The organism is Spiroplasma turonicum (assembly GCF_001262715.1).
Taxonomy (GTDB): domain Bacteria; phylum Bacillota_I; class Bacilli_A; order Mycoplasmatales; family Mycoplasmataceae; genus Spiroplasma_A; species Spiroplasma_A turonicum.
On record NZ_CP012328.1, the window covers coordinates 115,344 to 576,716 of the forward strand.

General features: G+C 24.6%; 386 protein-coding genes, 27 tRNA genes and 3 rRNA genes (1 of these 416 cut by a window edge). 360 read left to right on the forward strand and 56 right to left on the reverse strand.

Features of this window, described 5'->3' with window-relative positions:
• The 9 genes in view from guaB to gatB are tightly spaced (at most 40 nt apart) and all read left to right on the forward strand, a layout consistent with a single transcriptional unit that may run on beyond the window.
• A protein-coding gene (gene guaB, locus STURON_RS00540; RefSeq protein ID WP_075047961.1) for an IMP dehydrogenase crosses the window boundary here: on the forward strand, window positions 1-1,430 show its 3' portion. 40 nt of this gene lie to the left of the window's left edge; the window shows 1,430 of its 1,470 coding nt (coding positions 41-1,470); the start codon falls outside the window, past its left edge; its stop codon occupies window positions 1,428-1,430.
• 13 nt (window positions 1,431-1,443) lie between these two features.
• Window positions 1,444-2,412 (forward strand): CPBP family intramembrane glutamic endopeptidase, encoded by a 969-nt coding sequence (locus STURON_RS00545; protein WP_075047962.1) that lies wholly within the window; start codon window positions 1,444-1,446, stop codon window positions 2,410-2,412.
• Window positions 2,413-3,312, forward strand: coding sequence for a pseudouridine synthase (locus STURON_RS00550; protein ID WP_075047963.1), 900 nt, complete (start codon window positions 2,413-2,415; stop codon window positions 3,310-3,312).
• Between the two features lie 30 nt (window positions 3,313-3,342).
• Window positions 3,343-5,247, forward strand: coding sequence for a hypothetical protein (locus STURON_RS00555; protein WP_075047964.1), 1,905 nt, complete (start codon window positions 3,343-3,345; stop codon window positions 5,245-5,247).
• 40 nt (window positions 5,248-5,287) lie between these two features.
• Complete coding sequence (locus tag STURON_RS00560; protein ID WP_075047965.1) at window positions 5,288-6,910, forward strand: hypothetical protein; 1,623 nt, start codon at window positions 5,288-5,290, stop codon at window positions 6,908-6,910.
• Between the two features lie 7 nt (window positions 6,911-6,917).
• Window positions 6,918-8,909: an NAD-dependent DNA ligase LigA gene (gene ligA, locus STURON_RS00565; RefSeq protein WP_075048899.1), complete on the forward strand. Its 1,992-nt coding sequence runs from the start codon at window positions 6,918-6,920 to the stop codon at window positions 8,907-8,909.
• A 2-nt stretch (window positions 8,910-8,911) separates the two neighbouring features.
• On the forward strand, window positions 8,912-9,202 hold the full coding sequence (locus STURON_RS00570) for an Asp-tRNA(Asn)/Glu-tRNA(Gln) amidotransferase subunit GatC (protein WP_075047966.1): 291 nt from the start codon (window positions 8,912-8,914) through the stop codon (window positions 9,200-9,202).
• Between the two features lies 1 nt (window position 9,203).
• Entirely contained in the window at window positions 9,204-10,658 is a 1,455-nt protein-coding gene (locus tag STURON_RS00575) for an amidase family protein (RefSeq protein ID WP_075047967.1), read from the forward strand.
• Window positions 10,659-10,662: 4 nt separating this feature from the next.
• Window positions 10,663-12,099: an Asp-tRNA(Asn)/Glu-tRNA(Gln) amidotransferase subunit GatB gene (gene gatB, locus STURON_RS00580; protein WP_075047968.1), complete on the forward strand. Its 1,437-nt coding sequence runs from the start codon at window positions 10,663-10,665 to the stop codon at window positions 12,097-12,099.
• A gap of 3 nt (window positions 12,100-12,102) precedes the next feature.
• On the opposite strand, the gene STURON_RS00585 is transcribed toward gatB, so the two are convergent.
• Window positions 12,103-12,789, reverse strand: coding sequence for a potassium channel family protein (locus tag STURON_RS00585; protein WP_075047969.1), 687 nt, complete (start codon window positions 12,787-12,789; stop codon window positions 12,103-12,105).
• Window positions 12,790-12,876: 87 nt separating this feature from the next.
• On the opposite strand from STURON_RS00585, the gene STURON_RS00590 reads away from it, so the two are divergent.
• The 28 genes from STURON_RS00590 to STURON_RS00720 all read left to right on the forward strand — a co-directional run bounded on the left by STURON_RS00590 (window position 12,877) and on the right by STURON_RS00720 (window position 28,111).
• Window positions 12,877-14,496, forward strand: a complete 1,620-nt coding sequence (locus STURON_RS00590) for a TrkH family potassium uptake protein (protein ID WP_082236153.1) — start codon at window positions 12,877-12,879, stop codon at window positions 14,494-14,496.
• 20 nt (window positions 14,497-14,516) lie between these two features.
• Window positions 14,517-16,364: an ABC transporter ATP-binding protein gene (locus STURON_RS00595; protein WP_075047970.1), complete on the forward strand. Its 1,848-nt coding sequence runs from the start codon at window positions 14,517-14,519 to the stop codon at window positions 16,362-16,364.
• 43 nt (window positions 16,365-16,407) lie between these two features.
• Window positions 16,408-16,788 carry a hypothetical protein gene (locus tag STURON_RS00600; protein ID WP_075047971.1) on the forward strand — a complete coding sequence of 127 codons (381 nt, stop codon included), beginning with the start codon at window positions 16,408-16,410 and terminating at the stop codon, window positions 16,786-16,788.
• Between the two features lie 162 nt (window positions 16,789-16,950).
• Window positions 16,951-17,026 (forward strand) — tRNA-Asn (locus STURON_RS00605).
• Window positions 17,027-17,034: 8 nt separating this feature from the next.
• Window positions 17,035-17,110: transfer RNA gene (locus STURON_RS00610), tRNA-Glu, on the forward strand.
• 12 nt (window positions 17,111-17,122) lie between these two features.
• Window positions 17,123-17,198 (forward strand) — tRNA-Val (locus STURON_RS00615).
• A 5-nt stretch (window positions 17,199-17,203) separates the two neighbouring features.
• Window positions 17,204-17,279: transfer RNA gene (locus tag STURON_RS00620), tRNA-Thr, on the forward strand.
• A 73-nt stretch (window positions 17,280-17,352) separates the two neighbouring features.
• Window positions 17,353-17,727: a hypothetical protein gene (locus tag STURON_RS00625; protein ID WP_075047972.1), complete on the forward strand. Its 375-nt coding sequence runs from the start codon at window positions 17,353-17,355 to the stop codon at window positions 17,725-17,727.
• Window positions 17,728-17,781: 54 nt separating this feature from the next.
• Window positions 17,782-17,857 (forward strand) — tRNA-Lys (locus STURON_RS00630).
• A 5-nt stretch (window positions 17,858-17,862) separates the two neighbouring features.
• Window positions 17,863-17,947, forward strand: a tRNA-Leu gene (locus STURON_RS00635).
• Window positions 17,948-18,051: 104 nt separating this feature from the next.
• A complete protein-coding gene (locus STURON_RS00640) occupies window positions 18,052-19,515 on the forward strand; it encodes a uracil-xanthine permease family protein (protein WP_075047973.1) in 1,464 nt (487 codons plus the stop codon).
• A gap of 31 nt (window positions 19,516-19,546) precedes the next feature.
• Entirely contained in the window at window positions 19,547-20,395 is an 849-nt protein-coding gene (locus STURON_RS00645) for an HAD-IIB family hydrolase (RefSeq protein WP_075047974.1), read from the forward strand.
• 2 nt (window positions 20,396-20,397) lie between these two features.
• Window positions 20,398-20,706, forward strand: a complete 309-nt coding sequence (trxA, locus tag STURON_RS00650; protein ID WP_075047975.1) for a thioredoxin — start codon at window positions 20,398-20,400, stop codon at window positions 20,704-20,706.
• Window positions 20,707-20,709: 3 nt separating this feature from the next.
• Window positions 20,710-21,522, forward strand: coding sequence for a Cof-type HAD-IIB family hydrolase (locus STURON_RS00655; protein ID WP_075047976.1), 813 nt, complete (start codon window positions 20,710-20,712; stop codon window positions 21,520-21,522).
• An 80-nt stretch (window positions 21,523-21,602) separates the two neighbouring features.
• Window positions 21,603-21,740, forward strand: coding sequence for a hypothetical protein (locus STURON_RS05730; RefSeq protein WP_158500503.1), 138 nt, complete (start codon window positions 21,603-21,605; stop codon window positions 21,738-21,740).
• Window positions 21,741-21,789: 49 nt separating this feature from the next.
• Window positions 21,790-22,848, forward strand: a complete 1,059-nt coding sequence (gene potA, locus STURON_RS00660) for a spermidine/putrescine ABC transporter ATP-binding protein (RefSeq protein ID WP_075047977.1) — start codon at window positions 21,790-21,792, stop codon at window positions 22,846-22,848.
• Window positions 22,841-23,845 carry a spermidine/putrescine ABC transporter permease gene (potB, locus tag STURON_RS00665; protein ID WP_075047978.1) on the forward strand — a complete coding sequence of 335 codons (1,005 nt, stop codon included), beginning with the start codon at window positions 22,841-22,843 and terminating at the stop codon, window positions 23,843-23,845. Before potA ends, potB begins: the two co-directional genes overlap by 8 nt.
• Window positions 23,812-26,946: a spermidine/putrescine ABC transporter permease/substrate-binding protein gene (potCD, locus tag STURON_RS00670; protein ID WP_075047979.1), complete on the forward strand. Its 3,135-nt coding sequence runs from the start codon at window positions 23,812-23,814 to the stop codon at window positions 26,944-26,946. The genes potB and potCD overlap by 34 nt, the downstream gene beginning before the upstream one ends.
• A gap of 57 nt (window positions 26,947-27,003) precedes the next feature.
• Window positions 27,004-27,078: transfer RNA gene (locus STURON_RS00675), tRNA-Cys, on the forward strand.
• Between the two features lie 175 nt (window positions 27,079-27,253).
• A tRNA-Arg gene (locus STURON_RS00680) sits at window positions 27,254-27,330 on the forward strand.
• Between the two features lie 45 nt (window positions 27,331-27,375).
• Window positions 27,376-27,452: transfer RNA gene (locus STURON_RS00685), tRNA-Pro, on the forward strand.
• Between the two features lie 20 nt (window positions 27,453-27,472).
• Window positions 27,473-27,548: transfer RNA gene (locus STURON_RS00690), tRNA-Ala, on the forward strand.
• A 5-nt stretch (window positions 27,549-27,553) separates the two neighbouring features.
• Window positions 27,554-27,630 (forward strand) — tRNA-Met (locus STURON_RS00695).
• A gap of 14 nt (window positions 27,631-27,644) precedes the next feature.
• Window positions 27,645-27,721 (forward strand) — tRNA-Ile (locus STURON_RS00700).
• A gap of 51 nt (window positions 27,722-27,772) precedes the next feature.
• Window positions 27,773-27,865, forward strand: a tRNA-Ser gene (locus STURON_RS00705).
• Between the two features lie 11 nt (window positions 27,866-27,876).
• Window positions 27,877-27,952, forward strand: a tRNA-Met gene (locus STURON_RS00710).
• A 3-nt stretch (window positions 27,953-27,955) separates the two neighbouring features.
• Window positions 27,956-28,032, forward strand: a tRNA-Asp gene (locus STURON_RS00715).
• Window positions 28,033-28,035: 3 nt separating this feature from the next.
• Window positions 28,036-28,111 (forward strand) — tRNA-Phe (locus STURON_RS00720).
• A 667-nt stretch (window positions 28,112-28,778) separates the two neighbouring features.
• Here STURON_RS00720 and STURON_RS05850 read toward each other — a convergent pair.
• A complete protein-coding gene (locus STURON_RS05850) occupies window positions 28,779-30,749 on the reverse strand; it encodes an ABC transporter ATP-binding protein (RefSeq protein ID WP_075047981.1) in 1,971 nt (656 codons plus the stop codon).
• A gap of 230 nt (window positions 30,750-30,979) precedes the next feature.
• Between STURON_RS05850 and STURON_RS00735 the strand changes: the two genes are divergently transcribed.
• Together STURON_RS00735 and STURON_RS00740 are read left to right on the forward strand one after the other, a co-directional pair.
• Window positions 30,980-32,446 carry an NCS2 family permease gene (locus tag STURON_RS00735; protein WP_082236154.1) on the forward strand — a complete coding sequence of 489 codons (1,467 nt, stop codon included), beginning with the start codon at window positions 30,980-30,982 and terminating at the stop codon, window positions 32,444-32,446.
• A gap of 101 nt (window positions 32,447-32,547) precedes the next feature.
• Window positions 32,548-32,624: transfer RNA gene (locus STURON_RS00740), tRNA-Ile, on the forward strand.
• Here STURON_RS00740 and STURON_RS00745 read toward each other — a convergent pair.
• On the reverse strand, window positions 32,625-32,963 hold the full coding sequence (locus STURON_RS00745; protein WP_075047982.1) for a winged helix-turn-helix transcriptional regulator: 339 nt from the start codon (window positions 32,961-32,963) through the stop codon (window positions 32,625-32,627). It abuts the tRNA gene before it with no gap.
• Between the two features lie 83 nt (window positions 32,964-33,046).
• Here STURON_RS00745 and STURON_RS00750 point away from each other — a divergent pair, with 83 nt between their 5' ends.
• The 4 genes from STURON_RS00750 to STURON_RS00765 all read left to right on the forward strand — a co-directional run bounded on the left by STURON_RS00750 (window position 33,047) and on the right by STURON_RS00765 (window position 35,555).
• Complete coding sequence (locus STURON_RS00750) at window positions 33,047-33,295, forward strand: hypothetical protein (protein WP_075047983.1); 249 nt, start codon at window positions 33,047-33,049, stop codon at window positions 33,293-33,295.
• Between the two features lie 333 nt (window positions 33,296-33,628).
• Entirely contained in the window at window positions 33,629-34,084 is a 456-nt protein-coding gene (gene rplM, locus STURON_RS00755) for a 50S ribosomal protein L13 (RefSeq protein WP_075047984.1), read from the forward strand.
• Window positions 34,084-34,491, forward strand: a complete 408-nt coding sequence (gene rpsI, locus STURON_RS00760) for a 30S ribosomal protein S9 (protein ID WP_075047985.1) — start codon at window positions 34,084-34,086, stop codon at window positions 34,489-34,491. The genes rplM and rpsI overlap by 1 nt, the downstream gene beginning before the upstream one ends.
• Before the next feature lie 110 nt (window positions 34,492-34,601).
• Window positions 34,602-35,555 (forward strand): L-lactate dehydrogenase, encoded by a 954-nt coding sequence (locus tag STURON_RS00765; protein ID WP_075047986.1) that lies wholly within the window; start codon window positions 34,602-34,604, stop codon window positions 35,553-35,555.
• An 82-nt stretch (window positions 35,556-35,637) separates the two neighbouring features.
• Here STURON_RS00765 and STURON_RS00770 read toward each other — a convergent pair whose 3' ends face one another.
• Window positions 35,638-36,390, reverse strand: a complete 753-nt coding sequence (locus STURON_RS00770; RefSeq protein WP_075047987.1) for a type III pantothenate kinase — start codon at window positions 36,388-36,390, stop codon at window positions 35,638-35,640.
• Window positions 36,391-36,460: 70 nt separating this feature from the next.
• On the opposite strand from STURON_RS00770, the gene coaD reads away from it, so the two are divergent.
• The 11 genes from coaD (at window position 36,461) to STURON_RS00825 (ending at window position 45,874) form a co-directional block, all read left to right on the forward strand.
• A complete protein-coding gene (coaD, locus tag STURON_RS00775; RefSeq protein WP_075047988.1) occupies window positions 36,461-36,907 on the forward strand; it encodes a pantetheine-phosphate adenylyltransferase in 447 nt (148 codons plus the stop codon).
• Between the two features lie 21 nt (window positions 36,908-36,928).
• Window positions 36,929-38,185 (forward strand): hypothetical protein, encoded by a 1,257-nt coding sequence (locus tag STURON_RS00780; protein ID WP_075047989.1) that lies wholly within the window; start codon window positions 36,929-36,931, stop codon window positions 38,183-38,185.
• Window positions 38,186-38,249: 64 nt separating this feature from the next.
• Window positions 38,250-41,144 (forward strand): 2-oxo acid dehydrogenase subunit E2, encoded by a 2,895-nt coding sequence (locus tag STURON_RS00785; protein ID WP_075047990.1) that lies wholly within the window; start codon window positions 38,250-38,252, stop codon window positions 41,142-41,144.
• 89 nt (window positions 41,145-41,233) lie between these two features.
• Window positions 41,234-43,027, forward strand: a complete 1,794-nt coding sequence (locus STURON_RS00790) for an ABC transporter permease (protein WP_075047991.1) — start codon at window positions 41,234-41,236, stop codon at window positions 43,025-43,027.
• 123 nt (window positions 43,028-43,150) lie between these two features.
• Window positions 43,151-43,226: transfer RNA gene (locus STURON_RS00795), tRNA-His, on the forward strand.
• Window positions 43,227-43,270: 44 nt separating this feature from the next.
• On the forward strand, window positions 43,271-44,551 hold the full coding sequence (locus tag STURON_RS00800) for a hypothetical protein (protein WP_075047992.1): 1,281 nt from the start codon (window positions 43,271-43,273) through the stop codon (window positions 44,549-44,551).
• Window positions 44,529-44,954 carry a hypothetical protein gene (locus STURON_RS00805; RefSeq protein WP_075047993.1) on the forward strand — a complete coding sequence of 142 codons (426 nt, stop codon included), beginning with the start codon at window positions 44,529-44,531 and terminating at the stop codon, window positions 44,952-44,954. Before STURON_RS00800 ends, STURON_RS00805 begins: the two co-directional genes overlap by 23 nt.
• A 24-nt stretch (window positions 44,955-44,978) precedes the next feature.
• Entirely contained in the window at window positions 44,979-45,209 is a 231-nt protein-coding gene (locus STURON_RS00810) for an acyl carrier protein (RefSeq protein WP_075047994.1), read from the forward strand.
• Complete coding sequence (locus tag STURON_RS00815) at window positions 45,199-45,648, forward strand: Fur family transcriptional regulator (RefSeq protein WP_075047995.1); 450 nt, start codon at window positions 45,199-45,201, stop codon at window positions 45,646-45,648. Before STURON_RS00810 ends, STURON_RS00815 begins: the two co-directional genes overlap by 11 nt.
• A gap of 32 nt (window positions 45,649-45,680) precedes the next feature.
• Window positions 45,681-45,756, forward strand: a tRNA-Trp gene (locus tag STURON_RS00820).
• Window positions 45,757-45,798: 42 nt separating this feature from the next.
• Window positions 45,799-45,874: transfer RNA gene (locus STURON_RS00825), tRNA-Trp, on the forward strand.
• A 50-nt stretch (window positions 45,875-45,924) separates the two neighbouring features.
• Here STURON_RS00825 and STURON_RS00830 read toward each other — a convergent pair.
• From STURON_RS00830 to STURON_RS00840, 3 genes are read right to left on the reverse strand one after another with little or no spacing between them, the layout of a single operon-like run.
• Window positions 45,925-46,803, reverse strand: coding sequence for a DegV family protein (locus STURON_RS00830; protein WP_075047996.1), 879 nt, complete (start codon window positions 46,801-46,803; stop codon window positions 45,925-45,927).
• A 9-nt stretch (window positions 46,804-46,812) separates the two neighbouring features.
• The gene (locus STURON_RS00835; protein ID WP_075047997.1) at window positions 46,813-47,646 is read right to left on the reverse strand and encodes a DegV family protein; all 834 of its coding nucleotides are present in this window, start codon (window positions 47,644-47,646) and stop codon (window positions 46,813-46,815) included.
• Between the two features lie 9 nt (window positions 47,647-47,655).
• Window positions 47,656-48,486: a DegV family protein gene (locus STURON_RS00840; RefSeq protein ID WP_075047998.1), complete on the reverse strand. Its 831-nt coding sequence runs from the start codon at window positions 48,484-48,486 to the stop codon at window positions 47,656-47,658.
• Window positions 48,487-48,568: 82 nt separating this feature from the next.
• Here STURON_RS00840 and ytpR point away from each other — a divergent pair, with 82 nt between their 5' ends.
• The 9 genes from ytpR to pgsA all read left to right on the forward strand — a co-directional run bounded on the left by ytpR (window position 48,569) and on the right by pgsA (window position 55,408).
• Window positions 48,569-49,147, forward strand: a complete 579-nt coding sequence (gene ytpR, locus STURON_RS00845) for a YtpR family tRNA-binding protein (protein ID WP_075047999.1) — start codon at window positions 48,569-48,571, stop codon at window positions 49,145-49,147.
• Window positions 49,132-50,187 (forward strand): nicotinate phosphoribosyltransferase, encoded by a 1,056-nt coding sequence (locus STURON_RS00850; protein ID WP_075048000.1) that lies wholly within the window; start codon window positions 49,132-49,134, stop codon window positions 50,185-50,187. Before ytpR ends, STURON_RS00850 begins: the two co-directional genes overlap by 16 nt.
• Window positions 50,188-50,206: 19 nt before the next feature.
• Window positions 50,207-51,046, forward strand: coding sequence for a hypothetical protein (locus STURON_RS00855; protein ID WP_075048001.1), 840 nt, complete (start codon window positions 50,207-50,209; stop codon window positions 51,044-51,046).
• A gap of 19 nt (window positions 51,047-51,065) precedes the next feature.
• Complete coding sequence (locus STURON_RS00860; RefSeq protein WP_075048002.1) at window positions 51,066-51,761, forward strand: hypothetical protein; 696 nt, start codon at window positions 51,066-51,068, stop codon at window positions 51,759-51,761.
• A gap of 139 nt (window positions 51,762-51,900) precedes the next feature.
• Window positions 51,901-52,248 carry a hypothetical protein gene (locus STURON_RS00865; protein ID WP_075048003.1) on the forward strand — a complete coding sequence of 116 codons (348 nt, stop codon included), beginning with the start codon at window positions 51,901-51,903 and terminating at the stop codon, window positions 52,246-52,248.
• A gap of 14 nt (window positions 52,249-52,262) precedes the next feature.
• Window positions 52,263-52,760 (forward strand): hypothetical protein, encoded by a 498-nt coding sequence (locus tag STURON_RS00870; protein WP_075048004.1) that lies wholly within the window; start codon window positions 52,263-52,265, stop codon window positions 52,758-52,760.
• Between the two features lie 3 nt (window positions 52,761-52,763).
• A complete protein-coding gene (gene tyrS, locus STURON_RS00875; protein ID WP_075048005.1) occupies window positions 52,764-54,017 on the forward strand; it encodes a tyrosine--tRNA ligase in 1,254 nt (417 codons plus the stop codon).
• Window positions 54,018-54,028: 11 nt separating this feature from the next.
• Complete coding sequence (locus STURON_RS00880; RefSeq protein ID WP_075048006.1) at window positions 54,029-54,754, forward strand: hypothetical protein; 726 nt, start codon at window positions 54,029-54,031, stop codon at window positions 54,752-54,754.
• Window positions 54,755-54,766: 12 nt separating this feature from the next.
• Window positions 54,767-55,408, forward strand: coding sequence for a CDP-diacylglycerol--glycerol-3-phosphate 3-phosphatidyltransferase (gene pgsA / locus STURON_RS00885; RefSeq protein WP_075048007.1), 642 nt, complete (start codon window positions 54,767-54,769; stop codon window positions 55,406-55,408).
• Window positions 55,409-55,420: 12 nt separating this feature from the next.
• On the opposite strand, the gene rpsD is transcribed toward pgsA, so the two are convergent.
• Entirely contained in the window at window positions 55,421-56,038 is a 618-nt protein-coding gene (gene rpsD, locus STURON_RS00890; RefSeq protein WP_075048008.1) for a 30S ribosomal protein S4, read from the reverse strand.
• Window positions 56,039-56,288: 250 nt separating this feature from the next.
• Here rpsD and STURON_RS00895 point away from each other — a divergent pair, with 250 nt between their 5' ends.
• The 14 genes from STURON_RS00895 to STURON_RS00960 all read left to right on the forward strand — a co-directional run bounded on the left by STURON_RS00895 (window position 56,289) and on the right by STURON_RS00960 (window position 74,716).
• On the forward strand, window positions 56,289-58,055 hold the full coding sequence (locus tag STURON_RS00895; protein WP_075048009.1) for a septation ring formation regulator EzrA: 1,767 nt from the start codon (window positions 56,289-56,291) through the stop codon (window positions 58,053-58,055).
• 1 nt (window position 58,056) lies between these two features.
• Window positions 58,057-59,268, forward strand: coding sequence for a tRNA uracil 4-sulfurtransferase ThiI (thiI, locus tag STURON_RS00900; RefSeq protein WP_075048010.1), 1,212 nt, complete (start codon window positions 58,057-58,059; stop codon window positions 59,266-59,268).
• Window positions 59,234-59,524: a hypothetical protein gene (locus STURON_RS00905; protein WP_075048011.1), complete on the forward strand. Its 291-nt coding sequence runs from the start codon at window positions 59,234-59,236 to the stop codon at window positions 59,522-59,524. Before thiI ends, STURON_RS00905 begins: the two co-directional genes overlap by 35 nt.
• 13 nt (window positions 59,525-59,537) lie before the next feature.
• Complete coding sequence (locus STURON_RS05975; RefSeq protein WP_075048012.1) at window positions 59,538-59,933, forward strand: J domain-containing protein; 396 nt, start codon at window positions 59,538-59,540, stop codon at window positions 59,931-59,933.
• 19 nt (window positions 59,934-59,952) lie between these two features.
• On the forward strand, window positions 59,953-60,588 hold the full coding sequence (locus STURON_RS00915) for a hypothetical protein (protein WP_075048013.1): 636 nt from the start codon (window positions 59,953-59,955) through the stop codon (window positions 60,586-60,588).
• Window positions 60,589-60,632: 44 nt separating this feature from the next.
• The gene (locus STURON_RS05735; RefSeq protein ID WP_075048014.1) at window positions 60,633-62,423 is read left to right on the forward strand and encodes an ATP-binding cassette domain-containing protein; all 1,791 of its coding nucleotides are present in this window, start codon (window positions 60,633-60,635) and stop codon (window positions 62,421-62,423) included.
• A 206-nt stretch (window positions 62,424-62,629) separates the two neighbouring features.
• Window positions 62,630-65,614, forward strand: a complete 2,985-nt coding sequence (gene dnaE, locus STURON_RS00925; RefSeq protein WP_075048015.1) for a DNA polymerase III subunit alpha — start codon at window positions 62,630-62,632, stop codon at window positions 65,612-65,614.
• An 11-nt stretch (window positions 65,615-65,625) separates the two neighbouring features.
• Entirely contained in the window at window positions 65,626-68,313 is a 2,688-nt protein-coding gene (gene polA / locus STURON_RS00930; RefSeq protein ID WP_075048016.1) for a DNA polymerase I, read from the forward strand.
• A gap of 10 nt (window positions 68,314-68,323) precedes the next feature.
• On the forward strand, window positions 68,324-69,157 hold the full coding sequence (gene mutM / locus STURON_RS00935) for a DNA-formamidopyrimidine glycosylase (RefSeq protein ID WP_075048017.1): 834 nt from the start codon (window positions 68,324-68,326) through the stop codon (window positions 69,155-69,157).
• A 150-nt stretch (window positions 69,158-69,307) separates the two neighbouring features.
• Window positions 69,308-70,549, forward strand: coding sequence for a DnaD domain protein (locus tag STURON_RS00940; protein WP_075048018.1), 1,242 nt, complete (start codon window positions 69,308-69,310; stop codon window positions 70,547-70,549).
• Window positions 70,549-71,448, forward strand: coding sequence for a DnaA ATPase domain-containing protein (locus STURON_RS00945; RefSeq protein WP_075048019.1), 900 nt, complete (start codon window positions 70,549-70,551; stop codon window positions 71,446-71,448). Before STURON_RS00940 ends, STURON_RS00945 begins: the two co-directional genes overlap by 1 nt.
• 118 nt (window positions 71,449-71,566) lie before the next feature.
• A complete protein-coding gene (gap, locus tag STURON_RS00950; RefSeq protein ID WP_075048020.1) occupies window positions 71,567-72,580 on the forward strand; it encodes a type I glyceraldehyde-3-phosphate dehydrogenase in 1,014 nt (337 codons plus the stop codon).
• Window positions 72,581-72,668: 88 nt separating this feature from the next.
• Window positions 72,669-73,865 (forward strand): phosphoglycerate kinase, encoded by a 1,197-nt coding sequence (locus STURON_RS00955; RefSeq protein WP_075048021.1) that lies wholly within the window; start codon window positions 72,669-72,671, stop codon window positions 73,863-73,865.
• Window positions 73,866-73,942: 77 nt separating this feature from the next.
• Entirely contained in the window at window positions 73,943-74,716 is a 774-nt protein-coding gene (locus STURON_RS00960; protein WP_075048022.1) for a hypothetical protein, read from the forward strand.
• A 22-nt stretch (window positions 74,717-74,738) separates the two neighbouring features.
• Here STURON_RS00960 and STURON_RS00965 read toward each other — a convergent pair whose 3' ends face one another.
• From STURON_RS00965 to def, 5 genes are all read right to left on the reverse strand, one after another.
• On the reverse strand, window positions 74,739-75,647 hold the full coding sequence (locus tag STURON_RS00965; RefSeq protein WP_075048023.1) for a hypothetical protein: 909 nt from the start codon (window positions 75,645-75,647) through the stop codon (window positions 74,739-74,741).
• An 89-nt stretch (window positions 75,648-75,736) separates the two neighbouring features.
• On the reverse strand, window positions 75,737-76,753 hold the full coding sequence (locus STURON_RS00970) for a hypothetical protein (protein ID WP_075048024.1): 1,017 nt from the start codon (window positions 76,751-76,753) through the stop codon (window positions 75,737-75,739).
• A 67-nt stretch (window positions 76,754-76,820) separates the two neighbouring features.
• Complete coding sequence (locus STURON_RS00975) at window positions 76,821-78,374, reverse strand: APC family permease (RefSeq protein WP_082236155.1); 1,554 nt, start codon at window positions 78,372-78,374, stop codon at window positions 76,821-76,823.
• A 1-nt stretch (window position 78,375) separates the two neighbouring features.
• A complete protein-coding gene (locus tag STURON_RS00980; protein WP_075048026.1) occupies window positions 78,376-80,157 on the reverse strand; it encodes a ribonuclease J in 1,782 nt (593 codons plus the stop codon).
• 147 nt (window positions 80,158-80,304) lie between these two features.
• A complete protein-coding gene (gene def, locus STURON_RS00985; RefSeq protein WP_174519106.1) occupies window positions 80,305-80,934 on the reverse strand; it encodes a peptide deformylase in 630 nt (209 codons plus the stop codon).
• Between the two features lie 71 nt (window positions 80,935-81,005).
• Here def and rsmD point away from each other — a divergent pair, with 71 nt between their 5' ends.
• From rsmD to STURON_RS01030, 9 genes are read left to right on the forward strand one after another with little or no spacing between them, the layout of a single operon-like run.
• Entirely contained in the window at window positions 81,006-81,563 is a 558-nt protein-coding gene (gene rsmD, locus STURON_RS00990; protein ID WP_075048028.1) for a 16S rRNA (guanine(966)-N(2))-methyltransferase RsmD, read from the forward strand.
• Window positions 81,564-81,569: 6 nt separating this feature from the next.
• Entirely contained in the window at window positions 81,570-82,439 is an 870-nt protein-coding gene (gmk, locus tag STURON_RS00995; protein WP_075048029.1) for a guanylate kinase, read from the forward strand.
• 2 nt (window positions 82,440-82,441) lie between these two features.
• Window positions 82,442-83,698 (forward strand): transcription antitermination factor NusB, encoded by a 1,257-nt coding sequence (locus STURON_RS01000; protein ID WP_075048030.1) that lies wholly within the window; start codon window positions 82,442-82,444, stop codon window positions 83,696-83,698.
• 47 nt (window positions 83,699-83,745) lie between these two features.
• Entirely contained in the window at window positions 83,746-84,816 is a 1,071-nt protein-coding gene (gene rlmN / locus STURON_RS01005) for a dual-specificity RNA methyltransferase RlmN (protein ID WP_075048031.1), read from the forward strand.
• The gene (locus tag STURON_RS01010) at window positions 84,806-85,564 is read left to right on the forward strand and encodes a PP2C family protein-serine/threonine phosphatase (protein ID WP_075048032.1); all 759 of its coding nucleotides are present in this window, start codon (window positions 84,806-84,808) and stop codon (window positions 85,562-85,564) included. Before rlmN ends, STURON_RS01010 begins: the two co-directional genes overlap by 11 nt.
• 41 nt (window positions 85,565-85,605) lie before the next feature.
• Window positions 85,606-86,619 (forward strand): serine/threonine-protein kinase, encoded by a 1,014-nt coding sequence (locus STURON_RS01015; RefSeq protein WP_075048033.1) that lies wholly within the window; start codon window positions 85,606-85,608, stop codon window positions 86,617-86,619.
• A gap of 1 nt (window position 86,620) precedes the next feature.
• Window positions 86,621-87,508: a ribosome small subunit-dependent GTPase A gene (gene rsgA / locus STURON_RS01020; RefSeq protein ID WP_075048034.1), complete on the forward strand. Its 888-nt coding sequence runs from the start codon at window positions 86,621-86,623 to the stop codon at window positions 87,506-87,508.
• Window positions 87,509-87,510: 2 nt separating this feature from the next.
• The gene (locus tag STURON_RS01025; protein WP_075048035.1) at window positions 87,511-88,191 is read left to right on the forward strand and encodes a ribulose-phosphate 3-epimerase; all 681 of its coding nucleotides are present in this window, start codon (window positions 87,511-87,513) and stop codon (window positions 88,189-88,191) included.
• The gene (locus STURON_RS01030) at window positions 88,181-88,801 is read left to right on the forward strand and encodes a thiamine diphosphokinase (protein WP_075048036.1); all 621 of its coding nucleotides are present in this window, start codon (window positions 88,181-88,183) and stop codon (window positions 88,799-88,801) included. Before STURON_RS01025 ends, STURON_RS01030 begins: the two co-directional genes overlap by 11 nt.
• 34 nt (window positions 88,802-88,835) lie before the next feature.
• Here the strand turns inward: STURON_RS01030 and STURON_RS01035 are convergent.
• Together STURON_RS01035 and rpmB are read right to left on the reverse strand one after the other, a co-directional pair.
• Window positions 88,836-88,918: transfer RNA gene (locus STURON_RS01035), tRNA-Leu, on the reverse strand.
• A 17-nt stretch (window positions 88,919-88,935) separates the two neighbouring features.
• The gene (gene rpmB, locus STURON_RS01040; RefSeq protein ID WP_075048037.1) at window positions 88,936-89,139 is read right to left on the reverse strand and encodes a 50S ribosomal protein L28; all 204 of its coding nucleotides are present in this window, start codon (window positions 89,137-89,139) and stop codon (window positions 88,936-88,938) included.
• 203 nt (window positions 89,140-89,342) lie between these two features.
• On the opposite strand from rpmB, the gene STURON_RS01045 reads away from it, so the two are divergent.
• The 12 genes from STURON_RS01045 (at window position 89,343) to phoU (ending at window position 105,740) form a co-directional block, all read left to right on the forward strand.
• Complete coding sequence (locus tag STURON_RS01045) at window positions 89,343-89,642, forward strand: hypothetical protein (RefSeq protein ID WP_201775734.1); 300 nt, start codon at window positions 89,343-89,345, stop codon at window positions 89,640-89,642.
• 56 nt (window positions 89,643-89,698) lie between these two features.
• A complete protein-coding gene (locus STURON_RS01050; RefSeq protein ID WP_075048039.1) occupies window positions 89,699-91,342 on the forward strand; it encodes a DAK2 domain-containing protein in 1,644 nt (547 codons plus the stop codon).
• Between the two features lie 28 nt (window positions 91,343-91,370).
• Complete coding sequence (gene msrA / locus STURON_RS01055) at window positions 91,371-91,865, forward strand: peptide-methionine (S)-S-oxide reductase MsrA (RefSeq protein ID WP_075048040.1); 495 nt, start codon at window positions 91,371-91,373, stop codon at window positions 91,863-91,865.
• A 15-nt stretch (window positions 91,866-91,880) separates the two neighbouring features.
• Window positions 91,881-95,702, forward strand: coding sequence for an ABC transporter permease (locus tag STURON_RS01060; RefSeq protein ID WP_075048041.1), 3,822 nt, complete (start codon window positions 91,881-91,883; stop codon window positions 95,700-95,702).
• A 34-nt stretch (window positions 95,703-95,736) separates the two neighbouring features.
• A complete protein-coding gene (locus STURON_RS05680) occupies window positions 95,737-95,943 on the forward strand; it encodes a hypothetical protein (protein WP_144416172.1) in 207 nt (68 codons plus the stop codon).
• Window positions 95,944-96,009: 66 nt separating this feature from the next.
• The gene (plsX, locus tag STURON_RS01065) at window positions 96,010-97,017 is read left to right on the forward strand and encodes a phosphate acyltransferase PlsX (protein WP_075048042.1); all 1,008 of its coding nucleotides are present in this window, start codon (window positions 96,010-96,012) and stop codon (window positions 97,015-97,017) included.
• The gene (rnc, locus tag STURON_RS01070; RefSeq protein WP_075048043.1) at window positions 97,010-97,705 is read left to right on the forward strand and encodes a ribonuclease III; all 696 of its coding nucleotides are present in this window, start codon (window positions 97,010-97,012) and stop codon (window positions 97,703-97,705) included. The genes plsX and rnc overlap by 8 nt, the downstream gene beginning before the upstream one ends.
• Before the next feature lie 167 nt (window positions 97,706-97,872).
• Window positions 97,873-100,824: an AAA family ATPase gene (locus STURON_RS01075; RefSeq protein ID WP_075048044.1), complete on the forward strand. Its 2,952-nt coding sequence runs from the start codon at window positions 97,873-97,875 to the stop codon at window positions 100,822-100,824.
• A gap of 23 nt (window positions 100,825-100,847) precedes the next feature.
• Window positions 100,848-102,011, forward strand: coding sequence for a phosphate ABC transporter substrate-binding protein (gene ptsS / locus STURON_RS01080; protein ID WP_075048045.1), 1,164 nt, complete (start codon window positions 100,848-100,850; stop codon window positions 102,009-102,011).
• Between the two features lie 28 nt (window positions 102,012-102,039).
• Window positions 102,040-104,142, forward strand: a complete 2,103-nt coding sequence (gene pstA / locus STURON_RS01085) for a phosphate ABC transporter permease PstA (protein WP_075048901.1) — start codon at window positions 102,040-102,042, stop codon at window positions 104,140-104,142.
• Window positions 104,143-104,152: 10 nt separating this feature from the next.
• A complete protein-coding gene (pstB, locus tag STURON_RS01090) occupies window positions 104,153-105,034 on the forward strand; it encodes a phosphate ABC transporter ATP-binding protein PstB (protein WP_082236217.1) in 882 nt (293 codons plus the stop codon).
• A gap of 19 nt (window positions 105,035-105,053) precedes the next feature.
• Window positions 105,054-105,740, forward strand: a complete 687-nt coding sequence (phoU, locus tag STURON_RS01095) for a phosphate signaling complex protein PhoU (RefSeq protein ID WP_075048046.1) — start codon at window positions 105,054-105,056, stop codon at window positions 105,738-105,740.
• A gap of 10 nt (window positions 105,741-105,750) precedes the next feature.
• Here the strand turns inward: phoU and STURON_RS01100 are convergent, their stop codons facing one another.
• Window positions 105,751-106,641, reverse strand: a complete 891-nt coding sequence (locus tag STURON_RS01100; RefSeq protein ID WP_075048047.1) for a hypothetical protein — start codon at window positions 106,639-106,641, stop codon at window positions 105,751-105,753.
• Between the two features lie 70 nt (window positions 106,642-106,711).
• Here STURON_RS01100 and ftsY point away from each other — a divergent pair, with 70 nt between their 5' ends.
• The 13 genes from ftsY (at window position 106,712) to STURON_RS01170 (ending at window position 120,879) form a co-directional block, all read left to right on the forward strand.
• A complete protein-coding gene (gene ftsY, locus STURON_RS01105) occupies window positions 106,712-107,701 on the forward strand; it encodes a signal recognition particle-docking protein FtsY (RefSeq protein ID WP_075048048.1) in 990 nt (329 codons plus the stop codon).
• On the forward strand, window positions 107,694-108,017 hold the full coding sequence (gene ylxM / locus STURON_RS01110; RefSeq protein ID WP_075048903.1) for a YlxM family DNA-binding protein: 324 nt from the start codon (window positions 107,694-107,696) through the stop codon (window positions 108,015-108,017). The genes ftsY and ylxM overlap by 8 nt, the downstream gene beginning before the upstream one ends.
• On the forward strand, window positions 108,017-108,784 hold the full coding sequence (locus tag STURON_RS01115) for a TIGR00282 family metallophosphoesterase (RefSeq protein ID WP_075048049.1): 768 nt from the start codon (window positions 108,017-108,019) through the stop codon (window positions 108,782-108,784). Before ylxM ends, STURON_RS01115 begins: the two co-directional genes overlap by 1 nt.
• A gap of 76 nt (window positions 108,785-108,860) precedes the next feature.
• Entirely contained in the window at window positions 108,861-109,226 is a 366-nt protein-coding gene (locus tag STURON_RS01120) for a hypothetical protein (RefSeq protein WP_075048050.1), read from the forward strand.
• Window positions 109,227-109,364: 138 nt separating this feature from the next.
• The gene (locus STURON_RS01125; RefSeq protein ID WP_158500504.1) at window positions 109,365-110,210 is read left to right on the forward strand and encodes a serine aminopeptidase domain-containing protein; all 846 of its coding nucleotides are present in this window, start codon (window positions 109,365-109,367) and stop codon (window positions 110,208-110,210) included.
• A 47-nt stretch (window positions 110,211-110,257) separates the two neighbouring features.
• Window positions 110,258-111,391, forward strand: coding sequence for a methionine adenosyltransferase (gene metK, locus STURON_RS01130; RefSeq protein ID WP_075048052.1), 1,134 nt, complete (start codon window positions 110,258-110,260; stop codon window positions 111,389-111,391).
• Window positions 111,391-112,053, forward strand: a complete 663-nt coding sequence (locus STURON_RS01135) for a copper homeostasis protein CutC (protein ID WP_075048053.1) — start codon at window positions 111,391-111,393, stop codon at window positions 112,051-112,053. Before metK ends, STURON_RS01135 begins: the two co-directional genes overlap by 1 nt.
• 55 nt (window positions 112,054-112,108) lie before the next feature.
• Window positions 112,109-113,203 (forward strand): NADH-dependent flavin oxidoreductase, encoded by a 1,095-nt coding sequence (locus tag STURON_RS01140; RefSeq protein WP_075048054.1) that lies wholly within the window; start codon window positions 112,109-112,111, stop codon window positions 113,201-113,203.
• Window positions 113,204-113,680: 477 nt separating this feature from the next.
• The gene (locus tag STURON_RS05860) at window positions 113,681-115,486 is read left to right on the forward strand and encodes an ABC transporter ATP-binding protein (RefSeq protein WP_075048056.1); all 1,806 of its coding nucleotides are present in this window, start codon (window positions 113,681-113,683) and stop codon (window positions 115,484-115,486) included.
• Window positions 115,487-115,497: 11 nt separating this feature from the next.
• On the forward strand, window positions 115,498-117,366 hold the full coding sequence (locus STURON_RS01155) for an ABC transporter ATP-binding protein (RefSeq protein ID WP_075048057.1): 1,869 nt from the start codon (window positions 115,498-115,500) through the stop codon (window positions 117,364-117,366).
• An 80-nt stretch (window positions 117,367-117,446) separates the two neighbouring features.
• Window positions 117,447-118,286 (forward strand): aldose epimerase family protein, encoded by an 840-nt coding sequence (locus tag STURON_RS01160; protein ID WP_075048058.1) that lies wholly within the window; start codon window positions 117,447-117,449, stop codon window positions 118,284-118,286.
• Window positions 118,287-118,405: 119 nt separating this feature from the next.
• Complete coding sequence (locus tag STURON_RS01165; RefSeq protein WP_075048059.1) at window positions 118,406-119,899, forward strand: biotin/lipoyl-containing protein; 1,494 nt, start codon at window positions 118,406-118,408, stop codon at window positions 119,897-119,899.
• Between the two features lie 14 nt (window positions 119,900-119,913).
• Window positions 119,914-120,879 (forward strand): 3'-5' exoribonuclease YhaM family protein, encoded by a 966-nt coding sequence (locus tag STURON_RS01170; RefSeq protein ID WP_075048060.1) that lies wholly within the window; start codon window positions 119,914-119,916, stop codon window positions 120,877-120,879.
• On the opposite strand, the gene STURON_RS01175 is transcribed toward STURON_RS01170, so the two are convergent.
• Genes STURON_RS01175 through STURON_RS01185 form a run of 3 tightly spaced genes read right to left on the reverse strand, consistent with a single transcriptional unit; the run spans window position 120,876 to window position 125,445 of the window.
• Window positions 120,876-121,295 (reverse strand): HIT family protein, encoded by a 420-nt coding sequence (locus STURON_RS01175; protein WP_075048061.1) that lies wholly within the window; start codon window positions 121,293-121,295, stop codon window positions 120,876-120,878. The genes STURON_RS01170 and STURON_RS01175 overlap by 4 nt on opposite strands.
• Window positions 121,296-121,351: 56 nt before the next feature.
• Window positions 121,352-123,178, reverse strand: coding sequence for a lipoprotein (locus STURON_RS01180; protein WP_075048062.1), 1,827 nt, complete (start codon window positions 123,176-123,178; stop codon window positions 121,352-121,354).
• Window positions 123,178-125,445, reverse strand: coding sequence for a lipoprotein (locus STURON_RS01185; protein ID WP_075048063.1), 2,268 nt, complete (start codon window positions 125,443-125,445; stop codon window positions 123,178-123,180). Before STURON_RS01185 ends, STURON_RS01180 begins: the two co-directional genes overlap by 1 nt.
• Before the next feature lie 141 nt (window positions 125,446-125,586).
• Between STURON_RS01185 and sufC the strand changes: the two genes are divergently transcribed.
• Genes sufC through sufB form a run of 5 tightly spaced genes read left to right on the forward strand, consistent with a single transcriptional unit; the run spans window position 125,587 to window position 130,184 of the window.
• On the forward strand, window positions 125,587-126,336 hold the full coding sequence (gene sufC, locus STURON_RS01190; RefSeq protein WP_075048064.1) for a Fe-S cluster assembly ATPase SufC: 750 nt from the start codon (window positions 125,587-125,589) through the stop codon (window positions 126,334-126,336).
• A complete protein-coding gene (locus tag STURON_RS01195) occupies window positions 126,329-127,108 on the forward strand; it encodes a SufB/SufD family protein (RefSeq protein WP_075048065.1) in 780 nt (259 codons plus the stop codon). Before sufC ends, STURON_RS01195 begins: the two co-directional genes overlap by 8 nt.
• Window positions 127,081-128,325: a cysteine desulfurase gene (locus STURON_RS01200; protein ID WP_082236159.1), complete on the forward strand. Its 1,245-nt coding sequence runs from the start codon at window positions 127,081-127,083 to the stop codon at window positions 128,323-128,325. Before STURON_RS01195 ends, STURON_RS01200 begins: the two co-directional genes overlap by 28 nt.
• A gap of 9 nt (window positions 128,326-128,334) precedes the next feature.
• On the forward strand, window positions 128,335-128,772 hold the full coding sequence (locus STURON_RS01205) for an iron-sulfur cluster assembly scaffold protein (protein ID WP_075048067.1): 438 nt from the start codon (window positions 128,335-128,337) through the stop codon (window positions 128,770-128,772).
• Window positions 128,772-130,184, forward strand: coding sequence for a Fe-S cluster assembly protein SufB (sufB, locus tag STURON_RS01210; RefSeq protein WP_075048068.1), 1,413 nt, complete (start codon window positions 128,772-128,774; stop codon window positions 130,182-130,184). The genes STURON_RS01205 and sufB overlap by 1 nt, the downstream gene beginning before the upstream one ends.
• 62 nt (window positions 130,185-130,246) lie before the next feature.
• Here the strand turns inward: sufB and STURON_RS01215 are convergent, their stop codons facing one another.
• Both STURON_RS01215 and STURON_RS01220 read right to left on the reverse strand, forming a co-directional pair.
• Window positions 130,247-130,690: a hypothetical protein gene (locus tag STURON_RS01215; RefSeq protein WP_075048069.1), complete on the reverse strand. Its 444-nt coding sequence runs from the start codon at window positions 130,688-130,690 to the stop codon at window positions 130,247-130,249.
• A 15-nt stretch (window positions 130,691-130,705) separates the two neighbouring features.
• Window positions 130,706-130,945, reverse strand: a complete 240-nt coding sequence (locus STURON_RS01220; protein ID WP_236681162.1) for a NifU family protein — start codon at window positions 130,943-130,945, stop codon at window positions 130,706-130,708.
• 89 nt (window positions 130,946-131,034) lie between these two features.
• Here STURON_RS01220 and STURON_RS01225 point away from each other — a divergent pair, with 89 nt between their 5' ends.
• The 47 genes from STURON_RS01225 (at window position 131,035) to STURON_RS01450 (ending at window position 178,933) form a co-directional block, all read left to right on the forward strand.
• Window positions 131,035-131,358, forward strand: coding sequence for a S1 RNA-binding domain-containing protein (locus STURON_RS01225; protein ID WP_075048070.1), 324 nt, complete (start codon window positions 131,035-131,037; stop codon window positions 131,356-131,358).
• Window positions 131,359-131,383: 25 nt separating this feature from the next.
• Window positions 131,384-132,664, forward strand: coding sequence for a glucose-6-phosphate isomerase (locus STURON_RS01230; RefSeq protein ID WP_075048071.1), 1,281 nt, complete (start codon window positions 131,384-131,386; stop codon window positions 132,662-132,664).
• A gap of 53 nt (window positions 132,665-132,717) precedes the next feature.
• Window positions 132,718-133,221, forward strand: a complete 504-nt coding sequence (locus STURON_RS01235; protein WP_075048072.1) for a dUTP diphosphatase — start codon at window positions 132,718-132,720, stop codon at window positions 133,219-133,221.
• 19 nt (window positions 133,222-133,240) lie between these two features.
• Complete coding sequence (locus tag STURON_RS01240) at window positions 133,241-134,299, forward strand: hypothetical protein (protein ID WP_075048073.1); 1,059 nt, start codon at window positions 133,241-133,243, stop codon at window positions 134,297-134,299.
• Window positions 134,299-135,054: a TrmH family RNA methyltransferase gene (locus STURON_RS01245; RefSeq protein WP_075048074.1), complete on the forward strand. Its 756-nt coding sequence runs from the start codon at window positions 134,299-134,301 to the stop codon at window positions 135,052-135,054. The genes STURON_RS01240 and STURON_RS01245 overlap by 1 nt, the downstream gene beginning before the upstream one ends.
• Window positions 135,055-135,065: 11 nt before the next feature.
• Window positions 135,066-136,481 carry an NADP-dependent glyceraldehyde-3-phosphate dehydrogenase gene (locus STURON_RS01250; RefSeq protein ID WP_075048075.1) on the forward strand — a complete coding sequence of 472 codons (1,416 nt, stop codon included), beginning with the start codon at window positions 135,066-135,068 and terminating at the stop codon, window positions 136,479-136,481.
• 84 nt (window positions 136,482-136,565) lie between these two features.
• Window positions 136,566-137,885 (forward strand): hypothetical protein, encoded by a 1,320-nt coding sequence (locus STURON_RS01255; protein ID WP_075048076.1) that lies wholly within the window; start codon window positions 136,566-136,568, stop codon window positions 137,883-137,885.
• Window positions 137,886-138,156: 271 nt separating this feature from the next.
• A 16S ribosomal RNA gene (locus STURON_RS01260) occupies window positions 138,157-139,677 on the forward strand.
• Between the two features lie 278 nt (window positions 139,678-139,955).
• A 23S ribosomal RNA gene (locus STURON_RS01265) occupies window positions 139,956-142,867 on the forward strand.
• A gap of 114 nt (window positions 142,868-142,981) precedes the next feature.
• Window positions 142,982-143,087, forward strand: a 5S ribosomal RNA gene (gene rrf / locus STURON_RS01270).
• Together the 16S, 23S and 5S rRNA genes form the textbook arrangement of a ribosomal RNA operon.
• Before the next feature lie 152 nt (window positions 143,088-143,239).
• Window positions 143,240-144,286: a phenylalanine--tRNA ligase subunit alpha gene (pheS, locus tag STURON_RS01275; protein WP_075048077.1), complete on the forward strand. Its 1,047-nt coding sequence runs from the start codon at window positions 143,240-143,242 to the stop codon at window positions 144,284-144,286.
• An 11-nt stretch (window positions 144,287-144,297) separates the two neighbouring features.
• Entirely contained in the window at window positions 144,298-146,700 is a 2,403-nt protein-coding gene (gene pheT / locus STURON_RS01280; RefSeq protein WP_075048078.1) for a phenylalanine--tRNA ligase subunit beta, read from the forward strand.
• Window positions 146,700-147,188, forward strand: coding sequence for a hypothetical protein (locus STURON_RS01285; protein ID WP_075048079.1), 489 nt, complete (start codon window positions 146,700-146,702; stop codon window positions 147,186-147,188). Before pheT ends, STURON_RS01285 begins: the two co-directional genes overlap by 1 nt.
• Before the next feature lie 15 nt (window positions 147,189-147,203).
• A complete protein-coding gene (gene rpmF / locus STURON_RS01290) occupies window positions 147,204-147,380 on the forward strand; it encodes a 50S ribosomal protein L32 (RefSeq protein ID WP_075048080.1) in 177 nt (58 codons plus the stop codon).
• Between the two features lie 61 nt (window positions 147,381-147,441).
• The gene (locus STURON_RS01295; RefSeq protein WP_075048081.1) at window positions 147,442-147,771 is read left to right on the forward strand and encodes a hypothetical protein; all 330 of its coding nucleotides are present in this window, start codon (window positions 147,442-147,444) and stop codon (window positions 147,769-147,771) included.
• A 74-nt stretch (window positions 147,772-147,845) separates the two neighbouring features.
• Window positions 147,846-148,277 (forward strand): division/cell wall cluster transcriptional repressor MraZ, encoded by a 432-nt coding sequence (gene mraZ, locus STURON_RS01300; protein WP_075048082.1) that lies wholly within the window; start codon window positions 147,846-147,848, stop codon window positions 148,275-148,277.
• 1 nt (window position 148,278) lies between these two features.
• Window positions 148,279-149,232 (forward strand): 16S rRNA (cytosine(1402)-N(4))-methyltransferase RsmH, encoded by a 954-nt coding sequence (gene rsmH / locus STURON_RS01305; RefSeq protein ID WP_075048083.1) that lies wholly within the window; start codon window positions 148,279-148,281, stop codon window positions 149,230-149,232.
• Entirely contained in the window at window positions 149,225-150,739 is a 1,515-nt protein-coding gene (locus tag STURON_RS01310) for a hypothetical protein (RefSeq protein WP_144416174.1), read from the forward strand. The genes rsmH and STURON_RS01310 overlap by 8 nt, the downstream gene beginning before the upstream one ends.
• Window positions 150,740-150,757: 18 nt before the next feature.
• Entirely contained in the window at window positions 150,758-152,056 is a 1,299-nt protein-coding gene (ftsZ, locus tag STURON_RS01315) for a cell division protein FtsZ (protein ID WP_082236218.1), read from the forward strand.
• Between the two features lie 214 nt (window positions 152,057-152,270).
• A complete protein-coding gene (gene oppB / locus STURON_RS01320) occupies window positions 152,271-153,491 on the forward strand; it encodes an oligopeptide ABC transporter permease OppB (protein WP_075048085.1) in 1,221 nt (406 codons plus the stop codon).
• A gap of 12 nt (window positions 153,492-153,503) precedes the next feature.
• Window positions 153,504-154,466 carry an oligopeptide ABC transporter permease OppC gene (gene oppC / locus STURON_RS01325; RefSeq protein ID WP_075048086.1) on the forward strand — a complete coding sequence of 321 codons (963 nt, stop codon included), beginning with the start codon at window positions 153,504-153,506 and terminating at the stop codon, window positions 154,464-154,466.
• Window positions 154,467-154,475: 9 nt separating this feature from the next.
• The gene (oppD, locus tag STURON_RS05980) at window positions 154,476-156,335 is read left to right on the forward strand and encodes an oligopeptide ABC transporter ATP-binding protein OppD (RefSeq protein ID WP_075048087.1); all 1,860 of its coding nucleotides are present in this window, start codon (window positions 154,476-154,478) and stop codon (window positions 156,333-156,335) included.
• A gap of 3 nt (window positions 156,336-156,338) precedes the next feature.
• Entirely contained in the window at window positions 156,339-158,501 is a 2,163-nt protein-coding gene (gene oppF, locus STURON_RS05985) for an oligopeptide ABC transporter ATP-binding protein OppF (RefSeq protein WP_075048088.1), read from the forward strand.
• Window positions 158,502-160,790 carry an ABC transporter substrate-binding protein gene (locus STURON_RS01340; protein WP_075048089.1) on the forward strand — a complete coding sequence of 763 codons (2,289 nt, stop codon included), beginning with the start codon at window positions 158,502-158,504 and terminating at the stop codon, window positions 160,788-160,790.
• Between the two features lie 75 nt (window positions 160,791-160,865).
• Window positions 160,866-161,798 carry an alpha/beta hydrolase gene (locus STURON_RS01345; RefSeq protein ID WP_075048090.1) on the forward strand — a complete coding sequence of 311 codons (933 nt, stop codon included), beginning with the start codon at window positions 160,866-160,868 and terminating at the stop codon, window positions 161,796-161,798.
• A gap of 12 nt (window positions 161,799-161,810) precedes the next feature.
• On the forward strand, window positions 161,811-163,079 hold the full coding sequence (locus tag STURON_RS01350; RefSeq protein ID WP_075048091.1) for an ATP-binding cassette domain-containing protein: 1,269 nt from the start codon (window positions 161,811-161,813) through the stop codon (window positions 163,077-163,079).
• Between the two features lie 14 nt (window positions 163,080-163,093).
• On the forward strand, window positions 163,094-164,071 hold the full coding sequence (locus STURON_RS01355) for an ABC transporter permease (protein ID WP_075048092.1): 978 nt from the start codon (window positions 163,094-163,096) through the stop codon (window positions 164,069-164,071).
• Window positions 164,050-165,075 (forward strand): hypothetical protein, encoded by a 1,026-nt coding sequence (locus STURON_RS01360; RefSeq protein ID WP_075048093.1) that lies wholly within the window; start codon window positions 164,050-164,052, stop codon window positions 165,073-165,075. The genes STURON_RS01355 and STURON_RS01360 overlap by 22 nt, the downstream gene beginning before the upstream one ends.
• A 7-nt stretch (window positions 165,076-165,082) precedes the next feature.
• Window positions 165,083-165,430, forward strand: a complete 348-nt coding sequence (locus STURON_RS01365; RefSeq protein WP_075048094.1) for a hypothetical protein — start codon at window positions 165,083-165,085, stop codon at window positions 165,428-165,430.
• Between the two features lie 295 nt (window positions 165,431-165,725).
• Window positions 165,726-168,449: an isoleucine--tRNA ligase gene (gene ileS / locus STURON_RS01370; RefSeq protein ID WP_075048095.1), complete on the forward strand. Its 2,724-nt coding sequence runs from the start codon at window positions 165,726-165,728 to the stop codon at window positions 168,447-168,449.
• Window positions 168,449-169,219: a signal peptidase II gene (locus tag STURON_RS01375; protein ID WP_075048096.1), complete on the forward strand. Its 771-nt coding sequence runs from the start codon at window positions 168,449-168,451 to the stop codon at window positions 169,217-169,219. The genes ileS and STURON_RS01375 overlap by 1 nt, the downstream gene beginning before the upstream one ends.
• Window positions 169,197-170,120 carry an RluA family pseudouridine synthase gene (locus STURON_RS01380; RefSeq protein ID WP_075048097.1) on the forward strand — a complete coding sequence of 308 codons (924 nt, stop codon included), beginning with the start codon at window positions 169,197-169,199 and terminating at the stop codon, window positions 170,118-170,120. Before STURON_RS01375 ends, STURON_RS01380 begins: the two co-directional genes overlap by 23 nt.
• A gap of 2 nt (window positions 170,121-170,122) precedes the next feature.
• Complete coding sequence (locus STURON_RS01385; protein ID WP_075048098.1) at window positions 170,123-171,445, forward strand: hypothetical protein; 1,323 nt, start codon at window positions 170,123-170,125, stop codon at window positions 171,443-171,445.
• Window positions 171,445-171,918: a deoxycytidylate deaminase gene (locus STURON_RS01390; protein ID WP_075048099.1), complete on the forward strand. Its 474-nt coding sequence runs from the start codon at window positions 171,445-171,447 to the stop codon at window positions 171,916-171,918. Before STURON_RS01385 ends, STURON_RS01390 begins: the two co-directional genes overlap by 1 nt.
• Window positions 171,919-172,079: 161 nt before the next feature.
• Complete coding sequence (locus STURON_RS05925; protein ID WP_257719731.1) at window positions 172,080-172,202, forward strand: hypothetical protein; 123 nt, start codon at window positions 172,080-172,082, stop codon at window positions 172,200-172,202.
• 120 nt (window positions 172,203-172,322) lie between these two features.
• Complete coding sequence (locus tag STURON_RS01395) at window positions 172,323-172,601, forward strand: hypothetical protein (RefSeq protein WP_075048100.1); 279 nt, start codon at window positions 172,323-172,325, stop codon at window positions 172,599-172,601.
• Between the two features lie 174 nt (window positions 172,602-172,775).
• Window positions 172,776-174,356: a hypothetical protein gene (locus STURON_RS01400; protein WP_075048101.1), complete on the forward strand. Its 1,581-nt coding sequence runs from the start codon at window positions 172,776-172,778 to the stop codon at window positions 174,354-174,356.
• 1 nt (window position 174,357) lies between these two features.
• Window positions 174,358-174,693: a holo-ACP synthase gene (locus STURON_RS01405; RefSeq protein ID WP_075048102.1), complete on the forward strand. Its 336-nt coding sequence runs from the start codon at window positions 174,358-174,360 to the stop codon at window positions 174,691-174,693.
• A 1-nt stretch (window position 174,694) separates the two neighbouring features.
• Window positions 174,695-175,564: a thymidylate synthase gene (locus STURON_RS01410; protein ID WP_075048103.1), complete on the forward strand. Its 870-nt coding sequence runs from the start codon at window positions 174,695-174,697 to the stop codon at window positions 175,562-175,564.
• Window positions 175,564-176,034, forward strand: coding sequence for a dihydrofolate reductase (locus STURON_RS01415; protein ID WP_075048104.1), 471 nt, complete (start codon window positions 175,564-175,566; stop codon window positions 176,032-176,034). Before STURON_RS01410 ends, STURON_RS01415 begins: the two co-directional genes overlap by 1 nt.
• 1 nt (window position 176,035) lies before the next feature.
• Window positions 176,036-176,917: a lysophospholipid acyltransferase family protein gene (locus tag STURON_RS01420; protein WP_158500505.1), complete on the forward strand. Its 882-nt coding sequence runs from the start codon at window positions 176,036-176,038 to the stop codon at window positions 176,915-176,917.
• Window positions 176,918-176,926: 9 nt separating this feature from the next.
• Window positions 176,927-178,237, forward strand: a complete 1,311-nt coding sequence (locus tag STURON_RS01425) for a thymidine phosphorylase (protein ID WP_075048105.1) — start codon at window positions 176,927-176,929, stop codon at window positions 178,235-178,237.
• A gap of 269 nt (window positions 178,238-178,506) precedes the next feature.
• Window positions 178,507-178,582: transfer RNA gene (locus STURON_RS01430), tRNA-Thr, on the forward strand.
• Window positions 178,583-178,586: 4 nt separating this feature from the next.
• Window positions 178,587-178,670: transfer RNA gene (locus STURON_RS01435), tRNA-Tyr, on the forward strand.
• 5 nt (window positions 178,671-178,675) lie between these two features.
• Window positions 178,676-178,750: transfer RNA gene (locus STURON_RS01440), tRNA-Gln, on the forward strand.
• Window positions 178,751-178,761: 11 nt separating this feature from the next.
• Window positions 178,762-178,837: transfer RNA gene (locus STURON_RS01445), tRNA-Lys, on the forward strand.
• A 7-nt stretch (window positions 178,838-178,844) separates the two neighbouring features.
• Window positions 178,845-178,933, forward strand: a tRNA-Leu gene (locus STURON_RS01450).
• Window positions 178,934-179,020: 87 nt separating this feature from the next.
• Here STURON_RS01450 and STURON_RS01455 read toward each other — a convergent pair.
• Entirely contained in the window at window positions 179,021-179,905 is an 885-nt protein-coding gene (locus STURON_RS01455) for a hypothetical protein (RefSeq protein WP_075048106.1), read from the reverse strand.
• 250 nt (window positions 179,906-180,155) lie between these two features.
• Here STURON_RS01455 and rpmG point away from each other — a divergent pair, with 250 nt between their 5' ends.
• From rpmG to STURON_RS01575, 24 genes are all read left to right on the forward strand, one after another.
• A complete protein-coding gene (gene rpmG, locus STURON_RS01460) occupies window positions 180,156-180,299 on the forward strand; it encodes a 50S ribosomal protein L33 (RefSeq protein WP_075048107.1) in 144 nt (47 codons plus the stop codon).
• Between the two features lie 41 nt (window positions 180,300-180,340).
• Window positions 180,341-181,405 (forward strand): aminopeptidase P family protein, encoded by a 1,065-nt coding sequence (locus tag STURON_RS01465; RefSeq protein WP_144416175.1) that lies wholly within the window; start codon window positions 180,341-180,343, stop codon window positions 181,403-181,405.
• A 4-nt stretch (window positions 181,406-181,409) separates the two neighbouring features.
• Window positions 181,410-182,132, forward strand: coding sequence for a polyprenyl diphosphate synthase (gene uppS, locus STURON_RS01470; RefSeq protein ID WP_082236162.1), 723 nt, complete (start codon window positions 181,410-181,412; stop codon window positions 182,130-182,132).
• Entirely contained in the window at window positions 182,122-183,183 is a 1,062-nt protein-coding gene (locus STURON_RS01475; RefSeq protein WP_075048110.1) for a phosphatidate cytidylyltransferase, read from the forward strand. Before uppS ends, STURON_RS01475 begins: the two co-directional genes overlap by 11 nt.
• A complete protein-coding gene (gene dxr, locus STURON_RS01480; RefSeq protein WP_075048111.1) occupies window positions 183,183-184,310 on the forward strand; it encodes a 1-deoxy-D-xylulose-5-phosphate reductoisomerase in 1,128 nt (375 codons plus the stop codon). Before STURON_RS01475 ends, dxr begins: the two co-directional genes overlap by 1 nt.
• Window position 184,311: 1 nt before the next feature.
• Window positions 184,312-185,526, forward strand: a complete 1,215-nt coding sequence (locus STURON_RS01485) for a M50 family metallopeptidase (protein ID WP_075048112.1) — start codon at window positions 184,312-184,314, stop codon at window positions 185,524-185,526.
• Window positions 185,527-185,539: 13 nt separating this feature from the next.
• A complete protein-coding gene (locus STURON_RS01490; RefSeq protein ID WP_075048113.1) occupies window positions 185,540-189,961 on the forward strand; it encodes a PolC-type DNA polymerase III in 4,422 nt (1,473 codons plus the stop codon).
• 18 nt (window positions 189,962-189,979) lie between these two features.
• Entirely contained in the window at window positions 189,980-190,465 is a 486-nt protein-coding gene (locus STURON_RS01495; RefSeq protein ID WP_075048114.1) for an LSm family protein, read from the forward strand.
• A 33-nt stretch (window positions 190,466-190,498) separates the two neighbouring features.
• A complete protein-coding gene (locus STURON_RS01500; protein ID WP_075048115.1) occupies window positions 190,499-192,526 on the forward strand; it encodes an ATP-binding cassette domain-containing protein in 2,028 nt (675 codons plus the stop codon).
• On the forward strand, window positions 192,527-192,889 hold the full coding sequence (locus tag STURON_RS01505) for a hypothetical protein (protein ID WP_075048116.1): 363 nt from the start codon (window positions 192,527-192,529) through the stop codon (window positions 192,887-192,889).
• A gap of 26 nt (window positions 192,890-192,915) precedes the next feature.
• On the forward strand, window positions 192,916-193,386 hold the full coding sequence (ybeY, locus tag STURON_RS01510; RefSeq protein ID WP_082236163.1) for an rRNA maturation RNase YbeY: 471 nt from the start codon (window positions 192,916-192,918) through the stop codon (window positions 193,384-193,386).
• Window positions 193,387-193,415: 29 nt separating this feature from the next.
• Window positions 193,416-193,826 (forward strand): diacylglycerol kinase, encoded by a 411-nt coding sequence (locus STURON_RS01515; protein WP_075048117.1) that lies wholly within the window; start codon window positions 193,416-193,418, stop codon window positions 193,824-193,826.
• Window positions 193,827-193,829: 3 nt separating this feature from the next.
• On the forward strand, window positions 193,830-194,234 hold the full coding sequence (cdd, locus tag STURON_RS01520) for a cytidine deaminase (RefSeq protein ID WP_075048118.1): 405 nt from the start codon (window positions 193,830-193,832) through the stop codon (window positions 194,232-194,234).
• Window positions 194,235-194,247: 13 nt separating this feature from the next.
• Window positions 194,248-194,949: a hypothetical protein gene (locus STURON_RS01525; protein WP_075048119.1), complete on the forward strand. Its 702-nt coding sequence runs from the start codon at window positions 194,248-194,250 to the stop codon at window positions 194,947-194,949.
• 93 nt (window positions 194,950-195,042) lie between these two features.
• On the forward strand, window positions 195,043-195,702 hold the full coding sequence (locus STURON_RS01530) for a hypothetical protein (protein WP_158500506.1): 660 nt from the start codon (window positions 195,043-195,045) through the stop codon (window positions 195,700-195,702).
• A 55-nt stretch (window positions 195,703-195,757) separates the two neighbouring features.
• Window positions 195,758-196,429 carry a hypothetical protein gene (locus STURON_RS01535; RefSeq protein WP_075048121.1) on the forward strand — a complete coding sequence of 224 codons (672 nt, stop codon included), beginning with the start codon at window positions 195,758-195,760 and terminating at the stop codon, window positions 196,427-196,429.
• 9 nt (window positions 196,430-196,438) lie between these two features.
• On the forward strand, window positions 196,439-197,572 hold the full coding sequence (locus tag STURON_RS01540; protein ID WP_075048122.1) for a hypothetical protein: 1,134 nt from the start codon (window positions 196,439-196,441) through the stop codon (window positions 197,570-197,572).
• A 13-nt stretch (window positions 197,573-197,585) separates the two neighbouring features.
• Window positions 197,586-198,488, forward strand: coding sequence for a GTPase Era (era, locus tag STURON_RS01545; protein ID WP_075048123.1), 903 nt, complete (start codon window positions 197,586-197,588; stop codon window positions 198,486-198,488).
• Between the two features lie 11 nt (window positions 198,489-198,499).
• A complete protein-coding gene (gene recO / locus STURON_RS01550) occupies window positions 198,500-199,273 on the forward strand; it encodes a DNA repair protein RecO (protein ID WP_075048124.1) in 774 nt (257 codons plus the stop codon).
• Between the two features lie 104 nt (window positions 199,274-199,377).
• Complete coding sequence (locus tag STURON_RS01555; protein WP_075048125.1) at window positions 199,378-200,742, forward strand: glycine--tRNA ligase; 1,365 nt, start codon at window positions 199,378-199,380, stop codon at window positions 200,740-200,742.
• Between the two features lie 11 nt (window positions 200,743-200,753).
• On the forward strand, window positions 200,754-202,670 hold the full coding sequence (gene dnaG / locus STURON_RS01560; protein WP_075048126.1) for a DNA primase: 1,917 nt from the start codon (window positions 200,754-200,756) through the stop codon (window positions 202,668-202,670).
• Window positions 202,651-204,066 carry a sigma-70 family RNA polymerase sigma factor gene (locus STURON_RS01565; protein WP_418064586.1) on the forward strand — a complete coding sequence of 472 codons (1,416 nt, stop codon included), beginning with the start codon at window positions 202,651-202,653 and terminating at the stop codon, window positions 204,064-204,066. The genes dnaG and STURON_RS01565 overlap by 20 nt, the downstream gene beginning before the upstream one ends.
• A gap of 18 nt (window positions 204,067-204,084) precedes the next feature.
• On the forward strand, window positions 204,085-204,789 hold the full coding sequence (locus STURON_RS01570; protein ID WP_075048128.1) for a tRNA (adenine(22)-N(1))-methyltransferase: 705 nt from the start codon (window positions 204,085-204,087) through the stop codon (window positions 204,787-204,789).
• Complete coding sequence (locus STURON_RS01575) at window positions 204,770-205,555, forward strand: Nif3-like dinuclear metal center hexameric protein (RefSeq protein WP_082236164.1); 786 nt, start codon at window positions 204,770-204,772, stop codon at window positions 205,553-205,555. Before STURON_RS01570 ends, STURON_RS01575 begins: the two co-directional genes overlap by 20 nt.
• Here the strand turns inward: STURON_RS01575 and ispH are convergent.
• Window positions 205,552-206,433, reverse strand: a complete 882-nt coding sequence (ispH, locus tag STURON_RS01580; RefSeq protein ID WP_075048129.1) for a 4-hydroxy-3-methylbut-2-enyl diphosphate reductase — start codon at window positions 206,431-206,433, stop codon at window positions 205,552-205,554. The two genes, STURON_RS01575 and ispH, sit on opposite strands and share 4 nt — an antisense overlap.
• Window positions 206,434-206,527: 94 nt before the next feature.
• Between ispH and STURON_RS01585 the strand changes: the two genes are divergently transcribed.
• The 6 genes from STURON_RS01585 (at window position 206,528) to STURON_RS01610 (ending at window position 214,328) form a co-directional block, all read left to right on the forward strand.
• Window positions 206,528-207,250, forward strand: coding sequence for a hypothetical protein (locus STURON_RS01585; protein ID WP_075048130.1), 723 nt, complete (start codon window positions 206,528-206,530; stop codon window positions 207,248-207,250).
• A gap of 29 nt (window positions 207,251-207,279) precedes the next feature.
• Window positions 207,280-209,586, forward strand: a complete 2,307-nt coding sequence (locus STURON_RS01590) for a hypothetical protein (protein WP_075048131.1) — start codon at window positions 207,280-207,282, stop codon at window positions 209,584-209,586.
• 366 nt (window positions 209,587-209,952) lie between these two features.
• Window positions 209,953-211,674, forward strand: a complete 1,722-nt coding sequence (locus STURON_RS01595) for a hypothetical protein (protein ID WP_075048132.1) — start codon at window positions 209,953-209,955, stop codon at window positions 211,672-211,674.
• Window positions 211,675-211,698: 24 nt separating this feature from the next.
• Window positions 211,699-212,571 (forward strand): Cof-type HAD-IIB family hydrolase, encoded by an 873-nt coding sequence (locus STURON_RS01600; RefSeq protein WP_075048133.1) that lies wholly within the window; start codon window positions 211,699-211,701, stop codon window positions 212,569-212,571.
• A 1-nt stretch (window position 212,572) separates the two neighbouring features.
• On the forward strand, window positions 212,573-213,670 hold the full coding sequence (locus STURON_RS01605; RefSeq protein WP_075048134.1) for a nicotinate-nucleotide adenylyltransferase: 1,098 nt from the start codon (window positions 212,573-212,575) through the stop codon (window positions 213,668-213,670).
• A complete protein-coding gene (locus STURON_RS01610; RefSeq protein ID WP_075048135.1) occupies window positions 213,663-214,328 on the forward strand; it encodes a 5'-methylthioadenosine/S-adenosylhomocysteine nucleosidase family protein in 666 nt (221 codons plus the stop codon). The genes STURON_RS01605 and STURON_RS01610 overlap by 8 nt, the downstream gene beginning before the upstream one ends.
• 69 nt (window positions 214,329-214,397) lie before the next feature.
• Here STURON_RS01610 and STURON_RS01615 read toward each other — a convergent pair whose 3' ends face one another.
• Window positions 214,398-214,595 carry a hypothetical protein gene (locus STURON_RS01615; RefSeq protein WP_075048136.1) on the reverse strand — a complete coding sequence of 66 codons (198 nt, stop codon included), beginning with the start codon at window positions 214,593-214,595 and terminating at the stop codon, window positions 214,398-214,400.
• 50 nt (window positions 214,596-214,645) lie between these two features.
• Between STURON_RS01615 and STURON_RS01620 the strand changes: the two genes are divergently transcribed.
• The 25 genes from STURON_RS01620 to STURON_RS01745 all read left to right on the forward strand — a co-directional run bounded on the left by STURON_RS01620 (window position 214,646) and on the right by STURON_RS01745 (window position 247,250).
• Window positions 214,646-216,145: a glycoside hydrolase family 1 protein gene (locus STURON_RS01620; RefSeq protein WP_075048137.1), complete on the forward strand. Its 1,500-nt coding sequence runs from the start codon at window positions 214,646-214,648 to the stop codon at window positions 216,143-216,145.
• Window positions 216,136-216,756 carry a hypothetical protein gene (locus STURON_RS01625; protein ID WP_075048138.1) on the forward strand — a complete coding sequence of 207 codons (621 nt, stop codon included), beginning with the start codon at window positions 216,136-216,138 and terminating at the stop codon, window positions 216,754-216,756. The genes STURON_RS01620 and STURON_RS01625 overlap by 10 nt, the downstream gene beginning before the upstream one ends.
• A gap of 76 nt (window positions 216,757-216,832) precedes the next feature.
• Window positions 216,833-217,135 (forward strand): PTS sugar transporter subunit IIB, encoded by a 303-nt coding sequence (locus STURON_RS01630; protein ID WP_075048139.1) that lies wholly within the window; start codon window positions 216,833-216,835, stop codon window positions 217,133-217,135.
• Between the two features lie 21 nt (window positions 217,136-217,156).
• Window positions 217,157-219,331 (forward strand): PTS sugar transporter subunit IIC, encoded by a 2,175-nt coding sequence (locus STURON_RS01635; RefSeq protein WP_075048140.1) that lies wholly within the window; start codon window positions 217,157-217,159, stop codon window positions 219,329-219,331.
• Window positions 219,332-219,619: 288 nt separating this feature from the next.
• A complete protein-coding gene (locus STURON_RS01645; RefSeq protein ID WP_075048142.1) occupies window positions 219,620-219,937 on the forward strand; it encodes a PTS sugar transporter subunit IIA in 318 nt (105 codons plus the stop codon).
• A gap of 86 nt (window positions 219,938-220,023) precedes the next feature.
• Window positions 220,024-220,548 carry a phosphoribosyltransferase gene (locus STURON_RS01650; protein ID WP_075048143.1) on the forward strand — a complete coding sequence of 175 codons (525 nt, stop codon included), beginning with the start codon at window positions 220,024-220,026 and terminating at the stop codon, window positions 220,546-220,548.
• Window positions 220,541-221,284 (forward strand): class I SAM-dependent methyltransferase, encoded by a 744-nt coding sequence (locus STURON_RS01655; RefSeq protein ID WP_075048144.1) that lies wholly within the window; start codon window positions 220,541-220,543, stop codon window positions 221,282-221,284. The genes STURON_RS01650 and STURON_RS01655 overlap by 8 nt, the downstream gene beginning before the upstream one ends.
• A 2-nt stretch (window positions 221,285-221,286) precedes the next feature.
• On the forward strand, window positions 221,287-222,141 hold the full coding sequence (locus tag STURON_RS01660; protein WP_075048145.1) for an ROK family protein: 855 nt from the start codon (window positions 221,287-221,289) through the stop codon (window positions 222,139-222,141).
• Window positions 222,142-222,187: 46 nt separating this feature from the next.
• Entirely contained in the window at window positions 222,188-224,080 is a 1,893-nt protein-coding gene (locus tag STURON_RS01665) for a hypothetical protein (protein WP_075048146.1), read from the forward strand.
• Between the two features lie 16 nt (window positions 224,081-224,096).
• Window positions 224,097-225,989 carry a hypothetical protein gene (locus STURON_RS01670; protein WP_075048147.1) on the forward strand — a complete coding sequence of 631 codons (1,893 nt, stop codon included), beginning with the start codon at window positions 224,097-224,099 and terminating at the stop codon, window positions 225,987-225,989.
• A 48-nt stretch (window positions 225,990-226,037) separates the two neighbouring features.
• Window positions 226,038-227,930 (forward strand): hypothetical protein, encoded by a 1,893-nt coding sequence (locus tag STURON_RS01675; RefSeq protein WP_075048148.1) that lies wholly within the window; start codon window positions 226,038-226,040, stop codon window positions 227,928-227,930.
• 96 nt (window positions 227,931-228,026) lie between these two features.
• Window positions 228,027-229,907: a hypothetical protein gene (locus STURON_RS01680; RefSeq protein WP_075048149.1), complete on the forward strand. Its 1,881-nt coding sequence runs from the start codon at window positions 228,027-228,029 to the stop codon at window positions 229,905-229,907.
• A gap of 119 nt (window positions 229,908-230,026) precedes the next feature.
• On the forward strand, window positions 230,027-231,283 hold the full coding sequence (locus STURON_RS01685; RefSeq protein WP_075048150.1) for a hypothetical protein: 1,257 nt from the start codon (window positions 230,027-230,029) through the stop codon (window positions 231,281-231,283).
• 18 nt (window positions 231,284-231,301) lie between these two features.
• Window positions 231,302-232,237: a hypothetical protein gene (locus tag STURON_RS01690; RefSeq protein ID WP_075048151.1), complete on the forward strand. Its 936-nt coding sequence runs from the start codon at window positions 231,302-231,304 to the stop codon at window positions 232,235-232,237.
• An 8-nt stretch (window positions 232,238-232,245) separates the two neighbouring features.
• A complete protein-coding gene (locus STURON_RS01695; RefSeq protein ID WP_075048152.1) occupies window positions 232,246-232,890 on the forward strand; it encodes a hypothetical protein in 645 nt (214 codons plus the stop codon).
• Window positions 232,891-232,933: 43 nt separating this feature from the next.
• The gene (gene tig, locus STURON_RS01700; protein ID WP_075048153.1) at window positions 232,934-234,223 is read left to right on the forward strand and encodes a trigger factor; all 1,290 of its coding nucleotides are present in this window, start codon (window positions 232,934-232,936) and stop codon (window positions 234,221-234,223) included.
• A gap of 100 nt (window positions 234,224-234,323) precedes the next feature.
• A complete protein-coding gene (gene lon, locus STURON_RS01705) occupies window positions 234,324-236,705 on the forward strand; it encodes an endopeptidase La (RefSeq protein ID WP_075048154.1) in 2,382 nt (793 codons plus the stop codon).
• 62 nt (window positions 236,706-236,767) lie between these two features.
• Complete coding sequence (locus STURON_RS01710; RefSeq protein WP_075048155.1) at window positions 236,768-238,666, forward strand: ABC transporter ATP-binding protein; 1,899 nt, start codon at window positions 236,768-236,770, stop codon at window positions 238,664-238,666.
• 14 nt (window positions 238,667-238,680) lie between these two features.
• Window positions 238,681-239,925, forward strand: a complete 1,245-nt coding sequence (locus tag STURON_RS01715; RefSeq protein WP_075048156.1) for a replication-associated recombination protein A — start codon at window positions 238,681-238,683, stop codon at window positions 239,923-239,925.
• Window positions 239,926-239,942: 17 nt separating this feature from the next.
• Window positions 239,943-240,734 carry a hypothetical protein gene (locus tag STURON_RS01720; protein WP_075048157.1) on the forward strand — a complete coding sequence of 264 codons (792 nt, stop codon included), beginning with the start codon at window positions 239,943-239,945 and terminating at the stop codon, window positions 240,732-240,734.
• Window positions 240,735-240,781: 47 nt separating this feature from the next.
• Window positions 240,782-241,306: a hypothetical protein gene (locus STURON_RS01725; RefSeq protein ID WP_075048158.1), complete on the forward strand. Its 525-nt coding sequence runs from the start codon at window positions 240,782-240,784 to the stop codon at window positions 241,304-241,306.
• A 103-nt stretch (window positions 241,307-241,409) separates the two neighbouring features.
• On the forward strand, window positions 241,410-242,942 hold the full coding sequence (locus tag STURON_RS01730) for an ABC transporter ATP-binding protein (RefSeq protein ID WP_075048159.1): 1,533 nt from the start codon (window positions 241,410-241,412) through the stop codon (window positions 242,940-242,942).
• Window positions 242,942-244,861: an ABC transporter permease gene (locus tag STURON_RS01735; RefSeq protein ID WP_075048160.1), complete on the forward strand. Its 1,920-nt coding sequence runs from the start codon at window positions 242,942-242,944 to the stop codon at window positions 244,859-244,861. Before STURON_RS01730 ends, STURON_RS01735 begins: the two co-directional genes overlap by 1 nt.
• Window positions 244,851-245,780: an ABC transporter permease gene (locus tag STURON_RS01740; protein ID WP_075048161.1), complete on the forward strand. Its 930-nt coding sequence runs from the start codon at window positions 244,851-244,853 to the stop codon at window positions 245,778-245,780. Before STURON_RS01735 ends, STURON_RS01740 begins: the two co-directional genes overlap by 11 nt.
• A gap of 132 nt (window positions 245,781-245,912) precedes the next feature.
• Window positions 245,913-247,250 carry a hypothetical protein gene (locus STURON_RS01745; RefSeq protein ID WP_075048162.1) on the forward strand — a complete coding sequence of 446 codons (1,338 nt, stop codon included), beginning with the start codon at window positions 245,913-245,915 and terminating at the stop codon, window positions 247,248-247,250.
• A gap of 143 nt (window positions 247,251-247,393) precedes the next feature.
• On the opposite strand, the gene STURON_RS01750 is transcribed toward STURON_RS01745, so the two are convergent.
• Complete coding sequence (locus STURON_RS01750) at window positions 247,394-247,816, reverse strand: hypothetical protein (protein ID WP_075048163.1); 423 nt, start codon at window positions 247,814-247,816, stop codon at window positions 247,394-247,396.
• Window positions 247,817-247,886: 70 nt separating this feature from the next.
• Here STURON_RS01750 and STURON_RS01755 point away from each other — a divergent pair, with 70 nt between their 5' ends.
• From STURON_RS01755 to rbfA, 6 genes are all read left to right on the forward strand, one after another.
• Complete coding sequence (locus STURON_RS01755) at window positions 247,887-248,462, forward strand: DJ-1 family glyoxalase III (protein WP_075048164.1); 576 nt, start codon at window positions 247,887-247,889, stop codon at window positions 248,460-248,462.
• Between the two features lie 88 nt (window positions 248,463-248,550).
• Window positions 248,551-249,705, forward strand: coding sequence for a transcription termination factor NusA (gene nusA, locus STURON_RS01760; RefSeq protein ID WP_075048165.1), 1,155 nt, complete (start codon window positions 248,551-248,553; stop codon window positions 249,703-249,705).
• A gap of 15 nt (window positions 249,706-249,720) precedes the next feature.
• The gene (locus STURON_RS01765) at window positions 249,721-250,005 is read left to right on the forward strand and encodes a YlxR family protein (RefSeq protein ID WP_075048166.1); all 285 of its coding nucleotides are present in this window, start codon (window positions 249,721-249,723) and stop codon (window positions 250,003-250,005) included.
• Window positions 249,998-250,297 carry a L7Ae/L30e/S12e/Gadd45 family ribosomal protein gene (locus STURON_RS01770; protein WP_075048167.1) on the forward strand — a complete coding sequence of 100 codons (300 nt, stop codon included), beginning with the start codon at window positions 249,998-250,000 and terminating at the stop codon, window positions 250,295-250,297. Before STURON_RS01765 ends, STURON_RS01770 begins: the two co-directional genes overlap by 8 nt.
• Before the next feature lie 19 nt (window positions 250,298-250,316).
• Entirely contained in the window at window positions 250,317-252,185 is a 1,869-nt protein-coding gene (gene infB, locus STURON_RS01775) for a translation initiation factor IF-2 (RefSeq protein WP_075048168.1), read from the forward strand.
• The gene (gene rbfA / locus STURON_RS01780) at window positions 252,186-252,530 is read left to right on the forward strand and encodes a 30S ribosome-binding factor RbfA (protein WP_075048169.1); all 345 of its coding nucleotides are present in this window, start codon (window positions 252,186-252,188) and stop codon (window positions 252,528-252,530) included. It abuts the gene before it with no gap.
• 99 nt (window positions 252,531-252,629) lie between these two features.
• Here the strand turns inward: rbfA and STURON_RS01785 are convergent, their stop codons facing one another.
• Window positions 252,630-254,300 carry a dicarboxylate/amino acid:cation symporter gene (locus STURON_RS01785; protein WP_075048170.1) on the reverse strand — a complete coding sequence of 557 codons (1,671 nt, stop codon included), beginning with the start codon at window positions 254,298-254,300 and terminating at the stop codon, window positions 252,630-252,632.
• 33 nt (window positions 254,301-254,333) lie between these two features.
• The gene (locus STURON_RS01790; protein WP_075048171.1) at window positions 254,334-255,656 is read right to left on the reverse strand and encodes a CoA-disulfide reductase; all 1,323 of its coding nucleotides are present in this window, start codon (window positions 255,654-255,656) and stop codon (window positions 254,334-254,336) included.
• Window positions 255,657-255,771: 115 nt separating this feature from the next.
• Between STURON_RS01790 and STURON_RS01795 the strand changes: the two genes are divergently transcribed.
• The 4 genes from STURON_RS01795 to STURON_RS01815 all read left to right on the forward strand — a co-directional run bounded on the left by STURON_RS01795 (window position 255,772) and on the right by STURON_RS01815 (window position 261,501).
• Window positions 255,772-256,314 carry an ECF transporter S component family protein gene (locus tag STURON_RS01795; protein ID WP_075048172.1) on the forward strand — a complete coding sequence of 181 codons (543 nt, stop codon included), beginning with the start codon at window positions 255,772-255,774 and terminating at the stop codon, window positions 256,312-256,314.
• An 866-nt stretch (window positions 256,315-257,180) separates the two neighbouring features.
• Window positions 257,181-257,921 (forward strand): ABC transporter ATP-binding protein, encoded by a 741-nt coding sequence (locus STURON_RS01800; protein ID WP_075048173.1) that lies wholly within the window; start codon window positions 257,181-257,183, stop codon window positions 257,919-257,921.
• 284 nt (window positions 257,922-258,205) lie between these two features.
• On the forward strand, window positions 258,206-259,702 hold the full coding sequence (locus STURON_RS01805; RefSeq protein ID WP_144416176.1) for a hypothetical protein: 1,497 nt from the start codon (window positions 258,206-258,208) through the stop codon (window positions 259,700-259,702).
• A 515-nt stretch (window positions 259,703-260,217) separates the two neighbouring features.
• The gene (locus tag STURON_RS01815; protein ID WP_075048176.1) at window positions 260,218-261,501 is read left to right on the forward strand and encodes a hypothetical protein; all 1,284 of its coding nucleotides are present in this window, start codon (window positions 260,218-260,220) and stop codon (window positions 261,499-261,501) included.
• Window positions 261,502-261,545: 44 nt separating this feature from the next.
• Here STURON_RS01815 and STURON_RS01820 read toward each other — a convergent pair whose 3' ends face one another.
• On the reverse strand, window positions 261,546-262,214 hold the full coding sequence (locus STURON_RS01820) for a hypothetical protein (RefSeq protein WP_075048177.1): 669 nt from the start codon (window positions 262,212-262,214) through the stop codon (window positions 261,546-261,548).
• 93 nt (window positions 262,215-262,307) lie between these two features.
• On the opposite strand from STURON_RS01820, the gene STURON_RS01825 reads away from it, so the two are divergent.
• Genes STURON_RS01825 through STURON_RS01835 form a run of 3 tightly spaced genes read left to right on the forward strand, consistent with a single transcriptional unit; the run spans window position 262,308 to window position 265,567 of the window.
• Window positions 262,308-263,027, forward strand: coding sequence for an RsmE family RNA methyltransferase (locus tag STURON_RS01825; RefSeq protein ID WP_075048178.1), 720 nt, complete (start codon window positions 262,308-262,310; stop codon window positions 263,025-263,027).
• Window positions 263,028-263,038: 11 nt separating this feature from the next.
• Window positions 263,039-264,211, forward strand: coding sequence for a hypothetical protein (locus tag STURON_RS01830; RefSeq protein WP_075048179.1), 1,173 nt, complete (start codon window positions 263,039-263,041; stop codon window positions 264,209-264,211).
• Between the two features lie 9 nt (window positions 264,212-264,220).
• The gene (locus STURON_RS01835; protein ID WP_075048180.1) at window positions 264,221-265,567 is read left to right on the forward strand and encodes a transcriptional regulator; all 1,347 of its coding nucleotides are present in this window, start codon (window positions 264,221-264,223) and stop codon (window positions 265,565-265,567) included.
• A 312-nt stretch (window positions 265,568-265,879) separates the two neighbouring features.
• Here the strand turns inward: STURON_RS01835 and STURON_RS01840 are convergent, their stop codons facing one another.
• Entirely contained in the window at window positions 265,880-266,404 is a 525-nt protein-coding gene (locus STURON_RS01840) for a hypothetical protein (protein WP_075048181.1), read from the reverse strand.
• Window positions 266,405-266,506: 102 nt separating this feature from the next.
• Between STURON_RS01840 and truB the strand changes: the two genes are divergently transcribed.
• From truB to STURON_RS01880, 8 genes are all read left to right on the forward strand, one after another.
• Entirely contained in the window at window positions 266,507-267,430 is a 924-nt protein-coding gene (gene truB, locus STURON_RS01845; RefSeq protein ID WP_075048182.1) for a tRNA pseudouridine(55) synthase TruB, read from the forward strand.
• Window positions 267,417-268,226: a nucleotidyl transferase family protein gene (locus tag STURON_RS01850; protein ID WP_075048183.1), complete on the forward strand. Its 810-nt coding sequence runs from the start codon at window positions 267,417-267,419 to the stop codon at window positions 268,224-268,226. Before truB ends, STURON_RS01850 begins: the two co-directional genes overlap by 14 nt.
• 1 nt (window position 268,227) lies before the next feature.
• Entirely contained in the window at window positions 268,228-268,494 is a 267-nt protein-coding gene (gene rpsO, locus STURON_RS01855; protein ID WP_075048184.1) for a 30S ribosomal protein S15, read from the forward strand.
• 189 nt (window positions 268,495-268,683) lie between these two features.
• The gene (locus STURON_RS01860) at window positions 268,684-269,253 is read left to right on the forward strand and encodes a hypothetical protein (protein ID WP_075048185.1); all 570 of its coding nucleotides are present in this window, start codon (window positions 268,684-268,686) and stop codon (window positions 269,251-269,253) included.
• Window positions 269,254-269,445: 192 nt separating this feature from the next.
• Window positions 269,446-270,369, forward strand: coding sequence for a tRNA (adenosine(37)-N6)-dimethylallyltransferase MiaA (gene miaA, locus STURON_RS01865; RefSeq protein WP_075048186.1), 924 nt, complete (start codon window positions 269,446-269,448; stop codon window positions 270,367-270,369).
• A 12-nt stretch (window positions 270,370-270,381) separates the two neighbouring features.
• Window positions 270,382-271,134, forward strand: coding sequence for a MurR/RpiR family transcriptional regulator (locus tag STURON_RS01870; RefSeq protein ID WP_075048187.1), 753 nt, complete (start codon window positions 270,382-270,384; stop codon window positions 271,132-271,134).
• Between the two features lie 120 nt (window positions 271,135-271,254).
• A tRNA-Gly gene (locus STURON_RS01875) sits at window positions 271,255-271,328 on the forward strand.
• 73 nt (window positions 271,329-271,401) lie between these two features.
• On the forward strand, window positions 271,402-272,121 hold the full coding sequence (locus STURON_RS01880) for a DxFTY motif-containing membrane protein (RefSeq protein ID WP_075048188.1): 720 nt from the start codon (window positions 271,402-271,404) through the stop codon (window positions 272,119-272,121).
• Here STURON_RS01880 and STURON_RS01885 read toward each other — a convergent pair.
• Entirely contained in the window at window positions 272,111-272,926 is an 816-nt protein-coding gene (locus STURON_RS01885; RefSeq protein ID WP_075048189.1) for a phosphotransferase, read from the reverse strand. The genes STURON_RS01880 and STURON_RS01885 overlap by 11 nt on opposite strands.
• Window positions 272,927-272,977: 51 nt before the next feature.
• On the opposite strand from STURON_RS01885, the gene rdgB reads away from it, so the two are divergent.
• From rdgB to aspS, 28 genes are all read left to right on the forward strand, one after another.
• Window positions 272,978-273,580, forward strand: coding sequence for an RdgB/HAM1 family non-canonical purine NTP pyrophosphatase (rdgB, locus tag STURON_RS01890; protein ID WP_158500507.1), 603 nt, complete (start codon window positions 272,978-272,980; stop codon window positions 273,578-273,580).
• 3 nt (window positions 273,581-273,583) lie between these two features.
• Window positions 273,584-274,099, forward strand: coding sequence for a tRNA (cytidine(34)-2'-O)-methyltransferase (locus tag STURON_RS01895; protein ID WP_075048191.1), 516 nt, complete (start codon window positions 273,584-273,586; stop codon window positions 274,097-274,099).
• Window positions 274,100-274,106: 7 nt separating this feature from the next.
• A complete protein-coding gene (locus STURON_RS01900; RefSeq protein ID WP_075048192.1) occupies window positions 274,107-275,468 on the forward strand; it encodes a DEAD/DEAH box helicase in 1,362 nt (453 codons plus the stop codon).
• A gap of 67 nt (window positions 275,469-275,535) precedes the next feature.
• Window positions 275,536-277,050 (forward strand): AAA family ATPase, encoded by a 1,515-nt coding sequence (locus STURON_RS01905; RefSeq protein ID WP_075048193.1) that lies wholly within the window; start codon window positions 275,536-275,538, stop codon window positions 277,048-277,050.
• A gap of 58 nt (window positions 277,051-277,108) precedes the next feature.
• Window positions 277,109-278,761, forward strand: a complete 1,653-nt coding sequence (locus tag STURON_RS01910; RefSeq protein WP_075048194.1) for a VWA domain-containing protein — start codon at window positions 277,109-277,111, stop codon at window positions 278,759-278,761.
• 16 nt (window positions 278,762-278,777) lie between these two features.
• Window positions 278,778-279,140, forward strand: a complete 363-nt coding sequence (locus tag STURON_RS01915) for a PCC domain-containing protein (protein WP_075048195.1) — start codon at window positions 278,778-278,780, stop codon at window positions 279,138-279,140.
• Window positions 279,141-279,262: 122 nt separating this feature from the next.
• Window positions 279,263-280,819 carry a cytoskeletal motor fibril protein Fib gene (fib, locus tag STURON_RS01920; protein WP_236681164.1) on the forward strand — a complete coding sequence of 519 codons (1,557 nt, stop codon included), beginning with the start codon at window positions 279,263-279,265 and terminating at the stop codon, window positions 280,817-280,819.
• Window positions 280,820-280,900: 81 nt separating this feature from the next.
• Complete coding sequence (locus STURON_RS01925; protein WP_075048197.1) at window positions 280,901-281,299, forward strand: hypothetical protein; 399 nt, start codon at window positions 280,901-280,903, stop codon at window positions 281,297-281,299.
• A 25-nt stretch (window positions 281,300-281,324) separates the two neighbouring features.
• Complete coding sequence (locus STURON_RS01930; RefSeq protein WP_075048198.1) at window positions 281,325-282,947, forward strand: YitT family ABC transporter; 1,623 nt, start codon at window positions 281,325-281,327, stop codon at window positions 282,945-282,947.
• A gap of 73 nt (window positions 282,948-283,020) precedes the next feature.
• Window positions 283,021-283,299, forward strand: a complete 279-nt coding sequence (locus STURON_RS01935) for a hypothetical protein (RefSeq protein ID WP_075048199.1) — start codon at window positions 283,021-283,023, stop codon at window positions 283,297-283,299.
• A 10-nt stretch (window positions 283,300-283,309) separates the two neighbouring features.
• Entirely contained in the window at window positions 283,310-287,014 is a 3,705-nt protein-coding gene (locus STURON_RS01940) for a protein translocase SecDF, variant type (protein ID WP_075048200.1), read from the forward strand.
• A gap of 10 nt (window positions 287,015-287,024) precedes the next feature.
• Window positions 287,025-287,537, forward strand: coding sequence for an adenine phosphoribosyltransferase (locus STURON_RS01945; RefSeq protein WP_075048908.1), 513 nt, complete (start codon window positions 287,025-287,027; stop codon window positions 287,535-287,537).
• Window positions 287,538-287,658: 121 nt separating this feature from the next.
• On the forward strand, window positions 287,659-289,986 hold the full coding sequence (locus tag STURON_RS01950) for a RelA/SpoT family protein (RefSeq protein WP_075048201.1): 2,328 nt from the start codon (window positions 287,659-287,661) through the stop codon (window positions 289,984-289,986).
• Window positions 289,987-290,001: 15 nt separating this feature from the next.
• Window positions 290,002-290,364 (forward strand): MerR family transcriptional regulator, encoded by a 363-nt coding sequence (locus tag STURON_RS01955; protein ID WP_082236168.1) that lies wholly within the window; start codon window positions 290,002-290,004, stop codon window positions 290,362-290,364.
• Between the two features lie 65 nt (window positions 290,365-290,429).
• On the forward strand, window positions 290,430-291,419 hold the full coding sequence (locus STURON_RS01960; RefSeq protein WP_075048202.1) for an aldo/keto reductase: 990 nt from the start codon (window positions 290,430-290,432) through the stop codon (window positions 291,417-291,419).
• Between the two features lie 144 nt (window positions 291,420-291,563).
• A complete protein-coding gene (locus STURON_RS01965; RefSeq protein ID WP_075048203.1) occupies window positions 291,564-292,727 on the forward strand; it encodes an ABC transporter ATP-binding protein in 1,164 nt (387 codons plus the stop codon).
• 33 nt (window positions 292,728-292,760) lie between these two features.
• Window positions 292,761-293,429 (forward strand): hypothetical protein, encoded by a 669-nt coding sequence (locus tag STURON_RS01970; protein ID WP_075048204.1) that lies wholly within the window; start codon window positions 292,761-292,763, stop codon window positions 293,427-293,429.
• A gap of 80 nt (window positions 293,430-293,509) precedes the next feature.
• Window positions 293,510-294,325: a hypothetical protein gene (locus tag STURON_RS01975; protein ID WP_075048205.1), complete on the forward strand. Its 816-nt coding sequence runs from the start codon at window positions 293,510-293,512 to the stop codon at window positions 294,323-294,325.
• Between the two features lie 122 nt (window positions 294,326-294,447).
• On the forward strand, window positions 294,448-295,152 hold the full coding sequence (locus STURON_RS01980) for a DeoR/GlpR family DNA-binding transcription regulator (RefSeq protein WP_075048206.1): 705 nt from the start codon (window positions 294,448-294,450) through the stop codon (window positions 295,150-295,152).
• Between the two features lie 3 nt (window positions 295,153-295,155).
• A complete protein-coding gene (locus STURON_RS01985) occupies window positions 295,156-296,097 on the forward strand; it encodes a 1-phosphofructokinase (protein ID WP_075048207.1) in 942 nt (313 codons plus the stop codon).
• Between the two features lie 12 nt (window positions 296,098-296,109).
• Complete coding sequence (locus STURON_RS01990; RefSeq protein WP_075048208.1) at window positions 296,110-298,389, forward strand: PTS fructose transporter subunit IIABC; 2,280 nt, start codon at window positions 296,110-296,112, stop codon at window positions 298,387-298,389.
• A 116-nt stretch (window positions 298,390-298,505) separates the two neighbouring features.
• Window positions 298,506-299,213 carry a hypothetical protein gene (locus STURON_RS01995; RefSeq protein WP_075048209.1) on the forward strand — a complete coding sequence of 236 codons (708 nt, stop codon included), beginning with the start codon at window positions 298,506-298,508 and terminating at the stop codon, window positions 299,211-299,213.
• Window positions 299,214-299,254: 41 nt separating this feature from the next.
• Complete coding sequence (locus STURON_RS02000; protein WP_075048210.1) at window positions 299,255-300,706, forward strand: hypothetical protein; 1,452 nt, start codon at window positions 299,255-299,257, stop codon at window positions 300,704-300,706.
• Window positions 300,707-300,715: 9 nt separating this feature from the next.
• A complete protein-coding gene (locus STURON_RS02005) occupies window positions 300,716-304,807 on the forward strand; it encodes an ABC transporter permease (protein WP_075048211.1) in 4,092 nt (1,363 codons plus the stop codon).
• Window position 304,808: 1 nt separating this feature from the next.
• On the forward strand, window positions 304,809-305,843 hold the full coding sequence (locus tag STURON_RS02010) for a hypothetical protein (RefSeq protein ID WP_075048212.1): 1,035 nt from the start codon (window positions 304,809-304,811) through the stop codon (window positions 305,841-305,843).
• 101 nt (window positions 305,844-305,944) lie between these two features.
• The gene (locus tag STURON_RS02015) at window positions 305,945-306,520 is read left to right on the forward strand and encodes a CatB-related O-acetyltransferase (RefSeq protein WP_075048213.1); all 576 of its coding nucleotides are present in this window, start codon (window positions 305,945-305,947) and stop codon (window positions 306,518-306,520) included.
• A 21-nt stretch (window positions 306,521-306,541) separates the two neighbouring features.
• Window positions 306,542-307,777 (forward strand): histidine--tRNA ligase, encoded by a 1,236-nt coding sequence (gene hisS, locus STURON_RS02020; RefSeq protein ID WP_075048214.1) that lies wholly within the window; start codon window positions 306,542-306,544, stop codon window positions 307,775-307,777.
• 2 nt (window positions 307,778-307,779) lie between these two features.
• Entirely contained in the window at window positions 307,780-309,504 is a 1,725-nt protein-coding gene (gene aspS / locus STURON_RS02025) for an aspartate--tRNA ligase (protein WP_075048215.1), read from the forward strand.
• Between the two features lie 2 nt (window positions 309,505-309,506).
• On the opposite strand, the gene STURON_RS02030 is transcribed toward aspS, so the two are convergent.
• On the reverse strand, window positions 309,507-310,205 hold the full coding sequence (locus tag STURON_RS02030; RefSeq protein WP_075048216.1) for a hypothetical protein: 699 nt from the start codon (window positions 310,203-310,205) through the stop codon (window positions 309,507-309,509).
• 59 nt (window positions 310,206-310,264) lie between these two features.
• Here STURON_RS02030 and STURON_RS02035 point away from each other — a divergent pair, with 59 nt between their 5' ends.
• The 4 genes from STURON_RS02035 to STURON_RS02050 all read left to right on the forward strand — a co-directional run bounded on the left by STURON_RS02035 (window position 310,265) and on the right by STURON_RS02050 (window position 313,702).
• A complete protein-coding gene (locus tag STURON_RS02035) occupies window positions 310,265-310,993 on the forward strand; it encodes a hypothetical protein (RefSeq protein WP_075048217.1) in 729 nt (242 codons plus the stop codon).
• 79 nt (window positions 310,994-311,072) lie between these two features.
• A complete protein-coding gene (locus STURON_RS02040) occupies window positions 311,073-312,314 on the forward strand; it encodes a hypothetical protein (RefSeq protein ID WP_075048218.1) in 1,242 nt (413 codons plus the stop codon).
• 80 nt (window positions 312,315-312,394) lie between these two features.
• Complete coding sequence (locus STURON_RS02045) at window positions 312,395-312,778, forward strand: SEC-C metal-binding domain-containing protein (protein WP_075048219.1); 384 nt, start codon at window positions 312,395-312,397, stop codon at window positions 312,776-312,778.
• A 267-nt stretch (window positions 312,779-313,045) separates the two neighbouring features.
• Window positions 313,046-313,702 carry a hypothetical protein gene (locus tag STURON_RS02050; protein WP_075048220.1) on the forward strand — a complete coding sequence of 219 codons (657 nt, stop codon included), beginning with the start codon at window positions 313,046-313,048 and terminating at the stop codon, window positions 313,700-313,702.
• An 11-nt stretch (window positions 313,703-313,713) separates the two neighbouring features.
• Here the strand turns inward: STURON_RS02050 and STURON_RS02055 are convergent, their stop codons facing one another.
• Both STURON_RS02055 and STURON_RS02060 read right to left on the reverse strand, forming a co-directional pair.
• Window positions 313,714-314,679: a GMP reductase gene (locus STURON_RS02055; protein WP_075048221.1), complete on the reverse strand. Its 966-nt coding sequence runs from the start codon at window positions 314,677-314,679 to the stop codon at window positions 313,714-313,716.
• Between the two features lie 20 nt (window positions 314,680-314,699).
• Window positions 314,700-315,302: an FMN-dependent NADH-azoreductase gene (locus tag STURON_RS02060; RefSeq protein WP_075048222.1), complete on the reverse strand. Its 603-nt coding sequence runs from the start codon at window positions 315,300-315,302 to the stop codon at window positions 314,700-314,702.
• Window positions 315,303-315,413: 111 nt separating this feature from the next.
• On the opposite strand from STURON_RS02060, the gene udk reads away from it, so the two are divergent.
• The 15 genes from udk to deoC all read left to right on the forward strand — a co-directional run bounded on the left by udk (window position 315,414) and on the right by deoC (window position 338,508).
• Window positions 315,414-316,076 carry a uridine kinase gene (gene udk / locus STURON_RS02065; protein WP_075048223.1) on the forward strand — a complete coding sequence of 221 codons (663 nt, stop codon included), beginning with the start codon at window positions 315,414-315,416 and terminating at the stop codon, window positions 316,074-316,076.
• A 116-nt stretch (window positions 316,077-316,192) separates the two neighbouring features.
• Window positions 316,193-318,523, forward strand: a complete 2,331-nt coding sequence (locus STURON_RS02070) for a hypothetical protein (protein ID WP_075048224.1) — start codon at window positions 316,193-316,195, stop codon at window positions 318,521-318,523.
• Window positions 318,524-319,328: 805 nt separating this feature from the next.
• On the forward strand, window positions 319,329-321,620 hold the full coding sequence (locus STURON_RS02080) for a hypothetical protein (RefSeq protein ID WP_075048226.1): 2,292 nt from the start codon (window positions 319,329-319,331) through the stop codon (window positions 321,618-321,620).
• 173 nt (window positions 321,621-321,793) lie between these two features.
• On the forward strand, window positions 321,794-323,722 hold the full coding sequence (gene parE, locus STURON_RS02085; RefSeq protein WP_075048227.1) for a DNA topoisomerase IV subunit B: 1,929 nt from the start codon (window positions 321,794-321,796) through the stop codon (window positions 323,720-323,722).
• 32 nt (window positions 323,723-323,754) lie between these two features.
• Window positions 323,755-324,729 carry a hypothetical protein gene (locus STURON_RS02090; RefSeq protein WP_075048228.1) on the forward strand — a complete coding sequence of 325 codons (975 nt, stop codon included), beginning with the start codon at window positions 323,755-323,757 and terminating at the stop codon, window positions 324,727-324,729.
• Between the two features lie 12 nt (window positions 324,730-324,741).
• Window positions 324,742-327,399, forward strand: a complete 2,658-nt coding sequence (gene parC, locus STURON_RS02095) for a DNA topoisomerase IV subunit A (RefSeq protein ID WP_075048229.1) — start codon at window positions 324,742-324,744, stop codon at window positions 327,397-327,399.
• Between the two features lie 71 nt (window positions 327,400-327,470).
• On the forward strand, window positions 327,471-328,364 hold the full coding sequence (locus tag STURON_RS02100; protein WP_075048230.1) for a hypothetical protein: 894 nt from the start codon (window positions 327,471-327,473) through the stop codon (window positions 328,362-328,364).
• A gap of 16 nt (window positions 328,365-328,380) precedes the next feature.
• Complete coding sequence (locus tag STURON_RS02105) at window positions 328,381-330,606, forward strand: AAA family ATPase (RefSeq protein WP_075048231.1); 2,226 nt, start codon at window positions 328,381-328,383, stop codon at window positions 330,604-330,606.
• 73 nt (window positions 330,607-330,679) lie between these two features.
• Window positions 330,680-331,852 carry a motility-associated protein Scm1 gene (scm1, locus tag STURON_RS02110; protein WP_075048232.1) on the forward strand — a complete coding sequence of 391 codons (1,173 nt, stop codon included), beginning with the start codon at window positions 330,680-330,682 and terminating at the stop codon, window positions 331,850-331,852.
• 453 nt (window positions 331,853-332,305) lie between these two features.
• On the forward strand, window positions 332,306-334,318 hold the full coding sequence (locus STURON_RS02115; RefSeq protein ID WP_075048233.1) for a hypothetical protein: 2,013 nt from the start codon (window positions 332,306-332,308) through the stop codon (window positions 334,316-334,318).
• Between the two features lie 13 nt (window positions 334,319-334,331).
• Window positions 334,332-335,036, forward strand: a complete 705-nt coding sequence (locus STURON_RS02120) for an ATP-binding cassette domain-containing protein (RefSeq protein ID WP_075048234.1) — start codon at window positions 334,332-334,334, stop codon at window positions 335,034-335,036.
• Window positions 335,037-335,136: 100 nt separating this feature from the next.
• Window positions 335,137-336,282 (forward strand): N-acetylglucosamine-6-phosphate deacetylase, encoded by a 1,146-nt coding sequence (nagA, locus tag STURON_RS02125; protein WP_075048235.1) that lies wholly within the window; start codon window positions 335,137-335,139, stop codon window positions 336,280-336,282.
• Entirely contained in the window at window positions 336,269-336,874 is a 606-nt protein-coding gene (locus STURON_RS02130; protein WP_075048236.1) for an MFS transporter, read from the forward strand. The genes nagA and STURON_RS02130 overlap by 14 nt, the downstream gene beginning before the upstream one ends.
• Window positions 336,858-337,832, forward strand: coding sequence for a Gfo/Idh/MocA family protein (locus tag STURON_RS02135; RefSeq protein WP_082236171.1), 975 nt, complete (start codon window positions 336,858-336,860; stop codon window positions 337,830-337,832). The genes STURON_RS02130 and STURON_RS02135 overlap by 17 nt, the downstream gene beginning before the upstream one ends.
• Before the next feature lie 10 nt (window positions 337,833-337,842).
• Window positions 337,843-338,508 (forward strand): deoxyribose-phosphate aldolase, encoded by a 666-nt coding sequence (gene deoC, locus STURON_RS02140; RefSeq protein ID WP_075048237.1) that lies wholly within the window; start codon window positions 337,843-337,845, stop codon window positions 338,506-338,508.
• 63 nt (window positions 338,509-338,571) lie between these two features.
• Here deoC and STURON_RS02145 read toward each other — a convergent pair whose 3' ends face one another.
• A complete protein-coding gene (locus tag STURON_RS02145; protein ID WP_075048238.1) occupies window positions 338,572-340,059 on the reverse strand; it encodes a nicotinamide phosphoribosyltransferase domain-containing protein in 1,488 nt (495 codons plus the stop codon).
• Window positions 340,060-340,255: 196 nt separating this feature from the next.
• On the opposite strand from STURON_RS02145, the gene STURON_RS02150 reads away from it, so the two are divergent.
• The 7 genes from STURON_RS02150 (at window position 340,256) to STURON_RS02180 (ending at window position 349,729) form a co-directional block, all read left to right on the forward strand.
• Window positions 340,256-341,668: a type 1 periplasmic-binding domain-containing protein gene (locus STURON_RS02150; protein ID WP_075048239.1), complete on the forward strand. Its 1,413-nt coding sequence runs from the start codon at window positions 340,256-340,258 to the stop codon at window positions 341,666-341,668.
• A 19-nt stretch (window positions 341,669-341,687) separates the two neighbouring features.
• Complete coding sequence (locus tag STURON_RS02155) at window positions 341,688-343,220, forward strand: ABC transporter ATP-binding protein (protein WP_075048240.1); 1,533 nt, start codon at window positions 341,688-341,690, stop codon at window positions 343,218-343,220.
• A gap of 2 nt (window positions 343,221-343,222) precedes the next feature.
• The gene (locus STURON_RS02160; RefSeq protein WP_075048241.1) at window positions 343,223-344,944 is read left to right on the forward strand and encodes an ABC transporter permease; all 1,722 of its coding nucleotides are present in this window, start codon (window positions 343,223-343,225) and stop codon (window positions 344,942-344,944) included.
• Entirely contained in the window at window positions 344,934-345,848 is a 915-nt protein-coding gene (locus STURON_RS02165; RefSeq protein ID WP_075048242.1) for an ABC transporter permease, read from the forward strand. The genes STURON_RS02160 and STURON_RS02165 overlap by 11 nt, the downstream gene beginning before the upstream one ends.
• A 74-nt stretch (window positions 345,849-345,922) precedes the next feature.
• Window positions 345,923-346,657: a purine-nucleoside phosphorylase gene (locus STURON_RS02170; RefSeq protein ID WP_082236174.1), complete on the forward strand. Its 735-nt coding sequence runs from the start codon at window positions 345,923-345,925 to the stop codon at window positions 346,655-346,657.
• A 92-nt stretch (window positions 346,658-346,749) separates the two neighbouring features.
• Entirely contained in the window at window positions 346,750-348,126 is a 1,377-nt protein-coding gene (locus STURON_RS02175) for a hypothetical protein (protein WP_075048244.1), read from the forward strand.
• Window positions 348,127-348,178: 52 nt separating this feature from the next.
• A complete protein-coding gene (locus tag STURON_RS02180) occupies window positions 348,179-349,729 on the forward strand; it encodes a PTS transporter subunit EIIC (RefSeq protein ID WP_075048245.1) in 1,551 nt (516 codons plus the stop codon).
• Here STURON_RS02180 and coaBC read toward each other — a convergent pair.
• The gene (gene coaBC, locus STURON_RS02185) at window positions 349,722-350,891 is read right to left on the reverse strand and encodes a bifunctional phosphopantothenoylcysteine decarboxylase/phosphopantothenate--cysteine ligase CoaBC (RefSeq protein WP_075048246.1); all 1,170 of its coding nucleotides are present in this window, start codon (window positions 350,889-350,891) and stop codon (window positions 349,722-349,724) included. The two genes, STURON_RS02180 and coaBC, sit on opposite strands and share 8 nt — an antisense overlap.
• Window positions 350,892-351,040: 149 nt before the next feature.
• Here coaBC and rpsU point away from each other — a divergent pair, with 149 nt between their 5' ends.
• The 12 genes from rpsU (at window position 351,041) to STURON_RS02245 (ending at window position 368,319) form a co-directional block, all read left to right on the forward strand.
• Window positions 351,041-351,205 carry a 30S ribosomal protein S21 gene (gene rpsU, locus STURON_RS02190; RefSeq protein ID WP_075048247.1) on the forward strand — a complete coding sequence of 55 codons (165 nt, stop codon included), beginning with the start codon at window positions 351,041-351,043 and terminating at the stop codon, window positions 351,203-351,205.
• 118 nt (window positions 351,206-351,323) lie between these two features.
• On the forward strand, window positions 351,324-353,552 hold the full coding sequence (locus STURON_RS02195) for a hypothetical protein (protein ID WP_075048248.1): 2,229 nt from the start codon (window positions 351,324-351,326) through the stop codon (window positions 353,550-353,552).
• 9 nt (window positions 353,553-353,561) lie between these two features.
• Window positions 353,562-358,481 carry an ABC transporter permease gene (locus tag STURON_RS02200; RefSeq protein ID WP_075048249.1) on the forward strand — a complete coding sequence of 1,640 codons (4,920 nt, stop codon included), beginning with the start codon at window positions 353,562-353,564 and terminating at the stop codon, window positions 358,479-358,481.
• Window positions 358,482-358,543: 62 nt separating this feature from the next.
• Window positions 358,544-360,583, forward strand: coding sequence for a hypothetical protein (locus STURON_RS02205; protein ID WP_075048250.1), 2,040 nt, complete (start codon window positions 358,544-358,546; stop codon window positions 360,581-360,583).
• A gap of 93 nt (window positions 360,584-360,676) precedes the next feature.
• The gene (locus tag STURON_RS02210) at window positions 360,677-362,212 is read left to right on the forward strand and encodes a hypothetical protein (protein WP_075048251.1); all 1,536 of its coding nucleotides are present in this window, start codon (window positions 360,677-360,679) and stop codon (window positions 362,210-362,212) included.
• A 93-nt stretch (window positions 362,213-362,305) separates the two neighbouring features.
• A complete protein-coding gene (locus tag STURON_RS02215; RefSeq protein ID WP_075048252.1) occupies window positions 362,306-362,890 on the forward strand; it encodes a hypothetical protein in 585 nt (194 codons plus the stop codon).
• Between the two features lie 245 nt (window positions 362,891-363,135).
• The gene (locus STURON_RS02220) at window positions 363,136-363,807 is read left to right on the forward strand and encodes a lipoprotein (RefSeq protein ID WP_075048253.1); all 672 of its coding nucleotides are present in this window, start codon (window positions 363,136-363,138) and stop codon (window positions 363,805-363,807) included.
• A 125-nt stretch (window positions 363,808-363,932) separates the two neighbouring features.
• Window positions 363,933-364,493, forward strand: a complete 561-nt coding sequence (locus STURON_RS02225; protein WP_075048254.1) for a hypothetical protein — start codon at window positions 363,933-363,935, stop codon at window positions 364,491-364,493.
• A 65-nt stretch (window positions 364,494-364,558) separates the two neighbouring features.
• On the forward strand, window positions 364,559-364,771 hold the full coding sequence (locus STURON_RS02230; RefSeq protein ID WP_075048255.1) for a hypothetical protein: 213 nt from the start codon (window positions 364,559-364,561) through the stop codon (window positions 364,769-364,771).
• A 283-nt stretch (window positions 364,772-365,054) separates the two neighbouring features.
• A complete protein-coding gene (locus tag STURON_RS02235; protein ID WP_075048256.1) occupies window positions 365,055-366,830 on the forward strand; it encodes a hypothetical protein in 1,776 nt (591 codons plus the stop codon).
• A gap of 94 nt (window positions 366,831-366,924) precedes the next feature.
• On the forward strand, window positions 366,925-367,644 hold the full coding sequence (locus STURON_RS02240) for a hypothetical protein (protein WP_075048257.1): 720 nt from the start codon (window positions 366,925-366,927) through the stop codon (window positions 367,642-367,644).
• A gap of 36 nt (window positions 367,645-367,680) precedes the next feature.
• Window positions 367,681-368,319, forward strand: coding sequence for a hypothetical protein (locus STURON_RS02245; RefSeq protein ID WP_075048258.1), 639 nt, complete (start codon window positions 367,681-367,683; stop codon window positions 368,317-368,319).
• A 182-nt stretch (window positions 368,320-368,501) separates the two neighbouring features.
• Here STURON_RS02245 and STURON_RS02250 read toward each other — a convergent pair whose 3' ends face one another.
• On the reverse strand, window positions 368,502-370,436 hold the full coding sequence (locus STURON_RS02250; protein WP_075048259.1) for a hypothetical protein: 1,935 nt from the start codon (window positions 370,434-370,436) through the stop codon (window positions 368,502-368,504).
• 268 nt (window positions 370,437-370,704) lie between these two features.
• Here STURON_RS02250 and STURON_RS02255 point away from each other — a divergent pair, with 268 nt between their 5' ends.
• From STURON_RS02255 to STURON_RS02330, 16 genes are all read left to right on the forward strand, one after another.
• Window positions 370,705-371,784, forward strand: coding sequence for a hypothetical protein (locus STURON_RS02255; RefSeq protein WP_075048260.1), 1,080 nt, complete (start codon window positions 370,705-370,707; stop codon window positions 371,782-371,784).
• A 1,644-nt stretch (window positions 371,785-373,428) separates the two neighbouring features.
• Window positions 373,429-375,573 (forward strand): lipoprotein, encoded by a 2,145-nt coding sequence (locus STURON_RS02260; protein ID WP_075048261.1) that lies wholly within the window; start codon window positions 373,429-373,431, stop codon window positions 375,571-375,573.
• Between the two features lie 173 nt (window positions 375,574-375,746).
• The gene (locus STURON_RS02265) at window positions 375,747-377,840 is read left to right on the forward strand and encodes a hypothetical protein (RefSeq protein ID WP_075048262.1); all 2,094 of its coding nucleotides are present in this window, start codon (window positions 375,747-375,749) and stop codon (window positions 377,838-377,840) included.
• A 39-nt stretch (window positions 377,841-377,879) separates the two neighbouring features.
• Window positions 377,880-381,299, forward strand: a complete 3,420-nt coding sequence (locus STURON_RS02270; protein WP_075048263.1) for a hypothetical protein — start codon at window positions 377,880-377,882, stop codon at window positions 381,297-381,299.
• A gap of 146 nt (window positions 381,300-381,445) precedes the next feature.
• Complete coding sequence (locus STURON_RS02275) at window positions 381,446-383,527, forward strand: hypothetical protein (protein WP_075048264.1); 2,082 nt, start codon at window positions 381,446-381,448, stop codon at window positions 383,525-383,527.
• 671 nt (window positions 383,528-384,198) lie between these two features.
• The gene (locus STURON_RS02280; RefSeq protein WP_075048265.1) at window positions 384,199-384,741 is read left to right on the forward strand and encodes a hypothetical protein; all 543 of its coding nucleotides are present in this window, start codon (window positions 384,199-384,201) and stop codon (window positions 384,739-384,741) included.
• 9 nt (window positions 384,742-384,750) lie between these two features.
• Window positions 384,751-384,876, forward strand: a complete 126-nt coding sequence (locus STURON_RS05930; RefSeq protein WP_257719732.1) for a hypothetical protein — start codon at window positions 384,751-384,753, stop codon at window positions 384,874-384,876.
• Window positions 384,877-385,931: 1,055 nt separating this feature from the next.
• Window positions 385,932-387,368: a lipoprotein gene (locus STURON_RS02290; RefSeq protein WP_075048267.1), complete on the forward strand. Its 1,437-nt coding sequence runs from the start codon at window positions 385,932-385,934 to the stop codon at window positions 387,366-387,368.
• A 117-nt stretch (window positions 387,369-387,485) separates the two neighbouring features.
• The gene (locus tag STURON_RS02295; protein WP_075048268.1) at window positions 387,486-389,132 is read left to right on the forward strand and encodes an amino acid permease; all 1,647 of its coding nucleotides are present in this window, start codon (window positions 387,486-387,488) and stop codon (window positions 389,130-389,132) included.
• A 107-nt stretch (window positions 389,133-389,239) separates the two neighbouring features.
• Window positions 389,240-390,442: an SGNH/GDSL hydrolase family protein gene (locus STURON_RS02300; protein ID WP_075048269.1), complete on the forward strand. Its 1,203-nt coding sequence runs from the start codon at window positions 389,240-389,242 to the stop codon at window positions 390,440-390,442.
• A 194-nt stretch (window positions 390,443-390,636) separates the two neighbouring features.
• Window positions 390,637-391,719 carry a lipoprotein gene (locus STURON_RS02305; RefSeq protein WP_075048270.1) on the forward strand — a complete coding sequence of 361 codons (1,083 nt, stop codon included), beginning with the start codon at window positions 390,637-390,639 and terminating at the stop codon, window positions 391,717-391,719.
• Between the two features lie 163 nt (window positions 391,720-391,882).
• Complete coding sequence (locus STURON_RS02310) at window positions 391,883-392,707, forward strand: aldo/keto reductase (protein ID WP_075048271.1); 825 nt, start codon at window positions 391,883-391,885, stop codon at window positions 392,705-392,707.
• A gap of 134 nt (window positions 392,708-392,841) precedes the next feature.
• Window positions 392,842-393,282 (forward strand): hypothetical protein, encoded by a 441-nt coding sequence (locus STURON_RS02315; protein ID WP_075048272.1) that lies wholly within the window; start codon window positions 392,842-392,844, stop codon window positions 393,280-393,282.
• A gap of 19 nt (window positions 393,283-393,301) precedes the next feature.
• Window positions 393,302-393,754 (forward strand): hypothetical protein, encoded by a 453-nt coding sequence (locus STURON_RS02320; protein ID WP_075048273.1) that lies wholly within the window; start codon window positions 393,302-393,304, stop codon window positions 393,752-393,754.
• Between the two features lie 339 nt (window positions 393,755-394,093).
• Window positions 394,094-394,477: a hypothetical protein gene (locus STURON_RS02325; protein WP_075048274.1), complete on the forward strand. Its 384-nt coding sequence runs from the start codon at window positions 394,094-394,096 to the stop codon at window positions 394,475-394,477.
• A 296-nt stretch (window positions 394,478-394,773) separates the two neighbouring features.
• A complete protein-coding gene (locus tag STURON_RS02330; RefSeq protein WP_075048275.1) occupies window positions 394,774-395,382 on the forward strand; it encodes a hypothetical protein in 609 nt (202 codons plus the stop codon).
• A gap of 5 nt (window positions 395,383-395,387) precedes the next feature.
• Here STURON_RS02330 and STURON_RS02335 read toward each other — a convergent pair whose 3' ends face one another.
• A complete protein-coding gene (locus STURON_RS02335; protein ID WP_075048276.1) occupies window positions 395,388-396,488 on the reverse strand; it encodes an SGNH/GDSL hydrolase family protein in 1,101 nt (366 codons plus the stop codon).
• Between the two features lie 216 nt (window positions 396,489-396,704).
• Here STURON_RS02335 and STURON_RS02340 point away from each other — a divergent pair, with 216 nt between their 5' ends.
• From STURON_RS02340 to STURON_RS02350, 3 genes are all read left to right on the forward strand, one after another.
• Window positions 396,705-399,584, forward strand: a complete 2,880-nt coding sequence (locus tag STURON_RS02340) for a cation-translocating P-type ATPase (RefSeq protein ID WP_075048277.1) — start codon at window positions 396,705-396,707, stop codon at window positions 399,582-399,584.
• 208 nt (window positions 399,585-399,792) lie between these two features.
• Window positions 399,793-400,422, forward strand: coding sequence for a hypothetical protein (locus STURON_RS02345; protein WP_075048278.1), 630 nt, complete (start codon window positions 399,793-399,795; stop codon window positions 400,420-400,422).
• A 4-nt stretch (window positions 400,423-400,426) separates the two neighbouring features.
• Entirely contained in the window at window positions 400,427-402,604 is a 2,178-nt protein-coding gene (locus STURON_RS02350; protein ID WP_158500508.1) for a glycosyl hydrolase 53 family protein, read from the forward strand.
• Between the two features lie 569 nt (window positions 402,605-403,173).
• Here the strand turns inward: STURON_RS02350 and STURON_RS02355 are convergent.
• The gene (locus STURON_RS02355; RefSeq protein WP_075048280.1) at window positions 403,174-403,638 is read right to left on the reverse strand and encodes a hypothetical protein; all 465 of its coding nucleotides are present in this window, start codon (window positions 403,636-403,638) and stop codon (window positions 403,174-403,176) included.
• 84 nt (window positions 403,639-403,722) lie between these two features.
• Between STURON_RS02355 and oppB (STURON_RS02360) the strand changes: the two genes are divergently transcribed.
• The 14 genes from oppB (STURON_RS02360) to STURON_RS02425 all read left to right on the forward strand — a co-directional run bounded on the left by oppB (STURON_RS02360) (window position 403,723) and on the right by STURON_RS02425 (window position 422,608).
• Window positions 403,723-404,934 (forward strand): oligopeptide ABC transporter permease OppB, encoded by a 1,212-nt coding sequence (oppB, locus tag STURON_RS02360; RefSeq protein WP_075048281.1) that lies wholly within the window; start codon window positions 403,723-403,725, stop codon window positions 404,932-404,934.
• Between the two features lie 12 nt (window positions 404,935-404,946).
• On the forward strand, window positions 404,947-405,924 hold the full coding sequence (gene oppC, locus STURON_RS02365) for an oligopeptide ABC transporter permease OppC (RefSeq protein WP_075048282.1): 978 nt from the start codon (window positions 404,947-404,949) through the stop codon (window positions 405,922-405,924).
• A gap of 9 nt (window positions 405,925-405,933) precedes the next feature.
• Window positions 405,934-407,868, forward strand: coding sequence for an oligopeptide ABC transporter ATP-binding protein OppD (oppD, locus tag STURON_RS05875; RefSeq protein WP_075048283.1), 1,935 nt, complete (start codon window positions 405,934-405,936; stop codon window positions 407,866-407,868).
• A gap of 15 nt (window positions 407,869-407,883) precedes the next feature.
• The gene (gene oppF / locus STURON_RS05990) at window positions 407,884-410,049 is read left to right on the forward strand and encodes an oligopeptide ABC transporter ATP-binding protein OppF (protein WP_075048284.1); all 2,166 of its coding nucleotides are present in this window, start codon (window positions 407,884-407,886) and stop codon (window positions 410,047-410,049) included.
• A gap of 18 nt (window positions 410,050-410,067) precedes the next feature.
• Window positions 410,068-412,323: an ABC transporter substrate-binding protein gene (locus STURON_RS02380; protein ID WP_075048285.1), complete on the forward strand. Its 2,256-nt coding sequence runs from the start codon at window positions 410,068-410,070 to the stop codon at window positions 412,321-412,323.
• A gap of 32 nt (window positions 412,324-412,355) precedes the next feature.
• Window positions 412,356-412,682 (forward strand): hypothetical protein, encoded by a 327-nt coding sequence (locus STURON_RS02385; RefSeq protein WP_075048286.1) that lies wholly within the window; start codon window positions 412,356-412,358, stop codon window positions 412,680-412,682.
• Between the two features lie 295 nt (window positions 412,683-412,977).
• Entirely contained in the window at window positions 412,978-414,606 is a 1,629-nt protein-coding gene (locus tag STURON_RS02390; protein ID WP_075048287.1) for a periplasmic substrate-binding domain-containing protein, read from the forward strand.
• 163 nt (window positions 414,607-414,769) lie between these two features.
• Window positions 414,770-415,468, forward strand: coding sequence for a GntR family transcriptional regulator (locus STURON_RS02395; protein ID WP_075048288.1), 699 nt, complete (start codon window positions 414,770-414,772; stop codon window positions 415,466-415,468).
• Window positions 415,469-415,485: 17 nt separating this feature from the next.
• Complete coding sequence (locus tag STURON_RS02400; protein WP_075048289.1) at window positions 415,486-417,396, forward strand: PTS transporter subunit EIIC; 1,911 nt, start codon at window positions 415,486-415,488, stop codon at window positions 417,394-417,396.
• An 18-nt stretch (window positions 417,397-417,414) separates the two neighbouring features.
• Window positions 417,415-418,866: a glycoside hydrolase family 32 protein gene (locus STURON_RS02405; protein ID WP_075048290.1), complete on the forward strand. Its 1,452-nt coding sequence runs from the start codon at window positions 417,415-417,417 to the stop codon at window positions 418,864-418,866.
• A 2-nt stretch (window positions 418,867-418,868) separates the two neighbouring features.
• On the forward strand, window positions 418,869-419,789 hold the full coding sequence (locus STURON_RS02410) for a carbohydrate kinase family protein (protein ID WP_075048291.1): 921 nt from the start codon (window positions 418,869-418,871) through the stop codon (window positions 419,787-419,789).
• Window positions 419,790-419,887: 98 nt separating this feature from the next.
• Complete coding sequence (locus tag STURON_RS02415; RefSeq protein ID WP_075048292.1) at window positions 419,888-420,418, forward strand: Rossmann-fold NAD(P)-binding domain-containing protein; 531 nt, start codon at window positions 419,888-419,890, stop codon at window positions 420,416-420,418.
• Window positions 420,419-420,430: 12 nt separating this feature from the next.
• Window positions 420,431-422,092 (forward strand): DNA/RNA helicase domain-containing protein, encoded by a 1,662-nt coding sequence (locus STURON_RS02420; protein WP_075048293.1) that lies wholly within the window; start codon window positions 420,431-420,433, stop codon window positions 422,090-422,092.
• A gap of 120 nt (window positions 422,093-422,212) precedes the next feature.
• Window positions 422,213-422,608, forward strand: a complete 396-nt coding sequence (locus tag STURON_RS02425; RefSeq protein ID WP_075048294.1) for a hypothetical protein — start codon at window positions 422,213-422,215, stop codon at window positions 422,606-422,608.
• Here the strand turns inward: STURON_RS02425 and STURON_RS02430 are convergent.
• Window positions 422,598-422,966 carry a hypothetical protein gene (locus tag STURON_RS02430; RefSeq protein ID WP_075048295.1) on the reverse strand — a complete coding sequence of 123 codons (369 nt, stop codon included), beginning with the start codon at window positions 422,964-422,966 and terminating at the stop codon, window positions 422,598-422,600. The two genes, STURON_RS02425 and STURON_RS02430, sit on opposite strands and share 11 nt — an antisense overlap.
• Window positions 422,967-423,139: 173 nt before the next feature.
• Between STURON_RS02430 and STURON_RS02435 the strand changes: the two genes are divergently transcribed.
• The 15 genes from STURON_RS02435 to STURON_RS02505 all read left to right on the forward strand — a co-directional run bounded on the left by STURON_RS02435 (window position 423,140) and on the right by STURON_RS02505 (window position 440,207).
• Window positions 423,140-424,054, forward strand: coding sequence for a J domain-containing protein (locus tag STURON_RS02435; protein ID WP_075048296.1), 915 nt, complete (start codon window positions 423,140-423,142; stop codon window positions 424,052-424,054).
• A gap of 177 nt (window positions 424,055-424,231) precedes the next feature.
• Window positions 424,232-425,227 carry a lipoate--protein ligase gene (locus tag STURON_RS02440; protein ID WP_075048297.1) on the forward strand — a complete coding sequence of 332 codons (996 nt, stop codon included), beginning with the start codon at window positions 424,232-424,234 and terminating at the stop codon, window positions 425,225-425,227.
• Window positions 425,228-425,236: 9 nt separating this feature from the next.
• Window positions 425,237-426,352, forward strand: a complete 1,116-nt coding sequence (gene pdhA / locus STURON_RS02445; RefSeq protein WP_075048298.1) for a pyruvate dehydrogenase (acetyl-transferring) E1 component subunit alpha — start codon at window positions 425,237-425,239, stop codon at window positions 426,350-426,352.
• Window positions 426,352-427,344 carry an alpha-ketoacid dehydrogenase subunit beta gene (locus STURON_RS02450; RefSeq protein WP_075048299.1) on the forward strand — a complete coding sequence of 331 codons (993 nt, stop codon included), beginning with the start codon at window positions 426,352-426,354 and terminating at the stop codon, window positions 427,342-427,344. The genes pdhA and STURON_RS02450 overlap by 1 nt, the downstream gene beginning before the upstream one ends.
• Before the next feature lie 17 nt (window positions 427,345-427,361).
• Window positions 427,362-428,717: a dihydrolipoamide acetyltransferase family protein gene (locus STURON_RS02455; protein WP_075048300.1), complete on the forward strand. Its 1,356-nt coding sequence runs from the start codon at window positions 427,362-427,364 to the stop codon at window positions 428,715-428,717.
• Window positions 428,718-428,730: 13 nt separating this feature from the next.
• Window positions 428,731-430,596 (forward strand): dihydrolipoyl dehydrogenase, encoded by a 1,866-nt coding sequence (lpdA, locus tag STURON_RS02460; RefSeq protein ID WP_075048301.1) that lies wholly within the window; start codon window positions 428,731-428,733, stop codon window positions 430,594-430,596.
• Between the two features lie 288 nt (window positions 430,597-430,884).
• A complete protein-coding gene (locus tag STURON_RS02465) occupies window positions 430,885-431,259 on the forward strand; it encodes a hypothetical protein (RefSeq protein ID WP_075048302.1) in 375 nt (124 codons plus the stop codon).
• Window positions 431,243-432,103 (forward strand): hypothetical protein, encoded by an 861-nt coding sequence (locus STURON_RS02470; protein WP_075048303.1) that lies wholly within the window; start codon window positions 431,243-431,245, stop codon window positions 432,101-432,103. The genes STURON_RS02465 and STURON_RS02470 overlap by 17 nt, the downstream gene beginning before the upstream one ends.
• A 121-nt stretch (window positions 432,104-432,224) precedes the next feature.
• Window positions 432,225-433,028, forward strand: coding sequence for a hypothetical protein (locus STURON_RS02475; protein WP_075048304.1), 804 nt, complete (start codon window positions 432,225-432,227; stop codon window positions 433,026-433,028).
• Between the two features lie 146 nt (window positions 433,029-433,174).
• Window positions 433,175-435,823, forward strand: a complete 2,649-nt coding sequence (locus STURON_RS02480) for a valine--tRNA ligase (RefSeq protein ID WP_075048305.1) — start codon at window positions 433,175-433,177, stop codon at window positions 435,821-435,823.
• 65 nt (window positions 435,824-435,888) lie between these two features.
• Window positions 435,889-436,371, forward strand: coding sequence for a hypothetical protein (locus tag STURON_RS02485; protein ID WP_075048306.1), 483 nt, complete (start codon window positions 435,889-435,891; stop codon window positions 436,369-436,371).
• Window positions 436,372-436,434: 63 nt separating this feature from the next.
• Window positions 436,435-436,878 (forward strand): hypothetical protein, encoded by a 444-nt coding sequence (locus STURON_RS02490; protein WP_075048307.1) that lies wholly within the window; start codon window positions 436,435-436,437, stop codon window positions 436,876-436,878.
• A gap of 93 nt (window positions 436,879-436,971) precedes the next feature.
• Window positions 436,972-437,574, forward strand: a complete 603-nt coding sequence (locus tag STURON_RS02495; protein ID WP_075048308.1) for a LemA family protein — start codon at window positions 436,972-436,974, stop codon at window positions 437,572-437,574.
• A 58-nt stretch (window positions 437,575-437,632) separates the two neighbouring features.
• Complete coding sequence (locus tag STURON_RS02500) at window positions 437,633-438,181, forward strand: hypothetical protein (protein WP_075048309.1); 549 nt, start codon at window positions 437,633-437,635, stop codon at window positions 438,179-438,181.
• A gap of 199 nt (window positions 438,182-438,380) precedes the next feature.
• Window positions 438,381-440,207, forward strand: a complete 1,827-nt coding sequence (locus STURON_RS02505; protein WP_158500509.1) for a ComEC/Rec2 family competence protein — start codon at window positions 438,381-438,383, stop codon at window positions 440,205-440,207.
• Window positions 440,208-440,229: 22 nt separating this feature from the next.
• Here STURON_RS02505 and rpsT read toward each other — a convergent pair whose 3' ends face one another.
• Complete coding sequence (gene rpsT, locus STURON_RS02510) at window positions 440,230-440,472, reverse strand: 30S ribosomal protein S20 (RefSeq protein WP_075048311.1); 243 nt, start codon at window positions 440,470-440,472, stop codon at window positions 440,230-440,232.
• Window positions 440,473-440,607: 135 nt separating this feature from the next.
• Between rpsT and holA the strand changes: the two genes are divergently transcribed.
• The 6 genes from holA to STURON_RS02540 all read left to right on the forward strand — a co-directional run bounded on the left by holA (window position 440,608) and on the right by STURON_RS02540 (window position 446,817).
• Entirely contained in the window at window positions 440,608-441,555 is a 948-nt protein-coding gene (holA, locus tag STURON_RS02515; RefSeq protein ID WP_075048312.1) for a DNA polymerase III subunit delta, read from the forward strand.
• A gap of 33 nt (window positions 441,556-441,588) precedes the next feature.
• A complete protein-coding gene (locus STURON_RS02520) occupies window positions 441,589-443,004 on the forward strand; it encodes a hypothetical protein (RefSeq protein ID WP_075048313.1) in 1,416 nt (471 codons plus the stop codon).
• An 82-nt stretch (window positions 443,005-443,086) separates the two neighbouring features.
• Window positions 443,087-443,368: a hypothetical protein gene (locus STURON_RS02525; protein WP_075048314.1), complete on the forward strand. Its 282-nt coding sequence runs from the start codon at window positions 443,087-443,089 to the stop codon at window positions 443,366-443,368.
• 9 nt (window positions 443,369-443,377) lie between these two features.
• Entirely contained in the window at window positions 443,378-444,442 is a 1,065-nt protein-coding gene (locus STURON_RS02530; protein WP_075048315.1) for a hypothetical protein, read from the forward strand.
• Between the two features lie 303 nt (window positions 444,443-444,745).
• Window positions 444,746-446,194 carry a hypothetical protein gene (locus STURON_RS02535; RefSeq protein WP_075048316.1) on the forward strand — a complete coding sequence of 483 codons (1,449 nt, stop codon included), beginning with the start codon at window positions 444,746-444,748 and terminating at the stop codon, window positions 446,192-446,194.
• 8 nt (window positions 446,195-446,202) lie between these two features.
• Window positions 446,203-446,817 (forward strand): dephospho-CoA kinase, encoded by a 615-nt coding sequence (locus tag STURON_RS02540; RefSeq protein ID WP_075048317.1) that lies wholly within the window; start codon window positions 446,203-446,205, stop codon window positions 446,815-446,817.
• On the opposite strand, the gene STURON_RS02545 is transcribed toward STURON_RS02540, so the two are convergent.
• The 14 genes from STURON_RS02545 to STURON_RS02610 all read right to left on the reverse strand — a co-directional run bounded on the left by STURON_RS02545 (window position 446,810) and on the right by STURON_RS02610 (window position 459,535).
• Window positions 446,810-447,445 (reverse strand): hypothetical protein, encoded by a 636-nt coding sequence (locus STURON_RS02545; protein ID WP_075048318.1) that lies wholly within the window; start codon window positions 447,443-447,445, stop codon window positions 446,810-446,812. The two genes, STURON_RS02540 and STURON_RS02545, sit on opposite strands and share 8 nt — an antisense overlap.
• A 78-nt stretch (window positions 447,446-447,523) precedes the next feature.
• On the reverse strand, window positions 447,524-448,852 hold the full coding sequence (locus tag STURON_RS02550; protein WP_075048319.1) for a Y-family DNA polymerase: 1,329 nt from the start codon (window positions 448,850-448,852) through the stop codon (window positions 447,524-447,526).
• Window positions 448,839-449,657 (reverse strand): TlyA family RNA methyltransferase, encoded by an 819-nt coding sequence (locus STURON_RS02555; protein WP_075048320.1) that lies wholly within the window; start codon window positions 449,655-449,657, stop codon window positions 448,839-448,841. Before STURON_RS02555 ends, STURON_RS02550 begins: the two co-directional genes overlap by 14 nt.
• Window positions 449,658-449,671: 14 nt before the next feature.
• Entirely contained in the window at window positions 449,672-450,613 is a 942-nt protein-coding gene (locus STURON_RS02560; RefSeq protein ID WP_075048321.1) for a hypothetical protein, read from the reverse strand.
• 4 nt (window positions 450,614-450,617) lie between these two features.
• Window positions 450,618-452,252: a 1-deoxy-D-xylulose-5-phosphate synthase N-terminal domain-containing protein gene (locus tag STURON_RS02565; protein WP_075048322.1), complete on the reverse strand. Its 1,635-nt coding sequence runs from the start codon at window positions 452,250-452,252 to the stop codon at window positions 450,618-450,620.
• 19 nt (window positions 452,253-452,271) lie between these two features.
• The gene (gene xseB / locus STURON_RS02570) at window positions 452,272-452,472 is read right to left on the reverse strand and encodes an exodeoxyribonuclease VII small subunit (RefSeq protein ID WP_075048323.1); all 201 of its coding nucleotides are present in this window, start codon (window positions 452,470-452,472) and stop codon (window positions 452,272-452,274) included.
• Between the two features lies 1 nt (window position 452,473).
• Window positions 452,474-453,805, reverse strand: a complete 1,332-nt coding sequence (gene xseA, locus STURON_RS02575; protein WP_075048324.1) for an exodeoxyribonuclease VII large subunit — start codon at window positions 453,803-453,805, stop codon at window positions 452,474-452,476.
• Between the two features lie 10 nt (window positions 453,806-453,815).
• Window positions 453,816-455,246, reverse strand: coding sequence for a hypothetical protein (locus STURON_RS02580; RefSeq protein ID WP_075048325.1), 1,431 nt, complete (start codon window positions 455,244-455,246; stop codon window positions 453,816-453,818).
• 10 nt (window positions 455,247-455,256) lie between these two features.
• Entirely contained in the window at window positions 455,257-455,688 is a 432-nt protein-coding gene (locus STURON_RS02585; RefSeq protein ID WP_082236176.1) for a transcription antitermination factor NusB, read from the reverse strand.
• A complete protein-coding gene (locus tag STURON_RS02590; RefSeq protein WP_075048326.1) occupies window positions 455,672-456,715 on the reverse strand; it encodes a Vmc-like lipoprotein signal peptide domain-containing protein in 1,044 nt (347 codons plus the stop codon). The genes STURON_RS02585 and STURON_RS02590 overlap by 17 nt, the downstream gene beginning before the upstream one ends.
• 38 nt (window positions 456,716-456,753) lie before the next feature.
• A complete protein-coding gene (locus STURON_RS02595) occupies window positions 456,754-457,662 on the reverse strand; it encodes a deoxyribonuclease IV (protein WP_075048327.1) in 909 nt (302 codons plus the stop codon).
• Complete coding sequence (locus tag STURON_RS02600) at window positions 457,655-458,545, reverse strand: riboflavin kinase (protein ID WP_075048328.1); 891 nt, start codon at window positions 458,543-458,545, stop codon at window positions 457,655-457,657. Before STURON_RS02600 ends, STURON_RS02595 begins: the two co-directional genes overlap by 8 nt.
• 11 nt (window positions 458,546-458,556) lie before the next feature.
• Window positions 458,557-458,859, reverse strand: coding sequence for a hypothetical protein (locus STURON_RS02605; RefSeq protein WP_075048329.1), 303 nt, complete (start codon window positions 458,857-458,859; stop codon window positions 458,557-458,559).
• A gap of 7 nt (window positions 458,860-458,866) precedes the next feature.
• Window positions 458,867-459,535, reverse strand: coding sequence for a hypothetical protein (locus STURON_RS02610; RefSeq protein ID WP_075048330.1), 669 nt, complete (start codon window positions 459,533-459,535; stop codon window positions 458,867-458,869).
• A 104-nt stretch (window positions 459,536-459,639) separates the two neighbouring features.
• Here STURON_RS02610 and plsY point away from each other — a divergent pair, with 104 nt between their 5' ends.
• Window positions 459,640-460,377: a glycerol-3-phosphate 1-O-acyltransferase PlsY gene (gene plsY, locus STURON_RS02615; RefSeq protein WP_075048331.1), complete on the forward strand. Its 738-nt coding sequence runs from the start codon at window positions 459,640-459,642 to the stop codon at window positions 460,375-460,377.
• Between the two features lie 8 nt (window positions 460,378-460,385).
• Here the strand turns inward: plsY and STURON_RS02620 are convergent, their stop codons facing one another.
• Both STURON_RS02620 and STURON_RS02625 read right to left on the reverse strand, forming a co-directional pair.
• A complete protein-coding gene (locus STURON_RS02620) occupies window positions 460,386-461,072 on the reverse strand; it encodes an MBL fold metallo-hydrolase (protein ID WP_075048332.1) in 687 nt (228 codons plus the stop codon).
• Window positions 461,073-461,086: 14 nt separating this feature from the next.
• On the reverse strand, window positions 461,087-461,305 hold the full coding sequence (locus STURON_RS02625; RefSeq protein WP_075048333.1) for a YneF family protein: 219 nt from the start codon (window positions 461,303-461,305) through the stop codon (window positions 461,087-461,089).
• Window positions 461,306-461,373: the final 68 nt, after the last annotated feature.

Below are 461,373 nucleotides of genomic sequence, written 5' to 3' on the forward strand. Positions count from 1 at the left end.
GAATTACATTTGATGATGTATTAATAGTACCAAACTATTCAGAGGTTCTACCAAGTGAAGTTAACACAACTACAAAATTAACTAAAGATATAGAATTAAACATTCCTCTTATTAGTGCTGCTATGGATACAGTTACAGAATCTAAGTTAGCAATTGAGATGGCTAGAGCAGGTGGTATTGGTATAATACATAAAAATCTTTCTATTGAAGATCAAGCTATGGAAGTTCAAAAAGTAAAAAGAAATGTTTCTGGTTTTGTAACAGATCCAATAACAATTAAATCAGAAACAAAAGTTTCTAAAGCAAATGAATTAATGGGTATGTATAAAATATCAGGATTACCAGTTGTAGATGAAAATAATAAACTTATTGGTATTGTAACCAATAGAGATTTAAAATACTTCTATGACTATGAAGAATCTGTAAGCAAAATTATGACAACAAAAAATCTTATTACAGGTAATCCTCAAACATCTTTAGATGAAGCAAAAAATATAATGATTAAAAACAAAATTGAAAAGTTACCTATTGTAGATAATGATTACAAGATAGTTGGATTAATAACTACAAAAGACATAGATAAAGCAATAGATTATCCAAATGCTTGCAAAGATAAAAAAGGTAGACTTAGAGTTGGTGCTGCTATTGGAGTTTCTGTAGACGTATTTGAAAGAGCAGAAGCATTAGTTAATGCACAAGTTGATGTATTGGTGATAGATTCTGCTCATGGAAATAGTAAAGGCATAATTGAAGTTGTAAAAAGATTAAGATCAACATACCCAAAATTAAATCTTATTGCTGGTAATATCTGTACTGCAGATGCTGCTAAAAATTTATATGAAGCAGGTGCAAATGCTGTAAAGGTTGGAGTGGGACCAGGAAGTATATGTACAACAAGAGTTGTCACTGGAGTTGGTGTTCCCCAAATAACTGCGATTAATAATATTTATAATTATGCAAAAGACAAAGATTTAACTGTAATTGCAGATGGTGGAATGAAATACTCAGGTGATATTGTAAAAGCATTAGTGGCAGGTGCAAATTGCGTTATGCTAGGTAGTATTTTCGCCGGGACTACCGAATCTCCTGGAGAAGAAATAATTCTAAATGGTAAAAAATATAAAAGTTATGTTGGAATGGGATCAATCGCTGCAATGAAAAGAGGAAGTAGCGATAGATACTTTCAGAAAGGTGCAAAAAAATTAGTTCCGGAAGGAATTGAAGGGCGAGTTGCATTTAAAGGTAAGGTTCGTGACGTTATTTTTCAATTAATTGGTGGTTTAAAAAGTGGAATGGGTTATGCAGGTGCAAAAACTATTGAAAACTTAATCAATGATACAAAGTTTGTAAAGGTGTCTTCAGCAAGTTTAGTCGAATCTCATCCCCATGATGTAGAAATAGCAAAAGAAGCTCCAAATTACAATAAGTAATAAGGTGGTAATTATGAAATCTTTTTCTAAATACAGAGAAGAAAAATTTGGCTTAGAAGAAAGCTATAAATTTGATTTCAACAGTTTAAATTATAAAATTGATGGAATAATATTTATAACTACTTCTTTTATAATTCCATTTGTTTTCTCATTGTTTTTTAGAATCTTTTTTAATTTAAAGTCTAATATTACAGCACAAGAAATCTTTTTTTATGTTAATATGGCTTCAAATTTATTTGGACTAGTAATTTTTATTTTGAGAAATCCAAGAAAAATCTTAACAAATAGTTACTCATTATTTTATTTTTTTATTATTTTACCAAGTTTAATATATATTGTAATTGGTTCTATTACTAATCCATTAATTTCTGACTATGAGAATAAAGAATCTATCGGAAAAATAATTCAAGGCATAACACAAATTATTTCTGAAATTATTATTATAATATTAGCATTTTGTTTAGACAAAAAAATTGTAAAACGCATTTTTAATACATTCAAAAAATCGTATGTTCCTCTTATATTTTGGGTTGTCATAGGATTATTAACATTAATTATTATATCAACCGCCTTCTTTTCGATTCTTATTGAAAATAATCTATTAAAGTTTCCGCAATCTGATAATCAAGATAGTTTAATAAAAATGTTAGATCAAAACCAACCAAATTCAATAAGAATTACATATATAATTCTTCTAGTATTACTAACCATAATTGTCGCTCCAATCTGCGAAGAGCTTTGTATGAGAGAATCCTACTTTAGTAATTGTTCAAATGAATATATAGGACTTATTTTTAGTGCTTTAACATTTGGATTTATTCATTATGGTAACACAGGTGACTTTGAACACTTTATGTCATATACAATGGCAGGTATAATACTCGCTTCTATATTTTGATTTTCTAAGGGTAATATAACATATAGCTGATTAGTTCACTTATTAAATAATTTATTTGCTTTAATCTTGGTTTTTGTTCTTTAAATGGCAAAGTTTAATGCAAACATTAATGATGCTAATCAAACTTTATTAAAGTTTGTAAAAAAAGTTTATAAGAATACAAACCTTAGCATTATTTATAAATGATTTAGAAAAGGCAAGATTAAAGTAAATGACAAGAAAATCAAAGATTTGAAATACATAGTTAAAGAAAATGATATTATAGATATTTATGACAAGGATAAACCAATTCAAAGAGATTCTTTCATACCAATTGATTACAGCTCTTTAAATGTACTATATGAAGATGAAAATGTTTTAATCGTTGATAAAGATCAAAATATAGAAATACATTCACCTGTTAATATATGCTTAGATATGTTAGTCAAGTCATACTTATTTTCAAAAAATAATTATATACCAGATAATGAAAATAGTTATGTAGTCAGTCATGTTCATAGAATAGATAAACTCACAAGAGGCATTGTTATATATGCAAAAAATAAGATGGCACACACTCAATTAATCGAATCAATAAATGATAAAAGTAAGATTAAAAAATTATATCTTGTTAAAACTAACACTTCTAATATACCTACTGGTTTATTAAGTGGTTTTCTAACATATGACAACTTTAATAAAAGATCATTTTTTTCAGAAACAAACATTAATCCTAACAAATACAAAAAGGTTCAACAAATCAATCAGTTAATTAATAATGAAGAGTTTATTTATGAAGTACAAATTTTAACAGGAAGAAAACATCAAATAAGAGCAATATTTTCTTTTTATAATAGTCCAATTTTCAATGACCTAAGATATGGTGCTAGAAAACAAAAAGAAGACTTTTTTGGTTTAATAGCTTATAAAGTTGAGTTTAATAACCTACAAGGAAATTTAAAGAACCTAAACGGACTTATAATTGAGTCTAATTTTACTTTTTAATGATAAAATAAAATTTAAATGGGGGGCAAAATGTTATCTACAAGACAAGGTATTATAAGTGCATTCATTGGGACAACAATTTCTCTCTTTAATGCAATTATACAATTTTTAACAATGTATTGAATATTGCAAAAGTTTGGAGCTGAATTTAACGGGTTCGTTAGATTAGTAAGTTCTTTTTCTGCATTAATATCAACATCAGAAAGTGCTTTAGGAATTGCAGCCACAATCCTTTTAATAAAACCAATAGTTAGAAATGACTGAATTTCAGCAAATGAAATTTATTCGACTACTAAAAAAAGTTTTAGAAGAGCTGCCATGACAGATATGATTTTAGTTATATCTTTGTGTATTGTGTACCCATTTTATGCTGGAGTTTCTGCAAGTGGAACACTTTTTGAACCAAACAGTTGAAAAGACTTGGGTATTAACTTAGTTGATGGCACTAAAGCAACTTATTGAGAATTAGCAATTATTGCTTTCTTATTTGGATTTAAGAATTTTATAACATGTTATTTCTTTAGTGTATATGAAACTATTATTGCTGCTGATAACAAAAACTCTGTTAGAAGAATTATAATTCTTTTTATTGATGTTTTAACAAACGGAATATTCTTTTATTTACTTTCAATTGGCGGAATAAAACCATTTATTACTTTCTTACCTATTCTTTTGTATGCTCCCATAAAAGGATTATTAATTTATTTTTACTCTAGAAAAAAATATTTGTGACTTAAATTTTATAATGATTTTAATAGTTTTAAATTAGTATCGACCAAGAAAAAAATATCATTTTCAACACTTGGCACCACAATTTTAATTAACACAGATATTATAATTGCATCAATCATTTTAGGTTTGCAAGTTTCATCTGCTCTTTCATTATATTTAGTAGTTGCTGTTAATACTAGATTGATAATGACAAATTTCATAATATCTTTTAGAGAATTTTTCGTTGTATTAGTAACAAAAAGAGGAAGGATTAATTGAGAAAGCTATATTAAGTATGAGTTATATACATATTTAATTGCCGGTTTTACTTTTATAAATATGTCGATTCTTTCACCATATTTTGTTAGCTCACTTTATGGTAATCTTGTAGAAAACTCATTAAAAACATCTGTAAACATGATGGCAAATTTAAAAGCTCTAAATTTTATGTTTTATTCACCATACTTTTCTTTGATATATGGCGCTATTACTTCATTAATAATTATGGCAGATGCTCAAATGACTTTAATACAAGCAAAAGGAAGATACTCTGAAGTTTCTAGGTTCCAAAATATACTAGGATTAACATACATTTTAGTTGTACCATTAATAACATTTATTCTAATTTCTACAAAGGCTGGAGGATTAAATTATTTAGTTTCTGGAATTTTAGCTATGTATATATTAAAACTTATTTTCTCAGTAATTAGATATAGTTATTTATGAATCTATGTTTATAAATATGTTACATATAATTCAAGAAGAGAAAAAATATTAAGTAATTTCCTGGTTTTAGTTTTACCATGCGTACTCATGACCATTTTTAATCTTTTAATTTTAAATAATAAATTTAGTATTTATGAAAACACTGGTTATTATTCTTCATCACTAAACATATTGGGATTATTTTTTGGTAGCATAGTAGTCTCAATTATTGTATTAATACTTTTTGCTTATATTTTTAATCCAATTGTAATGAATGGAATTTTTAAAAACCTTCCACTTATTAATCGCATTCTTTCAGCTAAAGTTAGAGCAGAAAGAAAAAAAAGACTTGATGAATATGGTGTAAAAGTAGAAGATATTGTCGATAATAGTAGTAGAATATCACAGGTAATGCTTGATGTTCAAGAGAATGTTACAATAAATGATTTAGCACTTGTTGATGAAAACCTAGAGGACGATGCTAAAACTCAAAACATTTATATCATAAAAGGAAAATAAAATTAGCAATAGTAAATGTTATAATTTATTTGGTGGATATATGGATACAAAAATCTTAGCGGCATGTCTTGGCTTGTTAATCTTATTTATTTTTATGTTTTATGCTTCCGGGTTAATATTCGCGGAGTTTTTTAAATTAAAAATAAAAAATAACTTTTCTGCAATTGCAGTAGGATTTTTTTCTTATTTTACTTATATATCAATCCTTACGTTCCCTCTTCAATTGATATCAATTTTGCCTTATGTTTTTTTTATTTATTTCATTCTTGCAATTAATATCTTATACTTATTATTTTGTTTTATTTTTGTTAGATTTTGATTCGATACAAGTTTTATAAAGATCGAATTGTTATTTTTTATATTAATAGCTGCTTGCTTTGTTGGTTTTAATTATTTTTTATATAACAACCCCGGAGATAAAAATTTTTTAAGACATAAAAGTACATTGTCAATTTTATATTGATTACGTGATAATCCTGTTTCATTTTTTAGTAATTCAACGTTATTTAATTTTCTTGAGTTTAAGGCTTTTCAAGGCTGGGTCTCATTTCAGTTATCTTTAATAATGATGACTAATATAAATACTTATGAGTATGAATTATTATTAAAACCATTTTTATTTATATTAGATGGATTTTTATATACAGCAATCGTTTTTACATTGATAGATTCTTTCACTAATGTTGAGAAAAAATATTTTAAAATTTTTAGTATTATAATAAGTGTTTTAATATCAATTGGTGCAAAATATACTGCTTATTATGTAGATTATGATTTTTGAAATGGAGAAGTAATTTTTGCTTATTTGATAATATATTCGACAGTACTATTGATAAGATACACAAGTTTTAATATTAGAGAAAGGTTTCTTCCTTTATTTATAGGATTAATTTTAGGGGGTTATACTTCATTTTCTTGAAGTAATTCTTATCATGTTCTCTTTTTACTTTATGCTTTCATATTTATTATTCAAAATAGTTATCCTAGAAATTTTACAAAGGATATCCTCAAATTGTCTATATTTCCGATTATAAATATTGCATTTTATAATCTTGTATCTAATTTATATTTACAATTTGCAATATTTGCAATATTGGTTTTATTTTTACTCATTCTTGCATCAATTATGACTAAAAAATATAGTATAACTAAAAAGTTTGAACTATTTGTAGAAGAAAAAACTATATTTACAATATTAATTATGCCAATATTATTTTTAACTTTCTCTACAGCTTTAATATTAAGCGTTAACAAAGGTTTTATGTCACAAGAAGATAATTATTTAAATTTCCTATATGTATGAACATCATTTATAGCAAATTATGAAATAAGATATTGAATAACCATAATTTTATCTTTAGGTACAATAGTTGGAGGGTTTGCTTGAGTTATATTTAGAAAAAATTATAAATTTAATCAAGTTGTAAACATAATAGATCTTCTTTTAATTTGTTACATTACATTTTACAACCCAATAGTTGTTAAGTTTTTAAACGTTATTTATCCAAAAGTTACTGCTTTAAAGGGTATTGTAATGTTGTGTTTATTTTTAGTTTTAATCTATTCTATACCAAACTATTTATTAAACAAACTAGACAACAAAGTTCGTAAAGGTGATAAAGTTATTGTTATTAAAAAATATAAAAGATTTTACATTCAATAGGAGATATATGGAAGATATTAAAAAACAAATAGAAGAAATAAAATTAACTTTAGAAACTTGAGAGCATGCATATTATGTTTTGGACAAGCCTATTGTTGATGATTTAGTTTATGATAATAAATTAAAAGAGTTAAAAACATTAGAAGAAAAATATCCAGAATATATTACATCTGATTCACCAACTCAAAGAGTAGGCGGTCAAGTTTCTGAAAAGTTTGAAAAATATAATCATAAATATCCAATGCTAAGTTTAGATAATGCCTTTAATCAAGATGACTTGTATGACTTCGATAAATCTATAAAAAAACAATTAGAAAAAGATAATTTTTCATATTTTGTAGAGCCTAAGATTGATGGATTATCAATTTCTTTGATATATGAAAAAGGTAAATTTTCTAAAGCTGTTACTAGGGGTAATGGTTTACAAGGTGAAGATGTAACATTTAATGTTAAAACTATAAGAAGTGTCCCATTAAGAATAAATGATACATCTGATTACTTCGAAGTCAGAGGAGAAGTTTTCTTATCAAAAAAAGAATTTGAGAGAATTAACGAAGAAAGAAAACTAAGTAATGAGGATTTATTTGCAAACCCAAGAAACGCAGCTGCTGGAACTATAAGACAACTGAACCCAACAATTGTGGCATCAAGAAGATTAGATGTTTTTTTATATTATTATTTAAATAGAGATAAATATACAAAACATAGTGAATCATTAAGCTACATTTCTTCATTAGGTTTTAAAGTTAATGATTTAGGTAAACACTGTAAATCAATTGAAGATGTAATTGAACATATTAATTATATTGAAAACCAAAGATATAATTTACAATATGAAATTGATGGTGCTGTAGTTAAGGTGGATGAATTTAAATTTTATGATAAAATTGGTTATACATCAAAGTTTCCTAAATGAGCCACAGCATATAAATACCCCGCAGAAATTAAAGTTACAAAACTTCTAAACATTTTTGCATCAGTAGGTAGAACTGGTAAAATCACATATAATGCAATACTAAGCCCTGTATCCTTGGCAGGGACAACTGTACAAGCAGCTACACTACATAATGCTGAATATATATTTAATAAGAAAATAAAAGTTGGTTCAAATGTAAAGGTAAAAAAAGCTGGGGATATAATACCTGAAGTTCTAGAAGTAATTGAAGATGAACTATACAATACATTAGAAACATACAAAAAAATAGAGTATTGCCCAGCATGTGATTCTAAGTTAGAAATATTTAATGATGAAGTAGATCAATACTGTATAAATTTTAATTGTGAACGAAAAATTATAAAAAGTCTAGAGCATTTTGTATCAAGAGGTGCTATGAATATAGATGGAATGAGCATTAAAATAATTGAAAAGCTTTATGCAAATAAAATTATAAAAAACGTTATTGATATTTATAATTTTAAAAAACATAAGTCAAAAATATTAGAATTGGATAATATGGGTGAGAAATCTTTTAATAATTTATTAGAAGCAATTGAAAAAAGTAAAACTAATGACGCCGATAAATTATTATTTGGTTTAGGGATTAGATATGTAGGAAGTAAGACAGCCAAATTACTATTAGAGAGATTTAAAGATGTAAAAAATTTATTAAATGCTACTAAAGAAGAAATAGAATCTATTTATGAAGTGGGACCAAAAGTTGCTCAATCAATAATTGATTGAAGTAGTATTCAAGAAAATGTTGATCTAATAAATGAATTACAAATAGTTGGTGTGAATATAAATTTCAGTAAAAATCAAAGTAATGATAATGTTAACATCTCAAAAAAATCTTTTGTTATTACTGGAACATTAAGTAAACCAAGACCTTATTTTGTTGATTTAATTGAATCATTTGGTGGTAAAGTAATAAGTGCAATAAGTAAAAAAACTGATTATCTTTTAGCTGGTGAAGAAGCTGGTAGTAAATTAGAGAAAGCAAAATCATTACAAGTTAATATAATTTCAGAGGAAGATTTTTTTAAAATGCTAGAGGGGTAAAAATGAAAATTAATTTTGATATACTAAAAAGTTTAGAAGATGATGTAATGTTAGATTTATCTGATAAAGAGTTGCAGGATGTATTAAAAGTGGAAAATGATATTCTAAATAAATTTGAAAAAGTTTTAAAAATAAACACTGATGGTATAAGACAACTGCATTATTGTTTTGATTCATTAAATATTTATTTAAGAGAGGATGAAATCACTTATTCTTTAGATAAAAAAGATGTTCTAAGTAATGCACCAGAAAAAGATGAAGATTATATAATTTTAAAAAAGGTGGTTAAATAATATGGATTTTAGAACTATAACAATCAAACAGTTGCATGAAAAAATAAAAACCAAAGAAGTTGACCCAGAAAAGTTAATTGAAGAAACTATAAATTCTGCCAGAGATAATTTGAATAGTAATTTTTTAATTACTCTAACAGATAAATGAGCAGTTAAACAACTAAAATCTCTTGTAGGCAATGAAGAAAGTATACTTCATTGTATTCCGTTTATTAGTAAAGACAATATTTCAACAAAGGGTATTTTAACCACAGCAGGTTCAAAATATTTATCAAATTACATTCCTCCTTTTGATGCTACAATCAGTACTTTATTAAATGATTCTGGAGCAATATTAATTGGCAAGGCAGCTTTAGATGAATTAGGTATGGGTGGAACGGGCTTATTTTCATACAATGGTATTATAAAAAACCCATTTGATGAAGAAAGAATTGTTGGTGGAAGCTCAAGTGGTAGTGCATATGCTGTGTGTAAAGGTATTGTCCCATTCTCAATTGGAACTGACACTGGTGATTCAATAAGAAAACCAGCAAGTTTTGTTGGAATAGTTGGGTATAAACCTACATATGGGTCTATATCAAGATATGGAGTTATACCTTATGCACCAAGTTTAGATCATGTCGGCTACTTTACCAATCATGTTGAAGATTTAATATATTTAGCAAATGCTACATTTAAACAAGATAATAGAGACTTTACTTCAATTAATAATGAAAAAAACTATTTAAAAATTACTAATCAAGAACCTAAAGCTTTAAAAGTCGCATTTTTAAAAGATGTTTGAGATTTAATGGATGATGGTTTAAAAGTGGAATATAACACATTATTTAACGAATTAACAAAAGATAATCATAAAGTTGACTTTGTTGACTTTAGAAAAGACTTACTTGAGGCAGTTCCGGCTATGTATATGATGATATCTTTTGCAGAAGCCGTTTCAACAAGTTCAAATCTTGATGGTATCAATTTTGGAATAAGAAAAGATGGTGAAACATATGAGCAATTAATAAAAAATACAAGAAACAACGCTTTTGGAGAAACTGTAAAAAGAAGATTTTTACTAGGTAGCTATCAATTAAAAAAAGAAAATCAAGAATTGTTACTTGCAAAATCTAAAAAAGTAAGAAGGTTAGTTGTTCAAGAACTTGAAAAACTCTATGAAGAATATGATATTTTAATTCTGCCACCATCTTTTGAACCTGCTCCATTAATTAATGAAGTTTACGGTACTGACATAGAAGAAAGATATGATGACACTACTGCTTTTATGAAAGATCTTTTAATACTTGCTAACTTAAATGGAATGCCTTCAATAACAATACCTTTCATTAAAGATAAAAAAACTAACCTACCCATAGGTATAAATATAAATTCCAAACCATTTAGTGATGACTTGTTATTGAGTACGTCATTGTATCTAGAAAAATTAATAAAGAAAGTTTTTAATAAGGGGTAAACATATGACAAATTTTGAAGTTATTATAGGTATTGAAAATCACGTCGAGTTAAAAACTAATTCAAAAATTTTTAGTAACTCACCAGTCTCTTATGGAGAAAGTCCGAATTCACAAGTTAATGAAATAGATTTGGGTTATCCAGGTGCTTTACCATCAGTTAATAAAAAAGGTGTAGAATTGGCAATACTAGCTTGTAATGCATTAAAAATGAAAATAGATAATATCTTAAGATTTGATAGAAAAAGTTATTTCTATTCAGATTTACCAAAAGGTTTTCAAATAACTCAACAGTTTCATCCAATAGGCCGTGAAGGATATTTGGAAATTGAATTAAATGGAGCCGTAAAAAAAATTGGTATTGAAAGAATTCACATTGAAGAAGATACAGCAAAACAAATACACAAAGATGGTAAAACATTTATAGATTATAATAGGTGTGGAGTTGGGTTAATAGAAATTGTATCTAAACCTGTATTGAGAACTTCTGAAGAAGCAATAAGTTACGTATCAAAGCTTCGCGAAATATTATTATTTTTAAATGTAAGTGATGTAAAAATGAACGAAGGTTCATTCAGGTGTGATATTAATATATCTCTTAGACCATATGGTTTTGATGGATTTGGAAATAAAGTAGAAATAAAAAATCTTAACTCTCTAAATAATATTAAAAAAGCAATTGATTATGAAATTAAAAGACAATCTGAATTAATACTTTCAAATCAAGTTGTTGAACAAGAAACAAGACGTTTTGATGAATCTAAACAAGAAACAGTTTTAATGCGTAAAAAAAATGATGCAATTGATTATAAGTATTTTCGTGAACCAAATATATTTCCGATAAAATTAGATAATAATTGAATTGAATCAATTATAAAAAACTCTCCTGAATTGGCTGATAAAAAAAGAGAAAGATACACAAGTGTATACAATTTCAAGTTAGAAGAAACAAATTTCATACTTAGTGATTATTATCTAACAAAGTTTTTTGAAGATTGTATTGATTTAGGAATTGAACCTAAGAAAATTTTAAATTATATCATAACAGATATTAAGGCTCTACTTAATAAAAACAATATTACAATTGAGAAGAGTTATATAAGCCCGCTTGATATAAAAGATATATGTGAACTTATGGATAAAGGCATTATATCATCAAAGCATGCAAAAAGTATAATACCAATAATTTTTGAGTCTAATAAAAAAGCTATTGAAGTTATTGAAGAAAATAATTGAAAATTAATATCTGATGAAAATGAAATAAAAAGTTTATTATTACCTATTTTACAAGAAAATAAATCTTTAATTATGGAATCATATTCTACAAGACGTGAAAGAGTTGAAAAAACAATAATGGGAGTACTTATGAAAAAAACTGGAGGTAATATTAATCCTAAAATAAGTATGGAATTAATTACCCAAGAAATAAAAAAGATTAATTAAAAATTAATCTTCATCTCCTCTAATTTTCATAACAAGATCATTAACTACATTATTTCTTGCAAAAATTACAATAGTATCATTTTCTTTTAATGCAGTATATTCATCTGGAATAACAATTTTACCATTTCTTTTTATTTGAACTATGTTAAAGTCTTTGTTGGGGTTTAAACCTACATCAAAGACTTTTTTATTAATTATTTCTTTGTTTCTAACATCAATATTTGTAAATACAAATTCTCCATCAGTGCTTTGAACTTCACTTTCAATATCAAACAAAGTTTTAGTTGCAACCATTTTTGCACTCATAACATCAGGAATAACAACCATGTCACCTTCTAGCCCTAAAGCCTTTAATATACGTCTATGTTTTTCATCTCTAGCCCTGACTATAATGTTTTCAACCTCTAAATCAATAAGATTTAAAACTGTAAGTATACTTGATTCCATATTTGAACCAAAACAAACTATTACACCATCAAATTGAACAATTCCATTTTTCTCTAATGCAGCTTTATTTGTTGTATCTAAAATAACACCTTCTACACTGTCGAACTCGTTTATATGTTTGTTTAAATTTTCTTCGTTATAATCAAATATTTTGATTATTTGTTTCTTTTCTTCTAAAGCTTGTGCAACAGACAAACCAAAATAATTCGCTCCTAAAATAGCAAAACTTTTTTTCCTTGCCATATTAACCTCCACATATGCTTAATTAATTATACAACTCTTTTGCTAGTTTGTTGTATAATTTATGTATTATAATTATATGAGGTCTTTATGGATAAAAATATTGTTAAAGATAAAAAATCTATTATGAAAAAAGATAAGATTTTTAAAAAGTTAAAAAATTGATGACCTTTCTCAAGAATTACAGGAAGAATTATAATATGATATCTCTTATCAATTTTGATAGGAGGATTTTTATTGTCTATTCCAGGAGTTATAACTGATGAAAATAATTATTGAAAATTATTAGTAGGAGTATTTACAGCTTCAAGTGCAATATCAGACACTGGCATAACAATGGTTCAAACTAACACTAGCTATTCTTTTATTGGACAACTATTAATAATAATAATGTGTCAAATTGGTGGAATTGGTATACTAACATTAAAAATTGTTTTATTAGCTATGTTAGGTAAAAAAGTTTCACTTGATGATCAGAGTATAGCACAATCTGAAAGAGGTAATAGTGCTCTTTCGAGTACTGTTGAGATGATAAAAGATGCTTTTATTTTTCTACTATGATTAGAAATTATAGGGGCTTTTTTCTTATTCTTTGCTTTTTATTTTAATGAAGTTGATACATCAATGGTAGTCGATAAAACAGGAGTTACTAATTCTTATCATGATTTTGGTAAATCTTTGTGAAGTTCTATATTCCACTCTGTTAGTGCCACAAACAATGCAGGATTTGATATAATAAGTGGGAACTCATTATTACCTTATAACCAAGGTAATTCACATGCGTACTTATTACAAGTTATATTTTTATGCCAATGAGTAATTGGAGGACTAGGATATCCTACTTACCATGACATTAAAAGAAAAATTAAGGCAAGATCTGAAGGTACAACTGTAAAGTTTTCACTTTTCACTAAATTAAACTTTGTTGTATATTCATGTTTATTTGTAATTGGTCCAATACTGGTTTTTATAACTGAATTTGCAACAACTCAAGATAGTCAAATTTTAAAAAACGGAGACTTCAAAGTGTCTGAAAAACTTGTTAATGGTGAAATAGTAAGTACAAAAGAATGAGTAGCAGACCCATCTGGTTCGTGAAAACCTGCATATGTTTGAATAATGGATTTATTGTTTAATGTTTCTTCTTGTAGAAATGCAGGATTTGCAACTGTAGATATTAATAATTTTACAGCAGGAAGTAAAGTTATAATGTCACTGTGAATGTTCATAGGTTCAGCACCCTCTTCAACAGCAGGAGGTATAAGAACTACTACATTTGCAATTACATTATTAGCGGTATGATCAATTGTAAGAAATAAAAAAACAGTCGAAGCATTTAAAAGAAAAATACCAGATGAGGTAGTTAAGCGTGCATTTGCTGTAGTAATTATTTCAATAGCTATTGTATTTTTTGTTGTAATTGCAGTTTATTTAGATAGTAACAAAGCATTATCAACTAGTAATGATCAAGAATCACAAAATGAACTTTTAATAAAAGTATTGATTTATGTGTCAAGTGCATTTGGTACGGTTGGTTTCCAACCATTTTCAAATGATCAAGCTCAAAATATGGGTTGAATTTCAAAAGTTTTATTAATAATTACAATGTTTATAGGTCAATTAGGTATATCAAATACATTATTAGCTTTTGTAAAACCTAAAAATAAACAAAATTTTACATATGTTGAAGAAGATGTAGTTATTGGTTAATCAAGAAAAGAGGTTAAAAAATGGATATAAGTAGGAAAAACGGTTCAAAGGGACCGTTCATAAAAATATTATTTAGGTATTATAAACAAGAATGAAAATTGACATTAATAATGCTAATTTTTTGTTTTATTATTGTTTCGTGCTCATTGTTATTACCAATATTAACATATCAAATGACAAAAGCAATCACTAAGGAATTGTCAGAAAAACAAAACATACCATTTGAAGATGATGGTGGAACTGGTATATTATCAAGTTGAGGTATGAGTTGAATTAATCTTGTGTATATCTCCATTGCAGATGTTGTATTATACTGTATAACTTCATTTTATTATGATTATGTATCATATATAATGGGTAGAAAAATAGAAATAAGTCTTAGAAATAGATGTTTAGAAAATTTAGTAAGACAAGATATATCATATTATTCAGATAAAAAAATTGGAGAAATCTTAACAAAGGTTGTGTCAGATACACAAACGGTCGGGGATCAAGCCGTTCAAGTTCCATTACAAATTGGATTATCTATATTTGAAATAACAGCATCAAGTATTTTAATGTTCGTATTCACTTGAAAACTTGGTTTATTAACATTAATAATATTTATTGTATGTATGGTTTTGATGGCATTATGTTTTTTTGCTACAAGAAAAAAAGTTTTACGTGTAAGAGAGGTAATAACTTCTATAAACGGAGATGTCACTGATAGAGTGGCAACAGTTAGATTAATTAAATCTGCAGGTACAGAAAATTATGAAACCAAAAGGTTTATTGAAGTCCACAAAGATTATTATAAAAAATCTAAAGCAGTTGGTCTTAACCAAGCACTTATGTTAACAACTATGTGAGGAGGAGTTTTTATACTTAAGTTTTTCTCAATAATTGGTGCAATGCTTTTATATGGTTTATGATCAACTCCACAAGAAGGTTTAACTTTTTTTAAATATACATTTGCTTCATTTCAATTAGCAGAAGCAATGATGTTAAGTCCATTATTTCAAATTATGAATGCTTTATTTGGATTAGTTTATGCATCAGTTGCTTCTGAACGTGTTAATGACACAATCAATGCTAAGTCGATAATGAATCATCATTATTTTGATGGTGAAATAGTTGACCACATAAAAGGAAGCATTGTATTTAATGATGTTGAATTTGCCTATCCAGAGAAACCTACAAAAATAATATTACCAAAATTTAGTTTTAAGTTTGAAGAATCTAAAAGTTATGCTTTTGTTGGAGAAACAGGTAGTGGTAAATCTACAATTGCAAAACTTCTGTTAAGATTTTATGACCCAACATCAGGGTCTATAATAATTAATGAAAATTTAAACTTAAAAGATGTTAATTTATCAAGTTATTTAAAAAATGTAGGTTATGTTGAACAAGACCCACAAATACTTTATGGAGATGTATTTGAAAATGTAATGTATGGTACATTTGGCGCTTCTAAAGCAGAAATAATAAGTGCTTGTAAAAAAGCTGAACTACATGATCTTGTTATGTCATGACCAGATAAATATGAAACGATTCTTGGGGAACGTGGCTTTATGCTTAGTGGTGGGCAAAAACAAAGATTAGTAATTGCAAGAATGTTTTTAAAAAACCCTCAATTATTAATTCTTGATGAAGCTACAAGTGCATTAGACAACATTGTTGAAAAAGAAATTCAAATGAAACTTGACTCATTAATGAAGGGTAGAACAACGGTTACAATTGCTCATAGATTAAGCACTATAAAAAATGCTGATGAAATTATTGTTTTAGGTGCAAATGGTAAAGGTATTGTACAGAGAGGTACTTTTGAAGAATTAAAAAACAAAGAAGGACATTTCCAAAAATTATATAATGCGGGACTAATTGATTAATTAGTCTTTTTTTTGATAAAATAGTAAGTGAAAAGAGGTTATTATGAGACCAAATAATTTATGTAAAGCAGGATGCATAACTTCAATAGTTTTGAGTGCGGTTACTATAGTAAGTGGTTTAATTTTAAGTGTTGTTTTATTAACTGCAAGTTTAAATTTCACTCCTGATAGTAATAATGTAGGAGCCGATGTTTTTGCTTATACAGTTTTAAAAGTACTTATAATTGGTATTATTATCTTTATTATGGTGATTGTTTGTTTTCAAATCCCAACAATAATTGCATCAGCAAAAGTTTTAAGAGGAACTGCTAAAGGTAAAACAGCCGCAGGTGTTTTGTCAATTATTTTTAGTGGTATAGTTGGTGGTGTTTTAATACTTTGTGGTAAATATGAAGAAACAAATATGACTGATGAAAATTTATAATTCTAAAAATAATTCTAAAAAGTTTTTATAAATAATTTTTATAAATACAACTCTCTTTATTTTTTATTTGGAAAATCTAATATGAAAATATTAATAAAATATTAAAAAAAACTTGATTTTTTTTATTCTAATATGCTATTATGTATAGGTAGCAATTATTATGGCTTTTTAGCTCAGTTGGTAGAGCAACCGGCTGTTAACCGGTTGGTCGCAGGTTCGAGTCCTGCAAAAGCCGCCATTTTTTATGGCCTGTTGGTGAAGCGGTGAACACACACGGTTTTCATCCGTGCATACACGGGTTCGATCCCCGTACAGGCTACCATATTTTTTTAAAGGAGTGTTAGCTCAGTTGGGAGAGCATCTGCCTTACAAGCAGACGGTCAGCGGTTCAAGTCCGTTACACTCCACCATCTACGCTGATGTGGCTCAATTGGCAGAGCAACTGACTTGTAATCAGTAGGTTGTAGGTTCAAGTCCTATCATCAGCACCAGATATGATATTAAATCAACTATTATTGGTTGTTTTTTTTTATAATTTTTTAGTATTATTATAAAGAGGTTAAAATGAAAAGAAGTTTCCAAATACCACTATACATAGGATTAACTCTAGCATTTGTTATAAACATATTAGCAATGTCATTAGTAAAAGTCATAAGTCATAAAACAGAAAACACTTTAAGTCTTAGTGCTTATGTTTGAGTTTTTTTATATTGCATATTATCAATATTTTTACTTATTTCAATTTTAATTTTTCTTTTAAAAAAAGCAGATAATTCAAAGTTTGTATGTTCAATACTTTCAATTACTTATGGGGTGTTTACACTTTTTTCATTTGTTACAATTTCTTATTTATTTGGAATACCAATGGCAATTTTAGGTATATTATTTATAACAATTGGGTCAATATATATTCATAAAAATAAAGAAAATTATTATTAAAAATATAATTACAAAACATTAAAAAAATGTTATTATTATTTTGTTGATTTTAATGTCTCGTTAGCTCAGCCGGTAGAGCAACTGGCTTTTAACCAGTGGGTCATAAGTTCGAATCTTATACGAGACACCATCCACCCGGGATTGGCGGAATTGGCAGACGCACCAGACTTAGGATCTGGCGTGGTAACACGTGGGGGTTCAAGTCCCTTATCCCGGACCATATATGAAATTTATGCATCTTAGTGATGCATTTTTTTATTTTATTTATATTATAAAATAATTATGTTAATATCATTTAGATAAAAAAATAAGTAAGGAGTTTATATGGAGAATAATAATATAATTTTACAACCAAGACAAAGACCAAAAAATATAACTCAATGAATATTACTTTCATTTCAACATGTTTTTGCTATGTTTGGAGCTACAGTATTAGTACCTTTAATTATTAATAGTTATTCAAAGACAGGTGAGGACATAATAAATGTTTCAATGGCATTGTTTTGTAGTGGATTTGGAACTTTAATTTATATAGCATTAACAGCAGCAAAAGTACCTATTTATTTAGGTAGTAGTTTTGCATATATGAGCATTCTTGGTATTGGTTATGCAGAATATGGATGAGGAAATGCTATTTTTATTGGAGTTTTTATGGTAGGAGTTGTATACATACTTTTTGGTTTTATTATTTATTGGACAGGTGTTAAATGAATAAAAAAAGCATTTTCACCAATTGTTATTGGACCAATAGTTGTTGTGATCGGTTTAAGTCCAATTAAAAGTGCTTTATCAAATGCAGGCATCATTTATAATTCTAGTGATTTTGTAGGAAAAAGTTTATATTATCCTCAATGATTAGCATTAGTTATTGCATTTATTACTTTTATAGTTGCCGCTATTTGTATGTTAAAAGCAAAATCTTTTTTAAAAGTAATACCAATCTTGATAGCTTTAATTGTTGGTTATATTGTAGCGATTATATTACACTTTTCATTTAAACCTCTAGGATATTCATTATTAGAAACTGAACTAATAACTAATACAAGCAAATGAGCTTGATACCCTAGTTTTAAAGCTATTTGAGATGTTCAACCATCTAATATTGGACCAGCATTGGTTGCGATTGTTCCAATAGCAATTGTTACTATGACTGAACATTTAGGAGATCATATAAATATTGGAACAATGACAAATAAAGACTTTATTAAAGACCCAGGTATAAGTAGAACATTAATGGCAGATGGAGTTGCAATGTCACTAGCAGGTTTAATTGGTGGACCCGCAAATGCAACATATTCTGAAAATACAAGTGTTGTTTCAATAACAAAAGTTGCTAGCGTTTGAGTTACAGGACTTGCAGCAATATTTGCAATAATAATGAGTTTTATTGCTCCAATCAATCAATTAATAATGATGATTCCATTACCTGTAATGGGTGCAATAAGCATTGTTCTATTTGGCATGATTAGTTCCAATGGTATTAAAATTTTAATTGATTCAAAAGTAGACTTTAAAAATGCTAAAAATATTTTAGTTATTTCATTAATATTATCAATTGGAGTAGGTATGGCTTTAACAGATAGTGTCATTAAAATAGGAGAATCATTTAATATAACAGGTATGTTCTTAGCTACAATTGTAGGTATAATTGCAAACTTATTATTACCAAATCAAGATAATTTAGGTATTCTTAACATATTTAAATTTAAAAAAAAGACTCTAACTGAAAAAAATAAAGGTAAAATTACTAAAGATAAAAATAATAAATCAAAAGTAAAAAATAAATAATTTAAAAATATGATTATAGGGAGGGTTTTATATGGAGTTTAAGTTTAAAAAGAATTTAGTTATATTTTCTGATTTAGATGGAACTGCTCTTTTAGATAATCATCAATTTAGTGATAGTTTAATTCAAACAGTAAAAGAATTGTATGATAAGAATATTTGATTTATACCAGTAACTGCAAGAATTACAAAGGACGCTATATGACAACAGGCTAAATTATTAAATATTGATAAGTATAAAGGTATAGCAGTTGCAAATAACGGCAGCCAAGTTTATGACTTTAAAAGTGATAAATTTATTATAAATAAATTTATTAGCAAAGATATTTTGAGGCAAATTTTTGAAAAAACATTTGGTAAAGTAGGCGAATACAAGGTTCATTACTTTGCTGGTGATACTTGCTATGTTTATGGATATGGTGAAAACTCTAATTATTGAGCAAATGTAATGAAAGTTAATTATGTTATTATAGATAATTTTGAGCAAATCGAAAAACCCGTATCTCATATGACATTTGTCTTGAATGAAGAATTTTCTTTACAAAATAAAGAAAAATTCTTACAAGATTTTGACTTTTTAAGAGAACAAATTGATATAATAAAATATACAAATAGAGTTTATGAACTCTCAACAAAAGGAATTAATAAAGGCTCTATTGTAAAGGAAGTTTTAACCTATTTAAAACTTGATAAAGAAGAAACAACTACATTTGCATTTGGTGATGGTTATAATGACATACCACTATTAAAAGCAGTTGATTACCCTATAGCACTTGAAAACTCTATTCAGGAGTTAAAAGACATTGCTGTGTATGTTACAAAAAGTAATAACGATGATGGTGTTTCTTTCTTTATTAAAAACAAAATTTTAAAGGAGATTTAATTATGGAAATAATACATGTAAAAACAATTGAAGAATTAGATGAAATATTAAGCAAAAATAACTCAGTGGTTGTAGATTTTTATGCAGACTGATGTGGTCCTTGTAAAATGCTTGCACCAATTTTTAAACAAGTATCAGATGAAGTTGATTCTACACAATTTGTTAAAGTTAATGTTGATGAAGCATCAGAATTAGCTAACAAATATGGAGTAAGATCAATACCAACTGTTATATCTTTTAAAGAAGGGAATTTAAGTAAACAAAATACTGGTTTTATGTCTAAGGATGTATTGACAGATTTTATTAAATAAAGTATGAGTAAGATTAAACTTATAGCTATGGATATTGATGGAACAGTTTTAGGTAAAGGGCATGTTGTCTCTAAAAAAACTCTTGATATCCTAGATAAAGCAAGAAATTCAAATATTAAAGTGTGTTTAGCAACTGGTAGACATATTTTACGTACCAAAAATATAGCAGAATCTATTAAAAGTCATTTAAATGGTGATTATGTAGTTTGTTTAAATGGTGGAGGTCTCTATAAATTTGAAAATAATAATATAAATACTATATTTGAAGTTACTTTTACTGTTGAAGAGTTTGATAATATTTATAAAAAAGCAAAAGAATTAAATGTTAATTGTTGAAGTTATGATAAAAAGGATAATACTTCAACGGTTTTAAAAAGAAATTTATTCACTTTTGCCTTGAGTAAGTTATCAGGTCGCAAAAGTATTGTTTATAAAAATGATATAAAAACATTATCATATAAATTAATATGCAATGGCAAAGGGAAAAACATTAAAAAGTTTAAAGATTATTTAAATAGCTCAGGTTTTAGATATTATGATTGAAGTTATAGTGATAGTTCTAAAAGAATTGAAGTTTGTCCAAAAGGAATAAATAAATCTTATGCTTTAAACAAAATATTAGAGCTTGAAAATATTAATTTAAATGAAGTAGCTTTCTTTGGTGATGGCGACAATGATAAGGAATTATTAAAACTAGTTGGATATGGTGTAGCTATGGGAAATGCCCATGAAGAGGTTAAAAAACATGCTACACACATTACTCTTAAAAATACTGAAGATGGTATTTATGAGTTTTTAAAAGATTATATACAATAAATAAATTTTAACCTTTAAGACTTATTTGTTGTATATTTTTTATTTTTAGTATATTATTAATCAAGTAAAAAATAAGTTCAATGGAGGTAACTATGAAATTAAAAGAAGTTATAAATATCAAGCAATATCTTATAGCAGAATGATTTGATGTAGTTATTACTCGTGTTGAATGATATGAAATAGTACTTGAAACAGAAACTCTCTCCCTAATGGCGTAATGAAATAAAATTACGCGATAACAATTTAATATTTAGAGGAGAATTCACTATGAAAAACAATAAAAATATTTTAGAAATTCGTGATCTTACAAAAAGTTACGATGGTAAAGTTGTTTTAAAAGGTGTGAGTTTTAACGTCAAAGAAGGAGAATTTATTACATTATTGGGACCATCTGGTTGTGGAAAATCTACAACTTTAAATATTATTGGTGGAAGAGAAAAACAAGAATCTGGTCAAATTCTTTTTGAAGGAAAAGATTTAACACCAATTCCAAGTAATAAAAGACAAATAAACACAATTTTTCAAAATTATGCTTTATTCCCTCATTATGATGTTTATGACAACATAGCTTATGGTCTAAGAATCAAAAAAACTAAAGAAGATTTAGTTGCTAAAGAAGTCTCACACTATATTAAAAAATTATCTCTTGAAGGGTTAGAAAATAAAAGAGTTCATGAACTTAGTGGTGGTCAAAAACAAAGAGTAGCTATCGCTAGAGCTTTAATTTTAAAACCAAGAATTCTATTATTAGACGAACCTATGTCTGCATTAGATGTTCATTTAAGAAAAAGAATGCAAGATGAGTTAAAAGACTTACAAGAAGAAGTTGGTATTACATTTATATTAGTTACCCACGATCAAGAAGAAGCACTAACATTAAGTGATAGAATTGTCGTTATTAACGATGGTGCAATTCAACAAATTGGTACACCAGAAGCAATTTATAATGAACCAGAAAATAGATGAGTTGCAAAATTTATTGGCTCATCAAATATTATTGAAAATGGCGAATTTATTAGAGATATGAAAGTTAAATTTGATGGTAAAGAGTTTGATTGTACAGATAAAGGTTTTGGTGAAAACCAAAGCAATATCGATATTGTCATAAGACCTGAAGATGTTTTAATTGATGAACCAGGTAAAGGATATTTCGATGGAATTGTTGAAAATATTATTTTCAAGGGTGTACATTATGAAATTACAATCAAATGTTTAAACAGAATTTATAAATCACACACAACTCAGTTTCATGATTTTGACAAACCAGTATCAGTTAAGTGAGCTTCTGATGACTTGCATGTTATGTGAAAGGAAGTAGATGAATAATAATCCACTTACTGATACAAATATAAATAATGAAAATCATGAATTACAAACTGAGTTAAATGAAATTGATAACATTGAAGCTGTATATGATAGCGAAATTCCTGATACTCATAAAGTAAAACTAAAAGAAAAAATTGGTAACTTTCGAATATTTAAGTCAATGAAAAAAAAGGTTTGACCAGTATTATTGCCTTTTATGATAGTTATGAGTATATTAGTTATTCTTCCACTTATTGGAATTATAATATTTGCAATTGTAGATCCAACTGGTGATAGTGTTAAGTTTTCAGTAAATTTAAAAAACTTTTTAAAATTATTTACAACTGGTTCTATAATGTTAGTCTTAGGTTTATCACTTTTATATGCTTTTGTAGCAAGTGTTATTACTGTTATATTTGCATACCCAATTGCTTTAATAATGTCACAATTAAAAAATAAATTATTGGCTAAAAATATGTGAGTATTAGTTACTCTGCCAATTTGAATATCTATGATATTAAAAATTCTTGGTTTAAGAAGTATTTTTATGATACTTTCTGGATCAATAATTGGTACACCAATTGCAATCGTTATAGGTATGATATATATGTTTTTACCTTTTGCAATTGCTCCAATTTATAATGCATTACAAAACCAAGATAGTATTTATTATTATGCTGCTTTAGATTTAAAAGCAAGTAAAACAAAAGCGTTTTTTCACACAACATTCCGCGCCTCACTACCAGGAGTATTTGCTGGTTTCACATTAGTAATTGTTCAAGCTGCAACTTCACTTCTTGTGGTTAGATACATGGGAGATGGAAAAATAAACCTAATAACAAATATTATAGAAAATTATTTCTTTAGAGGTACTGATTTTGGATATGGAGCTGCAGTTGCAGTATTCTTAGCATTCTTATTATTAATAATAATGGGAGTTGTTAAATTAATATCTAATAAATTCGAAGTAAGGGGGTCAAAAAAATGAAAAAATTCATCAAATCCTGTTATTTCTTAATAATGATGTTATTCATTTATGTTCCAATTGCAACAATGATATTTTTATCATTTAATAGCGGTAAAAATGTAGATGATTTTACTGGATTTAGTTTTAGATGATACAAATATTTAATTGAATATTCTCCATTTATTAAATCATTAACAGTTTCATTATTTGTTGCTATGATATCAACAGTTATTTCAATTATAATTGGTGTTATGGCATGTTATGGTTTAAGCAGAATTAAACGAAAAGTGGCTAATAGATGAGTAAGGGTTGCAAATATACCATTAGTAAATGCAGATGTTATTACAGCAGTCAGTTTAATGATTATATTTGTATTAGCGGGCATAAAGTTTGGAATAGTAACTTTAATTGCTGCTCACATTTCTTTCAATGTCCCTTATGTAATTGTTACAGTATTACCATTTATGAATAGAATTGATAAAAATGTTATTGATGCATCAAATGACTTGGGTGGAAACCAAAGACAAACATTTTTTAAAGTTATTCTACCAATATTATTACCATCAATTATTACAGCAACAGCAATTTGTTTTGCTATGAGTTTTGATGACTTTATAATTTCATATTTTACTGGTGGAGATCAAACAAATGTTTCAACATTTATTTATACTGCAAAAAAAATAACACCATATATAAATGCTTTTGGAACAATTTTGGTAATAACAATTGTTTTAATTGTTTTAATTTGGAATGCAGTTCAAATAACTTCACAATCAATAAAAGAAAACAAACTAAAGTTAAAAAATGGAACTTATAAATTAAAAGAACTAAGTAATATAAAAAAACAAATTAAGTATTATGAAAAATGCGTTGAAACAAACTCAGAAATTTGTACTAGTCTAAATCCATTTTTATGAATTAAATATAAGTTTTTACAATTACAATACAAAACTTTAAGTAATAAAACTTTAAATGCAAAGATTAGTAGACTAGAATGAAAAAAAGAATTATTAGTAGAAAAGATTAATGATGACTCTAGAACTTTAGCAATACTATCAAAATTAGAAAATAAAAAAACTGTATTAAAAACTAAAAATGAGTCAAAAAAAATACCAAACCTTGATGTTATATTATTAAGTCTAGACAAAAAGATTTCTAAATATCAAGAAAAGGTTGAATTGATTAATCAAAGAAAACTTGAAACTGAAAATAAAATAAAAGAATTAGAAAACGATATAAAAATTCTTAAAGAAGACCTTTCTAATGAGAAAAACCCAAATGATAAAACAATTAATTGATACAATACAAAAATATTATCAATATCAGAGGAAGTTAATATTCTTAAAGAAGGAAAAAATAAGTACAAGTTAAAACAAACAATTGATAAATTAAACCAACTTAAATCACAACAAGAAGAAAAAATGCTTAAAAAGTATGACGAATTACAAGTATGAAAAAGAAAAGTAAAAAGAGTTGTTCCATTTTCTAATGTAAATGGAACAATTGTTAATGAATCAAAAATTTCTAAATACGAAAAACTAATTACAAGTTCACAAATGAAATTAGATAATTTATTATTTAGAATTTCAAAGAAAAAAGACAAGTTATTTCCTGTTGTAAATACTGAAACTGTTGTAAGTAAAAACAATGTTTGAATAAAACGTAACTGAAAAAAAATCGTTATGTCAACTAGTGTTTTGGCTGCTTTTTCATTGTTAACAACAGCTTATGCTCTAAATAATGTTTATGATTTAATAATTGGTAACTGAGGAAGTTATATAGCTCCAAATGTTATTGAGAATTTTGAAAAACAAGAAGGAGTAAAACTAAATTATCAACAATTTGATTCTAATGAAAGTTTATATAACAAAACTTATACTTTTAATTATGATGTAATGGTACCAAGTGAGTATATGATAAAAAAACTTGCAGAAGAAGACAAGTTACAAAAACTTAATTATAATTGTATTAAAAAAATAAATAAACCGGACTTAACTAAGCCAATTTATGATGATGAAGATGGCACATTTAAAGGCTATAAACCTGTTGATAAAGGTGTTTGTCAATATGAATCAATAGAGAATAAAGATTATACTGATGATAAAGGTAAAAAGTCATATGACATGGACCCAACATTAGTAAATATTCTTGATAAAACAAAAATTGGTGATGATAATGAAAGTATTTTAGACTATTCAATAAACTGATTCTGAGGTGATGTAAGTATGGCATTTAACATTGGTTCAGATGAAGAAGTTCCAAATGAAAATCTTATTAAATTTTTAGATGAAAAAGGATTATTTAATAAAAATAAATCTGATAATCGCTTTAAGTGAAATATAGATAATTCTAAATTATCTTGAAATATTTTATGAGAGGCTGCAGATAGGGGATTTGACTTAAAACTTAATGAAGATCCAAAAAATGTATTTATGTATGCTTTTGAAAAACTTTATGGAACTGTTGATTTAAATGGTAAGTTTAAAGACGCAGAAGGTAATCTTAAAGGATTAACTTCATCAGAAAAACAAGAAAGAATTGACACAGCTGCTATTGAAGTTGAAAAACTTTTAGCACATAACAACGTTGGTTTATATGGAGACCAAATAATGGATAGAGTACATGCTAAAGAGTATGATATTGCTGTTCTATATAATGGTGATCTATTATGAGCAACTGCTCCAGATTATACTTCAGAAGATGATGAAAATGATGAAAGCTTAAGTGAAGAAGAAGCGGGTTCTGAAGAAGAATCTACAGAAGAAAAAAATGATTGAGTATATACTACTCTAAAGTCAACACCTCACTTGGAGCATAATGAAGATGGTACGGCATTTACTGAAGGGACAAATGTTTGAAGCGATAGCCTAGTTTTAAGCAATACAAATAGAAATTTAGAGTTAACATATAAATTTATTAATTATATGTATGATTATGAGATTCAAAGACTTCAAGTCGAAGAAGCAACTGCAACTTCAATTATAAAAGATTTGAATGAAGAAATTTCTAACCCTGATGGAGATTATGGAGCCCCTTGAGATAAATGATATAATCCCTCAAGTAATCCAGAAGATCAACCATTTGGATTTGATAAAAACTGAGATAATTATTTAGTTGATAAATTTAACCAAATAATTTCTACAAAACATTAATTAATTTTAATTTATGTTTAATAAATGATTATAATTTTGTATAATCATTTTTGTAATGGTACCATAGCCAAGAGGCTAAGGCATGGGACTGCAACTCCCTGATCGTCGGTTCGACTCCGACTGGTACCTCCATATTTGAAACTAAGAACATTCATAAATGTTCTTTTTTTTAAAAATAATTAGAATTAAAAAAATATAAATTTCTTTGAAAAAACAAAAAAACTTGTTATAATAATAATTGTCAATTTTAATTTAATTGGTGAAAAAAAGAAAAAGTATATTATAATTAATTTGGTTTGCTTTATATGCGCCTTTAGATCAATTGGATAGATCGTTTGACTACGGATCAAAAGGTTAGGGGTTCGAGTCCCTTAAGGCGCGCCATTATAGAAACTGAATATTATAATATATTATAATATTCATATTAATCGGGAAGTGGCTCAGCTTGGTAGAGCATTCGGTTTGGGACCGAAGGGTCGCAGGTTCGAATCCTGTCTTCCCGACCATTATATTATTTGTTTTATATGGGCCCGTAGCTCAGCTGGGAGAGCACCTGCCTTGCACGCAGGGGGTCGACGGTTCGATCCCGTTCGGGTCCACCATATATGGCGGGGTAGCTCAGCTGGTTAGAGCGCTCGGCTCATACCCGGGAGGTCAAGAGTTCAAGTCTCTTCCCCGCTACCATATATATTTTTTTTGGACCTTTAGCTCAGTTGGTTAGAGCATCCGGCTCATAACCGGATGGTCATTGGTTCGAGTCCAATAAGGTCCACCATATAATGACTCTAGATAATATGCTATAGGTCGCTTTTGAAATTATATTAATGGAAGATTACCCAAGTCTGGCTGAAGGGGTCGGTCTTGAAAACCGAGAGTCGGGGAAACCCGAGCGGGGGTTCGAATCCCTCATCTTCCGCCATTATTTCATATCGCGGGGTGGAGCAGTTGGTAGCTCGTCGGGCTCATAACCCGAAGGCCGTAGGTTCAAGTCCTGCCCCCGCAACCATTTGGCCCCATAGCGAAGTTGGTTATCGCGCCTCCCTGTCACGGAGGAGATCACGGGTTCGAGTCCCGTTGGGGTCGCCATTTGGTTTCGTAGCTCAGTTGGTAGAGCAGTTGACTGAAGCTCAACGTGTCGGCGGTTCAATTCCGTCCGAAACCACCATAGATGAAATTTTGCACTTTTAGTGCTTTTTTTTTATATTTTTTTATAAATTAGTAAAATATTTTTTTTATAAATATTAAATAACATATTTTAAAAAAATAATTTAAAATATACTATTATGTTGAAAAAAAAGTTTAAATTAAATTGATATAAAACTGTATATGAACATAAAAAAAAGCTCCTTTTTTTAATTTTGTTGTCTGCAATAATAGACCTTATTTTTTTATTTTCTTACAATGAAGAGTTACTCTACACATTTGGAGTTTATTTTTTAATTAACTCGTTATTGATAATTGTTTCAACTTTTATAAATATATTTTTATCAATGAAAATATTAATAAATAGAAACTCCATTTTAATTAAACTTGCTTACACTAAAGAGATTTATAGTAACTTATTAAATGCTTTGTATGTTGTTTCACCAATAATATTTATATTATTAAATTTAACTGTATTTATAAAAATATTAATTAAAAGAAGCATAAAACTATATAAATTAAAATTTTACTTTTTTTATATCTATAAAATTGAAAATAAATTAAAACAAGTTATCATCAAAATAAATAAAAAAATTTATTATGTAGTCAAATCTTTCATATTTCAATTAAAAAACCTTTATACATTTTTAATAAATAAAAAAGTAACAAATAATTTGTTACTTTTTTATTTACTTACTATTTAAACTTGCATTATATAGAGATTTGAACAACCCGTCTACTTTAAGTAATTCATCATAAGTTCCAGTTTGGACTATACCTACATCAGGTTGTATAACATATATAACGTCAAAGTTTTTTATCGTGCTTAATCTATGAGCGATTGAAACTGTTGTTCTATTAATCATTAATTTTTCAAGTTCTTTTTGAATCTCGCTTTCAACTATATTGTCAAGCGCACTTGTAGCTTCATCGAGAATTAATATTTCAGGGTTTTTAAGCAACAATCTTGCAATTACAAGCCTTTGTTTTTGACCACCAGATAATTGACTACCTCTTTCAAAAAGAACAGTATCATAGCCATCTTCTCATGATTCAATAAGATTATGTAACTTAGCCTTTTTGCAAGCTTCTACAATACTTTCTTCACTAACGTTTTCAAGACCATATCTAACATTATCATAAATAGTACCACTTAAAATTTGTGGTTCTTGATCAACATATCCAATTTTATTTAACCAAGATTTTAAGTTAAGATTTTTTAAATCATGCTTACCATTTACTTTTATTTCACCAGCTTTTGGGTCATAAAATCTTAATAACAACTTCGCGACTGTGGATTTACCACTACCAGTTGGTCCAACAAATGCATATCTTTTACCTTTTTCAAACTTTAAATTAACATTATTGAAAATTATTTTTTCAGAATCGGGATATGAAAATACAACATTTTTAAATTCAGCATTTTTAAATTCTTCTTGAAATAATAGCTTTTCATGTTTGTTTATTAAAATTTCTTTATTCAATATGAAACTAACATTATCTGCTGAAATTTTACATGCTGGCACATCATATATTACTTGTCTTAATTGCAACAACGGAAGTGTCATAACAACAACTCCTGTTGTAAAAGCTGATATTATACTAATTAATGTTTGAGAATTAGAATAAAATAAGAAAACCCCAAATATTACTGATGCCATTGCAAATGAACCAATTCCCCCAAGTATAATAGTTGATGGAATTTCAGATAAATAGCTTTTTTTCTTATTTTTTTTATCTACTTTCTTAGTGTCTTCAACATATTGTTTTTTTTCAAGATCAAAAGAACCACTTGATTTGATTAAACGTATACTATAAATTTTTTCACTAGTTTTATTATCAATATCTTTTGAATACTTTTCGATTCTTTTTGTAAAAATATTAGTGCTCAAAGCAAATATTACAACTAATACACCACAAATAACTAGTAGTCCAAAAACAGATAAAGCAAGTTTTCAATTGATTATAAACATTTCAATTGCACATAATACTATTGAAGATACTGATAAAGAATATATAAAAGGACCTTCTTTAATGTTTTTTGATATAACATGAACATCTTTAACTAAAACACCTGCAATTTGTCCAACCTTATTTTCATTAAAAAAATGAATATCTTGGTCAATTAATCTACCCATTAGTTCTCTCTTTAAATAAGTTTCATATGATTCACTTATGTGTGATGAGATTACAAATGCCATATATGAGATTGCAACTACTACAAGAATATCTCCAATCATAAAGAATGCTAAATCAAATAAAGATAATTTTAAGTTAAAAATATTTGCCACTACTTCTTGACCGTCAAATTCAACATAGTCATAAAAGAATGTATGAATCATATCATTAATTAATTTTGTTTTATCTAAATTGTTTGCAATTCAGTTTTTTATATATGGACCAATGAAACTCCATTCTTCTTCACTCATTTGTCTTCTTAAAATATCTAATAATTTATCAGGGTCGTCGGTTGAATCAACGACACTTTTTGCAACTAACAAAGAAGTAATATATTTTATTGCTTCTATATTAGCAACTAAAGTTATGGCCATTAAGATTGTTAAAATAAATAAGAATGATGATAATATTCATCTTCTTTTAAGTGCACTGTATAAATGCATTGCCAAGTTATCTTTAGTTTTAAATTGATTTTTTTCCATTTTGCCTCCAATCTACATTTATTATAATTTATAAATTATAAGTTTATTGTTTAATTTATTTCTTTTATATATAATAATTTAGTAGTTAGTAGTTGCTTTTATAAGCTTACATAATGGGTAAGTGTCTCTACGTTGGACCAATTCAACACTATAAGCACTCTAAATTAAAACTTCTATTAATTACAAAATATGACTTAAAATTATAAGTCTTTTTTATTTTCGGAGGTTAAATGGATAAAATAAAAAAAAATGATGACTTTAAAATTGAAAGAACAAAAGCAGAAATAAATGAATCTTCTAAAAGAAGATTTATACCAAGATATTTCAAGTTTGATTATTTTAAAGCCACATTTAAAAAAGAAATAATTGGTGGTATTAGTACTTTTTTAGCAATGGTATATATATTATCAGTTGAACCAAGTATTTTAAAACAAGCACCAAGTATAAAGGATTCTTCAGTCACAATGAATGAAGGTGGAATATTTGTTGCAACAGCAATTTCTGCATTCATATGTACATTTATTATGGGTCTATTTGCAAATTTACCAATTGGTGTTGCTCCAAGTATGGGGTTAAATGCAATGTTTACTTTCAACATTGCACATAATGGTATAGGTTATGAAGGTGCTTTAATCGCAACTTTAATATCATCTATATTTTTTACAATTCTTTCTATTACTAAGTTAAGAACTCTTTTAATACAATGCATACCACATTCAATGCATTTGGCATTTGGAGTAGGAATAGGTTTTTTTATAGCTTATGTAGGTCTTACTAATATAGGTTGATTTGAGACTACAGGTGGAATACCATCTGCACAATTATCAAATTTTAAATTGTATTACCCAGGAATAATAATTGGAATGGTAGTTTTATTTGGTTCAATAATATTATTTTATAAAAAATTTATAGCACCTGTTGCATTAATGATGTTAATAGGTTTTATTATTGCAGTGATACTTGCAAATACTGTTAATGATAGTTCTTCTATATCTGCATCATTTAATAATTCAGTTTGAAATGGGTGAAGTTATGATGATTTTAGTGGATTTGGAAGTAACATAAAAAATGCTTACTCTGAATTTACAAATGTCAATATATGAAACAAACCAGTTATGTATGTATCAATTTTCATATTTATTATATTAAACTTTTTTGATGCTACTGGTACATTAAAAACAATTAATATTGAAACTAATAAAATCACTGAAAGAAATGACGAATTATCAAATAAATCATTAATTATTGATGCTAGTTCAACAGTTATTGGATCAGTTATGGGTGTAAGTCACATGTCAGCATATGTTGAAAGTTGTGTAGGAATTTCACAAGGTGCACGAACTGGTTTTTCAACTTTAATAACATCATTATTTTTCTTATTAAGTTTAGCATTATTCCCATTGTTTAAAATGATACCAAACTCTGTGAGTGGGGCAGCAACTGTCTTCATAGGAACTATTATGATTAAATCAATTACTGATATAGAGTGGAAGAAACCTGAAATAGGCTTAGGTGCATTCTTTTCAATAATTTTCATGATTACAACTTACTCAATTGCAAATGGTATAGCAGTAGGTATGATCGCTTATACAGTAGGTTGTATATCTACAAAACAAGTTAAAAAAGTACCAATACTTGTATGATTATTAGATTTCATATTCATTGCTTACTTTATAGCCTATGCATTTATTCAGTAACTTAAACGCACAAAAGTGCGTTTTTTTTATTTTTTTTATTATTTTTTCTTGCTACTTTTGTTTTTTTTGATTATAATCTTATTGTTTTCATTTTGAAATATCGGAGCATAGCTCAGCTGGTTAGAGCGCACCCCTGATAAGGGTGAGGTCGGTGGTTCAAGTCCACTTGTTCCGACCATTATTGAAATTTGTCACAATTCATTGTGACTTTTTTATTTTTTTTCATTTGTTCTATTCCTCAATTTGCTAAAGCATCTAAAACTGGTTTTAAAGAAAAACCAATATCTGATAAAGAATAATATACATTTGTAACTTTACCAATAATTTCATTTCTTAATATAATATTTTTAAACTCTAAAAACCTTAGGTTCTCAGTCAAAACTTTAGTTGATATTGTATTTAATTTCTTTTTTAATTCATTAAATCTTAACTCAGTTTTAAGTAATTCCCTAATTATTAAAATAGTTCATTTATTTTTCAAAATTTGTAGACTATACTCAACTGGACATGAGTTCATTTTTGCTCCCCTTAGGTTACTTTAAAGTACCTACTATTTTTCTTCTTTTTTTTCTTTTATTATATCTAAGAAAGGAGGTACTTATGGGATTTAATTTAAATAATACAGTTGAAGTTACCGATGGTAATTTTGATTTAATTACAAAATATTTAGAAGAAGGTAAAACTGTTATAGCTTCTTTACAAAAAGGTGAAAAATTAACAGAATCTCTTCAAACAGGAGATATGTTAAATGGTTTTGCAAAAATTAAATTAAAAGAATCAAAAGAAAATTGTGGAGTATGTGCTTGTGGTAAAACAGCAGATACATTAGTTTATTTGTGAAGAGAATAAACTTTTAATAAGTAAACCTTTATTAGTTAATAAGATTATAATCTTATATAAACTACAATAAAGGTTTTTTTTATAAAAATATAGATTTATAATACTTTTTTTAAAATAGCTTATGATATTGGTTATTAATGAGAAATTAAAAAGAAAAGTTATACTTAAAAAATTAAAATATATTTAGGTAAGAATATTGTAATTTGAATTAAAATACCAATATAATTAAACTTTAAATTAAAGTTACAATAAAAAAAAGTATATTGTATTTACAAATTTACATTAAATATATATAATTAAATTGCTTACTCACAAGCCCCGGAAGCGAAGGAGAAAAAGCGCATGAAACAAACTACACTTATTAAAACAGCAGATATCGCAAAAAAATGATATGTAGTAGATGCAAGTGAACAAACTTTAGGACGTTTATCTACTGAAATTGCTAAAATTTTAAGAGGTAAACATAAACCTAGTTTTACACCACATATTAATAATGGAGATCATGTTATAGTTATTAATGCAGAAAAAGTTATTTTGTCTGGAAATAAAGAAAAAGATAAGAATTATTACTCTCACTCATTTCACCCAGGTGGATTAAAAGTAAGAAATGTTCAAACTCAAAGAAAACTATTCCCAGAAAGAATTGTGGAAAGAGCAGTAAGACTTATGTTACCTAAAACAGTTCAAGGGTCTAATCAATATCGTGCATTGCATGTTTATGCTGGATCAGAACATCCTCATGAAGCTCAACAACCTGAGGTTCTAATCATAAACACTAAGAAAGGAGTTAACAATTAATGGCAGCTATAAAAAAATCTACAGTTACTTATAGAGGTACAGGAAGAAGAAAATCTTCAGTAGCTCAAGTTATATTAACACCAGGTAATGCCGGTATAATTGTTAACGGAAAACCAGCTCTTGATTTTTTTCCATATGCAACATTGGTTCAAGATATGGAACAACCACTAGTAGCAACAGGAACTAAAGAAGACTTTACAATTACTGTTAAAGTTAAAGGTGGCGGATTTACAGGTCAAGCTGGTGCTGCAAGATTAGGTATTGCAAGAGCTTTACTTGAAGCAAGTAAAGATTACAAAACTGAGTTGAGATCAAAAGGATTACTTACAAGGGATGCACGTGTTAAAGAGCGTAAAAAATATGGTCTTTATGGTGCTCGTCGTGCCCCACAATTTTCAAAACGTTAGTATTAATAAATTGTTTTTATACATTGTGTTTATTAATAACTACAAAATGCCATTTGGCATTTTTTATATTCTAAAAGGGTATATAATACTTTAAAGGGAGATTGAATTATATGATAAAAAGTAAAAAAGTTGTATTAGTTGGTTGTGGTGCTGTTGGAACTAGTTTTGTTTACTCTGCAATTAATCAAGGAGTAGCAGAAGATTATGTTTTGATAGACGTATTTAAAGATTTAGCAGAAGGAAATGAATTAGATTTACATGATATGCAAGCGGTAGTTCCACATTACTTTCATAGTGTAAAAGCTGGTGACTATAAAGATTGTAAAGATGCTGATGTTATAGTTATTACAGCAGGGCGTCCGCAAAAACCTGGTGAAACTAGACTTGAAATGGTTGCAGATAATGCAAAAATTATGAAAAGTATAGCACTTGAAATTAAAAACTCAGGTTTTAGTGGTGTTACTGTTATTGCATCTAACCCAGTTGATGTATTAACAAATGTATATAGAGTTGTTACTGGTTTTGCACCAAACTCTATTATATCTTCAGGAACTACATTAGATTCTTCAAGATTAAAAAGATTGATATCAGAAAAATTTGATGTTAATACAAAGGAAGTTAATACAGTATTAGCTGGTGAACATGGTGACTCTTCAGTTGCACTATGAAGTAGAGCTGCTATTATGGGAAAACCTTTAAAACAATATATTGAAGAAGGTAAAATTAGTCAAGATGAACTTGATAAATTAAAAGATGAAGCTGTTCATATGGCTTATAAAATTATTGAAAAAAAACGTGCAACATTCTATGGAATTGGAGCATGTTTATGTAGAATTGTTAAAGCAATTTTAAAAAATGAAAATAAAGTTTTAATGGTTGGAGCATACTTACAAGGTGAATATGGTATAAGTGATACTTATGTTAGTGTTCCATGTTCATTAGGTACAACAGGTATTACAAACATTTTAGAATGAGAATTAACACAAGATGAATTAGAAAACTTAAAAAAATCAGCAGACACTATAAAAAATACATTTAAAGCTGCTGAAGAAGCTATTAAATAATTTAATTTATTTAGAAAAGTTAAAAAACCGGTTGAAAAACCGGTTTTTTTATTACTACAATTTTAAAGGCTCAACATATAATTTATTTATTAATCATCATTAACATACCTTTAAAAATTAATGATTCATCATATATAAAACCATTGTGATTAATTTCATCAACAAAATTCTGAGAGTAACCGCCAGTAATTATTACATTTTTAATTTTATATTCATTCATTAAAAAGTTAGTGTAGTTATATATCATAATATAATGTAGATTAAAAATACCAATTGAAATTGCATCTATTGTATTCGTACCAATCATTAAACTTGATTTTTCATAATGATAGTTTTTTAAAAGTGCAGCCTTTCCTATAAGTCCATTTAATGCAGTTTCTAATCCAGGACAAATCACAGTACCTAGTAAACAATTTTCTTTAATAACCATAATTGTAGTTGCTGTTCCCATAGAAACAACAATTGCATTATTAAAATTATAATACTTTGTAGCACCATAATAATTTGCAATAAAATCTGCACCAAGAATATCAAACTTATCGATTTTAAAGTTGTTTAAATTATGTTTAAAACTATTTTTTATATTCAATAGTTCAATGTTTTTAAAAGTTGAGTATTCTTCGATTATTTTAGTTCAAGATGGGACAACTGATGAGTAAATTATTTTTGTAAAGCTTAATTTATTTTTTATAAAATATTCATCAAGGTTGTGACAATTTTTATAATACTCATCATCAGTTAAAGGTCTCATTATTTCTTTAAAATTATTACATTCATCATTATACATTCTAAAGTCAACTGTTGTATTACCAACATCTATAAATAAATACTCCATTTTTTACCCCTTTTTTAAAAATATTATCATATTTATGATTTTATTTTATAAAAAAATATAAAATATCTATATGGTAAATATAGGTAAAAAAATTGCAATCTATCCAGGAAGTTTTGACCCTTTTCATAATGGTCATTTGAATATTCTTAATAAGGCATTAAAATTATTCGATTTCGTATATATTGTAATAACTAAAAACATTAATAAAAACGAAAATCCAGATCTTGAATCAAGGGTTAATAAGATTCAATTAATGATAAGTGATTTGGATAATACAAAAATATTAATAAATAAAGATTATTTGACAATCGATTTTGCAAAAAAAGTAAATGCAGGATTCATTGTTAGAGGAGTTAGAGATACAGAAACGTTTCAAAATGAAATAGAGTTTATTGATGCCAACAAATCTTTAAATAGTAATATTGAAACTATTTTACTTGTATCAGATTTAAATGAAAGAAAGCTATCCTCTTCGATTATTAGAGAAATAGAGTTTTATAAAAATAATAATAAGTAGTTTTTAGTATAAAGGTGATATATGAAAATAAATAAAAATTTAGAATTTTCAATAAAATTTATTTTGTTAATCTCAATGATATTATTTTTAATATTTGATTTTTTATTGCAAATGTATGATCCAAAAATAAATATGTATGGAATTCCTATATATGATAGAATAGATATTTATTTTGCATATTTTACAACACAATCCAACTACATTGTTGTGGGTTATTTATTTATTGCAATACTTTATAAACAAATATATAATAAAAACCTAAGTTTGGGTGTAGAACTTGCAATAACAGTTTATATTACTTTAACTATGGTAGTATTTTGAATAGGAATTTTCTCCTTGCAAGGTGATGATGATAAAACTAACATACCTAATTGAATATCAACGGTTGTTTTACATCTTATCATACCACTTATAATGATAGGATATTTCATTATATCTTGTGGAAACTTTTATATATCATTTAAAAAACATTTAAAATTTACTTATGTAGCAATTACTTGTTATCCATTGATGTACTTATTATTTATTTTAATAAGAGGAAATTATCGATTTAAGCAATACTCCCCTAGTTTTTTTAATGACATTTATAGTAATAAAGATCATTGAATATGAAACTATTTCTGAACAAGCTCAAATGGTGTAATTGATAGTAACGTAAAATATGATAGTCAAATGTGATATCCATATTGGTTTTTAAACTTAAATAGTTATGAACTAAAAACAGGTGATAAAATATGAAGTACAAATATGAATCACCCATATTGAGTAACAGTAACTTTGTTTGTTATTGCTGTTTTTTGCGTTGCTTCATTGGTAACAGGTTTACAATTTTTGTACTTGAAAATTAATAATGACAAATATTATAGTTGGCATGATGTTAATGACAATTTATTAACAATTGAAGAGTACAAAAAAAGAAAATTAAGAATTAAATTAATTAGAAAAGAAAATATAAGAATTTTAAAAGAAATGATTCTTTTGAATAATACTAAAATGCTTATGTTTAAAAAGCATATAAAAAAATTACCAAGTGATGCAAAAATTGAAACTTTAAATTATTATAATAAATTATTAGATGCAGAAAAATATCTATTTTATAGTTATCGTAAAAAAGTGAAATTAGATAAACAAAATTATAAAAAATATATAAAGCATTTATTGCAAAACGTCAGCTTTAAAGATAGATTATTTGTAAAAGATAATTTAAGAGAGGCTGAGAGGTTTAAAAAGCTTATAAAAAAAGGTATAATAATATCAAGGTCTCAATATGTTGACTAATAGAGGTTTGCTTGACCTTTATTTTTTGTAATTAATTCGTCACATTATTATTTAGGGGTGTTTTATGGTCCATCTTAGAGCTAGAAATTTGCCTTTAAAAGGTATTTTAAAAGATTGATTATTCAAAGGTAACCATACTGCTTTTGGTGAAGATTTTGCATTAATCAAATTAGAAGATGGTAGAGAAGTTAAAATAAAATCAAATTATAATGGAATGATTACAAAGACAATTAAAATCGGTAGCCCTGTGAAAAATGGCAGTATACTTGCCAATATTGCAATTGGTGAAAAAGAAATTCAAAAATTAGTTTCCAAATCAAATAAAAAATCAAATGATAACAAGGAAATTGATATACCCGAAGCAGCTGAGTCAAGACTTGTTGATGCAGAAACTGATGCAGACACTTTTTCAGGTGCTGTTGTTTACAATAAGTATAATCAAGCAATTACTCCTTTCTCATCAACATCAGAAGATATAAAAGATACACCTGAAAAAATGAAAGAAATTGAAGATAAGGATTTAAATATTATGGCATCTCCATCTACTAATAAAGATAGATTCGCTCAAATGAGAGAAAATATCAGAAACTCTATAAAAAATGCTCCTCAAAACAAGTTAATGGGAGATTTACCTAAAGAAGAACTTTTAAAAATAACAAATAGTGAAATACTTAATAGTTCTGGTAATAATAGCAATAACCTTTTTGCTAAAGATGATTTAACAGGTGTAAGTAAGTTCAGACAAATAATTCAAGCTAGAAAAGAAAAGTTACTTGAAGAAAATGATTTTAAAGAAGTTGAGGATAATACTAATCAATTAAATGCTATGTCTAAATTAGATGAAAAAGGCAGACCATTGATAATGAGAAATATTATTAAATCAAGGATTGAAAAACTAGCAGCAGCAGGGGGAGACACTTCTGTTTTAGAAAGAGATATTGTGGCAACAAAAGAAAACGCTATAATTGACAGCCAAAGGAGTGCGGTTATGCAGAATCAAAATAGACAGCAAGATTTTAATAAATTAATGAATAATAATAATGAAGATTCATATATGAGACAAAGATCATCTGAAGATGGTGATTTTGGTGTTTCATATGGTGGTTATGTAGAAGATAAAGAACCAACAGTTATAGATGCTAATTCACTTTCTAAATATGGAGGGTCAGTATTGCCACAAAAAGATGCTCAACAACTTGTAGGAGAATTAAACTCAAAGGGTCAAAAAACATATGCAGAGTCTAAATTATCTAGCTTATATGATAACAAAAAAAGATGAAACTTAATTAAAGATAGAGATGAAAGAAATGTTATAAACTTAAGGAGACAAGCTGTTGAACAAGGTTTAAATGAAGATAAAATGCTATTTTCTAAGGCTATAAAAAAAACTGGATTACCAGCAGAATTTACTAAAGAAGTACCTTTTCAAAATCCAGACACTGGTAAAGTAGAGTACATTAGATATATGGATACTCCAAGAGGAAGTAAAGAATTTGAAGGTTGACTTAGAGCATCAAATCTTTATACTGCTTATAAGGATGAAATGAAATATTTAAACTCTGGAGAACCTGTTAATGCTAATAATAATTTCAATGATCTACCAGATAATAAGTATGTAAAAACAAATGAAGAACACAACATGAATCAAAACATTAGCAGTAATCAAAGTTACGCTAATAATTATTCTAATGTCAATAAATTTCAAAATGAGCAAATCAATCAGTCTAACATACCTAGCAATTTAAGTGAAAATGTAACAAACAACAATAACAATATTAACGCTGAGAATATTAATATTGAAAACGAATTAATTAAACAAGGTAAAGAGTTACAAAAACAAGCTGATGAAAAAGTTGCTGCAAAGGCAATTAATTATTTACAAAAGGAAATAGCTGAGTTAAAAAGTTCTTTAGAACAACAGAACCAATTAAATAATGCAACAAATAGGTTAAATCAACAATCACATTTCCAAGGTACAAATGATTTATTTGGACAAATGATGCAATATATGTTGATGCAAAATATGATGCAAAATTTAAATCCAAAAAAAGATACTAATATAGATGATATAAAATCTTTAATAAAAAATGAAATTAAAGATTTTACTAATAAAATTAATACAGAAATATCTCAAGAAGAAGAAGTTAGTAAATTAAAAAAGGAAACTGAAAAATTAAGAGAAGAATTAAAAGTTGTTAGTTTTGAAAAACAAAAACCTGATAATACAATCGGTTATTTAAATTATGAGAATAATCAAGAAAACAAATTTGTAGAACGTACAAGGGTTAATGAAAACAGAAATAGTGCAGTAAAATCAATGATATTAAGTCAAAGTTATATTCCACCATTGACAATTTCAACTGATATAGATATGAGTTCTATACTAAAATTAAAACACGTTCTTAGACAAACTCAATCTAATGTTAAATTTACAACAATAGCTTTTATAGCTAAAACAATTTCAATAGCTTTAAGAGACTATCCAAAATTAAATTCTAGTTATGATCCAGAAACTAATGAATTAGTGATTAAAAAGTTTCATAATATTGGATTAGCAACTGAGACTAGTGAAGGTTTAATTATACCAGTTTTAAAATTTGTTGAAAAATTAACAATTAAAGAAGTGGCAATTGATATAAAAGAAATTACTCAAAGATTAAGAAGAGGTATAATAAACGATTATGAATCAGAAGGAAGTACAATAACCATTGCAAATTATGGTAATATTGGAGCTATCCAAGCAACACCAACAATATTTTATCCAAATGCTGCAGTAATTGGTGTTGGTAAGATTGTAAAAAAACCTGTAGTTGTTGATAATGAAAAACTTGCTATAAAAGCAATCATGAATATGAGTTTGACAGTTGATCAAAGAATAATAGATGCAGCTGAGGCAGGAAGGTTTATGGCTAGAGTAAAACAAATTTTAGAAAAACCTGAAATGCTAACAGTTTCTTAATATTTTATTAATTATCAATAAAATATAGCTGTTTTATTTAATATTATGTTATTTTAGAATAAATAAGGATAAGGTATGATATTTACAATATGAAGAAAAGTATAACCAATGTAAATTGCTTTAAAATAATTTATTTTTTATTTAAAAATTTATTATTTGATAAAACATTTATATATTTTAATATTGTAACAATAGCTTTTTCAGTACTATTTTCTATTTATACTTCGTTTTTAAAAGATAATAGTCAAGTAGCTATTTATTTTGACTTCTACGCATTATTTTTTATTGGAGTTGTAATGTTTATGCTTATAATAAGGATTAACTTTTATTTCTTTGTAAGAAAAACCGAAGATAGAACAATATTTGTTACTTTATCGAATGTTGTATCAAGATTAAATTTACTTTTTAGTATTTATTTATGTGGTTTGATAATAATTTTGTCTCAGGTTTTATTCAGTTTTATTTTTTTTAATTTGATGTTTTCTATTTTTCATTTTGATAATTCATTAATATTACAAAAAACCTTCACGTTCCTTTGGTTTGCACCTTTATTATTGTTTTGTTTATCCAATTTTGTAATTTTCTTATTAATTTTTTTTAATAATCAAGTAACAATGACTTTCTTAACATTATTACTGACTTTCACTTTTGTTGCAAATTTACCTTTAAAGTTTATTAAAAGTAGTGAAGAAACAACAATATTAAGCTTTAATAATATAAAAAATGGTAAAAATCAACTTTATAATGTTAATGATATATATGAAGCGTTAGATTTACAGAATTATATAAATAACAATATGATTAAGTTCAAATATTTATCTAAATTTATAAATAATTTTTTGATTTCTCCAAATAACAGTATAGACAAAAGTGAGTTATCAAATGATAAAAATAAATTATTAAGATCAAATCTTTGAACAGAATTAGGTTTGATAGTTGAAGATAATCAAGTTGCAAAAATTAATGATGTTACTTTTAGAAAACTAAATTATAGTAATAATGAGATTCCTCAGAATTGAGTGAAGGATTTTATGAGCAATAAAAACCGACATTATGATTTAACATTATCTTTTAATAAAAGGTTTATTAATATAAATGAACTAAACAAGCTAATTTTGAATGAAAAAGATGATGATAAAAAACTAATTTTAAATGATTTATATAAATTTCAAGAATTTATTAACGGTTATTATACTAACTTACAAAGTAGTTTTTATAGTTTATTTGATGATTTTATATTTTTTAATGATAAGCAAAGTAAGATTGATGCAAAACCAGGTGAATGTAGTGAACAATCTAATGATTGCAGTGCTGATTTAAAAGTGGAAGTTTTAAAGGCAAATTATGTAGCAATGTTTGCAAATATTAGTAATAATAATGATATTTTATTTAATGATAGTATTAGCAATGATTTAGAAAGATTTGTTAAGCAAACATTAAATTATCCTTTAATGATTGCTATAAGATTATTAGAAAATTATTTTGTCTCTTACACAACAACTTATAAAAAAATTATAAATAGTCAACTAGATCTTAATAATGAGGATTATAAGAAATACAATTCAACTAGAAATATTTTTACATATTTTACAATTTTTAGTCCTTTTTATGGTTTGTGGAGTAATTATACTTATTATTCAGGTTATTCATTTGATGATTTATGATTTAATCCATATAGCGATTCTAAAATTGATTTATATAGTCAACAAAATATTTTTATGCCCTATGTTCAATATAATTTTATAATTGATAATGATGGTAAGATCTTACCAAACACATATGATTATTTCATTTCTCCATCTTCATACATAATTTTTTATTTGATAATTACTTACATTGCAATTGCTTGCTCTTATTGAAAATTCAAAAGAATAAGTTTTTAATTATTAGTATTGTTATTAACTTTTATACTTTTCTAAATATTAAATTATAACTTCAAACAATTAATTTTAATAATTTACTTGCTTATAAAAATTTATTTAGTATAATATTAAAGTTAAATTATGGCGTACATGGCGAAGTGGTTAACGCACCGGGTTGTGGTTCCGGCATTCGAGGGTTCAATTCCCTTTGTACGCCCCATTTATTGAAAAAAAACTTATTTTTTTTGAAAATAAGTTTTTTTTATGTCGAAATATAAATGGGGTGATAATATTTTTACAACAAATATAAATAATCAGCAACTCAGAGAGAATGATCCAAATAAAGATAAACATATAAAAATTAGTTCTGATGTCAAAAATGCATTGTCATTTGATATAGTATTCTTTAATCATGTATTTAAAAATGATAACGAAGAATACTATAAACTATTTTTAAGGCCTGCGCCCAATGATGACAACAATCTTGAAATTGAGCTTAATAGCAACAAAACCATTACTACGATATTCAATATACATGGCAAGTTTTTCATTAATACAAAAGATGGTTTTAAAAGTTTAAAAAACGAAGAGAGTAAAGATATATTTATTTTCGATTCTATTGATGGTGGATATGATTTATTAAAACCCATATTTATTTATTTTAGAGGACATCAATTTAAAGAGTTACATATACCTTTAAGTTTATTAGAAGGAGTTAGTCAAATCTCTTTAACCTATCAGTTACAATACCAAGCAACAAAATTCTTTAAACCTGAAAATAGTGGAAAAATTCAAATTGATTTAGTAAATTCAATTGACTATGTAGAAAACAATAATAACATTCAAAAAATAAAACTATACAATAAAGCTTCAACTTATATCCAACAAATTCCTTATATAGTAGATGGAGCAAATTCCTATAATGAAATTATAAATGAACTTTATGAAATAGAAATGGAAGATAAAAACAATAAGTTCATTGACAAAAATTATCATTTAAATACATATTTTGAATCTAAAGTAACTGATTCAATAAAGGAGCTATTATATCCTGGAATGGAACAAACAATTAATACTTTTATTAATAAAACAAACTATGATTTAAACTTTAAAACACAATCAGAAATAGTTGCTTCATCTGAGTTTCCAAAATATTATGATATTAAAAATTATAAAGATAAGATTAAAATTGAAAATAACAAGTACTTTTTTTCACTTGATAATAAAACTAACTTTAGCTACCCAAGTAATAAAGTTACTGAATGTGATTCATTAGATTGTAGTAATGGTATACTTTATAGCCCACTATATAGTGGCCCCTTAATTTTTAGTAAAACTATAAATATTAATGGCATAATTCTTACCTTAGATTTTAAAGTTTCTAATAATGATTTATATAAATTAAATTTAATTAGTTCAGATACAAAGAATCTTTTTTCAGAAAACTACGTTGTTAAAATAGATTTAGAAAAAATAAGTAAAATGTTTAACAAAGATAAGGAAGGAGTAATTAGTTATATAAATGAGAACCAAACAAAAATATAAGAAGATATTTTTTATTTCCTTAATTTTAACTTTTGTATTAAGTATTTTTATTACTATAATAATTTTCATTGTAAATTCAAATAAAAGTTATATTTCATCATCACCAGAAATTGAAAATAAAGAGCCAGATGAGAAAGATAAAAAAGATTTTAAAAGTGATAATTTAACCATTGGTTTCAATACAGCACAGAATATTTATATTTTACAAAGAAATAAAGATAACTATTATTTTCATTTTAATAATTTTAAATACTTTTTTTTACTAGAGTTTTATAAACTAGGGCCCATAAGTAGCAATGTAAACTTTCAATTCTCTTTGGATGATGAAAATAATACTAGGTCAATTAATGTTATTTATAAACTAGATTTAAAAGATTATTATTGGTTATTTAAAATAAATTAATATATAATTATAAATGGTGATTATATGAATATTTTAGAAGAAATAAAAAAAGAGTTAGTAAAAAAAGGTGCTAAAGGTAACATATCTAAAGAAACATCATTTAAAGATATGGAAATTGACTCATTAGATCTAATGGATTTAGTAGTTAGTTTAGAAGCAAAACTAGAGATTAGTATATCAGATGATGATCTTTTATCATTAAAAACTGTTAATGATGTTGTTCTAATTATTGAAAAATTAAAAAATGAAAAATAATATAGAAAGTTATATATCTTATTTCAAGAATAAAAAAATTAAAATAACAGACGTGAGAATGTCAATGTTAAAAGCAATTACAACTATGAAACACTTTACAACGCCGGAATTGATCTCCTTTGTTGAAAAGGATTTAGGAACTGTAAATGTAATGTCAATATATAATAATATAGATTTATTTTTAGAACATCATCTTTTATTTTCTAACTCAATTGATGGTAAGCAAATCGTTTATGAAGTGCTCTCTAAAAGCCTAGTACATATTTTATGTGACACTTGTGGAAAAATTCAAGATTTAGAAGATGATAGTTTCAATTTAAAATGTGAAAACACGTTTGTTGAATTATTAGCAAATTCGCAAAATAAATTGATGCATTCAAAAGTTGAATTACATGTATTATGTAATGAATGTTCAATTTTAAAAAAAACAGATAATTAAGTACCAAAAATGTTATAATAATTTGGTGCTATAGGGGTATAGTTCAGTTGGTAGAACATCGGACTTCAAATCCGAGTGTCGTGGGTTCAAGTCCTGCTACCCCTGCCATTAATGAAATAAAAAACCTATATAATGGGTTTTTTTTATACTAGGGGTATAGTTCAGTTGGTAGAACATCGGACTCCAAATCCGAGTGTCGTGGGTTCAAGTCCTGCTACCCCTGCCATTAATGAAACATAAAAAAATAAAAGTGTTACAATTAGTAACACTTTTATTTTAATTTCTATCTGAAAAAACTTTTGGTAATAAAAACTTTTTAATTGCAATCAAGCCAATAGTATCTTCACCTGCATGTCAAGGAAATAACAATGACATTTCCTCTTCTATATAATTCATTGAGTTATCTTTTAAGTAATTTTTAAGAGTGTTAACTATTTTGGGATTAACTTCTTTTTTTCTAGCTATTAAGATAACTTCAAAATCTGAATCTAGTTCTTTATTAATAGTTGTAACAGTTTTTTCAAAAAGAGAGTTATAAGTTCGACTTATTCCTATTTTTTTAGGTTTTCTTCCTCACTGTATCGCAACTTTAGCCTTAACCATTTTTAAAAACTTCAATATTACCATTTTAGCTCTTCCACCTCTTGCGAGAGTTTGAAGATTACTAGGTATTAATGCAAGAAAAGAATTATTTTCTCATTCCTCCGCTTCTTTTTGAAAAACTTCTATATCAGTTATACCATCATTTATCATTTGTTCAAACTTTAAGGCTAAATATTTTAATGCATTTGATGCCATACTATGTTTTATAACCGTTACCTTACCTTCATAAGGTTGCTCTGAGGAAACTAAAAAAGCAGTTTGCATCATGCTTGATAAATTTTCTGGCATTGAGATATGTATTATGTGATCATAATTTTCAAGCATTTTATCATATTTAACCATTAGCTCACCTGGAGAAGCCTGCGATGTTGACTTTTTCTTTTCAGATTTTAACTCCTCAGACAAATTATTAGCTTCAATAATTTCCTCAGTATCTAAAAAATCATTTTCATTATCGACAATAAGATGTAATGGTAGCACATCAATTATCTTAGAGTTATATTCTCCTATTTTAAAGCATGCAGAGCTATCAACCAAAATACCAATTTTCATTTTTCTCACCTATCTATTTCTTCACACACCAAGTGCAAATGTTTCTAAACCTGTATGACAAGTTATAGTATTTGGGATTTCTTCAAATAAATTTATTTGAAAACCATGTTTATTAACTATTTCTTTTACTGTATTTATTAGTTCTTCACTACTTTTTGAAAATGATATGTCTATTATTTTTGAGTTTGGTTGCTTCTTTTTTAATAATAAAACTGCATCTTCAATTGCTTTCTTAAAAGTCCTAGTTTTAGCCTCTTTATCAATTGTTCCATCATATTTCAGAATTGGTGTTATTTTAAGAATTTTAGCTAAACCTGCAGCTGCTTTACTTATTCTACCACCACGAACTAATTGGTCTAATTTTTTTGGAATAATAAATACATTAAAATTTTTATTATCCTTTTCTAAAATATTACAAATATTTTCAATCTTTTCACCTTCTTTTAATAAGTCAATTGTTTGAAGTAGTTGTTTCTTTAATACGATACTCACCCCATTTGTATCAACTACTAATATTTTACCCTTGTATTTTTCTTCTTCTGATAACATTTTACAAGTAGAATATTGTCCAGATAAACCCTTAGATAATAATAAACATATCACCTTATCATAACTTTCAAGTAATTTATCTCATAATTTCATCATTTCACCAGGTATTGTCTGTGAAGTTTTTAACATCTCTTTTTCATATAAATTATAAAACTCATCTTGAGTTAAATTCTCATCATCAGCAATTTGTTCACCATTTTCCTTTGTTATCATTAATGGTGCTAAATATAAATCTTTGTAATCTTTAACATTCTTTACGCCCGCAGACGAATCAATTATAATTGCATTTCTCATTCTTTTCTCCTAATATAAATTTGGAATGAAAGCAAAAGTTTCCAAACCAGTATGACAAGTAATTATATTTGGTAATTCTTCTCAAATACCTACATTAAATCCTTTATCGTCTATTAATGATTTTACCAAATCTATTGTTTCTATATTACTTTTTGAATAGGCAATATCCAGAGGTAATTCATTAGAATAAGTTTTTTTTAACAGATCTAAGGCTGTAGATACTGCTTTCTTGAATGTTCTAGTTTTACCCTCCTTATCAATTGTGCCATCATATTTCAGAATTGGTGTTATTTTAAGAATTTTAGCTAAACCTGCAGCTGCTTTACTTATTCTACCACCACGAACTAATTGGTCTAATTTTTTAGGTATTATATAACCAATTAAGTTTTTAGATATTTCTTCTACATCGTGAATTATTTTTTCAATACTTAAACCATTTTTTATAGCTTTTTGAATAAAATCAACTTGTCTTTTTAATAAGATGCTTACTCCATTTGTATCTACAATATAAACTTTATTTTTATATTTATCTTCAGAACTAAACATTTTAAAAGTATTATATTGGCCCGATAAGCCTTTAGATATTAATATGCATACAATCTTATCATAGTCACATAATAGTTGATCCCACTTATTTAACATAACTCCTGGTATTGATTGTGATGTTTTTAGTAGTTGTGATTCATTTAATTTATAAAATTCCTCAGAACTAAAGTGTTCATCATCAGCAATTTGTTCACCATTTTCTTTTGAAATCATTAGTGGAACTAAAAATAAATCAGAGTAATCTTTTAAATTTTTTATACCACTTGCCGAGTCGATTACAATTGCAATTTTCATTATTTCTCCTTTATTTAAAAATCCATTATATTATATAATTGATTTATAATTATTCCAAATAATTGAAAGGTATAAATAAAATATGAAAATCTTTTTAAATTATGTCAAAAATTTTAGTTGTATTATTGTTACATTAAGTGACAGTGTCGTAAGTAAAACTGAAAATGAAGATAATATTTCATTACTTTATAATGAAAAAGAGTTAGTTGGTATTAATATTTTTAATGTAAACTTAGATGATTATCAAAATAAGTTAGAAGATAAAAATTTAATAAATGTAGTTAATAATGAACTTGAAAAAATTAATATAAAATTAACTTTTGAAAACCAATTTATAATTGCAAAAGTTGGGAGATTAGAAAGCATACCAAATACTCACTTATCATTATGCAAGGTAGATAATGGTTCAGAATGGTTACAAGTTGTTTGTGGAGCAAAAAATGTTAGAGAGGGAATGTTTGTTGCTTTAGCAACTGTAGGGTCATGGTTACCTAATGGAATACAATTAAAAAAAAGTCAAATTGCTGGATTTGATTCTTATGGAATGCTTTGTTCTAAAAAAGAATTAAACATTAAAAATGACAATATTAATGATATAGGTATAATGGATCTTAATACTTCTGAAAGTATGTTAGGGGAATCTTTATGAAAAATTCTATAAACAAAATCAATTTTCACTTTGATGAACGTATTAAGTCTGATTTCTATACAGCAGATTATTTCGTTAAAACTAGAAATATTATAAACAACCAACTTAAAGATTCAACTTTTACAATGCAATGATTCCAAAGACAGAAGGATGTATTTTTTTGTGGAAGTGAAATAATAAAAAAATTATTAGAATTTAAAGGTTCAAAAGATATTATTTTTGAATATTTAGAAGAAGGTTCAATAATACAACCTTTTGAACCTGTATTAAGAATAACTGGAAAATACAAAGATTTCTGTGACTTAGAAGGTTTAATCGATGGAATATTATCTCGCTCTACTACTGTTGCAAATAATGCACATAAAATCAAGTTAGCTGCTAATAATAAACAAGTCATTAATATGAACGATAGAATGGATATATATTTGAATCAACAAATTGATGGATATTCATCTTTCGTTGCTGGTTTAAGCAATTTAGTAACTCCAGCATCATTTGAGTACTTAGGAATTAAACCAAATTTAAAAGGTACAATGCCTCATTCATTAATTGCTGCATTTAATGGAGACATTACACTTGCAGCAAAATCATATTTAAATCAATACCCTGACAATAATCTTGTTGTTTTAGTTGATTATAACAATGATGTAATTAATGATTCAATAAAAGTTTGTAATGAACTTAAGGATAAAGTATATGCTGTTAGAATTGATACTTCTGCAAATTTAATAGATAAGTCCCTAGAATTATTAGATATTAATAATGAAGAGTTATATGGAGTTAATGTAACCTTAGTTAAATTGTTAAGAGATGCATTAGATTTTAATGGATTTAATAATGTGAAAATTGTTGCTTCATCAGGTTTTGATGAAAATAAAATTGCTGAATTTGAAAGTAAAAACTCAATGGTTGATATATATGGAGTTGGAGAAGCACTAACAAAAAATAAAATTAACTTCACAGGTGATGTAGTTAAAGTAAATGGATTAGAACAAGCAAAATTTGGTAGAAAATTTATAGAATCTTTTAGACTTAAAAGTATAAAATATTAATAAAGAAAAGAGGTTTTTTATGGCTATTTTTAAGAAAAAAACTCACAAGAATAAGCAAAGCGAGTATGCAAAGCTTGAAGAAGAAAGAGTCCCAAATCATTGAACATTTAATGATGATCCATTGTTAAATATGGAACCAGTTTTTTCTGACCAAATAAAACCAGGCGAAGATTCAAATAAGGTTTCACCTCAACCACAAACAAAATCAGATAAGTTAGCTTCGATTAAAGATAATTTAAGAAAATCAAGACAAGAAAAGGTTGAAGGACCATTAGGTCATATAATAAATGGTGCTATTAAAAAATCTCAGGATATACAAAATCAAGTTATTGAAAATGACCCAGTAATTGCTAAACTTCATAAAATTGAAGAACTAAGAAAAACAGGCGGTGTTGATGACAGTGTTTACACTGATGTAAATAAAATAAAAGCAAACAGTGTTTCATATTCTGAAAGAGCAAAGAAATATCATGAAAAAAACTCAACAGTAGTTTTAGAAACAGAATTAGATAGAGTTAAGAGATTGTCTAAAATTTCAAAAAGTAGAGTAGAAAATAAAAGTGTGGGAGATTATATAAACAGAAGTAAATTTTCAATTGGTTCAATCAGTAAAGAAGATAACAAACTTAAAAAACTGGAAAGTAAAGTTAAAGAAACTCTTGAATTAATTAAAGAAAAGAAACAAAAATATATTGATGATGAAGTTAATATGACACTTGAAATGATTAACTCAATGACATTTGAAAATGATGATACAAAAGAAGAATTCTTAGTCGATAAAATTAATGAATTTAATAAACTTTTAAATCAAAAGGAAAAAAGCATTCTTATCAAACCCAGAAGAAAATCAACAAAGTAAAAGATAAATAGGTGATTATATGAGTAAAAAAAATAATTCAGAACTAAATTATGATGAATTAGCTAAAAAAAGATTTGAAGAAGTAAAAAATAGTGATAAACTAATGGGTTCAGACAAAAGTGATAAGGAAGAATATTATATACCTAAACGTAAATTTTTAAATGAAGACATTAAACATAATCAAAAAGAAAAATTAATAACTCCAAGAAAAAAGAAAAATTTACCATTTACTAAGGATCAAAAAAAAGAGATCGAGCAAACTGTAACTTTAGTTAAAAAAGAATATAAAACTAAAACTAAAGAAGAAGAAAAGTTTGAAAAGAAACTATTAAAAGAACGAAATAAAGTCGAAAAAATAGTCATTAAAGCATCTAAAAAGCTAGAATCTCTTGTTAAAACAGAAGAAGTTGACTTTAAAGAAGTTGAACAAACTTTGGAGTTACACGATAATAATATTGAAAAAATTAATCAAATTGATAATGAATTAAATACTTTAATTTTATCAAACCCTCAATTATCTTTAAAAGACAGAAGAAAATTTATTTATAAAAAAGCATACAATGCAGAAACAGAACGTGCAAGAAGATTATTAGAAATGAAAAATAAAAAACAAATGGGTTGATCAGATCAAAACTTTGTAGAAGAAAAAAAAGAAGTTAAAAGAGGTCCTAGTGGATGAAAAGAAAGATTAGGCATTATTGAAGAAGAAGACTAATTATTTATCAGTTAAACTAGTACATTTTTAATTTAACTTTTTAAATTTAATAAATTATAAGCATAATTATTTTGTGACTATATTTTTTAAAGTATTATGCATAACTATTGTATAATTTTATTATGTAATGGAGACAAATATGAAATTATTATATATTTTAGCATCTAGTATGGAAACCACACAAAATGTATTGATTATAATATTGCTAGCAATAGCAATTATTTTAGCACTATATTCAATAATAACATTGCGAAAAGTAGGTATAGCAGCAAGAAAAGTTGACTATTTTTTTGAAGATTTAACTTATAAATCAGAAATGATGAATGCTACTGTTGATACAATTGCAAAAGTAACAAACTATTTTGATATATTTGACGCTTTTGCAAAAAGAAATGTTAAATCTTGAGTAAAAGTTGCAACTAAAAATAAAGATGTATTTTATAAATTAGTTGACAAATTAAGAGATTTTGCAAACTCTGAAGATTAAAAAGGAAGATTAGTATGTTTAAATTATTAAAGTTATCAACTTGGATGTTTTTAGGTATGATGTTAGCACCAAAAAGAGGTGTTGAAATAAGAAAAGATTTTGTAGAATATCTTAAAAAATACAGACCTCAAATAAAAAAATTTATAGCTGCATTAGAAGATACTTGAGAAAAAAGTCAGAGTGAAGAAAATGACGAAGTAATTGCAAATATTGAAATGAAACTTTCTAATATTAGGAATGCTAGTGATGAATTAGACAATGCTAAAACAAAAGAAATTGCTTATAAAGCCTTACAGAAGTTGGGAAAAGCAAGTTTGCAAGTGGGAAAAGACTTCGCAAAGTCTAAAAATGCACAATTGATAGCTAAAGACTTAGCTTCAATTGCTGTAGATGTGATTGATCAAGCTGATGTTGCATATTCAAAAGTTAAAGATGTATCTATTAGTATGAGTGATGATGTATTAGAACTTGAAGATTCAAAAAAAGTAAAAAAAGAAATCAAGGAGAAATAATTGATGGAGTTTATTAATATAATTGAAGAACTAAAAGCTAGAAAACTCCTAAAACAAGTTACCAATGAATCAAAATTATTAGATGCACAAAAAAACTCCAAATCTATTTATTGCGGTTTTGACCCAACAGCAGACTCTTTACATGTTGGTCATTTAATACAAATATTAAATTTAAAACGCTTTGCTAAGTATGGATTTAAGCCTTTAGCTATAGTTGGTGGAGCAACTGCTATGATTGGCGATCCAAGTTTTAAGAGCCAAGAAAGAAAGCTTTTAGATTTAGATACAGTAAAAGTAAACATTAAAGGAATTTCTACGCAATTAGATAAATTAATTCCTGAAATTAAAGTACTTGACAACGCTGATTGAATAAACAAATTATCTTTAATAGATTTTCTTAGAGATATAGGAAAACATTTCAATTTAGCATATTTATTATCAAAAGAAAACATTTCATCTAGAATTGATAAGGGTCTAAGTATAACAGAATTTTGTTATACAATGATACAAGGTTATGATTTTAGTCATTTGTATAATAATTATGATTGTTATGTCCAAATTGGAGGTTCTGATCAGTGAGGTAACATAACAAGTGGTATAGATTATATTTCAAGTATCATAGGAAGTGTTAATTCAAAGGCCTGTGGTTTAACAATTAATTTATTACTAAAAAAAGATGGTATAAAATTCGGAAAAACAGAGTCAGGTACAATTTGATTAGATAAAACTAAGACATCTGAATATGAGTTTTATCAATTTTTTTTAAACCAAGATGATGAAGATTGTGAAATACTTTTAAATTTTTTAACTATGATTGATGTTAAAGAGATTGAAACATTGATGTCAGAACATAAAAAAGAACCTTATAATAGAATTGCTCAAAAAAGGCTAGCAGAGGAAATAACAAAATTTGTTCATGGTCAAGAAGGTTATGACAAAGCATTAAAAATTTCGAATGCTTTATTTAGTGGTAACCTAGATAAACTTAATAAAGATTATTTATTGTCATTATTTAAAACTTTTGATATTATTAAAGTTGAGAATGATTTAAATATTTTAGATTTTCTTATTTCAGGATCTATAATTTCCTCAAAAAGAGAGGGAAGAGAACTTTTAAAAGACAAAGCTATCTCAATAAACTTTTTAAATAACTTAGATGAAAATTTAATAATAGATTCTAAATTTGCAACTATTGAAAATTACATTTTAGTAAAAAAAGGTAAAAAAAAGTACTTTGTTTTAGAAATCAATAAATAGGGAGGAATTTTATGACAATTAATGAACTTGTTGTTATAACACTTGATGATTTTATAAGTTATTTAAATAATGAATGTTTTAAAAACTTAAAACTAAATGGTAAAAATTTATATTTAAATATTGATGCATCAAAGTTTAATTGTGAAAACCCATCTTTATCAAAAACTGAATGAAATGATATTATAAACGCGATAAGACAAGAAAATCAGGAAACCTTGGCTAAAAAGAATTGTGATCTTAAAAATTTTGCAAGAATAGAGATGAATCTTATATCAGCTGCGTCCGGTATTAATAAAGTTATTTCATTACATAAAGAGTTTAATGAATTAGGTTTTTGAAACGGTGAAAAAACCGCAACTTTTAATGAGAAATTTGTTCTAAAAAAAATAAATTTGTCTGCACAAAGTTTAATTAAAGAGTTTGCAGCTATTTATGAAAATTTAAAAAATGAACAAATTTTTAATGAGTTAAATTTATTGTTAAAAAAAATAGTTGTGTCAACAGACTTAAATGAAATATTAAAATTATCAAGTGAATTATTATTAAAGCAAAATCAAGTATTAAATTTAGATTACTTTGTTGATTATAATAAGTTAGTTAATGAGTATAATTGAATTCATGACTTTGTAAAAATATCGCATGTAAATGCAGAGTTTGTAAATTTGATTATTATAATCGAAGTACTTACAAATTCAATAAAAGATAAAATATATATTCCAACTGCTATAAAAGCATAGAAAAGATAATCCATGAATTGAGCAAATAAAATAACAATATCTAGATTAATTTTAATACCAATAATTGTAGTTTTATTTTTACTATCTCCAAGGTTTTATAATGTATGAACACAATCAATTTCTATAAATAATTTTGAATTATCTTATGCTGAACTAATATCTGGCATTTTATTTATAATTGCTTCATTAACAGACTTTTTAGATGGATTTATTGCTAGAAAGTTTAATCAAGTAACAACTTTTGGTAAGTTTTTTGATGCAATAGCAGATAAATTATTAACAAATTCAGTTATAGTATTATTTAGTGCAGCAAAAATTATACCTGTTTATATAGGCATAATATTAATTTGTAGAGATTTTTTAATAGATGTTTTAAGACAGATCCTAGCAGTTAAAAATGTTGTATTAGCAGCAAACAAAATGGGTAAATATAGAGCAGCATTTATAATGGTAGGATTATCAATTTTATTTTTCCTCTCTTATCACAACTTTAAATTCACTGATTATAAATATTTATGGGGAGAGTATGGTCTAATTAATCAGTTGTTACTTTTACCTTTATATATAGGCACAATACTCTCTGTATCTTCTGCAATAAATTATTTATTGTTAAGCAAAGATGCATTAAAAAATAATGATAAAAAAAATGGATAAATGTCCATTTTTTTATTTTATTAATCTGTTGTATCATTCAACTATAAGTGCTTCATTAATTTCTTGATTTAACTCATTTCTTTCTGGTAATCTATCAAATTTACCTTCCAACTTAGTTTTATCAAATTTAACAAAATCTACTGTAGATGCGTTTGAAGCTAATGCCTCAACAATTTTTTCATTTTTTTTCATTTTGTCTTTAACTGAAATTATTTCACCTACTTGTACAGTATATGAAGGAATATCTAATTTTTTACCATTTACTAAAATGTGACCGTGAGTTACAAGTTGTCTAGCTCCTTGTCTTGTTTGTGCTAAACCCATTCTATAAACAATATTGTCTAATCTTGATTCTAATAATCTTAGAAAGTTAGTACCTGTTATACCTGATACTTTTTTAGCTCTTGCATATGTATTTCTAAATTGTCTTTCAGTAACACCATACATAAATTTCACTTTTTGTTTTTCTTGTAATTGTTGACCATACCCAGATAGTTTACTTCTTCTTGAACCATGTTGTCCAGGAGCAGTTACTCTCTTCTTACCTTTTGAAAATTCTTTACCAGTTTCTAAAATAGAAAAACCGTATCTTCTTGCTTTTTTGAAGGTTGAACCTCTATATCTTGACATATTTTCTCCTTTATATTATTGTGGAAAATCATAAACAAAGATAAACTCTATTAAAGGAAGTCTATATTCGCCTTAATTCTGCAAAGGTTACTTGACATTATAGACTAATTATTTTAATATGTTTATTTGCAGACTAACCAGTAATGATTATATAATAAAAATACTTTATTAACAAAATTATTTAAATTTTGTTAAATAATGGTGTTTTTATATTGTGTTATAATTAACTTGATTAAAATTAGGGGTCAATATGGTTTATGCATGGGATTTAAATAATTTATTTCAGAAAACTAGTAATATTGTTTTTTTTGTAATATTTTTTGCTTGCCTAACCTTCTTATTAATTATTTTAATTATCTCATCTTTATATAAGAAAGTCATGCAAACAATTGCAAAGGCAGTTGATTTAATTGATGATATTAAAAAATCACCATTAAAATACAGAATTGAAAGAGTTTCTAAAATATATGATAAAACAGGTAATTTAGAAACAGAATTTATGGTATGGAGAACCAAATATGAAATATTATATGAGAAAGAATTTTTAAATATTATTACTGATTTTCATAAGAAATTAATGGAAAAGGCTTCTACAAGACCATCGTTTAAAAATATACAATCATATAAAGAATTTTATAACAGACTTATTAATGTTAATAAAAATATACATACTATATATATTGAAATAATGAATGTTTTAGAAGTTGAATTTATACAAAGAGATGCATTAACATTTCAAAAAGAATTATTCAGAGTTTTGAAGGAAGAAGTTATAATGGCATCATACACTGGTGTTGATATAAATGAGAAAAAATTATCTAATACATTAGACTCAATTGAGGAGCTTTTTAAAAACTTCTATGAAAATTTAGATGTTGGTAAATACAAAGAAAGTTGAGAATCTTTATTAAAAATAGATCAAGCACTTATATTCATGATTGAATTATTAGATTCAATTCCATACATAATTTCTACAATACAAAATGCAGTGCCAAAACAATTAATTGAATTAAAAAATAAGTATGTTACTTTTGGTGCTAAAAATAAAAAACTAAAATTTAATGCAACTAAATATTCTAATCTAGAAGAGACTATTGATAAGTTGAGAATAAAAATAAAAGAAGAATTATTAAAACTTCAGTACAAAAAAGCTTATAAATGACTCAATGATATATTTGAAAATATTGAAAGTTTTAAAGAAATGCTCGAAGAAGAAGACACAATAAAGACATTTTTTGAAAATAAAATAGATAATATACGAAATATATATCTATCTTTGTCAGACTCTATATTTACAATGTATAAAAAGTTTATGGAATATGAAATTGGTTCTAAATATCAATCTGAAGAAAAAATCTTGTTTGAAAAAACAAAGCAAAACTTCTTATATAATAAGTCAGAAGCAGAAAAGATTATTGCAGATGTTGATATAGCGATTAATAGAGGAACATCTTTAGACTTTCCTAATTTAAAATCAAAACTTCAGAATGTTTTAAAAGAAACTTTAAAAGATATTGAAGATATTGAAAAAGCGGCAAAACTTTTAAACAAAAAAAGCATAAATGTTGATTCTATATTAAACCAAGTAATATTTATAAAATCTTGTTTAAATCAATGCAATGTTAAAATTAAACAATATAAATCCATTATTGAGCTAAGCAAGTTTATTGAACCCATCGATGAATTACTTATCTCTATTTCAAAGTTTTCTCCAAATATAATCCAAAAAGTAACAAGTGTTGAACAAAGATTAGTTATTAATAGTCAAGTTGACGATTTATTAAAACAAGCCACAGAACTTATTACAAATCTTAATGATACAATATTTCTAGATTTCATTTCACAAGAAATAATAATATATTTAGAGAGATATGTTGGAATAATAAATGATATCGATAAAGTAATATATAATTGTGAGAGTTATTTTAAAAATAGAAATTTAGAACAGCTAATAGGTTATTCTTTAGATGTATTGGGTAAAATAAAAAAAGCAAAATTATCTCAAAAAGGAAAGTAAAATGACAAATATATTAATTAGGTATGGTGAATTAACTCTTAAAGGACAAAACAAAAGTATCTTTATTAGTAGACTGATTAGAAATATAAAATTTAAGTTACATAGTTATAAAGATTATTTAACATATAAGAAAGATACTAAAAGTCTTGTACTAGAACTGTCAAATAAGGAAATACTTGATGATGTTGTTAATGTTTTAAAAAATATTTTTGGTATTTATTCAATCTCAATTATTGAATTAGTAAATAACGATGAAACTTCAATATTAAATAAAACTTTAGAAATTGCAAATTCTATACCAGAGGGAACTTTTAAGGTTGAAGTTAAAAGATTAGAAAAAAGTTTTAAAATTGGATCACAAGATTTAAAAATAAAAATTGCTTCAAACATTCTTATAAATACAAAACATTTAAAAGTAGATGTAAAAAATCCTGATGTGCAAATAAATGTAGTAGTTAAAAACCAAGGTACTCAAATTTTTACTAATAGAATACAGTGTTTAAAAGGATTACCAGTTGGTTCAAGTGGTAGAGCATTATCATTAATTAGTGGTGGGATTGATTCGCCAGTAGCAAGTTATCTAGCAATGAAAAGAGGTCTCACAACTTCATTTATTCACTTTGTTACACCACCACATACAAGCGAGAAGTCACTAGAAAAGGTTTTTAACCTTATTAAAACTCTTCAGAAGTTTGACACAAGTGATTTTGAGTTTTTTGTTTGTGATTTTTCTGACATATTAACTGAATTGATGCATATAAAAGAGGAGTCATATAGAATTACAATAATGCGAAGGATGTTTATTAAAATTGCAAATTCTTTATGCACTAAATTTAATTTAAAATGTTTAATAACTGGGGAATCATTAGGACAAGTTGCTAGTCAAACAATTGAATCAATTAATGTAATTAACAGTGTTTCTAACTTGCCTATTATAAGGCCTTTAATAACTATGGATAAAGAAGAAATAATTCATATATCTAAAATTATTAAGACATATGAAATTTCTATACTACCTTTTGATGATGTATGTTCTATGTATGTTCCAAAAAACCCCGTTACAAAACCTAAAATTTTTATTGCTGAAAAGCAAGAAGAAAATTTATTATTGGAAGAACTAATCACTCATACTATTAATAAAAAGATTAAAATATACATATGAAAAGATGGTGAGTTAGTTGAAAAACAAGAAAAAAAAGATAAGGAATACTAGTAAATACGGTGTTTTCAAAGGTAATCTTATAAATAGTGATTTGATTAACGAAGAAAGCAATCTTACTGCTGAAGAGTATAGCGATGACTTTTTTTCAATTAAAAAAGTTAAACATGGCGATATATCTGAAGATGACAAGTATTTAGCTATAAAAAGAAAAAACAAAAAAAACTTTATAGTTTACAAGGTATTTGGTTATATAATAATATTATTAATGCTATTAATTTTCATAATAGTAATAATTGTTTTAATGTAAAGGTTGGTTATTTATGGAAGAATTATTTAAAATATTAGGAAAAATATTACAATTTATTTTTATTATTTTAATATTTGATTGAATTTTTGGCGGATCAAGACGCGCAGCAAGAAATTCAAGAAATACAAATAATTATGATAATAACCAAAGTCATAACTCTTATGGAGATTATTCACATACAAATAAAGAAGATTCGACTTTTAAGGATTTTCAAAAACCTTCACAACTTGATGAAGCTTATAACGTATTAGGTTTGAATAAAAACGCTTCATTAAAAGAAGTGAAAAAAAAGTATATAGAATTAGCTAAAAAATACCATCCAGATAAAAATAACTCATTAGAAGCTCAAGCTAAGATGACACAAATTAACAATGCTTATGACACTATACTACAACATATAACAAATTAATTATAACTCAGGTGTATTTATGAAAAATAACAAAAAACTAATTATCAAAAGAACATTAATATTTTTATTGATATTAACCTTGTCAGCGTTAACACACGCTCAGGTTAGTTTTTTGAATATATTTTTTAAAATTTTAATTTTTTCAAGTCTATTTATTTTGTACTTATTTATAAGAATTAAATTTTGAAAAATTATAATACAAAAACATAGAATAATTAAAGACATTTATACACAAAATTCTAATTTAAAGTTACCAAAAGATATATTTTATTTATGAATTAATATTTTTTTCTTTGTAGTTTTATCAATAAATAACTACGAAAAAAACTCTATTTATTTTGAACTAAAATTATTAGTTTTAGGATTTACTATATTTTGATATATTTTAATAGAACTAAGTTATTTAAAAAATATAACATTATTATGTGTATTTGATAATATGTGAAAAATAATATTAAATTTAGTATGCTTAAGTATATTTAAAATTGTAAAACATATAAGAAAACTTAGTCTTGAAACTGCTCATAAAATTATATTAATGATAAACTATTTCAAGTTTAGAAATATTTGCAAAAACTCAGCAATTGTTCATAAATTAAAAAACACTTTACTATTAAAAATAAATTTAATTTCATTTGGAGACAATTTTAACTAAATAGCTTTTTTAAAAATAAAAATTTTAGAAAGGACTATTTAATTATGAACAATAAAGTTGCAATTAAAGTAAATGATTTAAACAAAAAATTTAAAAGTGGATATGGGATTAAAGATATAAATTTTACAGTAGAATATGGAAAAGTTTTTGGCTATTTAGGACCAAATGGTGCAGGTAAATCAACAACATTAAGAATCTTAATGGGATTCATGAAGTCAGATAAAGGTAATTCGACACTTAGTTATAATAAACAAGATAATAATGGAACTACTGTTTCAATAGGGGAACTTATTTCATTAGATTCATGAACTGATTCAAGTAGAATTCAAAGAAGATTAGGTTATGTACCCGGGGAAATTGCCTTTCCAGTTCATATGACAGGAACTGATTTGTTAAAGCAAGTTTTTAAATTAAGAAATATGCAAGATTGAAATGTTGTAAAGAAATACATTGAGTATTGAGAATTCAATCCAAATATTAAAATAAAAAAAATGTCAAAAGGTATGAAACAAAAAGTTGCATTGATAATTGCTTGGATGCACAACCCTGACATAATTGTATTAGATGAACCCACAACAGGTTTAGACCCTTTAATGCAAGATAAGTTTATAAAACTTGTTAAAAAATCAAAAGAAGAGGGTAAAGCGATAATATTATCTTCACATATATTTTCAGAAATTGAAAAAACATGTGATTATGTATCAATTATTAAAAGAGGAAAAATAATATCTACTATTAATATAAAAGATATTCAATATAACGAAGAAAAAAAATACGAAGTTTCTTTCAAAAAAGACATTTCAAATGAAGAAATAAAATTAGATTATTGAACAGTTACAGATAAATATAAAAACAATTATTTTATAACGGTAAAAAATAGTAATATTAATGATTTTCTAATGTTTTTATCAAAACATGATATAAACTTTGTAAAAGAACATCCATTAGATTTAGAACAATATTTTATGAAATACTATCAAAATGAAATTGAAAAAGATGTCATTAGTTCAGAAAATAATTATGTTCCAAAAAGAAAAAGTAATAAAGAATCTAAGGTATCTCTTGAGCTTGTAAAAGATACATCAAGAAAGTCACTATTTTTATGATTGTTTATGACGATCTTACCTATTGTTATGATTTTGGTTGCATTTGTTGTAGTTTTAAACAACCCAGATATAAAAGAACAAATTGAATCAGGTAGAGCAACCTGAGGGGCAGTAATTAATAGACTTGTATTAAATATGATAGCAAGCTCAACAGGCATGGTTTACTTATTAATGATGATTTATATATTAGTAACTGGAAATGGTTTAGTTGCAAGCGAGGTTGAAAAAGGAACCCTTGTCAATTTACTAACTACAAATCAATCAAGATCTAGTGTAATTCTTTGTAAAATGTTTACATTTATAGGATATATTTCTTTGAGTAATTTATTATTTTATATAACTACAATAATCGGGATTTTGTTAACAGGACACAGTGATACTACTGATTTTAAATTAATAACAATGTATTTTTTAGGGTTATTTCTATTATTATTTTTAGTTTCTTCACTGAGTTTTTTAGCAAGTTGTTATTTCAACAAATCAGCATACTCTTTATCATTAGCAGGTGGATTAACAATTTTATTTTATGTATTATATTTCATAAGCCAAATAGATACATCAGTTAGTTTCTTTAAATATTTATCTATTAATTCATTATTTAGCACTAACTATACATCATTGGATCAATTAAAAGAATATTTAGCACAAGATATTGTAATGTTCTTTCTTGGTGTAACATTCTACTATCTAGGTTATAACATATTCATAAAAAAAGATTTACCTCTATAATAAAATTAATTATATTTTTTAGAAAAAGTTTGATAATTTTTTATTTTATAATATAATAAATTTGTTAGCAAATATTTTTGTTAACATATCAAAACTATAGATAAAAAATTGTTGATTTAAGATATGCTTATTGACTAACCAAATAAAGTGGTTAGTTTTTTATTTCTAATAATGTAATGTAAAATATTTGTAGAAGAGGTTTTTTTATGAAATATACAAATTTATTGGGTGTCCAATCTTGTTATAATTTTCTTAATTCTACAATTAAAATTTCAGATTATATTGAATTTTTAATAAGAAATAATATTAAAGCTGCATTTTATGCAGATGAAAATGTAATGTATGGAGCTTTTGAGTTTTACGATTTATGTAAAAAAAATAAAATTAAACCTATAATTGGTTTAAAAATAACTATCGAAAGCTCAGAAATATATTTGTATTCAAAAAATAATAAAGGTTATAAAAATCTAATTATAGCCTCTTCTTTAATTCAAGAAAAAATTGATATGAACAAAGAGTTTGGAATAGCTGATATACTAGAATTAATAGATGACAACTTATTTGTTGTAGTAAAATCAGAAAGTATTAAACTTATTGATTCTATAATTTCAAAAGTTAAAGAAGATAACTTTTTTTATGGTGTTGATTGTGTATTAAATAATAATAACAATAACAATATAATCTATGTTAATTCTATTAATTACTTATATAAAAACGATTTTGAGAGCTATAAAGCTTTATTTGCTTTAAAAAATAATAATAGTTTTGATAATGTTGATATAAAAAATAACCTTTATTATATTGATAATTTAGAGTTAGAAAAAGTTATCGATATAAAAATACATAATCATAATTTAGAAAGAATAATCAATAATGTAGAAGATAATGTAATTGAAGAAAACACAAAACATTTTTTAAAGTATGAAAATGCAAAAAAAATGCCCTCTGATTCATACTTACGTTTTATATGTGAACAAAACCTTGATGAGTATATTGATAATAATAAAATTGATAATAAAAGTATTTATAAAAATAGATTAAGTTATGAATTAGATACAATTTTTAAAATGGGATTTTCTGATTATTTTCTTATTGTGTTTGATTTAATTACTAAAGCTAAAGAAATGAACATATTATATGGACCTGGAAGAGGTTCAGCAGCAGGGAGCTTAGTATCATTCTTATTAAATATTACAAAATTAGATCCAATTAAGTGAAATTTAATCTTTGAAAGATTTTTAAATATTGAAAGGGTAACATTACCTGACATCGATTTAGATTTTCAAGATGATAGGCGTGATGAACTTTTAGAATATTTATTTAATAAGTATGGAAAATATCATTTCGCAACTATTAGTACGTTTCAAACAATTGGTGTAAAAAATGCTTTAAGAGATTGTGCGAGAGTACTAGAATTACCATTAAATGATGTTAATGAAATGACAAAGTATATCTCTAATGAAAATATGTTAGATCTAGAGAAAGCATTATTAGAAAATAAAACATTAAGCATGTATAAAGTCAAATATCCAAAACTTTTTGAAATTTCTAAACTACTTATTGGTTTACCAAGACAATCAGGAACTCATGCTGCTGGTGTTGTATTTTGTGATTTGAAAATCAATGAGGTAGTACCTATTAAGGTTGGTATAAATGGTATTTTACAAACTCAATATCCTATGAATTATCTTGAAAGAATTGGATTAATTAAAACTGATATTTTAGGTTTAAGAAATTTAACAATTTTACAAGATGTATTAAAGTTAATTCATAAAGATAAAAACATAAAGATTGACTTATATAATATCCCTTTAAATGACGAAGCTACTTTCAAAACCTTAAATGAAGGAAATACTTCTGGAATATTTCAACTTGAATCTAAAGGTATGACCGATTTACTTGTAAAAATGAATGTCTCTTCAGTAAATGATATTGCTTTAACAAGTGCTTTATTCAGGCCTGGACCTCAAGATAATATAAAAGTGTTTTTAGATAGAAAAAATGGTATTGAAAAAAACTATATTATTAATGAAGATTTAAATGATATTTTAGAAAGCACTAACGGTATAATTATTTATCAAGAACAAGTATTAGAAATACTTAAAAAAATTGCTGGTTTTTCATATAATAAGGCTGATCTAATTAGGAGAGCTATAAGTAAAAAAAATTATGATTTAATAAAACAAGAAGCAAGTAATTTTATTGAGTGCTCAAAATTAAGGGGTTACTCGGAAGAAGCGTCAAGTGAATTATGAAATTATATAGAAAAGTTTGCAAGCTATGGTTTTAATAAATCACATGCAATCGCTTATTCTCTTATAAGTTATTGAATGGCCTATTTAAAAACTCATTTTAAATCTAATTTTTATTGTTGTCTTTTAAACAGTGTTATTAGAAATGAAGATAAAACAAGACAATATATTGAAGAATTAAAGAGAGATAATTTTATAATTACTGCCCCATCATTAAGAAAACCATATATTAATTATCAAAGTAAAGGTACAATAATATATATGCCATTAAGCGTAATTAAGTACATAGGTCCTGAATTCTTAAAAAGAATTAAAGAAGTATATAAAAAGGACAAATTGATATTTGAAAATCCACTATTACTTTTGAGTAATTTACAAGAAACAACTTTAAATGAACAAAAATATTTAGCACTTGTATATAGTGGTGCCTTTGATAAATACAATCTATCTAGAAAAAGCTTAGTTAAATATAAAGAAGAAGTATTTAATTTGATAAAAAGTTATAAACAAATTAATGATAATAAATTAATTTTAGATTTACCAATTATAAAAGATAACGAAGAAGAATTATTAAGTTATGAAAAAGAATACATTGGTTTTTATATATCATCCCACCCTATTATTAGAATTAGAAAAAATATTAAAAATATAAAAAAACTAACCATTTTAAAAATGATCAACTCACCTAATATGGATGTAAATTCAGTTGTTTATTTAGAAAACATTATTACAAAAGTTGATAAAAATAATAATGAAATGGCATTTATTTCATGTTCTGATGAAACAATGACAATTGAAGTAACAGTATTTTCAAGTATTTATAAATCTATTAAATCTAAGTTAGAGAAAGGTTCTTATTATATAATCTCTATAAAGACACAATTGTATAAAAATAAAATTACATATAGTATTGGTAACTTTATTGAGAAAGTAAAATAGAAAAGGTATTTATGGAAAAATATTTATTAGTAGATGGCAACTCATTATTATTCAGAGCTTTTTATAGTTCATTTGGAAGAGTTACATTAACAACAACTTCTGGATTACCAACAAATGCGGTTTATTCATTTATAAACATGTTATTTAATTTAAATAACAACTATAACTATGATTGCATATTAGTAGCTTTTGATAAAGGTAAAAAAACTTTTCGTCATGATAAATTACCATCATATAAAGAAGGTAGACAAAAAACACCACCAGAACTTGTAACTCAATTTCCAATAGTAAGAGAATTTCTATCTGCTGCAAAAATTAGTTGGTATGAGATTGAAAACTATGAAGCAGATGACATTATAGGTACAATGTCAAAGAAACTTGAATCTAAAGATGATGTTTTAATACATATACTTACAAGTGATCAAGATATGTATCAGCTTATTTCAGATAAGACATTTATTTTATCTCCACAAACTGGAACAAGTGATTTAATAATTTATGATAAAAACCAACTAAAAGAAAAGTGAGGGATTTCACCTGAACAAGTTACTGATTACAAAGGTTTAAGAGGTGATCAATCTGATAATATAAAAGGCGTACCAGGAATCGGAGAAAAAACAGCAAAAGAACTTCTTAATGAGTTTGAAAACTTAGAAAGTATCTATGAAAACATTGATAAAATTAAAGGTGCCAAAAAAGTAAAGCTAGAAACTTATAAAGAAGATGCATTCTTATCTAAAGAAATAGCAACAATATTTTTAGATGTTAATATAGATTTTAACTTGCATTGTTCAAACATAGATTATGAATCCTTAAAACCTTTTTTACAAAAGTATGAAATGAATTCATTAGTAAAAAAATATTGTTTAAATTTAATAAAAGAGGAAGATGAACCTAATGTAGATTATAAGGTTGTCAATGAATGAAATGATTCATATTCCGATTATGAAAATTCTATATATATTGAATTGTTAAATGATAATTATCACTTACCAGATGTTGTAGGTTTTTCTATTAGTAATTCTAAAGGAAATTTCTATTTTGATAATATTGGTAATGATGAAGTAAACTTATTTAATTGAAAACAAAATAGAATTGATGAAGGATTCCAAAAGTTTTTACTAAATAATAAATTTAATAGTTATGATATTAAGAAAACAATTATTACATTAAATAAGCTTGGTTATAAAGTGAATGATGATAACTTTATTTATGATATGATGCTAGCTTCATATGTTTTAAATTCTGGAGTTAAATCTAATTTTGAATCGCATACTTTATTAATAAAACCAGATACTGATATAAAAACATTTGAAGAAGTTTTCGGCAAAGGTGCAAAAAAAACCAAAGAAGTTGATAATAAATTAAAACAAGAATATCTAGTGAAGAAATCAGTTTTAATAAAAGATTTAAAGCAACTAACTCTTGAAAGATTATCAGAGTCCCAACAACTTGAATTATATCAAGAAATAGAGCTACCATTTTCTAAAGTACTTATTAGCATGGAATTAGAAGGTATATTAATTGATAAAGCTGAACTTAATAATCAATCAATAAACATATTAGACAAAATTAATGAATTAGAATTGGTTTTAAGAAATGCTTTTAAAGATTATATTGATTCTGATTTTAATATTAATTCACCTAAACAACTTAAAGAACTTCTATATGATAAATTAAATTTACCTGACTTAAATAAAGGTAGTACAGATAAAGAAACTCTTGAAAAGTTAGTAGACTATAATAATGAAGTAGAAAAAATTTTATTATTAAGAAAGTATCAAAAATTATACTCTACATATTTAAAAGGTTTTGAGAAATATATTTATAGCGATAAAAAAATACATACTATTTTTAATCAAACTTTAACAACTACTGGAAGGTTAAGCTCAGTTTATCCAAATATACAAAATATATCTATAAGAGATGAAATGCAAAAAGAGTTCAGAAAAATATTTATATGTGAAGAAGGATTTACCTTTTTAAGTTTTGACTATTCTCAAATAGAGTTAAGAGTTCTTGCTGATGTAGCAAATGTAAGCAGTTTATTAACTTCTTTTAAAAATAACAAAGACATTCACGAAGAAGCTGCTAGAAAAATATTTGGATTAGACGACAATGTTGAAGTTTCAAAAGATATGAGAAGAATTGCAAAAACATTTAACTTTGGAATTTTATATGGACTTAGTGATTTTGGGTTGGCTAAAGATTTAAATATATCAATTAAAGAAGCCAAAGAGTTCATAACAAGTTATTATGAATCTTTTCCAGAAATTTTAGATTTTAAAAAACAAACAATAGATTTTGCAAAGAAAAACTTATTTGTTTCAACAATGGCTAATAGAAGAAGATATATACACGAACTACAAAGTTCAAACTTTATGATCAAGCAATTTGGAGAAAGAGCTGCAGTAAATGCTGTTATTCAAGGCACTGCTGCAGATATTCTTAAAGTTGCTATGATAAATATTTTTAAAAATTACAAGAGTGATAAAAATATAAAAATGATAGCACAGATTCACGATGAAATAATATTTATAATTAAAGAAAGTCTTGAAAATGATTTTATAAAAAGTCTTGAAAGTTATATGTTAGAAGCTTATGATATAATTTTAAAATCTTATAATAATAATAGAGAGTCTAGAGTAAAATTAGAAGTTAATTATTCAAAAGGTAAAAATTGATTATTACTTAAATAAGGAGTAAATTATGCCAGAACTTCCTGAAGTAGAAACAGTAGTTAACATTTTAAAAAAGAGTGTTATTGGTAAAAAAATTAAAAGTGTAAGCATTTTCTATAATAAACTTCTAAAAACTAATATTTCGATTGAGGAGTTTAGGAATAGATTAAAAAATAGAGTAATAGAAAATATTTCAAGAATAGGTAAATATATTATTTTTGATTTAGGTAATGATGTTCTAATAAGTCATTTAAGAATGGAAGGTAAATGATTTTTTATTAATGACTTATCATTGATAAACGAAAAACATATTGAAGCAATATTTTATTTCGAAGATAATTATATGCTTGTATATCACGATACTAGAAAATTTGGTACCTTCAACTTAGAAACTAAAGAAAGTTATCTTGTTGTTGATCCATTAAAAAAACTAGGCCCTGAACCATTTAATGAAGTTGTTGATGGAAATTATATTTATAATTCAATGCATAAATCAAATAAGTTTATTAAAACTGTTTTATTGGATCAAACTAAAATATCAGGAATAGGAAATATATATGCTGATGAAATATTATTTGATGCAGGAATAAATCCGGAGAGAAAAGCTTCATCACTATCGTTAAAAGATTATAATTTGATTTATAATTCTAGTAAAAAAATATTAAAAAGAGCAATTGAACTTGGTGGCTCTACTATAAGCACTTATAAAGCTGGTCATGGTATATCAGGAAAATTTCAAAATGAACTTAAAGTCCATCTAAGAAAGGATCAATGTTGTTATAATTGCAACTCAAAGATAATTAAAAAGAAAGTTAATGGTAGAGGTACATATATTTGTTTGAATTGTCAAAAAATATATTAATATGTGGATAACTTAGGTTATCCATTATTTTATGGGTAATTATGATAAAAGTTATTAACATTGGATTAGGTATTTTATTAAATAATACTAAATCTATTTATTTTATTTAAATATATAAATAATATTTAAATATAGTGGAGGATAGCAATCTTGGATTTTTATGATTACAAAGTTGGTCTTAATAATATAATAGAAAGACCAAGTACAAAAATATTAACATATTTATATCAACCAATAATTGGTTTTGAAGCAATTACTATTTATAGAACTTTGTTTGAAGAATGATTAATATCAAAAGATATTAATAATTTTAAGCTTAAAATCAATAGATTATTTAATATAACAGGTTTAAACCAAGAATTATATTTCGATAGTATTAAAAAATTAGAGGCAGTAGGTTTAATGAAAACTTTAGTAAATGCAAAAAAAGAGTACTATTTATTCACATTAAACTCACCACTTGAACCTATTAATTTTTTTAATAGCAATATCTTAAATAGTTATCTATATTCAAAAGTTGGTAAAACAGATTATGAACTTTTAAGATTTATATTCAGAGATGATAATAAAATAAATAATAATAGTGAATGTGTAGATATATCATCATCTTTTAATGATGTTTTTGATAATGTTATTATAGAAGATGAAATGTTAAAAAGTACTTATTTAAAACCTAAACCTTCAAAAGATTTAATAGTTTCTGAAAAAACATTAATAAAAATAAAAAATATGTTGATTGAAAATTGCATAAAATTCAAAATAAGCAATTCAATGTTTAAAGAATGAATAAATGAAATCTTTCTTTTATTCAGGATAAACGAAAGTATGTTTATAGATTTAATTTTAAAATTTAATAAAAACATAATTAGTGAAAAAGATAAAAACCCGTTATTTTCATTTATATCTTATGAGCTAAAAAGAAAACTACATAGTGTTTCTAATACATTTTTTGATATTAAGTCAACAATTATTGAAAAAAAGAACATAAAAATAAAGGAAATGGAAACAATAGATGCCCAACAATATATGATGGCCTTGCTATCTACAGAAATGTTAAATGAATCTCAAAAAGAACTAATTAAAGAGTTATCGCTTAAGTATAAATTAAGAGATAGTGTTATAAACTGTTTATTAGAGTTTTCATATTTAAAAAATGAAAAAAATATAGTTGCAAATTATATTTACAAAATAGCAAAGTCTTTGAATGAAAATCAAATTAAAACAGCAGAGGATGCTATGCAATATTTAATCACAGCACACAAAAATTCTAGAGTTATAAAACCCAAAAATCAAATAGTTGAAAATAGTTATCAAAATAAACCAACAAAGGATTATAAAATTAATGTCGATAATGATGTTAAATTAGATCTTTCATTATGAGGGGACTTGTAATGGATAGTGATTTATTATTTAAATTTAAAAATGATTCTCAAATTTGTAAATTTATAAATAAGTTTAAAATTTCTGATGAAATACTTATTAAAAACTCAAATATATTAGAAACATTTTTAAATGAATTCACAATTTGTAAGTCTAATGAACCATTATCAAAGTGTAAACAAATAATGAAAGGTATTCAACAAAAGTTATCATATAAAAACAAGTTATTTTACATAACTAGTGAAAACTGTAACCATTGAAAATATGAGCACAAATACTATAATATGGACAAAAATATTATATATTGTGATTATGATAAAAGTGAAATTAGATCAACTCTTCAAGAATTTGTGGCTAATAATGATAATTATAAAATGGACCCATCTTTAAAAAACTTCTTAAATGAATTTGCAAAAGTTAAAAATAATAAAGATTTTAAAGGGTTTTATTTATATGGTAATCCAGGAATTGGTAAAACCTACATTTTAAAATTAGTTGCAAATACACATGCTATGTGAAACGAGAAGGTTATATTTGTATCTGTTAATAAACTTATAAAAAGTATAAAAGATTCTTTTAATAACAATGAAGATAATTTCAATAATTATTTTTTTGATAATTGTTGTGATGTTGAAGTGCTAATTCTTGATGATATAGGTGGAGAGATGGTTAGTGATTGAAGCCGAGATGAAATATTATTTGGGTTATTAAATTATAGAATGGAAAAAAAGCTAAAGACTTATTTTAGTTCAAATTTCTCTATAATTGATTTAGAAAACAACTATATTAACAATAAAAATAAAAATAATGGTCAATTGATTTTTGATAAAGTTAAAACTAAAAGGTTTACGGAAAGAATAAAGGCACTTGCATATTTTATAAACCTAAGAGGAGAAAATAAAAGGTACTAGTAGAAAAATTTCCAATTTTATTCACATATATAAAATATATAGAAAAAATTATAGCATATCTCTTTAAAAGTATTAATAAATAGGGTGTAAAATTAGTAGGTGAAAGGAAATTAAAACAATGAAAAAAATTGCAATTAATGGATTTGGTAGAATAGGACGTCTTGCTTTTAGACAACTATTTGAAATAAAAGATATAGAAATAGTAGCTATAAATGATTTAACAAGTGCAGATACACTTGCTTACTTATTAGAATTTGACTCAGCACATGGACAATTCATGTCAGATAAAATCTCTTCAAAAGATGGAGCTATAATAGTTGATGGTAGAGAAATAAAAATTCTTGCCGAAAAAGATGCTTCACAACTTCCTTGAAAATCACTTGGAATTGATTTAGTAATTGAATGTACTGGATTTTATGTTTCAAAAGAAAAATCACAAGCTCATATAGATGCAGGAGCAAAAAAAGTTATAATATCAGCACCTGCAACTGGAGATTTAAAAACTATAGTATTTGGAGTTAACCACAAAGAAATTACACCTAGTGATTTAATTGTTTCAGCAGCTTCATGTACAACTAACTGTTTATCTCCTGTGGCTAAAATTTTAGATGAAAAATTTGGAGTAGTTAGAGGATTAATGAACACAATCCATGCTGTAACTAATGACCAAAGATTATTAGACTTGCCACATAGTGACTTACGTCGTGGTCGTGCAGCAGCTTGAAACATAGTTCCAAGTAAAACAGGGGCAGCAGCTGCGGTTGGAAAAGTATTACCAAATTTAAATGGTAAACTTGATGGATTAGCACTACGTGTTCCAGTTATTACAGGATCAATAGTTGATTTAACTGTTGAATTAGAAAAAGAAGTAACTGTTGAATCATTAAATAGTGCAATTGAAAGTGCAATCAAAGCCGATGCTGATTTAGCTCTTGCATTACAATATTGTACAAAACAAATTGTTTCACAAGATGTTGTTTCATCAAAATATGGTTCAATCTTTGATGCAACATTAACAAAAGTTATGACTGTTGATGGAAAACAATTAGTGAAAGTATTTGCATGATACGATAACGAAAGTTCATTTACTTCACAATTTATACGTACTATAAAACACATGTTAACTGTATAATTAATATAAAATAACATATTTCTTTTAATATATTTAATTATTTAGTTAAAAGAGATATGTTTTTTATTTTTAAAGAAGGGGAAAATTTATGAAAAAAACATTGAATGATGTAAATGTTACAAATAAAACTGTTCTTGTAAGAGTAGACTTTAATGTACCAATAAAAGATGGTGTAATAACAGATGATAACAGAATAAAAGCTGCATTACCAACAATTAAATATTTAGTTGATAATAATGCTAAAGTTGTTTTATTTTCACATTTAAGCAGAATAAAAGAAGAAGCAGATAAAGCTAAAAAATCATTAAGACCAATATCTTTAAAACTTGAAGAATTATTAGGCAAAAAAGTAGCGTTTATTGATAAAACTAGAGGTTTAGAGTTAGAAAATGCAATTAGTAATTTAAAAAATGGTGAAGTCTTATTATTTGAAAATACTAGATTTGAAGATGTTAAGGACAATGAAGTTGTTAAGTTTGAATCAAAAAATAATGAAGAATTAGGAAAATATTGAGCAAGTTTAGGTGAAATCTTTGTGAATGATGCATTTGGTACAGCACACAGAAAACACGCTTCAAATGTAGGAATTGCTTCAAACATTGCAGAAAGTTGTGTTGGGTTTTTAGTTCAAAAAGAATTAGAAATGTTATCAAAAGGTATTGATAATCCAGAACACCCATTTGTAGCAATTATAGGTGGTGCAAAAGTATCTGATAAAATTGGAGTAATTGATAACTTATTACAAAAAGCCGATAAAATAATTATTGGTGGAGGAATGGCATATACATTCTTTAAAGCACAAGGTAATAAAATTGGTAAATCATTATGTGAAGAAGATAAAGTTGAATTAGCAAAAAGTTATTTAGAAAAAGCAAATGGTAAAATAGTTCTACCAGTTGATTCAGCAAATAATACTGAGTTTAAAGATTCTGAATCTAATTATTCAGGAGTTAACTTACCTGATGACGAAATGGGATTAGATATAGGCCCAAAATCAATAGAATTATTCCAAGACTTGTTAAAAGGTGCAAAAACAGTTGCATGAAATGGTCCTATGGGAGTATTTGAATTTGAAAACTTTAAAAAGGGAACAGTAGGAGTTTGCGAAGCTATTGCTAATTTAAAAGATGCATTTACTTTAATTGGTGGTGGTGATTCTGCAGCAGCAGCAATTCAATTAGGCTTCTCAGATAAGTTTACACACATTTCAACTGGTGGTGGTGCATCACTTGAATATATGGAAGGTAAAGTTCTTCCTGGTGTTGATATAATCCAAAATAAATAATATTAAAATCTTATGTTAATACATAAGATTTTTTTTATGTTAAAATATCAATATTATTTTTTAAAGGAGAGCTATATTTGAAAATTAGAAAAATCGATAATACAGCGTGAATAAAAAATTTCTTTTTAGTAGATGATTATTTATACATAACAAATTCAGAACCTTATAAAAAAAATTGTTTTATAGCAAAAGTTAAAGTTTTTAAGGTTTTAGAAAATCTTAAAATCAGATCTAACATTAATAGGTACTTCCTTTCTAACCCAAATCCAACAGAATTCAATCCCATAGAAGGCTCTATGAGTGATTTAGAAATAGTAAAACTAAACCAATTATTTGTACAAAATGTATATAAATTTAAGGAGTCTATATGCATTTCTCTTGTTGATGATAATAAAATAATTGAAAATAAAACTTTTGAAGGTGAATTAATTAATGAACTTCAAGACTGCATATATTTTGGATATTCAAACGATGAATATATATTTAAAAAAAATAGAAATTGCTTTTTATATAATAAACAGAAGTTTATTGAATTAGATTTTGTTAATATAATTAGTTTTGCTGATAGTTTTGTAATACAAAATAGTTATGAACAAATATTTTTATATAATAAAAAATTCAAATGTATAAAGAAGATTGATGATAGTAGAGATTATAAAAAAATTTATTACATTAACGAAAGAAACGTATTAATTTCTAATTATAAAGAAAACATAACTTATATTTATAATATTGATACATGTAAAAAAAATATCTTCTCAAATTTTTTTATAAGTAGAGCATTAATGATAAATAAAGATTTGATGATTATTAAACAAGATAAAAATGACAATATATCTTTTATAAATTAAAAAAAAAACTACTTTCGTAGTTTTATCTATTCATTTCGTAATTTTTTTGTTTTTCTGATAGATTTGTATAAACTCCATATTGGAATGAGTTTCCTTTAGATCACAAACCTTTAATTGTTTTAACTATAGTATAAATAATGAATAATTGCATTGCAATTTTTAATGGTGCCAATAGGGCATCAAAGAAACCAAATATTCCTTTGTTTTTTGGATTAAATAAGTCTGCTATTATTGAAATGATTGTCAATATTGATAATATTATTTGAATAATTAATATTATTGTTGCATAAACTAAATTAATAACAGCTATTAAATTCATAAATTTATAACCAGCACCTTTTTTGTCCCAAACATTTTTAGCGTTTGGCCCAGCAAATAATGCACAGTTTAAAATTCCTCAAAAACCAATTACTGCAAATACAATTCATACAATTTGATTAGTTTGACTCATACCCATACTTAATCCAGTTCCTTTTAAGAATATAAAGTAAAAAGAAACTCCAACAATTGGTGCAAGTAATGCGTTAACACCATAAGCTTTAGAAATAGTAAATTTTGGATCACTTGATGATTTAACTTCAACATTTGGCATCTGAGCTAAAACAAATGGTGTAAATAATCCACCAACTGATAAAGAGAATACTGCTAATATTCATCTATTGTTTATTAATGTATCATCATCAGATTTTCTTACAAAGTTGATAATATAACAACAATAATATAGATTTCCACAAGCTAGGAATGCCATAACTGAGAATAAAACTGGTATATATTCTGGTTTAATATTTTCTGTTAACATAGCAAGGTCGCTAGAGCTTAATCCTTGTCTCAAAAAAAGTTGTGCAATATATATTAGAACTACAATTCCAAATGTAGCAGATATGACTCCGAAAATGTTTGCAATAATTAGTCAAGTTCTTATAGAACTCATTGATCTTCCTGGTCTAATAATAATTCACCTCCTAAAGTAATATTATCACTATTTTAGATTTATTTTTAACTTATATATAAAATGAGTTATTAAAGTGATTCATATTTTATAAGAATATAAAATTCACCTTTGACCTCTTCATAATGAGTTATTTTAGCATAAAAGTATTCCTTAACGAACTCTTCATTATTATCAGCATAACCTTCTCCTAATGAATACTTATTGTTAGAGTCTAATTTGTAATCAAAAATTGTAATAGAATTTTTATTTTCAGGTGATGATAACTTATCTAATTTTGTTGGGTAATCTATTTTTTTTGTTTTATGAATGTAATCTAAAATTTTTAACTCATTTGCTTCTGTGTCAATTGTATATTTTAAATTAAGAATATTAATACCAACTATATTTGAATAAATTGTTAATTCAGATTCAAATGAAGCATCTGTATGTGAAATATCAATAACATAATTTATAGAAATTTTAAAAGTATTATTAAAAGTCTTTTGCATTTCTCTAGGAGAACTAAAAGGTCTATATGATTCAACTCCATAGATATTAATTTTATCTGTTTTTTCTATTTGCGAATTATTCTTTGCATCTAAAAAAACTGCACTTAGGTACATACTTAAATAATAAGATTCTTTCAAATATGTGTTTTTATGCTTTTCGATTCTTACAACTTGCTTAACTTCTTTTATATTATCGATATTTTTATCTAAATTTGGTAGAAAATTTTTGAATTGATTTAAGTCATAGTTTTGTATTTCTTTTGAATAGCCATTAAATGAAGTTTTTACAGATTCAACTTGGAAATCAGTAACTTTATATTCATCTACAACATCAAATATTTTTTTAGCCACATCAGTTTTAAAACTATTTGAAAAATCTTCATTTGTTATTTCAGCAAATGTTATAGAACCTTCTTTTTTAAATTCTAAATTATCAAAATTTAATTTAGATAAATCATAGCTATATTCAATTGATTCGTACTTAATTTGTGGCGGTGGGTCTTTATGTTCTTCTTTTGTACTAAAAGTACTTGTAAAAGCAGTAACAAAACTTAAAGAAATACTAGTAATTGCACACATAGAAATTAGTTTTTTCATTCATATAACCTCTTATAATAATTATAATACACTTTATAAAAAATAAAAAAAAGCATTTATAATGCTTTTAATTATTTAATTCTATTATTTTAAAGAGCTTTTCATAATCTAGCAACTTTTGATATTCATCTTCGTTATCTTTAATATTTTTCATTATTTTTTTGTGATATGCAAAATATAAAACAAAAATTATGACTATTAATAACACTAAATATAATAATTGGAAAGTACTTGCTAATATTGATTGGATATCATCTGTTTTTAAAAAACCTTTAAATAAATCTATAAAATACATTACAAATATAAAGCTCAATAAAATAAGTGTTATTGATCAAGCTACATATTCTCAAATTCTTATTTTAACTCTTTTTTTGTATCCTTGATACATTGCAGTTGGTATTACAAAGTAATAAATTAGCAACAACAATATTGATGCTGCATTTGCAATTGTTCCATAATTAAAAGGTGACTTTCTTTTAACTATACCTTGAACAAAATCTGGAATAAATAAAAATAAAAAACCAGTTATTACAATTATGATTATTGTTGTCATTACACCTGCTACAGGCACACTCTCACTATTTTCCTTGTTAAAAACCTTAGAGATAAATCTCTGCGAACCAAGTGGTTCAAGTGTTGAACCCCCATATAATGTGACTTGAATTGAAGAGTTAAATCTCATAAGTATTGTACAAGTAATAATTAATCAAGGTCCAAACTTTCTTAGAAATTCGCTGTTGAATTTTTTAAATATTTGCAGGTTTGGGTTACCTTCGAAAGGGGCATTCACTGCAAACATTACAATTAGTGTAAAAATTATATAAAAAATAGTTGTTGCAATCATTATTATAGTTATAGCAATAGGCATGTTTTTACTTCTATCTTTTATGTTTTTACCTGATACTATAAAAGTTTCGATACCTGCAAAAGCAAAGAAACAAGTTGTAAACGTTTTGCTAAATGTTGTAAACCCAAGTCCTGTGTTATTTATATATTGGTCCAATCCTGAAGTATCACTTGTAAATCCAGCTACTAGTCCAAATATCATTATTAATACAGTTATTCCTCAGGTTAAATAACCAATTATAACTGATACATATTTATATCTTTTTATTCCAAAAAATATTATGGTTGCAGCAAACATATATAAACCAAATGCAATCAAGTCAAGATATAAACTACCTCAAGCACCTCAAGCACCGGTTGGTAAACCAGTTATACTGTCAAAACCAACTAAATTATTGTCACCACCATCAAAGTTTTGTCTAACCATTGATACGATTAAACCCATACCTATTAAAGGTATAACTGAATAGTTGATTACACCCATAAATAGTCCTCAAAACTTACCGAAGGCAGTTCTCATATACTGAGCTCCTCCTCCATTAGCTTGAGGGTGATACTTTACAAGTTTTGCAAATGATCATGCACACATAAATGCAACTACACCTTCAAGTGCAAATATTCATAATATGTGTATTCCTACACCTATATTTTCACCATTTTCATTAGTGCCAGTTACTACACCCGCAAAACTAGCGGTGAATGTAATACCTGCAATGAAACTTACTCCAACCCATATAACGGAGAGTAACCCCATTTCACTCTTTTTAGTTTTCATTTTATTTGTTTTCAGCCTTTCTGTTTAAAATGACTGGTATAATTAATGGATTTCTTCTTTTACATCTGAATATAAAAGGAGATAAAGACTCTTTAATAGAGTTTTTAATTGCCCCAAAAGTTGGTTTTGAAGAGTTTAAAACATTTAGCACTGCATTAGTAACAATGTTAATAGCCTCAGCTATAACATTTCCACTTTCACGTACATAAAAGCTTCCTCTAGAAACAATTCTTGGTTGCGCTGATAATTTATTTGTTTGTGAATCAATTGAAATAATAACTGCCATTAATCCATCATGACTTAAAATATTTCTTTCTCTGATTACGTTGCTGGCTTTACCAGTCATATCTTTACCATCAATAAATATGGCATCTGCAGGAACTCTTTTTCCTAATTCTGCAGTACCATTGTGTAATAGTATTTGATCACCATTAGCAACAACAAAAACATTATCTTTTTTTACATTAACTGAACTTGCAGTTTCCCCATGAGTTTTTAACATTCGATATTCTCCATGCATAGGCATAAAGAACTTTGGTTTTAGAAGAGTAAACAAAATTTTTTGTTCCTCTTGACTAGCATGTCCAGAAGTATGAATTTTATTTTCGCCACTGTTTTCTATAACATTAGCTCCAATTTTTGTTAAATTATTGACTACATTTTCTACGTCTGCTCTATTTCCTGGAATCGGTGATGATGACATAATAACAGTGTCACCAGGAATAATCTTAATAGTTTGGTGTTCCATTCTAGAAATTCGAGAAAGTGCAGCCATTGGTTCACCTTGGCTACCAGTACATAGAATCATTATCTGATTTTTTGGGTAGTTATCAATTTCATTTGGTTTAATGAACATTTTATCATTAATGTTTAAATGACCAATTTGTCTAATGATTTTGATAATTCTTTCAATACTTCTACCTATAACTATAATTCTTCTACTATATTTATTTGCTAATTCAATTATATGTTGTAATCTATGAACATTAGATGCAAAAGAAGCAATTATTATTCTACCTTTTGCTTTCAAAAAGTGTGTATCTATATTTTGTATTATTTTTTTTTCACCAATTGTATAGCCTTCAACTTCAGCATTAGTAGAATCAGCCATTAAAAGTTGTATACCTTCATTTCCTCACTTAGATAATCTTTGAATATTTGCATTATGTCCTAAAGGGGTTCAATCGAATTTATAATCTCCAGTTGAAAAAATAGCACCATTTGGAGTATCTAAATAAATACCAAATGCATCAGGTATTGAGTGGTTAACAGCGGCAAATTCAATTCTAAAATGCTTAGTTGCATAAATATCATTTTCAGTATATTCCCTCACTACTGTTTTATTTTGCAATTTAAATTCTTTTAATCTATCTCTTATTAACGCAGCTGCAAGTTCTGGTGCATAAATAACCGGCACGTCTACTTGTTGCAATAAATATGGGATACCACCAATATGATCTTCATGTCCATGAGTTATAAATAATGCTTTTAATTTATTTTTATTTTCAACAAGATAACTAAAATCAGGAATTACAGCTGTAATACCTAATTGTGTATTATCTGGAAATTTTACACCAGCATCAAGCATTATTATTTCATCATCATGCTCAATACAATATGTATTTTTACCAACTTCTTCTAGTCCTCCTAGTGCATATACTTTAGTTGGGTTATCAGAGTGTTTTAAACTCTTTTTTTCTGGATTGGTGTTACCTTCTAACTTTCTAACCTCTATTTTGTTTTCTAAATCTGTTAATAAGTTTGTCTTATTGTTAGTTTCCATTTTATTCCTTTCACTTTATCTTTATTATTAAAAAAAATTTATTAATATATCAAGAACTTTTGACTTTATTATAACAAATTTTATTAAGGAATTAATTTTATTAAAAACAAATTTTACTTGCTAAATATCTAAGCATAAAAAAAATGACTACACAACATATCAGTCATCTTCTGCATAAAATGGTTCTTCTTTATTTATTCTGTCATAATATAAGTTACCATTATTGTGGTCTAGTTCATGTTGAAAAACAATTGCTCTGTATCCCCTTAAAGTAATGTTAATACTTTTTTTTGATAGTCATTCATAACCCTCAACCTGAATTTTATAATTTCTTGGAACTAATCCTTCATAATTTTTATCAACACTTAGACATCCTTCACCACCTTCTAAATATGATAGTTGAGGACTAGATGCTATTATTTTGGCATTAATCATAGCATACTCTTCTGCTTCGATATATTTTTCAACTTCACCAGTTTCTTCATTTTTTCTTTTCTTCTTTCATTCGAATCTGGCAAAAAACATGTTTTTATTAACTCCAATTTGTGGAGCTGCTAATCCAACTGCAGGTCTTAAATGATCTTTGTTTTCTTTATTATTTAATATTGGGTCTTGACTATACCTTACAAAGTCAATTAATTTCTTTATTGTAATTTCGTCTTCTTCAACCAAAGGAATTTCAACATCAATTGACTTATTTCTAATGACTTCAGGTTTGTCATCTTTTCATAACCATTTATTTGATGGAATTTCTTTTTGTAAAAGATCTTTTTCTAAATCTAAATTCATATAAATTACCTCAAAAATAATTATATAATAATTTTACTTTAATAGTAAAAAGAGGTTTTATGAGAGTTATTAGCGGAAGATTTAGAGGAAGAAAACTAAAAGTTTTAGAGGGTTTTAATACAAGACCAACATTAACAAGAGTAAAAGAAGATATTTTTAACGTTTTAAATAATTACTTTGTTTTTGAAAATAAAGTCGGCTTAGATTTATTTGCAGGGAGTGGTGCTCTTGGGATAGAGGCAATTTCTAGAGGAATCAAGCATATTTACTTTAATGAATTAAACAAAAATGCTATAAAAATCTTAAAAGAAAATTTGGTTGGCATTGAAAAGGATTTTTATACAATACTGAATTTAGATTATAAGAATGCCCTAAACCTTCTATTAACTTCTAGTGCAAAAATTGATATTATTTTTTTAGATCCGCCTTTTAAAGAAATAGAATACTATCATAGTTTTTTTGAGTTTATCAGAAGTTGTAATATACTCAATAAATATGGTATATTAATTATAGAATCAAAAGATGAACTTAAAATTGGTTATCTAGATAATTTTGTTATTTTAAAATACAAATATTATAAGAATAAACATTTATATATAGTTAGATTAGAGGAATAAAATTAAATGAAAAAAGGTAAAATTATTATTTTATCTGGTCCTTCAGGTGTTGGGAAAGGGACCATTAATAAGGAGTTAGCCAAGGATAAATCTTTAAATTTAACACAATCAATATCAATGACAACTCGATCACCAAGACCTGGTGAAGTGGATGGTGTAAACTATTTTTTTGTTGATAAATCAACTTTTAAAGATGCTATTGAGCACAATGAATTAATTGAATATGCAGAATTTATAGGAAATTTTTATGGTACACCTAGGAAGTACTTATACGAAAAAATTGAAAAAGGAGAAAACGTAGTACTAGAAATTGAAGTGATTGGTGCAACTCAAATACTTAAAAAAGAATCTCCAGATAATTTAGTTTCAATTTTTTTAATGCCTCCAAATTTAAAACAATTAGAAAATAGATTAAGAAATAGAGGTACTGAAAATAATGAAGTTATTAAACAAAGGTTAGATAAAGCCTTATTAGAAATACCTTTAAAACATAAATATCAATATGTAATTACAATTGAAAGTGTTGAAGATGCTGTCAATAAAGTTAAAGAAGTATTATTAAAAGAGAATACTTTACATGAAGATTGAAAAAATAGTAAATACTATAAATTAAAAGAAGATGTAAAAAAAATAATAATTGAACAATATATGTTCTTGGTAAATAATTGAAAAGATAATGTAATTCATTTAGATGATTACAAAGAAAACAATAATTTTGACTTTGAGGAGTATTTAATTAATTTTTTAACCCAAAAAATTTATAAATATGTTTTAGCATACGAAGAATTGGTTTGCCTAGATAATTTCTCAAGAGTTAAAATTATTGCAGAAAAGTTCATGTTAGATTTCAATTTCTTTACAATGGAACAAGATTAAATATGAATGCAAGAAATTTAGCTTTAAATTTACTTAATGAAATAATTTATAATAATAAGTTTTCTAACAAGCTTTTAAATAAAACTAAAGAAAAAAGTAATTTATCAAAAAGCGATATTTTTTTTGTTTTTAAACTAGTTTATGGTGTAATTCAGTACAAAATTTATTTAGAATATGTTGTAAATAAGTTGCTTAAAACTGAAGTAAAAAATAAAAAGATTTTTATTATTTTGCTAATGGCATTGTATCAATTTAAGTTTTTAAATTCAAAAGGTTATTTTGTTGTCAATGAATCCGTATTACTAGCAAAAAAAATAGATAGCAATTACGCAGCCTTAGTAAATGCGGTTGTTAGAAAACTTGAAAATAAAGAACTGTGAATTGTAAACATAAAAAACAAAAAAAATATTATTCCTTTAACTAAAGGAATTCCTTTTTGGCTATATGATTTCATAAAAAAACAGTATGGTCAAAGTATTGCCGACGATTGATTAAATGATGTTAATAACAATGAGCACTTATATTTAAGATTAAACTCAGAAATAATGGACGAAAAGCATTTTTTAAATAATTATAAAGAATTGTTAAATGCTGAAAAGTTTGAACTAACAAAAAATTTTTATAAAATAAATAATAAAATATTTGAAACAGATTTATTAAAATACGGAACTGTTTATTTACAAGACCCACTTAGCGGATTAGCATGTGAAGTTTTAAATCCAAAAAGTAATAGCAAGATTATCGATATGTGTTGTGCACCTGGTGGCAAGTTGAGTTATTTATATAACCTTACAAAAGGAACGTCAAAAATAGTTGGTATTGAAAAAAATTTAAGCAAAAAAAATATTTTATACAAAAACCTTGAAAGACAAAATATAAAAAATGTTGAAATATTTTTTATTGATGCATTGGAATACGATTCTAAAGAATTATTTAATTATGTTCTATTAGATGCTCCTTGTAGTGGATTTGGTGTAATAAAAAATAAACCAGAAATAAGATTAAAAAAACATAATAAAAATAGTTTTGTTGAGTTATACAATATTCAGGGAAAATTATTAGAAAAAGCGTATAGTATGCTTGATGTAAATGGAGAACTTGTATATTCTACATGTACAATTAATAAAAATGAGAACGAATATCAAATAAATAAATTTTTAAACAATCATAAAGACTTGAAAAAAACGTATGAAAAACAATTTTTTGGTTATGAATACAACACAAATGGATTTTATATATGTAAACTAATTAAGACATAGAAATATGATATAACACTATGTATGTTATAATTATAAATGGAGATAACATGAAAAATAGTATATTTAATTACACATTACCAAGTCTTGGAAAAACACTTGAAGAAAATGGATTTAAAAAATATTCAGCTAAGCAAATTTTTAATTGAATCTATGAAAAAAATGTTTTAGATTTTGCTTTAATGACTAATATTAGTAAAGAACTTAAATTATTCTTAAATGAAAATTTTATAATTAATAGTTTAAACATGTTAGTTTCAGAAGAATCACATGATGGAACAATAAAATTATTATTTATGCTTGATGATAAAAGAACTATTGAAACTGTATTGATGCCTCAAAAGTATGGACAGTCAGTTTGTATAACAACTCAAGTAGGATGTAAAATGGCTTGTAAGTTTTGTGCATCAGGGTTAATTAAAACCGAAAGAAATTTAGAAACTCACGAGATGGTTTTACAAATTCTAGCGATTAATCTTCTATTAAAAGAAAAGTATAAAAATGATCCTGATAGTCCAAGAGCCAGAGTAAGTCATGTTGTTGTAATGGGTATTGGTGAACCATTTGATAATTTTGATAATGTATGAAACTTTGTTAATATTATAAATGATGATTATGGTTTCAATATTGGTGCCAGACACATTACAGTATCTACTTGTGGAGTCGTTCCAAAAATAAAAGAGTTTGCTGATTTGCAATCACAAGTTAATCTTGCAATATCATTACATGCACCAAACAATGAAATAAGAAATAAACTTATGCCTATAAATAAAGCATATCCAGTTGAAAAATTGATGGATGCAATAAAATATTATATTCAAAAAACAAATAGAAGAATTACTTTTGAATACATATTAATTGAAGATGTAAATGATTCTGAAGATAATGCAAGAGAGCTGGCTAAGTTAGTTAAGGGAATAAATGGGTATGTTAATTTGATTCCATATAATGAAGTTGAAGAAAACCCATTCAAAAGATCAACTAAAATTGGTCAATTCTTTTCAGTTTTAAGAAAACTAAATGTTAATGCTATTTTGAGAAAAGAATATGGTATTGATATAAATGCTGCCTGTGGTCAATTAAGAGCCAAAAGAGAAGGAATTATTAAAAATGAAATTTAAACATGCAATGCTAACTGACATTGGAAATTACAGAAAACTTAATCAAGATTATGCAGGATTTTCTGAAAATGGTAATGGATATGCATTTGGTATAGTATGTGATGGTATGGGTGGACACGCACATGGAGAGGTTGCTTCAAAAATTGCTGTTGAGAAGTTCATAACATTATTTGATTCACAAGATTTTAATGGAATGAGTAACAAAGATATCAATAGATGACTGAGAAATAGTGTTAATGAAATTTTAAATGAGATGGTCGAATATTCTAATGACCATTTTGAAACTAAGGATATGGGTACTACTTTAACAGCTATCTTATTTACTAAAGTAGGAGCATTTGTTGTAAATATTGGGGACTCAAGAACTTATAAACTTGTTGGTGAAGATTTACATCAAATAACTCAGGACCAAAACTTATGAAATTCTACACCTGAGGCTGAAAGAAATGACATGAAAATTTCTGGATTATATAGTGAAGTTAATGAAGTTACTTTTTGAAAGGTATTAACTAGTGCTCTTGGACCACAAAAAACACTTAGAATCGATACTTACTACATTGAAGAAATGAAAGGTATATACATACTAACAACAGATGGAATTCATGATTACATGGATAATGATTTGACTATTTCAACTTTAGGAAATAAAAAAATAAAATTAAAAGACAAAGCTTTTTATATAATTGAAGATGCTAAGGAAAATGTATCAACAGATAATTTAACTATACTAATAATTGAAGTGGAGTAGAATCCATTTTTTTTGTTATTATTATAAGTAAGGAGACACATATGCAAGAATATATTAAAGGAGATTTATTAGCAGATAGATATCAAGTTATTGAAAGACTTGGTAAAGGTGGAATGGCATCAGTTTATAAGTCAATTGATTTGTATACAAAAAACATTGTAGCAGTAAAAATTATATCTCCTGAAATTGTTCTAAAACCTGCAGGGCAAGAAAGATTTGAAATTGAAAAAGAAGCTTTTGCAAAGCTGGGAAATAATCCATATGTAGTTAAACTTTATGATGTTTTTCAATCAGGTAGTGATTGATTTATTATTTTAGAAAATGTTGACGGTGGAACTTTAAAAGATAAATATCAACAATTTGGAGCCATGACGCTTTCAGAAATTAAATTTTATTTTACTAAATTATGTGATGCACTTGATAATGCTCATAAACTTGGAATAATACATCGTGACATTAAACCTGACAATGTTCTATTAACAAAAAGTGGCCAAGTAAAGTTAGCTGATTTTGGTATATCAGTAATGGAAGGTTTTGAATCGGAAGCTGAAAAAGCGATAGGTACTCCTAAATATATGCCACCCGAAGTAATAGCAGCTCAAAAACCAACGCCTCAAAGTGACATTTATTCATTAGGAATTATGTTGTATGAGTTTTCAACTGGTATTGCCCCTTTCATAGGAAAAGATCCTAAGAAAATTGCAACTAGACATATAAAAGAAAGTCCAACATATCCAAGACTTATAAATCCAGCAATCCCACAAAGTTTAGAAAATATAATTCTTAAAATGATTGAAAAAGAACCAAACTTTAGATATCAATCTGCAGCAGAAGTTAAAGAAGATATATTAAAAGTAAGACAAACAGATATTGTTAAGCAATATAATTATCATAATAAAATTTTATTTATAAATAGTTCAAAATCGAAAAAAATAAAAGTTGGTACTTATTATGATAAACTTCCTTTTATAGCAAAAAATAAATTCTCCATTCTTTTATCATTTATAATATTATCTTTCATATTAGCTTTTGCTCTTGTCTTAGTCTTTGTTTAGTATGAATACAGGTATTACTTTAAAAATATTAAGTGAATTTGTGTATGTTTTATATAAAGAAAAAATATACATATGTAATTCAAAAGGAAATCTAAGACACAACAAAAAAACTCCAATAACTGGCGATTTAGTAGAGTTTGAAATATTAAATGAAGAAGAAAAAACTGGATTAATACTATCAATTAAAGAAAGAAAAAATGAATTGTATAGACCTAAAATTGCAAATATTAATCAAGTCATTATTGTAACATCTTTAAAAGAACCTAACCTAAACACACTTACCTTAAATAAATACTTATTTTTTATTGAAACTATAAAATTAGAACCAGTATTATTGTTTACAAAAACTGATTTATTAACTAAAACTGATGAAAATTATAAAAAAGCATTAGAATATTATAAACTAGGTTATAAATCAATTTTTATTAGTAATATCAATAAAGTTGATATTGATTTTCATACCCTTGAAGAAGTCGTTAAAGACAAAGTTTCAGTATTTACTGGTCAGACAGGTGCTGGAAAGTCCACAACTTTAAATAATCTGATTCCTAATTTATTTGAAAAAACTCAGGAAATATCAAAATCATTAAATAGAGGTAAACACACCACCACTAAAAATGAACTTTTTATATACAAGGGAGGATTAATTGCTGATTCACCAGGATTTTCATCGTTTCAAATAAAAGAAATAAATCCTATAGATTTAGCAAAAAAAATAAAAGTATTCGAGAAATTTGTAGATAAGTGCAAGTTTTATGATTGTATTCATATAAATACTCCTAATTGTGAAGTCATAAATCAGTATAAAAATAACAAAATTCCTGAATTTATTTATAATGATTATGTAAAAATACAAATGGAAATTAAAAACACACTTAAGAGAGGCTAACTATGAAAAGAGAAGTTGCAGCAAGTATTTTAACAGCAAATTTTTTAGAACTAAAAAAAGATTTAAATAAATTATTGGAATCTAATGTCAAATGAATTCATTATGATGTTATGGATTATAATTTTGTACCTAATTTATCTTTTGGAACAAAATTATTAAAAGATATTACAGATAATTATGACTTTAATATTGATATTCATTTTATGGTTAGATTAGATGATAAATGGAGTGTCGAATCTTATTTAAACTCATTTTATAGTGATAAATTAAAACAAATAACTTTTCATATTGAATCTTTAACTCAAAAAAATATTAATGATATCAGGAACTATTGTAAAGATCATTCTATAGAGTTTTCATTAGCTATAAACCCCAATACAGAAGTTGATATTTTATGTGAATATTTACCACAACTTGATAATGTATTAATAATGAGTGTCCAACCAGGTTTCGGAGGTCAAACATTTATTGAGAATACTTTAGAAAAAGTAAAAAAATTAGTAAATATAAGAAATAAAAATAATTATAAATTTAGATTGCAAATTGATGGTGGGATAAATGAATTGACTTGTATAAAAGCAAAAAATGCAGGAGTTGATTTCTTTGTTGCAGGAAGCTTTTTAGTTAATGATAAATTATCAATATTAGAATTAAAAGAAAGAGTTGAACTAATTGAAAACTAAGGCGTTAATAGTTTGTTCTGAGACAAATATTAATATATCCGTTTTAAAAGATAAATATTATATTGTTGGTGTTGAAAGAGGTTGTTTAGATTTAATAGAAAAAAATGTCAACATAGATTATGCAATATCTGATTTTGATAGTGTTACTAAAAAAGAGTTTGAAGTTATAAATAGTAAGTGTAAAAATATATTTAAATTAAAAGCAGAAAAAGATACTTTAGATGGTGTGGCGGCTATTGAATACGTAAATAATAACTTGAAAGTTAATGAAATACTATTTATTGTTAAGCCTTCAAAAAGAGTTGATTTTAACTTATCAATTATAGAATTAGTATATAAATATAATGTAAAAATTTTAAATGATGATTCAGTTGTTTTTAAAATTGATAGCGGTATTACAAATCTTGAATATAAAAAATTTGATAGTTTTAATTATTTATCATTATTTGCTTTAAAGGATTCTATTATAACTTTAAAAAATATGAAGTATTCTGTCAAGGATTATAATTTAGCTGCTTTTAGTTCAAATGCTTTTTCTAACGAATTAAAAAACGAACAAGATGCAGAAATTATTTCAAATAATGAACTAATGGTAATGTTTACAAAATAAAAAAATCTAGCATAAGCTAGATTAATTTCTTTTATGGTGCCCTCTGTCGGACTCGAACCGACATGATTTCTCGGCAGATTTTGAGTCTGCTGCGTCTACCAATTCCGCCAAGAGGGCAAAATTAAATAAATAATTTAATTATTTACTAATTGACTATTTTTTTTCAAAGTTCTTAAAGTTCTTGCAGAAACTTTTGTAGTAATAAGTTTTCCATTTTCATCAATAAGTTTAACTTTTTGTAGGTTTAGGTTTCATTTTTTCTTGTTAGCATTCATAGCATGTGATCTTGAATTACTAAACATTGGACCCTTACCAGTTAATGAATCTTTTCTTGCCATATTAATCACCTCTAAGTCTTAATCTATTAATCTTTATAAAATTTACGAGCAATATAATTATACATTATTCTACAAAATTAATATAATTAATTAAAAAACTTAATAAAATTTATTTTAATATATTTGTTATTGGGGTAAAATATCTTTGTACAATAAATTTAATTTTTAAATGTAACAATTTACAATTAATAGGAGATATAGTTTTGGAAAAAGATATTATTGATACAATAAAAAACACTATATATACAATTCCTGGCATTTCTTCGCTTGCTAATTATACGGTTGATTCATATGATATTTCTACCGATGATGTTTTAAAAGCGGTAGAGATTTCCAAATTTGAAAACATTTATAAAGTTAAATTACATCTTGTTTTAATTAATGGAGTTAATATAAAGGATGTATTGATCGAAGCACAATCAAGATTAAAGTATGAACTTGAAAGAAATTACAGTTTTAAAGTAAACTTTATAATCGATGTAGTAGTTGATGATTTAAATTAATTCTTTATTTTTTTAAATTATTATTTTTTATATTATTTTTATAGAAAGTGGAAAATATGAAACAATTACAATTTTTAAAAAATATGTTAACAAGTGGTGTTAATAATGTTTACAATAATTATCCAAAAATAGATAAGCTAAATGTATTTCCTGTACCAGATGGTGATACGGGAACTAATATGAATTTGACTTGTACAAATGGTTTGTCAGAAATTGAAAATGATAATTATGATTCAGTTTCTGATTTAATGTCTAAATTCTCAAGAGGATTAATTATGGGTGCACGAGGTAATTCGGGAGTAATTTTTTCACAAATAGTAAAAGGATTCGCAAATGGTCTTAAGTTAGATGATTCTCTTTCAACTAAATCTTGAAAATTAGCATTTAAAAATGCTAAGGAAGTAGCATATAGTGCTGTTATGAAACCAGTTGAAGGAACTATACTTACTGTTATTAGAGAAACCAGTGAAGATTTAAACAATTTAAATGACGATATTGATCAAAAAGAACTTTGAGACTTTATTATTAAATCTTCAAAAAAATCATTAGATAATACCCCTGAACTTCTTCCTGTTTTAAAAGAAGTTGGTGTAGTTGATAGTGGTGGTTATGGGTTATTAAAATTTTTTGAAGGTATGGAAAAATATGTCAGAACTGGTAAAATAGTTAGCAAATTAAAAAAACTTGAAGAAAATCTTGGTAACAACATCGAAGTTGATAGTATTGATGAGTTTGGTTACTGTACTGAAGCAATTGTTAATTTAATGGGAGATTATATTGATAATTTAAATGTTGATATAGTAAGAAATACATTAGAAGGTTATGGAAATACTTCAATAGTGGCAGTTACAGATTCAGATATATTAAAAATTCACACACATGCTCTAATGCCTGGCCAAGTTTTAACTTATCTTCAACAATATGGAGAATTTAAATCTATAAAGGTTGAAAATATGAACTTACAAGCAGAAAAACATACTACTGCAAATGGGAAAAAAGATTCTATTATAAATGATAAAGATAAAAAAAGAACTTTAAAAAATGATGTTGCAACAATTTCTGTTGCAAGATCCAAAGGTATTGCTGATTATCTAAAAGAGCAACTTAGTGTTGATTATGTAATTGATGGTGGAGCGAAAATGAATCCATCCACCAATGACTTTTTAGAAGCAATCGAAAAAGTTGATGCAAAAACAGTATACATTTTTCCAAATGATTCAAATGTTTTATTGGCAGCCAAACAAGCTAAGGATTTAGAAAAACTTTCAAAAGTTGTTGTTATTGAAACTACAACAATTCCAGAAGGTATAACTGCATACTTAAATTTAGACCCAGATGAAAGCCCTAAAAAAAATGAATCATCAATTAATAAAGCTTTAAAAAATGTTACTTCAATCTCTATAAATAAGGCTGCTCGAGATGCTAAGATTGACAATGTTGATATAAAAGAAAATCAATATATGTCATCTGTTAATAGAAAAGTTTTTGCTGCATCTGAAAGTTTAAATGAAACAATTGTAAAAGTTTTATCTAAAAATATAAATTCAAAAACTGAAATAATAACAATATTTACTGGTGCTGATGCAACATTTAAAGATATTAGTAATTTGCGAAAATATCTAGATGAAAATTTTGATGTAGAGTATGAATTAATTGAAGGTGGTCAAGAAGTTTACTTATTTATCATCGGAATTGAGTAATTAATCATAATTAAGAAAGAAGAATATAATGAAAGAAATAATTTTAGGTGCTGGTTGTTTTTGGGGTACACAGGCCTTTTTTGATAAAATAAAAGGTGTTGAAAAAACAGATGTTGGATATGCTAATGGTTTATTAGATGAAGTTACTTACGAGGAAGTTTGTAAAGGTAATACTGAATTTATTGAAGTTTGTAAAATTACATTTGATGAGAATATTATTAGCTTAGAAAAAATACTGGAAAAGTTTTTTAAAATAATAGACCCAACATTAGTCAATCAACAAGGTAATGATTTTGGAACGCAATATCAGTCTGCAATTTTTTTTCATCAAAGCGATGAACAAAGTTTTAAAAATATCATCAATAACTTTATTGAAAAAATGCAAATAAATTATAAAAATAAAATTGAAACAAAAGTTGATTATCTTAAAAACTATATTAGTGCAGAAGAGTATCATCAAAAATATCTTGAAAAAAATCCATATGGATATTGTCATATAAATTTAGACCTTGCCGATGACTAGTTAAAGAGAAAAATTATGAAAAATATATCTAAATCATACTTTAAATTATTTTTAAAATTATGAGTCGAAACAATTGGAGTAGTAGTTTTTTTGACAATTTTTACTATGCTTGTAATAGGAATGTTAGCCATACCTTTGCAAATGACAACTAAAACTGATGGTATAAAATCTCAAACAAATCTTTGAAATCAACAAAGACAGTCAATACCAGCATTAACAAATTATTTTATTGATAAATACTTTATAAATTTTGATAAAAATAGTGATAAAAACATTTCAATCAACTCACCAATTGGCACTATAAACATTAAAACACCAACTGATGGTTGATTTTCAAAAGAAGCTCTTAGCAAAATTGATGAATATACAGACTATGTGAGCAAAAATGATGCAAAAGATTTTTGTGGAGAATCTTCAAACAATGAAGAAAAAGATAAATGTGAAAAAGAATATGTAAAATCAGCTAAAATTGATTTTGCAAGAAGTTTAATTGATGCATTTTATTTGTATGGCGATGATAAATCACTAACCATTGCTGATGGTAGTCAGATACAACCAATTATTGTTAAAGACATATTTACAAATAATGGAAGCTGATTAAATTACAATAATTGATCAACAAGATCAGTTGAAGATTATATAATTTATCAAATTTTACAAGGTATTAATCAAAATGATGTCGATGTATCAACATTTATGTCTGTTGTTTTTAATGAATCCAAACCAAATACAAGTAAAGAGTTTTATCAAATATTGTTAACTTCAGCTACAAGTTTGGAAAATGATAATATTGATCTAAATAATTTAGTTTTCAGTGACAAAAACAGTAGATTACCACAAAACAACCAAGAAGTTGTAATAAATGATAGATATTCTAAATTAAAAAATATAAATATTAATGACAAGATAATAATTAAAAATAAAGAGTTTAAAGTTGTCGGTATTGGCTCTAAATATTCTACAATTTCTCCAACTAAGTTTTCTCAGCTACGTACTTCAATTGATAATTACTTTCAAGTATATTTAAAAAACAGTTATTTTTATGAATCATCAGACCAATATTCTTTTAAAAATATGTTTCTTACAAATAATTTTATAAGTTCTAGGCAAAATGGAAGTATATTCATATATAATTTTGAAAATTATTTAAAATTTAGAGATAAGGAATTAAATGTTAATTCTATTTTATGATCAAATATTGACAATGCTAAACCAAATGATGAAACTGGAAATAGTAATCAAAATATTTTTAGTGTTGGTGTAAATTCTTTCAAGGATATAAGTGAACATACTAATATAAAAGCATTAAACAATCTTTTTATAATGACCTATATTTATTTAGTAATTGGTATAATTTTATTTATACTAGGTTTTAGTTTTGTTATTTTTATATTAAAAAAAGAAATATCAAACACAAGAAATCAACTTGGAGTTTTTAAAGCATTAGGATACAAAACAAGTCAATTGACATGAATTTTTGCTTTAAAAAACTTTGTGTCTATGTTTATATCTTTCTTATTAGGTTATTTTTTATCAATACCATTTCAGATTGATTCAGCTGAAAAGCAATTTAAATCATCAGTTACAATTGATTTTGATTACATTTATCATGATTATATTTTCTTGACTTTTTTACTTTTAATAATTCCTTTAATATTTTCATTGTTTGCGTATTTTATAATTTATAGAGTACTTAATGTAAAAGCTTTAGACTTAATAAACACTCAAACAAAAAGAAATAAAAGAAATTATTTAATTATTGTTATACAAATAATTTTCTTTCCAACTTTATTATTTACATTAATAAATCACTTAATTTTAAAGTCATCCAAAAAGCATAATCGTTTATTTACATATAGATTGCAAAATGCTTTTGTTAATGATAATAAAGGGAAATTTATCCTAATTATTTCTTTATTTGGCATCAGTTCATTTCTATTTACAATGCAATTAAGAGCACTGCCTATTTTAAAAAATATGTTTGAATCTGGCTACAATATATATTCTAAAGAAGTTAATCATTATTATAATTTTAATTCTATTAATAATTTAAAATATTCTGACAATGGACTGATGAAAAATAATATAAAACCTAATTATCAAATAAATTATAGTGACATTTCAGAAAATGAAAATTACATAGAAAATGAAATTATATACTCTAAAAATATAACTAATCTTATTAATAATATTTCAGATTACAGAAATGAAATTTTAAAATCAAATGAAATTGAACAAATAAAAAGTTTAATACCAATTATTAGCAATTTAACATTTTTGTTATATCCATTGGAGAATAATGATGAAATTGATATTAAGACTTGAGTTCAAAATAACATTTGAAAATTAATAAGTAGTAGTTCTAATGAAGAAGAATTAAAGAAAATAATTGATGATATGATGAAGAAACCAAATATTTTAAATATAAAACCAATTAATGAAAATAAAAACTCTGGTATATATGTAAATGACATTGCAAAATATGTTTGTGTATCTATTCCAGGATATTCTGGAGATTGTAATGATCTTGAAAGTTTTAAAGAAGTTGCTAGAAATTATAATAATGATTTAGATTTTGGTCAACAAGTTTTAAGCTCTTTAGAAGCTGATAATACAAAACCCACTATTAGCACATCACTTAAAGATTGAATTTCAACTTTCTTAATTTCAGAAGACAAAGTCAATCCATTTATATCTGCTAATAAAGTTTTATTTGATAAAACAAAAGAATTGTTAACTTATAATTTAAAGTTTTTTGTAGAAGACAATCAAGATATTGATTTAAGTGAATCAAATGTTGTAATGTTTAAAAGTTCAAAAGAATATGGTGATCCTAAAAACATTTTTAATTTTAATTCTATTTCTAATAGTTCATTTGAATCATTATCTGAATTAAATGATGACTATATAAATGGATTAATATCATTTAGACTTGCAAAATTATTGAACCTTAATGTAAATGATAAGTTTATTATTAATATTGGAAACACAACATTTAAACAGAAAATTAGAATTGCTGGCATTATAAGTGATAACACTTTATTGCAAGAAGTTTATTTAGATTATGATGCAGCAATGAGTAAAATTGCAAAAAATATTTCAACATCAAGCCCTGTATTTACTAATTTATATAGTACTAAAGAGGCAAGTGAAGGGGAAATAGATATAACTGATATTAGAAAATCAATTGATACATTTAGAAATAAAAGAGATTTATTTTCGTATGCATCAACACCTTCTAGACCATGATTAGCAACTAATTTAGATTTATACATTAATAACATTGCAAATTCTGAAAATGCCAATATTACTTTAAAAAATATATCTAAGTATTTGAACGAAAAATATTTATTGAAACCTTTTGATACACAGTTTTTTATTAATCCTGGAGTTGTTACATTTCCTATACTTAAAGAATTAATTAATTCAATATTAGGTGAAGTGGAAAAAGCAATGTTAACATATATAATCATAGATGTAATTTTACTTACAATTCTTTTAATTGTTTTAATTAACGTAATAATAAATGATGCAATAAACATAATAACTGTTATGCGTTCATTAGGTTACACAAATAAAAAAATTAATTGAATAATATTAGGTAGATATATTATATTTTCTTTTATAGGTTTTTTAATAGGTTATGGCTTATCATTATTAACATGGTCTATAATTCAATCAATTGTATGAAATAGCTTTAAAGTAGTTGTTACTATACCAACTTTAATTTGATTACCATTTGTCTCTGGAATAATACTAGGCTCTATACTCTATATAGGTTGAATGACAGCCACAATACAAATAAGAAAAAAACCTTTAACATTGTTATTAACATAATAATTATGTAAAATATTTAAAAGGAGATGGGATTATGCCTTTAGCAAATAACAGTTCAAATGAATGTTGCCCTGGAGGAGCCCACAATTGCTATACTTGTAGAGTTTGCAGTGGTTCTTATCATGGTTGTAAGAGTTGTATGAAATGTATTAGTTGCATAGTATGTTATGAAAAAAAATGTCCTTGTTGCTCTGAGGGTAGTGCAAGACAAAAAGAAAATAAAGAAAAATATAAAAAATAAAAAAGCAATGTTTACATTGTTTTTTTATTCATATATATTAAAATAATTACTAGTGGAGAAAATAATATGGAATATAAAACAATTGCTTTTGATGTAATGGGTTCAGACAAAGGTATACCACCTGCTTTGGAAGCGGCTTGTCAAGTTTTAAATGAGTTTAATGACTTAAAGATAATCTTTGTAGGTAACCAAGAAGAAATAAAAAAGTATTTAAAAAAACTTAAGTATGACAATGATAGAGTAGAATTTTTTAATACAACTGAAATAATCAATATGACAGATAGTATTTTAGATTTTAGAAGAAAAAAAGATTCAAGTATGACTAAGGCGATTGAACTTGTTAATGAAGATAAAGCTAATGCAGTTGTTACAGGAGGAGCAACAGCACCATATATTGCAGCTTGTCATTTTATAATAAAGGAAATTCAAGGAGTTGATAGACCTGCATTCATGCCAGTTATTCCTACAATTGTATCTAACAAAGTTACATTATTACTTGATGTTGGAGCAAATCTTGAATGTACACCAAAAGATTTAAAGACATTTGCAATCATGGCGGGTGAATATTCTAAATTAATTAATAAGATTGAAAAACCGCTAATTGGACTATTAAATGTTGGTGAAGAAAAGTCAAAAGGACTTGAACTACATAGAGAAACTTATAAATTACTTGAAGACTCTGAAAGAATCAACTTTTTTGGAAATATTGAGCCAAGGTATGTCACTTCAGGTTTTGTAGATGTTGTAGTTACTGATGGATATACTGGAAACATTGCATTAAAAGCAGCAGAAGGTATGGCTAAAAACCTTTTGAATGAAATAAAGTCTTCAGTTACAAAAAATTTGTTTAGAAAACTTGCTGCACTTAGACTTAGAAAAGCCTTTAAAGAAGTTGCTGCAAAATTTGATTATAAAAATCATGCTGGAGCTCTGTTAATAGGCTTAAATAAAATTGCTTTTAAGTCACATGGTTCAAGTGATAAAAGATCTTTTTATGCTACATTGAAGATGACTTACAATGCTATTGTAAATAATGTTGTAATTAGATTAAAGGAAGCACTTCTTAATGAATAATATAAAAAACTTTTTAAATAAATTTGACATTAAATTAAAAGATAAAAGTTATTATGAAGAAGCACTAACACATAACTCATTTTCAAACGAAAATAGACTTTCAAAAAATTATCAAAGGCTAGAGTTTTTAGGTGACGCGATAATACAACAAAAAGTTAGTGAGTTTTTGTATAAAAACTTTCCAAAAGCTAATGAAGGTATATTAACTAAGATAAGAAGTTCTATAGTAAGAGAAGAATCGCTTGCAAAAGTGGCTAGAACTATAAAACTAGGTAGTATTATTAGACTTGGTATTGGTGAACTAGATTCAAAAGGTTATGATAAGGACTCAATTTTAGCAGATGTATTTGAATCTTTCACTGCAGCAATTTACTTAGATTTAGATAGTTATTTAACTGACAAATGATTAAAAAAGACATTGTTTGATAATTTAGCTATAGAATCTTTAATTGAAGAAACTACTGATTATAAATCTGAACTTCAAGAATTAATACAATTAGAAATGAGAAGTGATTTGATATATAAAAGTATTTCTCAAGAAAAAGATGATAAAAATCAAATTAACTTTGTTGTCCAAGTTATGATAGATAATATGTTGTATGGAGTAGGTAAAGGGACTAGCAAGAAAAGAGCTGAACAGTTAGCTGCTAAAGATGCTTTATCAAAAATTAAAAAAACATTTAAATAGTAAGTATGAACGTATTCTGCCAATAATAGAATATGTTTTTTACTTTATAGAATAAGTTCTAAAAAATATATTATTTATAAATTTTATTTTTTTTAAAATTTTAAATATATTAGTTTATAATAAAACCAGTTGTGTAGGATGGCTACATACAAATACAAGAGGTTAAAATGATATTTTTAAAAAGAATTGATGCTATTGGCTTTAAGTCTTTTGCTGAAGAAATTAAATTGGATTTTGACTATTCTATGACAGGAATTGTTGGACCTAATGGTAGTGGTAAATCTAATATTAATGATGCAATTATGTGAGCATTGGGTGAACAATCTTACAAAACACTTCGTGGAGATTCAATGGAAGACATTGTATTTTCTGGAAGTAGTGAAAGAAAAGCTTTAAACTTAGCAGAAGTGACTCTTGTATTTGATAACTCTAATAGAAACTTTAGTTCATTGGATTTTAATGAAGTTTCTATAACAAGAAAGTATTTTAGAAGTACTAAAGAATCTGAATACTATATTAATAATTCGCGTGTTAGGTTAAAAGATATTCAAGATGTTGCACTTGAAACTGGTCTTACAAAATCAAGTTTAGCAATAATATCACAAGGTTCTATAAGTAATTTTGTTGAATCAAAACCTGAAGATAGAAGAAAACTATTTGATGAAGCCGCTGGTGTAGCGCGATACAAAAAAAGAAAAGATGAAGCGATACGCAAACTTTCTAGAACACAAGATAACTTAGACAGAATAAATGACATAATAAATGAAATTGAACGTAAATTACCAAGTCTTAAAAAGCAATCTAAAAAAGCAATAGAATATAATGAAGCTTTTAATGAATTGAAATCAATAGAGGTTTCAGTTTTATTAAGTGATATAAAATTTTATGGTTCTAAAATTGAAGAACTTGAAAATGAAAAAGTTAATTTAAAAACGGAAATGGAATTATTACAAAAAACATTTCATAAGAATAATATTGAATATAATCAATTAATAAATACTAGTGAATCAAATGATAAAGATCTTTCAAAATTAAATAAAGAGTTTACTAAGGTAGTTGAAAAAATAAGTGAATTAAAAGTTGCTAAAATAACTTTAGAATCTAAAAAAGAAAATATAAACATTGATGATAGTGAATACAAGGTTTCTGAAATAAAACACAAAGCAAAGAGTTTAGAAATTGAAATTGATTCAGAAGAAGGTAGATTAGCAAGTTTACTTAAAGAAAAACATGAAAAGAAAATTTTGTTAGACAATCTTTCGGCAGAACGTTATAAATTAAATAATGAACAAGAATATTTAAGTAAAGTTATCTCAAAGTTAGAAATACAAATTGAAAATATGATTGCTAAAAAAAATTCATTAGAAAATCTATTTGATGGTGTAAAGAATGTTTTGGAAAATAAAAACATATTACCTGGTGTTGAAGGAACAGTTTCAGAATTTATAAAAGTTAAACCTGAACATGAAGTTGCTTTATCAACTGCTTTACAAAATAATATGCAAAATATTATTGTAAAAAATACAAATAGTGTAAAAGTAGCAATTGAGTTTTTAAAATCAAATAATGGAGGATACGCAACTTTTTTACCACTAGATACTTTAAGAGCAAATTATATTAATGAAGAAACAAAATTTATCATCAAAAAAACAAATGGTTTTATTGGATTTGGTAATGAATTAGCAATAATTGATAAAAAATTTAAAATAGTACTAGATTATTTATTATCTAATTATCTTATAGTTGATAGTTTTGAAAATGCAGTGAATATATCAAAAATTACTAATTCAAAGTTTCATGTCATAACATTAGATGGACAACGTATACTTCCTTATGGAGCCATTGTTGGTGGAAGTAAAAAAAATAAAAGCATTAATTTGTTTGACACAAGTAAATTAGAAGAACTTCAGAAAGAAAAAGATCATAATAATGAAAAGGTTATTAACCTTCAAAGTAAAATTGTTTCTCTTTCTGAAAGTATTGATATACAAAGAGAACATCACAATGAAATACAAGCTTCAATCGCCACCTCAAAAAAAACTTCTGAGTCTTTAGAAAAAGAGTTAAATAAAATTAAAAATGAATTTAGAATATTAACTGGTAAAGACCTTACAAATGATGAGGTAGAATTTAAATCTGTTGATGAGCAATTAATTAAGTTAATGGAACAAATTTCATTAGAAAATAATAATAAAGCAAAAATTGAACAAGACATAAACGTTATACGTTCTTTAAAAGACCAAGGTACACAAAAACAAAATGATTTATTCAAAAAACTTGAGGTAGACAGAAATATGTTAAGTGTACTAAAAGAAAAAATGTTAACAATTAATTCTGATAGAAACTTATTGAAAGAAAAAGAGTTTAATGCAAAAAACAGATTGGCTCAAGATTATAATTTAACGTTAGAAAACGCATTAAAAATAAAGGAAACTATAATAGAAAATGAAAGTGTAGTTAGAGAAAAAATTAAAGAACTAAGAGCAAAAATTAACTCACTAGGTAATGTAAATATTGATTCAATTGAAGAGTATGAAAATGAAAATTCAAGATATGAAACCTACTTATCTCAATCTAATGAAATTTCAGAATCAATTAAAAATTTAAAAGACGCTATTGTTGATATGGATCATCAAATGGTTGAACAATTTAAAAAAATTATAAGTGATGTAAATAAAGTTTTACCAGAAACCTTTGCAACGTTATTTGGAGGAGGCACTGCTTCTATAATATACACAGAACCTAATGACATTTTGAATACTGGAATTGATCTTAAATTGTCGCCACCAGGTAAAAAAATATCTAACTTAAACCTTCTTAGTGGTGGTGAGAAATCAATGGTAGCATTATCTGTGCTGTTTTCAATATTAAAAGTTAGACCAATTCCATTAGTTATATTAGATGAAGTAGAAGCACCCCTAGACATTGCTAATGTAGAAAGGTTTGCTAAATATATAAAAACCTTTGTTAATAACACACAGTTTTTAATTGTAACCCATAGAATTGGTACTATGGAAAATTGTGATAAACTTTTTGGAGCTACTATGGAACAAAAAGGTATAACAAAAATTGTACAAATTAAATTAGTTGATGCTAAAAAAATTACTAATAGTAATTAACTATTTAAAGGAGAATAATTTTAATGAGCAAAAAAATTAGTATATTCCTTATCTCTTTTTTAATAATAATGGTTGGATTTTGAGTATGAACTATTGTTACACCAAAGAACTCAATAGTAATTGGTGGTAGCACTAGTGTAAATCCATTTATGCAACTTGCAACAAAAGAATACAGCGATTCTAAAGAAGGACTTGATTTTGTATATAATTCAACTGGAAGTCAAGCTGGAGTCGGTGGAGTTGAAAAAGGAATGTATGCAGCTGGATTTATTTCTAAAGATGCAACAAATAAAACATTGTCTGAAGGTAATAGTTTTGTAGATTTAGAAAAAACAGAAATTGAGGATGAAAATGCTTTTGAAAATATTAAAACAAATTTAGAAGATAAAAAAAATTTAGATAAGCAAAGTAGTTATTTAACAATTACCTTTGCACTTGATGCTATAGGAATAATTTTTAACTCACCATCATATTGGCAGCAAAAAATCAATAATATTTCAATAAACGATCTTGTAAATTTTAATTTAAAAGATAACAATAGCTTACTTGCTAAATTATATGAAGGGGAATTGACTTGATATGAAATGGCAAACAGACTTCTTATGGATTATACAAACGATGTTGATATTGATAATTTAAAAAAATTAAATGAAAGCAACACTGAAATTGGAAACATTAAAATACCTACTTATACAAGAGAAGATGGTTCAGGTACTAGAAGTGCATTTTCTGATTTAACTAAAATTAAAAAAATGCCTAGTTCTAATGTTGTTAATTCAAATGGTGCAATGATAGAACAAATAAAAGTTTCTACAGGTTTTGGTTATATTTCAAATGGATTTATTCAAAACTTGGATAATAATGGTGGAATATTTTTATCAGGGATTGATAATAAAAAACTAGCATCTCCATTAACAGAAGGTGAACAACCTTATAAATTTGATCAAGATAAAAAACAGTGGGTCATAATAGATGATTACATTAATAATGATGAATTTATTAAAGCAGATGATGATAAGGGTTATACATTTAAAAGGCCTTTTATATGTATAACTAATTTAAATAGTAATGACTTCAACAACATATTTAATTTCTTTAATTATTTATACAAAGCTAACGATGATAGCAATCCTTTTAAAAAAGAAGGATTAGTTAAATATTTTGTAATTAATGACATTAAAGCTTAAAACTTTAAGTAAGGATTCGAAAAAAAGTATGAAAGAAAAAATTAAAACAATGAAAAGGTATAAATCTAAATCAAAAAAAATAGATATAGCTTCTAAAAATTTGATAATATTTATGACCACAATTGTTATATTTATATTAGCCATTTTAGTCTCGTTTATATTATATAAATCAGTAAATTTCTTTAAAGATTTTTCATTCTTCAAATTTATTTTTTCTGGAGATTGAGCACCTGGTAAAGATGGTGCTAGTGACGCTAGTTATGGAATAGGAAGAATAATATTATCAACATTAATGATGTTATTAATATCACTATTATTTGCCATACCATTGACAATATTTAGTTCTTTATTTATCTGTGAATATCTTAGTGGTCGACTAAAAAAATTTGTAATTTTATTTATTCAACTATTAGCTGGTATTCCTTCAGTTGTATTTGGGCTATTTGCAATAGATCAAATTGGTCCTATGTTTATAAGAATGGGTGCACCAACAGGTGCTAATATGATGACCGCAAGTTTAACTTTGTCTTTTATGGCTCTACCAACAATGATTGCTTTATCAATTAATGCAATTGAAGCAGTTCCTGTGGGTCATAAATATGCTTCACTTGCTCTTGGAATGACAAAAGAAAGAACCACATTTAGTGTCATCCTTGTTTCAGCAACTCCCAAAATAATAACTGCAATAATAACTGGTATTGCAAGAATAATTGGAGAGACAATGGCTGTAATTTTAATTGCAGGTAACTCTGCAAAGGGATTAAATGTAGATGATGGGATAACAGGATTTTTATTCTCATCAATTAAAACATTAGCTGGTACCATTGGTCTAGAAATGTTAGAAAATAATGGATTAACACATGAGTCTTCATTATATGCAATAGGATTAGTATTATTCATTGTTGTTATTCTTATAAACTTTTTAATTATTGCAATAGGTAATATTGGAAATAGAAAAAGAAATAAGCATAAAAAAAATAAAAAGTTTGCTTCATCAGATTATAATAAAAACTACAGTTATGACCCTCATAAACTTGATGTTCTTGTAAAAACAAATACTGAATCTAGATTATCAAAAAAAGTGCATAGTACAATACTTCGTGGTTTTATGATTACATCAACGGCTATAATAATTGGATTTATATCATGGATTTTGATAACAGTCGTTGCTAAAGGATTGGTTAATTTTGATTCAAAAGCGTTTGTAGAAATAAGTGGACAACGTTCAGGAATTTTCGCTTTATTGCTAACAACAATTTTATTAATTGTTTCTACAATAATATTTGCAATTCCATTATCGATGTTTATTGCAATTTATTTAGCAGAATATGCTCATAAAGATAGTAAATTTGCAAGCACAATAAGATTTTGTATAAATGTTCTAGCATCTACTCCAAGTATTGTATTCGGAGTTTTTGGATTAAGTTTGTTCGTAACTGCAATGGGATTACCTATGTCTATCTTTGCCGCAAGTTTAACAATGACAATTGTTATAATGCCTATGATGATTACTTCATTTGAAGATTCGATAACTTCAGTACCTACTTTATATAAAGAAGCTGCATATGGTTTAGGTATGTCTAAGACTGGCGTTGTTATAAAAGTTATATTGCCAAATGCTTTAAAAGGATTTATGACAACTATTATCCTATCAGTATCTAGAATAATCGGTGAATCTGCTCCAGTTTACCTTACATTAGGTACTGCTGTAAGAATGCCGACTGATGGTTTCTTCTCATCTGGAGCAACATTAACAACTGAAATATATATGCTTGCATCAGAAGGAAGTTCTGCAGAACTTTTAGGTGTAGCATACCAAATAGCTTTTGTAACCATAATTCTAGTTTTAGGTCTTATATTCCTAAGTAGATATATTAGTAATAAATTAGATCCACTTTTTGAAAAAGTTACATTTAAACAAAAAATAATAAGAATTTATTCGTCTATTTTTAAATTTAATTACAGAAAATGATTTGCTAAATTATATAAAAATATTAGAAGAAGATTTAAAAAACTTATTAGAGCATTGAGCTTTAAAACTATTAAAATAAATTATAAGAACCGTAAAATAAGAAAAAAAGTTATTAAAGATATTATTAAAGATGCTAAAAAAAATAGCATCTCTAATTAAGGGAGTATATATGTCAAAGTTAAAAGAAAATAAAACAGTTATTGTTGATGAAGAATTAAATCAAGAAGTTTTAAAAGAACTTTCAGAAGATAAGATTTATTCTAAAATCGTTCAAAATACACCAATTAATAAAAGACAAGAAGTTATAAAGATAAAGGATTTTAATTTCTATTATAATCATTCTAAACAAGCTTTAAAAAATATTAATATGGGTATAAAAGAAAATACTGTAGTCGCTTTGATAGGTCCTTCTGGGTGTGGTAAATCAACCTTAATTAGATCTATTAATAGAATGAATGATTTAGTTGGTAACATTTATCTTGATGGTCAAATAGAAGTTAATGACATTAAAATTTATGAAAAAGGTGTTGATGTTGTTCAACTAAGAACAAATGTAGGGATGGTATTTCAAAAGGCAAATCCATTCCCTATCTCAATTTATGATAATGTTGCATTTGGACCAAGGAATCAAGGTGTAAAAGACAAAAATGCTCTTAATCAAATAGTTGAAGATTCTCTTAAAAAAGCAGCTCTATGAGATGATGTAAAAGATTATTTAAGAGACTCTGCACTAAGTTTAAGTGGTGGACAACAACAAAGATTATGTATTGCAAGAGCAATTGCAATGAAGCCAAAAATTTTATTAATGGATGAACCAACTAGTGCTTTAGACCCAATTGCTACTTTAAAAGTTGAAGAGTTAATATTAAAATTAAAGAAGGATTTCACTATTGTTATTGTAACTCACTCAATGGCGCAAGCAACAAGAGTAAGTGACTATACAGCATTTTTCTTAAATGGTGAGTTAATTGAATACGATAGAACTAAAAAGATTTTTACAAATCCAAAAAACAAAAAGACTGAAGACTACATTTCAGGTAGATTTGGTTAGAAAGAAAGGTAGGGTTATTATGTCATACAATAAAATATTAGATAGAGATATAGAAACTATAAAAAAAGATTTACTAGCAATAATCGAATCTACCAAAACTCAATATGCGAATACATTTGAATCATTAAAAACAAAAAATTATGAAATAGCACAAGAAGTAATAAATAATGATATAAAAATAAATGATATGCAAAATAACTTCACAAGAATGGCTCTTTGAAAAATTGCAAAACAACAGATGGTTGCAGGTGATTTAAGATTAGCTGTCGGAGGAGTATTAATATGTAGAGAAGTTGAGAGAATAGCTGACGTTGCAAAAAATATATGTTATTTCTCATTAAAATATAAACCTGAAACAATTGAAATTCAACAAATATCAAAAATGTTTGATCTTGTAAATAAAATGTTAAATATTATTTTAAATCTTGTAGAAAATTATACTGAAGATCAGCATCAAAAAGTTCTTCAAGTGGAAGAAAAAATAACAGACGAGTTTAATTTAATTAATAAAACATTAGCTGAAAAAATATTAAATTCTAAAAGTAAAGATGAAGCTGAAAAAATTATAACAATTGTTAAACAATTAAAAAACTTAGAAAGAGCAAGTGAACAACTTATAAATATTGAAGAAACAGTCCAATTTATTAGAACAGGTAAATTTGAAGAATTACAAGAATACATTAATAAAAAAAATGAAAAAAAATAAACCTTTGTGTTTATTTTTTTTCTAAAGTAATTAGAATTGACTTAGTAAAATAATTATCATTTAATGAAATTGTGACAATTCCTTTTTTATAGTCAAATGATTCTACATTATAAAAATCGATAATATTTTTATCATAAACATTTAAATAAGTATATTTTGCTATTCAATTTGATATGTTATTTTTTAAAATATTTATATCACTTGAAAATAATATTTTTTTATTTTGAGATTTTAAAATATTATTGATTGATCTTTTGAAATAAAATTGTAATTCAGTACTGCATAAAAAATCAGCTCTTAATTTATTATTAGATTTTAAATTTAAGTCAATTGAATCAAAGTCTAAAAAGTCAAAGAATTCAGTTACATTATTAAGATAAATCAACTCATGACTATATCAATCTATGAAACTTTGGTACTTATCTTTAATAACGCTTTCTAACTCAATTTGAATATATTTAGCTTTATCTAAAATGATAGGATTAAGTTCCAAGTATTTTTGCGCATTATTAACAAATTTATCAATATTATCATAATTAAACAAAATAAGTGTGAATTCTTTTGTAAATGAATAATTAAATATATTTGAGTTTTTCTTGTTTTCAAAACTAACTTTTAATACATCGTTTTTTAGTGATACAAAATTGATATTTGCATTTTTATATATATTATTGAATAGTGGTTCTTCTTCCATATTATCTTTAATTATCGATTTCAAATTTTTCTTTACAAAATTTGTTTCAGAATCTGACATGTCATACCTAAAGTATAAGTAATCATTTCACATTTGAATGAAATCTTGGTATTTTGATGATGTTTCACTAGTCTTTTTGTATGCACTAACAGTAGATGGTGTTACTGTTAAACCCAATGCTAGAACCATTTGCAATATTTTTTTCATAATTTCCACCTTAATTACATATACTTAATAAAATTATTATACAATTAAATAAGGAAAATGGAGAAATAAAATGGGATTTTGAAGTATTTTAAAAGAACGAAGACAATTAAAAAAACAAGAAAAAAAGCATAAAAAAGAACATAAAAATACCCTAACATTCTCAAGTGATATTAAAAAACTTACTAAAAAGTATAAAACACCAAATAGTGATTTTTATGAAGAGTTAGAAAATGTTTTAATTAAGACTGACATGGGCATGAAAATGGTCCTAGAAATATCTAATAATGTTCAGAAAAAAGTAAAGCCTAAACACACTTTTACTGATATTAAAGAAATATTAGCAGAAGAAATATACAAAGCTTATATTGATTCGGGTAAACCAAAAACTGATTTAAATTTTAAAGATGGTAGATTAAACATATTTTTAATAGTTGGTGTCAATGGAGTTGGTAAAACAACAAGCATTGCAAAGATTGCAAATTTCTATAGTTCACAAAATAAGAAGGTTCTTATTGCTGCTGGTGACACATTTAGAGCAGGTGCAGTTGAACAACTAGAACAATGATGTAATAATAGATTAAAAAATGTCGATTTAGTAAAACCACAAAATAATACAAAAGACCCAGCCAGTGTAGTGTTTGACTCTATAAAGATAGCCTTAGAAAAAAACTATGATATTTTATTAGTTGATACAGCTGGAAGACTCCAAAATAAAGAACATCTTATGAGAGAACTTGAAAAAATAACTAAAATTATACAAAAAAGTGTAAAGGACGGCCCACATGAACGTTTATTAGTTATTGATGCACAAACTGGCCAAAATGGAGTAAACCAGGCTAAAGCATTTTCAGAAGCAACTGATGTAACTGGTATTGTTTTAACTAAAATGGATGGTACTAGCAAAGGTGGGATTGCAATGGCAATTAAAGATATACTAAAAATTCCTGTTAAATTGATCGGTACTGGTGAAAAAGTCGAAGATTTAAAACAATTTAATGTTGATGAATATATTTATGAAATGACTGCTGATTTTATGGAAGATGATGAAGAAAATGATTAACAATGAAATATCAAAAACAGTTTTATTAACAGAATATTATGATTATTATAAAAATATGTTAACAGAAAAACAAAGACAAAACTTTGAATTATATTTTTTTGAAGATCTTTCTTATCAAGAAATTGCTGATAATTTAGAAATAAGTAAAAGCGCGGTGCACGATAGTTTAAATAAAACTGTAAATTATTTAATCAACATAGAAGAAAAATTAGGATTTGTAAAAAAACAAAATATGGTTAAAGATTTAGTAGATGATTATAAAAAAAATATTATTAATATTAATCAATTGATAGATTCTTTGGAGAATATAATTTAATGAATATATTATTTATAGGTGATGTATTTTCGTTGCCCGGTAGAGAAGTTATTGAAAAAAATATTGATAGTATAATAAAAAGTTATGATATTAGTTTTGTAATTGCAAATGGTGAAAACATAAGTCATGGAAAAGGCATAAACAAGAAACATTATGAATTTTTAAAAAATAATAAAGTAAATGTCATTACAAGCGGTAATCACATATTTAAACAAAAAGAGACTTTGGAGTATATTAAAACAACAAATGATCTTTTAAGACCTGCAAATATGCATTCAGATTTACCTGGATTAGGTACAATTAAACTTTCAATTAATAACAAATCCATTAGAGTAACTAATTTAATGGGAAGAGTTTTTATGGATTTAGTTGATAACCCATATGTTGTATTTGAAAAAATACTTGAAAATGATGATTCTGATATTCATATTGTGGATTTTCATGCCGAAGCGTCTGCTGAAAAAGCTGCATTTGCATATAATTATGATGGAAAAATAAGTGCTTTATTAGGTACACATACTCATGTTCAAACAGCTGATGAGCAAATATTGCCATTAGGAACTGCTTTTATAACAGATGTTGGAATGACTGGCCCAATTAATTCAATTATTGGTGTCAACCCTTCAGAAGTAATAAATAAAGAGAAAACAGGTTTACCAACTAAGTTTATTCCATCAACTAATGACGGAAAATTATGTGGAGTTGTATTGTCTTTTGATGACATTACAAATAAAGTATTAAGAATTAAGAGATTACAAGTAACATAATTTCATAATAAAAATAGTAATTGTAAATTGACTTAATTTTAGGTATAATTAAGGTAATACTATTGGAGGATAGACTATGAAAAGACATGATAAATTAAGAAATTTACATGAAGCTCTATTCGCTTTGGACAAAGAAATCAAAAACATTTGTAGAGGTATAGAACAAAGACTTAGAAACAACACTAAGTATATGGATACCTATCAAAGGGTTTTAACTGAAGTCGAATTCGAAAGAAAAAATGAAATGTATGGTAGGTCTACAATTTATGATTTTGAAAGAATGAGAATTAATCTAGAACAAGACGCAGGTAATTTAATATATGAAGCTATAAATGTCATGGGTAATGATGAATTCATTATTAGAAGACAAAATGTGATTTTTGCATTTTGATTTATGGGTCAATTTGATGTTTATGCACTAGATTTATCAAGGGGAGGTTAGTCTTAATTTAGTTTTTCTAAGTTAATCTTTAGTATGAGTATTTTAAATAATAATAAAATTATTTATATAATATTTATAATGATTTCTATAATCATTTTTTTATTGCTAGTTTTAATTTTAACTAGATATTTTATTTGTTTGTCAATTTATAAAAAACAGAAAAAAGTTATAAAACCAGGATTGGTTGATGCAAAATTCTTTTTAACTTCTGACAATTATAATTTAAGTTGATTAGGTAATATAAAAAGTACAGCAGAAACAATAATATTGGGAATTCATGATTATGGACAAACACGAGATTCTTTTATCGATCTAAAAGATTATTGTGATAAATATCATAATGATATAAGTGTTATCTCATATGATCAACGAAACTTTGGACAAAATAAAAAAATAAAAGTATTTAATTACAATAACTTAATAAATGACTTAAATGAAATAATCGAATATATTTCTAAAGAATACCCCGAAAAAAATTTAGTATTGATAGGAGAAGGTTTTGGTTCGACAATAGTTTCTAATTTTATGCGTAGAAAAGAGATACATAATGTATTTTTTTGTTCTTTATATTTAAATCAATTTAAAAAATTAAATATCAATTTAATTTTTAAAATGTTATTAGGAATAATTTTTTCATATAAAATTATGTTGACACAGAATTTGGACATGAATATTATTTGTGACAATAGTTATAATAAAATTTCATCTACACTAAATTCTTATAATAAAAAAAACTATAAAGAATATTTACAAATAAAAAAATTAAACAACAAAATTACAAAAAATTTTAGAAATAGCAATTTAAAAGTTCATTTGTTACTACCTACAAATGACATTTTTATCAATAAGGAAACTTACATCAATATGTTTTCTAATATTGATGTAAATAAAATAAATATTATAAAATTAGAAAATGAAAAGCATTTATTTCTTAGAGGAAATGGTAAAGAAGAAATTTTTAAAACAATAATAAAACTGTTATAGAAAAATTTGATATTATTATAATGCTATTTATTAAATAAGGAGAATTTATGAAAAAGTTTTTTACTAGTGAATCTGTATCAGAAGGACATCCAGATAAGTTGTGCGATCAAATATCTGATGCAATACTTGATGCATGTTTAGAACAAGATCCAGAGTCAAAAGTTGCATGTGAAGTTTTTGTTTCTGGTAATTTTTTAGTAATAGGTGGAGAAATATCATCAAGTGCAAAAGTTAATTATGAAGAAATTACAAAATGAGTATTATCAAGAGTTGGTTACAATAATAAAGAAACTGGCATTGATCCTCAAACTTGTGAAATTTTAATTAAAATTAAAGAACAATCTAAAGACATATCTTTAGGTGTTGATAAAGAAGACACTGGAGCTGGTGACCAAGGAATAATGTTTGGTTATGCAACTAATGAAACATCGAATTATATGCCTTGTGCAATCCAAATCGCACATGACCTAGTTCATTTAGCTTCAAAATTAAGAAAACTAAATCAATTTAAATATGCACAACCCGATATGAAATCACAAGTTACAATGGATTATGAAAATTATAAAAATCCAAGAATAGATACAATTTTAATGTCTATCCAACATGATGAAAATTATGATGAAAAAGAGTTTAAAAACTTTATAGTAAATAATATTATGAATGTAATTGCAAAAAAACATAATTTGAATACAGATTTTAAAGTTTTAATAAATCCAACAGGAAGATTTGTAATTGGAGGACCAATTTCAGACGCTGGATTAACTGGTAGAAAAATTATTGTTGATAGTTATGGTGGTTATGCAAGACATGGCGGTGGTGCTTTTTCTGGTAAAGACCCTTCAAAAGTTGACAGAAGTGCTGCTTATATGGCAAGATATGTTGCAAAAAATCTAGTAGCAGCAGGATTAGCAGATCAATTAGAAATCCAAGTTAGTTATGCAATAGGTGTTTCAAATCCGATCTCAATTTTTGTAGAATCTTTTGGCACAAACAAAGTTCCTTATGCAGTGATTTACAAGGCTATTAATGAAACTTTTAATTTTAATGTAAAATCAATAATTGAAACATTAGATCTTAAGAAACCAATCTATTTTAGAACAAGTAAGTATGGTCACTTTGGCAAAAAAGAATTCTCATGAGAAAAACTAGATAAAGTTAGATTGTTAGAGAAATATTTATAATGCTTTTAGAAGTTATTGCAAAATCTATTGAAGATGTTCATGATATTAATAATTCTAATGCACACAGAATTGAATTATGTAAAGATTTAAATGTTGGAGGTTTAACTCCTGATTATAATCTAATTAAACATGCAACCGATATTTCAACTTTACCAATCAATGTAATCGTCAGACCTTCTTTTAAAAGTTTTGTTTATTCAGAAGCAGAAAAAATTCAAATATTAAAAGATATAGAATTTATAAAAACCACAAAAGCAAATGGAATTGTTTTTGGTGGATTAATTGATAAAAATATTGACGTAGAGTTTTTAAAATTAGTTATTAAAACAAAAGAAGATTTGGAAATAACTTTCCATAAAGCATTTGATGAAGTAAATGATTTTATTGAAAGTTACAAAATTTTGAATGAACTTAATATAAATAATGTTTTAACATCAGGTGGAACTAATATTAATAAAGGCTTTAAAGAATTAATTAAACTAAGAAACTTGCAACTTGATACTAAAATATTAGTTGGTGGTGGAGTTAATTTAAATAATATTAAATTATTATCTAATGAATTTAAAAACATTCATATTGGCCGATTAGCAAGATTTAATAATTCATGAGATTCAAAAATTGATATTTTGACTATAAATAATTTACTTATAAACAACTTATAATAAAAGTTTTTTTTTATTTAATTTAAGGAATATAATTATTTTAATGAGGATTATTATGAAGTTTAAAGATATTAACATTAAATTAAATAGTAATAATATTTTAAAAAACAGGTTTGTTATGGCTCCGATGACAAATATGATGAGTTTTTGTGATGGCGAAGTCACTGATAATGAAATTAATTATTATTCTTTAAGATCAAAAGAAGTCGGTATGGTAATTACTGCAGCTGCATATATTAATAAAGAAGCTAAAACCTGAGAAGGTCAGTTAAGTATATCAGAAGATTCCATGATTAACTCTTTATCTCTATTATCCGAATCAATTAAAATTAATGGTTCTAAAGCTATATTACAAATTTTTCATGGTGGCAGAATGAGTAACAGTAAAGTTCTTAAAGGATTAAGACCTGTTAGTGCCAGTGAAGTTTCAGCGATTAGAACAAATTCTGAATTACCAAGAAGCTTAAGTTTAAAAGAAATATACTCAGTTATTGATGATTTTAAAAAAGCAACAATTCGAGCAATGCAATCTGGATTTGATGGAGTTGAAATCCACGGTGCAAACACATATTTAATCCAACAGTTCTTTTCTCCACATTCAAATAGAAGAAGTGATGATTTTGGTGGAACAATTGAAAAAAGGTATAAATTTATTGATTTATTAGTTAATGAATTAATTGAATTAAAAAACATTTACAATAAAGATTTTATAATAGGTTATAGATTATCTCCAGAAGAATATGAAGAACCAGGTATAAGGTTTGAAGATACATTATTTTTGGTAGATAAACTTTCTGAAAAAGATTTGGATTATATTCATATCTCTTTATCCAATTACAACCAAGTATCTAAGTCTTTTAATTATTTAAAAAGACCAATGATAAGTTATATATATGAATTGATTAATAATAGAACTAAATTAATAGTTGTTGGTGGAATAAAAACGATAAACGATCTAGAAAACTCATTAATGTATTCTGATTTAGTTGCAATTGGAAAACCACTAATTACAGATCCAAACTTTGTATCAAAAATTTTAGATAATAAAGAAAAAGATATAAATTTCCATTTAAACAAAGTTGACAAGAATAAGAATTTTATAAGTAATCATTTTTATAATTTTTTGACAACACAATTTAAAATGAGCTAATAGAAAGTTAAACTAAATGAATAAAAACTTATTGTATATGTTTATATTAGATTTATTAAATAGCTTATTAATAATTTTAACTATCCTTTCAATTTTTTTGAATTTAGTTAATGAAAAAAACAAGAACATATTTTTGTATTCTATAATTTCAGTATGCTTTTTTTGTTATGTTTCATCTATTATTTATAAGTACAGAATTTATAAATTAAAAATAGAATATTTTAAGAAGATTTCTAATTACAAAAAAAATTGTTTATAATATTAAATCTTATACCAATTATTAATTTTATCTTATGTGCAACAATGGCAAAATATATTTTTAAAAAAACAAATTAATTTTTCTTATTTAAAATAAATTTTTTTATTGGTATATAATAAAAATAATATTATTAATACAGAAATTTTTATATTAATAATTATTTATTTGATTGTGTTTTGACGATTACATAAATATTTTTTTTAGTGAGGAGTAATAAAATGCAAAGCGTTGAAGATAGAGTAAAATTTTTTTCAAAAGATAAATTAAAAAAATATAGAGAATTATTAGCGGGGTCAATTAAAGCTTACCCAGGTTTATTTACTATTTATGTTTTATTAGCTATTACTGATACAAGTCTTTTTTCATCTATGTCAATTGTAATTGCCAATTTAATTAAAAATATTACAAATGAAGGTGGAAAATCATTATTTGGTTTTACAATGTATTGATATAGTTGAGTTGCAGTTGGGTGGTCAATGATTTTAGCATATGCAGTTACTGAATTCTTTTTTAATTATGTTGGTGGTATTTGAACTAGAAAAGTTGAAATATGACTAAGGGTAAAGTGTTTAAAAGCATTAGTTGATGTTGATTTAACTTTTTATTCAAAAAATCAAATTGGTAACTATATGACAAAAATCATTGGAGATTCACAAGGAGCAGCCGATGGACTTAATGAATGATCAAATAATTTGATATACATTATAATAATGTTTATTGTAATTAACATTATTATGTTTAGTTTAAATGTTGAAATTGCAGCAATAGCAATTGGTGTTTTTGTATTGTTATTAATTATCTCATTAGTTATATACTTTCAATATAGAAAAGCAACAATTGTATCATTAGATTATAAACAAAATTTAGATGCTGATAATACTGATAGATTAATGAATATAAGATTGATTAAATCAAGTGGTACAGAATTATCTGAGTTAGAAAGAATAAAAGATTTTAATAAAATATATGCAAAAAAAATTAATAAAACTGTATGATTAGGAACTTTATTACTTATATTTGCAAACTTTTTAGGTTGAATCTTACCAGGTTTAATTACTATTTCAATAATTTTTATGTACAATGATACTTATAATTTAGCTCAAATTACTGCTTTAGTGATTCCGTTTGTGTCAACAGTTACAATACTTGCAGGAGCTATGTTTCTATTACCGATAATTTTAAGAGCACTATCTGTTTCAATGAACTGTAACTGAAGGTTGAATTTTATTTACTCACAAAAAAGTATTATAATTAAACCCTCAGAACCAATCAAAGTTAATCAAATCAACAAAATTGAATTAAAAAATGTTGAGTTCATATACCCTGAGTCTCCTTCAAAATTAATACTTCCTAAAACATCATTGGTGTTTGAAAAAGGTAAAAGTTATGCTTTTGTGGGTGAAACTGGTAGTGGTAAATCAACAATTGCTAAACTTTTATTAAGATTCTATGACCCTTATAAAGGTGACGTATTAATAAACGACATAAACTTAAAAGAAATAGATATGCCAAGTTATCTGGATAAAATTGGTTATGTTGAACAAGAACCACAAATTTTATATGGAACTGTAATGGACAACATCAGGTATGCAAAATTTGATGCAACTGATGAAGAAGTAATCGAAGCTGCTAAAAAAGCTAGCCTTCATAATTTTATTCTAACCTTATCTGACAAATACGACACAATTCTTGGAGAACGCGGTTTTATCTTTAGTGGGGGCCAAAAACAAAGATTAGTTATAGCAAGAATGTTTTTAAAAAACCCTGAGCTGCTAATTCTTGATGAAGCTACAAGTGCACTTGATAATATTGTGGAAAAAGAAGTTCAAGCACAGTTAGATAAATTAATTATAGGTAGAACAACTATTATAATTGCACACAGATTATCTACTATAAAAGATTGTGATCAAATAATTGTTTTAGGTGGAAATGCAGGCGGAATAGTACAAGTAGGTACTTTTGAAGAACTAAAAAACTTAGAAGGACATTTTAACAAACTTTATAAAGCTGGATTAATGGGATAGGGGGTATTATAATGAGTTCGAAATATGAAGAAAAAGCAAAAGCTGAAATAATTGAAAAAATTAAACAAGAACGTGAACAACATGGTTATTTATACTTATTATGCTCATATTTAAAACACCATCCCTGATCTGGATTTATAATAATTTTCCTTTCTATAATTGGGAGCGGGATGGCAGTATCCATACCTCTAATGATGCAACAAACTCTTAACTGTATAAGTTTACTTGAGCAAGGTGAAGAAGCTGCTAAAACTAATTTTTTAATTTGAAAGTTTGGTTGACAAGAATGAGTATACTTACAATTATCAGTTTATGTGGTTTTAGCTATAATAATTTTTATTAGAAATATAACAGTTGGTAAGTTGGGAAGAGACATTGAGGTTCATTTAAGAAATGAAACTTTAAAATCATTGTTAAAGCAAGATATCTCATATTACAGTAATCAAAAAATTGGAGAAATTTTAACAAAGATTGGTGCTGATACATGGTTAATTGGAGAACAAACTAGAATTATACCAACAATGATGTTAATGGCTTTATTTAACTTTATTGGTTCTTCAGTTGTTTTAGTTGTAGTTGATTATAAATTAGGTTTAATTGCTATGGGATTTGTTACTATAGGGTTAATATTGATGTTCATATTTTTAAAAAGAGTAAAAAAATGAGTAACAAAATTAAGAACCACAATAACATATGTTAATGGTGATATAACTGATAGAATTGGAACAATTAGATTAATTAAGGCATCGGGAACAGAAGTATATGAAAAAAATCGTTTTAAAGAAATACATAATGAATTCTATCATACTGTTAAGAAGTTTTTCAAAAGATTAAGCTTCGTTATGACAGGGGCATTCACAACGGTTATGGCAGTACAACTTGTAGTCTTGTCAAGTGCATATGGTTTTTATCATAATGACAACCACAAGTTAATAATCATTTCAACAACATTTATTGCTGGTTTAGGAACTATGACATCACCAATTTATCTTTTATTAAGATCTGCATTTGGTTATATGATGGCAAATGAATGTACAAGAAGGATTTATCAAATTACTAGTTCTAAAGCAAGATTTGATTCTCATTATTATAAAGGAGAAGGAAAGTTCGTAGAAAAATTGGATAAGGATATTATCTTTAAGGGTGTATCATTTAATTACCCTGAAAAGCCAGAGGTCAATGTTTTACCTAAGTTTGATTTTGTGTTTGAAAAAGGTAAAAGTTATGCTTTTGTGGGTGAAACTGGTAGTGGTAAATCATCTATAGCTAAGTTATTGTTAAGATTTTATGATCCAACTGAAGGAGAAGTTTTAATAAATAACGATACAAATTTAAAAGATGTTCATTTAAAATCTTTTTTAGATCTTGTTGGTTATGTTGAACAAGAACCACAAATAATGTTTGGAACAGTTAAAGAAAATATAATGTACACAAACCCAAATGCTACAGATGAACAAGTTATAGAAGCCTCTAAAAAAGCAAACTTGCATGATTTAGTAATGAGCTGACCCAATGAATATAATACAATTCTTGGTGAACGTGGCTTTATGTTGAGTGGTGGACAAAAACAAAGACTAGTAATAGCAAGAACATTTCTAAAAAACCCAGACCTATTAATTCTTGATGAAGCTACAAGTGCACTTGATAATATTGTAGAAAAGGAAATACAAGTTGAATTAAATAAACTTATGAAAAACAGAACAAGTATATCAATAGCACATAGACTTTCTACAATAAAAAATTGTGATCAAATCATAGTTTTAGCAAGAGGAAAAGGTGTTGTGCAAATGGGTACTTTTAATGAACTAAGAAATAAAAAAGGTCATTTTAAAGACTTATATGATGCAGGTCTTATGAAAGAAGAACAAGTACAAAAATAATTAGTTAAAGCACTTTAAAAAGTGTTTTTTTTATTAAAAAATTTATATAATATTCTTATAAGAAAGAAGTAGGTGATTATATGTTTTTATTAAAAAACAAGGAAATTGAAGCTAAAATTGTCATTGACAAACAAGGGCTTGAGGTTGTAAGTTTAAAACATAATGGAATAGAAGTATTGTATCAACAAGATGGTTCTTGAGGAAAAACTTGACCAATCTTATATCCAATATGTGGAAGTGTTAATGGGCCTTACTTGCATAATGGTAGAGATTATCACACACCAAGACATGGATTTTTTTCGCAAATTAAAGATTGAACAATAGACTCACAAACTAATGAAAAAATAGTTTGTCATTTTAAAAACCATTATCAATTCCAAGATATTTATCCATTTGAGTTTGAAATAACTATTACTATATTATTAGATAATAATAAATTTATTTATTTATTTGATGTAATGAATATTGGCAAAGAATTAATGTCTTATTCATTCGGTCATCACCCTGCATTTAAAGTTGAAAAAGATTCGAAGGTTATATTTAGTAATGAACAATTTTACTCTTCTAAAGCAGGTAAAGGTAATACATATGTACCTGATCATAATAAAATAGCTGCAAAAGAAATAGTAATCTCAGAAGTTGATTTTAGTGACTCAAAATCTTTATTATTTGACCAATTTAATCTTGATTCAATTACATATTTATATAAAGATAAAACTATTAACATGTATTTTGATAAAAACCCTTACTTTGTAATATGAAAAGCAACTAACGATATGGATTTTGTATGCTTAGAACCTTATTGAGGTCTGCCTGATTTAGAAACTAGATTAGGTAATAGATATAGAGATAAACTTGGTATGAAACAACTTGAGTGTGGTGAAAGCGAAGTTTTAACAATGACTTTAGAAATCAATTAAAGAAACACATTTTATAATGTGTTTCTTTAATATATATTAGACATTTTTTTTACATTATTTATTTATGGTAATTTATAGTGTAAAATACTAATATGTATAATATGTAAGAGGGACTAGATATGGAATATGTTTTATTCAATAATAACAAAAATTTAAAAGGTATAGTAGATGAAGTTTTTGTTAAAGACGGACAACCAGTAAAAAAAGGGCAAAAATTAACTACCATTTCTACTCAAGTTGATAAAATTGAAATAATTTCACCAATTGATGGTGTAATAAAAAATATTTTTATAATCGAATCTTTAATAGTTTCTTGTAATGATAAATTATTTGAAATAGTTACTCATCAAGAACTTTTAGAACTTGCTAAGGAACCAAATAATTTAAATGATACTTTAAAAGAGGGTTTAGAAGAGTTTAATTATTTTGATAGCTATGATGATGTTGAATCAAACCCCATAATGGAAGAATTGGAAAAAAAATTAGAGCAAACAAATCAGGTTATAAACAATAAAAATAAAAACTTAAATTTCAATAGACAAGATTTACAAGAAACAAAAGTATCTGATGCAGCTTATTTAAATGACTTTATAAAAAATAAAAAAGTTGAAATAAATGATTCAATTACTCAAGAGCTAAGTTATTTCACAAAAAACACCTCATTAGACATGGAAGAAAATGTTTTTAAGGAAAAAACAAGCAATTTTTTATATCAACCTTTAAATGAAGCAAAAGATGAAGAGAAAAATTTGTTTCAAGAAGAAATTGATAAAGAAAAAGAAAAGTTTAATGAACTTTTAAAACAAAATGCAAATATTTCAGATATTAACAAAAGTTATGAAGAATCAATAACTGATGATAAAAAAGATTATTTAAATAAATTAGACACTTTAAATAATGACTTTTTACAAAAAAAAGAAAATATTGAATCTAATGAATTTTCTAAAACATCGAAACTTAATAATTTAGAAAAAGCGCAAGTTGTTGAAGAAAAAGATGATTTGTTTTATGAAAAACCATCAAATCTTAATAAAACTGAAAATTTAAAAAAAGATTTAGACGTAAAAAAAATATCTAAATCATCAATCAGTTTTACTGCAAATCTTAACAGTTTATTAAATTTATATGATATTCTAGAAAAAGCATTTATAAAAAGAAATCAAAAATTAGAAATATCATCATTGTTAATTAAAGCTACTTTAATTGCCCTAAATGAATCAAATATAGAAATTAAAGATAATAAAATAGCATTGATTCAAAAAATGGCAAAAGCATTTAATAAAAAAGAACTTACTTATATTGAAAAATCAAGCACAATATTTGATTTTCAAAACTCACTTAATAATTTAGAAACACTTAATGAAGATTTACAGTTTAAAATATTTGATTTTATTAACTTTAATAATAATATTTTAAATTTTAATTTAAATGATAGTTCAAGTTTTAGTATTTCTTTGAATTCATTATGTCAAATTGTTAATAATGATGGATCAATTAGTACTTCTTTAAATGCAAATATAACTTTTGACTCTAATTCAATTACATATGATGAAATATCAAATTTTATTGATATATATATTGATTTAGTTGAAAACCCTGGCTACTTAATTTAAATAGAGGAGTATGTATGATTAGTGACTTAAATTTAGAAGAAAAAATTGTAAACTTAACTGCAAGAATTGAAAGAGTTGTTTTGTCTACCGGAAATAATGGATTGAATTATCTTATAGTTCATTTAATTGATAGAACTGGGCGTATAGAAGCACGTTTATGGAATGTCAATGATGAAGATATTGCTCAACTGAAAAGTGGGTCAATAGTAAGGTTAGAAGCTAACATAAATAGTTACAGACATCAATTACAATTAAAGATTAACAATTATGTTATCATCCAAGAAGAAGAATTTGATGATTATAAAATTACTCATGATATGTTTTCTATAAATGCTCCTTTAAACATTGATGATAAATTTAAAGATCTTATTGCTTTTATTGAAAACATTAAAAATGAAAGTTATAAACAAATAACGATAAGATTATTAAAAAAATATGAAGAAGAATTTAAAACATTTCCAGCAGCGGTAAGTATCCATCATAATGTTATTGGTGGATTATTTTGACACAGTACTTCATTATTAGAAGCAGCAGTTTCACTTAGAAAAGTTTATTCATTCATTGAAGTTGATTGAGAATTAGTTTATTGTGGTGCAATCTTACATGATTTGGGTAAAGTTTTTGAACTTGACGGAAAAAATGCAAGCGAATATACAACTATTGGTAAATTAATTGGCCATATATCTATTGGAAATAATTTTATTTGTAATGCAGCAAAAGAATTAAAATTAGATGGTGAAGATGTTTTAAAACTACAACATGTAGTTCTTTCAAGCCATGGTAAAAATGAATTTGGTTCGCCAGTTGAACCATTATTAATAGAATCAATAATTATATCATCGTTAGATAGCCTTGACGCAAGGTTATACAGAGTTAATGAAGAAATAAAAAAAGTGTCTCATAATAATTGGACACCAAGAATACTATCTGAGGACGGTAGAAGTTTTTTAAGACATTATAACAAGTCAAAAAAAAATTAATCTACAGTGTAATCAGATATTTTTTTATAAACTTCTAATACATCAAGATCATCTTTATGCTTATTGATTTTAAAAGTATAACCATTTTCTTTTATATACTTTGGAATAATATGCTCATGATAATGAAATACTGTTTGAAAAGCTTCAGCACCTTGATTTGATACAAAGTTGAAACCATTAGGATTAAAAGTTTTTTTTAAAATTTTTATAACTTCTTTTTTTGCCTTCATAACTTCAATGACGTCTTTAATATCTGTTTGTTCAAAGTTTTCATAATGTTTCTTTGGTATTACAAGACAATGACCATTTGAGTTAGGTGACAAGTCTAAAAATGATATTGTGTGGTCATTCTCATAAATAACATTTGATTGTATTTCTTTATTTGAAATTTTGCAAAATATACAGTTACTTTCCATAATTTATACCTCAGATATAATTTTATAATAAAAAAAACCTTTATTAAAGGTTTTTTTTATTCATCTTTGTCATCTTCGTTTTTAATGTATTTACCAATTTCATTATATAATCCTGCATAGTACACAAGATCTTTATCTAAATATAATGAATATAGAGAAGTTTTTGCTAATTCTGAAGAAGCTGAGTCGTTTGATACTAAATATTTTAATTGATTAATTATTGAATTTCTTTTTGATGTATCTTTTAATAGTTCTTGTACATCTTTAGAGTGTAATGAACTATTAATAGGTCTATTTCAAATTTCTTTAAACTCATTTTCATTGTTAATAGATTTTCCTAATTTAATTTTCTTTCTTTCTTCAGTATTTTTACCAATTACTTCATAAGTATTTTGATCATCAACACCTGAACCACCTAATAATTCAATCATATAGATAGGTAATACAACTACTATTTCTTCATAATTACCATTATCTTTATCTGTAAAAGAGTATTTTTCAGGACTTTTAAAAACTAGTCCGGCACCATTATTCCATTCTTTAATAGCAGATTCATAATTTGCACCTGATATCGGTGAATCACCAATAGATGTTCCATTATTATATAATGTAAATCCTTTAAATCCACTTTGTCCAAAATAAGGGTCGTATGAATTACTATCATTAGTTATAGGAGTGTATGCTGTACTTTCACTTGGCTCATCTCTCACAACTTTTTCATCAAGACTTGATAAAGCTTCTATAAGATCTTTAACGCCTTTTTCAAAATTATTAATAATTTCACCAGTTGCAAAATTTAAAACACCCTTAAGTTTTTTTCCAATAACTTCTTCAAGTTTTAAATCTTTTTTAGTGTTATCATATTTAACTGTTCAAACCATTTTTACATTTGTTTTTAGTTTTTCATTTGTATTATTACTTCATGATTGTGTTTTTGAAAAAATAGGAGAAGAAGTGTTTAAGAAGATATTATTTCCATCCCCAGCTGATTTGGTTTTAAACATATTTGCATCAAGAAATGATTTTGTTAATAAATTTGCATTTATATCTTCAAGAAGTTTAGATTCAAAGTATTGTTGAAATCTTAAATAAAGAGCAGTTTTTGAACTTATTCTTGTTTTAACTTCATCTTTTACTAAGTAAAACTTTGTAACATTTTCATCTTTTACATCTTCGCTATACTCAAGTGTTAAATCTTTAATGTTAGGAAGATGAGATTTTAATGTTTGATTTTCATCTAAACCTTCAATTATTTCTCCAGAATATTTTCAAGGAGTGGGAGTTTTTTCACCTGTTCTTTGAAATGAAACAGTTTTATAGTCACTAGATTTTACTTCAAAACTATCATTTTTTGGGTCACCTTTATCATCTAAAGTGCTCACAGTTGTATCATTTACAATGTTTAAATCATACAAATACTTAGCTTGTGTATTGAAATCAAAATTTTCATTACTTGATAAAGCTTTTGTATATTCTAAGAATAAATTATCTTCTGCAATTGAGCGAGTATCAGATGAGTATTTTTGTTTAAATTCTTGTTCAATACTTCCATCGTCATTTTTTTGATATAAATCTGTAAAGTTTAAGTCTTTAAACAATTTATTTGTTGAGTCAAAACTATATTGTTTTGAAATTAATTCATTTATCATGTTTACAACAATTGATGTAGCGTCATCAGTACTGAAAAATGAACCAAAGTCCATATTAGCAACTGCTGCATCACCCGCAAGACTAGCTATAAGTTTTTTAGCTAACTCTGGGTTCAATTTAGGTTTATCTGGTCTAACATCTCAAGAATTATCCTTATCACCACATGCAACAACAGTAGATGAAGTTGAGGCAACTAGACTAATAGCAGTTAATCATCCTATTAATTTTTTCATTATTTATCACCTCTGTAAAAACTATAATTTTTGTAGTAGATATTTATAAACTCGACATTTAAATAGTTTAATGACATTGCTTGAACATCTTCTGTTGCTTTATCTCCAGGCTTTCAAAACTTTTTATTTGCAATTGATTTAAGATTATCATCAAATAAGTCTTTGCCTTCAATTATTCTTTTTGGATAATCTGATTTGTCTGATTGTTTTTTAATTTCTTCATTTCTTTTGTTGAATTCATTTACAAAAGCATTACTTGGTGCTGAATCAACAATTGACTGCACTGTATTCAACATACTATTGAACTTATTTTCTAATGCTGTTGCTATATCTTCATCTCCAGCAGATTCATCTTTTTTAAACTCAATAAATTGATTAATAAAATCTTTTTGATCTGAAACTTTGTTTTTACCATCAATACTAATAGTTTTAAAATATTCAAAAACAGATGTTGATCAACTATATTTTGAAACATCAGTTGATGATTCGATTTTTACTCAATCCTTAACTTCACTCATTGCATCAAACGAAGTTGCTGCACCATCAATACCTTTTATAAGTGATGTATTAGTTAAATATTTTAGATATCTATTTGTAATGTTTTTATTTAAATCATCATAATATTTAACACCATTAGATAATTCCACTTCAGTTTGTATATAAGCAATTTTTTCGTTATTTGTTAATTTATGAAAGTTTTTAAAGTTTTCTAATTCTTTACGAGTATCAGTAGATATTAGACCATCTTCAAGACTTTTTGTTGTTTTTAAACTTTTATCTTTACTAGTTGAACTTTCTTTTAAATATTTATAACCATCAATATTAATTATATGCAGTCCTGAGGTATCTATTAACAATAATCTACCATCACCTAAAATAGCATAAAATTTAGAATCTACATTATTGGCATTTCTTGAGAAAGTTTGAATTACTTTATCATCGATTTTACTGATATCTTCATTTGATGACAAATCAACGCCTGAACTTTTATCTCTTAGAACATAATCATAAACCGCGTCTCTCAAATCTTGAGTGTAGTCAGATGAATTAGATAAAGTTAGTAATTTATCATACTTTTTAATTGTTGCTTTACCATCAAGTAAATTAGTTATTGTTCCCTCTGACATATATCTTCTTCAAATATTATCTGAAGAACTATCAGATGGTTTAACTGATTTTAATAATAAACCAATTTCAGCTTGGTACTTTGTATATGTTCTATTTTCAAAGCTTTTTCAAGATACACCATCTTCAAATTTGTGTTCATCAGCAAATGGAATTGTAATTTCACTAATTGCTAATGGAGATTGTGAAGTATATCATTTATCTAAAAAGAATCTTTGTGAATTACTTATAAAACCTTTTCTTGATGCAGCATCTGTTGATGAAAAAGTTGTTAAATCAACAGGCACATCATATTTTAAATCTCTAGTATTTTCAATAGTTGTTTTTAAATTATTTCAAGTTGAAATATCATTAGTTTTATTCATAACTCATTCTTTGCTATCTTTTGTTGAGTTATATATTTGATTTAAAATATTCTTATCTGAATCTAATATTGATTGAACTTTAGATTCATCATCTCCTGCTGCAACTAAGTTTTTGTATTTTTCTTGAACTGTTGTTTTTGAAACTCAAGTTACACCTTGTTGATCTGTGTTTAATAAAACATCTAATAATGTTTTTGATACATTGTTAGAAGAGTCATTTAATAAAATATCTGCTTTGTATTTTTGTTCAAGCAAGTCTCTATCCATATCTTTTGTATCAGTTTGATATACACTAAACTTTTCAACAAGCATTTTTTTTCATTCGTCTTCTCATTTACCTGCATAATCGTTTTTGTATTTATCTTTTTCATTTTGAATTTGTCTATCAACATTTGATGATAAAGTTTTTCATCTCTCAGTAATTATATTTTCTAAATTGTAAATATAATAGGGGTTAGTTTTATCAAGCTTATATTTAGCACTTGAACCTTCTCCATAGTTATTTTCAGAGTTTGCTACTAATGATAAATTAAACATTTTTAGCAAATCAATAGAGAATTTTTCTCTATTTTTTACACCTGAACTTGCATTAATAAGTTTATTTAATACATCTTTAGCAGTAATATCTGCTTTCCCGTCCAGTTTTTCTAAAAAATGAACCAAAATTGAATTGCCATCGGCGTCTTTTTGGTCATATTTAGAATCACATGCAACTACTATTTGTGCAGTTGTTGCTATCAACGAAACAGTTGAAAGCAATGTTAGTAATTTCTTCAAATCATTCACTCCTTGATTTTTTATCAAGATAATTATAATAAAAAAAATCGTTAAATATTACATTATTTAAATTTAATTAAATATTTATAAATGTTAATCAATTTTTGTATTAAAATATAATAACTTATAAAGGAAGATAATATGCATAAATTAGAAATTAAAGACTTGTTTGTAAATATTGAAGATAAAGAAATATTAAAAGGTATTAATTTAATAGTTAATACAGGAGAAATTCATGCTTTAATGGGCCCAAATGGAAATGGAAAATCAACACTATTAATGACAATAATGGGTCATCCAAAATATGAAATAATATCTGGTGATATTTTGATTGATGATGTATCAATTCTCGATTTTTCAGTTGATGAAAGATCTAAGGCAGGGCTATTTTTAGCTATGCAAAATCCTCAGGTAATACCAGGTGTAACAAACTTAGAGTTTTTAAAATATATAGTAAATTCGCATAATGAAAAACCCAAAAAGTTACAAGAGATTTATAAAGATATTAAAGAGCAAGCAAACTCTTTAGATTTCAATTTGCACATGTTAAAAAGATTTGTTAATGATGGTTTTAGTGGTGGAGAAAAAAAGAAGAATGAAATCCTACAATTGAAAATGTTAAATCCGATCTTTAGTTTAATTGATGAAATTGATTCTGGATTAGATGTTGATGCTCTTGAAGTGGTAGCTAATAATTTGAATTCATTAGACCTAAATAAAAATGCTATGATTTTAGTTTCACATTACGACAGGTTTTTTAAAAAAGTTATTCCCACACATTCACACGTAATAATGGATGGTAAAATTGTTATGTCTGGCGGAAATGATTTAGTTGAAAAAGTTAATAATAATGGATATTCATGAATAAAGGAATTAAAAAACAATGAATAATGAATATTTAAACAAAAAATTAGAATTTATTGATTTAAGAGAAAAATTTATTAATGAATTGATTATTTCAAATGATAGTGACTATTTAATCTTTTTAGAAAAGTTAAGCAAAGACATGCAATTTATTATTTCTCAAAATATAAATACAAAAGTCTCAATAATTTTTTTTAATAGTAAAAGTAAGCAAGATGTTGCAAATTACAACTTAAACTTTAATTTATTAAAAAACTCTCGGTTAGAACTTAACATTGCTAATCTTAGCAGTTTTGATGTTAATGAAAAAATCAATATCAATTTATTAGATGAAAATTCTGGAGTTGAATTATATTGTGCAACTATTATAAATAAAGAGTTTGATAAAAAAACGTTATTGAATGTTGAACACAAAGCAAAAAATACATACTCAAATATCAAGGCTTATTATGTTTTAAAAGACACATCCAAAGGATTTGTTAGATGCATAAGTAATATAACTAAAGGTTCATCTGGGTCTGAAGCTCATCAAGAATTAAGATTATTAATATTAGATGAAAATGCTAAAGCTAATTCTGACCCAGTATTATTAATTGATGAAAATGATATCATAGCAAGTCATGCTAATGCTATTGGAATGTTAGACCCCGATCAAGTCTTTTATTTATTATCTAGGGGGTTGGATGAAAATACTGCTCAGGAACTTATTATTAATGGTTATTTTGAACCAATTTTTAGTACAGTAATTGATGAAAACTATCGAATATTATTATGGGATGTTTTAAAGGATATGATTTAATAATGAACTACAAAAATTATTTTTCTTATTTTAAAAATAATTCAAATGAAATTTATTTTGATTCTGCTGCGACTTCAATAAAGTTTGATGAAGTTATTAAAGCTCATTCTGATTATGATCTGTTATACGCTGCTAATTCACACAATGATCTTTTTAAAAATGCTTTTTTTTCCAATCAAATGTTATTGGAAACAAGAAAAAAAGTAGCTACTTTTATAAATGCCAAAAATGAAAACGAAGTTGTATTTACAAGTGGAACTACTCATTCGTTAAATCAGTTAGCATTCGGTATATCAAACTTAATTGATAATAATTCTAAAATTTTATTAACAAAACTTGAACATGCATCAAATCTTTTACCTTGAATTGTAGTTGCAGAACAAAAAAATGCTTGTATCGAATTTTTAGACCTTGATTCTGAATATAAAATTGATATAGATAAAATAAAGAATAAATTAGATAGTTCTGTTAAAGTCGTGAGTTTTGCTATGAATTCAAATACAATTGGTATAAGTAATGATGTTGAATTAATTACAAAATTAATAAAATCTTACAACAAAAATATCATTGTTATCGTTGATTTAGCTCAATCAATAATCCATAACAAAATTGATGTAAGCAAATGAAATGTTGATGGAGTTGCATTTTCTACTCATAAAATGTTTGGACCATTTGGACTAGGAGTTTTATGAGCTAAAGAAAACTTACTAAATGAGTTAAAACCAATATTTTATGGTGGTGGAAATAACATTGATATTAGTAATAATTCATATAAGTTAGCAAAACCACCCCATAAATTTGAAAGTGGTACTTTAAATTTAAGTGCTATCTATGCATTTAATAAATGTTTAGATGTAATTAATGAAATTGGTATTAATAAAATCATTGAATATCCAAAATCATTGAAACAATATTTTAGGGCGAATATAGATGATTCTATTATTAAAAAGTTTAACTTCTATAATCTTGATAATGATCAACCAATTCTTTTATTTAACTTATTAAACGTAAATGCACAAGATTTTGGAGCATTTTTAAATAAGAAGTATAATATTTCAGTAAGAGTTGGTAAACATTGTGCAAGATTAACTAGCGACTTGCTAAATGCACACTCAACTATAAGACTTAGTTTTTCAATTTACAATACATATGAAGATATTGATAAATTAATAATTGCACTAAAAGATTCAGATAGTTGAGTTAATGAGATTATATAAGAGGTAATTATGATAGATGTTAATGACAAAATTCTTTTAAGACAAATAATAATGGAACATTACACTGAACCAGAAAACAAAAAATTGATAGAAAACCCTAGTTCAATAATTCAAAAACAGGATTCAGCAACTTGTAGTGATGAAATAGATGTACAGCTATTAATAGAAAATAATATTATACTTGATGCAAGATTTGATGGTGTTGCTTGTGCGATTGCTATTTCTTCTTCTGACATTTTGTGTAATGAATTAAAAAATAAATCCTTAAAAGATGCCATATTACACCTGGATAATTATCATAAATTAATTACTGGAGAAAAATATAATAATGAAATTTTAAATGAATTAATTGTGTTTAGTGATATTCATAAACAAGGAAACAGAATAAATTGTGCATTATTAGCAGCGGATGGTTTTAAAAAAATTATATTGAATGAGGTAAAGTAATGAAAAAACTAAAACAGGAAAAACAAATACAAGAAATTGCGAAATATAAATATGGTTTTAATGAAGGTGAGTTGTCATCATTTAAAGTTGAAAAAGGTTTGTCTAAAGAAATAGTTACTCAAATTTCTAAATATAAAGAAGAACCAGAATGAATGTTGAAATTTAGACTAGATAGTTTAAAAGTTTTTGAAAATATGCCACAACCTAATTTTGGACCAGATTTAAATTGAATAAATTTCAATGATTACTATTATTACACAGAAGGTAGTGACAATATTTCAAATAATTGAGATGATGTTCCAGATAATATAAAAAGAACTTTTGAAAGATTGGGAATTCCTAATGCAGAGAAGGAGTTTTTACTTGGTATTAATGCTCAATGAGATGCAAAACCAGTTTATGAAAATTTAAATAAAGAATTAATTAGTAAGGGTGTTATTTTTACAGATTGTGATACTGCGTTAAAAAAATATCCTGAGTTATTTAAAAAGTATTTTTCAAAACTTGTGAATAATGACGATAATAAATATGCGGCCCTTAACTCAACTGTATGAAGCGGAGGTACATTTATTTATGTACCCAAAGGTGTTATTCTTGAAAAACCATTGCAAGCTTATTTTAGAATAAATTATCAATTATCTGGTCAATTTGAAAGAACTTTAATTATAGTTGATGATGATGCTCAATTACATTATATAGAGGGATGTACCGCACCAGTTTATTCAAAAAATAATCTTCATGCTGCAATAGTAGAAATTTTTGTTGGTAAACGTTCAAGCGTAAGATATACAACTGTTCAAAATTGAAGTGACAATGTACTTAATTTAGTTACAAAAAGAAGCATTGTTGAAGAAGATGGTAGAATGGAATGAATAGATGGTAATATTGGTTCTAAAATTAATATGAAATATCCTGCTTGTATTTTAAAAGGTGATAGATCTCAAGGAGATACAATATCAATTGCTGTTGCAAAAAATGGAGTTTATCAAGATGCAGGTAGTAAAATGATTCATTTAGGTAAAGAAACTAAATCCAAAATTGTATCTAAATCTATTACTTTCCAAGGTGGCACAGCAAATTATAGAGGATTAGCCTTTATAGGACCAGATGCCATTAATTCAAAGGCTAGAGTAGAATGTGATACATTGATACTTGATAATAAATCACATTCCGATACTATCCCTCAAAATAAAGTACAAAATAATAAGTCTCAAATTGAACATGAAGCAACAGTTTCAAAAGTTAGTGAAGAGCAATTATTTTATTTAATGTCAAGGGGCTTGACAGAACAACAAGCTTTAGAAATAATTGTTATGGGATTTCTTGAACCCTTTACTAAAGAACTTCCACTTGAATATGCTGTTGAATTAAATCAATTAATAAAAATGGATATGGAAGGTTCTGTAGGATAAAAAAAACTTATTATTTAATAACTGTAGAACTTTTTCTAACAGATTATTTATAATAAGTTTTTTTATTTATCTAAAACTTTTTCTGCACCATCACATTTTTTACAATAGATAACAGTAAGTTCATTTTTTCAGAATAATCTTGATGCTTTTAAGCTAAAGTTATTAACTTCAGGTAATCTTTTTTTTGCAGTTGAGAAGTATTTCATATAATTTTCTGGTTTATAAACACGTTTACAATTTAAACATTTTATATGATTAATTTGAAACTTTAAGATAATTGATCTAACTTCTGCAATATATCAGTCAAGATCATTTTTTGAATATTCATCTGAAAAATATTTATCAAATGCATCAGTTAACTCATTTTCTCCTGCATCAGTTCTTTGCTTTTTATCGTTATATTTTTTTACAAATATTGGAAGAATTACAAGTGTCAAAAATGTAATTATAGTATTTGATCCAATAAATATACAAGAAGCTAATGCAATTTTCACAGATAAGTCCATTTGTTCACTCCTTCATTACAATACAATTTCTACGCCATCAATATCATATGGAAACTCTTCAATTAATATTGACTCTACACCTTCTTTAAAGGTAATATCAGTTAAACCACAACCAACACAATTACCTTTTAATCTAATATACACAATTTTATTCTTAAATGCAACAAACTCCATATCGCCACCGTCTTGATTAATGTAAACTTTAAGTTGGTCTAGCATATCAAGAATTTTTTTTTCAAGTTCTTTATTTTCCAAAATTATTGACCCAATCTAAAAAAATTTTTATTTATAAAATAAATTTATATAAATTAAGTTTATAATTTTATTGTTAGGAGAGCAACAAAATGGTAGAAAAAGGACAAAAAATTATTGCTAAAGTAACAGCAATTGTTAATTATGGAGCTTTTTGTGAAATAATTAACGATGATGATCAACCAATGAAAGGTTTGATTCATATTTCTGAAATTTCAGATTTCTATGTTAAAAGTATTTCGGACTTTTTAGAAACAGGTAAAGAATATGAAGTTGAAGTAATTGATTTCTTAGAAGATAAAAATCAAGTTAAACTAAGTTTTAAATCATTAAGACCTGAACTTTTAAAGTCTGATGATTCTAAAATTCAAGAAACAACAAATGGTTTTGATAACTTAAAAAATAGTATAAAGTAAATATATAAAGCATTAGGAGTATTATATGATTGAGTTAAATTTGAAAAATGTTAATTTTGAACAAGAAGTTATAGAGTTTGATAAAGCTAAAATTGAATCAATTCATAATCTAATTATTAATAAATCTGGAAAAGGTTCAGATTTTTTAGGTTGATATGAATGACCAAATAACTTTGATAAAAAAGAATATAATTTAATGAAAGAAAAAGCAGAAGAATTACGCAATGAGATAGAAGTTTTATTAGTTGTTGGTATTGGTGGTAGTTATTTAGGTACAAGAGCCGCAGATAATATGATTAGAGGTTTATTCACTAAAGATAAGGTTGAGCTAATATATATTGGTAATACAATTTCTTCAAGCTACATTAAACAAGTTTTAGATTATGTTGATGACAAGGAATTTGCAATTGCAAATATATCAAAATCAGGAACAACTACAGAACCAGGAATATCTTTTAGAGTATTTCAAAATAAGTTAGTTGAAAAAAAAGGCAAAGAAATTGCCCAAAAAAGAATTGTAGCTATAACTGATAAATCAAAAGGAGCATTAAAAAAATTAGCAACAATTGAAGGATATACTACATTTACAATACCAGATGATATTGGTGGTAGGTTTTCTGTTTTTACACCAGTTGGAATATTTCCATTATTGGTAGCTGGAATTGATACTGATTTATTATTTAAAGGTTCTCAAAAGGCTTATAAGGATTTAGAATCACTAGATAATAGTGCATATAAATATGCTATTACAAGATATTTATTAAATGTTGAATATAATTATAAGACTGAGGTTCTTGTTAGTTATGAACTACAAATGCAAATGTTTACTGAATGATGAAAACAACTATTTGGAGAATCTGAAGGAAAAGATAATAAAGGCTTATTGCCATCAAGTTGTGTTTTTTCAACTGACCTTCATTCATTGGGACAATTTATTCAAGATGGTACAAAAAATGTTTTGTTTGAAACAGTTATAGATATTAAAAAGCCACAATTTGACATAAATGTTCCAGTGGTAAAAGAAGATCTTGATGGTTTAAATTATTTAACTAACAATTCTTTTCATGAAATAAATCACATTGCACTTGAAGGTGTTATTGAAGCCCATGTAAACACTGGTATGGTACCAAATATTGTTTTAGAATTTGAAAAAATGGATGCTGAAATGTTTGGCTATGCAATTTATTGATTTATGCGTGCTTGTGCATTTAGCGGTTACTTGCTTGAAATTAACCCATTTGACCAACCTGGTGTCGAAGTATACAAAAAAAATATGTTTAAGCTACTTAAAAAACCAGGATTTTAAAAAAAGCAATTTTATTGCTTTTTTTTATTTAAAATTAAGTTAAGAGGTAAATTATGTTAGAAAAAGATCAATTATTATATTTAAGCAAAAAACAAGAAGAATTAGATAGTTATATAATGAACAGTCAAAATTTAACTCTAAATGACGAAATTGATAATATGAAGTTAGTAGCTCTTCTAGTTGAATTATCTGAATTTATTAATGAATGTAGAGCTTTTAAATTTTGATCCAAAAAACCACCAAGTGATAAAAGTGTAATTTTAGAAGAGTTTGTAGATGGGTTACACTTTATAATTAGCATAGGTAATGATATAATGTATAATTTTTCAAACTTTGAGTATAAAAATAACAATAATAAAGATTTAAATGAATGGTCAATTGAAGTTTATAATATGGTTATGAACTTTTATAACTTTAAAAGTCATAAAAATTATCAAATTATGTTTAATAGTTTTTTAAATTGTTTAAGAATTTTAAATTATACAACTGAGGACGTACTTGATTCATATAATTTAAAAAATGCAACAAATTTTAAAAGGCAAGATAATAATTATTAGTAATAGTTAGGAGGTAAAAATGGACTCTAATAAAAAAGATTTTTCTCAATATAAACCAAAAAATCCTAATGATCCCAAAATGCCGACATTAGGTGATGAAAAAGTTGAAAAACCTGTAACTAATGATTTTGTTAATAACAATTCATCTAATTACTCTAACACAAATACTAGTACAAGTGAGCCATTTTTTAATAACTCTAAAGCACTTGGAATTCTAAATAGTTTGAAAAAAAATTTAGAACAAAAAGATGAAAAAGATGAAAAAAATGAGAGTAGGTTAGTATTACCAGATCCAGAATCTGAACTTAATATTGTAAATCAATTAAGAAATAGAGGTTCTATTAAGAACAGGGCATTACAACAAAACACTAAAGATAAAATAAAGACACTAAGAGAAGACCACAGACTTCACTTAAAAGAACAAGAGATTGAATTAATTAAATCAACTTTTAAGGAAAAAGTTATTAAAGTTAATCGAAATAGTATTGTTTTAAAAAATTCTAAATTTGGTTTTGAAATTTATAAAAATAATGTCGATAAGAGATATTGGGTAGTTGCAATATGTTTTGAAGAATTATTTAATCCTCAAAAAATTACATACACTAATTTATGAACAGGTGGTGCTTTCATCGGTTATGGTTATGATGATTTAGATTTAACTTTGAATAAAACTTTAAATTTATTCAAAACTGGTAGAACAGGAAATATTTACTGAAAAGACTTTGTTGTTGATTGATCAAAAGAAACAAATAGATTTATAACTGATGAAGAACCAAAAAAATTTACATACACTGAATACAAAAAAATAATTGATTGATATAGTAAAAATAAAATTAGAATATGTGTAAAAAATAAAAATAAAAAAGACTATGAGGATTTAATGTTTGAAGTTAAACAAAAAAGAGCAAATGGTGAGTTCGTATCACCAATGGTTGCTTTACAGGCAAAAATGATTGATAAACCAAGAAAGGCTTCGTACATTTTTGGTTACCCTGTTTTAAATCCAAATTATAAAGGAAAGGATTTTGTGAAACCCGAAAATAAGTTATATGAAATAGGTTTTGCATTTACTGAATAATGAAAATAATAAATTCAATAAGTAATGATTTTATAAAATTTGCTATTTCTTTAAAAAATGCAGGAAACCAAAAAAAGTATTCCAAATACTTAATTGAAGGCGAAAAAATGACAAAACTTGCTTTTAAGTTAAAAGAAACGGATTGTATATTAATAACAAACCAAAAATATATTAAAGAATTTGACAATTTTGATAATATTATTTTAATTAATAATAATGTGGCAAAAAAAATTTCATCTCTTGTAAATCACCAGGGTTATTTTGCTATTTGCAATATAAAGCAAAAAAATTTTGATTATAAATCAAATTTTTTGATTCTAGATGGTGTACAAGACCCAGGAAATATGGGAACATTATTACGCTCAGCACTTGCTTTTGGATTTAAAAATATTATTTCAACTGATAATTCAGTTAGTTATTATAATGAAAAAGTTTTGAGAGCAACACAATCAAATCATTTTGAATTAAATTTATTAACAACAACAAGTTTGTTAGAAACAATAAATATTTTAAAAAATAAAGATATTGTTATATTCGGAACTTCATTAAACAAAAAAAATCATGATATTAACTATGATGTAAATAAATGTTGTGCACTAATATTAGGAAATGAAGGCAAAGGTATTGATAAGAGTTTAGAGGTTTTATTTGATAAAAATCTAATAATTAAAATGGAAAATAATGTCGAAAGTCTAAATGTTGGAGTTGCAGGGTCAATTCTAATGAAAGATTTATTTTATTATAAAACTAGATAGAGGTATATATTATGAAAGAATATAAAGCGGTTATTAATGGTGAATTTATAGATAATAATGAATGATTAGAAATAATTAATCCAACTGATAATTCAATTGCTGGTAAAGTCACTGCATTAAAAGGTAAAGATATTAACAATGCATTTGAAAGTGCAAGAAAGTCCCAAGAAGCTTGAGAAAATACTCATCTATTAAAAAGAATCTCAATATTAAATAATTTTAAAAAATTATTAATACAAAATAAAAATAATTTAGCTGAAGTTATGACAAGTGAAATTGCTAAAAGTTTAAAGGATTCATTATCAGAAATTGATAGAACAATTGAATTAATTGAATATACATTTGAAGAGGCTAAAAGAATGGACCCTCTAGCGCTAACTGGTGAAGGAATGGGTGCAAAAAATAAACTTGGTATTTTTTCAAGAGTAGCTAAAGGTGTTGTTCTTGCAATATCACCTTTTAATTACCCATTTAATCTTGCTTTAGCAAAAATTATACCTGCATTAGTAATGGGTAACACAGTAGTATTTAAACCTGCAACTGCAGGTAGTTTAGTAGGTTCTTTATTAGGAAAATTATCTATTGAAGCAAATTTTCCAAAAGGAATATTTAATGTTGTAACCGGAAGAGGTAGAGAAATTGGTGATTTAATTACAATGAACAAGGAAATTGACATGATTTCATTTACTGGGAGTGTTTCAATAGGTAATAACATAAAGGAAAAAGGTAGTAGCAAAGATATTGTTTTAGAACTTGGTGGAAAAGATCCTGCTTTAGTTTTAGACGATAATAACTTAGAAAGTTATTCTAAAAATATTATTGACGGTGCTTTTGGATATTCAGGTCAAAGATGTACCGCTATTAAAAGAGTAATTACAACTAATAAAATTGCAGACAAACTTGTTCCACTTCTTATAGATAAAGTAAATAAATTAACAATTGGATCACCTTATGAAAATAAAGATATAACACCAGTTATAGATCAAAAGTCTGCTGACTTTATAAAAGGATTAGTTGAAGATGCTAAATTAAAAAAAGCTACTATATTGACTGGTGATAAATACATTAAAAATCTAATTTATCCTACTTTAATTGATAATGTAACTTTAGAAATGAGAGTTGCCTGAGAAGAACCGTTTGGACCAATACTACCGATTATTAGAATTGACAATATTGAAGAAATGATAAGAGTAGCAAATGAATCTGAGTTTGGTTTGCAAGCAAGCATATTTTGTGCGGATATAAATAATGCCCTACAAGTTGCTAAAAGAATTAAAACCGGTACTGTAAATATAAATTCTAAATCTCAAAGAGGACCTGATTGTTTCCCATTTTTAGGTATAAAAAACTCAGGACAAGGTGTTCAAGGAGTTAGAGAATCATTATTAAGTATGACAAGATATCATGGCATAGTAATTAACTACTAAAAGTGTAAATACTTGATTTTATATACTATTTTGTTATATTATTAAGTTAATATGTAATATGGGTTTACTGAATGGGGTTAAGTAATGAATAAAATAAAACTAATATTTAATATATTTTTACCAATAGCAATAATATCTACTTTTGTTGGTACTTTTATTTTTTTAATAAACATTTCTTCTGACTTAAGTGTTAATTTTATAATGTTTACAGAAGATAATTATGTAGACAATTCATTTTTAATTTCTCAATCATTAGTGATTATTGCAATTTTAGTTAATCTAGTTTTTTGATTCTTTTCATTATTAACAAAAGAACTTAAAGTAATTAGTTTTATAAAGTCTTTTTTAGCATTATTTTTATTAATATCATCAGCATACTTTTTAATATTATTATATTTACAACTTGATGAACTTTCATTTGCATATATTAATATATCAATACTTTTAAATTATTCGCTTTTAGCTCTTGGTTCTGCATTATCATTAACTTGTTTTATATTATTTTTAGTTTATTCAATAGTTTTAAATAAAAAACCAAAAAGAGTTATTAAAAGAAGTCCAAGCATTCAGAGTGAACCAGTATCTCAAAACTCTATTGAAGAGTCTAACGATGAGGTTTACAACGAAACTGCTTTTAATGTTTCAAATGAAGAAAAACCAAATTTGGTTGAAGAAAGCTTTACATCAACACCAAATGAAGAAACTTTTAATATTTCTGATAAACTCTCTGAATTAAAGCATAATTTACACAATAATGTTTTACCAAATGATGAAGAAGTTGAACAAAATATTAATTTAGAAGAACATAATAATAATGATTCATCTGTTGATGAAGATATCAGTGAATATCTTGATGAAAATACAATTGATGATTTTAATAGGGAACAAATTTTAGATAATAATGATATAAATCCAACAACATTTGTAAGAAGTCCTATAGTGAATAATGGGGCCATTTTATCAAACTCAAGTAATAATAATAAAATCAAAAACAATGATACTCAGAGTGCCTCTAAGGCATCAATGCAACCTAATAAAGAGGCAGAATATAAAGGACCAATAGATCCTTATAAACAAACTATTGTACCAAGAAGGTTTTCTTCAGTTAAGAGTGGTAAGTTTGAAGGCCCAATAGGTAATATTGTAAAAAACTTAAGTTCTTCAAACAAAGAAAATAGAAAAAAACCTGTTTATGATCAAAATTATCAAGGAAAAATATTTTTGGGTGACTCTGACAGAATATGAGATGCATTAAAAAAACAAGCTTCAGATGTTTATAAAAATGAAAACTTTGAAAAAAAGGATAACAATCTAGAAAAAAATAAAATTTTAGACCCACTTAATAGTGTTGAAAACTTAAATGATGAACAGAAAAGTGTTTCTACAATTGACTGAGATGATTAAAAAGTAACTTATAAGAGTTATTTTTTTATATTTTCTGCTAAAAAAGAGAAAAAAGTAAAAAAAATAAAAAAAAATAAAACTTTTTTAAAAAAACTATTGATTTGTGAAAATAAAGGTGATATTCTCTTAATTGTCATTGTTCAAGTGACGAAAACGATCTTTGAAAACTAGATAGAACAACCAATTATTTGTACAATTAATTGTTCAATTATTTGAGTAAATACAACAAAAAAAAAGAGATATAAGCCATGAATCAAAATTTTCACATTTTTTTAATGAGAGTTTGATCCTGGCTCAGGATGAACGCTGGCGGCATGCCTAATACATGCAAGTCGAACGGGGTGCTTGCACCCAGTGGCGAACGGGTGAGTAACACGTATCTAATCTACCTCTTAGTGGGGGATAACAGTTGGAAACGACTGCTAATACCGCATATGACACCATTATGGCATCAGAAGGTGTTGAAAGATCCGTTTGGATCGCTAAGAGATGAGGATGCGGCGTATTAGCTTGTAGGTGGGGTAATGGCCTACCTAGGCGATGATACGTAGCCGAACTGAGAGGTTGATCGGCCACATTGGGACTGAGATACGGCCCAGACTCCTACGGGAGGCAGCAGTAGGGAATTTTTCACAATGGGCGAAAGCCTGATGAAGCAATGCCGCGTGAGTGATGAAGGTCTTCGGATTGTAAAACTCTGTTGTAAGGGAAGAAATGCTAGAAGAGGAAATGCTTTTAGTTTGACGGTACCTTACCAGAAAGCCACGGCTAACTATGTGCCAGCAGCCGCGGTAATACATAGGTGGCAAGCGTTATCCGGATTTATTGGGCGTATAGGGTGCGTAGGTGGTTAGTTAAGTTTGAGGTTAAATCCCAGGGCTCAACCCTGGTCCGCCTTGAAAACTGGCTAACTAGAATACAGGAGAGGTAGATGGAATTCCATGTGTAGCGGTGGAATGCGTAGATATATGGAGGAACACCAGTGGCGAAGGCGGTCTACTGGCCTGTGATTGACACTGAGGCACGAAAGCGTGGGGAGCAAATAGGATTAGATACCCTAGTAGTCCACGCCGTAAACGTTGAGTACTAAGTGTCGGCAATTTGTCGGTGCTGCAGCTAACGCATTAAGTACTCCGCCTGAGTAGTATGCTCGCAAGAGTGAAACTCAAAGGAATTGACGGGGACCCGCACAAGTGGTGGAGCATGTGGTTTAATTCGAAGCAACGCGAAGAACCTTACCAGGGCTTGACATCCAGTGCAAAACTACAGAGATGTAGTGGAGGCCAACATTGAGACAGGTGGTGCATGGTTGTCGTCAGCTCGTGCCGTGAGGTGTTGGGTTAAGTCCCGCAACGAGCGCAACCCCTATCGTTAGTTACTAACATTAAGTTGAGCACTTTAACGAGACTGCTAGTGTAAGCTAGAGGAAGGTGGGGATGACGTCAAATCATCATGCCCCTTATGTCCTGGGCTACACACGTGCTACAATGGCTGATACAAAGAGTCGCAATCCTGTGAGGGGGAGCTAATCTCAAAAAGTCAGTCTCAGTTCGGATTGAAGTCTGCAACTCGACTTCATGAAGCCGGAATCACTAGTAATCGCGAATCAGCAACGTCGCGGTGAATACGTTCTCGGGTCTTGTACACACCGCCCGTCACACCATGAGAGTTGGTAATACCAGAAGCACGTATCTTAACCGTAAGGAGAGAGCGTACCAAGGTAGGATTAGCGATTAGGGTGAAGTCGTAACAAGGTATCCGTACGGGAACGTGCGGATGGATCACCTCCTTTCTATGGAGTTAATCATAGTTAAATAAAAAAGCTGAGTGAACGATAAAACAGCTTTTGGTTTATATCTTAGTTCTATCTAGTTTTCAGAGATTGTTTTTGTTAAATCTACAATGTCTGATAAAAAAATCGTTCTTTGAAAACTGAATATTAGATGAATTAGACAATTTTATTTTCTTGCGTTTATTTATAAACGTAATAGTAACTTAAATGTTAACTAAGTAGAAAACTAAAATTTCAAATTTTATATAGATTATCTATATTTGCAATAAGGTTTTTCTTTAGAAAGTATAGTAAGGGCATATGGTGAATGCCTTGGAAAATGGAGCCGATGAAGGACGTGACTACCTGCGAAAAGCGACGGGGAACTGGAAGTAAGTTTTGATCCGTCGATGTCCGAATGGGGAAACCCGTTATGATTAATCTCATAACATCTTTAACTGAATACATAGGTTATTGAAGGGAACCTAGGGAACTGAAACATCTTAGTACCTAGAGGAAAAGAAAACGAATGTGATTCTGTCAGTAGCGGCGAGCGAAAGCGGAACAGGCCAAACCGGTCTACGGGCCGGGGTTGTAGGACTCTTGTTAGAGTTACAAAATTAGTGTATAGCAGAAACTGTTGGGAAACAGTGGCATAGAGTGTGATACCCACGTATGCGAAATGCACTAATCTCGAGAGAGTATCCTGAGTACGGCGGGGCACGTGAAACCCTGTCGGAATCTACCCAGACCACTGGGTAAGCCTAAATACTACCATTTTACCGATAGTGAACCAGTACCGTGAGGGAAAGGTGAAAAGTACCCCGTGAGGGGAGTGAAATAGTACCTGAAACCATATGCTTACAAGAAGTCAGAGCCCGTTAATGGGTAATGGCGTGCTTTTTGTAGAAAGAGCCGGCGAGTTACGATATCATGCAAGGTTAAGTGGAATCCACGGAGCCGCAGTGAAAGCGAGCCTTAATAGGGCGTTTAGTATGATGTCGTAGACACGAAACCAGGTGATCTAGCCATGAGCAGGTTGAAGTTAGGGTAAAACCTAATGGAGGACCGAACCGACGTTCGTTGAAATGACCGCGGATGACTTGTGGCTAGGGGTGAAATTCCAATCGAACCTGGAGATAGCTAGTTCTCCCCGATATAGCTTTAAGGCTAGCGTCGAGGTTTAGGATTATGGAGGTAGAGCTCTGAATGTATGATGGCCCCACCTAGGGGTACTGATTACAATTAAACTACGAATGCCATAATTTCATACTCGGCAGTCAGAACATGGGTGATAAGGTCCATGCTCGTGAGGGAAACAGCCCAGATCAACAACTAAGGTCCCTAAATTTATGCTAAGTGTGTAAGGATGTGGAAGTGCACAAACAGCTAGTATGTTGGCTTAGAAGCAGCCATCATTTAAAGAGTGCGTAACAGCTCACTAGTCGAGTGCTTCTGCGCCGAAAATGTACCGGGGCTTAAGCATAGTACCGAAGTTTTGGATTTACAGTAATGTAAGTGGTAGGGGAGCGTTCTAATCGTGATGAAGTTAAACCGTGAGGATTAGTGGAATGATTAGAAGTGATTATGCCGGCATGAGTAACGTTTGGGAGTGAGAATCTCCCATGCCGTTTGACCAAGGTTTCCTGGGCAAGGTTCGTCCACCCAGGGTTAGTCAGGACCTAAGGCGAGGCCGAAAGGCGTAGTCGATGGACAACAGGTTGATATTCCTGTACCACCTAATAAAGTGATGGAGTGACGGAGAAGGATAGTGGATGCCAGCTGTTGGTTATGCTGGTCTAAATACAAAGAGGTGTACGTAGGCAAATCCGCGTGCTATAACCTTGAAGTATGATGGGGAGTGAACGCTTCGGCAAGTAGCGAAGTCCATGACTCCACGCTTCCAAGAAAAGCTTCTAGCGTTAATTTATTAGGTGCCTGTACCGATAACGAACACACGTGGTCAAGGAGAGAATCCTAAGGCAAGCGAGATAACTATAGCTAAGGAACTCTGCAAAATGACCCCGTAAGTTAGCGAGAAGGGGTGCTCACTTTTAGTGAGCCGCAGTGAAAAGGGAGGGGCAACTGTTTAGCAAAAACACAGCTCTCTGCAAAGTCGCAAGACGAAGTATAGGGGGTGACACCTGCCCAGTGCCGGAAGGTTAAGAGGAGATGTTAGCTTCGGTGAAGCATTGAATTGAAGCCCCGGTGAACGGCGGCCGTAACTATAACGGTCCTAAGGTAGCGAAATTCCTTGTCAGGTAAGTTCTGACCCGCACGAAAGGTGTAATGATCCCTTCGCTGTCTCGGCTATAGACTCGGTGAAATTTTAGTACCAGTGAAGATGCTGGTTACCCGCAACTAGACGGAAAGACCCCGTGGAGCTTTACTATAACTTAATATTGAATTTTGGTGTAACATGTAGAGGATAGGTGGGAGACATTGAAGCAGTCACGCCAGTGGCTGTGGAGTCATCCTTGGAATACCACCCTTGTTATATTGAGATTCTAACCTAGACCTGTTATCCAGGTCAGGGACAGTGTTTGGTGGGTAGTTTGACTGGGGCGGTCGCCTCCTAAAGAGTAACGGAGGCGCTCAAAGGTACCCTCAGTACGGTTGGAAATCGTACGCAGAGCGCAAAGGTATAAGGGTGCTTAACTGCGAGACTTACAAGTCGAACAGATGCGAAAGCAGGACTTAGTGATCCGGCGGTCCCGTGTGGAAGGGCCGTCGCTCAACGGATAAAAGTTACCCCGGGGATAACAGGCTAATCTCCCCCAAGAGTTCACATCGACGGGGAGGTTTGGCACCTCGATGTCGGCTCATCGCATCCTGGAGCTGTAGTCGGTTCCAAGGGTTGGGCTGTTCGCCCATTAAAGCGGTACGTGAGCTGGGTTCAGAACGTCGTGAGACAGTTTGGTCCCTATCTGTTGTGGGCGTAGGAAAATTGAAGAGAGCTGTTCCTAGTACGAGAGGACCGGAATGGACGCACCTCTGGTGCTCCTGTTGTCACGCCAGTGGCATAGCAGGGTAGCTATGTGCGGAAAGGATAATCGCTGAAGGCATCTAAGCGAGAAGCCTCCTTTAAGATGAATTTTCCCATTCTTTAAGAAGTAAGATCCCATGTAGACCACATGGTTGATAGGTTGGGTGTGTAAGCACGGTGACGTGTTAAGCTTACCAATACTAATAGATCGAGGACTTTCAAAGAATAAATCTTATAAACAATTGCTTTATAGATATATATAACATCTAATACTCAGTTTTGAGAGAATGATTTAGTTATTTTTTAAATAACTTCTCTCAACAAAAAAATTTAAAAAGATCTGGTGATTATGGTGCTGAGGTCACACCTGTTCCCATACCGAACACAGAAGTTAAGATCAGTTACGCCGACGATAGTATAATGCGAAAATAGGAAGTTGCCAGTTTAAAAAAAATATTTTTTATCCATACTATTAGTATGGTTTTTTTTTATCTTAAATTTCTTTCATAATTGTTTAATTAAAAACAATAAGTATGTAGTAATAATTAAACTAATAATTATATAATATATTTATTATAGGTTTTAAAGGTGGATAATATGGTAAAAAATATAGAAATAATTTTAGAAAGATTTAAAAAAAGAATTGATGAAGTTCAAAATAAGGAAGAATTAGAGTTAATTAAAAAAGAGTTTTTAGGTAAAGACTCTGAAATGAATGATGTTCTTAGAAATATTCGTAGTTCTTCTAATGAAGAAAAAAAATTAGTTGGTCAAAAGTCTAATGAAGCCAAAAATTTAATGATAAAAATGATAAATGATATTGAGTCTGTTTATGAAAGTGAAACGTTAAAAAATCAGTTAAAAACTGAAATAATTGATCAATCATTACCAGGTATAAGTTTCAAAAAAGGTTCAGTTCATCCACTTAATTTAGTTGTTAATGAAGTTTGTGAAATATTCAAAGAATTAGGGTATAAAATTGTAAGTGGTTTAGAGTTTGAAACAGATGAATATTGTTTTCAGAAATTAAATATACCTGTTGGACACCCTGCAAGAGATATGCAAGATACATTTTATGTAGATAATAAAAGCTTATTACGTACGCATGCTACAAACGTAACTTCAAGAATGCTAACTTTCTGCGCTGAAAATAAAATTGAAAATATGGCTGTCTTAAGTTATGGTAATGTTTATAGAAGAGATGACGATGATGCTACTCATTCTCATCAATTTATGCAAATGGATGTATTTGCAATCGGAAAAACTATTAGTTTTGCAAATCTAAAATGATTGTTGCAACACATGTGTAAAAGATTATTCTCAGAAGACACTAAAATTAGACTTAGACCAAGTTTTTTTCCATTTACCGAGCCTTCTGCTGAGGTTGATGTAGAATGTATCAGTTGTAAAGGAAAAGGGTGCTCTATATGTAAAAACACTGGTTATATTGAAATACTTGGTTCTGGAATGATAAATCCAGAAGTATTAATGCTTAATGGATTAGACCCAGACAAAATAACTGGTTTAGCATTTGGTGTTGGTATTGAAAGAATTGCAATGTTAAAATATAATTTAAAAAATATTCGAGATTTATATGAAAACGATATAAGATTCTTAGAACAATTTACTTTTTTTGGAGATTAGGTGAGGTAAAAATGTATATTACAAGAAGATGAATTAGCAAATTTATTGATTTAGTTGGTGTTAAAGATGAGGAAATAACAACCGCTCTTAATAGTTTAGGGTTTGAAGTAGAATCATATAAAAATTATTCTGATTTAAATGATAGACTAAAGATTGTTCATGTTGGCAATGTTGCTCCTATTGAAGGCACAAGTTTAAATTTTTGTTTTATTGATAGTGGAGAAGATCTAGTTATTCCTGTAGTTTGTGGTGCACACAATATTAAAGAAGGCGACTATGTAATATGAGCAGAACCAGGCAAAACTATTTCTACTGGTCAAACACTTACTAAAAAAGAAATAAAAGGTAAAGTTTCTGAAGGGATGATTTGTTCTCTTGAAGAGATTGGTCTTGACAAAAATGTTCAAAACGAAGAAGAATTAGAAGGAATTTATCAAATTATAACTAAGGAAGAAACTTACAAATCAATTGGATCAGAAACTGCTCTAGAAAGAATCGGTTTCTTAGACTCAGTTTGAGAATTTGATTTAACTTTAAATAGAAGTGATGCATTAGCAGCTTTTCAGGTTTTAAAAGAAATTGCAAATTATTTTGATAAAGAAATTGTTGATTATTTTAAAGGTTTTGAAATTAAAGTTGATAACTCATTTAAAAAGATTGAATTTAAAATCGATAAAGGTTTAGAAAAAGTTATAAAATCACTTACATATTCAATTATTAACTTAAAAGATATAATAACTGTCGATAAATTTACCAACCAAATTTATTCGACTGATGATATGTGATTAAAATTTAATGGAATCAAAAAAACAAATAACTTTTTTGATAGAATATCACAAATTATAGCCTTAGAAACCGGCCAACCAGTTATAATTTTGGATGCTGATAAAATTGATAAAATTGAATTTGTTAAAGTGAAAATAGATGATAAAGAAATAATTCAAATTAATTCTAATAATGAAGAAGTGAGCAAAATAGGAAAAAATATTGTTGAAGATTATAAACCAAATGATAAAACTAAAAGTCTATTAGTTATTATTGGTTGGTTTGATACTATATTTATGAGAAATCAACAAAAAGCTTTTAATTTAAATAATGTTGAGTTTCAAAGATATACAAAACCTTTATCGCCTAATCTTTGCATGGATGCCTTAAAAAGACTAATTTTTATGTTAGATAGATATAAGATATATAATAGTACATCTGGACCAATAGAAATTATCAAATATGATACTAAACCAAATATTATTAAAGTTCCTTTAAATTTTATAAATAATTTATTAGGTGTTAATTTAACAATTAAAGATATAAAAGACCTGTTTAGAACACTTGACTTTAAAATAAACGTTGAAGAAGATGTTCTTGTTTTTGAAGTTGATCCAAAAAGAACTTATATAAGTAATAAAGCAGATATTTGCGAAGAAGTCGCAAGGCTATATGGTTATGATAAAATAAAACCAATTGCACCAAATATAATATCAAGTCCAAGTAAAAAAGACTTAAATAATAGAATAAAAAACCAAGTTGAATCATTTTTATATGGTCAAGGTTTTAACAATATTAAAACTTATTCATTAATTTCATCAGATATGAATGATAAATGAAATTTATTTAAAATAAATGACCCAATTAAATTATTGTCACCATTAAGTAAGTTTAAAGATACCTTTAGAACTAACTTATCTTGATCAATTATTGATGTAGCTAGTTTTAATGCATCAAGAGGTAATAAAGATCTTAAAATATATGAATATGCAGATATTTATAATTTAAAAAATATAAGAGAACAAAGATTAAGTATTCTTATTTCTGGTAACCAATATAAAGATAAATTTCATAATTTCATTGCTAAATCTTCATTTTATTATTTAAAAGGTATAGTTCAACAAGTGTTCAAAAGTTACAATTTAAATACAAACAAAATTGAATATGTTGAATTAGATAATTTAATTACAGAAATGCATCCTTACATAAGCTTTAAAGTTATATATAATAACGAGTTACTAGGTTTTCTATATAAATTAAACCCACGTTATGAACAATCACTAAAATTAGAACCAACATTTGTTTGTGAATTAAACATAACTAAATTAGAAGAACTTAAAGAGTCAAAAGTTGTAATAAAAGAAATTAGTAAGTTTCAATCTTCTTCAAGAGACATAACTTTTATATTAAATAATACAATAAAGTATTTAGATATTATTAAAAAAGTGATTAATGACATTAAGTATTTAACAAAACTAAGTTTAGTTGATGTATATGAAGACGAAAATTTAATAAAAAATAATCAAAGATCAATTACAATAAATTTAAAATTTAACTCAAATGAAAAACAATTAAAAGAAGATGATATTAATTCTAGTTTTAATTCAGTTTTAAACAATCTTAAAAAAGAAAATATTGAGGTTAAATAATGTTAAAAAAAGACTTTTATAATAAAGGAACTATAAAATTAAATGAGTTTTATGAAGAAGTTTTAATTTCTAATAATGATTTAATTAAAAAAATATTAAATATTAAAGTTGTAGGGAACGCATATTTTGATACAACATCAAATATATTGAATATAGAGGCCAAAATTATATCCGATATTTTAGCAATTGACTCTAGAGACGGAAACGAAATTTTAATTAAAAATAATGAAGTTGATTGAAATGATGAATATTGTTTTGACATTAAAAATAGTGATCAATACAATGTTGTTTTAGGTGATAGTTTTGACTTTAAAGAATATGCAATTGAACAAATTGTTTTAAATATTCCTATTAATTTAACAAATAATTATGGTAAAATTTCTTATGTTGGCAACAATTGCGTTTTATTATCTGAAGAAGAGTATGAAGATGAACTAGAAAATAAAACCGATGATAGGTGAGACAAATTAAAAGATTTTAAATTTTAACTTGGAGGTGAAAGTATGGCTGTACCATTTAGAAAGACCAGTAAAGCTGCTAAAAACAAAAGAAGAAGTCATTTAGCTTTAGTAAGCTCTGCTATAATTTCATGTACAAATTGTGGAAGTATGATAAGACCACATAGAGTTTGTCGTGAATGTGGTTATTATAAAAATAAAGAAGTTAAAAAAGTAGATTAAAACTTGCAATTTAATAGCAAGTTTTTTTTATTTTTAGCCGATTTATTAAAGGAGGTGCAAAATGAGATATGCATTTTTTAATGATTTATACTTACTTATTATACCGTTAACAATTGAACAGTGCTTAAAAGATGTTGACATCAAAACCAATAGTTTTATTTATAATATAGAATCTTTTGAAGAACTACTTGAAGATCTACATCCATTTAATGCATTATTATTAGCAAGATCATTTAAATTCTATTACACAATCTTTTTAAAAAACTATTTAAGTAATAACAATAAAAAGTTTAAAGAAAGACAAATTAGATCAATTGTCGCTAGTTATATAAATTTAAACAATAAAATCGATAACTCAATATCTAATTATGAATCAAAAGTAATACACTAAAATATCAATTTCCCTTGAAATAACTATAAAGTGGTATATAATATATATTGTGTGGGAGAAAGTGGGGCAAAAGTATGCTTTTTGGAAGTTTTGAACATAATTTAGATAATAAATTAAGATTAACCATTCCTTCAAAGTTACGTAATAAACTGGGGGCGGTTGTTTATGTAACAAGAAGTATTGATGGTCAATGTCTTGAAATCAGAACTCCAGAAAACTTTACTGAGTTTTATAAAAACTTACAATCACAAAATACACTTCTCTCATCTGCTCGTACAGTAATAAGATCTATTTTTTCAAACACTGATGAGGTTCAAATTGATGGTTCAGGAAGAATAAAACTTCCAGCCAATTTGCTTGAAGAAGTAGGTATTACAAAAATGGTTCAAATCACTGGGGCTGGTGAATGAATCGAAGTATGAGATAAAGATAAATTTTTAGATTATGACAAGAAGGCTAAAATAGAGCTTGTAGAAGCAGCCGAAAAATTGGGCGGAGTAAATTAACATGGAAAATAAACATATTTCTGTTTTACTTAAAGAATCAATTAAAATTCTTAATATTCAAGAAAACGGAACTTATGTGGATTGTACTTTAGGTCGTGGGGGCCATAGTACAGAAATTTTAAAATGTTTAAAAAAAGGTCATTTATATTCGATTGACCAAGATGATGAAGCAATTAAATATTCAAAAAATATGCTTGAATTAATTTCAAGTAATTTTACTATTTTAAAGGGAAATTTTATAAATATAAAAAGTTTATTGTATTTAGAGGGTATTACTAAAGTAAATGGCATTTTGTATGATTTAGGTGTATCAAGTCCTCATTTAGATGATGCTGAAAGAGGTTTTAGTTATAGGTTTGATTCAGAACTTGATATGAGAATGGATAATATAAATACAAAAATAACTGCAAAAGATTTAGTTAATTCTTTAAGTGAAAGTGAATTATCAAGAATATTTTTTAAATATGGAGATGAAAAATTTGCTAATAAAATTGCAAAAAATATTTGTTTGTATCGTGAAAAAAAAGAAATAAAAACCACTTTTCAATTGGTAGAAATAATCAAATCATCAATACCACAAAAATTTTTAAAGCAAAAAAAACATCCGGCAAAAAAAACATTTCAAGCATTAAGGATTCAAGTTAATAATGAAATAGAATGCCTTGAAAAATCGTTATATCAAGCTGTTGATATACTTGATAAAAATGCAGTATTGGCAATAATTACATTCCATTCATTAGAAGAAAAAATAGTTAAAGAAATATTTCATAAATTAACCTTTAATAAAGACGAAAAGTTTTATAATAAATTACCAATTAATATAAAATTAAATAAAAATTTTGAAGTTTTAACAAAAAGACCAATAAAACCGTCATTATCTGAATTAGAATTTAATAATAGAAGTCATAGTGCAAAATTATGAGCAATAAAGAAAGTGGGTGATGAAAATGTTTAAAGAAGTTTATGCTGTATTTGAAGTAACTAAAACAGAGTTAAAGTTTGCAGTTGGTGTATTTAGAGATAATACTGGACTCAAGGTAATTTGCAAAGAGAGAATCAAAGGTAAATGATTAACAGATGAAGATGAAATAATTGATGTTTTCAGAGTTTCAACAAGATTAAAAAAATTTGTCTCAAATTATAATGTTAGTTTTAATTCTAAACTTCAAAGAATTTGTATCGTTTTCCCATCTAATACTTTATTGATTAAAGATGCTGTTGCTAATATTTTATTAAATAAAACAGAAAACATTGTAACAGTAAATCACATAAATAATTTATATGAACAAGCAAGAAGAATAAATTTTGATGATAGAAATATTGTAATAAACTTAAAACCATATCTATTTTCAATAAACAATCATATAAAATCAGCAATTCCACCTATAAATGCAACAAATGTCAATAGTGTTTCAATGAACGCTAAGGTTTATACAATTAATAAGAAAGTTTATAATTCATTTTTAAGTGTTCTAGAACATGCTGGTTTAGAGAAATTAACATTATCATTTGACGTTTATACTATTGCAAGACAAATAAATGATGATAGGACATTCAAAGATAACTTTATTACAATTAACTGGGGATACAATAATATAGATATAAGTTATTTTTGTAAAGAAACATTAATAAAAAAAGAATCTATAAATTTTGGAATAGAAAATATAATTCAAAATTTAGCTACTAAAATTAATTCGAAATTTGAGGTTGCAAACAAATATATCTTTAAATTATTAGACTTTTCATCAAAAGATAAAGAAGACTCTGTAATTTATAGAAAATATATTGCATCAGAAAAAAAATTATATGAATTAAAACCTAGTGACTTAAAAACCTACGTTACAGAAGAAATAAATTATGTAATTGACAAAGTTGATAATTATATTAGTAAAGAATTACAGTTTTTAAAATCAGCCAGAATAATACATGTTGGAAAAATGACTGAAATAGCAGGTTTTGAAAAAATTTTGCAAAGAAGTAAATATAAAGTTATTTCAAGCATTTATTATTCATTAGTTACAGGTGCTAGTGAGATATGACTAACTAGTATGTGTGGTATGATTAAGTTGTCTAGAATAAACAATAAAAATTCAAGCGAAATTATAACCAGTAATGGAAGATTTAAAAAACAAATATTATTCAATGATTACAACTTTCCAAAAGTTAATCATAACGTAGTAAACCCACAATTAAATGGCCATAATAGAGTTATTGTTGATCCAAGAATTATTAACAATAATCAAAGAGTTATGATAAATAAGAACTCCCATTTATTAAACCAAAGAATGCAATATAATCAACAAAAAAGTTTTCAAAATAACAACAATTATGTTCCAAATGCAAATAAATTAGTGCAAAATAATCATAGTTGAGAAAGTATCAACAATTTTAATAGTAATTACCAAAATGGTAATGGTCCAATAAGTGAAGAATACACATATGAAAAGCAAAAGAATAGATAGTAAGGTGAAATTATGACTTTAGATAACAATTTTAGACAAAATGCAAAAATTAAGGTTATTGGTGTTGGTGGTGGTGGTTGTAACGCTGTTAACAGAATGGTTGAGGATAAAGTTCAAGGTGTAGATTTCTACATTGCAAATACAGATGCCCAAGTTTTGGTAGCAAGTGTTGTTCCAAATAAAATAATTCTAGGTAAAGAAATTTCTAAGGGTTTAGGTGCTGGAGCTAATCCAGATATAGGTAAACAAGCTGCCATTGAATCTTCAGAAGAGTTAAAAGAAGCTTTGTCAGGAGCAGATTTAATTTTTGTTGCTGCTGGAATGGGTGGAGGTACTGGAACAGGTGCGGCACCTGAAATTGCAAAAATTGCAATGGAAACAGGGGCATTAGTGATTGCCATAGTTACAAAACCATTTAGATTTGAAGGTAAATTACGTAACTCTTTTGCAGTTAAAGGAATTGAAGAACTTAGAAAGTATGTTGATTCAATTATCACAATTTCAAATGATAGATTGTTAGATATAATTGGTGGAATACCAGTTAAAGATTCTTTTAGAGAAGCTGACAACATATTAAAACAAGGTGTTCAAACAATTACTGATTTAATTGCAGTACCAGCAGTTATTAATTTAGATTTTGCTGATGTTAGAACTGTTATGAAAGGTAAAGGAAATTCACTTTTTGGAATTGGAATAGGATCAGGAGAAGACAAAGCAATTGAAGCTGCTAATAAGGCTATAACTTCATCTTTATTAGAAACATCTGTTAGAGGTGCTAAAGATGCAATTATAAATGTAACTGGTGGAAAAAACGTATCATTAAATGATGCTTATGATGCAGTTGATATTGTTCAACAAGCTAGCGGTGAAGATGTTAATGTGATATTCGGTATTGCAATAAATGAACACTTAGGTGACGAATTAATAGTTACTGTTATAGCAACTGGTTTTGATGATAGTTATGAACCAATTAGTTCTAACAGTTCATCTAAAGAAATAACTAGTTCCGCTAAAAATCAAAGCACTTCTTCTCAAGAAAATTATTCAGATGATAGTTTTGAATTCGTTCAAGATGCAACTCAAGAACCTCTTGAAACTGCCTATGAACAAAGAACAAGTTTTATGAATTCAGAAGATAAAAGACCTGAATTTGTAAAAAGAAATGAAGAAGATAGAAATAAAATAAACACTAGAGTTGAAAGATGAAAAGAAGGTAAAGTAGACCAACAAATTCAACAAAAACAAGTAGCACAAAAAATTGAAGATACTGAAGATGATGATGGAGATTTCCCAACATTTTTAAGAAAAAAATGATAACAAAACTATATAGTTTTGTTTTTTTTATGTGACTCACATCCTTGCAATTTAAAACCTATTTTGTTATTATCATTTAGGATATAATTATTGCACAAAAACATAATGCAATAATTAGTAATTAAATTTAGACAACTCATGGTTGTAAGTTAATTATTTGTTAATTATCATTAGGGAAGTATTTATTAAGAAACAAATTAATAGGAAGGGAATTACTATGAAAGTAGATCAGAATGATCTCATTATTGATGATAAAGTAGAAAAAATATTTGAAGACATAAATTTAGACGAAGAAATTAAGGTTCTGAAAAAAAACCGATTTGAGAAGTTCTTTTACTTTTTTAAACGTGAAGGAAACAATTTACGAGAATTCATGGGTAAATCACCTTTAATTAGTTATTCTTTAAAAAGAATTTTGTATGCATTTATAACTCTTTATATTGCAATTTCAATAATATTTATAATGCTTAGCGTAGTTACAACTGATTCAGCTTATTTATCAGATGTAAATTTAGAAAAACTTAACATTGAATTTGGTAGTGAACAATATTATAGGTTACTTGATAATAAGAAAAAATTATATGGTGCTTATGGGAGTGTATTTCAACAATTATTTATATATTTAAGAAATATTACACCATTTATACCTAAGGAAATAATTAAAGACCCTAAAATTGTGGGAACAGAAGTAGTTGGAGAAAAGTCTACAGTTTGGTTTTATCTTGGAGCATTTATGAATAAAGCTACAGGAGGAGTTCCTGGTACACCTGTACTTGATGCGTTTAAAAAATCTATTCCAACATCATTTGCTGTTGGATCAATAGCGGTAGTATTATCTTATTTATTTGGGGTTCCACTTGGTATTTTAGCAGCTAAACATAAAGATAAAACTACAGATAGCGCTATAAACGGTACAAGTTTAATAATTACAGCAATACCAGCTTTAGTTTTAATTTCACTTTTATACAAAATGTCAATATATGTTTTTGGTGCTAACGGTACATATGAGGGATCAAATTTTGAAACTAAAATATGACCAGTAATAGGTGTAATGTTATTGATAATGCCTTTTATTGTGGTAAATACAAGAAGATATGTTGTTGATGAAATGACATCTGATTATACTAAATTTGCTATCTCTAAGGGTTTAAGTTCAAGATATGTATTTTATGTTCATATTTTTAGAAATGCAAGTATTAGATTGGTAAAAACTTTGCCAGAAGTATTTATAATAACATTATTTGGTTCAAGTATTTTAGTTGAAAGACATTGATCAATTGATGGTATGAGTAAATTTATACTTAATGGAGTATCAAATAAAGATACATATGTTGTTCTTGGTTACATTTATATTTCAGCAGCAGCAGGGGTATTTTCTAGTTTATTGGGTGATTTATTTTTAGCAATAATGGACCCAAGAATAAAATTAACAAAATAGAAAGGACAATTTATGACTCAAAATTTATATACCTTAGAAGAAATGAATTCCATTGATTTAAGTTTATTTAAAATAGTCGGAAATAAAGTTGAAGAAGCAGAAAAAATAAACAATAAACCATATAGTTATTGAAAATCAGTTTTTAGCAGAGTTATTAGGTCTAAAACTTTCTTAATATCTTTAATATTATTAGTTATTATAATTTTAATGTCAGCTACTATAGGAATCGGTGCAGAACCAGTTCCAGTGAATCCACCATCAGTTAACATAGAAGCACCAAGTAAAGAACATATATTTGGTCTTGGAAGATTCGGTGAAGACTTATGAACAAAAATGTGAATAGGTACTAGAACAACACTTATATTTACATTAATTGTTGCTTCTATACAAATTTTATTAGGTATATTAATCGGTTCGATTTGAGGTTATTATAGAAAGTTAGACATCGCATTTATCGAGGTAACAAGATTTATGACATTGATACCTTCATTAATTTTATGATTAATAATAATTTTCTTATTTGGTGGTGTATCAACATTACCAATAATAATATTTGCAATTTCATTAACTAGTTGAATTTCATTAGCAAGTATTATAAGGGTTCAAATAATAATTATCAGAAATGCAGAGTACAACATTGCATCAAAAGTTTTAGGTACACCAAATTATAAAATCATTAAAAAAAATATTCTACCTAAAATCTTACCAATAATTATTCAAACATCAACATTTGCGATTCCAACAGCAATTGGTCTAGATTCATTACTTGCTTATTATAATTTTGGTTTTGTAACAAATACTCTTGATCAAGCATCACTTGGATCTATATTAAATGAATTATTATTAGGTTCAGATTGAGAAGTATTTCCACATCTACTTATAATTCCTGTTTTATTTGTTGGTGGAATATCATTATTATTCTTTCTAGCAGGTAAGGTGTTTGCTGATTCACTAGACCCTAAAACACATAGATAGGATCGAAATATGAATAAAGAAAAAAGAATTTTATCAGTAAGAAACATGGAAGTTAAATTTCAAGTTAGAGGTAGGTTTTTAACTGCTATCAGAAATGTTGATTTAGATGTTTATGATCAAGAAATCCTTGCAGTAGTTGGTGAATCAGGTAGTGGTAAATCTGTTATTACAAAGACATTTACTGGAATGATTGAATCAAATGGTTGAATTAGTAATGGTTCAATAGTATATAGACCTAACTCTGAATTTGATTATTTTAAACAACCAACTGACATTGTTAATTTACAGAATCCATTAATAGCTTCTGATATTATCAAGTCTGTTATCAAAATAAGTAAAGAAAACATTAGAAGTTGTTATAAAAAAATTGATAATCTTTATAAATTAAAACCTTCTTACTCTTCAAAAATAGCTTATAGCCTTGAAAAAGATCTTTATATGATAAATAAACTGATATTAACAGAGGATAATGAAGTTTTTAAAGAAGGTCTAACAAAAAAAGTCTCTGATTTAAATATTAAACTTACTAATTTAAAATTAACTGACTCAGAATCAAAAATTAAAGTAAAAACTTTATTAGAATCTTTAAACTCTAAAAAAAATAAAATTTCTTTAAAGCTTGAAAAAGAAAACCAAAACTTATTTAATAAAAATAATAAGTTATTAAAAGTAAATAAGCAATTAGACTTTATTAATTCTGAAATTCAAAAAATTAATAATAATAAAGTAGTTGAATCTGAAATAAATGCTTTATATGAAGAAATTATAGAACATGAAATTAATATTACAAAAATAAAAAACTTAAATCTTTTTACAAAAAAAAGTATTATGAAAATAATTGGCATCATTAAAATGTATGTCGAAACAAAAACTATAGATAATGATGACAAAGAATTTATTTTAAATTATTATTTAAATAACTTGACTTTAAATCGTATTCAAAACGAGTTTAAAGCTATATGTGGAGACATTATCTTAAATAAGACAGTTGATGTTGAACACTTCAATAATATACTTATTGATTGAAGTAAAATAAAAAATATTTCTTTAATTAATAAGATTAGAGCAATAAGAGAAGTTAGAAAACTTAGAGGAAAAACAATAGCAACAATTTTTCAAGATCCAATGACATCATTAAATCCACTATTATCAGTAGGATTTCAAATTAGTGAAGTATTAAGAAAACAACAGGGTATGTCAAAGAAAGAATCTAAGAAAGAAGCTATTAATTTATTAAATCAAGTAGGGATACCAAATGCTGAAAAAAGATACAAAGACATACCAGGTAAGTATTCTGGAGGTATGAGACAACGTGTTGTTATAGCAATTGCTTTAGCTTGTAAACCAAAAGTTCTTATTTGTGATGAACCAACAACAGCTTTAGATGTTACTATTCAAGCTCAAATTCTTGAGTTAATTAAATCTTTACAAAAAACATATAAATTTACAGTTATATTTATTACACACGACCTTGGGGTTGTTGCAAAAATTGCTGATAGAGTAGCTGTGATGTATGCAGGTCAAATAGTTGAAGTTGGAACTGTTAAAGATATATTTGATAATGCTGCTCACCCATATACATGAGCATTATTATCATCATTGCCACAGCTTGGTAAAAAAGGTGAAGAGTTATTTTCGATAGAAGGTACTCCACCATCATTATTTAATAATATAAAAGGTGATGCATTTGCACCAAGAAATAAATTTGCACTTGAATTAGATTTTATAAAAGAACCACCAATGTTTAAAATCAGTGAAACTCATTATGCAAAAACTTGATTATTAGATAGTAGATCACCAAAAGTTGATAAACCAAAAATATTAAAAAATTTAAAAGAAAGAATCAAAGAAGTAGAAAAGGTAGGATAACATATGTCTAACAACTTAACTGAGACATTATTAAATATCAGAGATTTAGTAATAGAATTTAAATCTAAGGGTAAAGTTAATACTGCCGTAAAAGGTGCTAATTTTGATGTATTTAAAGGTGAAATCTTTGGATTGGTTGGTGAATCTGGAAGTGGTAAAACAACAATTGGTAGAGCAATCGTTGGTGTGCAACCTGTTAAAGATGGTACAGTTTATATTGAAAATGAAATCTTAGTCGGTAGACCAACTAATTTAAGAATTCTTATAAAAAAAATTGGTAAGTATATATCAATTATGAAAACAAGAATGAGTGTAACGACAGTTGAAATAGACAAAAGGATTAAGTATCTTAAACAAGTTTATTTAAAAATAAAGTCAAATGATTTTAATGATTTAGAATTTAAAACTATGAATAAGGAAAATAACATATTATATGTTAAAGATGTTATTTTGTCAGACTTAAGATTAATAAATAAAATTGTTATGTTTGAAGATAGAATGATAAAGTTTGTTACTAATATAAGTAGTTTTCAAAAAGATATTCCACTTAAATTAGAAAAGTCAATTTTAATAAAACTTGAAGAAACAAAAAAAATAATTTTAAAACTTAAAAAGTTTGTCGAGGTAATGTATAAAAGCATATTAAAAATTTCAGAGATTAGTAAAAAAATTAAAAAAATTAATGATTTAGCAAACAATTTTTTTGAAATGATGGAATGTTGATCTAATATAGTATCAAATCATAAAGATTTTTTAGCAGAACTAAAGTGGTTTGAAGAAATGCATCAACAGCTTATGGCATTATCTTCTCCTCTTAAAAAAAGAGATAAATTTATTAATTATTATAATTCAAAAATTTATATAAGCAGACTTGATTTCTGAAAGGAATGTAATAAGCAATTATCAATTTTAGAGTCAAATGATGTTGATAGAAATGATCCTGAGTATTTAACACTTGTTTCATTTATTAAAGATTTCTGAATTGATAAAAATATTAATTTAAAAGCTTGCGAAAAAATATTAAAGATATATAAGAGAAATAATTCAATTACTGATAAAATAACTAATTTATTATCAACTTTAAAAGAAACAATATTTGAAAATGAATTAAAAGAAGCGGTTTTAAAAAATAATTTAAATAATAAAACTATCCAAAAATTTGAAGAAGAATTTAATCTTATAAATAAAATTGTTTCAAGAAATATTGTAAAAGATGAGGAATTAATTAATTATTATTACAAATGAAAAGGTATAGAAAAACAATACAGTTTACAAGAAGAAGAATCATTTGCAGAATTAATTGAATTTTTAGATATGCCATCTATTGATGAAATAGTTAATAATTCATATTTGTTTGATAAGAAAACAAAGTTTGAAAAAAAAGAGTATAGAAGAAATGTTCAAATGATATTTCAAGACCCTGGATCATCACTGAATGATAGAATGGCAATTGAAGAAATAGTTGCAGAAGGTTTGGATAATTTCCCACATTTATTTAAAAGTGAAGATGAAAAAGTAAAATATTTAGAAGAATATAACAAAAATAATCCAAATGATATAAAAACATTAAAAGATGTAAACTGAAATGATGTTAAAAAAAATATAATTTTAAAAGCAATTACATCTGTTGGACTTATTCCTGAACATTTATCTAGGTATCCTCATGAGTTTTCTGGTGGTCAAAGACAAAGAGTCGGTATTGCAAGAAGTTTAGTTATGAAACCTAAAGTTATAGTTGCAGATGAACCGATATCAGCATTAGACGTATCCATAAGAGCTCAAGTATTAAATTTATTTAAAAAATTTCAAAGTGAACTTGATTTAACTTATATATTTGTTGCCCATGATTTATCTGTTGTTAGACATATTGCAGATAGAATAGCTGTAATATATAGAGGACAAATAGTTGAATTAGCTCCTGCAGAAGAGTTATTTAATAATCCATTGCATCCCTATACTAGAGCTCTTTTATCAGCAATTCCAATTCCGGAACCAGATTTATCACGAGAAACTGAATTAATAATTTATAATCCAGAAAAAGAACATCATGATTATTTATTTGATTTACCTTATTTTAAAGAGGTAAAAGATGGACACTATATATGAGCAAATAAACGTGAAATTAGAAAAATTAAAAATGACTTAAAACAAAAGGAGTTGAATTAAATGAGCAGAGTTTTTAAAAAAGTATTATCTTTTTTCAGTCTTTCTGCAATTAGTTCAATAGTTGCATCTTCAACAATATCTTGCGGTATTTCACTTGATTATTTGATGAATAGAGAAATTGATGAAACAGTTTATAAAGATACTTATAGTTATAATGTTTCAAGTTGGAATACAGCCCACACTATGCAATCATCAGATTCTATTTTTTTAGCAAACACGTTTGAAACATTACTTTCTTCAGACCAATATGGTAGATTATATGGAGCACTTGTAGAAAGTGAATATGGAGCTAATAATCATGATAATAAAAATAATATATATAATTATGTTGGTGTCCATAATGATGATTATACTAAGTGAACATACAAGTTTAGAGAAAATCTAAATTGAGTATCAGCCGATGGTGAAGTTGGTAGAAAAATATTACCATCAGATATTTTAAAAGCTGCAAAATATGCATTAATACCAGGTAATGCATCAGATGTATCAAGTTTATATACTAGTTTCATAGTTGGTGCTGAAGATATATTTGATAAAATTGGAGAGTTAGAAACAAATAGCAATACTACACAATCAGATATTGATGAAGTATTCAATGATGCAATAGAAAATAAGAAATTTGGTATTATTCCAGATGATAATAATAATACTGTAACTTTCGAACTGATACAAAAAGCACCTTTTTTTGAAAGTTTATTAACTTACTCAGTTTTTTCACCAATATATGATGAGACAAAGTCTGACATAAAAAATTATAAAGATACATATTTTAGTGGAGCTTATTTACCTAAACAAGTTAATCCTAATGGTAAAGTAATATTAGAAAAAAATGAAAATTATGTTTTAAAAGATGATGTTCATATTAAAAGACTGGAATTTGATTATTTAGAAGGAGCATCTTCTTCAAGAACAAGAACTTTATTTGAATCTGGGTCAACAAATGGATTTATATTATCAGCTGATGATTTAAAAGGTTGAACTGATTATGTTGGCGATAATTATGAAAATCCTATTTTTGAAGGTACATATTCTACTAAATCTGTTGAATTAGCTGGAACATTTGTTTTATTTTACAATTATTATAATAGAAACTTAAATGATGCTTCAAAAGGTGTTGAAGAACAAAAACGTGCTTTAAATGCAACTAAACTTTTACAATCAAGAGATGTAAGAGCATTTCTTTCTACATCACTAGATAGATCTAAAATGGTTAGATATTATTCAAAAACAATTGATGAAGTTGGAAAACCATCAAAAATGATTAGAAATGTCTATACTGGTCTAGGTGTATCACAAGATCCAACAAATGATAATAAAGATTATACAAAGTTTGTTTCTGATGTTTATGATGAAAGAACTAATACAATAAAAGAATCAGAAGATAATTATTCTTTAAAAGATGGTAACGATCCGCTCTTAGATAATAGTAAAAAATTAATAAAGAAAGATAGATCTGAATTAATAAATTCTATAAATAAATTTATATCTGAAAATAACATTGCTTCAAACAGAGATGATGGGAAAATTGAATTAACATTAACTTTGAGTCCTGTAACAAGTAACTCAATGAATCCTTACATAAACTTTATGATTAAAGGTTTTAATAGTATCGAGAATAATCCAATATTTATAAAAACTACAACACCAACATCTACTGATGACTATCGAGGTATTGGTCAAGAAGGTAGAACAGATTTATTTATGAGTGGTTGATCACCTGATTATAAAGACCCATCAACTTACTTAGATACTTTATTGATAAATGGAGCTTATAAAGGATACATAGGAACAACTAGAATATTTGATAAAACAAAATCAAATGATTCAAACTATGAACAACTTAATGGTTCAGAATATTATATTAATAAAAAAATAATAACAACAGAATCTAATAGTATGTTTGAAGAATACAAAAACTTTGAGACTCAAAATAGTGAAAATAATCAAGAAGTAGTTATTACTAAGAGATTAGAAGGATTTGCAAAACAAGAGTATGACTATTTTTACAAAAATTTCTTTATGTTACCACTTTATACAAAGGCTATGCCAATTCAATATATTGTAAATTATATTCAACCATATTCAAGATCATATGAATCTTTTGGAACTGCACAATTTAAATTTTATAAAGCTTACCAAAACAAAAAACTACTTAATAAAGAACAAATCAAGGAGTTTATGGAAAAATATAATCAAGCATTAAATAAAGTTAATAAAGACTGAAACAGTTGTAGATATGGTGCTGAATGAAATGATGGCAATAATGAAAACAATAACTGTTTAAAATAAAATTTTACATTCAATAATTAGAATTAACTAAATATTGAATGTTTTTTTATATAATAATTATTAAGGAGAAATAATATGGATTTTTTGATTGATAATATATTTAATTTATTAAATAAAAAAAATTTAGATTCAAGAGATTATTTAAGCAAGTTTAAATCTACAGATATAATAAAACTTTACGAAGAGGCGATTGATAACGAAATTGGAAATGGTTTTTCATTGGGTGTAGATTATAATCAAATACAAGAAACTTCATTCCTATCATTTGATGAAAAACTTTTAAAAGCAGTATATTCACATAATAAAAAAAATAAAGTTTGAGTAGTTAGTTTGCATGGTTATTCATCCTCAAAAGAATCATCATTTATATCAAGTTATTTTTTAAAAAAACTTGGCTTTAACATCTTTGCATTTGATTTCAGAAATCATGGTGGTTCAGATCATTCTCCAATAACATTAGGTGTAAATGAACAAAAAGATTTAGAATTTGCATTATCATATTTAAATAATAATTTTAAGGTAAAAAAAGTTATTCTTATTGGATATAGTATGGGTGCGCATGTGTTAAATAGGTATGCTCTATCATCTAATTTTAAAAAACATAAAGTTGTTTTAGGGATTTCAGACTCAACTTTTTTACATTTAAATGAAGTTTTAAAAACATTATTATCTAGTTATGTTAAAATCTTTAATAATAAAATGTCTGAGAGTATTGTTAAAAAACTCTTAGAAATGTATAATAAAAAACATAAAATTGATGTATTGGAAAAGTCAATTATATCAACCGTGCCTTTATGCAAAAAAACGTTTCCAATTATGTTCTTACATTCAAAAAAAGATGTAATTACTAGTTATAAAGATTCTGAAAAAATATTTGAATTAAGAAATCAAATCACTAGTAAAGATGAAATAAAAATATTTGAAACTGGTGAGCATATAAGAACATTTATTGAACACAACATGGAATACATTGACTTAGTTTTTAAATTTATAAAAAGAAATAAATAAGAGGGTATGACAATGACACAGAAAGATTGGATTGTAACACTTGAAAATGTATCTAAAATTTTTAATAAAAAAATATGAGCTATAAAAAAAATAAATTTAAAAATTTTTAGAGGAGAAGGTGTAAGTGTAATAGGTCCTAATCAATCTGGTAAAAGCGTTCTAGGAAGATTAATTGCTAGCCAAATTAAAAATACTGGTGGAATTTTAGAATATAACTTTATTCAGGGAGATGCTTTATCTGCAATAGGATTTCAATTTAGACAAACTTCATGACCAGATGGTTTTAAGATTAGAGAAGTTTTTAATTTGTACAAAGAAATTTATAATATTAATGATAAAGAATGAATCGATGAAGTAATTTCTACATTTGACATAGCAACAAGATGAAATAAAGTTTTAAATAGTTGTAATACTTCCTGATTACAACTTTTTTCAATTGCACTTGCAATCTTACATAAACCTGAACTTGTTGTGCTTGATGAAGTTTCATCAACAATAGGTATTGACTTTAAAGTTAGAATATTAAACTTTTTAAAAAAATATAAAGAAACAAATAATGCAACATTTGTAATAATATCACCTGATGACACAACTTTTCATTATTTATGTAATCGGGTTATAGTTCTAGAATCGGGATTAATATTATCAGATGATTATACAGACGATTGAGACCCAACTATTAACTTCGAAACTTATTCATTAAAAGTAATGGATGCAATTGAAAAAAAAGAAGTTTCATATACTCCTGACCCAATTTTTAAACCTATTTTACAAAACTTTGAGGTTCACTTGAATTTGTTTAAAGAACAATATAATAAGTTTTTAACTATTAATGAACAGTTTGAAAATGAGCAAGATATAGTACATATAAAAAACATTAATTATCATGTAACTGAGTTACATGAAAAGTTAATACAAGTGTCAACCACAGCATTGAGCAAAAAAAATATTGACAATATCAAATTGTTAATATTGAACTTAATTAAATTTATCAAAAAAACAAGAAAGTTTGCTTCAAAATTAGATTCAAGTTTAGTTTATAAAAAATCAATATTTACATTTTTAGATAAAATTACTTTTTTTGTTTATTATTTAGATAATACTTTAATGAAATTATTTAAGTCAAATAATATTTTAGAGTATGCAAGTGAAAAAACCACAAATCTTAGTGAAAAAGATCTTAACAGATTAAAATTATTAAAGAAAAAATATATACAAGAAGAAATTAGAATCATGAAACAAGAAAATAGAATAATGAAAAGATTAGAAAAAAGAAAATAAAGTAGGTAATCAAAATGAAATATAATGGTAGAAAACTATTTAAACTTATTTTTAGTATACAATTTTCAAATTATAAAAGTGATATATTCATAATATTTTCAGGATGATTTATTACAATTGTTACTATGGTTGTTTGGTTAGCATTTAAAAATGCAGGAGAAAATATAGTTTATGACTCATTTATACTTGCAAGTGCAATTGGTATTGGGACAATTAGAAACTGTTTATTCAACTTTATTAAAACAATTCATGATTTTAAACAAAACAATTTTTTTCATAGAATGTTCAGCACAAGTCTTTCTAAAACATTAGTTTTTACAACTATGATATTGTTTAATCAAATTGTTAATCTTTTTGTAACAGGTTCACTAATTGCAATTGCAATGGCATTTGAAGATCAAAGATATTTAATTAAACATGTTAATTGATTGGCATTCTTTGCAGGTTTTTTTCTATTAGTCTTTCTATCAAATATTATGGCTTTTATAGTTGCATTAAGTTGTAAAAAAATTGAAATAGCATATGTAATAGGTAACATATATTATTTTGGACCAGTTTATTTATTAGGTTTGGGTATACCTTATAGAACATTAGAAAAATCTCAAATAGTTATTATTATAAGTTTTTTATTCCCACAAAGGTATATGTTAAATATAATGGCATCAGGATGGATAGATGACCCAAAGATGACTGACAATACATTCAGTTATGGAGGTAATTATTGAATACCTTATTTAGTAAGTATCCTCTTAATATTAATATCATTAATATTTGTAATTAAAATTTTTAGAAGTTTATTTGAAGATGATAATAAAAAATATAAAAGATACTCTAATACTAAAAAACACTTAGGTATAATTTATGCTATAAAAAGAGCTTCAAGTTTTGATGAACTTGATCAAATTATTGAATTAAGAAATATGTTAAATAAAAATACTGAACATAAACTAAAAGAAAAGGGAAGAATGTCATGAAAGAGAACAAAAAAATAATACTTGAAAACAACTCTTCTAATACAAAAATCTTTTTTAGACTTTATTTATTGTGGATTAAGTCATTTATATTTTCTCCACTAAATGTATTTTTAGGTGTGATTTTAATAATATTTACACAATTTATTTGATTAGCATTTAAAGGTTCAGACCCATTTATTTTTGCAAGTGCTATAGGTAGTTTAATTGTAAGGAATAGTTGTCATACATTTTATAGAACAATTAATATGAGTAGAATAACTGGTTTTACAAGTAGAATCACATATACTAAAGCAAATAATTATTTAAGTCCTTTATCTCATTTAGCTGCAAGTTTCACTATTAATTTTATAGTTTCTTTAATCATGCTAGGTTTAACAGTGATTTTTTTTAAAGAACAAAGAACTTTATTAAGTAATGTTAATTGATTTATGTTTGTAAGTGGTTCAATTTTACTTTGACTATTATCTATTTTAATGTGTTATACAGTCTACATTTATTATAAAAATTATACATTAGGTAATATTGTTGTAATTATTATCTATATGTTTTGTTATAATTTTTTAGGACTTGCATTTCCATACCAAAGTATAGCAAAATTAGAATGATTAAATATTCTTTTATATTTATTACCACAAAGATATATGATGAATGTAATGCAAGCTGGATGGGTTAATGCGACATCATTAGTTTATAGCTCACCTAATTTTCCAAGTTCAAGTGTTGATTTCAAGCTTACTAATTATTTATGATTACCTTATTTAGTGACATTTTTATTTATATTCTTATTCTTTATTATAAATTTAACTCATCTTATGAATAGAAATAAACAATTTAAAAAAGATGGTTATGGATCAAGTGTAATTGCAAAGTTATCTAATAAATACATTAGAGATATTAAAAGATGTTCTAATATTGATGAATTAAATGAATTAAGAATAAATCATTTAAATGAAACTGGACACTTTGATTTAATTAGAAACAACGTTCAAAAAAGTAAAATTAGAAAACAAGAGAAAAAATAGGTACAAAATGGAAGAAATAGAATTATTAAAAAACAAAATTAAAGAGTTAGAAGATGAACTATCAGTTTTTAAAACAAAAGAAGATTATTTAAATACTGGTATAGATAAAGTAAAAGGAATTTATGAAGTTACTAGACAAAATGCTGAAAAAATAATTTTTAAAGCTGTTAGTTTTGCATATAGTTTTAAAGAAGAACTTACATTAACATTAAAAAAAATAAAATCAAATCCTTCTAATTATGAAGAGTATGTTAATGAACTGTTAAATAAAAATTCTCATTTATTAGATGAAAATATTGATATTGTAAAAAATAAAATCCAAGAAATTGTAATAAAAATTATTAATAGCAAATAAATATGTATATAATAAATATAGTTATTAAAATGTATAAGTAAGACAACAATTATAAAAACTTTTCTTGTAGAGAGCTAATGTTTGGTGAAAATTAGTAGAAAAATTTATGATTTATCACTTACTTCTAGGCATGAGAGAAGAACGGTATTTTTACTTATTAGAACTCTTCGTTATGGTTGCGTAAATACTAAAATAAAGGAACATAAAAATCTATTTTTTTGTGTTTGAATTAGGATGGTACCGCGATATTTCGCTCCTATTTTTGGAGTTTTTTTTATTTTTTAGGAGGAATACTATGGAAAAAAACTATAAAGATACTTTGTTAATGTATCAAACTGATTTTGATATGAAGGCTGATTTAAAACTTAAAGAACCAATTATAGAAGAAGAATGAACTAAAAAAGATATATACAATAAAAAAATAAACTTAAATAAAGGTAAAAAAAGTTTTGTATTACATGATGGTCCACCTTATGCAAATGGAAACATTCATGTTGGTCATGCATTAAATAAAATTTTAAAAGATATAATAGTTAGATGAAAAAACTATACTGGATATTGCTCTCCTTATATTATGGGGTGAGATACACATGGACTACCTATTGAAACTGCAGTTACAAAAACAGGTGTTGATAGAAAGAAAACACCACCTGTTGAGTTTAGAGAATTATGTAAGAAATATGCCTTAGAACAAATTGAAGTACAATCTAATCAATTTAGAAGATTAGGTATTTTTAGTGACTATGATAAAAAATATTTAACTTTATCTCATGATTTTGAAATGAGTGAATTAAAATTATACAAGAAAATGGTAGAAAAAAATTTAATATATAGAGATTTAAAACCTATTTATTGATCTCCTTCAAGTGAATCTGCATTAGCTGAGGCAGAAATAGAATATAAAGAAGTAAGGTCACCAAGTATTTATGTTGCATGTGAAATATTAAATGATGCTAACTTCAAAAATACTTTTCTAGTATTTTGAACAACTACACCATGGACTGTGCCTTCAAACCAATTAATTGCATTGGGTGAAGATTTAGACTATGCATTAGTTGAAAATTTATCTAATAATAAAAAATATATAGTAGCTAATGACCTAGTTGAAAATTTTACTAATACAATTGAACTTGAAAATTTCAAAGTTAATTCAATATACAAAGGAAAAGAATTAACAAATCTAACCTATAAACATCCATGGTATGAAAATAAAACAAGTTTTACAGTTTTAGGTCATCATGTTACTAGTGAATCAGGAACTGGTTTAGTTCATATAGCTGGTGGTTTTGGTGAAGATGACTTTGAAATTGTAAAATCTTATAATATAAAACCATTTGCACCAATTGATAACCAAGGTAAGTTTGATGTAACAATAAATGACAAAAGATTAGAGGGTGTATTCTATGAAGATGCAAACAAAATAATTGGTGAGGATCTTGAAAAAAGAGGAATACTTTTAAAGCTTAAATTTGTTAAACATTCATATCCACATGATTGAAGAACAAAACTTCCAATAATTTTTAGAGCAACAAGTCAATGATTTGTAGGTTTAAGTTCTGTTAAAGATGAAATCGATAATGTAATAGTAAATCAAATTAATACAAACCCTGAATGATCAAAAGAAAGACTAAGAAATATAATTAAAGAAAGAAATGACTGAACAATTTCTAGACAAAGGTTGTGAGGTGTTCCAATTATTGCCTTCTTTGATGAAAATAAAAAACCTATTTTAGATAATGACGTTATTGACTTTGCAATCAAAGTTATTGAAAAAGAAGGTACTAACTCTTGGTTTAGTAATAATACAGATCATTTCTTACCTGAAAAATATAAAAATAAAGGTTGAGAAAAAGAAAAAGATATATTAGATGTTTGATTTGATTCTGGTTCTTCAAATATCGCATTAGAACAAAATTTTGGATTTGATAGACCATTTGATTTATATTTAGAAGGAAATGACCAATATAGGGGATGATTCAACTCTTCATTAATTAATTCAGTTGTCTATGATGGAAAACCTGCATATAAATTTGTTATAACACATGGTATGACTAATGATGAAAAAGGTAAAAAAATGTCTAAATCAGTTGGTAATGTTATTGACCCAATAGCTATAACAGATGATTTAGGTGCAGACATACTGAGGTTATGAGTATTTACAACTGATTTTACAGATGATCAAAGATTAGGTAAAGAAATTATTAAGCAAGTTTCAGAATCTTATCGTAAAATTAGAAACACCTTAAGATTTTTATTAAATAATTTAGTAGATTTTGATCCAAATATAAATTATAAAAAAAATTTAGAAGAAGTTGATAAGTACGCATTACATAAACTATCTAAGGTTAAAGAAAAGTTTATTAACTCTTTAAATATTTATAACTTTAATCAAGGATTTAAACTTTTAAATAATTATATTGTTAATGATTTATCATCATTTTACCTTGATTTTATAAAAGACATAATATATGTATATTCAAAAGACTCATTAAGAAGAAGACAAGTTCAAACAGTCATGTATGAACAATTATGAGCATTACTTGATATGTTAAAACCTGTTTTAGTACATACAGTAGAAGAAGTTTATCAGAATATGTCTTTAAAAAATAAAGAAGAATCAATTCATTTATTAGATAACAAAGAACAAAATTTCAAACAGAATGATGAATTTGATGAAAAGTGACAACTTATTATGAAGTTAAAAGATATTGCATATGAAGCGCTTGAACAAGCTCGAAATAATAAAATTATTAAGAAAAATTTTGACGCAGTATTAAAAATTAAACTAAATAATAGTATCAATTTTGTAAAGGAAATTAAGGATTTAAATAAAATATTTATAGTTAATTCAATAATTTTTGAACAAAATATAACAAATGATAATGACAAGCTTGCTGAAATTAATGTAGAATTAAAAGTAGGGCAAAAATGTGCCAGATGTTGAACATTAAATGACAATTTAATCGATGGTGTATGCAATAATTGTTATGATGTTTTAAAACAGTTAGGTGAGTTATAATGAAATCAAAAATTAGTTTTTTATTAAAGTATTTAAAAAATTATAAATACAATTGGAAATTTAAGGTTGTAATTTGTCTACCAATAATTTCCTTTTTGTTGTTTGTAGATTGATTTTCTAAGGCTCTTGTTGAAGGGACTATGTCTCAAGGAGAAAGAAAACCATTTATAAAAGGATTAGTCAATTTAGAATATAAAATTAACCCAGGTGCTGCTTATGGAATGAATTCTAATAGTCCAACTCTTGCTATATCAATTGCAGCTGTTGTTTCAATATTAATACTAATTATTTTTTTATTTGTGCGCGAAAAATATTGATTAATAGGCTTGACTTTTATGGTAGCTGGAAGTTATGGTAACTTGTTAGCAAGAGCATGAGCGCCAGAAGAATCATTAACTGGTGTACGAGGTGGAGTTATTGACTTTTTACATTGAGACTTTAACTTTCTAGGTTCAAATAATTATATATTTAATTTTGCTGATGTTTTTGTTAATATTTCTGTTGTTTTAATAATTTTGGCATTTGTTATGTATATTATTGAAGAAATATTGAGAGTTTATTACAAAAGAAATGAAGAACTATATAAAAAGTATATTGATTATAAAGTAACTATTAATGATTTATACATTATTTATTGGTCAAATTTTTATTCTAAAAAAAATGATAATTATATAAGTTTTTTAAATTATATTAAAAGGAAGTCAGAATTAAAAACTAATTGAAAACTTGACAAAAAGGAAATATTAAATGGAACAAAAAGTAGTGCTTAATTTTACATCAGAGTCAATTAGATTAGATAAGTATTTAACTAAATCATTATTAGAGGAGTATGATTTATCAAGAACTTTCATACAGAAGCTAATTGATAATAATAATGTTAAAGTAAATGATGAATATCAAACATCTAAATATATCCTTCAAGATGGAGATGTTGTTGAAATAATAATTCCTGAGCCAGAACATTTAGATGCTAAACCTGAAAATCTAGATTTTAAAATTGTTTATGAAGATGAATATATATTAATTGTTGATAAACCAAATGGAATGGTGGTTCACCCAGCTCCTGGAAATTTAAGTGGAACTTTAGTGAATGGGTTATTATATAAAATTAAAGATTTGTCATCAATAAATGGTTGTTATAGACCTGGTATTGTTCATAGAATCGATAAAAATACAACGGGTTTATTAATTGTGGCTAAAACCGATGCTGCTCACAAAAAGCTTGTAAAAATGTTAAGTGAAAATAAAGTTTATAAAGAATACATTGCTTTAGTGCATGGTAATGTGGAACCTAATTCAGGTTTAATTGATGCACCAATAGGTAGGCATCGAACTGATAGAAAAAAAATGTCAGTAACAGAAGTTAATTCTAAAAGAGCGGTTACAAAGTTTGAAGTATTAAATAGATATAACAAATTTTCTTTACTTAAATGTGTTATTGAAACTGGAAGAACACATCAAATTAGAGTTCATTTGAGTTACATTAAACATCCTGTTTTAGGTGATAATTTATATTCTTATAAAGAAGATTCTAAAATTGAATATGGACAATATTTACACTCACATAAGTTAAAGTTTTTTCACCCAATAACAAATAGAAAATTAGAATTTGTATCTGACATTCCAGAAGAATTTAATGTTAAAATTAGTATGATAGAAAATAAGGTGTAGAAATGAAAGTAGATTTTAATAAGTTAAAACTAAATCTTATTAATTATTTAATTAAAGTTGAAAAATACAAATCACAACCTGATTTTAGTAATGAGTATGCTACATATCTTGTCAATGATAAAAAAGAATATAAGATTATTAGAGTTACTATTGGAACGCCTGTTTCAAGTGATGCTAACTTAGATAAAATTAAAAGTAAAATTAAATCTGGAAAAAGAGATAAAATCAATATTCTTAATATTGTTTTCGCATTTGAAGCATCAGATATTGTTGTTGAAGGAGAAACCTTAGTAATTGAAAGCATTGAGTCAATGAAAATTAAGTTAGGTAAAATCTTTCAAAGAATTAATAAAATTGTAATTGAACAAGATGATGATGTTGAAATTAATGATTTATCAAATGAAGAATTGTATGATATGCTATCTAATCCTTCTAAATCAGATAATGTTAAGTTGAAGACAGCTGTTGCAAGAATGAAAACTCCAACATTTAACTCTTCTATAATATTTTTATTGTTTTTTGTTTTACCTATTGCTTCTTTATTAATATATTTATTTTATTTTTCTAAATACAACATTTCTACAGGAGCTATTGATTTATTTTTTGGTGCAATCAATAGAAACCTAGCTTCTGTTGGTAATCAATGATGAAGAATACTTACCTATGGTTTTAGTGCCAATATATATGGAACATTACCAACATTAATCTTGATATTTTTTGTTTCAAGTAATGCTATCAAATTATCTAGATATACAGAAAGTTTGGTTGGACAATGAAAGTTTTCTGTTGCAACTTTTTCTAGTTATATATTAGCAGGTTTCTTTGTTTCAACTTTAATGTCAGGGACAAATGATATATTTTCAGGACCACTTGTAATACTTGCGTGTGTAGTTGGTGTTTTATCTGTGACAACATGAAACAGAAAAGCTGACCCTGTTGTTCTTTTTTCAAAAAATAGACTAATATTTCCACTAATTTTATTACTTTTATTTCCTTTTCTTGTTGGTAAATATAATGATTATGTAATTATTATAGTTGGTATGGCATCATCTGCAAGCATTACTTTATTGTTTCAATATGATTGAAAAAATACAGATAAGTTTTTAATATTGCCAATATTTATATTAATAGCACCATTTGCAGTTGCTTTTTCTGCAATATTCATACCAGTAGCTTCCCCACCAGTTGATACAGTAAATACATTAACAGCATTACAAATGTATTATAATTACAATATTTTTAATCATGAGCAGTTAAATAATATATTAGAATCAAATGGTTGATATTGTAGATTTAAACCTGATGGAACAATTTGGTGGTTTTAATGTCTAAAAGAAAAGATTATATTGATTGAGATACTTACTTTTTAGCAATGGTTAAATTAAATGCAATGAGAAGTAAAGATCCTGAAACACAAGTAGGTGCAGTTATTGTAAACAATTTTAACACTGTAGTTGCAACTGGCTATAATGGACTTCCTAGAGGTTTGAGTGATGATGATTATCCTTGAGTAAGAGATGGTAACTTCAAAGAAACAAAGTATGCTTACGTTGTTCATGCTGAACTTAATGCAATATTGTCAGCTGGAGCTAATGTTAGAGATTGTATAATTTATACAAGTTTATTTCCTTGTAATGAATGTGTTAAAAGCATAATTCAATCAGGAATAAAAAAGATTATATACTCAAATGATAAATATAATCTAACAGATCAAAATTATGTTGCAAAAAAAATGCTTAAAGATGCAAATGTTATTTTTGAGTATAAAAAAGAAGTTATCGTAGAATTAAAATTTTAATTTAAGAGCATTATATTTTATATTGATGCTCTTTTTTTATAAAAAATTTGCATAATAAAGTTAATATTTCTATTTACTTAATAATTAGTATTAATTATTATAAGTATAGAGGGAAAAGTATGTATAAAAAAAAGTAAAACATTATATTGAGGTTTTCCAGTATGTTTAGTTCAAGTATTGATGACAAATATAAAACAAATATAAATCCAATCATCTCAATTTATATTGTTAATGATATTGTAATGATAGGTATTAATATAAATTCAAAAGCATATAAAATATAAAAAAAACTAAAAACATTATAATCAATGTTATTCCTTGTAATATGTCAGATAAAATTGAATATATTACTAAATATAGTGGAAATAAAATTATAAAAACAAAATATACTCAGATTCTATGGAATGTTTAGGTGATTTAACTTATTCCAAAGTAATTTTTATAATATTAAATTTGTTGAAAACTCACTTTTATATTTAGAACTTGAATATAATGATTTAATTATTTCTAATGCTATTGCCAATATTAATTATTTTGTAAAAAATATTTATGCTTTAGATAATATTTTAGATAATAGTAATTATATTATTGAAAGTAAATTCAATACATTAATATATCATTTTAGAATTATAAATCATTTGCAAAACCAACTTAAGGGTAGTTGTATAAATATACAAAAATAAATTAAAATTTTATTATTTTAACTTATAAATGTCTTATATATAGTTATTTTTTTAGATAATTTATAAATATCATTTACTTAAGTATTTAATAATTATAAGTTTATTTATTTAATCTTGTTTTATAATCAAATAAATTTAAAATTGATATAATAATTAAAATAAAGGGGTTATTAAATGATAGTTAATATTGGGCCGTGATGACTTTTTGATATCTTAAGTTTTGCTATTATAATAGCTTGTACTGTATATGGAATAAAAAAAGGATTTTTAGTACTTTTTTATTTTTTCTTTTTACAAGTTTTAGTTATTATTATTTTACTTTTTGTGCCTGCTTTAATAACAAATTCAATTACACCATTTATTATGGAAAAACTAACTCCTTTAAATCCTTCTAAGTGATTTGCCTCAGTTAGTGCTAACATTTCAAATCTTATTAACAGTTTGCTGCCTAATAACTCAGGTACAGATCCATTAACTACAAATGGGTCTAATGTATCATATGAAATGGCTAAAACTGTTGTTGCATTGTTCATATATATAGCAGTAAGTATCTTAATTTTTTTATTTATAAATCTTATAGGCTTAGTTGTTTATTTTGTGTTAAGAAAAAGAATTGTAAGTGTAAAGATTTTTGGAAAAGCAGATGCGTTTTTAGGAGCTATACATGGTCTTTTTTTGGGATTGACATTATCAATTGGAATATCATTTATAGCATCATTTCCATTGGTTTCAACAGAAAATCAAAGAGTAGGTATTTTAGATTTTAAAAATATGACAAATGAAGAACTTGTAGATTATTTAAATAATGACGGGGCTTACAATAAATATTCACTTTCAAAAAAATTAAATATGGGAATACCTAATATACCAACTTATTCATTCACTTATACAAATGCTTGTACAATGAAATATATAGTAAGACCTACAACTATAATTGGTTCACAAAGTATTTTAGATAGTTCATTATCTTCATTATCAGATTTTTTCATAAATTATGAAGATATTTTGTCTGAAGGGTATTCATCTGATAATGTTTTAAAAATACCTGTAAACTTCTGTATTGAAACATTACCAAATGAGTCAAGAACAATCTTTAGATTAGTATCAGAAGTTATGCTTATGGGTTCTAAATTGTATGTAAATGGTAATCAATCCGAGCGAACAACAGTTCATAGTATTGATTTGATCAATGCATTAGATGAATATTTTTATGATAAATTAAAACCTAATAATGATAGTTTGAATAACCATGAAGGTTGATTAACTGAAGAGGAAATGGTTAATTTCTATAATTGAGCACTAGATAAAGCTGGTGGTGATGAAAATCTTGTTGAAAATTACAATCCCTTCATTAAACTAGCCAACAATATTAATAAAACTTGAAGAAGAAATAGTGATAATAAAGAAAGGTTTATAACATCAATACTTAAAGATCCAATTTCAACATATAGATACTTTAAAAATATTAATTATGTAAATTCTATGACAAGAAATGATCTTGATACTTTACCTTTCTTATCATCAACATACACTTCATTGTATTTGTTTAAAGGAATGGAGATTACACCAAGTGGTGAATTAAAATTAGGTAAATTTAGCTATGGTAGTGATGAAGAAGAAGAAAACCAAAGTGATGAAAAAACTATTAAAGATATAGTTCATAATGAAAATGATTTTTGATATAACTATAATAAACGTGGATATATGTGGATTAAGTATTATTTTTCTTTTGCATATAATAGTGTTTGGAGTTAAGATGTATAAAATTGGAACTGATATAATTAAAATAAAAAGAATGAAATTAAATTATAATTTTATTAGTAAAGTTTTACATCAAGATGAGCAATTAATTTATAACTCATTTATTTCAAAAAAAAGAAAAAAAGAATTTTTAGCTGGAAGGTGAGCGGCTAAGGAATCAATTATTAAAATATTAAATACTCCAATTTTAATGAGCAATATTAACATTGGATATATTAATGAAAAACCAACTATTTTGAATGATAATTTAAAAAGTATTGAGTTATCAATTAGCCACGATAATAAATATTGTATTGCTGTGGCCATTTTACTTGAGTTAAAGGAGAAATAGAATGCAACAATATTTAAATTTAATTAAAGAAGTTCTTAATGAAGGTGAGTCACGTGATGATCGAACAAATACAGGTACATTATCAAAGTTTGGCACACAATCTCGATATGATTTAAGAGATGGATTCCCTTTACTAACTACAAAAAAAATGTTTTTCAAAGGAATTGTACATGAAATGTTATGATTCATAAAGGGAGACACAAATATTAAATACTTAGTAGATAATAATGTAAATATTTGAAATGAGTGACCATTTGAACTTTATAAAAAAAGTGAAGAATATAAAAATGAATCACTTCAAGAATATGTACAAAAAATAAAAAATGATTTAAACTTTGCAAAAAAATATGGAGAACTAGGTCCGGTATATGGGAAGCAATGAAGAAATTTTAACGGTGTTGACCAGTTTTCAAAATTAATTGGTAATATAAAAAATAACCCATATTCAAGAAGACATATTATTACTGCTTGAAACCCTTCAGAAGTTGATGATATGGCATTACCACCTTGTCACTCACTTTTCCAGTTTTATGTTTCTAAGTCAGGTTATTTAGATTTACAATTGTATCAAAGAAGTGGTGATATTTTTTTAGGTGTTCCATTTAATATAGCGAGCTACTCTTTATTATTAATATTGGTTTCACTTGAATGTAAACTTAAACCAAGATATTTTATTCATACCATTGGAGACGCGCACATCTATTCAAACCATCTTGAACAAGTAAAACTTCAAATAACTCGTGAACCACTAAAACTCTCTAAAGTAGAAGTTGATTTTGAAGGCAAAAATATTTTTGATATTAAGTTTGAAGATATAAAGCTTTTAGATTATGTTTCACACCCACAAATTAAAGGAGATATTGCAGTCTAATGATAAGTCTAATATGAGCACAAACAAGAGACAATATAATAGGTAAAGATAATAACTTGCCTTGAAATATAAAAGAAGAAATGAAACATTTTGTAAATTATACAAGAGGAAAAACAGTTTTAATGGGTAGAAATACTTTTGAGTCATTAAAAATTAAACCTTTACCTAATAGAAAAAATATTGTTATTACTTCAAGACCAATGGAATTAGAGTATAATGATATAGTGGTTTGCAACAATTTAAAAACTGTATTTGAAAATTATAAAAATAAAGATGAGGAATTAGTTGTAATTGGCGGAGCAAAAGTTTATACAGAAGCTATTAAATATGCCGATAAACTTGTTATAAGTGTCATCAAAGATAATTACGATGGTGACGTATATTTTCCTAATTGAAATAAAGATGATTTTATTTTAAAAGAAGAAGTTGATATGGAGAAATTTGTTATTTATATTTATGAGAGGAAATAGTATGGCTAAACTTAAATATACACAAGAAGAAGATTTAAAAACACCAGAAGAGTTTATTGAAGCAAAAACAAAAAAAGAAACTGCATATGTTAGAAAAGGTAAGTTCATATTAAATTTTTATAATATTTGAAGGACAATAAGAAAAGCCAAAAAAATAACTAAAAAAATTAAATTAGACCCTAATTTATATTCTGAGGAATGAAGATATAATTGAGTTAAAAAGAAAAGCAAAAAAGTTTTACAGTTATTAAATGTTTATGTTGATGTAATTGGGGTTGAAAACTGATTAGACCGAGGTGTTATTCTAGCATCAAATCATCAATCTAATATAGACCCTATATTAATGCTTGCAGTAAATGATTTTTCTAAGCAACAACCAGTATCTTTTCTAGCTAAAAAAGAACTTTGAACTCAAAAAATATTTAAACACTTTATGAATTTAATTGATAATGTACCTATGGATAGAAATAATCCTAGAAGTGTTTATAATGCAGTTAAAGAAGCAAAAGATTTAGTTACTGAGTATAAAAGAAGCTTAGTTATCTTTCCTGAAGGAACAAGAAGTGCAAAACAAGAAATGAATGAATTTCAACCTGCCAGTATGAAAATTGCACAAATGGCTTATGCACCAATTATTCCAATTACAATAATTGATTCTTATAAATTATTTGTTAAACGTCCTAAAGGGCAGTTTAGAATTAAAATAATTTTTGGAAAACCTATGATGCCAGAAAAGTTCATTTCATTAAAAACTGAAATGGTTACAAGAAATGTTTTTAAAGAAATTAAAAAAAATATGGACAAATACATTGATTGAGATCCAAAAAAATTAGGAATAAAACCTAAGTTAGTAAATAAAAAAACTAGATGTACATACTATTAGAGGCATATAATGAATTTTTTATCTATAATTGAAAAAAAGAAACATAACATCGAACTGTCAGAGAATGAAGTTCTTTTTTTAGTTAATGGGTTTTTAACCAATAAAATAAAAGACTACCAAATGTCTTCATTCCTAATGGCAGTTTATTTTAAAGGTATGACAACCAATGAACTTTATTATTTAACAAAAGCTATGATAAATTCTGGTTCTACATACACTTTAGAAGGCGTTGAAGGGCCACTTGCAGATAAACATTCAACTGGTGGAGTTGGAGATAAAACAAGTCTAATATATGGCCCCTTGGTTGCTAAATATGGTGTGAAAGTAGCAAAAATATCAGGTAGAGGTTTAGGTAAGACTGGTGGTACTATAGATAAACTAGAAAGTTGTACAGGGTGAAATTCTCAGTTATCAGAGAATCAATTTATTGAAAGTGTAAATAAGGTTGGTATTTCAATTATTGGCCAATCTAAAAATATTGTACCTGCAGACAAAATATTATATTCATTAAGAGATGTTACAGGAACTGTCGATTCAATACCTTTAATAGCGTCAAGTATTATGTCAAAAAAACTTGCAATTAGAACTTCAAGTATAATATTAGATGTTAAGGTTGGTAAAGGTGCATTTATGCAAACAATTGATGAAGCAATGGAGTTAGCAAATGCAATGGTTGAAATTGGTGCATTATTCAAAAGAGATGTTAGTGTAATATTAACAAATATGAATTATCCGCTTGGAAGTTGTATTGGTAATGCTCTTGAGGTGAAAGAAGCTTGAAATACTTTAAATGGAAAAGGAACAAGTGACTTAATTGAATTGACTACTTTAGCAGCAGCTATAACTTTGCTAGATAATAAAATTTTTGAAAACCTAGATATTGCAATAAAAGCTTTAAAAAATACTTTAAAAGATGGAAGTGCATCAAAGTTTTTAAAAGATTTTATTGAAAATCAAAGTGGTGACTTTAATAAAATATTAAATTATGAAAAAAATTTTACTACTAAATATGAGCATAAAGTATATGCTCAAAATAGTGGTTATTTAGAATTTAATTCAGATAATTTTGGATTTTTATCAATGAATTTAGGTGCTGGAAGAGAACATAAAGATGATGTAATTGATTTTAGTGCTGGAATTGTATTAAATAAATCACATTCAGAGTATGTTAAAAATGGAGATCTATTATTTACAATGTTTACAAATAAAGATGATGAACAAAGTTTTAGAGAATATGCAACTAAATGTTATTATATTAAAGACAAACCCAATAATGAAAAACTAATATTAAAAGTTATATCAAAAAATTATAATTTATAATTTTTATTATATATATTGAAAAAATTTTATTTTTTTAATATAATAATTATGTCTGAAACAGGTAATAAACCATTAGCCCATATTGTTTATTTAGCCCTATTAAATATAATTTAATAAATATATATAATATAAGCTTGTTTTAGATATTTAAGTACTCCGCCCTGAGTACTTTTTATTTACAAATATTAATTAAAAAAACTATAAAAATTATTGACTTTTATTATGTAATTTTTGTATAATTTAAAAGGTTCTTATTTTAAAGGACACTTGCTGACTTAGCTCAGTTGGTAGAGCAATTGACTAGTAATCAATAGGTCGAAGGTTCAAGTCCTTTAGTCAGCACCACAATGGGGAGATAGCGAAGTGGCTAAACGCGGGTGGCTGTAAACCATCTCCTAACGGTTCGGCGGTTCGAATCCGTCTCTCCCCACCACTTATTGGGCTATAGCCAAGCGGTAAGGCAATGGACTTTGACTCCATCATGCGCCGGTTCGAATCCTGCTAGCCCAGCCATATTTATTTTTGTCTCGTTAGCTCAGCCGGTAGAGCAACTGGCTTTTAACCAGTGGGTCATAAGTTCGAATCTTATACGAGACACCATTATTAACCCCGGGTGGCGGAATTGGTAGACGCACTGGACTTAAAATCCAGCGGTTTTAATAGACCGTGCCGGTTCAAGTCCGGCCCCGGGGACCATTATAGGACTTGATATTAAAGACACTTTAACTAGTGTTTTTTTTATTTTTAATTTACATATAAAAAAAACTTTGCTAAGCAAAGTTTTTATATTAAATTATTAAATATCGAATCAAATTGATAATTAACAGTTAAATCATCAAACGATGTTTTACTATTCACTTGTGATCCAGACTCTCCACCAGATGACTCTCCACCAGATGACTCTCCACCATTTCCACCAGACTCTCCACCAGATGACTCTCCACCATTTCCACCAGACTCTCCACCAGACTCAGTTTCTGAACTACCTGTGTTTACTTTATCAACTAATACTGATTCAATTTCACTATTTAAAATGCTATCACTTATTTTTTTCACTAAAGATTCTAATGAGTTTTCAGTTCAACCTGTAGAGTCGTCTTCAAATCCAACTTCTCAATCAACTATTTTACCATTTCTAATAATAATAAACATTGGAGTACCTTTTATTTTATTAAAGTATTCCTTAACTTTATCCTTAGCTACTTTCTTTTGTATTGTTTCATTGTGACCTATATCAAGCATTGCACTATAATATATTTCAGCAACCTTATCAACTAATCATTTTATAATGTTTTCGCTTCACTTTTCTTTAAAGTTATTAGATTTCTCTTCAGCTATAAAACTTCTTAAATTTAAATCATTGTTTAACTTTTGACCGTATGATGTAAAGGAATCGTCATTTCCATTATATTTACTAATGCTATTGTTGTATTCCCCAGAAATTTGGCTTAGTTTATCATTAAAATAACTTTGATTATAATCAATATTCGCTTCAAATTTCTGACAGTAGTCACAGTCTTTTGCACCAATGTATAGAACAAAAGATTCTTTGTTTTCTATTCATTGTAAAAATTGTTTATATAATACATTTGAACTACATGATATAACAGTAGTAGCACCAGCTGAAGCAAGTGAAACTACTGATAAAGCAGCAAGTATTTTTCTCAAATTAATCACTCCTAAATTACAACTATTATTTTACACATTTAATTGAAGAAAAAGTATATTTTATGAGAATATATATTATTTTTTTCTTTAATACTATAAAAATCATAAATTTTGTATTAAAATTAATAAGAACATAGAAAATATACCATATATTCCATCTAACTAATTAGATTAGGAAATTTTATTGAGTTAGTTTATTTTTTTATGATTTAGTAAAAAAAATTATTTTACAAATAAGGAGGTATTTAAGATGCGTGAAGGTGTTATCTTACGTTGTAGTGTTTGCAAAGAAGAAAATTACATTGCAAAAAACGATAAGAGAAAAGATAAAATAGAAGTTAATAAGCATTGTTTTAAATGTAATGCTCATCAAACTCATAAACAAAAGAAATAGTATCTTTTAAACTAATGGTTTTTTACCACAAGGAGAAGATTATGAAAAAACAAATACTTAACAATATTTTAGATAAAACAGGTGCTGACGCAATATTGCTTTACTCACCTCAAAATAGATTTTGATTTTCTAGATTTAATTCGAGTCTAGGTTATTTGTTATACACTAAAAAAGAAAGTTTATTATTTTTAGATGGAAGATACATAACTGCTGCAAGAGAATCAAAAGGTTTAATTAACATTGATAAAACTTTTGAATTTAAAAAAATTTATGATCAATTAAATTCAGAAATTGAAAAAAAAGAAATCAAAAAACTATTGTTTGAAAGTGACTGAATTTTTTATAATCAAGCAAATAATTTTATAAATAATTTAAATACAACAGTTGAAGGATACAATTTTGATTGTGTTCGAATGATAAAAGATCAATGAGAAATCGAACAAATACGAAAAGCATGTGATATTACCCATGAGGTATTTCTAGAAGTATTATCTTATGTTAAACCAGGTATGTCTGAAATTCAATTATCAAACTTTGTTACTAATGCTTTTTTAGAAAAAGGTGCACATAAATTAAGCTTTGATACAATTGTAGCTAGTGGTAAAAATGGTAGCAAACCACATGCAGTACCATCTGATAAAATAATTAACGAAAACGATTTTGTTACATTAGATATGGGATGTGTTTATAATGGTTATTGTTCTGATCAAACAAGAACCTTTGCTATGGGTTCAGACAATGATTCAACATTAAAAGAAATATATCAAGTTGTATATGAAGCTCAAGAACTTGGAATTACAAACATAAAACCTGGTGTAAAGACTAGTGATATACATAAAATATGTTATGAATATATTGATTCAAAAGGATTTGGTGAGTATTTTACTCATGGTACAGGTCATGGTTTAGGTATTGAAATACATGAAGAACCTTACAATTCTATAACTGGTGATAAATTCCTTGAAGAAGGTATGTGTGTTACTGTTGAACCAGGTATATATATTCCTGGAACTGGTGGAGTTAGAATTGAAGATGATATTTTAGTAACTAGTACAGGATATGATTATTTAACAACTCCATTAAGAAAGTTACAAATAGTTAAATAATAAGGTGGTAAATATTACAAATATAAAACATATTGCTCTAATACTTGATGGAAATGGAAGATGAGCAAAAAAATTTCATAGACCTAGAACATACGGTCATAGAGTTGGTATGCAGAACATTTGACCAACACTTTTAGCAATAAAGAAGCAGAACATTAAACATGCTTCTTTTTATTGTTTTTCTACAGAAAATTGAAATCGACCTAAAAGTGAAGTTGAGTTTTTAATTAAGTTTCCATTAAAATTATTTAATAAAAATAAACAAAATGATTATATAAAAAATAATATCAAAGTTATATGGATGGGATTAAGAAATAGAGTTCCTAAAGAAACAAGAGATGCTATTGAAGAAATTGAGTCAAAGACTAAAGATTGTAATGGTTTAATATTTAATATTTGTTTAGATTATGGCTCACATGAAGAAATAGAATCTTCGATTAGAAAAGTTTTTGACTATTATATTAAAAATAATATTGATTTAAATAAATTTAAAATTGAAGATTTATTTAAAAATCTTTATTCAAAAGACTCTCCACCTATCGATTTATTAATTAGAACAAGCGGAGAACAAAGATTAAGTAATTTCATGTTATTACAAGCTGCCTATGCAGAACTCTATTTTACTAAAAAACATTGACCAGAATTCAGGGAGAGCGATTTAAAGTCGGCAATAGAAGAATACAATAAAAGAGATAGAAGGTTTGGAGAAATTAAAAATGCAAAATAATGATACTAATACAACTGAAACAATCGATGAGGTTGGCTCAAATAGATTTAAGTCAAAAAGTGCAATTTCCAATTTTAAAAAAAGAATTATAACGTCGGTTATTTTGTTAGTTTTTTTAGTTTTATACATTTCTTTGGGTGTTATTTACACATTATTGCATAATTTAAATTATATTGAAGTAAGTGCTTATATATGTATTGCAATTACAATAATAATTTTAATTATTTCACAATATGAAATTAATAATGCAACAAAATTTAATAAGTGATATTTGCAAATTATAATTATAATTTTTTCAATATTAATATTTTTATACCCAGTAAATTTTAACCTATATAAGAATTTTTCATTTTACTCTTTTTTAAATCTTGGTAGTTGGTTAAGTTCCTGGCAACTTCCAGTTATAATTATTTTTTTCTTTTTATTTGTTATTATTTACACATTTTTTTATGATAGAAGTAATTTAAAAGGAGCTTTAATAAATCTAACAACATCTTTAGTTATAACTTTTGGTTTAAAAGCATTTATACTAATATCATTATCAACTATAGAATTCAATGGTAAAGTAATCGGTAGATATTCATTTAACACAATTGTATGAATTTGATTAATGATTATATTAAGCGACTCGTTTGCATATCTTGGTGGTATGAGATGAGGTAAAACAAAGTTAGCACCAAAAATAAGTCCAAAAAAAACTTGAGAAGGTGCTGTTATTGGATTCTCAGTTTCATTTGCATTTGGACTAATATACTCTTTATTATTTTATTTTTGTAATACTGATAATAAACCTTTATTTGAGTTAATGACATTTGTAGGTAATAAATCAAAAGCTTTAGAAATTACATTATATTGTTTATTTTCAATGGCATTTCCTATAATTGGTCTTTATGGTGATTTATTATTCTCTTGAATAAAAAGAACTTTTAACATAAAAGATTTTTCAAATTTATTACCAGGTCATGGTGGTTTACTTGATAGATTGGATTCAATACTATTTTCATTATTTGTGATGTTTATATTAATACTTGTAGGAAGTAATGCTAACTAATGAAAAAGATTGTTTTATTTGGAGCAAGTGGAAGTATTGGAACACAATCTTTAGAAATTTTAAAAGATTTAAAAGATAAATACGAGTTAGTAGGTATAGCAGTTGGAGAAAGAGTTGACCTTGTAAAATCTATAATTGAATCTTTTCCAACTATTAAAATAGTTTATTCAAAAATAAAAATTAATGATTTACAATCTATATATAAAGATGTAATTTTTACAAGTGAAGATATATTAGATGTTTTAAATATCACAAAAGCAAATATTGTTATTAATGCTTTAAGTGGCATTTTTGGTTTAAATATAACAATTGAATCTATTAAAAAAAATTTAATTATATTAAATGCTAATAAAGAATCAATTGTTGTAGCAGGTAACCTTATAAATAAATTATTATTAAAATATCCAAATGCAAAGTTGTACCCAATTGATTCAGAACATTGTGCGATATTTCAATGTTTGGAAAGCATAAATCCTAGTAAAATAATATTGACTGCATCTGGTGGTCCATTTAGAGATTATACGCTTGAAGAAACTAAAAAAGTAACTATTAAAGATGCTCTAAATCACCCAAATTGATCAATGGGTAACAAAATATCAATTGACAGTGCAACTATGTTTAATAAAGCATTAGAAATTATTGAAGCTTATCATTTATTTAAAACTGATAACATTGATGTTGTTATTCACAAAGAATCTTATGTTCATTCTATGGTTATGTTTGAAGATAATAGCATAAAAGCACAACTATCTATACCAGATATGAAGCAAGTAATTAATTATTTTCTTAATTATCCAAAAAGAGTTTCATATAAAAATAAAAAAGATTTTGATTGAATTAATGGTTTTGGTATGAGTTTTAAATTAATTGACACAAATAGGTTTTTACCAATAAAAATGGCATATGAATGTTTAAATAAGGGAAATTCCAAATCTATTTCGCTAAATGCTGCAAATGAAATATGTGTAGATCTTTTTCTTCAAGAAAAAATAAGGTTTAATGAAATAACAACTTTTGTCAAAAAAATTTTCGATAATACTATTGATGTTGAATTTGATACAATTGATGATATATATAATTTTGATAATGATATAAGAATAAAAACATTAAAATTAATAGGGGTTTAGTATGAGTGCAGGAATGATTGTATTAGGAGTTATAGTAGGTATATTTACATTATTAATTATTATAACAATTCATGAATTAGGACATTTTATTGTAGCAAAAATTTCAAAAGCTTATGTTTATGAGTTTTCAATTGGTTTTGGACCTAAACTTTTTTCTATTAAAACGAAAGAAACATGAGTAACTTTTAGAGCTATACCTTTAGGTGGATACTGTTCAATTGCATCAGACAAAGTTGATCCCCCAAAAGGTCGAGAGAAAGAAGTTATTCCAGATGAAAGAAAACTAGATTATATTGCAAGATGGAAAAAAATGTTCTTTATACTTGCAGGACCTTTTATAAATCTTATTTTTGCTTTACTTTTATTTACATTAATATTTGCAATTGTTCAACATAAAAAAAATGATATGACATATTTTGGTGCTACTTATGATCAAGATAAATATGCAGCAAAAGCAATATATGATAATGAAACAAATATAAATTATGTTGGACAAGAATTTGTATTATGGGGATTTAGATTAACTTCTAATGAAAGAAATGGTGATAATCCAATTTTTGATAATATTTGTGAAAATATAAACAATGATAGCTGTAGTGATGCTATTAATTATAAAGATAACGACAAAGCAACTTCATATTCTAAAACAGTCTATAATTTTATTGACAATTTAAAAAAAGTAGAAGATTCAGACACAAACGTAGAAATTTCATTTTCTTATAAAATTGTTGATAAATATACAGGAGTTGCTTTGCATTCTGATTTAAAAATAACTAAAAAAACCCATTACAAAAAAGGTGATACTGTAGGTATATCTCCACCAACTAGATTGTATAAAACTTCTTCTGAAGCATATGGAGCTGGTTGAGTAGAAACTTTTAACTCATCTGTTATGTTCTTAAAAGCAATTGGAAATATCTTTGTCGGTAATTTCAGTGGTTTAGCAGGACCGGTTGGAGTAGCCAAACAATCTGCACAAGTATTAAACTCTGCAGAGGATTATTTTTTATTTGCAGCATCAATTTCTGCAAACTTATTTATATTTAATTTATTATTCTTCCCACCATTAGATGGATATAGATTAATTGAAAATTTCTTTGAAATGATAACAAAAAAAGAATTATCATTAAAATATAAAATAATTGTAAATACAATTGGTTTTGTAGTATTTTTATTATTGATTATCGCTGTAACAATAAAAGATTTTATTGGATAGCTAGGGAGTGTGCATGACAAAAGAGATTTTTTTTAAAAAAATAAATGTTAATTTTACTGATGATGAACTAAAACATTTAAAAAGTTGTTCAATAGATAAAAAAATTAGCGTTAATACAACTGATAAAACTTTAAAAGTAACTTTTTGTATTGATGATTTTTTAGATGTTAAGTTCTTAAAAACTTTTGAAGATAAAATTGATTCATGCAAAAATTATAATATTAAGTTTTCATTTATAGTAAATAATAAAAAATATAATAAAGAAACTATTTGAAGTTACATATCTTATATTAAAGAAAATAAAGCCGAATATAAGAACGGTGCAATTAATTCTTTAGATTTTAAGTCTATTGAATTCATAGAAGAAGAATGTAAAGTTATTTTTATAGTTTCATGTTCTGTTGAAAAAGAATTAATATTAGAACATATTGATTATTATAAGAATAAACTTATAAAATATGGATTCAGCTCTCTTAATTTAGAAATTAAAGTTCTTGAAAATCATGTTGAAATTCTTGAAGAAATTAATAATGAATATGAAAGTATAGTTGTTAACAATGAAAATAAAAAAACTAATACAAATATAAAACCACAAGTTAAAACAAAATTTAAATCTAACAATTTAGTTTTAGATAAACCTGATTACAAAACTTTATTAGATTTAGAAGAGAACTCACAAAATATTACAATTCATGGACAAGTTATTTCAAAAGATGTTAGAAAAAGTAAGGCAAATAGAAACATATATAATATATCAATAACTGATAAGACATCTTCTATTAATTGTATATTTTTCCAAAAAAACGATGAGCCAACTTATTTTGATAATTTAAATGAATCAAATCAAAAGTATTTGGAAGACTATAAAGAAGAATTAATTAATGTTAATGACTGAGTATCATTTAATGGTAATTATAGTTACTCTCCATATGACAAATCTTATATTTTTTATATTAATAAATATAAAAAGATACCATCAAAGGAAATGATGAGGAAAGATGATGCTGATAAAAAAAGAGTTGAATTACATGTTCACACAAAAATGTCAGTTATGGATGGTGTTAGTAGCATTAAAGATTATTTAAGCGCTGCTAATAGTTTCGGTTGAAATGCGATTGCTGTTACCGACCACTTAAACGTTCAATCTTTTCCAGAGGCTTACAATGCTTTAAAGAGTATAAATAAAGGTAAAAATAATTCTTTGAAATTGATTTACGGAAGTGAGTTAAACTTATTAAATGAAGACTTTTGAATAGTTAAACATCCTAAAAATCAGGATCTTAGAAAAGCAAAGTTTGTTGTATTTGACTTGGAAACCACTGGATTATCTCCAGAGTATGATGAAATAATTGAGTTTGGAGCTAATGTTTATGATTATGATGATGGAACTTCAAAAAGACATGATATATTAATTAAACCAAGCAAACCAATAAGTAAATTTACAACTGAATTAACAAATATAACAAATGAAATGCTAAGTGACAAAAATAATATTGAAGTTGAATTTAAAAATATTTTAAACATTATAGAAGATGGAATTTTAATTGCTCACAATGCAAATTTTGATTTCAACTTTTTACAATCTTGAGCTAAAAAATTAGGTTATGATTCATTATCTAATACAGTGATTGATACATTAACCTTATCAAGAGTATTAAAACCTGAATTAAAAAACCATAGATTAGGTTCTGTAGCAAAGGCTTTTGGAATTATTTATGATGAAAAAAATGCTCATAGAGCTGACTATGATGCAGAAGTACTAACCAATGTATATGAACATATGTGAACTGTTGCTAAAAAAAATCAAAGTATTGATTTCGATATTGATTGAAATAAATTTATTCCTTTAGACAATTATAAAAATGAACACTATAAAAGAATTAAAGGTTATCACGTAAATGTTCTTGCAAAGAATCAAGAGGGTTTAAAAGACTTATATAAATTAATATCTTACTCACATGTTAAGAATTTTTTAAATAGTCCAAAAATTTTTAAATCAGTTTTATTAGAATACAAAAATAAAAATAATATTTTAGTTGGGTCTAGTTGCCAAAACAGTGAAGTTTTTGACTTAGCAAGAACTGGCACTGATGAAATGTTAGAAGAGTCAATAAAATTTTATGATTACATTGAAGTTCAACCAATTAATGTTTATAAAAAATTTTTATTAACAAATGATCTTGATATTGAAACTTTAAAAAAAATAATTATGAAAATAATAAATATTTCTAGAAAGAATAATATTAAAGTTATCGCATCCAGTGATGCTCATTATGTAAACCCAGAAGACAAAATTATAAGAGACATTTATATTAATACAAAAGGTTTAGGGGGTGTTTATCATCCATTATATGATTTCAAACAAAGAGTTACAAGTAACCCTGACCAACATTTGCGAACAACTGATGAAATGTTAAATGAATTTAATTGATTAGATAAAGATTTAGCTTATGAAATAGTTGTTACAAATTCTAATTTTATTGCTGACTTAGTTGAACCTGATATAAAACCACTAAAAGAAGGTCTGTATACTCCAAAAATTGATAATGCAGAAAAATTGCTAAAAGACGAATGCTTTAAAAATGCAAAGAAAATTTATGGAGAAAATTTGCCAAGTATTGTATTGAATAGATTAAATAAAGAATTAGATTCTATAACTAAACATGGATTTTCAGTTATATATTGAATAAGTCATTTATTAGTAAAAAAATCTAACGATGATGGATATTTAGTTGGTAGTAGAGGTTCCGTAGGAAGTTCATTGGTAGCAACTTTATCTAATATAACTGAAGTTAACCCATTAAGAGCTCATTATATATGTAAAAAATGTAAGTATTCTAACTTTGAAGTGGATCAAAAATATAAATGTGGATTTGATTTACCAAAAGAAGCTTGCCCAAATTGTGGTGAGTATTTAATTGGTGATGGTCATGATATTCCTTTTGAAACGTTTTTAGGTTTTGATGGTGATAAAATTCCTGATATTGATCTAAATTTTTCTGGAGAGTATCAAGGAACAGCTCATAATTTTATTAAAGATTTATTTGGCAAAGAGAATGTATTCAGAGCTGGAACAATATCAACTGTCGCAGAAAAAACTGCTTATGGATATGTTTTAGGTCATTTTGAAAAAAGTAATATTCCAACAGATACGGTTAGAAAAGCTGAAGTTAATAGATTGGCCTCATTAGCTACAGGAGTAAAACGAACAACGGGCCAACACCCTGGAGGAATAATTATTTTACCAAAAGAATTCGAAATAGAAGATTTTACACCTGTTAACTTTCCAGCTGATGATTATACAAGTGATTGATTAACAACTCATTTTGATTTTCATTCAATACATGATAATTTACTTAAAATGGATGTTTTAGGGCATGTTGATCCAACTGCATTAAGAATGTTAAAAGATTTAACTAATGTTGATCCAATAAACATTCCAGTAAATGATGAAAAAGTTTACACTTTATTTTCAAATTTAAGTGCTTTAAATATTTCTTCTTCAGACATAAATGGTGAAACAACAGGTGCTTTGGGACTTCCTGAATTTGGTACCCAATTTGTTAGAGGAATGTTAAAAGAAACTCAACCTAAAACCTTTGCTGATTTAGTACAAATATCAGGGCTTAGTCATGGAACTGATGTTTATCTAGGAAATGCTCAAACATTAATTCAAAATAATATTGCAGATATTTCTTCAGTTATTGGTTGTAGAGATGAAATAATGGTTTATTTAATGTCTATGGGTCTTGATGATTCCGTGTCTTTTAAAATAATGGAAGATGTAAGAAAAGGAAAAGGTTTAAATAAAGATTATATTGAAATTATGCGAAAGAACAATGTTCCAGAATGATATATTAATAGCTGTCAAAAAATAAAGTACATGTTCCCAAAAGCACATGCCACTGCTTATGTTTTAATGGCATATAGGGTTGCATATTATAAAATATATTTCCCAGAAGAATATTATGCAACTTGATTCTCAACAAGAGCTGATTTCTTTGACATTGAAACAGCACTCAGCGATAAAGAAACTGTATTAAGAAAAATAAATGAGATTAAAAGCAAACAAAATAATAAAGAACCCGTTAGTGCTAAAGAAGCAGGATTATTACCTGTATATGAAGTAATTTTAGAAATGTTTGCAAGAAAAATTAGTTTCAAAAATATTGATTTTAATATATCAGAAGCCACAACCTTTAAAATTAAAAGTATTGATGGTGTAAAATATATTTATCCTTCTTTTAATGTAATTGATTCTTTAGGTGAAACTGTTGCAAAATCAATAGTTAATGCAAGGAATGAAAAACAAATTATAACAATTGATGATCTTAAGAAAAGAACACAAGTTACTCAAACACAAATAGAAATTTTTAAGAAGTTAGATATATTAAGTTCTCTAAAAGATGATAACCAAATATCATTTGACTTTTAATAGAATAAGGAAATTAAAATGAGTTTTAAAAATATAATTTTAAATAGTAAAGATAGTATTAATGATATTTTAAGCGAGCTTGATCTATGTTTGTATGAAATAAATTTAACTAAGGAGTTTGACTCAGATGTTGTACAAATTTTAGTTATTAATAAAGACCCTAAAAATCGATTAATTGATTTTGATAATTTAGTTAAAGCTAATGAATTAATATCTGCATATTTTGATAAAGTAGATGACACTGATTTTAAATATTTATTAGAAGTATCAAGTGCTGGTGCTGAAAGACAAATAAAATCAGAAGAATTATTATTTGAGTCTTTAAATCTATATATGTATGTCAAATTATTTACTTCTAAGGATGGCATAAAAGAATTTAATGGTATTTTAATTGACAATAAAGATAAAATATATACATTTACCATTAATTTAAAAGGTAGAATAAAAAAAATAAAATTAAAATGAGATGAGATAGAATTTATTCGTTTTGCAATCAAATTTTAATTTTTTTTGTCGATTATTATTAATGGGTGAATTATGAATTTTATATTTCAAAAGCAAAATAATAATTATGATTGTGGAGTTGCAGTATCTTGTATGTTAATAAATTATTTTACAAATAATAATATCAGTTTAGAAGAACTTAAATTTAAAAATAATATCTCCAATGATATGCTAACTATTTATGAAATTGAAAATATTTTGTTAGAATATGGTATTGAATTTGTAACTTATAAATGTGATCCACAAGAGTTACTTAACATTAGTTACAACAAACCGCTCCTAATAAGTGTTTTAAATGAAAACAATCAAGAACATTTTATTTTATGTTTAAAAAAAGTAAAAAATAAATTCTTAATTGCTGACCCGGCAAAAAAAGATTTGGTTTGAATTACTGAAACTGAACTCATAAAAATATTTAGAGGCTATATTGGTTTATCTAAAAAAGTAAAAAATATTGTTTTTAAGTCTAAAAGTTTATTTAATTGGTTTATATATTTATCTAATGTAAAGTATTTAATAATTAACGTATTATTATTGTCAATTTTTCTAAACTTGTTGATATTACTGAACAGTAATTTTTTAAAAATATATATAAACGAAATAAATATAAAGGATAGTAATTATAAAAATAAATTTTTCATGATATTTATATTCATTAGTATATTGGAAATAATTTTACTTTACTTTATTAAATTTGTTACAAATAAGATAAAACTATTAGTTATAGAAAGTATTTTTAGAGATTATTTAATTAGATTTAAAACAATATCAATAGAAAATTTCAAATCTTTAAAAAGAGAAGAGTGATTAAAAAAATCTAGTTATATAAATGATATAGCAGACTTAATAGTATCACTCTCTATTTCCTTACCAATTGAGACACTATTATTTGTCTTGACATTAATTATATTGGTTCAAATTTCACCTGTTATTTTATTTATGATGATTTTAGAAAACTTTATAGTTATTTTAATTTCGTTTTTTTATAATGCTATTTTAAAAAGAAACTATATAAACTTAGAAGAAAAGTCATTAAAACTTTCAAAAAAAATGTTAGAGTTCTTTGAATCATATGAAGAAATAAAATATAAAAACTTAGAGTACAAATTTAACAGTGATATTATTATAGAATCAACTAACTTTTACAAAAGTACAAAAGTTGTATCAGATACTAAAACTAAAATTAATTTATTAAATAATTTATTAAGTAATTTTTTTTACTTTGTTATTTTTTATACTAGCTTTACATTGATTGTTAATGGTAGTTTCACTGTACCAGAGCTTTTATTTTATACCTCAATAAGTATTTATATAAATTCATTTTTTTCTACTATAACCTCTTTTATATCAAATATTCAATGTTATAAAATTGCAAATAACGGATTACTTTTTTTATTTGAAGAAAAACTACAAATTAAAGCTAATAACAAAGTTGACAAAATAGAATACATTGAAGTCAAAACAATTAACAAGTATATAAGTAATAAAAAATGTATAACTAACTTTAACTATAAATTTACTGGTAACACATTGTTATATGGTAGAAGTGGAGTTGGAAAGACTAGTATTTTGAAACTTTTAACAGGACATTTAGAGAATTATGATGGAGATATTTTAATTAACCAAACTAACATAAAAGATTTAGATTTAAAAAATTATCAAAACAGAGTTATTTATTTAGGTCAGTATGATTTTTTATTTAACGGTACTGTTTGAGCAAACATTCAACAATTTAAAAATAATATTGATATAAATGTTTTTAAAGCATTTAATTTTTATGAGATTTTAGAAAATAATTCTATAGATGTTTCAAAAGAAATTTATGAAAATGGAACAAATTTAAGTAAAGGTCAAAGGCAAATAATTAATTTTATAAGTTTATTTTTCACTGATAAAGAAATATATTTAATTGATGAACCTTTAAGTAATGTTGAAAAAGATACAGCATATTATTTATTTAAGTGTTTTTATGAATATAAATCCAACGCTTTAATTATTATGTGTGATCATGACCCAATATATAAAAACTTTTTCCCCAATAGAGTAGAGGTTACAAATTAGATGAATAAAATTATATTATTTTTTAACTTATTATTATCATTATTATTTATTACATCTGTCTTCATCAAGATAGAAGTAATAAATGAAGCCGTAATTTATGTAGATAAGCATTTTGATAATCAAAGTGAAATTATAGATGATTACTTTATTGTTGGAAAAAAATTCATTGATATTGCCACATTAACAAAAGTCAAAGTTTATAATGACAAATATGAAAAAGAGATAAATATAAAAGGTTTAACTTATTTTGAAAAACTTATAAAAATAAATGATAAGGATGCTTTAAAAAACATAACCGATGGAGATGCTGTATATCTTTATTCTAAAACAAAAACTTTATTAGCATATTTATTAAATAATTAATTTGTTATAATCATTTTGGTGAAAATATGAAAGATAATATAGATTTTATATATGAGATAAAAATAAATAATAATTTAAAAATTCAAAAGTATTTTTACAAAATATTAAAGTTAGTTAAAAGTAAATTATCTGTATCAAACAAGCTATCATTATCTGTAAACTTTATTTCAGATGATAAATCTATTTATTTAAATAAAACTTATAGAAATAAAGATTACATAGGAGATGTTCTTTCTTTTCCAATTGATGATGAATATAACATATATTCTCAATTGAAATTTAGAGAAATAGGTGATATTTTTATTGCACCTGATGAAGCTTATAGAAAAACTTTAAAAAATAAAAATGATGTTTTCACAGAATTTTGTTGATTATTTCTACATGGTTTACTACACATATTGGGTTTAGACCATGAGATAGATGAAGAAGCTAAAGAAATGTTTGAATTAACTGATAATATATTAAATAAAATTAATTTAAAATATAAATATATTTAATTAATTATATAATAAGAAAAAGGAATATTATGGCAAGAAAAAAGTTTTCAAAAAAAGCTAAGGTAAGTACACGTCTTAAGAATAAATTTTCAAATGCAGCAAGAGGTGTTTATATTGCTTTCAAGGAAGAATCAACTCTTATAGTTTATTTAATAGCCATTGCAATTGCAATTGGATTAGGTATATGGATAAAACTTGATTTTGTAAGTTGATCAATAATTATACTTACTATAGGTGTTTTACTTGGTTTTGAATTTTTGAACACATCTATTGAAAACTTTGTCGATTTATTAAGTTTCGAATACAATATTAAAGCTAAAAAAATTAAGGACATATGTGCTGCTGCAAGTATTATTAATGCAATATTGTCCATAATAATTGGTTTTTTAATATACTTGCCACCCTTAATAGAAAGAATCAGCGAAATGATAGGTGTTTAGTAAATGAAACAATATGAAGAATTATTAGCTCATCTTAATAGTCTTAAAAAGTTTTGTTATGTACCTTATTCTAAATTCAAGGTTGTATGCTCAATATATCTCAAAAATGGAAAAATTATTAATGGAGTAAATATTGAAAATGCAGCTTACAATCCTACAATTTGTGCAGAAAGAGCTGCAATATCTCAACTTATTACAAACGGTTTTAAAGATGAAGAAATAAAATATATTGCACTCTTTTCTGAATCAAATATTCCAATTTATCCATGTGGAACATGTAGGCAAACGTTATCAGAATTTATAGATTTTAATACTAACTTTTTAATATTCAATTCAAATGGTTTTATTGAAAAACGTGTCTTTGCAGAATTCTTACCTTATTCTTTTAATAAAACCTATATAAAATAATCGAGGAGTATATATGTATTATACAAAAGAAAGTTTTTGAGTTAAGTCTGGAACAGACTTTATATGATTTTTATCTAATTATAAAAATGTAAATATTTCTATAGATGAATTAGAAGATTTTATTACTAATCGAGAACATTTGAATAATAATTCAAATATATTCTCAGAAAATTTAATAAACTTGGTTAAAACTTGAGATTATATTAGGCTTGTAGTACTGAAATACAAGTCTTTTGATATAAACGAAGTTAAGTTTAAAGAAATTATAAATTTAGATGTTTTAATTTCAATTTATAAAATGCTTGACCCATCTGAAAAATATATACATTTATTTGAAGATATTAATAACTCAAAGTTTTTAAAAGAAATTTTTAAAATAATTGAGCTTTTAGATGAAACAAATGATATCGAAGAATTATTACAATGTTTTTGTTATACATTTTTCGAGTTAGTTGTGTATAACTATTTAGGAGAAACGACAATGTTTTTGTATTGTTATTTAATGCAAATTATATTTATATGTAAAGACTTTGGACCAGTTATGTTTAGCGATATTGATGATATGCATAAAGTTATAGAATTAAGTAAAAAAGCAAAAGTTTTTATGCAAACTAATGATAAATCAAAGTGAAAAGATTGTGAAGAATTAAAAGAAATTGAAGCAATATGGTATGACAAAATTGAGTTTTTTAATTTAATTAAAAACAATTATTAGTGTATTATTAAATTTATATGAGTAAGGAATTTTATTATGTTGTTTAAAAATAATAATTTTTGAGTTAGGGCAGGAATTGATCATACACTCACTGTGATAAAATTTATGGATTACAATTTTGATGACAAACAATTTATTGAAAATGCGTTTAAAGAAATAATAATAAAAAATAATAAAAACTTTCAAATTGAAGATAAAAAAATCAAATCATATATATATTCATGAGTCGAAGTTAGAAATATTGTTATTTTATGAACAGAAGCATATAACAATGATAGTAATTGTAAATTTAAAATAAGTGATTTAGAAAATCTTTATATGATAATTGATAATAATTATACTTATTGAAAGTTTTTTCAAGAGAATAGTGATGAATTAGAAGATTTAGAAGAAAGATTAAATAATGTTTTTAATGAAATAATAAAGGCAAAAACATTAAAAAAAGCATTAAATGCAATATTAATATTTTGCCATAAAAATTATTTAGATGGTATTTTAGGAAGATTTACAAGCTTTTTTAATTGAATGTTATTGCAAGCATTATTAATATTCAAGAACTATTCGCCAATTATTGCAAAAGTTGATAAAAATACTCAAATACTATGATTTTACCCTTTAGTAAATATGTTATACAATGACATAAGTTCAATGCCAATGTCTAAATGAAATAAATCATATTATTTTAAAAAAACATTCGATTTTTGTTATGAAAACTCTGTTAAATACAACGCATTAATTAAAAAAATAAGCTAACTTATTATGATTTTTATTTAGTTTTTTTATATAATCTTTAATAATAGGAGTTAATATGGTAAGCTTACAAACAATTGTTATAGATTCGTTATCAGCTTTGGGATTATTTTTTATTGTATTTACACCATTATATTTTTGCATTGTTCAAGGAAGGGTATTAAATGGTAGATTACATACAAAATTAGATGGTGAAAAATTATTTGAAAAGTTAAAAACTGACTTAAGATTATCTAAAGTTACAGGTATAAATAAAAAAAGATTGTACAAAGATTTAGATTACGCATCAACAATTTTTAGGGGTGCTATGGAATATAATTCACGAGAAGTTGTCTGATTTTTTAATGAATATTACGCTAAACAATATATAAAGAAGAATATATTATCTAAAGCCTGATTACACTTCCTTATATGAGCAATTTTTATAGGTGTTGTGTTAGGAGGGGTGTACTTAGATGGTTTATGATGATTATTTAATGTAAAAGAATTAAACTCAAGTAGTGGTAAAGTTTCTACATTTATATTATTTTTTCTAACCACATTAATAAGTGCACTAATAAAATATTTTGAATATTATAAAGTGAAAAAAGTTGTTAATGATGATGTAAGACAAATAAACTTAGTGAAAAAAGAAAAGGTTTGAAAAGACTACAAAATTATCTATTTTATTTCAATAGGTACATTATCATTAGGATATTTATTCATATTTATAAATATGATATTTAAGTAAGAGGGTAAAATGAAAAAAACAAACTGATTAATTAATAGCAGATTAGGTAATGCATATACAGTTAGATTTTTAAAATCAAAACATGTTAATATGGTATCTGAAACTGATTATATCGCTCGACTTAAATGTGTTTGCAAAGCAACTTTCTCGATACCAATACAGTTTTTATGATTCTTATTTTTTGTATATGCTTCTTACATTGCTAAAAAACAATTAAATGTTTCTATCACAGAAAACAGCAGTGATTCATGACTTTATGAAGATCAATTGAACTTATTAAATTTATTAGCAGCAATTCAAATTTATCACTTAGTTTTGTTATCGTCTGTTATTATAGTTATGTTAAACTTAACCATTGGAAAGTCGACTACTATTTTTACAACCATTTTTAATGCTTTATATATATTAGAATTATTGTTTTATGCTAGTTTAATTTTTATTTTTGATTGAGCTGGATTAATTCATAAATTTGGTAGTTTTGCTGATTTCTTAACCACATTTAGTACGCAGTGAATTTGAATTTTGGCAATTTTGATTGGTATATTTTCTTTTGCTCCTCTTAAATCAATTTTCACTGATATAAATATGTGAAATAGAGAATGAATAAGAATAGATAGATATAGAAAAACTGAAGATAGAGAAAATGCATTTATATTTAAGACTTGAGTAAGCCCTGGTGAAATTAAAGCAAGAATATTGATGATTTTGACAGGTTGGTTTTGTATATTAACTGCTAGTATATTTCAAATATTTGATTCGTTTATAACAACAGATTTTCTTGTAATGAAGTATTTAATTTTAGTATTTGGATATTTTGTATTTATTTCATCATATGTAATTCCTTACAACATTTATAGTGTAATTTTTTATTGATTTAACTTTATACTTTTATTTGGTTTATTTACTTATGGTTTATATATAATTGAAAATGTAGCATGGCAAGATGGCCAACATTATAAGTATTTATATTTAATTTTATTTATACCTTTTATAACAAGTTTAAGATCAGCAATTTATTATACTTGATCAATAAAAGGCGGGAGTGAAATTAAAGCAGTTACAATGAATTTATTTGAAAATGAAGAAGATTTTGAAAACTTTTTAGAAGACCAAAAAATAAAAGAAAGTGAAGACACAATATAAAGGAGAAAATAATTTGTCAAATTTAAGATCAGGGTTTGTTAGTATAATAGGAAGACCAAATGTCGGTAAATCTACATTATTAAATACCATATTAGGACAAAAAATTTCTATAGTTACAAATAAAGCACAAACAACAAGAAATAGAATAAATGGGATTTTAACAAATGATGAATACCAAATGGTTTTTTTAGATACACCAGGAGTACATACACCAAAACATGAGCTAGGAAAGTTTATGAATAAAGTAGCATTATCTTCAGTTAAAGGAGTTGATGTTGTAATTTTTATGGCTCCTTCTAATGAAAAAATTGGAGATAATGATAAATTTGTTTTAAAAAATCTTGCAAAAGTTGAAGCGCCAGTTTTTTTAATTATTTCAAAAATTGATTTGGTTACCAAAATAGAATTAGAAAATAAAATAAGAGAGTGAAAAGAAATAGGTTTTAATTTTAAGGAAATTATTTGTATATCAAGCTTAGTTATTGAATCTGTTAATAATTTATTACTAAAGATCAAAAACTTTTTACCAAATACAGGAATAAAATACTATCCTGATAATGATGTTACAGATCAACCTGAGAGGTTTTTGGTAAGAGAACTTATTAGAGAAGAATTATTATTACAAACCGATCAGGAGGTTCCATATTCAATAGCTATTTTGGTAGATAAAATTGAAGATAAACCAAATATTTTAAAAATATTAGCGACCATTTATTGTGAAAGAAAGTCACAAAAACCAATTATTATTGGTAATAAGGGTATTATGATTAAAAATATTGGAATAGAATCAAGAAAAAAACTAGAAATCTTGTTCAATAAACAAGTTTATTTAGAATTATTTGTTAAAGTTAAAGAAGGTTGAAGAAGTTCGCCTTCATTAATAAAACAACTTGGTTATGATAAGGATACTTATTAAAATTAATTAATATGAAAAGCACAAAGGGTATTGTTATTGATTTAGTGGACTTTGAAGATTATGCAAAGGTAGTAACTATTTTTTCGGAAGAATTTGGAAAACTAGCTTTTTATGCACCTGGTGTTAATAAATCTAACTCTAAAAATAAGTATTCTGTTCAATTATTTAATATTAGTGAGTTTGAAATTTTCAAGTCACGTACAATTGACAAGCTAAGTAAGTTAAAGACGGGAATATTGATTCATGATTTATTAAATATAGCAACTAGTTACACAACTTATATATTTGCAACTATTATTATTAAAGTTTTAAGTCAAATAAATGAAATATCTAATAAAAATAAAGATATTTATAATATTGCAGAAAATATTTTATTAAATATGAAAAACTCAAATAATGTTTTTTTAAATTACATAATATTTTTATTTAAGGTATTAAAATTAACCCCTTATAAATTTAATTTAAAACATTGTGAAAGATGTGGAAATTCAGATAAAATTGTTAGATTTGATTACGTAAAAAATACAATTATATGTAAAAGGTGTATAACAAGAAATGAAACTATTCAACCATACTCTTTTCTTGAAACTTTAAGAATTATTAATGAATTCAAATTAGAGGAAATTTTAAAACATAGATTTAATAATAATGATCTATTGATAACACATAGTATTTTGATAGAATTTTATGAAAATATATTGGGTTTCAATTTAGGTCCTATATATTTATTAAAAAATTTTGCACCCTTAACATATACAAAAGAAGTTGCAGACTTGTATAAGTAATAACACTTAAAAAGTGTTGACAACTATTAAAATAAACTGTTTAATTATTTATGAACTTAGTATAATGCAAACATAGTTTGCATTTTTTTGTGTAGGAGATAATAATGAAAATAGCTTTTGATAAAATTATAAACCATTTAAAAACTCAAGGATTTGTTTTTCAGGGTTCAGAAATTTATGGAGGTTTAGCAAATTCCTGAGATTATGGTCCATTAGGTTCTGAATTAAAAAATAAGTTAAAATCATGCTGATGAAATTATTTTGTTAAAAGAAATAAATTAAATGTTGGTATAGATACTTCAATTATTTTAAACCCAAAAGTATGAATCGCTTCAGGACATTTAGGAAATTTCAATGATCCTTTAATTGATTGCAAAAGTTGTAAGTCAAGATTTAGAGCAGATAAACTTGTAGAAGAATTATATGTTGATATTAATGCTGGAAATTTAAATTATGATGAATTGGAAAGTTTTATAAAAGAAAATAAAATAAGCTGTCCTAAATGTAAAAGTTTCGATTTTACAAATATAAGACAATTTGATTTAATGTTTAAAACTTTTCAAGGGCCGATTGAAGACGATTCAGCAAAGGTCTACTTACGACCAGAGACAGCCCAAGGTATATTTGTTCAATATAAGAATACTCAAAGAGCGTTAAGAAAGAAATTACCTTTTGGAATTGGACAAATAGGTAAATCTTTTAGAAACGAAATAACCCCAGGTAACTTTATTTTTAGAACAAGAGAGTTTGAACAAATGGAGCTAGAATTCTTTTTTTCTCCAAATGATACCAATAATTGATTCGATTATTGATTAAAAAAAGTTCAAGATTTTATTCTAAACGAATTAAATATTAAAAAAGATAATTTTATTGTAAGAGAACATGATAAAGAAGAACTATCACATTACTCAAATAAAACAGTTGATATAGAGTATGAATTTCCATTTGGAAGAGGTGAACTTTGAGGAATAGCACATAGGTCTGACTATGATTTATCTCAACACCAAAAGTTTAGTGGTGAAGATTTGTCTTATCTTGATCAAGAAAGCGGTATTAAATTTATTCCACATGTAATCGAACCTAGTGTTGGAGTTGAGCGTTTATTGTTAGCATTATTATGTGACTCTTATTGTGAGGAAAAACTTCCCAATGGAGAATCAAGAATAATACTAAAGTTGCCTAAAAAACTTGCACCATATCAAATAGCAGTCCTTCCTTTACAAAAACAACAGTCTGAATTATCAGTAAAATTATATGAGAAATTATTATTAAATTTTGATGCAACTTATGATGAGTCAGGTAATATAGGTAAAAGATATAGACGTCAAGATGCAATAGGTACACCTTATTGTTTAACAGTTGATTTTGAAACTGAAAAAGATAATTGTGTAACAGTTAGAGATCGTGATTCAATGGAGCAAAAACGTGTTAATATTAATGATTTATCAAATTATTTAACAAATAACTAAAGGGGATTATTTTGACAATTAAACAAGAACAAATAGATATGGTCTTAAAAGCATCTAATATAGTTGATGATATTTCAGATTATATTGATTTACAAAAAAGGGGTAGAAATTATGTTGCTGTTTGTCCATTTCATGATGATTCTGATCCATCACTAAATGTTTCTCCAGATAAAAATATATTTAAATGTTTCGTTTGTGGTTCTGGTGGTAATGTTATAACATTCATACAAGATTTTAATAATTTAAGTTTTTTTCAAGCATTATTAATTTTATCTAAAAAGTATAAAATAAAAATCGATGGTTTAAAAGATTTTGAACCTAAGAAGAAATTTAATAGTGTAGAAGAAAAACTATTCCAGATTAATTTAAAGTTAGCAAATTTATTTAATGGTTTATTAGTTTCAAATTATGCAAAAGAAGCTCAAAGTTACCTAGAAAAAAGAAAAATAACTAGCTCAGAAATTACAAAATTTAAAATAGGTTTTTGCCCAAAAGAAGTAAACATATATGAGTTTTTATTAAATGAGGGATTTGATGAACAAATAATTAAAAAATCTGATGTAATTTTTCAAATAGGTGTTAAGAATATTTCATTTTTTGAAAATAGAATTGTATTTCCTATATTTGATGAAAATGACAATGTTATTGGTTTTTCAGGGAGATCAATAAATGATATTGATAAGCCAAAATACAAAAATAGTAAAGAAAATGAAGTTTTTAAGAAATCTAACTTAGCTTATAATTTTAATAACGCTAAAAAAGGTATTAAGGTTAAAAATGAAGTCATCATTTTGGAAGGTTTTATGGATGTTATAAGTCTTGAAAGAATTGGCATTAATAATAGTATTGCAATTATGGGTACAGCACTTTCAGATTATCATATAAAACTTATATCATCAACTACAAATAATTTTAAATTGTTTTTAGATAATGACAATGCAGGTATTAATGCAGCATATAAAATATCACAAAAATTACTTTCTAAGAAAATAAATTTATCTATAGTTAATAATGAATCTCTAAAAGATCCTGATGAATTAGTAAGAGATAATAAAATTAATTATATTGATAAGATTATAAAAAATGCTAAACATCCTATTGATTATTTTATTGATATTTACAAAAAAGATTTAAATATATCAGACTCAATTAGTTTAAGAGATTACGTTAATAAAATTTTAGAAGTTCTAAAATATGAAAATAACTCTTTAATAATTGAAAATGCATTATTAAAACTTTCTGATGTAACAAAAATCGCTAAGGATGTATTGTTTAAAGAATTATTTGAAAATAAAAATAATAATAATAATATAGTTCAGAATAATTCATATAATACTGCAATATCAAATAATATAGATGATAATAATGCTGATTATTTTATAAATTTAGAAGAAACATTTAATAATAATGACTTAACAATCGATAAAGATATAAGTAAAATTACTGGTTATGAGAATAATTTAAAATATTTAGAAATATCTAAAAATCATGCTGAAAATAAAATTATTTGAGATTTATTATGTAGTGATGAATACCTTAATGAAATTGAAAATAACATAAATAAGCTTCATGAACCAGAAACAAAAATTATTATTGAGTATATTATAAACAATTATAAAAATAAAAATTACTTAGGTAATGATTGAGAAGAAATAGCAAAAAAAATTAAAACAAAAGGTAAAAAGTATTGAGAAAAAATCTATGAAATCCATAATCAATGTTTTACTTTAATGAAAAGTTCATTAACCTTAAAAGGTATTAATGATTGTTTTGATGTTATTGAACTTTACAAAATTCAACTAGAAATCGATGAATATTCAAAAACACTTGAAACATCTAAAAACTTAGATTTACAAAAAAGTTGTTTAAATATAATAGAAAATTTAAGAGAAAGACGTAATATTATTTATCAAAAAAGGAGAAAATAAAATGGGATTAAATAATAAAAAATACAGCAGTTTCCAAGAATTCAAAGACTCATTATATAATTATTTAGATAAAAATGATAATGAAATAGCACAAGAAGAAATTCAAGAAATATTAAGCAAAAGTTTTGAAGATATTGATGAAGAAGAAATTGCGCAATTATTTCAAGAATTAGCAGAAAAAGAAGTTGTCTTCACTGATGAAATAGTTGATGAAGATGAATTAGAAGATGCAATTGATGTAAATAGTTCTGAGAATTTAAATGATTTAGAAGATGGTTTTAAATTTAGAGATACAGAGAGAAAAAATTTAAAACAAGCAAATTTAAATAATGGTCCAGTTAAATATAGAGTTGGTGGGATAAGTAACGAAACAAAAATTCAAGACATAATTAAATCTTATTTTAACCAAATAGGTTCTTCAAAAATATTAAGCAAAGATGAAGAGGTGGAATTTGCAAAAATGTTAGAATCAGAAGATCCTGATGAAGTAAAAGAAGGAAGGGATAAGCTTATAACATCAAATTTAAAACTTGTTATCTCAGTTGCTAGAAAACACCTTAATAGAGGATTAGATTTTGCTGACTTAATAGAAGAGGGAAACATAGGCCTAATGAAAGCAGTTGATAAATTTGATTATAAAAAAGGTTTTAAATTTTCTACTTATGCAACTTGATGAATTAGACAAGCAATAACTAGAGCGATTGCAGATCAAGCCAGAACTATACGTATTCCAGTTCATATGGTTGAAACAATTAATAAATTAACAAGAATTGAAAGACAATTAACTCAAGAATTAGGAAGAGAACCAACACCAAAAGAAATTGCAAAAGTATTTGGTAAAGGCATAACTTCTCAAAAAGTTATTGAAATTAAAAAACTATCTATTGAACCAATTAGTCTAGAGAAACCATTTGGTGATGAAGATGATACTCATTTTGGGGATTTTGTTGAAGATAAAGATATTTCATCCCCAGATGAATATGCAGAAAAAGAAGCCTTGCGTGAAGTTATGGATGATGTTTTTGCAGAAATATTAGCTCCAAGAGAAGAAAAAGTTGTTAGAATGAGATTTGGTATTTTACCAACTAAGTTGAGAACATTAATTAGACTTGCAAAAGAATGTGAAGATGAAACATATGATGAATTAATAAATGAAATAAATAATTTGGATATTCATTATGATACTCCAATAGAAAAAATTCAAAAATTTAGAAACTCTTTAATACAATTTCATTTATCAAAATATGACTCACCAAAAACTTTAGAAGAAGTTGGCAAAGAATTAAAAGTAACTCGTGAAAGAATTAGACAAATTGAAGCTAAAACAATAAGAAAATTTAGACCAACAGCTTCTAATCAAAAAGCAAAAGTTCTTAAAGATTTTTTTAAAGGATAATAGAATAAGGAATAATTTATGAGTTTTTTAACACCTAGATTGTTTGCATTAGCAAAATTAATTAATGATGATGATATTGTAGCAGATATTGGAACAGATCATGCTTATTTACCAATTTATTTAGCCAAGGATAGAAAAGCAAAAAAAATATTTGCAACTGATATTGCCAATGGTCCGTTGACTGTTGCTAAGGATAATATTAGATCTTTTGGTGTAGAAGATAAAATAGAGTTATTATTAGAAGATGGTATAAAATGAACATCTAATTTGAATATTTCAATCGATGTTTGTATTATTTCGGGCGTTGGCAGTAATACAATGCAGAATATTTTAAAATTTGACAACAAAAATATTGACTCTTTTATTTTTTGTTCTACTAATAGCTTAACTAAATTAAGAGAATGAACAAAAAAACAGAAATATTTTATTGAAAAAGAAATGTTTGTTATTGATAATGATATATTTTATGAAATTATAAAAGTTAATAAATATGCAGGAACTAAAGTCAAAAATAAAAAAGATATTTTGTTTGGACCAATATTAAGAAAAACTAATGATAAGATATTTATCCAAAAATTAATGTTAGAAGAACAAAATATTATGAAAATAATTAATAAAATACCTAAAACTGATAAAAACTTTAAAGATTTTGTTAAGACAAAAAGAATAATTAGTTCAATACTAAAAAAGGGGATAAAGAATAATGACAAAACTAAAAACTAATGTGGTTATAAATTATATAAATGATTTATTTCCTAAATATTTGGAAGCTGAGTGAGATAAAGCAGGTTTTCAAATTGAAGAGGTTTATAGTCAAAAAAGTCAAGATGAAATTAGTGGTATTGTTATCTGTTTAGATGTAACAATGGACGTTATACAATATGCTTTAAAAAATAATGCTAATTTAATTATTAGTAGGCACCCATTTATTTTCAAAGATTTAGAAGAAGAATTAAAAAACAAAAAAGAAATGTATGATTTATTAGTTAAAGAAGAAATACAAATATTTTCAATACATACTAATTACGATAATAGTGAAAATCAAGGTTTAGTTTCATTGTTAGAAACTCAATTTAATATAAAAAAAGATTCTATTATAGGTGAAACAACTAAATATTTTGAAATTGAGTTAATTAGAGAACTTCAATCAAAGGAAATTATTGAGAAATTAAGTTTTATTTTCGGTAGTGCTAATGTTTTGGTTACACAATCTATGGATTTAGAAAAAGATTTTAATAAATTCTATATTGCTACAGGAGCTTGTGGAAGTCTCTTAGAGGAACTTAATTTAAAAGATATATTTTTTGTTACTGGTGAGGCTAAATGACATGAATGACTTTATGCAAATCAAAATAACGTTAGTATGCTAACATTAGGTCATTATATGGAGAATTATTTTATTGAGGATATTCAAAATAAGCTTTTAAAAACTTTTGAAGACCTAAAAGTTTTAACTTATGACATAAAAAATCAGTTTAAAAGAATTTAATTATCTTCAATACTTTCTAAAAATTTTATAACTTCATTTTGAATTATACTTGGTGTTGATGCACCTGCTGTTACAGCAACTGTGTCAACACCTTTTATTTCGCTCAATTTAATATCTTCCTTGCTATTTATTCTTATAGATTTTATTCCTTTATTTTCTGCTAATTCAACTAATTTTAAAGTGTTGTTGCTTCTTTCATCACCAACTACATAAAGTAAATCAATTTCTAATGGGTTTAAATCTAAAACTGCTTTTTGCCTTACTAATGTTGCATCACATATATCATTTTTAAACTTTGAATTTTTATATTTTTCTTTAATCTTTTTATAAATAACATCAGTATCGATAATAGATAAAGTTGTTTGATTTGTAACAAATATATCTAAATCACTATTTAGTTTCAAGTTTTCAACTTCTTCAATGCAAGTAACTAAATGAATTTTATCATTATTTATTGAAGTTAAAGCTATAGTTTCAGGGTGATTATGTTTTCCAATAAATATAATTTCATATCCTAAATTTAAATAATCATAAATTAAGTTTTCGGTTTCAAGTACTCATTCACACTTTGTGTCTATTATAATAAGATTATTTTGTGCTGCATATTCAATAATTTTTCGATCAGTACCATGTGCAGAAAAAATTACAACACTATTTTTGGGAATTTCTTTAACTATATCAAGTCTTGACCGCTTTCAATCATCAATAACAATTATTCCACTATTTTGTAGATCGTTAACAACCATTTTGTTATGAACTAATAAACCTATCATATATATTTCTTTATTTGGATAATCTTTAATTGCTTGCTTAGCCATTTTTATAGATTTCACAACTCCTAGACAGAAACCTCTAGGCGTAACTTTTATCACTTTCATAAATACCTCTTTAAACCATTATATTTTATAATTAATTTATTAATATATAAATTAAAAAGAAAAATTAATTTAAAATAATATTATTGGAGGAGTTATGAAAAAAATATCTAATTTTTTAATCAAACTAAAACCTTATAAGAGGAAATATAAAATGTTTTGATTAATATTTACATTATTTACATTATTTTTATTTCAAATGATAATGCTGATTTTCTCTTCTGTTGTTGATCATATAAATAGTGGATTTTATTATTGAATACGAGGTTTTCATTCATTATTAGTAGATAGTAGAAATGAACCAAACTCAGCACAAGGTTTTATATTTGCTTCAACTGTAATTGGTACTATCCCATCTGTTGCAATAATTCCTTTTTTATATTTTATTTTTACTAATTGATTAATAAATGAAAAATTAAGTGATAAGTTTATAAACGTTCCAACTGAAAAATATAAGTTTTGAACTAATTATATTCACTTTAGTGGAATAGCTTTAGTGTTTACATTATTATGTGGTTCTTTAACATACATTAATAATGGTGGATTGTTACCCAATCAAGCGTATAATGCAATTCTTGGAGCATTTTCAGATGATTTTGGAGAAAGAATTGCTGGTATATCTGCATTTTTATACTATGGTATTGGGATGGTTTTTTTATTTATAATGATTGTATGAAATATTTTAATTGCTCTTTCTTGAATAGGTAAAAAGATATCAATATTATTAGAAAAATGAAGTGAAATAAGAGCTGCAAAAAAAGAACAAAAACTTGCTAAAAAAATTGAAAAAATGGAATCTAAAAAAAATAATAAACAATAATGTATTAGAATATTTAAAAGGGGTAAATTATGAAAAAGTTGCTTGTTATTTTAAGTTCCATTTCAGTTGCTAGTTTTTCAGTTTCAAATGTTATTGCGTGTAGTCGACCTACTTTGTTTAACAAATATACTGAAGAAGAGAAAATATTATCTATAAGAAACTTAACTTCATCATTATTAACAAATAATGGAGTAAAAGTTGGTAACTCCCTAACTGAAGGTGAAATTAATACTTTAATATCAAGATTAAATTTAGATAAAATTTTAGACGAAGATGAGTATTCTAGATTGTCACCCGAATTGATTAATGTTTATATAATGGGGAACTCACTATTAAATGAAATATCAACTAAGGTTCCTGGTTATGAATGAATTTCATCGAAAATTGCTTGGCAATCTCAATGATCTTTAAGAGATTTATTTCAAGAAAAAGAGTGAGGTATTGCAAATAATGTCAGTGGTTGGATGGATCAAAGATTTCAATTCAATGGATGGTCTTTATCTATTACTTTTTTAGATGAAAAAGGTCTAGGTTGAACAGGAGAAGGCAACCCACAATATGCAAGAATTAATATTAATAAAAGACTTGTAGCTGATAAAGATGGTAATATCATCACTGAAGAATCTAATCCTGACGCAATAAGAGAAGCTTCGATAAATGCTCTTGAACCTATATTTGATTCAAAGCGTGCAATTGGACCAATATATAATGGTTATGCTTCATCAAGCAATTTAATAAGTTTAAAAAACGTATTTGAGTATGCTAATAATGGTTTAAATCCAGGTTTTGTAAACTATTCTCCAAGTGTCATGGATTTAATAAATAACTTACCAATGAATTTTGATTTTGGTAATGATGTATTAAAAAGAAGCCAAGAAAAAATCGAGAAAAACCTAAACGATTATTTAAAAAATAATCCAATTTATTTAAGTTCATCATCTGTTGTTAAAGATATTAATATAATTTTCAGAAACCAAATATATTCTACATTATTTAGTGAAGCACTTGATAGACGAAACTTTGTAAATGAAAATGGTCAGCATTATAGCAAAGAACAAATGTATGTTGCGAGCAAGTACATGAAAAAGTTGTTCTCAGACTTAAATGAGACTTTAAACACAATACTGCAATCTTCTTGAGTTCAAAGTAATGTTGAAAGTAAAACTTTTATTGAAAATTTTATATCAGAATCAAAAACAAACATGAGTATTGATGCAAAAGAACCAGGGCTTGACTCAGGTAAAATAAGTCAGTTCAAATCTAATTTATTAAAATCAATTGAGTTATCAAGAAATATTTACGATCCTAATTCAAGTCAAATCGATTTTGCAAAAACTATGCTAGTTATGGTAAATAATAAAGAAGTTTCAAATGCTAATTTTGAAACTGAAGGAGAACCTGAAAACCCAACTATTCCAGGTTTAGAATCAAATTTAAAAACAGTTGATGATTATAGAAATTTTGGTTATGATAATTTTTACAAACTTATATCAACTTATTATTCTGAAAAAGTTCCTAGGGGAGAAGAATTAGATTTTTATAAATTTAATCCAGATAAAAATACTAGTCTTGATAAACAATTCAACACAGATATTTATTTTAAAAGTGTTTTTTTTGAAGATAGATTTAGCGATAATGGAGACTCTTTATTTGATAAATATAATGAATTAGTTAATAAGAATAATGGTTATTATAACTCCTTTTTTAATTCAGGTTTTTTATCAAATGTTAATGAAGCAAATGAAAATGTATTGTTCGAAGAAATGTCTAAACTATTAGGAGAGATTACTGGTTTAGATGAACCAAGTAATTCTAATCCATATGATTGGAGGGTTTATTTATTAAATGATGTCTATATGAAAAAAACAACCGAAAACTTATATAATACTTTAGCTGATTCTAATAATTTCCACAATTTTGGTATTTCATTAGATAAGTCTAGAAATTCAACTCCAGTAACTGATTCTAAAAATTTAGATGATGATAATGCATTTGCAGAACTAATAAAATACAATGAATTAAGTTTTGCCTTAACAGATATAAATAATAATAATGAGTCATCATCATTTAGTTCTAGATTATATAATTATGGAACTGCTGGGGTATTTGATGGACAAGAAGATGTACTTTATTTATATAAAACTAATGTAAATATTTACGGAAAAAATTATAATAAATCCTTTGTTAATGAAAACCCTCTGAATAAACCAGAATTATATTTTGGTGCAATAAAATTGTTTACTAAATTATCAAACTTAACTAATAATTTTTTATCTGAATATTGAAATAATTATGTTAAATTAAATCATAAAAACCCTGATTATAATATAAAATAAAAAAAAACACGATTATCGTGTTTTTTTATTATGCTATGCATTTTTTTAAAATTGTTGATTTGCTAATAATTAAAAATATATGAATGAGTAATAAATAAAGACTAAATTACTAACTATGGCAACTTGCAAATTAGTCTAGTCGAAAGAAAGGATGTTATAAATTGTATAAAAAAATGAATGTATCATCTTCTGAAAGTGATGTAAAGGGAGATGATTTCATTATTTATTTGCCATAGTGTCCACAAGGACAAAATTAATATATCAAAATAAAATAAAGATTTCAATATATTTTTAAAAATATTTTTATTTTTTTAAAAATATTTTTATATTTGCTTTTTTTTTATACAATTTATATAAGGTATAATTATGGCAAAAAGTAAAAATTTTAAAGAATTGTTAGATAATCTGTTAAAAACTGAGAGTTTTTCTTATTTTACTATATTTAATATAAATAAAAATGACCTTGAAAAGGTTTTTGATTCATTAATCTTAGTATCAGAAAAAATATATGATTATAAAAACTTTTTATTAAAAAAAATAAGGGATAAATATATCTATTTTTCTGAAAATATTTTTAGTGAAGGTCATTTTAGAAAAGCTGAATCAAAAGAAGAGTTACAAGAAAATAAAGCATTTATAAATAGTTTATTAATAACAGCGACTCGTATTTTAGCATGTTTATATAACCAAGTACATGAAAATGAAAATTATATGAATATAAACAGATTAGAGATACCTAATTTTGGAAATGATAAATACGATATTAAATCTTATAAAGAAAGTTTATTTTGCTTCTTAAATTCGCTTTTAAAATGATCTCAATATTTTATTGATTTTAATGACAACAATAATATAAATTATATAACTCAAATAGATGACTACATTAATGTTGCAGTTTCAAAAATTAGACTCTTTAAATCGTTATTTATTTTGATTTGAATATATGGTGTTGTTGAGAAAGCAATATATGTTCATGAATATTGTAGTTCTTTATCTTCTACAAAAGATGGCTATTCAATTTCTAACATATTTCAATCTAACGTATTGGAACCCATTGGTGTAAACAAAATAATAGATAATTCAAATCATTCACTAAATGTAGCTATAAAAAATAATTTTAATGCTCATAAGATAGAGTCATTAAGAAATAATTTCTATAAGTCAGTAATTAATAAAATAAATGAAAAAAACATTGTTGAATACAGTTTTAATGATTATATTAACATAATCGAAAAAATATCAAGTTCTTTTAGTTTTTTTAATTCTTATGAAAAAAATAGGTATTTTGACAGTTTATTTAATATACTTTCAAATACAACTAACTTTGATAAGGGTGTTAATTTGATTAAAGATATTACTTATAAACATATTTATCATCAGAATAAAGATTTAACATTTGCAAACTTAATTAAAACAAAACCAGATTTGGGACAATTTAAACAATTAATATTCAAACATAAAATAAAAGATTATAAAACAACTTTTTATTCATTTCCAGAGTTTATTAATTTGTCTTTGAACTTACAAAAACAAGAATTATTTACTTATGTTGAAGATGAAATTGTATCAAAGCAAATCGTTCATGACTCTTTAAGAGAGACTGTAGAAAGTTTTTTTACAACTTTAAAGTTCAAAAACCCTAATTTTTTATTTAATGACATTACTCAATTAAAAGTAAAACCTATAAAAAGAGAAAATGACTTAAATTATGAAGGTACATTTGATTTTGCAATAATTAATAAATCAAATAAAGTTTTATACTTGATTAAATGCATTGGTATGAAATCATATAAAAACTTATTTAGTTCAGTTACAAATGATGTGTATTTAGGTAGCAGATTTAATGAATTTTGTGAGAAAAATATATTTGCTCCATATGAGTTATACACTAAAAATTGAAATAAATTCAAAAAACAATTAAATTTTAAAGATATATTAAGAGTTGAATTTTTAATTGTTTCTGATGAAGAAAATAAATATTTCGTTACTAAAAAAGTAGAAGGTATGAATGTTCATGTTATTAAGTATGATGATTTAGATTATTTCTTTAGAAGTTATATCTTAAAAGAAATTAGTATTTTAGATTAGCTATTTAAGTAGTAAAATTATTTTATGAAATTAAAAGAAACAAAATTACCCTATGTTGCAAGCGACTTAGATGGAACAATTGTTAGAAATGAAGATTTTAAAATTTTAGAAAGTACTGTTATTGATATACAAGAGTATCAAAAACTTAGTGGAGGAAAGTTTTTTCTTATAACAGGTAGAGCTTATCAAAATATGAAGTTTTACATAAATCAATTAAACATTGAACTTCCAATAATATGTTCAAATGGATCTGCTATTATTGATCCAAAATCTAATGAAGTTTTATATGAAGCTGAGATGAATGAACAAACTGTATTAGAATTATTAGATGATGCAACTAAACATAGCTTAGATGTAAATGTTTATACTGCTCGAGAATTAATTTCATTAAAAACATCAGAAAGATATAAAAAATATACTGAATTATATTCTCATTATCCTAAAAATCTTCAACCAGAATTCACATTTATAAACGATTATAATGAACTTATTCAAGAAGTTAAAAATAAAAAATATAAAGCATTAAAATTAATGTATTCTTTTGATCCAATTAATGATGTTGCTCAATATGAAAGACTGGTTAAGTATTTAGAAAGTAAAAATCTTTATCATCCTCAAACATATATTCAATCAAGATTAATAATTGATGCAATGGAAAAAGGAACAAATAAACTATCAGGTTTAAAAATGTGATGTAAAATCATGAATGTAAATATAGACACTATTTATGCAATTGGTGACAATAATAATGATATTGAAATGGTTAAAGGATGTAAAAATGGTATTAGTGTGGGAAATGGTGTACAAGCATTAAAAGATGTATCTAAATTAGTAATTGATGAAATTGATAATAATGGAGTAGGTAAATATTTAAAGGAGTTATCAAAAGTTTATTAATATGAAAAAAGTTGCATTATTTGGAGGGAGTTTCGACCCTATACATACTGACCATGTAAATATTATTAAATCATGTAAAGAAAATCTAAAGTTTGATGAAGTATGAGTAATTCCAACGTATTTGAACCCTTTCAAACATCTCTCTTATTCAAGTGTAAATCAAAGATTAGAAATGATAAATATTGCAATAAGAAATCTTAATTATGTCAAGGTTGATAAATATGAAGTTTCTAAAACAGAAAGATCATATACATATGACACTATTTGTTATTTTAAAAATAAATATCATGATATAGAATTTACTTTTATTATGGGATCAGATCAATTAGAAAAGTTTGAAAAATGAGATCATTTTGATGAGTTAATCAAAGCAATTGATTTTAAAATATTTAAACGTGATGATAACTATGATAAAAATATTTTAAATAAATACAATTTAAAATTATTTGATTTTGAAAATAATCATTTAAGCTCAACAGAAATTAGAAATCTTGGTAGATTAAATTTACAAATAAATGAAGTTAATGAATATGTTAACAATAATTTGATGTATTTATATGAAAGATTAGAATCTAAAATGACACAAGAAAGGTACTTTCATTCATTGAATGTTGGTAGGTTCGCTTTAGAATTAGGTATGTTAAATAACTGTAACTTAAATAAAGTTTTTATGGCAGGAACTTTACATGACATAGCCAAAGAATGAGATGATAAATGTATGATTGATTATCTAAAAAAATATGACCCCTCATTATTAAATGAACCTGATAAAGTATGACATTCTTATGTTGGAGCATTTCATTTAAAACATGATTGATATATTAATGATGATGATGTTATTAGCGCTGTTTATAAACATACTGTTGCTGATAAAAATATGAGTGTTATTGATATGATTGTATTTTGCGCTGACAAATTATCATATGAAAGAAATTATTTAGAAATCGAAAAATATAGAGCTATTGTAAAATCAGACTTGGAACTTGGTTTCAAAGAATTATTGAAAAGACAATATGAATTCGCAATAATAAAAAATGGTGAAAATAAAATAGGAAGTAAGTTAAAGGATTCTTACAATTGGTGAATTAAAAATGATTAAATCAAAAAGTTATTATTGTTTTATTTTTGCTATGTACGAAGAAGCAAAAACTACTATCAAAAATTTAAACTTTCAATTATTAGAAAAAGAACCATTTGAAATATATAAAAAAAATGATTATTATATTGTTATTTCAAAAATTGGTTTAATTAATGCAGCGACTTGTTTTTCTTACATAAACACAAAATATAATTTCGATTATTATATAAACATTGGAACTGCATGTGGAGTTGACAAAACAACATCAATTTTTGAATTTTTCTTTATTAAGAAAGCTTTCTTAGGAAATGTTGATGCAACTGGTTTTGGTTATAAATTTGGTCAAGTACCTCAAATGCCTGAACATTATTCTTCAGTAAATTTATTAGATAAAAGTTTGTTTAATTATAAAGAAGTTGATATATGTTCATCTGATATTTTTATTAACTCAAATGAAAAAGTTAATAATGTAGTTTATAAAATTGATAAAACAATAAAACTTGTAGATATGGAATCTGCTGCTTTATTTCAGTCAGCCTATTTAATGCAAAAAAACATTTTGTCTATTAAGATAATAAGTGATATTGTTGGGTCAAATTCTAATGAATTAGATTTTAATTCAGTTTTAAAAGATTGTTCAGAGCGTATTTACCAATTAATAAAAAAATTTAATATATAAATAAATGGAATTTATTCCATTTTTTTATATATTAAATAGATAAAAATGTATAATTAAAATTAGAAATACTTATATTTTATTAACTATTTTTAGTGTAATTATAACAATAGCAATTGTTCAAAATGCTAAAAAACTTATTAATATAAGAAATTTTGATCAAGAAAAAAATTTGTGTAGTATTTTATCAGAAAATCTAATGATAGCTCAAATTAGAAATGGTGCTGCAAGCAGGATAGCTGCAATTATAGCAATTACTTCTGTACTCATTTTATACCTCACTTTTATTATTCTACAATAGATAGGGAAAGGAAATCAATATGAAAAATAATGTATTTTATTATTCAACTTCATCAAATGCGTTTCAAATGGAAGGGGCAAGAAATCTTCACGGTAGGACAGATTCTATCTGAGATTGATATACTAAAACTTATTTTAAAATACCACCGAATAATTCTACTGAAAGAGAAATTAATTCAATAGAAGTAGCAAGTGATTTTTATCATAAATATAAATCAGATGTAAAAATAATGAAGGATTTAGGATTAAATGCATTTGTTTATAATATGGATTGAACAAGAATTTTTCCAAAAGATGAAAATTATGTTAATCCTATGGGTTTACAGTTTTATGATAATTTATTTAATGAGTTAAGTAAGAATAAAATAAAACCAATTCCTATATTATTTCATTGAGACACACCCATGTGATTGGAAATTAAAGGAGGTTGAACATCAAAAGAGATATTACCTGCTTTTAGAAATTATTGTTCAACAGTATTTAAATATTTAGGTAAGTATACAGATGTTTGATTTGTAAATGATGAAAACAAATCTTTTACATTAGACGGTTATTTAGGTAATATATTTCCACCCTGTAAAAATAGTCCAAGTGACTTTGTTAAGGCAATTCATAATTTGAACATGTCAGCTGCAATTGCAAAAGAAGAATTCTTAAAAGCTAAGAATGAAGGATATGTTAGTGAAGATTCAATTTTAGGTATTGATGATGATTGATCGCCACCCATAGTATGGAATAATGGAAATGATGAAAAACAAAATGAAGATTTAATAAATAACTACAATGCTTGAATGAGAGATTTTTGAATTGACCCAAATATAAAAGGTGAGTATCCTAAAGTGTTTTGAGATTATTTAAAAGAAAATAAATTAGATGCTAACATACTTGAAGAAGAATTAAGTTATTTACAAAAATTTAAACTAGATTTTATAGGTTGAAACTTTTACAGACCTTATTTTATAACAAATAAAAATAATAATGTTGATATAAAACTTTTACATAAAGAACCAGTTAGTTACTCATTTGGTGATTTTGTTGTTGTTTTACCAAAAGAACACAAAAACTATACTAAATGATTATGACCGATATATCCTGAATATTTAGAAGTAGGATTAAAAGCATATAAAGATAAATATAATTTACCAATAATGATTATTGAAAATGGTTTTGGTGATTTTGATGACAAATCTAATGAACTTATTCTTGATATTGATAGGATTAATTATTTACAACCCATATTAGAGTCTGTAAATAAATGTAGAAAATTAGACTTAAACCTATTCGGTTACTCAATGTGAACGTTTTGTGATATTTTTTCTCCAAGTGCAGGATATAGAAAAGATTATGGGCTAGTATCAGTTGATTTTAATTCTCAAATTAAAGAAAGAAAACCAAAATTAAGTTATTGTTATTATAAGAATGTAATAATGTCAAATGGTGAAGATACAAATTTTGATAAAGAAAGGTTAGTAAAGGAATTAAGTAATTTATTAATAAATTGAGATATTCTTTGAAAATAGTTATGAGAGATATTAAGTTAGGAATTGATGAAGCAGAAAAAGCACAGAAAGAATATGATGATGTTAAAAATTACTTGAGTAAACAAAAATATACTTCGTTTTATGAAGAAAGAAAGAGAATAAGCAAATTATTTTGCTCAATGAAACTATCAAAACCAATTGAGGAAGTTTTTGAAGCATTTCTAGACATTTCAATTGAAGATATAAATCCAAATATAAATAAAGAAGATTTTGAAGAAGGTCAATGATATAGATCTAGTAAAAAAAATAATAATAATTTGTTTCGACTTGAAACTCTTCAAAAAAATAAAGAAATTAGTTTATCTTGAGTTGCTAAAAAACAATTATTTATTAAATCAGTTAAGTTTAAAAAAAATAGTTCAAATACCAAAACAAAATTAACTTATTTTGATTATGTTAAGGGGGACACTTCAATACAAGGTTTTTTTGAAAGACATATATTAAATACATATATTAAAAAGCAAGTATTAGCATTTAGAATTCAAATTTTTAAAACATCAATTAAGTTAAATTTAGTTAAGGAAAAAGATATTCCAAAAGTAAATAAAAAGATAGCTAAATTAAGTGAATATATTAAAACTATGATATAAAACATAAAATAAAAAAAATTTCTATTTTATGTTTTTTTTTTGGAAAAAAGGGTATAATTTTTTTAAAGGAGGGTGTATGAAAAAAATATTGTTAGTTTGTTCAGCAGGTATGTCTACTAGCATGCTTGTTAAAAAAATGCAAATGTATGCAACAATTAAAAAACTTGATTTCGAGATTGTTGCAAAAGGAATTGCTGAAGCTAAACAAGAATTATCATCATATGATGCAATAATGATTGGACCACAAATTAGTTACGCATTAGATGAAGTTAAAAAAATGTCATCAGGTAAGCCTGTTGAGTTAATTCCAACACAAGTTTATGCATTGGCAAAAGGTGAAGATGCCGTCAAACAAGCCCTAAAAATGATGGGTGAATAACAGTTTGAAAGGAGATAAAAAATGGACGATAATAAATTTACGCCAAATAAAAGCTCTAGGTCTTCTGAAAAACTAGGCTTTAAAAAATGGTTTAATGTAAAATTTGTCCCTGCAATGGCAAGAGCTGGTAATCAAAGACATATAGCTGCGATTCGTGACTCTTTTGGTACAATGATACCATTAATAATTGCAGGTTCGTTAGGTGTTTTAATTAATGCAATTGTATTTGGTGGTGCAGGTTCAGGATATGTTTCTTTATTAGGGCTTTTTGCAAAAGCAGCCCATTCTGATTTATCTTGAGATCAAATTTCTGAATTAATTGGAAATGGACAAGTTCTTGGAACAGATGGATCTGTTATTCTTGATGCACCAGGTTGATTTCAAACATCAAAAATATGTGGTCTTGCAGTAGGTCATATGAACACTGTAACAGTAGGAATGATGTCAATATATTTCTCATTCTTATTTGGATACTATATATCATTAGGTAAAGGATTTAAATCACCAGTTATTGCTGGGATGGTTTCAACAGCATCATTTATGCTAGCAAGCTTAGGTGAAGTTCAATTCTTTATGGATGCTAAAGGATTAATTGGGGCAATAATTTTTGGTATTATTGCAACTGAGTTATTTATTTGGTTATCATCTTTAAGATCACTAAATATAAAACTTCCAGACAGTGTGCCTCCAGCAGTTGGTAAATCATTTGCTGTATTCCTACCAGTAACATTTACTTTAATGATTATTGGTGCTTTAAATATAGTTGTACTTGCACCAGCTGTTGTACTTGGAAACTTATTTGTTACAGGTAATACTCAAGCAACTGGATGAACAAGTGCATCTGAAGTAGATACTTTCTTTAATTCTTTGAAAAGCGCATTATCTGAAAAAAATCCATGAGAATTAATTGGTTTATCTGAATCACCAGCATGAATGGATTCGATTAGAGACAATTTATCTGCTGATAAATTTGCTAAATGATATAATGATTTATCAGCAGTTGATCAATCACAAATCGCCTCATTTTCATTAATTGCAGGTGGTCAAGCAACACTTGCTGATATGGTTAATGTTGGCAGCGGTAGTGTATTGCACTTTGGTACAACAAATGGTGTAATAGATGTTATTACTGCATCATTTATAGGAAAAAAACTTGGTCCAACACAATTTGGATTAAGTGCTGCAATTTATCAATTTATTACATCTTGATTTATTGGGTTTGCAACAGGAAATGGAGGATTAGGACTAGGTATTGCATTTATGATACTAGTAGGATTATTCTGATTCTTCGGTGTGCATGGTTCAAACATTATGGGTGGTATATTTGAGCCAATATTCTTAATGGTATTAGCAATAAATACTGCATTAGTTACTTCATTAGGTTATGAAGCAGCAGCAGCTAGTGGTTCAATGGGAGTGTTTACAAAACCATTCTTCGATGGATATGCTTATGTTGGTGGAAGTGGAGCAACTTTAGGACTTTTAATTATGACTTTCTGTTTTTCAAAAAGACGTGATTTAAAAGAAATTGCTAAATATTCAACCCCAGCTGGAGTATTCCAAATTAATGAACCTGTTATATTTGGTTACCCAATTGTATTAAATGCAGTTTATATGGTACCATTTGTATTTACACCAGTATTAAATTTAATTGTAGGATATATATTCTCACCAGCTGTATTGGGATTTGTAAATTATTCATATATCTTAGCTCCTTGAACAGCACCTTGATTCTTAACTGCTGTAATAACATCATTAGATGCAAGAGCTCTAATACCAGCAATGATTTGTTTAGGAGTCACAATAGCAAGTTACTTACCATTTGTATTATTAGATAATATTTTATACTTTAAAAAATTACAAAAACAAGATCCTGAAAAATACGAACTTGAAAAACGTTATTATTCAGATAAACTATTTAGATTCCAAACTAATACTGAAACTAAAATTGAAAATCTTGAAAATAAAGCAGAATATGTTGTTTTAAATGCTGAATCTACAAATGAGTTCTGAGCTAAGAGATTGGTTAACCCAAAAAAACTAGAAGAGCGTAAACAAAAACAACTTGAAGAAGCTAAAATGAAAAGAGAAAAAATATTAAATCAAGTTAAAGAATATAAAGATAATAGAGCAAAAAAATACATTGAACTTGAAAAAAAAGTGAATGAAAAAAACTCTAGAAAAGCTAGTAAATAATTAAAAAACTGTCTTGAAGACAGTTTTTCTAAATCTCTACATATAATGAAGTTACGACAATAGCAATAACAATTACAGTGCATAATAGTATACTAATTATATATATTAAATATTTTTTAACAAAATATCTATGAGCTACCTTTTCTAAAGATTCAATTACTAAGTAAATAATTAAGCAAATTGCAATAGGTATAAAACTAAAATAAGCTAAATTAGAAAGATGCATATTATAAACCTACTTTCAAAGTAATTATAACAAAAACATTTATATTATATAAAGGAGTTATTATGTCAAACTTTAATTTTGAAGAAATATCATTTACAATAATTGCTAATGCTGGTGAAGCAAAGGGCAGAGCAATTAATGCAATTCATCTAGCAAAAGAAAATAAATTTGATGAAGCGCAAGAAGAACTAGAACTTGCTGAAAAAGCTATGGGAATAGCTGGACACAGCCATATGGATGTTATATCTGCTGAAGCTGCTGGTGAAAAAATTCAAATTCCAGTTTTATTCATGCATGCAGAAGATCAACTACTCACTACTGAAACTGTAATATTATTATCAAAAGAAATGATTGAATTATACAAGCAACTAAAAAAATAGTTAAAGTTTATTATTAATAGTATTTAATAAATTACATTAATAATAAACTTTTTTTATTTATAATTATTATGATTAGTGGGGTAAAAATGAATACTAGTAAATTAGAAATATTAATAAAAAAAGAAGATTTAAAAAATAAAATAAAAGAGTTAGCCGATCAATTAAATGAAAAGTATAAAAATGAGTCGTTAACTGTAATTGCAATATTAAATGGAGCATTATTTTTTTTCTCCGATTTATTGAAGTTATTAAAAATGCCAATACAAATTGATACAATAGTTGTTTCGAGTTATGATGGAACTAAATCAACTGATAAAATTGTATACCATAAAAAAATTGTTAAACCAATTATTGAAAACCAAAATGTCATAATTATTGAAGATATAATTGATACTGGAAGAACAATGAACTCAGTCTTTGAGTATGTTCAATCTTTAAAACCTAAAACATTAGATTTAGTCGTTTTAGCTTCAAAAGAAGATACAAAAACAAAGTTTAAGTACGATTATAAGTCATTATTTATAGTACCTGATAAATATATTGTTGGTTATGGTTTTGGAATTGATGATCTATATAGACAACTTGAAGATATTTATATAATAAATGAGTAAATTCAATAAGTATTTAAATTTAAGTTCAATTATTTATGATTTAACAAAACCAGTTGGTGAATCAGTAGACGGTGATTTAGAATTTTATAAAAAAGAATTAATACCTATTAATGGTAAAATTTTAGAATTAGGATGTGGAAATGGTAGATTAACTATCGCATTGAAAAAATATAATGTTGATATTTATGGTATGGATTTATCTGATTCAATGAAAACAATTTTTTATAGTAATTTGTTAAAAAATAATGTAATAGTCCCTTATTATAAAGAGGATATTTTAAATTTTAGTTGTGATGAAAAGTTTGAATGTATAATTCTTCCAAATGGATTTATTAATTTATTTAATGAAGGTGAAGCAAAAATGATATTTGAAAAGTTATATAGTCTATTAAATATTAATGGATTAATCTATATTGATTTAATTTATCCTTTTAACTTTAATGTAGGAAGTATATTTATAAATGAGTATCAAGTCAATGACAATATAATTACTGTGGAAAATTTTTCTAAATATTTAAATTTTTTAGAACAAAAATCAATTAATATTATAAAATATTATAGAGAAAACAAATTAGAAGAATTACAAGAAATGCATTTACATTGATATTGTTCTTATCAGATTAATAATATTTTAACAAAAAGTGGTTTTTCACTATTATCAAGATACTTTGACTTTAATATTATTTATAAGAAAAAATATAAAACATTAACAGTTTCTGCAAGGAGAGAAAAATAAGTATGAAATTAGCAGTAGATATTGGTGGTACAAATATAAGATTAGCAATAATAAATGGCAAAGAAATTATTAAAAGAGATTCCATTATTTCAGAACCTAATGATTTTGAAAAAAATTTTTCTGAAATACTTAATGTTACTAATAATTGAAATTATGAAATTGATTCTATAGGAATTTGTTGTCCTGGGCCTTTTGATCCAATTACTGGTATTATAATTAATTCTAATAATTTACCTGGATGGAATAACATTCCTTTGAGAGATAGATTTCAAAAAGCTTATAAAATAAAAAATATAAAATTAGATAATGATGCAAATATTGCTGCTTTAGGTCAATATATAGTTAGAAATAATTTACATTCTTTATTATATTTTACTATTTCAACTGGAATAGGAGCTGGTTATGTAAATAATGGGAAAATTTTGAATGGATTTAAAGGAACTGCCCTTGAGATAGCTAATGCAATACCAGATATTTATGCGAAAAACCCAACAAAATCAGGAATTGAATTTGTAGCAAGCGGAAGAAATATTTTTGAAAATTTAAAAGCAAAAAATATAGATATTAGTTCAACTAAGGATGCTTTTGATTTATTTAAAACAAAAGAAAACCAAGTTGTTAATTCTTACTTTAAACATATTGAAGAAAAATATATTCAATTTTTTTCAACAGCAATATATTTCTTTAACCCTGAAATTGTAGTAATTGGTGGAAGTGTTGCTTTAAATAATAAAGAATGATTTATAGATATATTTGAAAAGGTAAATGAGATTACTTCTGATATTGGCTATAAAACTAGACTTGAGTTTGCTTTAAATTTAGATGATAGTACTCTAATTGGTTGTGCATTAATGTAAAAATATAATATAATATATTTATAAAAGTTCTGTAAAAGGTGTGCTCATGGTCAAAAAAATTATCTTGTTTTTCTCAATTTTTTTAACTATCTTTAATACTTTTTTAGTATTGTCTTGTTCAAAAACACCAAATACCAGTCAAGATTCTATAAAAAATGAATTTCAGTACAATGCGTTATTTAAAAACTATGTATCTGATTTATCTAATGTAATAGAAAATTGATACGTGAATTATGTTAAAAATGTAGATTTCTTTGAAGATGATGGCACTTCAGATAAGTTATTTTTCAATGCAAATACATTAAAAAGAGCAAGTGAATTAAATATTAAAATAAATGATGTTTCACCAACAATTATTGATATTAATAGTAATAATTTCAAACCATTTTATGAAGGTTATATTAATGATATTAAATCAATTACAAATTATAATGTTTTGATTGATAGCATAAATAATTTTAAAACAATTGAAAAATATAGTTATTTAACAAAAGGTATAGATAGTATTTTCAACTCATTTGATATTGTTGAAGGTACTAACAAATTTTATTTTCAAAGTATAACTCAAAGTAATGAAAATAAAATTACTAATGATAAAATAATAAACAACTTTATTTTTGATGTTTCATTTAATTATAACTCTTGAAATAATAAAGTTTTAAATAAAAGTATTGGTTTGCAAAATACCTTTAAGTTTACTTATTATAAATCTACTAATATAACAAAAATTATCTCAAATGTGAAAAACGTATTTGAAAAAAACTTATCAAAGCATTCTAATATAACGTGAGATAATATAAAAAATGATAATTTAAATGAAAATAAGTATATAAAAATTAAACAAAAAACACTATCCTATTTTAAAACTATAGAAAAAGACGTTCTAAATGAAATACATAGTGTTTTTAATAACCAAGATAAAAATAGTTTTAGGTTAGAAAAAATTGATAATAATAAATCTATTTTTTCAGATGTTAATTATGTTAATCAAATAGAAGCTGATCAAACTAATTCTAATCAATATGAATGGCATACAAAAAATAAAGGTGAAGAACTTTATGATTTAATATTCCGTAAAAACTATGAAAAAAAACTTTTTAATATAAATAATCAAAATATTAGTTTAGATCAAACATTAAAAACCTTTCTTGATAATAATGTTGTAAAATATATTGAAAGTTACAAGGAAAGATTAAAAAAATACATAAGCAATAATAATTTAAACATTTCTTTGAATGACATTATAACATCATCCAAAGTTGGTTATATAAACATTAATAATTTAAGATTATTTAACGGTAATAAATATATAGACATTGGAAATATAAAACTTTTAATATCATATTCAATAAATAATGAAAAAATAATTGAACTTAATGACAAAGATATATTAAATTCAGAAAATTATATAATGTTGTATAATAATTTAACCAAAGGTATTCAGGATTTTCAAGAAGCTTTTGGTGTTATAAATAATATGGAAAATAAGGATAGAATTATATCTTTTTCTAGTTTTAAAGATTACTATGGTCGTAATTATTTTACATATATTGAAAGTGCTTTAAATAAAAAGGACCCAACAGATTGAACTTTGTTAAGTAAGTATCTCTCATTAGATGTTGATGAACCTACAGTTAATAATATTTGAAAAAATAAAGCATATGATAATCAAGAAATTTTTGAATGGAAAGTTGAAAAATCTAATTATTTTGTAAAACTTAAAAGTGATACGTTAAATAATGCTGCGTTTATAATTGAAGATTATTTAAAAAATACTAATTCATCCGAATCCAGCGATATAGAATATGGAGAGAAAGAAATTAAATTTATATATAAAAACGAATTAATTAATGCTTCATTTAAAACAGATAAAATTTGAGGTATTTATAATGGTGAAAATTATAAAGATAAAACTATATTTGAAATTGTCAAGATATAAGGAGAATTAATGTATTATGAAGGATAAAAATAAAGAAAATTATAATAATGAAGCAATAAAATATCAAAAAGATTTAATTCTAGATGAAAATTTTGATAAATCAAAAATAAAAAAAATTAGTTTGTTTTCATTGATTAAATTTTGTACTAAGATGTTATTTTATGAAAAATCATTATATATTTTTATATTAATAATTACTTTGTTTACATTTGGTGTAGCTTTGTTTATTCCTTTTGCAACATCTAGCAGTCTTGTAGTAATAGTATTTGATTTTTATGTTTTAATTTATATTTCAAGTTTCTTATTTTTATTGTTATTAAGAATGTGTCAATTTTATTTTAGTAGAAAAGTAGAAGATAAAACAGTTTTTATAGTATTGTCAAATCATGTATCTAGGTTTAAATATTTCATTACTCAAATTGTTATTATTTTATTTATAGCATGATTAAATATATTCTTTAGCTGAATTTTAATAAATTTATTTTATAATATATTTAATGTTTTTCAAGAATCAGAGGTAATATTAAGAAAAACAACCTCATTCTTAGTTTTTTCATTTTTGATTACATTCTTTCTTGTTTGCTTAATAATATTTTTATCAGTATTTTCAAATAACCAAACAACATTAGTAATTACTACTTTAATATTGTCATTTTCTTTTATTGCTAATTTACCATATCAATTTATAAGAGCTAAAGAGAAAAGTGATGTAATATCTTTTTCAAGTTTCGGGCAAGAACAAAGTTATAGAGTTTCGAATATTTATGAGTCATTTGATTTCATAAATTATGTATATAATAATAAAATAAAATATAATTATTTATCAAATTCGTTAGCTAATTTCTTTATAAACAGCTCAATTGCAAAAGATAATTTTTCAAGATTTGATCAAAATGGTAATCCTAATGATTCAGTTATGTTGAGATATAATTATTGAAAAAGTTTAGGTTTAATTGAAGAGTTTGAAGATAATAAAAATTATAGTTTAGAAAACATTCAAGTAAATAATTTTCCAGGTGTCGCTGATTTTTCTAATAATGAAATATGAAATAATAATGATTATTATAATATAAGTTTTCATTTTAAAAACAACTTTATTAGTATTGATCAATTAAAAACTTTAATAAATCAAACTAATGATATCGACAAAAAAAACATTTTATTAGATTTTTATAATTTAAATCAACAATTAATAAAAGATATATATAACTTTCAATTAGATAAGGCAGATTTGTTTGATGATTTCATTAAAATGGCATTTAATAGTAATCAAAATCTAAATACTTCATACATTTGTTCTACAAAAAATAGCAGTAATTGTGCAGATTTTAAATCATCATATTTAATTTCCATCTATAAAAAAGAATTATTAAATGATTTATATAATGGAAATGAATCTGCAACATATTTTGCTTTGAAACCTAACCAAGAACAAGTAAAAAAATTAATAAAAGAAGATTTATATTTGCCAACAATGTTAACTGCAAGAGTTATCGAAAATTATTTTATTGATCCAATAAGTACTTTTAAAACAGTTACTAACTTAAAAGTCCTTAAATCAAATGCAAACTGAGTTGAGTTCACTAATAGAAGACAGTTATTTAATATTTTTACATATCTTAGTCCTTTTTATAGTGTATGAACAAACTATACTTATTATTCAGGATTTTCTTGAAAAGATTTATGATTTTCACCATATAGTACAAGTAGTTTAAATCTTTATGATCAAGAAAATTTATTATTACCTTATTTAGTTTATGATTTAAAACTTGATGAAAATGGAATTATATATAATGATGTTTATGACAAAAAAACTGAACCTTTTATATTCATAATTATTATTTTTATAATATGTTCTTCATGTTTAGTTGCTTCAGCATTTAAATATAATGTAATTGATTTAGCATAAATTTATTATAAAATTAACATATATAAATATTCTAGGGGGTAGTATTTTATGAAAAAAATATTAACAATTTTATGTGTATTATCAACAATAACTATTAGCCCATTAATAACAATATCTTGTTCAAATAAAGAAAGTGATAATAGTGAAGAAACAGATATTAATTATTATAATAATTTATTAAATGATTTTAAAAGAGAGGTTTATCGAATACTTAATAATTCAATAACTCTAGCATCAGCAAATTGAATTGAATCAGGAAAAACAAGTGAAGCAAATAAATTTTTAACTATTAATAATTTTAAAAATGTTGTTGATTATTATGAAGAACACAAAAATTATAATTTATCTAATGAAGATAAAGAAAATTTAATATATGATATGAATAATAAAATAAATGTTAATTCTATAATATGAAGTTTAAATGATCTTAGAAATAACTCAAAATATGACATCCTTTTAAAAGGATTAGAAAATTTCTACGGGGGAATGGAAATCGATTATTCAACTCTTGATATGCAAAGGAAAGAATTTTTAAATGAAGAAGGTGAAGAGCATTCATATAACTTTAATGGATCTTTATCTTTAAAATTCAACTTCAAAATAAATTATTTATCTATCGATAATAAAATATCTAGACTAAGCGATTTAGATTTTGATTTTAAATTTGGTATTAGTCAAGATGAGTCATTATCAAATTTATGAAAAGATTTTTTTAATAACTTATCTAAAAATTATTTAGCTTATTCAGATTATGGTGATTTAGACTCTAATAAGTTAAAATTAGATAATGAAGATAAAATACCTTTTATTGTTTCAAATGCAACTGTAAATATTATAAAAGATGAAAGAACAAAGTTAGCATCATATTTTAGTAATGATTCTTTTACTACAGGTTTAACTGATTTAGTAAAGAAAAATAGCTCTTTAAAAGATATTAGTATTGACTTTGCAAGTGCAGACAAAATTAAAACATTTGAACAATATGATCTTGATTGAATAAATAGTTTAAAAGCAACCGAAAAAGAATATTTATTTGATGATTCAAATATAAGTAAAAACTTATATAAATATATTTTTAATTTAGATAAAAATGAAAAAGTGGGAAATTATGATAAAGCATTAAATGATTATTTATTAGAAAATTTCAATGATTGAAAAACTTCATATAAAAATGTTATGAACGAATATTTTAAAAATAATTTAAATTACGAGCAAGCTGAATTAGTAATTAAAAAATATAGTAGTTATTTAAAAGTAGGCACATTAAATATATCTAATTTAAAAGCTGTTGTTAAAGGTAAAACTATTGATGGGAATTATGATATATTTGAGCAGCCGTTACCAAAGTTTAAAATTCAGTTTAGTTATTCTATTGATTTAAATGAAAAATATCTTAATGATGAAAATAACATAATTGAAACAGTTGATAGTTTAAATACACTTAAATCTATTTATACTAATTTGTGAAATTCAATTGACATTTATCAAAAATGCATTGGTATAACTAAAAATAATAATTTAGAGACAACAGTACCAATGATAATTCTTACAGGAGATGCAACAAATTTGGGTGTTGGTCAGTCATTTTGAAACCCAAAATTTTCTATATGAGAAAATTTAGGTAAGGATAAATTGCTAGATATAAAATTATCAGACTTAAATACATTTATGTCTGTTTATTTTAATAATTCTGATTTTAATATGGAAACAATATTAAGATCATTAGTATTTTTAGATTATTCTAGACAAGGTTTTATATCGCAAAGTTTTACATTTGAAGACAAAAATATAAATATAAAAGCAAATAAAAATAATGTTATTTTAAACTCATCCAAATCTTATGATTTTAAACATAATTTTACAATGAATTTTATAAATGCAACATTTAACTTTAAAAATTTAAAATTAACAAATAACCTTAAATTAATCTCAAGAACTTAACTTTAAGGTTTTTTTGGTTTATATAAGCCATTAGGTATTTAAAAAACATAAGAAATAGTGTATAATCTATTTAAATTGGTTTCAGGAGGGTACTTTATGTCATCTAATAATTTAGAAAAAAAATCGAATCAACCAAAAAAACAAGAAGATAATTCAAATGAAATAGCCTATGTATATCAAAGTTTTGGGCCAAAAGCATTAGCTTTAATTAATAAATATAATTTACAATCTGATGAAAGTTATAAAAAATTAATATCTTCATATGAAAAAATTGATTCTTTGACATTAGATGATCCAAGAAGGGATAATTTAACTGAATTATGAGAATCTGAATTTAATAGAATATTTAAATTTTTTTGAGAAGGATATGTAAATACAAATAAAAAATCTTCAAGTAATTCTGGAAGTAAAATTGATGGTTGAAAGGATAGACTTGATGTTAAAGCTGTATCAATGTCTCCTAGCCAAAAAAGACAAGATTTATTAAATAGACTATCTGGTGGTAATAAGTCAGTTAACAGAAACACACGAGAAGACATATTAAGTAGAGCTGGTTATCAAAGTCAAACAAAAGTTGAACAGTTTAATTTTACAGCAACTCCTAAAACTGGAAGAAATTTACATGAAATTGAAAATATATTAAATGATTTAGACACTAGTGTATCTGGTTCATTAGAACCAGAGAGTTTTTTAAAAAGTGGATATTTAGCAGATAAAAACAGTGATTTAATTGATAATGTAAATATTGAAGATGATTTAAATGATTTTGAATTTGATGAAGAAACAAAAATTATGACTACCAAGGCTGTTCAAGATCCAAACTTAGAAGCTTTTGTTAATGATACAAATTACTCAACAAGTAACAATTTAAATGATTCAATTAAAAATGAAGAAGATAGCTTTGATAATGAAAGTAATGATCAAGATTACATTGCTAATGAAAATATGAGTAGAGCAGAATTTAATGCTGTTAATAATATTGAATATGATGAAAACGCAGTTACTTCAAATGATGATACAGTAGCAGCGTTAGAACTTGGACTTGATTTCTTTCAAAGAAATATCGGTGATGGTTTTTATGATAAACAAAAATTATCTAACAAACAAGATGACTTTAAACCTTTTAAATATAATGTAAAAGATGAATTAATAAATCCTTTAAAGAAAAATATTTTATCAAAAGAAGGTTTTGAAATAAGTAAAAACGATTTAAAATCAGAAATGTTTACAGACAAAAAATATAATCAAGATAATGAAGTTTCAAGTGAAATAAAAAAACCATACCACGAAATAAAACCTGTTGGTAATTATCAAATGAAATTTGATGTTTTAAAAAGACCATCAATGAGAGAATTGTTAGAAGAAAATTCTCGTGAAAATAAAACAATTGATGAAATGACACAAAAAATTGAGTTCTTAAGAGAATTAAGAAATGAAAGACGTCATAGAATTAATCTATTAAAAATTGAAAGAACAAACAGTTACATTGTTGCTAGGTCAAGAAAAATTGCTGAGTCACGTGAGTTAAGAAGAATTAAGAAACGTGAAGAAATTAATTTGAAAGCAATACAAAAAGCTGAAAGGCTGAGAAGACTTCAAGAAAGACAACGTTTAATTGAATTGATGAAAGAACGTCAAATGAAAAGAACAGAGGAGAAAAGAATTGCTACTGTTCTTAGACTTGAACGTGAAAGAAGACTTGAAAGAGATGCAAAAAATAGAGCAGAGCTTGCAAGTATTGATGCACAAATTAGATATGAACAAGAAATGATTAAAAAAACAGAACTTAAGATGAAAGCTTATTTCACTAGAGTTCATGATGATGAATTATTCGATGAATCTATAAAAGCAGCAAGAAAAACAGACAAATATAAATCTATTGAAGAGAAAGCCTTAGAAATTCAACAATTAGAAGATAAAAAAAGAAAAGAAAGAATTGAAAAAATTAGTAAAAAATTCACTAAGAACATCAAATAATTGGGCAAGTTTTATATTAACTTGCTCATTTTATTAAATTTTTTTAAAGGAATTTATAAGGCTTTAAAATAAAAATGATAAAATTAATACAATAAAGAAAATAATAAATGGAGGTTTTTATGGTTAAAAAGGTTAAAGGTACAAAGAAAAAATATCAAAATAATATATTCAATTTAATTTCTGATAAAACAAAGTTAAGAATTAAAGGATTGATAGAAAAAAGACTTACAACAAAAACAGTTCTTTTATTTGCACAAGAATATGAATCATATGATATTGAAGTTAGAAGAGAATTAATTGCTTACATTGCTTTTTTATTTAATGAAGAAGAAGAAAAGTTTAATAAAGATTACAGTCAACAAATTCAACAAGACCCAAGAGCTCAACACTTACAACAAATTAGATGATTAGAATTAAGTGAAAAAAGAGAAAATATTAAAAAAATAGAGGATATTTTAATAAAAAGAGACCAAGAGGTTGTACAAGAAAACCTAAAAATAAACAAACCAAAAAACTCAGAAAAAGATAAAGAAATTGAATTAAAATCAAAACAATCAAAACCTGTAAAAGTAAAAATTGAAGAAAGTAAACTTGATAAAATGCTTAAAGAGGCTCAACTTAGAGAAGAAAATGAAGCAAAGTTAAGACAAAGAAAAATAGAAGAAGAAAAATTAAAAAAACAAGCTATAGAAAAAGAACGAGCATTAAGATCTAAAAAGGCATTAGAAAAAAAACAAGAAACTAAAAACATTGATAAGTTGTTAAAAGTAGAACCAAAAGTTACTGAAAAAGTAAAAAATGATTCTAAACTAAGCGATGAAAAAAATAATAAACAAGATGTTCAAGCAGAAAAAGTAGTTAAAAGTGTTCAAATTGATAGAAATTATGAAAAAGAACAAGCTGAAAAAGAAAAACTATGAAAAGAATTATATGGTTCATCAAGAAGTGATAAAAGTAGATTAAATTTACCTAATGAAAATACAAGTGTAAAAAAAGTATTTAAACCATCATTAACAGATAAAACTCCAACTTTTGATTATGATGAACTTACTCATTTTGTAATTTGTGGAAGAAAGTTTGATTTTGAAGAATATTCAAATGTAAATAATAAATATTTTATTTTTTGAAGAAAAATGACTAAAAAGTTTAGAATGTCTAACATAACAGTATGGTTAAATCTTAATATAGATAAACAACCTAAGTTATTGAAAAAAAGATTAAAATTCCAAAAAAAACTTGAAAAAAGATTTAAAACTAATAACAATATTAACAATCCAAAACCATCAAATAATGCTACTGATGATATTAAAAAAAACTCAAGTGAAAATTTAAATAAAACTTCTATTAAAAATGATTCTATAGATTCAAATCAATAGAATCATTTTTTGAGTCATATGATAATTACATTAACATTAACTTCAGCGCTTTTATTTTTATTATTAATATTTTTGATATTTTTAATTTTTTTGATAAAAGATAAAAAAATTATTTATTACTTAAATGAAGTGCCTGAAAATTTTATATATAAGAAATACTATAAAGAAGATTGACACTTATTTAAAAATAAAATAGAGGAATTATGAGATCTCACACAAAATAAAATAGTAAAACTTTCTATACTATCAACTTATGAATATTTTAATTTAGGACTTTGCAACTCTCGTTATTTAAAAGTTTGAAAAAAACTTAAAAAAAACTTTGGTTTTTTAGTTGCATATAAAGTATGCAAGGAACTTAAAAATTACAACAAAATAATTGAAAACATTTGACATAAAAAGTACTATACAATATTTAAAGATCTGTATTTTATAGTAAAAAATGAAACTGCTTCACCAAACTACTTTTTTTATAAATATTACTTTTTGTTTATTTATAAAATGAGACAAATTATAATTGAATCAATAAATAATTTTATCTTACCTGCAATATTAGTAAAATATATTCCAAATAACATAATTATTGAATATGAAGAATTTCAAGTTATTAGTAAAATTGAATATAATGACTACATTGAAAAAGCTTTTTTAAATGTTAACTCTAAATTAAATAAGGCTTATTCATCAATTATCCAAGAATATAAAAATGAATTATTAATTAAAGGTAATAATTGAGTTGTTGACTTTAATAATAAAAGTATTATATTCGAAATGTTTCCTTTAAAACATTTTAAGAAGATAATTTTTAACCAAAGTTTTTTTAAATTAGCAAAAAGGTTTAAAATAAATATAAGTGATTATTTAGTTGATGATATCAATAGTTTAATTAATACACTTAAAGAAAATAATGTTGATTTTGATGAAGAATATTTACTTAAGATTTTAGAAAATTAGAGGTTTTTATGAAATGTTGCAATTGTGAATCAAGTATAGTAAAAAGTTGCATTTGTGCAATTGATAGTTGTTCTTGTTTAGAAAGCAATTCTATTGATTGTTGATGTTGTATAGAGGAATTTTGATATGCTTCTATAAAAAAAGATGATACACATAAGTATATAGAAAACACATTAGAAGAATCTATTAAAAACAAAAAAATAGACAAAATTGTGAGAGAAGAATTCTCATTGTTAAAAAAAGATATTCAAATAAATTTTAAAAACAAATTTAAAAACTCTAATAAAAGTTATTTAGAATTAATAGATTCAGACATAAGTCCTTCATTAATAGCACAAGCATTTCATTCAAATTTGATTACAAAAATTATTTATTTTATTAATGAGTTATACTATTATCTTGAAACAATTAATTTAATAATTGATGTTTATCCAAATTTCAATCTTATAATTGATTATAAAAAAATTGAGCAATTTTTATATAAAATTGACTATATTTTACCAATTATTGTAAATGAGTTTAAAAGTATCGATAAAGAAATTGATAACTCATTTGAGTATGAAATGCTTAAAACTAAGTTATATGATTTAGATGAATTAACTGTAAGAATTAAAGATAAGATAGAAGTTAAAACAATAGATTATAAAAAATAATTTGATATAATTAAAAAAGTCTAATATATAGAGGAGAAGAAATATGAAATTTAGTGCAAAAAAAGAAATAGAAAAGGGTTTGGGTTATTGAACTGTTGTAATAGAAGGAGATAAATGAGTTGATGCTGTAAAAAAAGGTAAAAACAAAGTAGCTGCATCAATTGAAATACCAGGATTTAGAAAAGGTAAGGCTCCAAAAGAGAAGATTGAAAAATATGTTACTCCTGTTAAATATCTAAATGCTGCTTTACAATCTGTACTTGATAATGCATGAAAATTTGCATTAGAACAGAATTCGGAAATAAAACCTTTTAATTCGCCAGTACCTACACCAAAAAAAATTAATGATGAATATTGCGAAATTGATTTTATTTTTGACTTAAAACCTGAAATTAATATTGTTGAATATAAAGGTTTAAAAGATAATGAACTTAAAAAAGAAGAAATTAAAGTTTCCAAAGAAGATTTAGATAAGGCTATTGATCAATACAGGGATAAATTTTCATTAGAAAAAGATAAAGAAAAAGATGCAAAAATTTCAAAAGGAGATGTTGTTACATTTGATTTTGAAGGATTTATTGATGGTGTTGCATTCCCAGGTGGTAAGGGACTTGATTTTAAACTTGATATTGGTAGTGGAAAAATGGTTCCAGGTTTCGAAGATCAAATGATAGGAAAAAAACTTGGAGAATGTAAAATAAAAGTTACATTTCCTAAAGATTACACTCCTGAATTATCAGAAAAAAATGCTGAATTTGTTTTAAATATCAAATCTATTAAAGAAAAAATATTACCTAATAAGGATGATGAATTAGCAAAAGATTTAAACATACCAAATGTTAATACTTATAAAGAATTAGAAAGTTATATTAAGTCTCAAATTAAAGAACAAAAAGAAACTCAATTAAAAACAATATTTGTAAATAAGGTTATTGAATTAATATCAAAAAACTCTACAATTGAAATACCAAAATCAGTTATTGATAAAGAAGTAGATAATTTATATAAAGAGTTTGAAGCAAAAGTTCAAGGTCAAAAAATAACAATGAAGGATTATAAAAAACAAACTGGATTAACAGACGATAATATTCGTGAAGAACTTAGAAATGATGCTATTAAAAGACTTGAAAGTTACTTGATTACTGATAAAGTTAGAAACACAGAAAAATTTGAAGTATCAGATGATGAAATTAAAACCAAGTATGAAAAGTTAGCTAAATCATTTGGCGTTGAGCCAGATTATATTAAAAATAATTTACTTCCAATTGATCATATTAAAGAAGAAATTATTAAAGAAAAAATCATTAATTTTTTATATGAAAATAATGGATAAAATACAAATAACTTGTATTTTTTTTCTTTTTTTAGCACTTAGGTGTTGAAAGTGCTAAAAAATGTGTTATTATAATTTTGACCAAAAAGGAGGAAGAAATATGTCAAATCAGAGATTACCTATGTTAGTGACAAGGGGTAGTTATGTTTACCCAACTTTCGAGCAAATACTTGAAATTGGTCGAGACAAAACAACTTTTGCCGTTAAAGAGGCAGTTGAAAAACACGAAGGACAAATTCTAATAGTTTCTCAAAAAAAACCATTAGAAGATGACCCTCTTATAAAAGATTTGTATACATTTGGTATATTAGCAAACGTTAAAATTAAGAAGGAATGAAAAGATGGTACATTAACCGTTAATATAAAATCATTATCAAGAGTAGAACTTTTAAATATTGAACTTGATGCATTTTATACATCTGAATATGAAATAAAAGAACCTCAAAAATCTGAAGATAAAGAAGCACTGAAAAAAATAACTAAGTACATTAAAGCAATGATAAATTCACAAGAAGAGTTCCCTGCTGAAATTGAGGAAGTTTTAAAAATGGCATCAGCAAATGCAGATCCAAACTTTATTGTTGATAGTGCAGCACATTTAATGACTTTTATGCCGATAAATAAAAAACAAGCTATTTTAGAAGAGTTAGATCCAGTTAAAAGAATTGAAATTATAAATGATTTCTTGGATGAAAAAAGACAGTCTGCAGATATTGAATCATCAATAAGTAAGAAAATAAAGTCTAGAGTTGATGAACAACAAAGAGAATTTTACTTAAGAGAAAAATTGAAAGCAATTAAAGAAGAACTTGGTGATATGGACGGTGAAGGTGATGATTTGAAGAAATATCGTAGTCGCCTTGAAAATGAACCCTTCCCAGATAATATTAAAAAAAGAGTCAGTCAAGAAATTGATAGATATGAAGGATTGCCAGCTGCATCATCAGAAGCGAATATTATAAGAACATATATTGATTGAATGATGCAAACACCTTGGTGACAAAAGACTAAAGAAAAAACTGATTTAAAGTACGCAAAAGAAATTTTAGATAAATATCATTATGGTTTAGATAAAGTTAAAGAGAGAATAATTGAGTACCTTGCTGTAAAACAAAATACCAATTCTGTAAAAGGACAAATAATTACATTAGTAGGTCCCCCAGGTGTTGGTAAAACTAGTTTAGCAAAATCAATATCTGAAGCAATGGGTAGAGAGTTCATTAAGGTAGCATTAGGTGGTATTAAAGATGAATCAGAAATTAGAGGTCATAGAAAAACCTATATAGGAGCAATGCCAGGTAGAATTATTCAAGGTATGAAAAGAGCGGGTGTTAAAAACCCTGTATTCTTACTAGACGAAGTTGATAAAATGGCTAGTGATTATCGAGGTGACCCAGCATCAGCTATGTTAGAAGTACTTGATCCAGAACAAAACTCAAAATTTTCAGATCATTATTTAGAAGAAGAATATGATTTAAGTGATGTTGTTTTTATAGCAACTGCTAACTATCCAGAAAATATTCCTGAAGCTTTATATGATAGAATGGAAATAATTGAGTTATCAAGTTATACTGAAATTGAAAAAATGAAAATTGCAAAAGAGTACTTAGTTCCAAAGGTATTAAGTGATCATGCAATCACTTCTGAACAAGTATCATTTACTGAAGAAGGTATAAGTGAAATTATTAAGCATTATACAAGAGAAGCTGGTGTTAGACAATTAGAAAGATGAATTGCATCAATTGCTAGAAAGTTTGTTGTTAAAATGTTAAATAAAGAACTTGATAAACTAGTTGTAACTCCAAAAGTTGTTAATGAATTATTAAAGAAAAGAATATTTGAACATACTGAAAAAGATAAAGAATCCCAAATTGGAGTTGTTACAGGTCTTGCATATACTCAGTTCGGTGGTGATATTTTACCAATTGAAGTTAATCATTTCCCTGGTAAAGGTGGTTTAATACTAACAGGTAAATTAGGAGATGTAATGAAAGAGTCTGCAACAATTGCATACGATTTTGTAAAATCTAATTATAAAGCATTTAACATTCCTAAAGAGGTTTTCTCAGAAAATGATGTTCACATACACGTTCCAGAAGGTGCTGTACCAAAAGATGGTCCAAGTGCTGGAATAACATTAACAACTGCAATTATTTCTGCATTAACCAATAAACCTGTTCCTAAAGATTTGGGAATGACAGGTGAAATTACTTTACGAGGATTAGTGTTCCCAATTGGTGGACTAAGAGAAAAATCAATTTCTGCACACAGAAGTGGATTAAAAAAAATAATTATTCCAATTAAAAATAAAAAGGATATAGAAGATATTCCTGATGAAGTTAAAAAGGATTTAGAAATTAATTTAGTGCAAAAATATTCAGAAGTATACGAAGCTGTTTTCAATGATAAATTAAAAGAACTTGAAAAAGAATTGCCAATTAGTAGCTCAAATAATGATAATGTAACTGAAAAATCTCACTAAAAACAACTTTAAAAGGTTGTTTTTTAATTTGTGATATATACTTTATTTAAGGGAGAAAGAATATGGATGTAAATGGTAAATTAGATAACTTAAATTATATTGAATCATCAAGAATTAGTCCAACTAAAAATAATAAAAAGAAGATTACTGCTGATGAAAAATTGTATAATTTTATGAAGAAAAAACATACTTTAAAGTTTTTTAAAATAGTTATGGTATACGGGTTTAAACATAAAGCATTGTTTTTTACAGTAATAAGTGTAGTCATCTTTAGCGCTTTACTTGTAAGCATAAACTCATTATTAATTAATATAACTTTAAATCAAGCTCAATATGATTTTGCAATTAAAAATGGACAAATAGCAGGAAAAAATTATAACTTATATTGATATTATTGATTAAGTATAACGATTGCTGATTTAGTATTGCTGTATATTTGTACATTTATACGAAACTTCTGTTCAATTATATTAGCTGTAACTATTGAAGTTGAGTTGAGAAAGTTAACAATTAATAGATTACTTGAATATGACATATCTTATTATTCTGACAAAAAAACGGGTAAGTTAATGACTAAATTAGTAGGAGATACAAATATTATTGGTAATGAAATTTCAGGTCTTGTTTCTTGAATTATCCAAGCACCATTGGTTATTATTTTTGGAACAACAGTTTTATTCTTTGTTGATGTTTATTTGGCATTAATATCATCAATAAGTGTTTACTTGTTAGGATTTATAATTATAATGATTACAATAAGTTATCAAAAAAAAGTTTCTATTGTTCGTGATGTTATATCAGACATAAATGGTGATGTTGTTGATAGGATAAATGCCATTAAGTTAGTTAAATCATCAGCTACAAGAATATATGAAGAAAATAGAATAAAGAAACTTCATAATCCATATATTAAAGTTTTTAGACCAATATCAAAAATAGATGGTACTTTATTAGCAATTTTAATAGCATCTGATGTTTTAATAAACTTACTTGTTATATCCTCAGCAGCTTTATTGTATGGAAATGAAGATATAAATAAATTCATAACAGTTATTATTCCAATAACAACTGCAATGACTGGATTAACTAGACCTTTATGACAAATTGCTGCAATTGTACCAGGTCTTTCAAGAGCTTCCGCTTCATCAATTAAAATATATGAAGTAATATTTAAAGACCCAATATTATCAGATAATGAAGAAAATGGTTTATTATTTGATCAAAACATTAATACTATTGAATTTAGAGATGTAAAATTTAATTATCCTGAAAAACCTGAAATTAATATTGTACCAAACTTAAAACTTAACTTTGAAAAGGGTAAAAGTTATGCTTTTGTAGGAGAAACTGGTAGTGGTAAATCTACTATTTCAAAATTATTATTAAGATTCTATGATCCTACTGAGGGTTGTATTTTAATAAATGATGTTAATTTAAAAGATTTAAATTTAAGGAGTTACTTAAGTCGTGTTGGTTATGTTGAACAAGAACCACAAATTATATATGGATCAGTTTATGACAATGTTAGATATGGATTTTTCAATGCAAGTGATGAAGAAGTTCATGAAGCTTGTAGAAAAGCACAAGTTCATAATATTATAATGAGTTGACCTGAAAATTATAATACTATTTTAGGGGAAAGAGGATTATTATTATCAGGTGGTCAAAAACAAAGATTAGTAATTGCAAGAATGATTTTAAGAAATCCTGAGTTATTAGTATTAGATGAAGCTACAAGTGCACTTGATAACATTGTTGAACGTGAAATACAATCTCAGTTAGATGAATTAATGAAAGATAAAACAACAGTTATTATTGCCCATAGACTAACAACTATAAAGAATGTTGATAAAATTTTTGTATTAGAATCAGGTAAAGGTGTAATTCAAGAAGGTAATTATAAGCAATTAATTAATAAACCAGGAAGATTTAAGGATTTGCATGATGCTGCTAATTCATAGACGAGAATTTTTTAATGAATAAACCATTAAGTTTAATATTAAGACCAGAAACAATTGATGATATTGTTGGTCAAAATCATTTATTAAATGAGTATGATGGCTTAATTAATAAAATGATAGTTAATAATTTCTTAACTAATATTATATTTTATGGACCTCCTGGTGTTGGCAAAACTTCATTAGCAATTTCTTTAGCAAATGATTTAAAATGTAATTTTGATTTTTTTAATGCGTCCAATGATAAAAAGGAAAAACTTCAAAGTCTTATAAAATCAGCTAATGAAAAGCAATTAGTATTAATAATAGATGAGTTTCATAGAATGAATAAAAATATTCAAGATTATCTTTTAGAGTTTATTGAATCTAAAAAAGTAATAGTTTTTATAACTACAACAGAGAACCCATACTTTGTTATAAACCCTGCAATTAGAAGTCGATGTACAATTTTAAAATTAAAAGAATTAGATAGTAAAGATATATTTGAAGGTCTAAAAAAAATAATTATTAAATTAAAATTAAATTTAAAAATTGAAGAAAGTGGGTTATTAGATATATCAGAAAGATCCAATGGTGATTTTAGATTCGCGATTAATATTTTAGAAATTATTAAAGAATTATATAGTGATAAAGTAATTGATAAAAGTTTTACATCATCTCTTGAATTCTTAAAAAGTGCAAAAGGTTCAAGTTATGGCGATGAATTTCATGATTTAAAATCTGCCTTTCAAAAATCTATTAGAGGTAGTGATGTTGATGCTTCATTACATTATTTTTCAAGATTATTAGAAATTGGTGACTATGAAACACTAATGAGAAGAATGATTATAATTGCGTATGAAGATATAGGATTAGCAAATCCAACTATTCCTGTAAGAGTATATAACGCTTGTAATGCTTTTAGGCAAATTGGTATGCCAGAGGGTAGAATAATATTAGGTTTAGCAGTAATTGAAATGGCATTAAGTGAAAAATCAAACTCTAGTATTTTAGCAATTGACAGTGCAATAAGTGATATAAAAAATAACAATGTTCCTGAAATACCAAGTTTTTTAAGAGATAATAATTATAATTATTCTTCTAAATTTAATGAAACTAATAACTACAAATATGCTCATGATTATGAAAATGATTATGTTGACCAACAATATATGCCAACTAAATTAAAAAATAAGCAGTATTTCAAACCAAAACTACATAGTAATTATGAAAAAAAATTAATTGATATTTATAATAGGTTTACTAATAAAACCAAAAAATAGTTAAAGGAGTATTTTTGATGAAATCAGTCACTGATATAAAACAAGAGTTAGAAAGCAATGGTTATAATTGATTACCAAATTATAAGAACATTGCTGAGAGAGTATGATTGAAAATGGAAACTTACTTTGATGAAGATGAAAAGGTATTATCTGCATTATGAGCAAGTTTTAAGAGATATGAAGAAGAAATGATTGGAATTGTTTTTATTACATCTAAAAGAACTTTTACAATTGAAGTTCAAGATGATTATAATAGCAGTCAAATTAGATACTTACCATTTGATTCATACTCACTTCAAAAAATATTAGTGCAATACTCTAAGACAGATTCAAAATTAAATTATGTTTCATTACAAAATGATAGTTTTGGTAATGGTATAACATTTGCAACTCCAAGTAAAAAAGTATTAAAACATTTTATTGACACTTTAAGAGGAGTTACAGGTGGTGATATTGAAATACTACCTGATTCAGATGAACCACTATTAGCTGAAAATGAAAAAGAACAATTAATTGATAAAGATTTAGAAAAAGCTAAGGAAAATAAACCTCATAAGTTTGAAGAAAAGCACGAAGAAGAACTACCTAAAGTAAAAGAATCTAATATGTGAAAGAAATCCTCTTTTGTAAATGAACAAAAAGAAGTTCCAATAAAAATTGTTCCAGCAAAACTACCTAAACAAAAGAAAAAGGTATCAGGTTATGCAACGAAATGAAAATCTAAAACTTGATTATTATGGTTTTTAATACCATTATTATTAATTATAGTGTTAGTACTATATGTGTTTATAAATAGGACTTATGTTTAATAGAACATTAAATTATGATATAATTAAATAAATCAAAGGAGTATTTTATGAGTGAAAAAATTTATCAAATTAGCTCAGAACAAATAGGAGTTGTATCATTCCCTGAACCTTGATTTTTAGCACACGTTGAAGTAGACGGAGTTGAACCGTTCCAAATGTTTTATCCATCATTAGATGAGGGAATAAAAAGATTTGCCCCATTTTTTGAAGAACATGTAATTAATGTATGAAAAAAACTTGGTGATGAAGGTGAAAGAAAAATAAAAGAATTGAAAGACTATGTTATAAACGAGTGATATGATCCTGGTGTAGAAACTATGCGAAGAGCTATGTATGAAACATATGGTTATCCAGAATTTAAAGACAAAACTGGAAAAGAATTAATCGAAGATGGATATGACTTTTTAGCTATAACTATAGGACACATTTGTATTCGTTTTAATAAATTAAACTTCTATTTTAAAGATTTACATATATCTACTAGAATTGTTGATAAATTTCTAGCTGTTGATTTTTGAACAAAAGCAAAAAAAGATGCACTAGATGAGCTTGCAAATACAGTTTTAAAATAAAATTACTATTTTTTAAAGTTAAAATTTAGTAATTTTTTTATATTAATATTTTTTACATACTCTTTATGATTAAATAATAATGTAATTATTTTTAGGAGAAAATATGAGCGCTAATTTAGCAATTGAAATGAAAAATATAACAATGATTTTTAATAAAAAAATCATTGCAAATAATAAAATAAATTTAAAAGTTAAAAAAGGTGAAATACATGCAATAATTGGTGAAAATGGTGCTGGTAAATCAACATTAATGTCAATTCTTTTTGGTATGTACACACCTACATTTGGTGAAATATATATTAATGGCCAAGCACAAGTTATAACTAGTCCAATTAAAGCAAATAATCTTGGAATTGGAATGGTTCATCAACATTTTAAACTAATTGATACTTACCCTTTTTGAAAAAATATTTCTTTAGGTAGTGAGAAAACTTATTTTAATATTTTTGTCAATAAGTCAGAAACTATTAAAAAAATTTCAGAAATAATGATTAGATACAATCTTAATATTGATTTATTAAAAAAGCCAATTAATTCTTCTGTTGCATCTCAACAAAAAGCAGAAATTTTAAAGGCTTTATATAGAGACTCAGATATATTAATTTTTGATGAACCAACTGCAGTTTTAACGCCACAAGAAATTGAAGGATTCTTAGAAGTTTTAATTGCATTAAAAAAAAGCGGCAAAACAATTATCTTTATTACTCACAAAATGGCAGAAATAAAAAAAGTTGCAGATACTGCAACAGTGTTAAGAAATGGTGAGGTAGTTAATTCTTTCAATGTTGCAGATACTGATGTTGAACAATTTGCTCAAGCAATGGTTGGAAGAAAATTAAAAAACATACATAATACTTATAAGGAAATTAGAAAAGATATTGTCTTAAAAGTTGAAAATCTAAGCGTTTTAAATCAAAACAATCATAAAGTTGAAGCATTAAAAAATTTCTCATTAGAAGTTTCTAAAGGTGAAATAGTTTCTATTGCTGGTGTCGAAGGAAATGGACAAGCGGAATTAGTTAATACAATAACAGGTCTTTCAAAAATAAAAAAAGGTAAAATTTATGTCAATAATCATTTAATAAACAAAGTATCTATAAGTAAAAGATATAGTAAGTATAGAATGAGTCATATACCAGAAGATAGACACAAACATGGTTTAGTTTTGGATAGTGATCTTATAAATAATATGGTATTACAAGATATATCTTCTAATAAATTTAGTAACTTTGGCTTCATAAATTTTAATGCAGTTCAAGAATATGGACAAAAAATTGTAGAAAAATATGATGTAAGAAACTCTCAATCTGGTTTTGCAATTGCAAGACAATTATCTGGTGGTAATCAACAAAAAGCAATTGTAGGAAGAGAACTTGAACGAGACAGTGATCTTATAATAATATTTCAACCAACTAGAGGTTTAGATATTGGATCAATTGAATTTATACACTCACAAATTATTAATGCTAAAAACTCTGGTAAGGCAATTTTATTAGTTTCTTATGAATTATCTGAAGTTCTTGCATTGTCAGATAGAGTTGTTGTATTGAACTCAGGTAATAAAGTTGGTGAGTTAATTGGTAAAGAAATTAACATTGATAAAATTGGTTTAATGATGATGGGGGAGAAAGTATAATGAAAGTTAACACTAAATTATGAATAAAAAAACAACACTTCTTAAATTTCTTCTCTTCAGAAAAAAACAAAGGTAAGTTAGGGATTATAAAAGCTTCAATTTTATCAATTTTATTTGGATTATTAATCGGAATTATAATTATTTTTATTAATGGTGAAAATGGTTTTCAATTTATCTTCTCTTCAATTGATTATTCATTACAATCAAGTACATCATCATTTTTACCTAAAACAATTAATTACTTTTCTACATATGCATTAATGGGTATTGGATTAGCACTTGGTTTTAAAATAGGTATATTTAACATGGGTGGAACAGGACAGGCTGTTATAGGTATGGCTTTAAGTGTTCTTGCAATTGGTAATAAAGCAGACTCAACTGGTATGGATTTTAAGGATGTTGACAATTCTTTTGTAATTGCTGTATTCTTTATATTTATATTTTCAGGAATGGCAGTATCTTTAATATCTGGAATATTAAAAGTAAGTTTCAATATTCATGAAGTTGTTACAACTGTTATGTTAAATTGAATTGTATGAATTTTTGCTAATTGATTATTTGATAGAAGTAGTTGAAATTGAAGCACTAATCACACTACTGAAAGATTAAATACTAATTGACTTTCTATAGGTGATAATGTATGAATATTTGGGGTAATTTTAACAATAATATCAGTTTTAATTTTATATATATTAGTAAATCTAACAACATTTGGCTATAAATTTAAAGTTTCAGGTAAACAACCAACAGCTGCAAAATATGCAGGAATAAATATGAAATATTTTGTAATATTAACAACCGCATTACAAGGAGTATTTATTAGCTTGGGTGGGTTTATATATTATATGACTATTGAGTTAAGTTTAACAACTGGAAAAATATCAGAATTACCTTCAATAGGATTTGATGCTATACCCATTGCATTGGTTGCATTTAGTAATTTTTTTGGTATTTTACCAGTCGCATTTTTATGAGCTATTTTAAAAAATGGTTCAGACATTGCAAAATCAATTGAGTTTCCATTGCTTTCAAAAGATGTTTCTAACTTAGTTTTTGGAGCAATTACATATGGTGCTGGTATATCAGCATTATTCTATAAACTTAATATTTATAATTATTTTTATAAGAGATTTTTTATTTTATATAGCTATGAGTTTAAAAAAACTTGAATGATTAGTAATTCTAAATTATACAGTTTAAGAAAACAAAGATTATTATTGTTATCTAATAAAGACTTAATAGAAATTAAAAAAGAAATAAAAAACTTTAAAATTAATAATAAAAAAACTTTAGCGAAAGATGAATATATAAACTCTCTCTCAAAATTACAAATTAATTATAAAAATCAAAAAAAAGAGCTAAAACAATTATTTAGTTACAATATTAAAACTGAAAAAGAAAACTTAAACTTTATTTGAGAAAATAAAATAAACACATTTAAAACTTATTCTTTAAAAGGTTATAAAAAAAGAGAAAAAAATTTATTGGTGCTGAAGAAATATGAAATACTAAACAAATTTATATTATTTGTTAATCAAAATATTAATGAATTAAGAGAACTTAAAAAAGAATATAGAAACTTTAATTTAAATAATAGAAAGAATAAAGAATTAATTTTACAAAATCGTTTAGATTACAAAAACAAAAAGAAAATGTTGATAAGCAAAATGCATGAAAAAAGTTATTTAGAAATACAAAATTACAACTTATATAAAAAAGAATTATTAGAAAAATGTAAATCAAATGTTCAGGATATCAAAGATAATCTTAAAAATTTAAATACAGTTTATAAAAATAAATTACTTAACACTTCAAAAGACAAAAATAATAAAAAACCTTTTTATGAACTTGATAGTTTTAAACTTAAAGAAGAACATTATAATAAAAGAATTGAGGTGGTTAAAAAATATGGCATCTAATCTAATCTTAGAATCTTTATCAATTTACTTCGTAATTTTTTCTTTAGCATCTCTTGCCGGTATTATTTCAGAAAGATCTGGAGTTATCAACGTTGGTATTGATGGGATGATGGTTGTTGGTGCATTAACTTATGCAATAGTTGGAAGTAAATTGTATAAAGTAGAATCTTCAAATATTATGCAAATAGTTCCAATAATTGTGGCATCTATTGTTGCAGGTTTATTTGCTTTATTACATGCTTTTGCATCAATTAAACTTAAAGCAGACCAAATAGTATCAGGTACTGCAATTAATCTTTTTGCACAAGGTTTAGCAATGTTTTTGACTACTTCTAGAGGATGAACAGAATCAAATGGTACATTAATTACTGCGGGATATTCAATAATTTCTTTTTCAGGGGCAAATAATGTATTTACAATTTATTTATTAATATCATTTTTAGTAACAGGAATTTCAGGAATTTACTTTTCATTTACAAGAACAGGAAATAGACATATTGCAGTTGGTGAAAACCCTAATGCTGTAAGTGCTGTTGGTATTAATGTTTATAAATATAGATATCTAGCAGTTATAGTTAGTGGAATGATTGCAGGTATTTCTGGAGCTTGTTTTGTAATTATAAAAAATAATGGTAACTTCTTTGGTACTGTTAATGGTTTTGGTTTTATTGCATTAGCTATTATGATTGTTGGACAATGAAAGATTAGATTTACTGTTATTGCATCATTTATTTTTTCATTATTTTTCACAATTGGTGAAAGAATTTTTTATCTAACAAATGATCAATGAATAAAAGATAACAGTAATATATTTAACATTTTACCATTTCTACTTTCTTTGATAACAATGGTTACAATTTCAAAGTATTCAAAACCGCCAAAAAGTATTGGTCAACCATATGATGAATCAAAAAGATAAATAATATTAATAAAACTTCTATATTTATGTTTAAATATATTTGTAAGACACATAAAAGGAGGAATAAAATTAATTTTTTTAAGTTAAATTTTATTCCATTTTTTTATGTATCTTTAAATAAGGAGAAATAAAATGAAAAAACTAGTTAGTGGACTTTTAGCAATTACAGTTGTTTCAAGTAGTGCTTTAACAGCTGTCGCATGTGGAAATAATAAATCATTTAATGAAATATTTTTAATAACTGATGCTGGTAGAGTATCAGATAAATCCTTCAACGAAAGTGGAAAAAACGCTGGAGATAAATTTATTAAAGAAATTTCAGAAGTTAATAAAGATGGAGCATATTCAGGAATCGGTTTTAATGAACCTCCAAATGTATCTGAAATACCTCATGGTTATGGTAAAGCTAAAGTAGCAGGAGCAAAAGTAGCAATTTTACCTGGTTTTCACCATTCAGGAGAAAATTTAAAGATAGCTTCAGATACCTTGGGTGAAGATTCCACTGAAATTATTATTGATGGAGAACCTGAAGGATTGTCTAATGTAATTGGTTTATTGTATAAAGCAGATATGTCTGGTTTTTATGCAGGTATGGCATCAATTTATCAAACAATAAAAGATGGAAAACAAATAAATAATAAAGTTGTTTTAGCAACATTTGGTGGCCAATCAAATTATTATGCAGTTGAATTATTTATGGTTGGTTTCCTAGCTGCAATAGATGTTTATAATCAAATAAGAAATGAAGAAGGAAATAATCTGTTGGACTCAATCTTTGAAGAAACTGAATACAAAAAAATTGAGGCAAAGATGGCTCAAAGTAGTTGACCTGAGAATGAAAGTGATAAAAATTGATATTCTGGATCATTTATGGCCGGAGATGGTAAAACAATATCTGAAGCTCTCTTAACTTTAAATCCAAACGTTATTATGCCTGTTGCAGGACCTCAAACTGCTGATTTATTAGGTGTTATAAAACAAAAGAATGCTCAAGATAGTATCAAAGTTGTTGGTGTTGATACAAATCAAGCTGAAGCTTATTCTAACTCTTATTCAAATTATTTTATTACATCTGCAGAAAAAAATATTGTTGATAGTACTTTAGTTGCTATCGCAAGTTCAAAGCAGTATTATAATAATGAAACTGTGTTAAAAAATATTAAAACCTATTATGAAGAAAATAATTTAAGTATGACATTAGATGATGGTAAAGATGTTAAAGATTTACTTGGTACTAAAGACATTATGGGTAAAACAATTTGAACACCTGGTGACATCTCAAAGGATGGTAATAACATTTTAAAATCTGATGATGCAACAAAAATTAAAAATGCTTTTAAAGTTGAATATTTAAAAGAAGCTTCAAATAATTATTTTAATAATATAAATAAATATGATGCAAGTAAATTACTAGATGCAACAAAAGAATATAGTGATTTAATAATAAAATCGATAAATAAACAAAAATAATAAAATCGATAAATAAACAAAAATAATAAAATCGATAAATAAACAAAAATAATAAAATCGATAAATAAACAAAAATAATAAAATCAATAAATAAACAAAAATAATAAACTTAATAAAAAAATCTCATTTAATTATGAGATTTTTTATTTTGATGTTGTTAGAAAATCATTTAATTTAATGTTTAAAAACTTATTAGTATTTCCTGTAAGAACAAATACTGAATATGCATCTTCATACTTGCTTGTAAATTTGTTAGGTTTAAGATTAGTGTAAATAGCTATTACTTGAGAATGAATGTTGCAAAATATAACATCTACTTTTTCTTTAAAACCAAATGAGTTAAAACCTTTAGAGTAAACAAATTTGAATCCAACTTCTTGCTTGAACTTGTCCTTAAATATTAAATTTGATGTCTTACCTAATGGACTTTTTATTGTTCTAATTGTTATGTCTGTTATATTATTGTTATGAACAAGTTTTTTAATTGAATTATTACTAACTAGTTTTGTTGTATCTTTGTAACTAATTATATTAAATGCAGTTTTAATTGTTTTAAATATACCCATATATTCACCTTTTACTATTTATTTTATTATATAAAATTTATATAATAATAATATGAAAAGAGGTAAAAAAATGGCAAATATCGCAATTTTTCTAGCAACTGGATTTGAAGATACAGAAATGGTAGCTACTAATGATGTTTTAAATAGATCAAAAAAAATGTTTCCTGGGAGTTTTGAAAAAATTGACTTGGTCTCAATAAACGATGACTTGAAAGTTGAAGGAGCACATGGATTAAATGTAATTGCCAATAAACTTATAAAAGATCTTAATTTTAATGATTATGATTGTTTAGTTTTACCTGGTGGTGGTTTAGGAGTAGAAAATCTAAAAAAGTGTGAACTTTTACTAAATAAAATAAAAGAATTTAATGATAGTGAAAAAGCAATAGCAGCAATTTGTGCGGCACCCCAAATTCTTGGGACATTGGGTATCTTAGATGGTGTAGAAGTAACGCATTATCCAGGATGTGTTGAGGGATTAGAAAAGGCAATTAGAAAACCACATGTTGCAGCAATCACTGATAAAAATATTATTACAGGCTCTTCAATTGGGGCAGCTTTACAATTTGGTTTACAGATTGTTGATTATTTCACTTCAACTGAAGAAATGTTAGAAATTTATAAAAGTCTTGTTTTTAATAATTAATTTTATTAAAAATATGTATAATATAGATAGTCATATTTTTTAAAAAGAAGGCGCAAGTCTTCTTTTCTATTTGAAACGGAGGACAATCATGATAGATGGTGCAAAATTGCTAGATGCAATTTATGAAATAGTACAAGATAAAAAGATAGACAAATCAATTATATTTGAAGGTATTAAGGATGGTTTTCAAAAAGCTTACGAAAAGTTTTTTGACCCAGAAGCAATAATAAAAGTAGAAATAGATGAAAACATTGGAACTATAAAAGTTTATAAAGAACTTGTTATTGTTAAAGAAATCGATGATGAATGATTAGAAATTGAATTAGATGAAGCTCGTAATAAATATGGTGAAGAACTACAAATCGGTGATAAAGTTTATGAAAATGTAGAATTTACTGTTGAGTTTTCTAAACTGGCAGTTATGCAAGTTGGACAAATTATCAAACAAAAAATAAGAGAAGCTGAAAAAGCTATGATTTATGAGGAATTTTTACCAAGAAATCATGAAATAGTTGGTGGCACAATAAAAGACGTTACTGAAACTAGTTATTTAGTTGAAGTTGACGGTGTTATAATTCCAATTTGAAATAAAAAAACAATTCCAGGTGAATATTTTAATATTGATGACATTATTTCATTTTATATTGAAGAAATTTCAAAAGATAACAAGCATTCTCAAATATCAGCAACTAGAATTCATCCAGATTTTTTAGCCAAATTAATGGAAATAGAAGTTCCAGAAATAATGGAAGGTATAGTTGAAGTTAAAGCTGTTTCTCGTGAGCCTGGAAAACGTGCAAAGATTGCAGTTGTTTCACATGAAGAAAATGTTGACCCAATAGGTAGTTGTGTTGGTGCTTCTGGTTCGAGAATTAAAAATGTAACAAAACAATTAAATGGCGAAAAAATTGATGTAGTATTATTTGATGAAGACAAAAAAACTTTTGTTATGAACTCATTAACTCCTGTAAGGGTAATTAGTATTGATATCGATGAAGATAATAATGAATGTTTTATAGTTGTTCCTAATGAACAATTATCTCTTGCAATTGGTAAAAAAGGAATGGCAGCTAGATTAGTTGCTAATCTTGTGAATATGAAGATAAATATTTATTCTTTAAATGTGGCTATTGAAAAAGAGATAGATATATTATGAAATGGTAATATAACAAAAGAAGAATTAGAAACAACAAATTTTATTGAAAACACTAATAAAAGAAGAGAATCTAAGTCAAACTATTAAATATAGGTGTTTACTATGGCAAAACAAATTAATGGAAACATTCTAAGAAAAGATATATCTTCAAATAAAAGGCTACCAAGAAATGAGTTATTAAGAATAGTTAAAAATAAAAATGGACAAATCTTTGTTGACATTGCAAAAAATGCACATGGAAGAGGTGTTTATATTTATCCTAGTGAATTATCAATTAAAAAAATTAAACAAAAAAACTTATTAGATAGGTCTTATAGAACTCATATTGAAAGCAGTATTTATGATAATGTTGAAAAAGATTTATTAAAAATAATAAATAATGAATAAAGATAAATTATTAAATGCTTTAGGATTGGTTTCAGCTGCTAATAAATTAATATATGGTATTAAATTATTTGAAAAAATTAAAGAAAATAAAATTAGTTTGGTTATTATTGCTTCTGATATTGGTATTAGTCAACATAAAAAAATAAAAAATAAATGTAATTTTTATAATGTTCCTTATTATGATAATCTAATAAATGGAATAGAACTAAGTAAGTCAATTGGTAAAACAAATATAAAAATAATTGGCATTCAAGATCAAAATTTCATTAAATTAATACTAAAAAATATTTAAACAAAAAGGAGATGGTGGTATGACAAATAAAAATAAAAAAAAGGTATCAAATAACAAACAAACAAATAAGAGTAAGTCTAAAGCACATACAACAATTATAAAAAATAAACTAAAAGAAACCAAAGAAACAGGATTAATTGATGGGGTTTTCATTTTTACAGAACCATTATCTATCGCTGAATTTGCAAGTAAGTTAGGAAAAGAACCAGCATCTATAGTTAAAATATTTTTTACAAAAGGAATTATGGTTAATCAAACATTTACCTTATCAGAAGAGCAAATGGGTGAGTTATGTTTAGAACTTGGTTATGATTTTAAAAAAGAAACTAACATTACTAAAGAAAACATATTTGAAACATTAGAAGAAGATGATAATCCAGATGATTTAAAAACAAAACCACCAATAGTCACTATAATGGGACATGTAGATCATGGAAAAACAACATTATTAGATTCTATAAGAAATGCAAACGTTATTGAAGGTGAGTTTGGGGGAATTACTCAACACATAGGTGCTTATCAAACAAGTATAAATAAAAACAAAATTACTTTCATTGATACCCCAGGTCACGAGGCTTTTACTGAAATGAGAGCAAGGGGTAGTGAAGTTACTGATATTGTAATTATAGTTGTTGCAGCAGATGATGGTGTTATGCCACAAACTGAAGAGGCAATTGACCATGCCAAAGCAGCTGATGTTCCAATTATTGTATTTGTTAACAAGATTGATAAACTTGGTGCTGATCCAAGTAAAGTTAAAATGGAATTAATGAAATTTGGTATTGTAGCTGAAGAATATGGTGGAGATACACCATTTATTGAAGGTTCTGCAAAAACAAAAGTTGGTATTGATACATTATTAGAAACAATTTTATTATTGGCTGAACTTAAGGATTTAAAAGCAAATCCTAATAAATATGCAAAGGGTACAGTTATCGAAGCACATATAGATAAAAACAGAGGACCAATTGCAACAGTTCTTGTGCAAAACGGAACTTTAAACATTAAAGATATAGTTATTGCTGGTGCAACATATGGTACAGTAAAAGACATTGAAAATGAAAATAAAATGAAATTGAAAACGGTTAGTCCGGGTCAACCAGCATTGATAGTTGGTTTAAATGAAGTTCCAAGAGCTGGTGATAAGTTTATAGTTGTTTCAGAAGAAAGAATTGCTAGAGATATTGCAAAAGCTCAGTATGAAAAACAAGCAAACGAGTCTAGAAATAAAAGTACTGCATTTACATTAGATTCTATTAAAAATCAAATCGAAGCAGGTGAATTAAAATCCATAAACATAATTCTTAAGGCTGATGTACAAGGAACTGTAGAAGCAGTTAGAAATGCAATGCTTAAAATTAACATTGAAGGTGTTCGAATTAATGTAATTCGTTCAACAGTTGGGGCTATATCAATAAGTGATATTACATTGGCACTAGCTTCAAATGCAATAGTTTATGGTTTCAATGTAAGACCAAATGCTCAAGTTAGACAAAAAGCTGAAGAAGATGGGATAGAAATAAGACTTCACAACATAATATACAAACTATTAGAAGAAATTCAAGAAGCAGCAACTGGTATGCTTGACCCAGTATATGAGGAAAAACCTCAAGGTGAAGCAGAAGTTAGACAATTATTTAGACATTCACAGGTAGGAACAATCGCTGGATGCAGAGTAGTTAGTGGTACTATACCTAGAGGTTCAAAAGTACATATAATAAGAGATGGTATAGTAATTTATACTGGTGAAATGGCATCTTTAAGAAACAATAAAGATGATATTAAAGAGGCTAGAACTGGTCAAGAATGTGGTATTACAATAAAGAACTTTAATGATCTTAAAGAAAATGATATTATAGAAGCATATAGTATAGAAGAGGTGAAATAAATGCCAAAAGATGTTAAGTTAGAAAGAGCTCAATCAAATATCTTAAGAGAATTAACTTTAATTCTACAAAGAGAGTTTCATGATACTGATTTTATAAAATTTTTAACAATTCATGAAGTTAGATTATCAAGTGATATGAGTCATGCAAAAATATTCTATTCATATGTAAACCCAGATTTTGACCTTGAAGAAGTTAAAATTGAGTTAATGCATAATTTAAAAGAAATAAGAATGCTATTAGCAAACAAAGTAGACATGAGAAGTGTCCCTGAATTAACTTTTGAATATGATAAATCATTAGATAATGCAAATAATATCGATAAAATACTAAAAGATATAAAATAATTACTTTAAAAAAATAAAAATATCTTAGTAGCATTTTTTCCAGTTTTTATTTAGTTATTAATTAAAAAACCTAAACTTATAAAGTTTAGGTTTTTTGTTTTAGCTTTCACTAACTTTTTTTTGATTCATGTACTCTTTCTTTTTTTCTATATAATCTATTTTTACAGATTTAATTTTTTGCAAAGTATCATATCTCATTTTTGATTTATCTTCATTATTCAAATCTTTTTGTTTCAAATCTTTGCTTAACTCTTTTTTTAAAAGCCTTACTTTATTTACCTTATCATCTTTAATTGTTTTAAAAAATAATAAAGTTTTTTGTTGTTCAATTCCTTTTGTTGTTAATAGATTTGAGCCCTCTTCAATTAAACCTTCGGATTTAGCTACAATTGTCGCCGTACTTACACCTGCAAGCACATTAGCACCCGTTCTACCCATATCAAATAGACCATCCAAAGGAGCAATAACATTTAATACAGCATCAATAAATTCTCCAAAACCAATTCCACCTATTACACCGATTGTAACAACAGAAGCAGTTCCTGGAACACCAGCTATACCCAGTGATGCAACTATAGTAACAAATAAAGAAGTTATAAAAAATGTAAATAATCCCATGGAATGAACTGTATCAGAACCTGTTCATAAAATACTTGTAGCAAGTCCTGATTGTATACCAGCACAAGCAATCAACCCCATTGTTGTAGAAATTGGAGGAATACTACTTACTACTTTTTCATTAACTTTCATTTTTGTAAGAGTCTCCATCGATACTGGTAATGTTGCATTTGATGATTGAGTTGCAAAACCTTGAATTAATGGTCTTCAAGCTTCCTTTCATCATGAACCAATTTTTATTCTAGATAAAAATATTTGAAGAGTTAATCATGCAATTGCAATAGCAATTGCAAGATAACCAATACCAATAACTTTTCCAATGTTTGCTAATTCACCTATAGGTCTAGATGTGATTGAAGTAGAAAGCATAGACATTACAGCAAGTGGCATTATTTTCATAAATGTTGAAAGCATTGAAGAAGTTATTTTTCATGCTGTGTCTGCTCCCTTTACAATAGCCTCCATTTCAACTTTATTTCTTTTTGATAAAATTTTAACTGACATACCTGCAAGTGCTGCGATTACCATTACAGGTATAATTGAGTTTTGCACTAACGCACTAAAGAAATTTTGTGGTAAATACTCTCAGATAATCTCAGGTAAGGGAACATTATCCTTAACTCTTGTTGATTCACCTGGATCTCCTAAGACACCTTGGCCAACTTTAGTTGCAAGTCCTAAAAAAAATGTTATGCTAAACATTACAGCAACATTTATAAGTAAAATTGCAATTCCTTTTGCTGTAATTCTAGCAAGGCCTGTTTCACCAGGTTTAGCTGTAATTTTAAATATTGCTATAAATACTATTGGTATTGTTAGCAATAGTACACCACGAATAAAAATGTTCTTAAAGAATCCTGACCAAATGTTTAATTCATTAACCCAATATAAATCACTTTCACTATTTTTAAAACTATTTTCTAGAGTTTCTTTATTTGGAAAACCAATAATTGATTGTATTACAACTCCAAAAGCCAATCCTAATAACATACCAATTATTACTCTATACATAAAAGCAATCTTAATTTTTTTTAAAAATACTCAAAAACCAATTTGTAATAAAATGAATATTAGAATTGCAACACCAGATTGTCATTTACTTATTGCAATAAAATCACGTAATATATCATTTTTGTTATCATTTAAAATCAATACTATAACCTCCTTTATTATATTTTATACCTTTTAGTTAATTAATTTTGATAATGCAATATGAATTATGTCAAATGATCTTGAGAAGGGTGGTGCATATGGTAAATCTATTTGTTCTAAACATTCGTTAACTTTAGTTTTATTCCATATTAATGTTGATAGTGAGTAAAATCTAAGTATTGAGTTTTTGTCAGCAAACATTTGAGCACCAATAAGCTCGTTTGTTTCAATGTTCATAATAAGTTTTAAATATATATCTTTCTGACCTTTTAAATAATTTGTATGATCTTTATCTTTTATAAAAGCAACTTTAGTTTTAATATTATTTTTTTCAGCCATTTCAGTTGTTAAACCGGCTCTTGCAATAGCTTTATCAAATATTTTAATAATTGAACTTTGAATAGTTCCATAAAATTTAGATTCGATATTACAAATATTATTAGCGATAACTTTAGCCTGTTTTGAAGCTACTGTTGCTAAAGGTGTATATACATAATCATTTGTAATTCTATTTTTTATAACACAACAATCACCACCTGCATAAACATCTTTAATATTTGTTTCTCCTTTTTCATTTACTATAATTGCATTATTTTTGTATAAATTAAGTTCTGTATCATTAAATATATCAGTATTTGGTTTAAAACCAGTTGCAACAATTACAATATCACAACTCAATTCTCCATCTTTTATTTCTGCAATTATTTTGTTGTCAAGCTTTTTAAACTTTTTAACATAGTTATCATTAATTAGATCTATATCATTTGAAATTAAGTTTTCTTTTATTAAATTTGAAATTTCTTCATCATAAATATTTGAAGATATTCTTTTATCTAGTTCTATAATTGTAACTTTTTTACCTAAATTTTTTAAGTTCTCAGCTACTTCTAACCCAATAAATCCTGCTCCAATTATTAATATATTTTTAACTTCGCTTTTATTAATAGTGTCTTTTAAACTTAATGCGTCTTCAAACTTAGTTAGTTTAAAAAAATCTATATCATTTAATCCATCAATTTTAGGAATTGAAGCACTAGCTCCTGTCGAAATTATTAATTTATCATATTTAAAGATTTCATCTGTTGTTAAAACTTCTTTATTATTAAAATCTATTTTTTTTATGTTTGTTTTTAATTTTATGTCTATACCAGTTTCTTGAAACTTTTCAACTGTTCTCGCAAATAAATTATTAGAATCTTGAAACTCATCTCCAACATAATATGGTAAACCACAAGCTCCAAGAGAAACATAATCACCATTTTCAAGTACAGTAACTTCATAATTTTGATTAAGTCTTTTTATCTTAGCAGCAGCACCCATACCTGATGCACCGCCACCAATAATAAGTATTTTCATTTAAACACCCCTTTATTAAATAAATTTAATGTTATAATAACTAAGAATTATAACAATTTAATTATAGTTCATATTATTTATAAGAATATTTAAAATTAAAAAAAGAGGAAAAAAAATGAAAAAATGAATAACAACAAAAAACATTACTACATGTAGTCTTTTGTCTGCAGTTATGTTTGTTATGGGAGCTGCAATTTCTACAATAGCTTCTATGACAGGAAAATCTATTATACAATTTTCTGATATTATTTTTCTAATAATGTTAGGTAAAACAAATTTATTTACATTAATTTTAAGTGCAATTATAGCTGGTTCTATGATTGATCTTTATGCTGGAGGAGCTATTTTTATACCAATCACTATATTGGTAAAAATTTTAATTGGACTAACTTATCTGTTATTAAGAAAAAAAGTAAATATACATATAATATTTATAATTAGTTACTTATGAATTTTTATTTATAATTTATATACATATATATTATGAGATGCATCAACATTGATAGTTGAATCAATAGTTAATTTAATTCAATATAGTGTTACAGTAGTGTTTTCAATTGCAATTGTTTTTGTATCAAATTTTAAATTACAAAATAATATTTTAAAAAATGATTACAATGATACCGTGGAAGTTACAATCAATAATAAAAATAATTAGTATTGTAAAAAATAAAACATACATAAAATTTTAATTATTCAAATATTAACATTATGTTATTAAAAAATGTATTAATATTAATTAATAAATATTTTGATGATTAATATTTTTTATTATAGAGTATTTGTTTTTTAAGTTTAAAAAATAATAAAGTGTAAGCAAAAATTTATATTTTAATTATTTTACATATATTCAATTAATTTATACAAATAATTATTATTAAAGTAATTTATAATTAATAAAAACAGTTTTCATGCATGATCAAACACAAAAATTCGTATTAATCTAACAATTTATTAAAAAACATTAACAAATTTTTCATTAAATAAACATAATTAAAGTATTTTGCTTTCAATATATTTTTACATTTTTAATAGTTATATTATTTAAATAAAATTTTTTATTGAATTATAATTTTTTAATAAGCTATATAATTTAAATCATATGATATTGTTTAATTATTCATTTAATAAAAACTAATTAATTGTTCCATTAGTTATTTATAAAATTAAAAGTGATTATTAACTTATAGTATCTAATTTAAAAACAGTATTTTTTCAAAATTAAATAATTTTGTTTCATTTAATATAGTAATTTATTTTCTAAAAAAATTTAATTATTAAAGTTATAATTTTAAATTAGTATTAACTATAGATATAATTTATATAAAAATAAACTATCTATGTAAAAGTTTTCTAAAATGTTGAGCTAATAATGTATAAAATTATTTTTTAAATTAATAAACTAATTAGTTATAAAATTTATTATTATTTATAAAATATCTTTCAAATTGTTATTTTAGATATCTTTTTTAATATATTTTTATAAAATTAATTTTGTGGAAGTTTGCATAAAAGAGGTTTTAAATGATAGAGGTTAAAAATATTACAAAATTATATAAAAACAATGATGGTATCAAAAATGTATCATTTAATTTAAAAGAATCATGTTTATTATCTTTAATTGGGGAAAATGGTGCAGGCAAAACCACAACTATAAAAGCTATTTTTAAAGAAGCTAAACTCGACTCTGGTAAAATATTAATAGATGGAGATAATCTACATACAAATAATAATCTTAGAAAGATTGCATTTTTTCCTGACTCAAATAATATACCATTAAATATTAAGTCCAAAGATTATATAAATTATATTTGTGCAACAATTGGTTTATCTAAAAAAGCATATAAAGATAACTTAAATATAATTGTAGATTTGTTAAAAATAAATAACTTAATGAATAAAAAAATAAAAGAACTTTCAGCTGGCCAAAAGAAAAAAATAATTATGGCAAGTGTCTTGATAAGGGAACCAAAATATATTTTTTTTGATGAACCAACAGCAAACTTAGATATTAGTTCAAAAACCGAATTTATATCTATAATTAAGTATTTAAAAAACTTAAAAATAAGTATGCTTATAACAAGTCATTTACTTGATGAGTTACAAGAAATATCAGACCATATTGTAATCCTTAATAAAGGTTCAGTTGTTTATAACCAATCATTTGATAGTAATAAGGAAAATATAAAAGATTTATATAATAATTACATTAGTTCTAAAAAAATACAACTTGAAGATTTAAATAAAGTTTTTAAATCTAAATAATGAACACACATATTAAAAAATCTTTTTTCTTATTATTAGCAATAAATCTAATTCTTTTAATAAAAAATAAAACTTTAATAGCTCTTTTCACTTTTATTTTTGTTATACAAGAGTTGATAATATTGATTGTTTTAATTAAAAGTAATTCTATTATTAATATTTCGAAAAGTTTTATAAATATTAAAAGTATATGATTTATATTTTTAACATTAATATATGGTACTTGTTTAATCATTATTTCTTATAAGTTATTTCGAAATCATATTGACAATGGATTGCTTAATTTGGAAAGACACTCAGGAATAACAAAGTTTAAATCCTTTTTTGTTAGATATGTTGTTTCTCTAATTTTGTTATGTAGTTTTATAATAATTAATTTAATAATTAACTTTTTAACTATAATAATTTTAAAAGAAAATATTTTATTCTTTGTAAATAATGTAATACAAATTTATTTCTATATATCTATATTTACAATTGTTATTTATCCATTAATTTGTTTTCTATCGATTTGTCTTAAGAATGTTGTTACGATAATAACAAAGTTTTTATTAGTTTTTATATTAAGTTTATCACCATCAATAAGTAAGCTAATTGAAAATCCTAATAATATTTACAGCATAAATAATTTGTATTATAATAACATTTCCAAAGTAAATTTAAAATACTCATTATCTTATGATTTTCAAAAAATAGTTAAAAGAAGTTTTTATTTAAATGATATTTTAAATGATAACTCACCTTTTGAAAACAACTTGAATATTTTTCAAAGCACTATAAATAATTTACCTACAAACAATAGTAAACAAATTAAAAGTGATTTATTAACAAGAGTATTATTTTTAGGACAATCAAACTTATTAGACATAAATAATGAAAAAATAATAGGGGATTGAAAAATATCACAACTTATATTAGAGCCAGTTTTTGAAATATCAAAAAATTATAATTCTAAAGTCAATTACAATGAAATTTATGATCATTATTTTTTTTCTGGTATAGAAAATCTTCAAAATAAAAAGTTAAACAAATTTGATGATTTTATATATTATCTTTTAGAATCAAATCTCGACTTATCAGTTAAAGAAATAATAAAATATGTTTCTTTTGTTTACGAACGTTACTATTACTTAATTTCAAATATACCTAAAATATCTATATTTCCTATTCTCAGTTTAGAAAATAATAGTATTTTTGATAATAGTTTAGATGAAGATTATTTTTTAGGCTTAAATCGTGAAATACTTCAAATTTATAAATCAAAACCTGAAATAATGATATTTAATTATATTATTTTACAATTATATAATTATTCGATTAATTTTGATTTTCAAGAGTTCATTAGAATTATTGAACAGTCCGACTTTTTTAGTAATGAAGATAGTTATGATTATGATTTCGTTCATTACTTAAACTGATATAACGAAAATAATTTAAGCATTAATAAATATTTTAATTTAAATTTATTCAATACTTTTTCAATATATTATTATAAAAATTCTGGTAATACTATTGATGACTTTTTTAATACAAATAGTAATTTTAGTTGATTAGTAGGTTATTCATTTACAAATAACTTAAATAAAGAGTTTTATTTAGATGCATATGAAAGTGTCAATAATAGTACTATGAATAGTAAAACTTTTAATTTGTTTAATCTACCTTTGACTTTGAACGTAAATAATAAATATCTTTGAAACTTATCAATTATTTTAATTAGTACAATAACTTTTAATTCTTTATTTTACTTTTACTTTATTAAAAAAATAGATTGGGTTTAATTATGAAACAAAATTTAATTAAAAAAGATACAAAAAAGATTTTTATATTTATTATGTTATTTAAAATAAATTTTATAAATTTATTAAAATATATTCCTTTATATATAATAAGTACTATATTTTTAGTATTTCATTTAACAATAATTTCTCTACAATTATTTCATTTTAACAACATTAATGATTATTTATTGTTCAATACTCTTTATAAATCATTTTATTATATAATAGCAACTTTATTACAATGCATTTTCATTTTTTTTATTTGTTATTTTTTTTACAATAAGCAACGTGAAGAAGATTTAATTAAAATAGAACAGAGATCTGGCATCAATACAAAATACATATATTTAATTAGATTATTAATTTCTTTTATTGTAATTTTTACTTACATAACTTTTTATTTATTAATATCAATACCATTATTATTTTTGTCAAATTTATCTTTTAATTTAGTTTCTAACGTAGTTTTTAACCAAGTAACTTATTTATAGTTTTTATCACTATTTGTTTTACCATTGTTTTCTATTTTTACTTCATTATTTTCAAAACTAAAATGTAGTATAAGTACAGTTTTTATTAGTTTAATCATTTCCTTTTCTCCTTTAATAACTTCAATATTATCAAAAGTTGAAAATAATTTTTCTGGTTTTAATGAATTTTATCAAAATGATAAATTAATAAAATTTAATTTTAAAACAGATATTACTAATAAAGCAGTTAAATATATAAATGATGAAAGTTTAAAAGACTTTACCCCAATTGCTGATATTTTAGATTATAAATTAAAAGAGGGCGAAACAAGTACAAATAGATTAAGTGCTTTTAAAAGAGCATTATATTTAGGCCAATTAAATTTATTAAATATTAACAACAAATCAGTTATTGAAGATTGAAAAATATATAAAACCATATTCGACCCAATTTATAAGAGTTCTTTAAGGTATTACAATTTATTTACTAATCCAAAAAGTGATTATGATTTTAATTTCTTTCTAAATTTAAAAACAGTTGATCAAGTAAATTTAATTAATTTCTCAGGTTACATAAATTATTTAAAAAGTTTAGATGAATTAAAAACACTATCTCCATTATTAGAATATATTAAAACAATATTTAATGATTATTGATGATCTTTATCAAACCAAAGAGTAATAAATAGTCAATTTGCAAGTATATATGAACATATATTTGTTGAAGACTCTAGAATGATGTTTTTTAATGAAAGTGACGATGATTCAGAAGAATATTTATATGAAAGTAATGAAAAAATATTTAACTTATACAATGAATTACCACAACTCATGATTCTTAATTATTTAATTATGCAACTATACACAAATATGATTTATTTTGATGATCAAATTTTCTTTAACATATTAAGTATTGATATATTAAGTAATGATAATGAAGATATAACTATTGAAGAGCTGTTAAATAGTTATGAGTTATATTACAAAAAATTAGACTATAAATATAACCTCAACTTTTTAGGGAATTTTTCTACAATTTACTTAAACCTTAATAAAAACTTGTTATATAAAGAAATTATTTATAATAATGCAAATGCTAATTTTATGTGGTTTTTACCAAGAACCAGAGTAAGTTCAAATTTTATTAGGGATTTGATTAATAACTCAAAAAATAATATTGAAAATAAAAAAGCAACTCCTATATTTAGCGAAGATATTCATTTTAAAGGAAGTTCAAATTATATAATTATAATTATTAGCTGATTATTATTTGATTTATTATTGACAATTTCTTCATATTATATTTTCAAAATTAAAATACTTAAATAAAAAAACTTTGAAAACCAATAAAAATTAATTAGTTTCAAAGTTTTTTATTTTCATTTTTTATCTATTATAGTTTGAATTCTTATTGTAGTGAGTGTGAATAAAACAATTGCAAATAGATCAAAAATCATAAAACTGATTCATGATTCAAAAAATGCAATTACACCATATAAATTGCCAAATTCAACATACCTTTGAAATGCCTTTAATATGGCTGAAATTAAGGGTGCGGTTATAAAAACAAATAATGCACTAACTGTTAAATTAGTAGTTTTTTTAAAATTTGTTTTAACTTTATAAACGCAAAATAATTTACTAAAAAATAATCAAAATAATAATACTCATAGCATTAAACCAATACTTGAAGTAAATCTAAATAATGGACTTTGTCCTCAAATAATAAATTGTAAAATACCATCTAACAAACCTATTATCATACCCCAGTATAAACCGACTACTTGAAAGCTTATAGCAATAATGTAATACTTTAGTGAAAAACCAATATTTACATTTGTAATTCCCAATGGTAGTAAAACGTTTATAAAACTAACAGCTGTAGACATACTTAGTAACAAACTGACAAGGGTTATGTTTAGAGTCTCACTCCTCAAACCTTTGTATTTGCTTGTTTTGTTAAGTTTGCTGATTTCATAATCCATATCAATATTAGTCTTTGCAACTTCTATTTTAGGAGTATTTTCATCAACTTGCTTCATTTAATCTCCAATCTAAACAAACATTATTATTTAGAATTCAAACATTATTCACCTCGATATTATTATAATATAATTTATGTAGGTGAAAATAAAATGTACCAATTTTTCAATGAAACAAAAATAAATGATATCTTCATAATTACAGATAAAGATTATCATCATATAAAAAATGTTATTAAATTAAAAGTAAATGAAAATGTTATTATCGTATTTAAGGAAAAAAAATATTTATGTAAAATAATTGAATTTAATAATTCTGAATGCATTGTAAAAATTATTGATGAAATAATTTCTAATGCAAGTAATATTAACATTAACTTATTTTTGGGAGTTATTAGAGAGCAAAAATGAGATTATGCTTTACAAAAATCAACAGAAATTGGTGTATCAAATATTTATCCTGTTATTTTTAAAAGAAATGTAGTCAAAATAAACAACAAAGATGAGGAAAAAAAACTTATTAGATGACAATCTATTGTAAACAATGCAGCAAAACAAGCAAAAGTTCTAAATATACCTAATGTTAAAAGTGTTATATATAATGTAAATGATATAATTAAACAAAAATCAAGTTTAAATTTATTGTGTTATGAAAATGAAGAGGGAACAACATTAAAAAATGTTTTAAAAGGGGAATTAAATTGTAAAAATATTAACTTAATTATTGGTCCTGAGGGCGGTTTAGATGAATCAGAAGTTATAAAATTAAACAATAATGGTTTTAAATCCGTATCACTAGGTAATAACATCTTAAGAGCAGAAACTGCACCACTATTTGCATTAAGTTGCATAAAATATGAATTTGATATGTAAAGAGGTTTGCAATGATTAAAAATGAAGAGAGTTTACATATAATTAAAAATATTTCATTAATAAATGAACAGTTAGATAAAGTTAAATTAGATGATGAAACTACACAGTTTATAAAAAAACATTTTTATTTAATAAAAAATAACTTAAAAGGTTTTTTGGACGTTAAAAAACATGGTAGCTACTCTATTAATGACATTTATAGTTTTGAGAAAAATTTGTCAATTGATTTAATTGCAATTAATTATGTTAGTAAAAAAACTTACAACAAATATCAAAACGAGTTTAAAACTAATGACCATTTCGCTTCTTGCAAAATATGTAATACAAACAAAATCTTATTTGATAAATTAACAACTATTTATTATAAAGAAAGTAATTTTAAAGTTTATTGAAAAGAAAAAAAATACACTTTACCAGCATCTAAAGAAATTATTTATTTTTATGATTCAATAATTATCAAAACATATTTTAATAATAAGACTATCACAATAAATATAAGGTCATCAATTAAACATAATGATTGGCCAATTATTATTTGTGGAAAAACAATGTATCGAAGATCATTTACTCTCGAGTATACTAAAATTTACAGAATATTAAATAATCTTACAATGAAAAAGCTACAATTATTATTTTTTTATATAAAAGTTAAATTTAATAAAGAAAATAAAAAGAAACTTCTAACACTAAAACTTGAAATTTTACAAGATTTACAATTACAATTAATAAAAAATAAATACTTTAAGATTTGAATTAATGAATCTTTTGATAAAGTATTTAAGTCAGAAAAAGAAGTTGAATTATTATTACAAAACAAACAAATATATTATAAAAAATATAAGCAAACAGAAAGATTATATAACTTATTAAAATTAAAAAATTTAAATTGAGTTTATATTAATTCATATCAATCAATAAAAAGGTTTTTAGATTTCTATATGGAATTTTGCACAGATTATCTTAAAGAATTATATAAAAATAAAAACAATACAATATTTTTTTGATATGATTCAATAGCATATATAAAAAATAAACTTGATACTAATAATTTTTCAATAAAAAAAGAGAAAAAAATGTATGATGAAATAAATTTAAAAGTTATGACTAAAACAGTTTATCCATTTGATAAAAACAACGGATCATTCTTAGTTTTTTTAAAGTTTTACAATTTTGAGATTATATAAAGGGGATTTATGAAATTAAATATTGAAATTAACAAATTTAATAGTTCTGTAAAAAAACTAACAATTCAAAATAGAGATATACAAAAGTTTATAAATGAAAAGTTTAATATTTTAAAGCAACAATTAAAAAAAGTTAATATTAATTTTAAAAAGATGGGTGATTTTGCATATGGTACATATATATGTAATTCAAGTACAAGGGTTATAAATCTTGATTTAGCAATAATTAGCTATGTTGGTAAAACCAAAAAAAATTATAACGAACTTATTGATGAACTTTTAAACATTTCAAAAAATAATGATTTTATTAAAGAAATTCATACTCATAAAAATAATAGTTATTTAAATATATTAATGAGCTATAAAAATATTAAAGTTAATTTTAGAGTTATTAGTATAATTTATAAAAAGTTTAATAAGGGTTATTTTTATATAATAAATAAAAATGATGAAAGTTTTGAAGAGATTGCAATAGAATTACAAAATGACTTTATTTTAGCTAATAAATTAAGTTCTGGTTTATTATTTTCTATAAAAAGACTTATTAACTATATTTTAAAAAAAGAGTTTAATTATACATATAATATCGATATGTTGATTCTAAGATGATTTTATGAATATATTTGTAAATCATTAGATAATTTTATACAAAGAAACTATAAACTTGAAAATCAAAAATTAAATATTGTTAAATTTTTAAGTCCTCAAGTCTTTAGAAAGTGAATTAAAAATAATATTAGTTTTTTAGACTTAGTATATTTTATATTTATAAAATGAGATTCACAGACTACTTTTTATTTTAAAAATAATGGTTTTATAAATGAAGAAATGTTTGAAGATATTTCAAGATGAAGTCATAACACTTATTCAACATTTAATTTGCCCAAAAACTACATTTCAAGGATTAGAATTTTCGACTCTTCAAACCAAAAAGATAGAAATTTCTTTCAAAATAATTTATCAGATGATAATGGATTCTCAGAAGTTGTTTGATCTAATTATAAAAATGAGGGTCATAAGTATTTAGTTACACCATTATTAAAAACAGGTATCCCCAATTTTATAATGTTTAAAAAATGATTAGTGTCAAAATCAAATAATTTATATACCAAATTAAATCCAGATCTTCAATCTGAAATTAAAACTACTAAAACAAGAGAAGCGATTAGTGAATTAAATACAATCGCAAATGCATGACTAACTAAATATAATCAAATGTTAAAATATCTACAGCCTTTTTTTGATAAGAAGTATGGTTTTTTTAATAGTTTTAAAATTGATGAAATGGTAGATTATATAATTAGATCAATTGATAAAATAGAATCAGATGATTGAGAAATTAAAAATTATTTCTAAAAATAAAACAAAAATTATGGAAATTTTTTGATTTTTTATTAAATTTATGGTATTTTTTTAATGAGGAATGTTTTACTCCTCAATATCAGTGTTATATATGGTTCTTAAACTAAAGAAGCCATTCAAATGTGCCAGCACATTTTAATTAATTGCAAAACTCTAAACTTAGATATATGTTTATTCCTTCTAATTAATATATTTAAAAACAAGATCCCGGTTTTTAAAATTCATAATAACATTTAATTATAATAGTTTTGTAGTTAATTATTTGATATATAATTCAATCAAAAAGCACCTTTAATTTGGTGCTTTTTAGTTATCATCATTTATTTTACTTTTTAAAATTTCACTACGTTTTTTAACATAGTTTTTTTCTGCCGAACCAATATTATGGTATAAATCGCGACTTACTCTTGTTCTTAATTTTTTTAATTCTTCATCACAGAAAATTCACGTTAATCAAACTATATGAAAATATCTTAAATATTTTAATTCCTTTTCTGTATACATTTCATAACTTAAATTAGATGCTTCACTTTGAGCAAAGTCAATTCACTTTTGAGGGTCTATTTCTTCATGATAAGCTTCTCTTGCAAGTCTTTGATATTCAAATGCTTTTTTAACTATTATATCTTCTAAAGATTGTAAAGTATTTGCAATTTCTGTAACTAATGCTTGGTCAAAATCATCAAAAGAGTTGAATTGGTGTTTTGATAAATAAAACATTTTTGTACTTAAATTACTCATGGCGTTTCCACCATTTCCTAAATGCTCTTTCTCAGAAATAATTTTAAATTCAGCTTCAATTTCTTTGTAAAAATCTGATTTAATTCGCATATAATCACCCTTAAATGCTTATATTATACCATAAAAATATGTTAAATATTGGTTATGATATTGTGGGGTGTATGTATAATATAATATATAAGGAGTCTAAGTATGAATAAATCTGGAGTATTTTTAATCGACAAACCAAAAGGTATAACATCAAACCAATTAATTCAGCAAATTAAAAACAAATTTAAAATTAAAAAAATTGGTCATGCTGGTACGTTGGACCCAATGGCGAGAGGGTTAATGGTAGTCTTAGTTAATCATGCTACTAAAGTTTCTAATTATTTATTAAGTAGTGATAAAAGATACATTGTAACAATGGATTTTTTTATGAAAACCGATACTATGGATGTTACTGGTAAAACAATTGAAACACAACCATTTGAAAAGATTGATAAAAAATTAATAAAAGAAATGATTGATAAGTTTGATGGATATATGTATGAACAATACCCTCCAATTTATTCAGCTACGAAACAAAATGGTAAAAAATTGTATGAATATGCTAGGTCAGGTGAATCAGTTGAAATTAAATCAAAAACTGTAACAATTAAAAAATGTAATTATATAGACTTTGATCAAAAATCTGGTAGACTTAGTCTAGATGTTTTATGTAGCAAAGGAACATATATTAGAAGTTTAATATCTGATATGGCAGAAAGTATTGGCTATATTGCAACAATGTCTGTTTTAAATAGAGTTGAATGTGGAAAGTTTAGTATAAATGATGCAAAAACATTAGAAGAATTAAATGAAAGTGATCTAATAAGTATTTATGATAGTTTAATGATTAATGAACAAAATCTCATAGAGTATCATAAAACAAGTGATATTTATGAAGGTAGAATTATTGAATTACAAGGGGTTAATTTTCCTTTTATTTTTGTTATAAATCATGAAAAAGAGGTTCTTGCAGTTTATAAACATGTAGCACAAAATATTTATAAATGTCAAAGGGGTTTATGAGAAAGTAAAGAACCAAGTTTTTTGACAGATGCAGAAAAAGAAGGATATTATGATAATAATTAATTCTAATTTAAATTTATCTGAAAAGATTAATTTAATCGACACAAATACAGTAGCATGCATTGGTTTTTTTGACGGCATTCATAAATTACATAAAAAAATAATGAATAAAACGAAAACTATTTCAAAAAAACAAAATATAAAGTGAGTTCTTATAACTTTTTCATCAAAAGTAGATCAATTTTTAAAAGGTATTGATTTAAGTGTTTATAATAGTGATATAAAATATAAACTGATTGAAAGTTTATATAACCCTGATTTTTTAATTGAAGTAAATATAGACTATAAAACTATTTCAACTTCTAAAGAAGATTTTTGTAAATATTTAAAAACCATATTAAATGTTAAATATATAGTTGTAGGTCAAGATTTTAAATTTGGTAAAAATAGACTTGGTGATGTTAAATATCTTATTAAATATTTTGGTAGGAAAAATATAATATCTTTTAAAAGAAATAAAAAATACTCAACATCTTATATAAGATATCTATTAATTAATGGAAAAATAAAAAAAATTAATAAAATAATTGGTTATAATTTTCCAATTATTATTAAATATTTAAATAATAAATTTATAATTAAGAGTACAAAATTAGTATTTAAAGATGGTTTTTATATTTTGAAAATAAAGAATTTAGAATATTTAGTTAATTTTAAAAATAACGAAATTTTTTTCAAGCAAACTGATTTAAAATCAGTTTTTTTTGATATAATTTTAAGGTGTTTTTACATTGTTTTAATTTACCCTAGAATTATTACTTTGTATAAACATTATGCTTATAGACATAGGGGGATTTAGTATGGTAACTAAACAAGATAAACTTGATATAATCAAAGAATTTGGTGCAAATCAAAATGACACTGGTAGTGCAGAAGTTCAAATTGCAATATTAACAAAAGATATAAAAAATCTAACAGATCATTTAAATATTCATAAAAAAGATATTACTTCAAGAAGAAGCTTACTTAAAAAAGTTTCTCAAAGAAGACATTTCTTGAATTTCTTATTAAAAAAAGATGTTAATAGATACAAAACTATCATTGAAAAATTAAGCATCAGAAAATAATTTTATCTTTGCATATGCAAAGTTTTTTTTATTATATAAGTATTTTAATGGTAAAATAATATTGATAAATTTAATTTATAGTATGTAGTGCTACTTAAATTTACAAAAATAGTGTATAATAAATATATGTTTTGGTGTTTATTATGCTTAAACATTAAAATTTGATTTATTAGAAAGATGGTGCAAGAAATGGCAAGTTCAAACAAAGGAACTGACAAAGCAGCTGTAAAAAGAGCTGCGTCAAACAAAAAAAGAGTTGAGCATATTCAAACTAGAAAAAAAGTCAGCGACCCAAAACCTGTAAAAATCCCAAGTACAGTAGCTAAATTATCAGAGGGACAAGCTAAATTTATTTGAGAAAAAACAGATAATGTGTCAGCAACAAATGCAGCTATTTACAGACAAGATGTAGCAGGTGCTATAATTAAAATTAATGAATTTGGATTAGAATCTGAGTTTGGTTGAGTATATGCTTTAGTTGACAATGAAGGTGAAGTTGATGATGTAAACAATATAGTTGCTATGCATTGACTAAATGCTAAAGTAAAACGTAAACCATTTGAACAATGAACAGCTGTTGTTACAGGTGGAAAAGATATTACTGGTTTATTTAACTATAAGAAAGAAATGAAAATTCATGGTATGGCATTGGCAAAAACAAGAAAAACTGTTTTATTCCAACCATCAGTTGTTGAACCTAAAAAAATCAACATTGAAATTAGAGATACTATGAATCCAACAACAACACATAAAAAATAATAAAAAAATATTTACTATATGTAAATATTTTTTTATTATATAATAATATTGTCCGTAAGGACACCGAGAATATTTGTTATTCTTAAAGTTTGTGTGAGATTTTTAAAACCGCTCAATAAATAAGTATTTCCCTTCTCATGCATTTTATAGCGGGTGGAAATATTTTTTTTATTTAAAAAATATAGGAGTAATATGAAACCATTAGTTGTTATTGTTGGACCTACTGCAAGTGGTAAAACGGAATTATCAATTAAAGTTGCTAAAAGATTTAATGGCGAATGTATTAATGCAGACTCAACACAAATATTTAAGGGAACAGATATAGCAACAAATAAAATTACGGACGAAGAAACCTTTGGAATTAAACAACATTTATTATCAATTAAGGAAGTAAATGAGAATTACTCAGTTGCTGATTTTCAAAATGATGCTAGAAACATTATTGAACAAATGTTTAATGAAAATAAATTGCCAATAGTAGTGGGTGGCACAGGTTTATACATAAATGCTTTATTAATGAATTATAAGTTTTTAAAAGAAAATCATATTCCAAATTTTAGTAGTAGATTTAATAAGATTGAAAATTCTGAGTTATGAAAGTTGTTAAATGAAAAAGATCATGATGAAGCAAAAAAAATTCACATAAATAATAGATATAGAATAATTAGGGCTTTAGAAATATTAGAAATTAATAATGAAAAGAAGTCGTCAATAAATAAAAATAATAAAAGTTTTTTTTATAAAAATATAATTATAGTTGGATTGGAGCCAATTCGCTCTCAATTGTATGATAAAATAAACAATAGGGTTTTATATCTAGTTAAAAAAGGACTTTTTGATGAGATAGCATTAGCCTATAAAAATTGTATTTATAAAAACTCCCAGGCTTTAAAGTGTATTGGGGGACCAGAAATTATAAAGTATTTAAATAAAGAAATTAGTTATGAAGAATCAATAGAACTAATGCAAAAAAATAACAGAAAATATGCTAGAAGACAATTAACTTGATTTAAAAATCAATTTAATAATGTAAAGTGATTCAATTATACTTATGATAAATTTGAACTAGTATGTGAAGATGTTTTAGAATACTTAGAAAAAGTTTTTAAAAGATAAGAGGTTTTGTTAATGGTATCAATATATGAAAGAATAGAAAATATTGTAAAAGATAATAAAAACACTACATTTAAGATAATTGGCAAGCAAATTTTAAATGATTGACATTTAGGTATATTTAAAAGTCAATATGAAATTTCAGAATCATGCTTTGTATCATTGGCTACAGTAACTCAATTTGCGAAGGCCTGTTTGTGTGAAGGTTATAAAGAACTTATAATTAGATTAAGAGTAGAGTATGAACAAAGAATGCAAAACTTTAAACTAGGTTCTAATATTGATTATGAACCAGATAAACCAAAAATAATAAATGAAATATATTCTTGGTTAGAAGAAAATGATGAATTTATTAATAAATTTACTGATAGAATAAAAGAAACTAAAAAACTTTGAATTTGTCCATCATATCAGGCTATGTATAGTTGTAGATTTTTAGAAGATATTTTAACAAATTCAGGTATTGATGTTAAATTAGTTGATCTATCAGTAAGCCTTGAAATGGCTAGAACAAGAGAATTTAAAGGAGAGCTAATTATAGTTATTCTTTCAGGAAGAGATACAGAAACTTTAAATAGAACAATTGAATATTTGTTAAACTTTAAAAATGAATTATTTATTATTACTACACCTAATAATATATATGAATTACCTGAAGCACAACAAGTCAACTCAATGGTTATAAATTTTACTGATAATAATTTTTTATATAAATATAGAGCATATGCATTAATAACGTTATTTTTAAAAATATCTGAAAAATTTTAGATTTTATTTTAGCTTACAATTTATAAAAAGTATTTTATATAATAAATATTAAAAAAAACTTTTATTTTATTGACATAATAAAATACTTTATATATTATTATTAATGTGATTGTTAAGCACGCGGGTGTAGTTTAATGGTAGAACTTCAGCCTTCCAAGCTGACTGTGAGGGTTCGATTCCCTTCACCCGCTCCATTTTGAAATTTAAAAACTCTTTATAAAGAGTTTTTTTTATTTATTAGTTTATAATTTAATTTGAAGGATTAATATGAAGATTTTTAAGAATTTTAATGATTGTAAAACTCCATTTTTCAAAAGTTTATTATTTATATCTATGGAGTCTATTATACCCGGTCTTACAATTTGATTTTTATTAGGATTTGATTTTTCTTATTCTTTTAAAACTAATTTGCCTGATCCAGTTGGAATATATATATTTTTAATTCTATTTTCTTATGTAATATATACATTTTTAAGTACTTATATTTTTTATTTATTAAAGTTACATAAAGCGGATAATTTTACTTATTCTTTAACGATTACTATGTGTATTGTGTCTTTGTATATAATAGGTATTTTCATTAAAAATGAAAGTTTTTGAATATTAATAAAATTTCTTATTATATTTTTAACAGCACTTATTTTTTTACCAATATCAGTTTTTATAACTTTTTTATTTAACAATTTACAACTTAAAAAAACAGAAGAGTTTGAACAAATGTTAATAGCTTACAAAAATGGTGAAATAATACCAACAAGTAATTTAATAAGAGCGCAAAGGTATCAAAAGTTTTTAATTAAAAAACAAAATGAAAGAGAAGAGTTAGCAAAATTTAAAGAAAGTTTAGAATCTAAATTACAAGATAAATTAAAAGAAGATGAAATTATCAAACAACAAAAAATACAAAAAATTAATAGTAAGTTAGATAAAAAAGAACAAAAAAAGAGAAAAAAAGAACTTGAAAAAAATAGTGATTTTAAAAAGTAATAATTATTCTTTTTTTTAATCTTTCGTATTTATCTTTATAAATTTTATGAAATATCTCTTTTTTTGTTTTTTCAAACATATAATTTGCTCATAAACTTCATAATAGGTCTTGATATCTTATTATAATATTTAATTTATCAAATTCACTTTGAATAGGTAATAACATTTTATTTTTAATTAAATTATCAATAAAATAATTAATAGATTTCTCATCTTCATTAAGAGTTTCTGTAATTAAACTTGCATAATCAAAGTATTTATAGTTCATCATTACATAATCATAGTCAATAAATAAATATTTGTTATTATTAAATAGTATATTACCAGGAACCAAATCATTATGTGAAATTACTTTTTTTGAACCTTTTAGTTTATCAAGTTCAACAATTATTTCATAAGTTATTTTGTCTAAATTACAAAATGGTTTTTTTAAATTCTTAATAAAAAAATTTAAAGTTTTTGAATAATTAAAAGTCTTAACTTTGTGGAAATTATCATTTTTTATTGAATGAAAAGATTTTATTAATTTAGTTATAAAATCAATATTTACATTATTTAGTTTTAAATTAGATAAATCATTATAATCTTTTAGATAAACAAATGAAGATATTAATTTATTTTTTTTATATAAAATTTCAATGGGTTTAATTATTACATCCTGTTCCATTTCTTTAAATATTGTAAGAACAATAAACTCATTTAATTTATCTAAATAATCATCTTTTTTTATTTTATATGTTTTGATAATCTTATTATTTTTTAACTTAATTTTGTTTGTATAACCATTAAACTTATTATTTTTCATAGTACCTCTTGTATGATAATATATAAATATTGTATATTAAGGAGAAATGTTTTGAATATAGTTGTAGCAACTAAAAACAAATTTAAATTAAAAGAATATAAATCTATTCTTACCGATTATAATGTAATTTCTTTAAACGATTGTGATATCACTGAAGAAATTCCAGAAGATAATGATACATTTAAAGACAATGCCTTACAAAAAGCATTATTTATTAGTGAAAAATTAAATAAACCTGTAATTGCTGATGATTCAGGATTATCCATTACTAATTTAAACAATTTTCCAGGTATATATTCAGCAAGATGAGCTAATCCTATCACTGATTATAATATTATTAATAACAAAATTATATCTATGCTAGATGAAAAAAATTTACATTCAAAAAATGAAAGAAAAGCCTTTTTTACTTGCGCAATTGCATTTGTGGATAAAAGTAATTCTATTAAAGAAGTTTTTGAAAGTACTTTAGAAGGGTATATCTCAAATTATGAAGTTGGAGAAAACGGTTTTGCGTATGATAAAATTTTTAAATTATTTGATTCTAATTTAACCTTAGCAGAATTAGATAGTTCACAAAAGAATTTAATATCACACCGAAGAAAAGCAATTGATAAATTAATTATTTATTTAAATAATAAATATAAGAGGTAAACTATGAGAAAATTAAATATAGTATTATTTGAGCCTGAAATAGCAGCTAATGTTGGTGCAATAATGAGAACTTGTGCACTTATAAACGCAAAATTACATTTGATTGAACCATTTGGTTTTATCTTTGATAAACGTAATTTCACAAGAACAAGTGCAAATAATTTTGAAGGTTGCGAATTTCAAAGATACGATGATCTTAATTCTTTTTTTGATAGTATAAAACCTTTAAATTGTTATTTTTTAACTAGATATGGTAAAAAACCACTCAGTGATTTTAACTTTAAAAATATTGACAATGATGTCTATTTATTTTTTGGTAAGGAATCAACAGGTTTACCACTGAGTTTATTAAAAGATAATAAAAGTTTTTGTTTTAGATTTCCAATGGTTCCTACTGGTAGAAGTTTAAATATTGCAAATTGTGTTGGGATTGCTAGTTATGAAGTTTTAAGACAATGAGATTATTTAGATTTAAGTTTTGAAGAAGTGGAAAAAGGATCAGATTATTTAGATAGGTAGGAAAGTTATGGAATTTAATAATTTTGGATTTAAAAAGTTTTTATATGATGCTATTGAAAATATTGGGTTTAAGAAACCAACATCAATACAAGAAAAGGTAATACCACTTATCAAAAGAAGAAGATCTGTAATAGCTCAATCGCACACTGGTACAGGTAAAACACATTCTTTTTTATTACCTATAATAAATAATATTGATAATGATTTGAAACGAGTTCAATGTTTAATTATTACTCCAACACGAGAATTAGCTAGACAAATATATCAAAATACCCGTGAACTTTTAAAATTTAATGATTCTATAAATTGTTCATTGTTTGTTGGTGGTGATGAATATGAAAAACAATCTTTATCATTAGCTAATAAACAACCACAAATCGTAATAGGAACTCCTTCTAGATTAAAAAAATTATATGAAGAAAACTTTTTACAACTTACAACATCTGATTATGTAATAATTGATGAATGTGATATGATTTTTGAATTAGGTTTTATAGACGAAGTAGATTTTTTAATTTCAAAAATGAAAAAAGAATGCAATATCTCATTATTTTCAGCTACATTGAGTAATGAATTAAAACCATTTCTTAAAAAATATTTAAAAAATTCAATTTATATAAATAATCTTGAAGATAGAATAACTAATAAAAATATTGAACATATATTAATATGAACAAAGAATAAGGAAAATAAAGAAGTTTTAAGAAATTTAACTACAAATATAAAGCCTTATGTATGTATTATATTTGTAAATAAAAAAGAAGAAATTAAACATGTTGTTTCTTGATTTAAAGAATTTAAGGTTGAAAATTTTACAGAACTTCATGGTGGTTTAGATCCTAGACAACGTGTAAACATTCAAAAAAGAATCAAAAATATGGAGTTTAAATGAATAATAGCAAGTGATGTTGCTGCAAGGGGAATTGATATTGATGGCGTAAGTCATGTTATATCAATAAATTTACCTAACGACTTAAGTTATTATATTCATAGAAGTGGAAGAACTGGAAGAAATAATTATGAAGGATTAAGTTATGTTCTACATAATTCAGATAATCAAGAAAAGATTGAGAAATTAAAATCCAAAAGTATTGAGTTTATAAACTATAAATTTGTTGATGGTAACTTGGTTAAAGTTGAAGATAAGGTAAAAAAACCAATTAAAGAAAATTCAAAATTAACATCTGAAACAAATAAAATTATAAATAAATATAAATTTAAAAAAATTAAACCTGGTTATAAAAAAAAGAGAAAAATGGAAATTGAAACAGTTAAAAAGCAACTAAAAAGAAAGCATATAAAAGAGTCTATTGAAAGAATTAAAAAAGCTAAATATAAAAAACGTAGAGACGAACTATTTAATGATTAATATTTTTAAAATGTGTATTTAAAAAATACACATTTAATTTATAATAATAGTATTTAAAGGGGTTATTATGGATATCAGCGAAAGAATTGAAAAATTAATTAAAGAAGTTTCTTATCAAGTTTATGAAAAAGAAACTATTTTTAAGTTAGCTATGTTAGCTTTATTAGGTGAAGAATCTATATTTTTATTAGGTAAGCCAGGGATAGCTAAGTCACTTATTTCACGTAGGATGAAATTTGTTATAGCAGGAGGAACTAATTTTGAATATTTAATGAGTAAGTTTTCTACACCTGAGGAAATTTATGGACCAATTGATTTGAGGCTACTTAAAGATGGAAAATATGTTAGGGTTATAGATGGTTACTTACCGTCTGCAAATATTGGTTTTTTAGATGAAATTTGAAAAGCAGGTCCAAGTATTCAAAATACATTACTTACAATCATAAATGAAAAAATATTTAGAAACGGTGGAGTTGACATCAAAGTTCCATTAAAACTTTTAATATCTGCTTCAAATGAGTTACCAGCAGAAGGTGAAGGATTAGAAGCTTTATTTGATAGATTTATAATTCGTTATATTGCTGTTGGTTTAACTGAAAAAGAAAACTTTGAACAATTATTAGATGGAGAATCATCACTAGATGTTGATGTTGACCCGAATCTACAAATTACTTTAGAAGAACTTGAAGCATGACGAAAACAAATGAAACAAGTAAAACTAAGTAGAAAAACATTAGACTTTATTCATTATTTCAGAAATAAAATAACAAAAGATACTAATGGTGAAGCTTACATTTCTGATAGACGTTGAAAAAAAATATCTGGTCTTATAAAAACTAGTGCTTTTTATAATGGAAGAGCTATAGCTGAAATTCCTGATTTATTTGTTATTCCATATTGTATTTGAGATAATGAAGAACAAGAAGCACTTTATAGAAAAATTTTTACCGAAGCTTTTCTTGACCAATTTGGTTTAGAATGAAGAACAGAAAAAACTAATTTATTAAATCAATTAGATGTAATTAATTCACAAATTGGTCAAATTGAAGCGCAATACTTAAGATTGACACCAATTGACAATCCATTTAAAGGAAAGTTGCAAGGAACGTATTATCTAATTAATTATGTTGATGGTGGAGAAGATTATAATCATTGTTTTATTTCTGCTGCAGATTGAAATAAACTAAGAAACCTACCTTCTGAAAGTTTTCAAGTGGATTTACATTTTGGACCCAATCCAGTTAAATATGTTGGAACACAAAACTTTCTTGTTAGATCTTATAAAGCAGACCAAATATTATTTGTAAATGAAAATAAAAAATATCAGATATTAAATGAAAATTCTACAGAGTATAATAATCAAATTAAGAATCTGGGTAATAAATTAAAAGAGTTTGAAAATAAGTATAAAGAACTTTCTTTTAAAATGTTATCAGAGTATAAAAAGTATACAAACATGTCATGTATATTCTTTGATTTAGATTATAAAAAATGTATAGCAGAAGCTTTTGATTCAAAGGCTAAAGATGAAATTGATGAAGATTCAGCAGAATTAAACAGTCTTGAATCAGAAACGTATTAATATTATTTACAACTGATAAATTTATTCTCTAATAAATTTATTTTTTTAAGGAGTTACTATGGGATTCGACATGGAAAAACCAATGAGCGAAATTAATAAAGAGCTTGAAAAATTAAGAAAAAAAGATCTACACAATAGTGACTTTTTACTTTTTAAAAAACAAAATGAATTCGCAGCAGAACAATTAGATGATAAAATAAATAATTTTTATAGTGCTTCAAATCTTTCTACAATAAAGCAAATTAAATTACCTGAACCAATTAGAAAAGAAATAATATACTATAACTATATTTCTGATAATTTTGACGAAGTAAGTTTTTCAAAAAATTTAAATTTAATTAAAAATAAGTTAATTGAATTTGACTCTCCATTTTCTACGTATATTGATACTATGGAATGAAAAATTGAAAATGGTTATTGGGAGTTAAAAGACAGAGATTGATTAACTGAGTTTTTTAGAAATTGAACATTTATGCTAACAAAGAGAATTATTGATTTTAGAATGAAAGCAGTTGAAGATTTAAGATATAATTATTTAGTTGAAGTTTATTCCATTGTAAAAAATTATGGTCGTTATGCAAAGATTTATAAAACTTTATATGATGTTTTTGGTAAATTAACAAATATTGAAGATGAATTAAAGAATCAAAATATTGAATCAATATCAAGATTTGCAGAATTTCTTTATAAAGACCCATCTATTTTAAGAATTGCAGAATTATTAGGTAGATTAAATGGCGAAGATAATTTAATGGAGAAAAATATTACTGAACAAATAGTTACATATCCGACATTTAAAAAGTTACCATATAATCCAGAAGAAATTGTTGGTTTAACCATTTCAAAAGATATAGAACGTTTATTACCAATGGAATTTGCAAGTTTATTCGATGAAGATTTTGAAATTGTATTTTTTAAAAAGTTTATTGAGTCACAACTTCAAACCTTTTTATTCGAATCAAATGAAAGAGTCATTGAACATGATGTTGAAGAAGTTGAATATGAAGCACCAATACCTTTACAACAAGGTAAGTTTATAGTTTGTATTGATACATCTGGTTCAATGGAAGGTTCAGGTGAATATATTTCTAAGGCACTTGCTTTAGCAGTTGCAAAGGTTGCATTAAAAGAAGAAAGAGATTTAGTCTTTTTAAATTTTGCAAATGATTATGTTGATGAATTTACAATTAATGCAAAACATTTAAATTTGAAGAAATTATTAGAATTTATTTCAAAATCTTTTTATGGTAAAACTAACTCAAAAAAAGCATTTCTCAAAATGATTGAAAAAATGCACTCTGAAGACTTTAAACGAGCTGATTTACTTATGATTTCAGATTTTATGATGGACTCACCACCAAATTCAATTAGAACTAAAATTGCAGATCTAAAAGATAATTATAATAGATTTCATTCATTAGTTGTGGGAACTATGCCAAATGTAGAAACCCAAGATGTTTTTGACAATGTAATGTATTATGACCCAAATGACCCATATGCCACAACTCAAATAGTTAAATCATTAAATGATACTTTAAAAGACCTAAGAGAGTTGAAAGATGAAGAGGTTTCTTATAGGGATGAACAAATAGCTAAGTTTAATTCAATTAGAGACAAGAAAAGATTTAGAGAAGTCCATAAAGAATCGCCAAAGTCAAAAAAATTAGAAGAGAAAAAGAAAAAATTAAAAGAGTTAGAGAAAAACTTATAGAGATTAGGGAATAAATATGGAAATAGAAGAAAAATCAAATTTATTAATTATTTATTTAAATAGAGATGAAGATTTATTTGCACAATTAAATGATGTTATTAGAATTTATAGATTATTAACTGTTAAAATAAGTGGTTTTGGCTATTTAAAAAGATTGGAATACGGACTTTTGTCAAAAATTGATCCATTGTTTTTGAATAAGTTTTTAATTGAAGATTTAATAACAGTTACATCTTTAAGTGGAATGATTTACAACAAAGATATTAATTTAATGATAACTTCAGTTGATAAAGATAACAATAAACATATTGGTAGATTTATTAGTGGAGTTGTTGCTGAGTCATTTACAATATTTTTAGAAGTAATGAAAACTGAATAAATCATAAAAACCACTTTAATCATTTTTTAATAAAATAGAGTGGTTATTTTTTTAAAAATCAAGTATAATCTAATTAATCTTTATGTAAATTAATTTTCACATAGAGGTAAAATGAGAAAAAAATGAGGTGAAGACAAAAGATGATTGGTATTGTTTCAACAGCATACTTCACAGTAAAAGACCGTCCAGGTGTAAAAACAGTGAAAAAATATTGATGGCGTAATGTGGTTATTCAACATCTTAAATTTAGAGGAAAAGCTTTTGTGATTGCTACAACAGGTTATGGTAAAGCTAACGCTGCTATGGTAATTACATACTTGATGGAAGAATATCCTAGTCTTGAAACAGTTGTTAATGTTGACTTAGCTTTATCAACTAATGATAAGTTTGACACAACAGATACAGTTTTAGCAACTAAGTTCATTTATAGAGACGCTGACTTAACTGTTTTTAAAGATATTAAATATGGACAAATTGTTCACGAACCAGAAGCATTTTCATTTAATACTGAATTTGTAAATCAAGTAAAAAACTTTAAACTTGGTGTTTCTGATGGTATAGTTGGTACAGCAGATATGCTTATATATAATTCAAAGCAATTTAAAGAAATGGTTGATAAGTACGGACAAACAATCGACGTAATTGATACTGAAGCTGGAGCAATTGCTCAAGTTACAAAAAAATCAAGTGTTAACTTTATTGCTTTAAAAATTATGTATAACAATGCATTATCTCCATGAGATAATGATCCACTTCATAAATTTAAAATTTATGAAACATCAAATACATTAAAATATCTTTTAGCAAGATTATTTAACTTACTTTCATCAAGACTTGTTTTAGATTTTACAAAAAACAACAATGATGAATTAGAAGTTATTAATGAGTTATTTGAATTAGATCACGATGCTTGACCAAAAATGTTCAAGAAAAATGTTGCAAAACTTGTTTCAGGTTTAGGACCTTCATTAATGTTAATTGATAAAAAAGGTTTAACCCCAGAAGCACTTGACATTGTTGAAGTTATGAAGAAAAAAATTGAAGACGAAGGTCCAAGTAAAATTATTTTGGGAGAAGATGAATGAAAAAATGCTCCTAAAAAATGATTGCGTAAACTAATGTTCTTACAAAATATTCATGTTAATGATGATGAATTACTATGAAATAAATCAGCTAAATACGATTTACAATTAGAAAAAATGTTCTCAATAGAAGAATATGCAAAAGCAGTTGCAAAAGTTATTGCAGACCGCTCTCAAGATAAATCATCATATACATATGATGGTGCAACTGTTATTAAAAAACACTTACTTGTTGCATTAGATGCTGCAATTTCATTTTACATTACACATAATGATACACATGAATTTGTAGAATCAGCTGGACAAGGTTCACAATTAGTTGCTAATGAATTTATGAAATTCTTAAATCAACAATTAGCAGAAGTAGAATCACCATTCTCAAAAATAGTGGTTTACATAAAAATTCCTGCAATGGGAGCTGCAAAATTACCTGTCTATTTGGTTACTAAAAACAAAGTTAATACTCCAATTGTATTTAATGGATACTCAGAAAGAGATCAAAAAGTTTACACAGTTGTTGATATTACAAGAAATGATTATGACCCATTAAAAGTTGGTTCATTCAAAGTTACAATTCGTTTGAAAAACGCAAAATAGTCATTTTATTTATAAAAAAAACACCTTTGGTGCTTTTTTTTTGTTTTTTTTAATTTATACTATTTTTATTAGAGGTGTAGAATGTTTAAAGATAAAAGTAAAGACAAAAAGGTTACTGATTCTGGCGAACAAGCCTTTCAAGAATTATTAGATTTAATTTTTCTTGATTCACCCAAACATACTTCTCTAAATAAAGAAGACATAAAATCTTCCCCAAATAAACCTAAACTTGATAATAGTTTAGAACAAATTATTAAAAACGCTAAATTACAAATAAACAGTGTAAAAAATAAATGTCAAAATAATTATTATTTAGATCCAGAAGAAGAAATTATTAAAAAAGCACATGAAAATGGAAAGTCACAGTATGATTCTGACGTTTTAAGAGAATTAATTTTAAATCGTCAAAAAAATAAGAGAGCAATTAATAATGACCTAAGTAAAGTTATTGATAATGCAAAAAATAAAAAAAGTAATTAAGTAAGTAAAGGGTTGGGAACTACAAATGATTGATGAAAATACAATAATTTCTGAAACAGAAGTCAAGGTAGAAGTTACTGAAGATAATATTAATGTTGAAGAGCAGCTTTCACCTTTATCAAAAAAGAAGCTAAATAAAAGTATTGCAAAACAATTATTAATAAAAGATGATCAAGAACATCTTTTTTATATTGAGAATAAAATAATTTCAAAAAAAGAACAAAATTTATTAGTTCAAGAGTATTTTAAAAAAAGATTTTTAAAAGATTTTATGATGCTTGTATTGGCTGCTTTATTAATAACAATAGCTTTTGACTATTTTGTAACTCCAACTGGTAGAACAGGATTATTTCCTGCTGGTATTGGTGCTTTGGCAAGATTCTTTTCAATCTTAACTTTCCAAAATGATAGACAAATGCAAGGTTCATTCTACTTTATATTCTATTTTTTAATTAATATTCCTTTATTTATATTTGGGGTTATTAAACTTGGTAAAAAATTTACTTTAACTACGCTTATATTTATGAGCTTACAAATAGGATTTGACCAAATTTTCCAAAACATACCATTTATCAATCCGCAGGAATTTAACTTTATTATAAACTTTACTGAAATGAGTACTAAACCTAATGCATGAAATACATCAATTTGATTATTTATCTTTGCTGCAATTGCGGGAGCAATGCTTGGTGTTGCTTATTCTTTGGTTTATAAAATCGGTTCTTCAACTGGTGGATTAGATTTTTTAACCATATATTATTCAAATAAAACAAATAAATCTGTTGGATCAATTAATAGAAATGTTAATCTTGTTATTTTAGGTACAATAATAATATTAAATACAATCATATTACCTATATCTGAAATTAATAGTGATATTAAGATGAGTGTTTTAAAAAGTATGGGTGTAAATGAGGCTAATAGGGTTGGATTATTGGATGAAATGTGAAATTATGCAAAAGCTATGAACAGTTTAAATCCAGATTATGGAATGACAAAACTATTTGAAAACTATGGAAATAATGACTTAAGTAATATGAATACTGCTGATTTTGCTAGACTTGTTGAATATGTTTGTAAAAATAAATTTACTGGTGATGTTCCAATAGGATACATTATTAAAATGAAAGTTTTATTTATATTTGGCCCTTCATTATTTGCTTCAATAGTACTTGTTTTAACAGCGGGAATAACAACTAATGCAATGTATCCAAAATATAAAGTAAGAACATTTATGATCACAACTAATAAAGCTAAAGATATTAATAAGTTATTGATAGATAAAGGTTATCAAAATGACATTTTAAATTGAGATGCAACTAATAGAATAAGCGGTAATTATCTACATAGAAGTGTTGTAATGGTTGCTATGACAGTCTTAAACTGACAACAAATAGAAAAAGAAATCTTCTTTAAAGATCCTGAAATGAAAGTTACAATTCTAAAAACAAAAAAGGTAAAAGGGATTTTTAAATATGACATTAAAAACAATGAAGAAAGAAATAAAATTGTTCATAAGGTTAGAAATAATGAACAAGAATTAGAAAAAATTAAACAAATTGCAATCGTTCGTTTAAAAAAAGAAAATGAAAAACTATCTAAAAAAATTAATAAAAAATCTACTAAAAATAAGAACCAGAACAATTAATTTATTAATTATTTTTAAAAATTAAACATTTAGCATAATTTTTGTTTATAATTATTTAGGTAATGGTGATTAAATGGATTTTATAGAAATGGAGTCAGCAATAACTAAAATGCTTTCTCTAAAATTATTAGAATTAAGAAAAGAAATACCGTCTATAAAACTTATAGATATAATAAATTATTTTAATAACATAGTTGTTAAAAATAATAAAATATATGATTTAAATGATGTTGCTTTTTATATAATGAATATAAAAATTAATAAAATTTGTGAATATTTAAATTTTGTTGAAATTTCTACAGCTAGTAAGTCAGAAATTAAAACTGATTTAGAAAGTATCTTAGAGGGATAAGTGGTTTAAAGTGAACAATAATAACAATAAGAAAAAAAATATTAAGAAATCTTCAATTATTAAGTTTTTTTCAATGATAGTAATATTGTCTGGATTAATCATAGGAATTTTCTTTTCATCTTTATTCTTTTCTGATAATTATAAATTAGGATCTGACTTTAAAGGTTACTATTCAGCACTTGTTAGTGTTGATAATACTAATAATGATGAAAGTACTGAAAATCAACCAAATGGTAATGCTGAAGAAGGTGCTAAGGTTTTAAATGATAGATTAAACCCTATGGGAAGTAATCAAATAATCATTGAAACAGCAGGTAAAAACTTTTTAAAAGTTATGTCACCAATGGATATTTATGAAAGTGAAACTGTTTTTGCTAACCAAATACAAAGAAATGGTGGAATAGTTCTTTTAAATAATGAAAATAAAGATATGCAAATTAGTGGTGAAAAAGATAATATCACTAGAAAAGGAATAAGTGATTATTTTACAGCAGCTACTGCTACTACAATTACAGGTAAACTTTCTAAAGAACCAGCTATATCTTATGATTTAAATGGAGATAATTTTACGTCATTGTTTCCTTCTGATGAAACTAATCAAACACCATTAAACTTGAAAATAATGATTGATGCTGATGGTTTTTTTAATGATATAAGAAATTTTTATAAATTAATTTCTGGGGATTTAAAAGATAGAGTTAATTCTTTCTTTGATATAATAATAAATCCATTAAGAGACACTTATAAAAAAAGTGATGAAGATACAAAAAACATATTATTTGATTTATTTTATGGAAAGTGAAAAACTGAAACTAGTGGTGGTATAAATGATTTCCAATATGGTTCATTAATCACAGATGACATTTCTAACACTCAATTTTTAGACTCAATTGTTGATTCTTTCTCATATGAATCAGACACTTCTAAATATGTTTACGATGCAAATGCAAAAACCGAAGATTTTAAAACTGAAGAAGGAAAATATCATAATAATATAAAAATTTATAAAGAAGGACAAGGTCATAACTTAGTTGATTTTAAAAGAATAGACAGTGTATTCTCATTATTAAGTTCAAGTTTAATAAGTTTTTATAATAATTTTAAAGATACTATTCAAAATAAAAACAAAAAATACTATAACAATATGGAAAGTTACTTTCTATTTAGTGGTTCAATCTTAAAAAATGGTTCTGAATCAAATGACGGTTATATTAAAGACAATAAATTATATACAAAAACTCAAAATGACTCTAAAGCAAGAATTGGAGCATCACTATTTAACGCTTCTGGTAAAGGTTTTGTATTTAAGGTTAATAGTGTTGCTACTTATAATGCATCTGTTACAAAAATAATGCTTATTATAGGAATTGTTTTTATGGCAGTAGTTGCACTAACATTATTTATTTACATGTGCTTCTTTTATAGATTACTTGGTCTATTTGCAATGATCATTACTTTAGCTATAATTGGTACAACATTATTGACAATAACATTATGGTTTGGATTAACAATTGGTCCTGAAACAATAATTGCAATATTTATTCTTGTAGCTATTAATGTTGAAATATTCTCTTTAATCTTTGAAAGTATGAAGGAAAATTACTTTTTAAAACAAAGGGGATTAAAAACAAGCTTTAACTTATCTGTTAAAGAAAACATAGCATTAATTTTCGACATAATTGTTGCAATTTTAATACCAGTTGTAAGTATGTTTTGATTAACTTCAAATACAATTCAATCATTAGCTATTACATTAACTATTGGATCATTATCAACAATCATTTTTGCAGTTATCATAGGGCTGATATTATTTAAATTATGTGTAAGTACAAACATTTTAAATAAATATCCTAGTTTATTCGCATTAAATACTCTTTCAAAAGGTTATGAGTTCTCTAAATTATTTTTAATAATTAAAATTAATAAGATTAAATCAAAAATTGCAAAAAATATTAGTAAAAATAATGAAAGTGAAAATGTTGATTTAAATAAAAAACTTTTAGTTTTAGAACAAAAATTAGAAGATCATAGATTAAAACTTGAAAATAAAAAGCAAGCAAAAAGTGATAAAAAAATTGCAAAACTAAATATTAAACTTGAAAAGTACAATAATTTGTTAAAAACTATTGATAAAGAAAAAAACTCTTATAAATATCAAAAATTGGAGTTTAAAATTAAAGACATAAATTATTTAATTGGTAATGACGTATTGGAATCTGAAACCGATGAAACAATTGTTGTTTCATCAACCAAAGAAAGATTAAGAGTTAAATCAACCGAAAAAGTTATTTATACTGGTTTAAAGGTGCTTCCATTATTTACAATCTTAGTAATAGGTCTTTCTATAATACTTGGATTCTTTGTTGGTGTTAAATATGACAATACATTTGGTGGAAGAACTGAATATACATTATGAGGAGACCGAATTGATACATTATATGATCAAATAGGTAACTTAGATTCAGATGATGCTCCAAATGGTTTAGAAGAAAAAATTGCTTCTTTACAAAATCAATTTAATGAGTATAAAAATGAAAACCACTCTAATGATGAAGTAACTTTCAAAAAGACTCAAATAGTTAGCGAGTTCATCAATTATTCTTTCTTAAATAATAATGTTATAAATTATATTGCAAATGCACCAAGTTCAAAACCCTATAATAATACAAGTTTCAATGTATCTAATGGTACTAATTTTAATTACAATAAGGTTGAATCATCACAACAAGAATCAATTAATTGAATAACTTTAAGTGTTTCAACTACTGATAATTCACAATCTGCAATTGTTAAAAGATTTTTTAGTAATTTATATGTTTCAAAAGATGACGAACCTTCAGCTGAGTCTGGATTTATAACTAAAAGAATTAATCCTTCTACAATGTTAGATTTAACTATACAGTTAGCTTACAGTGTATTAGCTTTAATATTAGCTTTAATAATATATATAATTATTAGATTTAAATGAACTTATTATGTAGCAATGGCAATTGGTGTAATTGCAACACCTTTACTATTAAGTGGATTGATAATTTCATTACAAATACCTTTCGGAAGTTTAATAATTATTGGTATAACTACTTCTATATTATTTGCGCTAACAACTTCATTCGCAATATTTGGTAAAGTTCGTAGTTTAATTGCTTCTAGAAATCAAAAATCATTAGTTACATTCTTTAATAAAGAAGTTGAATATGCATATCAAATAAAAGAGAAAAAGCGTCAAATCGCACATGAAATATTTTTAGAAAAGCAAGCTTTGAAAATTAAGTTAAGTGAAAAAGAGCATTCACGTGAAGAACTAAGAAAATTAAATTTAGAATTTAACAAATTTGCATATGAAAAAAGATCAGAGTATAAAAAATATGCACGTGAAAACAAAGAATTAATCTATAAAGTAGCAAAAGAAAATAATTACTTATCAGAAATATTAGTAAAAACATTTAAATTTGGATTTACTAGATTCTTATTAGTATTTACATTATTCTTATCTTTATCATTATTATTAGTTATAGCAATAAATCCTATTTTATATTTTGGTATTGCATTAATATTAGGTGTAATTATATCAAACTTATTCATCCTATTTTTATCTTTACCTATATTTATATATTTAGAAAAAGTAAGAATTAGAAATAATTTAGCAAGAAAAAGATTTATTAATAAATTAGTTGTTTCAAACGAAGAACAAATTATAGAAGGAATAAACGACTAAAATGAAAAATTTAGATTTAAGGAATTATATCCTTGAAGTCAATGATTTTCCAAAAAAAGGAATTCGTTTCAAAGATATAACTCCTCTTTTGAAAGACTCAGAAGCTTTCAAAACTATGGTTGATCTAATGGTTGATTTCGTAAAAAAATCAGGCGCAACAATAATCGTTGCACCTGAAGCAAGGGGATTTTTATTGGCATCAGCAGTTGCTTATGCTTCAAATTGTGGTCTTGTAATTATTAGAAAACCTGATAAACTACCTAGAGAAGTATATGAAGAATCTTATGAACTTGAATACGGGACTAATAGATTACAAGTTCATAAAAATGATATCAAGTCATCTGATAAAGTATTAATATTAGATGATGTACTTGCAACTGGTGGAACAATCCAAGCAATTATTAATCTTGTGAAAAAATCAAATGCTACAATTGTGGGATTACTATTTTTAGCTGATTTAAAATTTCTTCATGATGATAACTTGTTTAATGAATATAATAAGCACGCTCTTATTGAATATTAAAAAAATAATTGTAAATCAATTATTTTTTTACTTTAAATATAGTCAAAATTTTACTTAGTTATAAAATTAATATAGAATTAATAAATAAGATTACTTTTATTTTTTAAAAAGGAGTGTAATAATGACGCCATTAGATTATGAATTTGATTATATTGAATGTAGAGATGTAAATACATTGATGTCTGAAATGAAGAAGTATATTAAAAATAAGAAGGCACTTGACGAGGTTAAAAGAGCTTATTTTTATGCTGAGGAAAAACATAAAGAACAAAAAAGAAAAAATGGTGACCCATTTATTGTTCATCCTTTATCATCTGCTTATTATTTGGCACAATGAAGAATGGGACCTAAGACTATTATAGCAGGTCTATTACATGATGTTATTGAGGACACTCCTGTCACATTCTCAGAAGTAGAAGAGATGTGAGGTACAGAAGTAGCAGATATTGTTGAAGCAGTTACAAAAGTTAGTTACTTTACAAAAGAAAATCGTGAGCAAATGAAAGCTAACTATCTAAGAAAGCTTTTTTTATCTATGATTAGAGATATTAGAGTTATTATTGTAAAAATTGCTGATAGAATGCATAACTTATTAACGCTAAAATATATGAGTGTTGAAAGACAAAAAGTTATTGCAAAAGAAACTCTAGAAATATATTCAACAATTGCTCATAGAATTGGTATGAAATCAGCTAAAAATATTTTAGAAGATTATTCATTTTATTATCTAAATCCTCAAGAATATAATAAAATTAAAAGTTTATTAGAAGAAGATATTGAGTCTAGAAAACTTATTATCACTGACATGATAAACGATATATATAAGAAATTTAAGCAAAATGGGTTGCAAAATGATACCATTGTTTTTGGACGTTCTAAGACTATTTATTCAATATATAGAAAAATGAATCAGTTTGGTAAATCCTTTTCAGATATTAATGATATTTTAGCTATAAGAATAATAACTCCAAAAGTTGATGATTGTTATAAGATATTAGGTTGAATACATAGTATGTATACACCATTATCAGGTCGTTTCAAAGATTATATAGCGACACCTAAAAATAATTTATATCAATCAATTCATACTACATTAGCAAATAAAGAAGGTATTATTTTTGAAGTTCAAATAAGAACAAATGAAATGGATGATATTGCAGAGCATGGAGCTGCTGCTCATTGAAAGTATAAAGAAGGAGAAAGAAATATAAGTGTTGAAGAAAAACAAAAAGAAATAGATCAAAAAGTAGATATGTTCACAAGATTAATGAATTTAGAAAAATTAGCATATGAAAATTTAGAGATTGAATACAATGATGACCATAATTTTGATTTTGAATCTGAATTAGAAGAAACATTTAAAAGTGATTATTTAGCACCTTTAATATACATTTTAACCCCAGATGGAACTGTTGTTACAATGCCTTTTGGGTCTACGGTTCTCGACTTCGCTTATAAAATTCATACTGAGATAGGTAATACAACTGTGGGTGGTAAAATTAATGGAGTTTTTTCACCATACAATACAATATTAAATTCTGGTGAAATGGTAGAAATACAAACTTCTAAGGAAGTAAAACCACAAGAAAAATGACTTAGATTTGTAAGAACTGCAGCTGCAAAAAAGGCTATTGAAGCTTATTTAGCTGATCAAAAAGTTATTGAAGAAAATAAAGAAAAAATAACTAATAAAAAAATAATACTTAAAACTAAACGAGAAATTGATAAATTCATTATAGAAAAACAATTAAAATGAAAAGTTAACTCACATGAAGATATATTAAGAAAGTTAGAAGAATTGGATTTTAAAAATATTGATGAATTTTTATTAAATGTTGGTAAAGGCCATTATACAATCGAAGAAGCTGTAAACTATGTATTTATTTCTAAAGATAAACTTAAAGATATAAATGTAATTAATGACATAAAAACTAGAAAGTTTAAATCAAGTAAAGCAAGAAATGATTTAATAATTAATGGTATAAGTCAAGTAGAGTGCACATTAAGTAGTTGCTGTTATCCTATTCCATATGAAAGTGTTGTTAGTTTTATCACTAAATCTAAGGGTATTCAGGTTCATAGAAATAATTGTATAAATATCAAAAGTGTTATCTCTATTAAAAATTTATTAAAAACTTCATGAAATAAGGAAGTAACCGATGAAATTAAATATTGTACAAAAATTAAAATTGAAACTTATGATAGACCAAATTTATTTTTAGATTTAATAACATTAATTTCAAATAGACGTTCAAGCATTCAAGAGGTAAGATTAATAGTTAATAATGAAACTTATATTGTAAATATTAGTTTAACAATTTTAGTTTCTAATTTAGATGAATTAAATAATATTTTAACAAGTGTAACTGAAATACCTGGAGTAATTAGTGTAAAAAGATCAACAAATGAAAAAGAAGAAGTTAAACAAGGCATCTATAAATATATTTAGTAGGAGATTAAATAAGTGAAAAAACTATATTTAAAAGATATTTCAAAAGAAATAGACTTGCCAGAATATGTTTTAAGATTTTATGACAAAAAAGGTCTTATTCCTTTTATGAATAGAGATGAGAATAACTATAGATATATTTATTATGATAAAGTTTCTTGATTAAAGACAATTTCTTGTTTAAAAAAAGCAGGTATGCCATTAAAAGAGATTAAAAAATATGTTGATTTAGCCTTAGTTGGAGAACAAACATTTGAAGAACGTTTAAAAATCATATTAAAGCAAGAAAAAGAAACTTTAAAACAAATTGAAGTTTTAAAAGAACAACTTGAATTTATTCAGTATAAAAAAGAATTTTATAATAAAAAAAGTAAATAATTCATAATAACTATTGCATTAACCTAAGTTTAATCTTTTATCATATTATTGAAAGGAAAATAATTATGAAAAAAAGAATATTAGGTAAAAATTTAGAGGTATCAGAAATTGGTCTTGGTTGTATGGGGCTAAGTTTTAGTCTTCCACCATTTCCTGAAAAAAAAGAATCAATAAAGTTTCTTTTGGAAGCATATAATGAAGGAGTTACATTTTTTGATACAGCTGAAATTTATGGTCCATATATTAATGAAGAATTAATAGGAGAAGCTTTTAAGGACATAAGAGATGAAGTTGTAATTGCAACTAAGTTTGGATTTTCTTATGATGATAATAATAATGTAATTGGTGTTGATAGTAGTAGAAAAAATATTATAAGAATGGTGGACAGTTCATTAAAAAGACTTAAAACAACTTACATTGATTTGTTATATCAACATAGAGTTGATCCAAATACTCCTATTGAAGATGTTGCAGATACTATGAAAATTTTAATAAAGGAGGGTAAAATTAAACATTGAGGATTAAGTGAAGCATCAGCAAACACTATTAGAAAAGCAAACGAAATTTGTCCTTTAACTGCTGTGCAAAGTGAGTATTCAATGTTTTGAAGAAATGTGGAAAAGGAAATCTTGCCAACACTTGAAGAATTAAATATTGGATTTGTACCATTTTCTCCATTAGGTAAAGGTTTTTTAACAGGTAATATTAAACCAGGAAATAAATTTCTAAAAGGTGATTTTAGAAATACAGTTCCTAGATTTAATAATCCTGATTATTTAGAGAAAAATTATGAATTAGTTAAATATTTAGAAATAATTGCAAACAAGAAAAATACATCAACCGCTTCTATTGCATTGGCATGATTATTGCATAAAAAAGATTGAATAGTTCCAATTCCAGGTACAAAAAAATTGAATAGATTAGTTGAAAATATAAGTTCAACACAAATAATCTTCTCAACATCTGAGTTAAATGAAATAGATAAAAAATTAAACGAAATTAAGATTTTAGGTAATAGATATAATGATGTATATGAAAATTTAATTGATAAATAAAAAAATAAAACTTTTTAGTATAAAATTAATATATAAGTTAAACTTAATCTAATCAATCATAAATTGTAATAATGAATTGAGTAGATTATTTTGTTTTTTTAAGGTATAATTAGTATAATATTCTTTTATAATGAGGTGAATGTTTTGGAAAATAATGTTGTTATATTTAAGGACTATGTTAAAAAATTTAAAAATACTAAAATAGGTCCTTTAAATTTTGAAATAGAAAAAGGTAAAACAACCGCAATATTAGGTGCAAGTGGTAGTGGAAAGTCAGTTGTCATAAAGACAATAATTGGTGCCATTTCTAATTTTGAAGGTGATGTAAGAGTTTGTGGTTATTCTAAGAAAAAAAGAAAAGCTCATTTAGCAAATAAAGATGTAAGTTTCTATACCCAAATGGATTTTTCATTATATGAAATGAATGTTGTGACATACCTTAAGAACATGTGTATTGTTTTAGGTGTTGAAAAAAAGTCTATTAATCATAAAGTTGATTACTGATTGGATTTTTTTGATTTAAAAAAAGATGCTCATAAAAAAATTAAAAACTTCTCATGAGGAATGCAAAATAGATTAAGTCTTATATTATCTTTAATTAAAGATACAGATATAATAATTCTTGACGAACCAGGAGCTAATTTAGACTCATCTTGAAGAAATAAAATGAGAAATTTATTAATTGATTATAAAAATCGTGAAAGAACAGTGGTTATAACATCACATAATATTGATGAAATTAATGATCTAATTGATTATTATGTAGTTCTTGATAAAGGTAAGTTAGTTTTTAAAGGTTCAAAAATTGATTTAAATATGTATGCAAAATATAAAATGTATTTTTATGAAAGATTTGACTATGAATCATTCCAAAAGTTTTTAAATGGAAAAAACATTAAAGCTTTCAAATATGATGAACTTGAAAATTCAATAGTTTTTGCAACTAACTCCACTAAGGAAATTAACTGAATATTTTTATACTTAATAAAAGAGACTACACCAATACTTAATTTAGTTAAGCTTCCTGTTAATATGGATTCAATTTATAAGGCTTTAGAAGATAGTGACCAGTTTAATAAGGATTTAATCGAGAATAATAATGTATTGGACAAAAAAAGTAAAAAACTTGCATTGAAATTAGAAAAAAAAGCAAAAAAAGAAAAAGATAAGAAAAAAAATTTTATAGAACAAAAAACAACATTAAATAATAGTCTAGAAAGTGTTAAAAATGTAGAATCAAAAGAAACAAAATTTTTTGATACAAATAGTGGTAAACCCGTTGCTAAAGAATCAGAAGATAAAGAATAAACAAAAAAAACAAAAAGTTGGGTAGGTCGATTTATGTACTATGTAATGTGAGTAAGAAATAATTTATTTTATATTCTTGATCAAAATAGAATATTTTGTGGAATGTATGATAATTTTCAAAAAGCTCTTTATGCTTGTCAACAAATGAATAATAATCTTTTGAATGGTGCTATATCACCGTCACCTTTTACTTTGCCATATAATGGCGGTTCAATGTATAACTATAATAATTACCCTTATATGAATCATACTGGTTATAATCAATATGGTTATTATATGGGAATGCAACAACCTCAAACTCTTTTGCCAATGCAATATAGTACAATGCCAACTTATAATAATTATGCATATTCAAACAATGTTGGAATGCAACAACCTCAACCAATTCAACAACCACAGTTTAATGGCTTTGAGAATTTGATGCAACAACCTCAACCAATGCAACAAACTCAACCAATGCAACAACCTCAACCAATGCAGAAACCTGATACTATGCCTATGCAACAACCTGATACTATGCCTATGCAACAACCAATAAACTCAACAGTTGCTGAAACTAGTTTTGAAGATAAAAAAAGTATATTAAATGAAGATTTAGAAACAAAATCAGAAGAATTAATTAATTTTGATGATACCACTGAAGAGTGAAATATAGATTCAAAAAAAATTAAAAACTTTATAAGTAAATTTAATAAAAAATAAGATTAGACATTTGTTAACCAATAGGTTAATCTTTATCAATCTTTTTTATGATATAATAATATTTAATAGGAGGATTTCTTATGAAAAAAGAGATGATCTATTTATCTATACAAGAATTCATACAAGCTAATCTTGATTTTAATATCGCTTCAAATCGTAAAGAGTCAGAATATGATTTTAATTTTACTAGATGAAAAACTATAATTTTCTCAAGTCAAAAATTAAAGTTTATTCTTAAGTACACGCAATCAGTATTTCAGTGATTAAGTAAAGTTGTTAATATTCAAAACTTTAATGTTTCAATCGACACAACTACTGTCGATAGATTTAATTTATCAATATATGAGTTTGATAGACATGTTTTTAATTGCTCTTTATTCACAAATTTTTATTTAATTGAGGAAGAGGATTGATCTACTAAGGTATTTGAAATGCATTTTTCAAAGTATGATCTAATTAATGGTGAAATTAATTTAAAAGAATTAACTAGTTTTTGAAAAGGTGAAGAAGGTTTTGAAAAATTTGTTAATGTTTTATATGCTATTATGAAAGAACCATATAAATACGAAAAAGTTTCTCCAATACAATGACAAATAGATTTTAAAGATAAAAAAATATCTTCATCTCAAATAAGAATGCAACTTGCTTCATTAGTTCAAACTGGTATTAGACCTCAGGACCCATACTTAACCATTGAACAAGCTGAATTAATTGAAAAAGGTGCTAGCCCACAAGCTATAGCGACTAAATCAAAAGAAGAATCAGAAAGTAAGGATGTAATAAATCCTTTGTGAGATGAAGCAATTGAACAAGAAAATCTTTACAAAGATTTAGAGTTTGCTATGAGAAAGTCAAGAGGACTGGACCAAAAAAAAGTAAAAAGGAAAAGAAGATAAGTACTAACTTTATTTTTTATTTTCATTAAACTAACCAAAAAAGACCAAAATAAACTAAAAAAAATAAAATATTTAGTTTATTTTGGTTTTTAGTAGTATTATATATTTGAGGTGAGTAAAAGATGTTCAAAGAAAAAAGATTTGAATTAATAATTGAGTATGTTAATAAAAATGGATATGCAACAAATGAATCAATATCAAAAGAACTCAGTATTCCTTTTACCACTTTAAGACGTGATTTGAATGAGTTACATAACCAAAATTATTTGATTAAAGTTCATGGTGGTGCCAAGACTTTAAAAGAAAAATCTATATTAGAGGCTAATTTTAGTGAAAAAATATCTGATAATATTGATCAAAAAAAAATAATTGCGGAAAAAGCTTTATTATGTATAAAACCTAATGAATCAGTATTTTTAGATGCTGGTTCCACTACATATTTTTTAGCCAAAATTATAAAAAAAGACTTAAATAATAGGATTTATACAAATTCAATTCTTCATGCACAGGTTTTAGCAAATAATGGTATAGAAGATATTAATATCTTACCTGGTAGATTAAAGTTAAAAACAAATGCAATAGTTGGTGTAGAAACAATAAATTCTTTAAAAAAATATTATTTTGATGTTGCTTTTATTGGCATTAATGCAATAGATTCTGACTATAATTTCTATACAACTGATGAAGATGAAGCTGAAATAAAAAAAATAGTTGTTAAAAATTCACATTTAGCATTTGCATTGGCTGATAAAAGTAAATTAAACTCTAGATCTTTTGTCAAATGTGGTGATAAATCTCAACTAGCAGTTATAGATGAAGAGGTGTAATAGATGATTTATACATTAACATTAAACCCTGCCGTTGATCACATCATTCTTGTTAATAAAAACATAGAACTTGGTATGACTAATTATTATAATGATGATTATAAAGTTGTTGGTGGTAAAGGTATTAATGCAGCTATAATTTTAAATAACTTAGGTGCAAATGTTGAAGCTATTGGAATATTGGGAGAAGAAAATAAAGACATATTTTTCAATAAATTCAATGAAATAAAACTTAAAAATAATTTTTACCTTAACAAAGGGAATACCAGAGTCAATTATAAAATTAAGAACTTACAAATAAGGCAAGAAACAGAATTAAATGGTTTGGGGTTTAATGTAGATAATAATAATATAATTAGTATTTTAAATTACTTTAAAACCAAATTAAAAGAAAAAGATATAGTTGTTTTAACAGGAAGTACGGCAAAAGGTATTAATGATGATATTTATAATATCATAGGTAAAATTGTTAATGATAAAAAAGCAATTCTTATATGTGATTGTACTAAGGATTTACTTTTAAATGTATTAGAATCTAAACCTTACCTAATAAAACCAAATCTTGAAGAAATTTGTGCTACTCTAAAAATCGATTTTAAAGAAAATTTTAGTGATGAAGAAATATTTAAACTTGTAAATATGTTAAAAGAATTAGGGGCACAAAATGTTTTGTTAAGTATGGGGTCAAAAGGAAGCATATTTTTCTCTTCTAATGGGGAAATATATAAAGTTGGTACAGCAAAGGGTAAACTTGTTAACTCTGTTGGAGCTGGTGATAGTATGTTGGCTGGATTTGTATTTGGATTATCACATGATTTTAATATTGAAAAAGTATTACAATACGCCGCTGCCTCAGGAGGAGCAACAGCTTTTACTGAGTGATTAGCAGAAAAAAAAGAAATAGAAGGTTTAGTTAATGAAATTGAAGTAATTAAACTAAAATAGAAAGGAAAATTTATGGAATTAAAAGATTTATTCAAAAAAGAAATATCCTTCTTTAATAAAGATTTAAAATCTAAAGAAGAAGTTATAAGTTTCTTATCAGAAGAATTATTAAAAAATAATTTTATAAATTCTAAAGAAGATTTTGAAAAGGCAGTTTACAAAAGAGAATCTGAAGGTTCTACAGGTGTTGGTGATGGAATTGCAATACCTCATGTATTAAATCCAACAGTAAAAAACTCAGCCATTGGATTTGTTAAGTTAAAAAATAAAATTGATTGACAATCTTTAGATGACCAACCAGTTGATTTAGTTTTTATGATAATGACTAATGGAAAAGATGGTAATGAGCACCTTAGTGCTTTAGCAGATTTATCAGGTTATTTAATGAAAGCAGATGTGCAAAGTACTTTAAGAAATTCAAAAAATGTTAATGAAATTAAAAATGTATTAACAAAAGATACAAAAGTAGAAAAAAAAGAAAATTCAACTAAAGGTTATGATTTAATAGGTATTACTGCATGTCCAACGGGTATTGCTCATACCTATATGGCAGCTGAAAAACTTGAAGAATATGCAAAACAAAAAGGTTATACAGCAAAAATTGAAACTCAGGGTAGAAGAGGTATAGAAAACCGCTTAACTGCAGACGATATTGAAAATGCAAAAGTTATTATCTTTGCACATGACAAAGCTTTAGAAGGACTTTCTAGATTTAATGGTAAACAAGTAATAGATACTTCAACAAAAGAAGCAATTTTTAAAGGACCACAATTAATTGAAAAGTTTGAAAAAGGTGAGAATTTAAAAACTATAAAAGCTGCTTCAGATGAGGGTGAAGGTTCTGGTGAATTGACTCTAAGAAAATTTCTTGATATAAAAGGAAATTTATTAGGTGGATTATCAAGAATGCTTCCATTCGTTGTTGCTGGAGGTATCATTTTAGGGATAGCTTTCTTAATTGATTTTGCAGCAGGTAATGGTGATGCAAAAGGTAATTTTGGTGTTACTAGTCCTGTAGCTGGATGATTTGCAGCAATTGGTAAAACATCTATGACAATGATGGTACCGATATTTGGAGCTTATATAGCATATTCAATTGTTGGCTCACAAGGTTTAATGCCAGGTATGATTGCAGGTTTATTTTCAACAAATGTAATGAATTTTGCTTATGGAGACCCTAAAGTATCTTGAAGCGGTTTATTTGCAAGATTACTACCAGAAAATATTAGAGGAATGGAGTCTGGATTTATTGGTGCAATATTTGGGGGTTATTTAGCAGCTTTACTTGTTTTTGGTTGATCTAAAGCAATGAATAAATTTCCAAAATCTCTAACAGGTGTAAGAGATATAGTATTTATCCCAGTAATTTCATTATTATCAATAAGTTTGTGTATGTTTGCAATTAATATCCCCTTGGGATACTTAATGAGAAGTATTCAAGATGGAATACAATGACTAGCAGCTAATAATTTATTAGTATTAGCTTCTGTACTAGCTGGATTTATGATGTGTGTTGACATGGGGGGTCCAATTAATAAAATAGCTTATGCTTTAGGTAATTTATCAATAGTACAAGGTTTAATTACTGATCCTAATGCTACAGGATATGATCAACAAACAATAATTATGGCATCAGCAATGATAGCTGGTATGGTGCCACCAATTATGATTGCATTATGTACAGTAATTTTCCCAAAAGTTTGAACTATAAAAGATAGAGATGCAGCTAAGGCTAACTGATTAATGGGAGCTTGTTTTGTATCAGAAGGTGCAATACCATTTATGGTTAAAGACCCAAAAAGAGTTGCAGTCAGTGCAATGATTGGTGGTACAATTGTTGGTATTATAATTGGTCTTGGTAAAGTTACTCTGTTAGCAAGTCATGGTGGTGTATTTGTATTTGCACTTTTATCTTCAAAACTAGTAGATAGTTCTACTTCATTAACAGGGGCTTCAATAGGTACTGGTATAGGAATCACTCTAACTGCATTAATTATAGCTTGTTTTATAAGTGCATCAGTTTTAGGATTCTGAAGAATGTTAGACATCAAAAGAGGAGTTCTAGTATTAGATTCAACTAATGGTGTAAAAGATTCAATAAATGCTAAATTATTAAAATTAAAAAATAATCCTAAAGAAAAAACTAATAATGAAGAAAAAATACTAAAATTACAGTCAAAACTATCAAGTTATGAAGAATATGAATCTAATTTAAAATTAAAAAATATTGAATATCTAAAAAACTTAGAAGAAAAAAGACAAAAAAAAGTACAAAGAAAAACTAATAAATAATTAAAAAAACCAACATTTAAATGTTGGTTTTTTAGTTATAGATATAGAATTTTTTCTAAATTATATTTATTTACATTATTACTTAACTTGTTATAATTAGTTTAATAGGTGATAATATGAAGAAACTTAAGGGCAACAAACTATTTATATTTTTTATTTCAATATTTGTTTTTTTTATTATCTCAATGATGATTTTTTATTCAAATACATATTTAGTTTTGAGTATTTCAAGCTTCTTATTCAATTTTAATATAATCTCTTTACTTTTCTTTATAATAATTTTTACATTATTTTTAATAGTTAAGTTAGCTAAAATTATTGATAAAATTAACAGCAAAAAAATGTCAATTAATTATAAAGATTTTAACGACATCATTGACATCTTTAAAAATCTTAATTTTTCAAAAGGAATATTATTTATAACAATTCCAATTCTGTTTTTAAAATGTTCATCTATATTTAATAAAAATTTTAATAATCAAAATTTAAATATATTAATTATTTTAATGGTTTTAATTAGTTTAATATTTATTCTTAACATTATATTATTTTCATTGTTAATATTATCAAAACGATTAATTAAAGAAAATCATATTATTTTTTTAAATGTTTCATTTATAGAAAACAATATTGAAGATTTTATTGATTCAAATATATTTTTTATAAATAATATAAGTTTAAATAATTATAATAAATTTTTTAATAAAAAAGTATTTTATATAAATACATCTTTTAAGATAGAAATTGAAATAAAGATAACTACACATTTCTCAACTTTATTGACTCAAATGAAAAAGGCATCAGCGCCACCTTCTTTTAATTAATTAATTTTTTAAATAATAAAAAAAAAGAAGGAGAATATAATATGAAAAAACTTTTAACTATTTTATCGTCTCTAACAATATCTTCAACTTTAATCACTCCAATTGTTATAAGTTGTGGTACAGAGAATAAAGAAAATAAAGCAAAATTTAATCTTGATGTAAATTCAATTAGTGGTTCAGCAGGAGAAAGAATTTTTGCAAATATTACAAATTATGATGATTTATCAAAAGATAACTTACCTGATACTATTGAATATACTGAAAAAGATTATTTAGAAGTTACAATTGATCATTCAAATAAAAGAATACAATTTGATTTATTAAAATCTACAACTAGTGAAATTAAAGTTAAAATTTTATCAGTTTTAAAAGAAGAATTAACAGTAACTGTAACAATTGATAAGGAAAAACTAAGTTTAAATAAGGTTGTAAAAGTAAAACAATTTATAGCAGGTAATAAACTTGATGATGGCACAATTGATGCAAGCATTGCAGTTGGTTCTGAAGGTTTTAAAATAACAAATAAATCTATTATAGATAGTTTAAATAATGTAAATCAAGCTAGTATAGATATAAATCAAGTTGATATAGAACAAAAAAATGCAGGAGAAAATGGAATTGGTGCAGCTTATGAAATAAAAGCTAAAAAAGAAAGTGAGAATTTAACTGGTTCAGTTACAGTAACTTTAAATAAGGGTATTAATGTAAATGATTTTTTTGTAAATAAAGATTTAGGAAATATATTTTTATATAAAGGTGCTTATAGTCAATTAGAAAATGTTTTAAAAGATGAAAAAGATAAAACAAGTATAATATCAATGGCTGTAGAAAATTTAGGTGCTGCTAATAAAGATTTTGAATATTTAAGAGGTAACTTGTTATTTTTTGCAAAAGGAATTACAACCAATGCTCAATTAATGATTGAAGGTGCGACACCATCTAATAAAGGAATTGTATTTAATAATATTCCTGATATGAAAATTTTTAAACCATCACAAACTCTAAAACTAAGTTATAACATTGTTGAAGAAATTCGAATGACATTATTTGAAGCACTACCGGAATCAAAAATAAAAGTATCAAAAGAATTATATGAAACACAAACATATGAAAAATCATTAGAACTTAAAAAATTAGTATATAGCAATCTAAGCGAAAGTTTTAAAAAAACAATTTCTGAAGAGCATTTTATAAGTTTCACAAGAATTAAGTATAATGTACAAAAATCAAATAATGAAAAACAATTAGTTACTAAAATTGACGTTTTACCTGGATCAAATATTTTTTATGGACACGATGGTGGTTCATTTAATTCTTATATTGTAACTGATAAAAGTTTAGAAGGGTTCACCAATGGTGGAGATTTGTCTAAATATGAAGAAGGTAAAAAGTTAGCTGAAAAATATTCTCAAGGAATGGGATTTTATAACATGTTTCTTGCAATGCAAGGTAACTTTTGTCAAGGTCATGATATTTTTGAAGTAGAAAATTAGGACTAAATAATGAAAATTCAAAAACCTTTCTTTAAAAACTCTTTCAAAAACTTAATAAAAAACAAGATTCAATTAATTGCAATATTGATTCTTGTTTTATTATCTTCATTTATGTTTACTGCAAGCTTTTCATCAACTAGTAGAATAAACAACTCTTATAATGATTTTATTTCTGAAAGTAAAAGTAATTTGCACGATTTTACAATAAATTTAGATGGCACAACTTATGAAAATGACTTTGAAAAAGATAGCTTTAAAAATATAAGTGACACAGGTCAAAGAGATAATTTAATAATTTCATATTTACAAGATAAATTAGAGAATTCAGATGATAGTTTTATATTTGATAGAGTTGAATCTAGAAATTTTAAATTGTCTGATTCGAAAACAATTAAGGCCATTACTTTGAACCCTTATCAAAAAGTTGATAAGTTTGTTGTTTCAAAGGGAATGTCTTTAAATAAATGAAAAGATTATAATAATTCTATCAATGACTATACTAAAAATTGAGTATACATAAGTGAAAACTTTGCAAATAAAAATAATATTAAAATTAATGATATTGTAAGATTGCAAGAAGATGAATTTGGTTCTTCAGTGCTAGTAGAAAACAGTGAAAAGAAAAAAGTTAATCTTTCAAAGTTTAAGACTAAAGATATTAATTTATGAAAATCAGATAGTAATTATTCACAACAAAATTGATTCCAAGTGGTTGGTTTTGGTAGTTCAGCAGATTTTTCTTCTCCAATTATTAATGAAGAAAAACCTTTACCAGATACTAATAATGAAGGGTTGTTTTATTTAAATCCAGAAAACTTTGGCTATAAATATGCTTTTTATGATTCTATTTATAGTTCAAATGAGTTTAATTTTTCAGATCATGAAAATCGCAGAGTATGAGTAACCAATAATGAACTAAAATCTAAAGAAACATTAAAGGCTAATTCAAGTAGCGACATTGAAGTTAGTTATTCAGGTAAATTTATTTCAAATAAAAATAAAAATACAGATTTAATAAATGATTACTTAACAAATCTTTCAAAAGCAAGTGATATCAATTTATATGCTAGTTATTCAAATAAATTGCAAAATATTACTAAGGTAGTTTATTCGTTAGATGATTCAAGTTATAAGTATTATTCAAGAACTGATTATGTTAATAAAGCATTGAGTTTTTTTAAATTATTAGGATATATTGTAACTGGTATTACATTACTTATTGCAATAATAATGTTAATAATAATGATTAAAAATGATTTAAAAAAAGCATTTTCGCAAATAGGTGTTTTAATATCATTAGGTTATAAAAAAACATCTTTAGTCTGAGCTACTAGTTTATATCCAATTTTTATATCTTTAATTGGTGGAATACTTGGATATTTTATAGGAACATCAATTCAAGAACTAGTTGTTAATGTTTTCAATAACTTCTTTCAAATTGAAATGCAAAGTTTTAACTTTTCTTGAGAATCAATATTAGTTAATATTTTTGGGATATTTATTTTTTTAGAAATTATTACTTTAGTAACTTATTTTTATGTATTAAACTCTTATAAACCATTAGAAATGATTCATTACGAAAACAAGAAAGCAACAAGTAAGTTTAATTTATTTGCAAAAAAAATATTAACAAATAGAAAAAAATTTGACTCACGTTTTAGGGGTGCTATACTTTCATCATCATTAGTAAGACTGCTCTCAGTATTTTTAGTAATAAGCACTTCATCATTTTTAATAACTTTGGGTACCATCATACCTGGAATTTTACAATCAAATTTAGATAAAACTTATAATAATTCTAAATATAATAATCTTGTAGAATACGAGTCTCCTATATACAATAGTCCTAAAAGTTTTTCAAAAACTTATAATCCAGATTCTACAATTGATAATTTTGATTCTTTAACTTCAGATGAAATAGCTAATATGTATATAAATAATAATATTTCTAATAAAGTATTTAAACCTTCAGATGACTTATCTAGTTTAAATGATTTAACTTATAAAAATATAGATATTGATTACTTGAAAAACTTTAATTTAAATATTGATGGTATTGGATCAAACGTTTCTCAAGAACAAAAAGACAATTTTACAAAAATTACAATTTTGAATTTATGAAAAGATTTAAAAAACTTTAAATTAGATAAATATTGAAAAAAAGAATCTTTACTTAAAGTAATTTTAAGTAATTCATCTTCAGCTGAATCAATTGATGATTTAGAAGCAATTAGACTATTTTACTCTAAATACAAAAACTCTATTGGTTTATCAGATGTATTTGCCAATGAAAAAAGAAAAAATTATTTTTTAGAGTATGATGATCATGTAATTAATACAGATGATAATTTAAATAAAAATGTTATAACAAATTCTGATTTAAAAGCTTTATCATTACAAGCACCATTGATTCATTTAGATGATAATGGAAAAATCGAAGATGATGATGCATTAACTTTTAGTTTATATAATTTTGTAAATCAACCAGATTGAGAGTCACAAAGAATATACATCATTGTAAGTATTTATAATTGATTCCAAGCTTTGTTTTATAATAATTTTCAACAAGCTTTCTTACAAGGTATTTATAATAATTCTCCAACTACAATAAAAGAAATTATTTTGCAAAATTATAATAATGATTCAGGTTATTATAATATTTCTTTTGGAACAACTCCTTATAATAATGAAACAGATGATTTAGGAGTTTATTTAAATGCCACTTATAAATCTGAGGATTTAAAAATTTATGGTGTTGAGAAAAATAATAAAACTCTAAATTTAATAAACTCATCAAAAGAAAACTTAATTAATAATATTTCTGATAGCGAAGATGGAATTTTAATAAATCAATCATTAGCTAAGAGGTTAAAATTAAGTATTGGAGATAAAATTAATGTAAACCATCTTATCAATTCATTAAGTTACAAAAGTCAAGAAGTTAAGATGGATAGCTGAAATTATGATGACTTAAACGCAAAAGATAGTGAAGGTTTCACAAATACACAAGAAATTTATAATAATTCTTTATTTGATAACAAAGTATCAGATTGAAAAAATCAGCAAATTAATGAAAATAATCCACAAAATATTGATGGTTATGTTTATAAATCAAATATTGATTTAAATTCAGAAAGTAGTGTCAGTGCTAATTTGATGTCTCAAAAATTAGCTGAAGGTTTAGTCACAAAAAATATTGAACAAGTTAATTTTGAATACACTGTAAAAGGTATAGTTGACAAGTATGGTTCTAATAAAGCTTGAATAAATAATTCAACTGCTAAAAAAATCACTAAATATGATTTAGCAGAAAAATATTTATTTAATGTTTTTATGAAAGAATGGGAAAATCCTAAAAATAATAAAAATTTAACTAGTTTGATTGATTTCATTAAAAATAATAAAACTAAAGAAAATGCCTATGAATTATTTGTAGAATTTACAAATAATTCAGAAAATTCAAAATATATGGATTTATTCAATAATCAATACCCAATTTTTAATTATAAATCTTCACTTAATGCAGATATTATAGATATTACTAAGGGGGTTTCAACAACTCAATTATATGGAGATTATTCTATGTTTGGTTTAAATGGGGGATCTACAACTCAAAGAGATTACAACTCATTTTCAACATCTTCTATTAGTACACTTGATTCTATAACAGAAGCAAAAAAAGTTATATCTAGAATTAATGATACAATTTTCTTAATCCTTTTATTAATTATTGTTGTATGAACAATATTAAGTGGTGTAATTATATTATTAACAATTAATTTAGTTATAAATGATAATCGAAAAATTATATCTTCAATGAAAATATTAGGGTATAAAGATCTTTACATTGCAAGATTATTTATTTTTATCTATGTTCCTGTTGTAATTATTAGCGCATTGTTAGGATTTAGCATTTGTTACATTGCTGTATTTGCGGCACTACCTTTATTATATTCTACAATCGTATTACCAATAATATTTCAATGATGATATTTAATTCCAGGTATTTTAGGATCTTGATTATTATATATATTTAGTGTTAATCTAAGTTGATTCTCACTAAAAAGGTTAAACATGTTACATATTGTATTGGGAGGTTAGTATGAAAAAAGTTCTTAAACTATTTACATTAGCTATATTAATGGTTTCAACAGGTACCTCTGTTGCTTGTTCTAACAATTCGTATGAAGATAATATAGAAAGACCTGAACCAATACTTCCAATAAGTAAAACTGGTTTTAATGATATTGAAATTGATGATATTGAAGTTAGTAAGTATGCGTATACATATGATTTATTAGATGTTATAAATAACAAACTACTTAAAGCAAATTATGATCTTGATAGAATACAATATGATATTTATAAAAATGATATTGAAATAAATCTAAATGATGATCTTTATCGTAATGGTAATTATAAGTTTATTTTAACTAATAAAGATAATCAAAATGATACAATAACTGCAATTATAAAAATAACTAATTCTTTATACTTACAAGATAATTTCCAAGTTACTGATATTGGGGAAGTTTATGATCACAGACCAAGATCTATTTTAATGAGTTTATTATTTTATAATATAAGCATGATTAAGTATATTCAAAAAGTTGGTGATGAATTAACAAAAGTTTCTAACTATACTTATAACGATAGTTTAGATGGTGTAACTATTCAAATAAATGATAAAAAACCTGAGAGTAAACCAAAAAACTTTTATGGCAAGCTAAATTTGACTTATAAAATTAATCCTTTTGATGAAAATAATGGATATACAAATATTAAGTTTCCTGCAACTATTGAAAAAGTAATTCAAAATGGTGATGAAACTAAAAAAGTTATAACTGATTTAGGCAATTTAAGCGATAGTAATGTTTATACTGTAATAATGTATTTAATTTCTACAAATTCTATAGCTTATAATTATTGATCTCTATTATTAAATGATTTTGATATCGATAATTTTAAAGTAGAACCTAAAGGAAATAACTCATATGTATTAAGACTGTTTACAAAAAAATATAATGAAGATGAAAAACTCCCAGAAAAACCATCTGAACAAAATGGTGAGTACAATAATTCTTCACATTACATAAAGGATACTGATGGAATTGAAATAAAATTTACATCTTTATAAAAATAAACGTTAATTAATTAACGTTTTTTATATGTTTTTATTTAATTAAGTTTCAAATTTATTTATAATCTTATATAATCATTATGTTTATAGGATAAAAAATGGCTAAATCAAATAAAGTATTTATTTTAAATAAATATATAACTAATAAAAATATAATTGTTGGTGATTATACTTATTTATATACATTTAATGGAATAAATAACGCTATAGAATGACAAAATAAAAATGTACTTTATCATTTTCCAGAAGTTTATGATGATTATTTACATATAGGAAAGTTTTGTGCTATTGCTGATGATGTAAAAATATTTATGAATGGAGCAAATCATAGAATTGAATCATTATCAACATTCCCATTTGAAATGTTTGCTGACTTCAAAGTTGATAATATAAAAAGAAATAAAGTTTTCAAAAACACAATTATTGAAAATGATGTTTGAATTGGAAATGGTGTAACAATATTACCTGGTTTAAAAATTGGAAGTGGTTCTATAATTGGTGCTAAATCAGTAGTTACAAAAGATGTTGAACCGTATTCAATTGTTGCTGGAAATCCTGCAAAGTTAATTAGATTCAGGTTTGAAAATAGTAAAATAAAGGAATTATTAGAATTAAAATGATGAGATAAACCAGTTGAAGAAATTAAAAAACTAATACCATATCTTACAAAATAGAAAAATTAAAGGTGAAATAAAATGACTCAAAAACCAAGGGGCACTGAAGATATTTATAATGAAAAAGCAAAACAATATTTTGCATTAGAAATGATAATAAGAAACATTGCTGATAATTTCAATTATTCTGAAATTATAACACCAACATTTGAACACTCAGAGTTATTTAAAAATAATGTAGGAGAAACAACAGATATTGTAACAAAAGAAATGTATAATTTTTTAGATAAAAAAAATAGAGAATTAACTTTAAAACCTGAAGGTACTGTACCAACAGTTAGAGCTGTGATTGAAAATAAGTTATACATTGCTGAAAACTTGCCTTTAAAATTATTTTATTTCTCAAGTATGTACAGATATGAAAGACCCCAAAAAGGTCGTATGAGACAGTTTAATCAATTTGGTGTTGAAGTTTTTGGACCAAATAGTCCAGAATTAGATTCAGAATTAATCTCATTTTGTTATATGATTTTAAATTCAATTGGATTAAATGGTTATTCATTACATATAAATTACATTGTTACAGGCGAAGAAAGATTAAAATACATAGAAGATTTAAAAAAATATTTATCTAAAAAGAAACTTTGTGAAGATTGCAACATAAGAATTAATAAAAACCCTTTAAGAGTGATTGATTGTAAAATAGATCGTAATCAATTCGAAGATATTATTGATATGAAAGACTACATTAGTGACTTTGATAAAAACTTCTATAATTCATTTAAAAGAAATTTAAAAAATATTGGTATTGATTATATTGAAGATAAAAAACTTGTAAGAGGTTTAGATTATTATACAGGAATAGTTTTTGAAATAGATGATGAAAATGGAGTTGCTATTATTGGTGGTGGTAGATATAACACTTTGTTTGAAAAGATGTCTAATATATCGTTACCAGCTTCTGGTTTTGGAATAGGTATTGAAAGATTACTTTTATCTTTAGATAAACAAAATATAACATTATATGAAGAATATGAATTAGATGCATTTATAATTGCTTTAACTGATAAAGCCAAGGCTTTTTCAAACATTCTTTTATTAATGCTAAGGAATAACAATTTAAAAGTTGATTTTGAATATATGAATAAAAGTTTGAAATCAGGTTTTAAATCTTCTGAAAAATATAATCCTAAAAATATCATTATAGTTGGTGATAATGAGATAGCTGAACAAACTGTTATAGTTAAAAATCAAAAGTCTAAAAAAGAAGAAAAAATTAAAATTGAAAAAATCGTAGAATATTTAAAAAAGGAGTAATCATGAAAAGAACACATACATGTGGAGAACTTAGTATAAAAAATTTAAATGAAAAAGTTACTTTGCAAGGTTGGGTAGCGAAAGTTAGAAAACTAGGGGCTATGACATTTATTGATTTAAGAGATATTTATGGAATAACTCAATTAGTATTTGATGAAAGTAACGTGATAAAATCAACTAATATAAAACCAGAATTTGTTATTGAAATAACTGGTCAAGTTATTGAAAGAAAATCCAAAAACTTTGACATTAGTACTGGAGAAATTGAAATAAAGGTAACAAATCTTATAGTGATAAACGAATCTGAATTGACTCCTTTTGAAATAAAAAATGATATTGAGGCTCAAGAAGATACAAGGTTAAGATATCGTTATTTAGACTTAAGAAGACCCGAAATGCAAGAAAACTTTATTTTAAGACATAATCTTTATCAATTAATAAGAAAATACTTCTCTGAAAATAAATTTTTTGAAATCGAAACTCCAATATTTGGTAAATCAACACCAGAAGGAGCACGTGACTTTTTAGTTCCTTCAAGGCTAAACAAAGGTAAATTTTATGCTTTGCCACAATCACCACAGTTGTATAAACAATTATTTATGATATCTGGTTTTGATAGATATTTTCAAATTGTCAAATGTTTTAGAGATGAAGATTTAAGAATTGATAGACAATTAGAGTTTACACAATTAGATATGGAAATGTCTTTTGCTGATTCAAATGATGTGATGGAAACTATTGAAAACTTATTAAAAAACATTATGTTAAATATTAAAGGTATTGAATTTAAAGAAAACTTTATTAAAATGGATTATTCTGAAGCAATTGATAAGTATGGAATTGATAAACCTGACTTACGTTTTGAACTCGAAATTAAAACGTTAGATAAAGTTTTTGAAACTACATCTATACCATTATTTAAAGATAAATCAAACAAGTCTATTAGATCTATTTGTGTAAATAAAATATTAACTAAAAAAGATTTAGAACATCTAACTGAAATTGCAAAACAAAACTCAGTTAATATTCTTGCTTTTGCAAAATATGATAACAATGAGTGAACTGGTTCAATAGGTTCTAAATTAAGCGAAGAAGAAAAAGCAAGTTTAATTAATGAATTCAAAATTAATGAGTCATCAACATTATTGTTTATTATTGATGATTATTATATTGCAAGTAAGGCACTTGGTGCAATTAGAAACGCTTTAGGAAACTTATTATCACTTATAAAAAAAGATGATTATAAATTTCTTTGAGTTGTAAACTTTCCTTTATTTGAATATTCAGATGAAGAAGAGAGATATGTAGCTGCTCATCATCCATTTACTATGCCTTCAGATGAATCAATCGATAACTTTGACACTGATTTTAAAAATGCAAAAGCAAAAGCTTATGATATTGTTCTAAATGGTTTTGAACTTGGTGGTGGAAGTCAAAGAATAACAAATAGAGAAATTCAAAATAGAATGTTTAAAGCGATAGGATTTGATGAAGAAAAAATTAAAACAAACTTTGGTTGATTTGTTGATGCTTACAAATATGGCGCACCGTATCATTCTGGATGTGCTCTTGGATTAGATAGATTATGTATGTTACTAAGTAACACTTCTTCAATTAGGGAAGTAATAGCATTTCCTAAAAATTCATCAGGAATAGACCCAATGACAAATGCTCCTGATAATGTAAAACTAACTCAATTAGATGAATTACATATAAAAACTAAATAATTTTAATAACTTAAATTTTTTAATAGCTTATAAGAATAAAGTGAATATGAATAATTAAAATATACCAACTCTAAGGTTGATGACGAAACTTTTAACAATGTTTTTTCATCAACCTTTTTCTTTCTATATAATAATTTTACATACTTAACTATTTTATCTAATGCTTCATTTACAACTAATATTTCTTTATCGTTTATAACAATATCATCCAATAATAAATTTATATATTCGTCTTCAGGTATTATTTTATTAATTTCTTTTTTATAAATATCTAAGAATTTATATAAAGTTTCATTAGTAAGTTTCAAATAATGAATTGCTAAGTTTGATACATCTTCATTTTTCAAATTATTATAATAAATACTTAATGTTTCAATAAATTTTGTTCAACCAAGTAAGAATGAATAATCTAAATACATTTTATAAAACTTTGAGTATATTTTAATTGAAGTTTTTATTTGTTTAGTTTTTTGGTTAATGAAATTGTTATAAGATAAAATTTCTGAAAAAAAATTTATATAGTCATTATAATCATGAGGCATGTTTAATTTAAAATTAGCATCTGTTTTTTGAAATCTTAATAATCACTTTTTTAAGTTTTTAACTTTTTTATTAATTTCTTTATCCCAAAAAGGTCTAACATTTTTTATGTTTTCTATATCATTTTTGTTAATTTTAAAAGGTTTTAAATATTGAATCATTTTAATTTCTTTCTACTGAAATGTTATATATTATTAATATATATTAAAAAGGATTAATTATGCTAGGAAAATATAATTTTACAAAAGATCAATACTTAAAGTTTAGTATTTTTTTTGATGAAATATTAGTATCCTTAGATACTTTAATAAATATAATTGATAAAGATTTAAAAATATCAACTGTTTATAGAAAGTCTTTTAATGATGTTTATGAATCTATTAAAAATTTAACTTTTATTGATGATTTTATTGAGTTAAAAGACAAGTTTATGTTTTTTTACCAAGATATAAATAATGTACTAATAGTTGAAAATAAAAATAGAGTAGTTGATAGGCACCTTGTATTAAAATTCGTTGAACAAGCAGCTGAGTTAATTAGGGTTTGTGACTTAATTGCAAAATTAAGTTACAATAACACACTTAATAACAATGATGTATTAGATATTGAAGAATGTATTGTTACAATATGAAATGAAATTCATAAGCATTTATTTCAAGTGATTCAATATGGACAAAATTATAATAAAGTATTCACTGATAAATCATTTGAAAATATTAAATCACTTAAATCAACAAAAAATTTATATGATTGAGAGAATAAAATTGAATTTGTACTAGATGAACTTGAAGAGTATGCTATTATCGATAAAGATCTTCATGATATTTTTATTGAAGGCACTAGTGATTATTGATATCTTGTAGCTGAATTAAATAAAATTTTGATTCTAATTCTATTAGTACTTACTTTATTAAAAAAAAGAAAAGTTTTAAGAAATAAAAAAACTTAATAAGTGTATATGCTAAATATGCTTCATAATTGGAGTTTTTTTTGGTATAATAATTTAAATATCTTTAAGGAGAAATTCTATGCATATAAAGAAATTAATTGTTAAAAACTTTGTTACTCCTGGAGTACAAAAATTCGAGTTTAATAATGAAGGTTATTTAATAGGTGGTGATTTTTTAAATCCTTACATTCTTAGAAATGTTAATGATTTAATCAATGGTTCATGAATTGAAAATACAATTAGCTTTGAAAAGTTTTATCCTAAGTTTGCAAAAAAGTTAAAAGATGAAGATATGGACTTGCAAATTGATGCACTATTTGAGTTAAATAAAGAAGAATTAATGAAGTTGAATTATATACTAAAAAATTTAGGTCATAGAATACCATTATTATCAAGTGTATATTATTACTCAATTAAATGCATCTATCCATTTATTTTTCCAATTATTACAATTGTTCCAGCAGATGAACATCATTTATCAGATAAACCATTTGGTATTGGTTTACATTATGATAAATTCTTTAGACCAAATATCTCGAAAAAAGAGATTATTACTAACACAGGTATAAAAGCAGTTGGACTTATAAGAGATAAATACTTCGAATACTTAAAAAGAAAAGTTGATGATGATTATTTATTGATTTATCGTGAATATTTGGATTTAATAAAATCTATATTTAGATTTGACACAGAGTTCATAAAAAAATTAGGTAAAATTATTTATGAAATAAATGATGGAGATATTATTAATTTTGGTGATCAAGAAGGATTCTATTTAACAATTCCAGAATTTAATAATTATCTTGATTCATTTAGTATATTGAGAGAAAATGATGAGCTAAAAGAAGATTTTCTGTCATTACTTTTTGAAACATATTTAGTTGATATACAATGAATTTATTATGTTAAATCTGCTAATGATATTTATGAAATGAAAAGAAATGTTTTCAAAAATTATTGTGACAAATCTTATTATTCAAAAGAACTATTAGATTTTTTTAACTTTGAAGTTGATGTTAATCCAGATCTTTTTGATTTTTCAAACATTGTAGAATTAAATGAACATAAACAAGATAAAAATCTAATTGCTCAAGAAATAGTTAAAGATAAAAAAATTATAACAATTTTCGATGATGAAGAAGAAGTGGAATTAGATTCAGATAAAAAAGATAGCAAATCATTAAAATTACAAAAACTTCAATTATCTAAAAAGAAAAAAGATAAAGAACTTCAACTTAAAAAAGATAAATTACAAAAGCAAAAAAGAATCAAAGAGCTTGTTTCTAGAATAAAACAACAAGAAAAGCAAAAAAGAAGTTAATTTTGTTTTTCTTTTTTTATAGTCAAATAAAAATAATATAAAATATTTATATTAAACTATATTAGATAAATGGAGAAAATATGCTATTAAATGATGATAAAAATTTAAAAATGTTAATTGATAAGCAGAAACTATATAAAGAGGCTCTTGATAATAAAATATCCAATGTAGAGGCAAAACAGTTTGTAGATGCTTTATTTGAAAATTATTTTTTAGATAATGATAATATTAATTTTTTGGTATCTAATGGAGTTAATTTTTTTAACCTTGATAATAATGAACAATGTTTTTGTTTAAGTAATATTGATTTCAAAGATTGCTGCTTTAAAAGTTTAAAAAAAACTAAAAATAGCCAATATAATACTTTTTTAAAAGCTATTATAAACAAGGAAGATTACAATAACTTTTTAAATTATTCTAATGATTTGTTTTTGAAACATTATAGAGCTTTAGGTAAAGAATAAGTTTGTCATTATAATGATTGTGAAAAAAATGCAATTGAAAATAACCTATACAAGTTTGATTTTACAGCAGATAAATTTTTTACAACATATAGAAAGAATTCATTTGATAATAAATTTACATTTGGAGAAAACTTTTTTAGAGTTGCAAATCCAGAAACATTTAATTATTATGGCTTTTGTTCTGAACATTATAAGATTTTAAAATCAATTGTAGTTAAAGAAGATTCATCTGAAGATGAACTGACTTTAGTTAATTTTTCTAGTTTATTGTTTAAATTATTTATATCTAGAGTTCATTTAAATGCTCTTAAAGAAGAGTTTTGCTCAATTTATAATTCACTAGATGGCGCTATTAAACCTCTTTACATATATAATTTAAGAAAAGTTTCAAATAAAGTATCTTCATTAATAAATTTTTATTCCAAATACAAGAAATGAATGAAAAAAGAAGAAAATAATTTTGTTATAAAAAGATTTATTCTTCCAAAAACTAATAATTTTTTAATACAAGATTTAGTATATCCTCAAGTTACTCCTGATGATTTTAAAATGGTCAACTCAATTAATAATGTTTTTGTTGAAGAAAAATCAGCATTATTAGGAATATTTAAAAATGATAAAAGTACATACGTAACATTTATTTATGATAAAAAAGATGAAAAAATTACCTCATATTTTAATCAATATTGGGAGATAATCGAAAATAAAGAAAAAAATATAGAATTTTTTGTTACTAATTGTTCTTTAATATTATGTGATAATTTACTAATAAGCAGCGATTATTTTAATAAATTTAATGAAGAAGAAAAAACTTTTTACTCTGCATTAAATAAATTTAGATTTGAAAATCCAAGTATGGGCCAAGAATACTTAAAAATGAAGTTTTTTGCAGGTTTTATAAAAGGGAACAACTTCTTTAAATAAAAAAAAGGTAATTAATTAAAGTTACCTGTTTTTAATATTACATAATCAACATTTTTAATGTCATCAACTTTTGTTCCACCAGCATATGAAATTGATGATTGTAAATCCTCGCACATTTCTTTGTATGTGCTCATTATTTTACCTCTTATTTTTATAAGTTCTTTTTTACCTTCAACATATCTTTTCTCACCCTTATTATATTCGCTTGCGCTTCCATAATATTCTTTGTATAAAACCCCATCAACTTCAACAGTTTTACCAGGTGATTCTTCATGTGCTGCAAATAAACTACCAATCATACACATTTTAGCTCCAAAACGAATTGATTTAGCTATATCACCATTAACTCTTATACCACCATCAGCTATAATTGGTTTTTGGGCAGCTTTGCTACATCATTTAATAGCACCTAATTGTCATCCACCAGTACCAAAACCAGTTTTTAACTTTGTTATACAAACTTTTCCAGGTCCCACACCAACCTTAGTTGCATCAGCACCTCAATATTCTAAATCTCTAACTGCTTGTGGTGTAGCTACATTACCTGCGATTATAAATGTTTTACCCTTAGTTTGTTCCTTAATATAAATTATCATATTTTTTACTTGTATTGAGTGCCCATGAGCTATATCAATTGTAATAAAGTCTGGTATTAAGTCATTTTTAACTAAGTCATCAATTAATTTATAATCAACTTCTTTAACTCCAACACTTATTGAAGTAACAAGTTTGCTTTTTTTCATTTTTTCTACAAACTTTAATGTGTCAACGTTAAAACGGTGCATTATATAAAAATAATTTTCTTTAGCTAACATTTCTGCTAAATCTTCATTCATAACAGAAGCCATATTAGCAGGAACAACGGGTAGTTTAAATTTAAAATTACCTAGTTCAACACTAGTGTCACACTCGCTTCTTGATTTAACTTTACAAAAATTAGGTATTAATTGAACATCTTCATAATCTATTACATACATATTTGATCCCTCATATTTCTTTAAAACTTAGCAGCAACTTCTTTTATTTTATCTGAAATTGTATTTATTGCTTCTTTTGGTGTTAATTCTGAAGTAGGTTTTACTTTTGTACCAGCAAACAAAATAGGTTCATTTACTTTAGCGCCAACAAATTCTCAAGTTCCTTTTAAAAATTCTGTATGATTTCCAAATGGATATCATCCCAATGGTGCACCTTGTGTAGTTAAAATTTGTACACTCAGATGATCTAATAAACCAACTGAACCATCTTTTTTTGAGTATTTATAAGAAAAACTCTGATCTGCTAATAAAACATGATCCAAGTAGTTTTTTATTAATGCACTAACATTAAAATTATTCATTGGACTTGAAATAATTACTTTATTTACTTCTTTTAATTGATTAATATATTTAATTGCATCATTTTCATTAAAGAAACTTGAAAAATTATCTCTTGAAAGAGTTTTTTTTGCCATTTCTTCATTATTTAAATCAAGATAGATAAATTCGTCATTAGAATTATTTTTTTTATATTCTTCAATAAATTGATTTGTCAACTCTAATGAATATGATTTATCAACAGGACTTACAGTTCCACTTATTACTAATACTTTATTTGCCATTATATACCTCCTAGGCTATTATACTATACTTATAATACTATAATAATTAGTTAAGTGTTTTTTATTTAAAAATTAAATAAATTAATTTATAATATATAAAAGAGGTTATTTGTGGAAAAAGTTACAATTATTACAATTGCAGGTGGTAGTGCTAGTGGGAAAACAACATTTGCACAAACACTTTCAGACAAAATTTTTGAAAATCACTCTGTATCACATTTATCAATGGACAACTATTATAAAGACTTTAGTCATTTAAATTTCGAAGAAAGACAAAATTTAAATTTTGACCATCCAAGTTCATTAGATATTGATTTAATTTGTAAACATTTAGATGACTTAAAAAACTTTAAATCTATTCAAGTTCCTATATATGATTTTACTACTCATAGTCAATCTGGAAAATTTAAGACAATAAATCCTTCTGAAGTTGTTATTTTTGATGGAATTTTAGCATTGCAAGTAGAAGAAGTTAGAAAAAGAAGTAATATCAAAATTTTTATTAGAACTGATGATGATATTAGATTCATTAGAAGATTAGTTAGAGATGTTAATGATAGAGGTAGAAATTTAGATGATGTAATTAATCAATATTTAACAACAGTTAGACCTATGTATAAGTTTTTCGTAGAACCATCAATTGAACATGCTGACATTATTGTTCCTTATTATGAAGGTAACAAAATCGCAATGGATCTTGTTGCTGCAAAAATTAATACTCTGCTTTCAAAGAGTGTTAATAGTGAAATAATTAATAATAATAAAATAAATTAAGAATTAAGAAATAAGTTTTAGTTTTTCTATTCATTTTTTTTAATACATTAAAATAATAAAGATAAATTAATTTAATTTATCTTTTTTATATTACTAAAAAATAAAGGGGAATAGAGATGAAAAAATTACTTAGCTTTATAAGTGTAGCTACTTTTTTAAGTACTCCTATATCAGCAATAGTTTCTTGTGGTAAGACTAATGATAATTCAAAAGTTGATAAAAAATTTACCGAAATTCAACAACAAATGTTAGAAGCTTCTGAATTTGTATCAAGAATGGTTATTGCAAGCAGACATGAAAATTTAAATATTAATTTAAATGAATTATTATCTATATATTTTTCACCAACTCCAACGTCATTAATGATTCCAAATTCTTATCAATATAAAGATAAAAACATAAACTTAGCATCTAAAATTGAACTGTTTAAAAACATTTTATCACCTAAACTTGATTTCTTAAATAAGGATGGTTCTGCAGGAGTTTATGCAAGTTACATAATGGGTATGTATGACAATAATTTTTATAATAATTTCTTAATAAATGGTGGTTTTGAAGATTCTTTTAACGAAGATGGTGGAAAAGGATTTAATGATTTTATAAATCCCAAAAATAATGAAATGGGTATCTTATCTGGATTAGATAAAGATTTAAAACTTTCAGAAAATCAAGAACAAAGGAATTTAGCTTGAGGGATACAAGATACTGGACCTTTAACAAATTATTTACTTGATAAAGGATATGATGGTTCATATCCTGGTGATACTAATGGAACTGATGGTATTAGTACATTTTTTCATGGAAAACCAACAATTCACAATGGAGGAACAAACAGTTCAGGTTATTTGCATTACAACTCTATTGTTTCTAAAGGAAAAGGGGTATTTAACGGTAATGGTATAGAAAAAGATATTAATGATAAATTAAAAAATGTTAATTATACACCAGCGATAAAGAAAAAAAATCAATTCACATCTTATGCTAAAGTTAATGATATTGAATTTAATAAATTAGGAACTGAACTTACTAATATAGCAGGTAATTTAAATATTGATGGTTATATAAATAAGATAACTTCTATAATTCAAAGTATTAGTACCTCAGATTTTGGCACAGAGATGTTACTTAATTTAGAAAACAATTTATTACCAGTTGTTGTTTCTTCTAAAGGTTGAACAAATACTATAATTCAAACAATTGGATTTAGCTTCATATATAATGTCCAAAATGCTATAAATAAAATTCAAAACAATAGTGATTTGTCAAACTTTTTGTTAGAAAATAATTTTAATACTGAAATATTAAATAAAAAGATTAATAAAAGAAATGCAATTGTAGCAAACGATGCACATAAACCAGTCATTGATAAAGCTCAGGCAATAAGATTATATAAAACTGAAAAAGATGATGTAATTAATAATCAATTAGAAAATTTAAAACAAGTAAGTTTATTTATTGAAGAATTGATAAGATTCCATGATAATTTAAAAAATAAAGAAAAGAAGGTAGAATTTGTTAAAAAATTTTTAAAAAACAAAAATACTCCTTTTTGAGATAGTTATGAAATTGTTATCAAACCAAATGTTTTTGGAGTTGGAGCAAAAGGTTTAACTCAGTTAGGTTGAGAAGAGTTAGTTGGAGAAGAAGGTGATGGTTTTATAAATGCTTTAAACTTATTGGCATTTACTTATAAAGACTTAGCAAGCAGCGAAAAAAACCAAACTTTGACTTTAATAAGTAATGATGATGATTTTAAAAACAAAAGTTTAGTTGATTTAAATAAAACGCAAAAAAATAAGTTAAAAAAATTATTAGGCTATAACAGTTTAGATTTAAGTTTTGAAGAAAATTCTATATTTAATAATATCTTTAATGTATTTAAAAACAAAGAGTTCAGAGGTTCAACAGAGTTTTCCCATCTTTTTGATATCATGAAAAATAGTGTAAATGAAGATATGAATAAAGTTCACGAACAATCTTTACAGTATATTGCAAACGATGATTTTTGAGACATAAGTAATATAAATATAAACGCAACTGATCAAAATCAATTTAATGGTGAGATTGAATTTACATTAAATTATAAAGGTAATGGTGACTCAGAATCTAATGCAAGTAAACAAAAATATAAAATTGATGTTCCAGAAAATTTTAATCCTTATCAAACTATAAAAGAGCATCAAAAAGAATTCTTAGAAAAAGATATATTAAAAAATAATATAGATGATGAAAGAATCAGTGGTGAGGTTTTATTAAAAAGATATAAAAGTTTAACTGATGAAGATTTAATAAATTATGATGGTAAAGCAATGAATTACAATCCTGTAAATTTTAAATACAAAATACTTTGAAAAAATATAAGTAATAATTCTGAAATTCCTTATTGAGTAATAACAGAATTTAAATCATTTGATGAAGAAGGTGATGAATTTTATAATATTTATTAAAAAAATATTTATAATTAATTAGTATTGAAATTTTCTATAAAATTTTATATTATTTAATTAATGATAAATTTTAATAGCATAAAAAATTTAAAAATATATAAAAAATTGTTTTTAATAATATTTACAGTATTTAATATTATAATTCTTAATTTAGAAAATAAAGAACTAATAAAGTTATTTATTTTTTTTGATATATTACCATTTATTTTATTTATGATCTTCATATTTAAAAAAGTAAACTATAACAAACAAAATATTTATTCTCAAGGATATAATTTTTGATACTTTAACAATAAAATATTAATAAATTATTTATTAATATTTTTTCTTGGATTATCTTCTTTTTACTTTCAAGTTTCTGGCTTAAAAAATTTTATATTATCAGATTTCATAAAATTATTTCTTTCAAATGTTAATAAAACAAATTTTTCAATAATTGATTATAAGAAATTTTTCTTTGCTTTTTTAATTATGTTAGTTGACATTATGCTTGTATTTACAACTTTTTTAATCAATTTATGAATTTTATTAAATATTATTAATATAAGTAATGTTAAAATGTTTTTAAAACCTAAATACTTTTTTATATTTATTAAAAAACTATTTTTTTCATTTGTATTTAAATTTATTGATAGTTATAACTTAATAAATAAAATAATAATTAAAACTCTTATCAAATTGATAAATTTTATTTTTATAGAAAATATATTTTATAAAATTGTTAATTTAAATACTTTTAATAAATGAAGTGTAGTTCCTTTCAAAATAAAATATAAATAATATTTAATGAAAGGAAACAAAAAAAATGAAAAACTTAATAAGAATTTTGGCATCAATTGCAATATTTGGTGCTTCATCATTATCAGTAATATCTTGTGAATCAAATAATAAAAAAAATATTCCTGATTTTAATGAATTAACTCAACTTCAAGATGAAATGGTGAGTGGTGCTCAATTTCTAACTAAATTAATATTGTTAAGTAGACATGAAAATCTTAACTATAACTTAAATGAAATACTATCAATATATCTTTCACCAAAACCAACAATGCTAATGATGCCTTTAAAATATAGTTACAATGAAGAAAAAATAAATGCTAAAAATGATTTATCTAAATTTACAAATTTATTAGCACCAAAGATTGAAAAAATGAATGGTAGTAATTATGCAGGTGTTTTTGCAAGTTACATAATGGGTATGTACAACGATGATTTTTATAATAATTTTATTAACAATGATTATTTTGAAGACTCATTTAATGAAAATGGATATACTGGATTCAATAAATCATTAAATAATGAGTTAGGATTATTTGCGGGATTGAGTAAAGACTTAAAACTCTCTGAGAATGAAAACAGAAGGAACTTAGCATGAGGGATACAAGACACAGGGGCATTAACAAATTATTTATTAAATAATGGTTTTGACGGTGGTTATCCTGGTGGAACTAGTGGAATAAAAAATACATTCTCAGCAGCTTCAGACATAAATGGAGGAACAAATAGTTCTGGATACTTATTTTACAATTCAATTTTGGCAAATGGTAAGTCAAATCTCAATTCATTTGATAAATATAAGAATAAAGGTATAGAAGATAAACTTAATGAAGGTATAAACTATAAAAACAGTGATGAAAATGAATATTCTTCATCTATAAATAATAAAAAATTCAATAAAATAGGGTCAATGTTTGCTAAAACTGCAGGGAAATTAAATTTTAAAGGTTATTTAAATAACTTTTCTGCTTTATTAGATAGTATTGATGAATCTGACTTTGGTGCAGAGGTTTTATTAAACGTTTTAGATTCAATAACGCCTATTCTTCCTACAATTGATGATAAAGTCAATCTAATTATTCAATCTGTAAGTTTTGGACTATTATATAATATTCAAAATGCAATAAATGATATTCAAAAGGATTCTACACTTTCAGAATTTTTAAGTGATAAAGGATTTGATAAAAATATATTAGAATCAAAATTAGATGAAAGAGAATTAATTGACCCAATTTCCCAATATAATAATCCCAACCCAAATTTATTAAAAGTTACAAGACTTTTTGAAAAACAAGAGAATGATAAAAACACACCAAATAAAAACTTATCAATAGTTAGTGATTTTTTAAATGAGTTAAAAAAACTTCAAATTAGATTATATGAAAAAAATGAATATAAAGATTTTGTAGAAAAATTTTATATGTCAAAAGACGCACCATTTAGAAAATCATATAATGTAATGATTGATAATGCCTTAATTGGAGGTATTGGTGAAGAAAATTACAAAGAAATAGTTAAAGAAAACGGTTCAGGTATAACAAATTTATTTAACTTGATTTCACTAGCTTATGAAGGATTAAACAATCCTGAGTCTCAAGAAATTCTAACATCAATATCTAAAGAATATAATAATGTTGGTATAAAATCATTAACAAGATCACAAAAATTACAAACTATTAAAAAACTGGGTTATGATTATAGTACAAAAAAATACAAAGAAAACTCAATATTTAGTGGATATATGAACTTATTAAAAAATACTAATACAAATGGAGTCACTGAGTTGCAAGATTTCTTTGGAAGGATTGTTGAAAGTACAAGTAATGATATGAAAGAATTGCACGAAAATGCATTACAATATATCTATGATAATAAATATTGAAATAGTACAAATGTTTATTCTTCTGCAACTGATCCATCAGAAATAGGGGGAAAAATTAAGTTTACTCTTAAATATACTGGTGTTGGTGATATAGATTCTAATGCATCAAGTCAATTTAATAAAATTCAAGTTCCTGAAAACTTCAATCCTTATCAAACAATTGTTGAAAACCAAAAAGAGTTTATAAATAATAAATATTTAACTGATAAAATTGATAATTCAAAAGTATCAGGAAAAGTATTGGGTAAAAGCGTCTTAGGTTATGAAGATGAAGATTTAATAAAATATGATGGTTATGGTGAAAATTATGATAGTGTTGAACATACTTATGATATAACATGAGAAAACATTAGTAAAAATAGTGAAACACCTCATTGAGTTATTGTTGACATAGTTTCTAAAGATAAACAAGGTAAAGAATTTTATAATATATATTAAAACATTGATTAATCAATGTTTTTTTTACCTTACTTAGTTTTTTAATTAAAATATAAATTTTATTGTTAAAATGTAATTATATTGACAAAATTTTATTTTATATTATTATATAAAAGATATTTATTTCAAAAATTTGATTTAATTTCAATTATTAAAATGATTGGTGGGGCAATATGGCAAATGAAAAAAATTTAAATTATACAGAAGACAGTATACAGGTTTTAGAAGGATTAGACGCAGTTAGAAAAAGACCAGGAATGTATATTGGTTCAACAGATGTTAGAGGATTACATCACTTAGTTTGAGAAATTGTTGATAATTCAATAGATGAATCTTTGGCAGGGGCATGTTCAGAGATTAACGTCTCTATTGAAAAAGATGGTTCTGTAACTATAAAAGACAATGGTAGAGGTGTTCCAATAGGTAATTACAAGGGTACTAAACAATCTACTCCAGAAATAATATTTTCAGTACTTCATGCAGGTGGAAAATTTGGTGGTGATGGTTATAAAACTTCAGGTGGATTACATGGAGTTGGTTCATCAGTTGTTAACGCATTATCAAGTAAATTTAAAGTAACTATATATAGAGATAATAAAATATCAACAATAAAATTTGCAAATGGTGGTAAATTAACACAACCACTTAAAGAAATTGGTACTTCAAAACAAACAGGTACAATTGTTAATTTTTTACCTGATGAAACAATATTTTCAACAGTTAAGTTTTCATTTTCTACAATATCTGAAAGATTAAAGGAAAGTGCTTTATTAAACTCTGGATTAAAAATTACATTAAAAGATAATCGAAGTGATAAGTATGTTGAATATTTATATGAAGATGGTTTGCTTGAGTTTGTAAATGAGTTAAAGGGTAGTCAAAAAGAAATTATCTCACCAATTATAATAAAAGGTAACAACTCTAATATTGATGTTGAAATAGCTATGACATACACTAATGAATTTTCTGAAACTGTTTTAGGTTTTGCAAATAATGTTAAAACAAGTGAGGGAGGTACTCACGTAATTGGTTTTAGATCAGGTTTGGTTAAAGCTCTAAATGATTATGGTAGATCTCAGAATATTTTAAAAGAAAGAGATAAAAAACTTGATGCATCAGATGTTAAAGAAGGTTTAATAGCAGTTGTGACTGTTAAAATTCCTGAAAATTTAATTCAATACGAGGGTCAAACTAAGGGTAAATTAGGTACTGCTGAAGCAAGAACTGTTTGTGATCAAATTACAGAAACAAGTGTTAGTTTTTGATTGCAAGAAAACAAAACATTAGCGATATCTCTTATTGAAAAAGCATTATTAGCTAGAAGAGCTAAAGAAGAAGCTAGAAAAGCACGACAAGCAGTTAGGGATCAAAAAAATAAATCTAAATCAAGAACTATGCTTGGTAAATTGACACCTGCACAAGGAAAAGACAAAGAACAAAATGAACTTTTCTTAGTTGAAGGGGATTCAGCCGGAGGAAGTGCTAAATCTGGTAGAGATAGAAGATTTCAAGCTATTTTACCATTGAAAGGGAAAGTTATTAATGCTGAAAAAACAAAATTAATAGACCTTTTAAAAAATGAAGAAATAGTCACAATTATGAATGCAATTGGTGCAGGAGTTGGTAGTGAATTTGATGTTAGTGATATTAATTATGGTAAAATAATAATAATGACAGACGCAGATACTGATGGAGCACACATCCAAACTTTATTATTAACATTCTTTTATAGATATATGAAAGATTTAATCCTAAACAAAAAAGTATATATTGCATTACCACCTTTATTCAAAGTTACCAGTCCTAATAAAAAAGATTTTAAGTACCTTTGAACTGAAGATGAATTAGTGTCTCATATGAAAAATACTAAACAAAAATATGAAATACAAAGATACAAAGGTTTAGGTGAAATGAATGCAACACAATTATGAGAGACAACTATGGACCCTTCGCAAAGAAAACTTATTCTTGTAAAAATTGATGATGGTTTAGCTGCAGAAAATTCTTTTAGAACATTAATGGGTGACAACTCAGATAAAAGAAAAGAGTGAATTGAAGAAAATGTAAAATTTACTTTAGAAGAAAATATGGACTTCTTATAAAATAAAATAAATTTAGAATTGCGGTGAGCATTTTGGCTGTTAAGTTTGAATACGATAAACTAATAAATGTTATATTAAAAAAAATAATTGAATATAATAAAATTAATTCTGATATAAAAAGATATAATATTTTTAATAGTTTTAGTATTTCGTATGAAATTGAAGACACATCTCTATATTTCGAGATTCATAACACAGACGATACAGACGACATATCGCTAACTTCTTTATCTAGTGAGCAATCAATAAGGATTGATTTACAAAAATTGAATGAAGTAAATTGATTAATGAAAACAATAAACAGATTTATTGATAAATCAAAAGAATCTCTTAATAAAGCAAGGGAACTTGCAAAACCTCATGTTGGAATTTTAATATATGATGAGTTTACTGATACTTATTATTTAAATCCTTCAAGTGGTCCCATATTATTGAGAACAAAGGAAATTGAAAAAGAAATCGCAGCAACTAGATTTGACATATTTTCTATATTTATAAACTTGCGTTCAGCTTTAGTTGGTAATGATAATTTAGCAGAAATAATTGGAGCTTCTCCAACAAAAGTTCTTGAAAGAATTAGATTATCTGTTGAATTTATTAAAAGTTGCGAGTCTAAACTATTAAAGATTGAAGGAATACCAAGATATATAGTAAATTTTAATGAATTTAACAAAATAATAACTTATTCAACATTTGCAACAAATGATTTTGGTCCAAATATAATTACACCAAAAAGAATAAATGAAAAAGTAATAACTGCTTCAATTGACAAGTTGAGAGAACTTGATAAAGTTTATGCACAAGTAAGAAAAGATGAAGAAGTTTCTAAAATTATGTTAGACTTAGCAAGAAGTCTAGTTTCAAAAAATAATCCAAAGTTATATTCTTTAGAGGATTCTACAAAGTTTTGAGTTTTATCAAGAGAAGGTAGAACTACAATGAAAAATTTAAATATTATAGACTTTTTAGATAACGACATGAGTGAAATAGAATTTTACTTAAATTAGGAGGGGCATTTAATGTCAGATAATAACAAAAATGGTATTATAAATTATTCACTTGAAGATTTAATGAGTGAAAGATTTGGTAGATATGCAAAATATATTATACAAGAAAGAGCATTACCAGATGTTAGAGATGGATTAAAGCCTGTTCAAAGACGTATATTATTTACAATGAACGAAATAAATTTGACTCATGATAAAGCATATAAAAAATCTGCTCGTATTGTTGGTGATGTAATTGGTAAATATCACCCACATGGAGATACATCAGTATATGAAGCATTAGTTAGAATGTCACAAGACTGAAAATTAAATATGCCATTGGTTGATATGCAAGGTAATAATGGTTCAATTGACGGTGATGGTGCTGCTGCAATGCGTTATACTGAGTCAAGATTATCAAAAATTACAAGTGTACTTTTAGAAGATCTACAAAAAAACACTGTATTATTTGCACCTAATTATGATGATTCTGAAAAAGAACCTACTGTTTTACCTGGTTACTTTCCTAATATTTTAATTAACGGGTCAACTGGTATAGCAGCAGGTTATGCAACAAATATGCCTCCGCATAATTTAGGCGAAATAATAGATGCAACAATACATCTAGTTAAAAAACCTAAATCTACATTTAATGAGTTATCTAAAATTGTTAAAGGACCTGATTTCCCTACAGGTGGAATTGCAATGGGTCGTGAAGGTATTGAGAGTGCATTCTTAACAGGTAAAGGAAGAGTTATTATACAGTCAAGAATAACTAGAGAAGATGACAAAATAGTTATTGATCAAATTCCTTATGAAGTTGTAAAACAAGATCTTGTTAGAAAAATTGGTGAAGTTGTAGAATTAAATCCCCAACTTGATGTAAAAGAAGTTAGAGATGAAACAGATAGGGATGGGTTGAGAATAGTTGTTGAATTAAACCCAGATGCTGATTATGAATTAATTAGAAAGTTTTTATTAAAGAACACTGCGTTGCAAGTTTCTTATAATTATAACAATGTTGTAATTGTTGACAAACAACCTAAACAACTTGGTCTTATAGATATTATAAAAGCTTATATTAAACATTATAAAGATGTATTTTTAAAAAAGACTAAATTCGATTTAGATAAGTCAGAAAAAAGATTAGAAATAATTGAAGGTTTAGTAAAAGCTATATCAATATTAGATGAAGTAATTCAAATAATTAGAAATTCTTCAAACAGAAGTGATGCTATATTAAATTTAATTAATAAATATCAATTTACTGAAAATCAAGCTGTTGCAATTGTTGATTTAAGATTGTATAGATTAACTTCAACTGATATTGTAAAACTTAATGAAGAAAAAGATTTATTGAACTCTTTAATATCAAAATTAAAATCAATTATTAATGATGAAGGAGTTTTAAACAACGAAATTATTTCAAAGTTAAGTGATTTTAAAAAAGAATTTAGTATACCAAGACGAACTAAAATTGTTGATGAAGTTGAAAATATAGATGTTGAGTTGAAAAAAACAATAGTGGAAAAAGATTATACAATTTGAGTTTCTCAAGATGGTTATTTAAAAGCTATCGAAGATTCACAACTTGGTAAGTTCCCAATTGCTGATTTTAAACGTAAACCAAATGATATTTGAGTTGCTCAGTTCCCAGCATCAAGTCTAGACTTTATATTATTAGTTTCAAGTGCAGGAACATACTTCTCAATTCCAGTTTATAAAATTAATCCAAGCAAATGAAAAGAAATTGGAATGCATTTAAATGAAGTTGCAACAATAGCAGGTCATGAAAAAATATTAGCAGCATTCGTAGTTAAGAAGTTTGAAAATGCAAAACAAGAAATTTTGTTAGCTTCTAAAAAAGGTATGATTAAGCGTACACCAATTGAAGATTTAGAAACTAAAATGTTTTCTAAAGCATTTAGAATTATGAAACTTCAAGATGGAGATGAATTAGTTTCAGCATCATTAGTTACATCAAAAACTAGATTTGTTACAATGGTTACAAATAATGGTTACTCAGTAAGATATGATATTTCTGAAATTCCAAGTGCAGGTCAAAATGCAAAAGGTGTTAAGTCAACTGTTGTGAAAGATGATGATATAATTGCTGGTAAAGCTTTTGATGAAAAAGGAGATATTTTAATTCTAACAAACAAAGGTAATGTTAAAAAAATTAAACAAGAACTAGTGCCTTTAATGAATAGACCAAAACGTGGAGTAAGATTATATCCTTGAAATAAAAAACGAGATGAGTTTGCAACATTTTTATACAACGTTCAAGATAAAGATATTCTTAATATTTTAGATGATGAAGATAATTTAACACAATTAAATATAAAATCATTCAAATATGCTGATTTAGAAGATGTTCCTGAAGATTTGGACATGACAAGTATTATCACCACAACTTTAGAAAAATCATTTGTAGTAAAAAATGGTGATATTCCAATTCCACCAAAATCTAATGATGATGACTCTAACAATAACAACGACAATAACAACAACACAGGCAAAAAAAATACTGATTTAAAGGACAATAAAAAAGTAATAAAACCAAAGTCTGATAATAAAATTATTTTTAATGAAGACAAGAATAATAATGAAAACATTAAATTAAAAGATGAAAATAAAAGTGAAGATATGGTAACAGAAGAATTGAAAATTGATATTGACGACCTATTATAACTTTTATTTTTTTTAATTATATTTAATAATATAATTAATTTAAATTCATTTATTATAAGAGAGAGATTAATATGATAATTCAAATAATTGGACAACCATTTTCTGGTAAAACTTCATTAGCAAAATATATTGCAAAAAAATTAGAGATTAAATATTTTAATGCAGAGAATTTATATTATAATGAGTATAGAAAAGTTTCTGATTCTTATTCTGATATAATTACCAATTGTAATGATTTTGTAGTAGATGGTTCAATTAGTTGATTTCTAAAAAGTGGTTTTTATAAAAGAGATTTACTTATATGATTAGAGTTAGATGAGTATGATAGATTTGAAAGAGCAAATAATCTAGAAATGCAAATAGATTTTTTAAAATTAACAAAACCAGAACATTATTATAAATATAATAATGAGTACTTTGACTTGTCTAGAAATGAATATGAAAGAATAAAGTTATTTAACTTGTTATACATGGAGTTTGAGATAGCTGATTCTAAAAAAATAATAATTGACAGTAGCATTTCTGTAAGAGAACAATTTAAAATTGTAATAGATCTTATGTTAGAAAAAGATAAAAGAAATTATTTAAAAGGTAATGTAGATTTGTTTAAGGTTTATGATAATAAAATAAAAAATATTATTACAAACATTAATAAAACTTTAAAAATAAATAAAAAACTTAATGTAAAGCATTTAAAACAGTATAGTAGACAAAGAATTAAATATGAGAAAATTATTTCAAATGACAAATATCAGGTTTATAAAATTGACTTTAAATCAAACTTTAAAAAAAATAATTTAAAAACTATAAAAGAAGGTTCTATTAATTCTAAAGTTTATAAAAAAGATTTTAAAATAAATAAACAAGTTAGTTCATTATATAATTTCGATAAATTAATTGAAGATTCAAAATTTATTAAAAACATGATTAACATATTAAAAAAACAATCTGTAAAAATTAAATAATATATTTAGGAGTAATATGAAAAAGTTCAAAGGCAAGATATATAAATATATTTATACTACTGATTCAGGTTGAGGTGTTGTATTATTTAATCTTTTAGATAATCCAAAAAAAGTTTTAAAACTTGTTGGAAATGTATCTAATTTAAATAAAGATTATATTTATGAAATCGAAGTTGAACAATTTGAAGATAAACTAAGAAATGAAATTAATTTTAAGTTAATAAATTTTAAAAATATAAAAGATTTTAAAGAACAAGATATTACAAGTCTAATTAAATATTTATCTTCTCCCTTGTTTCCAACAATTGGTAAAAGACTTGCAGAAAATATTGTTAAATATTTTAAGGATGATGTTTTGAACAAAATTATTAATAACAAAGAAGAATTGATGAATATAAGTGGGATGACAATTGAAAAATCATTAATATTATATAAAAATGTATTTGAATTAAAAAATAATATACTCGACTTTTTTATTGAAAATAATTTAAGTTTAGATATTTACAATAAGTTACTAAGAAAACTTAATGGTGACACAAAATTATTTGAGAACTTTTTAAAAAGTGATTTTTATAGTTTTGCAAATAAAAATAAGATATATAATTTTGAGGAAATAGATAAAATTTCATTAGCATTTGGTGAACAAAAAAATAGTGATAGAAGAATAAGTTGAGTAGTTTATAATCTAGTTAATAAAATTTTATTTGCAAGTAGCAACACTTATACGGACATAGACCAAATAAAAAAAGAATTATATAAGACTACTTACATTGATATTAACTATCCATTTCAAAGTATCATCAATAATTTATTATATGCAAAAGAAAATAATATTTTATATTTCAAAGATAAAAAAATATATACAAAAGAAAGTTATGAAGATGAATTGTATATCTCTAAAAAAATGTTTGAAATTAAAAACTTAGTTCCAGAAATAAAATATAGTGATAATGAAATAACTAAAAAAATTAATCTTGTTGAATTATATTTTAGAGAAATAAAAAAAGATGATACTTTTAAGTTTAATGAAGAACAACTACATTCTTTAAAAAGTTTTGTTAATAATAATGTTTTAATAATAACTGGTGGTCCTGGAACAGGAAAAACAACTATTATTACAGCAATAATTAAGTTATATGAATTATTATATAATAAAAAAAATGATGATTATGCAATCTTAGCACCAACAGGTAGAGCTGCTTCAAGAATCAAAGAAGACTTTAGCGATCTTACAACTTCTACAATTCATAAGTTTTTAAAATATACAGGCGAAGACAATTTTGAAATTAATATTCAAAACCAAGTTTCAAAGAGTTTATTAATAATAGATGAATCTTCTATTCTTGGAAATCATCTTTTTTCTAATTTATTGAAAGGTATTTCATGTTTAAATAAATTAGTTTTAATTGGTGATATTAAACAACTACCTAGTGTTGATTATGGAAACTTATATGAAGACTTAATTAACTCAAAATTATTTACTACAGAGTATCTTATTACAAACAATAGACAATCAAGTGATAATGATATTCCTAAGTTAGCAAATTCATTATGAGATGGAAATGAATTAGAATTAAATGATTTAAAAAATGTTATATTTGATTACTCTGAATCTCAAAATTTACTAATAGATAAAATAAAATTTTATTATGAAAAGTTTAATACTAATAACCTAATGGAATCTATAACTAAAGTACAAATTATTTCACCAATGTATAAAGAAGAGTTTGGAATTAATAATTTAAATAACATAATACAAAATCATTTAATTAAATCAAGTAAATTTTCTCTTAAAAAAGGTAATATAAGTTTTAAACAAAATGACAAAATTATATTCACTGAAAATAATGCTAAATTATCATTGTTTAATGGTGATGTTGGAATTATAGAAAGTATTTATAAAGATAAAGAAGAGTATAAAATGCGTTTAAAGTTTTTAGATAGAGATATCATAATTGGTAAAGAAGTTTTAAAAAATATAGATTTAAGTTATGCTTGCTCCATTCATAAAACGCAAGGTAGTGAATATGAAAATGTAATAATAATTTTAGATCAAACAAATAAATATACTAATTTTTTTGTTGATAAAAGGATGCTTTATACAGCAATAACTCGAGCAAAGAAGAACCTAGTTATATTATCTACAAAAGAAACATTTATGAAATGTTCAAGCTTTTTAAAAGAGTCAAGAAAAACTACTCTTGTAGATAATTTATTAAATATTTTTAAAAATAAGGAATAATTATTTATCATTTAAATTTATCATTAAAAAATGTAAAATAATATATATTGGTTTTGTTTTGAAAGGTATATATATGAAACAAAAAGGAATAATAACAATTTTAATAGTATTTTCAATCTTATTTATATCTACATTAATTGTAGGTTTATCATTTAATCCATTAATTAATGTTAATCAAGAATTATTAAATTCTAATATTAATGAAAAAGCAGGTAACAATATTTCTAATTCTTTTGACTTAGCTTACTTTATATTTGGTTACAAAGGCTTTCTTTCAATACTTAGAGAAAATTCTTTTAACTTTATTATATTTTCATTATTTTGAGTTTTTCTTCTTCCTACTTTCTTTTCATTCTTTATACTGTTTCTTTCAGTTTATTTATTTACTGTAGTAATAAATAATATTAGAAGAGAATACAAATATAAAACTGCTAAAGCGGTTGGTAAAAATGGAATGTATATAACTTTTTTCATTTTTATATTGTTTGTTATAATCACAATTTCCTTATTTTCTGTATTAGATTCAAGTTTTAAAAAAGTAGATAATTTAAAAAATATTTTTAATGATAGCTTCTATGACTCATTTTCAGTAATCTCACTTTTAAAAGTCTTAGCAAATTGTAAATTATTTAATATTAATAATGAAAGTGTTGGTGACTTATTGGGTCAAGATTTCAACTACTCTTTATTAACAACATCACTAGTATTTGGAGTTATTTTTTTACCATTAATCGGTATATCATTAATTATTTTTACATCAATTTGAATTGCTACTTTTGTATCAGTTAGAAACAGTAGTCACTCTAAATTTAGAATGTGATTAAGAAATATTAGAATAGATTCAAAAAGAGAGTTTTACTCTTTAATATTAAAAAATATTTGATTATGACTTGTTACATCAGCTTTTTTAATAACTATTATAATACCAGGACTAGTTCACCCTTATAAAAATAGTTTTCAAATAACTTTAGCAATAATTTCAATATTATGTATCCCTCTAGTTTTCATACCTTTAATAATTGGTATGACTAGAATTGTTAAAATTAGAAGATTTAATTATAACTTATTAATGTTTATTCAAATAATGGTTTTAATTATTACAGTAATAAGTTTTCAACTTACAATTTGAGTATTATTTAAAGATGAAATTCAAGTGCATTCATCTGTTTCTTCATTAATACCATTTATCACAATTTCTTTATCTATATTTGCAGAATTCGGATTTATAAAATTACAAAAAAGATAATCTTTCTGATATTTAACTTTTAATTATAAATTTTTATAACTATTATTTATTTAAATAATGTATTTATTAATAATATAATCTTTTAAATTAAATTTTTAAAAATATTAAGCAAACCTAACTATAAATTTTAAAAAACTTTATTTTTAATTTTAAAATAAAACTTTTTTTATTTTATTGATAAAATTTTATAATAAATATACATAATTAATATATATTTTGGTTTTATATATATTAAATGTATCTAATGTAATTAGCATTTATAACTAAATTTTATAATTTATCCTTTTGTATTTTTTATAATAACTTTTTCAATTATCTAAAATTAAATTTATCTCTAACATAATATATATTTTAATAAGTTACATAACAAAGTAAAAAAATATTTTATATAAATAAAAAGTTTTTTATACTAAAAAAACTTATATGTTGGTATAATTTTAAAGAGGAAAAAAAATGGCAAATTTAATAAAGTGTAATTTAATAATTAATATTAAAAGCAAACTGTATTTAATTTTTCTTATATTAATAATTTTAACAAATTTAGTTTCTTATTCTTTATTATTATTTATTGGTAAAGATGAAGAAGTGAGTAGAAAAATAAATAGCTTGCAAATTACTTTTTATTTTGAACTGATTAATATAATTTTTATTACAATTTTAACGATAATAATTAACAACAAGATTTTTTATTCATCTTTAAGAAATGGCGAGACCAACATGGAAATTATAAGTGGTTATTCCAAAAACAAGATATGATTTTCTAAGTACTTAAGTAGCAAAATTTTTATAATAGTACCAATATTGATAGAATGAATATTAGTTAATATACTATTATCTTTTTATGATGTAGAATATCAGCCATATTTAATTTCACAAAAAGTATTTTTTTGAATATTTTTAATCTTTATAACATTTATTTTAGATTTAGTTTATCAAATAGCATTGTGTTTTATTAAACAAGAATCTTTTATAACTATTCTTGTATTTCTAACTGCATTATTATTTTGTGTATTACTTATTTTAAATCTTTTAACAAAAAAAGACGATATAAGTGGTATAGGTAAGGTAAAAATGAATACGGCCTATAGAAAAATAAATGTTGTATTGGATAATTTTAATAATTTATCTAATAAAACTAATGTTAGTGAAACTCAAAAATCTATTTTAGACTTAAAAACAGAAATATACATAAAAAATAACTTTGGAAATTATACTAAACTAAATGCAACCGACTTTAGTGATAATTTTATTGCAGATAATGCAGATAATAACCTAATTAAACTAGTTCTCGATGACTTAGAGATTATAAAAAATAATAAAAATGAGTTTAATATGAATTTTAATGAATTAAATAATTTAAATTGAAGAGAAGTAGTTATAAAAAATGTTAATATATTAGAAACTTTATATAAAGTTACAAACGATAATTTTTATAAATTATTATTGGATAATTATAATATTAGATTTGATTATGAAAATATAAGTAGATCAAATCAAAGTTTTATATACTCAATAAAAGATTATAGTTTTGATAAAGAAGTACAAAACTATAACACAATTAAAAATAATCCAGAAATTGCAATTTTAATTAATATGTACTTATGTATATTTGAAGAATTTTATAATATAAACGATGAATTAAACTATAATGATGATATTTATGAAATTTATATTCAACAAAACGATGTAAATGAAGCATATTTTAGTGAAGCACGATTCAATTTTTTAAATCAACTATCTGTAATGTTATATGGATATAAAGATGAACGATTTGATTATGTAATTGCAAATCAATCTTTTGGACCTAAAAGTAACTTAAAATATGATAGACAAGTAAATGATATTGAAAGTTTAAAAAGATATAGAAAAAATAATTATAGTGTAGAATATAATCTTTTTACTAATATGAATTCAAATTATAAGATAAGGTCATCAATTTTTAATGATAAAGAATGATATAAAAAAGTTAATCTAGATGAATTGATTAAAGTTTCTAATGCAATGATTTTAAATAAAAACCCATTAACACCATTAAATTCAAAAAAATGAGATTTATATTTTGATATAGAACCATTAAACAAAGAACCAGAAGCTTCACCACCTTCATGATGCAAGACAGAAGTAGTAAAATCTATAAAAGATGTTTATAACAATTCTCGATACTTCGGCTGTAGTATAAAAAATGCTTATATATCAAATTATACTAGTGGAGAAAATTACCCAACTCCAAGTAGTAGTGACTTGTTATTATTTTCAAAAGATAAAAAAACAGGATTTATGGCTAATGAATCACTTATTGACAATAATTATAATATTGATATTTTTAGTGATAATTATTTTTCACAGAATAATAAAGGTTTTATTCTGAACTACTATTCTCTAATGATTCCTTGATTATTAATATCAATTTTACTAGATGTAAATACCTTCTTTATATTTAAATACAGATTCGAACATATGTGATAGGATAAGTGATAATATGATTAAATTGATTAACGTACAAAAAAAAGTTAAAAATAAAATAATTTTAAATAATATTAATTTAGAAGTTAATAAAAATGATATTATTGGAATCGTTGGAGAAAATGGTAGCGGTAAATCTACATTATTAAAAACCATTTTAGGTTTAAAACAAGCAACTAAAGGTGAAATCATTTATAATGAAAAAAGTTTTAGTTATTTTCCTGATGTTAATAATATGATTACAAGTTTGATTCCTTTAGATTTAATTAGCCATTATTGTTATATAAATAATATTAAATTTAAAGAAATAAAAAAAAGATATGATTTTTTGATCAATGAACTAAATTTAAATAGTTTAATTAAAACGAATATGAAAAATTTAAGTACGGGAGAAAAGAAAAGAATTTATATGTTAATTATATTATTAATTAAAAAAAGTACATTTTTCTTTGATGAACCTACTGATAATTTAGATAAAGAGTATAATAAAATATTTGATTCTATACTTGAAGATTTGATATTAAAAGATAGTACAATAGTAGTTGTATCACATTCTTATGACTTTTTAGAAAAGTTTATAAATAAATTAATAGTATTGAATGAAGGAAAAATAATTTATAATGACAAGTTTAACAAAGGTGACAATATAAAAAATATTTTACTTAACTTAAAAAATAAAAGTATAGAAGTTAATCAACAAAGCAGCTTAGTGAATTGATAAAGATTATTATATATTGCATTATAATTAATGCAATTTTTTTTCTTTTTTTATTATTAATCTAGTAATTTAAATTAAAATATATTTATCGGAGGCGAATCAAATGATTTTAAAAAATGCAAAAATAGTTTTAGAAAATAATATTATTATTGGATGATTAGAAATAGAAAATAATATTATAAAATCTATAAATGAAGGAAGCACTGATTTAGATGGTATTAATTTAAATGAAAATTGAATTTTACCAGGGTTTATTGATTGTCATGTTCATGGGGGATATGGTGTTGATTTTGAAACTGGTTCATTAGAAAGTTATAAACTTTTTTCAAATAAAGTTGTTAGAGAAGGGATAACATCATATGTTCAAGGTAGTGTAACTAATTCATTAGAATCTAATTTAATGTTTATGTCAGAATTTAAAAAATTTATGAATTTAAATTATAAAGATGGAGCAAAGTGTTTAGGAATACATTTAGAAGGGCCTTTTATTTCACCAGATAAAAAAGGTGCTCATGAGTTATCATTACTTGAGAAACCAAATATTCAAACATTACAAAAACTTATAGAAGCATCAGGAAATAATATTAAAATTGTAACTTATGCTCCAGATCTTCAAGATGGTTCTTTCACAAAATATATGTTGGAAAATAATATTATACCAAGTGTTGGACACACTAATATAAGTTTTTCAGATTGTGAGAGAGATTATGAAATTGGTTTCAGACATATTACTCATTTATTTAATGGAATGAGTGGAGTGTCACAATATGAGCCAGGATTAGCAATGTTTTCATTATATAAAGATGATATACTTTGTGAAGTTATATCTGATGGGATACATATTAATCCCGATACTTTAAAATTTATTTATAAAGTTAAAGGCCCAAATTCAATTTGTATAATTACTGATGCTATGAATGCAAAAGGATTAGATGATGGAGAATATAAACTAGGTAACTTAGAAGTTATTAAAAAAGGTATGAAAGTTTCATTAAAATCAAGTGGCGTACTTGCAGGTGCTGGTGCAACATATGATCACAATGTTAGAACTTTTTATAGCGCTATTGATAATTTAAGCATGACAAACTTAATTAAAATGACTTCAATTAATATTGCTAAACAGCTTAATATATTTGATAAAACTGGAAGTATAGAAGTAAATAAAATTGCTGATTTAGTTATATTAGATCAAAACTTAAATGTCAAAAAAACAATTGTTGAAGGAAAAATATTATATGAATCAAAATAATAAAGTTAACCCAAAAACATTTATTATAGTTAAATTTTTGTTCACAATAGGTTTCATATTAATTTATTCAACTTCATTAGTTTTGTTATTAAAAACTATAAAAGAACAAAAATTAAGTACTGAGGTTTTTTTAACAAATAAAAACTTTTTTACTATAAATTTTTTTATTTTATTTTTATCACTAACATCATTTTTGGCATTTTATTTTATACGTTTAAATATAAAAAAGAAGTTAAATTATAAGTTTAATAATAAAGAAATTATTTATAATTGACTTATTTTTATTTCAATTTCAATTTCAATTCTTTTAGCTTTATTTGTATCAACAAGTGTATTAATTAGTAATATAAATCATTTCATTGCATCAATTGTAATAATGATTATTCAGATTCTCTTTGGTGTAATATGTTCTATATTAGAAGGCATAAGTAGATTAAAAGAACAACAACTTGCAAATAATAGTTGATTTGAAAATACTGAAGTTATTAAAAAAAACAACAAATCAGATAATGACAAAGAAAACATTAGTAAAATAAATAAAGTAAAAGATAATTTTAATCCTTTCAAGGAAGTAGATGATAATAATGATTAGGTTTGGTACAATAGGGACATCAAAAATTGTTAATGATTTTATTGAAGCAAGTTTAAAGAGTAATCAGTTAAAAGTAACTTGTTGTTACTCAAGAGATAAAACAAAAGCAAGAAATTTAATCAATAAATTTTCTATTTATGCAGTTGCCACCGATAAGTTTGACATTTTAATTGATGAAGCAGATGCAATTTATATTGCTTCGCCAAATGGGTTACATTATGAACAAGCTAAGTATTTTTTATCTCAGCAAAAGCATGTTTTACTTGAAAAACCTTTAACATTAGATTTTAAACAAGCTGAAGAATTATTTGAAATAGCTATAAAAAATGGTGTTGTACTAATGGAAGCTTATAAGACAATACATTTACCACAGTTTAAACATTTACTTGATTTTACAAATAGTTATCAACCATTTATGATTAATTTGAATTTAAATAAAGTTACTTCGCGTATAAAAAATCTAAAGAATAGAATAATAGATAATATATTTGATTATGAATTGGGTAGAGGTTCAACATATGATTTATTAATCTATCCAGTAGAGCTAAGTGTTGCATTATTTGGTAAGGTAGAATCAGTAAAAGCATTTGGTCAAAAGCTAGAGAATAAAAGTGGTTTAACTGATTGTGTTATTATAAAACATCAAAGTGGTGTTATTTCTAATATTACTTGCAGTAAAGTAACCAATGGAATAATTGAAAATGAAATATTATCTGATGGTTTGACTATGACTTTTAAAGATCTTATAAATTTAAAAAGTATAAGCATACACAAACATAACGACCCAAATATAAATGAATTAAACTATGAAGTTTTAGAAAATAATCTTGTTTATGAAATGTTAGTATTTACTAAAATGATTGAAACAAATGATTATGCTTTAAGAGATTATTTAATGAATATCTCGTTAGAAGCATTAAAAACATTAAATATCATAGAAAAAGAGCAAAATCAATAAAGGAGAATTTATGAATAAATTAAGTAGCTACATTGATCATACATTATTAAAACCAGAAGCAACTTCTGATGATATTAAAAAATTATGTAAAGAAGCAATAGATAATAATTTTGCAACAGTTTGTGTAAACCCATTTAGAGTTAAAGAAGCAAAAAAATACTTAGAAGGTTCAAATGTAGGTATTACAACAGTTGTTGGATTTCCATTAGGTGCTAATTTAACAGAGGTCAAAGTTTTAGAAACAACATTGGCAATAAATGAAGGAGCATCAGAAATTGATATGGTAGTTAATATTGGTGCCATAAAAGATAAAAACTGGGAATATGTTTTAAACGATATGAAACAAGTTAAATTAGTATCTAAAACAAATATTGTTAAAGTTATTTTAGAAAACTGTTTGCTTGATAAAGAAGAGATTGAAAAAGTTTGTAAACTTGCTATTGAAGCAGGATTAGACTTTGTAAAAACATCAACAGGATTTTCTAAAAGTGGAGCAACTTTTGAAGATGTAAAATTTATGAAAAAAGTTGTAGGGGATAATTGTAAAGTTAAAGCCGCAGGTGGTGTTAGAACAACTTTTGACGCTTTAGAAATGATAAAAAACGGGGCAGATAGACTTGGTACTAGTGGAGGAGTTAATATTGTCAATGGTGATTTAAATAAATCTGATTATTAATTAAATGAAAAATTGAAATATGTTATAAATATAAAAATGACACTTAAACAAGTGTCATTTTTATTAAAACAATCATTTTAGTAATTCTTTTTTTTCATTTGGTAATGAAGCTTTTCACTCTAAAATTGATAAGTTTTCTATTATATTGATCTCAATATCATTTTCAATATTAGTGAACTCAAATTTAATTAATCCTTTTCTTGAGTTTTTTAAGGATTCTTTATAAGGTTGTTTTTGCATAACAACATTTTTATTTTCTATTTTACCAAAAGTTACTTTTTGAGCAATACTTAATGAATCTCTTCGTATGCTTCAAGAATAGTTATGTGAACCAATTCCAAAGTTTACATTGCTAGATGCATAACCTAATCTGGTTAGATTATCTAATAGATCTTTTGCTTTTTTAAAACTTATGTTATCCCCAAAAATTAATCCAATTTTATCATTTAAAACTTTATATCCTTTTGAATTTATTTTATGACCAAATAAATTATCAATAAACTTTATTATTCCTATTTTTTCGCTTTCAAATTTAGAATCATCATCTTTATTATTACCGATTATTAGTTCAATAGGATTAAGAGAATCTGGTCGAATTACCAATTTACCATTCCTTTGCAGTATTTTATCTTTTAATCTTGGTAAATAAACTTCTAAAACATTAAATATGTTTCAAGTGTCACTAACAATTGATAATATTCCAGTAGGGTATAAATCTAATAATCTCTCATAGGTTTCAAACTCTTTATCTTTTGAACCTGCAGACATAACTGAATGTTCGGTAGCAAAAACGCTTGTACCAATTACTTTATTTTTTTTGTTTATAAAACAATCTAAATATTTTGAAAGTTCTTTTATACTTGGTAAGTTATCACTTCCTATAAAATTCATTAAGTGACCAATCCCAGTTTTTATTGAACCATAATTTGTACATATACCTCTTTGTGAAAAGTCATGAAATTGATATGGTATATGTTCATCATTTTCACAAGTAAAAGATGAGTATTTTTTTGCAAGTTTTTTAAATTGTAAACTAACATTTCCAGAAGTTATTATTGGTCAAATTTCACTTATTAATCAAGTTTCAATAAAACCAACTAATCAATAAAATCTCGGATTTGTATTTCAAATAAATACAAGAGGAGTATTTTCAGTAACTTTTATTTTTTTATTAAATTGCTTTTCAAAGTACTCTAAAGTTATAAAGTCTATTGGTAGTTTTTTTAGATTAGTATGCATATATTCGAAATCAGAAATCATTGAATCTGTGTATCTTATATTAGTATAATTGTTTAAATCATTAATTTCATCTAATATGTCTGTTCAATTTTTTGTAAAAAAATTTTCTTCTCATTCCTCAATTAACTTTTTGAAAGTGTAATCAATACCATAAGAATAAATATATTCAATTTTTTCATCATCAATATTAAATTCCTTTTCAAATGCTTTGAAACTTCTAGTAGTTATATTTGCAAAAAGAAACGTTGTTTTTTCTGGATATTGATCTTTATGATCTAATTTATAACTATCAGTTTTAAATAAACTTATCATTTTATTCTCCATTCATTTAAATATATTTTAAACTAAAAAGGTTTTATTTATATAGATAAGTAATCACTTTATTAGATAATAAAAATATGTACATTTTATAAAGAATAACTAATTGATAAAACAAAACTATAGTTTTAGTTAATTGATTATCTTTATTTAAGTTGTATAATAGTAAAAGAAATGAAAGAGAATAAATATGAAAAAATTAATTAGTTTTTTAATGGTTGCAACAATAATTACTCAACCAATAAGTCATATTTTATCTTGTGGCACAAACAATATGTATAGTGAAATTTGAATGATTGCAAATGATGGTTATCATGATGATAAGTCTTTTACTGAGTATGTTTATAAAGGTGCAGATGATTTTGTAAAAAAAATTATAGGTTTGTCTGATTATGATGCTGCATATTCTGAAATGGGTGAAATTGGTGAAGCATCATTAAAAACTGGATATGAAAATGCAGTAGCTGGTGGGGCTAAAACTCTAGTTCTTTCTGGCTATTCACATGATGTTGTTGCAAAAGGTTATTTTGAAGAAGTTATTAAAAAAGTTAATGGTTCTGCTGTAATAATTGATAATAAAACTTATAAAGAATGAACTTCAACTGTCGGGATTCAATATCGAGCTGAAATATCTGGATTTTATGCTGGTTTATCATCAATAATATGATCAATTATAAATGGTAATTATAAAGAATTTGAAGATCATAAAGAACTTGGGTTAGCAACTTTTGGTGGTTTATTACCAGGAAATGAAAATAGTGTGATAAATTTCATGGCTGGTTTTTTAACTTCAGTTGATGTTTGAAATGAAATCCAATCAAATAAAGAATATTCTAATTTAAAAAATAACATTTTATCACTTGATCAAGATAATGCTCTTTCATCTTGATTTAGTAACAAAAGTAATTCTGTAAAAAGAACTCAAAATGATCCTAAAAGTGATAATGATTCTATTTGACAGTCAGGTTCATATACTGCTGGTAAAGGTAAGGATTTATCAAATACGTTAATAAATAATGGAGCTAATATATTATTGCCCGTTGCTGGACCTCAAACTGAAGATGCATTATCAATTTTAAAGAATGATCCATCAAAAAAATGTAAATTAATTGGTGTTGATATTGATGTTTCAAACATTTATACTTCTTATGAAAATTTAATTTTGACTTCAGCTACAAAGGAGTTAACAGAAGGCGGAATTATAGGTATTGGTCATACTCAAGCATACAAAGATAATGCCGAATATCAAGACAAGGTTGCAAAATATGCAAATGATAAGGACTTAAATGTATATTTATTTGATGAAGCTACTAGAAAGTTCTCTGGTGAAAAAGTAAACTTTGATTCAGAAAAAGGTAAAAGTTGACAAGGAAAAACTGCATGGCTAAGTGGTGATGCTTCATCTGGCAATAATAATCTAATTTCAGATGATATAATGAATAAAATAAAACTTGTTTTTTCTAAAGATTTATTGTTAGGAATGTCTAATTTTTATTATGAAAATTCAATGTTTAATGTAAATAAAAAAGCTTATGAATTATTGGAACATAGTTTTACTGAAAAAATGAGTTCAAAAGTATTAGAAAGTTTAAAAAATAGTTAAAATTTTTGAAAGGTTTGTAATGAGTAAAGAATTAGCAGTTGAAATGTTAAATATTTCAATGAAATTTAATGAGAAAACTTATGCTAATAAAAATGTAAATTTCTCAGTTTTAAAAGGAGAAGTTCATGCATTAGTTGGTGAAAATGGTGCTGGAAAATCAACTTTATTGTCTGTTCTTTTTGGTATTTATGAACCAACATTTGGAGAAATTAAAATAAATGGTATACAACAAAATATTTCAAACCCAATAGTTGCAAATAGTTTAAAAATAGGTATGGTGCATCAACATTTTCATTTTGTTGAAATATTTAAATTATGAGAAAATATCTCACTAGGTGCTGAAATTAAAAAATTAAAACTTTTTAATAATAAAAAACAAATAATAAAAAAAATTAGCATAATAATGAAAGAAAATGACTTAACTCTAAATTTAAATAAACTAGCTAAAAACGCTTCTGTAGGAGAATTACAAAAAGCTGAAATTTTAAAATTATTATATAGAGATTCTGAAATACTAATCTTTGATGAACCAACTGCTGTTTTAACACCATTAGAAATAGAAGGGTTTTTAAATGTTTTAAAAACTTTAAAAAATAATGGAAAAACAATTATTTTAATTTCACATAAGATGAAAGAAATTGAAAAAGTAGCGGATAGAGCGACTGTAATACGAAAAGGTGAAATAGTTGGAACTTATAATATGAATGAAGTATCTATTGATGATTTATCTGTTAAAATGGTAGGTAGAAATTTAAAAGTAATAAAAAACACTCATAACTTTAAAGGTGAAGAACAAGTATTAAAAATTAACAATATTAATGTAACTAGTATAAACAATAAAAAAATTCAAGCATTAAAAAACTTTTCTTTAGATATTAAAGCTGGTGAAATTCTTGGAATAGCTGGTGTGGAAGGAAATGGGCAATCAGAACTAGCAAATGTAATTTCAGGTCTTCAAAAAGTTAAATCAGGAGAAATATTTATAAAAAACATTAAAATTAATGACAAATCAATTTATTCAAGGTTTCATACTTATAAAATGTCACATATACCACTAGATAGACAAAAACATGGTTTAATTTTAGATTTTAATGTTTTAGAAAATAGTGTGCTTCAAGATATTGGAGAAAAACCATTCTCAAATAAACTTGGTATAATTAATAAATATGAAATAAAAAAACGTGGCTTAAAAATTATAAATAAATATGACGTTAGAGATTCTAATGGTGGATATGCAATTACTAGAAGTTTATCTGGTGGAAACCAGCAAAAACTTATAATAGGAAGAGAATTATCAAGAGAAAGTGACTTCATATTAATATATCAACCAACAAGAGGACTTGATGTAGGTTCAATAGAATTTATTCACTCACAAATTATTGAAGCTAAAAAGAAAAATAAAGCAATTTTATTAATAAGTTATGAACTTTCTGAAATTATAAATTTATCTGATAGGGTTATTGTTATTAATTCAGGAAATGTTGTAGGTGAATTAGTTGGTAATAAAATAAATTATGATTTAATTGGAAAAATGATGATGGGAAATAATTAGTTATGAATGTAAAAAATAATACCTACATTTTTTTGGAGAAAATAAAAAACTTTTTTCAAGGTAATTCTATAAACTCAAAACTTAAGTGTTTAAAAACATCTTTTTTTGCAATAGTTTTTGGATTATTACTAGCTATATTTTTTATTTTTGTTAGTGGATTTAATGGGTTTTCATTTTTAGGGGTTTCTATTTCAAAAGCTTTTAATTTTCAAAAGTTTGGAATAATGTCAAATATAGAAAAAGTTATTTTATATTTCTCTATATACTCTTTATTAGGTTTTGGACTAGCTCTTGGTTTTAAAGTTGGAATATTTAATATGGGAGGATCTGGTCAAGCATTGTTTGGATTAATGTTTACTATATTAATAATTCAATCAATAGCTGATAAAAATGGAATAACATTTGGAGAAGTAAATAAAATTAATGTCATTTTAGTTTTTATTTGTTTTATTTTAATGGGAACAATTATTTCGGCATTATCTGGTCTTTTAAAAGTCTTTTTTAATATTCACGAAGTTGCAACTACTATTCTTTTAAATTATGTAACTTATTTTTTATTAAAATGAGTTATTAATATAAATGGTGATCATTGAGGCAATACATCCCCAGGATTAAACTACAATTGATTATCATTATTTGGTATAGTTTGATTATTACCAGTTCTATTAGTTATATTATCAGGTACATGTATATCGCTAATTTTATACTTTACAAAGTGAGGTTTTAGATATAAGGCTGTAGGTAGTTCTCCAACTGCTTCTAAATATGCAGGTATCAATGAAAAACTTTATATTTTAATAATAACTATTGCGCAAGGAATATTAATGAGCATGGGTGGGTTTATTTATTATTTTGGAGTAGCATATAGTCAATCAATTCAAACAGACAATATACCTACATTAGGTTATGATGCTATCGCTATTGCACTTATTGCTTTTAATAATTTTCTTGGTATACCATTTGTATCATTTCTTTGAGCTATATTCCAAGTTGGATTCAAAGCTGCTCAATCAACACCACAGTTTGTTAATTTATCAAATCAAACTTCAACATTAGTATTTGGTTTGATTACTTATTCAGCAGCAATATATATAATATTCTATAAGATAGAATTTATAAGATGAATTAATGACAATATTATTAAATATAATGATATTTATCTTAGAAAATTAATAAAAGATAAAAAAATTATCTTAAAGAATTATAAAACTAATCAAAAAGACTTATTTAAGAAAAAAAGTGATACAACTTTGCACGATTTACATTTGTTAAGTAAGAAAATTAAAACTATAAAAAGTGAAATTAGTGATTTAAAGATTAATAGTTTAAATGAATATAAAAATAATTCAATTTTAGCAATTAAATCATTGTATAAGCAAAATAATAATAAAATTAATAATGATTTTTTTGAAAATTTATTGAAAATTAAAAATAGCTCATCTTTAAATAAAAAAGATAATAAGAAACTTTATAAAGAAACTTTGTTAAAAAATTACAACGAACTTATTAAAAACTATAAAAAAACAAAAAATAATAATTTTAAATCATATAAAGAAGCATTAACTCAATTGAAAACTTATATTAAAACTTATCAAATAAATATTTTTAAAAAAAATATATTAAAATTAGATAAAAAAAATGATAACTACAAAAAAATGATTGAAGATGAAAAAATCAAATTTTTTGATTTGAAAAAGGAGGTATTTAATAAGTATGCTTGATAACTTTTATCTTATAGTTTCTACTTTATTAGGCTTTTTCACAATCTTTTTAATATCTTCAATATCTGGGTTGATTTCTGAAAGAGCTGGTGTGATTAATGTTGGAATTGATGGTTTTATGACTATTGGAGCATTAATTTTTTGTATAGTTGGTAAAACTATGAATAATAATTTAACACAATTTATAGCAATATTAGTGGCAATTATATGTGCTTCATTATTTTCTTTATTACATGCATTTGCTTCAATTACATTAAAAGCAAATCAAATAATTTCAGGTACTGCAATAAATTTATTTTCACAAGGAATAGGACTTTATTTTGCATCATCAAAAAACATCTCATCTATGGGTAGAATAAATTCTGGATATACTTTAATAGGTTGAGGACAAGAAAATTTTCTTACAATTTATTTTATATTAGCTATTATAATAACATTTGTTGTTGGAATATATTTTAGCTATACAACAGTTGGTAAAAGACATATTGCAGCTGGTGAAAATCCAAGTACTCTAGATGTTGTTGGTATTAATGTAAATAAATATAGATATATTGCAATATTATTTTCAGGTTTACTTGCTGGTTTAGCGGGATGTTTTTTTGTAATGATTTATAATTCTTCAAGTTTTTATGGTACTGTCAATGGGTATGGATATTTAGGTTTAACAATATTAGTAGTGGGACAATGAAGAATCAAATATATCCTATTATTTAGCTTTTTATTCTCTGTATTTTTTTCTTTATCAAATATATTGCCTTTATTGAATATAAATGATTTTTTATCTACTAATAAGTCATTATTACAGGCATTTCCATTTTTGTTATCAATAATTACAATGGTTATATTTGCAAAGAAATCTTCACCACCGATGGCTGTTGGAGTGCCATTCATTAAGACTAATAGATAAATAAATTTTATACAACTATATATTAAGTTTAATTGTATTAATTATATAATCTATATAAAGGATAGGAGATATTTATGCCAACACCACACAATAATGCTGAAAAAAATCAAATAGCTAAGAATGTTCTTATGCCAGGAGATCCAGAAAGATGTAAATGAATAGTAGATAATTATTTAACTAATGTAGAAAAAGTTTCTTCAGTAAGAGGAATTGATGTATATACTGGACTTTATAAAAATAAAAAAATATCTGTAACTGCTTCTGGAATGGGAATGCCTTCGATGTTGATTTATGCATGAGAACTATTTGGATATTATAATGTAGATTCAATAATAAGAATAGGGACAGCTGGTAGTTATTTAGATAACACTAAAATAAATGATATTGTAATTTCAATGGCTGCTTCAACAGATTCAAATATACAAACACATTTTAATATACCAGCTGATTGACACTATAGCCCAACCGCTGATTTCAAACTTTTAAATAAAGCTTTTGAGGTATCTAAAGCGTTAAGCTTAAATTTGCATATAGGACCAACAGTATGTACTGATGGACTATATACTTTAAAAAATGTAGAACCAGAATACTACAAAGAAAAAACTTGATCTAATTTAAATATTTTATGTAGTGATATGGAAACTTACTCATTATATGCTTGTTCTAACTATTTTAAAAAAAAGGCTTTGTCTATTTTAACAGTTGTTGTTAATAAAGAAAATAGAGAAGGATTGAGTTCTAAGGATAGAGAAAATAATGTTAATACAATGGTTGAGTTAGCATTAGAAACTCTAATTGCTAATAATTAAAATAATATTTAAGTAAATAAATAAGGCCTATTTCATTTAAGTAGTGTTTTTGGTATAATAAATAAAATATCTATTCAAGAGGTGCCTTTTTTATGAAGATAACTAGATCAGAAATACCTACATTTAATTTACCAGCTCCGATAAGAAAAAGGATTAATGATTTGGTAAAATTAAGTATTAATCCAACTACAATTAATTTAATAACTGCTGAATTTTCAAAAGCTAGTGATGAAACAAAAGAAAATATCGGTAGATACATAGCAAGGCTTATCGAAATACAAAATGATACATTAGAAAGTCATTATGAAAATATTAAACGTGGTGGAGGAGTCTTAAATCTTAAACAAGAACTAAATATAACAAAAGTAAAATCCAATTTGTTAAGAATACAACAAATATTTATGAAAAAGGATCTTGAAGAAAAAAGAATAAATAACCATTTAAATAATAATATTGATTCAGAACAAACTCTTGAAAACTTAAATTTTAGAGATGCAATGATGATAAAAAATGATCTATCAAGTGAAGAAGTTAATAAAAGAGAATTATTAAGAAAAATATCAAATCAAAAAACTAGAATTGAAAATGCAATTAGTTTAGAAAAATCTAAATTAAGAAAAGCGAAACTATTATATTTAGAAAATAAAAACTCAGATGATGTTGAAAAAATTGAAAAAATAAAAATGTACATCAAAAAAACTATATCTAGAATCAATGAAATTATAAATGCTAGAAACACCTATACAAATATTTTAGATATTCCAGACAGTATAATAGATGGTGATGTAAATAATCAAAATATTAGTGATAATCAACAAAATCATAGTGGTATATTCTTACAAATAAAAGAATCTATGAAAAATACTAACACTAATACTTTGAATATTGATTTAAAAACTTTTTTTGATGTACCTAATTTTGAACAAAAAAAAAATTTAAAAACTAACAACCAAAGTTTTGACTTTTTATACTTTAATAATAAAAATGATGTTATTGAAAATGAAAATAAAGAAGTTAATTTAGATGGTGATTTAAAAAAAATAAAAGATTTAACAATTGATAAGAATATTTACATATCTAAAAAGCATGAAGATGACAAAAAAGAAAGAATTATTAAGAAAATTAAGAAAAAGTCTAAAGCAAAAGATCGAAAACTTGAACAAATTGAAAATGATAAAAAATTAATTGAAGAAGAACTTATTCAATTAAAAAGAAATCTTAAAGTAGATGAGTTAAGATCGATAGAAATACACAGAAAAAAATCAGTAGAGAATACAAATAAAATTTTGAAACGTGATAAACAAAAGTATGAAACCTCGTTTATTATTTTAGAAAAAAAATGAAAAGCTTATGTTATTAATAATTTTTTATCATCAAAGCAAAAAGCTTTTGAGGTTATGACAAACATAAAAATAAAAGCCAATTTAAAAGATAAAAAATTATTAAACAATGATGACAATAATGAATAAAAATAATATTTTAAATATTATTTTTTTTATGTAACATTATATTGTGATTAAAATGAAAAATAATAAAACTAAATTAAAAAATATTTTCACATTAAATGAAAACACTAAAAAAAGGATGAAAAATTTTTTACAAAAACTTTCTTCTTCTTTTGGTTTTGTAATTATATTAATGCCAATTTTTGGATTGTTTTATTCAATTGGTTCTTTATTTGAAAATAATTTAGCAGGTGATCTATTTAAAAACTTTGGAAAAATATTATTTTCAAATATTGGTTTATGATTTTGCTTAGCTATTATTATTGGATTTACTTCAAATAAAGGTGCAGCTGTTTATAGTGGAATAATTGCTTATTTTGTATTTAATATTTTTATATCTGTTTTCATAATTTCTACATCAGCTAATAGATTTAATATATGATTTTGAAATAATTTAGAAGAAAAAATTTTTCTTACTAAGTTTATGTTTGGTGATATTAAAACTTTTAATACTGGAGTTGTAGGTGGAATTGCAATTGGTTCTATAATTGTAATGGTTTACAATAAATTTAAAGATCAAAACTTAATTAAAAGCTTGTCATTTTTTGCAAAAGAAAAATTTGTAATTTTATTAACACCAATAGTTTCAATTTTATTAGCTGCATTATTTATAATTATTTGACCAATTATAGGTTATGCTATGATGTGACTTGGAAAGGCCGTTTCAAAATCACCAATTGGGCTAGATGCATTTATTTTTAGAACTATACAAAGAATGTTAATTCCATTTGGGACAAGTTTATTATGACAAGCACCAATGTGATATAGTTCTATTGGGGGCAATGTTTCAGACTACGAATTACCATTATTAGCAGAATATATTTTTAGAACTAATCCTAACTTATCAGATAATACTATTGATGCAATTAAATCAAGTATTCAACAATTTACAAATTTCAATGATTATATAGATTATTTAAAAACTAATTGAGGTTCTGAGATAAATAACCTATTTGATATAGAGAGTAATTGAAAAAATGCTTTTGATGAATTTTCAAAGATTGAAGGTGATCAATTTCTATCTTATGCTGCTTTAACTAATAATTATATTTCAATCCAAGATTGTTGAAATGTTGGGTTAAGATTTTCAAGATTTATAACTGGTGGCTTTATTAATTCAATGTTCACTTTACCAACCATTGCATTTACAATATTATTATTTGAAAAAAAAGGAGAAAGAAGAAAAGAATTAGGTGTTTATATCACAGCTTCTTTAACAGCATTTCTATTAGGTATAACTGAACCAGTTGAATACATGTTTTGTTATACAATGCCTTTATTCTTTTTTGCAATTTATGCACCATTTAATGGGTTATTTGCAATGCTAACATCATTATTTAAGGTGAAAGTAGGTACATTATTTTCCACAGGATTATTTGACTTTACACTGAGTGGTATATTACCAACATTAAATAATCAACAAACAAATATATGAATTTTACCCATTTTAGGCATAATTGCTTCAGGTTCAATATTTTTACTTACTTATTTTTATTTAAAGTTTTTAAAGAAGAAAAATATAAAAAACGATATTATAAATGAAGTTAATAAAACCTCCATTAAATAATATCGTTTATTTTTTCTAAAATTTTTATTACTACTTTATCTTTTTTCATTTTTTCATATTCATAAAGTTCTTCATTTTTTGTTAAAATCTTGATTTCATTATAATCTGAATTTAATGCATCAATTAAGTTAATAACAAGTAAATCTAATCTTTTTTCTTTTAGCTTAATTAGAGCTTTTTCTTTATCAAATGTATTTGCAAGTGAAAATCCAACTAGTATTTGATTAGTTTTAATTTTTGAAAGCTCCTTTAAAACATCTATGGATTCTTTTAAATTTAATTTTTCAAAATTACCATCAACTCTTTTTTCGATTTTTTTATCAACATAATTTTCAACTTCGAAATCAGTTAAAGCTCCTGCACAAATCACTATATCAGAATTATTAAAATGCTTTTTCATTTCTTCAAGCATTTCAACATTAGTATTAACATGAATATTAGATTCATTAATTATTGGTTTATATTCAGTATCTCCAAAAACACTTATTAAATTATTACATTTATTTTTTAATGCGTTCATCAAGTTTAAACCCATTTTACCACTACTAGCATTTGTGATATATCTAACTTTATCAATGTAACTTTTTGTTCTTCCAAAATTTATTAATATGTTTTTATTTGACAGTTTATTAAATGTTTTAAAATAATTGTCAACAAAATCTATTACTTCTAATGGTTCGTATGCTCTTCCAATGCCATAATCTCCACTTGCAAGTTTTCCATATTTAGGTTCATATCAATATACTTTTGATAAACTTGTTAATATTTTTTTATTCTTTTCTAATATATCATTTAAATACATATTAGTATTCATGCTAGGAAAAACTAAACAATCAAAATCACATACTGCAAATAATAATGTCGCTAAATCATCACTTATACCTGAAGCAATTTTTCCAATATAATTATAAGTTGCTGGATAAATAACATTTAAATCACTATTAAATGCCAGTTTAATATGTTCTGCATAATGGTGATTATCATAATAAAAATCTTTATCAAAAATATCACTATATGTGTCTATATCTTTAAAATCCACAAATTTTTTAGCGTTTTTAGTTAATATTACATTTACTTTATATTTTTCTTGTAATAATTCGTATAAAATTCTAGATTTACTTGCAGCTATACCACCAGTAATTATCAAATTAATCCTTTTCATACTAATCTCCTTTAATGATATTGCTATTTTATACCCTAATTATGTATATTTATTTATATTCGACTAATTTTTTTATTTTTTTTACAAAAATATATAGACAGATTAAAAAACATAAATTATAATCAATATGAATTGGAGTTGAATATTAAATGGCAAGCATCGTTGTAAAAGAAGGGGAGCCCATAGAGAAAGCTCTTAAACGTTTCCAAAAAGTAGCTGCAGCTAATAAATCTGAAGCAAGAAGACGTGAATATCACTTAAGTAAAAAAGAGAAACGTATTTACAAACAAAATCAAAACAAAAAATATGGTTAAAAACCATTTTTTTTATTTTTAAAAACATTTTTACACTATAAAAATAATTTATTACTAATATTTATCCATTAATATTATTGTTTTATATAGTATATTATATTTAATGGAAGGTGATATATTGAAAAAGTTAACTAAATTAAGTTTTTTATTAATACTTACTATCACCATATTAGTTGTTCCTCTTTATTTTATAATTAGTCAATATAATAATAGTTTAATAAATAAGAACCCAAACCAAACACAAGAAGTTAATGATAAAAATAATAATGGTAATCAAGGTTTCTATTCATTAGATGATCTAAAAGATGATATAGTTGAAAATCTTGGTACTATTGAATTGAATACAATCAAAAATAATGATGATATTATTGGTACTTTTATAAAACAAAAGTTTATAAAACAAAATTATAAAGTAAGTCAATTTAATGGACTGTCAAATGATGATTTTTATTTAAAATCAATAACAATTAATAAAGCTCGAATATCAATAGAAGGTTTTGTTGGTTATGTTGATGTAAAATACAGACTAAAAAATATTGAAAAATTAATTAAAGATAAAAACCTTGGACAAATATCAAAACTTGATAATAAATCTATTTTTAACAAATTTAAACTTTTAAATCCAGTATTTAATGGGCTTGATTTATCTGAATTTTTTAGTGTAAAATACAAAAATCTAAATGAGGCAAGCTTAGTATCATCAGATTATGATCAAGATGATAAAAATTCAATTCCAAGTTTTTCACAAGACATCACATATGAATTAGTTACTCTTGATGGATTAATATTGAATCGTTTTATTGGTAATTTAGATGTCATTAAAGATGAAGAAGTAAGAAAAGGAATTAAAGAAGCTAACTCAGGTAATGATAGTTATGTTGTTTTAGAAAGTGTTGCAGATAATTTAATAGTCAACAAAGATACTTTAGACTACAATAGTGTCAGAGTACAATTAAGAGATGATAAAATAGCTAAAAATTACTCAGATTTAAATTATGCAATTAGTAATTTAAAAGTACTTATTCCAGAAGATAATTTAGAAGAAATAAATAAAGTTTCAGAAGAAGTGGTTATTGATACTATCATTGAAAAAAATCCTATGTTAAAAAATTACTTGAATGCAAATAAAGGTGTAAGTTTAGTTTTATCAGAAGATTTAGGTTTAACAAAAACTGAAGTCAAACTAGTAGGAACAGCACTAGACTCAACTGTTAAAATAACTTATAAATGTACTAATATACAAGGTATTATGCCTGTTCTTGATTTAGGTTCAATAACTGATTACAATAAACCAGACCCTAAATCTTTAATAATAAAACAAATTAAATCAAAAAATAAGCTTTTAAATGAATTAAAAGATGATGACTTATTTGATATTGAAAATATAAATTATCAAAATCATTCAAAAACTGATATCTTTATTAAATCATCATTTAATTTAAAAATTAAAGATTATGGTGGTGCTGTAAACCCAACTTTTAATGTACAAAGAGCAGATGTTAAAGATAAATTTAGTAAAACTGATATTGGTAAATTTTATTGAACTTCTAAATCAGAAATAATGCAAAAAATCTCATCTGAAAATAATAATTTACCTTTAGACAATGATAATGTTGAATTAAAAGACATAAATTATAAATCTGTCATTGTTGAAGCAAAAGAAGAATCATTTAAATACATTAATAGCGTTAAATTCACTTTTGACACTGATTTTGATAGTGAAGGTAAAAACACAAAAATAAATAATATTTCTAATACAAAATTTGTAAGTAATCTTGAGAGTATAACTCAATCTTCAATTACTTCATCACCATTAGTAGGAACAAGAATTTATGATGATTATGATACTCTTGATGGTAAAACATTGGGACCACAAGTATTTAGTTTTGACTATTTAGTGCCAATAAACTTAGAAGAAGCTTCAAAAATAGATGAATTTGCATCAATTAAATTAAAAGGTATTATTTCATTATCTAAATTTACTTCAACAGGAGGAAGTGGAGTTACAGGTAAATCATATAAAGGTGAAAATGGTTCATTATTTGATGTACCAATAAGAAATTTATTAGAAAATGGAAGTTATCAAAAAGAATTAGATTATAATAACCTTTTTAAAGATATGCCAATAGCTTATAGAACTCGAAGTTGAGGATTTTGTAGTAATAAAAGCTCATTAAATGTAACTTCAACTTTTAAATTTGAAGTTACAGCAGCTAACAAAACTAACGAATGAAACCAAAAAGTCACATATAAAATTACAGTTACAAACAAAATGTCTGATTATAGTACTTGCGATGATTTCAATATTGAATATCGTTTTACAGTTCAAGGTTTTACAATAGAATAGGTGTTTTAAATGGATATCAAAAATAATAACTCTAATCCTGACAAAGAAATTAAATTTTCTGCTGAAGAAAATAAATTAGCAATTGAAAGGGCAAGACAAAAAAGTAAAGAATTAAAAAAGCAATTAAAACAAAAAAATGAAAACATAAACCTTGATAATTATGATAACAAAATAGCTATTGAAAAGGCTAAATTAGAAGCTTTAAGAATTAAAGAAAATTTAAAAAAACAAAAAAAATTACAAAAACTTAAAAAAAATAATAAAAAAGTTGAAATTACAATTAATAAACCTTTGAATGTAGTACAACCAGATTCTTATGAAGAATTAAGTGTTTATAGCAAAAAACAAAAACTAAAAGTTATAAAACCAAAAGTTAAAAAGCGTAAATTAAATGGGCTGATTATAAGATCTGGTATTAAACAAATGTCAAAAAATTACTCTTCAGTAATTTTTATCTGGATATTAGTTTTAATTGCATCAAGTTTATGTTTTATACTTTCATTATTTTATGATAGAGTTGATAATAATTTTAATATTTTATCTAATCAATCTAATTTAAGAGATTTTGTTGTCGATATTGACCAAAACGACAGAATAACTTTTAATGAAAAAGAATTGGTCGGAGGAGAAAAAATTCTTGATTATTCAAATAATGATTTGTATCAACAATATTTAATAAATACATTATCTCGTAAAGGTAAATATTATGATAATGAAAGTGATGAAATCATTGGTAATAATTATTTTAATTGATCTAGAACAGAAGCTAGAATGTTTGACGGTTTAAAATTAAATGATGTAGATTTAACTACAAGAGTCATTGCTAAAACAGGAATAATTAATAATATTGATAATGAAGGTGAAGAATTAGAAGATCAATTAGAAACAAACGAAGTGGATAAGTTAGTTGTATACGAAAGTGCTAATGATAATGTTAAAAATCCATTTAGTGAAAATAAAACAGAAGCTGCCAAACAAGTAGTATTACAATATAATTTTGCAAAAAAACACAACATTAAATTAAATGAAATTGTTAGATTAAATCCTGATAAATATGGCAACCAATTAATTGTAAAAAATGATGTTAAAGATTTATCATTTGGTTATGAAGTTAATGATATTAATAATGAAGAAACTGGTATTAATAAATCTAAATACTCAGACCAAAACTGATTTCAGGTTGTGGGTTATGGAACATCAATTGACTTCTTTTATTCATATAAAAGTCGTGATAATCCCATACCTAACATAAATACAGAAGTCAATGCTTATGTTGCTCCAGAAGTTCTGGGATTAAATGCATCTAAAATATCAAAAACATTCTCATTGTATAGTTATGATCCCTCTAGTTCAAAATTAAATACAGTTTCTGATTCTGATAGAGAAGTATATTTTTCAGCTAAGTTCATTGATAATAATAATTATAATGAAAATCTATTAAATTCAATGAATTCTGAATATATACGATACGGTAACTTATCACAAAAAAACAAAAAATTAATTTATTCAGTTAATGACTCAACTTATAAAAACTTTTCTCGTTTAAGTATTTATAATAATGCTTTCTTTGTAATTAAATTTGTGTCATATTTTTTCTCATTTCTAATTGTTTTTATCACAATATTTGTAATTAGCCAATTTATAAAAAAAGAGTTAAAAGATTCTGAAAAAAAAATAGGTACATTTAAGGCTTTGGGTTGTAGTAATTCAATGCTTTCAAATTTCTTTTGAATATTACCAACAGTAACAGTTTTATCTGCAGTATTAGTATCATATTGTCTTGTAGTTTTTACTCAAAACTATATTCTTGACGTTTTTAAAAATTATATAAATCTTAATTTTGGAAACATGTCTGGTTTATTTTATTATGCTGCTGGTATATTACTGTGTTTTGTATTATTATTTTACTTTATTTGTAAAACATCAACAAAGTCGTTTATTAAAAGAGATGCTTCAAGTTTATTATATGGTGTTACACAAAAAAGACATTCTAAGTATATATTTGTTTATAAGTCATTTTATATATACTCAAAATTTAATGCTAAACTTCATGCAGCATTATTTGCAAGTTCATTTAAAAAAGTGATGACAACATGTTCGATTATATTTATTTCGACTTTGTTATTATCATTTTCTTCTATAATTCCATTTGTTATAAATAGTAATAAACAAAAAGCATTTGAAGGATTAAATTATAATAGTGTTGTTGAATATAATCAACCATTAGCAAATAACCCATATTCTTTTCTAAAAACTTATAATCCAAATAAAAATAATGATTATGACTATGATGTAAAAAATAAAGTAGTTTATGATTATAGTGAGGCTATTGACAAGAAAACTAATTTTTATACAGCATTACCAACTAAATTAAATGAGTATGGAAATATAGATTATGACTCGAATCAAATAATTGATGATTTATTAAATAATGATATAAGCCGTAATTATTTTTCACTTAATTTACCTATTTTAGATGATGAAGGTAATTTAAATGATATTAAACTATCAAAAGAGTTATCAAAATTAGCTTATTCAAATTATAAAAATTATTCGTTAAAATACCTTAAGATCTTAAATAAATTAAATGTTTCTAATATTAATGATAGAACATCAACTGAATATAAAACTGTTGAAAGTATTTTAAATCAGTGAATAGACTACTATAATTTATTGAATCAAATAGACAAAAGTATTAGCTCATACATTGGTAATGGAACTAATAAAGAATTAAGCAAATCAATTAAAAGTATTTTTAAAGAACTTCAATTATTTTATATAAAATATGATACAAATGTAAGATTGTCTAAAACTAATAATTATATAAAAGATGATTATGTTTTAGATGAAAATAAAGTTAAGAACATAAATTATAATAATTTAATATTTACCAGCGACAAAAACTATTATGAAAATATAGAAAACACTCCTAATCCATTTTCTTACATAGTTTATAACAATAAAATGGCAAATAATGTTAGCAAATCATATGAGGGTTTTTTAAACTCATATAAAAATAATAAGATTTATTATAAAGATGTTGATATAAGAAATATTGTGTTAGACAATCAATCAGATTCCGATTTAAAAATCTTAAACTCATACTTATTGATGTGATTTTGAGTTAACTTTTCAAATCAAATTGGAGAAACAATATTTCAATCATTTTATTCTCACGAATCTGATGCTATTAAAGAAAATATAAAAAATGCGTTATTAAATGATAAAGATTATAATTTTTCATATAATTTAATTCCATTTGATTCTACATTAGAAGAAAAGGGAACTTTATTAAATGGAAGTTTTACATTAAATAATAATTTAAACAATCTTAAAATTTATGGTATTGATGAAGACACTCAATCTATTGATTTAAAAAATGATGACGGTGAAAGTATGCAACCAGACCTTTTCAGAAATGTTAATTCTAGTTTAGGGGATTATTATCCAATTATTGTAAATAATTCATTAGCTGAGAAGTTTAACCTTAGTGTTGGTAGTTATTTATATGGTATAAAAATCCAAAGTAATAAATTAGTAAGTTATGACACCTTGCCTTCTGGTAATGGCAAACAAGGTTCTCCAATTGACTTAAATAAACAAGTAAATTTTGGAATAAGTAAAAACCATAAAACAAGTGACAATCAGTTCTATACAGAATATAAAAAGAATTACTATTCTAAAGAAGAGTATAATATAGGTTGAGCTACTGAAAATAATAAAATAAAAGTTGCAAGTATTTGTACTGGTATTTCTTCATCACAGAATGCAAAAAATTGTAATGATGAAAATAAAGTTAATATTGCTGTAAATAATTTATCTGATATAAATTCCCCATCTGATATTCAAAATAAGGTGTGGAATTCAGATATAGTTTCAGAAAAAAATGATTTAGATAAAAACTTTATTGTTGTTGGTGTTCAAAAAAGTTATGGTGACCCAAAGGCATGGATTTCTAATAAAAATGCAAACAAAGTTCTTGGATATGATAATGTAAAAAAATATTTCTTTAATAATTTCTTTATTCAAGAATGATATAAAAGAGATTATTTAACAAAGTATTATAATGAGGAAATATTTAAAGGTTTTACAAAAGAACAATGAAGTGACTTTATAACTTATTTTAACCAAATAATAACCGCTTGACTTGGTGATACACCAAAATATAATACGAGAAATGATAATCCTTATGATGATTTTACTGAGATGTTTTTAAACTTGTCAGAAAATTATGATGATGTTTATGGATATAAGAAATTTTCTTCAATTATAAACACAATATTTGAAAATGAGTACCCAATATTTAATTATAAATATAAAATAACAAGTACTGCTGACGATTCTAATTTTAGTACTTCAAAAACTCAAGAATATGGAGATTATACAACTATTGGATTATATGGTCAAAGAGTTGATGATGAACAAACTGAATCATTTATCTATAAAGATGGCTATATTAAAAATAATATATCTTCAATAGATAATATTATTAATCAAAAAGATTTTTTAAATAAGTTAACAGATATTATATATGTAGTCACAATCATGATTATAATAATAGTATTTATAATGTCATTTATTATTATATTTATTAGTTCTGTTTACATAATTAATGAAAACTCATCGTTTATAGCAACAATGAAAACATTAGGGTATACAAATAAATACATTATTGGTCAAATATTTATGATTTATTTGTTACCAATTTTTATAACGGTGACTATTGGATTTACATCATGTTGATTTATTTTAAAATATTTATTTAATACTCTTTCGATTAACTCATCACTAGTAATCCCTTATTTATTTAGTTTTTATTCACCAATAATTGTTTTTGGCATAATATTCTTTGTTTATTTATTTTCAATTTATGTTTCTTATAAACCTATAACTAAAATCAGTCCAACTAAGGTATTGGGTGATCAATAAAAAAATAAAAATATTTTTATACTTTATCATAATATAATTTAGTTAATTAAAGAGGGATGGTTATGAAAAAAATATTAACTATATTAGGTAGTTTATTTATTGTAGTTTCACCAATTGGTGCTATTGTTAGTTGTAGTAGTTCAAATAGTAATAGCTCATTATTTGATGATTCAATACATTCTAATAATGGAGAATATTTGCCACAAAGTGTAAATAATGTTACTGAACAATTTAATAAATTAAATAATGATAAATATTTTACAAATATAAATATAGAAGAATCTAATAGTGATTTGATAAAAAATGACATATTAAATCAAGTTGCTGATAATATAAAACTAAAATCATCAGATTTTAAAGTTACATTGGCACAAAATAAAAACTTTTCATTACCTTTTGTTGATAATCTAAATTTAGGAGAAGAATCGATTACGTCTAAGAATTTATTACAAACTGATGGTAAAATAGACATTTCTTTATATTATTTCGATGAATTACTATCTACAATTACAGTGAAATATGCTTCATCAATTTTTGAAGCCTATAATAATGTTGTAAATATATTTAATTTTAATAGTTTAGATAACTTGGGGAAAAACAATCCTAAGCAATTAGATGTAAGTCTTTTAAGGATTGATGCACTTGGAAAAGATGTTACATTAGGAACAATTTATTCATTGCTTCAAACCATCAGAGCAGTATCAGGTTTAGGTCCAATAAAACCATTAGTTAAGGATTTAGACAATATAGCAAAAATGGATTTAAAAAGTTTAGAAACTTATGATAAAAATAATTATGATAATTTTCACAATGAATTTGAAAATAATTTTAGAAGTTTAATAACTCATGTATCGGATTTACTTGTCCAATTTGGTCAAAAAGATGAATTTGAAGTACCAGTTGGTGATAAATTAGTAAAAATTAAGCTTAGTGAAATATTGGATGTAAATATCTTAGAAATTCTTAATATTGATGTAAATTCTTTTAGTAATGATATGATGAGTATTGAAATTGGAGATCAGTTAGGTAAAAACAAAATTACAATATTTGATATATTAAAAAATGTAGAACCAATGATTGTTTATTTGTTTAATATGATTTTTTCTACTAAAGAACAAACCTATTTTACAACCAGTCATAATTTACTATATAGTTTTCTTAAATTTTTAACAGCTGATTTAGATGAAAATGAATCAATTGCTAAAATATTTTATGCAAATTTTAATAAGGAGACCGATGGTTTAAGTGTTAGAGCAGCTTCAACTAACTTAGATGTATTTTTTTTAAATGCTTTAGTAGGGTATGATAAAAATAGAAGATACGAAAAAGGTAATTTTTATATAAAAGTAAAAGTTGTCATAAAAATAGAAGAGTTAGGGTTAGAAAGTTGAATTGCTTCAATTGTAAAGAGTATAGTAGGGAGTGATATTTTAACTGTTTTAAATAATGAATATCTTGGTAAAGTTTTAGAATCAGTTCAAATTACTCCATCAATAATCCTTCAACAAATGATAACAAATATGTATGAACATAAAGAATCTAATGGATATTTTGATTGAAAACAAGCTATAATAGGTAATCCCAATGATAACCAAATAAATTTTGTTGAAGACATTGATGCAAATAGAATAGTTAATAATATAAAAGAAATTGCAGGCAATAGTTTTGTTTCAACTATAGCAAATTCATTGGGTGGAACTTTAAAAGATAAAGCAATACCTATGATTAATGAAAAAGTCAATGCAATAATTCCAAGTTTTACAATGGAACCAATAATCAGTTTGTTAAAAGATGGAATAATTAAAAGTCTTGGTGTAACTGATGAATGATTAGAAAATAATGAAGTTGAAATTGTTAAAGCAAGTTATGATTTTGTTTTTAGAAAAAATAATACTATTGATAATAATAAAATTGAATGGGTTGGTAGACTTGATTCTTTAAATATTAGTCAATTAATTAATTATCAAAGTTTTAAAATAATATTTAGAAATGTTCAATTTAAAATTACAAACAAATTAGATAAAAAACTAGTTACATTATCAAGAGATGACATTTCATTTGATATTATTTTCTCTGATTTAGATGTTGATAAAAAATCTTAATTTTAAGATATAGTTAATAAATAACTATATTTTTTTTTTCTCAATTTGATAAGTATTTTATATTTTGTTATAACTTAATTAAGGAGATAAATTATGAAAAAACTACTAGGAATATTAACAACAATGTTCTTATCAATTCAACCAATTACTTTAATAACTTCATGTGGATCAAATGATAATTCACATGATGCAACAACTGAAAATGATAAAATCTTTCAAATTGATGATCAAAAAGTTTATGAAAATCACAAAAAAATAATAATTGTTAATATCAAAAATCCAATAAAAAATGCTGAAATAAAGGTTATAAACAGTAATTCAGAAGATAAGGTTTATGTTGACCAAAATATATTAAATGATGAAAATGAAACAGGAAAGTTTGAATTAACTATTTATGGTAAGAAAAGAAGTTTAGAAAATACTATACAAGTAAAGTATGGTGACTTACAATGTAGTTTTAAAATCAATGTTTTAGAATCTAATAGTAGTACACCTAGATTTGAAGAGAATATAAATTATCAAGTATCTTTAAATAAAGAAACACCATTGATTGTTCATTTTGCAAATCCAATTAAAAATGCAAAATACTCTTTTATTCCAGTTGACTCAAGCGTTGTGAATGTTTTAAGCGGCAATGGTATTGATTCAGACACAAAATCAAGTATTGAATTCAAGGTAAAAGGTTTAAATATTGGCAAAACAAGAATCTTATTAAATTATGAAAATGTACAATGTGTTTTAAATATAGAAGTTAAAGAAATAAGTTCTGATGAACCATCATTTAATTTAGAAAATTTAAAAGTAACAAAAAACAAATCTTTAACTAGAGAAATAAATGTCACTAACCCAATTAAAGGAGCTAAAATTAATATAAGTAAAGATGATAATGAATCATTAATAAATTCCTTATCTACATCAAAAACAAATGATGAAGAGGGTAATGGTTCGTTTTTAATCTATGTTAAAGCAAATGATAAAGTAGGTAATTGTGTTTTAAATATTACTTATGGAAATATTGTAAAAAAAATATCTTTAACTGTACAAGATAATCCAATAATAAAAGCAGATGAAAATCAAGAACAATCAGTTATGGTTGGTATGCATTTAAATAACTTTAAATTAAGTGTTGAAAACCCTTACCAATTTGCTCCAATAAAAGTTGAGGTTTCAGAACAAGATAAAAAATATGTTGATGCTTTTTCAATGCAAGATTATGATATGGAAGAAACTGGTAAAATAACTTTAGTTGTATATGGTTTAGAAATTAAAAAACAAATTCCTGTAAAAGTTTATTATGATGAATCTTTTATTGAACTAAAATTTGATATAGTTGAAAACCCTAATAAAAAACCTGAAATTTTTGGATCACCAAAAGAAATAAATGATTTAAATACAAATCAAAGCTTATCAGTAGGTGTTTATATAAATAACCCAACCTTGGAAGGCATTTTAACAACTGATTTTGAAAATAATAAGTTTATAAATATACAAATTTCAGGAAATAAAGGAGCTGGATACTACACAATATTTTTTATAACAAATAGTAATAGAAGTGATGAAATATTTAACGTTACATTAAATTATGAAAACGCAGAACCAGTTACCATTAAAGTTAGTTTTAAAAAATAACTTTAAATTTTAATAACATAATTTATTTTAGATAGTTATTTCTAGTTACTTTATTATATAATTAGTTTAACATTACTTGAAAGGAACAATAAAATGGGATTTGAAGATACAAATGTAGAATTTAGTGATAGCATAAATAAAAAAGGTGAAGTTAAATTAAGAGAAGTTAAAAAACCTAAAGTACTCGAAGAAAACTTTAGCAGAATTGACTCTATAAAACAAGCAAGAGTTTTATTAAGTAGTAAAAATGGTAAAGCAAACCTATCTTCTCTTCCTGATGGCATGAAAAGATCTATAGAGAGTAAAGAAAGACTTGATAAAATAATTCATAATAAAGAACATAATTCAGCAGATGAAATTAGAAAAAGACTAAATATTGAAGGAAAACCTTTAACAAAAAAAAGAGCTGAGGAGCTTAAGGAATCAAGATTAAAATTCTTTCAAAATAATATAGATAAAAGCAAGTCGGGACCATTAAACAAAGTTCCTGATTTAAATAAACCAGCAGCATTAAAGTCAAAAAAATCTTCTTTATCATTTAGAGATAAAAAAATAGAAGAAATTAATAAAACTAACAACGTTATTAAAAAAGATAAAGTTTCTAAAACTGCAAAAACAAATGTTGAAAAAAAGAAAACAATAAAAAATACTTCATCATCTAAAGAAAAAAATAAATAAAATTAATATAATAAAACTTTTAGTAAATTGAAATTTAAACTAAAAGTTTTTTTTACCATCAAACTATTAGTAAAAATTTAATATTTAAAAACATGTTAAATATTATATTAATCTTATGTTAAATAAATAATATATAGTTAGAAATGTAAAATTAATTTCAAAAGTTAGAATTAATGTCTTAATGTATTTCGTTTTATAAGGTTATAATACAAATGTTGATATTATTCAACAGGAGGAAATATAAAATGAAAAAACTATTAGGTATATTAGCAGCAACTGGATTAGTTGCTACAACAGGTGCTACTGTAATATCATGTAGTGATGAAGCAAAAACTGCTTTTCCTGCAATAAAAGCACCAGATGTAAAAGTCGGGGAAACTAAAGAATTTGATGTTGAAATGAAAAATGGAGATAGCAAAACAGAATTAAAAGCTGTAGAAAAAAAAGATGAAAATTCATTAGAAGAAATTAAAGTTACAGTAGATTCTCAAAATAAAAATAAATTTAAAGTTTCTTATAAAGGTAAAGAAAAAAACGATAAAGCTACTTTAGAATTAAGTTATGGAGATTTAAAACAAGAAGTTACTGTTAAAGTTTTAGAAGCAGACGCTCCATCTACTGATCCAGTTCTTTCAGCAGATAAAACTGAAGTTACTATAAAAAAAGATGAATCAGCAAATGTAAAAATTACTGTAAAAAATCCTATTAAAGATCAAAAACTTACTGTAGAAGATTCTAATAAAGAATATGTGACAACTTCAGTAACCCCTGATACTGCAGGTCAAACTGAATATACATTAAGTTTAAAAGGAATTAAAAAAACTGATAGTCAAAAAGAAGTGAAAATAAGTTATAAAGATGCAAAAGATATAACTATTAAAGTGACAGTTACTGAAGAAGAAGTTTTAGAAATTTAATTTTAAGTTATATTATTAATAAATTAAAATAAATTAAATATTCGATTAAACCTAAATTATTTTAGGTTTTTTATTTAAAGATTAAATTAATCTTTTATTTGCAAGTATAATGAAAGGAAGTCAAGATGAGAAGAAAATTAATGATGTTAAATTTATTTTGTACATCAAATTTATTTTTAACAAATATTATATCATGCAGTGTTGATAATGTTAAGGAGTTACAATATAAAGAAGGAAAAAATAATAATGATGTTGTCAAATTATTAAACTCTAATCTTTCATATATTTCTTCAAGCAAAGAAAAGATTGAAATTGCTAATGGCAAACTTAAAAAAGATTATTTTGATACTGATTATAAATTATACTATGATGAATTTGGTAGAGAAATTATAGAAGATAAGATGGAAGGAACTTTAATTTATATAGATGGTCAATCTACTGTTCCTAACAAGTCAACATTATCAAGTTATATTTCCGACATTTTTATAGGTTTAGACACTTTAAAAAATGAGTTGATTGGTACTATTTTTGATGGAAACCTTACAACATTTTCATTAAGCATTAAAGGAAAAAAAGACAGTTCTGAATTAGAACTATTTGTTTTAAAATTAAATTATACTTTTAACTCTGAATATTCTAGTCTTAAAGGAGTTAAGATTTTACAAAAACAAATTACATTAATATAATTATTAATTTTATTTACTTAATTAGTTTTTTTATTATAATTATTTTAAGAGAGGTTTATAAATACATGACAAAAGAAGCATTTTTAGAAAAATGAACAAATTTAAATTATGTTAAAAATGAGAAATCAATTAAGGTAATTGATAAAGAAACTGAAAAAAGTGTAATATGGGTTATGCCTAAAAACAACAATATAGGAGTTAATACTTATTATGGTGTATCGCTCGAATTAATGGCAGACTTTGTTGAATTAATGAGAGATGAATTAAAAGTTTGATAAAATCAATTCTGAATTAAATTCAGAATTTTTATTTTATTATTGTTAATATATATTTCATTAATTATTTCTGTTTTTGCACTTACTATCAATCTTTTCTTAAACATTTAAATACTTTAAATTATAAAGATTATAAATGGTATAATAAAAATATAACAAAAACATTTGAATACATATCTAGCTAAATATTATTAGTTATTTTAAAAAATTATTACTATAATATTTTGACTTAATAATTATTTATACTAATTTATTAATAAATTAAAATTAGAAATTGGGTATTTATATGAAAAACAAACAGAAAATTATTTTAAGTATTTCTTTTTTTTCTTTGTTAAAATTTAGTTTCAAACTAATAATATTTGAAAAATCCTTTATAATTTTGAATTTAGTAATAGCAATATTTTCAATAATTTTTTCCTTATCCCTTGGAATTATTAATGATGAAAAAAGTTTTGTTATTTCATACGATTATTATATTTTAATATTTATCTCAAGTTTAATGTTTATAGTAATTTTAAGAATACTTCAATTTTATTTTAATAGAAAAGTTGAAGATAAAACTATTTACATAGCAGTTTCAAGTCAGGTTTCAAAATCTAAGTATTTTATAACTCAATGATTAGTTGTAATTTTCTTTATTTTTATAAATGTTTTTATTAGTTTTATTTTCACAAATTTGTTTTATATATTTTTTAATAACTTTTTAATTAGTGAATTAGTTTTAAGAAAAAGCTTAACTTTTTTTTGATATTCTTTTATTTCTTGTATTTTCTTAGCTAATTTTATATTATTTCTTTTATTATTATCAACGCCTCAAATGACAATGATATTTTCAACTCTTATATTATCTTTTTCTTTTATAGCTAATTTACCATTAAAATTTATAAAAACAAAAGAAGAAAGCTCATCTTCAATACTAACATTTAATAATAGTCAGGAAAAAACTTGAATATATACAGTTTCTGATATTTATGAAGTACTTAACCTTGAAAAACATATAAATGATGGTGAAATCAAGTATAAATATTTATCAAAAGCATTAAATGATTTTTTAATTAATAATGATATGGTTAAAGAAACATTTAGTAATAAAACTAATGTTGATATAAGAATTAATAGTTTTTGAAAATTTTATAATTTAATAAAATCAAACGATGAGTCAGTAAAAATAAGAGATACTGATTTTATATCAACATTCTATAAACAAGATGGCACAACACCCAAAGAACTGGATTCATGAAATAATAAAAAGGTTTCTATTGAATTATGATTGAAAAATGTATTTATTGATGAAAACTCTTTTTATAATATTTACTTAAATGAAGAAGATATTGATAAAAAAAATGTAATGGAAGACATTATCAATTTTATAAATGATATAAAAAAAACTTATATGAATTTACAAACATCATTTGTATTACTATTCGATGATTTTGTGTTTGTAGATGTAAATAAAAGTAAATTGAAACAAGTTGAAAATCCTGAAACAAGAGTTGATTTTACAGATGAATATTTAAAAAGTGTTTATAAAAGGTTCTTCAAATATAGTAGTGGACCTGGTTCATTAATTTTATCAGATACAAAAGATATAGAATCATTGGTAACTGAATATTTAAACTTTCCATTAATGATAGTTTCCAGAATTTTAGAAAACTATTTTATAAACTATATTACTAAATTTCATAATATAACTAATAATTATTTAATTAAAAATGATACTTATAATGAATACAAAAGTAGAAGAAAACTCTTCAATATATTCACTTATCTAAATCCATTTTTTGAAATGTGGAGTAATTATACTTATTATTCAGGCTTTTCAAATAATGATATTTGATTTAATCCAAATAGTGATTCAAAAATATATTTAGAAGATCAACAAAATATTTTTTTACCTTATGTTCAATATGATTTAGAAACAAATGAAGAAAATATAATTGATCCAAAATTACAATACAAAATTATCAAACCTTTTATTTACATCTTTATTCAGTTAATAATATCAATAATGTTTTTTTATATTTCTTTTAGAAAGTTTGTTCGCAATGATTTAAAATAAATTATATTATTTAACTTAACTCTAATATAATAAGCAAAAAGGAAGCTAAGTAGACCAGTATAAAATTACTGGTTTTTTTGATAGAAAGGAAATAATGCCAAAAATTTATGATAAGAATATAAAAACTGAAGCCGTAAAAAGGTACAAAAACGGTGAAAATATAGACAAAATAGCTAATGATTTAAATATTAAAGCAGGATCACAATTAATAAGAATCTGATATAAGTCCTCAAAATCTTGTTATTCTTATAGTATATATAAGGATTGCAAAGAGGTTAAATTGATGAGTCAAAAGTTAAAAAAAGATTTTATTTCTAAGGAACTTAAAGAAAAAAATAAAGAAAATAAATTACTTAAGGACCGAATAAAAAAATTAGAAAAAAACTTAAAGTTTGAGATAGAAGAAAAAATGTTGGCAATAGCGAGTAAAGAAATATTGGAAAAGTCCATTCCTTCTTGCACGGCAACAATATTGATGAATTTATTGAAAATGAGCAAGAAGGAAAAGATAATGATAATGGCAACAAAAGCTTATAAATATTATGCATGCTCTCAAATATATTATTTAGTTGCTAATTATGGCATGGGAACCAATAGGTTAATAAATTATTTTAAAGTTCATAAAAATACTTATTCGAAATTCAAAATGAAATTAAAATTAGAAAACCCTATTTTGTTATACAAATACAAGCTAAAGATTCCAACTATTAATAGCTTTGAAAATGAAAGATTTGAAAATGCAGTAGACTTAGTAAAAGATTTTAAAGAAGCAAATAATGATTTACAAACAGGTTCTCTTTTAATAAGGAAATAAATTTTTGTTAATAAGAATAAAAGAGTCTCTGAAAAAATGATTAACCTAATCAAAAGAGAAAAACCTGAGGTATTTAAAAACTCATTTAGTAGGGACAATTCCAAAAAATCAAGTTATTTCAATGAATCTAAAAAACATAACTCTTATGTTAGAGATGATTTGATTGAAATGAATTACAATACTCCTAATGTAGTTGGAGTTGATGGTACTAATCTAAAAATAGAATTAAATAATTCTTCTTATAAAACAAAATTAAATTGCATGATATCTTATGACTGGGATTTAAAAACTATTGTTGCATATAACTTTGATAAAAACGAAAATTCAAACAGCTCGTTAAAGGTTTTTAAAAGGATAAATGAGTATTCAGTAAACACTAATTCAAACAAAGTAATACAATCTGACAGAGGTTTAGCTTTCTCATGTGAAAAAATATTTGAATATGTAAATAAGAAGAATAATATAGTGCATTCTATGTCTAAAAGAGGTTTTAAACATAACGCCTCAACCGAAAGTTTAAATAGATGAGTAAAAGAAAAGTTTTTTAAAACTTATGGGTGCAAATTTAAAAATATACAAAATTTTTATGATACTTTTAGAAAATTTGTTTATAACTTTAATAAACTACAATTTTTGAAATATAATATATTTGATCAAAAAAACCAACATTTATAAAATAATTGGTCTACTTAGGTTACACAATGCTATAGATTCATTTTTTAAGTAATTAATATTTCATTTTTTAAGTAATTAATATTTCATTCTTTGTATTAATAAACAAAAAAACTCCTAACAGTTATTTAAGGAGTTTTTTTTCTTAATTTAAGTTAATATTTCAATAAACATTTAAGTTACAATTATTTTTTTTCAATAAAGGTTTTACCTTTAACAAGATCAAAGTTTTCATAAATATCTGCATTAGTTTTAAAAGTAACGTTCATAAAATCTAATTTAAAAATTATATCTATTGACTTTTCACCCTTAGTATTGACTTTTGGTTTATTAAAAATTAAACCATTTTCTCTTAATAAAAATTGGTAATTTAAAAATCATTGTGATTTAAAGTTCTTAAAAGTAAAATCAAAATTTTTTTGATTACCATTAAATAGTAATGAGTTTCTTTTTATCAATTGATCAACATCAACTTTTTTTAAGTTTAATCCAATTAATGAAGTTATCCATTTATTATTAACACTCTTATCAAATAAGTCTAATGTATCTCATAAATTTTTTTCATTATCATCAGAACTATAAGCATTTATGCCAGTAAAGCCTGTAATTGCTCTTTCATTTTCAGGATTAAATGTTCCAAATACTTTATTGTAAGCATTTATTCCATTATTTAAGTTAAAGTATATTGATTTAAAAGTTTTTGAATTTTCAATGTTAAATGTAGTAGCCATTATTTTTTCATTATTATCAATAGTATATGTTGAGTATATATTAAATTCAGGCAATTCAAGAGTTAATTCTGAATTAGAAGTAAATTTTAGTTCTAAACCTTTTAGTTTTATTGTTCCAAATTTAACTGAATTATGAATATTATTTAAAGCCTCAGTGTCGTTATCATCAAAAATAATATTATCATCATCAATTTGATTAACTTTATCAAAATTCAACTTATATGATTTTGCCCATTCATTAACATGAGTTGATAAATAATCAAAAATACTTGATTCAACCTTTATAGGAGTATTTGAACCTGATAGTTTTTGATCCTTTTCCTCACTAATCATTTTGAATACTCTATCAAAGAGTTTTTTACCATCGTTTTCTCAATTTAATTCTATTTCTGAATCAGCATAAAATGAAGTTAATCAAGTTAATTCACTATATACATCTTGTTTTTCTTTAAAGTCAATTACTGCACCTAAACTTTCTTTTAGTTTATTGAAATCTTCTTCTGAGCTTATCATATCTATAAGTTTTTCTGATAATCCTTTGTTTTCATCTATAGAATTATTCTTATTAACATAGTTTTTGATAATGTCATCATTATTAATAAATTTATCTTCTTTATCGTTTAAGTTTAAATCATCACTTGTTATAACAGAAGCACCTTTATTCAAAGCTAATTTAGAAATATTTTTAACAAAAGAATCTCAATATGTAGTAATTGCATCATTATCAGTTAATGATATTAGCAATTTTGCATTATTTGAATTAAATGTAGTTAATTGTTTATCTTTATCTTTATAATTTATTTTAAAATTTATTGTAATATCTAATGTATAAACTGATAAAGATGAAGTTTCATCAGCTATTGAAATAGATTTTGATGTTTTTTGACTTTCTTGTTTTTTAAACTTGTAATTTTCATTAATATTAATATCATTAAATAAATTATCAATTCCATCTACAATTGAACTATAAGATGAATTATTTGTAATAGTACTTAAATAAACTTTTAAACCACTTGTTTGTAAAATATGTTCTTTAATATCAGCATTTAAGTTTTGTAATTGTTCTTTTGTAAATATACCATCATCGGTATTTTCCATACCTTTTAGATTTGTTTGATTTAAAAATTTATAATTTGTTGTATCTTTTACATGTTTTAATAAGTTTGATTTTATATTATTTTCTTCTAAATACGTTTTTAATTTATCATTAACTTCATTTTGAAATTGTTTTAATAATTCTGCATATGCATCTTTATTTTCATTTCCTTCTGGGTCTTTTTCATTAGTGTCTTCTGAATTGCTCTCTGTTTTACTTCCACAAGATAAAATACTTGCAGTAGGAAATAAAGCTAATGATAATGTTCCTAAAATAGATAATAATTTTTTCATTTTTCTCCAATCTATATTTTTCTTAGAAAAATACACCTTTATTTTAATTGAATTTACTTATAAAGCAATAGATTTATTATATTGATTAATTAATTTATTTAATTTTAAAATATCAATTTTTTTTTAAGCACTTATAAATTATAATTAGCATTAAGTTGGTTTTTATATTTGAGTAATAAAGATTATTAATCAATAATTTCAATTTATTATTCTAGATATTAAATTATAATTATATTTTTTAAAATTATTTAAAACTGAGATTAAAGATGTGACTGTAAAATTTGCAGATAATGAAGATAAAATTTATGAAAGTCTAGGTAATGATATAAATAGTGCCTGAGATGTAACTTATAATGCTAACGAAAATGTTACTTACAGTTGAAAAAATGAACAAACTGATTGAAAAGATGAAAGCATAGCACCAAATAAAGCATTATATGATTATATAATGCATAAAGATAATGGCATTCAAACGATAGTTGATGACTCTGGTGAATCTCAATCACAAGAAAATATTAAAGCTGTTGAAGAATATGTAAAATCTAATTATATTAATAAGTGATATAAAAATTACCTATCAGAAGTTGAATCATTCGACTCAAAATTAAAATCTGATACTGAATTAAATGCTATTGTTAAAAAAACAACAAGTATTAAAAATCTTAAACTTAAAGGTTTAGTTATAAAAATTGGTGAATATGAATCAGAGTTAGATGGTTTCTCAATTGTTTTTGGATATACAACAAATAATAAAGATTTTGAGTCAAGTGAATCAGAATCAAGTAATGAAAACTATAAATCTGTTTTAGCTAATTTAGAAGCAGGTATAAAATCTTTTCAAGACACATTTGGTGTTGAAAAACCAACTTCTGACAAAAAAGCAATAGCTTATACTGGTAAAAGCAATAATGAAAGTATAACTAAAAACCTTTGAGATACATATGATATGGCTAAAATTAGTAATAATGATAAATATGGATGAATTTATTTATGACAAAAAACTCAAATAAGTAATTTAAATCAATATCTTTCTTTAAAAGCAGTTGATCAAGCAGAATTTAGAAATAACCTTTTAACAAAAGGAAATCAATCTGACTTCTCAATTGAAGTTAGTTACTCACCTAAAGAACAAATTCCAGTAAGATTAGCTTTAAGTAATAATAATAATGAAGGAGATAAAACCAATGGATTTATAATAGATGGTTATTATGACAAATCACTTGTTACATCTGTAATTAGATACATGGATATAAAATTTAAATTAAACTTTATAAATATTAACTTTAGAGTTGACAGTATGTTTGTTAACCATTCAAACAGATGAAACTCATTGATTCAAAAATTATAATGGTATAATAAAGATTAAATTTATATTTTTAATTTCTTATAAAAGATAATAGATTTAAAAAATATTCCTAAAAATTAGGAATATTTTTTTGTAGTAATAATATTTTAAAATTGATTTAAATTTAGAAATATATTAGCATTAAAAAAATATTTATGAAAAATTTATTTGTTTAAATAATTATACATTGATTTTTTTAATAATAATTAGCAATTGAATATATATAAAAATATACATTCATTTTTGAAACAGAGTATAACATTTATTTTATAAATAGTGGATTTTTCATTTAATAAAATAAATTTTGAATAATTGTAGTTGTTAAAACTTAAAAAAAAATTAATAGCTATTATTAAATTTTTGTTCATCTTTTTTTAAAATTTTGTCATAACTTTATGTTAAAACAGTTTAGTTTTAGAAACACTTATTTTTTTATATTCATATAGTTTTTTAATTAGAAACTTAAACTATGTTAGATTGTATCTTTTTTTAGTATTTAATGAATACAAATTTACTTTTTTATAATATTTATAGTCTATTTAATTTTCATTTTCAACAAATTCATATTTAACAATAATTTTTAAAATCTAATTTTAAGATAACATGATATTAAATTTGTTTAAATTAGGAGTCATTTAATTTTACTTTTATATTTGTATTATTAAATCCAATTACAAAATATGTTATGGTGTTCATTCTAAATAACTCATCTTTAATATAATTGTTGTTTTTTTTATTCACTATTTTATTAGAAATTACTATTAAATTTATTAAACGAGTTTTTAAAAAACTTAGGTTTAATCTTTTTGATTAAATAATCATTTTTAGATATTATTTCATTTTATTTTAAAAATATCTTTTTTGTAATTATTAATATATTTTTAATAGTTAAAATAAGTTGAATGTATTTTTATAACCCTCATTTTTAAAATTAATATTTATGGTTACATTAAATTGTATGTGTTTACCCAAATCCTATTTAAAAAATTATTTTTTTTAGTATAAATCATATGTTTTGATCATCATTAAAAAGTTCATTATTTATTAATCACTATTCATTAATTAATCATAAAATAATATATTTTCAAATAAGCATAAGTTTAAAATTTTTTATTTTGTTATTATTATCACTTTTTCTTTTTATTATTAAGATTTCATAATATTGATTATAATTAAGAATGAATTACTTATTCAAAAATTTATTAATATCTAGTACTGATTTTTTTTCTTATTTCTAGGCATCAACTTTCTTCTAATTTTTGATTCATTAATTTTAGCTCTTTACAACTCTTATATATACTATAAAATTAATAATTTTAAGTGAATTTATTTTTAACTTTAGTTTATTACAATCAAAATTTAATATTTAAATCTTAAGCACTTTTTTAGAATTTTATTTTGTATCTTTTTTAGCCTAAACTTTTATTTTTTGTTCAAAAATTTATGATATTATTTCTATTTGCAAAAATCAGTCATTTTATATTAGTCTTATTGAAATTCTTATTGTTTTTTAAAAATATAATAAAATTATAAAAACATTTTATATTTTTAAAAAAGTTTTACTAATTCAATTATTAATTTGTATATAGGCTATAATTGGAATATATTTATTTAATCTTTAAAGGATTAATAAGAGAGGAAGATTATATGAAGAAATTATTATCAATTTTAGGGGCAATTTCATTAGTTGCAACTTCAGGATCATATGCAGTTGCATGTGGAGCCAAGAATAATGCTGATTCAGAAAACGAAAATGCATCAGTAGATGATAAAGCAAGAGCAGAAATATTAACTCAATATGCAAAGGCATTATTCGTTAACCAAAATTCTCCAAAAGATTTAGGTATGAATATTGGTGATGAAAAAGAAAAATATAGTGAATATCATTATAGTCCTAGCTTATATTTTGAAGAAGCAAAAAGTACTAAAATTAAAGATTTAGCATTTGTAAATGATATAAATGCAACTTATAAAAAAGATAGTACAATAAATTTAAGTGCTGCTGTTAGCGAATACTTTGATTCAAACTTAGTATCAAATAATTTAGAAGCTAATTCTGGAATTTATAAAGGCGGAGTTATTGGTAAGGATACTGGTGAAATGGACTCTACTTTAAATATGCTTTTACAAACTGTTACTGGATTTTTAGGTGATCCAACAAAGTTTGTTGAACAGTTACCTAATCTTTATAAATTAGTCTATGGTTTTAAAGATGCTATTAAAGGATTTCTAACATCTGATTTAAAAAATCAAATTAAAGAAATTTTAAGCAATGATGTTTTAAAAAAATTTGAAGAAGCATTTAGTCCCATAAAAGAAGGTGAAAATTATGTGTCAATTATTCAGTCTAGTGTTATTGATTTAGCAAATTCATTTAATGGATTATTAAACAAAAGTGATGTAGTGTCTGATTTTGATACAGCATCTAAGTCTATTTCTAAAAATATCAAAGCATTAATAAGCGGTCAAGCATCATTTAGTTTTGATTTAACATCAATAAAACATTTACCAGGTATTATTAAATTTGTAACAGTATTATTAAACTACATAGATCAATATAGTTATGATGACCTAACAAGCAAACTTATAGATAAAAATACTGTTTTAGATAATAAAACTAAAGTATTAGAAAAAGGTAATGTAAAAAACCAATTTGATATTAAAAAATGATTAAATGTTATTGATGAAATAGTTAATGATAATCAAAAAAAAGGTTTAACTGCATTAAAAAACACTTTAGGCATTATTTTTGTAACACGTGATGATAAAGCAAAAAGTGATGACGATGAAGATGGCCTAGGTGAAGATACTCAAGAATCTTTTTTGAATGAAGAATATTCAAATAAAAATGAAATTTATGGAAAATTATTAGGTGATATTGCGATAGAAGCATTATTTAATGGTGAAAAATCTATAACTATTGAAGAATTGGGTCAAACCTTTTATTATTCAACTTTAATTAAATCATTAATTAATACTTGCACAATTTATACTAATTCAGCTTTAGATGGATTGTTAAGTGCATTAATAATGGCTTATGATAATTTACCTGAACTATTAAAAAACCTTATTGACAGTGTTGGTAAAGAAAATTGAAGTGATTTTACTCAAGATATATTAGGGAACTTATATGATAATGAAATTCCAAACTTCATATCACTAAAAAAAGCATTTGGTAAACCTTTATACAAACTTCCATCACTATTAAGCTCATTATTTGGTGGTGAGTCTGATTCAAGTGAAAGTGAACCAAATAATGAAGGAAATTTTGATGAAAGTAAATCTTACTTAGGCGATTTTTTAAGTCATAAATCTATAAAAGAAATTGTTAATGATGTTAAAACAAACATTACTAATAATTATCCAACAGATAGTGAAAATCCTATAAAATTCTCAACATTATCAAGTTTTTTTAAATCATTATATACTGACAATACTTTATCTAAAGCATTAGATTCTGAGGATTTATTACAAGCTTTAGGATTAAATTCTGACGGAACTGTTAAATCTAATTCTCCTTTCTTCCACTTAGATGCATTTTTAAAAGAAAATAGTTATTTAATTTCTGGTGCTATAAAATTAATAAATAAATATACTAATGACCTTAAAAGTGAAATTGGAGATATAAAGAAAATTTTTAGTGATTTAAGAAAAGACATTACTGTAACTTATAAAATATCATCTCCTGAAAACATTGCTTTTACTGCTTCTTATGGAACTATTAAAAATACATTTAAAATCAAATTAATTGATTCAAATGGTAAAAAAGCTATAGCTAGCATTTCATTATAATAAATAAATGATTTATAGTTATTTATAAACATATTCTAATTTATTAAAGAATATGTTTTTTTTATCCACAAAAAGTTTTTTAAGTTAGTAAACTATTTTTATATTAACTTATTAGTATTTCTTTTCAATTAAATTAATGTATTCTATAAATAAATGAAAAGGAAAGTGGTAATATGAAAAAATTAGTTTTATTATCAAGTTTTTTATTAAGTAGCATTGCTTTCTCATCCAGCTTTTTCTTGATAAATAATGGTTCTAATTCTAGTGAAACTTCATCTAAAACTAACAACAGTACTTCAGATGATATTGATAATAATAAGTATTTAGATCAAATGAATGATATAAATAAGAATTTAGATTATATACCTTTATTAAGCCCTTCAAAGATTATAGAAGAATTCAAAAATAAAAATAAGAAGTTTGCTGATTGTGATGTAAAAGTAAAAGAATTCAGTGAAAAAACAGCAAGAATAACTGTTAAAGACTTTATTGGATTTGTTGATATTAATTTTAAAGTAAACAGTTTATCAGGTTTATTCGATATTAAAGACATAACTCAAATACCTGACTATTCTAATGAGGGCATCATGAGTGCAATTGAATCAAAAAATCCAAATTTAAAAACATTTAATAAATCTACATTCCAATATTCATTAAAATCAATTAATAAATTTGAAATCTATGCACCAAGTATTAATGCAACTGTTTCATTTAATATATCTCCAAAATCATTAAGTACATTAATAACTAATACAATTATTACTAGAAAAATTGATGATCCATATAATGAAAATAAGATAATTGATGCAGTCGCAGAAGTTAATCCATTAATTAATATGGATAAATCATTAATATTAGTTGATAAGTCTTCAATAACATACAATGGAGCTGTTATATATTCTAATAAAAGTTTTGATTCAAAAAGTAGAATTACTATAAATTATAAAGTTAATAGCATTACAAACATGATAAGCAATTTAGATCTTGGATTAGTAAATAGTTTTGAAGATAAAAACTTAATAAATGATTTTTTAAATAAAAACTCTGTATTAAAAGATTATTATTCTAGTGGTTATTTAGATATAAAAATAAATCAAAAGAAAGCAACTAATTCATCTGTTTTAATTAAAAAAATTGGAACATCAATTAGTTCGAATATTACATTTAATTATAAGGCTTCAGATATTAGTTTATTAATTACAAAACCTTCTTTAAGTAATAGTATTGAAAAATATTCTAAGTTAAGCCCAAACCAACAATTAAAATCTGCTGTAATGAATGAAAACTCTTATTTATCAGAGTTTAGTTCTTATAACTTATCTGTTTCAAATATTAAATATGATTCATACAATGTTAATGATACATATATAAATTATAGTTATAATCTTAGTTTATCTAGTTACAATGGTAGTAAAACTATAACTGGTAAAATACATAGACCAAATATTTATTCATCATTCACAACAAGAGACTTAGGAACAGTGGATTGATCAAATGCTAATCAAGTTATAAATAAAATAAGAGATAGTAATAAAAATGTTAATTTCAATGAAATTAAACCAATTAATGTAAATTCTTACAATAAAGGGGTTGTTATTGAAGCTAAAGAGGACTCATTTATTTATTCAAATATGTTTACTATAACTATGGATAGTAAAATATATAGTGCTGACTATAACATAAAAGCTTCTGTTTCTGAAAATCCTGATTCAGAAAGAGTTAGTGGAGGAGTATATAATAATAGTTCTTTCTTGGCACTTAGATTTGCTGAAAATGAAGGTTGAACAAATAATGGTGTTTTTAGATTTGAAACAAAAAACCCATATCCATTAGCTATAAATTCATCAACTTTTAGTAATATAAATAATAAATATTTAAAATATTCATTTGATTTTAATACTTATCGAATGAGAAATAGTGAAAAAACTGATTATGGAATGAGTGAAAGTTGGTTAAAAAACTATGATGTTATTGATCAAAATGAAATAGTACCATTAAGTAAAGTTTTAAATGGATATACTGGACAGTTTAAAAAAGTGTTTTATGGAGTTAAAGTAAAAGAGAGAGGTGGATTTTGGTCAGGATATTGTAATTCTAGTGATTCAGGTACAAGAGATATAACTGCATATATTGATTACAAAATAACAATTGATAATAATAAAATAGTATTTAACTTTACTTCTAGTTGATACATCAGTAAAGGTGTTGAATGTTGAAACACACAAGTATACTTCAAATATTCTATTCGTTGAGTATCGATAGAATAAAATAATAAATATCAAAAATTGAAAGAAAGGATTGTTAACATGAGAAAGACTTTAATAGTTGTAGCATCATTACAATTAACAGCTGTATCAGCTACAATTGTTAGTGGTTTTATAAGCATAGGTTCACAATCAATAAGAAATGTTGAAGATTATGTTAAAGTAAAAAACCTAGGTGACATTGATTTAAATAATTCATCATTAACACCAAATTTAGATCTTGTTTTAAGTTATGTTAATAACTTAAATGATACAAATTTTAAATCAACAGAATTCTCAATGGAAGATAAAACTGACAGTTTTCAAAATCTTGCTATGGATGAGAAAAAGTTAACAATCTCAGCTTTAGATGGAAGTAAATATAGTGGTTCTTTTGAAGTTGATTTCACTTTATCTAATAATCGTGTAATTGATTTAGACCAGGAAAAAGATGATATGGGTTTAATCAAAGAAGATTCAATTAATCAACCTATTAAACTTAAGCATTATGAAGATATGCCTGATTTAGTCACTATAATTTCAGAAATGAAAGCAGTTAATGAAACAAAAGTAAATGATGTAAGTTCAATAAAAAACTTATTTTATGGTAATTTAACTGGTAAAGAACAACAAGATTTTATAAATAACAACTTTGCCTTAAAAGATAATAAAAAAAGAATGAATAGTGAAAAATTAGTATATGATGTAACATTATATGCTACAAGTAATTCAAAATACTTTAAAGGTGAAAAAGTAATTAACTATATTGCTGAATTTGAAGATAGAATTTCATTATCGCAATATAAAGCAGATTTAGGAGATATAGATTTACAAAACAAAGATAATAGACCATCACTTGAACTTTTAGTCGAAAAAATAAATGAAAAAAATATAGATAAACCAAATTTAAAAATAGAAGATTTTAATACAGAAGATTTTAAAAATAAATTATTAACAAATGATATTATGAATGAGAATGTTAATTTAACACCTAGAGAAGGTTCAAATATTTTAAAAGATAATCAAGGTCAAACTTTTAATTATTCATTATTAAATATTAAAAAACTAGAAATTAATGATGAAAAAGTTACTAGTAAAAGTGTAACTTATGATATTGATATGAATTATGAAGGTAGAACACCGTCTATTGATCAAGTTATTGAATCATGGATAAAGGCTAATAAAGGCAGTTATATTATTAAAAACTTTGCTAAATTATTTAATATAAGTGAAAAAGATTATAGTTTTATTGATAAAGTTAATTCGACAGTTGACTTAACAGAAGGTTATGGTGCAGGAAAATGAAGTGCAAAATGTAAATTAATTATTGCCAAAGGCTATAATTATTTAGTTGAAAATTCAGAAGTGGAATTTAATTTAGTTGTTTCAAAAAGATCAAAAATTGATTTAACTGAACTATATAAACCTGAACCATTTGAAGGAAAACTTGATTTAGGTGTAATCGATTTAGAAAATAAATATGCAAAACCAAGTCAAGAGAAATTAATTGAATTATTTATTGAAAAACAACCAGAAGTATATGAGATTTATAAAGCTGATTTTAAATTTTATTCCGGAGAATTATATACACCATCTGAATATATTGGCTATAGAGGTGCATTGTTAAAAACACAACTTGATCCAACTCATCCAGAATGAACATCTCAAAACATAGTAGGGCAAGTAAATCTTGAATATACTTTAATAAATGCTATAAAAATTGATTTAACTGAATTAATAAAAGAAACTGATTTAGGTACATTTAAAGTTGAATATAATATGGATGTTCCAAATGATAATGATTTATTCAAAAAATTAAGTGAAAGAAATAAAGATACTATTACAAATGGTTTTGCTGTTGGAGAAGTAGAATTTATAGAAAAAACAACTACATCTGCAATTGTAAAAGCAAAAAAAGATAGTAACTTTACAGGTCAAGTATCTATTCAATATAAAACAACTACAAATACAACACCATTATCAACTGTTATAAAAAATGGTTCAATTGGAACAATTGATTTAAATGGTGACACTAGATTACCAAACAAAGAACAATTATTAACTGCAATAAGAAATACTAATGAGAATGACCAATGTAAAAAGTATTTACAATTATCTGACTTTGAAATAGTAAGTCAAAATTATCATGAAGCTAAAATTGTTGGTACTGGTAAAGTTTATACTGGAGAAGCTGATTTAAAATATGATTTAATTGGTATTAGTCTTAAATTATATGCCCCATCAAATGATTTAGGTACAATTGATCTAGAAGGTACTAACTATTTACCAAAACTGGAAACAATTATTAAAGCAATTAATAAAACTAATAATTTAACTGGTTTAGATGAAATAGCTCTTAAAGACTTGATTATTGAAGAAGGTACTCAAACTGATTCTGGTGTATATTTAATTCCAGCAAATCAAACAAGTGATAAATTTAAAAATTCTGAGCATGTTATGTTTAAATATAAATTAACAAATTATAAAAAACGTAATATAGCAGATTATATTTCAACAAACTCAAATATTGGCGATATTGATTTAAATTATGAATCTAAATTACCAACTAAAGAACAAATATTTAAAAATATTAATAATGTTTTAGAACTTAACTTAGTTCCTGAAGAATTTGATCTAATTACTACACCAACATATACTACTGCTTATATTAGAGCTAATTCAAAATCACAGAAATATTATGGTGAGGCTTCAGTTGTATATAAATTAAGAAATCAAAAAATGTATCCATATTTGAATGATCAAATTAAAAATAAAAACTTAGGTGTTATAAACTTAAATAATAAGTCTGCATACCCAACATTAGAGCAACTTGCAAATGCTATAACTTTAAAAAACCCAGGAATTAATTTAGATGCATCAGATATTATGTTTAGTACAAAAGAAAACTCAAATAATAAATTCCAATCAATAATTGATTCAACTGAAAAAAGATTTGAAAAGGGAGAAGTAACTTTAACATACACTGTTGTAAATCCTAAAGTTATGGAATTAAAAGATGATATTGGTAATTTAAATATTGGTTCAATTAATAAACCTTACAAAGAAATTACAGTTGATGATATTTACAAAAATCTAAAAATAGTAAACCCTATGACAGGTGTTGAAAAAACAGACTTTAAAATAGATTATATTTGAGAAGATGAAGTAATAATAAGTGGTACTGGCAATTACAAAGGTAGATTAAACCTATACTTTAATTCTAAATCTACAAATACTAAGTCATTAAATGATATCATAGATCTAAATGACTCATGATTAACAAATGGTGCTTATTATACTTCAAATTTATTAAATTCTGAAAATGATATTGTAAATTACTTAAAAACTAAATATAACTTAACAAAAAACACTGATTATACAATTTCAGTTGATAAAACTTCAATTGAAGATAAATACGTATTTACAATTACTGGAATTAATAATTACACTGGAAAAGTTATAATCACAGCTGTCAAAAAATAATATTTTATAAAACTCTATATAATAGAGTTTTTTTGTTTAAAATGTTATAAAAAGATTTTTTAATATACTATTTTATTTTTAATTACTAAAAAGTTTAAGAATTAATGATTGTTATATAATACTATATTTAAAGAAGGATATTTATAATGAAAAAAACAATATTGATAACATGTGCTTTATTAAGTACTATAGGATTAAATGCAGCTTTATTTCTTAAAATTTCAAATAATAGTGTTACAACAAGCAATAACTCAAATACAAACAATTCTAGTAATGAAGTAAATAAATATTTAGATCAAATGCCTGATATTAAAACTGATTTAGGTTCATTAAGTTCCTTAGAAAAATCCAAAATTATAGAAACATTTAAAAGTTATAATAAAAAGTTTGCAAATGATGAAATAAGTATCAAGCAATTTGGTGAAAACTTTGCAGAGATAACTATAAAAAATTTTATAGGAAAGTTAAAGGTTACTTTTAAAATAAGTAGTTTTCAAGGTTTATTTAAAATAAGTGACCTTGGCATTATATCTGAATACACTAATGAAAGTGTAGTTTCAAAAATCGAAGAAAAAAATGAGTCATTTAAAATTTTTGATAAATCAAGCTTACAATATAGTTTTAAAGGAATTAATATCTTTGAAGTTTATTCTAAAAATATTAACAAGTCTTATAATTTTAATATAACACCTAAAAATCTTTTTACAATTATTCCTAATTTGACTATTCAATCTAAAATAAATAATCCTTATGATAAATCTGAAATTATTAATGCATTAGCTTCAATTAATCCAATATTAAATTTTGAAAAATCTTTGTTATTAGTTGATGAAAATTCTATGACATATAATGGTGCAGTTGTTTACACTAACAAAAGTTTTGATAATAAATCTAGACTAACAGTTAACTATCAAGTAAATCAATTTACTAATATGATTAACACAACTAACATTGGTGAGATTAATAGTTATAGAGAAGAAAACATAATAAATGATGTATTAAATAAGAATAGTATATTGAGAGATTATTATAAAAATAAATATTTAAATATTGTTATTACAAATAAAGGGGCTTGAAAATCAAGTTTAAAAATAACTAAAGTAGGTACATCAACTAGCTCTACTATAGATTTTAGTTATAAAGCTGCTAACGTTGACATATTGTTAGACAACAAAGCAATTTATGGCAATATTTATTGATTTAATAAAATTAAGTCTGGTGATGAACAAATTAAAGACGTTTTAATTGAAAAAAATAGTTTATTAAAAGATTTTAGTAAAAATGATTTAATAGTAAATTCTTTAAGTTATAAATCATTAGAACCAAGTTTAGAATATATTTATTATACATTTAGTTTGACAATAAAAAATATTAATGGTAGATCTTCTACTATAGAAGGTTCAATTCGTAGGTATGTTTTATATTATCATATTAAAAACTTCGACTTAGGTAAGTTAAATTGATCAAATGAAGGTGAAGTTATTTCAAAATTAAGATCTGCAAATCCAGATATTTATTATGAAGAATTAAAACAAATTAAAGTTGATAGTTTTAATAAGGGTATAAATATTGAAGCTAATAATGATTCATTAGTATATAAAGGTAGTTGAGTAATTAAAATGGATACTGACATGTATAAAAAAGATATTTCAACTTCTGTTTATAGAAATCCAGATAATGATATTATTTATGGAGGTGTATCAAGAGAAAGTGCATATCTTGCACTTGGTTTTCCAGAAAATACAGGTAAAACAAATGTTGCAGAATTCGGATTTACAACTTCAACAAGATATCAATTTGATTTTAATAATTCTACAATTGATGATTATGCTAATAAAAAATTAAAATACTCATATGATTTTATGGTTTATAAGGTTAAAAATAGTGATCGTCCTAATGTAGCGGCTACTAGTTCAGAATTACAAAAATTTGATACTAGCAATAAAGAAGAAACAGTACCACTGAATAAAATAGCAACAAGTTCTGGTTATTCAGGTAGATTTACTAAGCATTTAACAAATATGAAAGTAAAATACAGGGATTGATATTGCGATGCAGATGATTTTTATTATGTATACATTGATGCAATAATTGATTACAATATAAAAGTTGTTGATAATAAAATTAAATTTAGTATGACATCACAATGAACAATTGAAAAAGGTATTGAGTGTTATACAACACTTGTTAACTTTAGATTTACATTGCATTATATTGATATAGTTTAGACCAGATTCAAAATAATATATTTATCATCAAAAAATTATTTTGTAAATTGAAAAAGTGTCTAAAATAAATTCTACACTATATATAGGTTTAGTTTTTTTTATCTAAAAGACTTAATAATTTATTTGTGGATAATAATAATTAAAAGGTTTAAAAGCAAATTATTTATTAAATTTATAAAAACAATACTATAAAGTTAAAGCAATTTGATATAAGATATAATAAAAATGAGGATATTTCTGCTTGTTTATAAAAATTGGTTTATTATTTCGATAAGCTACAATTAATAAAATATAATATATTTAATCAAAACTCCCAAACATTTATAAAAGAATTGTTTTACTTAGATTTAACAATACTGTAAAATCAAGTTTATTCTTAAAATAATTTTGATAATAATATAGAAAATATTTTAGAATTCACTTTTTGTTGAATTAAATAGTTTGTTTATAAATAGATATAATAAATTAATAAATTAGAGTTATATTAAATTATAAATTATAAAATTATTAACTTAAATAGATTCTCAAATGAAACATTTAATTATTTTGCCCATTGTTATAAATATAAAAAATATAATACAAATATTTTTAAAAAATTAAAACTATTAAAGTAAAAAGGAAGCTAAGTAGACCAGTATAAAATTACTGGTTTTTTTGATAGAAAGGAAATAATGCCAAAAATTTATGATAAGAATATAAAAACTGAAGCCGTAAAAAGGTACAAAAACGGTGAAAATATAGACAAAATAGCTAATGATTTAAATATTAAAGCAGGATCGCAATTAATAAGAATCTGATATAAGTCCTCAAAATCTTGTTATTCTTATAGTATATATAAGGATTGCAAAGAGGTTAAATTGATGAGTCAAAAGTTAAAAAAAGATTTTATTTCTAAGGAACTTAAAGAAAAAAATAAGGAAAATAAAATACTTAAGGACCGAATAAAAAAATTAGAAAAAAACTTAAAGTTTGAGATAGAAGAAAAAATGTTAGCAATAGCGAGTAAAGAAATATTGGAAAAGTCCATTCCTTCTTGCACGGCAACAATATTGATGAATTTATTGAAAATGAGCAAGAAGGAAAAGATAATGATAATGGCAACAAAAGCTTATAAATATTATGCATGCACTCAAATATATTATTTAGTTGCTAATTATGACATGGGGACCAATAGGCTTTTAAATTATTTTAAAGTTCATAAAAATACTTATTAGAAATTCAAAATGAAATTAAAATTAGAAAACCCTATTTTGTTATACAAATACAAGCTAAAGATTCCCACTATTAATAGCTTTGAAAATGAAAGATTTGAAAATGCAGTAGACTTAGTAAAAGATTTAAATAAGTAAATAATGATTTACAAACAGGTTCTCTTTTAATAAGGAAATTAATTTTTGTTAATAAAAATAAAAGAGTCTCTCAAAAAATGATTAACCTAATCAAAAGAGAAAAACCTGAGGTATTTAAAAACTCATTTAGTAGGGATAATTTTTAAAAAATCAAGTTATTTAAATGAATCTAAAAAACATAACTCTTATGTTAGAGATGATTTTATTGAAATGAATTACAATACTCCTAATGTAGTTGGAGTTGATGGTACTAATCTAAAAATAGAATTATATAATTATTCTTATAAAACAAAATTAAATTGCATGATATCTTATGACTGGGATTAAAAACTATTATTGCATATAACTTTGATAAAAATGAAAATTCAAACGGCTCGTTAAAGGTTTTTAAAAGAATAAATGAGTATTCAATAAACACTAAATCAAACAAAGTAATACAATCAGACAGAGGTATAGCTTTCTCATGTTAAAAAATATTTGAATATGTAAATAAGAATAATAATATAGTGCATTCTATGTCTAGAAGAGGTTTTAAACATAACGCCTCAACCGAAAGTTTAAATAGATGAGTAAAAGAAAAGTTTTTTAAAACTTATGGCTGTAAATTTAAAAATATACAAAATTTTTATGATACTTTAGAAAATTTGTTTATAACTTTAACAAACTACAATTTTTGAAATATAATATATTTGATCAAAAAACCAGCATATATAAAATAGTTGGTCTACTTAGGTTACGCAATGCTTAAATTAAAAAATGAAGTTTATTTTACAATTATTTATTAATTAAATATAGTTTTTATTATTAAATTATTTTGTTTAACTAAGGAAATAAATTTTCTATTAAATAAATATATAATAAAAAAAATTTATTTAATAACTTTTAAGTTAATTTTAGGTTGATATGTAACACTTATAAGATTTATAAATAATAACTTTAAGTAAAAAAAATAAAAAGTCAATAGATTTTCATTGTTTTAATTAATATTAAATTAATTTATAGTTTCTAAAAAAAATTTATAAACTTTGTTTTATATAATTATTTTGGAGGAAATTATGAAAAAATTATTAAGTATATTAACAGCAATAGGGATAATTGCAACTACTGGGGCTACAGCTGTTTCTTGTAGCGATAAAAATGAAAATGGAACTCAAATAGAAAAAAAAGATTTGTCAACTTTAGAAACAAAAAACTTAGGAAAAATATCTGGTCAAGGAGACTTGCCTGATATTAATAATATCGTTGATGCAATAAACAATACAAATAAAGATTTTGGTTTAAAAGCAACTGATGTTGACTTTGATGGCAGCGTAACAACTACAAGTTCAAAAATAAAAGCAAAAGACAGTTCTACATCATTTATAGGGAGTGTAGAAGTTACCTATGAATATAAAAAAACTAGATCATCATTTGATTTAGCATTAATTGAGTCTGTTGTAAATAATAAAGGATTAGGGGAGATTGTAAGACCTTCAAATCTTAATACAGGTAAAATAATGGTTCCTGATTTAAAAAATACAAACACAATATTTGATTCAATTAAATTATTTGTAAAAAAAACATTAGACAAGGCAAAAGAACTTGCTAACATTGATTTGAATCTAGAAACATTAATTAATCTTATTAACATTGATTTTAAAGATACAAATGATAACTCAGTTAATTTGGGTGAGACAAGCAAAAATGATATTAGTAAACTAGTTTTAACTGTAAAAGAAGGTCATGAAAATGATGTTGATGGTTATACAATAAATGGTAAAGCTACTATTGTTTTAGGTAAACAAGAAAATTTTAAGGATAAATTTAAAAAAACAGATTTAGACTCAATAGAAATGAGTCAAGATGATTTTGATGATTCTTATACTTTATCTCAAAAAATAATATATGCATTTACTAAAAAAAATAGTGTTAATGCATCAAGTTCTGAGTTTGTAATTGAAAATATAAATAAAGATGATAAAAACAATTGCACCGCAATTATTTCAACTGATATAAATAGTACTTACACTAATGAACCATTAAGTTTAAAATTTAAAGTTACAATTAAAAGTGAAAGTGAACTACCACAAATATGAAATTTAACTGAAATGGAAAATGGTGGAGAATCATTAACTGGTCAATTGGAACCAATCTACTTAACAACTGAAGAAAAAGGACCTGATTTATATAGAGAATTATTTGAAGGAATAACAAATGTTTCTGATTATGATGCAGCATTTCCAACTTACTGAGAATCACTTGCAAATGGTAAAAAATACTTCTTTGACAATCAAGGTAATTCTGAATCAATTAAAGGTACAGCAAGTTCAAAAAATGTTATAGATAATTTTGAAACTATATTTGATATTGTTATAAATAAATCTAATCCTAATGAAGAAATAGGTTCAAAAGGAACTATAACTTTAACAGTGAAAAACAATAGCTATAAATTAGATTATATGCACAGTATAAGTGGATCAATTAAGATATATTATTCATTAGATGAAGAATAATATATCTACAAATTAAATAAATATTTAATTATAACCAACTTTTGTTGGTTATTTTATTTATTTTATTAAATAAACATATAAATGTTATAATTAAAAATATTAAAAGAAAGTGATAATATGGATAATAATATAAAAAAAATAGACCCAACAGAAACTTTGTATACTCAAATAAGTAACATAAAAACTAGAAAATCAGCAGCATTTGACTTCTGAAGAGTTTTTTCTATTGTTTTTGGAAACTCAATTGGTGTTGGTATATATTTAAAAAGTAAACAAGCTTTATTAGCTGCTCATAACCCGTATATTGTTTTAATTGTTCTTGTTTTAATGTCTTTTATTGGTATATCAATGGTTTTTGTGTTTATTGAATTAGGTACAAGTATAAAAAATAGATATCATACTCATACTTCTTTTGCAGAAACTTTCATAGGTAGAAGGACTGGCAGTATTTTTTCATTATTTTATTGTTTAATTTATATACCTGTTTATGTAGGTTTAATGGCAATAACTGTTTCATATTATGTATTTCGTTCCTTTGACGATTATTTTGGATCTAATCCATGAATAAACCAAGATTTAGAAGCTTTTTTAATTATATTTATTGCAGTATTCATAATATTTTTTATGTGTATATCAAATGGTCATGCATCAAATGGTTGATTTAAATACTTACATATATTTTTTAATAATTTAAAATTTGTACCATTAATTTTTGTAATAGGTTTAGGTTTTTTTGCTAAGTTTCACTCTAATACAACTGCATTTATTAGTGAAAATACAACTCAATGAAAATTTAGTTATTTTATATTAGTTATTCCTATGTTATTGTTTGAACTTGATGGATTTATGTATGGATCAAGTATTGAAAAAGAAATTAAACATAAAAAAATGCTTGCATTTGGTCAAGTTATTGGAATAATTATGGTTCTGTTTGTAAATATATTATTTGCTGTTGCATTATATTTTGGTACAATCAATGCAGATTCATTTTCTCTTATATCATCATTATTGCCTAAAGAAGGTGCATTAGCTTGTAAATTATTAATTGCACTTGTTGTTTTAGGATCTGTTGCAGGTTTTAGTAGTTTTGGTGTTATAAATTTAACAAGCACAACTGATAATAAAGGACCTCAATTAGTTTATTATAAAAAAAGTAAATCAATGATTTCATATAAATTAAGTGGTTATTTAAATGCAATAATAATTTCATCAACTTTGTTAGTATTATCATTAACTTCTTGATTTGTCTATAGAAGTTATATTGATAAGAATAATGTTACAAATGAATTTTATTATGTTGGTCAAGCAGTAACTTTTTTAATAGATAAAATTTCAGATTCTGTTGTTGTGCTTGCATTTACTACTTATTTAATCCTTATGTTAGCAGCACTTGTTAATCATAAAACAAAAAAAGTAAAGGATGTTTTAAATGTTAAAGGAAGTGTATATTTTAATATAATTGCTTCATCAATCATGGCTTCTTTTCTACTTTATATTTATTATGATATTTTTAGTAAGTTAGGTTCTAATGAAATAGGACAAATTTTACAACCAACCTTTGTATTTGTATTTACAATTATGTTAGTTATTTTCTTTATTATAAATGAATGCAAATTATCAAAAGTTAATATTGATAATAATGATTTTATTTTGAGAATTAATCCAAAAAATTGAAATAAAAATTATAATAAGCTAAAAGAAATGGAAAATTATAAAAACAAAAATAAAAAATTTTATGACAGTTTAAAAAGCAGTAATAAATAATAACTTATTAATTGATTATATAAAATATTTTTATTTTTTAAAAAGATGTTAATCTTTAAAGTAATAAAAAAAAATTATGTTAATATTTTTTTAATTAAGGAGATTATATGAAAAAAATATTATCTATAATATCATCTTTATCATTATGTATAAATATATCATCAACTATAATCGCATGCACCAATGATACAAAAGAAATTATTTATAAAATTCCTGAATTAAATAATTTTTATGTTTTAGGAGATAGTCTAAGTGATGCTGGTGGTTATAAATATATTGCACAAGCTTTAATTGATAAAAATTCTAATAAAGGATACAAATTTGATTTTAGAGGTAATTTTAAGACTGAAGATGCAATAAGAAATCAATTTCCATCATATTCTAATGGAATTACTACTGTTGAATGATTAAATAGTTATTTTGGATTTGATGGACCTATGAAAACTGCAGGAGAATTATTGGTTGGTAAAGATAATCAAAATGGTAGAAATTATGCAGTTGGTGGTGCTAGAGCATGAGATGATATTACATTAACTTTAAGAGAAGCAAATATTAATAAAACCAAAATGAAAGTTGATATTTTATCACAAGCTAATGCTTTAGTTAGTCAAAAAAAATTGACCGAAAATGATTTAGTATTAGTTGAAATTGGTGGTAATGATATGATGGATGTTTTATTAAGTCTTGCAGACTCATCTTTGCCAAAAAAAGATGAAATTATAAGGAAATCATCTGAAAACATATATTTAGCATTAAATACAGTATTGTCAACTGGGGCAAATGTTTTATTTATGAATTCACCTGATTTAAGACAATTGCCAACAGTTAAAGGTGGTGAATTAGATAGATATGGTAAGGTTACTGCACTTTCTAATGCAGCACCAAGTTTAGTTAATTTGCTTCACACATATGATGATGAATATCATCAAAAAACCGATGAAGTAATTTCTAATTTAAAAGAAGTTTATAATTATAAAATATTTCAATATGATTTGTATCATAATTTTAAAAATATAATTACTAATTATAGTGAGCTTTATTCAAAAACCTTTAATAAATCTTTAAATATAGTAAATAATTTTGGTGTTGATGGAACATATTTTAAGTCAGATGAAAAATTATTTTATATGCAAAATTCTAATGTTAAAGGTCATGAAACTAATGAAATTGATAATTATTTTTTTATAGATCAAGTACACCCTACAAGATATGTACATCAATACGTAGCTAAAACTATATATAATTTCATTTGTGATTCTTTCTTTAAAATAAGACAAAAAATGGAAATAAAATTGGATTTAATAAACTAATAATTAATAAAATTAGTAATTATTTAAAAATAGATAGTTCAGACTTTAAGTAATAGAAATAACATTATTATTGAATTTGTTTACATACTTTAATTTATAAAAATGTTTTTATAAATTAAAAATATTTTTATAAACTTATTTGTTACTAAACTTTTGTAGTACTATTATCAAGTAGTAAAAATAGGAGATAAGGTATGAAAAAAGTATTAACATTATTAACTGCATTTGCAATAAGTGCATCAGCAAGTAGCACAGTTATTGCATGTGGTTCAAAAAGTAAAGATGAAGTTATTAACTTAGATTTTACATCAAAATCTAAAACAGTAGCAGCTGCAAAAACAGTTTATGATACATTCAAAGGTGATAATGCACCAAGTGAAAACTCAAACCTAGTAATAAATTTCAATTTACCAGGTGACATAAATGGTTCAGTTAAGTTCTCTAATAAGCAGTACAAAGATATATTTACTTCTGAAAATAACACTGAAATATTAAATAGTCTTAATAAAACTGTAAGAGGAAATGTTGAAAACAAGGATGATTTAAAAGATGTTGAGCAAAATATGCAAAAAGCATTCAATAATTATTTTGTAACCAAAGCATTTATGGATGATATGAAAAAATCTTTTGAAAATGCAGGTTCAAATAATTTGGGTACAGTAAATGTGAAAGATGCATACAGTGAAAAAGTAAATAAAAAAACAGAGTATGATGATTTGACAAGTAAAGTAGAATCTTGAATGAGTTCGACATTGTCAGTTGAAATACCAGAAAACACATTTATTTCATGATTAGATCTTGATTATTCATCATTAGCTGGTTGAAAAATCAGTATAAAATTAATGATCGATTCAAATGGTAATCATATTTATGATGATGCTGATAAAGATCAACCAGAATCAAACCAAATTGGATTAGATGTAAAACAACTAAAAAGTAATTCTACACAAGCAGAAGTTGATGCAGAAAATAAAAAAGAAAGCTGAATGGATAAGGCTAAAAATAGTGTTGCTTTAGGTATTTATAAATTTAAGCTTTTTTTACAACAATTAGTTCTAACAAATGGTAAAGATTGATTAGAAGAAGTTACAATAAACTTATTAGTTGGTTTTGGAGGTCAAGCAATTAGTTTAATACCGGCATTAAAGGCTTTATTAAAAGTACCAGGTGCTGAGTTTATATTAAATAAACTAATTTTGATACCTTTAAGTTCTAAATTAGCCAAACCTTTAGTAAATATGATTGTTGATTGAGCTAATAACAATGCAAAGGCATAAAACTTTATATTTATTAAAAAAATCTACAATAGTAGATTTTTTTAATACTTTAAAAGTATCAATTAATAATATAATAAAATAGTTTTTTTATAATATAAATCAATTTTATTTTTTTAGGGTATATAATTTTCTTGACAATAATATTAGTCAAAAGGAGGAAAATATGAATAAATTATTAAATGAAACCTATACAATGAATAATGGTTTAAAAATTCCAAAAATAGGTTTAGGTACTTATAAATTAACAAATGAAGAAGAATGCATGGATGTTATTAAGACTGCTATCAAAGCAGGTTATAAACTTATTGATACTGCAAAAATTTATGATAATCATAAAACTATTGCAAAAGCATTAAAACAATGTGAATATAAAAGAGAAGAACTATTTATTACATCTAAAATTTGAAACTCTGATCATAAATATGAAGATGCTAAAAAATCAATTGATAATATTTTAAAAGAATTAGATTTAGAATACATTGATTTATTATTAATTCACTGACCAACTGAATATAGATTAGAGTGTTATAAAGCAATGGAAGAAGCAGTTGATGAAGGAAAAGTAAAATCAATTGGAATAAGTAATTTTCAAAAAAACCACATTGAAGAATTACTTAATAATTGTAGAATTAAACCAGTCGTTAATCAATTTGAATTACATCCAGCTTTAAAAAATCTTGAAGTTGTTGAAACTTGTAAAAACAATGATATTTTAGTTGAATCATGAGGCACAATGATTAGAGGAAAATGTTTTGATATTGAACAAATTAAAGAATTAGCAAAAAAATATAATAAATCTGAGGCACAAGTTTGTTTACGATGAGCTTACCAACTTAATTATATTGTTATTCCAAAAACTTCGAAGCCTTCTAGAGTTTTAGATAATATAAACATTTCAGATTTTAAGCTTACAAATGATGACATGGAGTTATTAAACAAAATAGAACAATTTAGAGACGGTCCAGATCCAGATAATTTTAATTTTTAAAATTATAATTTATTTAAGATACATTTTATAAAATGAAAACCTATTTACTTAGGTTTTTTTTGTTAAAAAAAATAGCTATTTATAACATTATGCTATAATAACATTATCTACAATGTAGGTGAAGGGAATTAATTATGAAAAAAGTTTTAGGTTTATTAACTGGTATTAGTTTTATAACACCAATAATCTTTAATGTTGTTTCATGTGGTAATAACTTTATACCATTAGCAATAACTGAAAATACTGCTTTTCTTGATAAAAATGTTTTAACTAGTAAAGAAGATAAAATTAACGCGTTTTTTATTATTACAGATGATTCATTAGTTAATGCAGATGTAAAATTTAGTATTAAGACATTTTATGATTTAGATAAAAACACTGAAGAAGTTAATATGTTTGTATTAAATAATATAAAGAAAAACGAATTTAATAACATGATTTATTCAACAAAAATTGAGTTTAACAAAGATGCATTACCAAAAAACAATGATAAATTCAAAATTCAGTTTTTCATAAACAACATGTCAGAATATTTTGAATCAGCTAGTATTTCATATATTGAAAGTAAATCTTAATTATTATAAAGGAGATAAAATGAAAAAACTTTTGACTGTATTTAGTGCAATAAGTATTAGTTCTATTGCATTAACAAATGTAATTTCTTGTGATAGTGGAGATATTCATGGTTTAGTTACTTATAAAAATGAAGTTTATGTAGACAAGAATGAATTAGTAGGAAAAGATGATTATGCTTCAGTTTTGATATTAATCGGAAATGATTTTTATATAAATAAAGATCTTGATTTTGAATTGGATACTCGATATTATGACGAAGATGGTACAACAACTGCAACATCAAGTATTTTTAAAATATATGATGTTAAAAAAAATACAGAATTTAATAGTATCTATACAGCTAAGATAACTTTATCAAATGATGAATCAGTAGATATAACAAAAAAATATTTACTTAGTTTGAGCCCACATTATGATGGAACATCAGCATTTGGTTTTGGTTCAATAGATATGGTTTATAAAAACAATTAATTCAGTTAATTAAAATTATTTTTTATTTATTTTTATATATTATTAACAAAAGTGGAAAATCCACTTTTTTATTTAATATCTCGTAATTAAGCATGCAACATATTTTAGACTTTAAATAATAAAACTAAATTTCATAGTATCTTATATTTATATGAATTTATATTATTATTATTATTATTATTAATATTTTTTATAACGAATAATAAAAAAAAGTAGTTAAGGCATCTAATTTACAGTATTATATAGATTAACCTATACTAATTTAATTATTTTATGATATAATATATACATAATATTGAGATCGCTCGATATTTTTTATTTTATTAAGGAGATTTTATTTTGAATGGTGCTAAATTAATAATTTTGATATCTTCTTGTACAATTGCATTTTTAGGATTTTTAACATCTTTAATTGTGATGTTTTCAGGAAGTAGTTTAACTATAGTTATACCATCATTGATTTGTGGTTTCTTAATTGTTGCTGCAGCAATGGTAAATGTTTTATTTTGTTTCAGACAAGTATTAAAGTTAAAGGTTTCTCTTATTCTTTCATTTGTTTATACTCTATTAGTAATAATATTATTTATTCTGTATCCAATTATAATTGGGTATTCAAAAGATACATTGATTGTTTACTCTTCTATATTGGCATTTACCTTGTTATTTTATGTGGCTTTAATATTTACTAACTTTTCAGAAAAAATAAAAACAATTGAATATTAAACCATTTATAAAAAAGGAATTTAATCACACCAGTTGTATATATTGGAGATTTAAATCCTTAGGTTATTGTATAAAACGCCTTCATCAGTTGGCGTTTTTTTTATAAAGCACATATTAAATAAACATTTAATTTAGCAATGCATTCAAAAACTATTCAACACTTTAATAAAAAAAATTGCTATACATAAATTTAAAAATATGTTTCATAATTATATAAAAAATATAATTTAATAAGAATTTTTAAATTGTATTTTATTTTTTTTGTTTTATAATAGACTAAAAGGCAAAGGTAAATAATGGACATAAAATTATTAGAGCAATTTGTAAATAAAAAGGGTATTTACAAATTGTTTAATAAAGCTATTTTTAAAGGTTATATCTGTATAAATCCAAACAATCTTTCAAGCAAAGATGATTTTTTAATTGATTTAAAAGATTACATTGAAAATGTAATTAAGGAAGTTAAAAATGTAATTAAAATATCTATTAGTGTAAATCAATTAATAGATATGGTAGATTTATCATTTTATAAAAATGATGTATTAAGCAACGATATTGATAATGAAGTTAATAAAATTAAAATAAAGATTAAGAATGGCATGGAAAATAACATTAATGGTGTTAATTTATCTGGAACAGCTATGTTAAAAATTTATAAAAAGATTTCATTAAATAATGTTTTCTTAACAAAAAATATTCAAAAATTAAGTTTTGGATTATTACCTAGTATTGAAGTTAAAATATTAAATAATATTCTTAAATATAATGAAAATATAATTGAACCAAAAAAAACTCTTAAAGTTAAAGAAATCGATAAAGAAAACAAAAATGCTTATATTTCTTTATCAGATGGTTTTAACAACCCATATTTTTTAGAAGAAGATATTAAAGTTTATTATGAATAAATTAATTATATTAAATCGATTTCTAAATCAATCATGTCATTCGTACTTAATCAGTATTCACATATTTTGTTATATATTTTTTTACCTACAAATTGGTGAACATATCTTGTTGGATGTACATTATCAATGTAAAAAAAATCATCAATATTATGATTAATAATATGTTTTTCTAATGTTAAATTTTTATTATAATATGTTTTTTTATTTTTATCATATTCTATTTTATCTAATCCATAATTGTTTTTAAAATTAACATCTTTATTAAATTTTAATTTATATTGATAACAGTACTCATCTAAAATTGTTTTAAAATTTTTAAATAGATCAAAAGTATTAATGCTATCTTTGTATGTTATTTTTAAATCATCAATCACTTCAATTATTTTTATATAAAAATATTCAGTTATTTTATAAATTAAGTCTTGGATTTTTGGATTACTAATTATTAATTTTGATATAGCATTTAAATTACCGTTTTCATCAAGTTCTGAACCTTGTAACAATGGAATGTATTGTATGTCTGATGTTGTTGTGTATAGAACTTTTGAACCTTTTATTAAAATCATATCAAGAGATTTTTTAATATTAATAACAGCTTTATTCAATATTTCATATGCATCATTAATATTTTTTGTATTTAAAAATATTTTAATTGAATCAAGTAAATCATTTCCACCAATTTCAAATAATATTAAATCATTTTTAGTGATATTTTTCTGTTCTAAAAGTGATTGAGTTTGTGTAATTATATCTGCCTTTAGCATTTTATCAATTAGATTTGCTTCATTTAATGTAACTGAAATGTCTCTATATGCTCTTGCTCCACCAACAGCAAAATTCCTACCATTTAAATTATATTCGTTTATCATTAAATAACCACTTGGTTTCATTGGACTACTAAAACCTAAATATATATTTATTCATTCAACTGCAGTCATCCCATTTGAATAAGAATAAAATTGACTTTTTTCATTTTTAAAATTACCACCAAACTTGTATTTAAATTTATTCTTCCCATTTTCTAGATCTAATAAAACTTGAACGATTGAATTATAAGCACCACCATCACTTAGACTATTTCCTAATACATAAAAATTGTTAAACATAAATCCTCCAATAAACAAATTAGTTTATAAACTTTTTTAATAATAACAAATATAAATAATTTATTTCATTTATAAAAACATTTTAAGTATTTAAAAATATTTTACTTATTAATAGCAATAATTTTTAATGTATAATATTAAATATTAATAATCTTATAAGATATTTTAAATTAAATGTTATAATTTTTTAAAGTAAAGGAAAGTGGACTTATAAATATGGAAGATTATCTTTCGTTAGATAGTAAAAAAATAGAAGAAAAGTATGGTTTAGATTTTGAAGAAGGTTTAACCGATGCTAAACTGGAAGAAAATAGCAAAAAATATGGTAAAAATGTAATTGAAACAAAGAAAAATGTTCATTGATTCATTATTTTTTTAAAGGCATTAGTAGAACCGATTTTGTTAGTATTAATTGCAGCAGCTATTATTTCAATTATTGCACAATTAATAAGTAATGATTGAAAGGTTGAAGTAGAGGAATTTATTGATGCTATAGTTATTATAGTTATTGTATTGCTTGATGCGATTCTTGAAACTCTACAAAAATTGAAGGCTAGAAAATCAACTGATGCCTTAAAAAGTTTATCGAAACCAAAAGCAGTGGTGCTTAGAAATGGTCAACAACAAGAAATTGATGCTAGTGAATTAACTATTGGAGACATTGTTATATTAGAAGCCGGTAGGTATGTGCCAGCTGATATTAGAATTATTGAACAAAGTGATTTATCAATAGATGAATCAATTTTAACAGGTGAATCAATACCAGTATCTAAAACTCACTTAGGTTTAAAAAAAGAAACTGATATATTAGCAGAAATGAAAAACATGGCTTTTATGTCAACCTTTACAACAAGCGGTAGAGCCATTGGAATTGTTGTAAAAATTGCAAAAGATACTGAAATAGGTAAAATCTCTGATTCAATTAATAATAATAGTGAAGAACTAACTCCATTAGAAAAAAAACTTAATAAATTTACTTACTATGTAGCTGCATTGAGTTTTGTAATAGGGGTATTAATTTTTGTAACATTATTTTTTAGTGGTAATAAAGAAGCTTGGGCAAACTACATGATGGTTGGAATAACACTTGCAATTGGTGTTATTCCTGAATGTCTTGCAGCAATTGTTTCAATTACACTTAGTTTAAGTACTAAAAAAATGGCAGCAGAAAATGTTATTGTAAAAAAATTACAAGCAGTTGAAACACTTGGTAGTGTAAATTATATCTGTACAGATAAAACAGGTACGCTTACTCATAATAGAATGACTGTAAAAAGACTTATTTTTGATAACGTTATACAAGATGTAAATAAATACACATTCACAAGTGATTTACAAAAAGATTTATTTTTAAAAGCATTAATATTGTGTAATGATTCTATAGTTGAAGGCGATGAAAGAATCGGTGACCCAACAGAATTAGCATTAGTTGATTATGCAGAATTACATGAATATGATGAAAAAGATGCTAGAAAAAAATGAAAAAGAACTTTTGAGATTCCATTTGATAGTGAACGTAAAATGATGACAACAATTAACACAATAGATAATAAAAATATCATATTTACTAAAGGTGCAATTGATGAATTATACAAAAAGTGTTCCAGAATAATGGAAAATGGTCAAATTAGAAAAATAACTGATGATGACATGAAAAAGATGCATGAATTGTATCAAGAGTTATCTGAACATGCTTTAAGAGTTCTTGGTTTTGCATATAAAGAATCAAATAATTCAACTGATAAGTCAACAATTGAAGATGATCTTATATTTATTGGAGCTGTAGCAATGATAGACCCTGTAAGGGAAAGTGCTATTAATGCAGTTCAACAAGCACATGATGCTGGAATTCGAGTTGTGATGATTACAGGTGATCATGCCTCAACAGCCTTGGCTATTGCAAGAGAACTTGATTTAGCACAACACCAAACTGAGGTTTTAAGTTCTGATGATCTTAATAAAATGGATGATTATCAACTAGCAAACGTCATTGAACAAATAAGAGTATTTGCGAGAGTAAATCCTGAACATAAAGTTAGAATAGTTGATGCTTTAAAAAAACATAATTATATCGTATCTATGACTGGTGATGGAGTTAATGATGCACCAAGTTTAGCCAAAGCCGATATTGGTGTCGCAATGGGTATTACTGGTACTGATGTAGCCAAAGAAGCAGCTGATGTTATATTGACTGATGATAATTTTGAAACAATTATAAAAGGTGTTAATGAAGGAAGAAATGTTTATCAAAAAATTAAACGTGCTATTTCTTTTATAATTGGTGTTAATTTAGCAAATGTTTTATCTATTTTTATACTATCAACTGTAAACACAATTTCACCATTAGATGCAACTAATATTCTTTGAATGAATCTAATTGTAGAATCAATTATTGCATTATCAATTGGTATGGGTGCTAATGATTCTACATTAATGAAGGTAAAACCAATTAAAGGTAAAAACCCAATTTTATTAGGATTATGATATACCTTATTTAAAATAATATTTTTTACAACTATTGCAACAATCGCAGCATTTTATGTAGGTATGATTTATACTACTGAAAAAGAAGTTTTTGATATAACTGGCGGTAAATACACCTCTTGATTTGAAGCTTTGAGATCTGATGAATTAAGTTATAATTCAAAATCATTACTACAAAGTCATGGTAGATTAACAATGTTTGTGACAATTACTAGTGCACCTTGTTTTTTTGCAAACTTTATTAAACTTTCTAACTGAAAATCAAGTAAAAAAATTAATGTTATTTTTAATAAAACATTGTGAATAGCAAGTTTTGTATCAATTGTAGTAAATGTAGTTATTATTTTCATACCTATATTTAATAGTGAAGTAATGAAATTACCTACATTAGAAGAATATACTACTAAAAATTGATATTTAATATTATTTGCTATATTAATTGCTTTATTACCTGGAATTTGTATGTTAATTCTTGATGGTATTGTATTTTTTAGTTATCATTATTTACCAGATCCTTGAAGAAGAAACAGATTAATATCTGAAGAATTTATAAATGAAGATAATAAAATAAAAAAAATAAAAAAGAAACAAAAATCTAAAAGTCTAGATTAATGTTTCTTTTTTTATTGATTTTTAAATATAATTCTTATAAAATATTATGGAATATTTCAATTGAAATAAATAATTTTTGGGGAATAAATGAGGGGTGTAAATTATTAACGATAATAAATATTTTTTATCTTCAAAAGATAAACATTTTTATATAACAACTTTAATATTATATTTTACTTATAGCTTGTTAACATTATCTATATTAACAATGAGCATAACATATAATTTATTTATAAATTTAAGTAGTGAAAAATCAAATTTAAATACAGTTCAACTTTGATTAAAATTAAGTTTATTTATTATGTGAATTGCATTTATGAGTTTTTTAATGCGACTATTTGCACCAAAAAATTTTAAATACTTATTTTGATTTCATAATTTATTATTTTTTATATCAATATATTGAGAATATCTGTATTGAAAAAATAAAAATTATAAACTAAAAGTTTTTGATAAAACTAGTTTCAATTTTATTGAAAACACATTATTACTAATAAATATTTTTTATTTAATAAACTCAACTATTTTTATATATACTGATTTAAAAAGTTATGGAAATGGATTAATGGGGGACTTAATCAATTGAGTTGTTAATAAAAGCGATTTAAATTATTGATTATCATTTTTATTAATAATTTTTAACTTTTATTTGCTAATAACTTCTATTATGTTTATGTTTTTTATAATGTTATTTAAAATTGATGTTAATCTTTTAGAAAGAAAATATATTTATAAAATGGGATTAATTATAAGTGGTTTATTTTCATTTACATTTATTTTAAATAAGAAATATATTTTTAATGAAAATCAAAAAAATAATAATGAAAGGGTTAGTTAAACTTATGAAGAATAATAAAATACTTATAATATGTTTTTCAATCTTTGCAACTATCTCTATAGTCATTTCTACATTTATCGCAATGTTTGTGTTAAATAAAAAAGATGACCAAAATTATTGATATAATAATTTCTATTCTAATATAAAAATTAATAATAGTTCTTTTATTAAAGGAGCTGATGTTTCATCTTATGCAGAAGTTGTTGAACAAATGAATCATAAATCCTTTGAAGAGTTAAGTGATGATAATCAAAAAATCTATATTGATGATGATGGAGAATACAAAAACCTTTTTGAAATATTAGCTAAAAATAATTTTAATTCAATTAGATTAAGATTGTGAAATAATCCATATGATGATAAAGGTAATACATATGGTGGGGGTCACAATGATTTAGAAACAGATATTTGAATTACTAATCAAGCGAAAAAATTTAATATTAAAAATGTCTTATTAGATTTTCATTTTTCAGATTTTTGAGCAGATCCAAACAGACAATATCTTCCAAAAGAATGAGAGAATTATTCTACAAATGAACTTAAGAATGTAATTGAAAAATATACTTATAATACATTAAAAACTTTTTATCAAAAGACAGGAATTGTTCCTAAAACAACACAATTGGGAAATGAAATTACTAGAGGTGCATTTTGATCATTAAAAAATAACTCAAAATCAGGATATAAAGATGTTTTACAAACAGCAGATTACTTAAATTATGCAGCATCTGGTGTAAAAACATTTGAGTCAGAATTTAATGTAAAAACAGATTTAGCAATACATATTGATGGTTCACCATCAATTACTAGATGAATGGATACTTTAGATGAGTATTTAATTAAAGGTAAAAATGTAGATTGAGTAGATTCAGTTGGTATAACATATTATCCTGACTGAAATGGTAATAATTTAAAGCTATATAATTTAATGGATTCAATTAAAACTAAATATAATTTAAAATCTTATGTTTCAGAATATGCTGTTCCTTATACTTATGAACAAACTAATTTGGTTGTAGATATAAGTTCGAGTCAAAATGGATCAGGAGAATTAGCGAACCCCTCACCAGATTCACAAATAAAATTAACTAGTTCTGTTATGGAAACAATTAGTAAAGCAAATCCTGATGATGAAACAGGTTTTTATTGATGAGAACCAGCTTGAATATTTAGTGGTAAATCAGGTTGGTCTACAAGAGAAGGAATTTATTATTCTGAACCAAATAATGAAAGTAATCAAAAGTCATTCATGGTAGGAAATAGTTGATGAAACAGAGGAATTTTTGATAAAAATAAAGAAGTATTACCAGTGGTCGAAGTTGTAAAAAACTTTTCAAGAATTGTAAAAACTGATGACTATGTAGTTGATGCTAATAATTTTTATAATGAAAAATACTTAGATTATTTTAATAATGATCCAATTTTTAATAACACAAAGTTAATTGGAGATTATTGAAAAACTAGAAAAAACTTAATTAATTACATAAGGGATACTAATATTATTTTAAATAGCAATAATAATATTGTTGAAGAAACAGAAAGGGAGTTTTTAAGCAAAAATCCGTTAATACTTAAATCACAAATAAAATTTATTAATTTTGAATTTGATGAAATAACAAATGAAGGTTCTTTACAATTAGATTTATCTAAAAATAATGTTTATTATAAAATCGATAATAATATTACAATAAAAATTAAAATAATAACTAAATATTTAGATATCATTGACTTTACTAATAAGAGTTCAACAAATAAGAAACATACAATAGACATAAAAAATAGTGATACAAATTGATTAAACAAAATTTATAACTCAATTAGTAAAGACAATATATTTTTAGATAAGTTAAAAAATACGATACTTGATAAATATAATTATCAAAGAGATTATTATTTTAAAAATGATGCACCCGCATTTTGAGATAAAGAATACAATATTGATAGATGATTAAGACCTTGAATCCAAAAAAATGATGAAAAAATAGATATAATGATGTTCAATAATATTGTTGAATATGAAACATTAAATGATATTTGTGAGTGAAGAGACAATTTAACTATTGGCGAATATGATTTAATTATTTATTTTACTAATGATGTTAATTTTGAATTATATGGTCATGAAAATTGAAAATATTTATCAACAGTAGCAATATCAGTTAGTGTAAATGTCTCTAGTTAAAAATCATTTTTGCTATATTTTTAAAAAGATTTATTATATTTAAATAATAACTTAAATAATGTTTGAACTAAATATTAAGATGAAACCTCATTTTAATTAATCTAGAACAATCACTTTAAACACTTTTGATAAATATACACTTTTTTTAAATTTTTTTAAAAAAGTGTATATTTTTAAATTTATTTTTGTTAATATAAAAGTATTATGAAGGGAAACAAAATTATGAACTGAAGAAATTCATGTATGTATTCTAAGTTGAATATTAAACGTAATGCCACTAGCATTATGATTTTGTCATACATAAGTTCATATAAATTGTTGAAACAATAAAAGTAAATATAAGCAAAGAGTAGCTATATAAATAATTTAATTTATTAATTAAAACTCCTGCTTGTGAATAAGTTTCACAAGCAGGAGTTTTTCTTTATAGTTACCCTTCATAAGTGGAAAGGAGAATTATTGCAAAATATTTAATAAAAATGAATTTATTAAATAAAGTAGTATGAAAAAAGTACAAGGACTAAAGCGTGTCTTATAGAATGAGTGATAAATAAAATATAAAACCTTTATTATAGGGTAAAAACAAAAATAACACTAATAATTAGCAAGATCAAAGAAATTAATAAAAGAATTTTAATAATTCTTCTCATAAAACCTTCTTCGCTTGATAGAGTGGTTTGATATCTCCTTCTTTTATCATTAAAAAATCTTGCAACATAATTATTTTTCAATCAACCAGTTATTATAGCAGAAAATAAACTTAAAAAAGTAAAAGCAGCTGTAAATCATTCTGTTTTACTAATATCTTTGAAACCATAAATTGAAATTAAAAATGATATTCCAATCGAAATTAAAACAGATATTAAAATTATGATGTAATCATAAAGTTTAAGTCTCTTTGATTGATTGAAGGAATAATGCTTTTCTACAGGATTTTCAAATATTTCGTCAATCTTGTTGTTTACGTAAGCCTTATGATCTTCCTTAATTTTTCTTTTTATGTCTTTAGATTTTTGAGTATTTTTATTGCTCATGATAGCCTCCTAATAATAGATTATTATAATATATTATTTTAATAAAATGTTTAATAATAAGTAATAAAAAAAAGAAAGGAAAATATGGAAAAAGAAGTAGAAAAACTTGCTGACGATACTGAGTTAAGTAATATTATTGATAGTTTGGAAAATAAATTAAATGATTCTGGCTCAAAAAAAGCATTTTTTGAAAAACTTAAATATTCTTGAAATAAACTTAGAGAAGTTAATAAAGAATTTTTGAAAAAAACACCTTTGTTAATGTACTCATTAAAGAGAATTATATATGCTTTTATAACTCTTTATATTGCAATAGCAGTTGTATATGTTTTGATGGTTGCTTTCATTAGAGATGCAGATATTATGAATGATTTCAATGTCGCAAAACCTCCTGTTAAAATAAATAGCCCAGAATATTTCGAATGAGTAAAAAATAAAAAGATAGCATTAGGAATATATGGTCCTATGATTGAACAAATATTTAATTATTTGAAAAACATAACACCTTTTATTCCAAAAGAAATAAGGATGCCTTTAAAAGTTAGTAACATGGGTATTACTTGAGGTGAACCACAAACAAAATGATTTTGATTAGGTTTAATACTTAACAAATCAAATGGAATAATAAACTATCCGGTAATGGATTCATTCAAAGATGCTATGCCAATATCATTTACAATAGGTTTCTCAGCAGTTATAATTTCATATTTGTTTGGAGTACCACTTGGTATAATAGCTGCAAAAAACAAAGAAAAACCAATAGATAGTTTTATAAGCTGATTATTTTTATTAATTATTTCAGCTCCTGCAACTATTATAATAGCTTTATTTTGGATGTTTTCATTGAAATATATGGGCTCTGCTGGTATTTGAGATGAAGATGATTATACTAACTTTTTAGCTGTTATTGGCGTCGTCTTACTTATAATGCCTTCTATTGTAATTTCTACAAGAAGGTATGTAATTGATGAAATGACAGCAGACTATACAAGGTTTGCTCAATCAAAAGGATTAAGTTCATCTTATATATTTTATGTTCATATTTTTAGAAATGCTGGTATTCGTATTATTAGATTAATACCTGGGGCATTGATATTATCATTATTTGGTTCAAGTATTCTAGTTGAAAGGTTCTGATCTGCACCAGGTATGAGTAAATATATACTTACTGGGGTTAGTACAAATGATGTATTTGTTGTTTTAGGTTATATTACACTTTCAGCAGGGGTTGGAGTATTCTCATCTCTAATTAGTGATTTAATACTAGTCTTAATGGACCCTAGAGTCAAATTATAGTAAAGGAGTATTATGAAATTTAAATATTTAAAACAAAATTTTGATCCAAGTAAAATTAGTAATTCTCTTTTTACTTTTTCAAAAGATGTTGATGAAACAAAGGTTGAATCAATTGACACAAAACCTTATAGTTATTGAAAATCTGTTGGTAAAACAGTTATTAAAAGTAAAGCTTTTATAATTTCATTAATTTTAATAATTATTTTTATAACTCTTACAATAACAATTGCAAGAGGAGAAAAACCTGTTCCCTTAGATAGACCAGGTACTGGACCAATGGCTCCTAATGCAGAACATTGATTTGGACTTGTTCTTAGAGGCGAAGATTTATGAAATAAAATGTGAATTGGTTCACGTTCAACTTTATTATTTATGGTTATAATTGCATCAGTTGAAATTGCCATAGGAATATTTATTGGATTAATTTGAGGTTTTTATTCTAGACTAGATATGTTATTCATAGAAGTAATAAGATTCTTAACATTAATTCCATCATTAATTCTTTGGTTATTAGTTATTTATATATATAGCTTGTTTAATGTAAAAGTTAGTTTACAAGTCTTAGTAGTTGCAATTTCTATAACAAGTTGAATTGGAATGGCTTCTGTAATTAGAGTTCAAACAATATTAGTTAGAAATGCTGAATATAATGTTGCTTCTAAAATATTAGGAACAAAAGGACCAAGAATAATGGTAAAAAATATTTTACCAAAAATATTACCGATAGTTATTCAAACAGCATCATTTGCAATTCCTAATGCCATTGCATTAGATTCATTACTTGCATATTACAATTTTGGATTTGTAAATGATTTAATGGATGAAGCTTCATTGGGATCTATCCTTAATGAAATGATTGCTAACACTTCTTGACAAATATACCCATATTTAATGATTATACCAATATCATTTATTGGGGGTATTTCATTATTATTCTTCGTTGTAGGGAAAATATTTTCAGATTCCCTAGATCCAAAATTACATAGATAAGGAAATATTATGAGTAGTAAAATTTTATCTTTAAACAATTTAGAGGTTAAGTTCCAAGTAAGACAAAAGTTTCTTACTGCTATTAGAAATGTATCATTAGATATTTATGATCAAGAAATATTGGCTATAGTTGGAGAATCAGGAAGTGGTAAATCAGTTATTACAAAAACATTTACTGGTATGCTTGAAAGTAATGGATTTATTAGTGAAGGTTCAATAATATATTATCCAAATTTAAAAACTAACCCACAAAGTTATTTTAAAGAACCAATTGATTTGGTAAGTCTACAAAAAAATATTGTTGATAAATACACAATAAAATCTATTGTAAAAAGTTTAAACTTTGAATTAAAAGAAAACAAAAAAAAGAAAAGACATCTAAAAAATCTAAATTTAAATAATTTAAACAAAAAGTATGATGTAACATTAAAAAAATTAGAAGCTATTAAAATCAAAGAAACTGATTTTAATAAAAAAAATAAATTCCAATACAAAAAAAGTTCAATAATTAATAATTTGAATAAGATTGATCAAGAATTAAAATATATAAACAACTTAAATTTCAAAAGTGAATTAAATGATAGATTAGAGGAAGAGTTTTTTAATTTAAAAGTTAATAAAAGAAAAATTAAAAATCCATCTTTAATATCAAAATATCGTGTTTGATCAACTATATCTTTTCTTAAAAAAATAATTGAGTTTTATAAATCGGACAAAAAAGATCAAAGTATTATAACCGAAATATTATTTTTAAATTATAAAAAATCTATAGTATCAGAATTAATTAAAAAATTTAATAATTTTAAAGATATGGAATTTATTGAATTATATCTTAAAAATACTTTCGAAGATTTTTATAAAGAAATATATAAAAAAGATTTAAATTTAGAACATTTGAAAAATTTATTAATAAAATATGATAAAGATATAAAAACTTTTAGTGATAATAAAAAATATCTATTTCTTTTAAAGAATAATATATACAAGTTTTTAAAATTTTATAGTTTCAATTTCTATAATTTTGAAATTGAAATTCAAATTGAAAGTTATATAAAAAACATGTTCATTAATAAAACAGTTTCAGAAAATGAATTTAATTTAATTTTAGAAAGTTGAAGCAACTGAAAAAAGCTAAAACTTGTAAATAAAATAAAATCCATTAAGTCACTTAGAAATTTAAGGGGTAAAACAATTGCTTCAATATTTCAAGATCCAATGACTTCTTTAAACCCATTACTATCAGTAGGTTTTCAAATTTCTGAGGTACTTAGAAAAAAATTAAAGTATTCCAGAAAAAAAGCTAAAGAAGAGGCAATAAAATTATTAGAAAAAGTTGGAATCCAAAATGCTAAAAAAAGATATAAAGATATACCGGGTCAATATTCTGGTGGTATGAGACAACGTGTTGTTATTGCAATTGCACTTGCTTCAAGACCCAATATATTAATTTGTGATGAACCAACAACTGCACTTGACGTTACAATTCAAGCGCAAATATTAGATTTAATAAAAGAACTTCAAGAAGAATATAAATTTACAGTTGTGTTTATAACTCATGATTTAGGAGTTGTTGCAAAATTAGCAGATAGGGTAGCTGTTATGTATGCAGGACAAATAATTGAATATGGTTTAACAGATGAAATATTCCATAATCCAAAGCATCCTTATACATGATCACTATTATCATCATTGCCACAGTTAGGTGAAAAAGGTAAAGAACTTTATTCAATTAAAGGTTCACCACCATCATTATTTAAAAAAGTTGTTGGTGATGCATTTGCTTTAAGAAGTGATTATTCATTAGAAGTTGATAAATTTTATGAACCACCAGTATTCAAGATTAGCGAAACTCATTTTGCTAAAACTTGATTATTAGATGAAAGAGCTCCTAAAACAGAAAAACCTGAAGTTTTAAATAATTTAAAAAGTAAGATAGAAGATTAATAGAAAGAAAAGATTATGGCTAATTTAAAAAGAAACAATGCCTTTCTAAAAATAAGAGATTTAAGTATTGTTTTTAGAAACAAGGGCAAAAAATTTAAAGCTGTTAATGATACAACAATTGACATTAATAGAGGAGAAATCTTTGGTCTTGTTGGTGAATCAGGAAGTGGTAAAACTACTATTGCTAGATCAATAGTTGGTGTACAAGGTCTAAATGATGGTGCTATATACATGAATGACATCATTATTGCAGGAAGATCAGCTAGTTTATATAAATTAAATACTTCTATCACATACAAACTTAAAGATTTTGAAAATAAAGTATATTCTGTAACAAAATATTTAAGATATTTATTAACAGATTTAAAAAAAACCTATACAGATTCTAAAAGTATAGAAACAATAATAAAAAAAGATTTTTTAAAAAAAATAAATATTGACAAAATAATATTCATTGATGATATGTATAAATATAGTTTAAATATTATTAATGAAATTATAAAAATTCAACAAAGAATTATAAACTTTGTAAAAAATATACATATACAAGTACCTAAAATTCCAGTTGAACTAGAACAATCATTACTAGAAAAGCAAAAACAAGTAAATGAAATAATTGAAGAAATTAAATTAAAAGTTGAAGACATTTATATATCAACAAAAAAAATAGTAGATAAATCAAAAAACGATTTAGAAAAGACCTATAAGTTTAAAGATTTATTAAGTACTTTATTCAAAAATTTAGATTTTGTTGTAACAAATAATAATGAATTAATTTCAAAAATAAATGTTGCAAAAAATATTCAAAATGAAAACACATTATTAACTGCTAATGAGAGAGTTAAAAACAAACAACTTCCAAAATATTATAAAAAAGTATATGTTTCTAGAAAAAACTTTATTGAAGAGTGTAAAAATCAGTTAATAAAATTAAGTAATTCTAGTCTAGAAAATGTTAAGGAAATTAAACTATTAAATTATTACATTAAAGATTTTTGATCTAAATCCAATATGAATATTAATTATTGCTTTAAAATCATCAATATTTACAAAAGTAAAAATATCGATTATGTAAAGTTGAATAATTTAGCTTCAAAGTTGTTTGAAACGGATTTTGAAAACGATTTAAAGAATATTGTTAATAATAAGAAAGAATTAACCGATTCTGAAGTTGAAGATTATATTAAACAGGCAACTTATATCAAAAAAATAATTGATAGAGATGTTGTTAAAGATGATGAATTAGTAAATAAATATAATGAATGAAAAAATATAAAAATTGATTTATCTGAAGAGGAAAAAAATAACATCACTCAATTTATTGAATTTCTAGAGTTGCCATCAATTGATAAATTAGTAAAGAAATCATATATTTTTAAGCCTGTAAGTCGAAGGGCTAGAAAGGAGAACAGGCGTAATATTCAAATGATATTTCAAGATCCAAGTTCATCATTAAATGATAGAATGTCAGTTGATGAAATTATAGGTGAAGGTTTAGTTAATTACAAAGATTTATATAAATCAAATGAAGCTAAACGTGAGTATATGGATTATTACAATGAAAATAACAATAATAAAATTACAGATATTAAAACTATAAAAAATAAAGATGTGAAAAAATATCTTATTTTAAAAACAATTAAGTCAGTAGGTTTGTTACCTGAACATTTATCTAGATATCCTCATGAATTTTCAGGAGGTCAAAGACAAAGGATAGGAATAGCAAGATCATTAATATTAAATCCTAAAATAATTGTAGCTGACGAACCAATTTCAGCACTTGATGTTTCAATTCGTGCTCAAGTTTTAAACCTTTTTAAAAAATTTCAAAAAGAAAAAGATTTAACATTTATATTTGTTGCACATGATTTAAGTGTAGTTAGGTTTATCACAGATAGAATTGCTGTAATATATCATGGACAAATTGTTGAAATGTGTGAGGCAGATGAGTTATTTAAAAATCCAATTCATCCTTACACTAAATCATTACTTTCAGCTATACCACAACCAGAACCTTCATTAGCAAGAAACAAAAAAAGTTTTGTATATAATCCAGATGAAGAACATCACGATTATATATTTGATTTACCAAACTTTGTGGAAGTTGAAAAAAATCATTTTGCTTATTTAAATGATAGAGAAATAAAAGAGTATAAAAAATATAGACAAATAACTAATTAAGAAAGGAATTTTAAAAAAATGAAAAAATTATTATCTTCTTTGATGGCGGTCAGCTTTGTTGTATCGTCATCAGCAAGTGCATATGCATGTGGGTCAAAAAATCAGGATCCAGAAAAAACTATTGTTGCTCCTATTGGGACTAATGTAAGCAAATGACTTACTTCAAAAACACAAAATGCTGAAGATGGTCAAATATTAGCAAACACAAATGCTAACCCACTTGCAGCAGACCAATATGGAAGAATTTATGGTGATTTATTTGAACCAACAAATAAAAATTATACTGCTGAAACTCCATTTGTTGGAGTTGCAAATAGTGATAAAACTCAATGAACTTATAAAGTAAGAGATAATGCGACATGAAGTGATTATCAAGGAAATAAAGTAGATGATTTGACAGCAGATGATTTTATGAATACTGCAAGATATGCTTTAAATCCTGAAAATGCTTCTGAAACTATAAATATATGAAAAGATATGATCAAAGGTGCAAGTGAATTAAATACTGAGGCTAAAAAAGCTGGGGCAGACTTTAATCAAATTTTTGATAGTTATGTAACAGAAGGAAAATTAGGTTTAAAAGTTGAAGGAAGTAATGTAACATTTACATTAACAAAACCAGCTCCATATTTTGAATCATTACTAACTTATGCAGTATTTTCTCCAATTCATAAAGATGCATTGTCAGATCCAAGTTTAGTTGATGATTATAAAAAAGGTAGATATTCAGGTGCCTTTGTACCAACAAGTTTTACTCAAGATACTTCTTTAATATTGGATAAAAACTTAAATTATCATTTTGCAAATAAAACTAATTTAAATAGATTAAGATATGTTTTTGTAGGTGGAGGTGATTCATCTAAAACTAGACAATTATATGAAGCTGGAACAATTTCAAGTTATTCACCAAATCCAAATGATACAGCTGGTTGAGATGAATATGTAGGAGACCCAAATGATCCTAAAAAAAGAGATGGGATGACTAAATATACTGACTCACCAGATGATGCTTCTTCATGATTAATGTTTTATAATTATTTAAATAGTGATTATGATAGCACAGATTCTGGTAAAAAAGTAAGGGCAAGAAATGCTTCTAGATTGTTACAATATAAAGAAGCAAGACAATTTTTAACAACAGGTATTAACAGAACTGATTGAGCAACTTATTATTCAAATGTTTATGATGAAGACAAATCTGTTTCTTCTCAATTAAGAAATACTTATGTACCATATAATTTTGTAGATAATTTCTTAAGTTATGAAAAAGATGCTTTAAATGAAATAAAATTTGATGCGAATAAATCAACTGATAGTGTTGAATCAGTTACTGAAGACGATTTAAAAGATGGAGTTGATTTTTTAAGAAATAGTCAATATGGTAAAAATAAAGAAGGTTCTGATGGGTTTAATCAACAAGTTGAAAAACAAGTATCAGCTTTAAGAACTATCTTAGAAAAAGACAAATTTTTAGGAGAAATCTTAAAATCTGGTAAAAAAATAGAGATTGTAGCAGTTAAAGATCCAACTTCAGCAGAGTCAGTTGGTGTTTATAAAGATGAAATGATAAAAAAATTCAATGCTTTAAAAAATAATCCAATTGTGATAACTCAAGAAAAAGCAATAAGTTGAAATGATTATGCTGAAAAATTACAATCTGGAAAATCAGATATAACTTTCTCATCTTGAAGTCCTGATTATAAAGATCCGATGACATATTCTTCAACTTTAAAATTAGATGGTGATTATGAACTCTATTTACGTCAGGGTAATTTATTTGGTTTTGAGAACTTTTCAGATTTAGATTCATCTTCTGCTGATGCTGCATATAAAAAATTAAAAGAAGCTAATAAAGATAAATTTAATGATGTTGTTGTAGAACAAGATGGGAAATCAGAATTATTTAATTCTAGATATCAATATACAAAAGATTTAATCGATGTAGATACTAAAAAAACAACTGATTTAGTAGAAAGAAATAAAGAGTTTGCAAAATTAGAAGTACAAACACTATATCAAGATTGATTTGTTGCTCCATTTATGAGAAGAAGTGCTGCAATGAGTTTTACAATAAGTCATTCTACACCATTTAGATTATCAAGAGTTGCATATGGTAATAGTAGTTATAAATTATTTAATACTGATTATGTAGAAAACTTATTGACATATGATCAAATTGAAGAACTAAGAACTATTTATGAAAAAAATAAAGAGGAAGTTATAGCAAATCCTAAAACACATCAAGATGAAGATATATGAAATTGATCAAATTAAAAAAAATATTATTATAAAGAAAGGAATTGAAAGTGTATAAATTATTAAAATCATTAATGGTTGTGACTATTTTATCTACACCATTAACTGTTGTTATATCTTGTGGAAATAAAAATCAAGATCCTGAAAATACATTAAAAACAACTTTTACAAATAATCCACTTCATTGATTAACAGCAAAAACAATGCAACAATCTGATTTTAAAATATTATCTAATACCAATTCAGCGCCATTAGGTACAGATGAATTTGGTAGAGAATATGGGGATTTATTTGAAGTACAAACCCAAATTATTCTCAAAATGATCCTTATATTGGATTACATGATGAAAGCTATAAAACTTGAACATATAAATTAAGAAAAAATGCAACATGAAGTGATTATCAAGGAAATATTATAAGAAATATCGAAGTAAATGATTTTATTAATGCTGCTAAATATGTTTTAATCCAGAAAATGGTTCAGATGCATATTTTCTTTGAGAAAGTTTTATAGTTGGTGCACATGAATTAAGATTAAAAGCTTTAAATCCAGGTGATAAATCTTTTGATAATTTATTTGATGAAAATAAAGAATCGTTAGGAATTAAAGTAGACGAGTCTAAAAATACTGTTCAGTTTAATTTAACAAAATCTGCAAGTTATTTTGAAACATTGTTAACTTATACAGTATTTGCACCAATTCATGATAATGCAGTAAGTAATCCAGCAGTTGATTCTGATTTTAAAATGGGATATTATTCAGGTGCTTTTTTACCAAAAAGTTTTTCAATTGATTCTACAATTGTTTTAGATAAAAATCCAAATTATCACTTTGCAAGTGAAACTAAAATTAATAGAATAAGAGAAATCCATACAAGTGGCACAGTTTCTCAAACAAGAGATCTTTTTGAAGCGAATACAATTAATAACTATTTAATAAATACAAATGATCAATCTGGGTGAGATAAGTATGTTGGTAATGCAAGTGAACCAATAAAAACTGATGGACTTGTAAGGTATGATGAAGATGCAGAAGATGCATATACTCAAATGTTGTTCTTCAATTTCTTAAACTCATCATATTTTGGAGATACTAATGCTAAAAAAGAAGCAATCATCAAATCAAAGTTGTTTCAATTTTCAGGAACACGTGAGTTCTTCTTTGCAAATTTAGATAGATCAATCTGAGGTAAATATTATTCTAAAATCTTTGATGGAGATAGAAGTGTATCTTCTAATGTAAGAAATACCTTCGTTCCAGATTTTATTAAAAGTGAATCTAAGGATTTTCAAACTATTGAAGCTGAGCAAATAAATTCAGAAAAATTATATGGTAATGCTGGGACAAATGTTAAAAAAGAAGATATTAAAGATGGTGAAAATTTTTATTCAGCAAGAGCTTATGGTTTAGAAATAACTAATAATAGTTCAAAATTAAAAACAGCACAAAGTGAGTCTGCAAAAAAATTGAGAGAAGATCTTAGTTCTGCAGATAATGATTTAAAAGAAGCTTTAAAAGATGGTAAAAAAATTACATTAAAAACTTATTTGGATCCATCTAAAACAACTGATGAGAGAGCAGCATTAATAGAAATGTTTAAGACATTTAGTGCAATTGAAAATAATCCAATTACAATTGATGTCATAACTTCACGAACTTCAAATGAATATCAACAGATGTTAGATGACGGAGTTGAAGATTTGGCAATATCTGGTTGAAGTCCAGATTATGCTGATGCAATGAGTTATTCAAATACATTAAAAATAAATGGTGACCATGGAATGCATTTCAGATTTGGACAATTATATCAATTTGATGATTCAAAAACACCATTAAACCAATTTGATTCAGAAAGTGCAGATGATACTTTTACAAGATTAAAAAATGCACACAAAGATATGTACAATGAGTTACTAATACAAAATGGAGAAGGTGAAAATTTATTTAAAAGTAGATATAATTATTCTAAAGAACTAGTAAATGTAGATGAAACAGAAAGTGGATTAAAAAGAAACGAAGACTTTGCAAAATTAGAAGCTCAAACATTATATAAAGACTACTTTGCAATGCCTTTGATCAGAAGAAGTCCGTCAATGACTTTTACTATTACTAATTTAGTACCATTTACTTCATCAAGAGTTCCTTATGGATTAAGTGCCTTACAATTTGGTAATTATGATTTTAGTAGTAAGCTACTTAGTTATGATAAAATTGAGGATTTGAGAATAGCTTATCTTTCTAAAAAAGATGAAGTCGACAAAGATAAAACTAAATACAGAGATAGTTTAGCTTGACAATAAAAACAAAGATTTATCTTTGTTTTTTTCTTTAAAACTTATAATTATAGGTATATTTTATTTACACATAAAACATAATAATATAATTGGACATAAATTGACTAAATAAATATTTTTATTAAATATATAATTAAAATGTATAATTAACTTAATTAAGGAATTATATATGAATAAGAAATGAGAAATAGTTTTTGACTATCTTATGTATTTAATAAGAGAAAATAAAGTTCAACCAGGTGAAGTTTTACCGAGTCAAAATATGTTAAAAACAAAGTTTAAATACTCAGAACAACCAATAAGAATCGCTTTTAATAAATTAATTGAATTAAAAATTGTAAAAGCAGTTAATGGTAAAGGATTTGTTGTACAAGATAAAATTAAAAATAATCTTTTTTTTAGTTTTAGAGAATTATTTCCCAATTCAATTAATAATTATATTAGCTTTGAAGAAATCAATTGTGACAATATTCTTTCAAAAGAAAGTGGATATCAAGTTGGAGAACGATTATATAAATTTAAGTGTGTTAGAAAATGAAATACTAAAGATACAATTTTGTTTCAAGTAAGTTATGTAAAAAAAGCTAAATATAAAGGTCTAACATTGCCTATTTTAAATAAAAATGGTTTAATGTTCTTTATTGAAAATAATACTAATTTTGTTATAAGCCATTCAAGTAAAAAAATTAAATTTATTAGAAAACTTGACGATATTATAAATGAGTTCAATGATATTGATAGCTCATTTGATAGCTTAATATTAGATGAAGGTAAAGTTTATGACATATTTGGTGAAATATTAGAATATCGTAAAAGTTACTATAAACCTGACTTATTTGAATGAAATTTTATTGAATGAAGAAAATAATATAGAAAGGTAAAAATATGAAAAAAACTAATTATGCAGTTGAAGCTCAAAGGTTCTTAGATGCAGTTGGTGGTAAAGATAATGTACAATCATATTTACATTGTGTTACAAGATTAAGATTTAATGTTATAGATAAAGAAAAAGTAGATATTAAGGCTATAAAAGAATCTCCAATTGCAAAAGGTACTAATTGAACACAAAATCAATTACAAATAATTTTAGGAACTGGAGTTGTTGAATCTGTTTATACTCAATTAGAAAAAATATATAATTATAGTGAAAAAATTGAATCAAATAAATCTAATAATAATGAAAGTTTTGAGGATTTTAAATTAAAAGCAAAAGCAAATAAAGAAGCAATTAGAAATAAAGGTGGAAAATTTGCTTGAATTCAATTAAGTATGAAAACTTTGGGAGATATATTCTTACCGATTATACCTGCGATTGTTGCTGCAGGGCTTGCAATGGGTGTAGCTGCAACTATACAAATGTTAGTTAAATATGATAGTGATTCACTTTTAGGTAAAATTTTAGACATTATCACAAAAACAGCTTTTAGCTCATTAGCAGTATTAGTTTGTTGATCTACTGTAAAAAGATTCGGTGGCAGTCCTGTTATTGGTATAATAATTGGATTAATGTTAATTAGTCCATTGTTACCTGATAAAGGTTCAATTGCAACCTGAGAAGCACAAGAACAATTTAGAGAATCATTTGATGCTACAAAATGAGGTACAAGTGATTGAAAACAAGTGTGAAAAGACGCAACTGGTTTAAGCGTATTAGAAAATCCAGTCACACCAATTAAATTATGAATAATACCAATTACTGGTTATCAAGGCTCAGTTTTACCAGCTTTAGTAATAGGAATAGGAGCTGCATATTTAGAAAAATGAATTAAAAGTTGAATGCCAAATGCTGTAAATATTATTTTTACTCCGTTCTTAACAATTGTAATTTCATTATTGGTTGCATTATTTGCTTTTGGACCAATATTATTGATGGTTGAAAAAGGTATATTAATAGCAACTCAGGCAATATTGAAGTTACCAGTTGGTATTGGGACTGCTTTAATTGCTGGTGCTTTACAAGCAATAGTAATAACTGGATGTCATCAAATTCTTCAAGGATTAGAAATGCAATTAGTTATCCAAGGAAATGTACCAGATTCAAATGGTGCAATAAGTGGTTCAATTTTTAACTCATTATGAACTGCATCAATAATTTCTCAAGGTGGAGCGGCTATGGCAGTAGCGTTTAAAGCGAAATCGAAAAAAGAAAAAAACTTATCGATTCCATCAGCTGCTTCTACATTTTTTGGAATAACTGAACCAGCAATTTTTGGTGTTAATTTACCAAGAGTGAAACCATTTATCTTTGGATTAGTTGGAGGATTTGCAGGAGGTTTATTTGCTGGTATATTTAATGTAACTTGTAGGGGTATGGGAGTTACTGTTTTACCTGGTTTACTCCTTTACACTAATAATATTAGAAATTTATTACTAATTATTGTAGTTAATTTATTATCATTTGGGGTAGCTTTTGCATTAACATTCTTCTTATATTTCGAGGCTGGGAAAAAAGTTACACAAAAAAATTTAGATAAATTTAAAATTAAAATTGATCAATTTAAGGAAAAATTGTCTAATTTTAAATCAAATTTACAAGTTAAAGATTATGAAAATAAGTTAAAAAGATTAGAAAACGGACTAGTTCGATTAAACAAAAAAGAAGAGAAGCTTAATAAAAACAAAGAAAAATATGATAATTTCTTGGTAGAATTAAAAGAAACAAGAGAAAGAGAAAAACAAGAACAAATTAAATTGAAAGAAGACAAGAAAAAACATAAAGAAATGATATTAAATTTAAAAAAAGATCCTGAAAAATGAAAAGCATATAAACAAGATATAAAGAAAAAAAACAGTTAGTCATAGGAGTAAAAAAATATGAAATGAGAAAAACACAGTTTAATAAGTGAAGATAATTTAGAGTTTTTTAAAGAATGACATGAAAAAAAAGAAAGTGATTGATATAATAACCAATTCCATTTATCTGGTTATTGCGGTTCAATTAATGATCCGAATGGTTTAGTATTTTTCGATAATAAATACTATATATTTATGCAAAATTGTCCATTTAGTATTCAACATTATAATAAATCTTGAGCTTTATTTACAACTCATGACTTCATTAACTACAATTATGAAGGAATAACTTTAACTCCATCAAATCAATATGATAAGGATGGTGTGTTTTCAGGAAGTGCAAGAGTAAACAATAAAGGAGAAATGGAAATTTATTATACTGGAAATATTAAATATAATGCAATTGATAGAAATAGTTATACTTTAAAAGCGTTTATTGATTTAAAAAATAAATTAGTTAGCAAAGAATTGCTATTTGAATGTGATAAAACAAAATACACAGGTCATTTTAGAGATCCAATTGTTTTTGAAAAAAATAATAAATTATTTATGCTAAATGGAGCCCAAACACTAGATAAAAAAGGTACATTAACAGTTCATGAATTTGTTAATGATAAATGAGTTTTCAAAAAAGAAGTAGAATTAGATAAAGACTTTGAACAAAATTCATATATGGTTGAATGTCCAAATTATTTAAAAATAGATAATTCAGAATTTGTTTTTGCTTGTTTTGAACAAGATGCACCATTAAGTGAAGGTAGTCATTTTGTAAAGTATAGAAAAGTTGTCATTGATGAAAATGCAAACTTTAATTTTAAAACTGACCTTTTAAAAATTGATTTAGGTTTCGATTTCTATGCCCCACAGGTATTTTCAAATGTTAAAGATAGAACAATAATGTTGGGTTGATTAGGAAATTCAAAATCTAATCCTTTTCCAAAGGAATTAACAACTTGAAGTAATAACTTAACTTCTCCAAGAGTTCTTACAGAGAAAAACAATAGATTGTATCAAAATCCTATAGTTGAACTAGAAAACTTAAGAGTTAAAGAAATTACAAAATCAGAAAACGATTATTTATATGAAAACGGAATAGTCGAATTAGTTTGTGATGAAATAAATAATCAAGATTTTGAAATTGAAATTAAAAGTGGATCTAAAAACATAAAACTATCTAATATAAATAAAAAATTTATTATTGATAGATCAAATATGGATTATAATAGTGTTGAAGATTTACCACCAGTAATAAATTTTGATAATTTAAGTATTGATAATATTAGAATACTTATCGATAGAAGTTGTATGGAAATATTTATTAATAACGGTGAACATGCAATCTCTCTTAGAACTTTCATTTTAAATCATAATACTATAAAAACTAATTTAAATAATTCTAAGGTTTATCAATTAAAAGGTTATAATATAAATTGAAATAACACAATTTTCAAAAATATTACAAAGGAAAAATAAATATGAAGAAAATAATTTCTATTGGTGAAATCCTTATGGATGTTTATTCAGATGCAGAAGTTGAAAAGGCTGAAGTTGGCGGAGCTAGTTTTAATGTTTCTTGTTCAATAGGTGCATTAAAAGATAATGAAAGTTATTTTATGGGTAGTTTAGGTAATGATTGTTATAAAGAAGAAATGATAAATTTTTTTCATAAATATAATATAAAGAAAGACTTTATACAATTTTCAAATAAGCCAACTACAATTGCTAAAGTAACTTTAGATGAAAATAAAGAAAGATTTTTTAAATTTATTAGAAATAGTGATGCTGATTTTAAATTATCAGAATTAGATAATAATAAATTAAAAGATATTGATTTTATTCATTTTGGTAGTGCTACAGGTTTTTTAGAAGGAGATTTAAAAAAATCCTATCATGAACTTTTTAAATTTGCATTAGATAATGAAATAAAATTCTCATTTGATCCTAATTTTAGAGATAAATTATGAACTAGTCCAAGCGATGTGGAAACATTTATTAATTATTGTGATGAGTTTTTAAAAAAAGCTAACTTAATTAAATTAAGTGATGAAGAATTAAAACTAATAACTAAAATTGACAATCAAGAAAACGCATTAAAAAGTTTAATGACTAAAAACCCAACAAGCTTAATTTGCATAACAAGAGGTTGTGAAGACACTATGTGTTCATGAAACGGTGAGATATTATATGTACCAGTAACATTATGTGATAATTTAGTTGATACAACTGGAGCTGGAGACGCATTTATCTCAAATCTTATAAATGAATTTGTTAATAGAGATATTAATAAAGAAACTTCAAAAAGTGAAATTATTGATATAGTATCTAATTCTAATAAATTTGCAAATTATGCTGTTAGATATATTGGTGCGATTAGTTTTTTAGATCACTTGAATTAATATATATCGTGATACCACTATTTAAACTAGTGGTATTTATTTTATTTATTAAATTTAGATATATAATTTAAGTGAAAAAAATAAAAGGAGAAATACTTTTGAGAATAATTCCACATGAACTTTTTATATATACACCAGATAATTCATTAACAGCACTAAGAAAAGAATTTGGAATGTATGATTATTGTCTAAATATAAATCCAAAAAATAAAGCAATGCAGCCATTTTTAGATTTAGGAAGAAATTATTTCAATGAAAATCTTATAAAGTGGATTGAAGAAATGGAAAAAAGAGGTCATTATGTTAATAGTTTTCATAAAGTATATTTTGAAAACATAACTTACACAAAAACTGAAACAGATATTTTCTTATTATTGGAATGTATTATTCAATGAGATTTAAAACAGTTCTCTCCTTATAATATAAATTTAACCTGATATGATTTAGCAATACATATTTTAAAAAAAACTAACTATAAAAATTTAAATATTAATGATTATAATAATTTAAGCGAGTTTTATAAAACAAACTATATGGCATTAGATAACAAAGGAAAGTTAAAACCAAAATTATTAGAATTAATTAAAGTTATTGATTATTTTAAGCATTATTTAGATAGTAAATATTAGAGGTAATATAAAATGATTTGTTATAAAGCTACAATTAAAGAATTTATACAAGACATTTATTGAAAATCATTTGATCATATTTTTAAAGAACTTTATAATGTTTCATCAAGTAATGAAATAAAATCATGAGAAGTCTCATTAATGGAATTATGAGAAGTAATTGCAATATCAGATTTAAATGAAAGTGTTGATATTTATTTAGAATATAAATTTGATTTTAGTGAATCAAGATGTGATGCTATATTGATTGGTAATGTAAATGGTGTTGATAAAGTTGTTGTGATCGAACTTAAACAACATAAAAATTTCTCATCAAAAAGTAAAGGAAATGATATGCTTCTAAATAAAGGATCTAATTCATATGGTTATTTAGGTTCACAGATATTAAGGTATATAAATTTCTTTGAAACATTTTCAAACATTAATGGACTTATTAAAAAATATGAAATCATAGGTGTGGCTTATTTGCATAATTTAAGTAGAAAGACAGCCAATAATAAAGGATTAAATATAGAAAGTAATGATTGATTTGTAAGAAATACTAATCTAAAATTATTTTTTAAAAATGAGAAAGTTTTTTTTGCCCAATATTTATCTACTTTATTCTATAAAAGTGAAAAAAGTTCTTTTATAAAACTATATGAAGAAAATATATTCTTAAGAGGTTTAAAAACAACACAGGTTTTAAATAATATTACAAGCGAAAAAAGTTTAGTATTGACAGACTATCAATATAAAATGGCAGAACAAATAATTAAAATTATAAAAAGCTCATCAGATGAAAAAAAGTTGTTTATAATTAGAGGTTCTGCAGGTACAGGAAAAACAATTTTTATTTATTATCTCTATTTATTTTTTAAGAATATTAAAAAGTATAAAGATAAAACATATATAATGGCAAGAAATCAAACGTATGTTAAAAATATAAATGCTTATTTAAATGAAAATTATAGATTTAAAAAATCAAGTTATATTGAGAAGAAAAAACCTAAATCTGATCAAATTATATTTTTTGATGAAGGTCAAAGAGTCACTCCAAATCAATTAGTAAAAGCGATTGAAGATTCTAAAGCAGTAATTATTTGTTTAGATGAGAAACAGAAAATTAATAATAAAGATAAGTGAACAATAAACTGATTAATTAATTATTATAAGGAAAAGTATCCCAAAGGAATTTTATATGAAAATACTTTAATAAATAAATTAAGGTTTTTAAATAACACTGAATATATTTCAATGGTTGAATCATTATTTACTGATAATGATTCATTTATTGATAGTTCAAATTCAAATATTAGTTTGTATAATAACCAAAGTGAAATGCATCAAGATATATTAAAGCTTGTTGATGAAAACAAAAATTTAACTTTTAAAGCTTTTAGCATCTTTGATAACAATAAGACTTTTGATAATAAATGACTTAACTCAACATACAAAATAAATGAAATTGCAAGTATTTATTATATACATGGTTTAGAGGTTGATTATGTAATTATATATATATTAAAGGGAATTAAACTTAATGATAGAGATTACGTTTCTTTTAAAGATAAAATATTAACTAACAGGTTTGAGACTTTACTCACAAGAGCTTTAGTAGGAGCTTATATTTATTGTGAAGATGAACCACTTTATAATATTTTAAAAAACAAATTAAAATATAACAAGTTTTAATTTGTTTTTTATTTGGTTTGTTATTTAAAATAAATTCTAATATACTTAATTTATTTTTTTAAAGTAGTTTTAGTTTTAAATCTATATATAATTTATTAGGATATATTTTAAAGGAGAACCATGAAACTGAATAAATTATGTAAATCTGGTGTCATATTGACATTGGTAATTTCTTCTTGTTTATTTATTTTGTATACACACAAAACATTTTATGAAATAACAAATCTTATGATAAGTTATATTAATTATAAAAACCAATCAAACATCAAACAAATTTTGAAATCTGCTTTTTTAATTTTTTATATACTATCTATGTTGATTTTTATGTTATTTATGATTATTTATTCTGCTTATGCATTAAATGAAAAACCAATAAATATTGTTGCACTTGCAATACTTTCAATCATTTTTATATGTATTGTAGGAGGTGTTTTAATTTTGTGTGGTAAACCTAATAAAAAAATTGAAGATTCAAATGTGGAACAAAATAAAGATAATTTAAAAATTAATTATTAATATTTTCATTTTTATTAATTGATTCATATAATGTTTTTAAAAATTTGTTTAAGATAAAAATATTTGCAATTAATATAAGACTTGTTAAAAAAATCTTTTTATTTTTTTCTAGTATTTTTTTTGATAAAACAGCGTCTTTTTCTATTTTATAATATAAAAAAAAGCGTAAAAATATTGGCAATGTTAAAACAAATATAGCAGTAGAAATATAAGATAATGACGATAATATTGTGAATATTGAATCCATATCTTTAAATTTAATTATTAAAAGATATATCATTAATGGAAAAATTAAATATGAAAGTACATCTAAAATACAGATAATTATAAAAAAACTTTTTAAATATTTCTTTGTCATAATTCTTACCTTTAATATATTATACCTTTAGTTCATGTTGTTTTGGTTTTGAGTATCTAATTATTTTAAAAAAAGCTATTATTATTTTTAAGATATTTTTAAGATTATTTATAAACTTTTATATTTAGTTGTATAATTTATTTGAAATAGGATTTAAGTGAAAAATTAAATGTATGCATTCTAAGAATAAAGTAAAAAATAAATTAAACAAAATTTATACAGTGGATGATGTCGAGGACATTAATCAAGATGATGATTTAGCAATATTTTCAAATTATGATGATGAAAATGATTTTAAAAAAATAAACTTTTATAAAACAATTTTTTACAAAGATAAATTTTCAGAGAAAAATTTTAATAATAAATACTTGCTAGAATTATCTTTTAATTATTATAATTTAGCTAATAATTTAAAGGTTAATGAACTATTTTTTGATAGTATAGATTTGAAAAGCTTTAAAATAAAAATATTTGATAGCTATTATAATATTAAAAAGTTTCCATGTTTGATAAAATATAGTAATTTTGATATATTGATTGAATATTTAGATATTAATAACCCATTAATTCTTGCTATTATAAGAACTTGTTATTATAAACTTACATATCATTTTCATAAAATAGTTAATGAAAGTATTAATTTAAACATAATTTATTTTGATAATTACATTAAAAATAAGATTTTTATTAAAGATATTATTAAATTATTAGAAGATCATATTAAAATAATTCTTATTGATGTAATCAATTATATTCTACAAAACAATAACTCAATTGATTATTATGCAGTTAATCTAATTCTTAATAATTTAATACTTAACAAGTCATATAATAGATTTATTAAGTGGTATAAAAATTATTTAAATAACTTTGTAAATAACCTAACAAATAATCATATTGATAACGAAATAAAAAATGCTTTTGATTTTTTTAATCTTAGTTCAGAAAGCTCATATTTGGATTTTAAGGCTAAATATAGAGAACTTTCAAAAAAATACCATCCAGATAATTCTCATAATAATGATGAAGGTCTAATTTTGAAAGTTAATTATTATAAATTAATTTTAGAGAATTTCTATAATATGTAAAATAGTAAATATATTTCATAATACAAAATTAATTCTATAATTATTTAAGTGGAGTATTTAATTTTGTATTTTTTGTTAATATAAAGATTGCTTTAATAAAAGTATGATTGTAAACTTATTGGTAAATAATCATTTATAAGATTATAATAATAATAGAATTGTAATAAGGGGGAGTTTATGTATATCTATAGAACTGATTGTGTAGATCCAAAATATAATTTAGCAACTGAGGAATATTTGACTAAAAGTAATAAGTTTGAAGAACCAATTTTATTTTTATGACAAAATGATAATACTATTGTAGTTGGAAGAAACCAAAATGCTGCTTCAGAAATTAATCTTCAGTCGGCTGAAAGTGATAATGTTAATATAATTAGAAGAAATACTGGTGGTGGGACAGTATTCCACGATTTAGGGAATATGAACTTTAGTATTATATATACAGATAAAGAAAATAAGGGAGTCTCGATGTTCTCGCAAATGTTAGAACCAGTTATAGAAACGCTTAACCGTCTTGGTGTAAAAGCAGAATTCTCTGGTAGAAATGACATTGTACTTAATGGTAAAAAAATTTCAGGTAATGCAATGTGGAAATATAAAGATAGATTTTTACAACATGGTACAATACTATTTAATGCTAATTTAGATAAACTAACTAAATACCTAACAGTCGACAGAGCAAAAATATTGTCAAAGAATATTGCTTCAATCGCAGCAAGAGTGACAAATATAAACTCAGAAGTAGATGAAAAAATAGACATTATGGTATTTTGAGATGAGTTAATAAATACATATAAAAAAAATGACTCAGTAAAAAATTTGGAGCTAACTTCTAATGATATTGAAGAAATTAAATCTATTTATGAAAATAAATATAAAGATCCAAATTGAACATTTACAAAAAATGCTAATTTTGATTATGTAAATAAAACTAGACTTGAAGGTAAAGGAAGTTTTGAAATTTATATGAATGTAATTGATAATAAAATAAAAAACATAAAAATTTTTGGTGATTTTTTAGGTTATTTTGGTACAGAGACACTTGAAGATAAATTAGTAAATGTAGAATATAAAGCAAGTGAAATAAAAAAAGTAATTGAGTCATTGAATATTAAAGATATTTTCGGTGAAAACATTGAAGTTCAAGATATCTTAAATTTACTTATTGAATAAGGAGAAATAATGAAAACTAAATTTTTAAATGTATTTGATCCATTAAAAAATCAAAGAGTTGAATTAATGGATAAAAATGGAAAAGTTTTAAATGAAAAATTAATGCCAAAATTATCTGATAAACAAGTTATTGAAGCATATAAATTAATGAATTTATCAAGAAGACAAGATGAATTTCAAAATAAAGTTCAACGTCAAGGTAGATTATTATCTTTTTTATCTTCTACAGGACAAGAAGCTAGTGAGGTTGGTTATGCATACCCTCTAATTAAAGGAAAAGATTGATTTGTACCTGGTTATAGGAATAATGCAGCTTGATTAACTGTTGGTATGCCAATGAGAAACATAATGTTATATTGAATGGGAAATGAATATGGTTCTAAATCACCAGAAGGAGTTAATTCTTTGCCTCCAAACATAATAATTGGTTCTCAATATTCACATGCAACTGGTATAGCATTTGCAGAAAAATTTAAAAAAACAGGGGGTGTTGCTTTAACAACTACTGGAGATGGTGGAATGAGTGAAGGTGAAACTTATGAAGCAATGAATTTTGCTAAACTACACGAGTTACCTGTGATATTTGTTTGTGAAAACAATAAATGAGCTATTTCTACACCATATGCAAAATCTACTAAAGCAATTAATATTGCTGTAAAAGGGATAGGTGTTGGAGTTCCATCAATAAAAGTTGATGGAAATGATTTTTTTGCAGTTTATGCAGTTGTTGAAGAAGCATTGGATTATGCAAGAAATGGTAACGGACCAGTACTTATTGAGTGTGATACTTATAGACTTGGAGCCCATTCTTCATCTGATAACCCTAAAATTTATCGACCTGAAGATGAATTTCAGGATGCATTAACTAAAGACCCTTTGATAAGAATTAAAAATTACTTAATCAATAAAGGTGTTTGAGATGATAAAAAACAAGAAAAACTTGATAAAGAACAAGATGAATTTATTTCTAATGAATTTGACTACGCAGAAAAAAATAAAAATTACCCTTTAGAGGATGTTTTCAATTTTATTTATGCTGAAAAAACACCTGAGTTAGAAGAACAATATAAAGAAGCAAAAGAATTTTTTGAAAAATATCCTGAAGCAAAAGGAGGACACCACTAATGCCAAAAATTTTAAATAATGTAAAAGCAGTTTCTGAAGCCCTTGATGTAGCAATGGATAAGTGGAAAGAAGTTGTAGTATATGGTGAAGATGCAGGTTTTGAAGGAGGGGTTTTTAGAGCTACAGAAGGATTGCAAGCTAAATATGGAGAAGAAAGATGTTTTGATGCTCCAATTAGTGAAGCATTATTCGCAGGACTTGCAATTGGTATGTCTTTAAATGGATTGAAACCTGTTGTAGAACTTCAATTTGAAGGTCTTGGTTGAGCTTCATTACAAAATATACTTGGACACATGGGTAGAATGAGAAATAGAACTAGAGGAAAATACCCAACCCCAGTAGTTATAAGAATGCCTATGGGTGGGGGAATTAGAGCACTAGAATTGCACTCTGAGGCCATGGAGGCTATATATGCACATACTCCTGGAATTAAAGTGGTATGTCCATCAACTCCTTATGACACAAAAGGCTTAATACTAGCCGCAATTGATTCACCAGACCCAGTGATTGTTTTTGAACCAACAAAACTTTATAGAGCATTCAAACAAGAGATACCAGATGGTTTTTATACTGTTCCAATCGGTGAAGCTTTTAAAATACAAGAAGGAAATGACTTAACTGTAGTAACTTATGGTGCACAAACTGTTGATTGCCAAAAAGCAATAGAAAGTTTTGAAGAAAAAAACCCTGATAAAACAATTGAATTAATTGATTTAAGAAGTTTAAAACCTTGAGATAAAAAAATGATTTGTGATTCTGTCAAAAAAACTGGAAGATTATTAGTGGTACATGAAGCTATAAAATCATTTTCTATATCATCAGAAATTATTGCATCAGTTAATGAAGAGTGTTTTGAATACTTAAAAGCACCATTATCAAGATGTACTGGTTATGATATTGTAATACCATTTGATTCAGGTGAAGGATATCACCAACCAAATCCAATAAGAATACAAGCAAAAATAGAAGATGTATTAAATTATAAATTTTAATACAGAGGAGAGAATATATGTTTAAAGTTAAATTTGCAGATATTGGAGAAGGTTTAACAGAAGGTGTTGTAACTGAAGTGCATGTAAAAGTTGGTGACAATATAAAAAATGGAGAAGCACTATTTAATGTTGAAACAGATAAAGTTAACTCAGATATTTTTGCGCCAGTTGATGGAAAAATATCTAAAGTATTAATAGAACAGGGCCAAGAAATAAAAGTTGGAGATGTTGTAATTGAAATTGATGATGGCAAAGAAAATACTGACTCACCACCAAAAGTATTAGAAGATGTAAAGGATGAAGAAAATGCTTCTGTTGTTGGTGCTACACCAGTATCAAATGATATTATAAACAGAATTAATGTTTCTGATAAACCAAATAATACTAATAATTTTATAAATCAAGAAAGTATTATTGATAATAGTAATGCAAATGTCAAGGCTTCTCCTTTAGCTAGAAAAATGGCTGCAGTATTAGGAGTTGATTTATCAAAAGTTACACCAAGTGGTCCAAATAATAGAATTTTAGCTTTTGATATCCAAAGTTATTCTTCAGAATCAAATAATCACACAAATAATATTGCAAACAATAATGATGCTATTATCTCAAATAGTAAAAATAATAAAAACATTGATTACAATAATCCAAGTATTACTGTTCCTGAATTTAATGAACAACTATCATTTAATTCTGTACCAATGAACCCAATTAGAAAAGCAACTGTAAAAGCTATGGATATTGCTCATAGTAAAGTAGCATCATTTACAGGGTTTAAAAATGTTGATATAACAGAATTAGTTAATTTAAGAAATCAATTAAAAAGTTTTGCAGATACTCAAAGTGTAAAATTAACTTATTTAGCTTTCATAATAAAAGCTGTTACATTATCATTAAAAGATATGCCCAATTTAAACGTTAGAATTGATGAAGAAAATAAAGCAATAAAATTTGCAAATCAAATTAATATAGGTATGGCTTGTGATACACCTGATGGATTAATGGTACCTGTTATAAAGAGTGCTGATAAATTAAGTGTTTTACAAATTGCTGTTAAAATTAATGAATTGGCAAATAAAGCAAGAACAAAAAAATTATCAATGAACGAAATGACTGGTGCAACTTTTACAATCAGTAATTTTGGTTCTGTAGGATTAGATTTTGCAACACCAATTGTAAATTACCCTGAATCAGCAATTTTAGGTGTAGGTACAATAACTAAATCACCTGGTGTTATAAATGATCAAATAGAAATAAGAGATTTTATGCCGTTTTCATTAACTGCAGATCATAAAGTAATAGATGGTGCAGATGCTGGGAGATTTTTACAAAGGGTATCTTACTATTTACAAAATCCAGCAATATTGCTAGTTTAGAGGAGATATAAAAATGTTTAAAGTAAAGTTTGCAGATATTGGAGAAGGTTTAACAGAAGGTGTAGTTACAGAGGTTTTTGTTAAAACAGGAGAAGTTGTAAAAAATGGTCAGGCATTATTTAATGTTGAAACAGATAAAGTTAACTCAGATATTTTTTCCCCAACTGATGGAATAATTTCAAATGTTCTAATAAAATCAGGTCAAGAAATTAAAGTTGGAGATGTCGTTATTGAAATTGATGATGGTAAAGTAGAAAGTGTTGAAAAAGAAAAAAAAGTCACACCAGTTGAAGAAAATGCATCTGTTGTTGGTGCTACACCAGTATCAAATGATTTAATTCAAAGAGGAAGAAAGAGACAGATACCTTTAGTTGAAAAAGTTAATAGTATTTTAGAAAGTCCAAAACCATTTGCTATTCAAAATGGTCCATCAACAGAATTAAAACCTGCTCCTAAATATATCTCTAACAATCCTGAAAATCATTATGATGTTATAATGGTTGGAGCTGGTGTTGGTGGTTATGTTGGTGCTATAAAGTGCTCAAGATTAGGTCTTAAAACTCTTATAATTGAAAAAGAAAAATATGGAGGAGTATGTCTTAATATTGGTTGTATCCCAACAAAAACATTGCTTAAATCTGCTGACTTATTTGAACAAATTACAAAAGCAGAAAAATATGGTATAAAAGTCGATTTAAAAGGAGTTAAGGCTGATTGAGAATCGATACAAAAAAGAAAAACTGATGTTGTTTCTAAATTAACTTCAGGTGTAAAAGGTTTATTGAAAAAAAATAATGTAACAATTGTTGAAGGAAACGCAATTGCATTAGATAAAAATACTATTAAAGTTAATGATTCAAAATATACTTGTGACAACTTGATTATAGCAACTGGTAGTGTACCAAATTCAATGAATTTACCAGGTTCTGATGATGCAATAAAAAGTGGGTTTTTAATTGATTCAACTGGAGCTTTAGAATTACCTAAAATTCCAAAAAATTTAGTAATAATTGGTGGTGGTGTAATAGGTGTTGAGTTTGCCTGTGTATATAAAAGATTAGGTACAAAAGTAACAATATTACAATTTTTACCAACAATACTTGAAATGCTTGATGGTGATGTTACTAAAGAAATGACTAAAGAATTAATAAATAGAGGAAATTTAGAAATAATAACTGGAGCATCTACTAAAGAGTTTAAAAATAATGAAGTTATATATGAAAAAGATGGCAAGCTTCATTCAATTAAAGCTGATTATTGTTTACAGTCAGTTGGTAGAAAAACTGTTACAACCGGTTTTGAAAGTATAGGATTAAACATTAATGAACGTAATCATATAGTAATTAACGAATATTGTGAAACAAATATTGACGGAGTTTATGCAATTGGTGATGTTACTGGAAAAATGATGTTAGCTCATGTTGCTTCATATCAAGGTTTAATAGCAGCTAATAGAATAGCAAGAAGACTTAATAAAGAACATGCAGAAAATTTAATAATGGATTATAATAAAGTTCCAAGTTGTATTTATACACATCCTGAAGTTGCTATGATTGGTAAAACTGAAGAACAATTGAAAAAAGAAGGTATTGATTATAAGGCTTATAAGTTCCCATTTGCAGCAATTGGTAAAGCATTAGCAGATGGTAATACCACAGGTTTTGTAAAATTAATTTGTGAACCAACCTATAAACAAATTATTGGCGCTCATATTATTTCTAATACAGCAACAGATATGATCTCTGAAATTACAACATTAATGGAAGCTGAAGGAACAATTACTGAACTTGCAAAAGCAATACATCCTCACCCAACTTTAAGTGAAGCAGTATGAGAAGCAGCTGAGGCTTTAGAATTTGGAAAGCCTATAAATTTTTAAGTTTAAATTCAATAGTTTATAACCTTATAATTATTACAAATTTGCAATGTTTGAATTAATAATAAATTATGTCGCTTAAATATATTGTTTTATTAATTTTATTTTAACTTTATATAGATTTATTTGTAATATTATATAAATATCATAATATTTAAGTATTACTTCTTTTTAAAATAAAGAAATTAAGTAGAGGTGCAATTTTGTTTGCATTTTTTAAACATATGTAAGTTGATAAATAATCTTTTTCAATGTATAATAATATGGACTCAAAGGAGTTAAAATAAATAAATGAACAATGAAATTAAAATTGTTAAATCAAGAACAAAAAAAATATTAATTATAACAATAATTTCCTTATTTTTTTCTATTGCAGGGCTTATTGGTTTTATTTTTCTTTATAAAGATTTTAGAAAAATGTATTTATTAGCACCTCTTTTTCTTTTTTTAATTTTTTTGATTTGTTGTATTTTGTCTTTAATTGGTGGACTTATATTTTTGTTTAAGAATAGAAAATTAGATTCATTAAAAAAATTAAAAGCTAAAACTGCCTTAGAACTAGGAATATTTTATTTTAAAATCTTATCTATTATTGAACAATTCACTAATTTAAGTGCAAAAAATGCTAGTTTAAATAAAGGTGATGAGTATGAAGAAAAAAAATAGTTTATTAAAGGATTATAAAAAAACGATAAAGAATTATATTAAGTTTTTACCACTTAATTTTTTTGTATATATATTAGATTTATTAGTATTTGCATCATTGGTCTCTATTTTTATAACAAATAGACTTGTTGAAATAGAGTCATTGTCTTGAGTTATTATTTCTCTATGTTTATATACAATTTTCAGGTTTTCATTTTTAAATTGATTTCAAAAAAATAAATATTATAAAAAAATATTAGTATATGATTTTCAAGGAAAAGTTGGCGATGGTGATATGGTCTTGAAAAGAGAAGTATCATATAATTCAATCAGCTTTTGAGTAGTTCTTATAGTTATAAACCTATCTACAGCTGTTATAGTTAATTATGAGGTTTCTACATTTCTTACAAATCAAAAATACATGTTAGCTATAACAAATACATCTTTAAATATGTTATTATTGCCATCTTTTTTATCTTCTTTCCAACAAATTGGCCAAATTGACAAAAGTGTAGCATCAAATTACATTAATTTAGTTAAAGACCAATATTTTTCAAATAAGGATTTATTTGAGAATTGTGAGTTTGAAGATAATTATTTAAATTTAAAGTTTACAAAGAGCGACTTAACATCTAAAAATGGTTTATTTATTTTTGTAGATAAAGATATTTTTAATCAAGCAGATATTGCAGAACTTTATGAAATAAATAAAACTATATTAAATACATATAAAAATATTTGAGAAAATTATTACACATTTTTAAAAAAGAAAAATGAAATAAAAGTTTCAAAAGTAAAATTACAAACTCAATATTGAATTGAAAGAATATATGATCACATCTTTATAGATTTCTTTAATGTTTAATAAAATACCAAAAAAAACACCCAAATTAGTTGGTTTTTAAATGGTATTTTTTTTAATTAATTTGCATTTTTTTTAAAAAGTATCTATAATAGTAATAGAAAGTTTATTGATAGGGTTATATATGATAGAAAATGTGATAAAGAAAGTTAATATTACACGTAAATCAGTCATTAATTATATAGTTTTAGCAATATTTGGTTTATGTTTTTTTGTGTCTACACTACTTGACCCATGCAATGACGAAACTCTTTATAAAAGAATAACAATTTTTAAAATTGTTTTTGGAATTTTAATTGTTTTGTGAATTTTATTTAAGTTTTATTTAGAAATGTCTAGATTAATCAAGAGATTTAGATTAAGTTATGGTTTAGTTAAAAGTTATGATTGGTTTTTAAGAATTGAAAATCTTTGAACATTTATTAAAACTTTCTTATTAATAATACCTTTTTTTGCATTAGACATATATTGGTTTTTAACCACAATAAATAAAATGGAAGATTTTGAGATTTTTTCACTTGAACTTGCAAATAGTTTTTCAGGAGATTTTCTTAATAAATTTGGATTTTTAACTAATCAAAAGTTATTTTTGGTAGGTGCAACATTTATGTGAGCAGTTTTTGCATCTTTAAGTTTAGCTACAATAGTTTATATAGGTTATAAAATCTCTATGAAAAGATTCACAAATAGATTAATAAAAAATATTGAAAAAATTTCAAATAATTGTAAACAATCTAAAGAATACAAAGAACTATTAGGTGATAACACAACTGAATTAAATAAAGATAAAGAAAATATCGAAAAAACATGTTTTTTCATTAGAGAAAAAAGCATTTTTATTGTTGTTAAAATCAAATTCTCAGAAATGTGAAAAGATGTAAAAAAAGGAACGTGGCCACCTCGATTAATAAATTTCGGGGAATATTAATTTAATTACAAGTGTTATGATTTTATTTATCTGTGCATAACATTTGTTGTGCATATGAAATATATAAGATAATATAAAAGAGTTTTAATAACTCTTTTTTTTAATTATTGGTATAATTAACTTAGAAAATTTTAAATGAGGTTTTTATGGAATTTAAAGAATTAGAAAAAAAATATAATCATATTAAAGTTGAAAAAGACAAATACAAAATTTGATTGGATTTAGACTTATTTAAATCTCAAGAAGATTCTAAAAAAACACCTTATTCAATTGTTATACCTCCTCCTAACGTAACAGGTAAACTTCATTTAGGTCATGCTTGAGATGGTTCATTACAAGATCTTTTAATAAGATATAAAAAACTATCAGGATATGATACAGTATGAATACCAGGAATGGATCATGCAGGTATAGCAACTCAAGCAAAAGTTGAAGAAAGACTTAGAAAAGATAATATATCAAGACATGATTTAGGTAGAGAAAAATTTATTAATAAAGTTTGAGAATGAAAAGAAGAATACAGCTTAAACATTAGAAATCAGTGATCTAAATTAGGTTTAGCATTAGATTATTCAAAGGAAAAGTTTACATATTCAAAAGAGTTAAATAAAATTGTTAATTATGTTTTTGTAGAAATGTATAAAAAGGGTTTAATTTATAGAGGTGAAAGAATCATTAATTGAGACCCTAAGCAAAAAACTGCTCTTTCTAATATCGAAGTTATATATAAAGAAACAAAAGGAAAAATGTATTATTTTAAATATTTCTTTAAAAACGAAGATAAATATTTAACTGTTGCAACTACAAGACCTGAAACAATGTTTGGGGATGTTTGTTTAGTTATAAATCCAAATGATGAACGATATAAAGAATATATTAATAAAACTGTAATAAATCCTGCTAATGGAAAAGAAATACCGGTCATAGCTGATGAATATGTAGAAACAGACTTTGGAACCGGTATTATGAAATGTACACCAGCACATGATCCAAATGATTTTGAACTTTCATTAAAACATAATTTAGAATTAATAAATGTGATGAGTTTAGATGGTACTATGAATGAATTAACTGGTGAATTTAATAATATTGATCGTTTTGAAGTACGTAAAATACTTATAGATAAGTTAATCAAAAATGATTTGGTTGTTAAAATTGAGGATATAATTCATCAAGTTGGCTATTCAGAAAGAAGTGGAGTAATAATTGAACCATTAATTTCAAAACAATGATTTGTTAAAATGAAAAGTCTAGCAAAAAATGTTATTGACTTACAAAAAAGTGACAATAAAATTAAATTTTATCCAAATCGTTTTTCAACAACCTTAAAAACTTGAATGAATAATGCTTATGATTGAACAATATCAAGACAATTATGGTGAGGACATCAAATACCTGCTTGATACAATAAAAATAATGATGATATTTATGTTGGTTTAGAAGAACCAAAAGACATTGATAATTGATATAGAGATGAAGATGTTTTAGATACATGATTCTCAAGTGCATTTTGACCTTTTGCAACAATGGAATGAACACCAAATAAAGAATCAAAATTGATGAAGAGGTATTTTCCTATTTCTGTAATGGTTACTGGATATGATATAATCTTTTTTTGAGTTGCAAGAATGATTTTTCAATCATTAGAATTTACTAAGTCGAAACCATTTAATGATGTTTTATTACATGGTTTAATCAGAGACGAAAAAGGTCAAAAAATGAGTAAGTCTTTAGGCAATGGTGTTGACCCTATGGATGTTATTGAGGAGTATGGTGCTGATTCTTTAAGATATTTTTTAATTACAAATTCAAGTCCCGGTCAAGATTTAAGATATAGTGATGAAAAACTTAAATCTACCTGAAACTTTATAAATAAGTTATGAAATGCTTCTAGATTTGTATTTATGAATAGTAACATTATATGTACTGACAAAGATTATAAAGAGTTATACTTTGATAATTTAACAAATAATAACTTATCTGAAAAATGAATATTAAATAGACTGACTATATGCAAACAAGACATTAAAAAAGCAATTGATCAATATGAGTTTAGTGTTGTAGGAAAGTTGCTGTATAGTTTTATTTGAGATGAATATTGTTCATGATATTTAGAACTATCTAAGGCACAATTACAAAATGACAAACTAAGTTCAACTGAAATAAATAATATCAAAGCAACTTTAATTTATGTTCTAAAACAAATTATTTTAATGTTACATCCACTATGTCCTTTTGTAACCGAAGAAATATATAGTTCTTTAGGATTATTAAAATCAATTATGTTAGAAACATATGATAATGAAATATTTAATTTTGATGATAAAGGTATTGAAAATGTATTTGAAATTATTTCAGCTATTAGAGAGTTCAGATTAGAACATAATATAAAAAATAATTTACAACTTAATTTCAATTTAAATACAAAAAACTCAAAGTTATTTATAAAAAGTCCTGAATTAATCAATTATTTAAATAATGTTTCAATTAAATTAGTTAATTCTACTATTTCTAATACCTTAAATTTAGTTGAAGAAATAACTTCGTTATCAATAAAAGATTATTATTTAGAAATTAAAAATGAAAACTTTATTGATAAAGAAGAAGCTTTAAAATCATTGTTAGAAGCAAAAAATAAACTTGAGGCTGAATTAAGAAGAAGTGAAAGTATCATTAGTAATGATAATTTTATGAAAAAAGCTAGTTCTGAGAAGAGAGAATTGGAATTAAATAAGTATAAAAATTATAAATTACAATATGATTCTTTATTAAAAAAAATCAATAATATTCATTAAATTGTAATTTTTTTTGTTAAAATCAATATTGTATTACAATTCTATAATAAAGAGAGGAATAACTCATGAAAAAATCTTGAATAATGATGTTGACAACATCGTTAATATTACTTGTAGTAGCTGTAATTGGTTATGCACTGCCAGATTTTAAATATAAAAATTCATCGTCAATGATGTATAACTATTATGGAGGAGGTAATTCATTTCCAGGAACAACAGCAAATGTTTCATTATGATTAGAACTTCTAATTTCGATGGCAGTTATATCAGCTGTAATCTCAATATTTGTTCTCATAATGGCTTATGTTTATGAAAATACAACATATAATAAGTATGCGATATTTGCTCAAATACCTTTTGTATTTATTGCATTTTTTAGCGGGATTATGCTATTGGCTGCTGGTTGTTTAAATTTAGGGTCTGTTAACCAAAGCGATAAGCTAGCTCCAATCTTAATATTAACATTTATTAATATTGGTTATTTCGGAGTTGTTGGTGCAGCTATAACTACTGGAATTGTAGAATATAAAACAAACTCACTTAAATAAAATTTCATAAATAATTTTTATAGGTGTATAATTATATATGGAATAATTAGAAAGGGGCTATTTATGAAGATATCATGAATAGTAGTAGCATCAAGCTTTTTAGTTACATTATTAACTTCTGTATTGATTTTAACTTTAAGCGATGACTTTGGATATAAATTTTATACTTTTTTTGAAGGAGAAAAATTTCCTTCAAAAGACAATCAAGTATTCATATGGTTGTTAATTTATATTATATTATTAGCAATTGGATCTATAGCAGCAGCATTTGTCTCTTTATGCAATTTTATAAATATCGAAAAGTATAATAGAATTATGAATTATGCATTTATTTTTTTAGGGGTTCTTTTACTTATATTTGGAGTTTTTTTAATAGTGGCAGGTTCTAATGCACAATCTTCGGATAAAGAAGCAGTAATTTCATTAAGTTTATTATCTATATTTTTACCAATTACTTTAACATCTATTGGATTAATGTCATTAATTAATTTCAAAAGTAAAAATTAAAATACACTAATTAACTTAAAAAAAGTATTTAGTGTATTTTTTTTATAAATTATAATTTATAATAAAGTTATTATTTTAAATAGGAGTAAAAGTATGAAACATAACACAATTGATCCAAATTCAAGTGTTGGAACAAAACCAAAAACAAATTTTTTTGGAGTATTATTTTGAGTAATTATCTGTTTTTTATTAATACCATTAATAGTCCATGTGACTAATATAAATAGATTAAAAAGATTAAAAGTTAAAATAGATGAAGCTGAAGCTGGTATAGATATTCAATTAAAAAGAAGAAGAGACACATTAATTAAGTTAATTGATTCTGTAAAAGAAAGTATAAGCTTTGAAAAGGAAATGCAAACAACACTTACAAGTATGCGTACAGGTGGTGGAGTTGATCAATTAATGAGAAATGCATCAAAACTAAATGATATAAGCAAACAAATTCAAGTACAAGTTGAAAACTATGCAAATCTTAAATCAAATGATTTAATTAGAGACTTAATGTCAGAATCTTCAAATATTGAAGAAAACATTTCAGCTTCAAGAAGAATTTACAATTCAAATGTAAGTGAATTTAATCAATCAATAAATGTTTATCCTAGTAACTTAGCTGCTAATCAACTAGGATACAAATTTATGCCATTCTTTGAAATTCAAGACACTGATCGTGAAGATGTAAAAATTAAATTTTAAATATCAATTATATTGATATTTTTTTTATTTATAATCGATTTAATAAAAGGGTGTTTGATTGAAAATTAGATATTACTTAATATTATTGATAACAACATTTTTGATAAGTCTCGGGACATATTTCATAATTAAAGAAATAAACAATTCTGATACAAGCTCTAACAGTAACATTGTCAATAATAGTTTTATTAAATTTAAGGTTAAATATAATTTAATTTTAAAAGATGAAACAATTTTACCTAATTTTATTAAAAAAACAACTGAAAATAAAACTAAAGATATAAATAAGTTTTTAGAAAAAGAAAATTTAACTCACTTAAAAAACTATTTTAATATTGAAGAACAAAATGAGTTTTATGAAAAAGGTTTAATATTAATTATGCCAATTTCATATGAATTAACAACAAAAGAAAATAGATTTACTATTTCAGATGATTATTTCTCAAAGTTTAGTATTGATTTAAAAGACTCTACACAATTTAAAAAATACTTATCTAACTCAGAATCAGAACTAGATAAGTGTGTTGAAACTTTAGTAAAGAAATATAAAAAAAATGAATTTGTCCTTGATTTTATAATAAATGCAATTTATTTCACGATATATTAGTAACAGCTTTATAAATATTTTTTTATCTATTGTTTTGACTATAATTATAATAAATTTTATTGATAATATTTTTTTAATTATTTTATGTTTTGCTTTTATTTGATTAATAAATGTTAAAAGTATTAAAAACAATTTTATATTGCCGCTTATTTTACTTTTTTTTCAATTAGGATGCTTATTATTAAAATCTGGAATTTTATTGACAAATAGTGGAAATTTTTTAATAGTAGATAAAGGATCAAACTATATAATACTAAAAAAGTATTTTGTTAAGTATTATCTAAGAGTAGGGGAGTTGGAATTTAAAGTAGGGGAGTTCATAAAGTTAGAAGGGGAGATTGAAAAGATAAATAAGCCTGATGTTTATTGAGGTTTTAACTTTAATGAATATCTATTACGAAATGGCATAAATTATGAAATAAAAAACTATGCATATACTAAAACAAATATTTATACAATAAGATACTTTATATTTAATTCATTAAAGACTGACAACAAGTTAATAAATTTATTTTTATTTCAAAACAAAAAAACAGACAATTTATATAATAATCTGTTGGAATTAGGTTTATCTTTTTTAATTAATTTAAGTGGTTTAAATATATTTATAATTGATGCAATAATTTTTAAGGTATTGTTTAAGAAAACAAAGTTTCTTAAGAAAACTAAACCATTATTTTTGGTCTTTTTATTTTTTTATAATTATATTATTGGTTTTAAAATTTTTATATCTAAATCATTAGTGAGTATTTCATTAAGAGAATATAAAAATAAGAAGAAAATATGTTTAGAAGGTTGAAGTTTTCAATCTATTCAGTGAACTATATTACTAATTATAAAACCAATTTATTTATTTAACATAGGCTTTGTATATAGTATAGTATTTTCATTTTTTTTCATAAATAAATATGGTTTTAATAATAAAAGCATTAAGTCTTACATAAAAAATGGATTATTAATAACAGCAATTATAATGCCTTTGCAAGCTTTTTATAATTATAAAATTCATATATTAACTATTGTGTTTCAAACATTATTAACACCAATTTTATCTTTTTCATTTATCTTTTCATTGTTTTTTCCATGTTTTGTTAATGTTTCTAATTTTTTATATTTATTATTAAACAATATTTCTAAAATATTTTTAGAGTTAAATTTTACTATAATAGTAGGTCACATTCCATTGGTTTTGATCTTTTTTTACTTCATTACATTGAAACTTACTCAAATATCAATTATTTATTCTATTAATAAAAGATTTATAATAAGAATATCTATGCTTTTAATTTCAACAATATTTTTACAATTTAATCAATTAAACTTTTTTGATAGCAGTATATATATGCTAAATGTTGGTAATGGAAATAGTTTTTTGATAAAAGATAAAAATAAGATATTAATAATGGATGCAGGTGCTGGCTATGGTTATTCAGAAACTATATTTAAGGATTTCTTATTATATAAAGGTATAAGAAAAATAGATGCTGTCATTATTAGTCACAACCATAATGATCATTATAACCAATTAAATAGTCTTAAAAGTCAATATAAAATCAATTATCTATACACAAACGATAATGTTCCTAGTACATTAAACTTTAAAAATATTAATATTTTTAATTTCGTTGAATTAAACCATAAAGATGAAAATGATAATTCAATAGTTTCATTAATTAATATTAATAATAAAAAAATGCTATTTATGGGTGACGCTACTAAAAAAATAGAAACTAAATTGCTTAATAATGAATTTTTTTTAACACTTATAGGTCCAGGCATTGATTTTTTACAAGTTGGTCACCATGGAAGTAAAACAAGTAGTTCAGAGGTTTTTATTAATAAAGTCAATCCTTTTACCTGTTATATAAGTGGTAAAAAAGAAAAACATAAAAATTTTCCTAATAAAGAAACTATAGAAACTTTAACAAATAATAATTGTAATATATTTGTTACTGATGATAAAGATAATTTTAAATACAATATAAAAAATAGTAGTACTAGTAAAATAAAAAAAACCTTCATTTAATGAAGGTTTAATATTAAATAGATTATTTCATTAATCTTGATTTTTCACGTGCAGCTTTATTAGCTTTAAAAATACCTTTAACAACTGATTTATCAAGTAAACTCACCGCTTCGTTAACTAGGTTATCTTTTGATTCTAAATTATCATGTTTTGCAACTAAAGCTTTTTTTATTGCTGTTTTAACTTTACTTCTAAAAGATTTATTTGCAATTCTTGATTTTTCATTTGTTAAAATTCTCTTTTCTTGTGATTTAATATTTGCCATTTATTTCACCTCTTTTTATGCAAAAATAGTTTACATAATAAAGTATATAGTAAATACAACCATTTTTACAAGTATTTTATACAATTTTTGAAATATTTTTATAAGATTTCATTGTATAATAAAAATGGTGAAAAAATGTTTTTAATATACTCAAATGATGATTATTTATTAAACAAACAAACAAAAAAAATAATCAATAAGCTTTTGGAAAATGAATATTATGAGGTATTAAGATATTCTTTAATTGATTCTAACATAAATGAAATATATGAAGAAATCAATACTATATCCTTATTTAATGAAAAAAAAATTATAATTATTGAAGATTGTTACTTTTTAACAGAAAAAAAAATAAAGTTACATCAATCATTTGATGTTGATATTATTAAAAAAATAATAAGTCAAAAAAACATAAATCAATTAATTTTTACTTTAAATAGTGAAACATATTCAAAAAGACTTAAAATATCAAAGGAATTTGAATTATCTTGTAAGATACTAGAAGTTAAAAAACCTTCTTATAATGAAAAGATTGCCTTAGTTAAACGAAAATTAACTGATAATAAAATAAAATTTAATGAAGATGCAATAAATTATCTTTTAGAAGTTTTGCCTGATGATATGGGCGTTTTTTCCAATGAAGTTGCAAAATTAATTGAATATAACTCTTTTATCGATATTAATTTAGTAAATATCATAACTGAAAAATATCAAAATTTTGATATTTTTAGTCTTGTTGAAACTATATTAGACAATAATATAGAAGACTTTATTAAAAAATTTAATATTTACGTTAATAATAATAAAGATATTTATGGTTTTTTAGCATTAGTTTTAAATGGATTAACAACATTGCGAAATATTAATATTTGCAAAAAAAATGCAATGTCAGATAACCAAATAATTGATTTATTAAAAATAAACCCTTATAGATTAAAGGTTTTTTCAAACAAAAAAATAAAAGATATATCATTAATTAATGATAAAATTAATTTGTTATATTATTTAGAAAAAAATTTAAAAAGTGGGTTATTTGATAGTAAAATAATTCCAGAACTAACATTCTTAAAAATTTTCAATTAATAGTATCAAAGTAAACTTGGAAGGTAGAGTAAAGTGGAACCAAACAAAATATATAGTGACTTAATAATTAACTTATCTAATGCATTAAAAAATGATGATTTAAAACAAAATAGTTTTAAAGACCCAGAATTAAAGAAGCAATACACTTTATTTGTTGATAATTTATTAGCATTAGAAATTAATCATAGTTGTTTATATAAAGATAAAAAATGAAGTTCAAATTTCGGAAAAACATTAGTTAATTTATATAAAGAAAAAATTAAGTTTATTAAACCAGACAACAAAAAAATTGAAGATATCTTATCTGATCTGATTTTTTTCCAAACATTTTGTTTTAATAATTATAAAATTGAAAGAGAAAAACTAAACGATAACCACGATATAGATGAAGAAATTATAAAATCTTATTCAATATTACCTGAGGGCTTTATAAAAACTTCAAATAATGAAGAAAATGTATATGTTGAACCCGAAGTAGTAGATAAGGATGTTGAACAACCTAATTATGATTCTAATAACAACTCTTCAAATGCTTTTAATGCTTCAAAAGTATTGCTACATCCACTTCAAGATCAAAGATTTTACCCATATAATTCTAAACCTAAAAACACTAAGTTATATAAGATGATTTTAATGGGACTTTTTTCAGCTTTTGTAATCTTGTATTTCATTATTACAGGTATTTTAAATTTTTCTAAGTATAACATTGAATCAGCTGACACCTTTAAAGAATGAGGATTTAATAATGAGTTCATTGAAAAATTTAGCAATTTTGAAGGTTTAAATTGACCACTTTCTTATTCTTTTTCAATTCCTCTTATATCTAGTGTAATGGGTGTTCTTAGTATACTTATTATATTTTTGTTTTCTGCATATGTGGCGTATCTTTTAATACAACCACCTAGAAATTATAAAGATAAATATTTAGTCCCTTGATTCATACCAATTGCAATTATTTTTATAGTTGGTATGATTACTTATAACTTTATTGGCCTTTTTCAATTTTATTTTGGAAAATCTAATGTAACTTCAACTTCAATAGCAAATATATTGGGTCAGTCAGTTATGGGCTTCAAAACTACTGAAGAAATAGCAAATTGATTAAAAGATGCTAGTGTTAGTGATGCAATTAATAACATGACTAATAGTTTAAATAGTTCACTTGCTTATGGTGCTTTAAAAGTAATGTTTTGAATTTTCTTTACTATTGAAGTATTATGTGGTGGAATGGCAATTTTTGTAATTGTTATTAATCCACGTTTAGATAAAAATAAATTAATCAAAGCTAATAATGAATATAATAATTATATCAATGCAGCTATGCAAGGTAAATCATATGATATTGATAAATCATTATATGAATCTGATGAAGAAATTAGTGAATTTATGAATACTATTAAAAATCACAAGAATAAAAAAAATAAAAATGAAGATAAAGATAGTGAATAACATTTAAATATAGGTATATAATAATATAAATGCTAAAAAATAATATTTTTTAGCATTTTTTATAAAGTTTTTAAGGAGATTTATGAGTTATTATTATAAACATAAATATGGATTATCCACACATGCTATGCAAAGAATAAAACAAAGGTTATCAATTAAAGAAAATGATGAGTTCTTAATTAGAGATATAATTGCTAACATGATTGATAATTCTAATTATTCATTTCAAACTAGTAAAACATTATATATTAAATCTCCAAAAAACGATATATATTTTATTATTGATATTTTATCAAATACAATAATAACAGCTACAAAAATATCAGCTCAAAAACAATTAGATTTAATAAATGCAGATAAGTAAGGATAGAAGATGGAAAAAAAAGTAATTAAGAAAAACTTAATATTGCCAACTGAGTTTTTAGATAGTTGAATCAGTAAAAAACCAGATGGTTCTTTGTACTTTAAATATATTGATTTTGAAACTGACAATGTTGAAGAAATTGATGTTGTCAATGAGTCATTTATAAAAATTATTTTTGATAATAATGAAAGTTTTGATTCAAATCAAATACTTAAACAATACAATCAAATTGCAAAAGTTGCTAAAGCTATTGTTGAAAAAAGATTAAAAATTAATGATGACCAAATTAAGTTAACTAGTAAAGAACTTTTGTTTTTAAAATACTTTTACTTTCTAATTACAATACTTAATGGAGAGTATAAATTTTCTATTGATGGTGATTTAAAAAAATATAGAACAATAGATGTATTGGATAAAAATATTGAAAATAACATTAAAAACGTTTTATTAAATATAATTAGTTATGTTATTTTTGAAATGTATGATTATATTTTTAGTAAAAGAACATTTGAAAGTTTATATGATTTCATAGAAAGTAATGGAATACAATTTAATGTTATTGATTATGAAAAAACAATTATTGTTCCTTTAAAGATGTTAAATGAACAAAACTATAAGTTTATTGATTTTTATTTTCATAATGTTGTTAATAACACATTTTTTAAATTTTTTAAAGTATCAAATTTAGATCGAAAGTTATTTTTGTTAACAAACAAAACTATAGCAAACTTTATAGATAACAATACAAAAAAAACTCTAATAAGTTTTTTTGTAGTTGACCCAAAAGTTTCAATTGGTGTAGTAAATCTTGGGCCTGGAAGAGGTGAATATAGACCGTATTTTAGATATTTTACTAATAATATTATGAACAAAAAAATAATACCTCATTGTTTAATACCAGAACATGTTATCGAAGAAGAAGGAATCTCTCTCACGGATAATCAAAGATTTTATTATAAAAGTTTTGAATTAACTGAAGAACAAGTTCAATTAATTAATGACTGTTTAACTTATAGGGATTTGAAATCAGATTTTGAAAACTTTATTAAATTTCAAACTAATAAAATAGATTAAGTATTAATTAAAACATAAACATTTATTAATGAATGAACATAAACCTTAGTTTTTTAATAAATTAAATAAAAAAAATCTTTACAAAATAAAATAATTTTTAATTAATATATACATGTGTTATTTTATTCTTTAATTATCTAAAAAAGCTTTATTTTCTTTTAAATTAATTGATTTGTAGGCTTTTAGAATATTTTTAATTTAATAAAGCTCATTTTTTGAAATTTATATTTAATGTAACAACAAGCATTATTTATAATAGTAATAAAATATAGTATAATATATATTGTTTACTATGAGGTGATTATGTCAAACATTAAGATACTAAAAGAAAATAAAAAAACTGTATTTATGCTAACTTCATTAACAATTTTCTCTTTTATTATTTTTTTATTTGGTATTACAATGTTATTTTCACCAATTATTAATCAAGAGAATCTTGATAAAGTAAATGAATTTTATAATAATGATTATACATTAGTCATGTCTTTTTTATATAAAATGAATGAATATGGTGTTTTTGCTGTTAAATCAGATCTTTTGTTAATAGTGTGATTACCATTAATTATTGGTGCTTCTTTCACTTTAATTATGTTATTTAGAATAATAATACATTCAAAGGGACAAAAAACAAAAAATAGAAAAGGTATACCTGTAATTGTAAAACCTATTAGAAGCTATCAATTAACAATGGTAATAGGTTGATTTTTTTTAGTAGTTCTATTTTTTACTACAATTTTTAGTTATTTATCAGCATCTCCATTTTTATTTGGTGCAACATGATTTATAGGTTTTAGTAATTCTCCTTTTTTAACTGAGGAATCTATTACTCATTTTTCAAATGTTTTAAATGGTCAATTTAAAAATTGTTATTGACTAACATATGGCTTATTTTCTCAGTCAACAGAAGGTATATATGGAGAAAACAGTGAAATATTTTTATGATTTTGAATTTTGTTTCCTATAATATTTCAATTTATTTTCTTTTTAGTTGCTTTTATTGGAACAATTTGTGGTGAATGTAGTTGAGGAATTATTAATACATCAGTAATACGAGATCTAGACATTTCGTCTAATGAAAGTGTTCAATTAAATAACAATGTTTCAAAAAAATATATAGATAAAAAAATTGATCTTAATAAAAAAACAAGTTCAGAAATTCAAGCTAGAGTTTTATTATTTTACAAAAATTTTATTTCTTTATTAGAATCATCTAACAATACTAAAATACCCATATATAATGAAGCAAGAATTCTTTTAGAAAAATATAGTGTGATTCAGAAAACCAATTGAAAAAAAATAGGAAAGTATGTTCAAGAAATAGTAAATTGATACACCAATACAGAACAAAGATTTGTTAACTTATTGAGTCAATTAGTAACTAATCCAAAAATAAATTATTTCAAAGGAATGAAAAATGAATTACAAAAATTAATAGGGGAGTATCAAAGTTCAATAAATACTTGAAACTTACTAAAAGCTGAATTCAAAATAGAACAAATTTTTATTTTATCTTCATATAAAAGTGAAATACTTGCAAAGGTAGGTTATTGTTTAAAAAATAGGTTGAATACTACTTTTAGCAGTTTAGACGATAAAAATAATTTTATAAAACTATTAGAAAAGTATAAGTTTGAAAAAGATTATATAAATTATAGAAAAACTTGTATTAATTTAATTAAGCAAATATCTCCTGAAAAAATAGCTATAAATGATTTTATCAAAAATATTTCGAGTTTAATTAACTTTCAATAGGGGTAAAGATGTTAATAATCGGTTTATATGGTTTAATAGGTAGTGGCAAAACATCATTTGCAAAATATATAATGAATTCAGATTTAAGGAAAATTTTTACTTATATAAATTCTGATGATATAGGTAAAAGTTTATTATTCAATAATGAAGTAAAAGAATTTATCGTAAAAGAGTTCAAAATGAATTTAGTTGAAAATGAAATTGATAAAAAAGTATTTAGAGAATTATTATTTAATAACAATAAATTAAATTTTATATATAGTAATTTTATATGACCAAAAATATCTATTCAAATAAAAGAACAAATTATGTTAACGGATGAAAATAAAATTAAAGTTATACTAATTGAATCATCTTTAATTGATGGTTTAAATATTAACTTTCATAAAAAAATATATATAAAATGCAATGTTAAATCAAAAAGATTATATTTTAAAAATATTTTAGATAGAGATGGAATTAAAACAAATTTTTTGCAGTTAAAAAATATATTTAGTTATCAAAAGAAAATAATCAAAAAAATAAAATATGATTATAAAATAAAAAATAATCTTGAAAATGATTTTTTTGAAAGGGGAATGAAAATTATAAAAAAAATACTGAATGAATTCAATATTATTTAGTATTTTTTTTCTTTTTTACATAACCAATTTCTTTTAAAACTTCCTCAATAGTGCTTTTTACTAAAGTGACTGTTTCATCTTCTGATACTTTTTCACCATTTATATTATCTTCTAAATTTAATCTTTTTAGAACTTTTTTGTTCAATTTATTTAAACTAACTTCTAAAGTATTATCATGCTTATTATAAAAATTTATATCAGTTTCAACTTTAATATCATAAATATTTTTACTTTTTTTATTAATTTTAAAAGTTTTTAAATTATTATCGTTAACATCATCTTGTTTATTTAATAGTTTATTTTTTAAACTTTCCATACGAGTTGTTAGTTCAGACTCATCAATCTTAGTTATACCCTCTTCTTCAGGTAGATTTTTTATTTTAGCTTTTTCCTTTTTAATATTAGCTTTTGCTTTTGATAAAATATATTCAATAGTTCCAGGTTTGGGTTTACTATTTTTCTTCTGTTTATTTATTTCCTCTTCTGTTTGAATACCATGAAGACGTCTTACCTTTTCACTTAAACTTTTTTCTACTGATTCTGATTTTTTAAATATATTTTGTTCTTCACATACATGTATTTTTAAATGTTTTTGACAAAACTTAGGTGTAGATAATGGGTTTTTCATTATTCCTCCAAAAAAATATTAATTTAATTATACTATAAAAAAAGAAATATAATTTTTAAATTAAATAGGGGATTTAAACTACTTTTTTCATTTTTCTAATAGTTGATCATTAGAAAGATGTATGTCATCTAACTTAATATATTTTGATTGTGCTAAATTTTTTGTTTTATATTTATTATATGCTTCTCCATTAAAGATTACATTATCACCAAACTTATTTTTTAAATCATATATTAAATCATTACTATAATTAGTATTTATACTAATAATATTTTCATAATTCCAACTTTTAATTTCTAATTGTTCGTAAGAATTTATCATATTCTTTAAATTAGACAACCTTACTCCAATTAATAGAACTGGCTCCCCTTTTCATAAATCATAAAAACATTTTTTAGCTATGGTGAATATCTCTTCAAGATTATTTGTACTTTTATATAATTTTTCTTGTTTTGTTATATGTTTTTTTCTTTCGTTTTTATTATATCCTTTTGTTAAATTATCGTCTAAATATTTTAGACTTATTGAGATAGTATCTCCTGATAAGAATCTTTTTTTAGCTCTATCTGAAACTTTGCTTGATAACTCATAAATTAATGTTTCTATTTCTATATAGTCTGTAGTAGTATAGTTAAGAGTCATTTCATTACCAATATTTTTTAAATCATTCTTATCAGGTTCTACAACATCATCAGAAATACCATTTGCTCAATTTCATAGTGTTAAGCCTCTTTTTCCAAGTATTTTATAAATGAAGTCTACATTTGAATTTGCAAGGTCTTTAATCGTTTTTATATTATTATTAATCAATATTTTTTCAGTCGCTTCCCCTACCATAAACATATCTTTTATTTTCATTGGTCAAATCTTTGATTCAATATCTTTTTCTAATAAAACAGTTACACCAGATGGTTTGTTAAAGTCAACAGCCATTTTTGCTAAGAATTTATTTGTGCTTACACCTATAGAACAACTTAAATCAAATTTGTTTTTGACATCTTTAATAATTTCTAAAGCTAGTTTTTTTACACTACCATATTTTTTTCATACTTTAGTTACATCTATATAGCATTCATCAATTGAAGCAACTTCAATTTTTTTTGTATATTTATAATATATTAGGTCAAAAACCTTTTCTGAATAGTCAATATATAGTTGAAAGTTTACATCTACAATAGTTAAATTATTACATAATTTTTCTGCTTGAAAAATAGGCATTCCTGCTTTTATTCCATATTTTCTTGCATTATAACTTGCAGTTAATATAATAGATCTACGATTTGGTGAACTTACTACTAAGTTAGTATTTGCTAAATTTTTATTTTTAGCAATATGACAACCTGCATAAAATGCATCCATGTCTAATAAAAAAATAACTTTATTTTTTTTCTGATTATTGTTTATCATAAAAATGTATTCAACACTCTTTCACTAAATTTGATATTTTGATTTCATCAAAATTATATTTTATATCATTTTTTGATTTTATTATATAGCATAAATACTCTATATTCTTTTTTTTGTTGCCTAATATTGGTGAGTAACTCATGTCTATAATTCTAAAATCATTTTCTATTGCATAGTTCACTACTCTTTTTATAGCTTTTATGTGATTGTCTTTAGAATTTATTTTTCCATTTTTAATATCCTCTTTATCACATTCGAATTGCGGTTTTATTAAAACAACACCTGTTGTACCTTCCTCAACTATATCTCTTAAAGGTATCAATATTTTTTCTAATGATATAAACGAAACATCACAGCAAAAAAAATCTATTTTTCTATCAAAATTATCTTTGTTAACATATCTAAAGTTAGTATTTTCCATAGATATAACCTTTGAATTAGTACGTAATTTATAATCAAGTTGGTTTGTACCAACATCAATTGCGAAAACATTACTAGCATTATTCTTTAGACAACAATCAGTGAAACCCCCAGTAGAACTTCCTATATCTAGACAAACTTTATTTAATAAATCTATTTGTCAATATTCAACAGCTGATTGAAGTTTTCTTCCTGCTCTACTCACAAATTCATTTTGATCATTTAATATTTTTATTATTACTTTTTCAGAATCAAACATAGTTCCTGGTTTAGTTACTTTTTCATTATTTACAATAACTTTCCCATCCATTATAAATGCTCTAGCTTTACTTTTATTATCAAGCAAACATTTATTAACAATTATTTGATCTAATCTTTCTTTCATAACTTTCCTTTATATTAAAACTTTGTTTTACGTTTTTTGTATTTAAATTTTTTTAGATTTAATTGTTTTATTTTATTAGATCTATCTATATTAGAATAAAGAGCATTTTCTTCTTGAATGACATTTTTTATTCTTGTGAATATTTCTGAACCATAAGTTTTTATAATATTTTTTTTGAGATTTTTAAGTCTTTGCATATATTTAGAATATGATAGTGAAAATGATTTTTTTAAATTTAATTTATGATAATTACCATTTTCTAATGACTCCTTGATAGAAGAAATTACAATCCTTTTTTCGTCTTCGCTATTTACAACTAAATCAGATTGATTATTTAGTAATTCTTTTCCTTCAGTTTTATAATCAACTAATAAATTATCAAAATGTTCTACTTTTATCTTTACAGGATTGTTTGATAATACTGTTTCAAAGTTTTTAAAAGTTTCGAATAGTTCATTTTTTTCTTCATTAGCATCTTGAATAACATTATCATTTTTTATGTCTATTATGTCTTCTGATAAATTAGAAAAATCTTGAGTAGACTCTTGAATATGTGGTTGTGATAAATTTAATATATTTTTTTTAAAAGTTTTTTCTTGTATAATGCTTTGAGGTTTTATAATTGTTTTTAATTCTTTTTCATCTTTTTTTTCTAAATCATCAAAATCAAGAGTATAGAAAGTTGGATAGTCACTATACATTTGTTTATTAAAAATATTTAATTCTCTAATTAGTGTATCTTCTGTTCCTGTTGGTACAATTATATGGTCAGAATATTCCTTAATTATTTGTTTATCTACAGCTTCTTTTAAATGTAATATTTTTCTTATTTCTTGGATATCTTTAAGAGCATCTTTTTTTTCTTGGTTAGTTAATCCTTCTAAAATATTATTTATTTCTTTATCTTTCTGTAATTTTTCTAAAAAATAGTTTCTATCTGCTATTTTATGTTCCATGTTCTTAGTCCTTTGTAATAAAGTTAAAAATATTAATTACATCTAATGAGCATTCTTTAAGTAAATCATTTTCATTACCGTGCATAACTTTGTTTGATTTTATATTAAATCCAAAGACATCAGCTTTTGATTTATAATAATTTATTATTTTTTCATATAATGAGTTAGTTTCTAAAACTTCCTCATAAACATATATTTTATTATATCTTATTTTTTCTAAAAGATTAATATCAAGTGGTTTTATAAATCTAGCGTTAACTAAATTAATTTTTAAATTATTTTTTTTAATAAACTCTTTTAACTTTTCTAATACAACACCATAGGATATTAAAGTTTTATTGTATTTATTATTATAAATTAAGAAATCTCAATCTCCAATATTAAATTTTGATACAATTTCGGTATTAATAATTTCTTTATTTTCGTAACGCAAAAAGAAAATATTACTTTCATTATTAAACATTAATTTAACTAGGTTTTTAACATCATTATAATCATAAGGTTGACATATTATGCTATTTATAATATTAGAAGCTATAGAAATATCATAAATACCATGGTGGCTAACTCCCCCACTGAAACTTAAACCTCCCCTATCGATTAAGAAATTAACATTGTTGTTATTCCTTGCTATATCGTGTATTAATTGATCAACTATTCTTTGTGTAAATGTAGAATAAATAGAAACAATAACCTTTTTATTAACATTTGAAAGCGCATTTGCAACAAGAAGAACAATTTCTTCATTGATACCTAAATCAATAACGTTTTCTGGAAAATTAAGTGATAAGTTCATAAAACCTGAGGGATAAAGCATTGAAGGTGATAATAAATAACATTTACTTGTAAATAATTTTTCCACTTCTTTAGATATTATTTTAGGATAAGTATTTTCAACTTCTTTTTCTGCAGTATGATTATACAACAATGGTAGTGCACCATTATAACCGATTGCTTTAGTTGTTTTAAAGTGGATCAATGTATTCTTGTTTAATTCTTTGGTTTTATTAATAGCTTTAAAAATACTTTTAAAGTCATTGCCATTTTCACAATATATATATCTTATATCTAAAGATTCACAATATTTTTCGATATTTTCAACCCTTGGTGATGAAGTACCAATAGATTCATTATTATCATTTAGAAAAATTATAATTCTGCTTTTTGACTTTTTTATGTTTAACAGTGTTCCATGAGTATAAGACGTAAAAAATGAAGCATCACCTATCATTACCACAATATTTTTTTTAAAACCTAATATACCATAACCTAATGCATATGCTAAAGCAGTTGAAGAATGACCATTACTTATTCAATCATACTTAGTTTCATTAAATTCTTGGAAATTACTTAAACCTTTATAATTTTTTAATGATTTAAATTTTTCTATACCGTTTACAATAAGTTTAAAAACATGTGACTGATGACCAGTATCAAATAAAAGAATATCATTGTCTATATCAAATAATGCAAAAAAAGACATAGTTAATTCAACCACTCCTAAATTACTTCCAATATGCCCATTTTTATATTGTACAAAGTCTATTAAAAAGCTACGAATTTCCTTTGCAATATTTTCTAAATTTTCGATGTCATTATTACTTTTTATTTTTTCAATGATATTTTCATCTTTATGCATCGTTTTTTACCTTTAATATTTATTCAAAATCAGTAATTGAACCATCGTTCATAACTTTTTTGACTTCACCCTCTATGTTTAAGAGCATTTCTTTAGCTTTTTTAATAAGTTCATTGCCCTTTTTAAATAATTCAATTGTATCTTCCATTTTAGTTGATGGATCATTTAGCTTATTTGAAATTTGTTTAATTTCTTCTATTATTTCATTAAAATTGTTCATTTTAATTTCCTTTCTTTATATTTAAATCAACATCACCATCATTTAGTGTTACATTGATTATATCAATATTATCAAAATCATTTTTACTTCTTAAAATTTTATTATTATTTTTAATTATTGAGTAGCCTTTACTTAAAATTAAATTAGGATCATGACTATTTATTGATGTTTGATAATTCATTAATTTATTTCCACAATCCTTCAGCTTATCTATAATTAATTTCTCCCACAAACTATTTCAATTAGAGATTTCTATTTTATGATATTTAATTTTATTTAAAATACTGTTGTAATATATTTGTTTAGTATTTTTAATAGAATCATTATACTTATGTAACTTACTAATTACAAAATTTTTTATTAAGTTACTTTGATTATTTAATATAATTTTACTATTTTCAATTTTATTATTAATTATTGTTATATAATTTTTTGATGATGTATTTATAATTTCTTTATAGTAATTTATTCGTGTATTTACTTTTTCTATAAACATATTCAATTTATTATTTAATAATTGTTGCAAATTATTAACATCTGGAGTTGCTTTTTCACCTGCAGCAGTTGGTGTTGAAGCTCTAGCATCAGAAACATAATCAGCTATTGTAAAATCAGCTTCATGACCAATTCCTGTTATAATTGGTATTTCACTATTATAAATAGCATTTAAAACTTCCATTTCATTAAAACTTCATAAATCTTCATAGCTTCCACCACCTCTACCTACTATTAAAACATCTAATTTAGTTTTAAAATTGTTAGCTTGTTGGATTTTGGATGCTATGTCTTTTGCACTTTCATCACCTTGTACCATTGCGGGAAAAATAAATAAATTAACTAATGGAAATCTTCTTTTAATTGAATTTATTATATCTCTTACAGCATCACCCGTTGCTGCTGTAACTACACCAATATTTTTAGGTAACTTAGGAATTGGTTTTTTTCTTTCGTCATTAAACCAACCACTTTCTTTTAATTGATTAAATCTTTTGTTATAAAGAATATTTAATTCTCCAATTCCATCAATTTTTAAATCATTTACAACATAAGTAATTTTTCCTGTTTTTACATAGTAGGTTATATTCCCGGTTGCAATTATTTCTGTGCCTTCTTCAATGTTTAAGTTTTTAAATTTATGAGCATTGAATTTTCAAATTGCACAATCAATTTTAGAATCAGCATCCTTTAATGAAAAATATATATGACCCTTAATATTATGTGTCAGATTGGCAACCTCACCTTTAATACTTAATGATTTTAAGGAATCATCATTTTCTAATGAGTATTTTAATTTTTCATTAAGCTCACTAACTTTAATAAAACTTTTATCCATTTTAAACTCCTTATAAATATTCAAGTTTATTGATACTATTTTTTATTTTTATGTGCAATTCAAATAATTCTAAAGCTTCAACATGAGATAATTCCTTAGAAGTTATTTGCTTTTTAATTTTTTGAAAGTTGGTATTTAAATATTCGTAAAGCTCACTAATACTTAAATTATCAAACTTTATTTTTATTTCTTGTAGTTTATTTTTATCATTTTTTTCTTTACTTACTTTAATATTATCGATATTATTGTTAAAAATTTTAATAAATTTATTAAATAAAGATTTAACTTTATTTATATCAATATTTATTAGGTCAAAATTTTCTTCAATAGTTAGCTCGGTAATTAATTGCGTGTAATTTTTAAAATTAGTAACTTCATTTTTAACTGGTAATGTATAAATATGTTTTAGATCATCATTGATGTTGACGTTATTTTTATCTATAAAGGTTTTTTTTAAATTATCATCATCTAATAATTCATCCCAATACTTACTTAAAAAATCATTAGTTAAATCTATATTTTTATTTATAATGTCATAATTATCAAATGAACTATTCTTATTGTTAATAAACTTAATTAAATCATCTAAATTTGTAAAGTTTCTTTTACATAAATAATCAGTAAATGATAAAAAGTTATTATTTATAGTTAAAACAATTAAGTTATTAGATAATATAGTTTTAAAAAAATTTGAACTATTTAAAAAATAATTTTGATAATTTTTAAATTTGACTACATTAAAATCAATTATTAAAAGTGAACCTTCTTTAAATAATGACTGTATTTTTTTATATTTATTTTCAAATTCTAATGCATTTAATTCAAAATTTTTATTATTAAGGGTTTTAATAATTTTTTCAAAAAATAAATTTCAGTGTTTATGTAATTCTTCATCATAATTAGTCAATTGAGATGAATTTATTTCATTAAAATATTTTTGATCAAATTTATAATAATCATTTATTAAATTTTTTCTTAATTCATAAACATTTTCATTGTTGTAAAACTCTTTATAATGAATATATTTATTTAGCTCATCTATATTCCTTACATAAATATTTAAAGATTTATTTTCAATTTTTTCAATATTTTGTTGATAAACAATCTTTTGGTTATCATTTACTTTACTTAAAGTAAAAAAAATAATTTCTTTAAAATTATTTTTCATTAGATTATGATTTGTATTTTTTACATAATCAAAGATTGATTTATTTTCTATTATTTTTTTAACTTCTTTAAATTCTTTTTTTAAATAATTATAAGCAAGATAGTTATTAATAATTCTAATCAAATACTTTTCATTAAATGAATTATTACTGAATTTTAATTCTAAATAATATTTATGAAAACCAGAATACAAAAAATTTTTTAATCTTTTAAAAAATTTATTTAAATTATTTTCAAAGTTATTATTTGTTAGTAATAATTCACTAGTATTCATATCTACCTCTCTAAATTTTATCTAAAATTGCATTAATGAAACTTGTTTCTCAACTAGGTAAATAGCTTCTTGTTAATTCAATGCTTTCGTTTATTACAATAGCTTTTGGAGTTATATTATTTGTAATTTCATATACAGCATTAACAAGAATTGCTTTTATAATGTTTGGAATACGTTTTCATTTTCAAGTTTCATCTAAATTAGATTCACATATATTAATTAAATTGTCTATTTCATCTGAAATTTTAAAAATATAATTTTCAAACTGTTCATCGTATTCATTTAATAATTGAAAACCATCAATAGCTTCTTGTTTTATGTTTGTTTTACATTCTAATATAAAATATCTATATAAAATTTGTATAGTATTTTTTCTTCTTTTCTTTAAGTATGTTACATTATTATTAATTGTTGGTAAATCCATATTATATAAACCTAGCATTATCTAAACCAAATATTTCTTTAATTGCTTTAGATGAATCAGATGAATCAGATGAATCAAATATACTAACTGCTATATTTTTTAAATTTTTAAATATATCCTTGTTATGTAAACTCATGTATGTAAGATATTCTTCAGGTGTAAAAAGTTGTAACATTGTTGTGTATTCTAATTTATCATTTAAAATTTCTTTATTTGTTAAATTTAATTCAAAATCATTTGCTGATAACCCAAACTTTTGATAAATTGAATAAAATAATCCTTTAACTGAATTTTGAATTGCATTTGAATTAATTTTTTTAAAATTATCATTATCTTCGAATTTAGCATCTTTAATTATAGAAAGTGAATTATTGTAATAACTATCAACTTTAATATTTTCTACTTCACCGCTTGAGTCTGGCGTTAATAAATTACCAAATTTTTTATACTTTATTGAGTTAATTTTACCATTTTTTTCAAATTCATATTCAAATAATGGTTTATTAGTAATTTTAAAATCTAAGAACTTAGTATTTAAATCATCGTCTGATTCATTTTCTAATTTATACTTAAAAAATAGACTTATTTCCTGTTTATTATCTTTTTTATTAGAATCATCCCAAAAATTGTGATCTAAAATAGTTTTTAAATCTTTAATTTTACCAGTACTGGTTGAAAATATCGCTTTAGTTAAGGTGTCATTTGATTTATATATATTAAAATCTAATTCATTTCCAAAAAACGTATTTTTACCTTTTAGTTCAGTTTCATTTACATCAAAATTATTAAATCTAAATCCTATTAACTTTATTATTTCATTACTTAAATTAGATAAAACTTCTCTATCATTATTACTTTCTTTATTTAGATTTAAACTATCAACACTAATAGTTTTATATTGCTTATAGTCTCATAAATTTTGGATGTCAGATAATTTTTTATAAGTATTATCAGTAGCCACTTGACAACTAACTATTGTACTAGTTGATGTTGCAATTATTGATAAACTTAATAAACTGAATAATAACTTCTTAAATCTGTTCATTTTGCTCACCTTTTCATATATATATTATCATATTAAACTTATTCTTTTATCAAATCTTTAAATGGGTTATTAAATGTTGAATTATCAAGCATTTGGATCTCATCTTTATATGGACAGAAATTGTTAATTCATGGTGTTTCTAATATAATTGGAATATTTTTAAAAATAGGATTATGAACAATTTTATTTAAAACATCAAAACCTATTTTTCCATATCCAATATTATGATGTCTATCTTTATGAGAATTTATTTCATTTTTACTATCATTTAGATGAATTACTGATAGCTTTTCAAGACCTATTTTCAAATCAAACTCATTTATAACATCATTAAGGTTATTTTTTATATCATAACCAGCATCATTTATATGACAAGTATCAATACAAACACTTAACTTATCATTACATTTTGAGTTTGTTAATACATATTTTAATTGATCAAAGTTAGTACATATTTCAGTTCCTTTTCCAGACATAGTTTCAAGTGCTACTGTAATATCTATATTTATTATATCTTTATCTAAGAGGACCATATCCAATCCTTTTATTAAGCTATCTAAAGCAACTTGTAGTTCAGCTCCAACGGCTGCTCCAGGGTGCAAAACTAACTTACTTACACCGATATCATTAAGTCTAAGTATTTCTTCTTTTAAAAGTCTAACACCTAAATCAAAAGTATCTTTTTTTATAGTATTGGCAAGATTAATTGTATATGGACCATGACATACAAGTTTAGATTTATTAAAATTATATTTAATCAATAATTCATTAAATTCTTTTATTTTTAACTTACTAGTTTCAGTTCTACGTGTGTTTTGAGGGGCACCAGTGAAGAACATAAAGGTATTAGCATTATTTGTTATAGCTTCTTCTACACTACCTACTAGATAGTTGTTTGTAGCATTCATTCCAACATGACAACCTAAAAAATAATCTCTTTTATTCATAAATCTCCTTATTAAATTTATTCTTACAATAATTTACGTCTTTTTCTAATAATTGTTTTAATTCATCTAAGGAATTAACTTTAACATTATTTCTTAGTCATTCAAGTAACTGAATCGTTACTGTTCAATCATAGATTTCCATATCAAAATTTAATATATGAACTTCAAATACCTCTTGATTTAGTTCATTTTTCCAATAACAACCAGCACCAATAAAAGTTTTATTTAAATGATGTATAAAAACTGAACAAGCATAAATTCCATAATTAATAATTAGTTTATTTTTTATTATTATATTAATTGTTGGAAAACCAATTGTTCTCCCAAGTTGCTTACCTTTTTGAACAACTCCATCAATTTTATAAAAACAACCAGTTATCTTTTGAAAAGTTGCAAAATCATTATTTACAATGGATATGTATGCATCACTGTCTAGTTTTTTTTCATTAAAGTCATCAATTATTATACAATTATCATTATAGAATTCTTTAAAAGTTTTAGTGTTAAAAACTTTATTAATATAGTAATTTTCTGGAATTAATACTTTTTTAAATAAAAGTTCATTATTCATATTATTGAAAAGATCTAATTTATTGAAACTTAAATAGTTATCATTGTAATCATATATTATTAAATTATCTATATTTAAATTCTTAGATATCTTAATTATATTATCCATATTAAATAAACCTTCGTTTAAAGGTTTATTTCTAAACAAAATAATACTTGTTTCACAATTTAATTCAGTTGCTATTTTCTTTAATTTATTTATATTATTGTTATCAAATGTACTTCAATTTGAAAAATCACTAATGTATACAACAGATTCATTAATAATAACTTTTAATTTTATTAAATAATTGAAGTAATGAATTTTTAACATTTAATCACCTATTAATTAGTTTCTTTAATTAATACTTTATTTTTTATATATTGAATTTCTAATTCTAAATAAACTAATTTTTCTTTAATAGAAACTATATCTTTATAGTTTTGCTCTTTATTTCTTCTTTTTGATAAAGTCACTGAATATATAAACAACCCAACTACTGGAATCAATAATCACCATAAAAGTCCTTTTCTAATTCTTTTATCATTTCTTTTTTCTATAATTAGAAGTTCTTCATATTCTGATTCGATTTTTTTTAGCTTTTCTTCAGCGTCTTTTACTGAAATATCATTGTATTCTTCAAACATTTTATACCTAATTTAATTCTATTTTTTTAATAATTTGTTCAACTAAGTCTTTCATTGATTGAAAGATTATCTTAATTTCGTTTGTATTTGATAAAAACTTTTGCTTATCTGATTCTATTCCTATTCCTTCTAGATATGAATAAATTTTTTTAGTATTTTTAACAAAATTGATAAACTCATTAATTACTTTAATTTTATTATCAAAAAATCTTTGTGTTAATATTTTTTTAAAAATATCATCAACAGTTTTATAAAGTGTTTTATTTCAAGATTTAATGTTAAATTTACTTATTATATTTATATAATTATTAGAATAAATATCAATCTGTTTTTCAAAGAAAATGTGAATTTTTTGCTTTAAATCGCTTGAATTATCTAAAAAAATCTTGTTTTCAAAAAATCTATTTCATTCCTGTTCAGTTTGATAAAAATAATTATATCTTTGTGTTATAAGTGTTAACATTAAACTTAATTCGTATTCATTAACTCAAATATTCTTTTTAAAATATTCATTTAATTGATTGAATAATTTACCACAATCATCACTTTTGCTTATTGATATAAGATCATTTTGTTGTTTTGTATTTAAATTAAATTTTTTATTTAAAATTAATCCTTTTACATCCTTTTTGTAAAAATCAAATATTATTTTATCTATACTTATATTAAAATTCATATTTAAACTCCATTTAATTTATCTCTTTTAATTTTATCTTAAAATTTTATTTTTTGCTATAAAATATAGTATTATTAATATAGTCTTTTTATAAGAGGTGAAGAATGTTTTTAGGAACAATATTAACATGCATTGCAGGTTATTTTATAGGAAGTTTTTCTTTTTCAATTTTGGTTGTAAAAATAAAAAAGGGACAAGATATACGTAAACTTGGAAGTAAAAATGCAGGTGCCACAAATGCAAGTAGAGTCATTGGCCTTAAATGAGGAATATTAATAATGTTTCTTGATTCATTTAAAGTTGTACTAACTGCTGTAGTTGCTTTGCTATTTAATTTAATAAATTCTGATTTATTTAATATGACAAGTTTCTATATACCATTATTTTTTACATTAATTGGTCATTGTTGACCTATATATTATAAATTTAAAGGAGGAAAAGCAGTAAGTTGTTTTTTAGGTCTTATTCTAGTTACGAACTTTATCCTGTTTTTTGTTTTTATAATTAGTGGTTTATTAATATTTTTTACATTTAAAAAAGTTAGTTTATCATCAATATGTGCATCATTATTAGTATGTATATTGATGTGAGTTCCATATATTTCTGGTAATAATAATTTCGATATTAATGGTTTAAATTTCTTTAATAAAGCATATTCAAATGGTTTATATTTTGTGTGGTTCAACAAGTTCCATGATTTAAATAAAAATTATAATTTTTATGACAGTTTTTTAACAATAAATATAGTTACAACAATATCTACATTATTTTTAGTTTATAAACATAAGGCTAATATTAAAAGATTATTAAGTGGAACAGAGCCAAAATTTAAGAAAAAGTAAAATACTATTTAAAATTTGTCAATAAATTTTAAATAGTATTTTTGTAATATAATTTCATTTTTTACAAATTCTGTTATTGTTAATTTGCTTTCTCCATGACCAGGATATATTTGATAAGACGTTTCAAATGATGAAAAAAATCATTTCAATGTGCTTATAATATCTGATTTTTCGATCCCTTTTTCAAAAGCACCAATTATTAAAGGGTCTTGTCCTTTTGTTATTAAATCTCCTGAAAATACAGAATTTATTTTATCTTGTTCAATTACTAGTGAACCAGATGTATGCGATTTTCTCAAATATATTTTGAAATCATAACCATCTAATTGTATTGTCATATCATTTAAAACTACTTTAAGATTGTCTAAAGGCTTAACAGAGTAAGCTTCAACACCTTCAAACAGGAGACTTGTATTTTTATGAGGTTCAAATAAGTTTAATAAATCAGAGTATCCAATATATATATTAGGTTTATCATGAGCTTCTGATATTTCATTTAGACCATAAAAATGACCAAAATGGCCGTGTGTTATTATTATATTTTTTATTATTATATTTTTTTTAATAGTAAAATCAATAATTTTTTTATATTCTCTATAACCTGTATCTATAAGAACCGCATTATTTTTTTCTGTGCATAACAAGTATCCATTTGTACTTCTAAAGTTTTTATCTTGAAACGTGTACAATAACATAATTATACCTTACGTTATTTCCCTCTTTTAACGGCATTCATAGTTTTTTTAATATCTGCTTCAGATGGTTTTCTACCCATACTTCTATACATTGCTCTAATTTGATTTTCATTTATAGGTGGGTTATCTTTTAGTTGTTTTTGGATAACCTTTCTTGTAATTATAAAACCTAAAATTCCACCAATTATTGCAGCAACAATAGCAATAATAAGTCCAGCTCATCAAGGTATCATTAGTATTTCTCCTTTTTTCTATAAGTAACTTTGCTTTTAATTATACAATTAATAATATACCATATAAA